Source organism: Vibrio gazogenes (genome assembly GCF_023920225.1).
GTDB lineage: Bacteria > Pseudomonadota > Gammaproteobacteria > Enterobacterales > Vibrionaceae > Vibrio > Vibrio gazogenes.
Window position 1 is genome coordinate 403699 of sequence record NZ_CP092588.1, and the last position, 461373, is coordinate 865071.

Annotated in this window: 412 protein-coding genes, 4 tRNA genes, 1 other RNA gene, 4 pseudogenes and 1 CRISPR repeat array (2 of these 422 cut by a window edge); of the genes and pseudogenes, 249 read left to right on the forward strand and 172 right to left on the reverse strand. The window is 45.0% G+C overall.

What is annotated here, in order from left to right; genetic code table 11:
- Together puuE and MKS89_RS17380 are read right to left on the reverse strand one after the other, a co-directional pair.
- Positions 1-32, reverse strand: the start of a protein-coding gene (puuE, locus tag MKS89_RS17375; RefSeq protein WP_072954849.1) for an allantoinase PuuE. It extends 883 nt beyond the left edge of the window; the window shows 32 of its 915 coding nt (coding positions 1-32); the start codon lies at positions 30-32; the stop codon falls past the left edge of the window.
- Between the two features lie 24 nt (positions 33-56).
- Positions 57-731 (reverse strand): GntR family transcriptional regulator, encoded by a 675-nt coding sequence (locus MKS89_RS17380; protein WP_072954852.1) that lies wholly within the window; start codon positions 729-731, stop codon positions 57-59.
- Positions 732-1096: 365 nt separating this feature from the next.
- On the opposite strand from MKS89_RS17380, the gene MKS89_RS17385 reads away from it, so the two are divergent.
- The 11 genes from MKS89_RS17385 to MKS89_RS17435 all read left to right on the forward strand — a co-directional run bounded on the left by MKS89_RS17385 (position 1097) and on the right by MKS89_RS17435 (position 13398).
- Positions 1097-2545: an NCS1 family nucleobase:cation symporter-1 gene (locus MKS89_RS17385; protein ID WP_235862442.1), complete on the forward strand. Its 1449-nt coding sequence runs from the start codon at positions 1097-1099 to the stop codon at positions 2543-2545.
- Positions 2546-2986: 441 nt separating this feature from the next.
- A complete protein-coding gene (locus MKS89_RS17390) occupies positions 2987-3778 on the forward strand; it encodes a transporter substrate-binding domain-containing protein (RefSeq protein WP_072954855.1) in 792 nt (263 codons plus the stop codon).
- A gap of 16 nt (positions 3779-3794) precedes the next feature.
- On the forward strand, positions 3795-4463 hold the full coding sequence (locus MKS89_RS17395; RefSeq protein WP_072954858.1) for an amino acid ABC transporter permease: 669 nt from the start codon (positions 3795-3797) through the stop codon (positions 4461-4463).
- A gap of 12 nt (positions 4464-4475) precedes the next feature.
- Positions 4476-5117, forward strand: coding sequence for an amino acid ABC transporter permease (locus MKS89_RS17400; RefSeq protein WP_072954861.1), 642 nt, complete (start codon positions 4476-4478; stop codon positions 5115-5117).
- A gap of 102 nt (positions 5118-5219) precedes the next feature.
- Positions 5220-5948 carry an amino acid ABC transporter ATP-binding protein gene (locus MKS89_RS17405; RefSeq protein ID WP_072954863.1) on the forward strand — a complete coding sequence of 243 codons (729 nt, stop codon included), beginning with the start codon at positions 5220-5222 and terminating at the stop codon, positions 5946-5948.
- A gap of 161 nt (positions 5949-6109) precedes the next feature.
- Positions 6110-6967: a MurR/RpiR family transcriptional regulator gene (locus MKS89_RS17410; RefSeq protein ID WP_072954865.1), complete on the forward strand. Its 858-nt coding sequence runs from the start codon at positions 6110-6112 to the stop codon at positions 6965-6967.
- A 70-nt stretch (positions 6968-7037) separates the two neighbouring features.
- The gene (locus tag MKS89_RS17415) at positions 7038-8042 is read left to right on the forward strand and encodes a bile acid:sodium symporter family protein (RefSeq protein ID WP_072954868.1); all 1005 of its coding nucleotides are present in this window, start codon (positions 7038-7040) and stop codon (positions 8040-8042) included.
- 14 nt (positions 8043-8056) lie between these two features.
- Positions 8057-9262 carry an amidase gene (locus MKS89_RS17420; protein ID WP_072954870.1) on the forward strand — a complete coding sequence of 402 codons (1206 nt, stop codon included), beginning with the start codon at positions 8057-8059 and terminating at the stop codon, positions 9260-9262.
- Positions 9259-10827, forward strand: coding sequence for a gamma-glutamyltransferase family protein (locus MKS89_RS17425; protein ID WP_072954872.1), 1569 nt, complete (start codon positions 9259-9261; stop codon positions 10825-10827). Before MKS89_RS17420 ends, MKS89_RS17425 begins: the two co-directional genes overlap by 4 nt.
- Before the next feature lie 35 nt (positions 10828-10862).
- Entirely contained in the window at positions 10863-12095 is a 1233-nt protein-coding gene (locus MKS89_RS17430; protein ID WP_072954874.1) for a pyridoxal-phosphate-dependent aminotransferase family protein, read from the forward strand.
- 37 nt (positions 12096-12132) lie between these two features.
- Positions 12133-13398: an allantoate amidohydrolase gene (locus MKS89_RS17435; RefSeq protein WP_072954876.1), complete on the forward strand. Its 1266-nt coding sequence runs from the start codon at positions 12133-12135 to the stop codon at positions 13396-13398.
- 105 nt (positions 13399-13503) lie between these two features.
- Here the strand turns inward: MKS89_RS17435 and MKS89_RS17440 are convergent, their stop codons facing one another.
- The 3 genes from MKS89_RS17440 to MKS89_RS17450 all read right to left on the reverse strand — a co-directional run bounded on the left by MKS89_RS17440 (position 13504) and on the right by MKS89_RS17450 (position 15791).
- A complete protein-coding gene (locus tag MKS89_RS17440; RefSeq protein WP_072954879.1) occupies positions 13504-14259 on the reverse strand; it encodes a DUF3307 domain-containing protein in 756 nt (251 codons plus the stop codon).
- On the reverse strand, positions 14252-14902 hold the full coding sequence (locus MKS89_RS17445) for a hypothetical protein (RefSeq protein ID WP_072954881.1): 651 nt from the start codon (positions 14900-14902) through the stop codon (positions 14252-14254). The genes MKS89_RS17440 and MKS89_RS17445 overlap by 8 nt, the downstream gene beginning before the upstream one ends.
- A 202-nt stretch (positions 14903-15104) precedes the next feature.
- On the reverse strand, positions 15105-15791 hold the full coding sequence (locus tag MKS89_RS17450; RefSeq protein ID WP_072954883.1) for an NYN domain-containing protein: 687 nt from the start codon (positions 15789-15791) through the stop codon (positions 15105-15107).
- A gap of 402 nt (positions 15792-16193) precedes the next feature.
- Here MKS89_RS17450 and MKS89_RS17455 point away from each other — a divergent pair, with 402 nt between their 5' ends.
- From MKS89_RS17455 to MKS89_RS17465, 3 genes are all read left to right on the forward strand, one after another.
- Positions 16194-17291, forward strand: coding sequence for a protein kinase family protein (locus MKS89_RS17455; RefSeq protein WP_072954886.1), 1098 nt, complete (start codon positions 16194-16196; stop codon positions 17289-17291).
- A gap of 141 nt (positions 17292-17432) precedes the next feature.
- Complete coding sequence (locus MKS89_RS17460; protein WP_072954888.1) at positions 17433-17765, forward strand: type II toxin-antitoxin system RelE/ParE family toxin; 333 nt, start codon at positions 17433-17435, stop codon at positions 17763-17765.
- A complete protein-coding gene (locus MKS89_RS17465) occupies positions 17752-18066 on the forward strand; it encodes a helix-turn-helix domain-containing protein (RefSeq protein WP_072954890.1) in 315 nt (104 codons plus the stop codon). Before MKS89_RS17460 ends, MKS89_RS17465 begins: the two co-directional genes overlap by 14 nt.
- A 91-nt stretch (positions 18067-18157) precedes the next feature.
- Here MKS89_RS17465 and MKS89_RS17470 read toward each other — a convergent pair whose 3' ends face one another.
- Positions 18158-19054, reverse strand: coding sequence for a LysR family transcriptional regulator (locus MKS89_RS17470; protein WP_072954893.1), 897 nt, complete (start codon positions 19052-19054; stop codon positions 18158-18160).
- A 101-nt stretch (positions 19055-19155) separates the two neighbouring features.
- On the opposite strand from MKS89_RS17470, the gene aguB reads away from it, so the two are divergent.
- The 3 genes from aguB to aguA are packed head-to-tail and all read left to right on the forward strand — an operon-like array spanning position 19156 to position 22521.
- Positions 19156-20040 (forward strand): N-carbamoylputrescine amidase, encoded by an 885-nt coding sequence (aguB, locus tag MKS89_RS17475; protein ID WP_205409079.1) that lies wholly within the window; start codon positions 19156-19158, stop codon positions 20038-20040.
- Positions 20036-21436, forward strand: coding sequence for an APC family permease (locus MKS89_RS17480; protein WP_072954898.1), 1401 nt, complete (start codon positions 20036-20038; stop codon positions 21434-21436). Before aguB ends, MKS89_RS17480 begins: the two co-directional genes overlap by 5 nt.
- Entirely contained in the window at positions 21433-22521 is a 1089-nt protein-coding gene (gene aguA / locus MKS89_RS17485) for an agmatine deiminase (RefSeq protein ID WP_072954901.1), read from the forward strand. The genes MKS89_RS17480 and aguA overlap by 4 nt, the downstream gene beginning before the upstream one ends.
- A 132-nt stretch (positions 22522-22653) precedes the next feature.
- On the opposite strand, the gene uidA is transcribed toward aguA, so the two are convergent.
- The 6 genes from uidA to MKS89_RS17515 form a co-directional block, all read right to left on the reverse strand.
- On the reverse strand, positions 22654-24444 hold the full coding sequence (gene uidA / locus MKS89_RS17490; RefSeq protein WP_072954903.1) for a beta-glucuronidase: 1791 nt from the start codon (positions 24442-24444) through the stop codon (positions 22654-22656).
- Positions 24445-24474: 30 nt separating this feature from the next.
- The gene (uidC, locus tag MKS89_RS17495) at positions 24475-25746 is read right to left on the reverse strand and encodes a glucuronide uptake porin UidC (RefSeq protein WP_072954905.1); all 1272 of its coding nucleotides are present in this window, start codon (positions 25744-25746) and stop codon (positions 24475-24477) included.
- A 3-nt stretch (positions 25747-25749) separates the two neighbouring features.
- A complete protein-coding gene (locus MKS89_RS17500; RefSeq protein ID WP_072954907.1) occupies positions 25750-27081 on the reverse strand; it encodes a PTS sugar transporter subunit IIC in 1332 nt (443 codons plus the stop codon).
- A gap of 33 nt (positions 27082-27114) precedes the next feature.
- The gene (locus tag MKS89_RS17505; protein WP_021019082.1) at positions 27115-27420 is read right to left on the reverse strand and encodes a PTS sugar transporter subunit IIB; all 306 of its coding nucleotides are present in this window, start codon (positions 27418-27420) and stop codon (positions 27115-27117) included.
- A gap of 11 nt (positions 27421-27431) precedes the next feature.
- Positions 27432-27752 (reverse strand): PTS lactose/cellobiose transporter subunit IIA, encoded by a 321-nt coding sequence (locus MKS89_RS17510; RefSeq protein WP_072954909.1) that lies wholly within the window; start codon positions 27750-27752, stop codon positions 27432-27434.
- A 95-nt stretch (positions 27753-27847) separates the two neighbouring features.
- Positions 27848-29725 carry a BglG family transcription antiterminator gene (locus tag MKS89_RS17515; protein WP_072954911.1) on the reverse strand — a complete coding sequence of 626 codons (1878 nt, stop codon included), beginning with the start codon at positions 29723-29725 and terminating at the stop codon, positions 27848-27850.
- 234 nt (positions 29726-29959) lie between these two features.
- Between MKS89_RS17515 and MKS89_RS17520 the strand changes: the two genes are divergently transcribed.
- Entirely contained in the window at positions 29960-31117 is a 1158-nt protein-coding gene (locus MKS89_RS17520) for an iron-containing alcohol dehydrogenase (protein WP_072954913.1), read from the forward strand.
- Positions 31118-31414: 297 nt separating this feature from the next.
- On the opposite strand, the gene MKS89_RS17525 is transcribed toward MKS89_RS17520, so the two are convergent.
- Complete coding sequence (locus MKS89_RS17525; protein WP_072955119.1) at positions 31415-31786, reverse strand: glutathione S-transferase N-terminal domain-containing protein; 372 nt, start codon at positions 31784-31786, stop codon at positions 31415-31417.
- Between the two features lie 525 nt (positions 31787-32311).
- Between MKS89_RS17525 and MKS89_RS17530 the strand changes: the two genes are divergently transcribed.
- Complete coding sequence (locus MKS89_RS17530; RefSeq protein ID WP_072954916.1) at positions 32312-33898, forward strand: BCCT family transporter; 1587 nt, start codon at positions 32312-32314, stop codon at positions 33896-33898.
- Positions 33899-34026: 128 nt separating this feature from the next.
- Here MKS89_RS17530 and MKS89_RS17535 read toward each other — a convergent pair whose 3' ends face one another.
- On the reverse strand, positions 34027-34458 hold the full coding sequence (locus MKS89_RS17535; protein WP_072954919.1) for a universal stress protein: 432 nt from the start codon (positions 34456-34458) through the stop codon (positions 34027-34029).
- A gap of 10 nt (positions 34459-34468) precedes the next feature.
- Positions 34469-35479 carry a YeiH family protein gene (locus tag MKS89_RS17540; protein ID WP_072954922.1) on the reverse strand — a complete coding sequence of 337 codons (1011 nt, stop codon included), beginning with the start codon at positions 35477-35479 and terminating at the stop codon, positions 34469-34471.
- 1062 nt (positions 35480-36541) lie between these two features.
- Between MKS89_RS17540 and MKS89_RS17545 the strand changes: the two genes are divergently transcribed.
- Both MKS89_RS17545 and MKS89_RS17550 read left to right on the forward strand, forming a co-directional pair.
- Positions 36542-36778: a hypothetical protein gene (locus MKS89_RS17545; protein WP_131814847.1), complete on the forward strand. Its 237-nt coding sequence runs from the start codon at positions 36542-36544 to the stop codon at positions 36776-36778.
- A 183-nt stretch (positions 36779-36961) separates the two neighbouring features.
- Complete coding sequence (locus MKS89_RS17550) at positions 36962-37597, forward strand: LysE family translocator (protein WP_072954924.1); 636 nt, start codon at positions 36962-36964, stop codon at positions 37595-37597.
- Between the two features lies 1 nt (position 37598).
- Here MKS89_RS17550 and MKS89_RS17555 read toward each other — a convergent pair whose 3' ends face one another.
- Complete coding sequence (locus MKS89_RS17555; protein WP_159439555.1) at positions 37599-37772, reverse strand: hypothetical protein; 174 nt, start codon at positions 37770-37772, stop codon at positions 37599-37601.
- Between the two features lie 426 nt (positions 37773-38198).
- On the opposite strand from MKS89_RS17555, the gene MKS89_RS17560 reads away from it, so the two are divergent.
- From MKS89_RS17560 to zntB, 6 genes are all read left to right on the forward strand, one after another.
- Positions 38199-39470 (forward strand): O-acetylhomoserine aminocarboxypropyltransferase/cysteine synthase family protein, encoded by a 1272-nt coding sequence (locus MKS89_RS17560; protein ID WP_072954926.1) that lies wholly within the window; start codon positions 38199-38201, stop codon positions 39468-39470.
- Positions 39471-39821: 351 nt separating this feature from the next.
- Entirely contained in the window at positions 39822-40478 is a 657-nt protein-coding gene (locus MKS89_RS17565; RefSeq protein ID WP_072954929.1) for a Qnr family pentapeptide repeat protein, read from the forward strand.
- A gap of 751 nt (positions 40479-41229) precedes the next feature.
- Positions 41230-42801, forward strand: a complete 1572-nt coding sequence (locus MKS89_RS17570) for an ABC transporter substrate-binding protein (RefSeq protein WP_072954931.1) — start codon at positions 41230-41232, stop codon at positions 42799-42801.
- Between the two features lie 60 nt (positions 42802-42861).
- Positions 42862-44976 carry a methyl-accepting chemotaxis protein gene (locus MKS89_RS17575; RefSeq protein WP_072954934.1) on the forward strand — a complete coding sequence of 705 codons (2115 nt, stop codon included), beginning with the start codon at positions 42862-42864 and terminating at the stop codon, positions 44974-44976.
- A gap of 338 nt (positions 44977-45314) precedes the next feature.
- Positions 45315-45788, forward strand: coding sequence for a hypothetical protein (locus MKS89_RS17580; RefSeq protein ID WP_131814848.1), 474 nt, complete (start codon positions 45315-45317; stop codon positions 45786-45788).
- Positions 45789-45910: 122 nt separating this feature from the next.
- A complete protein-coding gene (zntB, locus tag MKS89_RS17585; RefSeq protein WP_072954940.1) occupies positions 45911-46885 on the forward strand; it encodes a zinc transporter ZntB in 975 nt (324 codons plus the stop codon).
- Positions 46886-47039: 154 nt separating this feature from the next.
- Here the strand turns inward: zntB and xylA are convergent, their stop codons facing one another.
- On the reverse strand, positions 47040-48359 hold the full coding sequence (gene xylA, locus MKS89_RS17590) for a xylose isomerase (protein WP_072954942.1): 1320 nt from the start codon (positions 48357-48359) through the stop codon (positions 47040-47042).
- Positions 48360-48696: 337 nt separating this feature from the next.
- Here xylA and xylE point away from each other — a divergent pair, with 337 nt between their 5' ends.
- On the forward strand, positions 48697-50100 hold the full coding sequence (xylE, locus tag MKS89_RS17595; protein WP_072954948.1) for a D-xylose transporter XylE: 1404 nt from the start codon (positions 48697-48699) through the stop codon (positions 50098-50100).
- A gap of 161 nt (positions 50101-50261) precedes the next feature.
- On the opposite strand, the gene MKS89_RS17600 is transcribed toward xylE, so the two are convergent.
- Entirely contained in the window at positions 50262-51539 is a 1278-nt protein-coding gene (locus tag MKS89_RS17600; protein ID WP_278247313.1) for a XylR family transcriptional regulator, read from the reverse strand.
- 258 nt (positions 51540-51797) lie between these two features.
- Between MKS89_RS17600 and xylB the strand changes: the two genes are divergently transcribed.
- A complete protein-coding gene (gene xylB / locus MKS89_RS17605; RefSeq protein WP_072954954.1) occupies positions 51798-53252 on the forward strand; it encodes a xylulokinase in 1455 nt (484 codons plus the stop codon).
- A 214-nt stretch (positions 53253-53466) separates the two neighbouring features.
- On the opposite strand, the gene MKS89_RS17610 is transcribed toward xylB, so the two are convergent.
- The 3 genes from MKS89_RS17610 to MKS89_RS17620 form a co-directional block, all read right to left on the reverse strand.
- Complete coding sequence (locus tag MKS89_RS17610; protein ID WP_072954957.1) at positions 53467-54864, reverse strand: peptide MFS transporter; 1398 nt, start codon at positions 54862-54864, stop codon at positions 53467-53469.
- A gap of 325 nt (positions 54865-55189) precedes the next feature.
- Positions 55190-56380, reverse strand: coding sequence for a cellulase family glycosylhydrolase (locus tag MKS89_RS17615; protein WP_072954959.1), 1191 nt, complete (start codon positions 56378-56380; stop codon positions 55190-55192).
- 427 nt (positions 56381-56807) lie between these two features.
- Complete coding sequence (locus tag MKS89_RS17620) at positions 56808-57254, reverse strand: DUF1353 domain-containing protein (RefSeq protein ID WP_072954962.1); 447 nt, start codon at positions 57252-57254, stop codon at positions 56808-56810.
- 397 nt (positions 57255-57651) lie between these two features.
- On the opposite strand from MKS89_RS17620, the gene MKS89_RS17625 reads away from it, so the two are divergent.
- The 4 genes from MKS89_RS17625 (at position 57652) to MKS89_RS17640 (ending at position 62722) form a co-directional block, all read left to right on the forward strand.
- Positions 57652-58338: a DUF4336 domain-containing protein gene (locus MKS89_RS17625; RefSeq protein ID WP_072954964.1), complete on the forward strand. Its 687-nt coding sequence runs from the start codon at positions 57652-57654 to the stop codon at positions 58336-58338.
- 117 nt (positions 58339-58455) lie between these two features.
- Positions 58456-58857 carry a GFA family protein gene (locus tag MKS89_RS17630; RefSeq protein ID WP_072954966.1) on the forward strand — a complete coding sequence of 134 codons (402 nt, stop codon included), beginning with the start codon at positions 58456-58458 and terminating at the stop codon, positions 58855-58857.
- A 233-nt stretch (positions 58858-59090) separates the two neighbouring features.
- Complete coding sequence (locus tag MKS89_RS17635) at positions 59091-60851, forward strand: CHASE domain-containing protein (RefSeq protein WP_242656012.1); 1761 nt, start codon at positions 59091-59093, stop codon at positions 60849-60851.
- A gap of 161 nt (positions 60852-61012) precedes the next feature.
- Positions 61013-62722, forward strand: a complete 1710-nt coding sequence (locus MKS89_RS17640) for a putative bifunctional diguanylate cyclase/phosphodiesterase (protein ID WP_072954975.1) — start codon at positions 61013-61015, stop codon at positions 62720-62722.
- Between the two features lie 46 nt (positions 62723-62768).
- On the opposite strand, the gene MKS89_RS17645 is transcribed toward MKS89_RS17640, so the two are convergent.
- The gene (locus MKS89_RS17645) at positions 62769-64805 is read right to left on the reverse strand and encodes an NADPH-dependent 2,4-dienoyl-CoA reductase (protein ID WP_072954978.1); all 2037 of its coding nucleotides are present in this window, start codon (positions 64803-64805) and stop codon (positions 62769-62771) included.
- An 86-nt stretch (positions 64806-64891) separates the two neighbouring features.
- On the opposite strand from MKS89_RS17645, the gene MKS89_RS17650 reads away from it, so the two are divergent.
- Entirely contained in the window at positions 64892-65515 is a 624-nt protein-coding gene (locus tag MKS89_RS17650; protein WP_072955120.1) for a TetR/AcrR family transcriptional regulator, read from the forward strand.
- A 114-nt stretch (positions 65516-65629) separates the two neighbouring features.
- Here MKS89_RS17650 and MKS89_RS17655 read toward each other — a convergent pair whose 3' ends face one another.
- Positions 65630-65812: a hypothetical protein gene (locus MKS89_RS17655; protein ID WP_072954980.1), complete on the reverse strand. Its 183-nt coding sequence runs from the start codon at positions 65810-65812 to the stop codon at positions 65630-65632.
- Between the two features lie 480 nt (positions 65813-66292).
- Between MKS89_RS17655 and MKS89_RS17660 the strand changes: the two genes are divergently transcribed.
- The 3 genes from MKS89_RS17660 (at position 66293) to MKS89_RS17670 (ending at position 70282) form a co-directional block, all read left to right on the forward strand.
- Positions 66293-67450: a glycerate kinase gene (locus MKS89_RS17660; RefSeq protein ID WP_106406916.1), complete on the forward strand. Its 1158-nt coding sequence runs from the start codon at positions 66293-66295 to the stop codon at positions 67448-67450.
- Between the two features lie 221 nt (positions 67451-67671).
- A complete protein-coding gene (locus tag MKS89_RS17665; RefSeq protein WP_077316170.1) occupies positions 67672-68427 on the forward strand; it encodes a putative ATP-dependent zinc protease in 756 nt (251 codons plus the stop codon).
- A gap of 379 nt (positions 68428-68806) precedes the next feature.
- Complete coding sequence (locus MKS89_RS17670) at positions 68807-70282, forward strand: endo-1,4-beta-xylanase (RefSeq protein WP_072954988.1); 1476 nt, start codon at positions 68807-68809, stop codon at positions 70280-70282.
- Positions 70283-70563: 281 nt separating this feature from the next.
- On the opposite strand, the gene fruA is transcribed toward MKS89_RS17670, so the two are convergent.
- The 3 genes from fruA to fruB are packed head-to-tail and all read right to left on the reverse strand — an operon-like array spanning position 70564 to position 74416.
- Complete coding sequence (gene fruA / locus MKS89_RS17675) at positions 70564-72294, reverse strand: PTS fructose transporter subunit IIBC (RefSeq protein ID WP_072954991.1); 1731 nt, start codon at positions 72292-72294, stop codon at positions 70564-70566.
- A gap of 22 nt (positions 72295-72316) precedes the next feature.
- Complete coding sequence (gene pfkB / locus MKS89_RS17680) at positions 72317-73270, reverse strand: 1-phosphofructokinase (RefSeq protein WP_072954994.1); 954 nt, start codon at positions 73268-73270, stop codon at positions 72317-72319.
- Between the two features lie 9 nt (positions 73271-73279).
- Positions 73280-74416, reverse strand: a complete 1137-nt coding sequence (gene fruB, locus MKS89_RS17685) for a fused PTS fructose transporter subunit IIA/HPr protein (RefSeq protein ID WP_072954997.1) — start codon at positions 74414-74416, stop codon at positions 73280-73282.
- A gap of 357 nt (positions 74417-74773) precedes the next feature.
- On the opposite strand from fruB, the gene cra reads away from it, so the two are divergent.
- The gene (cra, locus tag MKS89_RS17690; RefSeq protein WP_072955000.1) at positions 74774-75769 is read left to right on the forward strand and encodes a catabolite repressor/activator; all 996 of its coding nucleotides are present in this window, start codon (positions 74774-74776) and stop codon (positions 75767-75769) included.
- 35 nt (positions 75770-75804) lie between these two features.
- Here cra and MKS89_RS17695 read toward each other — a convergent pair whose 3' ends face one another.
- Complete coding sequence (locus MKS89_RS17695; protein WP_072955002.1) at positions 75805-76617, reverse strand: class I SAM-dependent methyltransferase; 813 nt, start codon at positions 76615-76617, stop codon at positions 75805-75807.
- 153 nt (positions 76618-76770) lie between these two features.
- Between MKS89_RS17695 and MKS89_RS17700 the strand changes: the two genes are divergently transcribed.
- The 8 genes from MKS89_RS17700 to MKS89_RS17735 all read left to right on the forward strand — a co-directional run bounded on the left by MKS89_RS17700 (position 76771) and on the right by MKS89_RS17735 (position 86998).
- On the forward strand, positions 76771-77727 hold the full coding sequence (locus MKS89_RS17700) for a GHMP family kinase ATP-binding protein (protein ID WP_072955005.1): 957 nt from the start codon (positions 76771-76773) through the stop codon (positions 77725-77727).
- A 486-nt stretch (positions 77728-78213) separates the two neighbouring features.
- Positions 78214-78879 (forward strand): response regulator transcription factor, encoded by a 666-nt coding sequence (locus MKS89_RS17705; protein ID WP_072955007.1) that lies wholly within the window; start codon positions 78214-78216, stop codon positions 78877-78879.
- On the forward strand, positions 78879-80309 hold the full coding sequence (locus tag MKS89_RS17710) for a sensor histidine kinase (protein WP_072955009.1): 1431 nt from the start codon (positions 78879-78881) through the stop codon (positions 80307-80309). Before MKS89_RS17705 ends, MKS89_RS17710 begins: the two co-directional genes overlap by 1 nt.
- On the forward strand, positions 80306-81367 hold the full coding sequence (locus MKS89_RS17715) for an ABC transporter substrate-binding protein (RefSeq protein WP_235862443.1): 1062 nt from the start codon (positions 80306-80308) through the stop codon (positions 81365-81367). The genes MKS89_RS17710 and MKS89_RS17715 overlap by 4 nt, the downstream gene beginning before the upstream one ends.
- Before the next feature lie 184 nt (positions 81368-81551).
- Entirely contained in the window at positions 81552-82619 is a 1068-nt protein-coding gene (locus tag MKS89_RS17720) for a 4-oxalomesaconate tautomerase (protein WP_072955013.1), read from the forward strand.
- A 323-nt stretch (positions 82620-82942) separates the two neighbouring features.
- Positions 82943-84076, forward strand: a complete 1134-nt coding sequence (locus MKS89_RS17725; protein ID WP_072955016.1) for a Bug family tripartite tricarboxylate transporter substrate binding protein — start codon at positions 82943-82945, stop codon at positions 84074-84076.
- Positions 84077-84157: 81 nt separating this feature from the next.
- Entirely contained in the window at positions 84158-86134 is a 1977-nt protein-coding gene (locus MKS89_RS17730; protein ID WP_235862444.1) for a tripartite tricarboxylate transporter permease, read from the forward strand.
- Between the two features lie 12 nt (positions 86135-86146).
- On the forward strand, positions 86147-86998 hold the full coding sequence (locus MKS89_RS17735) for a universal stress protein (RefSeq protein ID WP_072955022.1): 852 nt from the start codon (positions 86147-86149) through the stop codon (positions 86996-86998).
- Positions 86999-87195: 197 nt separating this feature from the next.
- Here the strand turns inward: MKS89_RS17735 and MKS89_RS17740 are convergent, their stop codons facing one another.
- Complete coding sequence (locus MKS89_RS17740) at positions 87196-87441, reverse strand: hypothetical protein (RefSeq protein WP_131814850.1); 246 nt, start codon at positions 87439-87441, stop codon at positions 87196-87198.
- Positions 87442-87548: 107 nt separating this feature from the next.
- Positions 87549-87698 (reverse strand): hypothetical protein, encoded by a 150-nt coding sequence (locus MKS89_RS17745; protein ID WP_159439556.1) that lies wholly within the window; start codon positions 87696-87698, stop codon positions 87549-87551.
- 347 nt (positions 87699-88045) lie between these two features.
- Here MKS89_RS17745 and MKS89_RS17750 point away from each other — a divergent pair, with 347 nt between their 5' ends.
- Positions 88046-88930: a hypothetical protein gene (locus MKS89_RS17750; RefSeq protein ID WP_072955025.1), complete on the forward strand. Its 885-nt coding sequence runs from the start codon at positions 88046-88048 to the stop codon at positions 88928-88930.
- A gap of 100 nt (positions 88931-89030) precedes the next feature.
- On the opposite strand, the gene MKS89_RS17755 is transcribed toward MKS89_RS17750, so the two are convergent.
- Entirely contained in the window at positions 89031-89873 is an 843-nt protein-coding gene (locus MKS89_RS17755; RefSeq protein WP_072955028.1) for an alpha/beta fold hydrolase, read from the reverse strand.
- A 114-nt stretch (positions 89874-89987) separates the two neighbouring features.
- On the opposite strand from MKS89_RS17755, the gene MKS89_RS17760 reads away from it, so the two are divergent.
- The 10 genes from MKS89_RS17760 (at position 89988) to cas2e (ending at position 101316) form a co-directional block, all read left to right on the forward strand.
- On the forward strand, positions 89988-90200 hold the full coding sequence (locus MKS89_RS17760) for a hypothetical protein (protein ID WP_021019906.1): 213 nt from the start codon (positions 89988-89990) through the stop codon (positions 90198-90200).
- A 318-nt stretch (positions 90201-90518) separates the two neighbouring features.
- Positions 90519-90797 (forward strand): hypothetical protein, encoded by a 279-nt coding sequence (locus MKS89_RS17765; protein ID WP_077316172.1) that lies wholly within the window; start codon positions 90519-90521, stop codon positions 90795-90797.
- Positions 90798-91588: 791 nt separating this feature from the next.
- Positions 91589-92349: a CRISPR direct-repeat array (repeat unit 29 nt; unit sequence GTGTTCCCCGTATGCACGGGGATGAACCG).
- A gap of 219 nt (positions 92350-92568) precedes the next feature.
- Positions 92569-95289: a CRISPR-associated helicase/endonuclease Cas3 gene (locus tag MKS89_RS17770; protein ID WP_072959960.1), complete on the forward strand. Its 2721-nt coding sequence runs from the start codon at positions 92569-92571 to the stop codon at positions 95287-95289.
- Positions 95289-96887, forward strand: a complete 1599-nt coding sequence (gene casA / locus MKS89_RS17775; RefSeq protein ID WP_072959957.1) for a type I-E CRISPR-associated protein Cse1/CasA — start codon at positions 95289-95291, stop codon at positions 96885-96887. The genes MKS89_RS17770 and casA overlap by 1 nt, the downstream gene beginning before the upstream one ends.
- Entirely contained in the window at positions 96887-97477 is a 591-nt protein-coding gene (casB, locus tag MKS89_RS17780) for a type I-E CRISPR-associated protein Cse2/CasB (RefSeq protein WP_072959954.1), read from the forward strand. The genes casA and casB overlap by 1 nt, the downstream gene beginning before the upstream one ends.
- A gap of 91 nt (positions 97478-97568) precedes the next feature.
- Positions 97569-98603 (forward strand): type I-E CRISPR-associated protein Cas7/Cse4/CasC, encoded by a 1035-nt coding sequence (gene cas7e, locus MKS89_RS17785; RefSeq protein ID WP_072959951.1) that lies wholly within the window; start codon positions 97569-97571, stop codon positions 98601-98603.
- A 9-nt stretch (positions 98604-98612) separates the two neighbouring features.
- Positions 98613-99401, forward strand: coding sequence for a type I-E CRISPR-associated protein Cas5/CasD (gene cas5e, locus MKS89_RS17790; protein ID WP_072959949.1), 789 nt, complete (start codon positions 98613-98615; stop codon positions 99399-99401).
- Positions 99402-99404: 3 nt separating this feature from the next.
- The gene (gene cas6e, locus MKS89_RS17795) at positions 99405-100097 is read left to right on the forward strand and encodes a type I-E CRISPR-associated protein Cas6/Cse3/CasE (protein WP_235862445.1); all 693 of its coding nucleotides are present in this window, start codon (positions 99405-99407) and stop codon (positions 100095-100097) included.
- A complete protein-coding gene (gene cas1e / locus MKS89_RS17800) occupies positions 100097-101017 on the forward strand; it encodes a type I-E CRISPR-associated endonuclease Cas1e (RefSeq protein ID WP_072959946.1) in 921 nt (306 codons plus the stop codon). The genes cas6e and cas1e overlap by 1 nt, the downstream gene beginning before the upstream one ends.
- 8 nt (positions 101018-101025) lie before the next feature.
- Positions 101026-101316: a type I-E CRISPR-associated endoribonuclease Cas2e gene (gene cas2e, locus MKS89_RS17805; protein ID WP_353844469.1), complete on the forward strand. Its 291-nt coding sequence runs from the start codon at positions 101026-101028 to the stop codon at positions 101314-101316.
- A gap of 302 nt (positions 101317-101618) precedes the next feature.
- Here cas2e and MKS89_RS17810 read toward each other — a convergent pair whose 3' ends face one another.
- Together MKS89_RS17810 and MKS89_RS17815 are read right to left on the reverse strand one after the other, a co-directional pair.
- Positions 101619-101804, reverse strand: coding sequence for a hypothetical protein (locus tag MKS89_RS17810; RefSeq protein WP_072959944.1), 186 nt, complete (start codon positions 101802-101804; stop codon positions 101619-101621).
- A gap of 821 nt (positions 101805-102625) precedes the next feature.
- On the reverse strand, positions 102626-102919 hold the full coding sequence (locus tag MKS89_RS17815; protein WP_131814914.1) for a hypothetical protein: 294 nt from the start codon (positions 102917-102919) through the stop codon (positions 102626-102628).
- 134 nt (positions 102920-103053) lie between these two features.
- Here MKS89_RS17815 and MKS89_RS17820 point away from each other — a divergent pair, with 134 nt between their 5' ends.
- The 9 genes from MKS89_RS17820 (at position 103054) to MKS89_RS17860 (ending at position 113614) form a co-directional block, all read left to right on the forward strand.
- Positions 103054-103950 carry a glycoside hydrolase family 25 protein gene (locus MKS89_RS17820; protein WP_072959943.1) on the forward strand — a complete coding sequence of 299 codons (897 nt, stop codon included), beginning with the start codon at positions 103054-103056 and terminating at the stop codon, positions 103948-103950.
- Positions 103947-105011, forward strand: coding sequence for a hypothetical protein (locus MKS89_RS17825; protein ID WP_072959940.1), 1065 nt, complete (start codon positions 103947-103949; stop codon positions 105009-105011). Before MKS89_RS17820 ends, MKS89_RS17825 begins: the two co-directional genes overlap by 4 nt.
- A gap of 461 nt (positions 105012-105472) precedes the next feature.
- Positions 105473-105892, forward strand: a complete 420-nt coding sequence (gene rbsD, locus MKS89_RS17830; protein WP_072959937.1) for a D-ribose pyranase — start codon at positions 105473-105475, stop codon at positions 105890-105892.
- Between the two features lie 75 nt (positions 105893-105967).
- Entirely contained in the window at positions 105968-107479 is a 1512-nt protein-coding gene (gene rbsA, locus MKS89_RS17835; RefSeq protein WP_072959934.1) for a ribose ABC transporter ATP-binding protein RbsA, read from the forward strand.
- Positions 107476-108456, forward strand: a complete 981-nt coding sequence (rbsC, locus tag MKS89_RS17840; RefSeq protein ID WP_072959932.1) for a ribose ABC transporter permease — start codon at positions 107476-107478, stop codon at positions 108454-108456. Before rbsA ends, rbsC begins: the two co-directional genes overlap by 4 nt.
- Before the next feature lie 156 nt (positions 108457-108612).
- Positions 108613-109491 (forward strand): ribose ABC transporter substrate-binding protein RbsB, encoded by an 879-nt coding sequence (rbsB, locus tag MKS89_RS17845; protein ID WP_072959929.1) that lies wholly within the window; start codon positions 108613-108615, stop codon positions 109489-109491.
- Between the two features lie 180 nt (positions 109492-109671).
- On the forward strand, positions 109672-110592 hold the full coding sequence (rbsK, locus tag MKS89_RS17850) for a ribokinase (RefSeq protein ID WP_072959927.1): 921 nt from the start codon (positions 109672-109674) through the stop codon (positions 110590-110592).
- A 46-nt stretch (positions 110593-110638) separates the two neighbouring features.
- The gene (locus tag MKS89_RS17855; protein ID WP_072959924.1) at positions 110639-111643 is read left to right on the forward strand and encodes a substrate-binding domain-containing protein; all 1005 of its coding nucleotides are present in this window, start codon (positions 110639-110641) and stop codon (positions 111641-111643) included.
- Between the two features lie 306 nt (positions 111644-111949).
- Positions 111950-113614, forward strand: a complete 1665-nt coding sequence (locus MKS89_RS17860; RefSeq protein ID WP_072959921.1) for a putative transporter — start codon at positions 111950-111952, stop codon at positions 113612-113614.
- Between the two features lie 244 nt (positions 113615-113858).
- Here MKS89_RS17860 and MKS89_RS17865 read toward each other — a convergent pair whose 3' ends face one another.
- Genes MKS89_RS17865 through MKS89_RS17880 form a run of 4 tightly spaced genes read right to left on the reverse strand, consistent with a single transcriptional unit; the run spans position 113859 to position 117451 of the window.
- Positions 113859-114731 carry a metal ABC transporter permease gene (locus MKS89_RS17865; protein ID WP_072959919.1) on the reverse strand — a complete coding sequence of 291 codons (873 nt, stop codon included), beginning with the start codon at positions 114729-114731 and terminating at the stop codon, positions 113859-113861.
- A complete protein-coding gene (locus MKS89_RS17870) occupies positions 114724-115668 on the reverse strand; it encodes a metal ABC transporter permease (protein ID WP_077316174.1) in 945 nt (314 codons plus the stop codon). Before MKS89_RS17870 ends, MKS89_RS17865 begins: the two co-directional genes overlap by 8 nt.
- 5 nt (positions 115669-115673) lie before the next feature.
- On the reverse strand, positions 115674-116573 hold the full coding sequence (locus MKS89_RS17875) for a metal ABC transporter ATP-binding protein (protein WP_072959916.1): 900 nt from the start codon (positions 116571-116573) through the stop codon (positions 115674-115676).
- A complete protein-coding gene (locus MKS89_RS17880) occupies positions 116570-117451 on the reverse strand; it encodes a metal ABC transporter substrate-binding protein (RefSeq protein ID WP_072959913.1) in 882 nt (293 codons plus the stop codon). The genes MKS89_RS17875 and MKS89_RS17880 overlap by 4 nt, the downstream gene beginning before the upstream one ends.
- 534 nt (positions 117452-117985) lie before the next feature.
- On the opposite strand from MKS89_RS17880, the gene MKS89_RS17885 reads away from it, so the two are divergent.
- The gene (locus MKS89_RS17885; protein ID WP_072959907.1) at positions 117986-118714 is read left to right on the forward strand and encodes a MaoC family dehydratase; all 729 of its coding nucleotides are present in this window, start codon (positions 117986-117988) and stop codon (positions 118712-118714) included.
- A 109-nt stretch (positions 118715-118823) separates the two neighbouring features.
- Here the strand turns inward: MKS89_RS17885 and MKS89_RS17890 are convergent, their stop codons facing one another.
- On the reverse strand, positions 118824-119288 hold the full coding sequence (locus MKS89_RS17890; protein ID WP_072959905.1) for an Lrp/AsnC family transcriptional regulator: 465 nt from the start codon (positions 119286-119288) through the stop codon (positions 118824-118826).
- Between the two features lie 186 nt (positions 119289-119474).
- On the opposite strand from MKS89_RS17890, the gene MKS89_RS17895 reads away from it, so the two are divergent.
- Together MKS89_RS17895 and MKS89_RS17900 are read left to right on the forward strand one after the other, a co-directional pair.
- Positions 119475-120491 carry a 1-aminocyclopropane-1-carboxylate deaminase gene (locus MKS89_RS17895; RefSeq protein ID WP_072959902.1) on the forward strand — a complete coding sequence of 339 codons (1017 nt, stop codon included), beginning with the start codon at positions 119475-119477 and terminating at the stop codon, positions 120489-120491.
- A gap of 770 nt (positions 120492-121261) precedes the next feature.
- A complete protein-coding gene (locus MKS89_RS17900) occupies positions 121262-122563 on the forward strand; it encodes an anaerobic C4-dicarboxylate transporter (protein WP_072959899.1) in 1302 nt (433 codons plus the stop codon).
- 69 nt (positions 122564-122632) lie between these two features.
- Here the strand turns inward: MKS89_RS17900 and MKS89_RS17905 are convergent, their stop codons facing one another.
- Positions 122633-123322: a LexA family protein gene (locus tag MKS89_RS17905; RefSeq protein ID WP_072959897.1), complete on the reverse strand. Its 690-nt coding sequence runs from the start codon at positions 123320-123322 to the stop codon at positions 122633-122635.
- 529 nt (positions 123323-123851) lie between these two features.
- Between MKS89_RS17905 and MKS89_RS17910 the strand changes: the two genes are divergently transcribed.
- The 5 genes from MKS89_RS17910 to lysC all read left to right on the forward strand — a co-directional run bounded on the left by MKS89_RS17910 (position 123852) and on the right by lysC (position 125684).
- Positions 123852-124229 (forward strand): hypothetical protein, encoded by a 378-nt coding sequence (locus MKS89_RS17910; protein ID WP_072959894.1) that lies wholly within the window; start codon positions 123852-123854, stop codon positions 124227-124229.
- 89 nt (positions 124230-124318) lie between these two features.
- Positions 124319-124597 carry a hypothetical protein gene (locus tag MKS89_RS17915; RefSeq protein WP_072959891.1) on the forward strand — a complete coding sequence of 93 codons (279 nt, stop codon included), beginning with the start codon at positions 124319-124321 and terminating at the stop codon, positions 124595-124597.
- Positions 124598-124623: 26 nt separating this feature from the next.
- The gene (locus tag MKS89_RS17920; protein WP_072959889.1) at positions 124624-125160 is read left to right on the forward strand and encodes a lysozyme; all 537 of its coding nucleotides are present in this window, start codon (positions 124624-124626) and stop codon (positions 125158-125160) included.
- Complete coding sequence (locus MKS89_RS17925; protein WP_077316175.1) at positions 125150-125488, forward strand: hypothetical protein; 339 nt, start codon at positions 125150-125152, stop codon at positions 125486-125488. Before MKS89_RS17920 ends, MKS89_RS17925 begins: the two co-directional genes overlap by 11 nt.
- Positions 125475-125684: an Rz1-like lysis system protein LysC gene (lysC, locus tag MKS89_RS17930; protein ID WP_077316176.1), complete on the forward strand. Its 210-nt coding sequence runs from the start codon at positions 125475-125477 to the stop codon at positions 125682-125684. The genes MKS89_RS17925 and lysC overlap by 14 nt, the downstream gene beginning before the upstream one ends.
- A gap of 334 nt (positions 125685-126018) precedes the next feature.
- On the opposite strand, the gene MKS89_RS17935 is transcribed toward lysC, so the two are convergent.
- Positions 126019-126270 carry an Ogr/Delta-like zinc finger protein gene (locus tag MKS89_RS17935; RefSeq protein WP_021019862.1) on the reverse strand — a complete coding sequence of 84 codons (252 nt, stop codon included), beginning with the start codon at positions 126268-126270 and terminating at the stop codon, positions 126019-126021.
- A 500-nt stretch (positions 126271-126770) separates the two neighbouring features.
- Between MKS89_RS17935 and MKS89_RS17940 the strand changes: the two genes are divergently transcribed.
- The 17 genes from MKS89_RS17940 (at position 126771) to MKS89_RS18020 (ending at position 142210) form a co-directional block, all read left to right on the forward strand.
- Complete coding sequence (locus MKS89_RS17940; RefSeq protein ID WP_072959884.1) at positions 126771-127268, forward strand: phage tail protein; 498 nt, start codon at positions 126771-126773, stop codon at positions 127266-127268.
- 152 nt (positions 127269-127420) lie between these two features.
- Positions 127421-128539, forward strand: a complete 1119-nt coding sequence (locus MKS89_RS17945; RefSeq protein ID WP_072959881.1) for a DUF2586 domain-containing protein — start codon at positions 127421-127423, stop codon at positions 128537-128539.
- A complete protein-coding gene (locus MKS89_RS17950) occupies positions 128536-128991 on the forward strand; it encodes a phage protein (RefSeq protein WP_072959879.1) in 456 nt (151 codons plus the stop codon). The genes MKS89_RS17945 and MKS89_RS17950 overlap by 4 nt, the downstream gene beginning before the upstream one ends.
- Positions 128992-129283: 292 nt before the next feature.
- Positions 129284-129565 (forward strand): putative phage tail assembly chaperone, encoded by a 282-nt coding sequence (locus tag MKS89_RS17955; RefSeq protein WP_021019857.1) that lies wholly within the window; start codon positions 129284-129286, stop codon positions 129563-129565.
- Positions 129566-129573: 8 nt separating this feature from the next.
- On the forward strand, positions 129574-129753 hold the full coding sequence (locus MKS89_RS17960) for a DUF6890 family protein (protein ID WP_021019856.1): 180 nt from the start codon (positions 129574-129576) through the stop codon (positions 129751-129753).
- A 26-nt stretch (positions 129754-129779) separates the two neighbouring features.
- Complete coding sequence (locus MKS89_RS17965) at positions 129780-132191, forward strand: phage tail protein (RefSeq protein WP_252518348.1); 2412 nt, start codon at positions 129780-129782, stop codon at positions 132189-132191.
- Positions 132181-132513: a DUF2590 family protein gene (locus MKS89_RS17970; protein WP_072959876.1), complete on the forward strand. Its 333-nt coding sequence runs from the start codon at positions 132181-132183 to the stop codon at positions 132511-132513. The genes MKS89_RS17965 and MKS89_RS17970 overlap by 11 nt, the downstream gene beginning before the upstream one ends.
- Positions 132510-133715 carry a baseplate J/gp47 family protein gene (locus MKS89_RS17975; RefSeq protein ID WP_072959873.1) on the forward strand — a complete coding sequence of 402 codons (1206 nt, stop codon included), beginning with the start codon at positions 132510-132512 and terminating at the stop codon, positions 133713-133715. The genes MKS89_RS17970 and MKS89_RS17975 overlap by 4 nt, the downstream gene beginning before the upstream one ends.
- Positions 133693-134277 carry a phage tail protein gene (locus tag MKS89_RS17980; protein WP_370737047.1) on the forward strand — a complete coding sequence of 195 codons (585 nt, stop codon included), beginning with the start codon at positions 133693-133695 and terminating at the stop codon, positions 134275-134277. The genes MKS89_RS17975 and MKS89_RS17980 overlap by 23 nt, the downstream gene beginning before the upstream one ends.
- An 8-nt stretch (positions 134278-134285) precedes the next feature.
- Positions 134286-136031, forward strand: coding sequence for a phage tail-collar fiber domain-containing protein (locus MKS89_RS17985; protein WP_077316276.1), 1746 nt, complete (start codon positions 134286-134288; stop codon positions 136029-136031).
- 2 nt (positions 136032-136033) lie between these two features.
- On the forward strand, positions 136034-136387 hold the full coding sequence (locus tag MKS89_RS17990) for a hypothetical protein (protein ID WP_072959866.1): 354 nt from the start codon (positions 136034-136036) through the stop codon (positions 136385-136387).
- Between the two features lie 121 nt (positions 136388-136508).
- Positions 136509-138422, forward strand: coding sequence for a phage tail-collar fiber domain-containing protein (locus MKS89_RS17995; protein WP_072959863.1), 1914 nt, complete (start codon positions 136509-136511; stop codon positions 138420-138422).
- Between the two features lie 10 nt (positions 138423-138432).
- On the forward strand, positions 138433-138999 hold the full coding sequence (locus tag MKS89_RS18000; RefSeq protein ID WP_072959861.1) for a hypothetical protein: 567 nt from the start codon (positions 138433-138435) through the stop codon (positions 138997-138999).
- A gap of 2 nt (positions 139000-139001) precedes the next feature.
- Positions 139002-139889, forward strand: a complete 888-nt coding sequence (locus MKS89_RS18005; protein ID WP_072959859.1) for a hypothetical protein — start codon at positions 139002-139004, stop codon at positions 139887-139889.
- Complete coding sequence (locus MKS89_RS18010; RefSeq protein WP_072959856.1) at positions 139877-140422, forward strand: baseplate complex protein; 546 nt, start codon at positions 139877-139879, stop codon at positions 140420-140422. Before MKS89_RS18005 ends, MKS89_RS18010 begins: the two co-directional genes overlap by 13 nt.
- Positions 140419-142011, forward strand: a complete 1593-nt coding sequence (locus MKS89_RS18015) for a hypothetical protein (RefSeq protein ID WP_072959853.1) — start codon at positions 140419-140421, stop codon at positions 142009-142011. Before MKS89_RS18010 ends, MKS89_RS18015 begins: the two co-directional genes overlap by 4 nt.
- 1 nt (position 142012) lies before the next feature.
- A complete protein-coding gene (locus MKS89_RS18020; RefSeq protein WP_072959850.1) occupies positions 142013-142210 on the forward strand; it encodes a hypothetical protein in 198 nt (65 codons plus the stop codon).
- 31 nt (positions 142211-142241) lie between these two features.
- Here the strand turns inward: MKS89_RS18020 and MKS89_RS18025 are convergent, their stop codons facing one another.
- The gene (locus MKS89_RS18025; RefSeq protein WP_072959847.1) at positions 142242-142544 is read right to left on the reverse strand and encodes a helix-turn-helix domain-containing protein; all 303 of its coding nucleotides are present in this window, start codon (positions 142542-142544) and stop codon (positions 142242-142244) included.
- Between the two features lie 219 nt (positions 142545-142763).
- Here MKS89_RS18025 and MKS89_RS18030 point away from each other — a divergent pair, with 219 nt between their 5' ends.
- The 8 genes from MKS89_RS18030 to MKS89_RS18065 all read left to right on the forward strand — a co-directional run bounded on the left by MKS89_RS18030 (position 142764) and on the right by MKS89_RS18065 (position 149238).
- A complete protein-coding gene (locus tag MKS89_RS18030) occupies positions 142764-142994 on the forward strand; it encodes a hypothetical protein (protein ID WP_072959845.1) in 231 nt (76 codons plus the stop codon).
- A gap of 187 nt (positions 142995-143181) precedes the next feature.
- Positions 143182-145110 (forward strand): threonine--tRNA ligase, encoded by a 1929-nt coding sequence (thrS, locus tag MKS89_RS18035; protein WP_072959842.1) that lies wholly within the window; start codon positions 143182-143184, stop codon positions 145108-145110.
- Positions 145111-145137: 27 nt separating this feature from the next.
- Positions 145138-145665: a translation initiation factor IF-3 gene (gene infC / locus MKS89_RS18040; protein ID WP_252518349.1), complete on the forward strand. Its 528-nt coding sequence runs from the start codon at positions 145138-145140 to the stop codon at positions 145663-145665.
- 103 nt (positions 145666-145768) lie between these two features.
- Entirely contained in the window at positions 145769-145963 is a 195-nt protein-coding gene (gene rpmI, locus MKS89_RS18045) for a 50S ribosomal protein L35 (RefSeq protein ID WP_027694124.1), read from the forward strand.
- Positions 145964-146005: 42 nt separating this feature from the next.
- On the forward strand, positions 146006-146359 hold the full coding sequence (rplT, locus tag MKS89_RS18050) for a 50S ribosomal protein L20 (protein ID WP_021019837.1): 354 nt from the start codon (positions 146006-146008) through the stop codon (positions 146357-146359).
- Positions 146360-146504: 145 nt separating this feature from the next.
- Positions 146505-147707, forward strand: a complete 1203-nt coding sequence (locus MKS89_RS18055; RefSeq protein ID WP_072959836.1) for a sugar efflux transporter — start codon at positions 146505-146507, stop codon at positions 147705-147707.
- Positions 147708-147940: 233 nt separating this feature from the next.
- Positions 147941-148471, forward strand: a complete 531-nt coding sequence (locus tag MKS89_RS18060) for a GNAT family N-acetyltransferase (protein WP_072959833.1) — start codon at positions 147941-147943, stop codon at positions 148469-148471.
- 197 nt (positions 148472-148668) lie between these two features.
- On the forward strand, positions 148669-149238 hold the full coding sequence (locus MKS89_RS18065) for a beta-phosphoglucomutase family hydrolase (protein WP_235862479.1): 570 nt from the start codon (positions 148669-148671) through the stop codon (positions 149236-149238).
- A 75-nt stretch (positions 149239-149313) separates the two neighbouring features.
- Here MKS89_RS18065 and bamJ read toward each other — a convergent pair whose 3' ends face one another.
- Positions 149314-149790, reverse strand: coding sequence for a BamJ family beta-barrel-assembly machinery protein (gene bamJ / locus MKS89_RS18070; RefSeq protein WP_072959830.1), 477 nt, complete (start codon positions 149788-149790; stop codon positions 149314-149316).
- 252 nt (positions 149791-150042) lie between these two features.
- Here bamJ and MKS89_RS18075 point away from each other — a divergent pair, with 252 nt between their 5' ends.
- Entirely contained in the window at positions 150043-150657 is a 615-nt protein-coding gene (locus tag MKS89_RS18075; protein WP_072959827.1) for an OmpA family protein, read from the forward strand.
- A gap of 75 nt (positions 150658-150732) precedes the next feature.
- On the opposite strand, the gene tkt is transcribed toward MKS89_RS18075, so the two are convergent.
- On the reverse strand, positions 150733-152724 hold the full coding sequence (tkt, locus tag MKS89_RS18080; RefSeq protein WP_072959825.1) for a transketolase: 1992 nt from the start codon (positions 152722-152724) through the stop codon (positions 150733-150735).
- An 85-nt stretch (positions 152725-152809) separates the two neighbouring features.
- A complete protein-coding gene (gene tal / locus MKS89_RS18085; RefSeq protein ID WP_072959822.1) occupies positions 152810-153760 on the reverse strand; it encodes a transaldolase in 951 nt (316 codons plus the stop codon).
- 433 nt (positions 153761-154193) lie between these two features.
- On the opposite strand from tal, the gene MKS89_RS18090 reads away from it, so the two are divergent.
- Positions 154194-155183, forward strand: coding sequence for a sugar-binding transcriptional regulator (locus MKS89_RS18090; protein WP_021019323.1), 990 nt, complete (start codon positions 154194-154196; stop codon positions 155181-155183).
- A gap of 163 nt (positions 155184-155346) precedes the next feature.
- On the opposite strand, the gene MKS89_RS18095 is transcribed toward MKS89_RS18090, so the two are convergent.
- The 3 genes from MKS89_RS18095 to moeA all read right to left on the reverse strand — a co-directional run bounded on the left by MKS89_RS18095 (position 155347) and on the right by moeA (position 158276).
- Complete coding sequence (locus MKS89_RS18095) at positions 155347-156180, reverse strand: sulfurtransferase (protein ID WP_205409130.1); 834 nt, start codon at positions 156178-156180, stop codon at positions 155347-155349.
- 78 nt (positions 156181-156258) lie between these two features.
- The gene (moeB, locus tag MKS89_RS18100; protein WP_072959817.1) at positions 156259-157029 is read right to left on the reverse strand and encodes a molybdopterin-synthase adenylyltransferase MoeB; all 771 of its coding nucleotides are present in this window, start codon (positions 157027-157029) and stop codon (positions 156259-156261) included.
- A gap of 11 nt (positions 157030-157040) precedes the next feature.
- On the reverse strand, positions 157041-158276 hold the full coding sequence (moeA, locus tag MKS89_RS18105; protein WP_072959814.1) for a molybdopterin molybdotransferase MoeA: 1236 nt from the start codon (positions 158274-158276) through the stop codon (positions 157041-157043).
- Positions 158277-158532: 256 nt separating this feature from the next.
- On the opposite strand from moeA, the gene folE reads away from it, so the two are divergent.
- Positions 158533-159189, forward strand: coding sequence for a GTP cyclohydrolase I FolE (gene folE, locus MKS89_RS18110; RefSeq protein ID WP_072959811.1), 657 nt, complete (start codon positions 158533-158535; stop codon positions 159187-159189).
- A 151-nt stretch (positions 159190-159340) separates the two neighbouring features.
- Here the strand turns inward: folE and MKS89_RS18115 are convergent, their stop codons facing one another.
- The 3 genes from MKS89_RS18115 to MKS89_RS18125 form a co-directional block, all read right to left on the reverse strand.
- Entirely contained in the window at positions 159341-161959 is a 2619-nt protein-coding gene (locus MKS89_RS18115; RefSeq protein WP_072959809.1) for a pectinesterase family protein, read from the reverse strand.
- Positions 161960-162294: 335 nt separating this feature from the next.
- Positions 162295-162945, reverse strand: coding sequence for an isoprenoid biosynthesis glyoxalase ElbB (elbB, locus tag MKS89_RS18120; RefSeq protein WP_072959806.1), 651 nt, complete (start codon positions 162943-162945; stop codon positions 162295-162297).
- Positions 162946-163005: 60 nt separating this feature from the next.
- Complete coding sequence (locus tag MKS89_RS18125) at positions 163006-163953, reverse strand: LysR family transcriptional regulator (protein WP_072959803.1); 948 nt, start codon at positions 163951-163953, stop codon at positions 163006-163008.
- Positions 163954-164090: 137 nt separating this feature from the next.
- Here MKS89_RS18125 and yjjG point away from each other — a divergent pair, with 137 nt between their 5' ends.
- Together yjjG and MKS89_RS18135 are read left to right on the forward strand one after the other, a co-directional pair.
- Entirely contained in the window at positions 164091-164765 is a 675-nt protein-coding gene (gene yjjG, locus MKS89_RS18130) for a pyrimidine 5'-nucleotidase (protein ID WP_072959800.1), read from the forward strand.
- A gap of 135 nt (positions 164766-164900) precedes the next feature.
- Positions 164901-165602: a GntR family transcriptional regulator gene (locus MKS89_RS18135; RefSeq protein ID WP_072959968.1), complete on the forward strand. Its 702-nt coding sequence runs from the start codon at positions 164901-164903 to the stop codon at positions 165600-165602.
- A gap of 113 nt (positions 165603-165715) precedes the next feature.
- Here the strand turns inward: MKS89_RS18135 and MKS89_RS18140 are convergent, their stop codons facing one another.
- Positions 165716-166423, reverse strand: coding sequence for a hypothetical protein (locus MKS89_RS18140; RefSeq protein ID WP_072959797.1), 708 nt, complete (start codon positions 166421-166423; stop codon positions 165716-165718).
- Positions 166424-166722: 299 nt separating this feature from the next.
- Here MKS89_RS18140 and MKS89_RS18145 point away from each other — a divergent pair, with 299 nt between their 5' ends.
- From MKS89_RS18145 to MKS89_RS18165, 5 genes are read left to right on the forward strand one after another with little or no spacing between them, the layout of a single operon-like run.
- On the forward strand, positions 166723-167247 hold the full coding sequence (locus MKS89_RS18145; protein WP_072959795.1) for an NUDIX hydrolase: 525 nt from the start codon (positions 166723-166725) through the stop codon (positions 167245-167247).
- 13 nt (positions 167248-167260) lie between these two features.
- Positions 167261-169081, forward strand: a complete 1821-nt coding sequence (locus MKS89_RS18150) for an extracellular solute-binding protein (protein WP_072959792.1) — start codon at positions 167261-167263, stop codon at positions 169079-169081.
- Between the two features lie 8 nt (positions 169082-169089).
- A complete protein-coding gene (locus MKS89_RS18155; protein ID WP_072959789.1) occupies positions 169090-170175 on the forward strand; it encodes a microcin C ABC transporter permease YejB in 1086 nt (361 codons plus the stop codon).
- Positions 170176-171219 (forward strand): ABC transporter permease, encoded by a 1044-nt coding sequence (locus MKS89_RS18160; RefSeq protein WP_072959786.1) that lies wholly within the window; start codon positions 170176-170178, stop codon positions 171217-171219.
- A complete protein-coding gene (locus tag MKS89_RS18165) occupies positions 171216-172826 on the forward strand; it encodes an ABC transporter ATP-binding protein (protein WP_072959784.1) in 1611 nt (536 codons plus the stop codon). Before MKS89_RS18160 ends, MKS89_RS18165 begins: the two co-directional genes overlap by 4 nt.
- Before the next feature lie 167 nt (positions 172827-172993).
- Here the strand turns inward: MKS89_RS18165 and MKS89_RS18170 are convergent, their stop codons facing one another.
- Together MKS89_RS18170 and MKS89_RS18175 are read right to left on the reverse strand one after the other, a co-directional pair.
- Positions 172994-174430: a glyceraldehyde-3-phosphate dehydrogenase gene (locus MKS89_RS18170; protein WP_072959781.1), complete on the reverse strand. Its 1437-nt coding sequence runs from the start codon at positions 174428-174430 to the stop codon at positions 172994-172996.
- Positions 174431-174813: 383 nt separating this feature from the next.
- On the reverse strand, positions 174814-175449 hold the full coding sequence (locus MKS89_RS18175) for a hypothetical protein (protein ID WP_072959778.1): 636 nt from the start codon (positions 175447-175449) through the stop codon (positions 174814-174816).
- 394 nt (positions 175450-175843) lie between these two features.
- Between MKS89_RS18175 and MKS89_RS18180 the strand changes: the two genes are divergently transcribed.
- Positions 175844-176386 carry a cytochrome b gene (locus MKS89_RS18180; protein WP_021019305.1) on the forward strand — a complete coding sequence of 181 codons (543 nt, stop codon included), beginning with the start codon at positions 175844-175846 and terminating at the stop codon, positions 176384-176386.
- On the forward strand, positions 176383-176952 hold the full coding sequence (locus MKS89_RS18185; RefSeq protein WP_072959775.1) for a YceI family protein: 570 nt from the start codon (positions 176383-176385) through the stop codon (positions 176950-176952). The genes MKS89_RS18180 and MKS89_RS18185 overlap by 4 nt, the downstream gene beginning before the upstream one ends.
- Positions 176953-177084: 132 nt before the next feature.
- Here MKS89_RS18185 and focA read toward each other — a convergent pair.
- A pseudogene (focA, locus tag MKS89_RS18190) lies at positions 177085-177969 on the reverse strand (formate transporter FocA); the annotation flags it as partial.
- Between the two features lie 189 nt (positions 177970-178158).
- Between focA and MKS89_RS18195 the strand changes: the two are divergent.
- The gene (locus MKS89_RS18195) at positions 178159-179064 is read left to right on the forward strand and encodes a LysR substrate-binding domain-containing protein (RefSeq protein ID WP_072959771.1); all 906 of its coding nucleotides are present in this window, start codon (positions 178159-178161) and stop codon (positions 179062-179064) included.
- Between the two features lie 43 nt (positions 179065-179107).
- On the opposite strand, the gene MKS89_RS18200 is transcribed toward MKS89_RS18195, so the two are convergent.
- Complete coding sequence (locus tag MKS89_RS18200) at positions 179108-180742, reverse strand: ATP-dependent endonuclease (protein ID WP_072959768.1); 1635 nt, start codon at positions 180740-180742, stop codon at positions 179108-179110.
- 197 nt (positions 180743-180939) lie between these two features.
- Here MKS89_RS18200 and MKS89_RS18205 point away from each other — a divergent pair, with 197 nt between their 5' ends.
- Both MKS89_RS18205 and MKS89_RS18210 read left to right on the forward strand, forming a co-directional pair.
- The gene (locus MKS89_RS18205) at positions 180940-182667 is read left to right on the forward strand and encodes a bifunctional metallophosphatase/5'-nucleotidase (protein ID WP_072959765.1); all 1728 of its coding nucleotides are present in this window, start codon (positions 180940-180942) and stop codon (positions 182665-182667) included.
- A gap of 584 nt (positions 182668-183251) precedes the next feature.
- Positions 183252-184514 carry an OmpA family protein gene (locus MKS89_RS18210; RefSeq protein ID WP_072959763.1) on the forward strand — a complete coding sequence of 421 codons (1263 nt, stop codon included), beginning with the start codon at positions 183252-183254 and terminating at the stop codon, positions 184512-184514.
- Positions 184515-184602: 88 nt separating this feature from the next.
- Here MKS89_RS18210 and MKS89_RS18215 read toward each other — a convergent pair whose 3' ends face one another.
- Complete coding sequence (locus MKS89_RS18215; protein WP_072959760.1) at positions 184603-185169, reverse strand: PhnA domain-containing protein; 567 nt, start codon at positions 185167-185169, stop codon at positions 184603-184605.
- Positions 185170-185410: 241 nt separating this feature from the next.
- Here MKS89_RS18215 and MKS89_RS18220 point away from each other — a divergent pair, with 241 nt between their 5' ends.
- The 3 genes from MKS89_RS18220 (at position 185411) to MKS89_RS18230 (ending at position 188776) form a co-directional block, all read left to right on the forward strand.
- Entirely contained in the window at positions 185411-185833 is a 423-nt protein-coding gene (locus tag MKS89_RS18220; protein WP_072959758.1) for a hotdog fold thioesterase, read from the forward strand.
- 89 nt (positions 185834-185922) lie between these two features.
- A complete protein-coding gene (locus MKS89_RS18225; RefSeq protein ID WP_072959755.1) occupies positions 185923-187617 on the forward strand; it encodes an SgrR family transcriptional regulator in 1695 nt (564 codons plus the stop codon).
- Between the two features lie 268 nt (positions 187618-187885).
- Complete coding sequence (locus MKS89_RS18230; RefSeq protein ID WP_072959752.1) at positions 187886-188776, forward strand: LysR substrate-binding domain-containing protein; 891 nt, start codon at positions 187886-187888, stop codon at positions 188774-188776.
- Between the two features lie 74 nt (positions 188777-188850).
- Here MKS89_RS18230 and MKS89_RS18235 read toward each other — a convergent pair whose 3' ends face one another.
- Positions 188851-191547, reverse strand: a complete 2697-nt coding sequence (locus tag MKS89_RS18235; protein ID WP_072959749.1) for a bifunctional acetate--CoA ligase family protein/GNAT family N-acetyltransferase — start codon at positions 191545-191547, stop codon at positions 188851-188853.
- 215 nt (positions 191548-191762) lie between these two features.
- Here MKS89_RS18235 and MKS89_RS18240 point away from each other — a divergent pair, with 215 nt between their 5' ends.
- The gene (locus MKS89_RS18240) at positions 191763-192320 is read left to right on the forward strand and encodes an SPOR domain-containing protein (RefSeq protein ID WP_072959965.1); all 558 of its coding nucleotides are present in this window, start codon (positions 191763-191765) and stop codon (positions 192318-192320) included.
- Positions 192321-192469: 149 nt separating this feature from the next.
- Entirely contained in the window at positions 192470-193486 is a 1017-nt protein-coding gene (locus MKS89_RS18245; RefSeq protein ID WP_072959746.1) for a D-alanine--D-alanine ligase, read from the forward strand.
- Here MKS89_RS18245 and MKS89_RS18250 read toward each other — a convergent pair.
- The gene (locus MKS89_RS18250; RefSeq protein ID WP_072959743.1) at positions 193467-194435 is read right to left on the reverse strand and encodes a tyrosine-type recombinase/integrase; all 969 of its coding nucleotides are present in this window, start codon (positions 194433-194435) and stop codon (positions 193467-193469) included. The genes MKS89_RS18245 and MKS89_RS18250 overlap by 20 nt on opposite strands.
- A 101-nt stretch (positions 194436-194536) precedes the next feature.
- Here MKS89_RS18250 and MKS89_RS18255 point away from each other — a divergent pair, with 101 nt between their 5' ends.
- The 3 genes from MKS89_RS18255 (at position 194537) to MKS89_RS18265 (ending at position 196640) form a co-directional block, all read left to right on the forward strand.
- Positions 194537-194917: a DUF3319 domain-containing protein gene (locus tag MKS89_RS18255; RefSeq protein WP_072959740.1), complete on the forward strand. Its 381-nt coding sequence runs from the start codon at positions 194537-194539 to the stop codon at positions 194915-194917.
- Positions 194918-194923: 6 nt separating this feature from the next.
- Positions 194924-195235: a stress response translation initiation inhibitor YciH gene (gene yciH, locus MKS89_RS18260; RefSeq protein WP_072959737.1), complete on the forward strand. Its 312-nt coding sequence runs from the start codon at positions 194924-194926 to the stop codon at positions 195233-195235.
- 259 nt (positions 195236-195494) lie between these two features.
- Positions 195495-196640, forward strand: coding sequence for an iron-containing alcohol dehydrogenase (locus MKS89_RS18265; RefSeq protein ID WP_072959735.1), 1146 nt, complete (start codon positions 195495-195497; stop codon positions 196638-196640).
- Between the two features lie 1610 nt (positions 196641-198250).
- Here the strand turns inward: MKS89_RS18265 and MKS89_RS18270 are convergent.
- The 8 genes from MKS89_RS18270 to MKS89_RS18305 form a co-directional block, all read right to left on the reverse strand.
- A complete protein-coding gene (locus MKS89_RS18270) occupies positions 198251-199408 on the reverse strand; it encodes a conjugal transfer protein TraF (protein WP_072959730.1) in 1158 nt (385 codons plus the stop codon).
- A 60-nt stretch (positions 199409-199468) separates the two neighbouring features.
- Complete coding sequence (locus MKS89_RS18275; RefSeq protein ID WP_072959726.1) at positions 199469-200350, reverse strand: DUF2861 family protein; 882 nt, start codon at positions 200348-200350, stop codon at positions 199469-199471.
- Positions 200350-201009: a response regulator transcription factor VxrB gene (gene vxrB / locus MKS89_RS18280; RefSeq protein WP_072959723.1), complete on the reverse strand. Its 660-nt coding sequence runs from the start codon at positions 201007-201009 to the stop codon at positions 200350-200352. Before vxrB ends, MKS89_RS18275 begins: the two co-directional genes overlap by 1 nt.
- Positions 200984-202432, reverse strand: a complete 1449-nt coding sequence (gene vxrA, locus MKS89_RS18285) for a sensor histidine kinase VxrA (RefSeq protein WP_072959721.1) — start codon at positions 202430-202432, stop codon at positions 200984-200986. The genes vxrB and vxrA overlap by 26 nt, the downstream gene beginning before the upstream one ends.
- 172 nt (positions 202433-202604) lie before the next feature.
- Positions 202605-203987 (reverse strand): Re/Si-specific NAD(P)(+) transhydrogenase subunit beta, encoded by a 1383-nt coding sequence (pntB, locus tag MKS89_RS18290; protein WP_072959718.1) that lies wholly within the window; start codon positions 203985-203987, stop codon positions 202605-202607.
- Positions 203988-204000: 13 nt separating this feature from the next.
- On the reverse strand, positions 204001-205536 hold the full coding sequence (locus MKS89_RS18295) for a Re/Si-specific NAD(P)(+) transhydrogenase subunit alpha (protein ID WP_072959715.1): 1536 nt from the start codon (positions 205534-205536) through the stop codon (positions 204001-204003).
- Between the two features lie 303 nt (positions 205537-205839).
- Positions 205840-206115, reverse strand: a complete 276-nt coding sequence (locus MKS89_RS18300) for an HlyU family transcriptional regulator (RefSeq protein WP_072959712.1) — start codon at positions 206113-206115, stop codon at positions 205840-205842.
- Positions 206116-206502 carry a late competence development ComFB family protein gene (locus tag MKS89_RS18305; RefSeq protein WP_072959710.1) on the reverse strand — a complete coding sequence of 129 codons (387 nt, stop codon included), beginning with the start codon at positions 206500-206502 and terminating at the stop codon, positions 206116-206118. It abuts the gene before it with no gap.
- A 331-nt stretch (positions 206503-206833) separates the two neighbouring features.
- Here MKS89_RS18305 and MKS89_RS18310 point away from each other — a divergent pair, with 331 nt between their 5' ends.
- Entirely contained in the window at positions 206834-208066 is a 1233-nt protein-coding gene (locus MKS89_RS18310; protein WP_072959708.1) for a GGDEF domain-containing protein, read from the forward strand.
- Between the two features lie 117 nt (positions 208067-208183).
- Here MKS89_RS18310 and MKS89_RS18315 read toward each other — a convergent pair.
- The 13 genes from MKS89_RS18315 to MKS89_RS18375 all read right to left on the reverse strand — a co-directional run bounded on the left by MKS89_RS18315 (position 208184) and on the right by MKS89_RS18375 (position 224331).
- A tRNA-Gly gene (locus MKS89_RS18315) sits at positions 208184-208258 on the reverse strand.
- Positions 208259-208423: 165 nt separating this feature from the next.
- Entirely contained in the window at positions 208424-210067 is a 1644-nt protein-coding gene (locus tag MKS89_RS18320) for an electron transfer flavoprotein-ubiquinone oxidoreductase (protein WP_072959706.1), read from the reverse strand.
- Between the two features lie 56 nt (positions 210068-210123).
- A complete protein-coding gene (locus MKS89_RS18325) occupies positions 210124-211056 on the reverse strand; it encodes an electron transfer flavoprotein subunit alpha/FixB family protein (RefSeq protein WP_072959702.1) in 933 nt (310 codons plus the stop codon).
- The gene (locus MKS89_RS18330) at positions 211056-211805 is read right to left on the reverse strand and encodes an electron transfer flavoprotein subunit beta/FixA family protein (RefSeq protein ID WP_072959699.1); all 750 of its coding nucleotides are present in this window, start codon (positions 211803-211805) and stop codon (positions 211056-211058) included. The genes MKS89_RS18325 and MKS89_RS18330 overlap by 1 nt, the downstream gene beginning before the upstream one ends.
- Before the next feature lie 26 nt (positions 211806-211831).
- A complete protein-coding gene (pigA, locus tag MKS89_RS18335) occupies positions 211832-212977 on the reverse strand; it encodes a prodigiosin MBC biosynthesis dehydrogenase PigA (protein WP_072959698.1) in 1146 nt (381 codons plus the stop codon).
- 621 nt (positions 212978-213598) lie between these two features.
- Positions 213599-215737: an alpha-galactosidase gene (locus tag MKS89_RS18340; RefSeq protein WP_205409135.1), complete on the reverse strand. Its 2139-nt coding sequence runs from the start codon at positions 215735-215737 to the stop codon at positions 213599-213601.
- Positions 215738-215969: 232 nt separating this feature from the next.
- Positions 215970-217799, reverse strand: a complete 1830-nt coding sequence (locus MKS89_RS18345) for a sigma 54-interacting transcriptional regulator (protein ID WP_072959695.1) — start codon at positions 217797-217799, stop codon at positions 215970-215972.
- A 145-nt stretch (positions 217800-217944) separates the two neighbouring features.
- Complete coding sequence (locus MKS89_RS18350) at positions 217945-219102, reverse strand: metallo-dependent hydrolase (protein WP_072959694.1); 1158 nt, start codon at positions 219100-219102, stop codon at positions 217945-217947.
- Between the two features lie 10 nt (positions 219103-219112).
- Entirely contained in the window at positions 219113-220507 is a 1395-nt protein-coding gene (locus MKS89_RS18355; RefSeq protein WP_072959692.1) for a DASS family sodium-coupled anion symporter, read from the reverse strand.
- Positions 220508-220577: 70 nt separating this feature from the next.
- The gene (locus tag MKS89_RS18360; RefSeq protein ID WP_072959691.1) at positions 220578-221276 is read right to left on the reverse strand and encodes an RraA family protein; all 699 of its coding nucleotides are present in this window, start codon (positions 221274-221276) and stop codon (positions 220578-220580) included.
- A gap of 12 nt (positions 221277-221288) precedes the next feature.
- On the reverse strand, positions 221289-222272 hold the full coding sequence (locus tag MKS89_RS18365; protein ID WP_207521970.1) for a hydroxyacid dehydrogenase: 984 nt from the start codon (positions 222270-222272) through the stop codon (positions 221289-221291).
- Positions 222273-223204: 932 nt separating this feature from the next.
- The gene (locus MKS89_RS18370) at positions 223205-223990 is read right to left on the reverse strand and encodes a DUF4198 domain-containing protein (RefSeq protein ID WP_072959688.1); all 786 of its coding nucleotides are present in this window, start codon (positions 223988-223990) and stop codon (positions 223205-223207) included.
- A gap of 29 nt (positions 223991-224019) precedes the next feature.
- The gene (locus tag MKS89_RS18375) at positions 224020-224331 is read right to left on the reverse strand and encodes a hypothetical protein (RefSeq protein ID WP_072959686.1); all 312 of its coding nucleotides are present in this window, start codon (positions 224329-224331) and stop codon (positions 224020-224022) included.
- A gap of 227 nt (positions 224332-224558) precedes the next feature.
- On the opposite strand from MKS89_RS18375, the gene MKS89_RS18380 reads away from it, so the two are divergent.
- From MKS89_RS18380 to MKS89_RS18390, 3 genes are read left to right on the forward strand one after another with little or no spacing between them, the layout of a single operon-like run.
- The gene (locus MKS89_RS18380) at positions 224559-224792 is read left to right on the forward strand and encodes a FeoA family protein (protein WP_072959685.1); all 234 of its coding nucleotides are present in this window, start codon (positions 224559-224561) and stop codon (positions 224790-224792) included.
- Positions 224793-224819: 27 nt separating this feature from the next.
- The gene (gene feoB, locus MKS89_RS18385; RefSeq protein ID WP_072959683.1) at positions 224820-227315 is read left to right on the forward strand and encodes a ferrous iron transport protein B; all 2496 of its coding nucleotides are present in this window, start codon (positions 224820-224822) and stop codon (positions 227313-227315) included.
- Positions 227316-227326: 11 nt separating this feature from the next.
- Entirely contained in the window at positions 227327-227464 is a 138-nt protein-coding gene (locus tag MKS89_RS18390; protein WP_072959681.1) for a FeoB-associated Cys-rich membrane protein, read from the forward strand.
- A gap of 29 nt (positions 227465-227493) precedes the next feature.
- Here MKS89_RS18390 and MKS89_RS18395 read toward each other — a convergent pair.
- A tRNA-Gly gene (locus MKS89_RS18395) sits at positions 227494-227568 on the reverse strand.
- Between the two features lie 246 nt (positions 227569-227814).
- Between MKS89_RS18395 and MKS89_RS18400 the strand changes: the two genes are divergently transcribed.
- On the forward strand, positions 227815-228006 hold the full coding sequence (locus MKS89_RS18400) for a hypothetical protein (protein WP_072959679.1): 192 nt from the start codon (positions 227815-227817) through the stop codon (positions 228004-228006).
- An 81-nt stretch (positions 228007-228087) separates the two neighbouring features.
- On the opposite strand, the gene modC is transcribed toward MKS89_RS18400, so the two are convergent.
- From modC to MKS89_RS18435, 7 genes are all read right to left on the reverse strand, one after another.
- Entirely contained in the window at positions 228088-229167 is a 1080-nt protein-coding gene (gene modC / locus MKS89_RS18405) for a molybdenum ABC transporter ATP-binding protein (RefSeq protein WP_083571267.1), read from the reverse strand.
- Positions 229168-229171: 4 nt separating this feature from the next.
- On the reverse strand, positions 229172-229846 hold the full coding sequence (gene modB / locus MKS89_RS18410) for a molybdate ABC transporter permease subunit (RefSeq protein WP_072959674.1): 675 nt from the start codon (positions 229844-229846) through the stop codon (positions 229172-229174).
- Positions 229847-229866: 20 nt separating this feature from the next.
- Positions 229867-230598, reverse strand: coding sequence for a molybdate ABC transporter substrate-binding protein (modA, locus tag MKS89_RS18415; protein ID WP_072959671.1), 732 nt, complete (start codon positions 230596-230598; stop codon positions 229867-229869).
- A 242-nt stretch (positions 230599-230840) separates the two neighbouring features.
- Complete coding sequence (locus tag MKS89_RS18420) at positions 230841-232142, reverse strand: GGDEF domain-containing protein (RefSeq protein ID WP_072959666.1); 1302 nt, start codon at positions 232140-232142, stop codon at positions 230841-230843.
- Positions 232139-233155 carry an ABC transporter substrate-binding protein gene (locus MKS89_RS18425; RefSeq protein ID WP_072959640.1) on the reverse strand — a complete coding sequence of 339 codons (1017 nt, stop codon included), beginning with the start codon at positions 233153-233155 and terminating at the stop codon, positions 232139-232141. Before MKS89_RS18425 ends, MKS89_RS18420 begins: the two co-directional genes overlap by 4 nt.
- 77 nt (positions 233156-233232) lie before the next feature.
- On the reverse strand, positions 233233-234930 hold the full coding sequence (locus MKS89_RS18430) for a methyl-accepting chemotaxis protein (RefSeq protein ID WP_072959634.1): 1698 nt from the start codon (positions 234928-234930) through the stop codon (positions 233233-233235).
- Between the two features lie 369 nt (positions 234931-235299).
- Positions 235300-235947 carry a TetR/AcrR family transcriptional regulator gene (locus tag MKS89_RS18435; RefSeq protein ID WP_072959631.1) on the reverse strand — a complete coding sequence of 216 codons (648 nt, stop codon included), beginning with the start codon at positions 235945-235947 and terminating at the stop codon, positions 235300-235302.
- Between the two features lie 333 nt (positions 235948-236280).
- Here MKS89_RS18435 and MKS89_RS18440 point away from each other — a divergent pair, with 333 nt between their 5' ends.
- The 10 genes from MKS89_RS18440 (at position 236281) to guaD (ending at position 248765) form a co-directional block, all read left to right on the forward strand.
- Positions 236281-237813, forward strand: a complete 1533-nt coding sequence (locus tag MKS89_RS18440) for an ABC transporter ATP-binding protein (RefSeq protein WP_072959628.1) — start codon at positions 236281-236283, stop codon at positions 237811-237813.
- On the forward strand, positions 237806-238972 hold the full coding sequence (locus tag MKS89_RS18445) for an ABC transporter permease (protein ID WP_083571265.1): 1167 nt from the start codon (positions 237806-237808) through the stop codon (positions 238970-238972). The genes MKS89_RS18440 and MKS89_RS18445 overlap by 8 nt, the downstream gene beginning before the upstream one ends.
- Positions 238972-239904, forward strand: a complete 933-nt coding sequence (locus tag MKS89_RS18450) for an ABC transporter permease (protein WP_072959625.1) — start codon at positions 238972-238974, stop codon at positions 239902-239904. Before MKS89_RS18445 ends, MKS89_RS18450 begins: the two co-directional genes overlap by 1 nt.
- Before the next feature lie 634 nt (positions 239905-240538).
- Positions 240539-241615, forward strand: coding sequence for a BMP family ABC transporter substrate-binding protein (locus MKS89_RS18455; RefSeq protein ID WP_072959620.1), 1077 nt, complete (start codon positions 240539-240541; stop codon positions 241613-241615).
- Positions 241616-241711: 96 nt separating this feature from the next.
- Positions 241712-243166, forward strand: coding sequence for a xanthine dehydrogenase small subunit (xdhA, locus tag MKS89_RS18460; protein WP_072959617.1), 1455 nt, complete (start codon positions 241712-241714; stop codon positions 243164-243166).
- Positions 243159-245669, forward strand: coding sequence for a xanthine dehydrogenase molybdopterin binding subunit (gene xdhB, locus MKS89_RS18465; RefSeq protein WP_072959614.1), 2511 nt, complete (start codon positions 243159-243161; stop codon positions 245667-245669). Before xdhA ends, xdhB begins: the two co-directional genes overlap by 8 nt.
- Positions 245670-245671: 2 nt before the next feature.
- Positions 245672-246640 carry a xanthine dehydrogenase accessory protein XdhC gene (gene xdhC, locus MKS89_RS18470; RefSeq protein WP_235862513.1) on the forward strand — a complete coding sequence of 323 codons (969 nt, stop codon included), beginning with the start codon at positions 245672-245674 and terminating at the stop codon, positions 246638-246640.
- Between the two features lie 8 nt (positions 246641-246648).
- Positions 246649-247140 carry a 2-oxo-4-hydroxy-4-carboxy-5-ureidoimidazoline decarboxylase gene (locus MKS89_RS18475; protein WP_072959612.1) on the forward strand — a complete coding sequence of 164 codons (492 nt, stop codon included), beginning with the start codon at positions 246649-246651 and terminating at the stop codon, positions 247138-247140.
- Positions 247137-247460, forward strand: a complete 324-nt coding sequence (gene uraH / locus MKS89_RS18480; protein WP_021018773.1) for a hydroxyisourate hydrolase — start codon at positions 247137-247139, stop codon at positions 247458-247460. Before MKS89_RS18475 ends, uraH begins: the two co-directional genes overlap by 4 nt.
- Before the next feature lie 9 nt (positions 247461-247469).
- Positions 247470-248765, forward strand: coding sequence for a guanine deaminase (gene guaD / locus MKS89_RS18485; protein ID WP_072959610.1), 1296 nt, complete (start codon positions 247470-247472; stop codon positions 248763-248765).
- Positions 248766-248834: 69 nt separating this feature from the next.
- Here guaD and MKS89_RS18490 read toward each other — a convergent pair whose 3' ends face one another.
- On the reverse strand, positions 248835-249251 hold the full coding sequence (locus tag MKS89_RS18490) for a hypothetical protein (protein ID WP_131814910.1): 417 nt from the start codon (positions 249249-249251) through the stop codon (positions 248835-248837).
- 309 nt (positions 249252-249560) lie between these two features.
- Here MKS89_RS18490 and MKS89_RS18495 point away from each other — a divergent pair, with 309 nt between their 5' ends.
- From MKS89_RS18495 to MKS89_RS18505, 3 genes are all read left to right on the forward strand, one after another.
- The gene (locus MKS89_RS18495) at positions 249561-250226 is read left to right on the forward strand and encodes a DUF2057 family protein (RefSeq protein WP_072959606.1); all 666 of its coding nucleotides are present in this window, start codon (positions 249561-249563) and stop codon (positions 250224-250226) included.
- Positions 250227-250612: 386 nt separating this feature from the next.
- Complete coding sequence (locus MKS89_RS18500) at positions 250613-251893, forward strand: hypothetical protein (RefSeq protein ID WP_072959603.1); 1281 nt, start codon at positions 250613-250615, stop codon at positions 251891-251893.
- 326 nt (positions 251894-252219) lie between these two features.
- Positions 252220-252681, forward strand: a complete 462-nt coding sequence (locus tag MKS89_RS18505; protein ID WP_131814908.1) for a transposase — start codon at positions 252220-252222, stop codon at positions 252679-252681.
- On the opposite strand, the gene MKS89_RS18510 is transcribed toward MKS89_RS18505, so the two are convergent.
- Positions 252678-253704 (reverse strand): IS630 family transposase gene (locus tag MKS89_RS18510; protein ID WP_252518332.1). Its coding sequence is split into 2 segments (ribosomal slippage): positions 252678-253253 and positions 253255-253704, totalling 1026 coding nucleotides; the frame shifts between segments, so codons are not numbered across the junction. The genes MKS89_RS18505 and MKS89_RS18510 overlap by 4 nt on opposite strands.
- A 148-nt stretch (positions 253705-253852) precedes the next feature.
- On the opposite strand from MKS89_RS18510, the gene MKS89_RS18515 reads away from it, so the two are divergent.
- The 4 genes from MKS89_RS18515 (at position 253853) to MKS89_RS18530 (ending at position 259209) form a co-directional block, all read left to right on the forward strand.
- Positions 253853-254272, forward strand: coding sequence for a hypothetical protein (locus MKS89_RS18515; protein ID WP_072963767.1), 420 nt, complete (start codon positions 253853-253855; stop codon positions 254270-254272).
- Between the two features lie 401 nt (positions 254273-254673).
- Positions 254674-255855 (forward strand): efflux RND transporter periplasmic adaptor subunit, encoded by a 1182-nt coding sequence (locus MKS89_RS18520; RefSeq protein ID WP_072963770.1) that lies wholly within the window; start codon positions 254674-254676, stop codon positions 255853-255855.
- Positions 255856-255858: 3 nt separating this feature from the next.
- Positions 255859-257802: a MacB family efflux pump subunit gene (locus MKS89_RS18525; protein ID WP_072963773.1), complete on the forward strand. Its 1944-nt coding sequence runs from the start codon at positions 255859-255861 to the stop codon at positions 257800-257802.
- 6 nt (positions 257803-257808) lie between these two features.
- Positions 257809-259209: an efflux transporter outer membrane subunit gene (locus MKS89_RS18530; RefSeq protein ID WP_072963776.1), complete on the forward strand. Its 1401-nt coding sequence runs from the start codon at positions 257809-257811 to the stop codon at positions 259207-259209.
- Positions 259210-259342: 133 nt separating this feature from the next.
- On the opposite strand, the pseudogene tnpA (MKS89_RS18535) reads toward MKS89_RS18530, so the two are convergent.
- From tnpA (MKS89_RS18535) to MKS89_RS18565, 7 genes and pseudogenes are all read right to left on the reverse strand, one after another.
- A pseudogene (gene tnpA / locus MKS89_RS18535) lies at positions 259343-259804 on the reverse strand (IS200/IS605 family transposase).
- A 194-nt stretch (positions 259805-259998) separates the two neighbouring features.
- Positions 259999-260367 carry an SH3 domain-containing protein gene (locus MKS89_RS18540; protein WP_131814932.1) on the reverse strand — a complete coding sequence of 123 codons (369 nt, stop codon included), beginning with the start codon at positions 260365-260367 and terminating at the stop codon, positions 259999-260001.
- Between the two features lie 271 nt (positions 260368-260638).
- Positions 260639-261106: an anaerobic ribonucleoside-triphosphate reductase-activating protein gene (gene nrdG / locus MKS89_RS18545; protein ID WP_072961836.1), complete on the reverse strand. Its 468-nt coding sequence runs from the start codon at positions 261104-261106 to the stop codon at positions 260639-260641.
- Positions 261107-261111: 5 nt separating this feature from the next.
- A complete protein-coding gene (gene nrdD / locus MKS89_RS18550) occupies positions 261112-263232 on the reverse strand; it encodes an anaerobic ribonucleoside-triphosphate reductase (protein ID WP_072961838.1) in 2121 nt (706 codons plus the stop codon).
- 237 nt (positions 263233-263469) lie between these two features.
- Positions 263470-266625 carry an efflux RND transporter permease subunit gene (locus MKS89_RS18555; protein WP_072961840.1) on the reverse strand — a complete coding sequence of 1052 codons (3156 nt, stop codon included), beginning with the start codon at positions 266623-266625 and terminating at the stop codon, positions 263470-263472.
- A gap of 12 nt (positions 266626-266637) precedes the next feature.
- A complete protein-coding gene (locus tag MKS89_RS18560) occupies positions 266638-267729 on the reverse strand; it encodes an efflux RND transporter periplasmic adaptor subunit (protein ID WP_106406984.1) in 1092 nt (363 codons plus the stop codon).
- A gap of 155 nt (positions 267730-267884) precedes the next feature.
- Positions 267885-268235, reverse strand: coding sequence for an ArsR/SmtB family transcription factor (locus tag MKS89_RS18565; RefSeq protein ID WP_072961843.1), 351 nt, complete (start codon positions 268233-268235; stop codon positions 267885-267887).
- A gap of 140 nt (positions 268236-268375) precedes the next feature.
- Between MKS89_RS18565 and MKS89_RS18570 the strand changes: the two genes are divergently transcribed.
- Both MKS89_RS18570 and MKS89_RS18575 read left to right on the forward strand, forming a co-directional pair.
- Positions 268376-268564 (forward strand): YgaP family membrane protein, encoded by a 189-nt coding sequence (locus MKS89_RS18570; RefSeq protein WP_072961846.1) that lies wholly within the window; start codon positions 268376-268378, stop codon positions 268562-268564.
- 34 nt (positions 268565-268598) lie between these two features.
- Positions 268599-270296, forward strand: coding sequence for an FAD-dependent oxidoreductase (locus tag MKS89_RS18575; protein WP_072961847.1), 1698 nt, complete (start codon positions 268599-268601; stop codon positions 270294-270296).
- 80 nt (positions 270297-270376) lie between these two features.
- Here MKS89_RS18575 and MKS89_RS18580 read toward each other — a convergent pair whose 3' ends face one another.
- From MKS89_RS18580 to fdhA, 5 genes are all read right to left on the reverse strand, one after another.
- Positions 270377-271117 (reverse strand): GntR family transcriptional regulator, encoded by a 741-nt coding sequence (locus MKS89_RS18580; RefSeq protein WP_072961850.1) that lies wholly within the window; start codon positions 271115-271117, stop codon positions 270377-270379.
- Between the two features lie 173 nt (positions 271118-271290).
- Positions 271291-272262 carry a PfkB family carbohydrate kinase gene (locus tag MKS89_RS18585; protein ID WP_235862488.1) on the reverse strand — a complete coding sequence of 324 codons (972 nt, stop codon included), beginning with the start codon at positions 272260-272262 and terminating at the stop codon, positions 271291-271293.
- Entirely contained in the window at positions 272249-273271 is a 1023-nt protein-coding gene (locus MKS89_RS18590; RefSeq protein ID WP_072961854.1) for an ADP-ribosylglycohydrolase family protein, read from the reverse strand. The genes MKS89_RS18585 and MKS89_RS18590 overlap by 14 nt, the downstream gene beginning before the upstream one ends.
- 67 nt (positions 273272-273338) lie before the next feature.
- Positions 273339-274625 carry a nucleoside permease gene (locus tag MKS89_RS18595; protein WP_072961856.1) on the reverse strand — a complete coding sequence of 429 codons (1287 nt, stop codon included), beginning with the start codon at positions 274623-274625 and terminating at the stop codon, positions 273339-273341.
- A gap of 277 nt (positions 274626-274902) precedes the next feature.
- Positions 274903-276102 carry a formaldehyde dehydrogenase, glutathione-independent gene (fdhA, locus tag MKS89_RS18600; RefSeq protein ID WP_072961859.1) on the reverse strand — a complete coding sequence of 400 codons (1200 nt, stop codon included), beginning with the start codon at positions 276100-276102 and terminating at the stop codon, positions 274903-274905.
- Between the two features lie 353 nt (positions 276103-276455).
- On the opposite strand from fdhA, the gene ahpC reads away from it, so the two are divergent.
- The 4 genes from ahpC (at position 276456) to MKS89_RS18620 (ending at position 281917) form a co-directional block, all read left to right on the forward strand.
- The gene (ahpC, locus tag MKS89_RS18605) at positions 276456-277013 is read left to right on the forward strand and encodes an alkyl hydroperoxide reductase subunit C (RefSeq protein ID WP_072961862.1); all 558 of its coding nucleotides are present in this window, start codon (positions 276456-276458) and stop codon (positions 277011-277013) included.
- A 147-nt stretch (positions 277014-277160) separates the two neighbouring features.
- Entirely contained in the window at positions 277161-278729 is a 1569-nt protein-coding gene (gene ahpF, locus MKS89_RS18610; RefSeq protein ID WP_072961865.1) for an alkyl hydroperoxide reductase subunit F, read from the forward strand.
- A gap of 339 nt (positions 278730-279068) precedes the next feature.
- A complete protein-coding gene (locus tag MKS89_RS18615; RefSeq protein ID WP_072961867.1) occupies positions 279069-279599 on the forward strand; it encodes a DUF3750 domain-containing protein in 531 nt (176 codons plus the stop codon).
- 431 nt (positions 279600-280030) lie between these two features.
- Positions 280031-281917 (forward strand): FAD-dependent oxidoreductase, encoded by a 1887-nt coding sequence (locus tag MKS89_RS18620; RefSeq protein WP_072961869.1) that lies wholly within the window; start codon positions 280031-280033, stop codon positions 281915-281917.
- A gap of 126 nt (positions 281918-282043) precedes the next feature.
- Here MKS89_RS18620 and MKS89_RS18625 read toward each other — a convergent pair whose 3' ends face one another.
- A complete protein-coding gene (locus MKS89_RS18625) occupies positions 282044-284347 on the reverse strand; it encodes an FdhF/YdeP family oxidoreductase (protein WP_072961871.1) in 2304 nt (767 codons plus the stop codon).
- A gap of 1079 nt (positions 284348-285426) precedes the next feature.
- Between MKS89_RS18625 and MKS89_RS18630 the strand changes: the two genes are divergently transcribed.
- From MKS89_RS18630 to MKS89_RS18660, 7 genes are all read left to right on the forward strand, one after another.
- Positions 285427-285903, forward strand: a complete 477-nt coding sequence (locus tag MKS89_RS18630) for a P-loop nucleotide/nucleoside kinase family protein (RefSeq protein WP_072961874.1) — start codon at positions 285427-285429, stop codon at positions 285901-285903.
- A gap of 258 nt (positions 285904-286161) precedes the next feature.
- On the forward strand, positions 286162-286833 hold the full coding sequence (locus tag MKS89_RS18635) for a hypothetical protein (RefSeq protein ID WP_072961877.1): 672 nt from the start codon (positions 286162-286164) through the stop codon (positions 286831-286833).
- Positions 286834-286986: 153 nt separating this feature from the next.
- Positions 286987-288177: a DEAD/DEAH box helicase gene (locus MKS89_RS18640; protein WP_072961879.1), complete on the forward strand. Its 1191-nt coding sequence runs from the start codon at positions 286987-286989 to the stop codon at positions 288175-288177.
- 89 nt (positions 288178-288266) lie between these two features.
- Positions 288267-289652 carry an ATP-dependent RNA helicase DbpA gene (gene dbpA, locus MKS89_RS18645; protein ID WP_072961884.1) on the forward strand — a complete coding sequence of 462 codons (1386 nt, stop codon included), beginning with the start codon at positions 288267-288269 and terminating at the stop codon, positions 289650-289652.
- Between the two features lie 511 nt (positions 289653-290163).
- Positions 290164-291702, forward strand: coding sequence for a bifunctional GNAT family N-acetyltransferase/carbon-nitrogen hydrolase family protein (locus MKS89_RS18650; RefSeq protein WP_072961887.1), 1539 nt, complete (start codon positions 290164-290166; stop codon positions 291700-291702).
- Positions 291703-291870: 168 nt separating this feature from the next.
- Positions 291871-292860 (forward strand): arabinan endo-1,5-alpha-L-arabinosidase, encoded by a 990-nt coding sequence (locus tag MKS89_RS18655; RefSeq protein WP_072961890.1) that lies wholly within the window; start codon positions 291871-291873, stop codon positions 292858-292860.
- Positions 292861-293560: 700 nt separating this feature from the next.
- Positions 293561-294001: a DUF3069 domain-containing protein gene (locus MKS89_RS18660; protein WP_072961892.1), complete on the forward strand. Its 441-nt coding sequence runs from the start codon at positions 293561-293563 to the stop codon at positions 293999-294001.
- Between the two features lie 76 nt (positions 294002-294077).
- Here MKS89_RS18660 and MKS89_RS18665 read toward each other — a convergent pair whose 3' ends face one another.
- A complete protein-coding gene (locus MKS89_RS18665) occupies positions 294078-294851 on the reverse strand; it encodes an EAL domain-containing protein (RefSeq protein ID WP_072961895.1) in 774 nt (257 codons plus the stop codon).
- 562 nt (positions 294852-295413) lie between these two features.
- Here MKS89_RS18665 and MKS89_RS20915 point away from each other — a divergent pair.
- Both MKS89_RS20915 and MKS89_RS18680 read left to right on the forward strand, forming a co-directional pair.
- Complete coding sequence (locus MKS89_RS20915) at positions 295414-296712, forward strand: methyl-accepting chemotaxis protein (RefSeq protein WP_278247359.1); 1299 nt, start codon at positions 295414-295416, stop codon at positions 296710-296712.
- Positions 296713-296936: 224 nt separating this feature from the next.
- A complete protein-coding gene (locus tag MKS89_RS18680; protein ID WP_072961901.1) occupies positions 296937-297524 on the forward strand; it encodes an FMN-dependent NADH-azoreductase in 588 nt (195 codons plus the stop codon).
- Between the two features lie 131 nt (positions 297525-297655).
- Here the strand turns inward: MKS89_RS18680 and MKS89_RS18685 are convergent, their stop codons facing one another.
- The 3 genes from MKS89_RS18685 to MKS89_RS18695 form a co-directional block, all read right to left on the reverse strand.
- Complete coding sequence (locus MKS89_RS18685; RefSeq protein ID WP_072961903.1) at positions 297656-299224, reverse strand: ATP-binding cassette domain-containing protein; 1569 nt, start codon at positions 299222-299224, stop codon at positions 297656-297658.
- A 396-nt stretch (positions 299225-299620) separates the two neighbouring features.
- Positions 299621-300043 (reverse strand): NUDIX hydrolase, encoded by a 423-nt coding sequence (locus MKS89_RS18690; protein ID WP_072961905.1) that lies wholly within the window; start codon positions 300041-300043, stop codon positions 299621-299623.
- Positions 300044-300337: 294 nt separating this feature from the next.
- Positions 300338-301063, reverse strand: coding sequence for a LexA family transcriptional regulator (locus MKS89_RS18695; RefSeq protein ID WP_072961907.1), 726 nt, complete (start codon positions 301061-301063; stop codon positions 300338-300340).
- A 189-nt stretch (positions 301064-301252) separates the two neighbouring features.
- On the opposite strand from MKS89_RS18695, the gene MKS89_RS18700 reads away from it, so the two are divergent.
- The 51 genes from MKS89_RS18700 (at position 301253) to MKS89_RS18950 (ending at position 333125) form a co-directional block, all read left to right on the forward strand.
- Entirely contained in the window at positions 301253-301486 is a 234-nt protein-coding gene (locus MKS89_RS18700; RefSeq protein ID WP_072961909.1) for a helix-turn-helix domain-containing protein, read from the forward strand.
- On the forward strand, positions 301483-303492 hold the full coding sequence (locus MKS89_RS18705; RefSeq protein WP_423229174.1) for a transposase domain-containing protein: 2010 nt from the start codon (positions 301483-301485) through the stop codon (positions 303490-303492). The genes MKS89_RS18700 and MKS89_RS18705 overlap by 4 nt, the downstream gene beginning before the upstream one ends.
- A gap of 24 nt (positions 303493-303516) precedes the next feature.
- Positions 303517-304461: an AAA family ATPase gene (locus MKS89_RS18710; protein WP_072961915.1), complete on the forward strand. Its 945-nt coding sequence runs from the start codon at positions 303517-303519 to the stop codon at positions 304459-304461.
- 8 nt (positions 304462-304469) lie between these two features.
- The gene (locus MKS89_RS18715; RefSeq protein WP_131814933.1) at positions 304470-304691 is read left to right on the forward strand and encodes a hypothetical protein; all 222 of its coding nucleotides are present in this window, start codon (positions 304470-304472) and stop codon (positions 304689-304691) included.
- A 2-nt stretch (positions 304692-304693) separates the two neighbouring features.
- Positions 304694-304972, forward strand: coding sequence for a hypothetical protein (locus MKS89_RS18720; RefSeq protein WP_072961920.1), 279 nt, complete (start codon positions 304694-304696; stop codon positions 304970-304972).
- On the forward strand, positions 304969-305289 hold the full coding sequence (locus MKS89_RS18725; protein WP_205409109.1) for a hypothetical protein: 321 nt from the start codon (positions 304969-304971) through the stop codon (positions 305287-305289). The genes MKS89_RS18720 and MKS89_RS18725 overlap by 4 nt, the downstream gene beginning before the upstream one ends.
- Entirely contained in the window at positions 305286-305483 is a 198-nt protein-coding gene (locus MKS89_RS18730; RefSeq protein WP_072961923.1) for a hypothetical protein, read from the forward strand. The genes MKS89_RS18725 and MKS89_RS18730 overlap by 4 nt, the downstream gene beginning before the upstream one ends.
- Complete coding sequence (locus MKS89_RS18735; protein ID WP_072961924.1) at positions 305473-305682, forward strand: hypothetical protein; 210 nt, start codon at positions 305473-305475, stop codon at positions 305680-305682. Before MKS89_RS18730 ends, MKS89_RS18735 begins: the two co-directional genes overlap by 11 nt.
- A 2-nt stretch (positions 305683-305684) precedes the next feature.
- Positions 305685-306299, forward strand: coding sequence for a DUF3164 family protein (locus MKS89_RS18740; protein ID WP_205409110.1), 615 nt, complete (start codon positions 305685-305687; stop codon positions 306297-306299).
- 9 nt (positions 306300-306308) lie between these two features.
- The gene (locus MKS89_RS18745) at positions 306309-306800 is read left to right on the forward strand and encodes a hypothetical protein (protein ID WP_235862463.1); all 492 of its coding nucleotides are present in this window, start codon (positions 306309-306311) and stop codon (positions 306798-306800) included.
- A 170-nt stretch (positions 306801-306970) separates the two neighbouring features.
- Positions 306971-307651, forward strand: a complete 681-nt coding sequence (locus MKS89_RS18750) for a DUF2786 domain-containing protein (RefSeq protein ID WP_077316242.1) — start codon at positions 306971-306973, stop codon at positions 307649-307651.
- 17 nt (positions 307652-307668) lie between these two features.
- Positions 307669-308181, forward strand: a complete 513-nt coding sequence (locus MKS89_RS18755; RefSeq protein ID WP_235862464.1) for an HI_1489 N-terminal domain-containing protein — start codon at positions 307669-307671, stop codon at positions 308179-308181.
- Positions 308180-308250: hammerhead ribozyme type II (locus tag MKS89_RS18760), an RNA gene on the forward strand. Before MKS89_RS18755 ends, MKS89_RS18760 begins: the two co-directional genes overlap by 2 nt.
- Before the next feature lie 10 nt (positions 308251-308260).
- Complete coding sequence (locus tag MKS89_RS18765; RefSeq protein ID WP_072961938.1) at positions 308261-308509, forward strand: hypothetical protein; 249 nt, start codon at positions 308261-308263, stop codon at positions 308507-308509.
- A gap of 8 nt (positions 308510-308517) precedes the next feature.
- Positions 308518-308706, forward strand: coding sequence for a hypothetical protein (locus MKS89_RS18770; RefSeq protein WP_072961941.1), 189 nt, complete (start codon positions 308518-308520; stop codon positions 308704-308706).
- Positions 308703-309230: a gp16 family protein gene (locus MKS89_RS18775; RefSeq protein ID WP_072961944.1), complete on the forward strand. Its 528-nt coding sequence runs from the start codon at positions 308703-308705 to the stop codon at positions 309228-309230. Before MKS89_RS18770 ends, MKS89_RS18775 begins: the two co-directional genes overlap by 4 nt.
- A 2-nt stretch (positions 309231-309232) precedes the next feature.
- Positions 309233-309472: a hypothetical protein gene (locus MKS89_RS18780; protein WP_235862465.1), complete on the forward strand. Its 240-nt coding sequence runs from the start codon at positions 309233-309235 to the stop codon at positions 309470-309472.
- 85 nt (positions 309473-309557) lie between these two features.
- Complete coding sequence (locus tag MKS89_RS18785) at positions 309558-309968, forward strand: Mor transcription activator family protein (protein WP_072961948.1); 411 nt, start codon at positions 309558-309560, stop codon at positions 309966-309968.
- An 8-nt stretch (positions 309969-309976) separates the two neighbouring features.
- Positions 309977-310456 carry a putative phage head morphogenesis protein gene (locus MKS89_RS18790; RefSeq protein ID WP_077316243.1) on the forward strand — a complete coding sequence of 160 codons (480 nt, stop codon included), beginning with the start codon at positions 309977-309979 and terminating at the stop codon, positions 310454-310456.
- A gap of 71 nt (positions 310457-310527) precedes the next feature.
- Positions 310528-310950 carry a DUF5675 family protein gene (locus MKS89_RS18795; RefSeq protein ID WP_072961951.1) on the forward strand — a complete coding sequence of 141 codons (423 nt, stop codon included), beginning with the start codon at positions 310528-310530 and terminating at the stop codon, positions 310948-310950.
- Positions 310951-310952: 2 nt separating this feature from the next.
- Positions 310953-311225 (forward strand): hypothetical protein, encoded by a 273-nt coding sequence (locus tag MKS89_RS18800; protein ID WP_072961952.1) that lies wholly within the window; start codon positions 310953-310955, stop codon positions 311223-311225.
- On the forward strand, positions 311207-311806 hold the full coding sequence (locus MKS89_RS18805; RefSeq protein ID WP_072961954.1) for a hypothetical protein: 600 nt from the start codon (positions 311207-311209) through the stop codon (positions 311804-311806). The genes MKS89_RS18800 and MKS89_RS18805 overlap by 19 nt, the downstream gene beginning before the upstream one ends.
- Entirely contained in the window at positions 311803-312018 is a 216-nt protein-coding gene (locus tag MKS89_RS18810; RefSeq protein ID WP_072961955.1) for a TraR/DksA C4-type zinc finger protein, read from the forward strand. Before MKS89_RS18805 ends, MKS89_RS18810 begins: the two co-directional genes overlap by 4 nt.
- Positions 312018-312323 (forward strand): DUF2730 family protein, encoded by a 306-nt coding sequence (locus MKS89_RS18815; protein ID WP_072961957.1) that lies wholly within the window; start codon positions 312018-312020, stop codon positions 312321-312323. Before MKS89_RS18810 ends, MKS89_RS18815 begins: the two co-directional genes overlap by 1 nt.
- An 8-nt stretch (positions 312324-312331) precedes the next feature.
- The gene (locus MKS89_RS18820; RefSeq protein WP_072961959.1) at positions 312332-312625 is read left to right on the forward strand and encodes a VpaChn25_0724 family phage protein; all 294 of its coding nucleotides are present in this window, start codon (positions 312332-312334) and stop codon (positions 312623-312625) included.
- Positions 312626-312634: 9 nt separating this feature from the next.
- Positions 312635-313216 carry a DUF3486 family protein gene (locus MKS89_RS18825; RefSeq protein ID WP_072961960.1) on the forward strand — a complete coding sequence of 194 codons (582 nt, stop codon included), beginning with the start codon at positions 312635-312637 and terminating at the stop codon, positions 313214-313216.
- Entirely contained in the window at positions 313213-313410 is a 198-nt protein-coding gene (locus MKS89_RS18830; protein ID WP_072961963.1) for a hypothetical protein, read from the forward strand. Before MKS89_RS18825 ends, MKS89_RS18830 begins: the two co-directional genes overlap by 4 nt.
- 114 nt (positions 313411-313524) lie before the next feature.
- On the forward strand, positions 313525-315138 hold the full coding sequence (locus MKS89_RS18835; RefSeq protein ID WP_072961965.1) for a terminase large subunit domain-containing protein: 1614 nt from the start codon (positions 313525-313527) through the stop codon (positions 315136-315138).
- Entirely contained in the window at positions 315135-316709 is a 1575-nt protein-coding gene (locus MKS89_RS18840; RefSeq protein ID WP_072961968.1) for a DUF935 domain-containing protein, read from the forward strand. Before MKS89_RS18835 ends, MKS89_RS18840 begins: the two co-directional genes overlap by 4 nt.
- On the forward strand, positions 316702-317481 hold the full coding sequence (locus MKS89_RS18845) for a phage head morphogenesis protein (RefSeq protein ID WP_072961970.1): 780 nt from the start codon (positions 316702-316704) through the stop codon (positions 317479-317481). Before MKS89_RS18840 ends, MKS89_RS18845 begins: the two co-directional genes overlap by 8 nt.
- Before the next feature lie 304 nt (positions 317482-317785).
- A complete protein-coding gene (locus MKS89_RS18850; protein WP_072961972.1) occupies positions 317786-318754 on the forward strand; it encodes a phage protease in 969 nt (322 codons plus the stop codon).
- Between the two features lie 15 nt (positions 318755-318769).
- Complete coding sequence (locus MKS89_RS18855; RefSeq protein WP_072961975.1) at positions 318770-319666, forward strand: Mu-like prophage major head subunit gpT family protein; 897 nt, start codon at positions 318770-318772, stop codon at positions 319664-319666.
- Positions 319667-319741: 75 nt separating this feature from the next.
- A complete protein-coding gene (locus MKS89_RS18860; protein WP_072961977.1) occupies positions 319742-320002 on the forward strand; it encodes a hypothetical protein in 261 nt (86 codons plus the stop codon).
- Between the two features lie 2 nt (positions 320003-320004).
- Complete coding sequence (locus tag MKS89_RS18865) at positions 320005-320559, forward strand: hypothetical protein (RefSeq protein WP_072961979.1); 555 nt, start codon at positions 320005-320007, stop codon at positions 320557-320559.
- Between the two features lie 16 nt (positions 320560-320575).
- A complete protein-coding gene (locus tag MKS89_RS18870; protein ID WP_072961982.1) occupies positions 320576-321160 on the forward strand; it encodes a hypothetical protein in 585 nt (194 codons plus the stop codon).
- Between the two features lie 17 nt (positions 321161-321177).
- A complete protein-coding gene (locus MKS89_RS18875; RefSeq protein ID WP_072961984.1) occupies positions 321178-321609 on the forward strand; it encodes a gp436 family protein in 432 nt (143 codons plus the stop codon).
- Entirely contained in the window at positions 321609-322151 is a 543-nt protein-coding gene (locus MKS89_RS18880; protein ID WP_072961986.1) for a phage virion morphogenesis protein, read from the forward strand. Before MKS89_RS18875 ends, MKS89_RS18880 begins: the two co-directional genes overlap by 1 nt.
- On the forward strand, positions 322148-322750 hold the full coding sequence (locus tag MKS89_RS18885) for a hypothetical protein (RefSeq protein ID WP_072961988.1): 603 nt from the start codon (positions 322148-322150) through the stop codon (positions 322748-322750). Before MKS89_RS18880 ends, MKS89_RS18885 begins: the two co-directional genes overlap by 4 nt.
- Before the next feature lies 1 nt (position 322751).
- On the forward strand, positions 322752-323054 hold the full coding sequence (locus tag MKS89_RS18890; protein WP_072961991.1) for a DUF2635 domain-containing protein: 303 nt from the start codon (positions 322752-322754) through the stop codon (positions 323052-323054).
- 2 nt (positions 323055-323056) lie between these two features.
- The gene (locus tag MKS89_RS18895) at positions 323057-324538 is read left to right on the forward strand and encodes a phage tail sheath subtilisin-like domain-containing protein (RefSeq protein WP_072961994.1); all 1482 of its coding nucleotides are present in this window, start codon (positions 323057-323059) and stop codon (positions 324536-324538) included.
- A gap of 10 nt (positions 324539-324548) precedes the next feature.
- The gene (locus MKS89_RS18900; protein WP_072961997.1) at positions 324549-324905 is read left to right on the forward strand and encodes a phage tail tube protein; all 357 of its coding nucleotides are present in this window, start codon (positions 324549-324551) and stop codon (positions 324903-324905) included.
- Positions 324905-325252 carry a phage tail assembly protein gene (locus tag MKS89_RS18905; RefSeq protein WP_106406987.1) on the forward strand — a complete coding sequence of 116 codons (348 nt, stop codon included), beginning with the start codon at positions 324905-324907 and terminating at the stop codon, positions 325250-325252. The genes MKS89_RS18900 and MKS89_RS18905 overlap by 1 nt, the downstream gene beginning before the upstream one ends.
- 125 nt (positions 325253-325377) lie before the next feature.
- A complete protein-coding gene (locus MKS89_RS18910; RefSeq protein ID WP_072962000.1) occupies positions 325378-327099 on the forward strand; it encodes a phage tail tape measure protein in 1722 nt (573 codons plus the stop codon).
- An 11-nt stretch (positions 327100-327110) separates the two neighbouring features.
- A complete protein-coding gene (locus MKS89_RS18915) occupies positions 327111-328430 on the forward strand; it encodes a DNA circularization protein (RefSeq protein ID WP_072962002.1) in 1320 nt (439 codons plus the stop codon).
- Positions 328423-329487, forward strand: coding sequence for a phage baseplate assembly protein (locus MKS89_RS18920; protein WP_072962006.1), 1065 nt, complete (start codon positions 328423-328425; stop codon positions 329485-329487). Before MKS89_RS18915 ends, MKS89_RS18920 begins: the two co-directional genes overlap by 8 nt.
- A gap of 13 nt (positions 329488-329500) precedes the next feature.
- Positions 329501-330103 carry a phage baseplate assembly protein V gene (locus tag MKS89_RS18925; protein ID WP_235862466.1) on the forward strand — a complete coding sequence of 201 codons (603 nt, stop codon included), beginning with the start codon at positions 329501-329503 and terminating at the stop codon, positions 330101-330103.
- 2 nt (positions 330104-330105) lie between these two features.
- Complete coding sequence (locus MKS89_RS18930) at positions 330106-330555, forward strand: phage GP46 family protein (RefSeq protein WP_072962012.1); 450 nt, start codon at positions 330106-330108, stop codon at positions 330553-330555.
- Entirely contained in the window at positions 330545-331612 is a 1068-nt protein-coding gene (locus MKS89_RS18935; RefSeq protein ID WP_072962014.1) for a baseplate J/gp47 family protein, read from the forward strand. The genes MKS89_RS18930 and MKS89_RS18935 overlap by 11 nt, the downstream gene beginning before the upstream one ends.
- Positions 331597-332184 (forward strand): YmfQ family protein, encoded by a 588-nt coding sequence (locus MKS89_RS18940; protein ID WP_072962016.1) that lies wholly within the window; start codon positions 331597-331599, stop codon positions 332182-332184. The genes MKS89_RS18935 and MKS89_RS18940 overlap by 16 nt, the downstream gene beginning before the upstream one ends.
- Positions 332184-332732, forward strand: coding sequence for a hypothetical protein (locus tag MKS89_RS18945; protein ID WP_072962018.1), 549 nt, complete (start codon positions 332184-332186; stop codon positions 332730-332732). Before MKS89_RS18940 ends, MKS89_RS18945 begins: the two co-directional genes overlap by 1 nt.
- A gap of 3 nt (positions 332733-332735) precedes the next feature.
- A complete protein-coding gene (locus MKS89_RS18950; protein ID WP_072962020.1) occupies positions 332736-333125 on the forward strand; it encodes a hypothetical protein in 390 nt (129 codons plus the stop codon).
- A gap of 474 nt (positions 333126-333599) precedes the next feature.
- Here the strand turns inward: MKS89_RS18950 and MKS89_RS18955 are convergent, their stop codons facing one another.
- The 3 genes from MKS89_RS18955 to MKS89_RS18965 all read right to left on the reverse strand — a co-directional run bounded on the left by MKS89_RS18955 (position 333600) and on the right by MKS89_RS18965 (position 338231).
- Positions 333600-335492, reverse strand: a complete 1893-nt coding sequence (locus MKS89_RS18955; protein ID WP_072962024.1) for a methyl-accepting chemotaxis protein — start codon at positions 335490-335492, stop codon at positions 333600-333602.
- Between the two features lie 391 nt (positions 335493-335883).
- Entirely contained in the window at positions 335884-336915 is a 1032-nt protein-coding gene (tdh, locus tag MKS89_RS18960; RefSeq protein ID WP_072962027.1) for an L-threonine 3-dehydrogenase, read from the reverse strand.
- Positions 336916-337031: 116 nt separating this feature from the next.
- Positions 337032-338231 (reverse strand): glycine C-acetyltransferase, encoded by a 1200-nt coding sequence (locus MKS89_RS18965; protein WP_072962029.1) that lies wholly within the window; start codon positions 338229-338231, stop codon positions 337032-337034.
- A 340-nt stretch (positions 338232-338571) separates the two neighbouring features.
- Here MKS89_RS18965 and MKS89_RS18970 point away from each other — a divergent pair, with 340 nt between their 5' ends.
- Complete coding sequence (locus MKS89_RS18970; RefSeq protein WP_072962031.1) at positions 338572-340014, forward strand: 6-phospho-beta-glucosidase; 1443 nt, start codon at positions 338572-338574, stop codon at positions 340012-340014.
- Between the two features lie 483 nt (positions 340015-340497).
- Positions 340498-342039 carry a methyl-accepting chemotaxis protein gene (locus MKS89_RS18975; RefSeq protein ID WP_072962033.1) on the forward strand — a complete coding sequence of 514 codons (1542 nt, stop codon included), beginning with the start codon at positions 340498-340500 and terminating at the stop codon, positions 342037-342039.
- 111 nt (positions 342040-342150) lie between these two features.
- On the opposite strand, the gene MKS89_RS18980 is transcribed toward MKS89_RS18975, so the two are convergent.
- Entirely contained in the window at positions 342151-344007 is a 1857-nt protein-coding gene (locus MKS89_RS18980) for a DEAD/DEAH box helicase (protein ID WP_072962036.1), read from the reverse strand.
- A 621-nt stretch (positions 344008-344628) separates the two neighbouring features.
- Here MKS89_RS18980 and rnb point away from each other — a divergent pair.
- Positions 344629-346626: an exoribonuclease II gene (gene rnb, locus MKS89_RS18985; RefSeq protein WP_072962039.1), complete on the forward strand. Its 1998-nt coding sequence runs from the start codon at positions 344629-344631 to the stop codon at positions 346624-346626.
- Between the two features lie 196 nt (positions 346627-346822).
- Here the strand turns inward: rnb and MKS89_RS18990 are convergent, their stop codons facing one another.
- The gene (locus MKS89_RS18990) at positions 346823-347167 is read right to left on the reverse strand and encodes a DUF3024 domain-containing protein (protein WP_072962041.1); all 345 of its coding nucleotides are present in this window, start codon (positions 347165-347167) and stop codon (positions 346823-346825) included.
- 348 nt (positions 347168-347515) lie between these two features.
- Between MKS89_RS18990 and MKS89_RS18995 the strand changes: the two genes are divergently transcribed.
- Positions 347516-348334 (forward strand): phosphate ABC transporter substrate-binding protein, encoded by an 819-nt coding sequence (locus MKS89_RS18995; protein ID WP_072962044.1) that lies wholly within the window; start codon positions 347516-347518, stop codon positions 348332-348334.
- 93 nt (positions 348335-348427) lie between these two features.
- On the opposite strand, the gene clcA is transcribed toward MKS89_RS18995, so the two are convergent.
- Positions 348428-349837, reverse strand: coding sequence for a H(+)/Cl(-) exchange transporter ClcA (gene clcA, locus MKS89_RS19000; RefSeq protein WP_072962046.1), 1410 nt, complete (start codon positions 349835-349837; stop codon positions 348428-348430).
- A gap of 521 nt (positions 349838-350358) precedes the next feature.
- Between clcA and MKS89_RS19005 the strand changes: the two genes are divergently transcribed.
- Entirely contained in the window at positions 350359-351351 is a 993-nt protein-coding gene (locus tag MKS89_RS19005; protein WP_072962049.1) for a CobW family GTP-binding protein, read from the forward strand.
- Between the two features lie 129 nt (positions 351352-351480).
- Here the strand turns inward: MKS89_RS19005 and ylqF are convergent, their stop codons facing one another.
- The 6 genes from ylqF to MKS89_RS19035 form a co-directional block, all read right to left on the reverse strand.
- Positions 351481-352425, reverse strand: a complete 945-nt coding sequence (gene ylqF, locus MKS89_RS19010; protein ID WP_072962052.1) for a ribosome biogenesis GTPase YlqF — start codon at positions 352423-352425, stop codon at positions 351481-351483.
- A gap of 288 nt (positions 352426-352713) precedes the next feature.
- Complete coding sequence (gene phaC, locus MKS89_RS19015; RefSeq protein ID WP_072962055.1) at positions 352714-354540, reverse strand: class I poly(R)-hydroxyalkanoic acid synthase; 1827 nt, start codon at positions 354538-354540, stop codon at positions 352714-352716.
- Between the two features lie 58 nt (positions 354541-354598).
- Complete coding sequence (locus tag MKS89_RS19020) at positions 354599-354946, reverse strand: phasin family protein (protein ID WP_021018717.1); 348 nt, start codon at positions 354944-354946, stop codon at positions 354599-354601.
- Positions 354947-354986: 40 nt separating this feature from the next.
- Positions 354987-356195: an acetyl-CoA C-acetyltransferase gene (locus tag MKS89_RS19025; protein ID WP_072962058.1), complete on the reverse strand. Its 1209-nt coding sequence runs from the start codon at positions 356193-356195 to the stop codon at positions 354987-354989.
- A 14-nt stretch (positions 356196-356209) separates the two neighbouring features.
- Positions 356210-356950, reverse strand: a complete 741-nt coding sequence (locus MKS89_RS19030; protein ID WP_072962061.1) for an SDR family oxidoreductase — start codon at positions 356948-356950, stop codon at positions 356210-356212.
- A 472-nt stretch (positions 356951-357422) separates the two neighbouring features.
- On the reverse strand, positions 357423-358088 hold the full coding sequence (locus MKS89_RS19035) for an SH3 domain-containing protein (protein ID WP_072962063.1): 666 nt from the start codon (positions 358086-358088) through the stop codon (positions 357423-357425).
- 318 nt (positions 358089-358406) lie between these two features.
- On the opposite strand from MKS89_RS19035, the gene glgC reads away from it, so the two are divergent.
- The gene (gene glgC / locus MKS89_RS19040) at positions 358407-359627 is read left to right on the forward strand and encodes a glucose-1-phosphate adenylyltransferase (protein WP_072962066.1); all 1221 of its coding nucleotides are present in this window, start codon (positions 358407-358409) and stop codon (positions 359625-359627) included.
- 127 nt (positions 359628-359754) lie between these two features.
- Here glgC and tnpA (MKS89_RS19045) read toward each other — a convergent pair.
- Positions 359755-360216 (reverse strand): annotated as a pseudogene (tnpA, locus tag MKS89_RS19045) (IS200/IS605 family transposase).
- A gap of 467 nt (positions 360217-360683) precedes the next feature.
- Between tnpA (MKS89_RS19045) and MKS89_RS19050 the strand changes: the two are divergent.
- Positions 360684-361145: a methylglyoxal synthase gene (locus MKS89_RS19050; protein ID WP_072955686.1), complete on the forward strand. Its 462-nt coding sequence runs from the start codon at positions 360684-360686 to the stop codon at positions 361143-361145.
- A 12-nt stretch (positions 361146-361157) separates the two neighbouring features.
- Here MKS89_RS19050 and helD read toward each other — a convergent pair whose 3' ends face one another.
- Positions 361158-363224 (reverse strand): DNA helicase IV, encoded by a 2067-nt coding sequence (gene helD / locus MKS89_RS19055; RefSeq protein WP_072955683.1) that lies wholly within the window; start codon positions 363222-363224, stop codon positions 361158-361160.
- Positions 363225-363596: 372 nt separating this feature from the next.
- Between helD and yccS the strand changes: the two genes are divergently transcribed.
- The 3 genes from yccS (at position 363597) to MKS89_RS19070 (ending at position 366656) form a co-directional block, all read left to right on the forward strand.
- Positions 363597-365759: a YccS family putative transporter gene (gene yccS, locus MKS89_RS19060; RefSeq protein ID WP_072955680.1), complete on the forward strand. Its 2163-nt coding sequence runs from the start codon at positions 363597-363599 to the stop codon at positions 365757-365759.
- A 247-nt stretch (positions 365760-366006) separates the two neighbouring features.
- Positions 366007-366219 carry a hypothetical protein gene (locus MKS89_RS19065; protein ID WP_072955677.1) on the forward strand — a complete coding sequence of 71 codons (213 nt, stop codon included), beginning with the start codon at positions 366007-366009 and terminating at the stop codon, positions 366217-366219.
- Between the two features lie 104 nt (positions 366220-366323).
- On the forward strand, positions 366324-366656 hold the full coding sequence (locus tag MKS89_RS19070; RefSeq protein WP_072955674.1) for a hypothetical protein: 333 nt from the start codon (positions 366324-366326) through the stop codon (positions 366654-366656).
- A 68-nt stretch (positions 366657-366724) separates the two neighbouring features.
- Here the strand turns inward: MKS89_RS19070 and MKS89_RS19075 are convergent, their stop codons facing one another.
- On the reverse strand, positions 366725-368200 hold the full coding sequence (locus MKS89_RS19075; RefSeq protein WP_072955672.1) for a cobyric acid synthase: 1476 nt from the start codon (positions 368198-368200) through the stop codon (positions 366725-366727).
- A gap of 176 nt (positions 368201-368376) precedes the next feature.
- Between MKS89_RS19075 and MKS89_RS19080 the strand changes: the two genes are divergently transcribed.
- The gene (locus MKS89_RS19080) at positions 368377-368904 is read left to right on the forward strand and encodes a hypothetical protein (protein WP_072955670.1); all 528 of its coding nucleotides are present in this window, start codon (positions 368377-368379) and stop codon (positions 368902-368904) included.
- A gap of 91 nt (positions 368905-368995) precedes the next feature.
- Here the strand turns inward: MKS89_RS19080 and MKS89_RS19085 are convergent, their stop codons facing one another.
- The 5 genes and pseudogenes from MKS89_RS19085 to MKS89_RS19105 all read right to left on the reverse strand — a co-directional run bounded on the left by MKS89_RS19085 (position 368996) and on the right by MKS89_RS19105 (position 374948).
- Positions 368996-371578 carry a LuxQ periplasmic sensor domain-containing protein gene (locus MKS89_RS19085; protein WP_072955669.1) on the reverse strand — a complete coding sequence of 861 codons (2583 nt, stop codon included), beginning with the start codon at positions 371576-371578 and terminating at the stop codon, positions 368996-368998.
- A gap of 40 nt (positions 371579-371618) precedes the next feature.
- Positions 371619-372700: pseudogene (locus MKS89_RS19090) on the reverse strand (autoinducer 2-binding periplasmic protein LuxP).
- Between the two features lie 76 nt (positions 372701-372776).
- Complete coding sequence (locus MKS89_RS19095; RefSeq protein WP_072955667.1) at positions 372777-373922, reverse strand: conjugal transfer protein TraF; 1146 nt, start codon at positions 373920-373922, stop codon at positions 372777-372779.
- A gap of 66 nt (positions 373923-373988) precedes the next feature.
- On the reverse strand, positions 373989-374288 hold the full coding sequence (locus MKS89_RS19100) for a GIY-YIG nuclease family protein (protein WP_072955665.1): 300 nt from the start codon (positions 374286-374288) through the stop codon (positions 373989-373991).
- A gap of 6 nt (positions 374289-374294) precedes the next feature.
- A complete protein-coding gene (locus tag MKS89_RS19105) occupies positions 374295-374948 on the reverse strand; it encodes a YceH family protein (protein ID WP_072955664.1) in 654 nt (217 codons plus the stop codon).
- 463 nt (positions 374949-375411) lie between these two features.
- On the opposite strand from MKS89_RS19105, the gene MKS89_RS19110 reads away from it, so the two are divergent.
- Positions 375412-375729 carry a DUF496 family protein gene (locus MKS89_RS19110; protein WP_021018699.1) on the forward strand — a complete coding sequence of 106 codons (318 nt, stop codon included), beginning with the start codon at positions 375412-375414 and terminating at the stop codon, positions 375727-375729.
- Positions 375730-375941: 212 nt separating this feature from the next.
- The gene (locus MKS89_RS19115) at positions 375942-376415 is read left to right on the forward strand and encodes a peroxiredoxin (RefSeq protein ID WP_021018698.1); all 474 of its coding nucleotides are present in this window, start codon (positions 375942-375944) and stop codon (positions 376413-376415) included.
- A gap of 103 nt (positions 376416-376518) precedes the next feature.
- Here the strand turns inward: MKS89_RS19115 and MKS89_RS19120 are convergent, their stop codons facing one another.
- The 3 genes from MKS89_RS19120 to MKS89_RS19130 are packed head-to-tail and all read right to left on the reverse strand — an operon-like array spanning position 376519 to position 379304.
- Positions 376519-376932, reverse strand: a complete 414-nt coding sequence (locus MKS89_RS19120; protein ID WP_072955660.1) for an NUDIX hydrolase — start codon at positions 376930-376932, stop codon at positions 376519-376521.
- A gap of 42 nt (positions 376933-376974) precedes the next feature.
- Positions 376975-377937, reverse strand: coding sequence for an adenosylcobinamide-phosphate synthase CbiB (cbiB, locus tag MKS89_RS19125; RefSeq protein WP_072955658.1), 963 nt, complete (start codon positions 377935-377937; stop codon positions 376975-376977).
- Positions 377934-379304, reverse strand: coding sequence for a cobyrinic acid a,c-diamide synthase CobB (locus tag MKS89_RS19130; protein WP_072955656.1), 1371 nt, complete (start codon positions 379302-379304; stop codon positions 377934-377936). Before MKS89_RS19130 ends, cbiB begins: the two co-directional genes overlap by 4 nt.
- 331 nt (positions 379305-379635) lie before the next feature.
- Here MKS89_RS19130 and MKS89_RS19135 point away from each other — a divergent pair, with 331 nt between their 5' ends.
- A complete protein-coding gene (locus MKS89_RS19135) occupies positions 379636-380424 on the forward strand; it encodes a lipase family protein (RefSeq protein WP_072955772.1) in 789 nt (262 codons plus the stop codon).
- An 80-nt stretch (positions 380425-380504) separates the two neighbouring features.
- Here MKS89_RS19135 and MKS89_RS19140 read toward each other — a convergent pair.
- Both MKS89_RS19140 and MKS89_RS19145 read right to left on the reverse strand, forming a co-directional pair.
- Positions 380505-380578, reverse strand: a tRNA-Cys gene (locus tag MKS89_RS19140).
- A gap of 61 nt (positions 380579-380639) precedes the next feature.
- A tRNA-Leu gene (locus MKS89_RS19145) sits at positions 380640-380726 on the reverse strand.
- 519 nt (positions 380727-381245) lie between these two features.
- On the opposite strand from MKS89_RS19145, the gene yghU reads away from it, so the two are divergent.
- The 3 genes from yghU to MKS89_RS19160 all read left to right on the forward strand — a co-directional run bounded on the left by yghU (position 381246) and on the right by MKS89_RS19160 (position 384118).
- The gene (gene yghU, locus MKS89_RS19150) at positions 381246-382106 is read left to right on the forward strand and encodes a glutathione-dependent disulfide-bond oxidoreductase (protein WP_072955655.1); all 861 of its coding nucleotides are present in this window, start codon (positions 381246-381248) and stop codon (positions 382104-382106) included.
- 249 nt (positions 382107-382355) lie between these two features.
- Complete coding sequence (locus MKS89_RS19155) at positions 382356-382943, forward strand: acetate uptake transporter (protein WP_072955652.1); 588 nt, start codon at positions 382356-382358, stop codon at positions 382941-382943.
- 407 nt (positions 382944-383350) lie between these two features.
- Complete coding sequence (locus MKS89_RS19160) at positions 383351-384118, forward strand: MipA/OmpV family protein (RefSeq protein WP_072955649.1); 768 nt, start codon at positions 383351-383353, stop codon at positions 384116-384118.
- Positions 384119-384188: 70 nt separating this feature from the next.
- Here MKS89_RS19160 and viaA read toward each other — a convergent pair whose 3' ends face one another.
- Positions 384189-385646, reverse strand: a complete 1458-nt coding sequence (gene viaA, locus MKS89_RS19165) for an ATPase RavA stimulator ViaA (RefSeq protein WP_072955648.1) — start codon at positions 385644-385646, stop codon at positions 384189-384191.
- Between the two features lie 9 nt (positions 385647-385655).
- Entirely contained in the window at positions 385656-387323 is a 1668-nt protein-coding gene (locus tag MKS89_RS19170) for an ATPase RavA domain-containing protein (RefSeq protein ID WP_072955645.1), read from the reverse strand.
- A gap of 319 nt (positions 387324-387642) precedes the next feature.
- On the opposite strand from MKS89_RS19170, the gene MKS89_RS19175 reads away from it, so the two are divergent.
- The gene (locus tag MKS89_RS19175; protein ID WP_072955643.1) at positions 387643-388158 is read left to right on the forward strand and encodes an NUDIX hydrolase; all 516 of its coding nucleotides are present in this window, start codon (positions 387643-387645) and stop codon (positions 388156-388158) included.
- A 118-nt stretch (positions 388159-388276) separates the two neighbouring features.
- Positions 388277-389008, forward strand: a complete 732-nt coding sequence (locus MKS89_RS19180) for a TetR/AcrR family transcriptional regulator (protein WP_072955769.1) — start codon at positions 388277-388279, stop codon at positions 389006-389008.
- Positions 389009-389109: 101 nt separating this feature from the next.
- Here the strand turns inward: MKS89_RS19180 and galE are convergent, their stop codons facing one another.
- Both galE and MKS89_RS19190 read right to left on the reverse strand, forming a co-directional pair.
- Entirely contained in the window at positions 389110-390126 is a 1017-nt protein-coding gene (galE, locus tag MKS89_RS19185; RefSeq protein WP_072955640.1) for a UDP-glucose 4-epimerase GalE, read from the reverse strand.
- A gap of 149 nt (positions 390127-390275) precedes the next feature.
- Entirely contained in the window at positions 390276-391718 is a 1443-nt protein-coding gene (locus MKS89_RS19190; protein WP_072955638.1) for an FAD-dependent oxidoreductase, read from the reverse strand.
- A 418-nt stretch (positions 391719-392136) separates the two neighbouring features.
- Here MKS89_RS19190 and MKS89_RS19195 point away from each other — a divergent pair, with 418 nt between their 5' ends.
- A complete protein-coding gene (locus MKS89_RS19195; protein ID WP_072955636.1) occupies positions 392137-392376 on the forward strand; it encodes an RNA recognition motif domain-containing protein in 240 nt (79 codons plus the stop codon).
- 52 nt (positions 392377-392428) lie between these two features.
- Here MKS89_RS19195 and MKS89_RS19200 read toward each other — a convergent pair whose 3' ends face one another.
- The 9 genes from MKS89_RS19200 to MKS89_RS19240 form a co-directional block, all read right to left on the reverse strand.
- Entirely contained in the window at positions 392429-393436 is a 1008-nt protein-coding gene (locus tag MKS89_RS19200; protein ID WP_315972526.1) for a Gfo/Idh/MocA family protein, read from the reverse strand.
- Positions 393437-393468: 32 nt separating this feature from the next.
- Entirely contained in the window at positions 393469-394365 is an 897-nt protein-coding gene (locus MKS89_RS19205; protein WP_072955634.1) for a DMT family transporter, read from the reverse strand.
- Positions 394366-394819: 454 nt separating this feature from the next.
- Positions 394820-397159: a glycoside hydrolase family 9 protein gene (locus tag MKS89_RS19210; protein WP_205409185.1), complete on the reverse strand. Its 2340-nt coding sequence runs from the start codon at positions 397157-397159 to the stop codon at positions 394820-394822.
- A 389-nt stretch (positions 397160-397548) separates the two neighbouring features.
- Positions 397549-397902 (reverse strand): hypothetical protein, encoded by a 354-nt coding sequence (locus MKS89_RS19215; protein WP_235862523.1) that lies wholly within the window; start codon positions 397900-397902, stop codon positions 397549-397551.
- Between the two features lie 86 nt (positions 397903-397988).
- Positions 397989-398330 carry a hypothetical protein gene (locus MKS89_RS19220; RefSeq protein ID WP_072955632.1) on the reverse strand — a complete coding sequence of 114 codons (342 nt, stop codon included), beginning with the start codon at positions 398328-398330 and terminating at the stop codon, positions 397989-397991.
- A 171-nt stretch (positions 398331-398501) separates the two neighbouring features.
- Complete coding sequence (locus tag MKS89_RS19225; RefSeq protein WP_072955630.1) at positions 398502-398996, reverse strand: GNAT family N-acetyltransferase; 495 nt, start codon at positions 398994-398996, stop codon at positions 398502-398504.
- A 47-nt stretch (positions 398997-399043) separates the two neighbouring features.
- Positions 399044-399691 carry a MarC family protein gene (locus MKS89_RS19230; RefSeq protein ID WP_072955760.1) on the reverse strand — a complete coding sequence of 216 codons (648 nt, stop codon included), beginning with the start codon at positions 399689-399691 and terminating at the stop codon, positions 399044-399046.
- A 272-nt stretch (positions 399692-399963) separates the two neighbouring features.
- Complete coding sequence (locus MKS89_RS19235; protein ID WP_072955629.1) at positions 399964-402417, reverse strand: ABC transporter permease; 2454 nt, start codon at positions 402415-402417, stop codon at positions 399964-399966.
- Positions 402414-403097 (reverse strand): ABC transporter ATP-binding protein, encoded by a 684-nt coding sequence (locus MKS89_RS19240; RefSeq protein WP_072955627.1) that lies wholly within the window; start codon positions 403095-403097, stop codon positions 402414-402416. Before MKS89_RS19240 ends, MKS89_RS19235 begins: the two co-directional genes overlap by 4 nt.
- On the opposite strand from MKS89_RS19240, the gene tesA reads away from it, so the two are divergent.
- The 3 genes from tesA to MKS89_RS19255 all read left to right on the forward strand — a co-directional run bounded on the left by tesA (position 403096) and on the right by MKS89_RS19255 (position 407117).
- Positions 403096-403725, forward strand: coding sequence for a multifunctional acyl-CoA thioesterase I/protease I/lysophospholipase L1 (tesA, locus tag MKS89_RS19245; RefSeq protein WP_072955625.1), 630 nt, complete (start codon positions 403096-403098; stop codon positions 403723-403725). The two genes, MKS89_RS19240 and tesA, sit on opposite strands and share 2 nt — an antisense overlap.
- A 139-nt stretch (positions 403726-403864) precedes the next feature.
- Positions 403865-405073 carry an enoyl-ACP reductase FabV gene (fabV, locus tag MKS89_RS19250; RefSeq protein ID WP_072955623.1) on the forward strand — a complete coding sequence of 403 codons (1209 nt, stop codon included), beginning with the start codon at positions 403865-403867 and terminating at the stop codon, positions 405071-405073.
- Positions 405074-405197: 124 nt separating this feature from the next.
- The gene (locus MKS89_RS19255) at positions 405198-407117 is read left to right on the forward strand and encodes a sensor domain-containing phosphodiesterase (RefSeq protein WP_072955621.1); all 1920 of its coding nucleotides are present in this window, start codon (positions 405198-405200) and stop codon (positions 407115-407117) included.
- Between the two features lie 96 nt (positions 407118-407213).
- Here MKS89_RS19255 and MKS89_RS19260 read toward each other — a convergent pair whose 3' ends face one another.
- From MKS89_RS19260 to MKS89_RS19280, 5 genes are all read right to left on the reverse strand, one after another.
- Positions 407214-407855 (reverse strand): DNA-J related domain-containing protein, encoded by a 642-nt coding sequence (locus tag MKS89_RS19260; RefSeq protein WP_072955620.1) that lies wholly within the window; start codon positions 407853-407855, stop codon positions 407214-407216.
- A 270-nt stretch (positions 407856-408125) separates the two neighbouring features.
- Positions 408126-408464, reverse strand: coding sequence for a divalent-cation tolerance protein CutA (gene cutA, locus MKS89_RS19265; protein WP_072955618.1), 339 nt, complete (start codon positions 408462-408464; stop codon positions 408126-408128).
- 315 nt (positions 408465-408779) lie between these two features.
- Positions 408780-409970 (reverse strand): carbohydrate porin, encoded by a 1191-nt coding sequence (locus MKS89_RS19270; protein ID WP_072955615.1) that lies wholly within the window; start codon positions 409968-409970, stop codon positions 408780-408782.
- Positions 409971-410091: 121 nt separating this feature from the next.
- On the reverse strand, positions 410092-411297 hold the full coding sequence (locus MKS89_RS19275) for a putative glycoside hydrolase (RefSeq protein WP_072955613.1): 1206 nt from the start codon (positions 411295-411297) through the stop codon (positions 410092-410094).
- A gap of 318 nt (positions 411298-411615) precedes the next feature.
- A complete protein-coding gene (locus tag MKS89_RS19280; RefSeq protein ID WP_072955611.1) occupies positions 411616-412314 on the reverse strand; it encodes a family 16 glycosylhydrolase in 699 nt (232 codons plus the stop codon).
- 459 nt (positions 412315-412773) lie between these two features.
- On the opposite strand from MKS89_RS19280, the gene MKS89_RS19285 reads away from it, so the two are divergent.
- Entirely contained in the window at positions 412774-415113 is a 2340-nt protein-coding gene (locus tag MKS89_RS19285; protein ID WP_077316531.1) for a glycoside hydrolase family 9 protein, read from the forward strand.
- A 178-nt stretch (positions 415114-415291) separates the two neighbouring features.
- Here the strand turns inward: MKS89_RS19285 and MKS89_RS19290 are convergent, their stop codons facing one another.
- From MKS89_RS19290 to MKS89_RS19345, 12 genes are all read right to left on the reverse strand, one after another.
- Positions 415292-416311 carry a LacI family DNA-binding transcriptional regulator gene (locus MKS89_RS19290; protein ID WP_072955608.1) on the reverse strand — a complete coding sequence of 340 codons (1020 nt, stop codon included), beginning with the start codon at positions 416309-416311 and terminating at the stop codon, positions 415292-415294.
- A gap of 215 nt (positions 416312-416526) precedes the next feature.
- Complete coding sequence (locus tag MKS89_RS19295) at positions 416527-419607, reverse strand: GH116 family glycosyl hydrolase (RefSeq protein WP_072955606.1); 3081 nt, start codon at positions 419605-419607, stop codon at positions 416527-416529.
- Positions 419608-419716: 109 nt separating this feature from the next.
- Positions 419717-422134, reverse strand: coding sequence for a glycoside hydrolase family 94 protein (locus MKS89_RS19300; RefSeq protein WP_072955605.1), 2418 nt, complete (start codon positions 422132-422134; stop codon positions 419717-419719).
- 90 nt (positions 422135-422224) lie between these two features.
- Entirely contained in the window at positions 422225-423316 is a 1092-nt protein-coding gene (locus MKS89_RS19305) for an ABC transporter ATP-binding protein (RefSeq protein WP_072955603.1), read from the reverse strand.
- Positions 423316-424665 (reverse strand): GH1 family beta-glucosidase, encoded by a 1350-nt coding sequence (locus MKS89_RS19310; protein ID WP_072955600.1) that lies wholly within the window; start codon positions 424663-424665, stop codon positions 423316-423318. Before MKS89_RS19310 ends, MKS89_RS19305 begins: the two co-directional genes overlap by 1 nt.
- Before the next feature lie 20 nt (positions 424666-424685).
- Positions 424686-425582, reverse strand: a complete 897-nt coding sequence (locus tag MKS89_RS19315) for a carbohydrate ABC transporter permease (protein ID WP_072955598.1) — start codon at positions 425580-425582, stop codon at positions 424686-424688.
- Between the two features lies 1 nt (position 425583).
- Positions 425584-426570 (reverse strand): carbohydrate ABC transporter permease, encoded by a 987-nt coding sequence (locus tag MKS89_RS19320; protein WP_072955596.1) that lies wholly within the window; start codon positions 426568-426570, stop codon positions 425584-425586.
- 61 nt (positions 426571-426631) lie between these two features.
- Entirely contained in the window at positions 426632-427885 is a 1254-nt protein-coding gene (locus MKS89_RS19325; protein WP_072955594.1) for an ABC transporter substrate-binding protein, read from the reverse strand.
- Positions 427886-427903: 18 nt separating this feature from the next.
- Positions 427904-428911 (reverse strand): LacI family DNA-binding transcriptional regulator, encoded by a 1008-nt coding sequence (locus tag MKS89_RS19330; RefSeq protein WP_072955753.1) that lies wholly within the window; start codon positions 428909-428911, stop codon positions 427904-427906.
- Between the two features lie 246 nt (positions 428912-429157).
- Positions 429158-431029 carry a methyl-accepting chemotaxis protein gene (locus tag MKS89_RS19335; protein WP_252518343.1) on the reverse strand — a complete coding sequence of 624 codons (1872 nt, stop codon included), beginning with the start codon at positions 431027-431029 and terminating at the stop codon, positions 429158-429160.
- 574 nt (positions 431030-431603) lie between these two features.
- The gene (locus tag MKS89_RS19340; protein ID WP_072955590.1) at positions 431604-432800 is read right to left on the reverse strand and encodes an acetate/propionate family kinase; all 1197 of its coding nucleotides are present in this window, start codon (positions 432798-432800) and stop codon (positions 431604-431606) included.
- Between the two features lie 187 nt (positions 432801-432987).
- Positions 432988-433494, reverse strand: a complete 507-nt coding sequence (locus tag MKS89_RS19345) for a hypothetical protein (RefSeq protein ID WP_072955587.1) — start codon at positions 433492-433494, stop codon at positions 432988-432990.
- A gap of 241 nt (positions 433495-433735) precedes the next feature.
- Here MKS89_RS19345 and MKS89_RS19350 point away from each other — a divergent pair, with 241 nt between their 5' ends.
- Entirely contained in the window at positions 433736-434212 is a 477-nt protein-coding gene (locus MKS89_RS19350; RefSeq protein WP_072955584.1) for a CreA family protein, read from the forward strand.
- Positions 434213-434431: 219 nt separating this feature from the next.
- Positions 434432-436174, forward strand: coding sequence for an EAL domain-containing protein (locus tag MKS89_RS19355; protein ID WP_072955581.1), 1743 nt, complete (start codon positions 434432-434434; stop codon positions 436172-436174).
- Here MKS89_RS19355 and MKS89_RS19360 read toward each other — a convergent pair.
- The 3 genes from MKS89_RS19360 to MKS89_RS19370 form a co-directional block, all read right to left on the reverse strand.
- The gene (locus MKS89_RS19360) at positions 436148-437161 is read right to left on the reverse strand and encodes a S1 family peptidase (protein WP_159439590.1); all 1014 of its coding nucleotides are present in this window, start codon (positions 437159-437161) and stop codon (positions 436148-436150) included. The genes MKS89_RS19355 and MKS89_RS19360 overlap by 27 nt on opposite strands.
- A 125-nt stretch (positions 437162-437286) precedes the next feature.
- Positions 437287-438423, reverse strand: coding sequence for a glycine cleavage system aminomethyltransferase GcvT (gcvT, locus tag MKS89_RS19365; RefSeq protein WP_072955576.1), 1137 nt, complete (start codon positions 438421-438423; stop codon positions 437287-437289).
- Positions 438424-438529: 106 nt separating this feature from the next.
- On the reverse strand, positions 438530-439153 hold the full coding sequence (locus MKS89_RS19370; protein WP_072955574.1) for a helix-turn-helix domain-containing protein: 624 nt from the start codon (positions 439151-439153) through the stop codon (positions 438530-438532).
- Positions 439154-439644: 491 nt separating this feature from the next.
- Here MKS89_RS19370 and gcvH point away from each other — a divergent pair, with 491 nt between their 5' ends.
- The 5 genes from gcvH to MKS89_RS19395 all read left to right on the forward strand — a co-directional run bounded on the left by gcvH (position 439645) and on the right by MKS89_RS19395 (position 446182).
- Positions 439645-440022, forward strand: coding sequence for a glycine cleavage system protein GcvH (gene gcvH, locus MKS89_RS19375; RefSeq protein WP_072955572.1), 378 nt, complete (start codon positions 439645-439647; stop codon positions 440020-440022).
- Between the two features lie 98 nt (positions 440023-440120).
- Positions 440121-442985 carry an aminomethyl-transferring glycine dehydrogenase gene (gene gcvP, locus MKS89_RS19380; protein ID WP_072955570.1) on the forward strand — a complete coding sequence of 955 codons (2865 nt, stop codon included), beginning with the start codon at positions 440121-440123 and terminating at the stop codon, positions 442983-442985.
- A 510-nt stretch (positions 442986-443495) separates the two neighbouring features.
- Positions 443496-443978: a hypothetical protein gene (locus tag MKS89_RS19385; RefSeq protein ID WP_072955567.1), complete on the forward strand. Its 483-nt coding sequence runs from the start codon at positions 443496-443498 to the stop codon at positions 443976-443978.
- 115 nt (positions 443979-444093) lie between these two features.
- Positions 444094-444903, forward strand: a complete 810-nt coding sequence (locus tag MKS89_RS19390) for a hypothetical protein (protein WP_072955565.1) — start codon at positions 444094-444096, stop codon at positions 444901-444903.
- Between the two features lie 568 nt (positions 444904-445471).
- On the forward strand, positions 445472-446182 hold the full coding sequence (locus MKS89_RS19395; protein ID WP_072955562.1) for a hypothetical protein: 711 nt from the start codon (positions 445472-445474) through the stop codon (positions 446180-446182).
- Positions 446183-446204: 22 nt separating this feature from the next.
- Here MKS89_RS19395 and MKS89_RS19400 read toward each other — a convergent pair whose 3' ends face one another.
- The gene (locus MKS89_RS19400) at positions 446205-447161 is read right to left on the reverse strand and encodes an IS110 family RNA-guided transposase (RefSeq protein WP_072955559.1); all 957 of its coding nucleotides are present in this window, start codon (positions 447159-447161) and stop codon (positions 446205-446207) included.
- 331 nt (positions 447162-447492) lie between these two features.
- Here MKS89_RS19400 and MKS89_RS19405 point away from each other — a divergent pair, with 331 nt between their 5' ends.
- The 4 genes from MKS89_RS19405 to MKS89_RS19420 all read left to right on the forward strand — a co-directional run bounded on the left by MKS89_RS19405 (position 447493) and on the right by MKS89_RS19420 (position 453222).
- Positions 447493-447945, forward strand: coding sequence for a DUF4231 domain-containing protein (locus MKS89_RS19405; protein ID WP_072955556.1), 453 nt, complete (start codon positions 447493-447495; stop codon positions 447943-447945).
- A gap of 121 nt (positions 447946-448066) precedes the next feature.
- Entirely contained in the window at positions 448067-448603 is a 537-nt protein-coding gene (locus MKS89_RS19410) for a ClbS/DfsB family four-helix bundle protein (protein WP_072955553.1), read from the forward strand.
- Positions 448604-449040: 437 nt separating this feature from the next.
- Positions 449041-450174 (forward strand): exonuclease SbcCD subunit D, encoded by a 1134-nt coding sequence (locus MKS89_RS19415; RefSeq protein ID WP_072955550.1) that lies wholly within the window; start codon positions 449041-449043, stop codon positions 450172-450174.
- A 9-nt stretch (positions 450175-450183) separates the two neighbouring features.
- The gene (locus MKS89_RS19420) at positions 450184-453222 is read left to right on the forward strand and encodes an AAA family ATPase (RefSeq protein ID WP_072955548.1); all 3039 of its coding nucleotides are present in this window, start codon (positions 450184-450186) and stop codon (positions 453220-453222) included.
- Between the two features lie 177 nt (positions 453223-453399).
- Here MKS89_RS19420 and MKS89_RS19425 read toward each other — a convergent pair whose 3' ends face one another.
- From MKS89_RS19425 to MKS89_RS19435, 3 genes are read right to left on the reverse strand one after another with little or no spacing between them, the layout of a single operon-like run.
- Positions 453400-453819, reverse strand: coding sequence for a hypothetical protein (locus MKS89_RS19425; RefSeq protein ID WP_072955545.1), 420 nt, complete (start codon positions 453817-453819; stop codon positions 453400-453402).
- A complete protein-coding gene (locus MKS89_RS19430) occupies positions 453809-454612 on the reverse strand; it encodes a polymorphic toxin type 44 domain-containing protein (protein ID WP_072955542.1) in 804 nt (267 codons plus the stop codon). Before MKS89_RS19430 ends, MKS89_RS19425 begins: the two co-directional genes overlap by 11 nt.
- Complete coding sequence (locus MKS89_RS19435) at positions 454612-455109, reverse strand: type VI secretion system PAAR protein (protein ID WP_072955539.1); 498 nt, start codon at positions 455107-455109, stop codon at positions 454612-454614. The genes MKS89_RS19430 and MKS89_RS19435 overlap by 1 nt, the downstream gene beginning before the upstream one ends.
- Before the next feature lie 200 nt (positions 455110-455309).
- Here MKS89_RS19435 and MKS89_RS19440 point away from each other — a divergent pair, with 200 nt between their 5' ends.
- The 4 genes from MKS89_RS19440 (at position 455310) to MKS89_RS19455 (ending at position 457125) form a co-directional block, all read left to right on the forward strand.
- On the forward strand, positions 455310-455447 hold the full coding sequence (locus MKS89_RS19440) for a hypothetical protein (RefSeq protein ID WP_159439591.1): 138 nt from the start codon (positions 455310-455312) through the stop codon (positions 455445-455447).
- 225 nt (positions 455448-455672) lie between these two features.
- Positions 455673-456101 (forward strand): GNAT family N-acetyltransferase, encoded by a 429-nt coding sequence (locus MKS89_RS19445; protein ID WP_072955537.1) that lies wholly within the window; start codon positions 455673-455675, stop codon positions 456099-456101.
- Positions 456102-456123: 22 nt separating this feature from the next.
- Positions 456124-456477 (forward strand): hypothetical protein, encoded by a 354-nt coding sequence (locus MKS89_RS19450; RefSeq protein WP_072955534.1) that lies wholly within the window; start codon positions 456124-456126, stop codon positions 456475-456477.
- A gap of 177 nt (positions 456478-456654) precedes the next feature.
- Complete coding sequence (locus tag MKS89_RS19455) at positions 456655-457125, forward strand: GNAT family N-acetyltransferase (protein WP_072955532.1); 471 nt, start codon at positions 456655-456657, stop codon at positions 457123-457125.
- 520 nt (positions 457126-457645) lie between these two features.
- On the opposite strand, the gene cmr6 is transcribed toward MKS89_RS19455, so the two are convergent.
- The 5 genes in view from cmr6 to cas10 are tightly spaced (each overlapping or abutting the next) and all read right to left on the reverse strand, a layout consistent with a single transcriptional unit that may run on beyond the window.
- Positions 457646-458620: a type III-B CRISPR module RAMP protein Cmr6 gene (gene cmr6, locus MKS89_RS19460; RefSeq protein WP_072955529.1), complete on the reverse strand. Its 975-nt coding sequence runs from the start codon at positions 458618-458620 to the stop codon at positions 457646-457648.
- Entirely contained in the window at positions 458610-459065 is a 456-nt protein-coding gene (locus MKS89_RS19465) for a type III-B CRISPR module-associated protein Cmr5 (RefSeq protein WP_072955526.1), read from the reverse strand. The genes cmr6 and MKS89_RS19465 overlap by 11 nt, the downstream gene beginning before the upstream one ends.
- Positions 459065-459997 carry a type III-B CRISPR module RAMP protein Cmr4 gene (cmr4, locus tag MKS89_RS19470; protein ID WP_072955524.1) on the reverse strand — a complete coding sequence of 311 codons (933 nt, stop codon included), beginning with the start codon at positions 459995-459997 and terminating at the stop codon, positions 459065-459067. Before cmr4 ends, MKS89_RS19465 begins: the two co-directional genes overlap by 1 nt.
- On the reverse strand, positions 459997-461217 hold the full coding sequence (locus tag MKS89_RS19475) for a type III-B CRISPR module-associated Cmr3 family protein (protein ID WP_159439592.1): 1221 nt from the start codon (positions 461215-461217) through the stop codon (positions 459997-459999). The genes cmr4 and MKS89_RS19475 overlap by 1 nt, the downstream gene beginning before the upstream one ends.
- On the reverse strand, positions 461192-461373 hold the 3' portion of the coding sequence (gene cas10, locus MKS89_RS19480; protein ID WP_072955518.1) for a type III-B CRISPR-associated protein Cas10/Cmr2. 2071 nt of this gene lie beyond the right edge of the window; 182 of the gene's 2253 nt are visible here — the last part of the coding sequence; the start codon falls outside the window, past its right edge; the stop codon is at positions 461192-461194. The genes MKS89_RS19475 and cas10 overlap by 26 nt, the downstream gene beginning before the upstream one ends.

Genomic DNA, 461373 nt, shown 5'->3' on the forward strand with positions numbered 1-461373 from the left:
CCGATATAATCGCGGGGATTGTTCTCTTCCATGTGTTATTCCTTCCTTGATGACAATTATTTTTCTGTTGTGGCAAAAATCTGCTGAAAATCAATCACTGTTTTCTGGTCTTGTTCGAGTCTCAACGAGGCGCGGATATGATGGAGATGGTGAGTCATCCACTGTTGTGCTGCTTGCGTCTCTTGCTGGTTGAGCAGCGTAATCAGTTCGGCATGATCGCCATAGTCACAGCTAACGCTTTGGTGTGAGCCAAATGCGGCGATGACCAGAGAAGAGCGATAGCAGAGTTGTTCGATAAAATCGGCCAGTACGGAATTACCGGCTTGTTTGGCAAGTTCGTAATGGAAGCGGGCAGTGAGCTGAATTGAATCGGAGAGATGCCCATGGCGTTCGGCTTCTTTTTCTTCATAGATCATCTGGGTAAACCGTTCGGACTGTTGTGCGTCCCAATGTTTTTGTAGCTCGGGAATCAACAAGGGTTCGAGCAGAATTCGGCTATTCAGTACTTCTTCCGCTTCCTGCGGTGTCGGGCGATTCACATGCGCGCCTTTATTCGGTTCAATCACTACAAACCGTTCCAGCGCCAAACGTTGCAATACTTTGCGAATCCCGGTTCGGCTGACTCCGAATGCTTCAGAGAGCCGATCCTCCGGCAGGCGCACGCCCGGTGCGAGTTGATGCTCGACAATGGCTTTGAGCATTTTCTGATAAATTTTTTCATCATTCGACATCAGTGTCTTCTCGTTAGGTGTTTTCTCGTTATGTGACAGATTCGTTATGTGATCTGGATTCTTTGAATGACATACTTTGTATACAGTTTATGTCGGCAAGCTGTATACAGGCAATATATATACCATGGAAACAAACAATTGTTCAGGATGTTTTACTTACATGGTGTCTGTCCGTGGCTTGCGCGGTGCTTGTGTCCCGAATGGGATACCGTTGTGCACCATAAGGCTGCAAAATTGCATGAAATCAGTGCAATCCGAACTGGTATTGCGCCATAGAGCGATACACCATACGGCTTTACCATGATATTTCAGGTTGGCACGCAAATTGTATTTATCATTGTATACAATCTTGACATGGAGAGTCGATGATGAAAACAACACAACTACCAATCAGCCCCCGGCTGAGTAATGAAGATTTAGCCCCTGATACGGAACAAAAGTGGGGTTGGTATAGTATTTTTGCGTTCTGGATGTCTGATGTGCACAGCGTCGGTGGCTACGTCTTTGCGGCGAGTCTATTTGCGCTCGGGCTCAATGGCATTCAGGTCTTTATCAGTTTACTGGCCGGTATATCTATCGTGATGGTCTTTGCGAATCTGATGGGTAAACCGGGTCAGCAATCCGGGGCGCCATTTCCGGTGATTGCCCGGATGTCATTCGGTGTCTTCGGGGCAAACATTCCTGCGGTGATCCGCGGGTTGATTGCTGTGGTCTGGTACGGGATTCAAACCTTTTTAGCGTCAAGCTCATTCATTATTTTACTATTGTACTTTTTCCCACAGTTAAGCAGTCTGGCGGACAAAAGCTTTGTCGGACTATCCTATCTCGGCTGGATTGGCTTCAGCGCGATGTGGTTGATGCAAGCGATTGTCTTTATGTTTGGGATGACGATGATCCGCAAAGTGATCGATTGGTCAGGGCCGGCGATTTATATTGCGATGTTTGCACTGTGTCTGTACATGATTGATCGTGCCGGATGGGACAATATCAGCTTTAACCTGAGCAGCCATAATCTCGAAGGATGGGATGCAATCACTCAGATGATCATTGCGATTGCTCTGGTTGCCGGTTATTTCGCAGGGCCGACCCTCAACTTCAGTGACTTTTCGCGTTATTGCGGTAGCTATCAAAAGCTGAAGCTGGGTAACTGGCTGGGTCTGCCTCTGAACTTTGTTTTGTTCTCACTGTTCAGTGTGGTCATTGTGTCTGCATCGATTCCGGTCTTTGGTGAAATGATTACTGATCCGGTTGAAACGGTAAAACGACTCGATTCCGGGCTGATTACTGTGTTGGGTGCTATGACATTCATTTTTGCGACCGTGGGGATCAACATCGTTGCCAACTTCGTTGCACCGGCATTTGACTTCTCGAATGTGTCGCCGCAGAAAATCAGTTTCAAAGTCGGTGGCTTTATCGCTGCATTCGGTTCGGTACTGCTGACACCGTGGAACTTGTTTAACAACCCGGAAGTGATTCACTACACGGTGGATATTCTTGCTGCGATGATTGGCCCGCTGTACGGCATTATTCTGGTCGATTACTTCCTGATTAAGAAAGGTCAGATCGATGTCCCATCGTTATATACCGAATCCCCGCAGGGGCAATACTGGTATGAAAATGGTGTGAACAGAAAAAGTATCTACGCCCTTGCGATGGCGGGTTTCGTGGCTGTCTGTGCTACATTCTGGGTCACCGAACTTGCCAACTATGCGCTATTTATTGGTGGCGGGGTTGCCGCATCGACTTATCGTTTCATGATGGAATCGGAGCGAGTTCGTGTCGGCAGCTTAAAGCTGGCTAAGCAGAAGTCATAACGTGGATTGCCGGTGAGAAGGTAACAAACGGCCCGGTTCGCTTTTGACTGCTCAAAAAGCTGCTCAAAGACGAACCGGGTTTTCTCTGGCGATGCTGGTAGAATCAATTGACCACCCAGCGCGACTGACTCAGTCACCATCCCGTCCTGACGCTTTATGCCACCATCCTAATCCCTTTGTTATCCCGCTCCTCAACCGCTTTATCGCGCTCTTTGCTCCCTGATGGGGAGTGCCGCCCTGACATCATCCCCTTGCACCGTATTGGTTCATCGGTTGCATGAGAATGGGCCAATGGTGAACGGTGCTTGCGCGATATATTGATATTAAATGTTTAATTATCAATAAAATCAACCGGATAAATTGTTAAATTTAACATGGCACAATCGTTGCAGAAATTGATTTGATTGTTTCAATCGTTTCATGACAAGATAAGGGACTCAAATGAAATTACTTCGATTGTTTGCTATAGCAGTGGCTTCGGTCATGTTGATGGGATACACACTGACAGCATCTGCCGATCAGTTGGAAACCATTCAGAAACGTGGGGTATTGAAGGTGGCGGTGCCCCAAGACTTTCCGCCGTTTGGTTCTGTCGGAACAGACATGCAGCCACAGGGATACGATATTGATATGGCGGCCTACATTGCCAAGCAGATGAAGGTCAAATTGCAATTGGTGCCGGTTACCAGTGCCAACCGAATTCCATATTTGCAAACGCAGAAAGTGGATTTGGTGATTTCAAGCATGGGGAAAAATCCACAACGCGAAAAAGCGATCGATTTCAGTGAAGCGTATGCACCGTTTTATCTGGGCGTATTCGGATCCGCAGATGAGCAAGTCAGTTCTGCGGATGATTTGGCGAATAAAACCGTCGGTGTGACTCGTGGCTCAGTTGAAGACCTGGAGTTAAGCAAACTGGTGCCGGCATCGGCAACGATTAAACGGTTTGAAGACAACAATGCCACACTGTCGGCTTTCTTGTCCGGGCAGATCAGTCTGATCGCGACCGGAAATTTGGTGGTCACCGAAATTGCGACCCGTTACCCGAATAAAGCCCCACAGACAAAGTTTTTACTGAAAAATTCACCGTGCTATGTCGGGGTGATGAAAGGTGAGCAATCGTTGGTCAGCGAGGTCAATCGCTTGATCGAACAAGCGAAAGCTGACGGTGTGCTGGAGCAGTTCTCACAGAAATGGCTCAAAGCACCATTTCCGAAAAATTTAGGCGCTTAACCTCTGGGAGAACCGCATGAGTTATCAGCTAGACTATGCCGGATTAGCGCCATACCTGCCACAGTTTGTGGCAGGTGTCTGGACGACGGTGCAACTGACGGTGATTTCAACCGTCGCAGGGTTGGTGGTTGGCACGTTGTGTGCCGCAGGCCGAACCGGACGCCAACCCGGATTGCGCTTGCTGTGTGCCAGCTACATTGAGGTCACTCGCAACACCCCGTTTATTGTGCAGCTCTTTTTCATTTTCTTCGGTTTACCGGCACTCGGGCTCAAGCTCACCGCATGGGAGGCAGGTATGATCGCCATGGTCTTCAATCTGGGCGCATACAGTGCAGAGATTATCCGGGCCGGTATTGATGCTGTGCCGTCAGGGCAATGGGAAGCGGGTAAAACGCTGGGGCTGACCCGACGTCAGATCTTCATCCACATTGTTTTGCCACCGGCATACCAACGGGTTTATCCGGCATTGGTCAGTCAATGCATTATTGTGATGCTCGGTTCGGCGGTGGTGTCGCAGATATCGGTCGAAGACCTGACCTTTGCTGCAAACTTTGTGCAATCCCGTAGTTTTCTGAGTTTTGAATCTTACACATTAACCGCGGTGATTTATCTGGTACTGGCGATTTTGATGCGCCAAGGATTTGCTTATTTTCGCCACCTTGCGTTTAAAAACCCATCGTTATAGGAGACATTCAGGATGATGCAGTTTACCGATTGGGATATCTTCCGTAACCTCCTGCTGGCTGCGCGCTGGACATTATTATTGTCCGTGTACGCCTTTATCGGCGGTGGTCTGGTCGGGCTGGGGCTGACCTTATTACGTAGTACGCGCAATCCGTTGTTTACTCGCTTGATTCAGCTCTATGTTGAACTGTTTCAAGGGACACCGTTATTGATGCAGCTCTTTCTGGCTTTCTTCGGCTTGTCGCTGATCGGTATCGAAGTGAGTGCGTGGTCGGCAGCGATTTTGGCGTTAACGTTGTTTAGCAGTGCGTTTTTCCACGATATCTGGCGGGGATGTATTGAATCCTTACCCAAAGGGCAGTGGGAAGCTTGTCGGACGTTGGGGCTGACTTATCTGCAAACAATGCGGCATGTTATTTTCCCGCAGGCGATGCGGATTGCGATTGCCCCGACGGTCGGTTTTTCGGTGCAAATTGTCAAAGGAACTGCCTTGGCATCGATTATTGGTTTTGTCGAGTTGACCAAAGCCGGCACGATGCTCAACAACGCAACATTTCAGCCGTTTAAAGTGTTTGCCATGGTGGCGTTGCTCTATTTTGCCATCTGTTTCCCTTTATCGATGTTTGCCCGTTATCTCGAATCACGCAAGGTTTGAGGGGGGAGATTTGAATGAAAAGCACACAGTCTTGCCATAAGAACAGGCAACAAGAACAACTGAAATCAGGACGATTTATTCACAGCTCGGAGGCGAAGCATTATGTCACTTATCAGTGTTGATCAGGTTCATAAGTTTTATGGTGAAAACCATGTATTGAAAGGGGTAGACCTGAAGATCCAAGCCGGAGAAGTGATCTCAATTATCGGCCGGAGTGGCTCAGGAAAAAGCACGTTGCTGCGGTGTATGAACGGGCTGGAAACCTATCAGGAAGGCGCGATCGTCGTCGATCAGCAAGCCGTAGAAAATGATGAATATAAATTGCGCTTACTCAGTCAGAGCGTTGGTATGGTCTTTCAGAGCTTCAACCTGTTTCCTCACAAAACCGTCGGTGAAAATGTCATGCTGGCACCGAAGCTGGTACTGAAAAAAACGACCGCAGACTGTCAGCAGATTGCTCGCGAGCTTCTGGATAAAGTCGGATTGGGCGATAAATTCGACGCCTATCCGGGCAATCTTTCCGGAGGGCAGCAGCAGCGAGTGGCGATTGCCCGTTCACTGGCGATGTCTCCGAAAGTTTTGTTATGTGATGAAATTACCTCAGCACTGGATCCCGAACTTGTCGGTGAAGTGCTGAAAGTACTTGAACAACTCAAAGCGGAAGGGATGACCCTGATTCTCGTCACCCACGAAATGAATTTCGCCCGGGATGTCGGTGATCGGGTCGTGTTTATGAATGAAGGCAAAGTGTGGGAAACCGGGCCGAGTGAAACGGTGTTCGCGAATCCGCAAACCGCGGAACTGAGAAGTTTTCTCTCAGCGGTACTTTAATGCTTTTGGGGTTAATTCCAGTCGATTCACACCGGTTGATTCACACATTCGGGGTAACGCATTTGAGTCGACGCATATTGGTTAACCTTTGATAAACCTGACTGCTGTATACAGCGCGGCAGCATCCACCATCAATTGTCCGGCAGGAGAAAAAATCAGTTATGAATGACCGAACCCACGATGTCAGTCAACCCGCTCATCAGTCATCGGCAAACTGTCCGCTCAGTGAACGGATTACCCGGCATTATGCCAGTCTGACGGACAATAACCGGCGTTTGGCGGATTACTTACAATTGAATCCGGAAAAGGTGCTGATGTTATCCACCAGTGAGATTGCCGAAGCGTGTCAGGTCTCGAAAGCCAGTGTCAGCCGTTTTATTCGCAAACTGGGCTATGAAGACCACCTCGCTTTACGTCAGGAACTGATGATTGAGCGGGATAATGGTCAGCCGGTGATGATGACGACACTGGATGACTCTGAATTCAACCATGAGCTGCGGGCACTCGAAAAACTTTGGGAGCAACTGACTCAGCAGGAGCACCACGCATTAATTGAGAAACTGGCGACGGCAAAACGGATCAAAATTATCGGCTACCGCAACAGCTACCCGCTGGCGATGCATTTTCGTCAACAGCTCATGCAGTGTCGGACACGGGTTGAGTTGTTGCCGTTACCCGGCCAGACGATTGGTGAAGATCTGGCATCGATTGAGGACGATGATTTTACGATTGTGATCGGTATCCGTCGGCGGGTGGCAAATTTTGAGAAAATAATGTCTTTTCTGGCATCGCGGGATAGCTTACTGATTACCGATCAGTCCGGACAGAAATACGCGCAGCAAGCCGGGCACTACTTTATTTGTTATATGAATAATGAGCTGCCGTTAGACAGCTATACGGTGCCGATGAGTTTGATTTCGCATCTGGTCAATCAAACGTTTTTACACTTAAAAAGCAAATCGACACAGGTCAGTCGAAAAATCAGTATGAACTATGCTCAGCTCAACGAGTTAGAGTAAGTCAGATTGGCCGTCATGCAAGACGATAAACACAATAGCAGCAACGTAAAAGCAACGGGTATAAACAAGAATGAGTATCATCAGTAAATTAAAAAAAGAGTGGTTTCTGGTTGGCATGGTGGTCGCCATCTTGCTGGCGACTGTTTCTGAACAGGTGGGCCGTTCCGGTGGGTTGATTCATCTCGACAAACTGACTGGGATCGGGGTCGCGATTGTCTTCTTCTTACACGGATTGGGGCTGTCTCCGCAGAAAATTAAGGAAGGCGTGAGTAACTGGAAACTGCATGTCTATATCCAGTTGGCGACGTACCTGTTTTATCCGTTACTGTGGTTGATTTTAGGCAACGGAATGCTGGCGTGGATGCCAACATCGCTTGCCTTTGGTTTCTGCTATCTGTTTGTGTTGCCCAGTACCATTTCTTCCTCGGTTGCGATGACCAGTGTGGGTAAAGGTAATGTGCCGGGGGCGATTTTCAACGCATCCCTTTCCAGTATTCTCGGTGTTTTTCTTACCCCACTGATGATTCAGTTTTTTATGGGTATGAAAGGGGTGCAGTTAGATCTGATGAGCTCGGTGATCTCTATCGCCAAACTGTTGTTAATCCCAATGATTGTCGGACAACTTGCCAGACCGGTATTGTTGAATTTTATTGAACGACATAAGTCTGTGGTCAACAAAGTTGATAAATACGTTATTCTACTGATTGTCTATAATGCGTTTTGTGACTCGGTCGCAAATGGCATCTGGCATAACTTCTCGGTCGGGATGCTCGCTACCGCCATTGGCATCTGTTGTGTGGTGCTGTTGGTGATGGTTCATACGATTCAGTGGGGTGCGCAGCGTTGTCAGTTTTCGCGGGCAGATGAAGTCGCTGCGGTGTTTTGTGGCACCAAGAAAACACTGGCGGCGGGCGTGCCGATGGCAACCGTAATTTTTGGCACCGACCCGAATCTTGGCATGATTTTGCTACCGATAATGCTGTATCACCCGATTCAGATTTTCTACTGTGCAATTCTTGCGAATCGGTATGCCAAACGTTATCAACCAGCCAGTGAGGCTGCTGCTAACTCGTAAGCGGAGAAACAGAGATGGGACAACATCAGGTCAGAGACCAACGAATTTACTGTCAGCAAGGGCCCGATTACCTTGCGGCAACGGATGATGGGGCATTATCCGGTTTGAGCTTTGTGTTTAAAGATTTGTTTGATGTCGCAGGATATAACACCGGGGCCGGGAATCCCGCATGGCTGGAGAGCCATGCCTCGGCCAATGCGACGTCACCGATTATAGAAAATTTACTCAGCGCCGGGGCAACGTGTCGTGGGCGGGTCCAGACCGACGAGTTGGCTTATAGCCTGAACGGACAAAACATCCACTATGGGACACCCGAGAACCCGGCTGCGCCCGACTGTATCCCCGGCGGTTCATCGAGTGGCAGTGCCGTGGCTGTTGCGCAGGGGGATGTGGATTTTTCTATCGGGACAGACACCGGCGGCTCGGTTCGGATTCCCGCCAGCTATTGTGGCTTGTTCGGCTTACGCCCCACGTTGGGCAAATTTGATCTCGCCAACTGCTTCGAACTTGCCAAAAGTTTTGATACCGCAGGCATTTTTGCACGGGATCTGTCGGTTCTGACATCGGTCTATCATGAACTCTCCGCAGAGATCATACCTGATAATGTTGATTCGATTCCGACCCTCTATCTCGACCGTTTTATGGCTCAGCAACTGAGCGAAGATCGCTATCAACGGGTTCATGACCGTTGCCGTTGGGCCGGGATTGCGCTCGAAGAAAAAGATTTTATGACGCAGTCCGAGTGGACGCTGGATGCACTGAGTTTGCTGTTTCGCAGTATTCAGGGCTATGAAATTATCCAAAAACATGGCCGTTGGCTGACGGAGCATGAGCGCTCGCTCGACCCGGCAATTCTGGAGCGGGTTAAATGGGCGAGAACCATCGAGGATACCACCTATGAGCAAGGTAAGCTCCGCCAGAAAGCCTTTCGAATGTGGTTATATGCCCAGTTAGATGAACACGGTGGCGTTTGGCTACTGCCAACGACACCTGCGGGGCCACCGTCACTGGATATTACACCGCAAGCCATGGCGGATTATCGGACTGAGTTAATGGGATTGACCGCCATTGCCGGATTGGCCGGATTTCCCCAGTTACATTTGCCGTTTCAGGGAATGCATGATGGTCCTTGTGGGATGTCGTTGTTGGGGCTACCGAATGAAGAGCCACGGCTATTGGCGATTGCAGCAAGACTGATGGCCGGGGAGAACCGTCAATGAAATATCAAACAGCATTTACCGCGCCACATTATCGGGCGGCACAAGTCGGACAAAAAATTCTCGATGAGGGCGGAACTGCCAGCGAAGCGATGGTTGCTGCGGCTGCGATGGTGACCGTGCAGTATCCACATATGAATAGCATTGGCGGTGACAGCTTTTGGCTCATTTGCCATCCCGATCAACAACCGATTGCCATTGATGCTTGTGGTGCGGCTGCATTGCATCTCGATCCGGCTGAATACCGTGCGCAAGGGGATGAATTACCCGCGAGCGGTGGTGCGGCTGCGATTACCATGGCCGGAGCGCTTTCCGGCTGGCATCAAGCCTTGGCGCTCAATCATCGCCAACATACCTTGCCACAACTGTTGCAACCGGCAATTACCGCTGCACGGGAAGGTATTGAAGTGACACAGAGTCTGGTCAATGCGAGTGAAAAAACGGTCGCGATGCTGGCAGATATACCGTCATTTGCTCAGTACTATTTACCAAGCGGTAAGACGCTTGAGATCGGGCAGATTCTGCGTAATCCGACGCTGGCAACGACGTTTGAGCGGCTTGCAACAGCAGGATTGGACGATTTTTATCGCGGTGAGATTGCCAAGCAGGCCGCGGCGGATCTGGCAGCATTAGGCAGCCCGATCACGCTTGACGACTTCCATCACCATCAGGCACGAGTGATGGCGCCGTTATCGGTACAGACCGGCAAGGGCAGACTGTATAACTTCGGTGCACCGACACAAGGTGTGGCTTCGCTGCTAATTTTAGCGATTTATGATCGCTTGGTGGCACAGGCTGACAGCGAGATCGATCATATTCATCTATTGGTCGAAGCAACCAAACAGGCGTTTATTCTGCGCGATCAATACGTGACCGATGAAGCAGACCTGTCTGTATCGCTTCAGCAATTGTTGACGGAGCAGAGCGTCACTGAGTGCGCGGCTCGTATTACTCTCGAACAGGCACAACCGTGGCCGCATATCGCCAAACCCGGTGATACGGTCTGGATGGGAGCGACCGACCAGTACGGCACGATGGTGAGTTTTATTCAGAGTGTGTACTGGGAGTTCGGCAGCGGTGCGGTATTGCCGAATCTGGGATTTGTCTGGAACAACCGGGCGAAAAGTTTTTCACTTGATGCGACGCATCACAATGTGCTGAAGCCGGGCAAAAAGCCATTTCATACCTTAAACCCGGCGTATGCTGAGCTGAACGATGGTCAGCGGATCGTATACGGAACCATGGGCGGAGAAGGACAGCCACAGACACAGGCTTGTCTGTTCAGTCGCTACGTGTATCAAGGCTATGCACTGGATGAAGCGATTGCTATGCCGCGCTGGTTGCTGGGCCGGACTTGGGGGGATGATACGAATCAGCTGCGGCTTGAGCAGAGCTTATATTTGGCGTATCAGGATACATTACGCGAACGCGGTCATCAGATTACGCAAGTGAAAGATCAAAATGAACTTATGGGCCATGCCGGTGCAATCACGTTAGATGAGGGCGGCCAAGCCACCTCGGCAACGGATCCGCGCAGCGATGGCGATGCTTTGGTCGGTCAGTTTTAAACCGACAATTTGAATCAGATTTTATGGAGAGATGTATGGAAACCAATCCGCTATTTGAAACCCTCAATCCACCACAACGGATGCTGATGGGGCCGGGACCGATTAACGCGTATCCTCGGGTTCATCAGGCGATCTCATCGGCGTTGATCGGGCAATACGATCCGGTCATGACCGGCTATATGAATCAGGTGCAAACCCTTTATCGCAACGTGTTTGAGACCCAAAATCAACAGACATTTCTCGTCGATGGCACTGCCCGTGCCGGCATTGAAGCGGTATTGGTGTCGGTGTTGCAACCGGGGGATAAAGTGCTGATTCCGGTGATTGGACGATTCGGCCATCTGTTGTGTGAAATCGCGCATCGGGTTGGTGCTACGGTGCAGACGATCGATATTGAATGGGGCGAGGTGTGCCCGCCGGAAAAAGTTGAAGCGGCCATCCGTGAATTCCAGCCGAAAATGCTGGCAACCGTACAGGGTGATACATCAACCACCATGAACCAACCGTTAGCTGAGATCGGGGAAATCTGTCAGCGTCACGGGGTGTTATTTTACTGTGATGCGACAGCATCGATTGCCGGGAATGCGCTTAAGGTTGATGAATGGCATCTCGATGCGGTTTCTGCCGGACTGCAAAAATGTTTAGGCGGCCCGTCTGGTAGTGCGCCGGTGACACTGAGTGAACAGTGTGTTGAGGTGATTAACCGACGTAAACGGGTTGAAGCCGGCATTCGTACCGAAGCGCATCAGGATGGTGAAGATACCCCGATTCTGTCGAACTATTTTGATTTAGCGATGGTGATGGACTACTGGGGACCGGAACGACTCAACCATCACACAGAAGCAACCAGTATGTTGTACGCGGCCCGCGAATGTGCCCGGCTCTATCTGGAAGAGGGTGCGACACAAGTGATTGCCCGCCACCAACAAGCCGGACGGGCGATGGCGGTTGGCCTTGAAGCGATGGGCTTAACCCTGTTTGGTAATCAACAATACAAAATGAATAACGTGGTCGGAGTCTATATTCCTGAGCAAGTCAATGGCGAGCTGGTTCGCCAAGAATTGTTGCATCGTTTCGGCATTGAAATCGGCACCTCATTCGGGCCGCTCCACGGTAAAATCTGGCGGATTGGTACCATGGGCTATAACGCTCGTCAAGAATGTGTATTGATGACGCTGGCAGCACTGGAATCTGTGTTATTGAAAGCCAAAGCTCCCGTTGCAGCGGGCCAAGCGGTTGCGGCAGCAATGGATGTCTTCGGTGCCTGATACAGGCCATCGTCAAAGCAAGGAAGAGTCACACAATATGAGTCAATCAGAAGGAGCGCGTATGCAGGCAGCACACCGGGCAACACAGGTGATGGCGAGAATTCAGACATTAGCCTCATTCAGCGCAATGCCAAATGGCATTCTGCGGGCTTATCTGACTGAAGAGCACCGTCAAGCGCATCAACAACTGGCGCAGTGGATGACCCAGACGGGTCTGGAAACGTGGCAGGATGAAGTGGGCAATCAGTGGGGCCGAAAAGTCTCGGCACATCCCAGTATGCCGACGCTGATCATCGGTTCGCACAGTGATACCGTGGCAAATGCCGGTGGTTATGACGGCCCGCTGGGAGTTCTGCTGGCGATTGAAGCGTTAGATGCACTCAAAGACGTTGATTTACCATTTCATGTCGATGTGGTGGCGTTTGCCGATGAAGAAGGGACTCGTTTTCAAACCACACTGCTTGGTTCCAGCCCGGTTGCCGGGATGTGGAATCCGGCATTGTTAGATCGCCAGGATAAAGACGGGATCAGTATTGGCGAGGCGATGAGCCGGTTCGGACTTGATCCTGACAAGGTGGTCAACGCTGCCCGAAAGCCTGAAGAGACGCTTGCTTATCTGGAAGTCCATATCGAACAGGGGCCACTACTGGAAAGTCTTGATTTGCCGGTTGGTGTCGTGACTGCGATTGCCGGGGCGAAACGGTTTCTCATCGATGTGTCTGGTGTTGCCGGTCATGCGGGGACGGTCCCTTTATCGTTACGCCATGATGCGTTATGTGGTACCGCTGAGATGATTGCCTGCATTGAAGCTTTTGCGACCGAGCATGAAATCGTCGCGACGGTGGGCAAGTGTGAGGTGCGCTCTGCTGCCGTCAATGTGATTCCCGGACAGGTGCAATTTTCACTGGATATTCGGAGCCAGTCTCAACAAAAACTGGATCACTGTACGCCACTGCTGATGGCTCAATTGGCCGCCATTGCTGATAAGCGCAGCTTAACGATGACCCAAGAACAGATCTATCAGGCACAGGCTGTTCCATGTAGTGATCGGTTACAACAGGTCTGGGCAGATGTGGTCGAATCAGCAACCGGGAAAGATGTCTGTTATCTTGCCAGTGGTGCCGGTCATGATGCCATGGTGATGGCAAACCTTGCCGAGATGGGGATGTTGTTTGTCCGCTGTGAAAAAGGCATCAGCCATAATCCGCGAGAAAATGTAGAGACTCAGGATGTGGCGGTGGCGCTGGATTGTTTGATCAATATGATCTGCTCTCTTGCACTATCTTGTGCCGGTATTGATTGACCACAAGCCTAAATCCTTCTTCGCCCGGACCATGGAACACCGTCCGGGCATTTTTTTGCGTTGTGTTCGACGGGGTTGCTGTCAGCTTGCGGTCATCGTGAGAGATCACTTCATTTTGATATCAAGACCGAGTGAGACCAAGGTACCGACAAGGGTGGCGATCACCACCGATAATAAAGAACCAATCAAAACATATTCGGTGAGGCTGCGACTGTCTGATTTGTTCAGCTCACCGAACCTGAAAATTGATTTGGCAGTAAAGACAAAGCCGACGGCAGCGTAACTCCCGACCAGCGTAAACGTCAGGATTAATATGCGCTCTAAATAACCGATCAACTCACCACCGGCGACAAGGCCATTCATCTGCGGATGATGGTCTGTCACGGTCATGGAATACTTGTTTAAGATACTGCCAATCACCACCGATGTGGGTTTGAGGATCAGGACATACGCCAAGGCGATCAGCATTCCGTCGGAGAATTTGTCATACCCGAGTATTGCGTCAATCGTGATATCCGTTGTCATATGCAAGGCGATCAGGGCAAACACCAGAACATGAAGGGTTTGCTCCACCATCATGTGAGTCAATCGATGTTGATGTCGCGAGGCTTGCCACAAGTCGATAACCCAGTGACTGAGCACAACGATTGCGATCAGACAAACCGTTGAGGGGCAACCCATCCCGAGCACGAGGGCCGGTACAGATAGTGCAATGCCCTGTAATAACGCATGAATGTACAGCTCAGGGGCGCGATAGGTGGCTTTTTGCTTGGCTGCCCGCCACCGTCCGGGCTGAAGGTAAAAATCACCGATCAGATGAATCAGCAAAAACGCGATGAAAACCGTCAAAAAATCAGACATTTTGAAGCCTTGTCACTTGGTTGATGAATTGTTGATTGAGCGCACTGATGAGCGGCCAGCCCGATGCTTTTAGTGATTTACTGACGGTCGCGGTTGCGACATCGAGTTGTGTCGCCAACTCACTAATCGATAAATCCTGAGTGGTTTTCAGCATCGGTAGCATCACTTCACACTGGCGTGCGGTTAGGTCAGTCAACTGTCGGTCGAGGTATTGAAAGAGTAAGTCAAATTGCGTATTGAGTTCGGCACGGTCAGAACTAAAAACCAGCCGGTGATTTTTTAATGACTTGAGCCCACGTCCGGACAGGACAAATGCTTCTCCCATCGATTCCGAGACGGACTCTCGCAGCTCGGCATGCCTTGCGATGGCAAAGCTGATTCGGCTATCAAAGGCTTTGCCGAGCGCTTTAATTCCAAGCCGGTAAATCAGGGTATAGCGCAGCGTGTTACCAATATCATGCACCACACTCTGAAATTCATCCCCACGAATGATACTGTGTGCATTGGATGGATTCTCGGTACTCATCCATGTCTGAATCTCTTTAATGCGAGCCAGTAGCTGCTCAAACTGTTCTGCACTCAATCCGGTTGAGTTGATAATATCACCACTGATCACTGCAATCGTTCTATCGGTCGCCGCCACAGAAAACTCCTCTTTATTTCTCAGTATTAACTTAGCTCTTTATGGCTAATTATGCAAATTTAGCTTTTTATGGCTAATTTGGGGCGTTAAGCGATTTAAGGCTAAATTGAAGGTTGATATTGTAGTGTTTTGGGGAATGAGTCATTCAAACAGAACCTAGCCGCGCTAGGCAAACCTGTTCGTCAGCGCCAGATACGGGCAGTTACTTTTTCGGGGTCACTTGATATATAAATGTTTTGAGTCCATCTATATGCTCAGCTAAATCACCTTTTACCTTACGCCCCATTGCATCTAAGATGAAATGAGCACCTTCAATTCGGGCTAGCTTAGCTGCGGGGACAAAGTCACTATCGCCTGAAATCAAAATTATTTTGTTCGCTAGTTTCTTTAAAACTACGCTTGTTATATCTATGCCTAATTTCATATCTACCCCTTTTTGTCTCGGGCGTAGCGACACGTTATTTGGATTTATCTTTTGGGGATCAACCTCACCTCGGATAAGTTTATTGAAATTATGAATGCTGTCTTTACGGATGAAGCCCCATTCTTTATCTGATGTGCTTAGGTGGCCCATACGACATGCCACATATGGTTGATGCATCAGAGCTTCATGTAATTCATTTTTATAATGTGTGATGTCACTCTTTGAAAAATCGATTTGCTTATTCGTAATCGGGTGGTGTGCTTTTAAAGTTAGAGGTGGGCAATCGTAGTAATAGATACGATAAAGTTCTTCACCGTTATTACGGTCAACGTGCTTTATCCAGTAATGCCACATTTTCTTTGCCAGTTCTTCAGGCCCCATTTTCATTTCAGGATCAACAGCTGATGTGAAAAGGCGGTTAAAAAAGCCAGCATCAACAAAAATTGCAACAGTACGACGGGACATTTCAGCCTCATAGAATGAAAAAGCCTCTGGGTCGTCACATCCCGTATGTTGGGAGGAGTCGCCAAAGGCTGTATGTTCTTTTCAATAATGCTGCTCTACGATGAATACTAGATTATTTATTACCTAATTTGCAAGGAATGACAAACAATATACAGAACAGCCTAACCAGTGAGTGTCATTTTAGGGGGAAGATAGAATATTTCAACTGTGCAACTGGTGATTCTATACAAATTGCGTTGCGTATCACAGGACTGGGTCACACTGTTTTGCTCCATTGTGAGCCTGAGTGAGATGGTTACTCCCTTCGATCTAAGCCCTAAATGATGGTCATGAGGAGGAGACTGAACTCGCTAGTGTTCTGGTAATGTTGTTATTCCAATAAGTGCAACAGTGGAAAGTAGAATGATTCAACGTCACGAAACACAGCAACAATTTGAAGAAAGTGGTGCCAATTTGTTCGTTGGTAACATTGAGCAGTGCCCAATATCACCGCAACAATTAGCGTTAACCACCCGTGACTCACCCTATGTCGTGCAAACCTTTAACAGTGGTTTGACGGCAGAAGTCTATCGTATCCGTTTTAACGGGAAGGATTACACGTTAAAGAAAAAGCGGTCAGTTGCACGAGTACAGAATCCTGATGGCAGGTTCTCTTTTCTCAATGAGGTGCAACGCCGATCAGATTTTCAAAAGCTTAAAGATGATCCTCAAACATCAGAGGCATTCAGATGCATCGTTGAGACAATTTATGCAGATTATCGCCTTGGTATTATTTTGTCCGACTGGATCGAGGGAGACTCCGTCAAACAGCTTACGCCTTTACTGCTATCACAGCTTTTTTCTACATTAAATGCATGTGAAAAAGTCGGTTTGTTTGAGTGGGATTTATCTTCTGGGAACCTATTAGTCGATCGTCATCAAAAATTATGGCTATTTGATTTTGGCTATATGTATCGATTTGATCCACTGACTGAATTTAACAGTAATGGTATCGATACTCCGCTGTTCCAATTTTGTGAACGCTTTGAAACCCGGTTCTTGTCTGGTTGGCTACTAGAGCAAGATTACTCACACCGCCAGTCCCTCGCATTATTTCGTCACGTCAAACAAGCAGCCGTGGATATTTTAGAAGACAAGATATTATGGCTTCAACGCAACCGTGCCGATCACGCCATCTTGTATTATACCGAGCAATTAAGAGCTCAATATCTAACCGCTCTTGAAAGCGAAGAGGCGCTAGAGGACTTATTTACGTTAGAAATGTTCCGCTCGAATGTTTTGGATATAGAAGATGACCTAGACGGTAAAAGCTGTACACCGACCACGATCAAACGAGTAGATACCGTTCTTGAAATGGTAGAAAAGTTCTATACGCTACTGAAGGAACAAGGTGCGCTGTTTTTCCATAATGAAGGTAAAAGCAAAGCACAACTGATTGAGTCATATCAGAACAAATTGAGCTTAGTAAAACAGTACCAGTTATCACTGAACGGAGCCTAATATAACGTAGGCGTTGAGTTGTTTATCAAGGTTTGTCTAACCTCAACGAGGGAATATCAGAACAAATGCTGTCTAATAACTGTTATAGCTCAGATTACGAACCATCTTGCCTTCTATACGTAAATTGCGTACACTTTGTTTATGAAAAGTGTATTTGTCGAATCAACCATATTTGAAAAGTATCGTGAGGATTATCTAAGTGACGAAGAGTATCGGCTTTTTCAAGTCGAGCTAATGTCTAATCCAAAGTATGGTGATGTAATCCAAGGTACAGGAGGTCTGCGGAAAATACGAGTAGCAAGTAAGGGAAAAGGGAAGCGTGGTGGTTCACGCGTTATCTATTACTATCTCGATGAACATCATCGATTTTACTTGCTGACCATTTATGCGAAGAATGAAATGGCCGATTTAACCGCAGATCAAAAGAAACAGCTAAAAGCTTTTATGGAGGCATGGTGCAATGAGCAATCGTGATTTATTTGGAGAATTAAGTTCAGCACTTGTTGAAGCTAAGGAGCACTCAGAAGGTAAGTTGACGCTGAAAACCCATCGGGTTGGTGATGTGGGTGAACGTCATATTACACCTGATGAAATTGTTCATATTCGAGAGCAGTTCAATATGTCACGGGGTGTTTTTGCTCGTTTACTTCATACCTCATCACGTACACTGGAAAACTGGGAACAAGGGCGTAGTGCACCGAATGGGCAGGCGGTCACGCTTCTAAAATTAGTACAACGTTATCCGGAAACATTGTCACAGATAGCTGAGTTATAACAAACGTTCCAATTGAACTACACGTTAAACGTCGCTTTTTTGCTGAAAACACAGCAAAAACGGGCGCTGTAGTGACTCACAATCTGGTTTCTCAATTTCGGACGCATTGGTGTATCTCCTGAATCAACCACTGAATGCTATCCTGACTGTCGTATAACTGGTGGGTAAACATGCTCAGCGACAGTTCTGGTGTCCCCTCAGGAAGTTCAATGATTCTGACAGGCAGCATCTGCTGCAACTCCAGTGCAATGCGTAACGGAACGCACATCAGGCTGTTGGTTTGCACCGTGACCATGCCGCCGACCGCGAAGCTCTGCACTATCATGGAAATCTGGCGGGCCTGATGCTGCTGGTGCAACCAGCGATCAATGGGATCTCCCCCCGAGTTGATCAGCGGTAAGTGGATCTGAGGCGTTTTCAGGAATTGGTTTAACGTCAGCTTATCGGGTAGCGATGCCTGTGTAGAGACAATACCGACATATGTGTCAGTCAACCAGTGATAACGGTTGTAATATCTTGGCATGATCTGAAGTTCATCCACGCCCAGAATCAGGTCAATATGCCCTTGCTCGACGCGCTCCATTTGCATATTTTCCGAGAGGATATCGATGGCAATTCTGACGTTGGGCGCTGAAGATTCCAGTCTTTTCCCTAATTTTGGCAAAGCGTAAAATTCGAAGTAGTCAATTGCACCGATGTAAAAGGTCTTCGCATCCAAGGCGGGGTTGAATGGCTTCATTTTTTCAAACGCCATATCAATGGCGTTCAGGCCTTTTTGGATATCAGGCAGTAATGTCCGAACCAACGGGGTCGGTTCCATACCGGTTCTGGTTTTAATAAACAACGGGTTATCGAAGCGATTACGCAATTTAGACAAGACATGACTTGCCGCCGACTGACTAATGAACAGCTTTCTGGCTGCATTAGACAGGTTTCTCTCTTTGTCCAACACCACCAGCAGCCGAAGCTGATTGATATCCATATCCATGTGTTATCGAATTCCTTCATATCAAAAACAAAATAAGGCATTTCCATAATAACCCAACTTCCATTAAAAATGACAGGAAGTAACAGATACACATAGGGATTGTGATGAAAAAAGTAACCGTGGCAGCGACACAGATGACGTGTTCGTGGGATGTGAAAAATAATGTAGAGAAAGCGGAACGTCTGGTACGTGAAGCGGCAGGCAAAGGTGCGCAGATTATCTTGCTGCAGGAGCTTTTCGAGACACCGTATTTCTGTATCGAGATAGCAGAGTCATACCACAATCTGGCAACAGTGTTGGATGAAAATGAGGCTTTCCAGCGTCTTTCACGGCTGGCAAAAGAGCTGGAAGTCGTATTGCCGTTCAGCTGGTTTGAAAAAGCAGGTAACGTCAAGTTTAACTCGCTGGCGATGATTGATGCCGATGGTTCACTTCTGGGGGTATACCGCAAAACACATATCCCCGATAGTGATGGATACTTGGAGAAATACTATTTCAGCCCGGGTGATACCGGTTTTAAGGTGTGGGATACCCGTTACGCAAAAATAGGTGTCGGTATTTGCTGGGATCAATGGTTTCCCGAGACAGCGCGCAGCATGGTACTGCAAGGCGCTGAACTTCTATTTTTCCCAACTGCTATCGGCAGCGAACCCAGCCAACCAGAGATGAATTCACAACCTCACTGGCAGTGTGTCATGCAAGGCCATGCAGCCGCGAATCAGGTACCGGTTATTGCGTCTAACCGCATCGGAACAGAGCAAGCGAAATACCGGGATCTGGCGATCACCTTCTTTGGCTCCTCATTTATTGCCGATTATACCGGCGAGATCATCGCCAAGGCGGACAGAACAACTGAGGGAGTGATTATCCACGAGTTTGATCTTGATGAAATCGGATTTCAGCGCAGTGCGTGGGGGTTATTCAGAGACAGAAGACCGCAGCACTATCAACATTTGATGACATTAGACGGGCAATTAAAGGATTAATGCGATGACTGAGAAAAAAATGGGTATTACACCGCTGGCACTGTTCAGTTTGTGTGCGGTTCTGGTCGTGGATACGTTAACCGCTTCGGCTTCCATCGGCGTCAGCTCACTGGGATGGTGGGTGCTGATTCTGGCTATCTTCGTGCTGCCATATGGCCTAATCACTTCTGAACTGAGCTCTGCATATCCGGGCGAAGGTGGGATTTATGACTGGGTAAAACGCGCTTTTGGCGTGAATTGGGCCATCCGTACCACTTGGTTTTACTGGATTAACGTGGGCTTGTGGATGCCCGCAGTCTATATTCTGTTTGCCGGTATGTTCGCGGAGCTGTTCGCACCGGACCTCTCCCTGATGGCGCAGGTTATCATCTGTGTCGTTCTGACCTGGGGAACCGTTTGGATGTGTAATATTTCAACCGATATTGGCGTTCTGATCACCAATTTCTGCGCCGTGCTGAAGGTCGTTATCATCTCAGTACTGGGGATCGGTGGTTTTATCTATGCCGCCAAAAATGGGGTTGCCAATGAGTTTAGCTTGGCTGCAATCATGCCCTCGTTTAACTCGGGTATCGCGTTTTTACCCGCGCTGGTTTTCAACCTGATGGGCTTTGAACTGGTAGCAACCATGACGCGTGAGATGAAAGATGTCAAACAGATGCCTAAGGTCGTCTTTCTGGCTATCGGTATTACTTCGCTGCTCTACATTGTCGGCACACTGGGCATACTCATGGCGCTGCCGGTTAAAGAAGTTGGTTTAGTTGCAGGGATCGTCGATACGCTCAAGGTGCTGTTTGGCGACGGTGAATTGGGACAGTTCATGACTTATGCATTAGGCGTTGTCACCCTGATTACCTTTATTGGCAACATGGTGAGCTGGACGATGGGCTCTAGCCGTGCAGCAGCAGAATCCGCGCGGGAAGGCGAACTCCCCGCTATTGTCGGTAAAACCTCTGCTAAACACGCAACACCAGTCGGTGCCAACACTATCACAGGGCTGGTCTCTACTGCCGTTATCCTGATTTACGCCTTGTTTGCCAATACCAATGATGAACTATTCTGGTCAATGTTTGCGTTTTCCAGTTGTATATTTCTGATGCCTTATCTGCTGATGTTCCCGGCATACCTGAAGCTGAGAATGAGTGATGCATCCGCACCTCGTCCATTTCAGGTGCCGGGAAATATGGGCGTTCAGAAAACCATAACCGTGGTGTGTTTTCTGATTATCTTGCAAGCCGTGGTACTGTTTATCTTTCCTGACATTATCTTTGGCAGTATTGACTGGCAATATACCTTACCCGTACTGCTGGGTGTGCTGGCGACTATCGCTGTCGGTGAGGTGTTATTACAACGGACAAAGCGCCAAGCAAGTCCTCTTACAGGGGAGGAAGTGGTATGAGCAGAACGTTAACTTCTCGTCCTCTGATTGATGGCTATCGTATGCCGGGTGAACATGAAGCGCATCGCGAAGTATGGTTAGCGTGGCCGGCACGAGGGGACAACTGGCGTTACAGCGGAAAGCCTGCGCAGAAAGCTTTTGTCGATGTCGCCGTCGCTATCGCACAGCACACGCCCGTTGTGATGCTGGTTGAGCATTCTCAGTTTGATAACGCCCGGTCACAGTTACCAGCCGATATCAGCGTTGTTGAGATGTCCTATAACGACTGCTGGATGCGAGATATCGGCGCAACTTATGTTGTTGACGCGCAAGGTAAACGCAGAGGGATCAACTGGCAGTTCAATGCCTGGGGAGGATTGGTTGATGGCTTGTATTTCCCGTGGGATCTGGATAATGCTGTTGCCACGAAAATGCTGAACCTTACTCAGGATGATATCTATGATGCGCCGTTTATTCTGGAAGGCGGCTCAATACACACTGACGGTGACGGGACGGTGTACACCACCGAAGAGTGTCTGTTACATCCGAGTCGCAATCCGGACCTATCCAAACAGGATATCGAACAGCAACTCAAATTATTTTTGGGGGCAGAAAAAGTCATCTGGTTACCTCGAGGGCTGTACAACGATGAAACCAATGGTCATGTCGACAATATTCTGCACGTTGTGAAACCTGGTGAAGTCATGCTTACGTGGTGTGAAGACAAAGAGGATCCTCAGTATGCGATTAGTCGGGAAGCGTTAGATGTTTTGTGTACCGAGCGAGACGCGAAGGGTCGCACGATCAAGGTTCATCAGTTGCCTTTACCCGGCCCGTTATACATGACCGAAGAGGAAGCGGCCGGCATCGATCATAGTCAAGGTATGGTACGTCAGTCGGGTGAGCGTCTTGCTGCCTCTTACGCCAACTTCCTGATCAGCAATGGTCAGGTTATCTTCCCGTTACTTGATAAAAGCACGGATGAAATAGCAAGGTCGGTCATCCAAGCCGCATTCCCGGATCATCAGATAACGGGTATTGATGCGCGAGAGATATTGTTAGGTGGGGGAAATATCCATTGCATCACCCAGCAAGTCCCAGCCTAGCTGGAGGTTTTCTTTGCACAAAAAGATCGGGCTGAATCGCTACCGTTTCACTCGTGAAAGCCTTAGAAAGGGAACAACATCACCTTTCTAAGGCAGGAGCATGATTGGTTCAATCAATGACTCGTATTTAACTCACTCGCTTGGTGAAGACGGTTTTTCTCCATATTGCATCTTGGTCCACCGCTGTTTTAAAACGTAAGCCGCAGATTTTGGCCGTCTGTCCCGGGTGAAAATACCTTTCTTGTTTCCGCCGACGCGAACGATACCTTGGGATGTGGCAAAGTCCGCAAAATTCCAGACTTGTTCACCGACAAGGAAGGGAAGGCGATCAAATACCCGATGATACATGTTGAGGAAATCGCACTGATATTCCTCTGACCACATTTCATTGTAAATGGAATGCAGACCAGCCATGGTGTCAGTTCCGTACTCTGTGATGATAATTGGCTTTTGATGCTTCTCATGCCAGGCCATCAACTCTTGCTCCAGAACCGTCTCGGCTTCTGATAAATCGGCCGGGTTTTCGTACCATCCGTAATACCGGTTCAGGCAAAGTACATCGAATAAATCGCTAATCTGATCTTCATGTAATGAAGATTTAGTGATGTTGACACAACAGATTGGTCGCGAAGCATCCAACTTCCGGGTTGCAGAGACTAAAGGCAAAAAGTAGTCCCGGCTGGCTGCTTCACGAGCATCGGGTTCATTTGCAATACACCACATCACAACGGATGGGTGATTTTTATCTCTTGCGATTAACTCTTGAATTGCCGATAGATGAGCCTTTTGCGTGTCACTGTTGATGGCTTCATCACAGAACAGCTTTTCCGGTCGGTTAAAGTTTCTCAACATCGGGAGAGAGACGTTAAAACCGACAGCCGGCGTTTCATTGATCACCACAATTCCATGCTCATCTGCCCAGTCAAGCATTTCCTCTGCATAAGGATAGTGTGATGTCCGGTAAGAGTTCGCCCCAATCCAGTTCAACAAGGCATGGTCGTGAACCAGCATGACATTATCAAAGCCTTTACCGCGAAAATCTGCATCTTCATGACGACCAAAGCCGGTGAAATAAAATGGCTGACCGTTAATCAGGAATTTATCTTTCTCTACGGCAATGGTCCGGATCCCGACTCTCAGATCATACTGGTCATCTTTACATTTGACGACGAGGGTATAGAGATACGCTTTTCCGGGGTGCCATAAAACCGGTGCATCAACGGTTAACGTGCCGTGATTCCCTTCACCTCGGGCGACCTCTTTACCTGTGTGGTCGAATAACTGACATTCACACACATCGTCAGCCAATATGTCGTAGTCGATATAACCTTGGCTGTGATCTTCACAGACGCGGGTGACGACAGAGACATCATCGATGAATTCTTCAGGTGTCGAGTACAACCAAACATGTCGGTGAATCCCTGCGTAGTTGAAGAAATCGTGGAAATAATGTTGCTTCTTACGGCCATTATTTTCAACAACCACACCCGGCGGTATGGTCTGCCACGATAATTCATTGTTGACACAGACGGTAATGCGTACACGTTCTCCGCCATGAACGAGGTCGCTGATATCCGCTTCAAATGGTGTATAGCCACCACGATGTTCAGCGACACAAACGTCATTACACCAGACGGTTCCCTGATGCGTGACTGCATCGAATCTCAAGACAATACGTTGCGCATCCCAACCTTGTGGTATCCGTAATTCTGTTTGATACCAGACATTCCCGACGTGTTTTTTTATCTTCTCGTCAGCAAATTGATCATTAAAGCTTCCCGGGACGGCGATTTTCAATTTATTTTCTAATGGTGCTGAATACCAACGCTCGTTATAACCGATTGTCGAAGGGTCTAATTTAAAGTCCCATAATCCGTCGAGTAACTTCGTTTCTCGTGCTTCATTTTCTATTGGTTTTAACATGATGTGCCTTTGAACTAGATGAATTGATATTTAAAGGTTGAAGTCATACTGAATACCCGCTTTGATATCCCAATAGTCCAGATCATCGCCTAAAGCACTCCCTGAGCGTTTTTCATTGGCCACATCGGATGCAACGAATGCTCTTAATCCCGTAAGCGGACCAGAATTAACTTTGTAGAATACAGCGGCTACCACACCTTTCCCCTTAATAGAAATCGTTCTGCGGGTATCTTCATATCCATCCGTCATTAACGGTGCAACCATGACGGAGAAATTATTATTGATCGTATAATTCACACCGATTTGTAAGGAATACATATCTTCTTTATTTCTATCGATACTCAGAGAGCCGACATAACCAATATCTGTATTCACATTTGTACCGATACCATTTAATACATGGCTGACATAACCCAATCCGCCGAAATAACTTATATCGGCATTGGTATAGGTAATTTTTCCAGAATAGACTTGGGTATCATTGTGATAACTTGCGGCTTTCGATAAACCACTTAATGACGCGTTCAGTGTCAGGAATTCATAGCGAATATTACTTTGGTCATCAAACGAATCTTTTCTTTGTAATTTCAATTCAACCTGAGAAGAAACATCATCCTGCCAAGAATAACCCAGATCAACGCGATTCTGGTCATCGTGCCAACTACCGGCTAAGAATGCCCGAGGTTCCTTCTTGGAATAGGTTCCGGTGCTTGAGTCGAAGACTCCTTCATCCCGGACACCCGTTCCGACGTCTGTCCAGAGAAATACGCGTTGACGCCACATGCCCCACAATTCCACATTCTCGTTGAGATCGTAGTGAACAAGCGCGCCTTCGGATAACGTCGGCATCGTCCGATTCGAGCCACTTGAAATCAACGGGACATCATAAGGCAAGCTGCCATAACCACTATCGGTACCAAAGCGACCAACTTTCAACTTGAGATCATCATTGAGCTTAAATTTCAGTGCCCCTTGGGTCAGTGAAAAGCTGTCGTATCCTCTTAAGTAACCTCTGGTGCTACTTGAGCCATCTGCCCCTAATTTGTAAACATAGTAAGCACTGCCGGTGACACCGACAAAGTCAGAGAAATAGTGAGTGTCTAAATCGACCATCGTGCCTTGGACCCATGCATAAATATCTTGACCGCTTGGCCCGGCACTCGGTCGCTCGGCTTTACGAAAATCATTTTTTAAACGTAATCGTAATGAATCAGCGTTATTGTCGGATTCGCTGGCGAAAACTGAAGTGGATAACATTGCGACGATGACAGCGCTTAAAGTTGGGATGAATAATCTCTTCATGGTTTATGCTCCTTCGTTTACTTTTGTTAAACGAGAAGATTCCGTATCGGAAATATTATCCTCGTCCTTTTTCGCTTCTTCACATTCTTTAAGATAAGATTCGTTATCTGCTTTTCTAAAGAATGGGTACCAACAAACAATCTGTACCAGCACAAGAAATACCTGCACGACTGCAATTTTCCAGCTACCTTCCATAATGCCGTTTAATATAATTGGCATACCTGAAATAGGTGTAATACCTGCAACTCTCGGAACTAAACCAATATATGTGACGAAATAAGCGATGGTTAAACAAATCGCATTTAAAGAAACAAATGGAATAATAAAACGGAAATTGAAGACCAGTGGTGTACCAAATACTAAGGGCTCACTAATACCGAATAACGCTGGAATAGTTGTGAGTTTCCCTAATTTTTTATAGTGCTGACTCTTTGATGCGAACATCATTAAAAGTGTGAAACCAATAGCACTTGCGGACATGGTATAAGTGCTCACAAATGCGCGGCCGGTAATATTGGGAAGTGCTTCTCCTGCGGCATATGCGGCGAGTTGGGTCGCATCCATTGCGGTAAAAATAGGCAAGACCACCGAATAGATAACCAGCGTACCATGGATACCGAGGAACCATAGGAGCTGAGCAAATGTCCACAAGATAAGAATCGATATAATATTGCCACCGACACCTTCCAAAGGCGTTTGAAGGAATGAATAAACAAACTGGTGGACACTGCCAAAAGATGTGGACTGAAAAATAACAGAGATAGCAGTAAAGAAGATAACAGAAGCGAATCCGGGAATTAAACTACTAAAACTATCCGCGACAACCGGTGGGACACTGTTGGGCATTTTTATGGTGAAGCCTTTCGTCCGGAGATAGATATAGAGCCGGGTAGAGACCATACTGACGACAATCCCGGTAAAAATACCAAATCCTCCGAGCCATTTCATACCAATGACCGGCATTCCGCTTGGTGAAATATCCATTGGCGTAACAATGAAAAAGCAGATGAATGCTAATATTGCGCAGAATAATGGATCTTCATCATGTTGTTTGGCATAACTACCCGCAATCGAAACGCAAAAGATAACTGCTAAAAAGTTCGTGGTGAACATTACGATAAGTTTCAGTGCTGTCGCGACGCCAGATGATGCAATAAATTCTTTATATGCATCGATCGGTAGATTCAGGAACAGTGCTGCAAATGCGCCTAATATAGTAATCGGCATGGCGGCCATCATACCGCCTGTAATCCCATTAACAAATTTACTGGTTTGAATTATATTTACATATTTATTTATATTTTTAATTAATGGACTATTATTTTTAATATTCATAAGGGTACCATGCGTAGGAAGAGGTAAATGTAATTAACCTAATAACAAAAGCGCATCATCAAGGACTTTATCCCCATTCATACTTCCGTAATCGACCATATCAATGACAGCGACCTTCACGCCTTTTTCTTCATATATGCCTCGAATTTTATCTTCTAGATACATAATCTGAGGACCAAGAAGTAATATATCTATATTTTCTTTATATGAATCCAGTTTGCCCTCGGGCATTGCCAAAACACTAATATCAAGGTTTCTTTTTTCTGCACTGTCTTTCATTTTTTGCATGAGCATCGATGTAGACATACCGGCAGCACAAATTAAAATTATATTAATCATTTTGTTACCTTTTATTTACTGTGGATTAATTTATACATATCGATCATTTCAATTGCGAGATCACGAGATGTGATTGCGTTCATTAAATGATCCTGACCATGAACAATAACTAAAGAAACATTTGAGAGACGGTTTCCATTTGCTTCTTCGTGAAGTAGGTGAGTTTGAAATTGATGGGCTTTTAATAGCGCTTCATTTGCTTCTTTAATACATGTATCAGCATCCGAGAAGAAGCCCTTCTTTGCACATTGAATTGCCATAATAGATTTGCTTTTCGCAAAGCCACCATTTACAACCAACTCAGTTACAATATCTTCTAGTGAAATATCCATTAATAACTCCTATTAACTAAATTACATAATAAATAGACTATAGAAAAACTCTACTTAGATATTTTCCTTTTCTAATGTGGAAATTTTCGGTGATGTTATAAAAGAGAGATGAAATTATCGAATGACGGTTCAGCAATTAATTTCTTAACAGCATCCTCGTTAAACACAAATCGGCTAGTTCTTGCATAGAATGTTTCTTGGGCCTCATTCTCTTTTGATGAAACCGACGTCAGCAGGACAACCTGAACGTAGTTTTTACCCCACCAAATCGGTTCTTTCAGCACACCGACAATCACAAAATCCTGATCACTGATGATTTTGTAGGGGTGAGGGGTTGCAACCAGATTGCCAAAGTCCGTCTGACCTAATTCTTCCCTTTTATTGACGGAATCAAGAAATGTCTCAGGTATCTGAATAGACGCAGAAGCAAGCTCGCACAATCGTTTGATGACGTCGTCCTTGCTATTTTCATTAATGTGATTAAAAAATAATTCTCGGCGGTAAAATGTCGTGACAATACTGTCTTTTTCAAACATATCCGTATATAAATCAACTTCTTTACTTTCTAAGAAATGACTGACTTCAACGATAGGAACCGGTATATCGATATCAATTTTTACAGTGGAAAAAACATAGTCAATTTGATGCGCTTCAAAGTTAAAATCAGCAAGTTCATATGAGGAACATTCAAATATATTATCGATATAGTCTCCGAATGCATTTCTGTATTTTCTGATAATAAGCTGGCTGGTGCTTTTCCCGGACGAACAGACGATCACAATATTTTTCTTGACCGATCCCTTTCTGTTTTTGTCCAAGGCTAATTCAATCAACATCGCAAAGTAAGTGATTTCATCTTCACTAATTTGAGTGCCATAGTGCATGGATAATGCAAGGCTTGCGGTACTTGCTAAGGTGAAAGCAAAAGGTAATTCTTTAATGATTTCTAATTTCAGTGGGTTGGTTACCGGGATGCCATATTTCATTCTCAGATCAAATGGAACGAGATGCTTACTGATGGATAATCTGAGGTCGAAGTTTTGAAAGAAATTAAGATTGTGAGAGTCAAGAATCTCTTTGAACATTTTGCTGGTTAAATCATCAATATATCTTGATATAACCAGATTGTTGTTTCTTTTGTATGCACTTGACGGCAGTTTTGCTGATAATAGCAGCGACAGATACTGAATTTCTTTCTCTGAAAGATAGGTGTTCAATTCTTTGGCTATACAGTCTGAGATTTCATGAGCTGCTGACAATAAGTCAAGATTTTCTTCATGCTCACGGTTGTCAATGCTCATGATGTAAAACCCATCTTTGAATCTCTCTAAAGAGATGAAGATATGCTTCACTAAATCATCAAGGTAGGAGTCAGACACGGTAATGTTTTTACTCATCAGTGTCGTGACAACAAATGTATTGATGATGTTGATCAAATCATGTGAAATGTTGAATTCTGACACATTGAAGTTACTATCTATGATCTGCTCAGAAATACACATTCTCTTATGTATTTCATCACCTTCAATCAGGATGCCATAATTAGGTCTTCTATTAATTCTCAATTGATAGTGATTTAAAATTGTTTCGACTTTCTTGATGTCAGAACTGAGTGTATTCCTTGATACATAAATATTGTCACAAATATCGTCTATTTTTATATAATTGATTCTGGATATTAAAAAGGAGAGTAAAAAAATAACTCTTTCATCCGGTGTTTTAGGGTGTGTAATATCTGAAAGAAAACTACGTTTGTATTGGGAAAATTCGACCTCATTGTGAACGATGAGAGTATATCCCATGTTTGGTTTTGATAGCACTGCCGCACCGTGCTCATTCAACTCATCATTCAGTAATTTGATTCTGTTTCGAACCGTCTTTTCACTCGTGTTGACCTTGTTTGCAATGTTTCTGGCAGACTGATAACAATCCTCTCTCAATAATGTTAGTATTTCAGACAACTTATGATTCATCTGCTTCACCCCTATTATTTTTCTCTATGATATTCCCGCCTGAGACACTACTCCAGATATTGATAAGGTAGACAGATGTGGAAGAATATTGTGTGAACTTAGATGCCATTTGGCAGCGAATGACATATGCAATTCGTTTTTTTGTATCAAGAAGAATACAATTTGCGGTAGGCATTGAATCCGGTACCAACTAGACTAGTTGGCAACAATATTGAGTTAGCATCAGGAGATCGTATGAATAACTTTACTTACTTTAGTCCAACCAAAATTCATTTTGGTAAAGGTCAGATTGCCGCACTGAAAGAAGAAATTGCGCCCAATAGCCGCGTTTTGCTGACTTACGGTGGCGGGAGCATTAAAGCGAACGGTGTCTATGAGCAAGTGCTCGATGCGCTTCAAGCGTGTTCTGTCGTCGAGTTCGGCGGCATTGAGCCCAATCCGCATTACGAAACCTTGATCAAAGCCGTTGCAGTCGTGAAACAAGAGCAGATCGATGTCATTCTGGCTGTCGGTGGCGGTTCGGTGATTGATGGCAGTAAGTTGATTGCCGCCGCTGCATGTTATGACGGTGATTACTGGGACATCATTACCACCGGTGGTGCTTGTGTGAAGCGTGCTTTGCCTTTGGGTTGTGTACTGACGTTGCCGGCAACCGGCTCTGAGATGAACGGAAACAGTGTGATCACCCGGGCAGAAACACAAGATAAATTAGCCTTTGGCTCTGATTTTGTGCTGCCGTTATTCTCGATACTTGATCCACAAACCACGTATACACTGCCGACCCGACAAATCGCTAATGGTGCCGTTGATAGTTTTGCTCACATTATGGAGCAGTACATGACGTATCCGGTCAATGCGAAAGTCTCTGACCGTTTTGCGGAAAGCCTGTTGACCAATTTGCTGGAAGACGGCCCGGCAGCGCTGGCGACGCCTGAGGATTATGAGGTGCGCGCCAATCTGATGTGGACAGCAACAATGGCGCTCAACGGTACATTGAAAAATGGTGTGCCATCAGACTGGTCAACCCATGCAATTGGTCATGAACTGACCGCGCTGTATGGCCTCGACCACGCTCAGACGCTGGCGATTGTGATGCCTGCATTATGGCGTTACAAAAAAGAGCAGAAAAAAGGCAAACTGTTGCAGTATGCCCACCGCGTACTCAATATTACATCGGGTACAGAAGATGAGCAGATCGAGCTGGCAATTCAGAAAACCGAAGACTTCTTCATCCAGATGGGTAATCCAACCCGACTTTCTGACTACAACCTGAGTGAGAAAGATATTCCGGCAGTGGAAGAAAAACTGACAGCCCACGGCCTGCTTGCGCTCGGAGAGCACCAAGATATTACCCCGCAAGATGCCGCAGAAATATTGAAATTAGCGCTGTAACCGTACAGTGAATCAAAACAGCCCAGTGATGAGAACATGACTGGGCTGTTTTTTTGTCTGTGGGTTGAGTGTCATATTCCGGTGCCACACTGTTGGCTCATAAAAATATCGCTCGGCAGATGAGACAGCATCGTGCTTTACTATACGTTGCTTTGAATAATTAAAATATGATGTGGTGATTTTAGTGGTATGTTGTTCACCATTCGTTTTCGGTTTATACCCAAGTAACCTCAAGATGCAGGATTCAGAGTGTCTTCAATCGGCGCCTTTCTGCGTCAAATGCTATATTCAATATATTTAAGCAAAGCGCTTTTCTAGGTAGTTGATAATATCTGAAGATTCATACATCCATTCAACGTTGCCATCTTGTTCAATCCGTAAGCAAGGCACTCTGACTTTACCACCCCCCTCAAGCAATTCTGTTCGGTATTTTGAGCCTTCTGACACGTCACGCTTTTCAATCGGCAGGTTCAGCTTATACATCGCTCTGCGCGTTTTAGTGCAGAATGGGCAGGCCGAAAACTGGTAAAGGGAGAGGTTGGTTAGCGCTTGGTTAATTTCTTTTTGTTTTTCGGGGTCGCGCTTTTTTTTAGGGCCACGGGTGATGAGATCAACTGCAATAATGATGTAGCCAAGTAGGTTACGGATGACGTTGATAAGTAATTTCATGTGCATGCTCGCTTGTTCTCAAAAAATAAATGAAGATGGGTCATACCCAACTGCCGCCATTCTAACGATAAAATGCTAATAATTTAAGGGCAAGGGAATTGATTCTAAATTGTTGCGCCATATGCGTTCTTATGAATAACGGTGTGCTAGGATCAGATGCGAGTTAAATCAGGGAAAACAACGTATTCAGCAGTATAGAAATGAGTATTTCTAGTATTTAGATGCTGTTTTTTTGTTGAAGTATTAGAAAATCTGCTTTTTATTGCAAGTGTTGGGTGAACTCAATGGATAAAAAGTAACCTTTATTTTATCGCTGCCTTCTGGCAAGTCTGTGCGTTCTGGTGCTCAATCGATCGATTCAACTGGTACATCGCTCGGGACAGATTAATTGCAAAATAGATAGTTATACTGTTAATATCACCTAAAATAAAATTAGAGCACTAAACAATTACAGCTTTTTTTTACTGATTTTTGCTAATTTTTCGCTTTTGAAAGACATAGAGAACTAACGATTAAGGCATTACTATGGATGAAGATGCATTTAAGAAATACAGTATAGATACGACGGATTATCAGGTTGGTCAGGACAATATACAAAAGTGGGGGTTCGATATACACAACCCCGTTTTTGGCATCAGTGCTGCACTCGTTTTATTATTTCTAGGTTCAGTGCTTTTTATTGAACCAAGCGCTGCTAAAGAGGCATTGAACGCTGTAAAAAACGGTATTATTGAAGAGTTCGATACGTTTTTTATGTGGTCGGCAAACTTTTTTGTGGTCTTTACTCTCGTTATTATGTTGTCCCCGCTAGGGAAAATCCGTATCGGGGGTAAGGACGCCGTCGCAGATCACTCCCGTAGTTCTTGGCTTGCGATGCTCTTTGCGGCGGGGATGGGGATTGGCCTCATGTTTTGGGGCGTGGCAGAACCCACCGCCTACTTCACCGATTGGTGGGGAACCCCACTCAATGTCGAACCGATGACACCAGAAGCGAAATCCCTTGCTCTGGGGGCGACGATTTTCCATTGGGGAATCCACGGCTGGGCCATCTATGCGATCGTTGCTCTCGCCTTGTCTTTTTTTGCGTTCAATAAAGGCTTGCCCCTGTCTATACGCTCTGTGTTTTATCCGATTTTTGGGGATAGAGCTTGGGGCTGGCTGGGCCACATTATCGATATTATGGCCGTATTGGCCACGTTATTTGGTCTGGCAACGTCTCTGGGGCTTGGTGCTCAGCAAGCAACTAGCGGTATCAACTACGTCTTTGGTACCGACGGCGGGTTTGGTATGCAATTGACGGTCATTGTTTTTGTTACGCTGATTGCAATCATTTCAGTGATTCGCGGGATTGATGGTGGGGTGAAAGTACTGAGTAATATTAATATGCTATTCGCTTTCATACTCCTCATTTTCATCACGGCGGTTTGCTTTAATATCGCGATCACATCCGTACCCGAGACGTTCATTGCCTATATTAAAAGTATTATCCCACTAAGCAACCCATATGGGCGAGAAGATAAAACATGGATGCACGGCTGGACGGTGTTCTATTGGGCATGGTGGATTTCATGGTCACCATTCGTCGGTATGTTTATCGCGCGCGTGTCTAAAGGCCGTACGGTTCGTGAGTTCTTATTTTCAGTTGTTTTTATTCCGACTTTGATGACCATTGTTTGGATGGGGATTTTTGGCGGTATAGCGCTTAGTCAAGTGATCAATAAAGTGGGTGAATTAGGTACGAATGGATTAACGAATATTTCTCTTACTTTGTTCCAAGTTTACGATCAACTCCCGTTCGGGCACATTATTTCTGTCGTGTCGATTGCTCTCATTTTGATTTTCTTTATCACATCATCAGACTCCGGCTCGTTGGTTATCGATAGCATCACTGCGGGAGGGAAAATCGACGCACCTGTACCGCAGCGTATTTTCTGGGCATCGATTGAAGGAGCGATTGCCGCGATGATGCTATGGGTTGGCGGTACTGACGCCTTGCAAGCATTGCAATCTGGCGTGGTGACAACGGCGCTGCCATTTAACTTCATATTGCTATTGATGTGCGTTAGCTTAGTCAGGGGACTTCGAACCGAACTTCACCTCTATTCTAAGTAGTTTTGGGTCACGTTTATCCGTTCAAAAAGACCAGCCTTAGCTGGTCTTTTTTAATTGTCTAATCACTCTTTAGTCATATTGTCACCGTTTTCGCCAAATTTTAAGTAAACAGCATGACCTTTTTACAGCTACTGTGTAACTTTTATTAGCAGGATATCACAGGGCATTGCTTCAATTAGCGGAGCAGAAACGGACATAAAAAACTGTCCTAATCGACTGTAATGATGGTGGCCCATAATTAATAAATCGATATTATTTTTCTTTATGGTATCTATAATTTCATTGGATAGATCACCCGAACAAATAATTGAATTGGTAATTGGGTAATCAAGATCCCCCAGCTTTGCTAAAATGTCGGATTGAGAGCGATCTCGGGCCATTTCATCATACTTTTCAAAGTCGAAGTCTAATTCGCCAATATAGAAATCCTCAAATTTCATGTCAATATGAATGGTAGATAAAGTCGCGTTATGATTACGAGCTATTTCAATTCCTTTATTGACTATAGTTTTTAAGTTTTCATTAGTATTAATTGCGACCAAAATATTGTGGTAAGACATAAGTGATTCCTTAAAGTAGATGAATACCGGTTGAAACTAGATTGGTAACGAAATAACCACCAACGATCAACCAAATCCATAAAATAGTAGCTAAAATAATCGGTTTAATTCCTACACCACGAATTTTGTTAATATTTGTATCTAGACCCAATGCCCCCATAGCCATGGTTAATAAGAACACAGACGCTTTAGTTAGAATCCCAACAACCGCTACCGGAATAATATGAGTTGAATTAATACCCGCAGCAACAACGAAGAAAATAGCAAACCATGGAATAGTGATTTTTACTTTTTCTCCAGACAAATTGGCACGATTACGGGTAAGGTAATAACTCAAAATCATTAAGAAAGGCGCTAGCATCATCACTCGAGTTAATTTCACAATAACGGCAGTAACCGATATGTCATGACTCATTGCATTAGCCGCTGCCACGACTTGTGCAACTTCATGGATGGTAGCACCGGTATAAATTCCCATGATGGTATCATTCACTGCAAATACATGATAAATCAAAGGATAAACAAACATGCCAAGCGTACCAAAAATCACGACAGTCGCCACCGCAACCGCTGTATGGTGAGGTTTAGGTTTTATGACCGGCTCGGTACCCAAAATGGCTGCGGCACCACAAATTGAAGACCCTACAGCAGTAAGCATAGCGGCTTCTTTTTCCATTTTTAAGAATCTGATACCAATATAAGAACCTCCAACAAATGTCACCGAAATAATAATAAGATCGGTGATAAGACCTACACTGCCTACACTAATAATTTGTTGGAAAGTGATAAAGAAACCGTAGAGAATGATTCCTAACCTAAGCAACTTTTGCTGACTAAATTTTATTCCACTTTCAGCAGACTTTGGTATTCTAGAGCCCGCTATATTACCAATAATCATCCCTAAAATAATGCAAATCACCAACGAGCTAATTTGGTAATGCCTGAAAAAATCCATTGTAGATAAATAATAAGATATCAATGACAATATCAGTGTAAATATAATACCTTTTAGATATTTCATAAGTCCCCCATAAGCGATGATTCTATGTTAACTAATTAGTACTAATACTGATATCTAGATAAAATTTACAAACGTTTAGTTCTATTGAACATCTACGGCAATACATTCATGGTTTCTTTATGGATGGCACAAAGAGGGGACTCATAAATCCTGTATAAAAAGACAGGAAAGAGATTGCGCACCAAACCGCTGCACCTCAATTTTTATATTTCCCCAGCCTCCGGCCCCAAATTTTGACGCACAGTTTAGTTTCTCGATTTCAGAGGCATTGGTGCTCTGTGCGCCAGTTCATCTTTCAGAGATGAAAGACGAACCAGAAAATCTTTTTTTGTTTGACGGCGTCGCACGTTGTCCAGAACCGACTTTTACGGGCGTCCTGCCCGGAAAAGCCTAACCATTCTTCCATGAATGGTTTTCTTTGTTGGGTGGTTGATTTGCGTGCGGTGAAACATGCTTAAAAAGTCAATTTGGTCACAGGACTCAGGGTGAAAAATCAGGACGATTTTTCAGGATTGCTTGAGCAGGAGCGAATCAATCCGACCCTGATTCGGTGCGCTGAACTCAACCCTTAGGCATTTTGGGGTACTTTTTCTGCCGTGAAAAAGTACCTGGGGCGCTTTCGAAGAAGTTAATGAAATCGAGGAAAGAGATTGCGCACCAAACCGCTGCACCTCAATTTTTATATTTCCCCAGCCTCCGGCCCCAAATTTTGACGCACAGTTTAGTTTCTCGATTTCAGAGGCATTGGTGCTCTGTGCGCCAGTTCATCTTTCAGAGATGAAAGACGAACCAGAAAATCTTTTTTATTTGACGGCGTCGCACGTTGTCCAGAACCGCCTTTTACGGGCGTCCTGCCCGGAAAAGCCTAACCATTCTTCCGTGAATGGTTTTCTTTGTTGCGTGGTTGATTTGGATTGGGTAAAACATAGCAAAAAGCCAATTTGGTCACAGGACTCAGGGTGAAAAATCAGGACGATTTTTCAGGATTGCTTGAGCAGGAGCGAATCAATCCGACCCGGCCAGCGTCCACGAACCTAAACCGTTCTTTTGGATACTTTTGGAATGCCAAAAGTATCTGGGGCGCGTGTATCAGATGCCGCAGAAATTAATAAACTCACTGCGCACCAAACAACAGCGCCACAATGTTCATCTCCCCAGCCTTTGGCCCCAAATCTTGATACACAATTAGATTACATTGATTTTCTCTGCCGAGAAAAAGAAGAAAATCTCATCCTGAGCATATCGTTCAAGTTCACTTACAGAAGAACACTCGGTAGATTAAACAGCACTGCGCTGTAATCTATACCACATCTCATTTTTATTTATTATTTCACTTGTATTTTCAGCAAGATAGATAATAATTCTTATGTTCAGAAGTTGTGTTATACAGAGCAATGCTGGGATGTTATACGGCAGGATGCTGTTTAATAACTGTTATGTGCAGTGCTGCTGTCACTGTGGCTGTTTGATTGGGAGCTAGAAATGTTTGACTATACGATCCTACACTGGATGACCTTTTTGTCGGCAGCGGTTCTTTTGAACCTTTCGCCTGGGCCAGATATTGCCTTTATTTTGGGACAGACACTTCGCAATGGAAGGCGCCAAGGTTTTGCTGCTATGTTTGGCGCTTGGACAGGGGCCGGACTGCATGTGGTTATGGCGGCAGTCGGACTTTCGGCAATCCTCGCAGCGTCAGCGCTGGCTTTTTCGATAGTGAAATGGCTGGGCGCTGCTTATTTGATATGGCTTGGAATCAAGATGCTGCTGTCGCGTGGCGACTCATTTGTTACGAGTGAGAGTTTAAACAATCAGAGCCAGCATTCCGTTTATTGGCAAGGCGTGTTGGTTTCAGCGCTTAATCCAAAAGTGGCTATTTTCTTTCTCGCCTTCTTACCACAGTTCGTTGTCGAGGGGGCGGGCTCCAGTGGTGCTCAGCTCTTTCTTCACGGGAGCCTCATAATTGTTGTCGCCGCTTTCATAGAACCGCCCTTGGTTCTGGCAGGGGCTCGGCTGGGTTCACTCCTTAAGAAAAATCGGCAGGTCGGGCTTTGGCTGGATCGAGGCCTTGGAGCTTTATTCGTTACCTTAGGTGTGCGTCTTGCCGCGAGTACTCGATGATCTAGACGTCAGTACCAATCCGCTCAAATGCTTCTCCCGGCATGATTAAATGTGCGCCTGATTTTACATTGCACGGTGTAAATATATTGACAAGTTGATGCAGTGATTCGTCTTTAAGATTACCCCAAGGAGAAAGAGCCGTTTTTAACTGATGAGAGAGTACTATTTGTGACATGTAGATCCTGATTTATGCGTTCTTAAAGGCAAAGTTACATAATGATAGCCTTAGTTTTATGGTCTTGTAGTATATAGTTCTAGATTGAATTTTGTGTTTACAGCGTAGTGGTTAGTCGCATGTTGCCGGAGAATAATGGTTCATATTTACTAATTTCTATAAAATCAAATTATTAATAGATATATTAAGTAAGCTTTTGGCTTAACGTTTTTATGGTCGTTGTGATACGTTTGCAATGGATCCGTTTAATTAATACTCTAGATATGCAGTTGCCTAGAAGGTTTTTATTGTTCTGTGATTAGCACAATGAGGGATCTGAGAACGGCAGTAAACTGAACGGAAATCATAGAATAGTGGCTTTTCTTAACCAAAAAAGAGAGCTGTTATTTAGTAATATAATCACGATAAATTTAAACGAGATATGCTATGAAACTCGAATCTATTGCTCTGCATGAAGGCTATAAGTCTGAAGCGACCACTAAATCCGCAGCTGTACCTATTTATCAAACCACATCGTATACCTTTGATGATACTCAACATGGTGCGGATCTGTTTAACTTAGCCGTGCCGGGTAATATTTATACCCGCATTATGAACCCAACTACCGACGTGTTAGAAAAACGTGTGGCCGCGATGGAAGGTGGTATCGCAGCGCTGGCGGTGTCGTCTGGTATGGCTGCTATAACCTATGCGATTCAGTGTATTACACAGGTGGGGGATAATATTGTCAGTACCAGCCAGTTGTATGGGGGGACGTATAACTTGTTTGCGCACTCGCTGCCGCGCCAAGGTGTGGATGTGCGTATGGTGTCGCACGATGATTTCGCAGGCTTTGAAAACGCGATTGACGAAAATACCAAAGCGGTATTCTGTGAATCGATTGGTAATCCTGCCGGTAATATTGTCGATATTGTGCGTTTAGCCGAAATTGCGCACAAACACGGAGTCCCTTTGATTGTCGATAATACGGTCGCTACGCCTTATTTGTGTCGTCCGTTTGATCTGGGTGCTGACATTGTGGTGCATTCACTCACTAAATATATTGGCGGCCATGGTACATCGATTGGCGGTATTATTGTTGATTCTGGCAAGTTTGATTGGGTTGCCAATAAGAAACGTTTTCCGATTCTTAACGAGCCAGACCCGTCTTATCACGGTGTGGTTTACACCGAAGCATTAGGTGCTGCCGCGTATATAGCGCGTTGTCGAGTGGTGCCGCTGCGTAATACCGGCTCTGCCATTTCGCCGATGAATGCGTTTCAAATTTTACAAGGTTTGGAGACGCTGGGTTTGCGGATGGATCGCCATTGTGAAAACGCCCAGCGCCTTGCGGAATATTTGCAGCAACACCCGAAAGTAGAGTGGGTCAACTACGCTGCTCTACCAGATAGCCCATATTATGAAACCTGCCAAAAAATTACGAAGGGCAAAGCCTCGGGTATTTTGAGTTTTGGTATCTCCGGAGGGATTGATGCCTGTGCCAAGTTTATTGATGCGCTCGATATGATTTTACGCTTGGTCAATATTGGTGATGCGAAATCACTGGCATGTCATCCAGCATCGACTACACACCGTCAGTTGAATGAAGAAGAGCTTAAAAAAGCGGGTGTGAGTGCCGATTTGGTGCGTATCTCAGTGGGTATTGAGCATATTGACGATATTATCGCTGATGTATCTCAGGCGTTAGATAAAGCCTAAAGTGTGACGCGAGGCCCTGAATTGAAGTGTCGGGCCTTTTTTAACAAAGTTATGTTTTACACCAGCGTCGGCGGGCGCTGGTTGGTTTTTACTCACCTTCCCATTGTATTGTGTTGCTCACCACTTTATAGGGGGGATGTATTTTCTCTAAAAGCGATCAGGTGCTCTCAAACTTTTTTCTAGCAGCCCACATGCGGTATTTCAAAATTAGCCCCTTCAAAACGCCCGTTTGATGCCTTATTTTGGTCAATTTGGGGTGTTTTAACTTATTGTTTTTTCGCGATTTGTTTTTGTTGAGAAGTCTCAGGTAAATGGTAACCTGCATATCAAATCATTTTTTGAGGTGAGCACATGGAAAAAACTGAACAGTCATACACCCAAGTAGACTTTTCTCATCAAGACTTGAGTGAACATACCTTTATAAACTGCACGTTTATCCGTTGCTGTTTTAAGCGAGCCAACCTTCGAGATACACAGTTCACTGGCTGTACTTTTATCGAGCAAGGTGAATTAGAAGGGTGTGATTTTTCTTTTTCAGATCTTCGCGATGCTTCGTTTAAAGACTGTCGGCTTACAATGTCATATTTTAATGGTGCTAATTGTTTTGGTATTGAGCTAAGAGATTGTGATCTGAAAGGTGCAAATTTTAGCCAGGCCAACTTCGTGAATCAGGTGTCGAATAAAATGTATTTTTGCTCTGCATACATCACAGGCTGTAATCTGACTTACGCAAATTTTGAGAAGCAAATTATTGAGAAATGTGATTTATTCGAGAATAGATGGATTGGTGCAAACCTCAGAAATGCTTCGTTTAAAGCGTCAGATTTAAGTCGGGGTGCTTTTTCTGCAGACTGTTGGGGTCAATTTAAAATGCAGGGGTGTGATTTAAGTCACTCTGAACTTGACGGTTTAGACCCACGAAAGGTAGACCTGACCGGTGTTAAAATATGCGCTTGGCAGCAAGAGCAACTACTAGAACAACTCGGTCTGATCATTGTTCCGGATTAGCACTTTCTCTCAACCACGCATATAACAAGACGAACCAATTGACCTCGTACTGTCACAAATTTGGGTTCCCCAAATAGCAGGCCCTATGTTCACGCGACAAAGCATAATAAAACGCTTTATATATTAGTGATTACTGCATACGGAATTGATGCACAATCATCGGGTCTAGTGGTACAAAGTACAGCGATTCTCGGTCAAATAGCCGCAACTCTAGAATGCGAGCAACGCTCATATTGATTTGTAACGCGTGGCATCTTTACTCCGCGTTAATTTTAATAAAGCGGTGTGCAACGACTGCAGTATTGCGTCTGCTGACCCTTAGCAGGGGATGTCACATTCCATGCTGTAAGAAATATCAATATGTCGTACGAAGTCGTGACGGAGGTTAGGTTGTGATGCAACTAAGCATAAGTATTTCATCATTATATATGGCAACGCTAGATTATTGAGAAAAGTAATATTTTATTTTTTACACGCTATAAACCAACTGCTATGCTTTTTTTAACGTGAATAAAATAAATAAAAATATGACATGCTTGAAGTATTGTCTTTAGTCATCACCATCATAGGGACTTCACGTTAGAAATATGATGATGCTAGACAGTGAGCAGAACTACGCATCTTCTTAAGCATCATAATAGATTAGCGCAAATCAGATTTTTTAGTTTGGTTCAGTTTTTGTTAATAATACTAGGTGGATGATAAAACCAATTAACCATTCACTCTATGTTGCTGAATTTTGGAGAAATATATGTGTATTTCATTTTTACGCAACACATCTTCATTACTTTTTATATTTTTAATTTTATCTTTTTTACCGACGGCTGGTGCTGCACCAGTGAAAGGTTCACATGTTAAAATATATGTTTCAAGCCTTCCTTATCTTTACACATCTCATGCTGTAAATGGCGCACTTTTAAGACCCGCTAACAACGAACGTGGTTGGGAATACTATATGGCCACATCTCATACACAAATTAGCGATACCGTCTATGAATTTAAGTTACGTCAAGGTGTTCAGTTTCAGGATGGAACGCCATTTAATGCAGATGCAGTGATTGAAAATATGGAGTATTTCAAAAAGGAACCCTTTTTGTTTAGTAAAATCAATACTGTATATGACCATACGGAAAAAGTTGACGATTATACAGTAAGGTTCTATTTAAAAGAAAAGTATGGAACATTCCTCAATGATGTCATCTGGATTCAATTTTATACAACAAAATATCTCAAAAAATTTGGCTGGAATGGTAAAGCAACCTGCCCGAATTTGGCTGAAGCCGGTCCTTATGGATTAGGGCCTTATATCCTTAGTGAAGGTTATATAGAAGGTGATAGAAAGACAGATAAAGCAGTATTAATTGCCAACCCTTATTACTATGACAAAGATTTAGTAAAAGTAGAAAAATTCACTATCTACACAAAGCTAGATCCCAAGGTTGCACTATATGATGTCATGGAATCTGAAGGCCATTTGGATATCATGCCAATCGACTTTTCTGATGTTAAATTAGTCAGCTCTTCTCCTTACGCTAAACTAATTACAGGGCCATCAACCGATAATATTGCCATTCATATCAATATGGTGAATGGTAACGAAAAACTAAAAGATAGAAAAGTTCGTCTTGCTCTGAATAGAGCAATCGATCAGCAAGAGTTATTACATTATGCATTTTCTGATTATGGTCAAATAAAGCCTACGTTAGCTTCACCCAATTTCCCTGGTGTTAAAGATGCTGTAAAAAATCTGAAGGCCTATTCAGAAATTGAGTCACCAAAAAAAATACGGCAGGAACTAAAGAGCATTGTCGGTGGGCTGAAACTTAAAGTGCTAACACAACAGAAGTTCATGTTTCTTTGGCGGTCAATCGATCGAGATTTACGCAAAGTTGGTGTAAAACTTGATTTTGAAATTGTTGATGAAACGACTATTTTTGGACAAGTTCTGTCTACTAATGCGGGTAAGAATACAAAATCGTGGGATTTGATTGTGTGGGGCGATGATGATTGGTACTTCAATCATCCATGGGCTGCCGCCTTTGTTTATCAGCCCAATAGTGTCTGGAGTACGATGCCAGCGGATCCTCTGATGGGTAAGTATATTGATGAAATGTTTAAAGCTGCCGCCAACACGCCGCAATTCAGTGAAGTTATGACAAAAATGGTTAATCATGTCTATAAAAATGCTTATATGCTTGTTGTACCGGCTCCAAACAAGGTTGTTGCAGTCAATAAGAAGGTTTCTTACACCCCATTACCAATGGCTTCTCTTCCACTATGGGAAATTGAGGTGAGTGGTGATCACTGGTCACTAAAACAATAATGAAGATACGTGGCCACTTGCTTCAACATTTGAAAAATTTATTTTTGTCGAGATTTTAATATGAAAATAAAACTAAAACTTAGAAGTCAATTGTTACTTATTTTTTCTTTAATAGGAATATTACCTGTTGCAATTGTTGCGACCATTTCATTAATGAAATCGACTGCAGCACTGGAAAGTAACGCATTGGATCAGCTGATAAGTTCACGAGATGTTAAGGCGGACCAAATAGAAAGCTATCTCAATAGTGCAGAAAAAGATATTTCTATCCTATCAAATAGCAGAGATGTATATGAGTTATTTCGTGCCTTGCAAGTGTATCAAGAGTTAGAAGAAATCGTTTCTGAAAATGATAAGTTTGGCGTTGACAACATAGACTATAAAGCAATTTGGAAAGAAAGAAGTAAAAATCTATTAAAATATGTAGATGTTCTGGGCTATCGTGACCTTTTATTATTATCTGCTGATAAGGGGCATATTATTTATAGTGTGAAAAAAGGTGAGGAACTTGGTTCAAATGTGAAGAAGAACTTCGATGAAAAAAATCCAGTCTCAGTTTTATGGAAAAATGTTTTAGAAACAAAACGTGTTATTTTTCAAGATTTTACACCCTATAGCTATCGGGAGAATAGTCCGAGATTCTTTGTTGGCGCACCTGTGTTTAATTTACGCGGTGATACAATCGCTGTCGTGATTTTAGAGCTTTCCGGAGGCGTCATTAATGACATTATGTCTCAGCGTTCAGGGCTCGGAGAAACAGGTGAAACTTACCTCGTTGGTAAAGACAATTTAATGCGTTCCGACTCTCATTTGGATAGCACACATTATTCTGTTGCGAATGCATTTGCCAATCCAAAAAATAATAAAGCAGAAAGTATCGCAGTTAACGCTGCCCTGTCGGGTGAAACAGGCTCAAAATTAATCGACAGTTATTTAGGGCGTGAAGTGTTGTCTGCCTATGCACCATTAAGATTTGAGGGTGCGACATGGGCGATTGTGGCAGAAAAATCACGTGGGGAAGCTTTCGCATCGGTGAGTGCAATAAAACTGGCAGTCATGTTTTCAATGTTGATTACAGCCGTCATTATCATTGCAATCGGTATTGTATTAAGTCGCTCTATTACCAATCCTATTCTTAAAATGACCGACATTGTTAATCAATTGGCAAGTGGTAATGTTCGTAAGAGAGCAAACATAAAACGCTCAGATGAACTTGGAGACATGGCATCGTCGTTAGATAACTTTGCAGAAAAGCTGGATACGGTTTTTGTGAGTAGTTTGGAGAAAATATCAGAAGGTGATTTGACGAGTAATTTAACGTCTAACGGCCAACAGGATGTCATCACTAATGCACTGATTAAAACGAATGCTGATCTGAAAAGTATTGTTACCGATATTTCAGGTTATACCAATAGCATCGTTGAGCAGAGCAATAAGGTCATGCTTTCCAGCGAAACAATATTGTCGAATACGGCAAGTTCTGAACAATCAATACAGTCGATTTCCGCGGCGATAGTTGAGGTTAACGAGCAGGTCAAGATTACTGCTAACACAGCGAGAGAAGCTGATGAATTGAGTCAGAAAGCGAAGCAGTCGGCTTCACTTGGGAGTGACCTTGTTAGCAAAACCGTGTCAGCTATGAATGATATCAGAGAGGCGAGCAGCAATATTTCTTCTATTCTTTCTGCGATAGAAAACATTGCAAATCAAACGAATTTGTTAGCCTTAAATGCGGCGATTGAGGCCGCCAGAGCCGGTGAAACAGGTAGAGGTTTTGCTGTGGTTGCAGATGAAGTGCGTGCTTTGGCAGCACAAAGTACAAAAGCGGCAAATGAAACAGCTAAGTTAATTGAAATTGTGGTTGAAAAAACGCAAGTCGGTGCAGAAATTTCTGAAAACTCGTCTGAGAGCCTTAAAGAAATCGTTGACTCTATTGAAGTGGTATGTGACTTGATGGGTAATATTGCGGTTGCTTCCGAAGAGCAGGCTCGAACCATTGATGATACGAGTAGCAACTTAAATCGTATCGCTGATAAAAATGTTGAAACAACATCAGAAGCTAAAGAGGGCGCCGGTACTTCTCAGAAACTAACGGAGATGTCGTCTGGACTGAAAGGCATTGTGGAGAAATTCACCCTCAGTTCCGAATCCACTCATTCTGGCCGTCGGTCGTAAGGGGCTTTCCTAAAAATGAGACTGTCACTAATTTGGTGTGCTATTAAAATTGCTGACTAAAATAGCAAGTCAAATGTACTCAGGGTGAAAAATCCATGGACGGATTTTTCAGGATTGCATGAGTGAATCGGACAAATGAAGGATAGTTGCATCGCTCGTTCTTATCAATCCGCCCCTTCTGGGTTTATTTCTGGGTTTATTGCGACCAGAGTACCTCGCTAAACTGAGTTTTTAGTCGAAATCAGCAGACAGATATCAACGCAACGCTATCTATATGCGTTGTACGGTGTATCGGATTATTGATATCTATCTCATTTTCGAACTAACCAGTGCTCTGAATGTCTGTAGAGGGAGATGTAGACCGCGAAAAGAAGCAGGAGCCTGAAAGTATGCGAGGGTTAAGCACGATTATTCTAATTGCTGTTGGGTGTTTGATTGGGCATTTCACACCACAGTCGTTTGGCAAGAAACACCACCGCACCAATATGCAGGTAGTCTCGGAGCAAATTGCACCGGGGGTGGTGCTGACGGGTTACCGGGAGCCCGAAGAAAGCGAAAAAAACGAAAAAAAAGGCCCTCAAGGTTACCATTATCTTTATTATTTTCACGCTCCTGATGAAGCGTTGAGCGATCCCTTCCTGATTACCGATACTCCGGAATTCCACATGCGTCAGTTAAGTCCTCATCATTTGAGTATTCGTTTAACCGGACATGTTTTTCACTATCAAAGTTTGTCACAGGTCGAGTGGCATGAGCATCTGACGACGATTGTGGTTGATCTGACGGCTCACAATCCCGCTGCTTCGTCATAATATTGATGTCGTCAATCCACGAATGATTGGGTCACCGAGGGGATGTGTAACCCATTCTGTTCCTTTATGTTTATCTGTGAAAATCTGCTAATTTAAACAAGGTCAGGATTCTCGGAGGCAGCATGAGTCAAAATGCGTTTATAGCAGCTTTATTATTTGATGGGCAAGGTGGTGCGGTTGAGCTGGATCAGGAACAGGTCAATGCATGGCAACCCGAACAGGGCACATTATGGGTACATATCGATTATGCCAATGAACAGGGTAGTCATTGGCTGTCGCATCAAAGTGGTGTCGGGGAATTGGTCGCGGATGCCTTACTGAGTCATGACACGCGTCCGCGGGTGAGTCACGTTAATGAACAATCATTGATCTTCTTGCGTGGCGTGAATCTGAGTGAGGGCGCGAGCCCTGAAGATATGGTCTCGGTGAGGATAGTGATTGACGCGCAGCGGATTATCTCTACCCGGCGGCGGAAATTATTGTCGGTCAGTGATTTAATTCAATCTCTTCATCGGGGAGAAGGGCCCGTCAACTCTTCTGATTTTTTGGTGAGATTGTGCCATTACCTGACGTTGCGGATTGATGCCGTGGCTGCCACGTTTGAAGACCGGATCGCGCAGATTGAAGAACTCGTGCTTGAAGCGGAAGATCCCGCCGGACAGCGTAAAGCATTGATGGAAATCCGGCGTCAGACGATTCATCTGCGGCGTTATTTGGCCCCTCAGCGTGAGGCGATGTTGAAAATGATGGCTGAGCGTAAAGCATGGTTACTGGCGGATGATCGGCTCTATTTACAAGAGAGCACTGATCGGTTGATTCGTTCCGTCGAAGAACTGGATGCGGTGCGTGAGCGTGCGGTGGTGACTCAGGAAGAGTTGGTCAGTCAGGTCAATGATCAGATGAACCAGCGGATGTATGTCATGTCGCTGATTGCAGCACTGTTTTTGCCGCTTGGATTTTTGACCGGGCTGCTGGGCGTGAATATCGGCGGGATCCCGGGGACGGATAATCCCGGTGCCTTTCTCTGGTTTTCTGCCATGCTGGTTGTGGTGATGTTCATTATTTTAGGGTTCTTCAGGCTCAAACGTTGGTTTTAGTGCTGAACCAATCACATCGTCATCATCATAAAACAGCTCAGCACAATATGCGCTGAGCTGTTTTGATAAGAGAGACGGTTTGATATCGAATACCGTCTGTCAGGGGGCGAGGAGCGTCGGTTAATCCGGTAAGCTCATTCTTTCAATGCGTGTATTACCGATAGATAAACCGATTGACCAGATTTTCCAGATATTCTTGCTGGCCGGATACTTTCTGTGGCGCGATATCATTGTCTACCGCGAACTGTGCCAGTGATGCTAATGAATGTTCACCTGACAGAATTTGACGGCCCAATGATTGACTCCAATCAGCATAACGCTGTGCAATATGTTTGGAGAGCAGATCATTTTCGATCATGTTTGCCGCCCGTTCGAAAGCCAATGCCATGATGTCCATACCACCGATGTGACCGTAGAACATATCTTCTGCATCAATGGATGGACGGCGGAGTTTGGCATCAAAGTTCAGCCCGCCGGTTGTGAAGCCACCTGTTTTGAGAATTTCGTACATGATCAGTGTGTTTTCTTCCACACTGTTCGGGAATTGGTCGGTATCCCAGCCAAGCTGCGCATCGCCGCGGTTGGTATCAATCGAACCAAAAATACCCAGTGCTGTTGCTGTCGCGACTTCATGATGGAAGCTGTGTCCGGCCAGTGTGGCATGGTTCGCTTCAATGTTTACTTTCACTTCATCTTCTAGCCCGAACTGTTTTAAGAAGCCATAAACTGTTGCACAGTCGTAATCGTACTGGTGTTTGGTTGGTTCTTGTGGTTTCGGTTCGATCAGGATGGTGCCTTTAAAGCCGATTTTGTGTTTGTGTTCGACAACCATTTGCATCAAGCGGCCAAGTTGTTTGCGTTCTTGACGCAAATCGGTATTCAGCAAGGTTTCATAGCCTTCGCGACCGCCCCATAACACATAGTTTTCACCACCGAGTTTTTGAGTTGCACTCATGGCATGAAAAATCTGAGTGGCTGCAAAAGCAAATACTTTTGGATCAGGGTTGGTGGCAGCACCTGCCATATAACGTGGATGAGAGAACGCATTGGCGGTACCCCATAACAGTTTGACGCCAGTGTCCTGTTGTTTTTGCCCTAAGACATCAACCATTTCTGCGAAATTATTGATGTATTCTTTGATGGAGTTGCCTTCAGGGGCAACATCGGCATCGTGGAAACAGTAGTAAGGCACACCGAGCTTGGTAAAGAATTCAAATGCAAGATCTGCTTTCAAGCGAGCCAGCTCCATTGCACTACCGCCGTGATGCCATGGTCGGTCAAACGTTGCTGCACCAAATACATCCGCACCCGGCCAGACGAAGTTGTGCCAGTAGCAGGCTGAGAAACGTAAATGGTCTTTCATTGATTTGCCAAGAATCATCCGGTCCGCATCATAATGATGGAATGCTAAGGGATTCGCTGATTCTGTCCCTTCAAATTGAATGGGTTCAATGTGTTTGAAAAATTCAGTCATGATGGTTTTCCTGTATGAGTGGATAAATGCAGAGCGAATAAACTCAATTTCAATTTCTATTCATCATGAAGGGATTGTTGAGTTGACGGCAATTGTGATTTTTCTTATCGCTATTATTCATTTTTTTAAATTTGAACTGTGTTGTTTTTTTAAAATATTGGCTTATCTATATGATCACATAAATAAAAAATCATAACTCCGTTGAATTATTCCATAATATGCAAACCTGAATCGTTTGACTTTATATATAGCCAGACAACGCCAAGATGAGGCGAAATCTGCATCTTGAGATTGTGAGATAGAAAGACTCCCTACAAATATAAAAGAGGTCATTCAGATGAAAACAGGTACAAATGTTATTCACTTAACGCTGGTTGTGGCGTTAGGTGGATTGTTATTTGGTTACGATACCGCGGTTATTTCCGGTGCGGTTGAGGCGCTGCAAAATTATTTTCAACTTACTGCAGCCGAGTTGGGGTTTGCTGCATCCTCTGCTTTAATCGGTTGTGTTCTTGGTGCTGCGTTGGCCGGTTATGTCAGTAACCGTCACGGGCGGCGGGGCGCATTGATTATTGCCGCGTTACTTTTTCTGATTTCAGCGATCGGTTCCGCAGTACCACAGCATTATTGGACCTTTGTGATTTATCGGATTATCGGGGGTGTCGGTGTGGGAATTGCGTCGATGGTTTCTCCGATGTATATCGCAGAAGTAGCGCCACCTGCACGTCGTGGTGGATTGGTTGCATGGAACCAGTTTGCCATTATTTTCGGTATGTTAGTGGTGTACTTCGTCAACTATGGCATTGCACTTCTGGGCAGCGATAACTGGCTCAATGATGTGGGCTGGCGGTATATGTTTGCCTCCGAAGTCATTCCTGCAATCCTATTCTTTGGGCTGTTGTTTACCGTACCTGAAACACCGCGCTGGCTGGCACTGAAAGGGCGTGATAATGAAGCACACAGCCTGCTGAAGGCAATTAATCCACAGCAAGATATCGAGCCGCAATGGAAAGAAATCAAGCAGTCATTGGTTAAGGTTCAGCGGCCGGGGATTATCGCTGCGGGATATCTGAGCGTGTTACTGATCGGTATTATGCTAAGTGTATTACAACAGGTCACGGGGATTAATGTATTTCTCTATTATGCGCCCGCGATTCTGAAAAGTTTCAGTGATTCCACGACGGATATTGCCTTACTGCAAACCATTCTGGTGGGTGCGGTCAATTTAAGTTTTACCGTGTTGGCTATTTTCACCGTGGATAAATTCGGACGTCGTCCGCTGATGATGATTGGTGCCGGTTTGATGGCAGTCAGTATGTTAGCGATTGGCACCGCCGCTTACCTGAATGCAATTGGTAGTTATCTGTTAGTGTTTATGTTGATGTACATTGCTGCGTTTGCATTGTCACTGGGGCCGGTGACTTGGGTTCTGTTGTCTGAAATCTTCCCCAACAGCGTTCGTTCCAGAGCATTATCCATTGCTGTGTTTGCGCAGTGGTTCGCCAACTTTGTCGTGTCTCAGTCCTTCCCGATGATGAATGAAAAAGAGAGTTTTATCTTCCAGCAATTTCATGGCGGTTTTCCGTTCTGGCTGTATGGGATTATGGGGGTATTTACCGTTTACTTTATTTATCGCTGGGTTCCGGAAACCAAAGGCAAGTCGTTGGAACAACTGGAAACTCTTTGGCAGCGTGATTCAGAGCCAACCGGTAATCGCATGAAAACGGCTAAATCATCTTGAGCGGTGAAGATCACTTCATGCCATCCGCTGGGGGTGATGGCTGATCCTCATAAGAGAATGATTAGATGGTGATGACTATCGTTCTGTGCAGTTGCCCACCGAATCTCGGTGGGCCTGCTTATTTAACTACGGAATCGCTTTTAACCACGGAATTGCTTCGGTTATAGCGCATCACGATGACGCCATCTGTCGTGATGCTGTTCGCGAAATTCTTTCGGTGTACATTGCTGATGTTTTTTAAACACGCTGTACATATATTGCAGTGAAGGATAGCCACATAATTCAGCAATTTCGGCGACCGGTAATGACGTGGTTGCCAGTAGATGGCGTGCTTGCCTCAACTTAGAGTTATGGATTTCCTGATGAATGGAATGTCCGCACTCTTCTTTAAAACGAATTTCCATGTTGGAGCGAGAAATACCGACATAGTCGAGAACCTGTTCGACTTTAATACCTTTGCAGGCGTGATGACGGATAAAATGCATCGCCTGAATCACATAGGGATCTTTCAGCGCTTGATAGTCGGTACTCTGTCGTGCGTGGACTTGTGTCGGAGGAACCAGTCGACGCGTTTGCCTGAGCGCCTCTAACTGTTCTGTCTCCTCGGGGGCGGTGGTCAGCAGGCGGTGCAGCAATTTGGCAGCCTGATAGCCCATCTCTTTACATCCTTGTTCGACCGAAGATAACGACACTCGGCTCAGGTAGCGGGTCAGCTCTTCATTATCAATCCCAATGACGGATATTTTGTCCGGCACCATCAACTTCAAATGATCGCAAACCTGAAGCAGGTGGCGAGCTCGGGCATCGGTGACCGCAACAATGCCGACCGGCGTCGGTAGTTGCTGCAACCAGTCTGCGAGACGATTCATATCGTACTGCCATGTTTGCGGGCTTACCTCATTACCCCGGTAAACCGAACCGGAGTATCCCTCTCGTTGTAAGAGTTGAATAAAGGCTTGTTCTCGTTCGTGAGACCAGCGTCGCCATGATTCTTCCGGCATTCCGTAGAACGCAAAATTTTCAATCCCTTTGCTTTTGAGATGCTGAAATGCGAGTTCAATCAATGCTTGGTTATCCGTGGCAACATAAGGGACATCCGGATAATCGGATGGATGTTCATAAGAGCCACCGATTGCAACAACAGGGAGCGTCGTATCTTCGAGCAACTCCCGAATATGGGGGTTGTCGAAATCAGCAATCACTCCGTCGCCTTTCCAAGTATGGAAATTCTCCAGATGCGTGGTGAATTCCTCTTCCAGATAAATATCCCAGTTACATTGCGACGCCTGTAAATATTCGCCGATGCCTTCGATTACCTCTCGGTCGTACACTTTATTGGCATTAAACAACAGTGTAATCCGATAACGGTGGTCGATGAACTGACGATATAAGTTGTGAGGGTAAGGTTTCAGAGCGGTCATGGATGGGTTTTTATTCATAAATAGTATTAATTATATTTTGTCCATAATTTTTAAGTCTAACAGGCAAGTACTGTGTTAAATGTGATCCTTCACTCAGTCGTTAAATCCATGAAGCTATCTATGAAAAATCGTAATTGTGTCGTGAACAGAGCGACTTATGATAATGATTCGATAAATAAAATCATCACGAAGCGTAAATATATCCGGATGGCCCCATTACACTGTGTATTTCCTGAGGTTATCCGAGTCTATTGAGTGAAAATGAAAGGGTAGCTTATGTATGTTGGAATCGATTTAGGGACATCCGGCGTTAAGGTCATTGTTCTTGCGGAAAATGGTGATGTGGTGGCGAGCGAGGTGATACCACTAGAGATATCACGTCCGTTTCCGCTGTGGTCAGAACAAGATCCGCAGCATTGGTGGCAAGCTATGTGTCAAGCCATTCAGGCGCTGGGAAAACAGACGGATCTGAGCGCAGTGAAAGCTATCGGGCTGTCGGGACAGATGCATGGTGCGGTACTGCTCGATCAACAAGGGCAGGTTTTGCGCCCTGCGATTTTGTGGAATGACGGGCGTTGTCAGGCACAATGCGCCGAACTGGAACAGCGCGTCCCTGACAGTCGTCAGATTACAGGGAATATGATGATGCCGGGCTTTACCGCACCGAAACTCCTGTGGGTGGCAGAACATGAACCGGAAATTTTTGCTCAGACAGACAAAGTCCTGCTGCCGAAAGATTACTTGCGTTATCGGATGACGGGTGTGTATGCCTCGGATATGTCCGATGCCGCCGGAACCATGTGGTTAGATGTTGCCCGGCGAGATTGGAGTGATGAACTGCTTGATGCAACCGGGCTGGCGCGACGTCAGATGCCGGACCTGTATGAAGGGAATGCGATCACCGGTACTCTGAATCCTGAACTTGCCAATGCATGGGGTATGCCTGAGGTGCCTGTCATTGCCGGTGGTGGTGATAATGCCGCTGGCGCTGTCGGGGTCGGGATTATCGAACCGGGGCAGGCGATGCTCTCTTTGGGAACTTCCGGAGTGTATTTCGCCGTTAGTGATGGTTTCCTTGCGAACCCCGATTCTGCATTACACAGTTTCTGTCATGCATTACCCGGGACTTGGCATACCATGTCGGTCATTTTGAGTGCGGCATCTTGTTTGTCTTGGGTATGTGAGTTGACCGGATTTACCGATGTCAGCGAGATGTTGAGTGAGACGGAACGTCATGCCAATCCTGATTCTGGGGTGGTGTTCCTACCTTATTTGTCGGGAGAACGGACACCGCATAATGACCCGTATGCAAAAGGCGTGTTCTTCGGTATGACCCATTCGACATCGAAGTTCGAATTGGTTCAGGCGGTATTGGAAGGAGTCGGGTTTGCATTTGCCGATGGATTTGATGCATTACATCAGACGGGGTTACTGCCGGAAGAGGTGGTTTTGATTGGCGGTGGCGCCCGCAGCCAATATTGGCGTCAGATGCTGGCGGATATTGTCCGGTTGCCGCTGGCATATCGTCAGGGCGGTGATGTTGGCCCGGCACTCGGTGCGGCACGACTGGCGATGTTAGCCGTTAGGCCGGAAATGACGGCTCGGGATATCTGCGCATCACCGGTATTGATTGAAAAACATATGCCGGATGAAGGGCAGACAGCACATTACCAACGCAAGAGAGCGGTTTATCAACAGTTATATCGTCAATTGAAACCGCTTTTTGTGTAAGCGGGAGAGATTTTATCTCGGTGGTATCTTCGGTTATTTCCTGATGTTTGAGAAAGTAACCAATCCCAACCGGGTCACATAAAATAAATAAGGAGCCATACCATATGGCTCCTTATTTTGATCTCGCTGAAACGTATGCGGTTTAACTGAGTCTCAGTTCAATTGTATGTACAATACTCATTTGCATCTCAATACTTACTGTATGACCAAGATATTAAGCGGTTTGAGTCACACTGTCGGCTTCTTGAGGCTTTCGGTTCAGGTGAGTGGCTTGTTCTGCACCATGCATCCACATGACCAATTGGTTAGAGAATAGGAGCAGGACGAGGCCGGAGACTATTGCCGTGATGGCAATGCCACCAAAAATCGCTAAGGCGCCGAAATCGCCGACATGGGCACCGATCAGCCCGGCAATGTAGTTGGCAATCGCATTAAATCCGAACCAGACGCCCATCATCAGTGAAGCAAGACGAAGCGGTGCCAGTTTGGTGGTCATCGATAAACCGATTGGTGACAGGCACAATTCCCCGACAGTATGGAAGAAGAACGCACCAACCAGCCAGAACATTGAGGTTTTCACACTCAGATCGCCACCTTGCTCTAAAACGGCACCAATCATGCACAAGAAACCGATCGCCAGAAAGAAAAGCCCAAATGCAAATTTGATCGGTGAATTGGGTTCTCGACGGCCAAGTTTGACCCATAGCGCAGCAATCAGCGGTGCACAGACAATGATGAAAAATGGATTTAGAGACTGGAACCAAGCGGCGGGCACTTCAAAACTGCCGATCATTCGATCGGTATACTGTTGGGTGTAGAGGTTCATCAAGCCACCGGCTTGTTCAAATCCGGCCCAGAAGACAATCACGAATAATCCCATGATGATAATGACCTTCATGCGATCAATTTCTTCTTTGGTTAGCGGTTCTTTCTTCGTTGATTTTTTCTGTTGTAAATCCCGCGCGGCAGCCGGTTTGAGACCAATATCTCCCAGCCAGCGCTGAGCAAACAGGATTTGGATCACGAAGCTGATGAGCATCCCGATACCTGCTGCAACGAAGCCGGCTTTCCAGCCATAGCTGTTGGTTGCAATACCGGAGATAATCCCTGCGAGTAGTGCACCGATATTAATCCCCATATAAAAGATGGTGAATGCACCGTCGCGACGATGGTCACCTTCTGTGTACAGATCGCCAACCATGGTTGAAATATTAGGTTTAAACAGGCCATTCCCGATGATCAGCAGTGCCAAACCAAGATAGAAACTGTGCGCCGCATCAAGGCCGAATAATTGATGCGGTAGTGCCAGCGTAAACTGACCGACTGCCATCAGCGCGCCACCTGCAAGAATTGAGCGACGTTGACCGAAATAGTTATCGGCCAACCAGCCACCGATGAGGGGCGTAATGTAGACAAGCCCGGTATAGATGCCATAGAGATCCAATGCCTCTTTGGCTGACCAGCCCATGCCACCGTTTAGTGTTGTGTCTGTGAGGTATAAAACCAGAATTGCTCGCATTGCATAGTAGGAGAATCGTTCCCACAGTTCAGTGCCAAACAATAGGAACAGGCCACGAGGATGACCTAAGAATTGATGATTGTTGTGATTCATATTTGCTTTGTTTAGATTATTTATTAGTTTTTTATTTTACTTTAATGTTACATATTGGGTAAATGGTTTGATTTTTAACATTTATTCAATACATTATAAAAATGTATTTTTAAGTTTTTGAAATTTAAACATTTTATAAATTCAGCAGTAAAATGAGAAAATCGGGGTGAACTAAGTTTTCATTTATGAAACAATTGTTTGCATGGTTGATAAGGAAAAATCAGCAAATATTAAAAATTTGTGATGGTGATTGATATAAAAATAAAAAAAGCCAGCACGGAATGCTGGCAAGGTCCCACAAAATGAGGATATCAGAGCGTATCGGTTAATCTGTACACAGACCGGTTAAGCGCCAAGAGTCATCACTCCCGGGGGTTGACTTTGTATACCAGTTGGCTTGATAGAGTTTATTCTGGTACACCATGTAGTCACCGCTCTCACTATGGTCGTAACTTCCGCCTTCCCATGATTTACGTGTCCAGTTCGGATAAACATTCACACCTGTACAATTTTGTGGTGTGCTATTGTCGAGTTGATATGGCCAGTTCTCGATGATCGATTTTACTTTCTTACCGGATGGGGTCAGTGTCATGGTATCCGGATAATAGGTGGACGCGCCTTCATCCTTGTCGTTTAACGCCCAGTTCGCATTACTGAGGTCATGCTCTTTCATGAAGTTCACCCAGATGTCAGTTTCTGCTTCATTGACATTGCCATCACCGTCGGCATTGATGGTTCCCCATTCGGTGACGAATAGCGCAATTCCATTGTTCATCGCTGTGAGTGCTTTATCTCTGAGATATTGACCGTGTGTCCCGGCATAAAAGTGCAGCGTATAGGCGATGTTTGTGCCGTTGATTGGGTTCCAGGATGCGGTATCGACGTCTTGTGACCAGCTTGGCGTGCCGACAACGATTAAGTTATCCGGATCAAATTCACGGATTGCAGCAATCACGGTTTCTGCATAGGGTTTGATGACGTTATTCCAAGAGATTTGTAGGGGTTCATTGTAGATCTCATAAATGACATTGGGGCTGTCACCATATTTCTGTGCCATCTCCCGGAAGAAGCTGACTGCTTCGGCAACATTGTCTTCCGCATGATGAGAATGCCAATCGATGATGACATACATATCGTTAGCGATAGCTGCATCTACGACGGTAACTACTTTGGCCTTATTGCCTGCGGGATCATCAAGATAGCCGCCCTCTTCCTGAATACCCATTGAGGCTCTGACGATACTGGCATTCCAGTCTTCTCGGAGCATCTTGACAATATCTGCGCGATAGAATTTTTCACCGCCCCACTCATTATTACTCCAGAACAGACTATTTCCCGAGAAGCTTTTGATGCTATCACCAGCATAGATCTTATTGCCGGAGACGGATAACGGTTCAACCGCATATGCTTGCTGGGTTAATCCAATCAATAAGCATCCCAGACAGGAAAGCAATAATTTTTTGGCTGAGGAACCACTTTTCCTCGTGGATAGGTGTTGTATTGGTAAATATGACATCAGTTCACCTCTAATTAAACATGACGTACCACTCACTATGAGTTGAATGACTCATGATAATTGTATTGTTAGCTGGAATTATGTTTGACAAGTATTGCCGCCTAATAAATTGGCAACTGTTTTAAATATAGGTGGGAATAGCAATCAGGAGAGATAAACTATAATAGTTGTGACAATACACTAGATAGTCGATTTCTATATTTTTATTTATGTCACTAATAAAGTGGTTTTAAATTTATTAAAACTGTATCTGTGATCTGGATTTGAATAATCAGTATAAAAATGTAAGAGAAATTATGAGATAAAATATTTTGTACTGTATGAATAAGACATTCCGTCCTATAAAACAGGACGGAATGATTCAAGCATGCTTTTATTTTATACAGAATGAAAGATAATTATATGCTGGTTTTGTTTTGCCAGTAAATTACAGACCATACTTTGATGGTTGGCGATTATCATTCTGAATCATGGTTTTCAAATCAGATAAATATTGCAAATCATCGTCATTATTTTCCCAGTATAAATGACCGAATGCTTCAACGGCTTCGCGCATTAAAATTGCTTTGACTTTGCTGACATCGGATTCGCGCAGTAGCTCATAGAACAGTTGGTCGGCATCTGAGCGGCTTAACAAATGCGTGTAATAAAGCCAGTCGTGGATAACCGCTGCTTTCATAAAACGCGGGTTAAATGGCGTACCGATAATGCTGTAGGCAGCACTCGGGACACTCGCACCATCATACTGAAAGAACTTCGGTACCCAGATTGCTGTACCTTGATTCACGGTGCCAAAATCTTCAGCGACTTCGTAGGCTTCATCTAGCTTGCTGTTGTGAGGTTCAATCACCGGGAATACATATAAATTGCTCATATTTGAGTCTCCATATTGAAACGTATTACTTGGAACGTATTACTTGAAACGAATTGCTTGAAACGAATTACTGGGTTGTTGTGTTCGTCCGGACGGCTGAGGTACATGAACCGCAGCAGGGATAGACTATGTGCTTCGATGACTATTGAATAGGGGGGGCTGCGAACAGTTTTGCGAACAAATGTAACATTTACAGCGACTTATATGCGGAATTTGAGGCAAACGTCGGAGAAAATGAGGGTAAGTTGCACGGATGAATGCTGTCTGTGCATTTTTATGTTTTTTGTTGCATACTAACCATCGTACGATAACAATTCGTCGTGCAATAATAATCCGTCGTGTAATAACAACCCGTCGTGCAATAACAACCAGATGAAAAACCAGAACGGAGAACATCATGAGAGCGATTGGCGAGAATATTTGGATATTTGATGGTAAAGAGGTCCCGTTTTTGACGTTACCTTACTCGACCCGAATGACGATCGTTCGGCTTGCTGATCAATCGTTATGGGTCCACAGTCCGATTGAATTAGATTCTGATCTGAAAGCTTCCGTTGATGCTTTAGGTGTGGTCAAGTATTTGATTGCCCCCAACCAACTTCATCATCTGTTTATTTCCCAATGGCAAGACGCTTATCCGGAGGCGTTCACCTATGGAACGGAAGGGGTACGTCATAAGCGTCAGGACTTAACCTTTAATACGGTTTTGTCTGCCCAGATGGATTATCCTTGGAGTGATGAACTGGATAATGTGTTATTTACCGGCTCTCGGGTCATGGAGGAATGTGTCTTTTTTCACCGTCCGAGTGAGACTTTAATTGTTACGGATCTGATTGAAAACTTCTCACCGAAGGCTTTCAATGGTTTTCAGCGTTTGCTGGCTAAGCTGACTGGGGTTCTGGCTCCGACAGGAAAAATGCCACTGGATTGGCGGTTAACTTTTATGACCGGAAAGGCGACGGCCCGAGCGCATCTGAAAAAAATCCTGAGTTGGAATCCTAAGACCATTGTTATGGCACACGGTATCATTGTGACTGAAGATGCTGAAAAATTCTTACGCCGCTCGTTTCGTTGGTTGTTGTAAATCATGCAAAATGTTGAAGTACTTTCTACTCCGCGCTGGGTTGGTTGCGGGTCAATACTTCGATGAATCATCGCATTGACCCACCCCGTTAATTTCAGAGAACTGTCAGGAGAAAACATGAATCATTTTCAAGGGTCGTGTCTATGCGACAGTGTCCGGTATGAGCTGACAGGTGAATTACAGAAATTTTTCCTGTGTCATTGTCAACGATGCCGTAAAGATACGGGGTCGGCTCATGCGGCAAATTTGTTTGTAAAACCGGTCTCGTTTCACTGGTTGAGTGGCGCTGATCTGGTGAAAACATATCATCACCCGGATAGTCGTCATGTGAAAAGCTTCTGTCAAAACTGTGGCTCTGCCGTGCCGACGGTGATTGATAATGTGATGGTTCTGCTCCCGGGAGGGAGTCTCGATTCGGATCTCCCACATAAGCCTGATGCGAATATTTTTATCGACAGTCAGGCGAACTGGTCAAAAAATTCAGGCGATCTGCCAAGTTTTGCCCACCTTCCTGAATAAGCCAGTGAGCATGAATGTATGCTCAGGGTTACTCAAATTCCTATTGAATGATCACATCACTCAAATAATCCTCAATCGACGATTGAACGAATATTGAGGTTTCTGACTCCTTCAACTAACTTAAAAAATATCACTTTTATGTTAGGGGTAGGATATTGATACCATCGCAACCAAAAGATATGGAATATCACATTAGCGGCGTCTCCTCTAGATTGCATTGGTATCATTGGCTCGTGATTTTACTGTCTCTGTTATTAACTTTTGGGGCTTATTACATAACCGAACGCCAGACTGATCTTAAAATCGCCAATCAATTTGAGTTTCAGTCACAGCAAATTGTCGAGCTGGTACAAGAGCGAATGATTCGTTACGAAGAAGCATTATGGGCGGGCGTTTCTGCATTGAGAATGTTTCCGCGTGATGCTGCGCGGGCAGATTGGCGAACGTTTTCAACCAGCTTACAGATTGATCAGCGTTTCCCGGGCATTAACGGGATTGGCGTGATTCATTATGTTCCCCCGGAAAAGCTGTCGAACTACCTGTCATGGCAAAGATCATCTCTGGATGGTTACACGATTCACCCTGAGCATGCTGAATCGGAATATTGGCCGATTACCTATATTGAACCGCAAGTGGAAAACCGCAGAGCGGTTGGTTTAGATATGGCACACGAAATCAATCGATATACCGCAGCGAAAAAAGCACGTGATACACATTTGGCGAATATTACCGGGCCGATTACTTTAGTTCAGGATGACCAGAAAACGCCGGGGTTTTTATTTTATGCGCCGTGGTATTCATCGGGTAGGGTTTCTGAGCGGTATGGTGAAACGCATGGTGATTTTAGGGGGTTGGTATATGCGCCTTTCATTATGTTCAAATTGATGGATGGCACGTTAAAAAATACCAACCGCCTCGTTAATTTCAGTATCTATGACGGAGACTCGTTACTGTACACAGAGCTGGATTCAAATTCTGAAAATTTCGATCCTGACCCATTATTCCAACGAGAGATTACACTGGAACTCTACGGGCGCGTATGGCGTTTTAATCTGCAATCGACAGAGCTATTTCGAGCGCAACAAAATCATGCCCAGCCTTTCATCATTTTGTTCGGAGGCTTGACGATTGATGTGCTGCTCTTTGTCATTTTCTTTATTCTCGCCCGATCAAATCGCAATGCAATTGAGTTTGCGCACAAAGTCACCGCCAATTTGAAATCACGAACAGAAGAGCTGGAGCAGACCAGTCAAAGCCTCCAGCAAAAAAATCGAGATCTGGAAGAGGCAAACAGCGAGTTGGATCAGTTCGCCTTTGTTGCATCACATGACTTAAAAGCACCACTCCGAGGGATCAATCAGTTGGCGCAATGGATTGAAGAAGATAGTGAAGGGGCGCTGACCGAAACAACTTATGCGCACCTCGACTTAATGAAAAGCCGGATCTCTCGCCTTGAGCGTTTATTAAATGATTTACTGACCTATTCTCGTGTCGGCAGAAATAAAGAGTTGCCCGGCTCTGTGAATGTCGCGTCTTTGATTGATGATGTCTTTCATTTACTTAACCACGACCGTCGTTTTGCGTTAACGGTTGAAGCACCAGATGAAGATGTGATGACGATGGTCACGCCGTTGGAACAAATTATCAGAAACTTGATCGGCAATGCGATGAAACATCATGACCAGAAGACGGGGAATATCGCCATCACGGTTTCTCAGTCTCCCCAATATCTTCACTTTAAAGTAAGCGATGACGGGCCGGGGATCCCACCTGAACATCAGGAGAAAGTCTTTGAACTGTTCCATACCCTAAGACCGCGGGATCAGGTCGAAGGCAGTGGGTTGGGATTGTCGATCATTAAAAAAATATTAGAACGTTACCACTGCGCATATCAGATTCAGTCAGATGGTCAACGTGGGCTCACTTTTTCATTTTCTTGGCCGATTGGTATGCAACCACAGAATACAGAAGATGAGAAGAGAGACGAAGCATAAACCCGTTTTAAGGTGTGAAAAAGAAATCGCACAGGCTTATCGAACCAATATTGTCGGGTATATTGGCCAGTCGTCGATCAATCAAGATTTCAAACCTGTATCAGAATGTCTTGATCACGACTGGCGATGGGTTGAAATTCCGCATGAAAGGCAGGTGTTCTATGGATATTTTGATTATTGATGATGATGCGGTTGACCGGATGTCAGCCATCAGAACTTTGCATAAGTCAGAACTGGTTTTGAATCGAGTTGATCAGTCTGATACTGCTGCCGAGGGCATTCGTCTGGCTACTGAGCACTGCTATGACGTAATTTTACTCGATTATCAGATTCCGCCTTCAAACGGTATTGAAATATTGCGTGAGATTCGCGGTGGAAATGATTATTCCACCGCGATAGTGATGCTCAGCCATAGTAATGATGAAAGACTGGCGTTAGCGTGTGTCGAAGCGGGTGCGCAAGATTTTATTATGAAAAGTGAAGTGACATCGTCACGTTTAAAACGTGCCATTTTGATTTCACAAGAACGACATGCGCTTGAGCAGGAGATTCGTTCGAGCCATGAGCAACTGCGGTATATTGCGGAGCGTGATAGTTTGACTGGGTTACGCAATCGATACTTTTTTGATGAGACACTTCGTGATGCAGTGACCAGAAACTCACGCAATGGTGAGCAATTAGTTTTATTATTATTAGATTTAGATAACTTCAAAAAAGTCAACGATGTACTGGGGCACCAAGCCGGAGATCGCCTGCTGCAAGAAATTGCCCGGCGCTTGGAGCAACCGATCCGAGAAAGTGACAAGTTGTGCCGTTTAGGTGGTGATGAATTTGCGATTCTTGTTTACGACCTGCCGCAACTTGAGCATGTCCGATTACTGGTTGCTCGTATTTTTGAATCGTTAGGAAAACCGATGACTATTCAGGAACAAACCATAGAAGTCACCGTGAGTATTGGCGTTGCTACTTACCCATTATGTGCGACAGATGCGACAGGGTTAATGAAATGTGCTGATGTCGCGATGTATCGTGCCAAAGCGCTTGGGCGCAATCGCGTTCAATATTATTCCGTTGATTTCCATGAAAAAATGGTATCGCGGATGCAACTGGAGTTTGACTTGAAGCAAGCGATTAAAAGCGATCAATTGACTTTGTTTTTCCAGCCACAAGTAGATACACATTCAGAGCAGTTGGTTGGTGTCGAAGCCCTGATTCGTTGGCGACATCATACACTGGGCATTGTGCCACCTGATGAATTTATTCCGATTGCAGAGGAGTCGGATCTGATTATTGACATTGGTCGCTGGGTGATTGAAGCGGCTTGCCGTCAGTTCAGTCAATGGGTTGGGGCTGTACAGGGACCCCATATCTGTTTTTCCATCGCGGTCAATCTTTCTGCACGCCAATTAAAGGATCATGCGTTGTCGGAATTCCTGCAAAGCTGTCTGACACAATACAATATCCCCGCTGATCTCGTTGAGTTGGAATTAACGGAAAGTCACTTAGAAAATAGCCTCAGTGCGATTGAAATGCTGAATAACTTGTCTGCAACGGGGGTGCGCCTCTCTTTGGACGATTTTGGCACCGGCTATTCATCGTTATCACACTTGAGTCAATTTCCGTTCAGTATCTTGAAAATCGATAAATCCTTTGTGCAAAACGCCGATGATAAGCAGCAACGAACCTTACTCAAAGCTATCTGTGCATTTGCCCATTCACTGGGCTACGAAACGGTGGCTGAAGGGATTGAAACCGAAGAACAAAAACAATTTTGCCAGGCACTGAATGTGAATCGACTCCAAGGTTATTTATTCTCGCAGCCGATCTCTGCCGAGTCGTTTGAAAACAACTGGCTTCAGGGCATGATTTAAACCGCCCCCGAACAAGGGATTGATGTCGGCTATTTTTATCGTTGCACTATATTTGTATAGCCGTAACGGTGCCCTGATGAATGGCCCGTTTGGCATCGAGTTCGGCAGCGATATCGGCTCCACCGATCAAGTGGTAGGGTTTATTCAGCCCCTCGGTCAGGGTTCGCAAAGGTTCTTGCCCGGCACAAATAATCACCTGATCCACCCCGATACATTGCTCTTCGTCGTTGACGCGTAGCCACAGGCCATCATCATCGATCCGCAAATACTCACAGCCTGATATCATTTGCACGCCTCTGTTGTGTAAACTGGTGCGGTGAATCCAGCCGGTTGTTTTGCCTAACTCGGCACCGACTTTGGTTGCTTTTCGTTGGAGAAGATAGATCTGGCGGGGGGATTTGGGGTGGGAGGGCTGAACGTCTTCGATGCCACCGCGAGCCTTGAGCGTCATATCGATTCCCCATTGCTGCATAAATGCCTGAGGTGTGGTCAATGCGGTTTGATCGGCTCCATGAGACAGATATTCCGCCACATCAAACCCAATTCCCCCGGCACCGATAATGGCAACTTTATGACCGACAGGGTGTTGTTCCCGTAAGACATCGAGGTAACTGAGCACTTTCGTGTGATCGATCCCTTCTATCGCGGGCGTGCGGGGAAAGACGCCCGTTGCAATGATGACTTCATCGACATCTGATTGATTAAGTTGCTCAACATCAACGTGTGTGTTGAGCCGAATATCGACCTGCAATAATGCGAGTTGACGAGCAAAATAGCGCAGTGTCTCGTGAAACTCGGATTTACCCGGAATTTGTTTGGCAATATTAAATTGACCGCCAATTTCAGATGCTGCGTCAAACAAGGTGACTTGATGACCGCGCCGGGCTGCTGTGACAGCCGCGGCGAGCCCGGCCGGACCGGCACCAACGACTGCGATTTGCTTCGGCTGAGCCGTAGGGCTGACCAGTAATTCGGTTTCATGACAAGCCAATGGATTGACCAGACAACTGGCGATCTTGCCGACAAAGACATGGTCGAGACACGCCTGATTACAGCCGATACAGGTATTGATTTCATCACTGCGGCCATGCTGGGCTTTGTAGACAAATTCAGGATCGGCCAAGAAGGGGCGGGCCATGGAAACCATATCGGCATCACCACGGGCTAAGACGCTTTCAGCCATTTCCGGCGTGTTAATACGGTTGGTGGTAATCACCGGAATTTTAAAAGCTTGACGAAAATGTTTCGTCACCCACGTAAACGCGCCCCGGGGGACACAGGTTGCAATGGTCGGAATTCTGGCTTCATGCCAGCCAATGCCGGTATTGATTAGCGTTGCTCCGGCAGCTTCAATGGCTTGACCCAGCTCGGTGACTTCTGCGGCACTGGAGCCACTTTCAACCAGATCCAACATCGAAAGACGATAGATGAGAATGAAATGTTGACCGACGGCGGCTCTGACACGCCGCACGACTTCTAACGGAAAGCGAATGCGATGGGGATAGGTGCCCCCCCATTGATCATCACGTTGGTTCGTGCGTGTCGCAATAAACTGATTGAGCAGATAGCCTTCTGAGCCCATGATTTCGACACCATCATAGCCAGCCTGTTGTGCGTTGAGTGCGGTTTGCACAAAGTCATCGAGCTGTTTTTCGATACCGGATTCATCGAGGGCATTGGGCTTGAAACGGTTAATCGGTGCCTGAATTGCCGACGGAGCCACCAGCGCGGGATTATAGGCATATCGCCCGGTATGCAGAATTTGCAGGCATATTTTGCCACCTTCGGCATGAACCGCTTGTGTGACGACTCGATGAGCCTGAATTTGTGCAGCCGTGGTGAGCCCCGGACTATTCGGGTGCGTTGCACCTTCGGGATTCGGGCCGATGCCCCCGGTCACTATCAAACCGACCCCACCTCTGGCGCGTTCAGCATAATAAGCGGCAAGCCGTTTTTCGCCGTGAGGGATGTCTTCCAATCCGGTATGCATCGACCCCATCAACACTCGGTTTTTCAGGGTGGTGAATCCTAAATCCAGAGGTTGGAACAGATGTGGATAGTGTGGATGAGTTGATGCCGTCATAGATCATGTCCTTCGATTGTTATCTTGACAGTGTCAATATTGTCGATGATTTTGACACTGTCAAGATTCATGCTAATTTACAGAGTATGAAATCAAGAAAATTGAACTACCATCATGGTGATCTGCGGCGAAGCCTATTACAGTCAGCGGATCTGATGCTGAAAGAAACTGGGATTGAAGGGCTGTCATTACGTAAACTGGCGGACCACGTCGGTGTGTCACGGACTGCGCTATATCACCATTTTCAAGATAAAAATGAATTGCTCTGCGCGTTGGCTGAGCAGGGGTTTCATCATTGGTATCGGCGCACCCGTCAATTAGTCGAAAGTGCAACGGATGATCATCACGAGACGTTTCGCCAGTTCTTTTATCACTATATTCATGATGCGACCACAACACCGGAAACATATGAGTTGATGTTTGGCCGGGCTATCTGGAAACAAGCACAGGCCACTCCCGCGTTAAAAGAAATTGCCTATCTCTGTTTTCAGTATCAGGTCGATATTACCGCTCGTTGGCAGCAGTTAGGCCTTTTTCCTCGGGAAGAAATAACCGTGCGGCTCGCACAGGTTATTTGGAGCACCATGCATGGTTTGGCACGATTGGTCATCGATGGTGTGTATGCTGATAGTCAGTATATTGATGATATGTGTGATTGTGCGATTCGAATGTTGGTCATACCAAAAGCAGATGCGTGCGAACAGGGATAAAATCTGAGAGAAAAACATGTTGGGTATTGCCTTGGACAGTGGCGCCACCCAAACATGTGGGGGGGGGAATTCTTTAAAGATTGCGGTCGATGACAATCAACAGCATCAAATGCGCTACGAGCTGAATCGAATTTCTCCAGACTCATTGAGACAAAGGTGAGCTTGACGATTTTTGAGTAACTGGACAGCAAGTATTGGACTAACGGCTAACAATTCACCTTTAGCATGGGCAATGGGGGCTTCCCAAGCGTGGTCTTTGTGTTTTCCACTTTGATCAAACTGAACTAAAACTTTCATATGTACTTCTCCTCAACGAAGGTTTTTATTGAATTTTTTTAGTAACCTGTTTGTAAACGTAGCGTAACTGAACTGTTACTTCACTAGTTAAAAATGAAAGATTAATTTGATGAAATGATTATTAATATCATTAGTGAATATAATCTTATTCTCATATCGAAAAATACTACGCCTAATATTGAATATGGTCTGATGCAATATGACGGCTCATCTGATTTTGCCGAGACACTCGCTTGATCTTCTTCAGGTTAAAATATCAGGGTTATTTTTCTTCCTTGACATCAAATTCTGGACATTGCGCCTCAGGCATTATCTTGAATCCGTGATCTCGGTGAGTGGTGCCATTTTTCTATGTAATATACTGATCTATATCACGTACTGATCGACTTTAAATATAAACTGAGTGCGTGTGCGAGTGGTTTTGACAACTAAGAATAATGAAATACTGCGGAATACGACCAAGAATACGGAGAGACATTGATGAGAATTGTGATTGCCCCCGATTCATTTAAAGAGAGTCTCAGTGCCGTTGAGGTTGCTGACATCATTGCACAGGGCTGGCAGCAAGTTTTTCCTGAAGCAGAGTGTATCAAAAAACCGGTCACCGATGGCGGGGATGGGTTTGTCGATGCTTTGGTTATGGCATCTCAAGGGCAAAAAGTGACGGCGCGCGTGAACAACCCGATTGGTGTTGCAATTGATGCTGAATGGGGGATGAGTCATGATCAACAAACTGCGTTTATCGAAATGGCGGCAGCCAGCGGATTGTCGTTACTGACGACTGATGAACGTAATCCGTTACTGACGACGAGTTTTGGGACCGGACAATTGATCCGTGCTGCACTTGATGAGGGGATTCGCCATTTGGTGCTGGGAATCGGCGGGAGTGCCACCAATGACGGTGGTGTCGGGATGATGCAGGCGTTGGGCGCATCTTTTGTCGATGCACAAGGGCATGAATTACCGCCCGGTGGTGCGACGTTATCTCGGCTGGATTCAATCGACCTTTCCGGTTTAGATCCACGTTTGCAATCATGCCGGGTTGAGGTCGCTTGTGATGTGACGAATCCATTAACCGGAGAATCGGGAGCGGCAGCAGTTTATGGGCCACAGAAGGGCGCGACACCAGCGATGGTTCGGGCGCTGGATCGGGGCTTGGTTCATTATGCTGGTGTGATAGAAAGGCAACTCGGTCAAGTCGTTGATACGCGGCCCGGAGCTGGGGCTGCGGGTGGGGTCGGCGCGGCACTGATGGCGTTTCTCGAGGCCCGATTGTCTCCGGGAATTGAACTCGTGATCGAAGCGCTTGATCTGGCACCGGAAATTGCTCGCTGTGATTTGGTCATTACCGGCGAAGGATGTCTTGATGCACAAAGTCTCAATGGTAAAGTACCGGTTGGAATTGCCCGGCTTGCAAAACGTTATGGTAAACCGGTCATCGCGCTTGCCGGCAGCGTAAAAGCGACGGATCAACAACTGCATGAAGTTGGCATTGATACAGCCTTCGGTACGGTACAAGCGGTCATGACACTTGACGTGGCGCTTGCTCAGGCTGCCCATCATCTTGAACAAACCACCGTTCAGGTCGCCCGTCTGGTACACATCAGTGGAAAACAGATCACGGGTGAGCAGGCATAAAGCGTAAAAATTTGTGGTTTTCAGGACAAAAAATCGACTAAAATCTTGAAAGTTAACTACAAACCGCCACACTTGAGTCAATAACAAATAGGTAAGTGACAAATAGAATAAGCAATAAATAGATAAGTCATCAAGAGAACAGTCATCAATCGATATGATTCAGTTGATGAATGTCAGTGGCAGCATAAAATTTGGCGGCACAATAAGCGTGGGGGAACCGGATGAAACGACCATGGAAGTCATGGATGATATTAATGCTGTTTAGCGGGCTGATGGGATGTAGTCATACGGGACCTATTGGTGTGGCGGCATCGACAACACAGCAGGATGCAAGTCATGCGGATCGTGAAAAAGCGCAGCAGCCGATCGATCAAGCCTATGGATATGAATTCGCACCTCAGAGTGATGTCGCAACGCAGGAAACATTGAGTGTGCAAGCGGATGTTGTTGATAAGCCCGAGGAGGTATCTGCGGCGCCTGTGCAGGTGGAACACCTTAATGAACAGGCTGTGACTGATATTCAGACGACCACAGATGTAACAACAGTCTCTTCGGCTCAGCAGTCAGACGTCACTCAGAAAGATTGGGTGTATCTGCCGGGGATTAATGAAAAGTTTCCGGCTCAGCTTGATCGGGATGCCGAGATATCCCAATTATCAACGACGGATGTCAACTATTTTCAGCGCAGTGGTCAGGATTGGGTTCAGTTCAGTATTCAATCGGGTCAGCGTAAAAGTGCTCCCGTCAGTTTACCGGTAATGCGCTGGATGAATGTTGCATCGGCTAAGACTCATTCCGAAGAACGGCATGCCGTGGTGGTGACTTGGATTGAATTTGGCAAAGAGCTCAAAGAGCAGACTGAATTTATGTTGACTGATGCTTCACAGCGGACTCGTTCTCCCGTGCTGTTCGGGCAAAGCTTTTTTCGAGATATGACATCTCATGAAATGAGACGGATTATTGATATTTTTAACTAAACATAATCAATAAAATTAAAATCATGGTTTAATAACAGTTAATTAATATAACATGTTACTTAATGGCCTCAAGGTATTTTATACCCTGAGGCCATTTTTCTATCAATATCATATTTATGACTTGCCAAATACATCCGCCATTGATTGCAAACTTTAATTCGACGATGAGATCACAAATTGATACTTCGTTTTAAAAATATATGGATGCAAATAACAAAAATATGAGGTGGCATCTCTCATCTTTTTGATTTAGTGATATTCTATATGCGACCTGATTTATATTTTTGGTCTATGTTTGAGCTATTTGTCATGGTCTTCTTCGTTACTGAAAAAGTCTCTCGATAAATAGTGATAAGCGTCTTAACGCAAAGGAGAAAACATGAAGAAAATAACACAACGGCAATGGTTAGGTTTCAAAGCAAAACAGTTCCGGACAGGACCGGTTCTGACGGCTTTGGCTGCTTTGATGATGCCATTTATGAGTGCGACTGCTGATACTCAGACAGATGTCAATGCAGCGGCACCATCAGATTTTTCAGCATATTATGCTGCTGAATCATTTGCTGGTTTAGCAAATAATGGTGGTGTGGAAAATGGGTTAACCAACTGGTCATCAGTTGGTGGTTATATCACTCGCACGAATCAAGCAAGTCATAGCGGGGCGGCAAGTGTACAAATTTTAAACCGCAACGCGACTTGGAATGGTATTACGTTTAAGCCGGCACCGTTAATCAATGGTAAAAAATATAATGTATCCGTCTGGGTCCGGTTAGCACCGGGATCTCAAAGCGCGAACATTATTCTGACGGGTAAACGGACAAATAATGAATATACCCGGATTGGAAACGTATGGGCGAACGATTATCAGTGGACTGAGCTGAAAGGGTCATATACCCAGTCAGGCTCACCGTTCCAGCATTTGATTATTGAATCTGATAATAGTCGCGTCAGTTACTATGCAGATGATATGTCGGTTGAAGATGTTGGCGGTGGTGGTTCTGACAACCCCGGAAACGGTAAAAAATTCGTCGGGAATATTACCACTTCTGGTCAGGTTCGCGGAGATTTCACCAGATACTGGGATCAGATTACGCCAGAGAATGAAGGTAAATGGGGTTCTGTCGAAAGAACGCGTGATGTTTATAACTGGAGTGGGGTTGACGCCTCTTATAATTATGCGAAACAACATAACATTCCATTTAAACAGCATACGTTTGTTTGGGGAAATCAGTATCCGTCTTGGATGGATAGATTAAGCCCATCTGAGCAGGCGGGTGAAATCGAAGAATGGATCCGTGATTTCTGTTACCGCTATCCTGATGTTGCGATGATTGATGTCGTTAACGAAGCAACACCGGGCCATGCTCCGGCTAAGTATGCCCAAAGTGCCTTCGGTAATGATTGGATCATCAAGTCATTCCAACTGGCACGTAAATATTGTCCGAATGCAACATTGATTCTTAACGATTACAACGTGTTAAGCTGGAATACTAATGAGTTCATTGCGATGGCAAGACCGGCAGTACAAGCTGGGGTTGTCGATGCAATCGGGTTACAAGCACATGGTTTGGAAAACTTCTCAGTATCTCAATTGCAAGCGAATTTGAATAAGGTCGCGGCGCTAGGGTTACCGATTTATATTTCTGAATATGACGTGGCCAAAGGGAATGATCAGGAACAACTGAATGTCATGAAGCAACAGTTCCCGTTATTCTATAACTCCGATGCGGTGGCAGGGATTACGCTATGGGGATATGTTGTCGGCAGAACATGGGTCGATGGCTCAGGTCTGATTTATGATAACGGCTCACCACGTCCGGCAATGAATTGGCTGATGAACTACTTAGGCCGATAATCAATGTAGTGATACGGATATGTTCTGTTCACCATTTGGAACCGGTGGCTGAGCGAGCGTATTGATCAATTACATTGACGATCCCCTCAGACATATGTCTGAGGGGATTTTTTATATCTGGTCATTTATAAGCGAGCTATCAGGGTAAAGCGCTGCGATGGTGACATGCCTTATCCGTCATTTTCCGTCTTATCGATGAATGTCAAATATAAAAAAGCCAGTGGGGGATTCCCACTGGCAAACCGTTTTCAATGGAGCAAAATAATGTGCTCCAAGAGGGTTTAGGAGACTGCTTTCTCTAATGCTGATTGAGGTTTGATCATCGCATAGCCAATACCGGTGATTGCTGTACCAACAGCAATCGCAACCAGATACATTAGCACTGGTGAAATTGCGTTTGGAATTAACAGCACGAACAGACCACCGTGAGGTGCCATCAGTTTCGCACCAAACAGCATTGACAATGCACCGGTGACTGCACCACCAGCCATACAAGCAGGGATAACGCGCATTGGATCTTTCGCTGCAAATGGAATCGCACCTTCTGAGATGAAGCACAGACCCAGTACGAATGATGCTTTACCTGCTTCTTGCTCACTTTTCTCAAATTTATTTTTGGCGATAAAGGTTGCAACACCCATACCCAATGCCGGCACCATACCGGCAGCCATAATTGCCGCCATTGGCAGATATTGTTGAGAAGCCAACAGACCGACGCCGAAGGTATAGGCTGCTTTATTGACCGGACCACCCAAGTCAAAGCACATCATTGCTCCGAGGATAATACCCAGCAGAATCGCATTGCCTGAGCCCATATTCTCAAGGAATGAAGTCATTGCTGACATGATATTCGCAACGGGCGTTCCCACGATATAAATCATGATCAGACCAGTCACTAGCGTCGCTAAGAATGGGATAATCAGAATCGGTTTCAATGCTTCCATCGACTGAGGCAACTGCACTTTATCTGCAATCAGTTTTGCGGCATAACCGGCGATGAAACCAGCCACGATACCACCAAGGAAACCAGAACCGATAGAGCTGGCTAACATACCACCGACTAAACCAGGAGCAAGTCCGGGACGGTCTGCAATCGAGAAGGCAATGTAACCCGCCAGAACCGGAATCATCAGCGCAAATGCTGAACCACCACCGATTTTCATCAGTGCAGCGGCAAGCGTTCCTTCTTCTTTAAAGGCTTCAATCCCGAAGACGAATGACAAGGCGATGATTAAACCACCGGCAACCACCACGGGCAGCATGTGTGATACACCTGTCATCAAGTGTTTATAAACGCCTTTCTTCTCTTCTGTTGCCGATTCACTGGAACCGGCAGATCCCTGATAAACAGTTGCCTGAACGAATGCTTTTTCGATCTCTTCCTGTGTTTTTTTCAGTGCCGGGCCAGTTTTGGTCCGGTAGAGCTTCTTACCGTTGAAACGATCCAGTGGCACCTCAATATCAGCGGCAATGATAACGAGATCTGCTGCTGCAATATCTTCGGCGGTTAGTTGGTTTTTCGCACCGACAGAACCACGCGTTTCCACCTTAATCTGGTGTCCCATGGTTTGAGCGGTATTTTCCAGCGCTTCAGCCGCCATAAAGGTGTGTGCAACACCCGTCGGGCAGGCAGTAATCGCAACGATTCTCTTCGCGGTTTCTGCTGATGCAGCGGGTACCGCCGCAACAGTGTGCGCTTTATCAAGGACTTGCGCTTGTTCTGCTGCTGTTTTCAGATAGGCTGTTGGATCCGTCGTACATGCGGCAATATCGCTTTGGTAAACTTTTTTGCCAACGAAACGGGTGGTATCAACAGGTGTATTGGCAGCAATGACAACCAGCTCCGCTTCAGCAACATCGGCGTCAGTGAGCGTATAGCCATCGACAACGGAAGAGTGACATTCAACCGTTGCTGACCAATCCAGAGACTTCGCTGCTTGCTCTAACAAACCGGCAGCGAGAATACTATTTGCGACGCCGCTCGGGCACGCGGTAATAATGGCAATTTTCATAGTTACGACCTTATTGTTGTCCTTAATTACTAGCCTCAGGGCTATACGGTTGTAATTGGATCTGCTGTTGTAGGGTGTTTAACTGTTGGATATCGGCCACACCGACACCCACCTGACTCACTGCTAGTGCAGATAGTGCCGTTGCAAAGGTAAGTAGTTCCTCCTTCCTCATGGACTGCATATGTCCCCAGCACAACCCGGCAACCAGCGTATCACCGGCTCCGACGGTACTGACGACATTCATCCGAGGTGGTTTTGCATGTAGCCATTCATTGTTGTTAAGCCACATCACCCCGTTTGCACCCATTGAGACGACGATATTCTCGATCTCTTTTGCGGCGAGTTCTCTCGCTGCTTGCTGACATTCAGCCGCAGACTCAAGCGGTCTGCCGACGAAGTGAGATAATTCCTCATCATTGGGTTTGATTAACCACGGATGAGCGTCCAGACCGGCGGCAAGCGCATCGCGGCTGCTATCGAACAACACTTTCTTACCCCGTTGGTGGAGTTGCTCGATCCAAGATGCACAAAGCTGGGGAGAAACCCCTTTCGGTAAACTGCCCGCCAAGACAAAATATTCATGACTTTCAGCCAGTCGGAACAATGTTTCTTCAAATGCTGCGATGGCCTGTGAGGACACTTCGACACCGGGAAAGTTGATATCGCTGACTTCACCGGAAGATTCAACCAGCTTCACGTTGATTCGGGTTGCGCCATCAACGCGGATAAATTCATCCGTTGCACCCATGGTTTCGAATAACTGACCAAAGATGTCTTGATTCTCTTTACCCAGAAAACCGGTCACGGTGACTTCGGCACCCAGATCACTGAGCACCTGAGCAACGTTAACCCCTTTCCCTGCGGCATGAAGTGAACCTTGATTGACCAGACTGACAGAACCGACTTGTAATGTGTCAAGGCTGCCGGTCAGATCCAGTGCCGGGTTGAGAGTAATGGTGACTACTCGATTCGTCATAATGATCCCTTAATGTTCGCCTAAACCAGCATTAATCGCAGCACCCAGCGCTTCAAGCGCTTGGCTTGCATCAGAACCGTTGGCGGTAAATTCAAGTCTGTGTCCGCATTTCACACCCAGAGCGATGACTTTCATCAGGCTTTTCGCATTGACTGCTTTACCATCGCCATCGAGATTGGAAACTTTGATTTCAGCTTCAAATTTCTTCGCTTCCGCGACGAGCATTGCGCCCGGACGAGCGTGCAGACCATGTGAATTTTTCACTTGGAAAACCGCCGTGTTGGCACTGTTGTCGGCACTTGCCGGTGCTGATTCAGCCATACCGAACGCTGCCAGAACTGCTTGTTTGTCACCGGTGAACAGGGCTTGTTGATTCTTCTGGAAGACAATGTCAGTGATTTTTTGCATCAGCGGCTGATGTGCGCCATTACAAGCAGCAACAACGATGAGGCCTTTGACTGGCTGTCCTTGAACTTCAAAAGCATCATTGGCAGTGATGAATGCCAGACCGGTGCGGGATACACCGCGATTACTACTGGTGAGCCACAAACCACCACCGAGTGGGGTTGCTTCTTTGGCGACCACATCGGCGACAAACTCGCTGTTGACACAGCCTTTGTTTTTCAGCAATCCACTTGCAACTGCTGACAGCGGCGTCATGTCCGTTGCCGGGAATTGCAGTTGAATCAGCGTGTCATCAAAATCAGCTTCGAACTGAACGTCACCATTGAGTAGGGCAATGATTTCTTGCGCTTGGCTGGCCTGTTGCAGTTTTTGCTCAACGCCATCGGCTGACAGTACTTTGGTCAGTTGCTTCAAAATACCGAGATGTTCATCGGATTTGGCAGCGATACCGATCGCGACATAAACCGTATTGCCATCACCCCAGTCAACACCCTGAGGAAAATGGTGCACAGCAACACCGGTTGCTTTGACTAAAGAACGGGTATCGGTTGTACCATGCGGAATTGCAATGCCATTGCCGAGGAATGTTGAATTTTGTGCTTCCCGGTTGAGCATGCCATCGACGTAACCAGCATCAACGAGTCCCTTCTCGCTCAGGTGGCTCGCAATTGCACGAATTGCATCTTGTTTATTCGACTGAGACTGTCCCAGATGGATGTCATGAGGAGTGAGTTGCAGCATGTTTGGCCCCTTTAATTGCCTTATTTGGCGCTTTAGGTGCGGACACATCCGATAACTCTCTAACGGAGTTTCTGGTCGGGAAGATCATCCCTGGGTGTCTGCACCATCGTTTTATTATGAATGATAGCTGAATCGTTTCAGTATCTATTAAAAAAATTCAGCAAAAATCACTTCACATTGCTCATAATATGGAAGTTATCTAACGAATAGTCCAAAAAAGTAGATTTCGCTATCATTTTTGAATTTTGCTGAATCCTTTCAGCTTTTATAGTGAATCGATTCAGCATATAGTTCAATCCTATTGAGGATCTTAATTTTTATTTCTATGATCCGACGCACACTAAAAAGAGTAGCGATATGACACTAGATGAAATTGCCAAATTAGCAGGCGTGTCGAAAACCACTGCAAGTTATGTGATCAATGGAAAAGCACAAAAGTACCGCATCAGTGAAAAGACGCAGCTGAAAGTTATGGATGTGGTGAATGAACATAATTATCGTCCCGATCACACGGCTTCTGCTTTGCGGGCCGGGAACAGTCGGTCATTCGGATTGATTATCCCGGATCTAGAAAACACCAGTTATGCGCGTTTATCTAAATTACTCGAGCAAAATTCCAGACAAGCGGGATACCAAATACTCATCGCTTGCTCGGATGACAATCCCAAAACTGAAATGTCAGTTGCAAACACACTGATTGCTCGCCGGATTGATGCCTTGTTTGTTGCCAGCTCGATTCCGAATGCCAGTGAATTCTATTACGGGCTTCAGCAAGCCGGAACTCCGGTGATTGCGATTGACCGTCCGTTGGATGATGAATTTTTCGCGTGTGTGGTTAGTGAAGATTATAGTGCTGCTTTGGAATTGACCGAATCCGTTTTAGATGATCAGCTTCAGTCGATTGGTCTGATTGGTGCATTACCGGAACTCAGTATTTCGACTGATCGACAGTTGGGATTTGAAGCCGCGGTCAAACCTAGAGGGATTCAGATTTTAGAAGGGTATGGAAATCACTTTAACCGCGAAGAAGGGAAGAAGATTTTTTCTGAGTGGGTGAATAAAGGAACTGTACCGGAAGCGATCGTATCAACCTCATATACCTTGTTAGAAGGGATTCTGGATGTGTTACTGGAACACCCGCAACTGATGGATAACATCCGCTTGGCAACGTTTGGGGATAATCGGCTGCTCGACTTTTTACCGCTGAAAATTAACTCCTTACCGCAGCAGTTTGAACTGATCGCCGACAGCGCACTGGCAGTTGCTTTAAATGCAACCGCGAAACGCCATCAGCCCGGTATTGAACTGGTTCCGCGAAAATTACGGGTGCGTCGCAATCCGAGCCGATCATGATGAGAGAATGAATCATTGCTGATGACATACAGGGATCACTGTGGTGGGGGAGTGCTGCAATTCCCGATAAGATGACCAACAATTGAAAACATCATCGGGATATTCCATGGATGGCGATAAGTGCCTGACCCTTCAGTCACTTCATAGAGGTTCGGAAAGCAGTTGTAATTGCTATATGGATACTCGGCCATTTCGAAGATGATCCCCGCATGGGTAAGTGCGTTACTTACATCAGACAGTGCATGTAAATATTCATAAGTGGTATACAAGCCATGGTCATCCGGGCTGTTCACATATGATTTTTGGTCTTTAAACGCGATAGCACCCCCTTGATGACAGTAATCGTAACCGATACCCGTAAATTCATCGTCGAGGATATTGAGAAACGGATGGAACTCAACCATCACTAAGCGACCATCTTCCTTGAGATGCCGGCGAATCACTTGCGCCCATTGATTCAGATCGGACAACCAATTGATCACCCCGTAAGAGGTGTAAATGATGTCGAACTTCTGATCCAGTTGCAGCGCTAAAACATCTTGGCAGACAAAATTTGCCGGAATGTTGAGTTCAGCAGACAATGCAGTGGCGGTTTTGATCGCCTCCGGTGAATAATCTACCCCGGTTACATGCGCCCCGGCATGTGCTAATGACAGGGTATCTTGGCCAAAATGACATTGCAGATGAAGGACCTCTTTACCTTGCAGATCCCCCAGCAGTTGTTTGTCGAGTGCTTTGAGCGAGTCAGGGTTTTTCTTGAATTCATCCATGGCGTAAAAATCGGAGCGGACATGAATCGGCACCCATGCGTTCCATACGTGAATATTTTTATCATTAACAGTGGTCAATTTTGGTGATCCTCATAGATACGTTTGGGAGAAGTCTATCATACCCATCGACATGAATATCAAAGTATCCTGATGATTGACACCAATCGGTGAACCACGTATCAAGGTTAAATTCAGAAAACGTTACCTGTTTATATGTGACCTCATCAGATTATGTATCTTGCCCAAATACCTCAGGCGATGTGTGAGCCGTTCATTGATACTTTGTCAGAACCACAGGGTTCAGGCGGCCGCTGTCATTTTGGTTCGGGTCAGTCTTGCTGCACATTTGGTGAGTTACTGCAAGGCGTGTTACCCAACGGGAAAGATTTTCTGGTAACGCTTCCGGTTCAGCGCTACGTGAGCGCAAAATTTTATCTCGGAGAAGAAGCGGCGGGCTTGCAGGTTTGTCCTCCCCATAAGACGAAGGCTCTGGCTTTGGCTCACGCACTGTTGAGCCGCTATCAATTGCCATTGCATGGTGTACTTGAGATTGCGTCGGATATTCCTGAGAGTAAAGGTTTAGCCAGCTCGTCAGCAGACCTTGTGGCTGCTGCACGAGCCATTATCGACCATTACCAAATTTGTATCAGCAATGAAGAACTCGCCCGGATGTTGTGCCAAATCGAGCCGACCGATGCAGTGATGTTTTCCCACTGTGTCGCGTTTCATCAAAATATCGGCCAGATTATTGCTGATTTGGGGGCGTTGCCCGAGTTGTTCATTATTGCGCATGATGAGGGCGGCGGCGTTGACACTGTCGCCCATAAAAAAACACGCCCCGAAACCGATCCCGCTGAGCGGCAGCAATACGCACATTTATTGGCGCGTCTTCAACATGCAGTCAAACAGCGTGACTGTCGGGAGATCGGCCATGTCACCACAATGAGCGCAATTTTAAATCAGCGGTTCCGGCCTAATAAACACCTGAGTTTGTTTATTGATCTTTGTGATCAGTATGGCGGTCTTGGTGTTACTGTCGCACACAGTGGCACATATATCGGCATCCTTCTCGATGCCGGTGATATCAAGCTGGCCGAAAAAAGAACAGCAATAGAGAATGCACTGAAGGCCGATGACTTAGCGCCTGAAAGGTTTTCTACCTCTGGTGCAAGCCACAAGTCTGTATAACTCCCCCCAATCTAGGTAACCAGAATCTAGGTAAATTGATTGCACGAATAAGAATTTCCCCGTGTAATCATCATCTTTCCCCTTCAATGACCAGCTTAATTGATCATCTTCCAGATATAAGTCGCGCTGTATTCGGGGGGAGAAGAGGCAATCAAAATGGTATGTAACAAACCTGTCATTTTGCTGACTTGATGAGCATCCTCTTAACAGATTTATCATAATTGTGACCAGTGTTAAAAATAGGTTAACAAGTGTATATGACTTGCTGAAGATTAGTGTAACTTTACCCTGAGAGTGATTGAGTCACCGCTCGTTGAGATGTCAGTATCACAATGAATCAGAAAAAGTTGTCAGATCAACAGGATATTCTGTTTGTGTTCGCTGAATCGAAGCGATTTATAAATATAACTATTTGTTAATTAAATATTTTTTACTGTTAGCATACATGAACGAAGCAGTTTGCTTTTAAAGGAAGTCACAAAGGCAATGCGAATTTTAATTGTAGAGGATGATCAATTAATCAGTGAGTCACTTGAGCAACGGTTTAGCGACCTTGGTCATGGTGTTGACTGTGCTTATGATGGGGAAACTGCCCATTCACTGGTTTCACATACCCAGTATGATTTAGTGATTCTGGACCTTAATCTACCGAAACGATCTGGTGAAGAAATAACCAAGAGAATTCGTCAACGCTCAAACACACCGATTCTGATTTTAACGGCACGTCAAGACGTTTGTGACCGGATCAATTTGCTCGATCTGGGCGCTGATGATTTTTTAAGTAAGCCTTTTGACTTCGGTGAGCTAGAAGCACGCTGCCGCAGTATTGTGCGTCGCAGCCGGGGGAATGACCATAACGTGATAGAACTGGGTAACCTGAGTTTTGATTCCGTCACGGCGACAGTGAAAGTGAACGGTGAAAGTATTCAACTCAAACAGCGTGAATACCGACTCCTCGAAGTTTTTATCAATCATCCGAATCGCGTCCTGAGTAAAGAGGACATCATTGACCATTTATATGGCTATGATAATCCGCCCAATCAAAATGCGATTGAAACCTATGTCGGGCGACTACGCAAAGCACTGGTGACCAGTAACGTTGAGATTAAAACGCTACGCGGTTTGGGTTATGTATTCGCTGTGCAGTCATAATGTTTTCTTTGTCTGCTATTTCAACCCGATCGCTCCGTTTTCAACTTTTTGCCTACTCCGCAAGCGCTTTACTTTTTATCGGCTTGCTCTCGATGTTGGCGGTGAAGCGCTACGCCTATCAAACCGCGCAGTACACCTTTGATCGTCCTCTGGCAAATGCAGCATTGCAAATTTTAGAAGATGTGCTGTTAGATGGCGGTGAACTGAGCGTTGATTTACCGTTCTCGGCATTTAGCGGACTGGCTGACTCGCCACGTGATAAAGTTTTTTATTTAGTGACGACCAAACAAAAGGAATTTGTGACCGGATATCAGGCGCTATTATCTGAAAAAACGGTGATCTCACAAATCGATGCCCATCCGCTGCAACTGGAAGTTGTGCCCCATTTTTTTGATTTAGTGTTTAAACAGCAACATGTGCGTTTTGCGCTGGTTGGCCGGGTGATTAATACCAGAAAAGGGCCGCATCAGGTGTATGTGTTGGTCGGACAAACAACGGAAGCGAGGACGGATTGGGAGCAGCAATTATTGAGTGTGGCGTCCAAGCTCATTTTCGGTGTGGTGTTTTGTACCATTATCGTAATTGTTATCTTAATCGCCCAAGTGATGAAGCCGCTGAAAAGTATTAACAGAAAAATATCGAAACGTTCAAATGTTGACCTGACACCGATAGATGTACAGGGGCCCGAAGAAGTAACGCATCTGGTTAAAACGATTAATAGTTTCATGTTCCAGTTGGATGAAACTTTGGTGAATCTGAAAAACTTTACCAGTGAAGCGGCGCATCAGTTAAAGACGCCCGTCGCAGGGATGCGGTCTCAAATTGAGCTGATGTTGAGTCGGGAAAGTTCGCCCCAGACAGCTCAATGGCTGATGCGTCTCTTAGAAGCTTGCGGCATTCTGGAGCGCACCATTGAACAGCTGTTGAATCATGCCATGATTAAACACCGTTTTCGCAGTGTCGAACCGACCAGTAACAATATCAATCAGCTTGTCCAGTCCATTTGCCGGGGGCTTGCAATTAACGCACTGAAACGAAATATAGAGCTGAGTTATCAGCAAAACGGCCAATACCAAATCGAAGGTGACGAATTTGCGTTAACACAAATGCTATCCAATTTGATTGAGAATGCGATCAAATATTCTCCCGACAATAGTGTTGTCGAAGTGGAAGTGGCTCGGCGTGGCACCAAAGCCATTATTTTGATTCGAGACTTTGGGGTCGGCATTAAAGATGAAGACAAGCCGCATGTCTTTAAAAGATTCTACCGGACCTCAGGCAATAGCCACTCTGGGACTGGATTAGGCATGACCATTGCAGCCGATGTAGCGAGGACGTATCACGCTCGGTTAATTCTACATGATACGGTCCCTCAGGGGTTGACGGTCGAAATACAGTTCCCGTACCGGAAATGGAAGGAGATTCAATGATTATCCGACGATTGTTCTGCCTTGCTGTATTCGTGGGGGTGAGTTTTTCGGGGGCGTTTGCCAGTGAAAATCAACCGCGAGTGATTCGGATTTTTGGTGCGGCTTATCTGTCAGAAATGAAACCCCTGTTGGATGACTTCTCTATGCGTCACCCCGAGATCAAGATTCAGTATCGGTGGATGAGCAGTGACGATCTCGACCGCTATATCCGCGAGCAGAAAGCCCCTCAACCGGATGTAACCATTAGCTCGGTGATGCATTTACAGCTTGGTTTGGTCAATGATGGTTATGCGCTTGAACATCAACGAAAAGCCTTGAGCGGCGGATATAACGACCTGGTTTTGCCAGCTTGGAGTCAGTGGCGGGATGAACTCTTCGGGTTTAGTTTTGAACCGGCTGTGATTGTATTCAACAATGCATTCTTAGCGGGTAAACCCGTTCCTACCAATCGTGTTGAACTCCTGTCTTTTATTCGTCGCTACAGTGATGAGCTGATGGGAAAAATCGGGTTGTACGATATTCGCCATGTGGGGATCGGATATTTATTCTGGTCTTTTGAACGACAACAAGCACGTAATTACGGACAATTTCTGGAATTATTTAATTCTCATAATGCCCGCACATTTAATAGTTCACGAGAAATGCTCGCAGCGCTAAGCAAGGGCGAGATTGCGATGGCGTACAACATATTAGGCTCTTACGCGCGGAGCTGGCAAATGCTGAATAATAACGTGACCATTACAACGATGTCCGATTACACACCCGTGATTATTCGCACTGCGCTCATCAACCGAACCACAAAAAATGCCCACGATGCAAAACTGTTTATCGATTATTTACTGTCATCCTCCGGTCAATGGGTAATGGCCGAGCAAACCAACATGCCCCCCATCCGCTCTGATATTAATACGGTGAATTCTGCTTCCTATATGCGAGCACAATATGCAGAGCAACTGAAACCGTTACCGCTCGATGTCCGTCTCTTGGTGTTTTCTGATAAAAGTAAACGTCAGATTGTGACCACGGAATGGGAAAATGCCCTGAAAAATTATGACTGATATATACCCAAGTAACCTCAAGATGCAGGATTCAGAGTGTCTTCAATCAGCGCCTTTCTGCGTCAAATGCCTAACGTGAACACATTTTACCGAATGACGAGTCAGTGATTTGACAGGTTCATTTTGTAGCTTGATACCACCGCTTTTGGGACTTGAAAGCGAACGTAATGGTAAGGAGCTCAAAATGACACATTCCCGATTTATTCCTTGTATGCTAATTCGTGGTGGTACATCAAAAGGTGCCTATTTTCTGGCAAGTGATCTGCCCCAATCTCCTGAAGAAAGAGATCCGTTACTGATTCAGATTATGGGATCCGGTGACGCCCAGCAAATTAATGGCATCGGCGGCGGAACAACGTTAACGAGCAAAGTCGGTATTATCTCGCTGTCGCAGTCACCGGAGGCTGAGCTGGACTACTTTTTTGTCCAAGTCGGTGTCGAAGAAAAAGTCGTCGATACCAAACCGTCTTGCGGCAATATCTTATCCGGTGTTATCGCATTCGCGGCAGAAAAAGGGTTAATTGAATTAACTGAAGGCTCGACAACCGTTCGTGTTCGAAATGTGAATACCAATACGATTATCGAAGTGACCGCTGAAACGCCTGATAAAGCACTTAAATTTGATGGTGATACCTCAATCGACGGTGTACCCGGGACGGGCTCTCCCGTGTTACTGAACTTTTTAAATGTCGGTGGCGCGAAAACCGGCAAACTGTTCCCCACCGGATCAACCAAAGAAATCATCCATGATATAGAAGTCAGTTGTGTTGATGCCGCCGTCCCGATGGTCCATATCCCTGCTCAAGCACTGGGTTTAGTCGGCAATGAATCCAAAGCGGCCATCGACAGTAACCCTGATTTACTCAGTCAAATTGAATCGATTCGTCTCGTCGCCGGTGAGCGAATGGGGCTAGGGGATGTCCGGGGCAGTGTCATCCCCAAAGTCGCCATTGTTTCTCCGCCTCATGCGGGAGGCGCCATCACTTCTCGTTACCTCGTGCCGCATAATTGCCATGCCAGCCACGCGGTTACCGGGGCAATCTGTGTCGGCGCTGCGAGCTTGATTGAAGGCACGGTGGCCCACCAGCAAGCCCAAATTTCCTCAGAACTCGTCAGCATTGAACATCCCAGCGGAAAAATCGACGTGAAACTTACTTTGCTTGCAGGTGAATCTGAACCTGTGATTGCGCAAGCCGCGTTAGTCAGAACAGCAAGACCACTCTTTAAAGGAGAAGTCTATATAGCCAAGTAACTTCAAGATGCACTCCCGAAGGGCGAGTTCACTGAACTCAGAGACTGCGTTAGAGATTCTCGCCATAGAATGGCTATGACTCAAATCTCTGCCTTGCCTCTGAGCCCAGTGATTCTCGCTGAAACTGCATCTTGAGGTCATTTGGGTATATCGCTTAGCCGATTCCGGCTGTCTCCGGCGATTGGGCTCAATCGCGCGATCTATGTATCAATATTGTTAATAATATGTAGGTATGTCAGTTTGGTGACAGCTTGAATCTTTACGGTGAACCCATCGCTCTGCCGCGATAGAGATTAAATCATACTGTAAAAGAAGGAGGCGCTATGCTGCTTAGCAATCATTTTAATAAAAACGTATTCCGTGTCAGCAGTCAGATAGTATCCACAGTGTTCATGACATTTTGTCTGACATCAGCAGGGAATGCACAAGCGAGCAGTCATGAACAATCGGTCAGTTTTGAAGATGAACGGATTGAAGTGACTGTTCCTTATAAAGAAGGTGGCGGTACAGATACCTGGGCTCGTTTCTTCGGCCCTTACTTTTCACAGTCACTTCCCGGTAATCCCGTGGTCGTGATCAGAAATATTCCCGGTGGGGGTTCCACCAAAGGCGCAAACCAATTTGCCCGACGTGCCAGTGACAATGGTTTGGATGTTCTGGCAAGCTCGGCATCGACGCATTACACATACCTGCTCAATGACCGTCGTGTCAGATACGACTACAACGATTGGACACCGGTTCTCGCCACTCCAACAGGGGGCGTTGTTTATATCTCCGCAGATGAAGGCATCAAGAATGCCGAGCAATTAGTGAATAATCTGGACAAGCTGCAATTCAAATATGCGAGTCAGGGCGCGACAACAATCGATCTGGTCCCGCTACTGGCCTTAGATTTAATCGGTGCCGATGTTCAGGCGGTATTTGGCATGAAAGGACGTGGTGCAGGTCGACTGGCATTTGAAAGAGGCGAAGTCAATATCGATTCACAAACCAGTTCTGCCTATTTGAAAAAAGTCGTGCCGCTGGTTAAAGAAGGGAAAGCAATTCCGCTGTTCAGTTTCGGTGTCGTCGATGATCAAGGTCATCTGCAACGGGATCCCAATTTCCCGGATCTGCCTCACTTTGGTGAAGTGTATCAACTTGCGAAAGGGGATATCGATAGCTCACAAGGTTTTAAAGTCTGGCGTTCATTCTTTATCGCAGGATTTGTTGCTCAGAAAGTTTTCTTTTTACCCAAGTCAACTCCGCAAGAAGTTCAGGATGCATGGCGTGATGCCATGATTAAATTAGTCGCTGAACCCGATTTTCAAAAACGAGCCAAAGAGATTTTGGGTAATTATCAACAGCTGACAGGCACCGAAGTGGATCAAGCGGTCAATGCCATTCTTTCTTTAGATGAAAATAGTAAAAAATGGGTGGCGAAATGGTTGAAGGAAAAATACAACACCAGACTTTAATCCGTCTGACTCATCAATATTAATTATTCGTCGATCGATATTCGACAGAACTTTATTGCAATGTGACATTATAAGGATTCAATGATGTTGAATGAATTGCTGACCGCTTTGCAGACTATTTTAACATTGCACCATCTCATTTATATGCTGAGTGGTGTATTGCTGGGTCTTGCAATTGGAATTTTCCCCGGGCTGGGGGGAATTGCCGGTTTATCTTTATTACTACCATTCTTATATGGTATGGAGCCCGTTTCTGCGCTCGCAATGCTCATCGGTTTGGTTGCAGTCATCCCAACGTCTGACACCTTTACTTCCGTATTGATGGGGATTCCCGGTTCGAGCGGTTCGCAAGCCACCGTGCTGGATGGCTTCCCGATGGCTAAAAACGGACATGCAGCGCGGGCGCTGTCTGCCGCTTTTACGGCTTCTCTATTCGGGGGACTATTCGGTGCTGTGGTTCTGACGGGGTTTGTGCTCATCGCACGCCCTGTGATTCTGGCTTTTGGATCCGGTGAACTCTTTATGCTCACCTTGCTTGGACTGACCATGGTTGGTTCACTGGCAGGGAAGAGCCTTGTCAAAGGGCTGTCAGCCTGTGGTTTGGGGATGCTGTTAGGGAGTGTCGGCAGCGCACCTGCAACGGGTGAATATCGCATGACATTCGATAATTTCTATCTGATGGATGGCATCCCGTTGGTGGTGGTCGGGTTAGGGATTTTCGCTTTGCCGGAGATTATTGACCTCTTACGCCAGAACAAGCCAATCGCCAATGCCAGCAAATTAGGGTCGGGGTGGTTTCAGGGCGTGAAAGACTTCTTCGCCAATAAATGGCTGGCACTGCGGTGCAGTGTGATCGGTTGTATTGTTGGTGCTCTGCCCGGCTTAGGCGGTAGTGTGGTGGATTGGATTGCTTATGGCCACGCGGTGCAAACCACGAAAGATAAGCCTGATTTTGGTCATGGTGATGTCAGAGGTGTGATTGCACCTGAGTCATCTAACAATGCCAAAGAAGGCGGTGGACTGGTTCCGACACTGTTATTTGGCATTCCCGGTTCAGGCAGTATGGCCGTATTCCTCGGCGGCATGGTTTTAGTTGGCTTAGAGCCGGGTCCGGCGATGGTCGGCAAAGATCTCGATATCACATATACCATTGTGTGGTCGCTTGCACTGGCAAATATCTTTGGTGCAGCCGCATGTATGCTTATTTCACCTTGGGTCGCAAAATTAACGACGGTTCGTTACGCACTTTTAGCCCCCTTTATGGTGATGGTGATCTGTTTTGCCGCTTTCCAGGCAACCCGTGATCTGGCTGATTTGGTCACCTTACTCGGTATCGGTGTGCTTGGCGTACTGATGAAACGATTCGACTGGCCAAGACCGGCCTTTCTGATTGGCTTTGTGCTTTCTCCGGGCATGGAAACCTATTTATACCAAGCGATTCAATTTGATGGTATCGAGTTTTTGCTGCGTCCCGGTGTCATGATCATCGGCGCCATCATTCTCTTTTCACTGGTCTTTATGATTCGTCAAAACATGAAAAAGAATCACACCGTTGAAAAGGCAGCAAGAGCACCGACCCGCAAACCGCAAGTGTTATTCGCGATCCTCGTGAATATTGTTTTTGCATATGGCATTTATGACAGCAACCAGCACAGCTTTTTGGGCGGCATCTTTCCGACCGTCGTCGCGAGTGGGATGTGGTTTTTATCCGCCATTGTGATTGTGCAGCTTCTGACTCGTCCGGAAGGATCACCGGTTTGTTATGACCACGAATATGTCCAAGGATACGCTTATGACAGTCATACCGCATCCGTGATGCATTATGTCTACTGGATAGCCGGATTGATCATTGGCAGCTATTTCGTCGGATACGTTATCTCAATTACGTTATTTTTCTGTGCATTTTTAATGAACAAAGCCGGGATGGGATTATGGCGCGCATTCACTGTCACCATCGCAGCCGTCGGTTTCTTGCTCGGTCTGACCCACATCATGATGCTTGATTTGCCAATCGGCTTATTACAAGAAAGCGTTTCACTACCGTGGCCGCTAGGTTAAAAGGAGTACAGCATGCCAATCAAATCTATCATTATGCCGTTCGCTTCTCAGGAACACGGTGAACAACGGTTAGAGGGCGCACTCAATGTTGCCAAATTCTTCAATGCTCATTTAGACGTGTTACATGCACAAGTTGGCGCAGAGAAATTCATGCCTAGCGAGCAGCGTTTAGTTTCAAGGAAATTTTACGATCAGATCGATAAGTTGGTTCGTGATTATGTCCATGATGATATGACACAAGCCAAACAGATCTTTGAACGCTTATGCCAACAACTGGGCATTCAGGACGAAATCATCGATTCGGATCAAGTCAGTGCCAAATGGCATGATATTTTCGGTTATCGGGGTGAAGTCGTTGCCGAGTGGGCGAAAGTCTCCGATGTGATCATTATTCCTCAATCTCTCAACGGACAAACCAGTGTGAGTTTTGAGACGGCAGTCAGTCATGGCGGTAAACCGATTTTAGTGATGCCCCGTGAGCAAACACACTTCGCGCCAGAGACGATCATGATCGCCTGGAACGGTGACAAACCGGGTGCAAACTCGGTCAATAGTGCATTGCATTTACTGCAAAGAGCGAAGCAGGTCGTTGTCGTCACCAGTGAAAAATACCTGTCGAAAAGACCGACTCAAGTTGATTTAGTCCGTTATCTGGCCCGACATAAAATCGAAGTTGAGTGCATTACATTCACTCATAAAAGCAGGAATACGGGGTCGCAACTGTTAGAAGTTGCCGCCGGGATCAGTGCTGATGTGATTGTGTCCGGTGCTTTCGCCCACCAAAAACTGCATCAAAAAGTATTTGGCGGCGTGACTCAGAAGCTATTGATGCGTGCTGATATGCCTTTATGGATGATGAGCTAATTATAATGATGTCAGCTTAACGACAGGTTCATCGATTATCTTAAAATACATGGCTGGTTAGTCATTAATTCGTCCCCCTAAACACAAGGTTATCAATCTCCTGCCTTGCTTAGCTAACCAGCCTTTTCTTTTTTATCCTGATGGTTGAGTGCGGTTAAACCGCGGGATCTTCATTCTCAATTCTTCATGCTTAATTCTTAATTTTCCCAGCCTCCGGCTCTGAAATATGACGCACAATTTAGTTCCTCGATTTCAGAGGCATTGGTGCTCTGTGCGCCAGTTACTCTTGCCAAGATGCAAGAGTAACCAGAAGATCTTTTTTGTTTGGCTGAGGTGATCGCTTTCCAGAACCGCCTTTTACGGGCGTCCTGCCCGGAAAAGCCTAACCATTCTCCCGGAATGGTTTTCTTTGTTGGGTGGTTGATTTGGATTGGGTGAGACATAGCAAAGGCCAAATTGGTCACAGGACTCAGGGTGAAAAATCATGGACGATTTTTCAGGATTGCTTGAGCAGGATGCGAATCAATCCGACCCGGCCAGCGCCCACGAACTAAACCGTTCTTTTGGGTACTTTTGGAACGCCAAAAGTACCTGGGGCGCGTGCATCAGATGCCGCAGAAATTAATAAACTCATTGCGCACCAAACAATAGCGCCACAATGTTCATCTCCCCAGCCTCCGGCACCCAAATTTGACGCCATCAGACCCTTTATTTTTTATCTTTCAAAAATAGATTTAAAATCAGTAAGTTAAAAACAAGCGATTTTAACAAGGTAAAAAAGGGTTTCTGCCGCTAACCGCTTGCTGCCGCTTATTTTTTCATGATATGTTCATTGTTCACTGCCGCATAGGCAGCTTAGTAATCCCAGAATCAATAATCGATACTGAATGAAAACATATATTGAGAATATGAAGGGAATAAACCATCAATATCTGTTTTATTCAAAAATGAGTCACCAACAAGATTGACATATCTGAGAAAATTAATAATCTTTGTGCCTATATAATTAGTGAAATATTAATTTTTTAACAGTTGGATTAAGTATATATGGCTGAATATGGAAATGAGAAGGTTTTAGTCGTATCTGAGCAAGAGATTGCTCATCTAAATGAAGTGATGAAAAGTTTAAATTCTAATGTTTCGGCTGCAATGTCCTATGTAAGACGAGTCCAAAAGTTAACATTCAGTCAACTAGATAAACGGTTTTCTGGTATACAAGGGAGTACTTTAAAACGTTATATGCATCAAAGCTACTCATCGATGCGTCCTATTCATGTTGTTGCTGCATATTCATGGATAACTATGGTTCCTATGACTGCATTTTTTCATGGATTTAAGCAAAATAAACTTTACCGAGGCATGGGAGATAGTGTTGTTGAAGCTCTTGTTCGTGTCGGACGTGTACCAACAGAAGTCATAGAACTTTTTTTATCGATGATTTTCTGTATGCTCAATGAAGAATCAAAACAAAGTTTTCTGACATTCAGACAACAGATAGAAGCAGAGTATGGATGTATGATAGATCATAGTCACTTGTTGCCACCGGATGTACTGGACATTAATGCCTTTGCAATTGACTATTATCATTCAATTGCTCTTACAGTAAAAAAATTCAGACACGAAAATAATCTTTCTATTGACACTATATCGAGAGTGCTTGGTTTATCAGAATATCAGTATAACATTTTGGAAAATCCGAATAGAACAATACACTTTCCTGTATCTATCGGTTTCAGAGTTATGCAGGGTTTTCATCTCGATGCTCATGTTAATTTCATCAGTGAAATGAAGCAGTTCCCCGAGTTTCATAAACTTAGACAGGTTCAACATGTACGAGATTCTTTAATGATAGAGGCACTTAGATTACTTGGAGAAAATGAAAGAAAATCAATGATTAAAGTTCTGATGAGTTTATCAGAACTTTATAGGTAAAACGTGATGCCTATCATGTCATTGTAAAAGGTCAACTTAAAACGGACATAGATTTAAGTTGACCAAGTTGAATATAAATTTAAAAATAAGACTCAATCATTCATACAAATTCTTGTAATTTTTTACTTAAATTCATATAGGTATCAGCCTGTACAATTAAAATATTACATAGTTTATCTGGATGCTCTAAATGAACAAAGTGGTCAGCATTATTAATTATAATAAAGTTACAATTTTTTAGTTGTTGTGAAAAGTTAAATACGCTTTCTTTAGTAATATATGGGTCGTATTCTCCCACACAAATAGTGCAAGGCGTTTTTATTTTTTCTATGTTATCAGGGTGATGTACTAATAGCCTGACTGTATTCTCAAAGAATATATTCATTCGATCCGGTGACATTTTAGATATGTTTCTTTCGACCACTTTTCGGATTGCTTTATTTTGGGGGATATCAGGATTATCGACTGTCATGGTATTAGTAAATAATTTGGCGAATTCTTTGCTGTCGCCCATTGATGCAGCAATCATTTTTTTTGTCGCATATCTGCCTGATTCTGGGATGCTTGGCAGTCCGCCACATATCGATAGACTAAAGATATCGGGGCAGAGATCACAAAGTTCAACCGATATTGCTGTTGCATATGATAAGGCAATTATATGGATTTTTTTCATACCCATATAATGAATAAATTCTAAAAGCATCATGGCCTGCTCTCGAATACTAATGCTGGCGTCAAGCGGTTTAGTACATCCAGTTCCAGGAACTTCTATAGTGAAGCAATCCAGATGCTCAGAAAATTTACGAGAGAATGAATCAACAGATTCGATCTCCTGTAAAGCGCCAAGCAGAAAAATGACCACATGTTCTGATTCAGATTGACGATTCTTATACAAAGAATATCTGAACAAGTTGTTATTAAGAATAATTTGATTGATTTCCATTGTGTTCTCCTTTTAGAAATGGAGAGCAAAATATAAATCATTCATGTAGATAAAAATAAAAGTAAGCGATTACATCATGTTATCACTTACTTTATAAACGGTGTTGGTAGGCATATGAAACAAGACAAATCATCTCACACTCTGGTTGATGCTGATCAATCTGTCAGGGACTTTATTGCATCCCTTTATGAAACTTTCAGCGCTCAGTTGAAACAGCAAGATGACCCACGGGTTAAAATTGAATATTTTGGAGCTGTCATAGAGGTTCGGCTCTTATCTTTTGATGGGGTTTATGAATCCGACGCGAAAGAAGTGGCTTGTCGTTAGCTGGTCGCCTTAATCGATGGTTTTAGTTCCTTTTGAATTGCTCCGGCTCTCTAGATTTGACGCACAATTTAGTTCCTCGATTTCAGGAGGATCAGTGTTCTGTGCGCCAGTTCATCTTTCAGAGATGAAAGACGAACCAGAAAATCTTTTTTTGTTTGGCTGAGTCGCACGTTGTCCAGAACCGCCTTTTACGGGCGTCCTGCCCGGAAAAGCCTAACCATTCTTCCATGAATGGTTTTCTTTGTTGAAGGGTTGATTTGCGTGCGGTGAAACATGCTTAAAAAGTCAATTTGGTCACTGAACTCAGGGTGAAAAATCATGGACGATTTTTCAGGATTGCTTGAGCAGGATGCGAATCAATCCGACCCGGCCAGCACCCACGAACTAAACCGTTCTTTTGGGTACTTTTGGAACGCCAAAAGTATCTGGGGCGCTGTTGGAGATGCTATTGAAATCGGTAAAATTAATCGCGCACCAAACCGCTGCACCTCAATTTTCAATCTTACCAGCCTCCGGCCCCAAATTTTGACGCACAATTATGTTTCTCGATTTCAGAGGCATTGGTGTTCTGTGCGCCAGTTCATCTTTCAGAGATGAAAGACGAACCAGAAAATCTTTTTTGTTTGGCTGAGTTGAGTGTTGTCCAGAACCGCCTTTTACGGGCGTCCTGCCCGGAAAAGCCTAACCATTCTTCCATGAATGGTTTTCTTTGTTGAAGGGTTGATTTGCGTGCGGTGAAACATGCTTAAAAAGTCAATTTGGTCACTGAACTCAGGGTGAAAAATCATGGACGATTTTTCAGGATTGCTTGAGCAGGATGCGAATCAATCCGACCCGGCCAGCACCCACGAACTAAACCGTTCTTTTGGGTACTTTTGGAACGCCAAAAGTATCTGGGGCGCTGTTGGAGATGCTATTGAAATCGGCAAAATTAATCGCGCACCAAACCGCTGCACCTCAATTTTCAATCTTTCCCGCCTCCGGCCCCAAATTTTAACGCACAATTACGTTCGGCGATTTCAGAGACATTGGTGCTCTGTGCGCCAGTTCATCTTTCAGAGATGGAAGACGAACCAGAAAATCTTTTTTTGTTTGACTGAGTCGCACGTTGTCCAGAACCGACTTTTACGGGCGTCCTGCCCGGAAAAGCCTAACCATTCTCCCGGAATAGTTTTCTTTATTGGGTGGTTGATTTGAGTTGAGTGAAACATCAATAAAGTCAATTTGATCGATGGGAATAGCTGATCAGGAAGAGGATGAATCAATTGCACACTAAACCCACAATAGCTTCATAACCTGCCATATTGATGACCTTTAAAACCGCCCCAAATGTTGGTAGATTGTGAATGTCGAAATTTGTATTTATAAATCAAATGACTACAATTAGAGTGTTCCCCGTATGCACGGGGATGAACCGGGTACTCATCGCATTTCTAGCGGGGAGATATAGTGTTCCCCGTATGCACGGGGATGAACCGTATATTGAATCATGAACAGTCCACGACAAATGGTGTTCCCCGTATGCACGGGGATGAACCGCCTTTTGGCTTGTTCGTACGTTGGCTGAAAATGTGTTCCCCGTATGCACGGGGATGAACCGGCGTCAAACTCAGGGCCGTTCGTTAGCCCATGGTGTTCCCCGTATGCACGGGGATGAACCGCTCATCTTCCCCGTCCATTTCGTGAATGATTAGTGTTCCCCGTATGCACGGGGATGAACCGCCGGTGTCAACCCACGCACTACAGCTCGTAATGTGTTCCCCGTATGCACGGGGATGAACCGCGTTCTCTCACCGCCAATAGTCAAGTTTGGGTGTGTTCCCCGTATGCACGGGGATGAACCGGCGTCAAACTCAGGGCCGTTCGTTAGCCCATGGTGTTCCCCGTATGCACGGGGATGAACCGGGCGTTGATTGACGAACTGAGGACCCTGATTAGTGTTCCCCGTATGCACGGGGATGAACCGACAAACAAATCCTATCGAGACCAAACGTCCACGTGTTCCCCGTATGCACGGGGATGAACCGCGTTCATTACCGACCGGGATTCGTGGGAGTACGTGTTCCCCGTATGCACGGGGATGAACCGGCGAGACCTTCGACGCTTTTATAAAGTGCCTCGTGTTCCCCGTATGCACGGGGATGAACCGCGGATAGATAACATTCAATAACATGTAGTTAAGTGTTCCCCGTACATACGGGGATAATTCACTGATGATTGAGTGCTGATAAACATGATTATTGATTGTATTGTTATTAATTGTGTAAATAAGCTTGAACTTCTTCTTGGTCTGTCATTTTTTCCGTATTTAGAACAAGAGGTGTGTTATTTTTGATAACATTCAATTGACTACTGGAATCAACCTCTCATGGAAGAACCTGCCTACTTCTTGTACTGGGGCAAGGCGAGTCAAGCACTGACATCTCATGGGGATGACTACCATCTTTTGCCTTATCATTGTCTTGATGTGGCAGCTGTCGGGCAACAACTATTACATCCTGAAAAACCACTTACCTGTGAGTTGGCTGCATTTCTGGGCATTTCAACAAGTCAGCTCAATCGTTGGTTTACTTTTGTGCTGACGTTACATGATTTAGGCAAGTTTGCCTCCGCTTTTCAGGCGTTACATCGGCTACCTGATAGTTCATGGTTACCACATTGCCGTCGCACATACGATGGCCGCGAATATCGACATGACCGATTAGGGTTATTTTTTTGGGAAGTATTGAAAGATTCTTTCTATGCAGAGCTTCCCACTTTCGCATCATATTCTGAAAACGAACAAGATCGCATCGATCAAACCTTAATGATTATGCTCAACTGTGTCTTCGGTCATCATGGTCAGCCGGTTGAAAATGCCGCGATGGTAACCATGAGAAAGTTCACCGAACCGTATAATCTCGATGCCGCCGGGCAGTTTGTTCATGATGTTTATCATTTAATCCGGCCGGATATACCGTTAGAAAAGCTCACTGACAAAGCATGGACTAGCCGTCTGACACAGGTGAGTTGGCAACTGGCCGGTATTGCTGTGTTGGCTGACTGGGTGGGTTCAAATCAGGCGTTTTTTCACTATCGAAGTCAACCCGAAGCACTTTGCGATTATTGGCATAAGGTGCAAGATGTGGCTGTCAGAGCAATCCAAGCGTTCGGTTTAGCGCAATCGAGTCGTCCGGCACCGTTTCAGTCTGTAGAGGCTCATTTTCATTTTCAACCGACACCATTGCAACGATGGGCCGAAGAGGTTCCGCTCGATGATGCACCGCAGTTATTTGTGTTAGAAGATGTGACCGGTTCGGGGAAAACAGAAGCGGCTTTAACACTGACACACCGCCTGATGGCAGCAAATGTCGCAGACGGTTTTTATTTCGGTCTGCCGACGATGGCTACTTCAAATGCGATGTTTGACCGAGTTGCAGACCACTACCAGCAGATGTTCGTCGCTGAGCAAGACAATATACCCAGTATCGTTCTGGCTCATGCTGCCCGGGAAATGAATGAACGGTTTCAACAAGCGACAATGGAATCCGGGCCGAGGGATATGAATTATGCGCAGACGGATCGCAGTGCAACAGCACAATGTAATCAGTGGTTAGCCGATTCGCGTAAAAAAGCATTATTAGCGCCCGTCGGGGTGGGAACCATCGATCAGGCATTATTAGCGGTGTTACCACGTCGCCACCAGTCGTTACGTTTATTAGGGTTGCATCGAAAGGTACTGATTTTTGATGAAATACATACGGCAGATGACTACATGTTTGAGTTGCTTGAAGCCTTACTCAGACTCCATTTACATCAAGGCGGGTCAGCGATTTTACTCACAGCAACACTCTCGCTGAAACAGCGTCAGCGTTTGGCTGATATTTGGCTAAATACTGAGTCAGAGTCACGTTTACTTCTCACACAAACCCATTTCCCGTTGGCCACCCAACTGAGCTATGGCAGCGTGACACCGATCCGGGAGCAGGCTTTAGCCAGTCGTGCGGATGTCAGCCGAGCGGTTCAGGTTGATTTTATTCATCATGAGCAAGCATGTGTGGACCGCATTGTCGCGGCTGTGGCACAGGGGCAATGTGTCGTCTGGGTGAGAAATTCGGTGGATGACGCATTGGCGGCCTATCGGTTACTCAGTGCTCAACTGGCAAAACCAGAAGACTGTTTGTTATTTCATAGCCGTTTTATTCTCGATGATCGGCGGCGGATAGAGACACAAGTTTTACAGTGGTTTGGTAAGAAAAGCACCGGGTCAGACCGGCAAGGTAAGGTCTTAATTGCGACCCAAGTCTTTCAGGAAAGTTTAGACGCCGATGCCGATGTAATGATTTCTGATTTATGTCCGATTGATGATCTGATTCAACGTGCCGGTCGGTTACACCGCCACACCCGGGATGCAACCGGATGCCATATGCCCAAGGTGAGTGATCTACGTCCGGCACCGGTTTTATATGTTCATGCACCGGTGTGGGAAGAGGAACCGGCTAAGGATTGGTTGAGTCAAAACTTTCGCAATACAGAATTTGTTTACCGTTCACCGGGGCGTTTGTGGCTTGCTCAACGTATTTTACGCCAGCTTGAAGCGATCCGAATGCCGGAACAGGCGCGGCAATTGATTGAAGCGGTTTATGGTGATACCGCAACAGACAGCATTCCCATCAGCTTACAAAGTCAAGAAGAGACTCTGATGGGGGATGAGTGTGCCAAAGCAAATCAAGCTTGGTCTCAGTTGATTGACTTCCGATATGGTTACCATACGAATAGCTCAAAATACTGGACAGAAGATCATCAGGAAATTGGTACCCGTTACAGTGATATTGAAACGGTGAGTGTGCTTTTACTCAAACGAACCGAAAATGATCAGTTGGTTCCTTGGGTTGATGATATGCAATTTGCTGTGGCTTTGAGTACGGTCAAAGTCGGGAAGAAAAAATTTGCTGACCATTTAGCGCTGCTTAGTGAAGAACAGATTCAATCCGTACATCGGGCGTACCCGGCAGCCAAATACTTGCAACTCTGGATGCCTGAGACGGACTCACGATTTGCTTATGATGAAACAGCAGGTTTTTGTATGCAGCAAAAACAGGAGGTGTGATGAACTTGTTACAACAACCTTGGTTGCCATTTCGCATGCGGGATGGCACCGAGAAAGTATTAGCCCTGACCAGTATTGGTGATCCGGACGTTGTGGACTTTGCCCTCCCGCGCGCTGATTTTCAGGGCGCTGCTTACCAATTTACGATTGGTATTCTCCAAACGGCTTTTGCCCCCCAAGATGCGGCCGAGTGGCGTGAGCACTTTCGGCAATCACCGTCCGTTGTTCAGTTACAGGCGGTGTTTGAACCGATGGCTCATGCCTTTGATTTGCTTGGCGATGGGCCGTTATTTATGCAAGACCTTGACCCGTTGGATGACCAGAAGACAACGCCCGTTTCCGCGTTGTTGATTGAAGCGCCGGGGGCGAATGGCATCCGGCATAACACCGACCATTTTATTAAACGTGGAATTGGTGACGTGATGTCGTTGGAAATGGCCGCTCTGGCTCTCTTTACCATGCAGATTAATGCGCCTGCCGGTGGCGTCGGGCATCGTGTCGGTCTTCGTGGTGGTGGGCCGCTGACGACGTTAGTTTTACCCGCAAACAGTGACTATTCGTTATGGCAGAAGTTATGGCTGAATGTGATCAATCGGGAGGCGTGGCACTACGATGATCCTGATTTTCATGATGGTCGTCTTTTCCCTTGGCTTGCTCCCGCACGGGAAAGCCAGAAAAAGAATAGCGAAATCTATCAGAAAGATGTGCATCCCTTGCATATGTTTTGGGCTATGCCGCGTCGCATCCGCTTACAGGTCGATCAGGCGACGAGCCAATGCCAGATTAGTGGCAGGGAAACCACATTCTCAGTCAGCCAGTACCGGACTAAAAATTACGGCGGTAACTACAGCGGCAACTGGGAACATCCGCTCACACCTTATAAATGGGATCCGAAAAAACCGGACGAAGAACACCTGTCTATAAAAGGGCAGCCCGGCGGGATCAACTATAAAATTTGGGATGTGCTGACGTTCGATAGCCCGAATCTGGGCGTCAGATGTGCTTCGGTTGTGAAGCATTATCAGTCCATCGCACGAAAAGCGAAACTGAACGAGCTGCCCCGGTTGTGGGTGTTCGGTTATGACATGGATAACATGAAAGCCCGGGGCTGGTATTCAGTGGCTCTGCCTTTATTCGAGGTGGAACACACCATACAAGACGAGATTGTCAGTGAGGTGCAACGCTTACAAAAGCTTGCCAACGAAGCGTTATGGCATACCCGGACTCAAATCAAACAGGCGTGGTTCGAGCGGCCCGGAGATATCAAAGGGGATACCTCTTTTATTGATCTGGCCTTTTGGCAACGGAGCGAAACGAGCTTTTTCATTGCAGTTGAACAGATGGTTGCTCAGGCTCAACAAGGTGATCAACTTGCCCCCGAGCAAGCACAGCGGTGGCTTGAACAGCTTCGGCGCCTTTGTCTGGTGCTGTTCGATGAATATGCCTTGTCGGCTGAACTTGTCAACCAGCGCGATATGGCAAAACGAATTAAAGCACGCCGGGCATTACAAGGCTGGCTCTATAGCAGCAAAGATAAAAATCCAGTCCGGCAGTTTATCAATGATTATCGAATGACAACAATACAGGATGCGGTGTAATGGAACAGAGTAAGCCTACATCTTTCTCCATTCGTCATCATAGCGTAGTCAGGAATACCTTACTGCGCTGGTGGCAAAGCATGGTTTTATCGAAAGATGAACTGAAAAAAACAGATATTTATCCGGCCCCTAGTGGCGTAAAAGCTCGTTTGAAACGGTGTGATTCGGTTGATAGTGTCATGATGACGGAAGGATTCCGGCTGTTATGGATGGCGCTCCCCGAAGCGTTCACCGGGCAAGCCAAGCCACAAGATATCGAATGCTGGGCAACCATTGCAGCGGCATTAGTTTACATTTCGGCTGAATCTGAAACCTCATTTGCCCGAGCAGCGGGGAAAAAAGGGGACAATGATAAATCAGCGGTCAGTGAAATGCGTTTTGCACAACTGCAAGCGGCCAAAACGCCGGATGAGTTTCTGCGTCGGCTACGTCGCATCCTGCAACAGGTCAAAGGTAAAGTTTCGCCATTAGCGCTGGCTCAAGACATCGAACAATGGTCTCAGGAACATGACAGTATGCGTCTTCACAAAGCGGATAAACGTATTGCTGTGCAATGGGCCATGGACTACTACCGAGCTGCCGGACACTAAAAACACATGTGAACCGACATGCTATATCACTTTTTAATGCTTCGCACGACACCGTACCGCGAACCGATTGATGAATGAAGGATACCTAACAATGAGTCAGTTTATTCAGCTTCACCTACTTACATCTTATGCCCCCTCTAACTTGAACCGTGACGACTTAGGCCGACCTAAAACAGCCGTCATGGGCGGGACTGAGCGTCTTCGGGTGAGTTCTCAAAGTTTAAAACGCCATTGGCGAACCTCTGACCTATTTGAAGCCGCGATGGCCGGACATTTAGGCGTTCGAACCAAACGATTTGGCGTGAGCTTATTTGAGGCACTCACACAAGCAGGCGTCAAAGAAAAATCGGCACAAAAATGGGCGGCAGAAATGGCCGGTCAATATGGCAAATTAAAAAAAGACTCGCTTGAAATTGAACAGTTAGCCCATATCAGCCCGGCAGAACAAGATGCTGCACTTTCGCTGGTTGCGGTACTGGCGGCAGAAGATCGTGGCCCCAGTGCTGAGGAACTTAAGGCGCTCAAGAACAAACAGACGAGCGTGGATATTGCACTATTTGGTCGGATGCTCGCGTCTTCTCCTGAATTCAACGTCGAAGCCGCTTGTCAGGTCGCCCACGCGATTAGTGTCCATTCGGTGACAGTCGAAGATGACTATTTTACAGCGGTTGATGATCTAAACGATGGTAAAACTGATGCCGGTTCAGCACATATCGGCGAGGCCGGTTTTGCTGCTGCGCTGTTCTATAGCTATATCTGCATTAATAAAACACAACTGATCGACAGCTTACAGGGCGATGAGTCGCTGGCGAATCAGGCCATTCAGGCGCTGACGGAAGCAGTTGTCAAGGTATCACCCAGCGGGAAACAGAACAGTTTCGGCTCACGCGCTTATGCGAGTTTTGTATTGGCAGAAAAAGGTACTCAGCAACCGCGTTCGCTTTCTGTTGCTTTCCTGAAGCCGGTTGTGGATATTGATATGGGGGAAGCCGCCGTTAAAGCGCTGGAAAAACAAGCGGAGAATTTCGATGCCATTTACGGTGATTGTGCCGACAGCCGTTATCGGATCAATGCATTTACCGGAGAAGGTTCTCTGACACAATTGCAGCAATTTGTCGCTGAATAAGGAGGGGGAATGAGATCTTATCTCGTATTTCGTCTTTATGGCCCAATGGCGAGCTGGGGGTTACCAGCCGTCGGCGGGGATCGACAAACAGCCGTTGCCCCGTCCCGTTCTGCGATTTTAGGTTTGTTGGGGGCAGCATTAGGAATTCGGCGGGATAATGAAACACAACTACAAGCGTTACAGCAGAGTGTTGAAATTGCCGTGAAGCAACTCGTTCCGGGCACACTGATCCGTGATTACCACACCACCCAAGTGCCGTCGGCGGATCGGAAATTTACGCACCGGACACGCAAGAGCGAACTGTCTGAATCGCACCTCAATACGGTACTTTCCAGCCGGGATTATCGATGTGATGGGATGTGGACGGTTGCGGTGACTCTGACACCTGAGCCGAGTTATACATTAGCTGAGCTTCATTCTGCCCTGAAAACACCGGTGTTTTCGCTCTATTTAGGCCGTAAGTCTTGCCCGCCTGCTGCGCCGTTATCACCACAAATTGTGGCTGACGGCTTCCTTCGTGCTGCTTTAGACACTGAATTTCACATGCTCACTTGGAGTCAAAAGGCTGATGACTTTTTGCTACGCCACAATGGATGGGTGACCTACTTTTGGGAAAAAGATCCTCAAGCGATTGAACCGGAAGATTCAGAGACGGTTGTCACGACTTTCCCTTGGGATGAACCGGAAAATAGGGGCCGTTGGCAGTTTCAGTCACGCACGATGTATCAACTCTCGGTCGCGCAATCTCGTGCGAATAAAGACAGCGGATCATCGGCTCCGGCAAATGAAAGGGTATAAAACATGCAATTGTATTTATCAAAAGTTACGCTAAGCCCCTCTGCTAATTTAGCCAAGGTTCTGCTTGAGCTTGACCAAAATGACGCATACGCCTCTCATCAACTGTTGTGGCGTGAGCTTTTTTATCGGGATGAGAAACGTCAGTTTATTTATCGCCAAGACGTCGATGCGCATCAATTACCGTTCTTTTATACGCTTTCGAAAACCCAGCCAGACCCATATAGCCGCCATTGTCGGGTCGAGAGTAAAGTTTTTGTACCACAGCTGCATGCCGGGCAGAAACTTGCTTATCAATTACGGATCAATCCAACGGTTTGTATCACCAAAGATGGCCGCCAGCAGCGTCATGATGTGGTGATGCATACCAAACACCAGCTTCGGGATGAACAACTACAACCACATGTGTTGCAACAACATATGGATGACGCTGTGCACCAGTGGTTCGGTCATGATGCTCGCTTGAGCCAATGGGGAATCCAACTGGATACCCAGCCTGATATCCAGAGCTATACCCAACACAGTAGTTATAAGAAAAATCGTCGGGAAAAGCATAAACATCATGTTCGGTTTTCGAGTGTTGATGTACAGGGGATTTTGACTGTCACCGATCCTGAACGCTTCTTAAGTCAATATGCTGAGGGTTTTGGCAGAGCCAAAGCGATGGGATGTGGCCTGATGTTGATCAGGAGGATCTAATGTCATTCATTCCCCTAAAACCGATCCCGATGAAAGAACGTAATTCGATGATTTTTGTCGCGATGGGGCGAATCGATGTGCGTGACGGGGCGTTTGTCGTCATTGATGAAGTTAATGGTGAACGGATGCATATTCCGGTCGGGTCATTGGCTTGTATTCTGCTCGAACCCGGTACGCGGATTAGCCATGCTGCGGTGAAACTGGCCTCAACCACGGGCACATTACTGATTTGGGTCGGTGAAGCGGGTGTGCGTCTTTATTCTGTGGGTCAGCCGGGTGGGGCACGATCCGATCGTCTGCTATATCAGGCCAAGTTAGCACTGGATGAAGCGTTACGCTTAAAAGTCGTGCGCAAGATGTTCGAGCTTCGCTTTAAAGAATCTGCGCCAGAGCGCCGGAGTGTCGAGCAGTTGCGGGGGATTGAAGGGGCACGGGTACGTAAAACCTACGAGATACTTGCCAAACAGTACGGGGTTGACTGGCAGGGGCGCCGGTACGACCCCAAAGACTGGCAAAAAGGGGATATCACCAATCAATGTATTAGTGCGGCAACGGCTTGTTTGTATGGGGTGACTGAAGCTGCGATTCTGGCGGCCGGGTATGCTCCGGCGATAGGTTTCTTACATACCGGCAAACCGTTATCGTTTGTGTATGATATCGCTGACATTATCAAATTTGATACTGTGGTTCCTGTTGCGTTCAGGGTTGCATCGTATCGGCCGCTTGAACCCGATAGAAAAGTACGCCAGGAATGTCGGGAAGCCTTTCGAAAAAATCAGACTCTTAAAAAATTGATTCCTCTGATTGAAGAGGTATTAGCTGCCGGAGAAATCGAGCCACCGCTGCCGCCGGAAGATGCACAACCCCCCGCGATTCCTGAACCTGAATCTTACGGTGATGCCGGACACAGGAGTAAATAATTGTGAGTATGTTGGTTGTTGTCACAGAGGCCGTACCACCCCGTTTACGTGGCCGGTTAGCCGTCTGGTTATTAGAAGTGCGTGCTGGGGTGTATGTCGGAGAGGTCTCTAAACGAGTTCGTGAGATGATTTGGGAGCAAGTGATGCAACTGGCGGAAACCGGCAATGTGGTCATGGCGTGGGCCACCAATACTGAATCTGGTTTTGATTTTCAGACATATGGCGAAAACCGCCGGGAGCCGATTGATTTTGAGGGGTTGAGGTTGGTGAAATTTAAGCCAATCGAGAGTGATATGTAAGTTGCTATAAAGACAAGGACAGGCACTCTGGCAGATCACCGGACACCGGATTGTTTGATGATTTTCGGTCAGATCGCTAAGCATAAAAATAGGGAAAAATGTTGGTAGATTGTTAACGTGGGAATTTATTTATATGAATCAAATGTCTACAATTAGAGTGTTCCCCGTATGCACGGGGATGAACCGAATTGTGAAATTATAATTTTGGCGCAATGCATGTGTTCCCCGTATGCACGGGGACATGTGGAGTGGCACGCAGTGCATACCGTTGCCACTCCGCTCGTTTTCAGCCTACTACTGATTTACTCATCGAGCATCATTTCTTCTTTCTTCAGATTAATCTCATCAAAGGTGATCAGATTGTTGAGAAACAGGAGAATTTCCCGCAGTTCATTTTGATCGACGCTGGGGAGCGTATTGGTGATCAGACAATCAATCAGATAGCCGCGGGCGGTCAGATGTAAGTCAGGATTTAGAGATTTAGGCATAATAACCCTCTTGATGTGGAATATTAAAAACTATCACCACTCAGAGGTTCCTAATCAATGGGTGGTGAACTGGACAAGGTTAGGAACTACCGCCACATCAAAAACGGCCAGCATAGCTGCCTGTGCCCAGCTCACCATAATCGGAACGAGTAGGCTACACATAAATATCAATCGTCACAAGACTGATAGATGTGTGTCTGATGTATTGCGGGGTTCCTAATCCCGACACCGTTTTTTTCGGTGCCTGTGCAGAGTAAGCAGCATCGGGTTTGTTGACGAGAGGTCGCAGTGCAAAACGCGTGTGGTATCGTGAAATCCCATACTTTCCTAATACTTGGTTTGTCATTTTTTTGCGAGTGATTTCAAAGTATTGGGAGTATTGACCTACGGTCTTACGATTTGTTTTTCCTAGCCTCCGGCACTGAGTTGTGACGCACATTTTGTTCCTCGATTTCAGAAACATCGGTGCTTTGTGCGCCAGTCACTCTTGCCAAGATGCAAGAGTGACCAGAAGATCTTTTTTGTTTGGCTGAATCGCACGTTGTCCAGAACCAGCTTTTACGGGCGTCCTGCCCGGAAAAGCTTAATCATTCATCCGTGAATGATTTTCTTCGTTGGGTGGTTTGTTTGAGTGAAGTAAAACATGTTTAGAACGAAGCTAAATTGATCGATGCTCTCAGGGTGAAATTCATGGATGAATTTTAAGCTTTTCGTGAGCAGGAGCGAATAAAAGCGTCCCTGATTACGTGCGCTGAACTCAGAAAGATGCTTTTGGTTACTTTTGACATCTATCAAAAGTAACTGGGGCGCGTTCGAGGATGCTAATGAAATCGAGGAAAGTCATTGCGTCCCAAACTCAGCATCATCCTTTTACTTTTCCAGCCATCGGCATTGCAGTTTGACGCACAACTGGTTTCCCCAGTTTCAGAGGCATGGACGCTCTGTGCGCCAGTTACTCTTGCCAAGATGCAGGAGTAACCAGAAGATCTTTTTTGTTTAACAGCGTCGCACGTTGTCCAGAACCGATTTTTACGGGCGTCCTGCCCGGAAAAGCCTAACCATTCTCCCGGAATGGTTTTCTTCGTTGAGGGGTTGATTTGGATTGGATGAAACATAGCGATGGATGCTGTTCATTCCATTGAAACCACCGAGTTTCGTCACAATCGCGTCGGTAACATGACGAAAATAAGCTCAGCATGAGGGTCAGAACCGTCCTTCGCTGAGGTGTATTTTTGTGGCAGGGAACGCGATGACAGAAAAAGTCATAACAGAGAAAAACACAGTGCTAAAGACGGTATTAGGTACTGTAATCGTCGGGATGTTTGTCGGGAGTTATCTTTTGCTCTCACGACCGTTGCTTCATGATTTATCGAGTGCGATGCCATCGACGGCCAGACCGTCCGATACCTTCTCTAAGCCAGTCACTCCGGCTGCGCTTCACTCGTCTCCGGCTGAACAATCAGCACTGCCACCCACAACAGATAAATCTGCGGTTATCACATCATCAGAGGAGAAAAGCGTGCCCAAGCGTCAAAAGGCGCGAGGGATTGATGTTTCTCACGATCAAGGGCGGGTCGTGTGGCGTGATGTGATTGCGTCGGGTATCGATTTTGTTTATTTGAAAGCGTCTGACGGTATGACGTTCCTCGACCCGATGTTTGCGACCAATATACAGGCGCTTATACCGCATCAGATTCTCGTCGGTGCTTATCATTTTTTTGAAGCCGGTGACGACCCGCATCAGCAACTGAATAATTTCTTGCGTGCGACCAAAGGACATCCGCTTACTTTGGCGCCGATGGTGGATGTTGAGGTGTCCAGAGGTGTCAAACCGCAGGTTTTACAAAAGCGGTTGCGGCAATTTTTAAGTGGTGTTGAGCAGGCAACCGGATGTACGCCCGTTATCTATTCCTATGGTGACTTCTGGCAGACTTATATCGGAGACTCATTCAATCATTATCCGTTCTGGCTGGCTGATTATTCACCGGAGATGATTCGACCGGCAGGGTTGCAGCATATTCAGCTCTGGCAGCATTCTGAACAAGGGCGGCTGCCGGGGATTCGAGGCGCAGTGGATCTGGATAAAGCGCTTGAGCAGACCGCCCTTGAAACGATTCGGTGTCGCGTTCGTCAGGAGGCCATATGAGTCCGACCACAGCATCTAAACAGCAAGCTCAGCAAGGAACTTCTCCACAAGGGGCTTCTTCACAAGGAACATTGGCTGAAAAATCAGCGTCATCCGATCCGCAGAAAACGGCTTCATCCGGCCAGACCACACATCCATCATCAGCACCACAAATCAGCCGTTGGTGGTTGCTGTGTGCCATTGTGATGCTCGGGGGAGCGGTATTTCTCTGGTTCCCCAGTCCGTTTTCACCGTCCGGTGATGCATCTCTTAGCGATGCGTCTCACGATCCAGTGTATCGCGCCAACTTATTGTATCTGACCCATACGGAGCAGGAAGTCGGTGCCGAGTTATTGCACTTGCTGGAACTGGATGCGTTGATCAGTGTGGCTGACAGCAGTCAGTTCGGGGTGTCATTTATTATTGATATGAATGTTGAAGTGGGTCGCATTCTGAAACGACTGAATCAGGTTCTTGAACGGGGCACAGAAGCGATTGCGATTTCTTTGGCGGCAATCGCGTTGCTACGGGTGCTGGTGATCTGTGCGGAATTGGCAACGCCTTGGCTGTTTTTGATATTTGTCGGTCTGTCGTTGGGCTGGCTGATATTGGCTCTGTTTCAACGCACTGTTTTGCAATGGTCGGTTGCCCGAAAGCTGTTACGCCTGAGCGCAACGCTGTTTTTGCTTTGCTGGTTGATTATTCCCTACGCACTGCATTTGAGTGTGCTGGGGGCGACTGTGATTGAGCAAAGTTTCACAGAGCCGACTGGCTTTGGGTATTTCTCTGCGGTTGCCGGTGAACTGAAAGGTCATCAGCGACACCATCGCGATCTGAAAGAACACGCTAAAAGCAGCGTGACATTGCTGCATAAGGCAACATCGGCAAAACTTCATCACAAGGTGGAGCATGGTCTCCTGGTGGTGATTCAGTTTGCTATCAAAATGCTGTTGGGGCTGATCCTTGTGCCGCTGGGGCTCTCGGTATTATTACACCATCTGTTATGCCGGGTTTTGCTTCATCATTTCATGGTTGAAAAGGGGATGGTTAAACAAATCATGGCTGAAACCCACCATCACTGAGCAATCATCTCTAAACCGTTATCACCGAACCGTTATCACCGAACAATCATTACTGAATCATGAGCGTGGCGCGGCTCCACAACCTGTGCGCGCCATGACGCTGTTACTTCTTTGTTTACTCGGGATTGTTTGCTAAGGGCTGTTGTCAGGCCAGCTTGCTCAGGGATTGTCGTATCTGGCTGCGTACAATAATTATTTCTTATGCTTTCGATTTTATAATCATCATTCACTCATCAAATCATGTTTATTCAGTGATCTTGTTCAATTTTTTTAGCGAGTCTAAGCCACTTTCATCGATCTGCTTCACAGTCTGCATTTTACTGGGATTCAATCTTTTCAGATTGCGATATGATTTTATCGAAACGTTTCGATGAGTGTTTTTTATACAGCTTGTCGAAATTCAACAGCAAAAGTTGATCACGATGTTGATCAGTGTTTTGCTTGATTGTTGAGGCATTGTGATGAAAAAAAATCAGTTACTGAACTCAGAACTTTCTTATTTGGTTGCGACATTAGGACATACCGATGAAGTGACCGTCTGTGATGCCGGATTACCGATTCCGGAGACAACATCGCGGATTGATCTTGCTTTAACGCATGGTGTGCCGGGATTTATTGAAACAGTACGCACGTTATTGGCCGAGATGCAGATCGAAGGGGTTGTCCTTGCTGCTGAATTTCGTGAAGTCAGCCCGAATTTACATGAAGAATTGCAGCATTTGCTGCAAATTGAAGAACAAAAGACCGGTAAAACCATCCGTCGAACCTATATTAGTCATGAAGCGTTCAAGAGTCGCACCGAAGACAGTCGTGCGGTCGTACGGACAGGTGAATGTACACCGTATGCTAACGTGATTTTTCAGGCGGGTGTCGTTTTTTAGTTCGAGAACAGGTTGCTTTAGTTTGAGAACAAATTGAAGTTCCGGCAGCATTCCAGAGTCAATTGAGGTGAAATCATGATAGAACCCATTTTAGCGCTCAGCCAGATAGACAAAGCATTTCCCGGCGTGAAAGCGCTCGATGGTGCCAGCTTGAATGTCTATCCGGGACGAGTGATGGCGTTGATGGGAGAAAACGGCGCAGGAAAATCGACACTGATGAAAGTGTTGACTGGCATTTATACAAAAGATGCCGGAGACATTTTTTATCAACAAGAACGCGCTGCTTTTGCAGGACCGAGAGATTCTCAGGAAGCCGGAATTTCGATTATTCATCAGGAGTTAAATTTGATTCCTGAGTTGACGATTGCCGAGAATATCTTCTTGGGGCGGGAAAAGACCAATCGTTTCGGTCGGATCTTGTGGCAAGAGATGTATCAGGAGGCCGATCGTTTGTTGAGTCGCCTGAATGTGCGTCGTAGTTCGAAAACACCACTGGGGCAATTGAGTCTCGGCGAACAACAGATGGTTGAAATTGCGAAAGCGCTGTCGTTTGAATCGAAAGTTATCATTATGGATGAGCCGACGGATGCTCTGACCGATACGGAAACGGAATCCCTGTTTAGTGTGATTCGTGAGCTCCGTGAACAAGGTTGCGGCATTGTCTATATCTCTCACCGGCTGAAAGAAATTTTTGAAATTTGTGATGATGTCACGGTGTTACGCGACGGGAAATTTATTGGTCAGCGTTTGGTCGAGGAGATCGACGAAGATACGCTGATTGAGATGATGGTCGGACGTAAACTCGATGAACAGTACCCTCGGGTAGATTCGATGAATGGCGACATCTCGATGGAAGTGAGTGGTCTGACAGGGGCAGGGGTTCACGATGTGAGTTTTGTCCTGAAACGCGGTGAAATTCTTGGCGTATCCGGATTGATGGGCGCAGGGCGTACCGAGTTGATGAAAGTGATTTATGGCGCATTTCCACGGGAGAAAGGGGAAGTGAAGCTCAATGGCGAAGTCATTTCACCCAACACCCCACAAGAAGGTTTGGCAAGCGGGATCGCTTATATCTCGGAAGACCGTAAAGGCGACGGGCTCGTGCTGGGCTTGTCCGTTAAAGATAACATGTCGCTGTGTGCGTTGGATTACCTATCGTATTCGAATGGACTACAAATTAACCATCATGCTGAAAGAGAAGCGGTCAGCGATTTCATTCGCCTGTTTAATATTAAAACACCTTCTCAGGATCAGATTATCGGTAACTTATCCGGCGGGAATCAGCAGAAAGTGGCAATTGCCAAAGGCCTGATGACGCGACCTAAAGTGCTGATTCTCGATGAACCAACGCGTGGTGTGGATGTTGGGGCGAAGAAAGAGATTTACCAATTGATTAACAAATTTAAAGCGGAAGGGATGAGTATCATTCTTGTATCTTCCGAAATGCCGGAAGTCCTCGGAATGAGCGACAGAATTCTTGTCATGCATGAAGGACGCATTAGTGGCGAGTTTGCGGCGCAAGATGCCAATCAAGAAAACCTGCTGGCGTGTGCCGTGGGTAAGCATATTCACGAGGTAGCAGCATGAATACCAATTCTATGAATCAACCGACACCGAACCAACGTAAGTGGTTCAGCAAAGAATGGCTCATTGAGCAAAAATCATTGATAGCACTGCTTTTTTTGATACTTGTTGTGTCGTTTTTGAACCCTCATTTCTTTACTGTTGATAATATACTTAACATTCTGCGTCAGACTTCAGTGAATGCCATCATGGCGGTCGGGATGACATTGGTCATCTTAACCGCAGGGATTGATTTGAGCGTCGGCTCTGTTTTGGCCCTCTGTGGTGCTTTTGCCGCGAGTATGATTGCGCTTGAGTTGCCGGTCTTTGTTGCGGTTCCGGTGTCGTTACTGGCCGGTGCCTGTCTGGGCGGACTGAGTGGTATTATCATCGCTAAAGGTAAAGTTCAGGCGTTTATTGCGACCTTGGTGACGATGACATTATTGCGCGGTGTCACTATGGTTTACACTGAGGGGCGGCCCATCTCAACCGGATTTACTAATGTTGCCGATAGTTTTGCTTGGTTCGGTACGGGTTATATGCTTGGTATTCCTGTACCGGTCTGGATGATGGTTATCGTTTTCGGGCTAGCATGGTATTTGTTGAATCACACCCGATTTGGGCGTTATGTTTACGCATTGGGTGGTAATGAGTCTGCAACCCGATTATCCGGTATCAATGTGGATCGCGTCAAAATTGGTGTCTATGCTATCTGTGGTCTGATGGCGGCTTTGGCGGGGATTATTGTTACCTCACGTCTTTCTTCTGCACAGCCAACTGCTGGTATGGGGTATGAGTTAGACGCGATTGCCGCTGTTGTTTTGGGCGGAACCAGCCTGATGGGTGGTAAAGGCCGAATCATGGGGACATTAGTCGGGGCGTTAATTATCGGATTTTTGAATAATGCGCTCAATTTGTTGGATGTTTCTTCCTATTATCAGATGATTGCCAAAGCGATCGTGATTTTGCTGGCAGTTCTGGTCGATAATAAAAATAAGTAGTCCGTTTTAAACAGTCGTTTCGTTTTTAACAATCGTTTTTTAACAGTCGTTCTTTTTAAACAATCAGTAATTAGCAACACCCGTAGTACCTATACAATCATGGAATCTCGAATCGGGTTGAAGGTCGATTCAGAGCCTGAAAATAAGGAAAACAAGATGAAAAAACTAGTTACGCTAATCTCTACAGCTTTACTTTCGTCTACGATGTCGATTGCAGCGCAGGCGCAGGACACCATTGCGATTGTACTATCGACGTTGAACAATCCATTTTTTGTAAGCATGAAAGATGGTGCCGAAGCGAAAGCCAAAGATTTGGGCTATCAACTCATCGTTCTGGATTCACAAAACGATCCAAGTAAAGAGCTTTCCAACGTGGAAGACTTAACGGTTCGTGGTGTGAAAGCCATTCTGATTAACCCAACAGATTCCGACGCCGTTTCGAATGCTATTCGTCTGGCTAACCGCGCCAAAGTGCCAGTCATCACCCTTGACCGTGGTGCCAACCATGGTGATGTTGTCAGCCATATCGCATCAGATAACGTTGCCGGTGGTGAAATGGCAGGTGATTTCATCGCTGACAAGCTTGGTGACAATGCCAAAGTGATTCAGTTGGAAGGGATTGCTGGTACTTCTGCTGCTCGTGAGCGTGGTGAAGGCTTCATGAACGCTGTGAAAAAACGTCATTTGAATCTTTTAGCTAGCCAACCAGCAGACTTTGACCGGACGAAAGGTTTGAACGTCATGGAAAACCTGTTGGCAGCCAACCCTGATGTACAAGCGGTATTTGCTCAGAATGATGAAATGGCGCTTGGTGCAGTTCGTGCGGTTCAGGCGGCAGGCAAAAAAGTGATGATCGTTGGATTTGATGGCACAGATGACGGTATGAAAGCGGTTCTGCGTGGTCAATTAGCAGCAACAATTGCTCAACAGCCGGATGTTATCGGTGCGTTGGGTGTTGATATCGCTGATCAATTACTCAAAGGCGGCACAGTGAACAAAAACGTTCCTGTACCTTTGAAAATTATTAGTAACTAAGCCAGATAGGTCAGCGGCGACCGTCGCTGACCTGCCTTTTCTCGATGATGTTCGGGAGTGACGCAGCATCCTGAGAAAACCCGTTATTCAAGATAAAAAAATACCGAATATCGGTAAGGTCTGCATTTTTGCGAGAGTTCAGACCTTACATATATTGAGCTGATTTTCGAGGAAATCCTTATGAGTAAATTAGTTGTACTGGGCAGTGTTAACGCTGATCATGTGTTACGAGTTCCGACTTTTCCACGTCCGGGAGAAACGCTTCATGGACATGATTATCAGGTGATTCCTGGTGGAAAAGGGGCCAATCAGGCGGTTGCTGCTGCTCGTTTGGGAGCCGATATCAGTTTTGTTGCCAGCGTCGGTGATGATCCGTTTGGCGTCAACATCCGGGAAAGTTTTAAGCTCGATGGTATGGATATCTCCGGGGTAAAAATTCAACCGGATTGCCCGACTGGGATCGCGATGATTCAGGTCACGGATAGTGGTGAAAATGCGATTTGTATCTCTTCTGAAGCGAATGCTCGCCTCACGGCTGAATCACTGGACAGTGATCTGACTCGCATTCAGCAAGCAGAGTATTTTCTGACTCAGTTGGAAACGCCGCTTGAAGGGGTGATTCGTGGTGCTCAGACTGCAAAAGCTGCGAGTACGCAAGTGATTCTTAATCCTGCACCGGCACGTTCGCTGCCGGATGAACTGCTCAGTTGTGTGGATATGATTACGCCTAATGAAACCGAGGCCGAGGTTCTGACGGGTGTGGCTGTTACGGATGAGTCAAGTGCCGCGCGTGCGGCTGCGGTGCTGCATGAGAAAGGTATCACCACGGTGTTGATAACCTTGGGTGCCAAAGGCGTGTGGCTCAGTGAAAGCGGGCAGGGAACATTGATTCCCGGATTTCGGGTTGATGCCATCGATACCACCGCTGCCGGTGATACATTTAATGGCGCACTGGTGACCGGGCTATTGGAAGGGTTGTCAATGCAGCATGCGATTCGTTTTGCTCATGCATCGGCGGCGATTTCTGTGACTCGCTTTGGCGCACAGACCTCGATTCCGGCGCGACAAGAAGTAGATACTTTTCTTGCACAACAGGCATGACAGATAACTCATGATGTAGACAAACAAACCACAAAGGAGAGATCACATGGCGACGATGAAAGATATTGCCAAACGTGCTGGCGTTTCCACATCAACGGTAAGTCATGTGATCAATAAAACTCGTTATGTGAGTGATGAAATAGCCGTCCGGGTCAATCAGGCGGCGAAAGATCTGAATTATTCACCTTCTGCATTAGCACGTAGTCTTAAAATGAATCGAACCAAAACGCTTGGTATGTTAGTCACAACCTCGACGAATCCGTTCTTCGGTGAAGTGGTGAAGGGTGTTGAGCGGAGTTGCTATCAAAAGGGTTACAATCTCATCTTATGTAATACCGAAGGTGATGATCATCGTATGAAAGAATCGATCAACACTTTGCTTGAAAAGCGGGTAGATGGTCTTATTTTGATGTGTTCATCCCTTGAAGGGGAGCATATTGATGCGTTCGATCGTTTTCCGGAAGTGCCTGTGGTCGTGATGGATCGTGGTCCTGTCCATTTTGCTTGCGATAAAATTCAGGATAATTCGCTGCTCGGCGGGCTGATGGCGACCAATTATCTGATTGAATGTGGCCATCGGGAGATCGGTTGTATCACGGGGCCGTTGCAGTTGCATCAGGCTTATATGCGTTACGAAGGCTTTAAAAAAGCCATGAATGAGGCGAAACTGTCGATTAATCCGGCATGGATCGCTGAAGCCAATTTTGAATGCGACGGTGGCGTCGATGCATTTCAGCGTATCTGTCAGCGTGGTCCGCTACCCAGCGCTATATTTGCCGGTAATGACATGATGGCGATGGGGGTGATCAATGCAGCCCACGCCCGGGGCATCCGGATTCCTGAGGATTTGTCGATTATCGGTTACGATGATATCTACATTGCCAAATATGTTACGCCCTCATTAACAACCATCCACCAGCCAAAGCATCGTTTAGGAACTGCTGCGGTTGAGGCGCTGGTTAATCGTCTTGATAAACGGCAGAGCGAGGCACAAATCGTTCATCTTGAACCGACACTGGTCATTCGCGATAGTGTCCGTAAATATCGATAGTGTCCGTAAATATATTGGTTGATTCCGAATCAAGTCATTCCTCCCCTGCCATGAACTTTCAAAATATATAAGAATCATTAAATCGATTCATTGAACCTATTGTCCTCACAAATTGAACACTTCGCTTTCCAGAACGCTGATTAATGTTGCAATTTTTAACCTTTATCAAAAATAAGACAGATCGAAGGCTATAGACTTATTTTTAGAATATTTATTTTTTGCACACATGCGATTCAAAACTATTTTATTTAGTGCAGATAAATTTAATTTTTTCATTTTTTAAATCTGATAACGGAAGTAATAATTATGGGCGAAGTCGCACTCTCGATACTTGTCCTGTCCTTGGTGGCAGTGATTGGGTTGTGGTTAGGTGGCTTGAAAATCAAAGGTGTCGGGCTCGGTATCGGTGGCGTGCTGTTTGGCGGAATTTTCGTCGGGCATTTCATCAACCAGTTTGGTTGGCATCTTGATAGTCATGCTATGCATTTCATTAAAGAATTCGGGTTGATTCTATTTGTTTATACCATCGGGATTCAGGTCGGGCCGGGGTTCTTTGCATCTCTGAAGAGCAGTGGTCTCAAGCTGAATGGACTGGCGGCAGGGATTGTCGTCGTTGGTGGTTTAACGGCTGTTATCCTTCATTTTATTTTCAATATTCCGCTGCATATTTTCCTCGGAATCTACTCCGGTGCGGTGACCAATACGCCTTCTTTAGCTGCCGGACAACAAATTCTGCATGAGTTGGGAGAAGTGAACAGTCAAGTCGATATGCTGGGGCTCGGTTATGCCATGGCTTATCCCTTTGGGATTATCGGGATTTTGCTGTCAATGTGGATTATCCGGATTGTTTTTGAAATTAATGTGGATAAAGAAGCTGAGTCTTATGACAGCCGCAGTCTGGGGAAAGGCAAAGATCTGTTATCGGTCAATGTGATGATCGACAATCCGAATATGGATCAGATGAAGTTTGCTGAATTGGTCACCTTGATTGGTCAAGGAGTCGTGTGTTCCAGAATGAAGACTCAAGGCAATTTGGTTGTTCCCGGTGATGATACCACGCTCCATATCGGTGATTATCTGCATTTTGTCAGTGACCGTCAGGAACTATTGCATAAAGCGGTTTTGATTGTCGGACGTGAAGTTTCGGAGTCGTTGTCCACCAAAGGGACAGTGCTGAAAAGTGATCGGGTGGTGGTTACCAATGAAAAAGTGCTCGGTAAGCATTTGGGGGAATTGAGCCTCAAATATAAGCATAATGTGGTGATTTCACGGTTGAACCGGTCTGGTGTCGAGCTGGTGGCAAGCCAAGACTCGGTGCTGCAATTCGGGGATATTCTGTATATTGTCGGCCAGAAAGAAGATATTGAATATGTCGGTAAAATGCTCGGAAATACGGCAAGTAAGCTACATCATGTACAGATGTTGCCGATTTTTATCGGTATTGGCTTAGGTGTATTACTTGGATCAATTCCGTTTCAGCTCCCACATTTACCGGCACCGCTGAAGTTGGGGCTGGCCGGAGGGCCGTTAATTGTTGCCATTATTTTGGCAAGAATCGGCAGTATCGGTCGGCTTTACTGGTTTATGCCGCCAAGTGCGAACCTCGCTTTACGGGAAATCGGTATCGTGCTCTTTCTGGCGGTTGTCGGGATCAGTTCCGGTGGTAATTTCTTCACGACCATCATGGATGGTGAAGGGCTGACGTGGATGGGATACGGAATTATCATTACCTTGGTTCCGTTGATCTCCGTCGGTATGTTCGCCCGCTTTTTCGGTAAAGTGAACTATCTGACGATTTGCGGATTAATGGCGGGTTCGATGACCGATCCACCGGCTCTGGCATTTGCCAATGCAATGCATGCAACCAGTGGCGCCTCATCACTGGCTTATGCGACGGTTTATCCGTTAGTGATGTGTTTGAGGATTCTGACACCGCAGGTGATCGCTGTACTGCTATGGGTGACCGGCTAGTTGATTGATTGTTAAAAAATACCGTCAATCGGCGGTATTTTTATGTCTGTCGCTGGCATGCCGCTTAGCTATCCTAAGCAAATGACCCGTAACAAAGAGCAAGACACGTTCAGATGAACCCTCTGGGCAGCATTTGTCGCTCATTTATCCAGCGTTAGGTCATGGTTCATGTAGAGCGCTACACTTCACATGACCTGCCTTGACTAAATGCACGACAAATTGCTGCAAAAACCATCACGAAAGGTCAACAGCCCCTAGTGTTTGTCTCTGATGCCGGTTCGTTGAATGTTGCCACTCGGGTTTTTAGTTTTGTGACAGTGAGTGCCAGAATAAAAAATGCCGCCTGAACGAGGACGATACATGCGCTGGTTGCGCCATCGATGTGAAAACTGATCAAGATTCCGAGAATAATAGCGCTCAGCGAGACCGCCAGTGCAATCCACATCATGTAGGCAAACTGTTTGGTGAGAATAAAAGCGGTCATACCCGGAGCCACTAGCATTGCGACCACCATAATGACACCGACAGCTTGAATGGTTGCGACGATGGTCAGTGATAAGAGCACCAGTAAACCGTAGTGAAGCAGCACCACGGGTAACCCGACAACTCGCGCATGGCTGCGGTCAAAGCAGTAAAGTAAAAAATCTTTCCTGAATATGACGATAATCGCAAATACAATCAGGGATAAGGTCACGGTCTGAGTGAATTCAAAATCCTGAATACCGAGCATATTGCCGAACAGAATATGTAGCAGGTGCTGATCGGTTTCTATTTTGGTGAATAGAATTAGACCCAGTGCAAACATGCCCGAATAAACAATCCCCATCACGGTGTCTTCTTTGACCCGGCAATTCTCCTTGATATAGCCACTCATCAGGGCACAGGTAAGGCCGGAGATGAATGCGCCGATTGGCAGTGCAATACCCAATGCGTAGGCAATCACGATGCCCGGCAATACGGCATGAGAGATCGCATCGCCCATCAGCGACCAGCCTTTCAGGACCAGATAGCACGAGAGTACAGCGCAGACCGCACCGACGGCCAGACCGGCCCACAGCGCACGCTGCATAAATTCAAACTGGAAAGGTTCACTGAACCATTGTATGAGATTATCCATGATAACCACCTGATGTCACGACGTTGTGGGCGTGTGTCTTGTTGACCGTCTGTTTCTCTAAGCTCTTCTCGTCAACGGACTCGCCAACTGAGGCTCGATGTTTGGCGTTTCTCCGGTTCGCGAGCACACCATATTTCGGTGCAAAGACAAAGGCGCAGAGAAAGATCAGGGTTTGAAGCAACACAATCGTGCCGCCCGTTGCGCCATTCAGGTAATAACTGAGATAGGCACCTAAAGCGCTGGTGACAAAACCAAGCGTGATGGCAATGATTAACAGCAGGCCAAATCGGTCGGTCAGTAAGTATGCCGTTGCTCCCGGAGTGATGACCATGGCGATCACCAGAATGGCGCCGACGGTTTGTAGTGAGGCAACCGTACAGGCACTGAGAATGGTAAAGAATATAATTTTCAGAATGGTCGGTGATAAACCAACAGATGAGGCTTGGGTTTCATCGAAGAACACCAGCATGAGATCTTTCCACAGCAATGTCAGGAGTACAAATGACACGCCGGCGATGATCAGCATTTGCATTAAGTCGGACTGACTGACGGTTAAGATACTGCCGAAAATAATCCCTTCAATATTAATTGACGTCGGATTGAGTGAAATCAGCAGGAGGCCAGCGGCAAAAAAAGTGGTGAAAATGAAACCGATAATGGCATCTTCTTTCAAATGGGAGAGTGACCGGAGCAGCGCGATCCCGATGGAAGCCAGAAAGCCGGCGATAAATGCGCCGACTGAGTAAGGCAATCCTAATGCATAAGCACCGGCAACACCGGGAACCACAGAATGAGACAGCGCATCACCAATCAGGGACCAGCCTTTGAGCATCAGAAAAGCGGATAAGAATGCGCATACCGCACCGACGATCGCACTACTTAAAATGGCGTGCTGCATGTATTGATAGTGTAGCGGTTCTAGAAGCAATTCCAACATAGCCGTTACCTCTGGGTCGATTGAGGTTGTTCGGGTGATTTGCCGTCCCGAATCAGTGTTGCGTTGTGTTGATCTTTGCCATAAAAGACCGCAGGTTTCTCATGGTCTGAGAAAATCGTAACGGCGCGTTCATCCTGATCCTGATGCAGTGTTTCACCAAGAATCCCGACGTGTTTCAGTACCCCGCCAAATGTGGCAATCAGATTCTGTTGGGTGAAGGTATCGTGAATATTGCCGGCTGCAACGATGGTTCGGTTGATAAACACTACTTCATTACAGTAATCGGGAATGTTCCCCAGATTGTGTGTCGACACTAGAATCAGATGACCTTCATCTCTGAGTTCACGAAGCAGATTCATAATCGCTTCTTCGGTGGTAAAGTCGACCCCGGTAAACGGTTCATCGAGTAAAATCGTCTTACTTTCCTGAGCGAGAGCCCGAGCGAGAAACACTCGTTTTTTTTGCCCGCCGGAGAGTTCTCCGATTTGACGGCTCGCCAGATTTTCAATGCCCATTCGCTGCATCGCCTGCTGCACTTTGTCTTTATCCGTCAGACTCGGGCGGCGCAGAAAATTCATAAAGCCATAACGTCCTTGCATCACCACATCCCGAACAAGGATCGGAAAGTTCCAGTCGATATCTTCACTTTGTGGCACATAAGCGACTTGATTCTGTTTGAGTGCATGTCGGACCGGGCGCTGGGACAAGAGAATTTCGCCTTGAGAAGTTTTGACCAATCCCATGATGCTTTTGAATAGTGTTGATTTACCGCCGCCATTCACACCCACCAGCGCACAAATGGTGCCGCCCTGCAAACGGAAGCTGACATCGTGAATCGCTTTAAAACCATTATTGTATGTAACACTCACTTGAGTTGCTTCAAGTGTGACGGGTTGCTGGCTCATAATCGTAATCCTCTGACAATGGTATCGGTGGTGACTTTGAGTAGATCCAGATAAGTCGGAACCGGTCCGTTTTGGGTTGAGAGAGAATCCACATAAAGGATACCGCCATAGGTTGCCCCTGTTTCTCTGGCAACCTGTTTGGCGGGGCGGTCAGAGATAGTGCTCTCACTGAACAGCACATGAATATGATGCTGGTAGATGGTATCAATTAAAGCTTTCACTTGATGTGGTGTGCCTTGTTGATCGGCATTAATCGGCCAGAGAAACGCTTCTTTTAAGCCATAGTCTCTCGCCAGATAGCTGAAAGCGCCTTCACTGGTGACCAACCAGCGTTTTTGTTCAGGGATGGCTGCCAGTTGCGTCCGAATATGTTCACTCAGTTGTTGGATCTTTTTCTCATACGCTTGAGCATTGTGATTATATGTTGCTGCATGGGCCGGATCGTATTTCACCAGTGCCTGACGGATGTTTTCTACATAGATTAATGCATTTTTCGGAGACATCCATGCATGAGGATTGGGTTTATTTTTATATGGGCCGGTATAGATCGAGAGTGGCTGAATTCCGTCACTGACGACGACGGAAGGTACGTCTTTTACATTGGAGAAAAAACGTTGGAACCACTGCTCTAGATTGAGGCCATTCCACAACACCAGATCAGCGGACTGCGCTTTGATAATATCTCTCGGTGTCGGTTGATAGTTGTGAATTTCTGCGCCGGGCTTGGTTAAAGAGACAACCTCAGCAGCATCTCCGGCAATATTCTGTGCCATGTCTTGAATAATGGTGAATGTTGTTACGACTTTAAACTTCGCCCAAGCCATGTCGGGTAAGAGCATCAAAGCACAGTAAAATGAGGTCATTAAATATTTTTTCATACAATCGCCACCTTCAGGTCTGATTGAAACTTCTATATGATAATAATTATCATTTATATTTGGTTGATTGTCTACTGAGCATAGCAAAGTATTCCATCTGTCGGACCGATATCTGTGATAGGCATAGATAATGGGGAGAAATTGCAACGACGAGAGAGTGAATGGATCAAATGATTGGAATTTTGTGCATGATGGCACTGTTTTTGTATGTGATACAGAGTCTGGTTGTTTTTTAATCGTTTATGATACATCAGATCAAGTCGGGGAATATGAATTTTCTATGATATTGATTTATAAACTAAAAAAAGGAACGGTATTCTTTTTAAGACCTGTAGACATGATAGATGCAAAGAAAGCGTACCAGTTGTGCTCTATTGTTCTAATAAAATGGCGTTTTATTTATAAGTTAATGAAATATATGTAAAAAACAGTGTTCAGTTAACGCATGTACGCCCGAAAGTATTTGCACCTTTCTGTGAAGTAGTTCAAAATCAAACTGTTATAGACTTCATAATAATGAAGCAAGGAGTTGAGATGAAAGTCGTCGAACTGTTCAAACAACGTGGTGAAATATTAAGCAAGCAGCATGCAGAACTGATGCAGAAGATGCCGCCAGCGATGCGCGAGTATTGGGAAGAGTTGCTGACAAAAACGAATAACTTTCACCTGTTTTCGTGGATCAGAGATTTTCATCAACCCGCGGTGAATGAAGAAGTTAGTCTGCCGAACGATGCAGATAATGTTGCATTAAAGCGTGAATCTGCAACCTTCACTCAAGAATCGCTGAAATTAACCCCGGAAGCTCAGGCTTTGTATGAAGAGCTACGGGAGAAAATTGGTGAAGTGATCCATGTCGGGGACTGGCTGAATATCGATCAATCCCGGATTGATCAATTTGGTTCTGTGACTGAAGATACACAGTGGATTCATACGGATCCTGAACGGGCATCTGTTGAGTCTCCGTTTAAGACAACCATTGCACATGGTTTTCTGACGTTAGCATTGTTACCGAAACTGACTGATAGCGTGAATCCTGAAGTACCGTTATTTCCGACCGCAAAAATGGTTGTGAATGTCGGTTTGAATCAGGTGCGCTTTCCGTATCCGGTCAAGTCAGGTGATCGTGTCCGGGCAAAAAGTATTTTGACCAAAGTGACACCCGTACGTAAAGGACTGGAAATCGAGCGTGAAATCCGCGTTGAGATTGACGGTATCAGACGTCCGGGCTGTATTGTCGTGTCAGTGATTCAACTGCACTTCTAAGATGACCATATTGTTTTTTGCAGATATATAAAGAGAAACGGGGCTTTGATGCCCCGTTTTTTTATGCTTCGATCTAATATTCCTCAATCATGACTGTATATCGTGTGAGCTAGAACCGTAACGGCGCATGGTGAATGACTTCTTTCATGACAAAGAAGGTGCGGATCTGTCGGACACCGGGCAGGGCGATCAACTGATTGGCATGTAGTTGATTGAAATCCGCCATATCTTGTACCCGGACTCGGAGAAAATAATCAAATTCCCCCGCAACTAACTGGCAATCAATAATGACAGGTAGGCGAACAATTGCCGCTTCAAATTCGGCAAAGCTTTCCGGTGTTGAGCGATCCAGTACTACACCGACAGTGACCAAGGTGCCCAAATCAATGTCCTGTGGATTAATTTCTGCCCTAACGGATTGAATTGTCCCTTGTTTGAACAGGCGATCAACGCGGCGGTGACATGTCGCTGGACTAATATTGGTTTTTTCTGCCAGTACGGCATTACTCGTTCTGCCGTCTTGTTGTAACAGGCGCAGCAGTTTCAGATCGACACGATCAAGTGATTGATCCATGAAATTATCTTTCGTTTTAATGGTAATGTATTCATTAAAGTATCTATTTATGATTTATATGTAAAATTTTTATTAAAAAAATGGAAATAAATTGGAAGCACATTTCATTTCAGATTGAGTAATCTAAATGCATATCCTTTCAAACAAGATTGATTGGTTTGGTCATCGCATATAAGGAAATTTGTCATGAAATTGGAGAAGTTTGAACGTTACCCGCTTAATTTTGGTCCGACCCCGATTGAAAAACTCAGTCGCCTGAGTGAATTTCTCGGAGGAGAAATTGAAATTTATGCCAAGCGAGAAGATTGCAACTGTGGGCTGGCTTTTGGCGGCAACAAAATTCGGAAGCTGGAGTACATTGTCCCTGAGGCGATTGCCAGTGGCGCCGATACGTTAGTGACTATCGGTGGTGTGCAATCGAACCATACTCGTCTGGTGGCGGCAACCGCTGCGAAAATCGGCATGAAATGTCGGCTGGTTCAGGAGAGTTGGGTACCATTCCAGGATGCGGTCTATGATCGTGTCGGCAATATTCTGATGAGCCGAGTGATGGGAGCTGAGATTGAACTTGTTGATGAAGGGTTTGATATCGGTATTCGCGAAAGTTGGGAAAATGCAATCGAAGATGTGAAAGCAAAAGGGGGTGTTCCTTATCCGATTCCTGCCGGTGCATCAGAGCATCCATATGGCGGGTTAGGGTATGTCCGGTTTGCTGAAGAAGTTCGCGAACAAGAAGCCGAAATGGGAATCAAATTCGATTATATCGTGGTGTGTACGGTGACAGGGTCAACAATGGCCGGGATGGTTGTCGGTTTTGCGGCAGATGGCAGAGCACAAAATGTGATTGGTATTGATGCTTCTGGTACGCCGGAGAAAAACCATGAGCAGGTTTTACGTATCGCACAACATACGGCTGATTTGGTCGAATTAGGTCAGGAAATCACCGCAGAAGATATCGTTATTATGGATGATTATGCTTATCCAGCTTATGGCGTACCTTCTGATGGGACCAATGATGCGATTCGAATTGCAGCACGTACGGAAGGTATGATGACCGATCCGGTTTACGAAGGAAAATCGATGCAAGGTTTGATTGATCTGACACGTCAGGGATTCTTCCCTAAAGGTTCCAAAGTATTATATGCACACTTGGGTGGCGTCCCGGCAATTAATGCCTATAGTTATATTTATCGTAATGGTTGATTGATTAACATTAACGTATTCATATATATCTGACACAACATCTGTTGTGTCAGATCTCCTCAAGATGTTCATTATTTTATTTAGATCAATTTTTATTTATTTATTTTTCGGTCAATAACCGGATGCACCAAAAAGGTGATCTAAGTACTGTTATTTTTGCATTTGTACGGTATGATGAAAACCAAAATCAGGATGGATTTTTAAACTAATCTTTGCTCAGAAAGGATTCTTATATTTTAGTAATAGGTAATCATTACATGATTTCCGACATAATAAACTAAGGATCCTTGATGGCTAATATGAGAGATGTTTCTATTCTTATCTATCCGTCTCCTTCGATCAGGTTAACCTATCAAGATTTCCTCCGTTTTTTCTATTATTGTCACTGGATATGAAACATAGCAAGAGTTATCAATTTGAGTCATTTATTGTACCTATAGGAAATAATAAAGTTTCAATTGATTTATTTAAATAATCAATTGTTTCAAATGTAAATATAGTGTGTTTTTTAATTTGTGAATTGAGGAGTAATATTAATTTCATAAATATATTTTTGTGTTAAGGAAGTTATTTATCGTTTGATTTCCTGTAACAAAAAGCAAGACAGAATTCGTAAATTAAAGCCGTTATTGAGTGGTTAAGACGTAAGGGATTTTAGTTTGTGAGAGGGTGCTTGCAATGGATCTGCTATCAATTGCCCCACTAAGTCATTATTCAATATTGAAATAAAAATTATTAATTAAAATACAATAACTTAACGAGGTATCATCATGGTAGCAGTAGAGCTGTTTATTGTCCTGCTCTTCATTTTTCTCGGCGCCAGAATTGGCGGTATCGGCATTGGATTTGCCGGCGGGGCAGGTGTCATCATTTTGACAATGGGATTGGGTATGCACGCTGGTACCATCCCGGTCGATGTTATTCTAATCATTATGTCCGTGATTACTGCAATTGCAGCGATGCAAGTTGCCGGTGGTATGGACTGGCTGGTTGACTTGGCAGAAAAGTTTTTAAGAAAAAATCCGAAACATATTACTTTTTATGCGCCTATCGTAACTTTTGTGATGACACTTTTGGCGGGTACCGGTCATACGGCATTTTCAACCTTGCCAGTTATTGCTGAAGTGGCGAAAGAGCAAAAAGTCAGACCGTCACGTCCATTATCGATTGCGGTGGTTGCATCTCAAATTGCGATTACAGCATCACCGATTTCCGCAGCTGTGGTCTTTTTCTCCGGTATTCTTGAGCCATTAGGCGTCGGTTATCTCATGTTGTTGGCTGTGTGTATTCCAACCACGTTTGCTGCATGTATGGTTGGTGCTTTTGTGGCTAATTTCTTAGGTAAAGATTTGGAAGATGACCCGATTTATCAAGAACGTCTGGAAAAAGGTCTGATAAAAGTTCGGGGTGTAACCAAGCGTGAAATTTTACCATCCGCGAAAACGTCAGTTTATATCTTCGTCATTGCGATCATCGCTGTGGTTGCTTATGCCACAATGATTAGTAAGGCAGTCGGATTGATTACCGACCCTGCAATCGGTCGTAACCAAGCTATTATGGCGATTATGCTGATGGCTGCGACGGCAATTATCCTGTTTACTAAGATCGATGCTTCAAAAATCAGCTCAGTTTCAACGTTTAAATCTGGGATGAGTGCTTGTGTCTGCGTACTTGGAGTTGCATGGTTAGGTGATACCTTTGTTTCCGGCCATATCAACGAGATTAAAGCATTGTCTGCGCATATTCTTGAGCAATATCCGTGGATGCTGGCGATTACATTGTTCTTTGCATCAATGCTTCTTTATTCACAAGGTGCGACAACCACTGCGTTGATGCCCGCTGCGTTGGCCATCGGAGTTGCACCGTTGACAGCTGTTGCTTCTTTTGCTGCTGTGAGCGCGCTCTTTGTTCTGCCAACTTATCCAACATTATTGGCGGCAGTGGAGATGGATGATACGGGTTCGACCCGAATCGGTAGCTATGTCTTCAACCATCCGTTCTTTATCCCGGGTGTGGTGACCATCACTTCAGCAGTGACGTTCGGATTTATCTTTGGTGGTATGATTCTGTAATAGTGTGGTTGGTTGTATCTGAAGGGGGGGGAAGCTTATGCCGCTTCCCCTTTTTTAATGGGTTTAATATTAAATAGGCTTCATGTGGGCAATGACTGTCCCGATGATCTGACAGTTGCCATTGATGGATAAAAACCGCAGCTCTGGCGGATAAGAAGGATTGAGTGCCTTCAGATATTTTTTATTATCAATGACTTGTATCTGCTTGAATGTTGCTTCTGCTGAATCGGTCAGCATCGCAATGACGAACTTGTTGTGTTCTGGCTCGACGAGATTCGGATCAATAAAGATCAGATCGTTTTCTTCAAATCTTGGCTCCATCGAGTCTCCCCGAACCCGAAGAATATAAGTGCCGGGGCCACTGTGTACCGGGCAAGGATAATATTCATATTCGTCTGGTGCATACGGAGTGACGGCTTCAGAAAAATCACCGGCTTTGACCCAAGAAATCACCGGACACATGGTTGAAACGGCAGGGCCATGACTGACGTTTGCCTGCGATGCTGTCTCAGCGTACTCGGCATTGGCAGAATTGGTTCCGTATACGATCCATTCCGGTGAACATTCTAATGCTTTAGACATCGCCAGTAATAAGCGGTCTTTCATACTTGACTGGATGCCGTTTTCGATCTGGCTGATCGTAATTCGGTTCAGACTCAGTGATGAATCAATTTCTTTTACTCGGGCTGTCAGCATGTCTTGGGTGAGCCCTAAACTTTCTCGTCTGGCTTTGAGACGTTCGCCTAATTCAACAATCATAAATCACAATGCCCGTAATGACGGGGTATCCTCAATTGGTTGTTTCCTTTCAGAACCCTGACAGGTGTTCGCATTCAAAGTGCTCATCATAGCCCTTTTCAGTCCAAGTATACAGCACTTTTGTAATGATTTTTACACTAGGAAAGAAAGTTTAATTACGTCGTTATATTTACATTGATTGAAAGTTTTCTTACTATTACTGTCAGAATAGTGGTGAAGCGCTGGATCCTGACCCGTTTTCCAGTCTGGCAAAGTCGTGATATTTCGGCGGTTAAAAAGGTGTATGGATGAGTATTAAACGGGCCAAGCGGGAGCAGGGCGTGAATACCATGGTGCAGGTGCAGCGTGGTCTGCGGATGGCACGTTACCGCCGCAGGTTGTCCGATTGTCACCATGAGCCGTGACAACTGAGTTTGACCGACTGTGTTGTGAACGAGGGGTACCGGATCCGAGTGCGTTAACCGGCATTTTCAAACGTGTCGCTGAGCTAGGGCAGAGACATCAGAGCAATAAAATGGGGAAATAAATCATGGAATTTACCACAGTAGAAATGAACGCCATGCGTAAAGAGCTCATGAATCATGCGTTCTCAGCCTTGGTCCGGCGGATGCCGATGAATAAGTGTAAAGCTTATGAATATATTGCCAACTACCTCGGTGTGAAATATAGCACTGTGACCAATATGGTTCAGAAGGGGATTTCCGCAAAACACGCTGCCGGGTTATCGGCTATCGCGGCTCGGTTTAAAACCCGAATGTATCATTATCAATTTGCTCCGACCGATACCATTTGTCAGGCATGGCTGGAACATGATTATCGTTGTGATAAAGGGAAGCATCCCAGCAAACATCTGTTCAAGCATTGGGAGCGGGATATGAACAAGCTACATATTTATGAGGATGCATGAATGTTTCAAGACAAATCTGACGGGGTTCGTTTTCGTGTATTCAATATGAATACAAATCGTCCTTTCTACTTGACTGGAGAACCGTAACGATGAGTCTTTTTTCTTTTAAAACCGGACAGGGGGGAGCTGTTATTTCTGAAAAAGCAACGATGTCAATTGCTGTTGGAAGTGGTACGGGAGTTGGGGTCAGTGTCGCTCAGGGGGCGGAGAATTATCAGTCGATGATGAATTCAAGTTTACATGACATTCTGGCGGGAAACTTTGTTTGGTATGGTTCAGATATCGCTTTCCTCATTGGCACAACCTTATCCGTGATCGGCATTGGTATTACATTGGTGCGTTTGTTTCTGTTTCAGTCACAAAGGTAAAGATCAAAATAAAGATAGAGGTCAGCATGAAATATAACCGATTGATTGGTACGGTGCTTTTTGGTGCTGTGGCTGTCACCGGCACATTTGAAGGTCAGCGAAATGAGGCTTACCAAGATCCGGGAGGGGTATGGACGGTCTGTTTCGGAGAAACGGCAGGAGTTCGTCAGGATATGTCTTACAGTGATGAACAGTGTGCCATGATGCTCGCCAGTTCCCTGAATTATCATAATCAGCCACTCGAGAACCTGCATTATCAATTGCCGGCCAATGTACACATTGCCGCCCTCGATTTCAGCTATAACCTAGGGACGAATGCGCTGCGCCGCTCAACACTCTATCGCAAACTCAAGCAACAGGATATTGAAGGGGCGTGTCAGGAGTTTAATCGCTGGGTATATATGAATGGCAAAGACTGCCGTGTAGCACAGAATCGTTGCCGGGGTATCGTCACGCGCAGAGAGATTGAAACTCAGCTTTGCCTGGGACAGATTTCAGTCAGGGATGCATTGCTGCAATTGGGACATACGCCCTCGGATTCTGAGGTGATGTATGATCTTTAAAGGATATGTAAGACTTGGCATTTTAGTACTGCTTGGGTGTGGGGTTGGCAGTGTGATGCTCAGAATCAAAGGGTTGGTTGCTGAGAATGAAAAACTGACAGCGCAAGTCGCTCAATCCAGTGTACAGATTATGATGCAGAAAAATGTACTGGATCAGGTTGCTCAGGAGCGGGAACAGATGAATCAACTCCTGATCAAACGAGCCCGAAACAGTGCCGATAACGAGGAAAAACTACGCCATGAGATTCAAACACTGCAACAGGAAATATCGGGTCATTCTTGCGTTGTTCCTATTACCGTTACTGAACGGTTGCGTGAGTCATACTGAACCACAGCCGGTGATTCAGACGCAGTATATTTTGCCACCGGAAGGCATGATTGTTCCCTGTTATAAACCCAGTATCAGCGGCACTTGGCCGGAGATTGTCACGGAAGATATTCCCCGTCTGAAATCAGCGTTGAGTCAGTGTGCCGGCCGGGCGGATGACTATCTGCAATGGCGAGCATCCAAAGTCACACCTTGAAATCTTTTCCCGCTCGTCTTGAGTCATATGGTTGAGATGAGTCACGTCAATCCGATATTCACGCTAAAATCTTTCTGTTGATTCCTAAGGCCGAACGGTTTGAGGATGATGCAGGAAGATTTTTGATATCCGCGATTGTTGAATCGGATCGTGTCGCGGTCATGCCAACAGTCTTATCTTATCTAGCCTGCGTGCCAGACTTTATGAAAGATAACTTACATTTATCCTGAACAGGTCTGGAAGACAATGAGGAAGAAGAAAGGAAGGAGAAAAAACGCAGTCAGCCGATAGAGAAAAATACGAACAGCGGCTGACTGACAGGGAGAGAAACCGGTTAAATTAAGGACAATTCTTGTTGCAGACTGGCTCTGCTTTCGGGCGGCAGGGACTTGATTAGATTGCAGACTAATTGGTTGGCGGCTTTGGCCGAAGGGCTTAGAGTATGGCTGTAAGATAGATTCATGACGAATGTGTGACCACACTCAGGATCACTACAACTACAGTACAAATCAGCATGACTGTTCGTTATCCGGTTCGATTTTTGGATCCGGCTTTTCTGACCACACTCAGGGCATAACACTCTCATATTTATACCTTTCCCTCTGATGAATAATTGACACAATTATAACAAGACCCATCGTATACACCTAGCGAAATGTAAAAAAACTTACTATTAAATGCGAACAAACTCAGTGCAACACTGATGCTATCTGACGTGAGCGGGTTTTGCTGTGATGGCTCGTAGGAATTAGACCGCAGTGGTCGCCAACTTATCCCTGAGGTATTGCCTGAAAAGTTTTACGCTTTCACACCATGATGTTGGGCAAAATATCGGCGAAACCGCACTGTTCATCACTCATTTTCTCCTGATTTATTCCAGTCTGTTCCGTTTTATGCCATATCCGAATCAGGCCGAATTCAACGTGATGCATCTTTTTTTCAGACCGAGTATTCTTCTCTCAACCCAGCAAAACGGGGAAATAAAACGAAGTTGTTTCTATGTAATAAATTGATATTTATGAATTATTTATCAAATTAATAAAATTCAACTTCGGGAAAGCTAACCCACACTAAGGTGACAGTTTCATGGCTCAGTATGAAGCGGGCGACAAGCTCAGAGAACTTAAAACATTCATTGCGACGTGTGTCGGAGATGAGATTGTACAAAACCTGACAACCCAAATGAAGAATACCTCCCTGAGTCTGGACAGTCAGTTTCTGGGCAATGGTTGCCAGTTACTGAGCATGCGATATCACGCTCGTCTGGTGTTCAATAACTTTCCCCATCTCACCTATAGCCCTGCGGTACTGTTTGCCAATGTGGGGGCCTGGTTGATGGATCATGATTCTGATCGGGAGAGCGGCGCGAAACTGGCAAGTCCAATGATTGAGATGACAACCGTGGATGACACGCATTCGACGATCATTATCGACATTGAGTTTGAAGAACCAATCAGTGTGACCGAAGATGCTGCGGGGCCAATTTACTGGCGTGGTAAGCAGTGGCGCATTGATGCATATGAAATCTGGGTGGCAGAAACATTGGGTCATTTCACTACCGGCTTGCGTGAGACAGGGCGGTGATAACAGCGCATTATTTCTGATTCACCCACACCAAAGGCGATTGAATCCCGGTCGGGGTTTGATCACACCAAGCGGTTGTTTGGCATTGTAAGTGAGCGATATGACACACAAGCAGAACAATCGGATGATCACTATAAATAGGAGCGGATAACATGGCGTGGCCCAGCGTTATTATCAATATTAAAAACATGATGAAAGGCCCCATTGCCGGGGTGGAGTATCATTTTCTGTTTGTCGGATACGGAACCGTTTCCGGTGCGGAGCGTGAGTTAACGGTTGTTGATGCTTCAACCGATCTGGAAACGGCATTATCTTCAGCCGGTGAGTCTCTGCAAGCGACGGTGATGGCTGCGCAGTTGAATGGTGGCAGCGAATGGACTGCCGGCGTGATGGTGCTTGATCAAGCCGATGACTGGAAAGATGCAGTCCGTAAAGCCAATGAAACCGCCAGTTTCGAAGCATTCGTATTGGATTTCCCTGCAACGGATAAAACCTTGCTTGAAGATGCGATTGCCATGCGTACTGAGCTGAAAAATGCACTTGGCCGTGAAACCTTCGCCATTTGCTGTTTGCCGGAAATCGATAATACCGATGCAACCAACGGCGAAACTTGGGAAGCTTGGTTAGCGAAGTCGGTTGCAATTGTTGACGGTGTTGCCAGCCAATATATTACGGTTGTGCCATCGGTGCATGCAGATGGATCGACATTGGGTAAATACTGTGGTCGTCTGGCGAATCAGGTGAATGCGTCGATTGCGGATTCTCCGGCACGGATTAAAACCGGTAGTGTTGTCGGTTCAACGGATTTTCTGACAGACAAAGATGGCAAAGCGCTAGCACTGTCGGTCTTGAAAACTCTTGAGTCTAATCGCATTGCTTGCCCGATGTGGTATCCGGACTACGATGGTCAATACTGGACAACGGGTCGCACACTCGATGTTGAAGGTGGTGATTTCCAGGATATCCGTCATATCCGTGTGGCAATGAAAGCGGCCCGTAAAGTTCGCATTCGTGCTATTGCCCGTATCGCGGATCGGACATTCAACTCAACGCCACAGAGTGAAGCGCAGGCAAAACTCTTTATGACGCAGGATCTGCGTGAAATGGCACTGATCGGTAATCCGGGTGAGATTTATCCACCGGAAGATGACGACATTCAAATCAAATGGGTCAACAGCACTGAAGTTGAAATTTATATGGCTGTTCAGCCGTATGAATGCCCGGTCAAAATTACTGTTGCAATCTATATCAGCCAAGGAGATGAAGCATGAGTGCCCGTTTTTCCGGTCGTAGCTTTGATACGACACTATTTGGAGTGTATGTCCATGTTAAAAGTGCGACAGCGACGATCAATGATGAGTCAGCCGTTGCCTTTACCCGCGGTGTCACCGATGGCTATACCGACGGTAAAGTCAGCTGTGATGTTGAGCTCGAAATGGATCTGAAACAGTTCCAGAAGGTACATGCAGCCGCCAAAGAAGCTGGCAGTTATCGTGATATCAAACTTCAGGATATTCAGTTCTATGCCCATAACGGTGAAGATGAAGACAAAATCGAGTTGTATGGGGTGAAATTCCTGGTGTCAGATCTACTCAATATCGATTCAGAAAGTGCAGATAAATCGACTCGCAAACTGAAAGGTTTTGTCACCAGTCCGAACTTTGTCAAGATCAATGGTGTGCCTTACCTGTCTAAAGCGGATACCCGTAACCTGGTCAGTTAATTGATACGGGTTCAGATTGAATTAAATGGTTGAATGAAAACCTATGGCATTTTTGCCAACATGAAAATTACCATCGAACCTGTTTTTAATCCGGCGGACTAGACCGCGATTCCGACTCAGGGGGCAGCCTTAACAGTCAGGCTTGCAATTACCGAGGCTGAGAAAATCATCGAGAAACCACTGAATCAGGGTCAGCCCTGAGGGATTTCTGCGGCCTGAATGATGGGCTGGCCCCAACTTAACAGTAATTTTTATCGGTGCCTTGTGGCACATAATGAAGAGGGAAAAAGACATGGCTAAAGCAGCTTTTACAATTCAACCGGTTGTCGTCACGATTGGTGAGACTGATTTTACGTTCAGACCAACAGTGAATGATGCCAACAACTATACCAACCATGTATCGATGGACAGTAAAGTTGAACCGGCACGAACTTATCTTGAGCGCACGGTTGATGCCGAGCAGAAGAGTGAATTAGTTGAACTGATGAATACGGTTCCCGGTCTGGTGATGGAAGTCTTCGGTCTGGTTCATGAATCTTCCAAAGGCGGGATTTCAATTACCCTAAAAAACTAACAGAGCGGGTGAAGCGCATTGAAACCAACGGGTTGGAACAGGCGCTCACCCTGCGGCGGCATTACTTTCCTGACGGAGAGGATGAGCCGCAAGAGTTAGCTAGGGCGCTCTGGCTCGATCAACATGAGAAAGAGCGTATGGAAGTCGCGGTTATGAGTGCAGTTGCGAGGTTATTTAATCACCGATGAACGATTCAGTCTTAATAGAAATCAATATGATTGATAAGGTGACTCAGCCTTTGACCGGCGTCATTGACCAGATCAATCAGATTGTCCAAACCGCCAGTAGCGATTTTGACAAGGTAAAATCCAGTGCCTCAGATGTCGTACAGACGTTCACTGAAATGGGAACGTCACTTGAACCGATATTGACGATGGATTGGGAGGTCGGAGGTGCCGACTCTCTGGAAAACGTCGGTCGCATTCTTGAGCATGTTTCTACAGCATCGAGCGAGATCCTCTCGCTCGGGCTTGGGAGTCAACTGGTCCAAGTATTTAAAGATGCAGAAGGAGGCATTAACAAGTTTGCTAACAGTCTCGATCAGGGGATCGACAATGTCGTCGAAACGTTTGATCTGGCTAAAACGAAAGCCAAAGATTTTTCCAATACTGCCAAGGCGCAATTTGCAGCTTTGTCACAACGAACCCAGAATTATATTCAAATTGGTAAGCGCCTGACCACGTCGTTTTCGGCGAATGGTGTCAAGGGGTTTGCCAGTGCGGTAAAACAACAATTTGCAGGTATTTCACAACAAACCCAAAGTCTGATCGGTCGGATCAAAAACGTCGGAGCGGTTTTTTCTACCGGCGGATTTAAAAATGGTGCCAAGAACTTTGCGAAATCGGTCAATCAGCAATTAACGAGTATTTCGCAAAAAGCAGCAGGACTGTCTGGTATGGGCGGGCGAGCACAACAGTTTTTAGGTCCGATCTCTTCTTCGCTCGACAATGTTAAAAATAGCCTGTCTCAAGGGATGGGGGAAGGGATAGCCAAAGTCACCGCATTAGGTGAAAAGTTTCCCTTCCTTTCTGGCGGTACGGAATTGGTTGCTGCTGGCATGACATCCCTTGATGGGGTCATGAAGTCGGCTTCCGGGACTATCAGTGGGGTGCAAAGTGCGATCACATTAGTCTCCGATTCTGCCGGTATTTTCCAAAGTGTGATGGGATCGGCTTCAACTGTGATTACCACGTTTCAAGGGGTAATGGGCGCGATGTCAAACGTGATGGCTGTTTTTGGCCGTTTGATTCCGAGTGTCTCAACCGCGATGATGGTGATGACAAGCCCTGTCACTTGGATTGTATTGGGAATCGTTGCGTTGATTGCAGCTGTTTATCTGATCATCAAATATTGGGATGACTTGGTTGCTGCTTTTTCAAATGTTTGGATTTTCCAGCAAATTGGAGACTTATTTGGCTGGCTCGGAAAGCAATGGGGTAAGTTTACATCTTATCTTTCTGGGAGTGGTGTTACTAGTATATTAATGAATATATACAGTGGGTTTGCCACCGTCTTTAATGGTATTGGTTCCGTTGTTAGTGGTATTGCTGGTGTCATTGGTAGTACGTTCAGCCTGATATTTGCACCAATTCGGGTTGTATTTAAGTTGCTTCAGGCGTTCTGGACCTTACTGATTGATGGTCCCGCTGCGGCAATGGATGTGTTGATGGGGATTCCGAAAATCTTTACTGGGATTGCAGATTCTTTTTCGGCTGCATTTAGTTCAATTACCCAAGGTATTAAAACTTATATCGATGGTATGTTGGGCATTGTTAAAACAATTGGCTCGGGTATCTCTTGGATAGCGGGCAAGCTTGGTCTTTCATTCGGAAGCGATGATGCGAAGAAACCTGAACAAGGGGGAGCAACGGAGACCCGTGCGGCGGAGAAGCTTCAGAAACAAGTTCAGCCAGTGGCTCAGGTATCTAAATCAGAAAAGCACGTATTAACAGAAGCCCGTACGACAGAAAATATTCGGAAACAAGTCCAGCCGGTGACTCGGGCATCTAAATCAGAAAAGCGCGTCTTAACGGAAGCCCGTACGACAGAAAATATTCGGAAACAAGTCCAGCCGGTGACTCGGGTATCTAAATCAGAAAAGCGCGTCTTAACGGAAGCCCGTACGACAGAAAATATTCGGAAACAAGTCCAGCCGGCGACCCAAGCATCTAAATCAGAGAAGCGCACATTAACGGAAGCCCGTACGACAGAAAATATTCGGAAACAAGTCCAGCCGATGACTCGGGCATCTAAATCAGAAAAGCGCGTCTTAACGGAAGCCCGTACGACAGAAAATATTCAGAAACAAGTCCAACCGGTGACTCGGGCATCTAAATCAGAAAAGCGCGTCTTAACGGAAGCCCGTACGACAGAAAATATTCGAAAACAAGTCCAGCCGGTCACTCGAACATCTGAGTCAGCAACTGCACACTCGTCTGAGAATAATGTAGTCATCGCCTATAAACAGAAACAGAACACTTTGCCTGCCGGTATGGTGCAGAACATGACTACGACGCAAAGCCAACAGGTGAGTGAGGTGAAACGCTTTGGTGACGTTTATATCACCGCACCGAATGGTTTGACGCCGGATCAACTAGCAGAATGGGACGAACTCAATGTCGGATAAACAGTATATCGATATCAAAGTGGTCGATGGCGGCTGGGATATTGATGCCGGCCAACAGCCAACTATCTGTAGCGATACCTACAGTATCGCCCAGGATGTCAAGCACGCCATCATGGAGTCTGGCTTAGCCAGAGAACTTCAGGCTGAGAGAAATCCAGTGCTGCGGGCCAATGTGCTGCTGCAAATTGAACAAATTGCGGAACAAGATCCCCGGATTATTCCGGGCACAGTCACCGTGACCGGAGATGTATCCGGCACCATCGGGCTCTCTGCTCAGGCATATGACAGTGAGGGCGTTATCAATACAGAGGTGAACACATGAGTAACAGACCCCAAGCCGATTTTTTAACCATCCTAGAGGAATCCGGCGTTCCGCTGAGTGAGCAGGCATTAGAAGACCAATTGAAAACCGAAGTGTCTGCGGCAGGCAGCTTGCTGGCGAATGACTCTGAAATGTCACCGTTCTGGCGCTGGGTTCGGGCTGCGGTTATCAAACCGGCATTATGGATGACCAGAACACTTTTAGTGACGCATGTCATGCCGAATATGTTCGTGGCAACCGCAGAACGCTGGGCACTGGAACTGAAAGCGTGGGAACTGAACGTTGAACCGAAGCAAGCCGTAAAAACGCAGGGTTATCTAACGATGACCAAAGAAAATGCCAATGACGAAGTGCTTGTCGAGCGGGGTGTATTTATACAGACACTTGCAATTGAAGGCGTGGTGTATCGGGTTAAGGTCACTGAAGATACGGTGATTCCTACCGGACAGGCCAGCGGACAGGTTCCCGTTGAAGCTGAACAAGCCGGTGTTGCTTATAACCTGCCTGCCGGTTATCTCAATATTTTACCGACGGAAGTCCCGGGCATTGTTGCTGTGGTGAATGACGCAGGATGGATTACCCGGTTGGGTGCGAATGAAGAGACGGATGAAGAGCTCGCATTACGGCTTCAAAATGCCTTTACCGGCTCTGGTGAGTGGCACATTAATGATGTTTACCGGTCGATTATTGCCAGTGTTGCGGGCATTCGCAGTGACAATATTTTCTTCCGCAATACTGGCGATATCTCGCCGGGGACGGCCGAAGCGCTGATCTTGGTTGAAGTGGGTGAAACACCACAGTCGATCATTGATACACTCAATGATTACATCATGAATCAGGGCCATCACGGTCACGGGGATGTACTGACCTGTAAACCGATTCCTGAAACGCGTCACGAGGTGATTGCGGATGTGGTGTTGGCAAAGAACCTGACCGTCGCACAGATGGCAGAAATACTTCAGGAAGTGAAGGATCGGATTCGGGCCGCATTTCGTGAAACTGAAGCATATGACGAAATGACCCGTGCAGCGCCACAGAGCCGGTTTAGTATCTCCCGCATGGCGACAGAGATTCACAATAACATGGTAAATGTGAAGTCAGTCCGGATCACGCTTGATGGTGAGATCCAGGAAGATATTGTCAGTGGTTACACACAACCGCGTTTGAAATCTTTAACGGTTGGGGAGTTGGCAGATGAATGATAGCAATGCACCTCAAATGGAAGAGATCGTAATTCCGTGGTGGGAAGATGGTGAAACGACCTCGGAAGTGCTGAAAGAACCTTATTTTCTGACCCGGGGGGTGAAAGCCTTCCTGAACAAAATTCGCTCGGGCTTGCTGTTTCCGTTGCAACAGATCGATGCATTGACCTGCCATGAGTCTTTGTTGAACTTACTGGCTTGGGATCGCGATATTCAGCGTTTTGCCGGAGAGCCGTTGAGTTTGTTCCGGTCACGGGTGAAATATGCCGCGATTAATGCCAAAGATGCCGGCAGTGTTGCTGGGTTTAAACGCATTTTTGCCCGGTTAGGCGTCGGGATTGTCGATTTCAAGGAGCGTCAGGACCCGACCGAGTGGGATGTCTGCCTGATTCAGTTGAGTGACAGTGATATTTCGATGAATACCCGTTTGGTCCAGACATTGATTCGCCAGTACGGCCGTACATGTCGCCGTTACCGTTTTCAAATTGTCTATCCGTCCACGGTAACACTGGCCGGCAATGGGTTTCATCAAACATTTGCACTCTATAGTGCATCACTGTAACGGGGGAAATGATGAGTCAAGTAGCAATTCCTTTGGCATTTGAAGGTTATCTGCAAGAGCGACTGTTGAACGGTTTGGCCCCGGATATGAATGAGATGATCTTTGCTTATCTGCCGGATTTAGACCCGGAACAGGTGATTGATCGTCATTTGGGACTTCCGGCTCCGAGTTATTGGGTGTATCGCCAGGATATAACGCAGAAGGCGAAACTGAACGACGTTGCTGTGGCGTATTCGGTGGTGATTCCCAGTGAGGTTGAAGCGTTTACTTTTAATGCGATCTACCTGCATGACAAACAGACTGCGAATTCTTGTGGCTTGGTGGTGCATAAAATTGCGGAAACCAAAGAGCCGGGGATGTCGAGTGTCCGGACTTGCGTGCAGCAATATACCGGTGCTGCAAGAGCTGCGAAGATTACCGTGACACCGGAAAGCTGGCAGATCGATTATCACGCCCGTTTATATGGTATGGATGACGACTTACGCTTGGCATGTTTTGACCTGTTTGGAAACGCGTCATTCTTTGCCGACGGTTTTCTGGTTCAGTCGGTTGATGGTCAGTATGTCTGTCAAGCCGGGACGGGGTATGTGGCCGGGTTACGCTGTGTCAATCAGGGTCAGACAGAAATCACAGATGTACTGCCAGCATCGGGTATCTACCTCGATGTGAGCTGGCAGGGGGGCGTCGTGAGCCGTTGGACCAGTAACTGGAAACTTACAGCCAGTACAACATCGTTGACCGACTATGTTGCTGATGGTGTTCAGCACTATGTGACGCAAATTGCGTGGATTGAATCAGACGGACGTGTGACCGATCGCCGCCATCTGGGGCTCGATGAGCACCATCTTCCCGATGCGACGACCCAAGCAAAAGGGGCGGTCGTGCTAGCGAGTGATGCACAAGTCAATGCCGGGCAAGGCTCGGGTATGGTGTCTCCGCAGCAGTTGAAGCAGGCATTCGACCAGTTTGGTACATTTGGTTCAGCGATGGATTTAGGCGTTGTTACGGAAGATGCACAATTAGATGCGGCTCCGACCGGTTTGCTCCATTTTTCAGCGGGCTCGCAACAAGAGCATCAGGGGATCAAAATCCAACACCCGGATGGTTATTACTCAGTCATTGCGGGAGCAGACAATCACAATAACCCCAGTGTATTTCTATATCATTCGGTATCAGGCTCATGGCGGAGAATGACAACAGACAATGATATCCAGCGTAGTTTTGTCGGCATGGTTGCTGATTTTCAAATCGCAGCACCTCGCCCCGGTTGGTTGAATGCCAACGGAGGCGAAGTCTCACGGACCACAGATGCAATTTTGTGGCAATACGCCCAGGATGCCGAGTTGATCATTGATCAGACGAACAAAGATGCTGACCCGATGAAGTATGCCGCCTATTTTGGTGATGGTGATGGTTCAACTACGTTTACCTTGCCGAACTTCCATCTGGGACATTTCCGGCGTGGTGCGAAATCGGGAGTGGCACATGGTGCAACACAAGGTGATGCAATTCGGAATATTTATGGAGAAACACAAGCACAACACGCTCAATTTCTAGGAAATCTCGCTAGTTATGATGGTGGTGCATTTGTTTCTTTGTCGAACCAATATGAGAAAGCTAGTGCTGTAAGTGGTGGCAATTCTCTGAGTTTGAGCCATTTTCGATTTGATGCCTCTCGAGTTGTACCGACTGCGAATGAAAACCGCCCGTATACGGTAAATATTTCGGTGAAAATTTTCAGAGGATGGATATAAGCATGAACCAAAAAATAACCGCTTATCATTATTCATATGAGACCGGCTTGTTTGTCGGCACCAGTTTGGCTTTCATTGAATATGGCTATGATCACTATATCAAGCCGCAATGTGCCACATTTACACCGCTGCCGGAATTCGATAATGCGACGCAGCAGTGCCGTTATCTGTCAGAGTATGATCGCTGGGCCGTTGAGGCGATTCCTGAAGTGCCAGATGACGATGCTGAAGCGACGCCAACAATGCTGTCGGAGCTATCTGAAGTGTCATCATCTGCCATCGATGAACAGGCACACTCTGCGCAAGCGAAGCCCGGAGCGATGCGACGGCTGTTGAATCGACTCTCTTCCCGCTGAGCGGAAAGCACACAATACGGTTAACCATGCTGAGCGGTGCAAATTCAACTTTATAAACAGAGCGTTATAAATATAGCTTGATGCTTTCATCGTTCAGCCCATCAAAAAAAGGTTTTTTATCATGAGTCAAGTTGTGATTCCTTTGGAATTTGAGCGTTACCTGCAAGATCGGATTATCAACGGGCAAGCCCCGGATATGAATGAAATGATCTTTGCTTATCTACCCGATTTGGACTCGGAGCAGCCAATTGATCGTCATTTAGGACTGCCGAATCCGTCGTACTGGGTCTATCAACAAGATGTTATGCAGCAGGCGAAACTGAATGACGATGCAATCATTTATTCAGTCGTCATTCCTGGTACAGTCAAAGCATTTACGTTTAATGCGATTTATTTGCATGACAAGCAGACCGCCAATTCATGCGGTTTGGTCGTGCACAAAATGACAGAAACCAAAGAGCCGGAGATGTCGAGTGTTCGCTCTTGTGTTCAGCAATATTCAGGGGCGGCTGCGATTGCGCAGATTCATGTGACGCCGGAAAGCTGGCAGATCGACTATCAGTCCCGCTTGTATGGTATGGATGACGACTTACGTTTGGCATGTTTGGATCTGTTTGGCGATGCATCATTTTTTGGCAATGGATTTCAGATCAAAGTCTCGGGCAGTGACTATTTGTGCTCTCCCGGTGTCGGTTATGTGGGCGGATTACGTTGTGTCAATCATGGTCAGACAGAAATCACAGATGTACTGCCAGCATCGGGCATCTACCTCGATGTGAGCTGGCAGGGGGGAGTCGTGAGCCGTTGGACCAGTAACTGGAAACTTACAGCCAGTACAACGTCGTTGACCGATTATGTTGCTGATGGTGTTCAGCACTATGTGACGCAAATTGCCCGAGTTGAAACGGATGGTCGTGTAACGGATTTACGGCATTTAGGACTGGATGAAAACAAGCTTCCGGATGCGACGACGACAACCAAAGGGGTTGTCATTCGGGCAACTGATAATGAAGTTTTGAACGGCCAAGGAACGGGCACTTTTTCAACTGAACAATTTAGAAAAGTAATGTCTCGGTATGGATTTTTTGGTTCAACCTATGGATTAGGGTACATTGCTGATAACTCTGCTTTTGACTCAGCACCGCATGGACTGATTTCATTTTCATCAAAACTACCACTGAACAGTCAAATTGGTGTTGCATGGCAAGGCATTAAATTACTCGACGGCTCAACCTATACAATTATTGCTGCTTCAAATAATGCGGGCGATCCGAAATTGGCCTTCTATCATTCGACGCAGAATAAATGGACGTCTGTCCTGACAAATCTCAACGCTCAATTCGCCCCATATCAATCAGATCGAGTCTATCGAACTGGTGATGTATGCACGACTTATGATTCTGGTATCGGTGAGCGAAAATTCTGGCAAATGTACGCAGGCCCGAATATGACTTGTGTCGGGAAAGACCCGGAAGATCCATTAAATCGACATGATGGGTGGTCAGATCCGTCAGCGCCATTTTGGTGGATCCCATATGGCGGAAAAGTAGGGCAACCCTTTTTCTGGCTTGATACGACCCCTCCAGAAGAAGCGGTTATGGAAATTAATGCTGACTTACCTATTTCAGTTTACTGGCGCTTAGCCAAAGCATATCCACATCTGGTGACCGGAGATACGATCAACACAGGTGAGATCCGCGGTGAGTTTTTGCGTGTGCTTGATCAAGGGAGGGGCGTTGATTCTGGGCGCAGTATTAACTCATGGCAGAATTCATCAGCATTTGTGGGAGATGGTGATGGCTATAATATTCTGATCCCTAATTTGGGGTCGGCAAAACACAAAGAAGTTTTAGGTTTTGAATTTGATAATGCGACGGATCCTATCTCGGCAAATTATGCAGCCCTTAATAATAACGATCAAAATGCAAAGGTGATCACTTCTGGGGCAAAAAGTCTTGAGACAGCGAATACAGCATCAGATTTTGCTCGGTTGAGGGTTCGTAATATCGCTCGTCCAATGGCCATTTATATATAGAGGATTCACGATGAAATACTGGCAATTTGACACAGTAACAAGAGAAGTTTCTACCATTGCAACAGAGGCTTTAAAGCGTGGGGGTATATATCATATTCCAACCAATGCAATTACGGTTTGTCCTCGAAAACCTAAATCTGGATTTGCCGTTGTTGCTTTCAAAAATAAGAATGGCACAAAATATATTGAGGATTATCGCGGATCATTAATTACTCATACAACCAACCATTCGACGAAAGTTCACAATACTCTTGGACCTATTCCAGAAGACTGGACACTTAAGCCTCGGCCTTTGCATGGTTATTGGGATAGCGAGATTGGCGATTGGGTGATTGATATCATCTCTCAGAAAAAGGAGATTGCTAAATCCGAATATCAATGGGTGCAATCCGAACTGGCTGATGTCGATATCCAGCTCAAATATCACACGACCGGCGATAGCAAAAGGCGGCAACTGACCGAGAAAGACTGGAAGACCTACGCGATTGCGCTACGTGATTACACCACTACTGACGACGCGGGCAATCCGGTGCTGGTGGGTGATGTACGGCCGCATCGGCCAACGGAAGAGCGCTGATTATGTGGACAGAATCATCACTCTCATGGCCCGGTTCAGCCAACGATATTCAAGCCCGGGCGGCATCGGTGATCGACCAGGTCGGGGCCGATCATGGCGAAGCGCGTTTGTCTGCGCTGGAAGGTGATGCCGCTTTCGGACGTCTGCCACTGAGTCACAATGCGCAAGCGTTGTTGAACCTGCGTTCGGAACTGGATCATTTACTCAGTCAGGGGCAAGTGCTGACAGTGACGCCGTATCAGTTTCAGGTTGGGGAGGATAGCGACTCCGGTGATGTTCTCGATGCAGACGCTGCGACTCAGCGTTTGGCTGAGAAGCTCACTGACTATGCGGATTTACACCGGCCCGCAGGGCGGCTCCACGCGATTGTTGTGATGCTGACCGGGCCGACCAGAAAGCAGTTTGCCGAGCAACTCCAACGTGTGACGAGTGTGATACCGCTGCCTGAATGGTGTCAGGCCCAGCGCCAGACCGAGTCGTTACTGGCCGCAGAACATGAGAAATTACGCAAACCGGCTGCGATTGTTCAGCCTCGGTTTAAACCGGTAGCGCCTTTGTCGACCAAGCCGTTTGTCGATATGAATGCTGCGCTTGGAACGCACATTGCGACGTTGGAGTCGCTGGCCAGTGATCGGGTCAATATCATTGGCAAGCTCCGTCAGTTGGCAGAAAAGCGTCAAGCCACACTACAAACGGTTAGTGACACGCTTCAGACAATACAAACCATGGATGCTCAAGTCTGGTCGGTCGCTTTAACGGGTGAGCTGGCAAGCTTAAGTCATCAGTTAGCGGAGATGTCACCGCCCAACTACCATCGGTACGCAGTTGCCAGCCTGATACTCAGTGTATCTCCGATGCCATTTTTCGAGGAGTTACTATGTTCGCCTTAAATGGTCATACATTTGGATTAAAGAATCTTACCGTCAGTTTTGAGCGGGAAATGAAGAGTAAAGATATGAGTGCTCAATCGTCTGGCACGCAAGAAGCGGAACAGGGCGATAAAGCTGCAACACTCAATGTCTCCGGGATGATTGCTTTTCACGACATTCACAAGCTGGGAATCTTGCAAACGATGAGCTCAGCCAAAGATAGCAAAGGCAATCGCATGGTTTATACCATTATCGAAGAAATGGCGAATGCATTTAAAATCAAGAATGTCAGATTTTCCGGGCGCTTTTCTGCAACCCAACAGGAAAATATGATGGCCTGGAAGGTCTCTTTTCAGCTCAAAGAATCGAACAGTGTTGCAGAGCAGAAAGAGGCTCGGCAAAAAGAACAGACTAAAGCAGAACCGGCTGAGAACCCGCGTCTGCAGCAGTCATTGCAAAAAAATAAGCGACAAACAGGACAGACTAAAGCCAAACCAGTTCAGGATTCTCGTTTTCAACAGTCATTGAAACAAAATAAGGAGGCGACCCGATGAATTTGGAAAAACGGCTCTATATTTCCGGGGAAGAGGTGCCTCTCGCCCGACAGATGATCAGTCTGAAATTGTCGCTGGGTAGCAAGGCCATTTTCACCATTCAGGCTGAACATGCCCCGGAACGTTACGAACTGGTACGGCTGGATATCGGCTATGAGCATGACCTATTTATCTTTTTTGAAGGTTATATTGATAAAATCCAGTCGGCAGAAAATGGCTTCTTCAAGATTACGGTCAAAGAAAATGCCGGTATTCTCAGCCAGCGGTGGCCGATCAGTCTTGAGCATCCGACAGCGATTGATGTGCTTGATCAACTGGCTTTACTGACCGGTTTGGATTTTAAATATCCGGATACCGACTATATGCGGCAAGTCATTCCTAACTTCGTGCATCAGGGAAATGGCTATCAATGTTTGGATGAGCTGGCCAAAGCATTTGCAATCGAAGATTGTATCTGGTGTCAGGATACCGATCAGAACATTTATGTGGGTAGTTATGCTGATAGTCGCTTTGCCGGAAAACCGATGTCGATTCCGGCTGAGTTCACTTCGCGTCAGACGAGTAATAGTGTCACGTTTGTGCCGTATCCGATGCTGCGACCCGGCCGAGTGATGAATGGTCACCGGATCACGCGGGTGGATCTGATCGAAGATGAGATGACGGCTTACTGGCAACCTGCCAGTAGTGAAGCCACAGCACAGAAACAGCAGATTTATAATGACTTTCCTGAACTCTCGGCAGGATATCATTTACCGTTGTTCGGCCGAGTTGAAGCGGTTCGTGATGCGGTACCACAAGGGAAGATCGCTGATTCATTTCGACCGCGTTATGCGGTTGATGTGCAGATGTTAGACGCGGATCTTCAGCCCGATTCTTCTGTACCGGTTTATCGTTCAATTCCGTTGCCGATCGCGATGGGTGGTGTCGAATCGGGGTTACTGGCGTACCCGCTTGAAGGTATGTTGGTAGAAATTGCGTTTGCTTATGGGCGCAGTGATCGGCCGATCATTCGGGGAATTTATGGTCTCAATCATATGCTGCCATCGATTGAGCCCGGTGAGCAGTTGCAACAACAGCGCGATGAAGTCAGCCGACGCATTGACGCTGCCGGAAATATCACCGATAAAACCGATCAACAGATGATACGAGCAGCGGATCAGATGCAGGATCAGGCACAACATTATCAGGGCGGATTCGGTCAGCATCAGTTGGATATCCGGGAACATAGTCAGGAAAATATCGCGGGTAAGAAACAGATTGAGGCTTTGGGCGCGGTTGAATTGCTGGCCGGCGATAATCTGGAGCTTGGCAGTCTGGGCAATCTGCATGTTGCTACCGCAGGGGATTGGATCACAACCGTCGGTCAACTACGCAATACCGTGATTCAATTGAATGATCAGCTCAAAATTATGGGTAACCGATTGGAAGTGATCGAAAAAGACTGGGAAGCTTCGGCGGCCAATATGCGTTTTACCGCAGATTTGATCACGATGAATGGCGGGAAAGGCGTCGTACAAGGTGACTGTATTTGTGCCTTTACCGGCAAGAAACATTCGGATCTTTCTTCAACCGTTAAAGCAGGAAAATAAAATGGCATTAAGTAAACCATCACTGAAAAAACGAATTATAACGGAACTGAAAGGGCAAGGATTTGTGACGGAAGGTGAACATGCCCGTTCTGAGGAACTGGCTACAGCACTGGCAAACGCGATTGTCGATGAAATCACCCAAAACGCCGAGGCGATCGTTTCCGGCGGAAGCTCTGCGGGGCAGTGGCCAGTGAATTAGTCCGCTTGGCATCGGATTCTTCGGTAGCATGTTATGAACGCTGTGTTTCAAACTTGATCGTAGTCATCAGTGACAGAACCACTTGTTTGAGATTGGGCGGCATTTGATGCCAGAGTGTCAGGTATTCAGCGTTGTTGAGATGATCAGCCTGCGCCATCTCAGCAACGCCGAGTACCACCATAATTTGATCTCTCATTTCCAGCGTCATGGATTGGCGTCCGGATAAGACACGTTTAATTTTGGACTCGTCGATTCCGGAAAGGGTTGCCAACTGTGCATAAGAGAGTCCTTTATTTTTTAATATTTTCCGAATGAAGATAACAGTGGGATGCAAAATCAATCCTTAAAACAACGCATATGATAGTTAACAATATTATCATTAAAGGTATTGATTCTATTGCTGATTTCATGACGGGAAGATAGTTCGCCTATTGAACTTTTTTTTCTGCTCAGTTTGTTTTTCGGACTAATTGAAAGTTGTTGGTAGCAGATCTCATAAAATTTATTGCACTATAGCAAAATATACAAATTCAACGCGAGGCATAGGGTTATTATGAATAATAAAATCAAAGAGTTAGAATATATTGCTGATGAGGCGGAACTAGCGATGCTGGCACTATCTTCTATGTTATTAATGGATTATAAAGGCGTGGCGGTATTACAAAGAAAGATGCATGAAATTAGTCAGAAAGCCCATCAGTTGATCGCACAAGAAACGCGTCAGCGCAAAGAGGTTGTTTACAAGGTTGAACTTGAGACAAAAGAATATCATCCATCGGTTTGATAAATGGGTTGTGATTTCATCTCGTTGATTTAGAATAGTCGATAAGGTACTCAGGATGGTGCATCCGTATTTGCATCAAAATGGGTACTATTTTTATGTCGCGTGTTTTGCTCTGAAAAAACACAAAATGTACGAATCAATAAAGCAAGTGTTGCTTGGTGCGCAACACCACTGTAAAGGATAAATCATGCCTAATATTACTCTTCCTGACGGTAGTCAACGTCAATTCGATCACCCTGTTTCAGTTTCAGACGTTGCTTTATCTATCGGTGCTGGTCTTGCGAAAGCGACCATTGCCGGACGTGTTAACGGCGTTCGTGTTGACGCCTGTGATCTCATTGAAAACGATGCCAGCTTAGAAATCATCACGGCAAAAGATGAAGTTGATGGTTTGGAAATCGTGCGTCACTCATGTGCCCACTTATTGGGACATGCGCTGAAGCAACTGTATCCTGATGCCAAGATGGCGATTGGTCCAACAATCGACAATGGTTTTTATTACGATATCGATTTAGAACAGTCATTGTCGCAAGAGGATTTGGAAAAAATTGAAGCGCGGATGAAAGCGCTGGCTAAAACCAAATATCAAGTGGTCAAAAAGAATGTCAGTTGGCAGGAAGCACGTGATACGTTTGAATCTCGTGGAGAACCATACAAGATAGAAATTCTGGATGAAAACGTGGCGCGTGACGATCATCCCGGCCTATATCATCATGAAGAATATACTGATATGTGTCGCGGCCCCCATGTTCCTCATATGGGATTTTGTCAGCATTTTAAATTATTGAATGTGGCTGGCGCTTACTGGCGTGGTAACAGCGATAATAAAATGTTGCAGCGTATTTATGGTACGGCTTTTCACGATAAGAAAGCCCTGAGTGCGCATTTGACTCGTCTGGAAGAAGCAGCCAAACGCGATCACCGCAAAATCGGTAAACAACTCGATTTATTCCATATGCAGCAAGAAGCGCCGGGAATGGTATTTTGGCATCATAACGGCTGGTCTGTCTTCCGCGATTTAGAAGTTTTTGTCCGTGAAAAGCTGACGGAATATGATTATCAGGAAGTGAAAGGTCCACTTATGATGGATCGCGTCCTGTGGGAACGTTCTGGGCACTGGGATAAATATGCCGAAGCGATGTTCACAACAAATTCTGAAAATCGTGAGTATGCGATTAAGCCAATGAATTGTCCCGGTCATGTTCAGATTTTTAATCAAGGTCTGAAATCCTACCGTGATTTACCATTGCGAATGGCGGAGTTTGGTTCATGCCATCGAAACGAGCCGTCAGGGTCTCTGCATGGCATCATGCGGGTACGTGGCTTTACTCAAGATGATGCTCATATTTTCTGTACTGAAGAACAGATTCAGCAAGAAGTCACTTCTTGTATTAAAATGGTCTATGATGTTTACCGGACGTTTGGTTTCGAGAATATTGCAGTGAAGCTTTCGACTCGCCCTGAACAGCGGGTTGGTAGTGATGAAATTTGGGATCGTTCTGAAGAAGCACTAATGCTCTCGCTGAAATCAATGAATATCGATTATGATATTCAGGAAGGCGAAGGGGCATTCTATGGACCGAAAATTGAGTTTACATTGCATGATTGCCTTGACCGGGCATGGCAGTGTGGTACAGTGCAGCTCGATTTTAATCTGCCGAGCCGTTTAGGCGCGACTTATGTCGGTGAAAACAATGAGCGTCTGGTGCCTGTGATGATTCACCGGGCAATTTTAGGCTCACTGGAGCGGTTCATCGGTATTTTGATTGAAGAATATGCAGGATTTTTCCCGACTTGGCTTGCACCAGAGCAGGCAGTCGTATTAAATATTACTGATAAACAATCGGATTATGTTCAGAATGTGGTACGAAAACTACAAAAATGTGGGATTCGAGCAAAAGCAGACTTGAGAAATGAAAAGATAGGCTTTAAAATCCGCGAACATACTTTGAAACGTGTACCGTATATGCTGGTTTGTGGCGATCAGGAAGTAGAAGCTGGCGAAATCGCAGTACGGACACGAAGAGGCAAAGACTTAGGTAAATTTAAGCTGGATGATTTCATTGAGTTGGTCCGGACCGAAGTCTTAAGCCGTAAGCTCAATCTGGAGGAATAAACTATTAAAGGTGGAAGACGTGGCCAAGTGCCGGCCAAACAGAACCAACATCGTATCAACGGAGAAATTCGTGGTGTACGTGAAGTCCGTTTATCGGGAGCAGAAGGTGAAGAATCTCGGATTATTCCAATTCAAGAAGCGCTTGATACGGCTGTAGAAGCCGGTATGGATCTTGTTGAAATTAGTCCCAATGCGGAGCCGCCTGTCTGTCGTGTGATGGATTATGGTAAATTCCTCTTCGAGAAGAGCAAAGCTGCAAAAGAGCAGAAGAAAAAGCAAAAGCAGATCCAGATTAAAGAAGTAAAATTCCGTCCTGGAACTGATATTGGAGACTATCAGGTAAAACTACGCAACCTGTTACGTTTCCTTGAAGAAGGCAACAAAGTGAAGGTAACAATTCGCTTCCGTGGCCGAGAAATGGCACACCAAGATATCGGTGTCGATGTTTTGAATCGTCTGAAAGAAGATACAGTAGATATTGCTGTTGTAGAATCTTTCCCTAGTCGGATCGAAGCCCGTCAAATGATTATGGTGCTAGCCCCTAAGAAGAAGTAATGACCGGCTTGCAAGTAATAGACCCCGTCGTCTAAGTACGGCGGGGTTTTATTCGCCCTCATTACATGGTTATTAAAATCGAAACAATGCGGAGTTATTCATCATGCCTAAGATGAAAAACAATAAAGGTGCTGCTAAGCGTTTTAAGAAAACTGCTGGTGGTGTTAAGTACAAGCACGCGACTAAACGTCACATCCTGACTAAGCGTACGACTAAGAACAAGCGTCATCTACGTCCAAACTCTGTCCTTCCTAAATGTGAAGTGGCTGCTGTTGCACGTATGTTGCCATACGCTTAATTCTTTTTTGGTTTTTAATTCGTTTAGTTTAGGAGAAGCAGAATGCCTCGCGTAAAACGTGGTGTACAAGCTCGTGCACGTCATAAGAAAGTTCTAAAGCAAGCTAAAGGTTACTACGGCGCTCGTTCTCGAGTTTATCGTGTTGCCTTCCAAGCAGTGACCAAAGCTGGTCAATATGCATATCGCGACCGTCGCAACAAGAAACGTCAATTCCGTCAACTGTGGATTGCACGTATTAATGCGGCATCTCGCCAAAATGGTTTGTCTTACAGCCGTTTCATCAACGGTCTGAAGAAAGCATCTATCGAGATTGATCGTAAGATCTTAGCTGATATTGCTGTATTTGATAAATCAGCATTCGCTGTGCTTGTTGAGAAAGCAAAAGCTGCACTTTAATTCAAAGTTGTAGCCCAGTTTTCGGAAAGGAGAGCTTTTAGCTCTCCTTTTTTGTCTGTATAGAAAATGAATCACCCAGTTTTCCAACTGAATTGAGTTGATTCAGGTTTTGTCGATGTTTTTTTAAGCATAAAGGTATGATTGGATGAAGTTTGAACTTTTTAGAGGGAATTCAGGGGTATATTTCTGGTTGAATGGGCTGGCAGCAATGGCTTTCTCATTTATTTTACCAGTGATGAGCTTGTTTCTTATCGAAGGTTTAGGCATTGAACCCATGTATATCGGGCTTTATACAGTTGGTACTGCGATTTCTACCATTCTGATTAGCCAGACATTAGGGCGTTTGGCAGATAAAGGCATCAATAGCAAAACATTGTTGTTGATAGCGATTGGTTTTCTGTGTCTGGCGGCATTATGTTTCTCTCTGCTGACGCAATTCTGGCAGGCGATTATTGTCGGCTGGTGCTTTATGGCATTCGGAGCGTCATCGATTCCTCTACTATTGGCAATGATTCGGCGTTTTGCAGAGCAGTCTGGTAAGGATAGTACCAAGCTCAATTCTCAGATGCGTTCTTCGGTTTCACTGGTCTGGATTGTAGGTCCGGCACTGGCTTTTGCATCGGTTGGTACTTTTGGTTTTCGGGCAAACTTCACGCTGGCTGCGGGGATTGCGCTGCTGGTTTTTGTGATGGTGTGGCGATTATTACCGTCTGTATCAAAGCCTACGAATTCCCAAACTGCTCATGAAGTTGTGCCACCTTTTCCTTATAAAGTTTGGTTTCTTGGGATTGGTATTTTATTCGCGAATATGGCCAACAGCACTTACATCAATGCGATGCCACTCTTTATCACCAAAGAACTCGATTTACCCGTGTCATACCCAGGAATTTTTATGGGATTGACGGCTGCATTAGAAATACCAGTGATGCTTCTGTCCGCGTCTTGGTCACATCGCTTCGGCAAAATGCAGATGATGATGGTGGGTTTTGTCATTGCCATGTTTTTTTATACCGGTATTCAATATGCTTCGACCATCGAATGGTTATTGGCTTTACAAGTGTTAAATGGCCTTTTTTACGGAATTTTCGTCGGTTTGGGTATTACGCTGTTACAAGACTCAGCACCGAAGCGAGTCGGACAGGTTTCTGCTTTCTATACGAACGCGATGTCAGTCGGCACGATGTGTGGTACTTCATTAATGGGCTTTGTTGCACAACAATATGGATTCCGCAACGCTATCTATATTTCATTAGTGGCCATTGTGATTTCATTTGCTATCTTCTTGGTGACTCATTTATATGAAAGTAAGCGGGACAGGCTTGCCGAACAACAATCATCGCTGTTGTAAGCCGTCGGTTTATTTGTTGCGTGTAACCCGAGTAATTGTATGTGATTGAGTTATATTACGGTAGAAAAAACTGAATGTACTGCGGCTGGATGCTGATTGCTTGCAAAAATAGTGATGCCGTCGTACGGTAATTGCCCTGCCAAATATTTTACCGGAATGTTATGCTTTTGGGTAAAATGATGTCAGTATAAATGAAGAGAACAGAGCTAACAGGAAGTTAGAAGGGCTATTAAATGGATATTCGAGTAGCTGAATATAGCGATTTTGAAAAGATTGCCGAACTACATGCCCAGAGTTGGCAACAGAATTATCAGGGAATGATGGAAACGCATTACCTTCAGGATGAAGTTGAAGAAGATCGGCGTTTGATCTGGCAAACTAGATTAATTAATCCGCCCATTAACCAGCATGTGGTTGTGGCAGAAGAAAATGGTAAGCTTTGCGGTTTTATTTGTGCGTTTGGTAATCACGATTTTGAAAAAGGCACTGTGATTGAATCCCTGCATGTTGCTTCTGAATTTCAGGGAAAAGGGATTGCGAAGTTATTGCTGAAAGATGTCACTAAATGGATTCAGCACTATTTTCCTGATGGCGGTGTGTATATTGAAGTCATGGAACAGAATATTCGGGCCATTGAGTTTTATGACCACCTCGGGGGCCTACATACACTGGATAGAATCTGGCATTCTCCATGTGGTAGTGATGTTCCGGAATGGATCTACACTTGGGAAACTCCTCAGGCAATTCTGTCTGCTATCGGATAAAATCAAGTGGGCCTGCGGGCCCATTTTTAGTCTGTTTTCTCGTAAGAAAAGCTGCTGCCAGCACGCAAGAAGTAGGAAAGAAGTCTATGAATCAGCCAGAATCCGCAGCTCACGCCTCCCGGCCATGTCACATTGGGAATGTTTCTCAACCAGAGTTATTGGATCACCTTTCCCAATATAAAGGACTGATTTTTGATATGGATGGGACGTTGCTTGATACCATGCCAGCTCATGTTGAGTCTTGGAAAAAAGCAGCGGAACATTTTGGTTTTCCTTTCACGGCACAATGGTTGCAAAGTATGGGTGGCATGCCGAGCATCAAAGTTGTTGGTGAGATTAACCGACGCTTTGGTTTATGTTTGAACCCGCACGATGTTTCACAGTTTAAACAGGATATGTTTCGCTTGCTTGATTATCAATATCCGCGAATCGCACTGACCTGTGACATTCTTGAACAAGCATACGGAGAAAGGAAGCTTGCGGTCGGTACCGGAAGTCACCGAGATAATGCACTGTTGCTATTAAAGAATGCCGGATTGTTGGATAAACTGGATACGGTCATCACCGCAAGTGATGTGGAAAATCATAAACCTCACCCGGATACGTTTCTTAAAGCCTGCCACCAAATTCAGCTGGAACCGTCAGAATGTGTTGTGTTTGAAGATACCGCGCTTGGGAAACAAGCTGCGCATGCTGCAGGGATGGATTGTTTTTTGGTTACGGAGCAGGGGTTAGTGTTCTATCCGCAGATGGATAAGGCGTCATAACCTGAGTCGCTAACGATGCAAACTGATGATGAGAGCTGCGTGAGCAGCTCTCTTGGTTTATATGACGGATAGATATTACTGAATATCGATTAATTCAACGTCAAAAATGAGCGTCGAACCGGCAGGAATTGTCGCAATGCCGCGATTGCCGTAGGCTAGCTTTGCCGGAATAAATAAGCGCACTTTCTGGCCGACAACCATCAATTGTAACCCTTCCTGCCAACCTTTAATGACTTGTTTCACGCCAAAGGTAATCGGTTTCTTGCGTTCAACAGAACTATCGAACACCTTGCCGCTTAATAATGTTCCATGATAATGCACGGTCACTTTATTGGTCGGTGTTGGGTGTTGTGTGCCGGTTCCTTCCTCCAGAATCTGATATTGCAAACCACTTTCTGTCGTCACAACGCCTTCCTGTTGTGCATTTTGTTCCAGAAATGCTTTTCCTTCACTGACGTTCTTTGCAACTGTCTGACTCCGTTTCCAGTTCCGGTAAAGAAAAATACCAGCGATGGCAAACATAAAGAGCGAGAAAATATAATTTTTATCCATGATGAATCTGTTCCTTGGGTTGAATCGATGCTCCCATACACAATCAATCACTCGAAGACGCTGCCGATGAGAGAAAGTATTGTTGAATGAGTTTTTCGTCTGGGAGCTTGCAGATAGATATATTTCATCGAAAAGAGCGGGCAAAGGCAATCTTTGTTGTCTCACAATCAGGCAAATGTCGAAAAATCAGCTATAAAGTTTTTATGATTTAGCCGATAAAGTGAATATGTCGGAAATAAGGATCGTGAATCAATGAAGTTTATCGTTTATCTATTAAGCTTCTGTCTTTTCGGGTGTGGTTCACTTGTCACTGAGCGTTTGTTTGATGACAATATGTTGGATAGAGCGCCAAAGAATAGCTCAGATGTGATTTATCCTGAGTGGGGACAGGATCCTGAGGCAACGCGCTCTGGTGTGCAAGGACCGCAAGGGCAGAAGAGAGCCGATAGCACTTATCTATCACTACAAAGGTTTTTGCTTAAGAACCGTATTGATTACGAAGTTTTACCGGGCCAGTTTATGATTGTTCGGGTTAAGCGGACCATTCAATTTGCCGTTGGTTCTGCGACTGTGGCACCGGAATCGCGGCTCTGGTTAGAAAAAGTTAACAACTATCTGGCAACTGCATACGGTCTTGAATTGGTGATTGACGGGCATACGGATGATCTTGGCAACGCCCATTACAATGATCAATTATCGAAAAAACGGGCTGAAGCCGTCAAACGGATCATTGCGAACAATCGTGTTTCTCTCGACTCTATTTATACCCGTGGGTATGGTGACGTTGTTCCTGCATGTACTAACCAGACGCAGAAAGGGAAAGCATGTAATCGACGTGTCGAGCTGTTCTTTATTCTTCCAAGTTAGTTGATTTGTCGTATCGATATTCAAAAAAACGCCAGCAATTGCTGGCGTTTTTGTCATGATGTTTGATTCACTGTTTTACCCTAAAGACAGTGCCACTTCCACGACATTATCCACGGTAAAGCCGAACAGTTTGAACAGTTCGCCAGCCGGTGCTGACTCACCAAAGCTGTTCATACCGACAATGCGACCATTGAGGCCGACATACTTGTACCAGTAATCTGCAATACCCGCTTCAATCGCAACGCGAGCAGTCACTGAAGCTGGTAGTACCGCTTCACGGTAAGTGGCATTCTGACGGTCAAATGCATCGGTTGAAGGCATAGAAACTACACGAACCTGCTTGCCTTTCGCAGTCAGTTCCGCTGCCGCTTGAACGGCTAAATCAACTTCAGAGCCGGTCGCAATCAGAATTAAATCCGGTGTGCCCTGACAATCTTTCAGGATGTAGCCACCTTTGGCGATGTTTGCTACCTGTTCTGCATCACGCGCTTGTTGCGCCAGATTCTGACGAGAGAAAATCAGGGCAGTCGGGGCATCTTTACGTTCAATCGCCAGCTTCCAAGCCATCGCGGATTCAACCTGGTCACAAGGACGCCACGTACTCATGTTCGGCGTCAGACGCAGTGAAGCAATTTGTTCAACCGGCTGGTGGGTCGGCCCGTCTTCACCCAAACCAATTGAATCATGGGTGTAAACCTGAATGTTCTGCACTTTCATCAGCGCAGCCATCCGCATTGCATTGCGCGCGTATTCCATAAACATCAGGAAGGTGGCGCCGTAAGGAATGAAACCGCCATGCAACGCAATCCCGTTGATGATAGCCGTCATCCCAAACTCACGGACACCGTAATGAATATAGTTGCCGGACGCATCATCTGGCGTCAGTGACTTCGAGCCAGACCACATGGTCAAGTTCGAAGGCGCGAGGTCAGCCGAGCCGCCCATGAATTCAGGCAGTAACTTGCCGAAGGCTTCCAAAGCATTTTGAGAAGCTTTACGGGAAGCGATTGTGGCCGGATTGGCTTGCAATTGTGCAATGATCTGGTTGGCTTGTGTTTCCCAGTTCGCAGGCAGTTCACCATTGACCCGACGCTTGAATTCAGCCGCCAACTCAGGGTAAGCAGCCTGATACGCTGCGAACGTCTCATCCCATGCAGCTTCTTTTGCTGCGCCGGATTCTTTCGCATCCCACTGCGCATAAATGTCAGCCGGAATCTCAAACGGGCCATATTCCCAACCCAGTTGCTCACGTGTTGCTTTGATTTCATCCGCACCCAGTGGCGCGCCGTGACAATCATGAGAGCCGGATTTGTTGGGTGAGCCAAAACCAATCACAGTTTTGGTACAAATCAATGTCGGACGTGACGTTTCCGCTTTGGCTGCGGTAATCGCCGCTTCAATCGCCGCAGCATCATGTCCGTCTACCGTCGGAATGACATGCCAGCCGTACGCTTCAAAGCGTTTCGCCGTGTCATCTGTGAACCAACCGTCCACATCTCCGTCAATCGAAATGCCGTTGTTATCCCAAAACGCAATCAGCTTGCCCAGACCCAAAGTACCGGCCAAAGAGCACGCTTCATGAGAAATCCCTTCCATTAAACAGCCATCACCGAGGAAAGCATAAGTGTGATGGTCAACGATATTATGCTGGTCACGGTTAAACTGCGCGGCGAGTGCTTTCTCCGCAATTGCCATACCAACCGCGTTAGTGATGCCTTGTCCGAGTGGCCCGGTTGTGGTTTCAATGCCCGGTGTATAACCGTACTCCGGGTGGCCCGGTGTTTTCGAATGCAACTGACGGAAGTTCTTCAGGTCGTCAATCGACAGGTCATACCCCGTCAAATGCAACAGTGAATAAATCAGCATCGAACCGTGGCCGTTAGAGAGCACGAAACGGTCGCGGTCAGCCCAATTCGGGTTTTGTGGATTGTGGTTCAGGTGAGAGCGCCACAGCACTTCAGCGATATCCGCCATCCCCATCGGGGCGCCGGGGTGACCTGAGTTGGCTTGTTGAACACCATCCATACTTAAAGCGCGGATTGCATTCGCGAGATCTTTACGGTTCATAATTTTTTTCCAACAAGATTATATGAAGATTAAAAGCGGTATAAATAGAAAGAGGACTGTTGGTACAGTCCTCTCAAATATCGTCTTAAAGCTGTTTGCTGATCATCGCTTCCAGCTTACCTTGGTCAATCGCGAAATTGCGAATCCCTTCAGCCAGTTTCTCAACTGCCATCGCATCTTGGTTATGCTCCCACAGGAATTCCGCATGAGTCATTGGTTGTGGGCGTTCTTGAACGCGAGTTGTCGGTGTGAGTTTCACATCGATTTGGCTTTCGGTTTCTTCCAGCGTCTGGAGTAACTGAGGGCTGATCGTCAGGCGATCACAACCCGCGAGTTCAAGGATTTCGCCGGTATTACGGAAGCTGGCACCCATCACGACAGTGTCATAACCATGCTCTTTATAGTAGTTGTAGATTTTCGTGACAGACAGAACACCCGGATCTTCATTTGCTGCGAAGTCGCGGCCTTCTTTCGCTTTGTACCAGTCCATGATGCGGCCGACAAATGGTGAAATCAGGTAAGCACCGGCTTCTGCACAAGCACGGGCTTGCGCAAAAGAGAACAACAGGGTCAGGTTACAGTTGATCCCATCTTTTTCGAGTACCTCAGCGGCACGAATCCCTTCCCATGTGGAAGCGACTTTAATCAAGATACGATCATTGCTGATCCCAGCATCGTTATACAGGCTGATGAGCTTGCGGGCTTTTTCAATGGTTTTTTCGGTATCGTAAGATAGGCGGGCATCAACTTCAGTCGATATACGGCCGGGAATACTTTTCAGGATTTCTTTACCAATGGTTACTGCCAGCATATCACTGGTATCTTCAAGCTGTTGTGCTTTGTCATCACTTTTAGACTTGGCATAAGCGATGGCCTGATCGATAAATGCTGCATACTCAGGAATCTGAGCGGCTTTTAGAATCAACGATGGGTTCGTTGTTGCATCTTGGGGCTGATATTTTTTGATGGCATCAATCTCGCCGGTATCAGCAACGACAGTGGTATATTTGCGGAGTTGTTCTAGTTGATTGCTCATATTCCGATCATCCTCTTTTAGGGCAAAAGCACAGCTGAGAGATAAACATGACATCATGAGGATGTCTGTTTCAAGAGCTGGCTTGATAAATCTTCAACATTTGTACCATTGCTCTGAACATATGATCAAATGTTGAGTAAATGATGAGTCCATATTTATCTGAACGATTGAGAAAGTCAACGGCTATCATGAATTTCTTCCGGGTGGTACTGATATTCAGAAAATGTAGTGCATTTTTTCTGTTTTTTTATCGCTATTTTCTAAAATAAGTACCATTCCTCAGTTAAAAACATAGTTGTTTTGTGTGAACATTTGTCTTGTCATTGAACATTTGATATATAGAGAAGCATTGATTGTGATGATATCACTCGCGCTTAAGTTGTTCTGAGTGAGTCAATCATCACTGTGGTGGCCAGATGTATTGGAGGTGTATATGACGGGGTTGCAAGAGATATCCGTTGAGGATTCGGATCTACTGACAGAAATTTCGGTTGCCTATTATCAGGATGGTGCCACACAAGAAGAAATATCTAAGAAATATGCGATCTCCAGAGCCAAAGTCGGGCGGATGCTGAAGCAAGCCCGGGATGAAGGCATTGTCGAAATTACGGTGAAATATCATCCGGTATTCAGTGCGAAAGTCGAGCAGCGACTGATTGAGCGGTTTGGTATTAAACGTGCCCTGATTGCCTTGGATCAACCGAAAGAGGCGCAACAGCGCCAGCAAATTGCCGGGTTGGTTTCGAATTATTTATCCAGCTCACTCAAAAGTGGTCAGGTGATCGCTGTCGGTCAGGGGAGAAATGTCTCTGCTGTTGCCCACCATGTCGGCGTGATTTCACCGAAGGATGTCAAATTTGTTTGCAGTATTGGTGGGATTCACCCAAGGGGCGGCATGTTTAACGCGGACCATATTTGTCGCCAGTTGGCAAAAAAATATGGGGGAACATCAGAAACACTCTATGCACCGGCGTATGCCGTGAATCGAGAGCAGAAACTGGCATTTATGGAAAATGACACCATTAAGCAGACACTGGACTTGGCCAGAAAAGCGGATGTTGCGCTGGTCGGTATTGGCGATATGAGTGAAAACAGTTATATGGTCGATTTAGGATGGTTTACCCCACAGGAAGTGGTTCAGTCTCGTCTTGAGCAGGGGGTTGTCGGTGATTTTGCCGGATATGATTTTTTTGATATTTACGGGCAGATTGCCAAAACAGTCATGAGTGATCGTATTATCGGATTAAGCATTGAAGAATTCAGACCGATTGCTGAAGTCATTGCCATCGCAGCAGAAAATAGTAAGCCATTGGCGCTATTAGGGGCTTTGCGCACCGGTGCCATTGATGTGATTGCGACCAGTGTGTCTAACGCGCTGACGATTCTCAACCTTGATGAGCAAATGCGCTTTAAATCAGTGTAACCGTGGTTACACTGAGATGCGTTAAGCGCCATACTTGAAGTTTAGATATCCATTATGACGATCAAAACTTTGGGTACCCAAGTAGCTCGGACTCAGACACTGTAAGTGAAGCTGTGTTGTGTCCGTTCACAATGCCAGTTATCCGATATGCTGGTTTGACTGATTAATCTGTTGCAATGGGGTGCCGGGATGAACCCCATTCTGTCCATGAACCATCATAGACTTTTAGATTTTGATATCCGCAAATATATGCTGCCAGCAGAACAATGCAGGCTGTTACGCCAGAGCCACAACTGAAAATATATTCTTCGGTATCATGAGGCAGTGTTTCTTGCAGTATCGTGCGTAGTGCTTCCGGTGGTTTCAGCGTGTGTCCATCAATGAGACATGTAAACGGCACACAGATTGAGTGAGGAATATGACCGCTCCGAATCCCGGCTCTGGGTTCGGCAACGGCACCCGTAAAACGCGCCTGTGAACGGGCATCGATTGTCAGACTGTTTTGTTGCGCCATTTGCTCAAGGACATGCGCTGCATCGACAAAAAAATCTGGGCTGAGCGTGCCAGAAAAATTACCGGGAGCTATCGGTTTTTGGAAGCTCGTTGCAAGCGGATGACCCTGACGTTTCCATTCAGCCAACCCCCCGTTAAGAATATAAACCTCTTCATGTCCCATCGCCTTGAGCATCCACCATGTCCGGGGAGATGCCAGTGTGCCGCTGTTATCGTAGACGACGATCAGCGAGTCTTGATTGAGTCCGATTTGGCGGGCACATTGATTGAAACGACTCTCGCTCGGCATCATATGTGGCAGGTGACTATCCGGATCGCAAAATACCTTATCGTAATCAAAGCGCCGTGCACCGGGAATGTTATGTACGGTATCTTTTTCAGTTTCTGCAGGGATTTGAAAAGCAATACTGCTATCTAAGATGACCAGTTTCGGGTCAGACAGATGTTCTGACAGCCATTGCGGTGAGACAAGTGGTGACATAATTTATATTCCTTCTATTGTTCAGTGGCGCTCATCCGGGAGCATTTGCAGATGAATTGGTGACATTGTCACTGAATTGTATTAATCCACGGTGCTGCAACAGACCGGGCAGTGCTCTCGCTGGGGGAGTTTCATCGCTTGCCATGACAACGTCATCGCATCGAATAACAGCACTTTCCCGCGCAACGGTTGGCCATAATTCGCCAAGACTTTGAGCGTTTCCAGTGCTTGCATCGCCCCAATCACCCCGACGACTGGCGCGAGTACACCATTTTCGACACAAGTCGGAGCGTGATTACCAAATAATGTGCTGAAGCATTGATAACAAGGTTCACCGGCTTGATAGGTGAAAACACTTAAGAAACCTTCCATACGGATTGCAGCACCAGAAATGAGCGGGGTCTTACTTTGAAAGCAGAGTTGGTTAAGCTGGTTACGGGTTGCAATATTGTCACTGGCGTCCAGAACGGCATCGTGATGTGCCATCAGTGCCAGTAGTGCTGACTCGTCAAGCCGTTGCGCAATGGTTTTAACCCGGAGGTAAGGATTCAATTGACGCAGCGAGTCTGCCGCAGAATCGACTTTCAGCCGTCCGATATCCTGATCGGTATGTAAAATTTGTCGTTGAAGATTGGATAATTCCACCACATCATCATCGACCAGTGTGATGTTGCCAACCCCCGCACTGGCAAGGTATTGACTGGCTGCGCACCCCAGACCTCCGGCACCAATGATGAGCACCCGACCTTCTTTCAGCGCTTCTTGTCCCTCAAAATCAAACTGTTTCAAGATAATCTGGCGATTGTAGCGCAAGTGCTCTTCATCACTGAGCAGCTCGTCATGCGTCGTCATGCTGTTTCTCTCTAATATAACGCTGGATTAAATGGTTCGATAGTGACGATCTCACCGGCTTCAACGGATCCGCGTTGCTGTTCGAGAACAATGAAGCAGTTGGCGGTACTCATTGCGCGGAATGCGCCGGAACTTTGATTGCCCGCATTATCGACAACGATCTGTCCATTATCCACGCTAAAAACCCCGCGTTGATAATCGGTTCGGCCGGGGGACTTTTTAAACGCAACCTGACTGACAGCTTGCATTTGTGCTGGTGCTTGCCATTGAGTATGGCCTGCAAGTTTGGCGAGCATCGGCTGAACTAAAACATATAAAGTCACCGCCGCAGAGACCGGATTACCCGGCAACCCGCAAAACAGCGAATGATTCAGTTTGCCGAAGGCAAAAGGTTTGCCCGGTTTAATGGCGATTTTCCAGAAATTAATTTTGCCGAGAGATTCGAGAATTGTTCTGGTGTAATCGGCTTCTCCGACACTCACACCGCCCGACGTGATGACAACATCTGCAAGCGATTGTGCTTTTTGGAATGTTTCAGTGAGCCGGGCCTGATCATCGGGAATAATCCCTAAATCGAGTACATCACAACCGAATTTTTCAAGCATAGGCCGGATGGCATAACGATTACTGTCGTAGATTTGTCCTGCATTGAGTGTTTCACCGACAGGTTTGAGTTCATCCCCGGTTGAGAAAATGGCAACTTTGGGCTTGCGTAGCACCAGTACCTGACCAATCCCCAGTGATGCCAACAGTGGTAAATCTCTGACGGTCAGACGACTGCCGGCAGGGAGGACAACCTCATTCTGCTTGAGATCATCACCTTGAGGACGAATATTGGCCTGTGCTTTCACGTGAGAGGTAAGGAAGCGAATCCCCTCAGGCGTTGATTCGGTTTTTTCCTGCATAATCACGGCATCACAACCCTGTGGTACGGGAGCGCCTGTCATGATTCGAATACAGGTATTTGCCGGCCAATCTCCGCTAAAAGGTTGTCCGGCAAAGGCTTTTCCCGCAAGAGGGAGTGTATCTGTTGTGGTGAGGTCTTGCGTACGGACGGCATAGCCATCCATTGCTGAATTATCAAAAGGGGGCACATCAATTGGAGAGCGGACATCTTCGGCGAGAACATGGCCTAATGCCGTTTCGATGGAAAGTTTTTGACTGATTTTTATCGGAGAAACATCAGCCAGCATGGTTTGAATCGCATCTTCAATCGGGAGAAGTTTTTGGGTATCACAGCATCCCATATCTGTTTATCCTAATTCGCGTTGTATGATGTTGAGGGGTTACTTTAGCATGAATCGTTTCATACCGGATGTGCTTTCATAAAATTTTTAATGCAATGTATTGCATTTGTTAATGAGACAGGTATACGGATTCATTTACAAATTACAATGCACTGAGTGCGTTCTGATTTCCTGCCTTAAATTGTGGATGTAATTATGGCAAATTCCGAGTATCCTTGTCAGCCATCCGGAAGGGTTGAATCAGAGAGGTTATGTCATGTCAGGTCTGAGCGAGTCTGCTTTGCTGGTCAAAAATGCACTCGAAAATCGTGGTTTAGAAACGCCGATGCGTCCGAATCCTATAGGACGAGAAGAGAAGAAAGAAAAAATAGAATATCATATGCGTGAAATTCTCAATCTGCTCGGACTGGATTTAACTGACGATAGCCTTGAAGAAACTCCTCATCGTATTGCTAAAATGTATGTAGATGAAGTGTTTTCCGGCCTTGATTATCACAATTTTCCGAAGATCACTTTGATTGAAAATAAAATGAAAGTCAGTGAGATGGTTCGGGTCAAAGACATTACCGTAACGAGTACCTGTGAACACCACTTGGTCACCATTGACGGAAAAGCGGCAGTTGCCTACATTCCTCGAGGCAAAATTATCGGTTTATCAAAAATAAACCGGATTGTGCGTTTCTTTTCCCAGCGTCCGCAGGTGCAGGAAAGAATGACCCAGCAGATTCTGGTGGCGTTACAAGCATTGTTAGAAACAGATGATGTCGCGGTGACGATTGATGCGACCCATTATTGTGTTAAAGCCCGTGGCGTGATGGATGCAACCAGTGAAACGACGACGACCGCATTGGGTGGGTTGTTCAAATCTAACCCTTCGACGCGCTCCGAATTTTTACATGGACTCTTAGGTTAATAGCCTCTTCGGTTAACATAGAGAACCAATTCAAAGAGAAAACCGAGTGGATCACCACTCGGTTTTTTTATGGATGTTGTAGACTCTTTAGTCAGTGGACTCTTTCTGTAAAACTTTAGCCAGTAAAACCTTCACCAGTAAAAAATTTGAGTCAGAACCGGTCATGTGCTGGGCGAGGCAGTTGTCTCGCAAGGTGATGGAGTGACGGGTTTTGGTGAATAGCCTCAATCACGAGTTGGGCAATCAGTTGTGCGCCTTGCTGTTGAAAGTGAGTTGTATCGGGTTTCGTGAGTGAACCGGTCCGGTTGGCATAATAAGGATATTGTGCCGGATCAACAGCCAGCCAGATCGATTTCCACGCATCACCGGTTGTCTGGTTTGCCATATCAATGACCAAAGACTGTAGATTGATCAACGGTACATGATTAAGCTGTGCAGTCTCTTCAATCGTTTGGGTATAGTTTCCGACATACTGATAGCCATTCTCTGCATTTTGAGTCGTGACATGCTGGTTTGACTTAATTGGCGTGCCATTGCCACCATAGATACTTTTCGCACGAGGGACCGGGGTGAGCAGCACTGGGTGCATGTGATGACGACGGGCAAAATTCAGATATCTTTCCAGTGAGTGTTGGAAGGAATTGTTCCATGCAAAAAATGGGTACTGAGGATTGCCCCAAGCATCATTCGGATAGGTACATAAGTTCGCAACATCAACCGATCCTCGCCCTGCTTTTGCACCGTTGCATTTTTCATCATTGTGTCCAAACTGAATGAGTAGGAAATCATGAGGCCGGACAAGCGACTCAATTTGACTGAGCCAGCGGGCATTGATGAAATCTTTTGAACTGCGTCCTGAGCGAGCGGCATTGACCACCTGTAACTGACGACCATTGGATACCATCTCAGCAAATGCTTGTCCCCATCCCATGCGTGGAAAAACCTCAGCGTCATAGTTTGAAACGGTTGAATCGCCGACAAGAAAGATCCGACGTTTGGCCGATTGGATCTGTTGTTGAGCGTCGTCAAGCTGTTCCCCGGTAACTTGGTATCCTGCAACCGTCTTTGCGGCAAGGATCGAATGAAATGACAAGTCGGTCAGAGCGGTTTTTGCCGTTAATCCTGTGCTGGTGTCATAGCCGCGATTATGGATGACCTGACTGGCAAGTTTACGAATGACTGGCTCGTAGATATCAGCATAACTGACAGGATCCCACGCTTGTTGCGCATCAATACCGTATGCGTCGGCTACAGACCGGAAGGCTGCTCTGAAATTTTGCTGTGCTTGCTGGAGTACCGCTGCTGAAAAGGCCGGTAATTTATCCATGTCATTCAACAAGGCCGGACCGTTAATCCCTTCATGCGCAGCAAGCTCGGAAACGATCAAATCACTAAACGGATTCACGTTGCCGATCGTCGTGCCGTTATTGGTGATGTCACTGACCAGAGCGCTGGCACAGACCGATTGGTAGGTCTCTCGGTGAAGACAGGAAGAGCCACTTTGATCGTCAGCCGCAACCAGAATCGGTGGCGTCATGCCTGCAATTGAGGCTTGATAATATCCGGCAGAATCAGTCAATGTCGTCACGGTCTGGCCGCTACTGCCTTTTAGACGGACATTGGCAGGGAAACTCATCCGTGCATGAATGACCTGGCCTTTGAGTATACTCTGTGGACCGAGAGAAACATCGGGTTGCCAGCCGGACAAAATATGACTGCGGGTATACTGTGCTGCATCGGTGTCACTCAGTTGACGTCTCGTTGTATCGGAAGCGTCGGCAGTGCCGGCGCCGGTATTCTGATATTCCCAGAAACGACTGTCCTCAGGATAGAACCAGATTACATTGCCGTTGATGTCTTTACCGCTCATTTTATCCCAGCCGAAAATATGATCGTCTACATCACAATTGATGAAAGCGGTGTGGCCGATTGCATTGGGATCGGCATAACGGCCATCCTTGAACGTTCGGGTCGGATGCCAAGGGCGTCCCAGGCCATAACTGGCAGCCGGAACCGCTTCTTCTTTTGACAACTGACAATCTTTAAATACGAGGCCGAAAGGAGAGTTGATATTTGTGCTGGGGGCGGTCAGATAACCTTGGGTATTGCCCGGCGCCACATCATCACGATATCGAGCGATCAATTGACTGTTTTCGAAAAGAGCCGTGCCTTCACCGAAGATAAAATCGACGGTTCCGGTGATCACGGCGTTATCAACATAGGTGTGTGGCGCGCGCAGATAGACCGTATCCTGATAGCTCACCAGTCGGACATCTTTAAACTGCGAGCGATCCGCTTTGGTGGAAACCAGTAGCGCAACGGCTTGTGTCCCACGGAGCTTGGTTGGGTCATCATCACTTTTAGCCTGATTGGCCGGAAAATCAAATCCGTTTTCGATGGTCAGAGAACGAGCCGTGAAATTGGCGGCGTTGATATACACGGTACGACTGCCGGATGTGCCGTATTTCTTGCCATTTTCATCCAATGTGCCATTGGCGGTTGTTGCGGTAATGATCGTTTGATCGCGATTCTCACCGATGAGCATCACATTGGGACGAGTGACATTGAGTTTTTCGTGATAAATGCCATTGGTGACATAGATGACATACGGTCTTCCATCATCCGGCGCACTGTTAATGGCCTCCTGAATGGAAGTAAAGTCCGCAGAACCATCTAATGCAACCTTACTGTCATAGAGTGGGGCTGCGATGGCAGAGGAAAGACAAAGTAGGGAAGTGAGTCCCAAACCTGTCGTTGTCAGGTGATTCATACAGAGGTTCCTTCTGTTATTGGTAAAATTAAAATAGAGTTATTTTTATTTTGAAATGATGTTTTATTTTATAATTTTCAGAGCAGATTAACTGTGATCAAATGAATAAGCAAGCCACGAATGAGTGATAGAATGGTCAGTATGTAATCAGGCATTCATTGATAAGTGAAATGTCCGGGTCAATAAACGACGTCTCTTTTTGAATAAGACAAGAGCGATGTATACCGAGAGGTTAGAGGCTGGATGGTTTGGTTGTGAGGATGAAAAAACGATCGGAGATACCGATCGTTTTTCAGTCACTTGATTCGCTGAGAATCGATATGATCTTAAAAAGCTTAAGCCAGCTCGACGAGTTTCTTGACCAGTTTATCGATACCTGAGGCTGCTTCTGAAATACTGCCAGCCAGCATATAGGCTGGTGTCGATAATACGTTGTAGCGTTCGTCATAAACAATATCGTCCACCGGACAATCGATGTGTTCGCCACCGAGTGCCTGAAACGCCGCAGCCGTATCGGGATCATCACCGATTGTGCCACGAACGCCTGCTTCGTAAATCATTGGGATAATCGCTGGGGCAATGCACAGATAACCGGCAGGTTTTCCTGACTGGGCGAACGCACGACATGCAGAAGCAACGTGAGTGTTGATACTGCATTCTGCGCCATTGATAGCAAAGTCTGTCAGATTTTTCGCAGCACCGAATCCACCCGGTAACAGCAGTGCATCATAGTCGTTGGGATTGATGGTCGACAGGTCGGTAATCTGGCCACGAGCGATGCGGGCAGACTCTGTCAGCACATTTCTTTTCTCTTCGGTAACATCACCGGTTTTGTGGTTGATGACGTGGTGTTGTTCAATATCGGGAGCAAAACAATGCCAGCTTGCACCTTGACGTTCGATAGCAAGCAGTGCCAGAACACTCTCGTGGATCTCCGCTCCATCGAAGACGCCGCAACCACTTAAAATGACAGCTATCTTTTTCATGTTGTAATCCTTTCTATTATTCAGTTGTGTCGTGATTTGTGTATAAGCCTAGCATGATTTTTACCGTGCTGAGGCTGTTGGTTTAATCTGTGTCAATGCTTGATCCCAATATGGTGTATCGATCCCGAATCGTGATTGAATGAAGTCAATAAAAAGGCGCACTTTATGTGGCAGATATTGTCTGTCTGGATAGACCGCATAAACGGCGTGATTCGGGAGGTGATAGTGAGACATGACGGGAACTAAAAGCCCTGCGGTTAAATCTTTACCGATCATAAATGTCGGGAGTTGGGCAATACCCAAACCGTCCAAAGCTGCCCGGCGAATGCCTTCACTGTTATTCATAACCAGATTCCCTTTAGGGACGACTTTATATTCTTTGTCCCGCTGGTGGAATGTCCAGGCTTGTCCGCCACGAAAGTATGAATAGATCAGGCAGTTATGATGACGCAGATCAGCAGGGTGTTCCGGAAATCCGAACTGATCAACATACTCAGGAGATGCACACAGCACGGATTGACAGTCGGTAAGGCGTTTGGCAATCATATTCGACATGGGTAAACGACCGATTCTGATCGCGAGGTCGAATCCGCCCTGTAGCAGATCAACCATTTGATCTTCAAGCTCGACCTCGATCTCGAGTTTCGGATACTGCTTCATAAATTCACTGACATAAGGGGCAATATGCCGGACGCCAAACGACATCGGGGTCGCAATCTTTAGTTTCCCTTGAGGCTCTCCCTGAAGTTCTAACACCGAATCCAACCCTTGTTTTGCATAAGACAGAGACTGAGATGCATAAAAATAAAGTCTTTCTCCCGCCTCGGTCAGATGAATTTTTCGTGTGGTACGATGAAATAACCGCACACCAAGTATCTCTTCGAGCTGGGTCAAACGCTTACTGACTGCTGATTTCGTAATGTTGAGCTGACCCGCCGCTGCGGAAAAGCTGCCCAATTCGACCACGGCAACGAAAATCGGTAATGAAGAAAATTTAGGGCTGATCATGAATGTTAACCTATAGGAAACAGTTAGTTTCTTTAGCGAGGGATTATAGCAAATTCAAAAACAGTATAAACTGATTGTACACAAATGATCGACAGATGCATTGTGAGGGTGAGCAGTATGATACAGAAGGATAGTTTATGAAATTTGATTGGATCTTATTCGACGCAGATGAAACCTTATTTCATTTTGATGCGTTTACCGGGCTGAAGACAATGTTTTCCGCTTTTGATGTGGACTTCACCGCTGAAGATTTCAACCAATATCAAGCACAAAATCAGCAGTTATGGCGCGATTATCAAGACGGAAAAATTGATGCGGCAACACTGAAACATCAGCGTTTTACCACGTGGGCGACACGGCTTGGTCAGACGACCGAAGCATTGAATCTCCATTTTTTTCAGGCAATGGCTGAGATCTCGACATTACTGCCCGGAGCCAGAGCTTTATTGGAACAGTTACGCGGGCAGGCTCAGCTCGGGATTATCACTAATGGCTTTATCGATTTACAATCCCACCGTTTGGAAAAGCACGGTCTGACCGATTATTTTGCTCAGGTGACAGTTTCTGAACAGGTCGGTGTTGCCAAGCCGGATCCGGCTATTTTTGCCTATACACATCAACAGATCGGTTATCCTGACAAAAGTCGAGTGCTCATGGTCGGTGACAATCCGGTGGCAGATATACAGGGTGGCCACCAATATGGGTTTACTACTTGCTGGTTGAATAGCGATCAACAATCGATTCCCGACCATGTTGTTTGTCACTATGAAATCCAATCTTTAACCGAATTATCAGCGGTGATTTTTGCCTGAATATCATCTGAGTACCCCCGGACACGGTTTGATCGATACGACGAAAAAATATCTCATTGTATCCGCAGAGAAAGCCCGTTAAATTGAGTGTATTCGTTTGGTTTTCGTGACAATGTCACTTTGAGTTGGTTATTCGTGCAATACATTAAAATTAAAGAAACTATTGCTGAGCAGATAGAGCAGGGCATGTTGGCTGCCGGGCAGAAATTGCCTTCAGAACGACAACTGGCTGAAACATTTTCCACAACCCGGGTGACGTTGCGTGAAGCTTTGTCGTTGCTGGAAACCGAAGGATTGATTTACCGGGAAGATCGCCGGGGCTGGTTTATTGCACCACCGCGGATTGACTTCCCTCTATCAATGGCTGAAGATTTTCTGGTTTTGGTAGAAGAGCAGGGGCGTCAGGCGAGTCTGTCGGTCATTCGTGCAAAAAATACACTGGCGAATAAACAGGTGAGTGGCTGGCTTCAATTAGGGCCTTTTGCTGAAGTGTATGCCGTCGAAATGTTGCGTTACCTGGAGAAGCGCCCGGTTTGTCTGGTTCGCTACTGGGTTCATGCTGAGAAACATGCAGCCCAAGATTGCGATGTCGCACAAGAGTTATTTGCATGGCTTCGGCAACGAGAATCACTGCATAATCTTCATGTGAATGACAGTGTTACTGTTGGTTGTTTGAGCGGCGAAACAGCGGTGATGCTTCATGCCGCCCCGGGGACTCCGGCGATTGTGATTGAAAGGAAGGTGTATCGTGGCGAGCATCCTGTCGCAGCAGAGATCACCATATGGCGGCATGATACTTTAACCGTGACTTCAAATGCTGCGCATTTGTCCCAATGAATAGGTTTGTCTGCCAATTGATTGATATGAATCGAATGGGGTGGGGCTGTTGATAAAAATTTTCGGGATGTTCCATTTTTGACATGAAACATCCCCTAAATAAACCTGTTTATTTAATGATAAATACTTTTATTCACATTGATTTGATTGTGCTGTTGCGCGGCATAACGGACTTTTACATAGAGTTGTGTTGAGACTGCCGAATAACTGATGAGCGCATAACATAGCAACTCAGTCCCTTCTTCAACAATGTTTTTCACATTGCGAATATAGTCTTCCTGCATGACCATATGCCAGAAACTTCCCATCCCAAATAATCGCGAAAACGAAATTAAGATGATGACACTACAGACCAACAAACGCATATTGGGGACGCTGAGAATTTCAGCCATTTCATGGAATACCTGATCTTTCCCTTGCCATGCATAAGCCAAAGCGCCGAGGGTGACGAGCACTGCCGGGTAAACCCAGAAACCATGCCATATATAATCAAACAGAAAATCGAGTTCTCGGATGAATAAGACCATAAAAAAGCCGCTAATCAGGATCGCTGCATGACGCAAGGCCTCATGACAAGCCTTGATCCGGTAGAATGCGATAACCGCGATACCCAAGAGAATCTGTTGAACATATTCGGTGACAGAGGTCTCACCAATATAGTGGTCTCCGTATAGGTAGTCGAGCCAAAGACAAGCAATTGCCAGTACACTTGATCCGAGGACAGCCAGTATCAATATACTGGTATCAATCCATATTTGCTTCGTTTTCTCGTGTTGTTCATGTTGAGCATGAATTGATGACGACGAGTGTTGATTTTTCATAGTAGTCACCTATTATTGATAATAGTTATATATTTATTTTATTTATCAAAGACATATTATATAAATTGTTTCATTGCTGATGTGTTGCGGTGCAAATTGAGAAAATATGTCAGATCAAACAGTAATCATCCTTGGTTCATGGTACTTTGTTCCGGCTTGCTTCGAGATATGGCACTCGAAGTACTGAAAATGTTGCATTTTATTTTTTGCTAACTTATTGTTTTTTATGACCGATTCTTATGACGACTGGTTATCAGCATTTGCAATTGATTAGCAAGGACAGACAAGGAGAAGCCTTTATGAAACATCTGGCCACATCAGTCGATCCTGAGGTACAAGCCCAGAAGGATTTTCAGACACAAATTCGTTTGGCTAGTCGAGCGATTGTGCTGAACAAGCAGAACGAAATCTTAGCACTGTATACCGACCGTTTTGATGATTACAGTCTACCGGGAGGCGGGTTAAGAGATGGTGAAGATCCGATTGTCGGCATGGTTCGAGAGCTGCAAGAAGAGACCGGCGCCTACAATGTGCGCAATATACAGCCTTTAGGTATTTATGAAGAGTTTCGGCCGAAAGGCACAGAGTCCGGGCAGGTTGAGCATGTCGTCTCTTATTGTTATGCCTGTAAAGTTGCTGACCAACTCAAAGAACCAACACCGGAAAATTATGAAATCCAGAACGGGAGTCATCCTGTTTGGCTCGATATTCATCAGGCAATTGCTCATAATGAGCGGGCGTTGATGGATCCATCCCATCATGGGGAGAATCTGGAGCGGGAAACATTTCTACTCCGGTTGGCTGCAAAAGAATTATTGATTTAGGAAAAGTAATCGTATGGGTAAAGTAGGACTGGCTTTATTGAGTTGTGGCTTGATGTTATTCAGTATGGCCAGTTTTGGCAAAGTTATTGAAACGACCCGTTTGGTTGGATATGGTCAGGCGAAATATCCCGAGAATTTCAAGCACTTCGATTATGTCAATCCGAACGCCCCGAAATATGGCAAAGTCACTTATGGTCAAATCGGGACGTTCGATAATTTTAATCGTTATGCTTCGCGGGGTGTTCCGGCGGTTGCCAGTGGAGAGCTATACGATAGCTTAATGTTTTCTCCCAGTGATGAAATCGACACCTATTACCCGTTAATTGCGACCAAAATTCGTTATTCGGATGATTACCTTTGGCTTGAAGCCGACTTGAATCCGAAGGCCCGTTTTCATGATGGGCAGCCGATTACAGCCCATGATGTTGCATTTAGTTTTAACAAGATGAGCACCGAAGGTGTGCCTCAATTCCGCGTTTATTATAAAGATGTCAAAGCGGTAATAGCCCTCAATGATCGGACCGTTCGGTTTGAAATGTCACAACCGAATCGGGAGAAATTGTTCAGCATTGTTGAAACGCTTCCGGTTTTACCCGCACATTTCTGGAAAGATAAGAACTTTGCCGAGCCGTTGGCGACGCCACCGGTCGGTAGTGGGGCGTACAAAATCATCGATTATAAAATGGGACAGAGTATTACTTACGGTTTGGTTGATGACTATTGGGCGCGTGACTTACCGGTGAATGTCGGACGGAACAACTTTAAGGTGGTTCAGTACGATTACTACCGGGATGATACGGTCATGTTGGAGGCGTTCAAATCAGGTGAATTTGACTTTCGCCAGGAAACCAGTGCCAAACAGTGGGTAACCGCATATAAAGGCGTGAATTTCGACAATGGTCATATTATCAAAGAAGAAATTCCGCATCAGAAACCGGCACCGGCAAAAGGGTTTGTCTTCAATACCTCGCGACCTGTGTTTCAAGACCGACGCGTCAGAGAAGCGTTGACATATGCACTGGATTTTCAGTGGATGAATCAACATATGTTCTATAACCAATATACGCGGACGAGAAGTTATTTTCAGAATACTGAATTTGAAGCGAAAGGACTGCCGTCTGAAGCCGAGTTGGCAATTCTGAATCCATTGAAAGATCAGATCCCGCCACGGGTCTTTACCCAAACATATCAGCCGCCGATAACGGATGGTTCCGGACAGATTCGGGCTCAGATGCGTCAAGCTTTCAGGTTGCTTAAAGCGGCCGGGTGGCAGATCCAAGACGGCATCATGACCAATATGAAAAGTGGTCAGCCATTCACATTTGAATTGCTAATTTATAATCCAACCGATGAACGTATTGCGATTCCTTTGCAGAAGAATTTAAAGCGGATGGGAATTACCATGAACATCCGTACCGTGGATACGACCCAGTACACCAAACGTCTCCGTGACAGAGACTTTGATATGATTTCAAGAGGGTATAGTGCGAACGCTTATCCGTCGCCGGATTTGATGATCGTTTGGAATTCCGGTTTTATCAACTCAACGTACAATCAGGCGGGTGTCTCCGATCCGGCAGTGGATAAACTCACGGAAGCAATTGCAGCGAATCAGCATGATGCACAAAAGCTGGTCGCATTAGGGCGTGCATTTGATCGGGTATTGCAGTGGAATTTTTACATGATTCCTCAATGGTATATCAGCACCTACCATGTCGCGATGTGGGATAAGTTCGAACGCCCGAAAGTGATACCCAAATACTCGCTCGGTGTAGATAGCTGGTGGATTTCAGCAGCGAAAGAACAGGCGTTGGCAAGCGGTAAAAGCCATTAGAGGGAATTATGGCTGCATATATATTCCGTCGGTTGTTGTTAGTGATCCCGACGTTGTGGGCAATTATTACGATTAATTTTTTTATTATCCAAATTGCACCCGGTGGGCCTGTGGAGCAGGCGATTGCGCAAATGCAGGGACTCGGTTCAGGGGTGATGGATCGGCTCACAGGTGGTCATCATGATGCCTCTCTTTCAGACGAAAAAGCAGAGCACTCAGGATATAAAGGCTCAAGAGGGCTCGATCCCGAAGTGGTTGCCGAGATTCGACGGCAGTTCGGCTTTGATAAGCCGCTGTTGGAGCGGTATGTCGAGATGCTAAAAAACTATGCCACGTTCAACTTTGGCCAAAGCCTGTTCAAAGGTGGAGATGTCATCACACTGATCAAGGAGCGGTTGCCGGTTTCTATCTCGTTGGGCTTGTGGAGTACCTTAATTATCTACCTCATTTCGATCCCGCTTGGGATTATGAAAGCGATCCGCCATGGTTCCCGCTTTGATCTTTGGTCCAGTGCCATGATTATTATCGGTTATGCGATCCCCGGTTTTCTGTTTGCGATTCTGTTGATCATTGTCTTTGCCAGTGGCAACTATTTCGACTGGTTTCCACTGCGCGGGCTGGTCTCGGACAATTTTGAACAACTGACATGGTATCAGCAAATTGGTGATTACTTTTGGCATTTGACTTTGCCGATTCTGGCGATGGTGATCGGTGGATTTGCGACATTGACCATGCTGACGAAGAACTCATTTCTCGATGAGATTAATAAACAGTATGTGGTCACGGCTCGGGCAAAAGGGTTGGATGAGCGCAGTATTCTGTATCAGCATGTGTTTCGGAATGCGATGTTGATTATTATTGCCGGTTTTCCCAGTGCGTTTATCAGTATTTTCTTTACCGGTTCTATGTTGATTGAAGTCATGTTCTCACTCAACGGCATTGGCTTACTGGGGTTTGAATCGACAATCCAGCGGGATTATCCGGTGGTATTCAGTTCTCTTTATATTATGACTTTGTTGGGGTTAGTGTTGGGCATTATTTCAGACTTGACGTATACCTGGGTTGACCCGCGTATTGATTTTGAGGCCCGTTGAATGGCGTTGATTAAGATGAACCCAATGAATGCCGAGCGCTGGCAACGCTTCAAAAAAAGCAAACGGGGTTACTGGTCACTTTGGGCTTTCAGTCTCCTGTTTCTGATCAGTTTGTTTGCTGAATTCATTGCTAATGATAAGCCACTTTTCATCTCCTATGACCATCATTGGTATTTCCCGATCATGTATGTGTACCCTGAAACTCAGTTTGGTGGCGAGTTTCCGACGGAAGCCGATTATACCGATCCGTATGTTGATGGATTGATTCGCGAAAAAGGCATGATTGTCTGGCCATTGATTCGATTTAGCTACGATACCATCAATTTTAATATTGACAGTGGCAGCGTTCCGTCGTCGCCGGATGCGGTTAACTGGCTCGGAACAGACGATAAGGGACGGGATGTTTTAGCCCGGATTATCTATGGGTTCCGTATTTCGGTCTTATTTGGGTTTGTACTCACGCTGGTTTCTTCTGTGATTGGTGTTGGGGTTGGCGCGATTCAGGGTTATTACGGCGGATGGATTGATCTATTCGGCCAGCGTTTTATTGAAGTTTGGTCAGGCATGCCAACGTTGTTCTTGCTCATTATTCTGTCTAGTTTTGTTGAACCGAATTTCTGGTGGTTACTGGGGATTATGGTGTTGTTCAGTTGGATGAGTCTGGTTGGTGTTGTACGGGCTGAATTTTTGCGGTGTCGTAATTTTGATTATGTCAGAGCAGCACAGGCGATGGGGGTCTCCGATCATCAAATTATGCGACGCCATATGTTGCCGAATGCGATGGTGGCATCATTGACCATGATGCCATTTATCCTTTCCGGTTCGGTGACGACATTAACGTCACTGGATTTTCTGGGGTTCGGTCTGCCGGTCGGGTCACCGTCACTCGGAGAACTGCTGGCACAAGGAAAAGCGAATCTTCAAGCGCCTTGGTTAGGGATATCCGCTTTTGTGGTTTTATCGTTGATGCTGACTTTGCTGGTGTTTATCGGTGAAGCTGTGCGAGATGCATTCGATCCACATCAATACGGGAAACGCACATGAGTCAGGATGTATTGAGTTTAAAGAACCTGTCGATTGGCTTTCGTCGTCAAGATCATGCCGAACAAGAGCGTATTGAACAAGTGACGCATCAGGTCAGTTTCTCTATCCGTAAGGGGGAAACGCTTGCACTGGTCGGCGAAAGTGGCTCCGGAAAGTCGGTGACAGCCAATGCGATTCTGAAGTTGCTGCCACTTCATGTGGCACACTACTGCGAAGGTGAAATCCTTTTTGACGGCGTCAATACGTTAACCTGTTCTGCCCGTCAATTACGCGGGATCCGCGGCGGACGGATCGGCATGATTTTTCAAGAACCGATGGTGTCACTGAACCCGCTCCATAAAGTTGGCAGACAGTTGGTAGAAACACTGACGATTCATCGGGGAACCCGAACTCGTCAAGCTGAAGCGATAGCATTGAACTGGTTAGAAAAGGTTGGCATTCGTGAACCGGCAACGAAAATTAATGCTTATCCGCATGAACTTTCAGGTGGTGAGCGCCAGCGGGTGATGATTGCGATGGCATTGATCAATGAGCCGGAACTGTTGATTGCCGATGAGCCGACCACCGCATTGGATGTATCGGTGCAAGCCCAGATCCTTGACCTATTGAAAGCGCTCCAACAAGAGCTGGGAATGGCCATGCTGTTCATTACGCATGATCTGAGTATTGTCCGGCGGATCGCTGATCGGGTTGCCGTGATGCAACAGGGACGTCTGGTTGAAACCAGTGAAGCACAACAGTTGTTTACCGCGCCGCAACACCCTTATACCCATCAGTTAATTCATGCCGAGCCCAGAGGAAAACCGGTTGCCGTTTCCGAGCACGCGCCAACATTGCTTCAGGTTCAAGATTTGAAAGTTTGGTTTGCGCTGAAAGGCGGCTTACTGAAGCGCACGATCAGTCATGTGAAAGCGGTCACGGATATGCAGTTCAATCTGCGTGAAGGTCACTCAATTGGCTTAGTCGGAGAGAGTGGCTCCGGCAAGTCAACGACCGGACTAGCCATTCTCAAATTACTTCATTCCGAGGGTTCGATTCGCTTTCGGGAGACTGAATTACAGTCACTGGATCGTCAGGGAATGTTGCCTTTCCGTCACCAGATGCAAGTGGTATTTCAAGACCCATTCTCGGCACTCAACCCAAGAATGTCCGTCGCTCAGGTGATTGGTGAAGGGTTGCGAGTCCATCAGCGCTTGAGTGATGCAGAGATCGATCAGCAAATTTGCGACGTGATGCGCGAAGTCGGACTTGAACCACACAGTCGTTACCGTTATCCCAATGAGTTTTCCGGTGGTCAACGGCAGCGGATTGCGATCGCTCGGGCATTGATCTTACAACCTCGGTTTATTCTACTGGATGAACCGACATCCTCGCTTGACCGAACCGTTCAGGCGCAGGTGTTGGATTTGCTAAAAATGTTGCAGGAAAAGCACGGTTTAACTTACTTATTTATCAGTCATGATCTGAATGTAGTGAAGTCCTTGTGTCATTACACCATTGTGATGCGTCAGGGGAAAATAATTGAACAGGGAGAAACAGAAACACTCTTTACCGACCCGCAACATGAATACACCCAAGAGCTGGTCGCTTTATCCTCATTCTCATGAGATGTGAACATCGCTGTGTTGAATAGCGGGCAAAAAAAAGCCGCTTTGATTGAGAAAACGGCAAGCACTCAGGTGCATGATCAATGTCGTCGGGATACGCAGAAGAGATATCGATAAACTGACGGCATCGATTGGTTATTATTGTTATGTTGTGGAGACGAAACTGGTTATTGAGCCGGATACGTTTTGTAACGAACGCCCATCATCTGTTCCATACAGTGAATCACCTGACCACTGTAGCCAAATTCATTGTCATACCAGATATACAAGACACAGCGAGAATCCTGAGCAATTGTTGCTGCACCATCGATGACTCCGGCATAGCGCGAACCGACTAAATCCGTTGAAACAATTTCAGTGGATTCGGTGTAATCAATTTGTGGTGCCAGCGGTGAATTCAGCGCGATATCTCGCAAGTAGTGATTCAGTGTTTCTTTGTCAGTCTCAACTGCCAGATTCAGATTGGCAACGGCCATCGATACGTTCGGGGTTGGCACTCGGATCGCATTACCCGTGAGTTTCCCGGCAAGTTCCGGTAGTGCTTTTGCAACCGCTTTAGCCGCACCGGTTGAAGTCAGAACCATATTGAGTGAAGCACTTCTTCCACGACGTTCACCAGGGTGAAAGTTATCAATCAAGTTTTGATCGTTGGTAAATGAATGAACGGTTTCAATGTGACCCGATAAAATCCCATACTGTTCATGAACGGCTTTTAATACCGGCGTAATGGCATTGGTTGTACAGCTTGCAGCAGAAATGATGATGTCATCAGGCTGAATCGTCGATTCGTTGACCCCGAAAACAATATTCTTCATCTCACCTTTGCCCGGCGCTGTCAGAAGTACTTTGGCTGTGCCTTGACATTGCAAATGCTGACTTAAACCTTCTTGATCACGCCAGACCCCCGTATTATCGACAATGAGTGCATCATGAATCCCATAATCGGTATAGTCGATGTCTTGAGGCTGGTTGGCATAAATCACCTGAATATAGTTGCCATTGGCAATGATCGCTTTACGCTCATGATCAACGGTAATACTGCCGTTGAACAGGCCATGAACCGAGTCACGACGTAATAAGCTGGCTCGTTTCTCCAAATCTCCGTCTTTTCCACCGCGCACCACAATCGCCCGTAAACGTAACGGATAACCGGGGCCACTTTTTTCGATCAGCAGGCGTGCCAGTAAACGACCAATTCGCCCGAATCCATAAAGCACGACATCTTTTTGGGCGGCTTTAGGTGTGCTATTCAAAGCATCGTGCAGTGATGTTTGTAAATAGTCCTTCAGACCCGATTCATCATTGTGGGTTTGCCAGTATCGATGAGCGAGTTGGCCGATATCGATACGGCTCGGACTGAGTTCGAGCGCTGCAAGTTGTTGTAAAATAGGGAGTGTTTGTTGTAAATCGAGGGGAGAACCAATATAGCGACGGGCGATTCGATGTGTTTTAATAATTTCAATCGTTGCTGCGTTGATCAGCGTTTTACCGAATAAAATGATTTCAACCCCGCGGCTCCGGTATAGCTGCCCGATAAGGGGAGACATGGATTCCGCGATCGTTTGGCCAGCGTGCCAGTCGAGTTGATGTTTCTCTGGGCTCATGATTCAGGGACCTTTTATTTTGTTTACGTTGAGCTTAAGTTCATACCTGAGGTATGAATTCAGTCATCACCTGTGACCAGAGATTGTCTATTCCCAACAATTGTCTGTTGCAAGGGATGGCTGTTGTTATGGATTTTTATGGGGGGCGATTTTAATCTGAGTTGTTTTATTTTCCTAGTAAAAATAAAACGACATATTTTACTGCAAATAGAGAATAAATTAGTTTTTTGAATGGCAAAAAATTGATGCATATCGGATGGGAAAGTGAGTTGCAATGCTGTGTGGATTCAAAACGATGCATCGGCAAAATTCATTTGATGAGTTGCTTGTGTGCTTTTTGGGGGAGGAAAGAGAGGATTAGCAGCGTCGGATGAGTATCGACGTCAGGCCCATTGCAACACAGCGTACAGCTGAATGTATTTACGCACCAATTGCTGATCTTTGGAGCGTCTGAGCGGGTGACCATACTTAATATAACAAGGTGAAACCGCATGACAGGTTTCTAAATGTTGGCTTAATCGTGAGTCACTTTCATGCAGAGTGATGCCTTGGGCATTGTACTCGGCGAGCTCGTCCGGTAACTGCCCCATCCACCAATAGAGTAATTCCCGGCTGGTGGCTCGACGCGAAATCCAGTGATCTGCCAGCAGCAGTAGCAGATCTGAGGGTTGAATTGCATAAGCATATTCTTCTTTCCAAAGGGTAATATCTTGAACAAGTTTTTCCCGGCATGTCTTTCCGGCACTGACAAGATGATGCGTTAAAATCCACACGGTGCCTATTTCTGAGGTCACACGAAAATGATGGGGAAGTTCATGGTGAACATGCAGATCGATCGGCATATATTCACAAGAATGGCCGAATTCAATGAGTGTGCGGGCGAGTCGTCTGGAAAATGCTTTGGCAAGGTGATGTTCAGTCATTCCCTGATTATGAATTGTCGGATAATGTTTTTCACATAACTTTAGACAGTCAGATTGAAACTCATTGACACTTTGAATCAGGATATCCAATAACAAGATTAACACTCCTTGTAAGCACAAAACTCAGCGTAGCATATTTTATACCGAACTCGACTTTTTTTATGCTTTCCGGGGCGCTATTCGACTAAAAATATTAAGTTTTTGTGATGTTTTCGGCGCATTTCAATTGACTAATTTGGGCGAGGGAGCACCGAATAAAATAGGGTTAATCGACAATACTCATTGAAATGTATTGCATTGAAATGCGTATGGTTCAATAAATTAGAATGAGTTCATCAATTTATTGAGGTGTTCGATGAAATATTTATAAGAAATACTTATTAAAGAAAGTGAGGATATACCAATTTCTACTATAAATACTATTGGAGCAACAATGGTTTTCTATTTGGAAAGCATTGTTATGGGCAAATAGACCGTCAGGAAGGGCAATATGAGCACTGATGTTAAAAACTATAATCTTGTCGCTAGGTGCATACACTGGCTATCGGCAATTGTGATTGTGGGTATGTTTGCTGTTGGTATTTGGATGGTTGATCTGTCTTACTACAGCACTTGGTATCACGAGGCACCTTTTTTACATAAATCTGTCGGGATACTTTTGGCACTTTTGACTATTTTCCGAGTGATTTGGAAGGCCTCAACCGTCTCACCAAAAGTGACAGGGTCTCGTTTTGAGAAAATTGCATCGAAAGCTGTTCATCATACGATGTATCTTGATTTATTTATCATTTTTATCTCCGGTTATCTGATTTCTACAGAAGATGGCCGAGGCATTGATGTATTTAATTGGTTTACCATTCCCGGCGCTGGCGCACTGTTTGAAGGGCAGGCGGATCTGGCTGGGGTTGTTCACGAAATCGCAGCTTGGACATTGATCATTATGGTTGTACTGCATGTCTTGGCAGCCCTACAACATCACTTTATTTCCAAAGATGATACGTTACGAAAAATGATAGGAGCATCTAAATCATGAGAAAGACATTACTAGCAACAGGGTTGGCACTAACGACAACTTTATCTTTTGGTGCAACTGCTGCCGATTATGTTATCGACACAGAAGGCGGTCACGCGTCGATTAACTTTACCGTGAGCCATCTGGGGTACAGCTATATTCAGGGACGCTTCAATCGTTTTGACGGCACATTCTCTTATGATCCGCAGGATATCAAGGCATCAAAGGTTGAGGTTAAGGTTGATACAACGTCTCTGGATTCAAACCACGCAGAGCGAGATAAGCACCTTCGTGGCGGGGAATTTATTGACGCAGGTAAATATTCAACAGCAACGTTCAAAAGCACCAGTATTGATGATCAGGGCGATGGTGAATTTACGATCAATGGTAATTTGACGCTGCATGGACAAACGAAGCCAATCAGTATCGATGCAGAACTCATCGGCGCAGGCCCTGATCCATGGGGAGGCGAGCGTGCTGGTTTTGAAGGGACGACGACACTACAGTTATCTGACTTTGGTATCAAAGCAATGGATATGGTTGAAACCGTCGATATGCAGCTTTATGTTGAAGGGATTAAAAAGTAAGTCATTTTCGTTATGACAGATAACGTTACGATAGATAAACAAAAGCCTCTCATCCGAGAGGCTTTTTTGATCAAGTGTTCAATTATCGATGATTCAATCATCGATTCGCACGTTCATAAACGACTAGGCATCACTTTTAAGTGCGTCAACTTGCGGCATGGTGTCTGTTTTTGGTTGATTCGGACGGCTGAAGACAAACCAGTTACCTAAACCGACAAGGAAAGCGCCACCGACAATATTGCCCAGAGTCACTGGGATCAGGTTGGCAAACACAAAATGAGAAATCGTCAGATCAGCATATTGACTGGCATCGATACCGATAGCGTGCCAGAACGTATCCGGAGCGAATGTCTGAATCGCAATGCCTAATGGCACCATAAACATGTTGGCAACACAGTGTTCAAAACCTGAAGAAACGAACAGGGCGACAGGTAAAATAGTCATCATGGCTTTGGTTGCTGCATTTTTTGAACTGAATGTTAACCAAACGGCAAGACAGACTAACAGGTTACACAAAATGCCGAGGGTAAAAGCTTGAATAAAAGTGTGGTGGAGTTTGTGTTGGGCAACATTCAGAACATTGAGGCCCCATTGTCCGTGAGCGCTACCGTATAAACCCGCAGCCATCACTAATACCACCAGTAACATCGCACCTAAAAAGTTACCCAGATAAACTTTACCCCAGATCGTTAGCATCTGTGTGGTATTCACTTGTCGATTTGCCCGGGCAAGAATCGTGAGTACAGAACTGGTAAAAAGTTCTCCGCCACATATGACAACCAGAATCAGTCCCAGACTGAAAGCGATACCACCGGCCAGTTTCGCCAACCCCCAAGGGATATCAGCAGAGCCTGTTGTGACTGTGATATAAAATACAAATGCAAGCCCGATAAACAGGCCAGCCATCATCCCGAGTCCTAAAATCGTCCCTGTTGATTTCTTGGTTTTACTCTGCGCGTAATGTTCTGCTTCAACCATCATTTCAGCAGGCGTTAAGTAATCGGTGTTGTTCGCCATATGGGCTCTCCAGATATAACTCAAAGCGTTTAAATTGTGTGCTACAGCACATTCCTGTGCGTAGAGTACCTAATTTTACACCATACGGTAAATCGGTAATTCTGAATATAACTATCAATTTGATTGATAGTTGCCGGAAGCACCGTAAAATGAAGTTGTAGTGGAGACTCAATAACGATAGGTAAATCGGTGAGATATACATTAAAACAGATCGCTGTCTTTGACGCGATTGCTGAATACGGCAGTGTCAGTCAGGCTGCGGATTACTTGTCTCTGACACAGTCTGCAACCAGTATGTCTTTGTCACAACTGGAAAAAATCCTGGGGCGCTCATTATTCGAGCGACAGGGTAAACAGATGCGACTGACTCACTGGGGAGAATGGCTGCGTCCACGTGCAAGGCGTTTGCTGCAAGATGCCCGACAAATTGAGACCGGTTTTTTTGATTTACAGCGGATCAGTGGTGATCTGACGCTGTGTGCCAGTCAGACACCAGCCGAACATTTACTTCCGGAACTGATCAGTCTGTTGGATCATCGTTACCCCGATGTGCGGATCAAAGTCAGTGTCAAAAGTTCACATAATGTCATTGAAGATGTTCTGAATTACCGCAGTGATTTAGGTATTATCGAAGGGCGTTGTGATGATCACCGACTCTGTCAGGAGATTTGGTGTAGTGATCAACTGATGATTGTTGCCGCTCCCGATCATCCGTATGCGAGCCTACCTTCGGTCAGTTTCGAGTTACTTGCGCAAGCACGCTGGGTGTTAAGAGAACCCGGATCGGGGACCCGGATGGTGTTTGAAAGTGCTATCCATCCTTATGTTGCTCAGTTGGACGTCTGGCGTGAGTACGATTTTGTACCGCTCCTGTGCAGCCTGACAGCACATTCAGATTATTTGACCTGCTTGCCGTATCTCGAAGTCAAACCGTTAATTGAAGCAAACCAGTTAGTTGCCTTGAATGTACCTGAATTAAAGATGGATCGGAGTTTGTCTTTTATCTGGCGAGCCAATGTAGGTGAACATCCATTAATCGACTGTATCAGAGCAACCGGCCTGAACATGGTCGAAGGCCGGTCTCTTCTGCGATAAACAGACGCTTTGCTGCCCGGCGCGGCAGCCGCGTTTGTTGACGTTAGGTATTGCCATTTGCCATTGTGACAATCCGTTTCAGCGTTTGTCTGAGGAGCTTCGGAATACAGGCGACACCGCGTTGCTCACAATAAGAAACAATTGCGAGGGCTAAATCAGGTTTTGCATATTTCTTGAGTACCCGAACGACCACTTTCTTTGCGGGAATTGGGTGGTCGTGTGGAATTCTAAGCATATCTTTAAAGAAAAACTCGAAGCCGTGGTTATATAAGAAGTGTTCGATATCGCGGTCGGGGAGTTCGGTCAGCCGGTGTAAGATCTGATCATGTCCCAGTTGTGCGTGGACGGTGGCTGCATATTTCTTACCGGCTGAATCTCCGTCAGTGACCACATGCCAGTCGATACCGAATGCTTTGGCGACTTTAATCAATGATTTGAGACCGGATTGAGCAAATTCGATGATTTGTATCCCTTCAGCCATCAAATCATAACCACATTGGCGAGCCAGTTCACTGAACAGCCAGACCTCGGTTTCCCCCTCGACCAATAGCCAGCAGCGGGCGAATAATGCGCTGGAACGATGGAAGCGTATATGAAAACCGATACGACGCAGATCGTCCTGAGACAACATTTTTTCCGGGACAGACATTGCTTTGGTCCGGTCTGTCATTCTGACCAATCGCCTGATTGAATAGAGTGGCACCGCCGCGAGCAGCTCCCCACTGTTCGTTGTGAGAATTTTTTGCATTGGTAACAATTGTAAAATCGTCCAGGCCCGTGCTAAATGTGTCGGGTGTAAGCGGCCTTCCGGATCTTCAATAATGAGAATTGGCCGGGCACATCGGCGGAGATCGGTCGGGCCTTTGGCTTGTAGATAAGTGTTCAGCAAGCGCATTAATAACAAACGACTCTGACGATTTTTAGTTTCTTCAATATATTGAATGAACGTTTTTTCTGATGTCGGTGAGGCATACACCAGACTGGTTCTCTCAAACATCGGTTTCTTTTTACTCCGACTTTTGAATGAGAAATAGTGTTCAACCAATGAATTCATTGAATTGAGGCTGCTTTTTATCTCCCCTTTATTCACGAGTCCGGGGGTTGCCAGCAAACGGCGACAGGTGTTGTCGATTCTTTTCTCTATTCTGGCGTTCTTACTGTGATTGTTGCCATTGGTAGCGTCTTCGAAATGTCGTGAGTCCCTGAGACGCAGGACGGGATGAAGGCTGCTTAACTCTTGGGCGAGTTTTTCTGAATGGTGCAATCTGAGCGGTTCGCCATCCTGATCAAGAAAGTGGTGGACGGTTGTGATGCGATCGTGTTCTCTGGTACCACTGATTCGATAAATAATCCGACTGAATCCCCGGGGCGCGGGTTGCCAGATTGGCTTCAGTCTACGATATCGTCCGGATTTCGGCTCATTTTTTTCAGTTGTGATAAAACAGAGCACAATTTGTAGATGTTGGGTCTGTGGTTGAGACACCGCGTAATTGACATGAAAGTCCTGAAGTGAAAAATGATACAGACTACCGTCAGGTGGAAGGGCAATACTGAGTGCGTCCAGCAGGGAAGACTTTCCCCAAGTATTTTCTCCGATTAAAGTGGTGAGCGCTTCTAAACTCAGCGATAAACGACGGATTCCTCGGAAACCGGATACTTCGACTCGCTCTAAATGCATAGGCATCTTCCCAGAGAGATGGCTCTTAGGGTAAGAATAATATAAAAAGCCAGAAATACGAGTTACTTACATCACAGATGATGAATATCGGTGATGTGACCGCTTGAAAGATGAAAAAAGTTTGAACTCTATTTCACAAACGGAGATGAATCTGTCATGCTTTTCTATCCATGATACAAAGGGAAATGCTTGAGTCTATGCATCACCATCACCAGCCACTGTCCATCACAATCGCGCACTTAAACGACACTCATTCATACTTTGAGCCTTCATCATTGCAGCTTGAAATGACCGTGCATCAGGATGAGATTTCACCGTATGTCAGTGCGGGGGGATTCGCCCGAATCGCAACGCGCGTCAGTCAACTGAAGGATGAGGCCCAAAATCGTGATCGTCCTTTTTTATTACTGCATGGCGGAGACTGTTTTCAGGGCACCCTCTATTTCTCCCTGTTTAAAGGAGAAGCGAATGCCACTTTGTTGAATGCATTGGGGGTAGACGCGATGGTGTTGGGTAATCATGAGCTGGATCTGGGCAATGAACCGGTCGCTCGGTTTGTGCGAAATATTAATTTTCCGCTTTTAGCGGGCAACTGGGATCTGAGTCAGGAGCGGCCGGATAAACCATATCGATTGTCTGATCAAACTAATGTGTACCGATATGATGTTCAGCAGCAAACTGCCCAATGGTTGGTGCGGGAATATGAGCAAGATGCTGTGGCGATCTTTGGGCTTTCGCTGGATCGGATGAATGATATCTCAAATCCGGATGCGGATACGCCGTTTGTCGCCGCATTGGCGGTTGCCCGTCGGACAGTAAATGCAATTCAACATAGTGGCATCAATAAGATTATTTTACTGAGTCACCTTGGGTATGAAATAGACAAACAACTTGCCGAAGCGGTCAGCGGCATCAGTTTGATTATTGGCGGGCATAGCCATGTTTTACAAGGTGACTTCTCGGATATTGGGCTGGAGACGGCCGACCCGTACGGGATCAAAGTCGGAGAAACTCATATTGTGCAGGCCGGATGCCATGCCTTGGCGCTGGGGCACTGTCATATAGATTTTGATGCCGCAGGCAACGTGGTGCGTTTTCAGGGCAAAAATGAATTGTTAATTGGTCGGCGTCTGTTTGTCGATGCGGCCAGACAGTCTCCTGGCAGTGACTGGCGGCATCAACATGCCTGTGATTATCTGGAACAACACCCGATGGTGTATGTTTGCCGCAAAGATCCGCAAATTCAGGATATATTGAACCGGAATTACCTGCCGATAGTACGTCAACAGCAAACCAAAGCAGTGATTCATTTGGCACAACCCTTATTTCACACCCGGATCCCCGGGAAAAATGGCGGAAGTGAAATCGCACCGTTAGTCGCCCGGTCATTTCATTATGCGATGGGTAAACGAGGGTATCCGGTTCAGTTTGCGGTGCATAATGCCGGAGGCGTGCGTTGCTCTTTATCGAGTGGTGTCCTGACGGTTGCCGATATTGCCGGTCAATTATTGCCATTTGCCATTCCTATCGGCGTGTATTACGTCACCGGTGCGACTCTCAGGGGTCTATTGGCCGGTGCGATTGACAATGCGTTGGGTTATCGGGCAGACAGTACCGGTACGGGAAGTTATCCTTATTGTTATGGTCTTGATTTTCACTATCAGGCTGACATGCCGCCGGGAGATCGGATTCAGGCCTTGAAGATTTATCAAAATGGTCACTGGACATCTGTTGATGATTCAACGGTTTATTGTGGAACATCATCGGCTTATACGATGAAAGGAAAAGAAGGATATGAAGCCATCCTTGGTATGGTTCAGCCCGGTATTGTTTCGAATATCTCAATGGCCGATGCTCTGATTGAGATGTTTGAAGATAAACCTGAATGGCTTGAAGCCACTGTCGAAGCACAATTTATCAGCTAGTTTCATCCGTTTCATGTGCTGAACATCATTCTGGCATTGTCTTTGCTTGTTTGATGGTGTTGAAATAACCTCATCGGTGAGGAGGAAATATGCGGCATAAAGATTGGTTTGATGCGCTGGTGGTTGCCAGTTGGATAAGTATCTGGTCCTTACTGGTTTATTTTCTACCCTATTCGGTTGTTTAAATCAGTTGCTCATTCACATGAATAAATGCTATTAAGCAGCTATTGAAATTGAAGAATAGCTGCTTTTAATATGGTGCTTCCCGTTTTGAGCAATGACGCTTGATTATTTTCCTGTCAGACCATCGCGTATGATTAAAATAACCGCCTACAAGTTTGGAATCGATATCTCATTTTGATTAGTATTCTGCAAAATCTCCGAAAAAAACATCCAGAAATAGTCAATATCTTATTAATTCTGCTTGCCTAAATAAGTGAGCGCTTTAAGATCAGTTGGTTGTTTTTCATATCTTTGCTAGGTATATAATCATAATGACTACACAAAAAATAAGTGAATCTATCTCGGTTATTTCTAAGGTCGGTTTTTTCCTTGGTACCGTAATAATACTGATATATTGCTCAATGATTGGGTTCTATCCTCAAGGTCTCACGTTAGGTGACGGGGTATTCATTGGCTTCGTCTTTCTCTCGTTCGGATTCTTAGCCACATTATTCATCTTTTTATTTTCGATCTCGTCTTTATCATTGATCAATGCACTGATTTTTCTGTTTCGGCTGCCATCGTTTGTCTTTAAAACGTTGTCGATGACCAAGAAAGAGAAACATCTGCGTGGCATGGTATTTGGCGGGATGCTCAAAAACTTCATCAAAGACCATCATATCGGTTCGATCTCTTTCTTGGGATTGGTTTGGTTGATTCCACTGATTTATATTCTTTGTCAGTATGCGACGGTCAGAGATTCAGACTGGTTTGCAACCCTCTTGATGTTTACACCGCTGTTGTATTGTGGCATCGCCTGTAAGATGTATCTCAATCATAAAGAGAAAAATATTTTTAATAGTCTGGTGACGCTATTTATTTTATTAACACCTTTTATGGTAATACCCGGATTATTTAAATATACCTTGTATACCGCGATGGAAAATATTGGTGTCAGGGACAACCATGTCTCTCTTTATATCAATAATCAGTATGTTCCGGTTGTGAATAACATTATCAGTAAAAATGATCTGAGTGACTATCAAGTGACGAATATTGATGGCAACTTCAGTAAAATTGATAATGTTGATGTTATTTTTACAGGGGCAGGGAACCGAAGCCTTCTGAGACTGGCGGATAAACGTGTGTCGGTCGACTTTGTGTTACCGTCGGATGCTTTTTATACCGAAAAATCTCATTTGAATCATGACTTGAATCGTCTTATTGCAGCGATTCAAGCGAATAGTTCGGATGCGTTTAAACAGAATAAGGCTTCATTTGATTATCACCACATGGTGTTGAACTTTGGCTCGTATGGTTATTTTAAAGTCGGAGAGTACACCGTCTCACCTCGGTTTGAAACCGCGATTACGTCCATACTGAATCCATTATTTGATGTCCTTTCACAGTATCCGGAACAGATTCAATCTCTGGAAGTGATCGGATTATCCAGTCAGGAATGGAAAGGTTCAAGAGATGATCTGGATGCTTACAAGTATAACTATGATCTGTCTGTGAAAAGAGCGTTAGCGGTGTCTAATGTCTTGTTTGAAAGTGAGATGTTACAGCCATACGGACAGTGGTTGAGTGATAAATTGGTCATTCGCGGTGAGTTATCCCGACAAGATGGGCGGGATAAGAAATCAGACCGGAGAGTGATTATCAAATTGAACTTGAAGCAGTAATTCTTCTGTCCTGAGTCAAGAGAAAAGGTAAAGAAAAACCCCGGTGTCAGAGAATGGCGCCGGGGTTTTTTATTGTATCGGATTCGCTTTATTTTTTACGGGTATACTCGGCGATAATATACATCGACTGACCGTTTGCTTTTCCTGAAACCAGCTTCGGATCATCGCTCAGGCTGATGCCACGAACGACCGTCCCTTGCTTAATGACTTGAGAAGAGCCTTTGATCGGTAAGTCTTTAATAATAGTGACGTCGTCACCTTTTTTAAGTTCGACACCATTGACGTCGCGCGGTTTCTCCGCATCATCATCCATGCCGATCAGTGCCCAGTTAGCAACATCTTCTTCCAGATACATCATATCCAGCAGATCATGAGCCCAAGCTTCAGATTCTGATAAACGCTTTAGTTGACGCCATGCCACGACTTGCACGGCTGGTGTTTGATTCCACATACTGTCGTTCAGACAACGCCAGTGGTTCGAATCAGCCGTTTCCGGGTTCTCAATTTGGCTCTTACAGGTGTCACAGAGCATCACTGCATGATCGACTGTAATTTGTGTATGAGGTGCAACAACAAATGGTTGAAGCTGAGCGGTAGAGGAACAAAGTTCACATTTTGATTCACAACGTTCAAGCAGCGCTGATTCTGTTGCCATATGATTGGACTCCTGTAAAAAGAATAAGGGCGTATTATCCACTTCGTGGCAACAATTTAAAGTTTTTTATCCATCAAGATGATGTTTCAGCAACAATGGCGGAGGAAAATAACTGTATCAATGAGATACCCAAATTCATACATATGAATATCGTTTGCTGGCGTCGGCTATGCTTATCATGATACTTTTTGAGCGAAAACTTCGGTTCACTCACCTCTGTTTGATTTGTGAAAGGTAGATTATGCGTATCTGGAAAAGACCGATTGATATTGATTTATTGAATCAAACTTCAGTCAACACCATGATGGAACATTTGAATATTGTTTATACGGAAGTTACCGATTCAACGATATCGGCAACGATGCCGGTTTGTCATTTTACCCATCAGCCATTGGGAATGCTGCACGGCGGTGCTTCCGTGGTACTTGCTGAAACATTAGGCTCGGTTGCGGCGAATTGTTGTGTTGATGAAGGTGCTTATTGCGTCGGGTTGGATATTAATGCCAATCACATCCGGGCAGTCAGAAGCGGGACGGTTACGGGGGTCGCTCAACCCATGCATATCGGTGTATCGACGCAAGTATGGCAGATCAATATTCATGATGAGCGGGATCGGCTAGTGTGTACCAGCCGTCTGACCATTGCCGTTAAACATAAAAAATAACAATAATATGCGGACGAAGTTTGCAGAATCGGGGAAAATAGGAAATTATAGAACTATGGATAGCATCATCAATTTCCCCCTTTATTTTTATGAGTAGTCCGAGATTACGTGTCCAGTTTGAAACCTTATTCGAACACTTTGAAGGTCAAAATACGGAAGTCCATTTAGAAGATGTGACGGATATACTGTTTTGTACGCGCCGTAATGCCCGTATTGTTTTGAATAAGATGGAAGAAGAAGGTTGGATCGAGTGGCATCCGGCGGCTGGCCGGGGCAAATTATCGCATCTGATTTTTAAACGCAGTCGGAATGATGTCAGTGAGAATCTGGCCAGACGATATCTTGAAGAAGGAAAATTTGGTCAGGCGTTCTCCGTACTGGATCAGAATGCTGATAAACTGACTCAAGTCATTCAAAATTATCTTGGCGTCCAGCATCAGCAGGGGCGGCAAGTTGTTCGTCTGCCTTACTATCGTCCGTTATCGATGCTCAATCCTCGTAAACCGATGCGGCGTTCTGAACAGCATATTGCCCGGCAAGTTTTTAGCGGTCTCACAACCTTCGATGAGAATGAAGTTCTTCAGCCCGATCTGGCACATAGCTGGCAGAGTTTGTCTGCATATCATTGGCGGTTTTATTTACGTCCCGGTGTCCGGTTTCATAATGGTCAATTGCTGACATCAGAATTGGTGGTTGACAGCCTTTGTGAATTGCAGCATTTCAGATTGTTCCATCATATTGAAGAAGTATCATCGCCCGGAGATTGGGTGATTGATATTCATCTGAATAAACCTGATTTGCGTCTACCGGTTTTATTGGCTGAAACGTGTGCAAGAATTGTGACTCCTAATGTTCAGCAAGACAACGAGTTTGACATCATGCCAATTGGTACCGGACCATTTAAAGTGGTGATTAATGATGACAAGCGATTGATTCTGGAAGCATTTGATAGTTATTTTGGTTATCGTCCGTTGCTCGATCAGATTGAAGTCTGTGTCATTGATGAAGCAGACTCTTCTTTGGTTTTTCCAACCTTGAATACCCCCCTCAGGTTGAGACGTGGCGCGTCTCGTGAAGATGTCGATTTGGATCCGGGATGTATTTACCTACAATTGAACCGTAGAGATGGGATTGCCTGTGATCGTGTGTGGGCTGAATATCTGAGTAGTAAACTGAGCGGACTCAACTTGTTTGGTCTTTTACCGGAAGAAACGGTTGTAACCTGGGGAATGTTGCCGGCTCACGGGTTGAAACCAGGGTGGTATCACCATCGTCCCTGTCGCCAAATCATTCTCCCAGAGATAACGCGTCCGGTTCGGATCGCTTATCATGCCAAGCATCCGATGTATCCCCATTTGGTTGATGTGATTCAGACTTTGTTGACGCAAGATGGTATTCAGGTTGAACTGAGTACGTATGAACATGGCGTCGTCGATGTAACCCAAAAGATTGATATCTGGATAAAAGCCATGGGTATATCAAACCATCGCGATGATGCACTGGCGGGGTGGCTTTTGGATTATTCCGATGTCAGTCAAACCAGTCAGCCTGAGGATTTCGCCGGTTGGCAGCAGTTGATTGATTGCTGGCGGAGCGAGCCTGAACAGCCATTTCCGGCAAGAGAAATCGGTAAGTCTGTGATTGAAAAATATCAAATTGTTCCCCTGTTTCACAGTTGGTTCGGTATTAGTCATGACCAGTGTGGCGCATTGCAAAATGCCAAATGTAATGCGCTGGGATGGTTTGATTTTGGTCGGGTATGGGTCAAACCGAAGCTGGATTGAGCATCATCCATCATGTTTCGGATGTGTTTTTTACTGCGGTTTGGCAAAGCGGCGCAAAATGATATGCCATCAGTCAACATGTGCCCGTTATCAACATGCGGTCTTTTTGTATAATGCTTGAATAACGACGTATTTAATGGTGGCAATTTATCGATATTGAGCCTGAGTAGAAGTTCATGAGTTTCATCAACGAGCTTGAACAAATATGCATTTTAAATGTATATGGTTTTTAACCTGCGTTTAAGAAAATAGCTTAAGGATACTGATTTTGCATAGTCCTATTACATTAGAAGCGCTTTATATTCTCGATGCGATCGAACGACGTGGCAGTTTTGCTGCGGCGGCACATGAGATGAATCGCGCACCAAGTTCCCTGAGTTATCAGATTCAAAAATTGGAGCAGGATCTCGATATCATCATTTTTGACCGCTCCGGTCATAAGGCCAGTTTTACTGATGCCGGACGATTACTACTGGATCACGGGCGACAAATTCTCTCTGAAACCGACAAGCTGGTAAATGATGCAACGGTGCTGGCAAATGGCTGGGAGCTGGATTTGACGCTCGCTTATGATGGCATTATTCCCGTGGATAATTTTTTTCCGCTAGTGGAAGCTCTCGGCAATGTGAGTAAAACCAGAGTTCGGCTTCAAGAGGAAATTCTAGCGGGATGTTGGGAGTCGCTGGCATCGGATCGTGCCGATCTTTTGATCTGTCCTCGTCTTGAAACCATGCCTCATGATGTCAAAGTTGAATCATTGGGATCAATGTCAATGGTCTGGGTGGCCGCAACCGGACACTACGTTCATAAACGGAGTGGTGTGTTTGATGAAAGTGCTCGCCAGAAGTATCGGATTGTTGCGATTGCAGATACTGCCAGAGAGCAACCACCACTGAGTGTGAATATACTGCAAAAACAACCGCGGCTGACTGTGACAAATTTTGCGGCTAAGTGTCAGGCGATTACATCCGGGCTTGGGATTGGGACACTACCACAACAGGTAGCACAGCCCCTGATTGATGCGGGTAAACTACAAATCATTCACGGTACGGAAAAGAAAGATGCAGATTTAGTGCTGGCTTGGCGTCGGAATAAAATGGGTGAGGCCAAATCTTGGTGTATTCAGTATCTGAAAAAACATTGGGACTTACTCAATTGAAGAGTTATATGACATAGCAAAAGCGAAAAAGAATAGAGTCGCAGACAAGCGACTCTGTTTTCGTTTGACTGTCATCATTCACTCGCTTGCGATAACAACAGTTGCATTTCTGCTGTCCCATCTTCGAAATGAACTTCCACATGAAATCCGAGTTTCTGAGCCAGTGATAACATCCCTTGGTTACTTGGCATGGTGATGCCTGATATTTGTTGCGTTCCTTTATTTGTACAATAGTCGATAATTTTTCTCATCAGAATGCGTCCCAATCCCAGACCTTTCAAGTCGGAGCGAATTAGAATTGCAAATTCTGCATCACTGTTGTCCGGTGCGATTAATGCGCGCGAGACACCGATAATCTCGTGTTCAGGAGATGAGCGAACCGCAACAAAAGCCATTTCCCGGTCATAATCAATCTGAGTCATATTCGCTAAAGCTTCATGGTTGAATTCACCCACTTCCGTAAAAAAGCGTTTATACAGATCCTCTTTGGAGACCTTACTGATGAAGTCCGCATGATCGGGTTCGTCTTCCGGCAAAATCGGGCGAATCAAAATGGATTCTTGGTTTTTCATAACCACCTGTTCTTCCATCTCCGACGGATAGGGACGGATAGCTAACCGCTGTTGCGCGTCACCGTGGTAAGGTTTGAGATGCAAATCGGCATCCAGAATCGTAAATTGATGGCCATTGACCAGCAGGGGATGAATATCTAATTCATGAACTTCAGGACACGTTTCGATGAATTGTGAGAGTCTCACTAAAAACTGAGACAACCCGTCAATATCAATCGGTTCCGGAAGTTTTTGCAGGCGGATTTTATTGTTCTTGATCGCTTGGACGATTAAATATCTTGCCAACGTCATATTCAACGGAGGCAGGGCCGCTTCGGCATCTGTTGCTTCTTGCCATTCTGAGCCTCCTTGTCCTAGAAGAATTACCGGGCCGAAGGTATCATCATGTTTGACTTTGATCCGCAGTTCCTCGCCGCCAGCGAGTTTTGCCATGCCTTGCACAACTAAGCCATGAATCAGTGCTGCCGGATAAGACAGACTCACCCGATCGAGGATTGCCTGTGAGGCGCTTTCAACTTCGTGACGATTCCTGAGGTTGAGCATGACACCTTGTACATCGGATTTATGTGCGATATCCGGTGAGCGTAATTTGACCGCAACCGGATAACCGATGGTTTCGGCAATATGGACGGCTTCGCTACTATCTTGTGCCATCCAAGTGGGGAGTACATTAAACTCAAAACAGGTCAGTAAATCACCGATTTGGTGAGTATCGAGTAATGTCGCTTGCTGATTCGCAAGATGGAGATGTTCTTGAATCCACTTTTGAGCCTTGTGAATTTTTTCTGGTGGAAGAAAATCAGCAGTCGTTGGTGTTTCCATCAATTGCTTTTGATTTCGCTTGTATTCAACCATGTGCATAAATGCGGTCACTGAACTTTCCGGGGTTCGGTAAGTCGGAATCCCGGCTTGATAGAATCGTTGCCGAGCCGCTTTAGCGGTGAGTTCACCCGACCAGTTGGTCAAAATGTTAAACTGGCGGCTGCGTGGATGTTGATTTAAGGCATCAATCACGGCTTGAGCCGTCTGTTCTGACTCTGCAACGGCTGAAGGACAATGCATAATTAAAATCGCATCGGCAATGTCTGAATCTAATACGGCATTCAGTGCTGACACATAGCGTTGATGCCCGGCATCCCCCACAAGATCAATGGGGTTAGCGTGTGACCAACTTGGCGGTAGACACTGATCGAGTTTGTGCATGATGTCATCATCCAGCCGTGCTAACTTGCCACCACATTCGAGTAAGGTATCAATGGCCATAATGGCTGGCCCGCCACCGTTGGTGATAATTGCCAAGCGCTCACCGCGGAGTGGGAGAGGGTGAGTTAAGGTTTCCACTGCGGCAAACAGTTCATGCGTGTTATGAACACGCAACATACCGCTACGCCGAATGGCAGAGTCATAAATAATATCGAGGGTATCGATACCTCCGGTATGTGCTTTGGCCGCTTTTCTACCTTCCAGCGTTCTTCCGCCTTTCAATACCAGAATTCTCCGGTTCCGCGAAGCTGCCCGAGCCGCAGAGATAAATCGTCTGGCATTCCGAATCGTGTCGATATAGAGCAAAATCGCATCGGTGTGACGATCTGTACTGAGATGATCGAGCAGATCATTGAAATCAATATCTGACGCATTGCCCAGAGAAATAAAGGCAGAAAAGCCAATCTGTTTTTCATTGGCCCAGTCCAGAATGGTTGTACACACTGCCGCTGACTGAGAAATAAAAGCAATATTACCTTTCAAAGCAGGGATCGGAGAAAAAGAGGCATTAAATGAGATCCAAGGGAGGATGATCCCCAGACTATTTGGGCCAACAATCCGCATATTGGCTGCTTTTGCGATAGCAAGACACTGTTGTTGAATCTGATGATCTTCTGGATCATTGCTGTACATATCTGAAGATAAAACCACTACATAAGCGACTTTTTTCTCGGCAAGCTGGTGGAAAAGCGAAATATTTCTTGAGGCGTGCGTACATAAAACTGCGATATCCGGTATGATAGGCAGTGAGTCGATTGTTTTATAAGCCAGTACACCACAAACAGAAGTATAACGGGGGGTGACCGGCATGACCGTACCATCAAAGTTACCGCTGAGCAGGTTTTTCATTACCACATGACCAGCTCGTAGTGGACGATTAGAGGCTCCAATGACGGCAACGGATCTGGGTTTTAAAAAATGAGACAGGTTGTTCATTTTTATTTCTCACATCAGCAAGGATATCCGTCTGATTATACAATTGGATTGATGAAAGCAGGGATATGAAAAGCAAAACTTGGATATTCGCTTAATATTGTTTAATACTTTGTGTTTTATATCACATGTTATTCATTTGAATTTATTACCTAAACTTGATTCTAGACTCGGCTATGGGCATGATTGATACACTCTTTATGAAAGGCACGAAAACTATGGAAAAAAAAGTCATTCTCGGTTTGTCTACGTTACTGCTGGCGGCATGCTCTTCTGGTACTTATGTAACGGATGTGACAACTGAAAGCTACCAGGAAGAATATCCCACGGCCAAAATACAGCAACCGGTGGTTTCTCAGCAGGGAAAAACCGCTGAAGGTGTGACAGAGATGAATGTGGTTCGGACGATAGAACCATCTAAAAAAATGTCTCAACCGAGTCAGACCGCTGTGACGATTACTCCGCCAACAGCAAAACAGGTGGCAATGAATCCACGTTTTGGTTACACCATTCAGGTGGTTGCCGTTGGTACTCAAAGTAAAGTGGATAAATTTTCTAGCAAGCTTCCCAAAGATGGTCAGCCTGTTTGGGAAAACTACAAAGTCGTGAATGGGACGAAGTGGTATACGGTCTTATACGGTGATTTTGCAACGCGTGCTAAAGCGCATCAGGCTATTCAAATGCTGCCGGCTGAATTCCGTCAACTCAAACCTTTTGTGAAAAGTATTGACGCCATTAAAAATTCAGAATATCCGACTTTAAATAAGCTTAATTAAATAGAAAAAGGGCCCTAGGCCCTTTTTTTGTGTAACTTTTTTGTATAAATAAAGAACGGTTAGTATCTTAAAGAAAGATAAGACTACAACTTTATCTGGAATTATCTATGATAGGGGCGGTTTAAACTGAAAGGAACTGTGGAAGAATAATGGACCGTATCAATATATTATTGCTTTGTGGTGGTGGTTCATCAGAACATGAGGTGTCATTGGTTTCTGCGGATTATGTTCAGGAACAGCTCCAAACTAATCCTCGCTTTGACGTCGAACGTATTGAAATGAAACGTGACGGATGGTTCACCGAAGACGGCCATTTGGCATATTTGGATACCAATACTGCAACACTGAATACTGATGCCAGTCGTCAGAAAATTGATTTCGTGGTGCCATGCATCCATGGTTATCCCGGAGAGACTGGCGATATTCAGTCGATGCTTGAACTGGCTGCCATTCCATATCTGGGATGTGGTCCCGAGGCCAGTTCAAATAGCTTTAATAAGATCACCTCGAAGCTTTGGTATGATGCGCTAGGCGTACCCAATACGCCTTATTTATTCTTGTCTGAATTCATGGACCAGACGATCGCACAATGTGAAGAAGCATTGCATCGTTGGGGAGCTTTATTTGTCAAAGCTGCTCGACAAGGTTCTTCCGTTGGGTGTTACAAGGTCACTGATTTAGCGCAATTGCGTCAGTCTATCACCTCGGCATTTCAGTTTTCGGATCAGGTTCTCGTTGAAAAAGCAGTAAAACCGCGAGAGCTAGAAGTTGCTGCTTATGAAATTGGCGGAGAACTTCATATTTCGGCACCGGGAGAGGTCATTGCCCCGGCTGACGCTTTTTACACCTATGAAGAGAAATATAGTCAAACCAGCCACTCTTATACCAAAGTTGAGGCTGAAGGTCTTACTACTGAACAACTTGCCTCCATTCGTGAATACAGCGAGAAAGTATTTCGCCACATGAAACTTCGACATCTTGCCCGAGTTGACTTTTTCTTGACCTCGGATGGAGAAGTTTATTTGAACGAAGTGAATACATTCCCAGGAATGACACCAATCTCAATGTTCCCGAAAATGTTAGAAAACAATGGCCATCATATGGCAGATTTTTTAACAGATTGTATTGAGCGCTCATTGGAACAAGTCACGACTTCCAAGGCTTAAACGATTTAAATTGTTGCATTCCAATTTCAGCCTGGCGATGCTTTCCAACGTACTGAGAAGGCATCACTGGGCTTTGCCAGCGACCAAAAGACTGAATTTCTTTGATTTTCATCCCTTGTTGATAGAGTTCTTGTGTTGCCCCGATGCGGGTCGATTGACCTGAAAATTTAAGATGGGCAATCCCAAGTCGCTCTCCGGCACCTCTTAAAATTCGATAGATCGATGAGTCATTCAGTTTTTCAATCCCGATGTTTTGATGACGATCGATCGAACGAAAAACATAAGGTGAAGCGTGGATATCAATCAGCTGATACCAGCGGTGAACGGCTTCTGAAGCCTGTGGAGAAAGTTGATAACTATTACCTCTGAGTTCAACCTGTACTTCAGTGGCTGAGTGAAAGGTGAGCTGTTCAACGCGGAACTTTCTGAGTTCGACTCGTTTCAGTATGCACTCAAACATCAGATGATAGATGGCAAGATCTCGAATATCTTTGGCCGCTTTCGATGTAGCAAGCTTTGTATCGAGTTGCTCAAGATGTTCTCGACCTAACGCATCTGCTTGACTATTATCGCCTTTTTTCTCTGTTCTTAAAGACATTAGGAGTAAACGGATTTGATGATTTGTGATTGGATCCGGATACCCAAGCAATTTATGTAGTACAGTTATAGTGACGCTGTAACGACGTAAGGTTGAAAACTTCCTCTCTCGGGACTCCTTTTCAAGAAAAAGACGAATCATATCCGGAGATGCCGGATAAGGAACAGCATGCTTATGCTGACAAAATTCGACAAATAAATTCCAGTCTTTAGCCATCGCAAGTAAAGAACTGTTTGAATACTGATGTTGTGTCAATTCATCGAGTTGTTCTTTACCGATAAAAGTACAAAGCCGTTTGGTATAATCTTCAATTATTGTCTTTTTTGTGATTAGTATTGGTTTTTTTAACATTTTAATGCACTATAACTAGGTTATTAGCCCTAAATATACTTGATCATGTGTCGATTACAATTAATATTAAATGGAAATACATAAAAGGGCTGAGTAGACATATGGCTGTTGCAACATACCGAGGATTTACCCTCAAATCTGCCGGTCAATCCAGTAATGTCTGGCGAGTAAAAATCAAGAATCACATTCTTTCCGGTAATAAAACAGCGGTGCAGAAGAGTATTGATTGGTGGTGTGATACTGCTTCGATTATTGATCCCAAAGAATTTTCCAACATCGAAGTAAAGAGAGAGCAACAGACAGCGAAACAAGTGCAGTTTGCTGGCTTTACTCTGAAAAATGATACTGGTGAGCCGAATGATTGGTACTGTATATTCAATGGTCGGCTACTTAAGGGCTCCAAACTCGCAATTGAAAAGCACATTGAAAAAACAATTATAGAACTCCGTCAGGCGAAAGCAGCGGCAGCAGCAAAGAAGTAATCAAATATGACATTAGTATATTCCACCGAAGTTGGACGCATTAAACCTGAAGATTCACAACCTCAGCGGCCGAAAGGCGATGGTATTGTGAGAATACAAAGACAAACTAAGGGAAGAAAAGGGAAAGGTGTTTGTGTTATCACCGGTCTTGATCTTGACGATGCTGCATTGAAACTCTTGGCAGCTGAATTAAAAAAACATTGTGGTTGTGGTGGTGCAGTAAAAGACGGGCATATTGAAATCCAAGGCGATGACCGAGAAAAAATCAAAATGCTTCTGGAAAAGAAAGGCCATACCGTTAAACTCGCCGGTGGTTAATTTGTTTCCGATGAAATCAGTCAAAAGGCTCCTGAGTGACAACGTCACAATGGGGCTTTTTTATTCTTTCACACATAATATTTATGTTCCCTTGGCTGAGTTAAGTCATCCTTATTTTTCCTGTTGTACAAAAAATATCTAGCGATTTCATATCTATAGAATTTATCCGTGATTAATGATTCAAATCAGTGTTTCAGTGCGCTTGTGAGCATATTGTATGCCTAATCACATTTTCATATGCAAACTATAGGGGATAAATATGAACGTCATGAGATTTTCTGTACCCAGGGATATTATTTATGGAGAGGGGGCACTGGCTGAACTGGCAACGTTAAAAGGCCAGAAGGCTGTGATTGTGACCGGTGGAAGCTCAATGAAAAAATTTGGGTTTTTGGAACAATGCCAAGATTATCTATCACAAGCCGGTATTCGTAGCATCATTATTGATGGTGTTGAACCGAATCCATCCGTTAAAACCGTATGGCGCGGTGCTGAAGCCATGATGAGTTTTGAACCTGACTGGATTGTAGCGATAGGGGGCGGATCGGCTCTTGATGCAGCCAAAGTCATGTGGTGCTTTTATGAACATCCTCACTTAAAATTTGAAGATATCATTGAAGTTGGCTCCATGCCGGCACTACGTCAAAAAGCAAAGTTTATTGCCATTCCATCAACCAGTGGCACCGCATCTGAAATTACAGCATTTTCTGTAATCACTGATACCGAGAACCATATCAAGTATCCCATTGTCGCTGCTGACATGGTGCCGGATATTGCGATTCTTGATCCCAAACTACCAGAAACAATGCCAGCACATATTACTGCCAATACCGGCATGGATGTTTTGACACATGCTGCAGAGGCACTGGTTTCCATTGCCGCAACATCATTTACAGATCCGTATTCGATTGAAGCCATCAAGCTGGTTATCGATAACATTGAAACAGCATATAAAGAACCAGACAATAAAGAAGCACGTTATAATATGCACAATGCATCTGCGCTTGCAGGGATGGCGTTTACCAATGCCTCGTTAGGATTGGTCCATTCACTCGCTCACAAAATCGGTGGTGAGTTTGGAGTGACTCATGGTCTGTCAAATGCGATTCTGTTGCCATATATTATTGATTTCAACAGACAATACACCACCAAATATCAGTTGGCTGAAAGCATTCTCGGCATTGATAATTTGGCACAAACCGTCAGAGAACTAAACAAAGCGTTGGATATTCCATCCTGCTTTAAAGATTGTGATGAGGTTGATTTCAGCGAAGAGAAATTTATCCGAGTATTGGAAAGAATGAGTGAGCGAGCCTATGGTGATCCGTGCACATTGACCAATCCAGGAAAACCAACCGTTGAAGATGTGAAGAGTTTATACCGTAAGAGCTATTACGGAGAGTGATCTTCCATCGTTCAAGTATTAAACGAGAGCGGCCGGCCAATTGCCGCGCTCGTTGTTACTATCCAGAAACCTTCTGTGAAGAGAATAACAGTATCAAACCCCGTGGGAACATGACTTATAGGGGGAATGGTTGAATCAATTGAATCGCCCCAATTATGTTATTTAACATAACGTACATAATGCGCACTTTGGAAGATTTAAAAAAAAGACTGAATCAGTCCTAATATTGTGAAAATGACCAACTAATACATCTATCTCAGAAACCATAAGCCGCTATTAAAGCTAGCGGCTTTTTAACATCAGCGCTTATTAACATCACTTCTAGCTAAGACTAATAAATCAGAACTTATTAACACCACTTCTAGTTAAGACTAAAAAAAAGTCTAGCTACAACTTATCCACCGATTCCCCATACTCCAAACCAGAGAATTAAGTTACTTTATACGATAAGTACCAACCAATAGCCCTCGTTAAAGCAAAATAATTCAGTATCCTTTCTGCCGTGTCAAATATTAACTATCTATTTTTATTGGATTTCTTCTGATAAATTGAAATCAACAAACAATGAAGGAGGTGAATTCAGGAAAATTGAGAGATATGTATATCATGCGTAATCAAAAAAGAGGAAGCTCCAATACCCGCCAGTATTAGAGCTTATAGATAAACAAACCTGAAAGGAGGTTTTATGATTCAGTTGTTAACTGAACTCATCAGGTTGCTAATAGCAATAATAAACGCATTTTTTATGTAATGCGCTAAAGCCCTGTGGTTGCACACTGGGCTTTTCATTCATTAAATCACTCAAAAGAGTAATACATGATATATGCTATACAAGGATAATATACCACCCCTAACATGTTTGTGCGACTCACTATTTTTTCAGAGAGAATCATAGCTTCGCTCAAGTCTGGCAGGACGGGGGGTATTACCTTTCTTGAAGTTCGGGGAACTACTGACCGCGCCCATTGGAATCTTTCACTTCCCCCGAACTTCATCACGGGGCTTGTCTCCTCATTTTCCCAACTATAAGCCCACATGCTTATAACAAAAAAACGAGACTGAGGATTCCGGTTCATTCCAGATAATCCCAGTCCGGATACTGTACCCAAATCTGCAATGTGTTACCTGACTCGGCTACGCTCAATTCATATCAACCCTCTTCTATTAAAGATAAATGGTTTCGTCTACTGCTATGTTTTGGCGCTGCGGTGATGCTGTTTGTTTATTTTTACCTCAAATATTAGTTATAGTGCATTAGTTTATATATCTAGAGTGATACTGTCACACAGCAGAAGTATTCACTAACATGAGATCTGAAAAGATCATCTCTCTTTAGGAAGCGTTATGTACGGTTAATTATCACTCTATGAGAGTTGAATATTCTGTTATAAACCAATGAAAAATATAAGTTTTAATTACAATATCGGCAAATAATGAAGGTGCGCATTAAAACGATCAACTTATTTCTCATAGAGAATTAACTAAGCAGTGTAAGTAATCACTACGCGCAGTGATGTTGGTATACAAGATTTATATTTCAGAAAATAAAAAGCCCCCTCTTTTCAGAGAGAGCTTAGATAGGTATGTACTTAAGAGAAAAAATAAACGCGTTAGTATGTGGACAGGAAATTCACATAGGCGCCTTTGGCATGTGCATTGGTATAGCTAACCGCAGCATCAAGTTCAAATAATCCGAGTAGAGAAAGCCCTATCCCCGCAGTGTATACCCCATCAGAATTACTATAAGCCAGATTCTTTTTATAACCGGCTCGCAATTTTAGCTGACGCAGAATATCGATTTCACCGCCGACACGCAGCATCTGGGTATTATCATTGAAATTGGTATAGCGCTCTTCTTCATTCAGATCATAATCAACACTAATCGAGGCATAATCACCAATCAGCCCAACACCAACAGTATATAGTGGTCTGAGTTGATAACTATATTGCAGATCGGCCTTGCCAGATATACTGGAAGCAACTCGCCGGGTAGTGATATCACGAGAAACCAAATTGGTTGCTGCGAATCCAACTCTTACTGGCCCATAAAACCACAGCAGACCTGCATCTAAGTTAAATACCGTTTCTCCGGTACTATTTGCATCGATATCACTGAGATCATAGTTCTTCAAACTGGCTTCGTATACATAGGTATACACTCGTTGCAGTTTTGGAGATACACCAACTGAGATATGTTGCCCTAGAAATGTTTGATACTTTGCCAGAGAAAGACCTACTTCAGTGACCGCAACAGAAACAGCATCGATCGTACTATTCTGCGCATTATCAAGCGTTGAGGAACCGGTTGTCGCGATTGATGGTGTTACATAAGTCTCTGCATAGGCTTTACCAAACAAATTCATCGAAATATATTGATTGGGAATCCCTATTGCGATCGCACCACCAATATCAGCTTTGAGTTCTCCACCATTGAGCGCATCGAGCTGACTCTGAAGTTTAGCTTCTTGTGATGAATCCCCGCCTTCCATATTTTTGATTGAATCGCCTACATCATCGATTGTATTGGAAATATCATCAGGATCGTTATAAGTCAGTCCAAAACTGGGAAGTAGCATTCCCGCATCATCGTTTCTACGATAAATGGCAACAATGGCAGGATTATAGAAAGGAGCAGTGAGATAATTGGCTGAAACAACCCCGGTCCCTCCCATTGCATCCCCTCGGGCCTCAACAGCGTAGGAAGCTGCCATACTCCCGGATGAAACAACGAGAAGTGAAGGAATTAAATATTTTAGTTGTATATCCATATGCGCTATAAACCGAATAAAATTTAATATTTATAACGACAGATTGTTATATATCTTTAGCTATTCCTCTAGTGAAACATCATATGTTTTACTAATAACTTGAGATTGCTCAATGGTTATAGGCCCTTGCCACCGCTGATGATTCATCGATACTGCCAGAACATATCGTCCCGGTTCTAATGTATTCGGTGGTAACTCGCCTGGATAATTAGACTCATAGGTCTGTTTCCAAACTTCTGAGTATTTGCCACTATGATAGCTATATGCTGAAACTTTCATTTTGGGTAATGGGCAGTAGCGATTCGGAATCGCTGTTTTTTCGACACGCCATTGTTCTTTTGAACGCCAATGAATCGTGTGGTAGGTCTTCGGATTATCAAGAATGACCCAAGAGCTCCACGACTCACCATTTTTCCGAGAAACAATCAATCGATAAAGCCCCATAGGTAAGCGATTATTCAGATTATAACGCTTCACGTAAGTGAGCTCATTTGTGACGTCGTCACTTCCTGTTTGGGAAAAAGAACTATCGAGGGAAATTGAATGATCAACCCAACGAGTGAACGAAATCTCTCCTATTTGTGACGTTGTCACCATATCAATCAATAATTGAAATGCATCTCGGCCCGGACTCTGGATCTCAACTCTGCGTACTGCGAGAGACTTAATCCAATCAGGAAAAGGTCCACGCTCTAAACTCTTTCCACAATCTGCGCTTAAAGATTGGAGTAGTAAATCATTCAGGTGACTGCTGAGATGATTACTTTTAGCGTTCTGCCATACTTCAACTAAAGAGCTAAACATTTTAGGCAGGTCATTTTCCAGCAGATGTTCATGGGCTTGAGTTAATGGCGTGTTACGTTCAAACCAGTTCGCGTAAACAGAATAGTTGGGAGCACATATGAGTACTCCCAGTAAGAAAAAATTCTTTTTTCTCATCATCAGGCTTTCATTTTATAGCCGACACCCCGTAACGTTTCAATTTCTAATCCGGGAAGTTTTTGCCTTAATTGCAGCACATGTGTATCAACCGTTCTTGTTGTTGGGAAGTGGTTGTAGCCCCACACATGATCCAATAATTCATCTCTGGTAAATACTCTGCCTAAGTTACTAGCCAGAAATAACAGTAAATCAAACTCTGTACGGGTCAGCGTAATCAAGTCACCTTTGTAATGCACTTCTCGCGTGGCTTTATCAATGGACAATTCTGCAGTGACTACCTTTGTGTCATCTTGCGACTCCCCATCAGGCGCTCGAAGTTGTGCTCTCACCCTGGCGAATAACTCGGCTTCAGCAAATGGTTTGGTTAGATAATCATTCGCACCAGAATCAAGTCCTGCAACTTTATCTTTCACCGTGACCAGTGCCGTCAATAAAATAACCGGAACATCTTTCAAGTTTTTCCAATCAACGAGATGTTCAACTGAATCACCATCAGGAAGCTGTCGGTCCAAAATCACTAAATCAGCCTGCTCCCAATACTGTCTTACTTCTGAAATCTTCTCCGCATGTAAACAGTTATATCCGGCTTGTTCTAGACTAACTAACAATCCATCAGCCAAGTTTTTATCATCTTCAACAAGAAGCAACGTCTGTTTCACAAGGTATCTCCAAAATAAATGTTGTTGGTGGCCCGACTAGAGACATTTTGCCTCCCATTCTTCCAACCATTGATTCTACTATTGTTAAACCTAGGCCTAAACCACTTTTACTGACAAAGGGCTTACGTAGCTGACGCCAGTCTTTCTGTGTCAGCACACCCTGATCGATGACCTTGAACGTAACCATATGACTTGACGTCGTTACATCCAACTGCACGGGGGCAATACCATATTTAATGGCATTTCTTAACAAATTATCAATACAAGTTCCCAACCAATAGACATTTAATTTCGCTGCAATATCCTGATTGATTGAGAAATGAATAGATGCTTCAAATTCTTCCTCTAATTTATACTCTAACCACTCCGCAACTGACGGTACCCAAGCCACGGACAAAGGTTTAGTATCGGACTGTAAATAATCCTTACTGGCCTCCGCCAACTGCCTCAGACGGCGGGAATCTTCACATAATCGCCGAAATTCATCATAAACACTTTCGGGAAGCCGCTCAAACTCTCGTCTGAATCCTTCAACAGTCAGTGACAGGCTGGCAATTGGTGTCCGCAATTCATGAGTCAATATCTGTAAAATAAGCATACGGCTTCTCAGTTCAAGCCGCTTTGTATTCCAACGATAGACAAACCAACTAATCACTAATAATACGTTGAAAGCAACAAGGCCAACGAGGATATAACGCAAAATATCCGATTGGTCTTCTTCCTCCCAACACAAGTTACCGCGTCGAACAAAACAAGTTGAATCTTCGCCATTGACATAACTGAAGACTAACCCCGCCTGTTCGGCATTATTTTTCCAAACATGATCAGCAAAAACGTAATACCGATCACCTTTTCTCAACCAAAGCTCATCTTGCTCACTGAACATTGAGTCACCAGAAATTAATGAGGTGACCGACTCACTGTCCATCCGCTGTAAACGCCCTAGTAAAGTATCTTCAGGTGCTTTAGGACGCTCCTGAATATGCATATAAACTTTAAGCTCATCATAAAGCTCTGGGTGTTTTTTCACATATCGTGCAGCATATGTTCCCCCACCCGGATGAATCAAAGCACTTCTGGCAAACCAACGCAACGGGAGCTTCGTCCCTTTGCACATCGCCCGGGTAAAAACCAACGGCTCTGTCGTTAAAGGGCTCAAAGGTAAACTTCCGGTACAATGTTGCGCTAAAGCGTAAAGCTGCTGAATATCTTTCAAAGGATATTGGAATGTCTGAGGCAGCATGGATTCGGGTGTAATAAGTCTTGTCGCATACTCAGCTTCTATTTTTCTCAAATCATATGAGACAAGTGCCTCATTATATCTAAACAAGGATATAAAATTATCGATTCTTGCTGGCAAAGAGTCCGCATATGCATATGGAATAACAGACATAAACAACAGCACGAATCGTTTTAATATCATTTTCTTATGTGACTCTATATTCTCAGGCAAGTTTCATGATCCGGTTAGCATTATGACAAAAATAGTTATCTACGTGTTATGCTGGTGTCAATAATGTGCCCCCTAAATAAATTAAGCCAGCATTATTGCTGGCTTAATATTACAAAGTTTTCTATTGTTTTTTAAGTAGTGACTAATCCAGATGTTCCAGAATCTGCAAACATGATGCTTTTGCATCCCCAAATAACATCTGAGTATTCTCTTTAAAGAAGAGTGGATTCTGAACACCTGCGTATCCGGTATTCATTGAACGCTTAAATACAATGACATCTTTGGCATTCCAAACTTCCAAAACTGGCATGCCAGCAATTGGACTATTCGGATCCTCTAACGCCGCAGGGTTGACCGTATCATTCGCACCAATAACCAGCACGGTATCGGTTTCACTTAAATCATCATTGATTTCATCCATTTCCAATACGATTTCATATGGAACCTTGGCTTCAGCCAACAGCACATTCATATGGCCGGGCAAACGACCTGCGACTGGGTGGATACCAAAACGAACTTTGATACCTTTGGCTCTCAGTTTCTCGGTAATTTCAGAAACTGGGTACTGAGCTTGCGCCACAGCCATACCATACCCCGGAGTAATCACCACAGACGTTGAGTTTTTAAGCATATCCGCAACATCTTCAGCCATGATCTCGCGATGTTCACCTTGCTCTTCTCCATCATCACTGATTACGACTTCTTGACCGAATCCACCCGCAATTACGCTGATAAAAGAACGGTTCATCGCTTTACACATGATATAGGACAGTATCGCCCCCGAAGAACCGACAAGTGCGCCAGTCACAATCAATAGATCATTCGCCAGCATGAACCCCGCAGCAGCGGCTGCCCATCCTGAGTATGAGTTCAGCATTGAAACGACAACGGGCATATCTGCACCACCGATCGATGCAACCAAATGATAGCCAAAAACAAAAGCGATCAGAGTCATGACCATCAGTGCAAAATAGCTTCCGTCAACATTGACAAAGTAGATCAACAATAGTGCGGAAACGATCACTGCCGCAAGATTCCACTTATGTTTATGAGGAATATTCAACGGTGAAGATTTAAACACACCATGTAGTTTACCAAACGCAACGATCGAACCGGTAAATGTAACCGCCCCAATAAACACGCCAACAAAAACTTCAACCAAATGGATAACATGTTCAGCATGTGTCGCGGTTTCCGGAGCTTCAATAAAGCTATTATATCCAACCAACACAGCAGCCATACCAACAAAGCTATGAAGGATCGCGACCAACTGGGGCATCTGTGTCATTTCGACTTTCTTCGCAAAATAGATACCGATTGTCCCACCAATCGCCATTGCAATGATAATCCAGACGATCCCCGACGTATCGGGAGCAAAAATAGTCGCCAGTAAGGCTATCGCCATCCCGGTGATACCGTAATAGTTACCAACCCTCGCCGATTCCTGTTTCGACAAGCCAGCCAGGCTCATCACAAAAAATAAAGCAGCAACGATGTACGCCGCTTGTACTAATCCTGCAGACATTCGCTACTCCTTGTTATTTTTTACGGAACATTTCAAGCATACGCTTGGTGACGGTAAAACCACCGAAGATATTGATACTTGCGATCAACACAGCAATAAACGATAAAAACGTAACAAAGCCATTTCCCTGACCAATTTGCAATAAACAGCCGATAACAATAATCCCTGAAATTGCATTAGTCACAGACATTAAAGGCGTATGGAGTGCATGAGTTACGTTCCAAACAACGTAATAACCAACCACACAGGCAAGGACAAACACCGTAAAGTGACTGAGAAAAGCAGCAGGCGCAACAGAAGCAACCCAAGCGAATGCACCAACACCAACAACGAGGCCTAACGCCTTCTTCATCGGGGACGCCGCTTTTTCTTCTGTTTTCTGGGGCGCTTTTACCGGCTCAGGTTTAGCCTGTGGTTGTGCTGAGACTTGAATCGGCGGTGCCGGCCAGGTCACTTCACCTTCTTTAACGACGGTCACACCACGTTGAACTACATCCTCAAAATCGATAAAAACTTCACCATCTTTTTCTTTGCACAGTAATTTCAACAAGTTAACCAAATTGGTAGCATACAGTTGAGAAGACTGTGTCGGTAGACGCCCAACCATATCGGTATATCCGATGATTTTTACGCCATTCTCAGTCGTCACCACCTGGTCAGCCACTGTGTATTCACAGTTCCCGCCATTTGCAGCCGCAAGATCGACAATAACACTGCCCGCTTTCATACTGTCAACCATTGCTTTGGTTATCAGCTTGGGCGCTGGCTTTCCGGGAATCAATGCAGTGGTAATAATGATGTCGACATCTTTTGCCTGCTCTGCGTAAAGTTCAGCCGCTTTGCGATTAAAATCATCAGACATCTCTTTGGCATAACCGTCTCCGGCACCGGAATTCTCCTGAAAATCAACAGAAAGGAACTCCGCCCCCATCGACTGAACCTGCTCTTTTACTTCAGGACGGACATCAAACGCCCGGACAATCGCCCCCAAACTACCAGCAGCACCAATCGCAGCTAATCCAGCCACACCGGCACCAGCGACAAAAACTTTTGCAGGCGGTACCTTACCGGCAGCCGTAATTTGTCCAGTAAAAAATCGGCCAAATTCATGTGCCGCTTCAACGACTGCGCGGTATCCAGCAATATTCGCCATCGATGACAAAGCATCAAGTGCCTGCGCCCGAGAAATACGTGGCACGGAATCCATGGCAAGCACATTGATTTTTTTACCGGATAAGGTTTCAAGTAACTCTGGATTTTGTGCTGGCCAAATGAAGCTGATCAACGTCGCCCCTTCTTTGATCAGCTCGATTTCTTCAGTTGTCGGCGCATTAACTTTTAAAATAACATCTGCACGCCATACGTCTTCATGAGATACAACCTGAGCACCAGCAGCTTCGAAACTCTGGTTGTCAAAACTCGCTTTTTCTCCGGCATCGGTTTCAATAAGAATATCAAAACCTAACTTTAGCAGCTGCCCTACCGAAGTCGGTGAAGCTGCAACTCGCGTTTCACCCGCAAGTCGTTCTTTAGGCACACCAATTTTCATAGTTATTTCCTTATAATTGGCACAGTAATATGTTTAATCTAACGGCTTACTTACTCATTCAAGCAGCAGACAATCAAGTACAACCACTTGCACTTCTTTGTAACATATTATTTATCACATGTTACTTATCACGTCTTGTTTCTACAGCATCGGTCCAACATCTGCCATGAGCCATCACCATACTAACGAGAATGTCTAGTGAATTGAATATCATGGTAAAAATTAATCACCACAAAAAAAGAAACCATAAGCTTATCGGCTTATGGTTTCTTTCATCATGATTTTAATCAATTTGAGCAACACTCAACTGAAGATCTTTTCTCCCATCTGATCAATAAACATTTTCGCCTTATTGACCATAAGCTCATCAGCACTACCGCGATTGGACAAAACATCCGACCGAATGAAACGATGTTCTTTCATTTCACCATTGATTTCCCGGGTAATCCGCCCGGCAACCCGATACTGACCATTTTCGGCAATCGCTTCAGGAAAAATAGCAAAATCTTTGTAATAAACCGGCTCAACAGGTGTTGACTCTTGCTGACGTTGACCAAACAACCGAGATAAAAATCCCACTTACTTCTCCTTTTGATATTCTGTTTGATGACTAATGATCGGGCTTTCGTACCATTCCAATTCAAGGTCATCATCATAACGAGCCGTTGCAACAACAACGGGAACCTCCCGATACTCAGGGTTCTGACGACGGTCATTTTTGATCATCGACTCTCCGGCTTCAACGGCATCTTGGGCAAATTGCTTTAACTTTACTAAACGAGTTTCCGGGAGCGTGGATAAAAAATCAATATCATGACGAATGTATACAGGTCGCAGTTGACTTAACGCTAAACAAGCCAGATCAGCCAATTGCTCATGATTATAGCGAGCTTTAAAATCATCTGAACTCAATATTTGACCGACTAAAGTTTCCATATAATTATGAACATCAACACTGATATGCATATATTTATTCTCCAGTAACTGTCAGCATCCAAATAGATATAATCTCACGACATCAGGATTCAGGTATATCATAAACATAGTATCAGATAACCAATCTGACATAATTTTATACATATTAGTAACAACTAATAATAACCTCTTCAGTCAAACGGTGTAAATATTCTATATTCTTTCAGTTTATTGGCATATTCATCTTCATCGCTCATTCATGCATTTAGTCACGCATACCTCACCCAAGATTCAAGGAAAGAGTATAAAAAACGACAAAATAGTGTATTTTTTGCTAAAAATCACGTAAAGTTCAGTCAATTATTTGACGAATCAACCATCTATGTTTTCAATGTCGGTCAGTTCTTCCTGGTTCCGCTGTCTACTTCCTATTTTGTTCATTGTGGCTATCCATATCGGGATGGGCCACGAGATATTTACGCAACTGTCAAATTCCAATGTACTGCTTAACTTGCCTTATGTTTTACTTTTCACGGCATTAGCGGTTGCGCAAATATTCAAACAAAGTCGTATGGGAATGTTGGCTGTGGCTCAAATACTGGCCTATGGTGTCATTCAGCTTTGCTTGCAAACACCATTAATCAGTGGTTCAACTCTTTTAGAGTTATCTTTACTTGCTTTACTCTTTCCAATTAGTTGCGTCATCTGTTATGCGTTCCGTGACTCAGATCTTTTCACTAAAGAGTTTCTGTACTATTTGCTTATACAAGGTTTGTTCTTCGCTTGGTCACTGTTAATTTTGGATTATTTTAACCAAGGTAACTTTCCGGAGCTTTTTACGCAATTATTGTTATCGGTGCCTCAAGTATCACGATTACCATTTATTCTATTTCTTTACCTGATGGTTTTAGGTGGCCTCACCATGCTGCTGCTACTGAGGAAGAATCGTAAACTTGACGCGATTGTTTACACATCTGTTCTACTTATTTCAGATGTCTTTGTTTCTTTTCATCTCCCGCACATTTCTAGCATACTATTCTCTATCTCTGGTATTTTTCTGGTGTTATATGTTATTGCTGCCGGACATGAGTTGGCGTTTAATGATCGACTCACCCACCTTCCCGGCCGCGCAGCGCTCGACCATACGATGAAGTCTCTGGGACGACATTTCACCATTGCTATGATTGATGTTGATCATTTCAAACAATTCAACGATAACTACGGCCATGACACGGGAGATGAGGTTTTAAAACTGGTGGCAAGCAAATTACGCCAAGTCAAAGGTAAAGCGAAGGCTTATCGCTATGGCGGTGAGGAATTTACCATTATCTTTAAAGGAAAAAGTTCAGAAGAGGCATTTGATTATCTTGAATCTTTACGCCAAGACATCCAAAACTACGACATGTATCTGCGAAATACGGATAAGCGCCCTAAAAATGATAAAGTAGGACGCCAGAAACGCCAAAAAGATCAATCCAACGGTGTCGTGAATATTACGGTCAGCATTGGAGTCAGCGACAGTCGATCAAGCCGAAACCCTCAAGACGTCATCAAAGCCGCGGATCAGGCTCTTTATAAAGCGAAAAAGTCTGGTCGGAATCGGGTGACGGTGTAAATGAGCTGAAGTTAACTATAGATAGTGAATTATAAAGATAGACAGTGAATTATAAATTGCGTCGGCTAACTAAGCGAAAATAATCTTGGTCACAAGAGATGATACTTGAATAATAATTGGAGCGGGCAGCGGGAATCGAACCCGCATCATCAGCTTGGAAGGCTGAGGTAATAGCCATTATACGATGCCCGCGCATCGAGATGACGGTGTTAATATGCCACAATCGGCGAAAAAGAAAAGTGCTATTTACCAAAAAACGGTTTGATTGCACACTTCATAATCAAATTAATTTCAATTGGTTACCATACAACCAGCAATTCGTCATCCGACTTATATCCTACGTCAATGATCAATACATTACATATTCGTATACAGTGGACCGCCCCCACCTTCCGGAGGTGTCCAAGTGATATTCTGGGCCGGGTCTTTGATGTCACATGCCTTACAATGGAGGCAATTCTGCGCATCAATGGCAAAGCGTTTCTCACCATTTTCTTCCACGACGTTGTAAACACCGGCAGGACAATACCTTTGTGCAGGCTCGCCATAAACAGCCAAATTGTCTGCTAACGGAATGTGAGGATCTCGTAGTCGAAGGTGACATGGCTGGTTATGCTCATGAGAGACTTTGGCAATATAAACTGAAGAAGCACGATCAAAACTCAGCTGTTGATCAGGTTTGGTATAGTCAATCGGCTGACATTGATTCATTGGTAGCAATTGAGCGTGGTCCGCTTGATTATCCCGAATATGCCATGGCAGGCGCCCACGGAATATATTCTGATCGATAAAATTAAATAACCCGCCTCCCAAAGGGCCAAACTGATGCATTGCTGCGGTACTATTTCTTGCCATATACAGCTCTTCATGTAGCCAGGAATCTTGCAGGCTCTCGGCAAACGACGTTAAATCGGCACCTTTCATCTCCTGCAAAAGTGCGGGATAGACCGTTTCCGCAGCCAGCATCCCAGATTTCATGGCAGTATGAATGCCTTTCAGTTTCGCACCGTTCAGCACACCCGCTTCACAACCAATTAACAGACCGCCGGGAAATGTCATCTTCGGCTGTGCATTGAATCCCCCTTTGGTTAAAGTCCTGGCCCCATAAGACAATCGCTGCCCGCCACTGAGATACCGAGCAATTTCAGGATGATGCTTCATCCGCTGAAATTCATCGAACGGACTCAAATAAGCGTTTTTATAATTCAGATCAACCACCAAACCGATAGCAACCTGACAATCATCAATAAAATAGAGGAAGCCCCCACCATTCGCATGACGCTCCAAAGGCCAGCCAAAGTGATGAATGACCTGCCCTAATTGATGATGTTCAGGCCTAATCTGCCAAACTTCCTTTAATCCTAAGCTGAAATGCTGTGTATCAGCATTTCGATCCAATGCATAATGCTCAAGCAGTTGTTTACCAAGATGCCCCCGACTGCCTTCAGCAAATAACGTGTATTGACCCCGTAACTCGATCCCCGGCATATGGTCGGATTTTGGCTCTCCCTGAGCATCTAAACCCATATCACCAGTGATAACGCCACAAACTTCATTCTGTTCATTGATCAGTAATTCTGATGCGGTGAACCCAGTAAAAATTTCCACACCCAGATGTTCCGCTTGTCTGGCTAACCACTGGCAGAATTTCCCTTGTCGAATCAGATAGCTCCCCTGATGATGCATACTCTGGGGGACAAAAAGGCTGGGAATTCGCCAAGCCTTATTTTCATCCCGAAGATAGAAAAGCGCTTCCTGCTCAACTTGGGTAATGACCGGCACATTTTGTTGTTGCCAATCGGGGAAAAGCTCATCCAAGGCACGGCTTTCCATAATCGCTCCCGATAACGCATGAGCCCCAATTTCTGCGCCTTTTTCAATCAGACAAACGTTCAGTTCCCGATTCTCCACTTGTGCCAGTTGCATCAGGCGGCAGGCAGCTGATAAACCAGCGGGCCCGCCACCAACAATCACAACATCAAATTCCAGGACTTCTCTCATGGATTTCCCTTACTTCTTTCTCACAGGATGAATGATTACGGCTGGCTTGAGTGATCTCATACCATTTTTTCCATCAGTTCAGGCAACACGTCCATGCAATCCGCAACAAGCACATAATCCGAAGACTGAAACATCGGTGCATCAGCGTCATTGTTGATTGCCACAATCGTTTTGGCATCTTTGACACCGGAGATATGTTGAATCGCCCCGGAGATACCGACGGCAATATACAAATCCGGTGCGATCACTTTCCCCGTCTGCCCAATCTGAAGATCATTGGCTGTAAATCCGGCATCAACTGCCGCACGGGTTCCCCCGATTGCGGCTCCAAGCTTGTCGCCCAACGTCTCTAACAAAGCGAAGTTGTGCTCATTTCCCAATCCGCGGCCACCACCAATCACAATACGTGCCGATGACAATTCCGGACGAGAGGATTCAACCTTCTGATGACTGATCACCTGTGAAAGCTTGAGGTCTTCACTGCCCGGCACTTGAACCACAGTCGCTGCACCGCCCATATCTGCGCTTGCAGGGAAAGCGGTTGTTCTGATGGTGAGCATCTTAATCGGATCAATCGACTGGATCGTGGCGATGGCACTCCCCGAATAAACCGGTTTGCGAAAGGTATCGTCATTCTCAATATCAATGACTTCCGAAATGAAGGAAACATCCAATAATGCCGCCGCTCTGGGTAAAAAGTTTTTCGAAAACGACGTCGCAGCAGCGACGATATGGGTATAATCTCTTCCGACACCAGCAATGAGATTGGCAATATTTTCAGCTAGCGCCCCCGTATAGATATCAGAGTCAGCAACGAGAACCGTCGACACATCTCCCAACTGGGTCGCATGTTCAACGACTGGATCACAATGATGACCAACAACGAGTAAATGAATATCATCACCGATCTGTTTGCCGGCCCCAATCGCATGAAATGTCGCCTCGCTTAATTTGAGATGGTCATGCTCCGCAATAATCAAAATAGTCATCAGATTACCCTCGCTTCATGCTTTAATTTACTCACCAACTCATCCACACTTTCGACTCGAATACCCGCCCGACGGCCATTTAACGATTCAACTTGGAGAAGACGCGTTCGCCGATGCATCGCAACATTGAAGCGCTCCGCTGCAATCGATTCGATGGGTTTTCTGCGGGCTTTCATCACATTAGGAAGAGAAGCATGGCGAGGTTTATTTAAGGGTAAATCAGCCGTAAGAACAGCTGGAAGCGTGATCCGAACAACCTGTTGACCATGATCGACTTCTCGCGTGACAAGAGCCGCGTCGGATTCAAACTCAATCTTTGACGCAAATGTTCCCTGAGCAATGCCGAGTAACCCCGCCAACATTTGACCGGTTTGATTATTGTCACTGTCCACCGACTGTTTACCGGTAAATATGACTTGTGGTTGTTCTTTCTCGACCACTTTGACTAATAATTTCGCAATAACCAGCGGATCCAAATGATCTTCTGACTCAACATGGATCGCACGATCAGCGCCCAGAGCGAGTGCTGTTCTCAGTTGTTCCTGACATGACAGCGTGCCGACAGAAACGGCAACAATTTCAGATATTCTTCCTGCTTCTTTATGCTGAATTGCTTCTTCTAACGCAATTTCACAATAGGGATTCAACACCATTTTGGCATCTGATAAATCAACGTCACGTTGATCACTCTGAACACGAACCGCCAATGACGGATCCGCGACTCGTTTGATTGCTACTAATGCTTTCATATACCTAGCCTTATTCGTGAACTGACTCAGAGTCCTAATTTTCTTGCAATGATGCCTCTCTGAATATCATTCGATCCGGAGAAAATTCTTGAGGGAACCGCATCCAGTAATAACTGCATGATTCCCATTTCTTTTTCGATTGCGGATCCCCCGAACGTCTGAATGGCATCCAAACCACACTGCACAGCCGATTCAGAGATAACCAACTTACTCATCGCAATTTCTAACTCACTATCTTTCCCTTGGTCGTAAAGCCAACCCGCGCGGTACAAAAGCAAACGCGATGTATCCAGATTAATTTTCATATCAACGATCCGATTGGATACTGATTGATTCTGAGCGATCGCCCGACCAAATTGTTTCCGTTCCTGCGCATGAAGAATGACTTTTTCAAGCATTCGTGCCATCGCTCCGACGTAATACGCGAACAGGCACCCTTTTTCCCAAATCATCGAATCATAAAACATCGCCCCACCGGCACCTTCCGCACCAACACGATGAGATTCAGGAACAAAGACATTCTGCAAGTAAACTTCTGACCATAGACAAGTCCCTAAGCCATCTTTGGCATGGTGACTCCCGACAGTCAGTCCTTCAGCCTCTTTCGGTACCAAAAAGGCACTCACACCTAAGAATCCCATTCCCGGATTTGTTTTTGCGTATACGAGGAAGTAATCAGCGACAGGGGCATTAGAGATAAAACATTTCTTGCCATTTAAGCAATAACCGTCCGAAACACGTTCTGCGGTAGATTTCATCCCGTAAATATCAGAACCGGCCTCTGGTTCGGTCGCTGCATTTGCCATAATACAGGAGCCATCAATCAGTCTCGGCAAATAGGTTTGTTTGAGGGTTTCACTGGCAAAACCACTGAAAGGAACAACACAGGCGAATAAGTGAGCAGAAAGCGAAAACGCCAGCCCCAAATCACTACAACCTTTGCCCAAAGCTTCGACCATCAACATGGTTTCCAGTGTGGATAAACCACTACCGCCATCCGCTTCAGAGATCGGAAGACTGGCATAACCGAACTGGGCGGCTTCCTCCCATACCTGACGATCAAAAGTGTGTGTAGCCATCCGCTCAGCCGCACCCGGTTCTAAGACATCCGATGCAAAACGGAGTGCAGTATCATAAAGCTCTGTTTGTTGTGGTGTTAACTCAAAGTTCATGCTTACATCCTTATTAGGAATGAATTATCAAAATAGTGGAGACAACACATCCATTAAAATAAGTGCAGCACGATAAAATTACATTTATACTGTCTAAATGTAATTTTAGCTGATGAGATTATTTCTTATTTTTATCAGAGATTAATAATAATATTTATCAATCATTAAATTATAAAAACCTAACCTAGCCTGTGCGTCGATATGTCGATTTAGAACCTGCACTTTATTATTAAATATCAGGAAGCGTCTGAATTTAAATTATTAATATGGTAATCATCATAAACACACATTTTTCGACATGGCTAGTCATACCTGTCATATATTTAATATAGTCCACAGATTTAATTATATTTTTAATATATAAATATCAATAAAAACACTTCAGTTTATAAACCTTAGTTTTTAAATTAGTGTATTTATTCTACATTTACATCAGATGACAATTAGTGAACAATTTTATTTCAAATAATTTAATCTTTACAGATTATGTGAATTTTTCATGAAGAAACAATGACACTTACCGTAAAATGTATTGGGATTAGAAATAAGAACCGCCCTTGAAAACACATCGGCGGCTCATTCTTTAGAATGGTGTAATTCATACACTTATGAGGAGACAACTCACTGCCCTGTGAGTCGTTCCAACCTGACTAATATCGCGGTTTCAGGATCCAGAACCGGCAATGCAATCCCCACCTCGCGACACCAAGCACCAGAGACCTCGCCCCCCGAGAATGTCCATTGCGGCTGCGTATGAACAATATTTTCGTAAAATGATGGTTTATCCAAAACAGAGATTCGATAGATCGCCTGATCATCCAAACCGGGAATTCTTAAATACCCACTCAAGGCATGCGTCGGCATGGCCAACTGTGCAATCAGCACGACTGCCTCTGACTGATCGGCAGCAACGACCGCTTGAGCCTGATGCGCTTCATCATCCGTCGGAATTCGCCAGTTGGTTCCGGAGTGAAGTAAAGGCCGTAAAGATTGATGGAGTGCGACATAACGTGCAAAGTTTTCTTTCTCCGTCGCCTCTTCTTTCACCGGGTCAAGCTCGATCCCCATATGACCGAACAGCGCGGTCAGGCCACGAAACTCAATACTGTGACGGCGGCGCGTACTGTGACAATGCCCGGCACCGATATGGCTACCCATGACTTCAGGCGGGAAAAAGTAACTCATCCCACGCTGAATCCGCTGCCGCTCCAAAGCATCATTATTATCCGATGGCCAGAAACGGTCAGTGCGTTTGAGAACTTCATAATCAATTCGCCCGCCACCGGAAGCACAAGATTCAATACTCACATGAGGGAATTGCGATCGTAACTGATCAACTAACGCATAAAATCGCTCTGTCTGCCGCACCCCAGATGCTCTTCCTTGATGCCCGGGTTGAACAATTTCACGATTCATATCCCATTTAATATAAGCAATATGATATCGACTCAAAAAATAAGACAGCCTTTCATATAAATAGTCAAATGCATCGTCATTCTGTAGATCAATCGCATACTGATTTCTTCCCGTTGGTTGCTCGTACCCGTCTACCGCTAATAACCAATCAGGATGAGTTCGGTAAAGCTCAGAATTTTTATTGATCATTTCCGGTTCAAACCAAAGACCGAATTCCATTCCTAACTGATTGACATGTTCAATGATCGGTTCAAGACCATCAGGATATTTACTTTCATCTAAAAACCAGTCTCCCAATGCAGCCGTATCATCATTTCGTGCGTTGAACCAACCATCATCAATAATAAACCGCTCAGCACCTAATTTTGCAGCCTGAGTCGCCATCGACATAATATATTCAGGCTCATGATTGAAATAGATCCCTTCCCATGTATTGAGATGGACAGGCCGCGGTTTGGCAACAAAATCAGGTGAACATATTGAATGACGAACATGCGCATGGAACTGTTGACTCATCCCATTCAACCCTCGCCCACTGTAGCTCGCGTAGAGCCATGGCGTCGTCAGACTTTCGCCTTTCTCAAGCGTCACTTCACCGGGTAAATAGATCACTTCAGCCTGCATATAACGTCGGCCATCTGCTTTGACATCAACCCGGAGCCGATGATTGCCGCTCCATGCAAAGTGAAATCCCCAGACATCGCCATGCAGTTCATCAAAATGCGGTGAACCGGCAATCAATGCCGGATAATGTTCATGAGAAGTTCGCCCGCGCCGATTTTCTTGCTGATAACCACCCTGAAGCAATGGCTGACGCTCAGTCTGAAACTCTTTCACCCAGCGTCCGTAAAATGTCATCAGTTCTTTCGCTTTCGCCGGTAACGGCAACGTATTGGCAAAACGGTTGACCTGATAGGCACCAGACTTGATGTTGGTTAACTGATGGCGAGTTTTTACCACATCATATTCGTCCAGATGAATTTCTGTGCTCAGGCGAAGGCCGGCCAACGGGTCCTCACTCTCAAGATGTAGTGTCTGTCCTTTCAACGCACATCCTGTTTGCACAACATTTTTCAGTATGAAAACCGGTGCCCAGTCTTGACCATTCCTGTGCCCTTCGAGACCTGGGCTGCTAAATACGCCGCGCCCCAATTCAGGTGACAACGTCACTGATACATCTGTATCCAAACGACCATAAGGGATAGGACGATGTAAAGTCGAGCGATAACGCTCTATCTCACCACCAACATGATTTCCCCAATGCAGTATTTCTGCAAATTCTCCCAACTCAATCATGAGCTGAGTTTGCTTGCCGGTTAATTCAATCAGTTCTCGCTCTTTCATCACAAGTCACTTTTTCGTTCAGTTCGCTTCATTCAGTTAGCACAGTGTGTTGTCACATCAATTATACCGATTATAAAATGCTCAGTTCATACTTGACTAGATTACCAACAACCACAATAGGGATATTAAGATTGAAGATATTGCATCTCATGTAAAACGCCACCTAAATATGCCAATACATCGGTATAAATCAAAAAGAGAGCGAGTAAAACGGTCTTCGATGTAAAATATTTTATGTATGAATCTTAAACTTCTTCATTCTTCGCCATAAGGTTGTCACACTGATCCCTAACTTTTTAGCTGCTTGAACTTTATCACCGTGAGTTTCTGAAAGAACTTTCTTGATAATCTCCAATTCATTGGACTCTAATAGACCATGATTAAAACTACCGTGATCTAGATACTCACCACATTCGATTAAATCATTAAGGTTCACATCATCTGATTCACACAAAACAATCAAACGATAGACCAGAGACTGTAATTCACGAATATTACCTGGCCATTCATAATTTAACATAAATTGAGCAGCTTCATCGGAGAACTTGAGTTCTCTACCATTTAATGTAACAAATTGATTAGCAAGCAGAATTACATCATTTTCACGAGCATGAAGATTGGGGACGGGAAGCTTTAATATATTCAGTCTATAAAAAAAATCTCTTCTAAATTTGTCATTTATAACCATTTCTTTCAACGGTTTATTACTAGCCGTAATCAGCCTGAAATCAGTAGAAATAAGAGCATTACCACCGACTCTGGAAAAAGCTCTTTCCTGGAGGACTCGGAGCAATTTCAATTGGACAAGAGAAGAAATTTCACTCACTTCATCTAAGAAAATAGTACCACCATCAACTAATTCAAAAATCCCGACTTTTCCACCTTTCTTAGCACCTGTAAAGACACCTTCCTCATATCCAAAAAGTTCACTTTCTAATAAAGTTTCTGGAATTGCGGAACAATTTAATGCGATAAAAGGTTTATTACTTCTTAAACTATCTTTATGTATACTTTGAGCAAATAATTCCTTACCCGTCCCTGTTTCACCTTCTATGTATACAGGAAAATCGGTCTTAGCAAATTTTTTTGCATTAAAAATACATTCTTTAATTTTTTCTGATGAACCTAAAATATCGACAAAGGAATAACGAGTGGGGAAATGACTATTTTGACGAGTCATAGAAATAGAATTTTTTACGACACCAATTCTCAAAATAGAAAAAAAGTTCTCTTTAGAATGGATATGACTTAATGAAAGATCAAAATTTTTATTATTATATTCAACAATGTGAGATTTAACATTATTTTCACTAATAATATACTCATGCAATGTTTTAAATACCTTAAAGCGAAATATATTATCGCCTACATCACAGTCAAAATTCTTCCTAGCCTGATAGTTAACATTTATGATGATTCCACTACCATCAAAACTTATGATAGAATCAGATGACAAATTAATAGAGTTATCTAAAATATTATATTTTAATTTTTCTTGATTAATATATTTAATAAGATTAACAGCTTGATTCAATGCGACTTCAATGGATAAATTATCCGTGTCTCCCATGACAACATTTATATCATATTTTTCAGCAAATTGATTAACAGTTAATCCGCCGATGACAACATGACATCCATCATTTTTAATTGTTGCCATAATGTCTTCAATCTCTTTATGATTATAGACTTGGCATATTTTAAAAGATTCATGGGTGATGGACTGATAATGTTTAAGCATATTGCAATATTGAGGAAACCCAATTGCAACAATTTTATCACCGAAACGTTTAGCTTCTTCTATTGTTTTATATATGCCATAGAAATCATGTGGAATCTCTACAATTGGGATATTAACACATCGACGTAATACAGCTGCAGTACCACCTCTGCTAATAATTACCTTTGTTCCAGAATTAACTAATTCCTGTGCTTTATCAATGACATCATAATGCTCGAGCTCGTAAATTTGGATGTCAATATCTTTTTCAACCAGTAATGTTGATATCCGTTCAGAAATTATCCTTGATACTGAAAATATTGCAATATCATTGAATTTCATATTACGACCTCGCATATATCAATAATGAAAGCAACCGCTATTATATCAGAATTGACTTCACATTATACAAAAAAATCCATCACTTAAAAGTAAAATACTTTCAAGTGATGGACTATTCAACATTATTAACTAGATTTGGTGATATCTAAAAATGAATTTTACGATATACAATATTACCATTACAGATTGTTGCTAAATTATCTAAATAGCAATCCCCTTGTAATTCATTGCCACCCGTATCTGAAAAAGTAACTTTCTTCTTTTTCATTTTTACAATGGCCACATCAGCAAATGCTCCAGGAGAAAGAACACCAATTTGCCCATCCATTCCCATTAAATTCGCTGGTGTCGTGGTAACAGCTTTTATTATATCAAATAAAGGCATTCCCATATTGATATATTTAGACATCACAAACAATAAGCTGAATACTTTATCTGTCCTTAACGAATTTTTTAATGTTAAGTCGGTGCTAATAATGTCTGGATAAAACCCATCATCCAGTGCCGCCTGTGCAACTTTGAAATCAAAATGTGCGACACCATTTGAACAGTCAAAAACAACGCCCCGCTCTTGAGCTGCTTTTATTTGTGGATAGACCTTATTGTCTTCATCAAGAATCGTATGACCAACGCCATGAAAACAATGCGCAAGCACATCGCCTTTATCAAAACTAGACACTAACTCATAGAGTGGCTTCGTCGAATCAGTCACATGAACACAGAAATTAGTATTCAGTTCTCGAGCTAATTTTACCGTCTCGTCAAATGGGTCCGTTGAGAATCCTTTGTCTTTACATAGGTCTTTGCTATAACGCAACTTCAAACCAAGAATATTATCATCGCCCTGTACAGTTGCTTTTATCTTATCAAGATTAAAATTAGCAGGGTTGATATTTTCCAAATATCCGGTAGGTCCACCACCTAATGTCGATAATCCTACGTTGACCATATTTAGGTAGCTTTTTATCTTAACCAAAGACTGAGTGATGACATGCTTTTTAAATGCAGGGAAATTCACCCAACCACTACTACCGGCATCGACAACACTAGTGACACCATTCGGTAGACAAATCACATCAGCATTGACACTAATAGCCGTGCCATCATGAAAAGCATGTAGATGATAGTCAATCAATCCCGGTAATACGAAGCAATTTTCTGCATCAATTACCGTTTCAGCGTCTACTGCTTCCCCTTCGATATCGACAATCCGATCACCAATAATGCCTATATCATTTTTTACAAAATCCTGGTTAGCAAGATCAACCGTTGTACCATTTTTAATCAGAATATCTACTTTCATGATTCTATCCTTACATACCGATTAGGTTCCAATATGGAATACCAATAAACACGTAAGCGACTAAATTGATGAATACAAATATAGTGCCCAGTTTCCAGAAAGTTTTCTGCGGAACATAACCACTTGAGAAAGTGATAACACCAGCACCGTTTCCATAGTGAGTAAGCAGTGCGCCATAGCCGGCGGAGAATGCTAATGATAATGCTATGTACAGTGGTTCTGCATTTGTGGACATGCCTAATGTAAATAGAACCGGATAAAAGGACACAACAAATGCACTATTCGACACGAAGAAATAACGTACAGACAAACTGAACAAAACAAGAACAAGCAATGAAGTAAACTGACTATACCCTGACAAATCAATATATCCTTGGATAACACCAACCAAGTACATATAGAATCCACCTTTTGATAGTGCTGTCGCTACGCCATAAAAAGCACCGTACCAAACAAAAGTTTGCCAAGCGGACTTTTCACTGATCACGTCATTCCAAGTCAATACTTTAGACACTAACAAACATGCAAGAAAAGCAAGTCCGACTGAAACATACTTGATGCCTGTAATCGAACCTGTCATCCAACCAAGTACGCCGATCAAAAAGAAAATAATCAGAAGTTTTTCTTCACGTTTTACAGCACCAAGTTCTTTTAGACCATCGAGTGCAACTTCTCTGACATTGGCGATATGCTTAAGCTCTGGCGCGTAAATTTTATATAGAATATATGGCGCACCTAATAGAACGAGTCCAGCCGGGACAATCGAAGCTTTTAGCCACTGTAACCATTCTAACTGAATACCTAGGATTTCATTAGCCAGCGAGACAATAATAGAGTTGGTTGCCATACCAGTCATGAATAACGAAGAAGTTCCCATGGAAACGATGTACATTAACATGGTTAAGTAAGCACCGATCTTACGTGGATGGCTGTGAGGATGTGAGTCTAAGCTTTCGGCAATATTACGGAAAATAGGGTACGTGATCCCACCAGAACGTGACATATTCGAACCAGTCGCAGGCGCAAGTAAAGCATCTGTAAACATCATCAGATACCCAAGTGTCAGCGTATTATTACCATATCTGCTTAGCAATATATAAGCAATCCGCTTCCCTAATCCAGTGATCACGAAAGCGCGACAGATAATAAATGCACTGATAATAAACCATACCAGTGGATGGCCAAAACCAGCAAATAGGACTTTAGAGTCAACAAATAAAGATGCAAATCCAGCAATAATTAGCATCATTACCGAATCTGTATAAGGCCTAAATACGAGGCCATATAGCATGGATAAATAGATACCAACCATGTGCCAGGTATCAACGTTAAGATTACTTGGGCTAGGTATCACCCAAAAAGCAGCAGCAATTAGTACCACTGGTAATAAGTTCATAACTTTCATGTTTCACCTAATTTCACTTCTCACATAGGGCAAAATTTATGCCCTATGTAATTAATTATTGGTTATTAAATTATTTATATGGATGATCAAAAAATTCAGTTCCCTTGGCTTCAAGGGATTTCATTACCCAACTTTTATTTGCCTTACCATTTTTTGCGGCTTCAACTTTACTTGCATCAAATTTAGAATATTCTTTTGCTTTATCTAACAGTGATTCGGCATCTTGATTTGGAATGACAATGACGCCATCAGCATCACCAACAATGAGATCGCCAGGGCATATAGCAACGCCACCAACAGCAATCGGCGTATTTACTTCACCAGGGCCTTCTTTAAATGGACCTGCAGGGTTCGCTCCTGTAGCAAATAATGGAAAATCCATTTGCGACAATGCATCGATATCTCGAATTGGGCCATCCAGTACGATGCCTCCAATTTTTCGATCATATTTCGCATAAGTAACCATAATCTCACCCATAATTGCTCGAGTACGATCACCTTCATTCGATACGACAATGACATCATTTGGACCGGCCAACTCTAATGCAGCATGTAGCATTAAATTATCGCCAGCTCTTACTTTTACTGTAATGGCATAACCAGCCATAATTGGTTTCTCTGGCGACGAAATCCGCTTGATTCCATTCCCTAATACAGCAATTCGGTTCATTTGATCCGCAATATTTGCTGTAGGCAATTGTTCATATTCAGCCAATAAGCTTAAGTTGAATGCTGGACGCCCTTTATAAACTCGATTACCAATAGACATAATATTTACTCCTTAAAAACCTGGGACTGGCCAACTTGGCTTGTTACCGGATAAAACTTCATCAATCCCGATAGCGGAATGTAACGATGCACGGTCAGTGGCTTCTTTTGTCGCAGCACCGATATGTGGCGCAACAACAATATTTTCCAAAGTAAATACTGGGTGGTTAGGATCAAATGGCTCTTCTTTAAGCACATCAACACCAGCGCCTGCGATAGAATGGCTAACAAGTGCGTCGTATAAAGCAGCTTCATCAACAATTTTTCCACGTGCGGTATTGATGAAATATGCGGTTTTCTTCATCAAATCAAATTGTCTTTGTCCAACGAAATCAATCGTTTCTTTTGTTGCAGGGCAATGCATTGAAACAAAGTCACTTTCTTTGAAAATAGTGTCAAAATCATTAACCAGCTCAACACCTTCAGGGATTTGTTCTTGAGTTTTATAAGGGTCGTAAGCAATAACTTTCATGTTAAAACCATGAAGCGCTTTCTTAGCAACTCGAGAGCCGATGTTACCGATGCCGACAATACCGAGTGTTTTGCCATCTAACTCAACTTTACTAGTTTTCAATTTGGCAAAGTAGTAGTCGTCAAGCATGTGGTTTTCAACCATCTTGAAATTACGAGAACAGTACAGCATGTAAAAGATGGCCAACTCAGCGACCGACATACTGTTCGCAATGGGCGCATTCAGAACCATCACACCGTGTTTTTTAGCGGATTCTAAATCGACTGTGTCATATCCGGCACCATGACGTGCAACGACTTTTAATTTCGGTGCTGCCGCAAAAACTGCGTCTGTCATTTTTGACAAACGAACAATAATGCCATCACAATCGGGAATATCTCGGATGATATCTTCTTCTTCCATTCCTGAGCCATCAATTAATTCGTAACCACGGCTTTCAAGATATTCACGTCCTTCCTTCATTATTTCTTGAGGAAGTAAAATTTTGTAACCCATTTTTATTTTTCTCCAATATTTAATGTTCATTTATATATTTGCAGTTCCCATGCCATAAATAAAATCCCGTCAATAAAATTATAACCATATGATTTGTAATGATAAAAATAAATGCGCTCACGATTAAAATCACACTTTTTCTGCTGAACCAATCAATTATAATTCATCATGAAATAGGTGAATTTCATAATGAATTGATAAAACAACATTGCTCACATTTATTTTTAGACAGAAATTCATTTTTAAAAGACACTACACTGCAAGTGTTTTTATTTATTGTTTAAATAATTTAATAATTCAAATTTATTTTAAAAATTAAACTATAACAATAATAACTATAGGACGAAAAATACACTGAATATATACATATTGTTTCACTTGTAAGTATTTAATTTAAGATATTCATATGATAGGTGGAAAAATATTGCTTTAGGAGAGTGATTTAGAATCGATTACAAGATGGGTATTTGCAGGGTATAGTGTCTGTCCTTTCAATGGAATATATACATGCAGTTTCACTTGAGCGTGTTTAATTTAAGACATTCATATGATAGGTGGGAGAATATTGCTTTAGGAGAAGTGATTTAGAATCGATTACAAGATGGGTATTTGCAGGATATAGTGTCTGTCCTTTCAACGGAATATATACATGCAGTTTCACTTGAGCGTGTTTAATTTAAGACATTCATATGATAGGTGGGAAAATATTGCTTTAGGTGAAGTGATTTAGAATCGATTACAAGATGGGTATTGGAGGATATAGTGTCTGTCCTTTCAACGCTTTCAACGTACGTAAACTGGCAAATCAATACAGGACAAGTTTACGTCGTTACTAAACCGTCCGTGAAAACGGGTAGAACCCATTCATTGAGTTGTGCCCTCTTTGAAAACTCTAAAAACAAAAACGCTCCACCCATAAAAAATTTATAAGCAGAGCGAAGTTAAATTACAGTAAAAGTTGATTATAAGTCTTTAGCTTCGATCCAAATAACTGCATCTTGCGAAAGCTCTTTACCTTTAAACTCTGTATCTGGACCAGAACCTAAGCACGCAAAACCCCATTTGCCTGCCGCTGGAATACCAAATGTAAACATGCCGTTGTCATCCGTGATTGCGACCATTGCTGAAGCCGGCACATCACGGAACGTGCCTTTACCAAAACCATTTGCTTTAGTATCAACTTCTGTGTTTACGAACTCAATCTCACATTCAACACCAGCCGCTGGTTTACCAGATGAAAGAAGTTGACCGGTAAAAGTGCTACCGGTGAAAATTTGGTAAGGTTTATTTTTTGGAACGATCTCTGTTTTAAGACCTAACGGCTCTTCCCAGCCAGTCGGCATCGCCCCCTTATTAATATAGCGCTTAGTAATTTGCTGAATGTAAATATCTTCGCCTGCTTCATAGTATGGTGCAGGTACTAGAGTGAATATGTAATCACCATTACGACGAACTTTATATTCAACTTGGAACGCATCCGCTTTATTATCGTGACCACTCCAGGTAATTTTTTTGAGTTTATCTTTAAGATCGGTTTTATCACCTTTAAACGTCACGAAAAACTCTTCTGGTTGATCCATGTTCATCACATGGCCATTTTCCATTGGGTGGCCAAACACAAGTTTCATATCTAATGTTGTTGGCGCTTCAAGCTGCGATTCTGGGGTATATAAAAGTTGAAAGTGAGCTTGACTCGCTGCTGATAAACCTAAAGCTGCTAGACCTAAAGCCAGAGTTGTTTTTTTCATTGAAAAGTCCTTACTTATAGATTAATTAACTATTCGACAATATCTTTGCTATCAACTTCAATCTTGTGGCCGGGGCCAGCATCAAATAGCACCGAGTACTGACCAGATGGTTTTTTAAATTCAAATTCGCCATCTTCACTCATTTTACTGCTGATAAGTTCAGCGCCATTGGCGTCCAATACTGACATCTTCACACCCGCGGCCGATGAACCATCAGAGAAACCACCTTCACATAGTACCGTTCCATCTCCCATGTCATAGCACGAGCAAAGTGGGGTGTGCGCAAATGAGAGTGCTGGAATAAAAGCGGCTAGAAAAACCGTTAGTTTTACTTTGTTCATTGAGCCTCCAAGTCATGAGCATTTAAACAACAACATGCGGTTACGTTGCGTACAATAGCCATTAAGTTACTTCAGAAAATTCTAAAATACTAGTGCGAATCATTCTTATTTGTATTACTATTGATCCAGATCAACACTCGCTTAAACTTATGACTAAGCTTATTTTCAATGCGAGTTATGCCTCTTAAACTGTTGTTAACTGTTTCTCATTTTAGGTTTTACCATTTATGCGTACCTTACTTTCACAAGTCCCCGTAGGAAACAAAGCGACCATCGTCTCCCATCAGTCAAAAGGTGCGACTCGTCAACGCTTGTTAGACCTAGGGCTACTACCTCATATGGAGATAGTGTTCATTCGTAAAGCACCTTTGGGGGATCCAATAGAAATACGAGTAGGGATTACCAGCGTAGTCGTGAGAAAAAGTGAAGCGGATTTAATTACGGTTGAAACACACTCGTAAGCACGGAAGCGAAGTAGGGAAAAAGATATGGCTAATAAAAGAGTTCTTCTGGCTGGGCAACAAAATGCGGGTAAATCGACAATATTTAACATGCTTACCGGCGCAAAGCAGCACGTTGCCAATTACCCCGGTGTTACTGTAGATAAAAAAGCGGGCTATTTTTCTCATGAGAATGAAAAATATCAACTTATAGATTTACCAGGGACGTATAGCTTAACGAGTTTCTCTCTTGAGGAGCGTGTAGCAAGAAAAGCTCTGTTAGAAGAGAAAGCAGACGTTGTATTGAATGTAATGGACGCTTCAAACATTCAGCGATCCTTGCATTTAACCCTGCAATTAATCGAGCTAGAACAGCCATTAGTGCTAGTACTCAATATGATGGATGTCGCTGCGGCAGAGAAAGTAAAAATCGACCAAGATGCACTATCTAACGCGCTGAATATTCCCGTGATTTCTTGTGTGGGCCGTGTAAACCAGGGAACTAAGTCAATAAAATCGGTGCTGGGACAAGCGAAGAAAACAAATTATTCCGTCTCATATCCTAAAATCGAATCGACGCTAGATTCCATCTGCCAATTTATAGAACAACTGTCGCTATCGGAATTACCATCTTTACGTTGGGCGGCTCTAAAGTTGTTGGAAAAAGATAGTGAAGTCCTGAAGCTTTTGGCAAACAACACCGATAGCACTTCATTTGAGATCTTTAAAAACGACCTTGACGCTAAACTGGTTGATTTATCAGAAGAACTTGCAATGACCGTTAGTGATTATATCGTTGCTCAAAGACAAAAAGCGGTAAAACAGCTCATTGATGCATCAGTAATATTTGAGAGCCATTCTGACAAGCCATCGATGAGCCAAAGAATTGATCGAGTCGTTCTGAACAAGATTGGGGCTCCGTTATTCTTAGTTGCAACCGTTTTTATCATTTATCAATGTTCCATTGTCTACGGCTATGAACTGACTAACTACTGGTGGCCCTACCTGGCTTCACTGCGAGAAATTATAGCGGGTATTCTGCCAGATGCAGGCTTCCTTTATGACCCTTATGTTCGCTCTTTAGGTTTATGGATGGTGGACTCAGCCAATACGCTTTTAAACTATATCCCTATCTTTATCATTCTGTTTGCGTTAATCGCCATCCTTGAAGACTCTGGATACATGGCACGTATCGCCTTCATTTCTGACCGGGTTCTGCATAAGTTTGGCCTTCATGGGCAAAGTACCTTACCGATGATTTTGGCGGGTGTATTCGCTGGAGGCTGTGCGGTTCCCGGTGTTATGGCGACTAAGGGGATTCCGGATAACAGAGCAAGGTTAGCAACCATCCTGACTGTGCCATACATGAACTGTTTAGCGAAAATTCCGCTCTATACTTTGTTACTGGGTATCTTTTTTGTAGAAGACAAAGCGCTCATGATGTTTTATATCTCGACCATCAGTATTATTAGTGCGTTATTGGTTGCGAAATTGCTAACCAAAACTGTTCTACGAAAAACAGAAACCGCACCTTTTGTCATGGAACTACCACGCTATAATTTACCCACCGCACGTAGTGTGGTGACTCGTTCCATAGAAAGAACTTGGATTTACATAAAAAAGGTGGGAACTATCGTTCTGGCCGTTTCAACCATTATTTTCGTATTACTTCAGTTCCCTGGGGTACCAGAAGGTGAAAAACAAGCTTTTCATGATGCCGCTAATAAAGCGATACAAAAATTTGAGCGTAGCATCGCTAAAACCGATTACGCAGAATCTATAAATGAAGAAAACTTACCCTCTCTCGTTAATTACTACACTGACTTCAAACGCGCAAAACTTAACGCTTCTGGGGCGGAAGAGTCTAAACGTGTCAATGTGGACTTTGAAAAACGTAACCCCGATTTTTACGTGCTAATCGTACCACCAAAAGGTGATAAAGGCGCAAAAGTTGTATCACGTGCATTACGAAAACTGACATCCGAACGCAAAAAAATACGCCGAGAGATGAAAGAGAGACGCCTTGAAGCATCACTTTTAGGTAGTTTTGGGCGGTCAATTGAACCAGTCACCCAATTTGCAGGTTTTGATTGGAAAATTAACGTTGCGCTATTTTCTTCTTTCGCAGCTCGCGAAAGCAGTGTAGCAACACTTGGTGTGCTTTTTCAGCAAGATGAGGATAGCAACGAAAAATTAGAGCAGAGGATGGAAAGTGCCGATGGCTTAAGTCAGCATGGTGAAATCACAGCAGTTGCACTTATCCTTTTCTTTATACTTTACCCACCATGCCTTGCGACAGTTATGATGATTAAAGTACAAACCGGTGAATATAAATGGATGTTGTTATCCATCGTATTGCCAACAACTCTCGGTTTTGCCGTCGCTAGTACAGTCTTTACGATAGGTACGGTGTTTAATCTATCAGGTATTCAAGCGATGACTACTGCATACTTTACTGGATTATTCTTATTGCTATTACTCGGCTTTAAAGACCATTTAATACGCAAACGCTTACCTGATGAAATAGAAATTAAGAATATTTAGGAGCACATTTCATGGTTGAACAGTCATATAGTTTTTGGGATATTGCAATATTGGGCCTATGTATTGCAGGTGCTGCGTATTATCTCTACGTAAAAATTTTTAAGAAAAAAGGCAAATGTGGCGGTGGATGTGATGGTTCATGCAAATGAGGTGTTGTAACAAGGGAGGAAGAAAAGCTTGGAGCGGGCAGCGGGAATCGAACCCGCATCATCAGCTTGGAAGGCTGAGGTAATAGCCATTATACGATGCCCGCATATCGGCTTGAGGTCGATAAGATGCCACAACTAAAAAAAAAGAAAAGCGCTTTTTGCCTAAAAACCGTTTGTTTGCACACTTCATCAGCAAATCGATATCAATCGGTTAGCAAATAACCACAAAAATAGTGGTATTCATCCCTATTTCTAGTCGGACTGAAAACATTTTCGCTCCGCGATCTTTTGACTACACTAACACTGAGTACCACGGTGATAGACACCATCATCAATAGAGGAGGTGCAATATGAACATTCGCGATCGTATTGAATCACTTGAGCAGCAGATCTATGTTGCTTGCTCCGAGGGTGATTACCAAACCATCAATCATCTGGAACGGCAATTAGAACATTTACAGGATATCGTGGATCATTCATTGAATGACGAAGGTCCATATGCGCCGGAAGGCAAAGACTTCCTAGATGAGGACTGGCGTTAATCATCGAGGGACCGACTTTGGTAAGAATATGCCCAGATAGCCCAATGCTGTTTGGGCATATTAATATGCGTTCAGCTCGGCTCAGGACAATGCCACGGACTTGATCTGCGCCCACACGGACATGCCGGCCGATAACCCCAATTCAGATGCTGATCTCAGCGTAATTTGTGCCAGCAGCCGATGGTGACTGGACAATGCCAGTACCACAACCACTTGCCCTTGCTGCTCTTTACGATGGTCAATATCGACAATCACAGCCGGCAGGCGATTGAGCATTGTGGTTTGTTCCGGCTCACACAGCGCAATACTGACATCAGAAGCCAACACTCGGCAGCGGTACGACTGACCTTTCTCCCCAATGTGCCCGGGCGCCCAAATCATGACACCGTCACTATTGAGCTGTGTGATCCGATCTGAATGATGGTCAACCACTCGTGTATCAAAAATACTCCCCAACTCATCACCAAATATATCCTGATGACGGGGATCGGACATCACAACCTCTGCCTGATCACTGACAACGACCTGTCCGTTTTGAAACAACACAACATGATCGGCTAAACGAGCCAGCTCCCGAACCGAATGTGTCACATAAATCACCGGAATGGACAGCTCCTGATGAATTTTTTCCAAATACGGTAGGATCTCGGATTTCAATTTGACATCCAGTGCCGATAACGGCTCATCCATCAATAACAATTTGGGACAAGTCAGCAATGCGCGTGCAATCGCAATTCGCTGTTTCTCTCCCCCGGAGAGCTGATGAACCGAACGATCCAACAGATGGCTCACACCGATAAAACGACAAATACTGTCCACAGAGATCCGCCGTTTACTGGCTGGGATCCGTCGATAACCATATTCCAGATTCTGCTGAACGGATAAATGCGGAAATAATCCGGCTTCCTGAAAAACATAGCCAATATCACGCCGATGTGTCGGGAGAAAGATCCCTTGCTCAGAACACTGCCAAACCTCATCACCGACCTGTAGTCTCCCCTGCGCTGGATTCACTAACCCAGCGATCGCTCGCAGACACGTCGTTTTTCCAGAACCGGAAGGGCCGAATAGCACCGTGATACCAGAAGCGGGTAATGTTAAATCAACCGCTAAAGAGAAATCAGGATAAGTAATGGCGAATGCCGCATGAATAGAACTCAAAAACTCACCTCTCCGAATAACGATAGCGATGATTCAACCAATACATCACTAACAAAGCGATAAAAGAGAAGCCAACCAAACTGCCGGCAAGTAAATGCGCTTTACCGAATTCAAGCGCTTCAACGTAGTTGTAAATCTCAACCGACATCACCCGAGTTTTGCCCGGAATATTACCACCAATCATCAAGACAACCCCGAACTCGCCCAGTGAATGGCAAAACCCCATAATGGCCGCCGAAAAAATCCCCGGCCAGGCCAATGGTAAAATCACAGAACGGAAACGATCCCACGGAGAGGCTCTGAGCGTTGCCGCAACTTCAATCGGTAATTGCCCAATCGCAAGAAATGCATTTTTCAAAGGTTGTAAGACAAATGGAAAAGAATGGATGGTACAAGCAATCGCAATCCCAGTAAAAGAAAAAGGTAATTGTCCAAGATGGAGTTGTTGCAATAGCTGACCAATCATGCTTTGAGGCGAAAAAAGAAGTAATAGATAAAAACCCAGTACCGTCGGCGGTAACACCATCGGCAGGGAACAAATCGCTTCAACGACCCCTTTATAGCGACATTTAGAAACGCATAGCCACCACGCAACCGGAATCCCAAGCACCAACAAACTGAAAGTGACGACCCCGGCTAGTTTTAAGGTTGTCAGCACCACAACGCTGTCAATTTCCATCCATTTACCTTTAAATTCACTTACCGATATCCATAACTCTGGATGATACGCTGTGCCCTATCCGTCTGCAGATAATGCAGAAATGCCTGCGCGGCCTTATTGGTCTGTCCGGCTGGTAATACCACCGCATCTTGCCGGATTTGAGCATAATCTTCACGTGGGACTTCCCAGTAAGAACCGGATTGATAATGATTATTCTGATAAACCTGAGATTTCGCCACAAATCCCAGCGCGGCATTGCCGGTGACAACAAACTGGAATGTGGGATTCAGTCCCTTACCTTGGACGATTTTATCCTGAATTTTCGTATATAGTCCCATTTTTTCAAGAACCTGCTGCGCAGCAAGACCATACGGTGCCAATTGGGGGTTTGCCATCGCGAGATGTGTATAATTCCCGCTCAGTAAGAGATCTTTCACTGCAATCTTTGGTTGTGCAGACCATAAAACGAGCGTGCCTCGCGCATACGTAAATTGATCGCTCGCCTGCTGAGCCTGAACCAATTTGGTCGGGCGGGCAGTATCCGCTGCAAAAAATAAATCAAACGGTGCACCCTGCGTAATCTGAACATATAACTGCCCAGTCGCCCCGGTTGAAATTTCGATATGATGTGGAAACTGTGATTCAAAATCCTGACTCAGCGCTTTCATTGGCCGATAAAAATTATTCGCAACCGCAAATAAAGCGTCTGCAGACCAACAAGACACACTCAATAACAACCCACTCATCAATACGATGAAACGAACTTTCATACTTATATCCTTAGTCGACAGGTGACGATAACTCAATCTATTGAATATTCATCAATCGCATCAGAATATACCCAAGTCGCCCTAAGATGAAGTTTTAACAGCAATAATTCAAACGACTATTCCTCAGGCAAAACCAATCATGAACCGAAATCTCTGGTATGAACCTAAAGGATGGATTGAAAAATTTGAGGAATATGGAGGAAAGATAAGATGGAGAGAAAATAAGAAAAGAACACTCGGGCTCATACCGCATCTGATATATCTAGACTTTCGATACGTTTGCCATATTTGACCTCATACATTGATTTGTCAGCATGAGAAAGTAGCCCTTGTTTATTTAATGCATCATCCGGAAAGCAACTCATCCCGATACTGACACCAACAGAAATTTGTACGTCGTTCACCGCAACCGGTTGAGTGATCTCTTCTGACAAGCGTTTGATCCGGGTCTCGATATAATCGACATTTTCCAGTAAATCCAAACAAATCACAAATTCATCGCCACCAATGCGTCCGGCAAAATCAGAGGCTCGGATATGATGATGAATCCGTTCACCAATGCTGCGGATTAGTTCATCACCGATTTCATGACCATAATTATCATTTATCTGTTTAAATTTATCTAAGTCTAAAAACAAGACCGCCACTTTCGCACCAGAGTGACTTGCTTTGATTAAAACGCGTTCCAAATGCTCCTCAAAAGCGCGCCGATTCAGCAATCCAGTCAGATAATCATGTTCAGACAGAAAGAGCAAACGCTCTTTTTGCGCTTTTAGCTCCTCAGTTTGTCGATGAACTTCCGTTTGTAAATCATCCCTGGACACCATTGTCTTTCTCAGTGCACTTTTCATCTGGTGAAATAACCCCGCCAGTGAAACAAATTCTGAGTCTAAATGGCTTGTCTCGATCTGACTGCTCAATTTACCTTGCGCTAACTCATGAAAACCATGTTTCAGGGCTTTAAAGCCATGCTGGAAATGTCGATAAATTTGCAAAGCGAACACCCAGACAAACGCAGAAAAAATCAATAAATTCGTGGCCGTCAGTAACAGTGTGATCTGTTGATTTTCACGACTTTGATTCAATGTCTTCCTTTGCAAGTCGAGCAGGTTTTCTGTCATATTCTGCACCAACATGTTATATCGGGCATGCAGTAAATCCCGGCCAGACATTCTCCCTTCCCTTGTCATGGCAGACTCACCAAATGTTATCTCCTGAGCAACCAAAACCGACAAATTTTCATTCATCCGGATCATATTTTTCGTATAGCGGTCTGAATGGGTAAATTGTTCTAATTTTTCCGATAGCTTTTTCTGTGCTGCAGCAACCTGTTTCAACATATCGGTGTCTTCATACTGCAAGAATCCCCACAACTGACTACGCAATGAATCAATACTCAACTGAATCTGCATAATGGATTCTAAATTATTCCGGGTCTGAGCTTGCTCTTGGGCTAAACTCCAGAGCGAAAAAATAATCAACCCAAACAACAGTAAGGTCGTGATTAATAGCAACAGTAGTTTTCGAGAAATTGAACGGATCATGGTAAAACGTCCTGTTGATCCTGTAACCGTTCTAACGTATCTGAGGCAAGCATCTTGCGGTAATCCGGCAACGGACCTTTGACGATACCGCTATCAATGGCCCAACGCGCCTGCAACTGCAAATTAGACAACAATGCATTCCCTAACGAAAGCCGGAAAACATAGTCTTTCCAAGTACTTTCCAGCTGAATTTTCTTGACAGAAAGTACCCTGCCTACAATGCTCCGGGACGATTCAGGATGTTGATGAATCCAATCAATAGTATCTGCCAGTGCTTGCAATAAACGTTGATGGGTCTCTTGTTTTTGAATATAAGACGTGCGCATCATCAACAGATTGAATGAGAGTTGATATACACCGCTTAAACTTAAATTAACCAGAGGCGCGGCTGATTGTGACGCCGCCTGATAACCATATGGCTCCCACACAGATATCGCGTCAACCCGTCCCTCAAACAACGCAGTGGTAAGTGCCTGTGGTTTTAAATAAACCTTGTTAACTTGATTGTTGGTGAGGTTATTGACCAATAACAATGCATCCAGATAAAACTCTGAAGAACTTGCTTTAACCATCCCCACCGTTTTACCAATCAAATCACTCACTTGACGAACACCGGTACGTTGTAATGACAACAGTTTCACGTCATGGTCCGATTCAACAAAACTACTCAGAACCATAAAATCGTTGCGTTTAAAACTTTCAAACATCACCACCGATTCAGAAGATGTAGCGTAGTCCACCGTACCGGAAAAGAGTTCATTAATGCAGGCTACACCGCCATAACAAGGAACCAACGTTACATCTAATCCATATTTGGCGAATATGCCTAATTGCTTTGCAACCAAAAATGGCGAAGACAATGGTGTCTGAGAAACAGCAATACGAACATGCTCTTTAGACTTTGGTATCATCATTGATTGCTCTTTATGCACCAAAAATAGAAATATAGAAAAGCCGACTGCCAGTATGATCAGCAATCCAATCCATCTAAGAAAAGTAAAACGAGTGATCATCTATCCATTGTCCATATTGCTCCACACCTGTATGAAGATTCAGGAGTGACTCATCATGTCATCAACAACCTATCCAGTTATCCTGACTTAACCCGAAACTGAGACATTAAATGGCGTAAATCAGAAGCCTGTACCGATAAGTCTTCACTGGCTTGTTTAGTTTCATTCGTGCTCATCAGCACGGATTGCCCAGAGTCTCTGATATGAACCATACTACGGCTAATCTGTTCTGCCGCAACCGACTGTTGTTCACTGGCCGTCGCAATCTGAACATTCGCCTCGTTCAATTCGATAAGTGCCTGATCAATAAGATTCATTTGTTGCCTGATATCCTGAATCAATACTGAAGACTGACCAATTTGCTCACTACTGACCTGAATCGCACCGACTGCCGAGTCAGTGTTGCTCACCAATGATTCAATTAATGAATCAATTTCTTGAGTCGCTTCCTGACTACGTGCTGCCAACACTCGAACTTCATCGGCAACCACAGCAAAGCCCCGCCCCTGTTCACCTGCTCTTGCAGCCTCAATCGACGCATTCAAAGCCAATAAATTAGTCTGTTCTGCAATGGCATTCACGACAGACACAAAATCCTGAATCTTCGTTGTGCCTGATTGTAAATTGGTGATCAGAGCCTGTGAGTTTTCAGCACTTTCCACCAAATTTTCCGCAAGATGGTTGGTTTCTTCAATTATCCGGCACCCATCTTTCACATAGGCTTCCGCTCGCCGACTGGATGAGGAAGCCCCTTCGGCATTGGCTGCAACTTGCGTAATTGTCGCGGCCATTTCAGTCATGGCACTCGCAACCTGCTCGGTATTCTGCTGCTGCTCATCAACCGCTTGTCGGTTACTACTGGCAACAGTCGCCAACTCAACCACTGAAGTCGCAATCGAATCGCTACTATTCATCACTGACGACACAATATTGCCCAATGAATTCGACATCATCTGCATCGCGCCTAATAGGCGCCCGACTTCATCATGACGATCCACCTGAACATCAAGATCAAAGTTGCCTTGAGACATCTGCTCAGCAACCGTACAGGCATAAGACAAGGAATGAACTAATTGACGACTGATAAACAAACCAATCAGTAAACCAACGGATAACGAGACAGCCACCAATAAAACCATCCCCCATATGGCCTGTTGCTCTTCGAGCTCCGTTTGCATAAGCGATGATTCAGTGAGTTTTTCAACTTCGGCTAAAAGTGCACTAAGTTCATGGTTCTGAACGGTCTGCTGCGCTTCCAGTTGCCGAGCTTGTTCAGATAATGTTTGACTGGTTTTATGCTCCGCAACGGCTTGAAGGATCTCAGTAGCAGAGTCCTCATAGCGCTGGTGATGGGTAATCACAGCATTTAAATGCTGCAATAGTCGTTGCTCTTTCTCAAGCACACCATCTTGATGCTCTTGCAACATCTCTTTTAGGTTAGACTGTGCTTGCTGAATTTCCTGATCAAACGTCTGCGAAACGAGGCCAAAGTTCTGTTGTAGACGTAGTAATTCTTCCGCATCAACATCTACCGTGAACTTCGCTGCTCGCAGTGCTTTCTCAACAATTAATGCACTTTGTAACTGTTTTACAGTGGCGTCGCTGACGAGTTGAATCAAAGGTATGTGTTCGTGGGCAATTCCTTTCACCTCTTCAGCCACTCGGTTCATCTTAAATAGGCTGAAAGAAGAAAGAATAATGGTCAGTATGAGCATCGTCCCAACAAGGAAGACCATCTTGACAATAATAGACTGATTCTTTATCCATTGCATCATAAAATCCGGCCAACTGTAGTTTGTATATTTATGAGTTATGACATATTCATACATATGCTATACAACCACATCAAAACTCACATATTTAACTTAAGTGTATAGGGCTATTGCGTAATTGCTCAGATTTTTTTGGTCATAGACCATAAAACAGGCTTGCATCTCCACTTAAAGCCTGAAAAAACAATCGGTAATGTCACTCAAAAATATAAAAATGGTCTTATAAGAACGATTTTGCCTCAACGCGCTTTACCAGAGAAAAATTCAATCATGGCAGTCAAGTCACACCACACATAAAATATGATAAAAATCAAATGGATATTATTTTATCAATCTAATAAGCCGAGTCTGAGGTCATGGTTGGTATATCATTCACTCAAATGATTCAGCCCGAAGCCCCAGCCCCCGTAAAACCATATCGACAACAAATTGCGTGGCATCGTCAAACTCTTGATCATTGAGCGGACGCTTTTTAATCAGAACTATTTCTGTATCACAATCGGCATAAAATTGTGTCGCGCCCCAAATCATGAATAACAGATACAGCGGTTCAATTGGGCGAATTAAACCACGTTCAACCCAAATTTGGATAATGGTGGCAGTTTTTTCTGTCCACTTCACCATCGGTAACTGCATAGCGTTCTGGATATGTTGTGCACCATTGATCAACTCCAACGCAAAAATCTTTGACTCTTTCGGATGAGTGCGGCTATAACGCATTTTCCCTTGAATATAACGTTCAATCACTTCATCTGGCGGTTGCTCTAAAGCGGCTTCGGAGAACCCTTGGTTCCATAGATTGAGAATGTCTTCCAGCACGGCCAAATACAGACCTTTTTTGGAACGAAAGTAATAAAGAATATTCGCCTTCGGCAAATGAACCCGATCAGCAATAGCCTGAACTGATGTGCCTTTATAACCATGTTTGACAAATTCATCCGCAGCAGCCTGAAGAATCAGCGCTTCATTGCGCTGACGAATCGCGCCGGTCTGAGCTTTACGCGATGATATTTGTTTCATATGAAGAAGCGTCCCTTATTGAGGTATTGATTGAGTTGGTCCGTTATTCCTGATTTACTTCATTGCTGTCAAGTCTTTCTCTTAGTTGCGTCGTTACGAAGTTACGAAGTTACGAGGACAGACACTTTTAACACATGAACCAACAAGGACAAACAAGGACAAACAAGGACAAACACAGTTACCAAGACAGGAATCATTACAGGGACAGGCACTCCTACCCAAAACGCTATCTACATATTATTCACTATATTGATAATAAAGTCATTAATAACTGAGCAGTTGGTCAGCTTTTTGCATCACACCTGCTGATATGTTGAAGGGAATACATTGAATATGACAAAAATACCACTCTTGGAACTCTGGAATGTCAGCAAGTTTTTTCCGGGGGTTGTGGCTAATGATCAGATAAATCTGAAGCTTCATACAGGCGAAATCCTAGCTTTATTAGGTGAAAATGGTGCAGGTAAATCAACCCTAGTCAAAATGATATATGGTGTCACACGTCCCAGTCAGGGATCGATCTTATGGGATAATCATGAAGTTGAAATCCATTCTCCCAATCAAGCCAGAACGATGGGAATTGGCATGGTTTTCCAACACTTCTCAGTATTCGAAACACTGACAGTATTGGAAAATATCGAGTTGGGTCTGGATCGAGAATTTCTCCTTAAAATTAATAATCTGAAACAGAAAGTGCTGGAAATTAGCCAACGTTACGATTTGCAAGTTGATCCGGATCGCTATGTCCATCACCTCAGTATCGGCGAACGTCAACGATTGGAGATATTACGCTGCCTCATTCAGGATATTCGCTTACTCATTCTTGACGAACCCACATCTGTGCTGACTCCTCAGGAAGTTGCCGGATTATTCCGTGTACTACGCAAGTTAGCCAGTGAGGGTTGTAGTATTTTATTTATCAGCCACAAACTCAAAGAAGTCACGGCCCTATGTGATCGAGCGGTGATCCTTCGTGGTGGCAAAGTCACCGGGGCGTGTATTCCGGCACAAGAAACCCCAAATTCAATTGCCCGAATGATGGTCGGTAGCGATACCGAACTCTCAGAAAGCTATCCAAAATCGTTGGGGGGACAGACACTTTTACAGACGAATAAACTGACGTTATCGCCAACCCACCCGTTTGGCTGTGGCCTGACCGATGTCAACCTGTCGATGCACAGTGGTGAGATTCTTGGCATTGCCGGTGTGGCCGGAAATGGTCAAGAAGATCTGTTGGAAGCATTAAGCGGAGAGGATCACCGCACACCGAAAGAAAGCATTTTTTTTCATGGTCAACCTGTCGGGCATTTAGATGCAGGCGCCAGACGTGCCCTCGGCATGGCGTATGTGCCGACCAACCGTTTAGGCCAAGGTGCCGTACCGGATATGACGCTGGAAGAAAATACGCTACTGACACATACCGCTGAACTGACCCGTTTTGGCTTTATTCAGCAAAAAATGAGGCAAACCCTCGCCCGCAAATTGATCCGAGACAATCAGGTGAAATGCCGTAATGAACAAGCTCAGACCAAGAGCCTCTCCGGAGGGAATCTACAAAAATTCATTATTGGTCGTGAAGTCAATCAACAACCCAGCATTTTGATTTGTGCCCACCCGACATGGGGCGTTGATATCGGTGCAGCCAGTGCTATTCATCGTCAATTGATCGCCTTAAGAGATGCCGGTGCGGCCATCATTGTCATTTCAGAAGATATCGATGAACTATTCGTCATTAGCGATCGTCTTGCCGCCATTTATGAAGGGCAAGTGTCTCCGATCGTCAAAACCAGTGAGACCAATATCGAGCAAATCGGACAATGGATTGCCGGTGGTTTTTTAAAGGATGAGGAGCTCATCAATGCTTAAAGTTCAACCACGCATCGAAAGTTCACGTATGATGGCCTGGTTTTCGCCACTCATCGCGATTTCACTGACATTACTGATTTCCAGCCTGACGTTATTCTGGCTGCATGTCAGCCCGGTCAAAGCTTTCAACGTCTTTTTACTCCAACCTTTCAGTGACAATTACAATCTTGGCGAGTTGATGGTGAAAGCCACGCCTTTACTGCTCTGTGCCGTTGGTCTGGCTATCTGCTATCGGGCAAATATCTGGAATATTGGTGCAGAAGGGCAACTGTTGATCGGCGCCGTTGCCAGCAGTGCTGTAGCGGTTCATGCCAGTGAAGATGCTGGCATGGCCATGTTAGGGCTCGTCTTATTGGCTGGAATAATTGCGGGCATGTGTTGGTCTGCAATTCCCACATTACTCAACCGTCTGTTTCATACCAATATTATTCTGACCACGATTATGCTCAACTATATTGGTCTGTATGTTCTGCTCTGGGCCGTTCATGGACCACTGAGCGACCCTGATGGTTTTGGTTTCCCTGAATCGATCATCTTCCCAGACGGTGTCATGCTACCACTCTTGTTTGACAGCGGACGCGCATCGGTCAGTATTATTGCTGCCATTGTGATTGCCATCATCACCGCAATTCTTCTGTTCAAAACATTACCGGGATTTAAGATCCGTGTCTTCGGTGAGGATGCCTCCGCTGCGCAATATGCCGGATTTAACCGGAATAAAATTGTCTGGGGCGTCATGCTGTTTGCCGGTGCATTAGCCGGATTCGCCGGTGCTGCTGAAGTAACCGGTCCGATTGGGCAGTTGATCCCTTCCGTCTCTCCCGGATACGGCTATGCTGCGATTATTGTCGCCTATCTGGGCAGACTCAATCCGGTCGGAATTATTGTGTCATCTTTCTTCATGGGCGCTTTATACATGGGGAGCGATCTCGCCCAGATCGAGTTAGGTCTGCCGACCGCAGTTACCGGTCTCTTTCAGGGTATCCTGCTGTTTTCGCTGCTCGCATGTGATTTCCTGATTCATTACCAAATCAAAGTCCGCAGAAAAAGGCCTGTCGCCATAACGACTACTTCTGCTATCACACCGGCTTTTGCGCTCTCGAATGAGACGGCATCCCCTCAATCCAGCCACCAGAAAAATGACAACGGAGCGGCTTAATGGACATACTTTTCATCCAACAAATATTGATTGCTGCTTTAAAAACAGGCACTCCATTACTGCTCATTGCGCTGGGGGAGTTGGTCTGTGAGAAATCAGGTGTACTGAATCTCGGTCAGGAAGGCATGATGCTCATGGGAGCAATGGCTGGATTTGCCGGTGCCTATTTCACTGGTAGTCTCGGCTTGGGATTACTCATTGCAATGTTTGCCGGCACCATGATGGCCCTGTTATTTGCCATACTGACTCAGACCCTGAACACCAATCAAGTCGCCACCGGCTTAGCCCTGACGATTTTCGGGACCGGTCTGAGCGCATTTCTCGGCAGCCAATTGGTGGGGAATACGATTGAAGGATTTCAGGAGATAACCATTCCCGGGCTCAGCCAGATCCCCTTTATCGGCCCGATCCTATTTCAGCACGATTTATTGATCTACCTTAGCTTTATGATTGTCGGTCTGACTTGGTGGGTCATGCATAGAACGCGCTTAGGTCTGACCATCCGTGCCGTGGGGGAGAATCCACATGCAGCGAATGCTCTGGGGATCAATGTCATTCGGCTTCGCTATGGCGTCATTGCATTTGGCGGGGCAATGGCCGGACTTGCCGGCGCTTATATGTCATTAGCTTACACCCCGATGTGGATGGAAAATATGACCGCCGGCCGAGGATGGATCGCGCTTGCGCTGGTCGTCTTTGCATCTTGGCGAATTGGTTATCTGATGCTCGGCGCCTACTTATTTGGATGCAGCTCAATCATGCATTTAGTGATGCAGGGATTAGGCATTGATATTTCCCCAAATTTATTAGCGATGATTCCCTACCTAGCAACAGTGATTGTCATGGTTTTGATCAGCTCTGATGCATTGCGTCAAAAATTGGCAACTCCGATGAGTCTGGGAAAACCATTTGATCCCAAATTACATTCATAGCTAAGTTTATCCGTAGTTGAATTCGTCCATAAGTCAGTTCATCACGATGTGGGATCTGTTATCTAACTACCCATTATGGTGCAATCATTGCCCCATAATGGGTAGCCCCGGCTCGGATTTTCCATGATTCGTTCGGCTGTAAATACACCGCTAACCAATTTGAAGCGGTTCAATCGATAATCAAACGAAGTAACACCATGCTGAGATTTGATTTTGTCAAAATACAACCATGTGGTCAGCTTTTTGCAAGTCAGTCTTTTATCAACGGTTTGGCAAAATCGTGTTTGATAAAAACAGAGCCTCACCGTGAATGTCTATGCCTAGGGGCTGTTGACCTTTCGTGGTTGAATTTTGTTCAATCTGAACGGGTATTGATCGCGGCGCGGGGCATGCCGCTTAGCTATCCTAAGCAAATGACCCGTAACAAAGAGCAAGACACGTTCAGATGAACCCTCTGGGCAGCATTTGTCGCTCATTTATCCAGCGTTAGGTCATGGTTCATGTAGAGCGCTACACTTCACATGACCTGCCTTGACTAAATGCACGACAAATTGCTGCAAAAACCATCACGAAAGGTCAACAGACCCTAATTAATAATCACAATAATCAATAAAATGATGAAATGGAGTTTTTCATGAAAATGAATCAGTGGTTGTCCGTCGCAGCCTTGTCGCTGTCAGCGTTGTTTTCCACTTCTACACTTGCCAAAGACCCCCTTAAAGTCGGATTCGTTTATGTCGGTCCGGTTGGTGATCATGGTTGGAGTTATGAACACGATCAGGCTCGCCAAGAAATGGAGGCTCACTTCAATGGTCAGGTCAAAACAACATTCGTTGAGAATGTTTCCGAAGGCGCTGACGCTGAACGCGTGATTACTCAATTGGCAAAAGCAGGCAATGACATTATCTTCACCACCTCTTTTGGATTTATGAATCCGACGCTCAAAGTTGCCAAACGTTTTCCCAAAGTTGTGTTTGAACATGCCACTGGCTATAAGCGTAGCAAGAATGTCGGCACTTATGCCCTACGCACTTATGAAAGCCGTTATGTCTCTGGCGTCGCTGCAGGAATGACGACTAAATCGAATGTCATTGGCTATATTGCCACCTTCCCGATCCCAGAAGTGATTCGAGATATCAATGCTGTTTATCTCGGAGCAAAAAGTGTCAATCCGAACGTGAAAATTAAAATTGTCTGGGTCAATACTTGGTACGATCCCGGCAAAGAATCTGATGCAGCAAATGCATTGATCGATCAAGGTGTTGATGTTCTGTTGCAACATACGGATAGCCCTGCACCACTGATTGCCGCAGAAAAACGTGGTGTGATGGGGATAGGACAATCATCAGACATGCAACACTTCGCACCCAAATCACATATGTTCTCAGTGAGAGATTACTGGGCACCTTATTACATTAAAACCGTTCAGGAAGTCATGGATGGCACTTGGAAGTCTACCGACTACTGGGGAGGGCTCAAAGATGATGTCATTCATATCACCTCTATCAATCCTGCTTTACCGGCCGATGTCAAGACAACCATTCAAGACACTCAGGACAAAATCAAATCCGGTGCGATTGTTCCGTTTGCTGGTCCGTTAAAAGACAATCAGGGCCATCTGAAAGTTGCAGCCGGTAGCACAGCATCAGACAAAGAATTGGTCGGTATGCATTGGTACGTCGAGGGAATTGACGCCAGCATTCCCAAATAATCGCTGAACTCACTTCGTTCTATACACACCACGAAGTGAGTTTTTTTTTTCGACATAACTTGACCAAATGGACAGCTTTTTCAGGGAAGAAAAATCATGCTCGAAGTGATGATTAACAATCAAATCGTCAGTATTCCTACAATATCTGCCGATATGATGCTACTGACTTATCTCAGAGAACACCGTGCATTAAAAGGCACCAAAGAAGGCTGTGCCAGTGGCGATTGTGGCGCATGTACCGTGGTCATGGTTGACCAAGATGAACACCAAGCTCTGCGTTATCGTCAGATCAATGCATGTATTACCCCGTTACATGCGGTACACGGAAAACAGATCATTACCGTAGAATATCTGAAACAAGGGGAACAGCTTCACCCGGTACAGCAAGCCGTCATTAATCGGCATGGTAGTCAATGCGGGTTCTGCACCCCCGGTTTTGTGATGTCGCTCTATGCGCTCTCAAAACAAAACAACCGACCAGAGAATCCCGCTGATTTTCTGGCCGGCAACCTCTGTCGCTGTACCGGATACGGGCCGCTTATTCAAGCCGCCCATGATATCGTTCAGACTAACGCACCCGATCCCCTTGATGCTGAACAACATTCGGTCCAACAATGGATAGCACAAGTCTCACCCCTTCAATCTGAACACTATTTCATGCCGGAGACTCGTCAGGCGTTGGCTCAGTTACGTCAAACGCATCCCACGGCAAAATTAATTGCCGGAGGGACCGACCTCTCTTTAGAAGTAACACAGCGGTATCAGTCTCTTCCTCTGTTGATCGATGTTTCCAAAGTCGATGATATGTGCACCATCACTGAAACCAGTGATGGCTGGCGATTGGGCGCTGCGATCCCAATGTATCGTGTTCATCAGTTTATGCAGCAGCATTTCCCGTCAACCGATGAGGTGATTGAACGCTTAGGAAGCATAACCATCCGTCATCGCGCCACTTTGGGCGGCAGCCTCGGCCATGCTTCACCTATCGGTGATATTGCGCCTTTACTAATCAGCTTAAATGGTCAGATTGAAGTTGATAACGGCACAGAACGCATTCGATATGCGCCCGAAGACTATATAACCGGTTATCGCCAGACTCGGTTACAAAAGGATCAATGGATCAGTGCCATCTATCTGCCCAAAATAGCGCAACAGCAACGTCATGCGATCTATAAAGTCAGCAAACGTTATGAGGATGATATTGCCACCGTTGTGCTCGCTTTAAATTTCACGTTTGATGCTCATCAACATATCAGTCACTGCATTATTGCAGCCGGTGGCGTTGCGGAGAAATCGGTGCGCCTGACGGCATTAGAAACCCCATTCATCGGCCAACCCTTGACTCAGTCGCTGATCCGTGACGCTCAGGCTCGGGTTCCTCAAGTTATCCATCCACTGAGTGATATTCGCGGTTCAGCGCAATACCGAATTCATCTGGTGCAAAACCTGCTTCAACGCTATTTTCTTGAAAATCAAAACATTGTAGTGCGACAGGAACAGCCCGAGCATCGATATCCCCCAATTAAGACGAGGTTGACTTATCATGCGTAAACTTATCAGTCAGCCTTATACAACACAGCAGCCCCACTCTTCCCAACATCGATCAGACGTCGTCGGTCTGTCCCTACGGCATGAAAGTGCTGAGAAGCAGGTTTCCGGAGAGGCACTATTTGTGGATGATTATCCGGAACCACAAGGATGCTTACATGGTGCATTGATCACCAGTACCATCGCCAAAGGCACCATCAAGCATCTCGATCTGTCTGAAGTACAACAGTCTCCGGGAGTCATTCGCGTTATAACCCATCACGATATTCCGGGTCATAATGAAATTGGCACGATCCATAAAGGCGATCCGCTGCTATGCCAACATGACATCCGCTATTTTTGTCAACCCATTGCCTTTGTCATTGCAGAAAGCCACCAACTCGCTTGTCAGGCTGCACAAAAAGCATTGATTGAATATGAAGAAACCAGCGAACCAGTGATCTCGTATCAACAAGCGTCGCAACAGACTCATTTACTCCCATCTCATCAGATGGGTGCCTACCAAGGACAGACGTTTTTAGCGAATCCCATTACCCCGGTAAACGTTGGTGCAGCTTACCAAGGACAGACACTTTTAAAACCCGCAACAAACACCGTAAATATCAGCGGTACGCTGGCGATAGGCGGACAAGAGCATTTTTATCTGGAGGGACAAATCAGTCTTGCCGAGTTGACCGAAGACGGGGGTATTTTTATCCGGTCATCAACCCAGCACCCAACCGAAGTGCAAAATTTGATTGCTGAAGTGCTGAACATTCCTTTCAATCATGTCACGGTTGATATGCGCCGCATGGGGGGTGGATTCGGCGGCAAAGAGACTCAAGCCGCAGCATGGGCTTGTCTTGCCAGTCTGGGCGCAAAGCTCACCCACAAAGCAGTTAAATTCAGACTCCCGCGCGCAATTGACATGTCAACAACCGGTAAACGCCATCCCTTTTTTAATCGTTATGAACTAACGACAACTGACGATGGGGAAATTCTGGCAGCGAATATCGAAGTCAATGGATTATGCGGTCATTCAGCCGACTTGTCTGATGCCATTGTTGATCGCGCGATGTTCCATGCCGACAACGCTTATTTTCTCGGTCAGGCCTGCATTCTTGGCAATCGCCTCAAAACAGATACCGTTTCACATACGGCATTTAGAGGATTTGGCGGACCACAAGGGATGCTGGTGATTGAAAAAGCGATGCAAGACTTAGCAATGACATTGCAGCAAGATCCGTTCGATCTTCGCCTCAAGAATTTGTACCGCCCGGGGAAATCCGTCACACCTTATGGGATGGAAGTCGAACAAACCGCTGAACTTTATGATGTATTGACCCGATTAGAAACATCTTGTGATTACCGTCAGCGACGTCAGGAAATCCACACATGGAATCGACATCATCCGGTGCTCAAAAAAGGCTTAGCGCTGACGCCAGTCAAATTTGGTATATCTTTTACAGCAACGCACCTCAATCAAGCAGGTGCGCTCATCCATATTTATACCGATGGAACGGTTCAGGTTTCGCATGGGGGGACCGAAATGGGCCAAGGACTCCATACAAAAATCCAACAGATTGTCGCTCAGACATTCGGTATTCCCACCGACTGGATCTTAGTAACATCGACGAGAACCGATAAAGTACCGAATACATCACCAACAGCGGCTTCTTCTGGGGCCGACCTCAACGGCATGGCTGCACATAACGCGGCTATGACCCTCAAGGAGCGACTGCTCGACTTTGCGGTAAACCACAACGAGTGTCTGTCCTCACAGCACTCCTCACAACACTCCCACGGGTGTCTGTCCTCGCAATCTCACACACCTGAGATTAAAGATGGCATACTCTATCTCGATACCGCAAAAATTGAATGGGCCACCTTAATTCAGCAGGCTTATTTAAATCGTGTGTCCCTGTCTGCAACAGGTTATTACAGCACCCCTAAAATTGGTTATGACCGATCACAGGCTTGTGGGCGTCCCTTTTTCTATTTTGCCATCGGCGCTTCCTGCTCGGAGGTGATGATTGATACTCTCACCGGAGAAATGACCGTCGAGCGAGTGGATATATTGCATGATGTCGGCAGTAGCTTGAATCCAGCCATTGATATTGGACAGATTGAAGGGGGATATATTCAGGGATTAGGCTGGCTGACGACAGAAGAACTCGTCTGGAATGATCGAGGACATCTGGTTAGTCATAGTCCGATGAATTATAAAATTCCAAGTATCTGTGACTATCCGAAGCAGATGAATATTGAACTCTACGACGTTCCCAATCCAGAACATAGTATTTACCGTTCCAAAGCGGTCGGTGAACCGCCTTTTATGCATGCAATCAGCACTTGGTGTGCGATTTATGATGCTGTTGCCGCAGTTTCTGAACATCAGTTCATTCCTGATTTGGACACCCCAGCCACAGGTGAAAGAATACTCATGGCTTGCCAACAACAGTATCAATGGCTGACACACCAAGCACAGCCAACCATGGTTGACCATGAAACAGACAGCGAGGGATAAAGATGACTGTCCATACACCTCAATCACCTCAATCATCCGTTTATACATCTCTTTGTACTTCAATGCACTGGTTGGACGCTTGTCATATGTTGCAACAACAAGGCGGCGATTACTGTCTGGCGACCATTGTTGCAACAGTCGGGTCAGTGCCACGCGGTTGTGGAACCAAAATGGTCATCACGACACAAGGACAGTATGACTCTCTCGGGGGCGGAAATTTAGAGCAACAAGTCATCGAAACAGCCAGAACTGAGCTACAACGTCGCTGTCAGCAACCCAATCAAGATCCGACAGTGTCGATCGAGCGATATAGCTTGACCGCTGATCTGCAACAGTGTTGTGGTGGTGCGGTTCAGGTCTTGTTTGAATATTTCAATACGCAACAACCTCACGTGGCTATTTTTGGTGCGGGTCATATTGGGCAAGCTCTGGCTCCTATTATTAACAAGTTACAATGTCACGAAACTATTTTTGATTCTCGCCCAAACTGGCTGGCACCGCTGAGTGAACAAGGGATTTCAACGCAATGCTTTGACTCCGCTGAAACCGTGATCGCATCGTTACTCCCCCACACGCATCTAGTGATCATGACACACGACCATCGTTTAGACTATGACTTAACCCGGCTGGCTTTGGAAAGACAGTGCTTTCCATATATTGGTCTCATTGGCTCAGAAGGTAAAAAACAGCGTTTCACCTACCGGCTCACAGAGCAGCTAAGTCAGCCCGAACTTATTTCTCAGTTAACTTGCCCAATCGGACATCCCGATATCAAAGGCAAACGACCAATGCAAGTGGCACTTTCCATTGCCGCGCAGTTGAGTATGCTTTTTGAACAATATGAGGCACCAGTTCAGAACCAAGCCGATATGAACGCGGCTTCAACCGATTCCGCTCAAGACAAGCAACAACAACTCTGGCAACAAGCCAATGTATTGCTTAAAAAAATGTCCAAATCTCCCTATCAATAAGGAAAGAGATGAACGCTACAACGCAAACGATTCATTTAAGTCAGCCTCAATTGGCTCAAATCTGTACCAGTACATCATGGCAGCAGCTTATGCTGGCTGATATGCCGAGCCTCAATTATGCGGCATTGTGCCGAAGTGCTGATGTCGCATTTGCACAACTTTCAGAGTCTGACTGGCTGGAGGCGTTTGCTGGTCATCCGATGATTGGTGATCTCGGCACGTTACAAAAAAAATATAATCAAGGAGAACATCTCAGTGAACAAGAACAAGGAAAAATCAAACAGGCATCAAAAGCTGTGCTGCACGATCTTTTGTATTACAATCAGGCCTATCTGAAAAAATTCGGTTTCATATTTATTATTTGTGCGAGCCAACACTCGGCAGAACAGGTTTTGGAACAGATAAAGGCAAGAATCAAAAATAATCGCAGCGATGAATTAATGAATGCGGCCAGAGAGCAACAGAAAATCAGTCGTCTGCGTATGGAGTCTTATCAATGAGTACATTAAGTTGTCATATTCTCGATACCGGCTCCGGTATGCCTGCTGCCCATGTACCGGTAACACTGTATCGTTACCGCACCGAAAAACCACTTGCATCAGCAACAACCGATGCCGATGGTCGTATCCGTTTTGAAGATATCACTTTATCATCCAACAACTATACACTTTCATTTGATGTGGCATCTTACTGTGAAAACGCCTTTGGTCAGGCATTTTTTCCCCAAATAGATGTGCATTTTCATGTGACGGAACAAAAGCATTACCACATTCCATTACTACTCTCGCCCTACGCCTATTCAACCTATCGTGGAAGTTAAGAGTAACGTATGCAGAAAACATTTCACCGGGGCGAGATTTTGCACTTCCCCAAGAGGACACACAGTCCTGAACAAAATTGCCAACATCTGAGTGACGGCATTCTCGTTATCGAACAAGGAAAAATTGTTGACCTACTCGATGCTGATGTTTTTTTCCAGCATCACCAGATTACCCCTGAACAGATAGAAAACCATTCAGGGCTATTGATTCCGGGAATGATTGATAGCCATGTTCACTATCCTCAAATGGAGATGATCGCCAGCTATGGTCGCCAACTCCTAGAATGGCTCAATGACTATACATTCCCTGTCGAAACAAAGTATGCCGACGCATCCTATGCGGCACGGCAAGCTGACGCTTTTCTTCAACAACTTTTTGCTCATGGCACAACCACTGCCAGTGTCTTCGCCACCGTCCACCCCCAATCCGTCGATGCTTTCTTTACTGCTGCGGCAACTTATCAGGCCCGAATGATTTGCGGTAAAGTGTTGATGGATCGCCATAGCCCTGAGAACCTACGTGATACTGCTGATTCAGGCTACCGCGAGAGTAAAAATTTACTGGAAAAATGGCATCATCAAGAGCGTGCTTTGTACGCAATTACGCCTCGATTTGCACCGACAAGCACACCGGAACAACTGGCGTTAGCAGGACAGTTGGCACAAGAGCACCCAGATGCTTTCATTCAGACACACTTAAGTGAGAACACCGATGAAATTCACTGGGTCAAAACCCTATTCCCGGATGCCCAAGATTACTTGGATGTTTATGAACGTTATGGATTAGTGCGTGACAAAGCATTATTCGGCCACGGAATTCACCTTGAACCCAGGGAATATCAATCACTGGCTCGCAACCATAGTAGTGTAATCTTCTGCCCGACCTCCAACCTCTTTATCGGCAGTGGTTTATTCCCCTATTTTACCGTAAAAGAGCATGGAATACCAGTTGCCATTGCCAGTGATGTCGGGGGCGGTACCAGCCTCAATCTACTGGTGAATCAGGCTGAGGCTTACAAAATCCTGCAATTACAGCATCAAAACCTCAACCCTTTTGAATCATTATATTTATGTACTCAAGGGGCTGCTGTCGCAATGCAGTTGGATCACCAGATTGGTAATTTAAATCCCGGAACAGAAGCTGACTTTATTGAACTCGATGTCAATGGCACACCAATGCTAAAACAACGTATGGCACAGGCAAAAACATTAGAAGAGAAGCTGTTTGCTTTAATTATGCTGGCCGATGAACGCGTCATCCGGCAGACCTACGTAAATGGCCAACGGGTTTATTGTCGCCCATAGACTGCGGAAAATTTCGGGACGTCAGTATGAGTCCCGAAATCTCTCAAAGATAGCTGATAAGCCTATCGGTTATCTTCGATGACATTGAATATTATCTGGTAAGTTTTTGGCTTTTAACGATAAGCGTTGTTGATCCAATCGAACAATATCCAGCGTTCCCCCTGCATGTTTAGGAATATATTGTTTAAGATTCAGCATCGCTTCCCATTCAGGATGCGTCAGGTTCTCAACCTTCAACTCATTCGCCTCAAGGATCAACTTATCTCCTCCCACTTTCCAACTGCCATTCCCAGCAACAGAATATGACACTTCGATAGGCTGCCCCGGTAAACGAGCAATCAGTGTTCCTTTGGTTACATACTTATGAGATGCAAGATAATGTTCCTGAGTGGTTAAATTTAACTGATACAAAGGCTGGCGAAGAGATGCAGAGCAATCCCATGTCCCCTGCAATAAAGACTCATTGTCAGCAGCTTGCGTTGCCACCGAGAATCCGATGAATAAACAGCAATATAGCAAATAAAAATAACGCATCACAATCTTCACTTCATTTGAACAAGTTTTCGAATCATAACTAATTTTAAGCGAAAAGTGTCAGCATCAGGTCGAAACTGTTCCAAGGACAGACGCTTTTAGCTCTTTCAGTTTCATGACAAGAGTCGTGATTGAGGGGGATACGTTATAAGGACAGGCACTTTAAACAAAGCCAAGTTATTCAATTTGTCACTTGTAATTCAGGCAAGAACCATGCATCTTTAGGCAAATTAAATATTTGATAAAAAAAGGATAATTTAAGTGAATATATCCAAGACCATATCATTCACCAGCATGATTTTATTAAGTAGTTCTGCAATGGCATCGGTCACGATTGACCTCCCGGAAGCCGTTGATGTTCTGGTAGCCAATGGTGGTAAAGCAAACATATCAAGTGATGGTTTTTTTAGCTCACAAAGAAAACTACAACTGGAAGATGGATTACAACAGATTGTCTTTCGTTATGAGCCTTTCTTTCAAGAAGGCAAAGACAATATCGGCGTCGAAAGTGATGTGACGATTGCAGTATTTAATGCATCTGATGCAAAACTGACGCTTCAAGTCCCTCAATACAGAAGTTCGCGCGAAGCTCGTGAACATATCAGCCAGATGCAATGGTCATTCACCAATCAAGACGGGCAAAAAGTCCCTGTCACGCAGGACAAACTGCTCAAAGACGGTATCCAATTCGGACGTAATTACTATACCGAAATGTCTGTTTACAATCAGTCTGGGAAAGTGGCATCCGTTCCTGAATACGCGCCTCAGTCAGGACTATCGGGCAAGACGGTTCCGGCTCGCTCGCTTAAAGCTTCTTCTCAAACCAAGGCTTCAGCGTCCACGGCGGAAACAATGTTGCATTACTGGTATGAACAAGCAGATGCGAAGACTCGATCTCGTTTTAAACAATTTATCAACCAGCAATGATTTTCTTACAATTCACTGCTGACTCTTCGGTTTTATAGAGAACACATTTGGCCTACCAGTAAAATGCCATCGTCCCTGAATCAAGACGGTGGCATTTGTTGCATTGAGCAACCTAATTTTTTAGACAAGCCATAGTTCATTCGTCATTATTTGATATCATGCGATTAGCAGACAATTGTGTTTGCTATGCTACACGTCGTTTTCGCGACTCAACCACTCAAATGTGAAGTCACTTCAAACCTCATGATTGCTATTCTCCGATGATGATCTCTAAACTGGTATAAAAAATCACATGATGGCAAGATACTGATTATAAAAACAGGCCATGCTATAAAAAACATAAGAAACACATATTGCTAAGTAGATATATTATAAGGATAAGCAACATGAAACCGATAACATCCGCAGTCGCTTTATGCCTACTGATTGGCATAGCGGGTTGTCAGAGTACAGCCCATCAAACATCATCAGACAGTCCAACCAACCAACAATCCCAGTCTTATGCACTGTTTATTCATATTCAAACTACTTATCAGCAATGGGATAAAACGCTCACGGATGTTGAATCGTTCAAGATCTACTCCGAATCTCATTACAGCAAGCTACAAGATGCGTGGAAAGATGCTCAATCGCTATATCAAGAGATTCAGTCCGATCCATCAAGCACCACCAAAAGTGTGTCAATTTTCTCCAGTCAAACTTATGCAGATAAATTCAATCAGTATATTGACACTATCGAGCAGCAGTTAAACCAACTTCGAACCTTCAAAGAAAAAGCGGACCATTTCCTTGCCGATGTGATTGCTGAGATGGATTACTTAACGAAGATCGATGCACAGCACTATGATGGCAGCGCATATAAACGAGTGAATCAGCTGTACCATGACCTATTTGAATATGTTGCTGAAGATAAGCTAGAAAAGGCACAGACCAAACAAGTGGCGTTTCTGAACATATCTCGGAGCCTTGAAGTGAAGGTGATGCGCTTCAAATATGTCCAACCACTACAGAAAAAACTCACATTATTAAAGCAAGAAGACTTTAACGAGGTAGCCCCTATCACGTTTGCGAAAGCCAACCACCAGATCCAATTGGTTGAGGCTACGGTTCAGTCCAATCCTCGGGATATTACAGCGATAGAAAAAGCAGCACAGTCCGGTGAATTTGAAATCGCTCACCTAGAACAAGTCACACACATGGTGAAACAATTACGCAGTATTGAAGACGGTCAATTCGAACCGATCGTTCTTGAGATCGAAAACAAACTCTTGGCTATTTCACAGGCTCTCAACCATTCAGACTACCGGGATCAAGTACTAAGAGAACAGACGAATCGCATTCTGGAGAGTGTCGCTACCCTTCAACAACTCGCACAAACACAACAAGAAGACTGGCAGGCAAAAAACACTGTACAACAACAAAACAATCAGAAGCTACAAACAGCACTGACAGAAGCCTATCAGCAACAACAAACACTGCAAAAGCAATTGCTTCAAGAGCAAGCGCATGTGAAAAATTTAGAAACGTTGGTGACACAATTAAAATTACAGCCATCATCATCAAAAACCGCTCCCCCTCCCCAACCAGAGCAAAACAAATTAGGGGAAGAAGCAAACAAAACCCAAGCTACCCAGCAGACGGAGCCGGAAAACATACAAACACAGTAAAATCACTGTCCACGCTCTCCATTGGTTTTAAATAATGTCGATTACAGGGATGACAAGTTGGTCATCCCTGGTAGTTAATGGTTGTCAGGAAGTGTCGCTGGCTGAGTTTTTTCTTCTAGGGACAGACGTTTTAAGGGAGCGTATTCTCTTTTCATGAGGACATCTCATGAGGACAGACATTCAAATCAATAAGTATGTCATTCTTTATTAACATCAAAATTACACCGAAAAAAACGACATGACTCGTATCATGAAAATCATGACCTTCCCTACGATTCGTTCATTCGACATACTTTCAGCTCAATTCGTCAACGCGGTTTCTTCTTATGACTATCCCCAGAACACAGTTGGTTTCTCCTGATATCACAGCCTACTATCATTGCGTGTCACGTTGTGTCCGACGAGCCTTCTTGTGCGGAGAAGACCAACTGACTGGAAAGTCATACGAACATCGACGTGACTGGGTTGAACAACGTATTTTGGCTTTAGCCCAAGTATTCTGTATTGACATCTGTGCCTATGCGGTGATGAGCAACCATTATCACATCGTCGTTCATATTAACCGAAAAAAAGCAGAACTATTATCGAACAGGGAAGTCATCATACGCTGGGGAAAAGAGCATCAGTTGCCATCATTGATTCTAAAATATCTAAAAAATCAGACTACCAATTCTGAAACTCAGACCTGTCGAAAAATCATCCATACTTGGCGAGAACGACTCTATTCTCTAAGCTGGTTGATGAAAGAACTCAACTTTAGTATTGCTAATACCAATCGCACTAATTAATTGGTCAACATGGTCCAATCTCTAAAGCAGAGTGAAATGACCCTGCTTTTGTCTGCACAAAAACGATTCCAAGCACTACACAGCTTGTCGACAATATCGTCATAACATTCAAAACATCTATTGGCTATTTCGTTCTGACGTAACCAACTCCATACCTGCTCTATTGGATTCAGTTCCGGTGAATAGGACGGTATATGAATGATAGTCACGTTCTTGAATGAATCGGCAAGATAACTTTGATGCCAACTGGCTTGATCCATGATGACGACAGCATGTTTGTCCGTGGGTGTTGATTGAGAAATGAGCCTGAGTTGCTCTTTCATTGCTTCCATGTTGCTCATCGGCACAACAATAGCTTCAGTTTCTCCGGTATTAACGCACACCGCTCCAAAGAGGTACGCATACTCAAATTGCTGTTGTTGTACCGCTCTGGGGCGAGTCCCTTTTTCTGCCCATATTCGGGTGGTTGTGTTGCGCTGGCCAAATCTGGCTTCATCTTGAAACCAGATTTGAACATCTTTTAAAGCCACATGTCCTGGGATCTTAAGGATCGTTTCGATTTGGAATTTTTTTAAAAGCTTCTTGCGCTTCTACAGATTGCTTTGGGTGCTTTGAACGCGTTGTTATCCAAACTAAATCAAGCTTTCTCAATATTTTATAGATACCTGATAAGCTGTACGATAGGCCAAATTCCTCATGTATGAATTCAATAATATCTGTTCCCTGTAGTCTTCCACCTTCAGGCTTAATCGCATTGGAAGTTATGTACAGCTTTAACTGAGATAGCTGGTCTTCAGTCAGTCGTGGAGGACGGCCTGTATGCTGCTTTTCTACTAAGCCTTCAACACCGTTCTTCAAATAAGTCACCACCCAGTTATTGACACTGGTACGACTGACTTTTAAATATTTGGCGATCTGAGTGCGGCTTTTTCCATCCACGAAATGAGATATAGCAAGAAGTCTCGTACGCATCCTAGCATCAGATGTTTCACGAATAAGTTTTGGGAAGTCAGAGGTCATCATATCAGCTCCTATTGAAGTTGACATTAGATCATAAAATTAGTGCGATTGGTATAAACAAGCAAATCAGGAAGATCAGTGTCGCGGACATTTTTGGGAAGGTCGATTTAAATCTCAGGCTTTACTGGATGAGAAAGCGCTGCTGGCAGCAATGGCCTACACTGATCTCAATCCGGTTCGGGCCGGCATCGCTAAAACACCAGAAACTTCAGAATATACATCGTTCAAGAGACGGCTTGCGTTACTGAATGCTGGTCAAGTCACACGCTCAAAGCTCTTTCCATTCGTTGGTGAATCCTCTGAGAAAAAATCTGATGGTGTTCCATTCCGACTGATTGATTATATTGAATGGGTTGATTGGATTGGGCGCCAAGTTCGAGAAGGAAAGCCGGGCCATATTGACAACAAACAACCAAACATTCTCATTCGATTATCTGCCAGTCATCCCGACAGCTTCGACTTATGTACCCGACTAGAACGCAAACGATATTTATGGGTTGGTTCATCGAAGCGACTTCAAATCGTAAAACATCGATTAAATAGGCAGCGTCTACATGGATTATCCATCTAAATAGCGAGCCAAATATCTGTTCAACTTTTATCTGACAACTGCACTAAACCAGTCGCCGCGATGCTTTTATACTCTTTAAAACTCATTCTATAATCCAGCGCCCTTATTCCATCTCAGAACATCGTCCAACAGCTCCCTATCCCTATTCGGACTTCGATTTGAAATGTCTGTCCTCCTACCCCAGACAGGCGTGACACAGGCGTGTGTCCTCATAATTATTAGAGTTGAAATGAAATGTCTGTCCTTCCCTCTCCTCCTTACCCCGCCTAGGGTTGAAACGTGTGTCCTCATTAATTCATTCACCACTTGTGACTTACCAACGCTTGTGGCAGATTAACCACTCAAACATGTCTGAGATACACGTTGTTTATTCACTTTACTTACCAGGTCTCCCGTCCTTTATGAAAAAGCTTTCAAAACAATGGTTGTTATTCGGTATCATTTTACTCTTGGTTCTCTCAGCGGGTATTACTTACTGGTGGTTACAGCCGGAACCCCAACCGGTTTACGCAACACAAACCGTGAAAAGAGGCCACATTGAAAATAATGTTCTTGCGAATGGGATGTTACAAGCATCCAAACTAGTCAGTGTCGGTGCCCAAGTCTCCGGACAAATTGTGACTTTACCAGTCAAGCTCGGTGAGCAAGTTAAGAAAGGACAACTCATCGCACAAATCGATAGCCTGACACAACAAAATAGTCTCAAAGAATCCCTCGCCTCTCTTGCGAGTTTGAAAGCACAATATCGCGCTAAACAAGCACAAATCCGCCAAGCACGGCTGGCCTATAACCGTCAAAAAGCGATGCTGGTAGACAATGCCAGTTCTAAAGCCGATTATGAGTTAGCTGAATCGAACCTTGCAGTCTATCAAGCAGAGCTGGATCAACTGAGCGCCGGTATTGAGCAGGCTGAAATCAATGTTGATTCAGCCAAAGTTGATCTGAGTTATACAACCATTTCAGCACCGATGGACGGCACCGTTGTTTATACTGCAGTAGAAGTAGGCCAAACGGTGAATGCCAATCAGACAACCCCCACCATTGTTGAATTGGCGAACCTAAACCAGATGACGGTGAAAGCTGAAATATCCGAAGCAGACGTCATCCATGTTCATGCAGGGCAACCGGTTTACTTTACTATTCTGGGTCAGCCAAACCACCGTTATCACGCGACTTTACGTGACATTGAACCCGGCCCGACTGTGATGGACGGTGATGATAGTGATATGGCATCGAGTGATTCAGAAGCGATTTATTATAATGGTTTGTTCGATATTGATAATCCAGATGGCGTGCTACGTATCGGTATGACTGCACAAGTGACGATTGTCCTCAATCAATCTGACGATGCATTGATTATTCCTTCTCAGATTCTACGCCCCAATGACCATGATCCAAACAGTCATCAAGTCCCGGTATTGGTGAAAGGCCAAGTCGAGTTTCGGGATGTCACGATCGGCATTAACAATAAAGTTCGAGCGGAAGTTCTCAGTGGTCTGAACGAAGGCGATGAAGTGATTCTCAGTTTACCAAGTGGTGATACATATACCCCCCGCCGTTTCCGTCGATCAATGGGGATGTAATACATGAAAGATGCATTACTCCATTTGTCTGGTGTATCACGTAGTTTTCCTGCCGGAGAACAGACGCTGACTGTTTTGAAAGACATCGAGCTCACGATTGAGCGCGGGGAAATGGTCGCAATTGTCGGTGCCTCCGGTTCGGGAAAATCGACATTGATGAATATTCTTGGTTGTCTCGATAAACCCTCACAAGGTCATTATCTTATCAATGGGCAAGACACCTCAATAATGCGGGGAGATGAACTGGCCCAACTCCGTCGGGAATATTTTGGGTTTATCTTCCAACGCTATCACTTGTTGGGCGATTTAACTGCGGTCGATAACGTTGAAGTACCCTCCGTTTACGCAGGAAAAGCACGTAAAAGTCGTCGAGAGCAAGCCAGTCAACTGTTAACACGTCTTGGATTGAGCGATCGTTTAGATCACAAACCCAGTCAGCTCAGTGGTGGACAGCAACAACGGGTTAGTGTCGCCCGAGCACTGATAAACGGTGGCGATGTCATCTTAGCGGACGAACCCACTGGGGCTTTGGATAGCCACAGCGGTGAAGAGATGCTCAAGCTATTGCAAGAGCTGCATCAAGATGGACACACGATTATCATCGTTACTCATGATATGCACGTTGCACAATTCGCCGACCGCATCATTGAAATTAAAGATGGTGAAATTATCCGTGATCAACAGCATCACGAACAACGACATCATACACTGCGGCAACCCTCATCTCCGCAGGTTCAACGTTGGTTCAACTGGGATCGTTACATCGAAGCATTCAAAATGGCCCTGCTTGCTATGTCGAGCCATCGACTCCGAACCTTTTTGACCATGCTGGGAATTATTATCGGTATTGCATCTGTCGTATCCGTTGTTGCCTTAGGTACCGGCTCACGACAAGCGATTCTGAAAAACATCAGTTCCATGGGTACCAATACCATTGATATTCGGCCGGGAAGCGGATTTGGTGACCGGCGAGCCAACCGAATCAGAACACTCAGTGCCAGTGATGGTGATGCACTGAAAACGCTGCCTTTTGTCGATAGTGTGACCCCGTCGATCAATAGTAGTGTCACAATTCGCTATACCAATCAGGCCGTGACAGCCAGTGTTGAAGGGGTTGGTCCTGAATATTTCCGTGTCAGAGGTTACGAAATTGCAACCGGGCAATACTGGGATAGCAACAGTGTTCAGTCATTAGCACAAGAAGCTGTGATTGATCACAATACGAAACAGTCGCTATTCCCACGGAGCAACCCAATCGGTCAAATCATTTTTCTCAACACATTACCCGTGCGAATCATCGGTGTAACCCAACCGAGAGAAAGTGCATTCGGCAATAATGATTCCCTGAGAGTCTGGGTTCCCTATACCACCGTATCGGGTCGGATGCTGGGTCGCCCTCATTTGGATCGACTCACAGTGAGAATCAATGATAGCGCGCCTAGTCAAGCTGCCGAACAAGCGATCATTTCGCTTCTGAAAATGCGTCACGGCACACAGGACTTTTTTACGATTAACACGGATACCATCCGCCAGAATATAGAAAGAACAACCGCAACGATGACCCTGCTCATTTCAGCTATTGCTGTCATCTCGCTCATTGTCGGTGGTATCGGTGTCATGAATATTATGCTGGTTTCCGTCACAGAAAGAACCCGAGAAATCGGTGTACGCATGGCGGTCGGAGCGAGACAGAGTGACATCTTACGCCAGTTTCTGATTGAAGCAGTGCTGGTGTGCCTCTGTGGTGGTGTATTAGGCATTTCACTCGCCTTCCTGATTGGCGTGATCTTTTCGTATAGTGGTGGTGGCAACTTCCAGATGATCTATTCCTCAACATCTATTATCACCGCATTTCTCTGCTCGACACTCATCGGGGTACTGTTCGGATTTTTACCTGCACGCAATGCAGCACGTCTGGATCCAATCGAAGCGCTGGCAAGGGATTAATGACCAATGAATTCAACCATGATCAAACCATTGTTTCACCTTGCGATATCAACCCTGCTGCTATCGGGTTGTACCTCGCTAACTCACACCAAGTTCACACCGCCACAAGTAGACGTTCCAGCGGCATGGCAAACACAGCAAGTCACTGATCAGGTCAGTATCAACCCATGGTGGGAACGATTTAACGATCCGGCGCTCAATCGACTCATTCAACAGATGTTACGCATCAACAATGATCTGGCGCTGGCAACACTGACACTGCAAAAAGCGCGTCTGGAAGCCGGCCTGAGTGAAACGGATCAATATCCTGAATTATCATCCACGCTTGCCGCTTCACACTCGAAACGGTTGGATTCTGGTAGTCATAGTAAAAATTACTCGGCCAACCTTTCTGTTCGCTATGAATTGGATCTATGGGGACGGGTCGCTTCATCCGTCAATGCAGCCCAATGGACCGCAATTGCCAGTGCCGCAGACAGAGAAAGTACCGCACAAAGCCTCGCCTCAACGACGGCCTCACTCTATTGGCAAATTGGTTACCTAAAAGAGCGGGTTGCACTCAGTGACAAGAGTATCGCTTATGCCAAACAAATTCTGGCGCTGGCGCAACGCCAATATCACAGTGGTGCCGTTTCTGAGCTGGATGTTCTGGAAGCCAAACGTAGCTTAGCCGGGCAACAAGCCGCCCATAGTGACTTACTGCAATCATTGACCGAAGCAGAAAATGCGCTGGCAATTCTCTTCAATCAACCACCGAAACAGGGTGAATTACAGATTCAGTCGCTCCCCAAAGGGCCTATTCCTGACGTGGCTGCGGGCGTTCCGGCGGATCTGTTAATCAGACGACCCGATGTCAAAGCCGCACTCTATGAACTGAAATCAGCACTGGCGACCAGCGATACAACTGTTGCCGGATACTTACCGACGCTGACGCTGACCAGTTCTGTCGGAGACGCTTCTTCACAATTGCGTCATCTTTTGACCGATCCACTCGGTACGCTGGGGGCAGAAATCATCCTGCCATTTTTACAATGGAATAAAATGTCCCTGAACCGAAAGATCGCACAAACCAATTATCAAACGGCACTTGTGAACTATCGCCAGACTTTGTATAGCGCAATGAAGGATGTTGATAATGCACTCTCAGCAAAACAGCACTATCAATATCAAGGGCTCAGATTCAAAGAGCAGTATAATGCAGCCACAGCGGCAGAACAGATTTATGCCAGTCAGTATCATCATGGTGCCGTGAGTATCCGAGACTGGTTAGATGCACAAGAAAACCAACGCAGTGCGCAAGAGTCGTTACTGGAGAACCGTTATAACCAGTATCACATTCAAGCCACGTTATATCAGGCGTTGGGAGGAAGTGACATCGCACCACCATTAGCAGCATCTAATCCTTAACTCATCGGTATGACGAGAATCAGCACGCAAAAAGTATCCACCGGCATAGCCGGTGGTTTTTCATATGCGCCTATAAGGCTCTCCTACTGGCTGCGCCCTAGCAGGCGCGTAGTGATCTGACATTTGCATATGACTAATTCCTGCGGCCCGTAAACGGGCTACCTGAATACGGGATCGACAATTGCTCTCCCATTTTATCCTGCTCTAGTTAGTGCTTGATGTAATTTTGTATCTTGCTCGTATTCTTACCTACCGTATCTACATAATAACCTCGGCACCAAAATTCTCGATTTCTATATTTAAACTTCAAATCCCCGAATCGTTCATAAAGCATTAAGCTACTTTTACCTTTCAAATACCCCATAAACCCTGAAACACTCATTTTGGGCGGTATTTCTAAAAGCATGTGGATATGATCCGCGCAACATTCCGCTTCAAGAATGTTCACATTTTTCCATTCACATAGTTTCCTCAATATTTCACCTATTGCTCTACGTTTTTCTCCGTAGAACACTTGCCTTCTATATTTCGGTGCAAAGACTATGTGGTATTTACAGTTCCAGCGCGTGTGCGCTAAGCTCTTTTCGTCCCCCATTGGGACCCCCTTTCAATTCTTAATTAACTCTTGTAGTTGCCAGACCACAAGACGTTTTTATCAAATTGAAAGGGGTTATATAACTGACTTATAGCTGTAAGCTTTACGGAACCCCCAGCCTAGCTGGGGGTTTTCTCTATACAACAAAACAGCCGGTGAGATCCGGCTGCAGTGTTGAACTCAAAGTTCAGTATTCAAAGCTCAGACGGTTGGTATCTCAGATATCGCCCACTCACCCAAGCCACTTCATTTCTGAACTGAATCATCGCCCAGCCACGAGAAAAACGATAAACATAAATGTTCTCACCGTATTCCAACTGACCAACCGGCCGACCATCCAGTAAATTATCACCACGTACATTTAACCGTTTTGCCGTCACCACATAGTTACCGGCACCCCGGTAAAGTTTTTCTCGATTCGCTTTGTGAACGGATAGCTTCGGCTGAAGCTGGTGATGACCGCTATTCTGAACATGATGACATGTCTGTCCTTTCAAGCAGCTATTGGCTTGAGCGGTGAGTGTGAAAGACAATCCCATACAGCACAGCATTATTATTTTCATACTTTTTTTCATCATTTTTTCATACTTTCTTTCATACTTTTCATATACGACCTTGCAGCATGACCCAACTGAAAATGACCGCATTGACATATATTCTATACACAACTGATTTCAATATACAGTTGTCGCATAACAATGATGGTATCCTAATTCAGGATATGAATGATTTGATTGACAATCACCCACAACTCTTGCCCGGATAACAAAGAACCAGAAAATAGAAATGGGGGTCAGGAACGATGAAAATCGATATGATGTCGCATGTCAAAGACTACACTTTAAAACGATGAATGATCTGGTTGGCACTCCCCCGCCATAACAACTCCGGATCGTACTGTTCTTGCTCAAATTTCCCGTCGATCAGCACATCAACCATATCGACAATCACACGCTGCGCCTCTGACAGTTCATTGAGCGTGTAACCCGTCCACATCCAGATATCTTTACCGGGACACTCATCTTTTACTCTCTTCACGAGTTGCTCAATAGCTTTTAAATTAGCAGGGTGAAGCGGATCACCGCCAGATAACGACAGCCCGCGCCGACAAATCCGAGTATCTTGTAAATCTGCAATAATCTGATCTTCCAATTCTTGTGTAAATGGATGACCAGAACTAGGGGACCATGTACACTGATTATAACAGCCCCGACATTGATGTTCACAGCCTGAAACGAATAGGGTACAGCGCGTACCCTCTCCGTTCACAACATCAACCTGATGATATTGATGATAATTCATAGTATTTACAGATGTTTAACTCGTCGTTTGACTTCTTCTTGCTTACCGAAATTGAACGGACGAGCATCAGGACTGCCTAAATAGCCGCATACCCGGCGAATGACGGATACTTTGGCTGGGTCATGGTTACCACATTTCGGACAAACAAACCCTTTACTGGTACAGGAAAATTCTCCGGTATAACCACACTCATAACATTCATCGATCGGGGTATTGGTGCCGTAGTAAGGTATGCGACTATAGCTGTAATCCCAAACATTCTCCAACGCTTCAACATTACGCTGCATATTCGGGAACTCGCCGTAACAGATAAAACCACCACTCGAAATTGCCGGGTACGGCATCTCAAAGTCAATCTTGTCGTATGGATTGACATTTTTTTCAACATCCAGATGGAAACTATTGGTGTAGTAACCTTTATCCGTCACACCGTCGAACACTCCAAACTCTTTGGCATCGATACGACAGAAACGGTTACACAAGTTTTCACTCGGTGTACCGTACAAGCTGAACCCATACCCCGTCTCTTCCGCCCAGCGGTTGGTGGCCGCTTTGAGATAACCAATAATTTTTACCGCTTCATCCCGGAGTTTGTGATGATCATAAACATGCTGTTGATCACCAAACAGCGCATTGATCGTTTCATGCACCCCAATATAACCCAGTGAGATCGATGCCCGACCGTTTTTAAAGATATGTGCAATCGGCTCATCCGCTTCTAGTCTGACACCACAAGCACCTTCCATATACAGAATCGGAGCAACCCGCGCGCGAACTTTTTCTAAACGGCTAATTCGGGTTTCCAGCGCCCGACGTGCCAGTAACAAGCGTTCATCAAGAATTTGGTAGAAACGAGTTAAATCCCCTTTAGCCTGCAACGCAATCCGCGGCAGATTCAGACTCACGACCCCGAGGTTATTTCGACCGTCATGTATGAGTTCGCCATGCTCTTCATAGGCATTCAGGAAACTCCGGCAACCCATCGGCGTTTTAAAGGAGCCGGTGACGTCAACTACACGATCATAGTTGAGAATATCCGGATACATCCGTTTGGTCGCGCAATCGAGCGCCAATTGCTTAATATCATAATTCGGATCACCCGCTTGATGGTTTAAGCCATCTTTAATCGCAAAAACAAGTTTTGGAAACACAGCGGTTTTATGATTTTTGCCTAAACCGGCAATCCGGTTTTTCAAAATGGAAATTTGAATCAGCCGCGAAGCCCAACTGGTACCCAGACCAAAACCGAATGTCACAAAAGGTGTCTGTCCATTGGCTGTGTGCAGCGTGTTCACCTCATATTCCAGCGATTGAAATGCGTCATAACACTCTTTTTCAGTTCGCGTGGCCGCAAATGCTTCGGGATCGTGAATATCCCATTCGCGGGCAATATCAAGATGCTTGTGATAGCTTGCCACAACATAAGGTTCCAAAATTTCATCAATGCGATTGATGGTCGTCCCGCCATAAATATGGCTGGCAACTTGAGCAATAATCTGGGCCGTCACAGCTGTTGCTGTCGAGATCGATTTTGGTGTATCGATCTCTGCATTACCCATTTTGAAGCCGTGCGTCAACATGCCTTTCAAATCAATCAACATACAGTTGAACATCGGAAAGAAAGGTGCGTAGTCCAGATCATGGTAGTGGATATCGCCAGCTTCATGAGCTTGGACGATATCACGGGGAAGAATACGAGTCTTGGCATAGTGTTTCGCGACAATCCCGGCCAACAGGTCACGTTGCGTCGGAATCACTTTGCCATCTTTATTGGCATTTTCATTCAGCAAATCAGCATTGCTTTCATTGATCAAGCCTTCGATTTCTCGTGTCAGCGCACTCTGTTTCTCTCGGGCAATATCACGATCATGACGATATTCGATGTAAGAACGAGCCAACGATTTGTAGGGCCCCTGCATCAATTCGTTCTCGACCAGCATTTGAATTTCTGCAATATGAACTTCTTTGTAATCCTTGAGCTTCAATTCTACGGCCAGCGCAACATTTAAGGCATAGATGGCCAGTTCTTGATCAGCATGTTCGGCTGCGGCTTCAACCGCAGCCTGAATTCTGTCTCGATGAAACGCCGCTCTTGAGCCATCGCGTTTGATCACAATCGGTTTCACTTTATCTCCTTACCCATCATCGTTCACTTTGGGTGAAACACATGATATAGGGTTTCATATCGGTACATCAACACTACATATTGTAGTGCATTAAACGAAAAGCCCCATATACATGTATTGATCAAGATCAATAAAGCTCAGCGAATGGATAAGATAAACACGATTATTATCAGCAGATCTCATTTATGAAAGAACATCCCTGAAAACAAAAATTTTCTCGCCACCAAGGTAGATTTTTTACTCAAAACGATGTTTCATCACCGCAAAATACAGCACTGGAATCACGATTAATGTCAGTAACGTGGACACAAACACCCCGAAAATCAAACTAATCGCCAGCCCATTAAAGATTGGATCATCCAGAATAAATAGTGAGCCAATCATTGCTGCCAACGCAGTCAACATAATTGGTTTTGCCCGCACTCTAACAGAGTCGATCACGGCTTCAGAGAAAGCCATCCCCTGTTCATACTCCTGACGAATGAAATCCACCAGCAAGATAGAGTTACGTACAATGATCCCGGCTAACGCAATCATACCGATCATGGAGGTCGCCGTGAATTGTGCATGTAAGAGCGCATGTCCCGGCATCACACCAATCATCGTCAGCGGAATTGGCGACATAATAATCAGCGGTGTCAGATAAGATTTAAAATGAGCCACAACCAATAGATAGATCAAGATCATACCGACAGCATAGGCAATTCCCATATCCCGAAACGTTTCGTAGGTAATTTTCCATTCACCATCCCACAAAACCGAAACCTGACTGAGACCTGATGGTTGATGGATATAATTCTGCTCAACCGGAAACGGCAACGTTTTCATCCTGCTGGCTATCTCAAACATCCCATAGAGCGGGCTGTCCGTGCTGCCGGACATATCGCCGACCACCATCACCATCGGAACCAGATTCTTATGCATAATATAATCTTTTGACGCTACCTGACGCACCCGAACCAAATCAGACAACGGATACGAAATCCCATTTTGACTGGTGATTCGCATCTCAAGCAGTTGGGACAGATTCGCCTTATCGCCTTCAGTTGCCTGAAGCTCAATCGGAACCGGATATTTACTATAATCGGTATGCAAATAACTGACAGGCTGCCCCCCAATGGCGGTCGTCAACGCTTGCACAATCGATGCGTAAGGAACCTGAACAAGCGCAGCTTTATGACGATCAATCTTCACCTGCCACTGTTGATGCGGTTCCGGCAGATAAATATCTACATCAACGATATCGTCGCTGGTTTGGAACAAATGACGGATCTGTCTCGCAGCTTGCGAACGTACCGCAGCCGTTGGCCCATAAACTTCAGCTAAAATCGGAGACCAGACCGGCGGACCAGGCGGCACTTCGACCACTTTCACTTTTCCGCCAAATGCGCTGGCAACCGCCACTAATTTTGGCCGGATTTCGCCGGCAATCTGATGGCTGTCTTTATCCCGGTCACTCTTCGGCAGCAAATTCACCTGTATATCCCCCTGATAAGGGCTAGAACGGGTAAAATAATGTCGAACCAAACCATTAAAATTCATTGGCGCGGCCGTACCGGCATAAATTTGATAATCATGCACTTCGGGTGACTGATCAAGTACGGCCGCCATATCGAACAACACCCGCTGCGTGCGTTCCAATGACGTATCATCCGGCATATCCAGTATCACCTGAAATTCAGATTTATTATCAAACGGCAACATTTTCAGGACGACAGCTTGAAAAACAGGTAGCAATAGAGACCCGATAATCAACACCACAATACCGCAACCGAGCAACCAACGATTACGCCGCTGATGAGTCGATAAGACAAATGGTGCCATGATTCGCTGTACAATCGCCTGATTCGGTTCTTTTGAATCGTGTGACTGATGAGTCCGATCACGCAATAATTTCACCGCTAACCAAGGTGTTAAAACAAAAGCGACGGCCAGCGAAATAAACATCCCCATCGATGCATTGATCGGAATCGGGCTCATGTACGGCCCCATTAATCCGGTAACAAATGCCATCGGTAATAGCGCAGCGATCACTGTAAAGGTCGCTAAAATTGTCGGCCCTCCGACCTCATCGACGGCATGGGGCAGCGAAAATTGCCGACCTTTTAGTGACATATGCCGATGAATATTTTCCACAACCACAATGGCATCATCCACCAAAATGCCGATGGAAAAGATCAACGCAAACAAAGAGACGCGGTTGATGGTAAAACCCCAAGCCCATGAGGCAAACAGCGTCATCATTAAGGTAATCATCACCGCGATACCAACCACGATGGCTTCTCGCCACCCCATCGTAATCAGTACAAGAATAACCACCGCACCGGTCGCAAACATCAGTTTACCGATCAAAGTATGGCTCTTCTCGGCTGCCGTATTGCCATAGTTGCGCGTCACATCAACTTTCACATTCGCGGGGATCAGCTGGTTCTCAAGCTTCTGTAATCGCGCTTCAACATCTTGGGCAACCGTTACCGCATTTTCTCCGGCCTTTTTAGCAATCGCGATAGTGACCGCGGGAACTAAATTGGATTTATCACTGGTCCAAACATGCTGAGTCGGCGTATTGGCACCTAAGGTCACAGTTGCAATATCACTGAGGTAGACCGGCGCCTGATTATGCATACCAACCAAGAGTTGCCTGACATCTGACACGCGATGGAGAAACTGCCCGATCCGGATCGGAATGGCTTGATTGTGATCCGTGACGATCAACTGCGGCGAATGGACGTTTGCAGACTGAAATACCTGATTCAGTTGATCAATGGTGATACCAAAACTATTCATTCGTACCGGATCGAGCCGGACATCAACAATCATGTCATGTCCCCCGACGGTATAAATATCCCGTGTTCCGTTAATGGTCTTCAGCGTTGTTTCGAGGCCATGTGCCACTTCTGTCAATTGTTGCTGCGTCATCTGACCGTCAGGATTACTCAGAGTGAGGCTAACGATCGGCACATCTTCAATACCGCGCGGTTTGATCACCGGCTCTCCGACACCAACACCGCTCGGCATCCAATCTTTATTCGAATATAGTTTATTATAGGTTCTCACAACTGCATCATTACGCGAGACACCCACTTTGAAAATCGCAACAATCAGCGCCCCGTCCGGCTGTGAAAAAGAATAGATATTATCGATTCCCTGAATCTCCGAGACAATTTGCTCTGCCGGATTGGTGACCAAATGTTCCACTTCGGCCGGAGAAGCTCCGGGAAAAGGGATATAAATGTCGGCAAAAGTGACATCAATTTGTGGCTCTTCCTCTTTCGGCGTCACCAGCACGGCAAACACGCCCATGAGTAAACCAACCAATGCTAACAGCGGGGTAATTGCCGAGTGTTGAAACAAGGCAGCAATACGCCCGGAGATGCCCAGTTTTTTTTCCATTATGCGCCCCTCCTACTGTGCATCGATTGGAAAAACATGGGTCACAATCTGATCCCCGATTTCCAGTCCGGATAAAATTTCAACCGAGTCACCATAATCCTGCCCGAGCCGGACCGGATTCAGTCGCTGTGTTTTTCCTTCGTCCTGCACGCGAAACACCGCACTGAGCTCTCCTCGTCTGATCACCGCACTTTTCGGCACCAGCACAACTTGTCTGTCCCCAGTATGGAATGAGGCTTTCACCCACATTCCCGGAGCAAGTTCAGCGTCACTTGTCTCCGGTAATCTCAAGCGCATCGTGAACGTATGAGAGTTCGGATCTGCATAACGGAATAGCGTATATTGGCTCGGTTGTAGAACGTCTCCATTCGGTAATTCAATCGAAAATTGTTGCGCCTGTGTCACCAAAGCGCGATACCGTTGTGGCATTTGAAACTCGACCCGCAGCGGGGACATCCCATAGCCGCTCAACAACGGCATACCGGGCGAAACGGTTTCTCCCAACTCAACATGACGTTGGGTCACAATGCCTGAATAAGGTGCTTTGATACTGGTATAGCCTAACGCATCTTTCGCTTTCACCGTCGCAGCCTTGGCCGCTTGAACTGCCGCAGCCGTAGTTCGGGCACGCGCTTCGGCACTATCCAGTTGCCCTTGAGAAACCGCACCTCGTGAGATCAATTGTCGAAAGCGTTTCACCTGTGTCTGTGCTTCTTTATTCTGAGCAATCGCCTGATTCAATTGTGCCACTGCAGAATCGTAAGAAGCTGTCTGTTGTGTTGCACTGATTTCAAGTAACACATCGCCTTGCTGTACGACATCATTCACATCCACGTACATGCCGACGACTCGCCCGGAAGTTTGAGCCGCGACCGTTCCTTGATTGACCGGCTGAACAATCCCATCGAATGTGATTTGCTCCGGTATCGTTTCACGCTTGATGATAAGCGTCTGTCCCTCTTGGTGTTCCTTTGTCTGTCCCGCTAACGATTCTCCTGCCTGCGCCGCTAAAACCGTCTGTCCAGCGAATGCTGGTCCTGCTAAAAACGTCTGTCCTGCTAAGACTACCAGCCCCAAGGCCAATTGCCGTATATGCTGTTTCATCAGATTCCCCTCCTTTGGCGAACCTATTGTTGTTTTCATTTTCATTGATGATATGCCTGATCGAAGTCCACTGTATCAATCACCCATTGCATAAATACAAAACCGTTTGTTTTCACCAAGCGGAAGATTCACAAAATGGCGTGCCACCAACACGCTCATGACTTCTCACTCAGCGATCTTGGTTCTTCACAAAACAGCATCTGCAAATTGACAATGATTTGTGCAGCTCGACTATCGGCCAGTGAATAAAACACCTGTTGTGAGGACTTGCGGCACTCAACCAAATGATGTTTACGCAACACCGTCAGATGCTGAGAAAGTGCCGACTGACTCAAAGTCGAGTTCTGTTGAAGTTGTCCGACACCGACCTCTCCCTGTATCAATTGACACAACACCATCAATCGCTCAGGGTGTGCCATCATTTTCAAAAAATCAGCCGCACTCTGGGCATGAACTTTGATTAGTTCAACCTCAGTGGCTTGGTTTGGTTCATGGTTGACTTGCATGAGCACTCCACGGGAAAAGATCTCAATGCTTTTATATTAGACAAAACTTATTTAGAAAAGCAAATATTAGTTAATAATAAATTAGACTTTTCTAATTATTAGATCTATAGTCACAGAGAATTCATCAAAAGGAGTATGTCATGACCATTGAAAATGGCGTTCGAGTCATCGCTGGCAGCATGGTACTGCTTTCCGTTATTTTGACTTATTTCGTCCACCCCTACTTTGTCTGGTTGACCGTCTTTGTCGGGTTCAACCTTATTCAAAGTGCATTGACTGGTATCTGTCCGGCAGTATTTATTCTCAAAAAGCTCGGATTGAAAGCGTAACATCAGTCTCAAACGTAAAAAGGCTTATTACTTTATGACAAAAATCGTAATTATTGGTGGTGTTGCGGGCGGTGCATCAGCAGCAGCTCGCGCACGCCGTCTTAGTGAAGATGCTGAAATTATAATGCTTGAACGCGGTCCCTTCGTTTCGTTTGCTAATTGCGGGTTACCCTACCACATCGGTGGAGACATCAAAGAGCGCGGTCATCTTCTACTGCAAACCCCGGAAAGTTTTCTGGCGCGTTTTAACGTAGATGTTCGCGTCATGAATGAAGTACTCCGTATCAACCGCGCAGAGAAAACGATCACGGTTCGTAACCTTTTAGACCAAAGCGAGTACATCGAAAGTTACGATTGTCTGCTTTTAAGTCCGGGTGCAGGGCCAGTTGTACCGCCTATTCCGGGCCTAGACAATCCATTAACGCACTCGCTACGTAACATTCCGGATATGGATAAAATTATCCAAACCATCAATACCAACCATGTTGACCATGCAACGGTTGTGGGTGGCGGTTTTATCGGTTTGGAAATGATGGAAGCCTTCCACCAGCTAGGTATTCAAACCACATTGCTGGAAATGGCTGATCAAGTGATGACGCCAGTTGATCGAGAAATGGCAGGTTTTGTACACGCAGAGATCAAAGCAAAAGGCATTGATTTACGCCTGTCCACAGCGTTGCAATCAGTCGAATTCAAACCAACCACCTCACTGGCAAGCATGGACTCAGGTCAAATAGAACACCAGCACGTGAATGGTGAACTCGATCTGACACTCAGCAATGGCGATACACTGACCACCGATATTCTGATCATGGCCATTGGTGTTCGCCCTGAAACCAAACTGGCTTCAGAGGCAGGTCTGCAAATTGGTGAGCTTGGCGGCATTTACACCAATGAATACATGCAAACAAGTGATCCATCGATTTACGCAGTTGGTGATGCTATCGAAGAGAAAGACTTCGTCACGGGCAAACCAACACTGGTTCCTTTAGCAGGTCCTGCAAACCGTCAAGGCCGGATGGCGGCAGACAATATGCTTGGTCGTAGCGAAACTTATCAAGGCACTCAAGGTACTGCGATTTGTAAGATCTTCGATTTAGCGGTGGCATCAACGGGTAAGAATGAGAAACAGCTCAAACGTGATGGTACCGAGTACGAAAAAGTATATGTCCACACAGCGAGCCACGCGAGTTACTATCCCGGTGCTGAAGTGGTATCGTTCAAAATGTTGTTCGATCCAAAATCAGGCAAGATTTTCGGTGCACAAGCGGTAGGTAAAGATGGTATCGATAAACGTATCGACGTCATGGCTGTGGCGCAGCGTGCAGGAATGACCGTCGATCAGCTACAACACCTTGAACTGACTTACGCGCCACCTTACGGTAGTGCAAAAGATGTGATTAACCAAGCTGCATTTGTCGCAAGTAACTTGATGAAAGGCGATGCTGTAGCGATTCACTTTGACGAAATTGATCACCTGACTGACGACCAGTTGTTACTCGATATCCGTAATCCCAGCGAGTTACAATGCGGTTCTCTGCCAGGGGGTATCAATATTCCGGTCGATCAACTCCGTCAGCGTATGCATGAGTTACCGAAAGACAAAGAGATCATTATTTACTGTCAAGTCGGGTTACGCGGTAACGTCGCTTATCGTCAGCTCGTGAATAATGGCTTCAAAGCACGTAACTTGATCGGTGGGTATCGTACTTATCAGTTCGCCACAGCTTAGTGGATACACCATCATTTAACGTCAATAGCCAGCAATACATTGCTGGCTATTGACTATCAGAATGAAGCAACGAACAACCACTATTCGCTGACAAACACATACAAATCGCCACGACAATGGTTAATACTGTACTCAATGGGTCGGCCAGTATTATCGAATGCCGTTTGCTCAATCAAAAGAACAGGAGTCTGTTCATCGATGTTGAGCTTCTCAAGTGATTCTTCGGTCGGCATTTTAGCTGACACCCGGCTTTGAGTGCGGGAAGGTGTAATATTCTGACTTTGAAAATAGTCGTAGAGCGACAACTGAATCTCGTCGGGGTCATGGATCAACGCTGATGGAACATAAGACTCTTCGATAGAGACAGCTTGTTCATCAATATAACGCACTCGCTTTAGCAGAAACACTTGCTCACCTTGCTTGATATCCAGTGTTTTCGCAATCTCGGCGGAGCAAGAAACGGTATCTTTTTTAATCCACAAGGTGTCAGGTTTTTTTCCGGTCAACACGACTTGCTGCGAAAAACTGGTTGCCGTCTTCCCTGAGTATTCAACCGTTTCACTGATCATGGTTCCCAAACCACGAGAACGTACAATCACCCCGTCCTTATCCAGTAAATCGAATGCTTTTCTTACCGTAATTCTTGAGACCCCAAGTAATTCACCAAACTCTCGCTCAGTTGGGATAAAATCACCACCTTTCAGGATATGCTGTTGCATCGCATGTTTAACAGACTCAGCAATCTTGAGATAGAGCGGCGATTTATCCTGCTGCTCAATACGTGCATGGATAAGGTCGATAAGAGACTGGTATGTTGTCATAAGGCTCTAATTTCTATCAGTAATGCAGCCAGTATAACTGATATTATCAATGGGTACATGAAGAGTAAGATGAAGCGCTTAATTTGAGGTGATCTGGCTCTCAGTTTTGGTTTCATTAATTCCGTTTTGAAGTTTTCAGTTTGCACTTCACCTCTCGAACCAAACACGACCAATCAGGTACCATCAATGAATGACGCACGCAAATAATTTGCAATTTGCTCGACACTTGGAGCGCAATCTCCCCCTTCATGACTGACCACATAAGATGCTACGGCATTTCCCAACAAAACAGCATCTGCAAGATCCCAGCCTGAACTTAATCCAGCCAAAACACCACCAGCATGAGAGTCACCGGCACCAATGGTATCAACAACTTTGGCCGGAAATGGTTCAACAGTGCCGCACGATTCACCGTTATTGAAGAATGCACCATCACTGTCAATACGCAAGATCAGCGGACAACCGTAGCGCGAAAACCATTGTTCAACAAACTGCCGACTATCTTGCATTCCCAGTTGTTGTGCTTCTTGTCGGTTTAATGAAATGATCGGTTTGAGTGCCAACAGACGCTCCAGAAGTATCGCATGAATGTCCGCGATTCTTGGCCCGAAGTCGATAAACAGCAGATGGGTATCCGGTAAAGTTTCCAACCAAGTAATAATTTTTTCACCCGATGCAGACGCCAGTTGATAACCAGATAAATAAATGATCGCATCTTTATCGAGTGCCAGTTGATTCAGATTGTCGCGATGCCAGTTGTTCTCGACACCACTGACAGAAAGAAAAGTCCGTTCCCCATCCGGCTCAACAAGGGCAAGGCACCATCCATTATCGCCACTATGATCTTCAAAGCAGCTGCTCAACCCTTTGTCTGCCATCGCGTGACGAATCAGATCCGCCCACTGACCATGACCGATAGGCAAAGCATTCACCGATTGGAGTCCGAGCCTTTGGATCGCAATCGCGATATTGAGCGCACATCCACCGACATGAATCCCTTTTTCCTGAATTTCAATGTCTTCACCACGCTTCGGTAAGCTTGGTGTTTCGGTCACAATGTCGATCACCGCAGCCCCCAGCAGACATAGCTGACGTTGGTTGCTAAGGGTCGGAACCAATTGTATTAATGCGTTATGAGGCATCATCCTGCTCCTTTATTGCTCTCAGAGAAAGGAATTGACGTGCGTATTGATCAAAATCGAGTTGGTTTTTCTGATCCAGTTGCTGCTTTAAAGAGGCATCGATGCCTTGCACACCGTTCAGAGCACCACAAATTGCAGTTGCCATGGCACCAATCGTATCGGTATCACCTCCAAGGTTGGCACATAAAATCGCACAACGGTTCGGGTCGGTTTCAGCTATTTCAACCATGGCAACCGCTGCGGGGACAGACTCAATTGTACTGACACCGGCACCGATTAAGTTGTAGATTTTGTCCATGCGCGTTTCAATACCACCACATTCACCCGCTACACTCAATGCCAGTTCGACACGAGATGCCACCGATGCACTGAACGTTGTGATATGTTTTGTTTGCGCAGCCAGTGCAATGGCTGGAAGTTGATCTTTGATTGCAGACCAGCAGTGACCATCAATCGCTTTTGAAACCGCCCATGCAACCACGACAGCCCCTGCAATAGCGACATCAGATTTGTGGGTCGGACTAGAAGCAAGCGCGACTTGCTCGATAAAGCGATCCAGGTTTGTCGCAGGTAACAGGCATCCCATCGGGGACACACGCATAGCCGCACCATTGGTCACGCCATTATTTTCAAGCGCGTCGATTGGTGTTCCGTCTTTAATGGCACGCATCGCAGCTTTAGAGCTTGGACCGAATATGTTCTTGTTAAATGCATCAAATCCCTCAGCCCAGGTTAAAACATTGCGGGCAATCACTTCAGGAACGATGTTGCCATCACACGCGATAATAGCATCGGCTAGTGCCAAAGCCATTGATGTATCATCCGTAAACTGGCAGGCAGTAAAGTAGCACGCTGCATTATTTTCTTGTGGACCATCCAAAAAGCGGTCGATCCAACCAAAATGCGCTTTCACTCGATGACGGGGCCATAACTCTGAAGGCATCCCCATTGAGTCACCAAGTGCTTGACCATAAAAAGTGCCGAGGATTCTGTCTTGTTTTGTGATTGTCATTTTACTTACCAAAAATTAGATTAAATTGCCTGCTCAGTAAGGTTTACCATACTGAGCAGGGTTGGAATTAAGCTTGTGCTTTTTTCTGTTCGTCCACGTTTTCTTGCTGAGATGCAAGAGGAATCGGTTTGATCTTTCCGTCCGGTTCACGGAAGAAGAATATAAAGAGCGCGAGGATGACGGCGATCATGATCCCACCAAAACTCCACATCCCTGCCCAGTCAAATGTCAAACCTTGCTGTGGCGTGTCATAAGCAAACATTTTCTCCATGAGGACACCGCCAAGCCGATAGCCCAACAAGCTACCAATCCCCTGACATCCGAGGGTTATCAGCCCTTGAGCGGCGGTTCTCATATGTGCCGGTGCTTTTTGGTCCACATAGATGTAAGCCGTAACGAAGTAGAAATCGTAACTGACGCCATGCAATAGAATGCCTAAGAACAACAGCGAGTACAGGTACCAAGACTCCGCACTTCCATAAGCGAAGAATCCATAACGGATCGCCGCAGTGAACAGACCAAGTAATAATACCTTTTTAATACCAAAACGTTTAATAAAGAAAGGGAGTGCCAGCATGAAGAAAATTTCGGAAAACTGGCCAAGCGTCATCCAACCGGTTGCATGACTCATCCCCACTTCTGTCAGGAAACCATTCGCAAAGATGTAATAGAAAGCAAGCGGCATACTGAACATGAATGAGCAGATAAAGAATGCTAAGAAGTTTTTGTCTTTCAGTAACACCATTGCATCTAAACCGAGCATCACTTTCAAGTCTAACTTGCCTGTACTCTTTGGCGGCGTGTTTGGCAACATTAGAGCAAATACCCCCAAAGCAGCAGAGCTCAATGCCGTAATAATGAGCGGGATATTACTGGAAGAAATATCACCATAACCTAACCAACCCGGCAGGAAACCAATTGCGATCCCGGAAGCGATCCAACCAATTGTTCCCATGACCCGAATCCGCGGGAAATCACGCTCAACATCAGCAACGTTGGAAAACGCAATACTATTCGTCAGCGCAATTGTCGGCATGTAGGTGAGCGAGTAACCAAGTAAAAGCGGGAAGAAAGTGGCGAACTCGGTTTGTTGTGCCGCAAGATACATTAATACTGCCCCGGCAAGCAGCATCACCGACAGAACCTTTTGGGCCGGAAAGAAACGGTCGGTAATCGAGCCGACCAGAATCGGTGACAAGATCGCGGCAATTGCAGTACAAGCATATGACCAAGCAATCTCCGTTGGTGAAAAACCATGTGTGTTTAAGATTTGCCATAACGGAACGAACCAAGCGCCCCATATAAACCATTCAATGAACATCATGAATGAGAGTTTGATATTCGTCGTTTTCATTTTTTATCCTTAGTACTGTAGGGTACACAAAGATGGTATGACATATAATAATACCAATACAATACCATTGTGTTCATTTTGTGATCGTAAATAACATTTCCATCAATTAAATTTATCCCCTAAAAAATGGGGGATTTAATAATGAAGTAACAATACAAAGACACACACTTCACACCCTCACCGTTTCAAGTACCACTATAAAAAGCGCACAAAAAAACGCGCCGGGTATTTGTACCCGGCGCGTTTCTTATCAATACAAAATATTTAAACGATGAACCTATGCGGCAACGCTACCGTGTGGATCGATAACGAATTTTTTCGCGGCGCCACCATCAAAATCAGCATAACCTTGCGGTGCTTGATCCAATGTAATCAGTTGAACGTTCACCGCTTTCGCAATGTTGACTTTATCAAACAAAATCGCCTGCATCAGAGAACGATGATATTTCATCACAGGGCACTGACCGGTATGGAATGAATGGGACTTCGCCCAACCGAGGCCAAAACGCATACTCAACGCACCGACTCTTGCCGCTTCATCATGTGCGCCCGGATCATCCGTCACATAGAGTCCCGGAATACCAATTTGACCACCGGCTCGGGTGATTTGCATCGCTGAGTTTAACACTGCCGCAGGCGCTTCTTTATGGTGTCCGCCACAACCACAGCCATGCGCTTCAAAACCGACACAGTCAACGAAGCAGTCAACTTCCCGTTCACCGAGAATCACTTCCAGTTTGTCTTCCATATCGCCGTCTTCACGCAAGTCGATCGTTTCACAACCAAAGCTCCGCGCCTGTTCAAGACGTTCTTCGATCATATCACCCACGATCACACACGCAGCACCCAGCAATTGGGCCGATACAGCAGCAGCGAGACCAACCGGACCCGCCCCGGCGACATACACCGTTGAACCGGGACCGACACCAGCAGTCACACAGCCGTGGAAACCAGTCGGGAAGATATCAGAGAGCAATGTCAGATCACGGATTTTCTCCATTGCCTGATCTGAATCAGGGAACTTCAGCAGGTTGAAGTCGGCATACGGCACCATCACATACTCTGACTGACCACCGACCCAGCCTCCCATATCGACATAACCATAAGCTGCGCCGGGACGTGCCGGGTTAACATTCAGACAGATGCCGGTCATGCCGGATTTACAGTTGCGACAGCGTCCACAAGCAATGTTGAAAGGAACGGAAACGATATCACCCACATTGAGGAATTCAACGTCGTCTCCTTTTTCAAGGATCACACCGGTGATTTCATGACCCAAAACAAGCCCTGCCGGTGCGGTTGTCCGTCCACGGACCATGTGCTGGTCACTCCCACAAATATTGGTGGTCAGAACCTTCAGGATAACGCCGTGATTACACTTCCTTTTCCCCAGAGCCAACTCCGGAAAAGCGATCGATTCAACTGCGACTTGTCCCGGTCCTTTATATACAACACCGTGATTACTGGAATTGCACATTCTGTTCTCCTTAAGCGAATTATTATTGTACTGCGCCTGCCACGTTAACGAGCGTGAATTCACAATAGATGTTTGTATACGACACCATTCAGTCAGGTCACGACTGATCACTGTCAAGAAAGTATTTTCTGTGGTGTGGATTAGACTTTTATCGCCACATAAAAGGCTCCCCGTCTACCATAGCGCTCAATCACGCATGTGATAGCCGGCAATTATCTCGGTTTCGATAAAATAGATTTTTCCTATCAAATGAATAGCTACAAGTGATTTTATTTTGTGGCGCGGCAGTGCGAATATACATCTCGAAGGCAAGATATTGCAAAGATAACCAACTGAAAGGAAAGTAAAAAATCATGATCAATACAAAAATCAAACCATTTAGTGCAACCGCTTATAAAAACGGTGAATTTGTTGAAGTCACAGAAAAAAGCGTCGAAGGCAAATGGGCAGTATTTTTCTTCTATCCTGCTGATTTCACATTCGTTTGCCCAACAGAATTAGGTGATCTTGCCGATCATTATGCTGAGCTTCAAGAGCGTGGCGTTGAAGTATTCTCCGTTTCAACTGACACACACTTCACACACAAAGCATGGCATGACAGCTCTGACACGATTGGCAAAATTCAGTATTACATGCTTGGCGACCAAACCGGTAACATCACTAACAACTTCGGTGTCATGCGTGAAGGTCAAGGCCTTGCAGACCGTGCAACATTCCTCATCGATCCTGAAGGTGTCATTCAGGCCATGGAAATTACTGCTGAAGGGATTGGTCGTGACGCTGAAGACCTGCTGAGAAAAGTCAAAGCAGCACAATATGTTGCAGCACACCCAGGCGAAGTTTGCCCGGCAAAATGGAAAGAAGGTGAAGAAACACTAGCTCCTTCACTGGATCTTGTCGGCAAAATCTAACGATTTTCTGATTCGGATTTTTTAATTTGAGAGTGAGTCGGATGTACCATACGACCAACGCACCCGGCTTGCTCTCCCCTTATATCTTATTATCTAGAGTGGTCACTCTCTTTATTTATCCATCTAAAGACAAGGTGTAATCGAAACATGCTAGACCAAGCGATCAAACAACAATTAAAACAATATCTCACAAACTTAAAAGAAGATGTCCGCTTAGTGGTCAGTCTAGATGAAAGTAAAGCATCCCAAGAAATTCTTTCATTGGCTGAAGAGATCGAAACATTAAGCGATCATGTCTCGATAGTGCATGATAATGCGGCCAGTGCACGTAAACCTGTCATGGCGGTCACTAATCCGGAAAAAGGTACACAATTGCGTTTTGCCGGTGTGCCGATGGGACACGAGTTTACCTCATTGGTTTTAGCACTGCTCCACTCGGGCGGTCATCCGATAAAACTTGAAGATGAAACCATCACACAAATTGCCAGCCTGCATAAAAAACTGGATGTGGAGATCTTTATTTCGCTCTCATGCCAGAACTGTCCCGATGTAGTTCAGGCTTTCAACATGATGGCAGCAATCAACCCAGACATTCGTGTCACCATGATTGATGGCGCCCTATTCCAAGATGAAGTCAAACAACGTGATATTCTGGCAGTGCCAAGCGTGTTTGTGAATGGTGAGTTATTCGGCCAAGGCCGGATGTCACTGGCAGAGATCTTAACCAAAATTGATGATGGTGCAGCGGAAAGAGCAGCAGCCAATATTAATGAGAAAGACCCATACGATGTATTGGTCGTCGGTGGTGGACCAGCCGGTGGCGCTGCGGCTGTTTATGCCGCTCGTAAAGGCATCCGAACCGGTATCGTTGCAAAACGTCTCGGTGGTCAAGTGATGGACACGATGGCGATTGAAAACTTTATCTCCGTCAAAAGAACTGAAGGACCGAAACTGGCAGCCGATTTGGGTGAGCATCTCAAAGAATATGATGTAGATATCATCACAGATCAGCAAGCCGACCGGCTGATGGGTGCTGCCTATACCGAAGATGGATACATTCACGTCAATCTTGAAAGCGGTGCGACACTCAAGAGTAAAAGTATCATCCTCAGTCCGGGCGCACGCTGGAGAGAGATGAATGTTCCCGGTGAACATGAATACCGCAATAAAGGGGTGGCTTACTGTCCTCACTGTGACGGCCCGCTGTTTAAAGGCAAGAAAACAGCCGTTATCGGTGGCGGCAACTCCGGGATTGAAGCTGCGATTGATTTAGCCGGGATTGTCGAACACGTTACGGTCCTTGAATTTGCCGATGTACTTCGTGCAGACCAAGTGCTGATTGATAAAGCAAACTCTCTGCCGAATATTGATATCATCACCATGGCACAGACGATCGAAGTGATCGGCGATGGGAAACGGGTGACCGGTCTTAAATATAAAGATCGTCATACTGATGAAATCCATACTCTGCTGTTGTCCGGTATTTTTGTGCAGATTGGTTTGGTTCCCAATACCGAATGGCTGAAAGATTCAGATGTGACACTCTCACCAAGAGGCGAAATCGAAGTCGGTAGCCGGGGTGACACCAGCATGTCGGGGGTATTTGCTGCCGGAGATGCGACGACTGTCCCTTATAAACAGATCATTATCGCCATGGGCGAAGGGGCGAAAGCCAGTCTGGGGGCATTTGATTACCTGATTCGTCATCAGGGATAACCTGCCAAGCGGGCGCTAAAAGCGTCCGCTTCTATTGTTCCATTTCCTCTCTCCTCCATTGTCTGTCCCTTTAATACTTCTCTTCAAGTGCCTGTCCTTTCAATTTGCCATCTCTAACCTTCTTGGTCAGAACTTTCTTTGCCTGTCCCTTACACCCTGAGTCGTCTGTCCCTTTAGTGCTTCTTTCCAAGTGTCTGTCCTTTCAAGCTTTTCGAGCGAGTCAACATCCTTTTAATCCATATCATTTTGCCCGCAAGACAGACTAGGTATGTCTTTTGCTTCTGAATTGTCTATAGTAGCGTATGAATCAATCATATACAGCATAAGGAAAGTTCTGCCATGTTTAGGTCTCTTTTAATTGTGTTTGTGATGATCGGAATGATGAGTTGCAGTGGTGGGGACTGGCGTACCGCAAGTCGTGAACCCGCAGGCATAGCCCCAGAGCCGGAGCAAGAGAAAGGTGCCGTGATTGAAGTGTATGCCGCCGATGCGTTCGGCTGGCGCGGTTGGTTTGCCGTACACACTTGGATTGCACTGAAACCGGAAAATGCGCCTGTATATACGGTTTACGAAGTGATCGGTTGGCGACTCAAACAAGGGCGTTCGGTTCTGACCGAATATCAAACCAAACATCCGGATCGCTACTGGTATGGAGCCAAACCAGAAAAAGTGTTGTCTATCCAAGGTAAAAAAGCGAGCCAGTTGATCCCTGAAATTGCGGCTGCCATTGAATTTTACCCGTGGGCAGATGAATACACGCTCTTCCCCGGACCGAACAGTAATACATTTCCGGCATGGGTTGGCTTACAGGTACCCGCTCTGGGATTGAAAATGCCTTTCCGAGCCATCGGGAGCGGCTACGCAAATTAACTGAACGATAAGTTTGTTTATCCGCAGATGCAGCCCTGTTTTCGTTTAGCTGTGATCGATGTCCAATGATCACGGCTGACAGTCCATCCATATTCACACTTGTGCGTATCCCTGAAATGAAATAGCATACGTAAAAACAGACTAACTGTGTGGTCATTGTATATTTCATGAATAATTTCATATAGATATTATCATGCTGATGAATTATCCAGTGAAGCGATAGATTTGATTTCGTTCATTTCAATTAAAAATTATCACCGATACTCATCTCAAAAATACACCAAAATGCGAGCATACTTTCAATGATTCAGTCATACTGAGTCATTGAAAGTATGGGGAGTGCATCAGGACGATCACACTGTTTACGAGCTGGATATCAGAAGCTCTGATAAATCAGGAATACTGGTTATCAGAAACAATGGAGAATCATCATGGTGAATATTATGATCGATGGATCAACGTATACAGTCGATCCGAATCAAACACTACTCAATGCAACAAGAACCTGTGGTGTTCCTCTGCCTTCACTCTGTGATACCGATGCTGCTGACAGTATTCATCAACACTGTAAACTCTGCGAAGTTGACATTCTCGGTACAGGTATCGTCCCTGCCTGTCAGCAAATGCCAGTAGAAGGCATGGTGGTAACCACGACGTCCAATCACCTTTCAGAACGCAGAAAAAAACACCTTCAGGACATTCTTTCTCAACCGAATATCATCTGTAGTGAACCGCCTTGTCAAACCGCCTGCCCCGCCCATGTCGATATTCAGCAATATCTGGCATTCATCGCACAGGGTAACTATCAGCAAGCGATTGCCGTCATCAAAAAAACACTACCCATGCCACTGTCAATTGGCCGGGTCTGTCCGGCTTTCTGTGAATCCGGATGTCAGCGTCAACAATTAGATGAGCCACTGGCAATCCGTCAGTTAAAACGCCACGCAGCCGATCATGATCTGGCCGCGTTTCAGTCTTATCTGCCAGAAAGAAAAGCGGAAAAACATAAAAAAGTAGTGATTGTCGGTGCCGGACCGGGAGGGCTCAGTTGCGGTTATTTCCTCACGAACGAAGGTTATGATGTCACAATCTTGGAAGCGATGCCCCAAGCTGGTGGATGGCTTCGCTATGGTATTCCCGAATACCGGCTGCCGAAAGCAATTCTTGACCAAGAAATTGAATTGATGTGTCGTCATGGCATGACAATCAAAACCAATCAGCGACTCGGTAAAGACTTCTTACTCTCGTCACTGAGCGATGACTATGATGCAGTTTGTCTGGCCATCGGCGCATCGCAAGCCAGCGGTATGGCTTACCCCGGCAGTGACCTCGATGGCTGTTATCTCGGTGTGGATTTCCTGAAAGATCACATGCTCGATCAACGGTGTACCGTCGGTCAGAACGTTGCTGTCATTGGTGGCGGCAATACGGCTATTGACTGCGCCCGGACCGCTTTGCGCCTCGGGGCACAGGCAACGATTATTTACCGTCGCTCCCGAGAAGAAATGCCGGCCGAAGATTATGAAATTGAAGAAGCAGAACATGAAGGTGTTCAATTTTATTTCCTGACCAATCCTGCCGAGAATATCGCAGATCAACATGGCCGGGTTTGTCAGGTCAAACTGGAAAAAATGGCCTTAGGCGAACCTGATGCCTCCGGACGCAGACGCCCTCAACCGACCGGTGAGTACATCACGGAATCCTTCGACACCGTTATTTCAGCAATTTCACAGCAAACGGATGTCAGTTTTCTCGATGATGACGACATCACACTGCCACTCAGCCGATATCAGACCATTGATGTGAATGAAGACAATATGTTCTCTGGTTCACGCAATATTTTTGCAATCGGTGATTTTCGCCGAGGCCCGGCGACCGCTGTCGAAGCCGTCGCAGATGGTCGCAAAGCGGCATACGGTATTGACTGCTTTCTCGGCGGTGATATGGAAAAGCTATACACCGAGTCCTTCCGGGAAAGAAACATCACCAGAAGTCACCTGATTCGGCCTGAACATATTAAGAAACTCAAAAACGAACTCCGTTCAATCGTGCAGGGTGATACTCAGGAACAACGGGATCAGGCGCTGGCACAGGCAATGCAACACATTCTGAGAGCCAAAATGCCGGAACTGACATTAGCAGAGCGTCAGCATAACTTTAAAGAAGTCGAAACAGGCTTCACGGATCAGGTCGCCATGAACGAAGCCCGGCGCTGTTTAAGTTGTGGCTGTCCGGATGGGAATGATTGTAAACTCCGCCACTATGCGACCGAGTATCATGTCGATAAGTCTTTATTGCCGCATTCGGATTGTGCTTAAAGTAACTAGGGTACTTAAAGTAACGGTGCTGAAATACACGACCAAAATACAACAGGGGCAGATATCATCTGCCCCTGTTCAGTTTCAAGCAATCAACATCACCACACTTGGATCATAGAATGACGATTATTGGATCAATAAGGGTTGATTCTGCGTCGGAACCAGCACCACCGCCACCATTTTCGATGTGGGTGTATCACTCCAGTCCCCTTTACTGTCAAGTGGAATCAATGCATTCGCTTCCGGAAAATATGCAGCCACATTTCCCTGCGGGATTTGATACGGGACAACTTTAAAGTTATAGATCTTCCGTTGAACATCATCTGTCCAAATCGTCTCAATATCGACCCGCTCTTCCGGTTTTAATCCCAGTAATTCTATATCTTTCGGATTCAGGAAAATCACCTGCCGCTCTCCCCGAACTCCTCGATAACGATCATCATACCCATACACTGTCGTATTGTACTGATCGTGTGAGCGCATCGTCTGAAGAATAAAGACGGGTTTATCCGTCATACTTTGCGGGTCAAACGACAATATATGCTGCGGTAGTCGATTGGCAGTAATCTCCGCTTTTCCCGAAACGGTTTTCCAGTTCAGCTCTCTGGCACTATTTCCCAAGTAAAACCCGCCCGGTATATCGAGGCGCTGATTGAAATTGTCAAAGCCGGGAATTGTTTGCTCAATCAAATCACGGATACGATCATAGTTATCCGCCAGAGATTGCCAGTCGACGGGGTTATATGCCCCCAGCGTTGCTTTGGCGATACCAACGATAATGGCGACTTCGGAACGAATCGACTCCTCACTCATGTCCACACGCCCCGATGAAGCATGAACCATGGAGAACGAATCCTCGACCGTCACCCGCTGTTCACCACTGGCCTGCATATCAATATCGGTTCGACCTAGGCACGGTAAAATCAGCGACGCTTTACCGGGATTCACATGACTTCGGTTTAGCTTCGTCGCAATGTGGACAGTCAATTCACATTGACCCATCGCCTGTGCAACCCGGGCTGTATCCGGTGCAGCCGCAACCAAATTGCCTCCCAAACCGATAAACACTTTACTGTCACCACGCGCCATCGCTTGTAATGCATGATGAACATTATGTCCATGCGCTTGTGGCGGGTGAAACCCGAATACTTTCTCGATATTATTTAACAACGCTTGCGGCGGATGGTCATTGATACCAACGGTCCGATCCCCCTGCACATTCGAATGTCCACGAACCGGACACAATCCCGCGCCCGGCTTGCCTATTTGACCGAACAGCAACTGCAAATTGACAAGCTCTTCGATAATTGCAACCGAATGTTTATGCTGAGTAATTCCCATCGCCCAGGTCACAATCCGTCGTTCCGCATGAAGATAAATATCGGCAACTTGAATGATTTCATCCTGAGTCAGACCCGATTGCTGAATAATCGCCGCCCAAGGCGTGGCTTCAACCTGTTCAAGGTATGCAGATAACCCTTGCGTATGCTGCTCTATAAACGCTAAATCAAAAACCGACTCACCACGTTGTACGGCTGCCTGATGATACCCCAGCAGCACCTTGACGATGCCGCGGACGACAGCCATATCGCCCCCCAATTTCGGCATGAAATAGTGGCTGGTTGTCGGTGTCGAACTATTACTGATCATTTCGAGCGAGTGTTGCGGATTGGTAAAACGCTCTAACCCTCGCTCTTTCAGATTGTTGAAAGCAACGACTTTGGCGCCGCGTCGGTAGGCATCACTCAATGTTTCAAGCATCCGGGGATGGTTTGTTCCCGGGTTTTGTCCGAATAAGAAAATTGCATCCGCTTTTCCAAAATCATCGATGGTCACCGTACCTTTACCAATACCAATACTTTTCCCCAGCGCATAACTGGTTGCTTCATGACACATATTGGAACAATCAGGAAAGTTATTGGTGCCAAAGCGGCGAACCAATAGTTGATAAACAAAAGCGGCCTCATTACTGGTTCGTCCTGATGTATAAAATTCAGCCTGATTGGGGTCATTAAGCAAATTTAGATAACTGGCGATCATCTCGTAGGCATCGTCCCAACAGATCGGCTCGTAGTGATCCGTTTCTGGGTTATAACTCATCGGCTCGCTAAGACGCCCCTGATATTCGAGAAAATAGTCCGTCTGTTTGTTCAACCATTCTACAGAATATTGTGCAAAAAACTCCCGGCCGACTCGGCGAGATGTCGCTTCCCAGTTGACGGCTTTTGCGCCGTTTTCACAAAAACGAAAACGTCCCGGTACACCTTTCTCTCCCCAGGCACATCCCGGACAGTCAAACCCGTGATCTTGGTTGGTACTCAGTAAATTGGATATATTCTTTGCTACATTCTCACTTTTGAACAAATGCTGAGTCGTCGCTTTTAAAGCACCCCACCCACCGGCAGAACCTGAATATTTTTTATAACTCATTTGCTTCTCTTCTTATTCTTGATGTTCAGAAAACATCCGCCAATGCAATGCCATCATACGAATCATCCATCCGTATCCGGTCAGTCAATCAGGCATCTATCCCATCACACAAGTCATCAATAAAGACGAGATAGATAAAAATATCGATTCTCTTATTAACAAACCAACGAACACGCACCGAGAATATCTAAATGATAACAGTCTCAAAAACCGCCAAATGACTAAAAACGACAAATGTCAGCTTAGTTTCACCGGAAGCGATGCAGATATTTTTAGGGAGTCAGATTCATGTTGATAAGAAAAGCCTGATTTGAATACATCAAAAATACTCCTTAGCAATGACCAGGGTCAATAAACAGCAGTTCATCGCCATTTTTTATCAAATACTCATTTTGCTACATTTCATGCTAGTTGTTGAATATTGATTGACGTTTTATGCGATTTCACGACAAGCTCGCCAATAAAGCCAAAAATAGAATCATATTTTCCATAAATGGTATATGAGTAAGCATAAATCACTGGGTGTTGTTTTCAATGCCAAAATAAATAAGCACTTATGCGCATATCAATATTTCTATTTACGAACAGAAAATTCGGATGACCAATCCGGATGATCATGTCATTTATTTATATCTGTGACGTGAACATTGCCGATACTCTCTGTAGAATAATGCGATTATCCATAGGAAAATCATGAATCACCCAATCATTGAACAAATTAAACAAGCCGATCAGGCCATTGTTACTAGGGGCTGTTGACCTTTCGTGGTTGAATTTTGTTCAATCTGAACGGGTATTGATCGCGGCGCGGGGCATGCCGCTTAGCTATCCTAAGCAAATGACCCGTAACAAAGAGCAAGACTCGTTCAGATGAACCCTCTGGGCAGCATTTGTCGCTCATTTATCCAGCGTTAGGTCATGGTTCATGTAGAGCGCTACACTTCACATGACCTGCCTTGACTCAATGCACGACAAATTGCTGCAAAAAACATCACGAAAGGTCAACAGCCCCTAAGGATTTTAATACCTTACTTGATATCTATACTGATGATGAACTTAAATGATGGAACGATAATTTTATGACTAAGATTTATGCCATATGTGGCTTTATTGGCTCAGGAAAGACAACATATGCGAAAACACTGGCGGAAAAGTGTGGTGCGTTTCGCTTTTCTATCGATGAATGGATGCTCCCGCTATATGGCGAGCACATGGAACGGGATGTGTTTGACCATCGTCTGTCAACGCTAAAAGGGCTATTCGAAGACGCAGCATTACAGCTTTTCTCCTTGGGTACGCCAGTCATTTTCGACTTTGGACTTTGGACCAGTTCTGAACGCCAAGCTTTTAGAAACTGGGCATCCAGTATCGGAGTGGATCATGAAATTCACTACTTGGATGTCAGCTTTGATATCTGCAAACAGCGGGCACTTGCTCGTAATTCGGAACGAGAAGGAAAATCTTACGAAATGACCCCGGAAATGTTGGATTTATTCTGGTCTAAATTTGAAGTGCCAAATCCAGATGAAAATGTGGTTTGGGTGCAGACAACCTAACCAATCTCTCTGACTTATTACTCCCTCCCGATCAATCGACAGTCACCAACCGATGCGCATGTCAAACTCATTGATTATATCCGTCCATCACCAGTACATTTGCTTATTCGAGGACACGTCCAATAACTAGCAGCAAGTACATGACATGCTGCGCATTTTCATCGGCTACTTATAACATTTGGTTGATAAACCAGACAACTATCGTCATTTTGTACTCAGTGTCAGTACCTTTAACACGTTCAGGCTGTAAGGGAAGTTATGTCTCAAAAATTAAGTATTATTCTATTGTCGACACTGATCACTGCATGTTCCAGTGGAACAGTTGGTGGATTGTTACCAGCACCCAAAATATTGCATGGGAAATTAGAAGGCTTAACGTATACCTCACCACAAGGTGACTTAACAATCACAGCACCCGCTACAGAAGATCATGGGGAGTGGACCTACACGCAAGTGAAAGAGCATACTGAAAATACACCAGACCAAATGGATACTTATGTCGGATTTAAAACGCCTTATGACAGTCACCTTTATTCTGCTGAAGTGGTGAACTATAAGCACCTTCCTCCTCTCACTGACAAACAATTTTTACGATTTAAAAATGACAACTTAAAGCGAGTAATAAATGCCACAGAAGAGCGTTGGGGCAGCAAAGTTGAGCGACTCAATGAAACCAGCATTCATTGCGCCAACAATCAATCTTTCGCCTATACGATATTGAAACAAAAAATCACATCTTACGAACTCAATTTCGTAAAATACTATTTGATTTCTCTATCTTATCAAGGGAGTAGCGTGGCCATTGTTACGAGTGAACTGAATTTTGATTTAAGAAATGAACGTCCGCCTGAAGCCGATATAAAGAATGCAAAGTATACCAAGCATCGTGCATTTACCTGTTCTTTAAAATACGGTGCTGCTACCCACTAAAAAGCCACCAAGAAAATGCCGCTGATACTGATGTATAAAGCGGCAACTTTCTTTCTCACCTCACCGAATAGATAAAGCTCTCATCAAGACCGAGTTCGTGCTAGAATCGCGCGTTTTGTTCATTCAGCCGCGCCAAAATCACCAGAGGTCACTATGTCATTCGCGAAACTCGGACTCAGCACGCCCCTACTTCAAGCGATTAGTGAGCTTGGGTATCATCAGCCAACGACGATTCAGAGTCAGGCTATTCCTGTGATCCTACAGGAAAATGACCTCATTGCTGCGGCCCAAACCGGCACCGGTAAAACAGCAGGTTTTGTTCTCCCAATATTAAACAAACTCGCCCAAGGACAAACTCAGCGAAAAAAACGCATTCGGGCTTTGGTCTTGGTCCCTACTCGTGAGCTGGCAATACAGGTCGCGGAGAAAATTACCCAATATGGCAAATATCTCCCCCTGACATCACTTGCAGTTTATGGCGGTGTTGATGACAAACCACAGAAACAACGCCTCATTGAAGGTGTTGATATACTGGTGGCGACACCAGGACGACTCCTCGATCTGTATCACCAACGGGCAGTGTACTTCGAAGAAGTCGAAGTGTTAGTCCTTGATGAAGCAGACCGAATGCTGGATATGGGATTTATCGACGATCTCAATAAAATTCTTGATCGGCTGCCAGAAAATATTCAACACTTATTATTCTCTGCGACGTTATCCCACAAAGTCCGCGATCTCGCCAAGACCGCCGTCCATCATCCGCACGAAATTAGCATCGCAGCAAATCAGGCTTCCAAGCCCAATATCGAACAGTGGCTAATCACTGTTGATAAAGACAAAAAATCAGCGCTGCTGGCCCATCTGATTCAAGAAAACCAATGGGATCAAGCACTGATCTTTATTGAAACCAAACATGGTGCCGCCAAACTGGTGGCTCAGTTGGAAAAACGAGGCATTCAAGCCGAAGCTTTTCATAGCGGTCGTAGTCAGGCCATCCGAGCCAAACTGCTGGAAAACTTTAAAAACGGCCAAATCAAATATATGGTAGCAACCGGTGTGGCAGCACGAGGCATCGATATTGATTCACTGCAACGAGTCATCAACTACGATCTACCTTTCCCTGCGGATGAATACGTTCACCGCATCGGCCGGACCGGAAGAGCCAATGCATCCGGTGAGGCTATTTCTTTTGTGTCTAAAGACAATTTTAAAAATTTGTGCATGATTGAAAGCCGTCTCGGTCACTTAATCGAGCGCAGAGACGTTGCCGGGTTCGAACCAAAAAAACCGGTCCCTATCTCTATTCTAAACTATGTGCCTAAACATAAACGGACGGATGCTTAAACAGTGCAACTGATATTCAATCCAACGTTTCAACCGATCGTGCCATTAACCATCAGCGACCCAGTTTCAACTTATATGAGGAATGCCCTGTGAGCCAGTTACCTTTTTCTTCTCTGCCTTTATCTCCGGAACTGTTGCAGAGCCTTGACACCCTTGGCTATACCCATATGACGCCGATTCAAGCGCAAAGTCTGCCTTTTCTGCTTCAGGGAAAAGATATTATCGGACAAGGAAAAACCGGATCGGGCAAAACCGCAGCATTTGGCCTCAGCTTATTACATAATCTGAATGTGAAACGCTTTCGCGTACAGTCACTGGTTCTGTGTCCTACTCGCGAATTGGCGGATCAAGTTGCCAATGAAATCCGTTCACTGGCAAAAACCGTACACAATATTAAAGTGCTGACGCTCTGCGGTGGCATGCCGATGGGACCACAAATCGGCTCTCTCGCTCACGGCGCGCATATTTTGGTTGGCACTCCGGGACGCATGCTCGACCATTTACAAAAGGGGCGCATCGACTTATCAGAATTAAATACCTTGGTCTTGGATGAAGCAGATCGGATGCTGGAAATGGGCTTTCAAGACGCGCTGGATGCGATTATTGACCACGTGCCGTCTCAACGACAAACATTGCTGTTCAGTGCCACATTTCCGACGCAGATTCAGTCAATTGCGCAGCGGATCATGCACGCACCAGAGTGGATCAAAGTCGAATCGACCCATGATAATACCTCCATTCATCAGGCATTCTATCAAGTCGGTGGGGATGAAGATCGCTTACAGGCTCTAAAAAAGCTGCTACTTGCTCATCAACCGGAATCGACGGTTATTTTCTGCAATACCAAACGTGAGGTTCAAGAGATTGCGGATACTCTCGACCACGACGGTTTCAGTGTCATCGACTTACATGGCGATCTGGAACAGCGGGAGCGAAATCAATCGTTAGTTCAGTTTGCCAATAAAAGTGTGTCGATTCTCATTGCAACCGACGTCGCGGCGCGTGGTCTGGATGTTGACCAACTCGACATGGTCATTAACTACCGCCTGTCACGTGACCCTGAAGTCCATGTTCACCGAATCGGGCGGACAGGCAGAGCAGGCAGCAAAGGCATGGCATGTAGTTTATTCAGCGCCAACGAAGGCATTCGGGTTGCTCAGATCGACGAATACATGAATACACCGATTGATCCGGTTGCACTACCGACTGACGAGGTACTCAACCGCTCACCATTTCAACCCCAGATGGTTACCATTGAGATTTCCGGTGGTAAGAAACAAAAAGTCCGTGCCGGCGATATTCTCGGCGCCCTCACCGGTCAGCAAGGCATTGAAGGGAAACAAGTTGGAAAAATTAATCTCTTCGATATGCGGGCTTATGTAGCTGTACACAAAAGTGTCGGCAAGAAAGCAGTGAAAAAGTTAGAAAATGGCAAAATCAAAGGGCGTTCTTTCAGAGCACGAATCATCAAGTAAGAAAATATCACCATAAAATTGAGATAATATTTACCTGATAGATTCATCCCGATGAGTTTATTATTCTCTGCCATGATTCGAATATCCCGGTATTGGATTTATACCGGGATATTGAGATGCTGATGATCCAATGGATATGAGTACAAAAAACTCGCAATTCAGATCATGCAGAAATAAAAAGCACTGCCCCTCTATTCCGATAACTTTCCATAGCTGTTATGAATTCCCGAAGAACCCACTAAAGTGTCTGTCCTTATAACGTCTTGAACTCCCGAAGAGTCCGCTAAAGTGTCTGTCCTCATAATTTAAAGTGTCTGTTCTCATAATTTGTCTTCATAACTTCGTTGGACACAACAGGCGCTTTATGAGTAAAGTAATTGATCACAAACGCCTAACCAATACCCGACTCTTTTACTAGGTTAAGTATGGTACACTAATGCAAACTTCCCACCGTAACATTACGTTAGGCAAACCCAATTTATAATCAAATAGAAAAAATCCAGAGGTACTTATGAAAAAGTCCAACCCACGACTGACGTTACGTGTGATTGAAAAGAGTGATTACGATGGGCTCGCCGAGCTCATGGATCTCGTCTTTCCTGATGTAGGTGGGGCATGGCCAAAAATGACTATTATGGATCTGATTCACCAATTTCCAGATGGACAGATCTGTATTGAAGACAACGGAAAAATTGTTGCCGCAGCACTGACGATCAAAGTTGATTACAACCGTTACTCACTGCCCCATGTTTACACCGACATTGTTGACGAAAAAAATGTCATTCAGCATAACCCGCATGGTGATGCAATGTATGGGCTCGATGTCTTCGTTCATCCTGACTATCGCGGCATGCGTTTAGGTCGCCGTTTATATCATGCCCGCAAAGAACTGTGTCAAAGTGAAAATCTGAAAGCCATTCTGACCGGAGGCCGGATCACGGGCTATCACAAACTGTCTGATGAACTGAAAGTCACTGAATACATTGAGCAGGTTAAACGTAAGAAAATTCATGACCCAATCCTCTCTTTCCAGCTTGCCAATGACTTTGATGTCAAACGGATTATGCGTCACTATCTACCGGAAGATGATAAGTCTCAGGGCTACGCAACACTCCTTGAGTGGGATAACTTCTTTTATGAAGAAGACCAATCATCCATCCATGAACTTGATAAAACGCTGGTTCGTATTGGCATCGTTCAATGGCAAATGCGTCAAGTTACAAGTCTGGAAGATTTACTTGAGCAATCCGAGTTCTTTATTAGCTCATTATCGAACTACAAAGCCGACTTTGCGCTCTTCCCTGAGTTTTTCAATGCACCACTCATGGGTCTTCAGCACGATCAAACCTCCGTCGAAGCGATTCGCTATCTTGCATCTTTTAGTCACGCGATTAAACAGCGCTTTTCCGAGCTTGCCATCACATATAACATCAATATTATCGCCGGGAGCATGCCTGAGGAACGAGATGGCAAGTTGTACAATGTTTCTTATCTGCTTCATCGTGATGGCATGATTGATGAACAGTTGAAGATCCATATCACCCCACACGAACAACGCGACTGGGTCATCGACGGTGGGAATGAAATTGGCGTATTCGAAACCGATGCGGGACGCGTTGGCATCCTTATCTGTTACGATAGTGAGTTCCCTGAGCTTGGACGAATGATGGCAGAAAAAGATGTACAAATCATGTTTGTACCGTTTTGGACCGACACCAAAAATGGCTATCAACGCGTCCGTCTCTGTTCGCAGTCAAGAGCTATTGAAAATGAGTGTTATGTCGCAATTGGTGGCAGTGTTGGTAACTTACCACGTGTGGACAATGTCGATATTCAATATGCACAATCTGCGGTATTCTCACCATCCGATATCTTCTTCCCACACGATGCAACCATCGCCGAAGCAAGTCCGAACACCGAGATGATCATCTTTGCCGATGTTGATCTCGATAAATTAAAACAGCTGAATACCGAAGGATCCGTGACGAACTTACGTCATCGCCGTCTCGATGTTTATGGTGGTTTTACCCAACCGAAATTAAGCAGATAATCAGAGAAAGGAGGGGCAACCCTCCTTTCTCTTATCCGTTGAAAAACGCTTAAAGTGCCCGCTTAAAGTGCCTGTCCTTATAAATCCTATAACTAGATGAGTCTCAATAAATATAAAATCAAATTCATATAGAATTGATATTTCAATGACTGACTTAAAAGGACCACCATGAGAAAAATCATACAGGTTGCCATATTACTACTTGGCTTAGGCATACTGTCGAATACATACGCTGCACAAGTCGAAGTACATGACCCAGTAATGGCACGCGAAAACGGTATCTACTATGTATTCAGTACCGGCCCGGGTATCACCATGTACTCATCTACAGACAAAATTCACTGGCAGTATGCTGATCGCGTATTCAGCAGCGAGCCCACGTGGGCAAAATCAGTCGCCCCGGGATTTAATGGTCATCTCTGGGCACCCGAGATCTACAAGAAAAATAGTAAATTCTATCTGTATTATTCGGTTTCAGCATTCGGTAAAAATACCTCCGCTATCGGTGTCACTGTCAACACCACACTCAATCCGGATTCACCAGATTATCACTGGCAAGATCAGGGTATCGTGATCCAATCGGTTCCGGAACGCGATAACTGGAATGCTATCGACCCGGCCATCGTCGAAGATGACAATGGCAATCCTTGGATGAGTTTCGGATCATTCTGGAGTGGCCTGAAACTGGTCAAACTGAATTCAGATATGAAAACTCTCGCGCAGCCGCAAGAATGGTTTGATATCGCTGCCCGTCCGGAAGTCACCGATAACCCGGTTGAAGCGCCCTTTATCTTTAAAAAGGATGGTTACTACTATTTATTCGTTTCATTTGATTTTTGTTGTCGCGGTGTGAACAGTACCTACAAGGTGATGGTCGGACGAAGCCAGAATGTCCAAGGCCCCTATTACGATAAGCATGGTGTCTCAATGCTAAATGGTGGCGGCTCTTTGGTCATTGAAGGCAATCAGGACTGGGCCGCACTTGGCCATAACTCTGTTTATACATTCGATCATCAAGATTACATGGTTCTTCATGCTTATGAGACCGCAGATGACGGTGTACAAAAGTTGCGTATTCTGAAAGTTAACTGGGAGAACGGCTGGCCAGTCGTCAATCCTGACGAGCTCAATACCAATACAACGAAACTGATCGAATAATACAACGCTGGCAAAGCAAGATGGGGACAGACATTTTCGCCTGTCCCCATTTTATTGGTGTCTCTAGGGGCTGTTGACCTTTCATGGTTGAATTTTGTTCAATCTGAACGGGTATTGATCGCGGCGCGGGGCATGCCGCTTAGCGATCCTAAGCAAATGACCCGTAACAAAGAGCAAGACTCGTTCAGATGAACCCTCTGGGCAGCATTTGTCGCTCATTTATCCAGCGTTAGGTCATGGTTCATGTAGAGCGCTACACTTCACATGACCTGCCTTGACTCAATGCACGACAAATTGCTGCAAAAAACATCACGAAAGGTCAACAGCCCCTAAGAACTTCTGTAATCTTTAATGATTATTGCACATGTACAATAAACTGATTGAGGGATTCGTCATTCGGCGTGCCATGATAAATCGCAACAGAAACTACAAGAACAGCTTTGAGTGACTGTGTTGTCGGGTGTTGTAACCATTGGCGGATCAGAAAATCTAAAAGATCAGTGCAACCCACCTTATCCATCTCACCCGATAAAATAGCGATATTGAAGTGTCTGTCCTCGTAAGTATTTGCCTAAAAATAAGGCGATAATCTTTTCAATTTACTCAGAATACTGACAACTGTCTCATTCTGCATACAGAATGAATTGACAAGAAAAAACTTCCTTTTAGCATGGGTGTTTTAACCCGATGAGTGCCTTTTATGTCTGATACGACACAATCCCAAGAACCGCAGGTTCAGCTTGACGAACTCTCTCCTGAACTGCGTCAGGTCATTTTATTTGATGATGTTCCTCAAGAAATGTTTACCATGATTGCTTCGATCCATGAAGTCTCGGAAGAAACCGTCAGAGAGGCATGGAATAGTCTGCCAGCGAGTGCGCAAAATATTTTAGACAATTTTGAACAATTTCACGCGCTGATATCGGTCAGTCAGGCTTTTGCCGGTATTGAAACGATGGAAGGAATTGCAGGGATGGACTTACCAGCTTCGATGGACGATCAAGCCAAAGAAGATTATCGGGCACAAATGCTGGATCAAGTGTTATTCAATTGTGTGAAAGATATGGTGAAACAACTGAAAAAAGCGCGACGGGATCCGATTCTGAAGCGTGAATTTATCGAAGTATTTCTAGCGAATTAAACCATCGATATAACCGACTTCGATCAAACGGCAGGTCATTGCACAAGATTGTCCTGCCGTTATCTCGGGTAAACTTCTATTCACATACAAAAACCTGAGAGTCGACTAATGGTAGCCGATTGATTTCGGGCTCTGCAAAATAAAAGCCTTGCATAAATCGGATGCCTGCATGCTTCAGCCAAAGCATTTCTTCTTTCGATTCAATCCCTTCCGCGATGACATCAATACTCAGCTCATTCATCATATTCAACGAATGCTTCAAAATACACTGACGAACCGGATCTTGATGGATGTGACGAATCAGAGACATATCTAACTTGACGATGTCAGTTTGCAAATCAGCAAGTAATCCGAGTCCCGAATATCCGGAACCAAAATCATCAATTGCCGTTTTAAAACCCAAGTTCTGGTATGTTCGGATAATTTCAAGCATCCCGGTAATATCCTCAATCGCCTCAACTTCGGTAAATTCAAAAATGATATTCTCGGTCGGAAATTTAAAGCGTTCTGCAACTTCCAGTGTTGCTTGTAGACATTGCTCAGGATGCAAGATTGCATTCGGTAGAAAATTAATACTCAGGAGCAGATCCAAGCCAAGACGCGACGCATTTTCGATCGCCCTAGCCCGGCACATCTGATCAAATGCGTAACGACTGTCTTTTTTTACCGAAGCAATGATTGTATCGGCATCTTCATCATTCTGACCCCGCACCAGTGCTTCATAGCCAACTATTACATTTTCCTGACAATCCACAATCGGTTGAAATGCTGTTAAAAAGTGTCCCATACGTTGTTCTTCATGATGAGATGAACAGCTGTGCCGCAGATGTTCTAAGGGCTTTGTTTTCATCAATTATCGCCTGCGTCAAAAAATATCCTCATTCTAACCCTAACCTGCTCTTATCGCTGATACAAGTCCCTTTGCTCATACAAACTCATTAACTATCTGATAAACAGACATATACATATATTTTATGATCAATCAGTTTAGCTGTTTCATGGGAATGTGATTTGAATGTTGCCTAATCGTCAGCATATTGACGAAGTAGCATATCATTAGTGATAGAATTAATAACTAATCCCTAATGCTCAAATATAAAGGATGATTAAATCGGATGCGAACAACGAATCTACATTTTTGATATTATTCAAAAAAAATAGCAATTCCAAGCCTTTTCTATGCCGTTATCCTGTCATCTATGTCATACTTTTCAAAAGCTTGTGCTTGGATGACATATGATTTCTAAAATACAATGAAATGATATTTACTCCACATTGAATACATAATTTTTTATTTAATAAGCAGACTTCCACCCATAACCTTCTATAATTATTCGTATCAGTAACCATATTGAGTACTGAATTCTTTGCTAATTTTTAGCCCATGATTATTAAGGATTTTTTTCATGTTTATGAGCCGACAACTAAAATCTGAATTACAAAAAACACAACAACAATTAAATACGTTACAAGGCACGACAGCATCGATTGAAAAACATGTTGCCGTAGTTGAATTTGATATTGATGGCAAGCTGATAAATATCAATGACATTTTTCTGAATACGTTAGGCTACAAACGAGAAGAAGTCCTTGGCAAACATCATTCTATGCTCTGTTTCGATGACTATCGTCACAGCCAAGAATATACTCAATTCTGGAAAAATCTGGCAGCCGGTCAGTCACAACAAGGGACATTCAAACGAAAGAGTAAAAGTGGGCAAAATATCTGGCTAGAAGCGACCTACTTTCCGATCTCCATTGACAATAAAGTGGTGCGGATTATGAAAATTGCCAACGATATCACGGATAAATATGAGGAAAATCAGTCCAGAGAAAGTATCCTCGATGCTTTGAACCGTTCACTGGCAATTATTGAGTTTGAGCCTGACGGACAAATTATTCGTGCGAATAAAAATTTCATGCAGACGATGGGCTATACCCAAGAGCAGCTGAAAGGCAAACATCACCGGATATTCTGTGATGAGACTTTTACCCGCAATAATCCGCACTTCTGGCAAGAACTGGGGCAAGGCCATTTTAAATCCGGTAAGTTTCTCCGGATTTCGAATCATGGCGACCATGTCTGGTTAGAAGCAACATACAATCCGATTATTGATGCGAATGGTAAAGTGACCAAAGTCATTAAGTTTGCATCTGATATTACCCAGCAAGAAAAACGTAATATCGCGATTGCCGAGTCTACCGAGTTAGCTTTCAGTACAGCCGTGGAAACATCCCAAATCGCAAAACAAGGCGCGGATCAACTTGATGAAGCTGTCGAAGTCTCTAAAAAAATCACCAGTCAGGTTCAGGAGACTTCAGAAAAAATTCAATCACTGAATGATAAATCCAAAAGTATCGAGGAAATTGTCGATACGATCCGGGGCATTGCAGAACAAACCAACCTTCTCGCATTAAATGCTGCGATAGAGGCGGCTCGTGCCGGTGAACAGGGACGAGGATTTGCAGTGGTTGCTGATGAAGTGCGCAAGCTTGCGTCTCGGACAGCTCAATCCACGGAAGAAATCGCCAAAGTCGTCAGTGAGACCCATCAACTGATGCTTTCGGCAACTTCGGCGATGTCTGAAGTTAATCAGATTGCCGATGAAGGTATGGATAAAATATCTCAGGTCGCAACCGTGATTGATGAAATTTATCTGGGTGCGGAGAATATTTCCCGCTCGGTCAGTGAGTTAAACGAAAACCTTTAAACCAGCAGCATATCCGAACATCCTGACTATCGTGTCACAGTCACCTCATTCAATGAGGTGACTCTCTTCTGAGCAACATTCCATTTCTCCGGCATGTACCGCACATTAATTCAATATTTTCGAATAGGTTAAGCGAATATTCCTACTTCTTTATTCTTGTTTGCGTCACTAAAATATTTTCCTGTTTACAGTTCACATATTTCCAACTAAACAAGGAATTTATTATGTCTCATGTTCTTGCTCTGAAATCTAGTATTCTTGGTGAATATTCTCAATCCAGTAAACTGCTTGATGCATATCTGGAAAAATTCAACGATGCACAAGTAACGCTCCGTGATCTAGCGGCTAATCCGCTGCCTGTACTCGATTTCTCAGTTGCCACAGCATTGCGTGCCACTGAAGACCTGAGTGATGAACAACAAGCCGTTGTCAATCTTTCGGATCAACTGATTGCTGAAATTAAAGCGGCAGATAAGATTGTGATTGCAGCACCAATGTATAACTTCACCGTCCCGACTCAGTTGAAAAATTGGTTCGATCTGATTGCTCGTGCTGGTGTGACGTTCCAATATACAGAAACCGGTGTGCAAGGTTTGCTTGAGAACAAAAAAGTTGTAGTGATCACCACACGTGGTGGGATTCATCAGGGCAGTTCGACTGATAACGTCACTCCATACCTCAAAACAATTCTGGGTTTCCTTGGTCTGACTGATGTTGAGTTTGCATATGCTGAAGCACTGAACATGGGTGAAGAGTCCGCAGAGCAAGGGCTTGCTGCCGCAAAAGACCAATTGAAAGCAATCGCGGTTTAATTTTCCAAGCCGTCATTTTTTCAGCGAAAAACAGCGCGAATCGAATCGCGCTGTTTTTTTATTCATATCTGAGAAAAGACAAAACTCCCCATAAATACACGAACATATAGAACAATCATCATACCGACGCATTACAAAGTAACTTGTCTTTGAATTCCTGATTCACTGGCAAAATCATCATCATGACTAACCAGAATGAAACCACCACGGTAATCTCGGAGCGCCTGTGCCAGCATAATTTTAGAGTCGAGATCAAGGTGGTTGTCCGGCTCATCAAGAAGTAACATCGGTTGTTCAGGTTGATGGCTGACGATAAGCATCGCTAATTTCATTTTTTCTCCACCGCTAAGCATGGAGCCAAGACGAAATACACTATCACGACGAAAACCAATCCCGGCTAGCAATGTTCTGGCATCGCTCTCTTTTATCCCTTCACACTGTTGTATCAAATTATTCAGCATCGACAACTCAGGCTGAACTGCACCAAAATGCTGGTCAAGATAATACAATGACGTATTCAAGTGCAGCTTCCCTTGCTGGAGCGTGAACTTTCCTAATAAGGTTTTCAACAAGGTTGATTTACCGCACCCGTTTTTGCCCGTCAGATGAATCTTGTCATTAGCATATATTTGAAGCGTGATCGGTTGACGACACCCAAAAGACAATACCCCTTCCAGGAGCGAAACCACTTGATGCAATCGGCTTGTGTTGTCAGACAGATAGAGTTTTTGGCGTTTCACTTGTTCTTTCCTCGCTCTCAACGCCTGTTCTTTCTCATTTAAATGTGCTTGGCGAAGTTGCTCATTTTTATGGAGATTTGATGTACGCGCTGTCGCGCTATCTTTCTTGTAATCAAGTAAGATTTTGGGCTGGCCACCGGCTTTACGCAACTTGTCTCCCTTCGCTGCTCTTTGAGCCGCCTTTTCTCGATTACGCTGAGCTTGTGCTGCCAACTTTTTCTTCTGCTTATCCACACTCACGAGTTGTCGCTCGACGGCTTGTTGCTCGGTACGCATATGTTCAACGTAAACATCGTAGTTCCCACCAAACACGTGTAACCCCTGTCCTGAAAGCTGCCAAATTTCGTCCATTTCACGCAGTAACAATCGCTCATGGCTGATAAGTAAAATCGCACCTTCGAAAACACGTATCGATTCGATTAACCACTGCTTTGCATGAGCGTCAAGATGGTTGGAAGGCTCATCGAGAATCAATAATTCAACGTCACTTGCAAACAACTGCCAAAGCTGCAACCGAGCCAATTGTCCACCGCTCAGTTGAGCACAGGGGAAATCGGGGTCTGCGGGTAATCCCATCTCTCTGAGTTGCCGAGTGAGTCGCATGGATAAATCCCATTGTTCCCCAATCACGTCTAACCAATGTGCTGAACAATCCCCGGATTCAATTTGCTTCAACGCTTTCAGTACATCGTTTTTACCCAAAAACTGTGCGATGGAAAGCCCACCAGATAACAAGTGCGCTGGTTGCTGTCGATATACCGCACATGACAGAGGATACGTGACCGTTCCACTCGACGGTTGTTGCTCACCACTTAAAATCGCAGCGAATATCGATTTGCCGATACCATTACGACCAACCAACCCAACTCGATTTCTACTCATTGAGCATGATAATTGTTGAAACAGCACTTCGCCGTTATCAAAGACTTGGCTAATATTGTGAGCCTGTAATACTGGCATAATTTGCCTCCTGTGTGACAGGGACAACAGCCGTAGCTAGTCAGTATGAGAGATGAAATCCATGCAAAAACACGCTCTGATTCAAGTGTTCAAGTACCAAAATATAATTGCACAGAAATATCGGAAAGTGAGCTACGCCTACTAACCCTGTAAATCCAAAAAAATAAAATAAGAAATGGATGACAGGTTTAGTGATTCATATTGGCGTAATCTCCTCAAGAAGTGATGGGCAAAGACTACTGTATTTTCACTCACCCAGTCAAGACTCACCAATTTGACAAAGCAAGTCTTCAAATAACTTGGGGTGAAGAATGCCCTTCGTTTTCGTTTGGCTCAGTCGCGGGTTTGAGCAGGTATCAGTCCCCTTGAATCAATATTTTGCTAGAAATACCGCAGCTATAGCATGTTAATGATGCCATCAGGATAAAACGGCAGGCTGCCGTTCAAAATATCATCCTCATCAAACCAGCGGACAATAAACCGCGCGCCGTTCGATTCAATCCCGGGAATTTGTTCCCGTTGATAAAACGATCTATCTTTGAATTCTGCCTCGTAGACAAACACGATTTCATGTCCTGCAGTACTATTGGATGTAAAAATATTCTCACTGATCCCCAGCAGTTTCAGATTATCGATTTCCGCCCCGATCTCCTCGAAAGTCTCTCTGCGAGCTGCATCTGTAGACTTCTCGCCAAATTCAATCCCACCCCCGACCGGAATGACATATTTTTCATCCTTCATCGGGTCATACCCTTCGGCGAGTAGAATTCGATGTTTATGTCGGAACAGGCAAACGGCTTTAGCTCGGATATGTCGCATAAGAGACTCTCACTTCAAATCACGGGTGTATAGAGACTTGAAGAATGAGCAATTTAAAGAAAGATAGGGATTTGGCGGGAAATTTTGGGATCTAATGGGATCAAATGATTGGGAAAGCTAGGAATGATAAGGGGTTTGGGCTGAAATAGCTTGAACCCCTTTTTTGTTATTTGGTCTTTCGACAGGTCTTTTATGGTTTGAGCATTCCTATTTAAATCTTGAAAATACGTCTAGCAAAATGAGCACAGAGACTGTTTGTGCAAACGGCGTTTAAACCGCGTTTAAACGTTTAAATTAATCGCCTATGTCTTTGGCTATGTGAACCACTTGGCCTACTACTTCAAACTGGTGCTGCTCGTGTTTCGGAATATCCAGCTTATCGTAGATCGGGTTATCGCTAATCAGTCGCCAGGTGCCTAGGGCACTTTGGTACCTCTTAACGAAAAGCTCATCACCATTTCTGAAAATGTATATGTGCCCGTCTGCGGGTACGTTCCTGCCAGTATGCACAACAAGTGTATCGTTGTTGTGTATGGTTGGCTCCATGCTGTCACCCTTAGCCCATACTATAGCAAGTTCTTTCTCACTGAATCCGCGCCACTTCAACCACTTTCGCCTAAATGCTAAGTACCTGGTCGGTTCTAACTGGTCAGGGTTTAACGCGCCTTGTCCTGCCGAGACTTGTATTCGATATCCTGGTATCAAAACGAAATCTGCAAACGCATCAGGGGCCGTATAGGCACTACGTGGTTCCTGAATTATATCGCCTTGTATTTTCTCACCAGTTGCTAACCATTGGAGCGTGACATCTTCTTTGAGCGAAATTTGGTGCGCTATATTTAGATTTGGAACAGAGCCATTCTTAATATATGCGTTAAGTGTAGATGCACCTATGCCCCAATCTTCTGCTGCTTGCCTAACGCTTCTTCCTCTCATTAGCTTGCTTAATCGTTCTGCTAAAGATCCGTTTATCTCCATAACTATTGGATCTATAGAAGAATTTGAATTGTCTTTAGTCATATTCCATCGAATCCATTGCTGTATCTACGTTTAGTCATCATCCATATGTCCTGAACTAAATTTAGGAAAAAGATCCAAATTTAGTTGTTAACAAGAACTAAGTTTAGATCAAAACTTAAACACATGAACTAAGTGCAGTTATTTAGTGCATGTAATAACCGCAGCATAGTACCAAATTAAGGACAGAAGATGAAAATTAAATCAGATATGCCTTCAGCACTGATTGTTGCGCACCTAAAGATGAAAGGTTTAAGCATTGCAGAATTGTCGCGAATGCATGGCTATCACAGAGGTACGTTAAACAATGCTCTTCGCGCCCCTTGGCCTAAAGGCGAACGCATCATTGCTGATGCGCTAGATATGGAGCCAGAGAATATTTGGCCTACTCGTTATCCAGAGGCGAATAGCAGAGGAGCTGCATGATGTACTTCACTGCAAAAGAGCTTGCAGGGGTGGCAGGTATGCCAAACCTAGAACGAAATTGCTTAACAAAACTGAATAAGTTTATGGAGCAAGAAGGCATTGAACCATCTTTAAAACGCCGAAGAGAAGGTTCTAAAGCTAGTGAGTACCACATCAGCATTTTACCTGTGGTAACACAAACAGCCCTCTATAAAAAAGAAGGCAAAGTCAAAGTCGGTGACTTAGTTCTTGAGTTACCAAAAAAGAAAAGCCAGCAAAGTTACTGTCGTGAGGCGCTTTGGAACCGTTGGAATAAAACCAACAACAAAGCGAAAGATAAGGCTCAGCAATCCCTCAAAGCTGTTCAAGCCGTCTTCGCGTTAAAAAGTAATGGCATCAGTTTGATGGACGCATACCACTCAGTTTCAAAAGAGTATGACGTTCCTTTCTCTACCCTTCGTCGTCACTGTGCGGCTGTGAAAGGTATTGATGAATGCGATTGGGCACCCGCTCTGCTTCCTAAGCAGTTCGAAGCAGCACAAGCACAAACCAAAAAGGCTAAACAATTTGCGTATATCACGCCTGACGCTTGGGAGTTCTTCAAGTCGGACTACCTACGGTCTGAACAACCAGCAATGTCAGCTTGTTACGAACGCCTTAAAGATGCTGCCGATCAGAATGGATGGGAGTACCCAAGCCTTAAAAGCTTGGAGCGTCGTCTGAAACATGAAGTGCCTAAACCACAAATCGTGATGTTGCGACAAGGCGAACACGCATTGCATCAGTTGTATCCACCGCAAGAGCGTACTGTGGAAAGTCTCCACGCGCTGCAATGGATAAACGGCGATGGCTACCAACACAACGTGTTTGTTAAGTGGTTCAACGGTGAAACTCTTCGCCCTAAAACATGGTTCTGGCAAGACGTATACAGCCGCAAGATCGTGGGTTGGCGTTGTGATGTCAGCGAAAACACAGACAGCATTCGCCTTTCATTGATGGACGTTTGCGAGAAGTTCGGTGTGCCAAAAGAAATCACATTGGATAACACACGTGCAGCCGCGAACAAGTGGATGACGGGTGGCGTTCCTAACCGTTACCGCTTCAAAGTTAAAGAAGATGAACCACTCGGCATCATCCCAATGATGAATATCAAGCTGCACTGGTCAAGCGTGATTCTTGGTAAAGGCCATGGTCAGGCAAAACCGATTGAACGTGCGTTTGGTGTGGGCGGTTTAGAAGAGTACATCGACAAACATCCAGCATGTCATGGGGCTTACACGGGTTCAAACCCGATGGCGAAACCAGACAACTACGGCAGCAAAGCAATTGATGCAGAAGTGTTCCTTGAAGCAATAGCCAAAGGCGTCGAAATGTTCAACGCCAAAGCAAACCGCAACACGGAAATTTGCCAAGGCTTTATGAGCTTCAACCAAGCATTCAATGCCAGTTATGAATCTGCGCCTATCCGCAAAGCAACACCTGAGCAATTGCAAATGATGATGCTGCAAGCAGAAGCGGTTCGCGTTTCTAAACACGGCACCATTGTTCTTGATGCTGGCGGAACATTGAAAGGTCGTAAGAACCGTTACCACAACCAAGTGATGATGGACTACGTAGGTCAAAAACTCGTGGCACGTTTCGACCCTTTGAAGCTGCATGAGTCGGTAGAGATTTACACCCTAAACGGTGTGCATATTTGCTCTGCGGAATGTTTAGAAAAAGTAGGCTTTGGCGATACGCAAGCGGCTCGCGAGCACAAGCGTCACCGCACTCAAGCAACCAAAGCACACAAGATTGCTGCGAAAGCACAAACCACCATGGATGCCATCGAACTGGCTGCTTTGATGAAGCCGCTTGAAGAAGAAGTTATTCCTGAAACTAAAGTGGTTGAACCGTTCAGACCTGTGGCGATTGGTAATACAGCCGTTGCCGTTCGTCATGAAGAAGACAGCGAAGAAGACTATGAAGCCGCCTTTGCAAAGAGCGTTGCATCAATGATGGAACAACGCACTAAAAACCGCCTTTAAACCTGATTTAAACGAGGACTAAATATGGACAACGTTGTGGCCTTATCGAAGGCAGAAGTAAAAGAAACCGACATTCTGATGCGCATCAAAAGTGTGTTGGACTCAAAGGTAATTACATCATCACAAATGGCAAAAGAGATCAGCGTTTCTCCTGCTGCTTTGAGTCAGGTTCTTAAAGGCAAATACGCCGCAGACCCAAGCACCATCATTGAAAAGCTTGATAAGTGGTTACGCCTTAGTGACGAAAAGAAAGCAATGCCGAACGTTAACCCTGGCTTTGTAATGACGGAAACCGCAAAGCTCATCACCACCGACCTTACCTATTCGCACGGTGCTGGCGAAATAGTGGCAATTTTTGGTGCTTCTGGTGTGGGTAAATCAGCCACGTTGCGTGAGTACAAGCGCAACAATAACAACGTGTGGATGGTTACAGCCAGCCCAAGCCGTTCAAGCCTTACCGAATGCTTGTATGAAATCGCTATGGAGCTAGGTCTTGATGATGCACCTCGCCGCAAAGGGCCTCTTTCTCGCGTCGTTCGTAACCGCCTTAGAAACAGCGAAGGCTTATTGATTATCGACGAAGCCGATCACCTTGATTACCCAACGCTGGAAGAGCTTCGCATTCTTCAGGAAGAAACAGAAATTGGCATGGTGCTAGTGGGTAACAACAAGGTTTACACCCAGCTTACTGGTGGTCGTCGCAATGAAGACTTTGCTCGTCTGTTCTCTCGTATCGCTAAGAAACGCGGCCTAAATAAAACCCGTATTGCTGATGTTCGAGCCATTGCTCAAGCGTGGGAAATCAAAAGCGAAAAAGAAATGAATCTGATGGTGCAAATCAGTGAGCGCCCAGGTGGTCTGCGTCTGCTTACCAAAACTCTGAAATTGGCGGCGATGTTTGCCAACAACAACCCGATTACAGAGAAGGTACTGCGCCAAGCGTTTAACGAACTAGAAACCAATGAGTGAGGTGTGTGGTGTCTTTTAAATCAAATGTTACATGTGATGGAAACCGTTGTTATTCAACATGCGAGTTAGATACCAACGACCCAGCACAAGCAGAAATTGAGTATTACGCGCTTCAGGATAGAGGTTGGCTGATCGCATTCAATGATGACTACGACTATTGCCCGAAATGCAAGCCTATCGTTTTGGCTGAAATGGAAGATGAGGCTAACAACGTCGAGTCAGGAGAATGAGCATGGCTAGAACTAAATACAGCTACAGGGGCATTGATGGTTTAAAGGCTATTGCAGCGAAGTACGGCATTAACCCAGAAACGCTTAGGCAGCGAATCGTAAACCAAGGCATGAGTATCACTGCTGCCATCAATGCTGGCGATGGTCGTTTCTCCCAAAAAGAAGCGCGTGAGAAACGCAAAGTTAACTATCACTTACCACGTCAACAAGTAGGCATTAAGCACCCTGATTTATTAAGCCAAACATGGAAATTGGCACTCGGTATAGGAGCACCGCAATGATGAATCCACACGAAAAACAAATGGCACTTATCACCGCACGAGGCCGACTTGTTTTAGCTAATTGTTTTATTTTGCGCGTGAACTATGCACCTGCAATCCCTGTTATTGAGATTACCAACCCTTCAGAGAAGCTGAAAAAGAAAGCTGTCGCTGTGATGGAAATGCGCCACGGAACGTTGAACAAAATGTATGTGGCTCGTTTCTCTAAGTGTCTGGTTCGTTGGTGGTCTGGCGAATGCCAGCAATACGTTGGAAACACGGTGATCAACTCTGAAGAGGATGAGCACGAACTAAGAACTATGAGGAAATTAGCATGAAAAAAGCAAAAGTAATCATCACGATTCTTGAGAATCAAGATCAGAAAATCGAAATCCGCTGCCAATGCCAAGATGGCTCATCAAAAGCTCTCAATTCAATGGCTCTGGATATCGCAAAAGATTTAGCTCCAGTAGTTCAAAACACTATCCAAAACATGAATTTTAAGAAGAAGGGTTTAATCAATGTCCACTAACGAAACCATCAGCAAAGAAACATACATCGAAGTTTTGGAATCTCAACACGAGCACCTAGAAAAGAGTGTTGCTGCTGCAAAAGAAGACTTATTCGCTATTGAGTGTGCGATTGAAGATCTTGATGCGAAAGACTTTGACGAAGTTGAGGTTACAGGAACAGACGGTGTTTATAAATTCCAAATCGTGGAGAAGAAGTAATGATTACCACAACCCAACCACAAGAAGGCTTTCGTTTTAACTCACTTGGTCACCAAGTGCCAGAAAGCCAAATCAAAGACATCGACAAACTGCGTGATGAAGTTGTCATGGGCATTGTAGCGAAAGCGAAAGAAGCACAAACCATGATGGCGCAATTCAAAGGCGAAGCCATGGCAGAAGTGGCTGACTTCGTAGACCTAAGCTCAGCCGAGTTTGATGTGAAGTATGGCGGCACCAAAGGCAACGTTACGCTTTTGTCGTTCGATGGCAAATACAAAGTCCAACGTTCTATTGGCGAGCACCGTGTGTTTGATGAGCGCATTCAGGCCGCAAAGGCAAAGATTGATGAGTGCATTACCCGTTGGTCAGAAGGTTCTAATGACCACATCAAAGCACTGGTTGAGCTTTCCTTCCGCGTCAACAAACAAGGTCACATTGATGTGAACCAAGTGCTCTCACTGCGTCAGTTAAACATTGATGACCCTGACTGGTTAGAAGCGATGGATGCCATTGCAGACTCAATGCGCGTAGTGGGTAAAACACCATACCTGCGTATTTACGAACGCCAAGGCGACGGGCAATACAAACAAATCGCTCTCGATATCGCCAAGCTCTAAGGAGCATTTATGCAAATCGAGACTCGTTATGGAAAGGTCTACTTAACCCACCATGCATCAGATAGATGGGTTGAGAGAACGGGACGAAGTCTTGAGGAATTGGTTGCTGCTATTCGCTGTTCAGTCAGACCAACGAAGCAGCAACTCAACAGGATAAATAAGCGCACCAGAGGGAAAGAACTCAAGCGCGTTCTGGAATGCGATGTCGCTTATTTCATCCTTTGCAAACAAGTCATCGTCACTGTTTACCAAAAGGGAAAGCATATGCAAAACGAACTGCAACGATCATTCACCACACCACACACCTACAACGCACTTGAGCGCGAAATTGAAATGGCTGAAGCGTTGGTGGAAACCCAAGGAACCGCGTTTCCAGATGGCACATTGGAAGAAGGTTTTATTGCTGGAATCAAGTTTGTGCTGTGCCGTGAAGGTTCCTGTATCCGTGATGCCTACGAGGAAATGATGGATGGCAAAGACACCGAAGGTGAAGCCGCCTAGCAACAAGTTGATTGCCCACATCATGCATCACAAGCGATGCACTCAAGAGGATGCACTCAAGAGGATGCAGAAACCTGGGCAGATAGATACTGCGGGGATTGGCGGAATACGCCTATCCCCAAAGCCAAACGAATTTATTCAATTTCAAGTGATGAGAAGGAATGGGACGAATGAAAGAGAAGATTTTAGACAAAATCAAAAAGCTATTAAGGCTAGCTGCATCAAGCAATCCAAACGAAGCAGCATTGGCGTTGTCTCGCGCTCAAAAGTTAATGCAAGAGCATGGCATTCAAAGTGACACACCAGAGCTTGCGGGTGTTAATGAGCAAGTTATAGATGCCATGTCGAAAGCCAAAACTCCAACTAAATATTTTGGAATGTTAGCGCACTCAATAGCCAAAGCTTTTGGTTGTGAATATTACCTACAGCCCACCTTCACAAATATGGGCGTTGTTTTTATTGGTCATGATGAACGACCAAAAATCGCTGGGTATGTTTTCGCTGTTCTAGAACGACAACTGATGAAAGCGCGAAAGGAGTTTATTGAAAGCCTTAGCTCACGAATGAAAAAGCAAAACAAAACCAAGCGTGCTGACCAGTTTTGTGAAGGTTGGTGTATTGGGGTTTACAGAAAGATTGAGCAATTTGCTCTATCAGACAAAGAGCAACAAGAGATCCAAACGTTCAAGCAAAGCATTGATGACCTTTCATCATGCAATGCCCGTGAAGCAAAAGGTTCTGGCGTAGCGGCGGATGAATCCAAAAGGAAAGGTTATGCAGCAGCTAGAGATGTGACGCTCAACCACGGCGTTAGCGGCAATGAAACCATGAAGCTTGGAGCAGCACTATGAAACTCACCCGTTGCCCTGTGTGCCATAGCCAAATCAGTCTTGATGCTTTAGTAGCTGATGATTCAGGTCGTGAGCTGCTGGCTAAAGTTGCAAGCCTGCCTGATTTCGTTGCGCGTCCAATGCTGGAGTATTTGGGTTTGTTCCGTCCTGCGAAGTCTGACCTATCGCTAAGCAGAACATTGCGCTTGCTAACTGAAGTCACAGATGAGTTCCGCGCCGATCATATACTGGCTTCCGCTTTGGTTGAGTGCGTGAACAAGCTGCGTGAGAAACGTATCCAGTACAGCGACACCAAACCACTGGCTAACCACAACTACCTGAAACAGGTTTACCAGACTACGGCTGTGCGTAACAACGTCGCAGTTAAAGCCACCTCCGTTTCGGGAGAAAAACAGGAAACGACCAAACCGGATGATAGCGATTGGTACATCCAACAAGCTAAGCGAATGCAAGCAGCAGGACAAGATCCACTTGGCGAGCAAAGCGCTATTGCTGCCAAGCTGCGTGAATTGGGATGGAAACCAGAGTAAGCGAAACAAGCAAGGTTCGCCTTGCTTGTCTGCCTAGCGTGGTTGCTAGGTACTGATGAGCAGCCAAGGGAGAAAGACTATGTTCTTCGGTGAATATACTCCATTGCTAAGCCAACAGTTGTTACAACGCCGCTTGGCGAATGGTAAAGCACGGATTGATCCAGAAGTCGGTTTAGAAAAGTATTGCACCCACTGTGGCGAATACTGGCCTCAAGACACTTTGTTTTGGACACCTCTCGCCAGTAGGCCAGATGGTTTGCAAGACTGGTGTAAAGCCTGCCGTTCTGAAGAAGCGAGTGCTGCTCACAGAGCAAAGAAAGCGGCATAGGAGGATTTATGTTAATAGACGTCGATAACTACCAGGAAATAGAAACGGTTGGGCAATTAATTGAAGTGCTATCTGGTTTTAATCCAGAGTTGCCACTTTCATGTGAGCTTGAGTCGTCGGTTTCAGTGTCATTAATGGCAGACTATGAAACCAAAGAAGTTGAACACGTAGAAATTTCTGGCGGGATAACTTTATGAGTAACCTACTCAAACTCGTTCAAATCGGTAAGCGTGAACTGGCTTTGGATGATGACATGTATCGAGACATGCTTCAGCAAACAGTTGGTCAACGCAGCTCAAAGAACCTTAGCCAATGGCAGCTTTCTAAAGTTCTCGATCACATGAAAGCGTTGGGCTTTAAACCAAAACCTAAACCAGCAGCAAAAACACAAGTAAGATTACCAGAATGTAAAAAGATTCTGGCTATTTGGATCACTATGCGCAAGCAAGGTTTTATCAAGAACGCCAGTGATGCTGCTCTCGACGCTTTCGTCAAACGTATGACTAGCCAAATCAACGGAGGTCAGGGTATTGAAAAACTTAACTGGTTGAAATCTGAGGACGCTTACCATGTTCTCGAAGCATTAAAACGCTGGCATTATCGTGTGATGAAAGAAGCAATTCTTGCTGCTGGCGGACGCATACCGTCAAATGATGACTGCACGGGTCCTGCTGGATATGGTAAGTTGGCGGAATATTATCAAGATTTTATAAGGAAATGATTATGGGTATTTTAATAGGTCTTCTTATTGCGATTATCGGCGCGATTCCACTATACAAACTCGCTCAAAAAGTGGGTGTGAAGATTGGCGGTTTTGGCGTTGCTATGATGATTCTGTTTCCATTTATTCAGATATTCGTTTTGTATTACTTGGCTTTCAAAGAACGCGGTGAAGAAGTTAACCCTGCTTTCGTAACCACGGCAGAAGAGAAAGCGAGAAACGCTCAAGACTGGAACAAATAACAAACACCACCTAATCACCATAGCTGCTGTTGTATAGTACGAACACCTCCCACGCGGAGGTGTTTTTGTATCTGTGGGAGGGGAAATGAGCACACGAACTGACAAAGAAGACAACCTTGAGCTGTTTGGTTATGGTGAAGTGAATCTTGATGAAGTGGCAAAGATTGTTGATGATGAAGAATCACGTTGGCCTGAAGCTATGCGTCAGCTCTATTCAATGTTCCGTGATGAACTGGAAAAGGCTGGAGCAGACCAACGCCTATCTATAAGCCTGTTGAACCGTATTTGCCGTGAGTTTGGTGGCGTTCAACTCTACTTGCCTCGTGGTCGCCAACTTGAATCTGAGATTCAAAACTTACTGATTTGGCATGAATTCACAGGCAACAATGTTGAGCAGTTATCAAGAAAATACGACAAGAGTATGCAACACATTTACCGTGTTATTGCTAAGATGCGCCATAGAGAAGTTAAGAAGAGACAGCCTGATTTATTCTAGGAGCGTGTATGAGCATGACCAATAAAGATGATTTTAACCAAGCCTTTGAGCACTTTGCCGATATGTTTGAAATTCCAAAGGGTGAACGCTCTAAGATGAAGAAGATCCTTTTTACCCACATTAACGAGAAGAGAACGGCAATCAAATCGCTGCTTGATGAACTAGGTAATCAGTGGAACAACGCGAAGCTACAAGAGATTCTCATCAAGCGTGGTGAGCGTTCTCCTTACGCAAAAGAACAGCTAGGTTTATTTTCGTCTAAAGTAATCAGTCTTTCTTATACAAATAGAATGTTTAGAGATGCGCACTTGATGCCATATCAGAAAATAGAACGAGGCTCATCAAACATAGAGTGCCCAATACACACTCAATATCATGGTGATGTTTTTGAAGTTGACAGCGACTTTTGGCGAGTTCATCCTGTTGGCCAACATGTCGATTGTTACTGTTCAGTTCGCACTATCAGCAAGTCAGAATACAACAATTAGGGTTAATTAACCTAACTTCCACACCAGAAGCACAATCAGTTCAATATCAATGATTAAGAATTGGTTGTGCTATGAAAACTCTCACTCTCCATCGTAACTATTTCCCTCATGGGGTTTTTTCTTATCTGTGTGATGAGAATGGAAACGCCATGCTCAAAGCTATTGAGCGCCCTTGGAAAAACAATGCACCTGGTATTTCCTGCATTCCTGAAGGCACCTACGATCTCATTCCTCATAACAGCCCTAAGTTTGGTTCTTGCTACGCATTGGAAGCGCCTGAACTTGGCGTGACGATTTTCGGTCCATCCCTTCGCACTCACATTCTTATCCATCCTGCAAACCGAGTTTCTGAACTGGAAGGCTGTATCGCGCTAGGCTCTGACTTTGGTGTGGTCAGTAATGAATGGGCGGTGGTGAGTTCTCGTAATGCTATCGACTACTTCATGGCTCACCTAGCTGGCGAACGAGCCAAGCTGGTTATCAAACGAGCTTAACCATGGGCAGACTCTACAACTGGCAATTCGCCAAACAACAAGGCAAAGCCAAACGCCTTGAAGCAGAAATGAACGCCTTAACCAAAGGCGTTCCGGTGCCAGCTAAACCACCTCTATTCAGTCACGATGCCACGCTGCAAAGTCATTTCAATATCGCTTGGCAGCGTGTTTCTCAATGCGAAATCAATATGCATGTAGGCAAAGCACGAACGCCGCAAGCTTCAGACCTAATCGAAAACATAAAGGAATTTAGAGAATGTCACTTTCCGTCATAGCTGGCGTTGCTTCGCTGGCACTTGAATATGGCCCTGCTGCCATCCGTGGGATCTCTTCTTTGTTTGGTGGCAGCGAAACTGCCGACAAAGTGGCAGACGCCGTTGAAAAAGCGGATGCCATGTTCGGTGCGACCAAAGAGCAGAAAGAGCTCGCTGTTACCCGTGAACTCCAGAACCTGCCGCCTGAAGCGTTGATTGAGCTTGAGAAAATTAAGGTCGAACTGGAAAAGCAAAAGACCCGCCGCCAAGAGCTGGAGCTTAACGACAAGCAAGCTGAGCACAGCGAAACGCAAACCACCATCCGCAATGGTGATAACGCGCAAGATGAGTACGTTCGTCAGACTCGCCCAAAAATGGCGCGTCAGTCGTTTGCTCTGATGGTGCTTTACATCGTCGGCATGGAAGTTCTCAAAGCAATGAACTTCGGCACAGGTGCTGATACCTATCTCGCACTCACTATTGCTACTCCTGCTTTTGCTTATCTTGGCTTACGTACCGTTGATGGTTTCGCGCCTTATTCAAAGTCCAGCGGTGACAAAGTTGCTGGCGTAATCGGAAGCGTGATCAAGGGGCGTAAATGACCGACCTATTCGATAAAGCCCAAGAGCTAGAGCAACGTCAACGTGACCAGGCATTAGCTAACCAATTGCACCGCACGGTAGAAAAGCCAGATGAAGATAAAGAAGGAATTCGATACTGCCTAGATTGTGGCATCGACATACCTCAACAGCGATTAGAAGCAGAACCGAACGCAGTGCGCTGCGTGCCTTGTCAGTCTAGGAAGGAACATTGATGGAATTGGATTGGGTAAAAGCATGGTGGCCTATTGTTTGGGCTGGCGTTTTGACTGTCGTTCAAGTGATTCAGATCTTGCTGTCCAAAACCTACGCCCGTCGTGAGGAAGTGGAAAAAGTGAGACGAGATATGGATGAACTCAAAGCTCAGGTTGATGCAATGCCAACCCGTGAAGAAATGACCAAGCTGACGCTTGAGCTTTCTGAAGCTCGTGGAGATATGAAAGAACTACGAGCGCATATTCAACCCGTGGAGCACTTAGCTCAACTGCTGCTAGAGCAGCGTTTAAATGAAAATAAATAGAGGTTCAAATGTCATTTAAAGACCTTTTAAAAGAAGACCAGCGCCTAGTTATCCTGCGTTCTCTTCATGAAATGGATGGCATGTCAGCGAATGAATCCATCTTAGATTCATGCCTTGATGCCTATGGTCACAGAGTAAGCCGTGACGTGGTTCGTACTCATATGGCTTGGTTAGCTGAACAAGACTTGATCTCCATCCGTGAATTGGATGATTTCAAAATCGCCACGCTTACTGGTCGCGGTGAAGATGTTGCGACAGGCCAAGCCGTTGTTCCTGGTGTGAAACGCCCACGAGCTAAATAAGGTTTACTCATGAAGCAAACAGCTAACCGAAAATCAAAAGTAAACCTGCTACCTGAAGAGATTCGCCAAACGCTCAACGCCTTCATTCGAAATGGCAGCATGACGCAGAAAGACATCCTTGCAGAAATCAATCAGATGATTGATGAAGCGGGTCTTCCTGAAGATGTGAAACTCAGCCGAACTGGGTTCAATCGCTACGCCAAGAAAATGGAAGAGATGGGTATGCGAATGCGGCAAGCTCGCGAGGTAGCCGAAGTGTGGACAGCCAAGCTTGGTGATGCGCCCGTTTCTGATGTCGGTAAGTTGCTGCAAGAGTTCGTGAGAACCATGGCGTTTGAAACCTCTATGCGAATGATGGAAGAAGCGGAAGAAAACCAAGAAGTCATTCCACCAAAAGCCCTCAACCAGTTGGCTCTTGTCTCGCAGCGTATTGAGCAGGCAGCGATGACAAGCCAGAAAGTAGAGCGAGAAATTCGCGCTGCGTTTGCTGCTGAAGCCGCAGATAAAGCAGAGAAGATTGTTAAGCAAGCAGGTCTTACTGCTGCTACAGCGGAAGAAATAAAAAGACAAATCTTAGGGATCGCATCATGAAGAAGCCAAACATACTCCAGTATTTTGCCTACCAACAGTTACCACCACAACTTCAGGTTGTTTCTAAACCGTTTGGTGAGTTGGCTAACAAGATGGTTGAAGAGCTACCAGAGAACGAAGAAAGCCATATGGCTTTGCGTAAGCTGCTTGAATCAAAAGACTGTGCCGTTCGGGCGATGGCTTACAAGTCATGAGCATTTTATCTCTTGCTGTGTATGCACTTCTTATTGGCCTTGCTGTTGTAGCAGGGCTGTTTGTTTGGTCGGTTTGGTTCATCTACCAACTGAGCCTTGAGTCCGAGGAATGGGATGATGACTGCTGAAGTAACTGCGAAGAAAAAGCTACAACGTCAAAGTGAAAAAGCCATTCTCTCTGGTGAATTCAGAGAAGAGGATGTTCTGCTCGCATATCAAAAACGTTGGATAGCTGATGACTCAGATCTAAAGATTGCGGAGAAAAGCCGACGAACGGGTTTGACTTGGGGTGAAGCTGCTCTCTCAGCTTTGGAGGCTGCAAAGTCGGTAGAAGCTGGCGGTGATGATACTTTCTATGTTGGCTCCACTAAAGATATGGCTCGCGAGTTTATTGATGCTGTAGCTATGTGGGCGAAGGCTTATAGCTGTGCGGCAGAAGATGTTCAGGAAGAAGTTTTAAAAGATGATGACAAAGACATCCTTACTTATGTCATTAACTTTGCATCCGGGCATAAAGTAAAAGCCCTATCAAGTAATCCTTCTAACCTACGTGGTATGCAGGGTCGAGTTGTTATTGACGAAGCAGCTTTCCATGAGCGCTTAGCCGAGGTGTTAAAAGCAGCGTTGGCTCTTACCATGTGGGGGTCAAAGGTTTGTTTGATCTCTACTCACAATGGTATTGAAAACTTATTTAATACCCTGATTCAAGATAGTCGTGCAGGTAAAAAGCGTTACTCGATCCATACCGTTGATATCGATACAGCATGTGAAGAAGGTCTCTACAAACGTATCTGCCAAGTTAAGAAAAAGGAATGGACGCAGGAAGCGGAAGACGAGTGGAAAGCTAATCTTCTCAAAGACACGGCAACCGAAGAAGACGCACTGGAAGAATATTACTGTGTGCCTAAGAACGGTGGCGGTGCTTACATTAGCCGAAGCCTACGTGAACGCGCTGCGTGTTTGGATGTGCCTGTTATTCGCTTCAAAGGAACTCAAGCATTCAATGATGCTGGCGAAGGTGAGCGGATGCGCGAGATGCAGGAGTGGCTGGTTGAAAACGTGGGTCCATTATTGCAAGCACTGCCACAAGAACTGCGTCATTCACTCGGTGAAGACTTTGCGCGTAATGGTGACTTAACGGTCTTCGCACCCTTTACCGTTCAGGACAGCACCAAGCGCACCGTTCCGTTCCTGGTCGAACTGTCTAAGGTTCCGTTCAAGCAGCAAGAGCAAGCGCTTTTTTATATCTGTGATCGCCTACCTCGTCGTGATGGTATCAAGCTGGATGCGCGTGGTAATGGTCAGTACTTAGCCGAGCAAGCTAAGTACCGCTATGGCGAAGAGGTAGAAGAAGTGATGCTGTCTGTCGCTTACTACCGCGAGAACATGCCGCGCTTTAAAGCGGCCTTTGAAGATGACGAAATCAAACTGCCTAAGCATGAGGATGTGATCACCGACTTAGGCCAGATACAAATCTATCGCGGTGTTCCTGGTATCGATGACAGCCGAACCAAAGGCAGTGATGGTAACAAGCGCCACGGTGATAGCGCGGTGGCAATCTTCCTAGGTTACTTGGCATCAAAAGAAGATATCACCCGTTACGAACTGCACACCATACGCCCAAGCACCGACGATAATCAGCGCCGCTTCTTCGGCACTGCAAAAGAAAACAACCGATTTGACGATATGCCGCGCACCGATATTCGCGGCAAAGGGATTCGACTATGAGTATTCAACTTCTCGATCAATACGGCAAACCAATCCAAGCCGACAAGAAAAAGCTGACTGAAGATATTGCCCGTGCCTATACCACTGGCGTTCGTAATCCACGACCACCGAGTGTGGCCTCCACGCTCACGCCTGCGCGTCTGGCTGGCATTCTTCGCAGTGTGATTGATGGCAACGACCCTGAAGCGTACATGACGCTGGCTGAAGAAATGGAAGAGCGAGACTTGCACTACGCGGCGCAGCTCCGCACACGTAAGCTTGCGGTTGCCGCGATTGAGCCAAGTGTTGAAGCGTACAGCGATGAGAAAGCCGATGTTGAAATGGCAGAGCGCGTTCGCGACCTAATGAGTGACGATGCCATCCCTGAATTGTTCTTTGATTTGCTGGACGGTTTAGGCAAAGGGATCGCGGTAGTTCAAATACTATGGCAAACCAAAAGCTCACCGTGGAAACCCTTCGACTACAAATGGGTAGACCCTCGTTACCTGCGCCAAAACCAAGAGACACTGGAAGACATTCTGCTGATTAGTGAAGAGGCTCCCAACGGTGCTCCGCTAGTGCCATACAAGTTTATGATCCATACGCCTCGTTCTAAATCTGGCAGCGTATGGCGCAATGGCTTGGCGCGTTTGGTGGCGGTGATGTACATGCTGAAATCATTCACGGTGCGTGATTGGTGGGCATTTGCTGAAGTGTTTGGTATTCCCGTTCGTGTTGGTAAGTATGGCGCGAACGCCACGGTAGATGATATTCAAACCTTAGTGAATGCCATTGGCTCTATCGCCAGTGATGCAGGTGCGGTTATCCCTGAATCCATGAAGATTGAGATGATTGAAACCGCCAAAGGTAACGGCGGTAACACCCTGTTCGAAAACATGGTTCGCTGGTGTGATGAACAAATCTCCAAAGCTGTGCTTGGGCAAACCATGACGGCAGACAATGGCAGCTCACAAGCGCAAGCGAACGTGCACAACGAAGTGCGTTTAGATATTGCGGCTTGGGATGCGCGTCAGCTTGAATCTTGTATCAATGAATACTTAGTTAAGCCGTTCATCATTTTAAACTGGGGTATGCAAGAGCATTACCCGAAAGTGAAAGTCAAAGTCTCTAACCCTGAAGACTTGAAAGCATTTGCAGACAGCATTACGCCATTCATTGATCGCGGCATGAAAGTCTCTGCTTCAGAGGTTCGCGACAAGTTCGGTGTTGAAGACCCAGCAAAGAACGACGAGCTGCTTCTTCCGATTAACCAAGTCGCCATGCAGAACGTTCAAACTGAGGTTGGATTGAACCGTCGTGTCGATAACCAAGCCATTGCGTTCAACCGCATTGCAACGACGAACGAAAGCGAAATGGATGCAATGACCAACCAAGCAATGAGCGAATGGGAACAAGTTGCGGAAGACTTCATGAACCCTGTTCAGAAACTGGCGCAAGAGTCTGATAGTTACGAGACGTTTCTGGCTGGTCTTCCAGCCCTGCAAGAAGAGCTTGGTGCAGAGCAGTTCGTGGAGCAGATGGCAACGTACATGTTTCAGGCTCGTGGGTTAGGAGATGCTCGCGATGCCTGAGAACATCGTCCCTAAAGAGGCGCTGAACTGGTTCAAGCGAAAAGGCATTAAGCCGGGCTTTGACTATCGCGATGTGTGGAAGGAAGAACACAACAACGCGTTCTCCGTTGCCAAGATGCTCAATGCCGATTTGCTGGTTGATGTAAAAGCCATGGTTGAACAGGCCATTGAAGAAGGTCAAACCTTCCAACAGTTTCGTGAAATACTCAAACCGCTGCTGGTGAAGTCTGGTTGGTGGGGAGTTCAGGAGATGGTTGACCCAACAACGGGCGATTCAAAGCCTGTTCAACTGGGCAGTGAAGGACGTTTAAAGACCATTTACAAAACCAATATGCGTACCGCTCGCGCTGCTGGTCAGTGGGAACGAATAGAACGTACCAAGCGCGTGATGCCTTATTTGCTTTATCAGCTTGGACCATCAATGGAGCACAGGCTCGACCATGTAAAATGGAAAGACTTGCTGCTGTCAGTAGACGATTCTTGGTGGGCTTCTCACATGCCGCCAAATGGTTGGGGTTGTAAGTGCTGGATTCGTCAGGTGTCGAAAGTGGAAGCAGACAAACTGATTGCTGAAGGCAAGGTTTCAACCTCTGCACCAAATGGCGGGACTAAGCAGTGGGTAAACAAGCGCACGGGTGAAGTTGAAGTGTTACCAGAAGGTATTGAACCAGGTTGGAATTACAACCCAGGGAAATCTCGCCAAACAGCCTTAGCGGATGACCTAGCTAAAAAAGAACAGCGAATGCGTGAAACGCTCTCTAATGGCTCTTAAGTATCTCACGGCTATAAAGTTACTCTGAAAAAAGTTTAAATCAATCTGACGCGATTTAAACGGGTTTTAAAAATGGTTTGACTCACTATTTCAGGTTGGTGTTAGCGTTTTGCTTGCCAACCTCGTTTTTTCTCGTCATCCTGATCGCGCATTTCCCTCTCCAAATTATCTCCCTGTTTTGAGCAATCCGCGTTATTTCGGCTGATTAAAGCCAATCGATCATTCTTAACTCCGCAATATCAATTTTCCATACCAACCAACGAAACGGAGGTTGCTATGTAACGTTTAACTCGCGGAGTGATACATGACAAAAGCAGCAATGACAGCACTGTGTTTTAGCATGGACAAAGCTGTGCAAGTGGAATCAGAGACTGGCATTTGGTTGCCATTGGTTCCTGCTGGTCTGTTTCAAGGCGTCGATGGTCGCATGTGGAATAACAGCAACCCTGATGCAGTTGTTTCAAGCTTTACCAAAAAGCGTCCCTTCGATGTAGAACACTCTACCCATATCAAAGCACCACAAGGCGACCCTGCACCTGCGGCTGGTTGGATTACTAAAGTTGAAAACCGAGATGGTGAAATCTGGGGTTACACCGAATGGAACAGCAAAGGCCAAGCTTATATTGATGGTCAAGAGTATGCGTTCTATTCCCCTGCATTTAGTTATTTGAAAGACGGCACTGTCATTGCTCTGCAAAGTGTCGGCTTAACTAACGATCCAAATCTGGATGTTCCAGCTCTTAATCATAAAGAGGAAACAGCAATGCCACTTGCATTAGTGATTCGTCAAGCACTTGGTCTGGGCGAGAACGCCACAGAACAAGATGCCGTCACCGCGATCAACTCTCTCAATCAAGAGAAAACTGTCGCACTTAACCGAGCCAATACGATTGACCTTGAAAAGGCTGTGCCGAAAGAGACACACCAGCTCGCGCTTAATCGTGCTGAAACTGCGGAAGCAGCACTCAAAGCAATTCAAGACAAAGAGATTGAAGCTCTGGTTCAGTCTGGTGTTGATGCTGGAAAGGTTTCACCAGCGAACAAAGAAATGTTCATTGGCATGTGTCGTCAAGAAGGTGGCATTGAGCAGTTCAACAAGTTCATCGAAAGCGCTCCTCAGATTGCGACGAACTCGCAAACTAAGCCGCCAAAGCAACCTTCAAAACCTACTGAAGGTGGTGAGTTGACGGCTGACGAACTCGCGCTGTGTCAACGTATGAATGTGTCACCGGAAAGCTGGAAAGCTAACCGTCACCACAAAATCACCTATTAATTGGAGTAAACGAAAATGCCATTAACTGAAGCTCAAGTTATTGAAGCTCTGACGGTTGGCAGTAATGCTGCCTTTACTGAAGGCTTAGGTACTGTCGAACCACAGTGGAACAAGATTGCTTCCAAAGTTCCTAGCTCTGGCAGCGGTGAAAACTACGGTTGGTTAAAAGACTTACCTGGTATTAAAGAATGGGTCGGTGATCGCCAGTTGGTTGAGCTTGGCTCTCATGGCTATGCAATCCCTAACGTGACTTACGAAGCATCTATCAAAATCAAACGTGAAGATATTGAAGATGACAAGATTGGTAAGTATGCGGTCTTGGCTAAAGGCTGGGGTCGTGAGTCTGCCATCTTCCCTGATGAAAACTGCTTTGGTTTGCTCGCGCTTGGTTTTGAAACGCTCTGTTATGACGGTCAGAACTACTTTGATACAGATCACCCAGTTGGCAATGAAGCTGCGGACGTGTTCTCAAATATCATCGGTGATCCACTGGACGACCTACCGCCTTGGTTCTTGATTGATGATTCTCAAATCTTGCTGCCGATTCTTTTCCAAGACCGTAAGCCTCTGAAACTAGAGTTCGTAGGTGCAGCGTCTGAGTATGCGTGGTTCAACAACATGGTTGCTCAAGGCGTGGATGGTCGTGCTGGTTTTGGCTTCTCGTTCCCTCACATTGCGGTTGGTTCAAAGTCAGTTCTTGATGAAGCAAACTTCGAAGCTGGCACTTTGGCGCTAGCAAGCATGAAGAAATCGAACGATAAGCCAGCCGGAACTATGGCAAAAGTATTGGTTGTTGGTCCTAAAAACGCCTCTGCTGCTCGCAAGATTATTGCTCGTGAGTACTTAGCAAATGGCGAAACCAATATCTACTACAACAACGTCAAGCTGGTTGTTTCACCGTTCTTGAAATAAAGCGTAAAGGCTCATCAGCTTAACTGCGATGACGGGCTGGCGGTGTTCATTCACCGCCACGTTAAGGAGTAATAAATGACCAAGCAAGTGGACGTTGATGCTACTGGGTGGGTACTGATTTCTTCAGGCAAAACGCGCGGTGTGTTGGAGAACAACACGGGTTCAGCAATGAAAGTTCGCGTTGAAGATGTGGGAGTTGTCCCTCCTGACTCTGAAAAGTGGGGGCATAACCTACCACTTGGGAAAGTGTTTATTTGGGAAAAGCAATCGTCAGCGGTTGACGTGTATGCGCGACTTGTCAATGGCGATGGTGTTGCCATCGTGACCGAGGGCTAATCATGGGACCAGGTGCTGTTCACATAACGTTTCCCGGTGACAGAACTTACGCATTGCTTTCTCGCGTCAGTTACGTCACGCCAAGTGCGACCACGATTAAACAAACGCTACAGGCTAGCAACGTTCCTGAAGTGATTGTTTACAACAAAGCCGCCATCAGTGATGACGACATCAGCATTGATTTAAACACAGGTGAAATTGAGTTTAATCAGGATTTCAACGGTGTGGCTAGCTTGAGCGTGGGCATGTTGCGAGAGCTAACAGGTAGTGAAGTTGAATGGGGTGTGTTTGTTCAAGCCTATGATGCTGTGAATGAGCAGTGGATTAACTACGAAGGTTCCCTTCGCCCTATCACCATCAGCACTCAAACCGCCAACGAGAAGCGCATCATGGACTACAGCATATCCGTAGCCCTACTCAAAGGTCAGAAGTTCCGGTTTATGCATTACACCACTGATGCATCCAAAGCAGTATCAATCGTTTCGTTCGCAGCCAGTGGCGTGTTGCCATCATCTGCGGGAGTTATTCTCAGCTTGTTTGGGATTATCCCAACCTAATTGAAAGGAGTTCACCGTGAGTGGAACTGCATCAAAAAAAGCGCCAACTAAAGGCGGCACTTCAAAGTCTACCGATGGAACTGATAAACAAACAGTGGCAGCAACTGGCTCCAGCGATCAAGCGAAAGCCGAACAGAAAGCGAAGCTAAAAGCGGAAGCTGAAGCACAAGCGAAAGCCAAAGCAGAAGCTGAAGAAAAAGCCAAAGAAGAAGCGGAAGCCAAAGCAAAGGCAGATGCTGAAGCTAAATCCAAACAAGGAAATGATGACAATGACAAATTGGATTCAACGAAAACTACTGGTGATATGGATGGGACTGCTGGTGCTGTTCTCGGTATTACTGGTGCCCTTAAAGTACGCGCTAAATCAGCTCAAGGTTTTTGGCGCAGTGGTGTTAAGTTCCTTCGAACGAAAGATACGTACCTGCTTGTGGTTGACGAAATGCCGGAAAATCAGCCTGCGACAGTGGCACAGGGTGGTATCGAACCTGAGCTTGTTCTGTTCATGTCTAAAGAAAAAGCTCAGCGCGTCCACAACGAACCGAACTTGGTGGTTGAAGTGGTTGAACTTTCCGAAGTTATCGACATAGAAGACATGGCATAAGCATAAGGCAATAAGTGATGGCAGTTTACGCAACCAAACAAGACTTGATTGATCGTGATGAAGGGATGCTTTGGAACTTCGCGACTGACCGCGATACCAATACGCTGAACGACACATGGATTAATCAAGCGCTAGAACAGGCAGACGATGAGATTAACTCGTTACTAACGAAGTTTGCTCTACCTCTTCCAACGGTTCCTAGCTTGTTGAATAAGCAAGCCATCATTATTGCCTTTTATTGGTTGGCAGACCGAGACAACCAAGCCACTGACCTTTTAGAGAAACGCTATGAAAAAGCCATAGCGACCTTGAAAGAAATCGCCAGTGGTAAACGTGACTTAGGTTTGCCAGCCGCAGATAAGCCAGAAGAAACCAGTATTGGCAAAGTGGAAATCGTCCAGGACAACACACGAATGTTCACCCGTGATTCACTCAAAGGTGTTCTGTAATGAGCATCAGTGTTGAGGTTCGCGGAGATACCAACTTTGAGCAGTACCAACGCTTAATTCAAAACCTTAGCGACCCAAAACACAAAGAGCTGCTGCTTGACGGTTTAGGCGCAGTGGTTGAAAGCCAAACTCGGAGACGTATTGCTGATGAGAAAACTGCACCGGATGGCAGTGCTTGGCCTGAGTGGAGCGCTAGCTATGCAAAGACTCGGCACAGTAACCAGTCAAAGTTGCAAGGAAATGGAGACTTGCTTGATTCGATTCAGTACATCGTGGAGCGAAATCAAGTTCGAATTGGATCGCCATTGGTCTATGCACGAGTGCTTAACGATGGCTTTGAAGGTGCGGTTCAAGTGTCTCCGCATACGCGCCTTATTACGCAAGCCTTTGGTAAGGCGTTACGGTATCCGGTTTATCAGAGCGTAGGCTCGTTTACCCGAATGATGAACATGCCACAGTACCAGTTCCTTGGTCTGAGTGCTGAAAACCAAACCGAGGTTTACGCAGTGATTGGTGACTTCTGGCAAGGACTAATGCAATGAGTACCAGACCAAGTTTTGAAACAGCAGGTTCAACCGTCTATGCCTGCCAGCAAGTGGTTGAGTACCTGAAGCCGCTGCTTGAAGGCGGCGAGCGCGATATTGATAAGGTCGAAGTTGTTGAGCGCCACATAGGGCGATTGAACACGCAAGACGAATTGAAGCGTTGGATGGGTTCGCGTGATGGCGGTATTCGCATTGCAGCGTTGAACTCAAGTGACTACGAGCGAATCGGCGGTGCAATTATTGGCACTGTCACTATGGCTGCTTACATCTTTGCGGCTGACAAATACGGCTACCAACGTGATGAACGTGCTGAAGTGATTGCTGGTCAGTTGGTTATTGCCATGATGGCAAGCTCTATGCCACCAAACGCTTACGGCAAGGCGACGAATTTACGTTGCGACAACTTGTATTCAGACAGCATCGACAGCAAAGGCGTGGCGATGTGGTCAGTAACCTGGTCGCAGAAATGGCAACTCAATGTGCCTATCGATCTTGCGACACTGGATGATTTCATCACGTTCGATTTCAAAGGTGAAATCGCCGAAGGCGCACCGCTAATCGAAGGTGAACAAACGTTACCTCAAGAGGAAGAGTGACATGTTAATTATCGTTAAACCTGCCAAAGAAAATGTGAAGGTGCGTAAAGAAAACGGCGCTCACCTTTCTGTTGATGGTGAACAAGTAGAAAGCTCATCGTTCTGGAAGCGCCAAGCGAAAGCTGGCGACGTGGTTATCCTAAACGATGACGAATCCAAAGCATGGCGTGATGCTATCGAAGCTGAGAAGGCTAAACGCCGTGAAGAGGCGGCAAAAGTCAAAGCTGATCTGAAAAAAGAAGCCGATGCCAAAGCGAAAGCTGAAAAGGCAGCAGCCAAAAAAACTGAGACTCAAGGAGAATAACCATGGCGTTGGGTAATATTCCTAATGATGTAAGAACACCGCTGTTCTTTATGGACTTTGACAACAGCAAAGCGCTAAGTGGAACACCAGCACAGGTTCACCGCGTTCTTGTCATTGGTCAGCAGTTGGCAACGGGTACCGCGCAGCCTTTAGAACTGACTCGCATTGGCACATCCGAAAGCCAAATGGATGAACAGTTTGGTAAAGGCTCAATGATGTCTCGCATGTTGAAAGCCTTCCGCAAAGCTAACTTCTATCAAGATGTGTACGCACTGGGTGTGACTATTGATGGCGGTGCGGCGGCTGTAGGTGAAATTCAAGTGGCAGTGACTACCGCAAAAGCGGGTGTTATCTACTTGCTCATCGATGGCGATTCCGTTCAAGTGACCGTGAATGCAGACGACACTGACGAAGATATCGCAGCAGCGATCATTGCGAAGGTGAACGAAGATACCAACCTACCAGTGACAGCGGCACTCAAAGCGGGTGAAACCACCATCGTCGCATTGACTTGTAAATGGACAGGTCAAACGGGTAACGATCTAGATATCCGCTACAACTACTACGACGGTGAAGTACTACCTGCTGGTGTGACATTAACCATCGTCGATATGGCAGGTGGCGCAGGAACGCCAGACATGGCAGAAGCGGCGAACGCGATTCCTGACGAATGGTACAACCATATTTCAATGCCGTTTAATGATACCCAAAGCATGAACGCTCTGCGTGATGAGTTAATCAAGCGCTGGGGTCCGTTAGTCATGATGGAAGGTATTGGTTATTCAGCATACCGTGGTACCTATGCAGAAACAGGCACGTTTGGTGAGTCTCGCAATGACTTCTTGTTTACCTGTATGGGTACGAATAAAGCACCGCAAGCTCCTTACCTATGGTCGGCTGTTTACAGTGCGATTGCTTCTTACAACTTGGCAATCGATCCAGCGCGTCCACTGCAAACTTTGGTGATGACAGATATCTTGCCGCCAGCTAAGGAAGACCGTTGGCCTCAGTTCCCTGAGCGCAACAACCTGCTTGCTGATGGTATTGCTACTTACACCGTGACGGCAGGTGGTGAAGTTGCCATTGAGCGTGAAGTATCTATGTATCGCGTGAATAGCTTTGGCGACCCTGACCCTAGCTACATGGACATTACCACGCCAGCAACCTTGGGTTACTTGCGTTACTCCATGCGCAATATGGTGACGAACCGTTTTCCTCGCCACAAGTTAGCCGGTGATGACGTACTCGATACGCTCGACCCAGCTCAACCAGTGGTGACCCCTAAGATCATGCGTCAAGCGATTATCGAACTGGCGACAATTGACTGGGTACCAAAAGGTTTGATGGAAGATTTAGAAGGCTTCAAAGAAACCTTGGAAGTGTATCGAGACAGCAGCGACAACAACCGCTTGAACGTTCTGTTTAACCCTGACTTGGTTAACCAGCTTCGTGTAGTTGCATCTCTTAACCAATTCATTCTTTAAGGAGTAAGTCATGGGTCGAATTCTTGGTGAAGTGACCATCCGCATGAACAGCAAGCGGATTAAGGCAAAGAAAGGAACCACGCTTAACCCAGGTGGTGTTCGTCGAACCAAACACCCTAAACCAGGTGGTGGTATTTGGGGCACATCGAGAGAGTCTATTGGTGGTTCCATCAGTGTGATCATCGCAGCCGATGAAGATGTCGATGTCATCGAAATCAACAAGGTTGAAGATGCAACGCTGACATGGGAAGGCGACAACGGTCTCGAGTACATGATGACAAGCGCCTCAGCAATGGAACCTTTTACCGTCAGTGACTCTGGTGAAATTGTCGGTACCTTCGAAGGTGATGCAGCGGAGAAAATCTAATGGCAGCACTCATGACGTTTGAATTAACGCATGGCTACAAGGTGGGTGAAGTCACCCATCTTGAAGTTGGCCTGCGTGAATTGAATTCTGGCGACTACATAGATGCACAGATGGCTTCTGAAAAAGTTGTAGTCGTCAATGGTGAGGCGGTTGCTTATACATCAAATGTCCTTTATGGGTTAGAGCTGCTTTGCAGGCAGGTTGAATTCATAGGTAAAGTTAATGGTCCGCTTGAAGAAAAAGACCTCAGAAAGCTCCATCAGGATGACTTTGCATTGCTCCAGGAAAAAGCAAAAGAGCTGGATGAAATGATTGTGAAGGAGCTTGAGCAACGGGGGCGATCTTAAGCTGTTTGCGGAAATGGCTGAGAGCTTGCAGCTTGCTCTCAGTTCCCGTTACCCAATCAGCGAAACCCGTCACTTCTCTCTCCGTCGATTGCTGCGTATCTACCATAAACTAAGAGATATGAATAATGGCCCAGCGTCTTGAAACCGACATCGTTCTAAACCTCGCGGGAAACCTAGCGGCTAAAGCTCGTCAGTATGGCGCGTCCATGAGTGAGTTCGCGAACAAAAACCAGAAAGCAATGATGCTGGTTCAGACCACTGCAAGAGCGGCTGGTCGTGGTATCGATGCGCTAGGTAATCGTTATGTAGGCTTAGCCACTACTGTCGCGACTGGTGCCACGGTTCGTAATATTGGTAACTTCGAAGAGCAAATGACTCGCTTGGGTACCAATGCTAAGTTAACCAGTGATCAAGTTGATGCACTGTCAAAATCCATTCTTGATGTTGCTAACCAAAAAGACGTGCGTGTTAATTTCTCTGAGCTTGCCGCTGGCGTTGATGAGCTGCTTGGTAAGACGGGTGACTTTGAATTCGTGCAAGAGAACTTGCAGAACATGGGCTTGTTTATGCAAGCCTTTGGCGTTGATGCAAAAACCACAGGCGGTATTTTCAGCCAGTTCCGCGAGAAAGGTATCCGTGATTCTCAAGCCGTGATGGATACCATCGATCAGCTTTATGGTCAGTTTGCGATCGGTAGTGTCAACGTGAAGGACTTGGCCTCTATTTCAGAGCAGCTCTTCTCTACTTACCAAGGGCAAGGGCCAGAAGCGATTGCTCAAATGTCTGCATTGGTTCAGTTGTTTGCTAAGGCTAAAGGCAACGCGAACGAATCACTGACCTCTATCCAAGCTGTGTTCGCCACGTTCTCAGACAAGAAGAAAGTCGAGTTCTTAGATAAGCAAGGCATCAAAGTATTCAAGGAAGGCACCAAAGAGATTCGAGAGCCAGTTGAGTTGCTGCTAGAGATTCTTGATAAGGCGAAGAACGACCCACTGAAACTGGGTGATGTATTTGATCAGACGTCGCTGCAAGGTCTTGCTTCTCTCTATTCTGAAGACCGCAAAAAGCTGTTGCTAGAAATGGTGTCTGGTACCGCTGAACTTGGAGCTACCCAAAAGGCTTCAGCAGACAATGCTGCCACTCTTAATTCAGCCATGCGTTCCCTTAATAACTCATTCTTCAAGTTAGCCAATGACCGTTTAGCAGACCCGATTATGGACATCGCTGACGCTATCAATAGCGTTGACGATGAAGCGATTGAACGATGGGCTGAATGGGGAGAAACCGCGCTGTATGTAGTTGGCGGTTTAGTGGCTGCCAAGAAAGGTTTGGACATTGCTGCTTCTATTAAAACCGTGTTTGGCAAATCTGGCCCAATGCCAGGTGGTAAAGGTGGCTTCCAAGACCTAGGCGCAATGCCCGTGTATGTGGTCAATATGCCTGCTGGCGGTTTGGGTGGTGGCATTGATGGCCCAACGGCTGGAAACAATGGCAAATCAAATAAAGGTTTTAACCTGAAGAACATTGGTGAAATGGCAACGATTGGTTATGGCATTTCGATGATTCCTGATTTCTCGCCTATCAATATTCGCCGTAAATCTGAAGTTGATACCACTGGGCTGCCAGCGAACTTTCCTGTTGCACCAGGTGTGCTTGATGTATTCGATGAAATCAAAGCTTGGATGTTCGGCAATGGCGGCAACGAATCAGCAGTTGGTAACTCATACCTTCGATCTCAATCAGGCGAAATGAAGCTGAAGGTCGAAGTGTCTGATGACCGAGTAAAAGTCACACCGACTTACTTACCATCTGGTTTCACCATCGACCCTGATATGGGTACCAATTAAGGAGGCTTTAAATGTCGTTTGAAGAGCGTTTAAACGCCTCAATTCGTGGGGTGGAATTTATTCTTGATGACATCGACGGCGACATGGGCCGTCGTGCTATTGCTCATCAATACCCAAAACGAAATAAAGGTTACACCGAAGATAACGGTCAGGTTCTCAACGCTGAACGAATTAATGGCAAGGTCGTTGGTGATGACTACCTTGATCACTTTTACAATATTCTTGAAGCGATCAACAAAGAAGGGCCATGCGAACTTATTCACCCTTGGTTTGGCGTTCGTAAGGTTCAGGTTGGGCGTGGCAGCTACAAGCTGGTGAATCGAATTGAAGGCGTGATCACCTTCAGCTTTGAAGTGTTCGATGTTGGCGAGAACGTATTCCCAACAGCGAAAAGCGACACGGTGAAAGTGCTTGATGACCAAGCATCTGCTACCCAAGAAGCCGCCAACACCACCTTTGAAAATGAATACGATGAAACTGCAACAACGGGCATTGGTGACATGGTTGACCAATACCTAGATGATTTGGATGAGTTTACTCGTGGCTTGCCTTCTCTTCCTGATGAGCTGCGTGAATGGACAGATCGCCTAATGAGAGCCAAAGATTCGATTGGAAAGCTGCTTGCTTATCCGGGTGATTTGGCGCGTGAAATGATGGGCATTCTAGAAGATGTGAAAGGTGTGGTGACAGACCCGATTCGTGCGCTTGAAGTCTATGACAATGTTCAGAACCGTTGGGATGGTATGCGTGCTGAGTTGGCGGTGACTGGCGGTTTGAATCGCAACGTAGCCAGTGAGAACGGTGTGGCGAGTTCAGTGCCAACCGTGACCAATCAGGCAGAGAAAGATGCCATTCTAGCCAACGCTGCGGCTTATCAAAAACTCATTATTAACTCTGCTGCAATTTCGAAAGCGTCAGCCATTAGTAGCACAGAGACAGCTTATAGCCTATCCGATGAAGCAGAAGTTGTTGCCAGCCTTTCAGGTGCTGAGCGCAATGTGATCATGACAGGCCAACAACTCAAAGCTATTGGTTACAAGCTGGCGGCTGAGTTGGCAGAGCTGGCTGAAATCGAAGTGGAAAATGGAAACTCAGCATTGTGGAGACAGATGCGGTCACTGCGTCAGGCTGTGCTTGCTGATACCAAAGAACGTGCTGAGCTGCTGCCACAATTAACGGTGTTTACTCCTAACGTGACGGTTCCTGTTGCGTTAATAGCATGGCAACAAACGGGCGACACGGAACGCAGAAACAGCATCGTGCGCCGCAATGGCATTCGCAACCCTGCCTTTGTCACTCCTAACGATACGATTGAGGTGATCAATGGCTGATAAAATTGTGCTCAGTGCAGGCGGCAATGTCTATGAAGGTTGGACGAAGATTCGCATCACACGCTCACTGGAAGCGATGGCAGGCTCGTTTGATTTAGAGCTGACCCATAAATGGGACGGTTCCGACAGCAAATACAAAGCATTCATGAAGCCTATTCAGCAAGGTGCGCCATGCGTGGTGAAGATTGGTAATGACAAAGTGATCACTGGCTACGTGGATGACTGGGTGCCCAGTTACGACGATAGCAAAGTGATGATTTCTGTCAGTGGACGTGACAAAACTTCAGACCTGATTGACTGCTCGATCATCTATCCATCCGGTCAGTTCATGAACCAAACATTCACACAGATTGCTAAAACTGTATGCCAGCCATTTAGTATCAACGTGGTGGTTGAAACTGACGCAGGTGCAGCTTTTACAAAGGTGCAGATTGAGCAAGGAGAAACGCCACATGAACTGCTCACGCGGCTGGCTCGCCAACGTGGTCTTTTGCTGACCACCAACGGTGAAGGCGATTTGGTGATAACCCGTGCAAGCACAAAACGTGCGGGTGTTTCTCTTATCCTGGGAGAAAACATCAAAGCCGCTCGTGGTCGTTTTAGTTGGCGTGAGCGTTATAGTCAGTTCAAAGTGAAAGGTTCGGGTATTGATTGGAATGACGCAGGGCCAGAAGTTGCAGGTGGTATTGAAGCCATCGTTCGTGATTCAGAGATTGGGCGTTATCGCCCACTGATTATTGTGAACGATGAAATTACCACCGCTGATGGTGCATCAAAGCGTGGTCAGTGGGAACGCCAGCGCAGCATTGGGCGTTCTAATACTGCGGAATATACGGTAGCTGGTTGGCGCATTCCTCAAACGGGTAAGGTTTGGAATGTGAACCAAATTGTTCCTGTGCAAGATGACATTGTTGGCCTGAACGAAGATATGCTCATCAATACCATTATGTTTAGCGAGGAAGAAGACTCAGGACGCATAGCGGTCATTGGTGTGGTTCGTCCTGATGCACTAAAAATGCCGGCACAAGAAAAAATCGAAGTAGTTAAAGGTTGGTGATATGGATTTGGTAATGAAACGTTATATTGACCGAGAGCTGAAGCGCATCGAACGCCGCCTTTATTCTTTGGCTAGCCGTAGCATTATTACTGGAGCCAGTGAGGAATCACAACGCCAGAAGCTACAGCTAGTCGTTGATAGTGATGACTCTGGTGATGGAATCGAACACTTTCAGCATTATGGCTTTAGTTCGGTACCACCAAAAGGCTCTGAAGCGCTCGTTCTTGCGCTCAATGGTAATAACGCAAAGCGTGTGGCTATCAATGCTGAGAAAAAAGATTTGCGCCCAAAAGGTGAAGCTTCGGACGTTTTTCTCTATCATGAGGAAGGTCACCAGATTGGCTTCCTTCGAAACGGGAAAGTTCACCTCACAGCAATTGACGTTATTTTAGAGGCGTCAAACTCCCTCACTATTATTTCTCCAGAAAACATTATTCAAGGCCCTTTGCACGTCACTGGTGGTATTTCCACTGACCTTGGTATTTATGCGACTGGCGGCATTACTTCAGCCAGTGTGATCAGCGGATTGGATTTGATGGCTGGCAGCATTAGTTACCTAGGGCACAAACACAGAGATGCAGAGAACAGGCTAACAGACATACCAACAGCGAGTTAGTTATGAGCAGCATCTTGTTAGAGATGGCACAAAATGCGGGTGTGATTATCGAGGGCAATGTTACTGATGAATCAGTTGCTGCCCTCGTTTTGATCTCCTATTTCACTGATGCTCGCGCTGATTCTTCAGATGAATTGCCTGATGGTTCGAGTGACTTGCGTGGTTGGCCTGGTGATACTTTTTCAGACCAACCTTGGGGTTCTAAATTGTGGCTGTTGTTTCGCGAGAAGCTGACCACAGATGTTCGCAACCGAGCTGTGAAATATTGCGAAGACGCACTGGCTTGGATGTTGGTCGATTCAGGCCAAGGCCGTATGGCAAAGAATGTGAAAGTGACTGGTTCTATTCCTGCTTTTCAAACGTTGGCATTGAACACGGTCATAACCAAACCGGATGGCACAGAGATGTCATTCACTGTATCTAAACGATGGGAGGCGCAACGTGCCGTTTAACGTTCCTACGCTAAGACAACTGAACGCTGATGGATGGGCAGACGTTGAAGCTTCTCTCGATGAAGTGCTTCCAAAATTTGGTGTTGAAAAGGCGCTTAACTCGTCTGTCAGTTCGGCAATACGCGACCTTTACGACTACCAGACGCTTATCGTTCGACAAATCATTCCCACCACTGAATCAGAAGACCAAACCATTGTTGATATAGCGCGAACCGAAGGCGTCATTCGTAAGCTTGCGAGTGGCGCTGTTGGTCCTGTGTCATTTACTGGTACGAGTCCTATTCCAGTTGATACGGTGATGACTTACCAAGACGGACGTTCATACAGAGTGACATCATCCGCTTCACCTGATGGCGGAACCGTCATCGTTCAGGTTCAAGCTGAAGATGTGGGCAGTGAAACAAACCTCGATGCGGGGGAAGAACTGACACTTTCAAGCACTGTTCCAGGTGTATCTCCTATTGGGTTGTCGGGTGGGCTTTCTGGTGGTGCGGCTATTGAGCCAATCTCTCAATTATTAGAGCGGTTGTTATTCCGCAAGCGCAATCCGCCTATGGGGGGCGCAGAGCATGATTATGTGGCTTGGTGCCGTGAAGTGGATGGAGTAAGCCGTGCTTGGGCGATTGGTGCTTATCAAGGTGGTTCGACGATGGGTTATGCGTTCGTGTTTGATGAGCGCGAAGACATTTTTCCAACGGTAACCGACAAACAAGCAATGACGGATTACATCTACAGACACCAAGACCCTGCAACAGGTGTATTTGTTGGTCGCCCTGCGGGTATAGAAGCCATCAATATAGATTTGACCGCCAAGACCACTGACTTAGCGATTCATCTAACGCCAGACACAGACGATAACCGCATGGCAGTATTAACGAATTTGCAAAGCTACTGGGCGACATTGTCACCTGGTTCAACATTGGTTTTGGCTAAGGTGCGCACCGCTATCGGTGAGATTGATGGTGTTGATAATTACGCTCTCGATCTCAATGCGGATGTCACATCAGCAACTGAAGAGCTGCACGTTCTTGGAGAGGTAGTATGGGCCATTCCGTAGAACAATGGACCAACGTCATTATGGCGAATATGCCACGGGGTATCATTTGGTCCCGTGAGCATACGCTCAAGCTTTATCAATATGCGGCTGGTTATGCACCACGCCTTAAGGCAGCAGAAGAAAGCGCAGATAATATTCTTTTGGAAATGCGCCCAGAAACAACGGTGCAAATGCTTCCTGAATGGGAGTGGTACTTAGGGCTTCCTGAATGCAATGTCGAAAAGCAAACACTAGAAACCCGACGAGACGCTGTAGTAGAAAAATTTCATCGCAAAGGTGGCCTACAAGCTTGGAATATTGAAAAACTCGCGGCTGACCTTGGCTTTGATATCGAGGTGCAGGAAATATTCCCTCACCACTGCCTGCGTGGTTGTACCTATCCGCTCTATGAAGAGAAGTACCGCCACTTATTAACTATTAACGTCAAAGGCATCACGCAATCCTATGCAACATGTCTTGATGACTGTTTAACCCCACTCGTATCACAAACCGCAGCAGCGCTTGAATGCACCCTGAACAAAATCAAGATGGGCGGTAAGTATTACGACTTTATCTACGAGGAGAGCGTGTAATGCACCCACTCAATAATGGCTCTCAGGTTGAGAACCCACCCGCACTCAAACCAAGAGTCGGTTCACCTGGTTACTTCAGTGAATTCAACAATAGCGGCTCACCAAGCTATCCTGGTCAAGATTGGTTTAATGCGGTGATTCGTGAGTTTCAGACGGCACTTTCTGATAATGGAATTACGTTTGATCCTAACAAATATGATCACTTATCAAAAATGACTATTAAATCAGGTGTCAGCATTCAAACAGTTCCCGCATTGATTGCTAATGCAGGTAACGTAACTTTTATCAAGAGGGGCTTTGTTGTTACTGCATATCTTTTTACAAACACAGTACAGACTCAAACTAATGGTACTCCTTTATGTACCATCCCCTCTGGTTTTATCCCCTCTCCGAAATACCAAAGCGGTCTTGGCGTCTTCGAGTTTGCTGTTCCGAGTAGTGCTTCTAGTGCTTCACGCTGTCAGCTTCAATCTTCTCAAATTTTAGTTTTTGATTGGGCAGAAACAGCCATTTACCGTGGCTCTTGTTCATACATTACGGAAGAATAGTTTATGAAATTATATTATCTGCCAATAACGCACGAATGCGTTACATCAGCTCAATCAAACTCCATTGAGCTAACCAAAGATGATATAGCTCTTTGGATTGGTGAAACACTCCCTAAAGGCAAAGTCCTGAAACCAGGAGTATACCCCTTTGTTTTAGTTGACGATCCATCCATCAATATTCAAGAGCACCTATGGGTTGTTGAAGAGCTTAAATACGCAAACATTCAAATTACATATCATGAAGATAATAGTACTCGTCCTGATGGGTCTTCCCGCGCTACCTCCTCAGAAGCTGAATGGAGAGGATACCGCGTACTATTGCAAAATTATACATCACAAACCGACGATGGTTTGATTATAGTCAATGGTGAACGCCCCGCTAGACCAGCATAGGTTGATTACGCCCGAAGCACTCTCGGTCTGTCATTTTGAGCATAATTTTCTTTGCTCAAAGTTGCAGACTCTCCTGCTCATTCGACGCGGCGCGCTACAACGGGGAAATGTCTATAAAACTCTATTCAATTCATCATGCAATGAAAGCTCATGAACACGCAAATAGTTATTAATCAAAAACAATATCAGAAAATAGCCGACAGCAAATGTCATGCCCCCCAGCGTATAGAAAAGATTTTCAAACGTACTCACGCTTTCAATTTCATGAAAATTTTTATATTTAGCAAACAAAGTCCAATTCACATTAGGCAGATATATTGGATAGTTAATATCAAAATCTTTGAGAACGGCGTCATCACCTTCAATGAGATAACCACCGACTGAAGTCGGTGACTTAGGGCCGAAATCATGAAAAAGGCACCGAAAGGTGCCTTAATAAGGTTTGCGGCTGGCTGTTAAGTCAGCAAATATAAACTATGTCCTAATCTTAAATTTCCCGACTTGAGCAATCAGTTTCTCTGACATCTCATTTAAGTGCTGCGCTTGTATCGCATCTTCCTCGGAGTCTTCACTTAGACGATCAGAAATCACCTTGATGGACTCAGTGTTGACGTTGATCTCTTTACTAACGACCGCTTGTTCTTCTGCGGCAGTGGCAATCTGCGCCGCCATGCTATTGATAGCCTCTGTAGATTCTTTGATTTCTTTGAAGCTCTCGGCGGCATTACTGGTATCATCAACGCTTTGGATAGCCAAATTGTGGCACTGATTCATCACCTCAACAGCCTCCGAGGTCGTCCCTTGAAGCTTACCGATCATTTGGCTTATTTCTTCTGTTGATTTTCGAGTTCTTTCTGAGAGTGAACGCACTTCATCAGCAACGACGGCAAAACCACGCCCCTGCTCCCCGGCACGAGCAGCTTCTATGGCTGCATTAAGCGCCAGCAGGTTAGTCTGTTCAGCAATATCGTTAATTGACAAAACTATCGTCGTGATCTGTTCCCCTTGCTGGCTCAGATCTTCGATGACCTCACTTGCACTTTTAACCTCTTCAGAAAGCTTATGAATGGATTCCTCACTCTTTTGTGAAAGCTGGTTGCCTCGGTTGCTGACTTCAACCGTATTTGTAGCGCTTTGAGCGGTCTCTTCAGCGATGTTGGCAATCTCACCTGTCGTGGTCGCCATTTCCGTCATAGCGGTTGCAACCATAGTGATTTCATTCTGTTGGTTAGCGATGCTCGACTGTCTTTCATGTGAAGATTGAGCACTGATCTCTGACTGATGGAGTACTTCGTGTGATATCTGCTTCACTGTTGAGATAATATCGTGCAACTTTTCAACAAACTGATTAAAGCTTCTTGCCAGATCGCCGACTTCGTCGTCGCTCCTGGCATCAATATTTACCGTTAGGTCACCTTCACCCTTAGCAATATCGTTTAGTGCTACAGAGACAGAAAACAGGTTTGAAAGCATATAACGAAGAGCGCTTCCCAAGATGACGATTGACAGGACAAACATAATGACAGCGGTTATAATTTGGTATGTCAATTGCTTCTTCATCGGCTCAAGTAGCACTCCCTTTTGACTCATGAGCACCAGATACCAGTTAGTCCCCTTCACACTAGATACGGTCAATAGGTTCTGAACGCCGTTGACTTTAATATCGAGCAAGCTAACTTTGTCGGCATGACGAATCAACTCATTCGCCGTGATATCGCGTGTCAGATCAGTCAAGGGCTTATTCCCCAGCTCTGGGTTTGGATGCGCGATGATGGTTCCGGTTGAGGAAAGCAAGAAGGCTTTGCCGTCACCCGGAACCTTAATTGAAAGGATGTCATCTTTGATCTTATCAAGGGGCAGAGTCGCCATCACGACACCAGTAGTTTTACCATCAATAACAACGTGCTTTGAAACCGTTGTGATAAGCTCACCGCTTGATGCACCAACGTAAGGCTCACTGAGGTACACTTCTGAGTTATTAATAGCATTTTTATACCAAGGCCGAACTTTCGGGTCGTAACCGGCTTTGGTGTTTAACCCCTTCGCCCGGTAGGTATCACCCGCAACGGTACCATACAGAACCGAGCCGAAACCTCCGGCCATATCGATTGTCTTAATTTCACTGGTAATTTTCTCTGTGGTATTCGCTCGGTTTAAAGCATCTGCAAATGCAGAGACCATACTCTTCTTTTCATTAATCCATCCACTTATCGTTCGAGAACTACTTTCGCTATAAAGTGTATTCGAAGACGTGATGCTATTGAGTATTTGCGTCTGAATCGAATAAGCAGAGATACTCGCCTGGACAAACGCAAGAACAGCAACGATTAAGCCACTGATAATAAGTAGTTTTTTGGTAAGAGTCATGAGGGTTAACTCCTTACTAACCGATTTGACACCTAAGTAAGTTTATACCACAACTGAATATCCTGTATTTGCGACATTGCAGTTTAATGATCCCGATCCAATTAAGGTGGTCATTCTTCAAGCCTGAACGAGTTTTTTTCCCAATCAGCCAAGCTCTTACCATCAAAGTCCAGTAACGTCATATAAACTTAAATACATCCCTTGAGAGTCAAAACTATGAATGAGGAAGATATGCAAATCCCTTAGGGTATTGTTTTAAATGGCTTTGGGGCAAAATTGGGGCAAATTGAATGCCCCAATATACTAAAATTTACCGCTTGACTGTTTTTATTTACAATCGTAGCACAAACAAAAAGCGCTCCAACCGGAGCGCTTCAGATTCACAATTTAATTATTCCCAATCAAGAATAACTTTTCCGGAAGCCCCGCTACGCATGGTGTCAAAACCTTGCTGGAAATCATCAATTTTGTAATGATGAGTGATAATTGGCGTCAGATCGAGACCGGACTGAATCAGGCTTGCCATCTTGTACCAAGTTTCGAACATTTCCCGGCCGTAAATCCCTTTGATCACCAAACCTTTAAAAATGACCTGATTCCAGTCAATTGCCATATCCGATGGTGGAATGCCCAACAGTGCAATTCGTCCACCATGATTCATGGCTTCTAACATGGTACGAAATGCCACCGGAACGCCGGACATTTCTAAACCGACATCAAATCCTTCAGTCATTCCCAGCGTTGCCATGACATCATTGAGCCGTTCTTCTGCAACATTGACAGCACGTGTGACGCCTATCTTCTCGGCCAATTGCAGACGATATGGATTAACATCCGTAATTACCACATGGCGCGCACCAACATGTTTCGCAACTGCGGCAGCCATAATACCAATCGGTCCGGCGCCGGTGATGAGTACATCTTCTCCGACCATATCGAACGATAACGCGGTATGAACAGCATTGCCGAATGGATCAAAAATCGCTGCCAGATCATCGGAGATGCCATCGGGTATTTTAAACGCATTGTAAGCCGGAATGACCAGATACTCGGCAAATGCACCTGTCCGGTTCACACCGACACCAATGGTATTGCGACATAAATGTGTTCTGCCGCCACGACAATTACGGCAGTGACCACAGGTAATGTGCCCTTCTCCGGAAACCCGATCTCCGATAGAGAAACCACGGACTTCCTGACCAACGCCTACCACTTCACCCACATATTCATGACCGACCACCATCGGCACCGGGATCGTTTTTTGCGACCATTCATCCCAGTTATAAATGTGGACATCAGTACCACAAATCGCGGTTTTCTTAATTTTGATCAGCAGATCATTATGTCCCATAACTGGCATATCGACCGAGGTCATCCAAATGCCCTGTTCAGGTTTTAGCTTTGATAATGCTTTAATTTTCATATGACTATCTCTGTCACAATTCTCGACTGTCATTCATGCCTCTACGGCCATGATTCCGTTGATGTAAACAGAACAACATCACAGCGTATCGTTCATATTCCATACTCATCGCATAATTAACCGGCGATGATGCCCATCTCACGACCAACCTGAATGAATACATCAATTGCCCTGTCCAGCTGTGCTGTTGAATGCGCCGCTGACATCTGAGTACGGATCCGCGCTTGCCCCTTCGGTACGACAGGATAAGAGAATCCGACCACATAAATACCTTGTGCTAAAGCCCGCTCAGCAAACTCAGCAGCCACTTTAGCGTCCCCCAACATAATCGGGATAATCGCATGGTCGGCACCCGCTAGCGTAAAACCGGCATCACTCATGCGCTGACGGAAATGCGCGGCGTTCTCCCACAGGTGCGTTCTCAATTCGCTGCTTTCTGCCAGTAAATCTAGTACCCGAATCGATGCAGCAACAATGGCAGGAGCAACGGAGTTAGAAAACAGGTAAGGCCGGGAACGCTGACGTAACCAATCAATAACTTCCTTTTTACCGGCCGTGTAACCACCGGAAGCCCCACCCATCGCTTTACCTAATGTGCCGGTAATCAGATCCACCCGATCAATCACCTGATGATATTCATGAGTCCCACGTCCATTTTCACCCATGAAACCAACTGCATGAGAGTCATCGACCATTACCAAAGCATCATACTGGTCTGCCAAATCACAGATAGCGGGGAGATTAGCCACCACACCATCCATAGAAAAAACGCCATCCGTAACAATCATTTTATGCCGTGCACCCGCTTGATCAGCCGCAATCAACTGCTGCTCCAGCTCCGCCATATTATTATTGCTATAACGAAAACGCATGGCTTTACACAACCGGACACCATCAATAATCGATGCATGATTGAGCGCATCGGAAATAATGGCATCTTCTTTGTCTAATAATGTTTCAAACAGCCCGGCATTGGCATCAAAACATGAGGTATACAAAATGGTATCTTCCTTTCCAAGAAAGGCCGAGAGCTTCTGCTCTAGAGTTTTATGGATATCTTGTGTGCCGCAAATAAACCGAACCGAAGCCATTCCGAATCCATGGCTATCCATCCCCTCTTTTGCGGCTTGAATCAGTTCCGGGTGGTCAGCCAAACCCAAATAGTTATTGGCGCAAAAATTCAGCACTTTATCACCGGTATTGATATGAACAGCCGCTTGCTGTGCAGAAGTGATAATGCGCTCCGACTTATACAGGCCTTCTTCTTTGGTTGATTCGATCTGATGTTGAATATGTTCGTAGAATGCAGAAGACATAATGATTCCCTTGCTATTTTTAGTTCACTGTCGTTGATGGTGCTGTCATATTTACAGTGTAAAGAGACGTTATTAATCAGTGTAATCGATGTCGTGAAAAGCGATTATCCCTTATGAGGGAAAATCATTGTTGAATTTAATTCACAAATAGAACGTATTCCTATTTGTTTGGCTCATCCAAGTTTTTATGCCATTCGACAACGCCATTTTTGTAATCGATATCACATAATGCGATGAATGACACAGTTTCACTGTAATCCCATTGATCTTGATTTCATTAAGAATCTATCATTGGAACCGGTTTCAAAATTACAATTTTATCAAATTACGGAGGAGTTAGATGAACCCGAAATTTCCGGAGAATTTCCTATGGGGAGGTGCTGTCGCCGCCCACCAACTTGAAGGTGGCTGGGACAAAGATGGCAAAGGGATGAGTATCATCGATGTTGTGACGGCTGGTGCTTATGGCAAACAACGCAAGATTACCGACGGCATCCAACCTGATGAATTTTACCCAAACCATGAAGCAGTCGATTTTCACGGGCGTTACAAAGAAGATATTAAACTCTTTGCCGAAATGGGGTTCAAATGCTTCAGAACCAGTATTGCTTGGACGCGTATTTTCCCGACCGGAGAAGAAACCACGCCATGTGAAGCGGGATTGCAATTCTACGATGATATGTTCGATGAACTATTGAAATATAATATTGAGCCAGTCATTACCCTCAGCCATTTCGAAATGCCCTACCATCTTACCCAAAAGTATGATGGCTGGATGAGTCGGGAAGTCGTTGATCTATTTGTAAAATATGCAATGACAGTTATTGAACGTTATCAGCACAAAGTGAAATACTGGATGACATTCAATGAAATCAATAATCAAAAGAATGTAGCCCTTGATATCTTTGGCTGGACGTGTTCAGGCGTCAAATTCACACAGAAAGAAAAGCCTGAAGAAGCCATGTACCAGGCAGCTCACCACCAATTTGTTGCCAGTGCCAAAGTGGTTGCGCAAGCCCATGCCCTGAATCCGGCACTAAAAATCGGTTGTATGGTGGCGATGGTGCCATTTTATCCATATTCATCTCATCCTGATGATGTGATGCTGGCACAAGTCGCCATGCGGGATCGTTTTATTTTCGCGGATGTGATGGCCAAAGGTCACTATCCGACTTACGCCCGAAAAGAGTGGGAAGATAAAGGCTATTCCATTGAAATTGCTGAAGGCGATGAAGCAATTCTAAAAGCTGGGGCAGTCGACTATATTGGTTTTAGCTACTACATGTCCAATACAGTCAATTCCCAAGCGACAGAAAGTAATCAGGAAGAGCTGGTTGACGGGAGTCGTAAACATTCGGTCCGAAACCCGTTCCTGAAAGCCAGTGACTGGGGATGGCAAATTGATCCTGTCGGTCTGCGCTATAGTCTGACAGCCCTCTATGAACGTTACGAGAAACCGCTGTTCATTGTTGAGAATGGTCTGGGGGCCGTCGATAAAGTCGAAGCAAACGGTGAGATTCACGATGATTACCGGATCGACTATCTACGTGCCCATATTCAGGAAATGGCGAAAGCCATTCATATTGATGGTGTCGAACTAATGGGTTATACCCCTTGGGGATGTATCGACTTGGTTTCCTTCACCACCGGAGAAATGAAAAAACGCTATGGCTTTATCTATGTTGATAAGCATGACGACAATACCGGTACGCTGCAACGTTCACGGAAGAAGTCATTTTATTGGTATAAGAATGTGATTGCGTCTAACGGTTCAGAACTCTAATCGGACTGTTCATGTTCTGTTCAACGTTCATCGCGTCTTTGGAATTCAAAGACGCGATACATCTTCAATCCGGTATGCTTCTCACCATCATCGATACCCACCACCCGTCGCTACAAATAGCATAACTATCATTGTAACAATTGAAATCATCACAATATTTTCCCGATATGTTCATTTCTTCATCACTTGACGATATTTGTTAAGCGTCACTTTTCTTTCAGCAAAGATAAAGTGGATACAACAAATGTATGAAGTTCATTCAATAAAATATAATTTCATTGAATCATTAGATCTCACACCCGAACGTTAGTTATTATCATGTGCAAGCATATCAATTCAGTATCTCGTCAGAATATAACAAGTATAAAACGAGCCTTTCCTGAGATATGTGGGTTGTTGTATTGCTCTTTGGTTCCCAATTAAAGTTCAATACCGACATTTCCTAAATGATAAAAATAAGTCGCCCCCAAAAGGAATATTATAATGAATCAGTCTAAACATCACGAAAGTGAGGTTACTTTCAGACCTGACGAATTCTTAGTTTCAGCAACCGGTTTGGATAGTTACATTACTTATGTCAACGATGAATTTTGTAAAATCTCAGGCTTTAGTGCAGCAGAATTGATTGGTAAACCCCATAATATGGTGCGTCACCCCGATATGCCTAAAGCCGCATTTAAAGATATGTGGACCCAACTGCAACAAGGGCGAAGCTGGCACGGTATGGTGAAAAATCGTTGCAAAGACGGCCGCTTTTATTGGGTAGATGCATTTATAACACCCCTATATGAAGGCGATAATATGATCGGGTATCAGTCCGTCAGACGCTGCCCCAAACGTGAACATATTCAAGCGGCTGAAACGCTCTATGCCCAGATCAACCAAGGAAAAAGGTCAATATCCCTCCGAGAGAGCTACGGCATTAAGCTGTCGTTCTCCGTGATATTCGCTTTAGGGCTGATGATTGGTGCACTGACTTTTTCAGGCATATTTGCCGCAATGATATTATCGCTTTTCATTTTGACATTTACCTATCTGTATTATGATGAATTGGTCAGACTTCCCAAATATATCAAACAGCGGCAATCGGTGATGGATAGTCCGTCACGTCTGATTTTCGGTGGCTCGGGACTTATCGGTAAGCTCAGTTATGATATCCAATTTCAAAATGCCAAAATAAAAACGATCCTCGGCAGAAGTGCTGACAATGGTGCTGATTTGCTCGCCTTATCTCAGAAAATGAAAGATATCAGCCAGCACTCTCTCAATAGTATTGAAGCCGAAACCAATGAACTAACCCATCTGGCAAGTGCAGCCACTCAAATCACCGACACCATTCATGATGTAAACACGAATCTCAGTTCGACCCATGATTATGTTCAGCATGTGAAAAACGAATGTAACCAAGCGGTGCAAACTCTTCACGCCAACGGTCTTTCTTTGGACAGTCTGCATCAAGGCATCGGAGAAGCCGCAGAAACGCTACGTAGGCTCACCAAAGATGCCGACAATATCTCACAAGTAATGGAAGAAATTCAGGGGGTTGCCGATCAAACAAACTTACTGGCACTTAACGCTGCGATTGAAGCAGCAAGAGCCGGTGAACAAGGCCGGGGATTTGCCGTCGTCGCTGATGAAGTTCGTAAACTTGCCGGCAGAACGCAAAATGCGACGCTAAGTATTCAACAATCGGTCACGGATTTACAAACGTCAATGCGTAACTGGCAGAAAACAATGTTAAGAAATCAGGAAACGGCGGATGATTGCAATCAAGAATCACAAACCGTGCGGCAAATGATGAATACCGTACAAGAACAGATTTCGATACTCGAAGAGAAATCGGCTCAAATTGCGGTTGCGATGGAAGAGCAAGGAAGCGTCATTGCCGATATGACACAGAATATGAATGATGCGCAGCAGCACGCTATCGAGAACTATAAACTGGTCACGCAAGTGAGTGAGTATGCAACACAAACCGATGAGCAAGCGATTTCAATTGCCCAGTTAAGCAGTACCTTTCGCTGAATCTCAAAGTGACCTTGCGTACTTGAGCGGTCAACATGCAACTGAACAGAGTACGTCTCAAAAAAAGAGGGAAGCGCAAGCGCTTCCCTCTTCTCATTCGATCTGACTGATTTATGCTTCAGTACTACGTCGAGTGTGACCGCGTTCACCACGATGAGCACCGCGATGATCCCCACCACGATTACGATCAAAACGGCGTTCGCCTTCACGACGACCTTCGCCACGGAAACCACGACCTTCGCCACGGCTGTCACGGTTTGGACGAGCACCTTCACGACGACCGCGAGATTCACGGAAGTCATCAAAGTCGCATACAACCGCACCGACATCTTTCTGACGAATCCGAAGTTTACGCAATTTACGAGTCACATCAGAAGACATGCTTTTCGGTAATTGAACGAATGTATGTCCTTGTGCCAGTTTAATTGCACCAATTGAGTTTTTACCAAGACCCAGTTCGTTTGCCAGTGCACCGACGATATCTTTAACCTGTACACCTTGTTCACGACCGACTTGTAATTGGTAAGTATCCCAATCCTGATTGCCCTGACCATAACTCCGACGACTATCATTACGACCATCATTGCCACCGTCACGACGCTCACGACGACGTGATTTCTCACGCTCGATTTCAGCAATCATCGGGTCTTCACCGACGTAGAATAATGGCCGTTTGCCTTGTTGACGCTTCAGTAACATCGCCGCCAGTGTGGTGGTATCGATGTCTAAAGAATCTCTGAGGCTTTCAATCAGCTCGGAAAATTTTTCCAATGCTTTATGTTCTTTTTCAGTTTCAAGTTCTTGGCTCAGTTGAACCAAACGTGCCTGAGCAACTTTGTCACGATGCGGTAACTGAATTTCTTCCATAGAAGAACGCGTCACTCGTTCAATCGTACGCAACATGCGGATTTGGTTGGTACGAACCAACAGGATCGCTTTTCCTTTCCGTCCGGCACGGCCAGTACGACCAATACGGTGAATATAAGATTCTACGTCAAATGGAATGTCGTAGTTGAATACATGCGTAATTCGAGGCACATCCAGTCCACGAGCAACAACATCCGTTGCAACCAGAATGTCAGTGACACCTTTTTTGATGTGCTCAACCGTTCTTTCACGTAAAGACTGAGGAATATCACCATGCAGCGCTGTCGCTTTAAATCCGCGAGAAGAAAGCCAGTCAGCCAGACGCTCGGTGTCTTGACGGGTACGCACGAAAACAATGGATGCATCCGTTTCTTCCGTCTCAAGTATACGAACCATGGCTTCATCTTTTTCAACGCCTTTCACAACCCAGTATTGCTGTTCTACTTTAGCAACGGTCTGGTTTGAACCTGCCACATCAACGCGGGCCGGATTACGCAGGTAACGGTCCACAATGTTTTTGACCATTGGCGGCATTGTCGCTGAGAACAAAACACGCTGAGCACTTTCAGGAGATTGTTCCATAATCCAGGTCACATCATCGACAAAACCCATTTTCAGCATTTCATCAGCTTCATCGAGAATAAAGGTGTGACACTCATCCAAATGGAGACGATCACGAGTGATTAAATCTTTAACTCGTCCCGGTGTACCCACAACAATGTGAGCACCCGATTTCAGTGCGCGCATCTGATCGACGATCGATGCACCACCATAAATTTCTAATACTTTCAGGCCTACAATTTGTTGACCTAAAGTTTTGATTTCTGCAGCAACCTGAATTGCCAGCTCACGCGTCGGTGCCATAACAATGGCCTGAGGCTTACGCTGATCCATAATCAGTTTATTGAGCAGAGGTAGAGAGAATGCTGCGGTTTTGCCGGTACCGGTTTGTGCTTTACCTAAAGCATCACGACCTTCCAACAAAAATGGAATGGCAGCAGCCTGAATGGGTGTAGGAGAAACGAAGCCCATATTGTCCAGAGCGGTGAGGATTTCGTTTTTGAGCGCTAATTCTTTGAATTGAATCACATTTTCTTGCATGGGGTTCCCACTAATTTAGATGAATAACAAGGCCCCATGCGCTTTACCATTTCTAATCCAGTCAAGGATAGATTCCTTTCCGTACGGTATTAACTAAAGACCGCTTTAAAGCGACGAGGGACATAACAAAGGAGGCGGATTATTCCTTAAATGCATAAAAAAATCTAGAAAAAATTGAAATTCATCACATATTTTTCTCAATGCGAACAAAAACTTCCTTTTAATTCCGTCACATAACATATTGTCATGATTTTTTAAACCCCACCGCTACAGATTCGATGTTGCACAATAACAGTGAAAATATGGTCGCAATGAAAATCGAGCATAGCGACATCACATCACTGCTGTATCACATTGCCAAATGATGGCTGAATCCCTGCAAGATACAAGAATGTCGACTGATACGCATTCTATCCAAAACCGCTACCAGCGCACGACATCTGTAGGTATGCTCATGAGGGAGTCATATACTTTCCCCCAATTACCGAGTACCATGTGGGGGTATTATAATATTTACGGATATTTCGCAGATGTTCGATGCCATGTACTGGAGAACACTTCGCGAAATTGAGGAGAGCGACCTCTCCTGAGCCAAAAGATGAAAGGTTAAAATAATATCTGATGTTTCAAGACAATCCATTACTTGCCCAGTTAAAACAACAGATTCAGGAGAATCTGCCGAAAAAAGAAGGGACCATTAAAGCAACTGATAAAGGTTTCGGCTTTTTGGAAATCGACAGTAAGAACAGTATCTTTATCCCACCTCCCTATATGAAAAAATCAATGCATGGCGATAAAGTCATTGCAATCATCCGCACCGAAAACGAACGTGACGTTGCCGAACCACAAGAGTTACTCGAACCTGCCCTCTCTCGCTTTATTGGTCGTGTCAAACTGCACAAAGGCAAACTCAATGTTGCACCGGATCACCCACAACTGAAGAAACAACCGCTGAAAGCGAAAGTCAGAAAAGGGTTGGATCCAAACACGATTGCAGAAAACGACTGGGTCGTCGCACAGCTCACGCGTCATCCACTCAAAGGCGACAATGGTTTTTTCGTTGAAATTACCCATAAAATTACCGATGCCGACGACAAAATCGCCCCTTGGTGGGTCACGTTGGCAGCAAACGATTTACCGAATCAAGAGCCGGAAGGGATCGAGAACTGGGAACTGAAAGATGACCCGGCACTTGCTCGGGTTGATTTAACCGATATTCCATTTGTGACGATTGATGGTGCATCAACTCAAGATATGGACGATGCGTTGTACGCCAAGCGCACTGAGTCCGGTGATTTTGAGTTAACCATCGCCATTGCGGATCCAACCGCTTACATCACGCCTGATGATCAGATGGATAAAGTTGCCCGTGAACGTGGTTTTACAATTTACCTGCCGGGACGCAATATTCCGATGCTCCCGAGAGAGCTCGCTGACAACTTATGTTCACTGCGGGAAGGTGAGATCCGCCCAGCCCTGTGCTGTACAGTCACTGTCGCTCAGGATGGCACCCTGCAAGATGATATCCGCTTTTTCTCAGCACACATTCAATCTCATGCTCGTTTGGTTTACGATCATGTTTCAGACTGGCTGGAACTCGGTAAGTCGAGTGATTGGACACCTTCCGATGACATTGCTCAGGTCGTCCGAGATCTATATGCCTTTTCTCAGGCGCGTAGCTCATGGCGAGAAACGCACGCAGTGGTCTTCCCCGACAGACCGGATTATCGTTTTGAACTCAGTGAAGATAACGATGTGATTGCCATTCATGCCGATATGCGCCGCAGTGCCAACCGTCTGGTTGAGGAAGCAATGGTGACGGCGAACGTCTGTGCCGGTAAAGTGCTTCAGCAACAATTCGGGACGGGTGTATTTAACGTCCACGACGGGTTTAAAACTGAACGGATTGCGGATGTGATTACGCTGATTACCGAACACGGCATGAGTGAGCACACCGATGAAACGGTCAAAACACTCACAGGGTTTTCCTCACTACGTCGTTGGCTTGCTACCCAAGACACCAGCTATTTGGATAACCGTATTCGGAAATTCCAAAGCTATAGTGAAATCAGTAATCAACCGGCACCACATTTTGCCATGGGGCTGGACGTCTATGCGACATGGACATCCCCGATTCGTAAATATGGCGATATGATCAATCACCGCTTACTGAAGTCTTATATTATGGGTAAACCACCAGTGCAATTACCGGATGAACTGGTTGGTGAAGAGCTGGCGATTCATCGGAAGCATCATAAGATTGCAGAAAGAAGTGTCAGTGACTGGCTTTATGCCCGGACCTTAGCTGAAGAGCCGCAGAAGCAAACACGCTACCATGCGGAAATCTTTGATATCAACCGTGCCGGCATGCGGATCAGATTACTCGAAAATGGAGCCACCGCATTTGTTCCTGCCCCACTGATCATGGCTAACAAAGAACGTATCGAGTGCCATGCAGATCAAGGTTATATCTACATTGATAAAGCATTGGTGTATAAACTGGGCGATACACTTGAAGTCACACTCAATGAAGTGAATCAAGAAAACCGGAACATCATTGCCAAACCAACTGCCGTTTTTGCTGAGCCGCCTCAAAGCGACGTATCAGAAACAGCTTGATGCTATATTCAAGCTTACGGCTACGATTGAAGTAGCCGTGAGTGGCGTCTAATCGCCGACATGATTTAACATCTATTTTGCATAAAAAAGGTATTCATATGAATACCTTTTTTTCATCAATCCGAAATATAGTGATGCTTTATCTTAATAACCAATCATCTGAATCAGCCTCAATAAACCACTGATATACAAACAATCAAGACCAGAACAAGGATTTCGGGTCTTTTTCAACTTCACGAATTAATGCGGTTAAATCTTCACTCCGCCCCAAGAAAGGGTATGGCAACCAAGTGTTTCTATCATCCGGCACATAGAGTGCCCACACTCGCGCTTGCTGATCCCACTGAATCTTTGCCACTGGCGTAGAATAATCGCAATGACTGGAATCAAGCTTATAATGGTGTTTGAGAAATTTGACACCATCCACAATCGGCTCAAAGCATGATTTACCAATGCCAACCGGCAATCCCTGATTGCGATTTTGGCATAATAGCTCAGCTCGGTGTTCGATCTGACGTTGTAATAGGTTAACGACCGTCATCTATATCTCAATAAACCTCTGAATCAACTAAGATAAGCAACCATGACACATTTCCGGTTCTGACTGCATTGATCTCACGATGTACCGAGTATAAACCATTCCCCTCTTCAGGACGATACACAAAGCTGAATTCTGCCCCGTCACCTCAAGGAAAAGCTCATCAAGCATGACTTGCCCAAATACCTGACCAATATTTTCACCGCCACGGCTTTCAGGTGACTGTCTATACCCAAGTTGGAGCAATGTGTCGAAATGTCATATTCTCTTCCGACTCACTGACCATCAGTCACAAAAATGTCATCAAAATCTCATAATATCGAGGCTTTATTAGATAACGTGGAGTGGATTATGTTGCGGGTTGTTATCGGCCTATTTCTCAGTGTATGGGTCATGTCATCGCAGGTTGTTGCCAAAGAAATCAATGTATCTGGGTCAACCTCAGTCACGCGAATTATGGATGTTCTTGCTGAAGACTATAATAAATCGCATCCAGAAAGCTTTGTTGCTGTTCAAGGCGTGGGCTCAACTGCGGGAATTACTCTGTTGAAAAAAGGTGTTGCCGATATAGCAATGAGTTCCCGCTATCTGACTGAAGGTGAGCTGGAAGAAAATTTAGAAATACGACTCATCGCATATGACGGTTTAGCAATTGTCGTGAATCTCGCCAATCCGATCAAGAATCTGACCCGAGACCAGCTCTACAAAATTTATAAAGGTCAGATTACCAACTGGAAGACGTTGGGAGGAAATGATCAAAGAATTGCGGTCGTAACACGGGAAGCGTCATCCGGCTCCAGATTTAGTTTTGAAAGTCTGTTGGGATTAACCCGGGTCGTCAACAATCGTTTGGTCTCAGATATCAACCCAAGTAACCTTGTCGTCAACAGTAACAGCATGGTCAAAACATTAGTCAGTCATAATCCACGAGCCATTGGCTTCATTTCGACCGGCTCTGTTGATCAGTCAATTAAGGCCGTTCCATTTGAAGGCGTAGTGGCTTCGACGAAAACCATTTCTGATGGGTCGTATCAGCTTTCGAGACCATTTCTAGTCGTTGATTATTCTGATAAAGCCAATCAAGAAACCCAAGATTTTATCAAATACCTTCAATCGGATCGGGCACGGGAACTAATTCACAGCTATGGATATATTCCATCCATTCAATAAGCGATTGATGATTAGCATTAAATCTACATATTAATGATGTAAAAAGGACTGGCTGAGCCAGTCCTTTTCTTATGCTCGAGCACCACGCCATGATTAAGCGATAGGAGTCTCCTGCGGTGGTAAATCCTGCTGACGCAGTTTCTCGTTTTTCAGAGTCCGATGGAGTAGTTGACTGTATAGTGGCTCGCCACCGAGTAACTGAGCAAAAACAACCGCGCCCAATACAGTAATGATAAGCGGTAAAATCAAATAATAGTTATTGGTCATCTCAATCACCAATAAAATACCGGTAATCGGGGCTCGAACCGTTGCAGCAAATAATGCCCCCATCCCCGCAATTGCAAACATTCCCGGATCAAATGCCAGCTCAGGCAGAAAGTTATGGGAAATCAGCCCAAATGCATAGCCAAACAATGTCCCTAAAGCCAACATCGGGGCAAAAATACCACCGGGTGCACCAGAGCCAAAACAGAGCATCGTGGTTAAGATACGTCCCAAAAATAGCAGCATTAACAGACTCGCCGTGTAACCGCCATTGGTAATCACAGGAATAAGCGAGATGCCGCCACCGGTAAGATCAGGCAAATATAGCAACAAGATGCCGAAACACCCACCGAGAAAAGAACCGATCAGTAAATAACGCTTGCGATCATTACGGTGGATCTTGACAAAAACATCCTGAAAAAATGTCACCAGACGGTTGAAGAATACCCCGAAAATCCCAAATAGAATGCCCAGCAATAAAAAGAGCCACAATGCTTCGATTTCTGGTGCCTGATACTGAGGCATGGCAATCACGGCCGCCTGACCATTAATCATCCGAAATACAATATTGGCAAAAACAGAAGAGATGATCACCGCTTTAATCGAAATCAGCGTGTAACGAAACTGGGGACGCATCTCTTCAACCACAAACATGATCCCAGCCAGTGGTGCGTTAAATGCCGCAGATAACCCACCGGCAGCGCCTGCGGCCAATAACGAATGTCGGGCATCATCATTTTTAACCCGGAACAGACCCGAGATCATCCGTCCGATTGCACCACCCATCTGAACCGTCGGGCCTTCACGACCTAACACCATGCCGGAACCCAGCGCACCGAGCCCACCAAAGAATTTCACCGGCAGCACCCGCCACCAACGAACTTGCCGCATTCCGTCCATCGCCCCTTCAATTTCAGGAATCCCGGAACCTGCAGCTTCCGGTGCAAAACGGTGAACCAGAAAGTAACCGATAAAAGCTAAACTCGCACTAATTAAAAATGCCGCCAGCCAAAGTGGCAATAGATTACCAATTTCACTGATGAGCCAGCTCGTCCGTGTTTCTGAAACAAAATGAATGCCTAACTCAAAATAGGTTCCGGCCAAGCCAGATAAAATCCCGACAAGAATAGAAAGCAGCAAAACAGAGACCGGTGTCTTATCTTTTGAGAGAAACTGATTAATGGCGTCTTTAGGGACTTTGGCTAACAGGGAAGGTTTGAATCTCTCTTTAGATCTCATTGAGTTAAGGCCTCACAAATGAAAGTATCAGTATCAACGAGCGTGAATTATACGCATCCTTATCATCTTCTATAGTTGCAATAATGCAATGTTGTATTTCATATTTATACTCAAGTCACTTTCCAAATCCTACTTCATAAGCAAATTGAAAAAATGCCAGACCCTGATGATAACCACAGTTGCAGGTGAAAAACAAATTTGTGAACCACATAAAAAAACGGTACAACAAATGATCATCATACTTGAAATACCAGTATATCGGGCCATAATCAAAGTGTAAGGCAATTGAAATAATCTTAACCGGAGGAACAATTCAGTCTTACATACAATTTGGATCAAGGAATAGAACTCCTAAGACCATTCCCGCCATTAGCTGGTTCATACACAACCAGATCGCAAGCTCACGATATGAGTCGCGGGAAATAAGGCGCGCTTTTATAAGTGCGCCTTTTACATTTTATCCCCTCGTAGAATCTTTGTATACTGGCCTCCCGAACGTTCTTCAATTTGGAGTTGAAGTCATGACTCAACGAATTCCTGCCAATGTCATCACCGGATTTCTGGGAACAGGCAAAACCACGGCAATTCTGAATCTACTTAAAAATAAGCCGGCCGATCAAAATTGGGCTGTTTTAGTCAATGAATTTGGTGAAATCGGCATCGATGGTACCCTCTTGTCTCAACAAAACGCTTTGGTGAAAGAAGTTCCCGGTGGCTGTATGTGTTGTACTGCCGGTGTGCCGATGTCTGTTGGAATTACGGCATTGCTGCGACAAAAACCAGATCGGCTGCTGATTGAACCCACAGGACTGGGACACCCCCGGGAAATCGTATCAACACTGACCTCAGCACAATATCAACCCTACTTGGATATAAAAGCAACCATTGCGCTGGTCGACCCGCGAAATCTCAGCAATCGTAAATATACAACTCACCAAAACTTCAACGACCAATTGGCCTGTGCAGATGTCATCATCGGGAATAAAGTCGATCAATGTCATGCCAGTGATATCGACACATTCAACAACTGGCTCACCAACCAACAACCCGCCAAAATTTTTCATAAATTGACCCGGTTCGGTGATATTCCATTGGAAGTGTTAGATCTCCCGCGACGGGAAGATCCACAACCGGTATCCCCCCAATCCCATCATGAGCATCAGCATGGGCACGCTGAGCCGATCTTTCAGTTAGCCCCTGGTGAATCGTACCTGAGAAAAGAAAATCAGGGTGATGGCTACTACAGCTGTGGCTGGGTGTTCGGGGCCGAAATCCATTTCCCTTTTGATGCGCTGTTTTCATTATTCAGTGAGCTGACAGCAGAGCGGATCAAAGCGGTGATCAATACAGACCGTGGCTGCTATGCATTCAATGTCAATCATCACGTTGTTTCCGTACATGAGATATCACTGGATGGATTCGAGTCAAAAATAGAAGTGATTGATTCCCAATTAATGCCTTGGGATGAACTGGAGCAGATTCTGCTTGAACTCGGGTATCTGACTAAAAAATAACCAAACGCATGGTGTATCAACCTCCGTTTGTCGTCCATTAACTCGGATAACAATGTGGACGAAACAATAATGACAGCGTGATGCTGTCATTATGTTGAATGAATTGATGATGGATAAATCGCAGATGGATTAACGTTTGTTCCGTAAATAACGTTTACGCCGTTCCTCTTTATGCTTTGCTTTCTCCGCGGCTTTTCGGGTCGCTTCCAGTTCAGCATCAATCAGTTCCTGATGGATCATTTCCGGCCGTTCCAGCGTGATTGCCCCGATTGTGCCAGCTCGTAGTTCATGCAACAGAATCTCTGACGCTTTGTGCAAATCAATCCGGCCACCAGCCCGTAAAGCACCGCGTTTACGACCAATGGCTTCCATCCATTCGATATCCGATTGGGGATCGTCATCAATCTGATAACGCGCTTTCAATAAATCCGGATAAGCCTGAGCCAGATATTCAACGGTGTAAAACGCCACTTCATCATATTCCATCGCGGTATCTTTCACCGCGCCGGTTGCAGCAAGGCGGAAACCGGAATGGGGGTTTTCAACCTTGGGCCAGAGAATTCCCGGTGTATCGGATAAAACAATCCCATTTTGCAGATTGATCCGTTGCTGACGGCGTGTAACGGCTGGCTGATTGCCGGTCTGCGCAATCGTCCGGCCGGCCAAAGCATTAATAATCGTTGATTTACCAACATTGGGGATACCCATAATCATCGTACGAATATTCTTGCCGATTTCTTCCCGATGAGGTGCCAGTTTACGACACAGTTCCATGATCTGATTGACCTCCTGAGCATTCTGGGTCGTAATCGCCAACGCTTTTACGCCTTGCTCTTGCTCAAGATGCTCAATCCAGCTTGCCGTTGTGACGGGATCGGCCAAATCGCGTTTATTCAACACTTTCACACAAGGCTTGTCACCACGCAGTTCGGTAATCATGGGATTTTCGCTACTAAATGGAATACGGGCATCCAGCACTTCAATAATGACATCAATCTGGGGAATGACTTCTTCGATTTCCTTACGTGCTTTATGCATGTGTCCCGGAAACCATTGGATTGTATTATTAACCATTTGAAACGAACCTTTTCACCGATATCCGTTTGTTCTGTTTTCCCTGAATCAATGCACTTTTATGGCTTTCAGAGCATGGCAAACGGATGGGTTTGATAAAATGATGGCATTCTAACATGCTCTGTGTGAAATGGGAGATTGTTCTTTGATCATGCCACAATGGACGACTATCAGACAGGAAATTGCAGCCAACAGTTCTCAAGTTACCGTAATTGAGTATAACGCAGATAAAAAAGTGCCGCCTAAAGGTAGGGACGGCACAAGAGGTATAGCTATCGTTGAGATAGACTATTTTTTTGCAGATTGGAGATTTTCTGCCACATTTACAGACGAATCATGCGCTGCCGGAGAAACAGGCAAAACCTGACGAACATACTCTCCCGGAGCATCATCGAGGACCGGATAGTTATCACTGCCGATAGCAAATGGTTCAATTTTTTCCTTCGCACAGAAACCACACAGCCATTCATTCCAATGAGTCCACCATGAGCCTGCTTGACGTTGCGCATTTGCCAACCATTCATCGGCATTTTCTTCCTGCGCATCATTCAACCAGAAACCATATTTCTTTTTATCAGGATGATTGATAATACCGGCAATGTGACCCGATTCACCCAACACAAACGTTTTATTACCACCGGTTCTCATCGCACCGTCATAGGTTCCTTGCCATAACGCAATATGATCCTCTTTGGTTGAGATGAAATAGCTCGGAATCTTAATTTTATCCAGATCAATCCAAACACCACCGACTTTCACGCCTTTATTCTGAATCAGTTTGTTCTCCAGATAGAGTTCTCTGAGCAAGAAATTATGGCTCGCCGCTGTCACGTTAGTGCTGTCACTATTCCAGTACAACAGGTCAAAATCGACCGGATTAGACCCTTTCAGATAGTTATCGACATAGTAGTTCCAATAAAGATTATTCTCCCGCAGTAAGCTGAATGTCACACTGAGTGAACGACCATCCATATAACCACGAGATAAGTTTTGCATCTCAATCGCACTAATCACCGGATCATTGATATAAGCGCCAACTTCACCCGGCTGTGAGAAATCCAGCAAGGTCGTAAAGAAAGACGCAGATTTAATCCGTTTTTTCATCCGTTTCGCAGCATAATAAGCAATTGTAGTTGCCAGTAAAGTACCGCCAATACAATAACCGGCTGCATTAATCTGCTCCTGCCCGGTAATATCTTCCACGACAGAAACGGCTTTCACAACCCCATCAATAACATAATTTTCATACCCCAACTCGGCTTGTTCTTTGCCCGGATTTCGCCAAGACATCATAAAGACACTATGGCCTTGTTCCAGCAGCCAACGCACCATTGAGTTCTTTTCACGGAGGTCGAGAATGTAGTATTTGTTAATAAATGGCGGCACAATCAGCAACGGTGTGCTGTAAACTTGTTCAGTCAGCGGTGTGTACTGAATCAGCTCAAACAACTCGTTTCTGAAGACAATTTTGCCCGGTGTTGTTGCAACATTCTGACCGACTCGGAAGGCATTGTTATTGGTCATTCGAATTTTCAAAATATCGGCACTGGAGGCAACATCCTCTTTCAGTGCCTCCATACCATCAACCAAATTCTTTCCGTTAGATTCCAGTGTCAACTTCAGTAATTCCGGGTTTGTCGCGATAAAGTTGCTAGGCGACATTGCATTAATCGTCTGGCGTGAGAAGAAACGTAAACGCTCTTTCACTTTGTCATCCAAACCCTCAATGGCATCAATGGTGTCAAGATATGTTTTGCCAAATAATAAATAGGATTGCATGATAAAGTTAGACATGGCGTCATCTTTCCATGACTCATCCGCAAAGCGCTTATCACCATGCTCAGCTTCAATCAGCAAATCTTTATTGCCGGCAAGGGCTACATTTTGCCAAATTTCTAACTGTTTTTGCCACCACGCCATCTGAAGATCGAGCAAAGCCGCTGGTTGGTGGGCAGCCCTTTCAAAAAGTTTTGCAGTATCCTCAAAATTCACTTCCTGCATCGCTTTATTCAAGGGCGAACGAAAGACTTCCTGTTGCGTTTCAAAATCAGTCCACCATTTATGATTGGTTTCCTGAATTTTCATCAGGTAGTCCGAGAAGAAGTGTTGAATCATAACCTACTCCCTAGTTCAGAAAAAAGGCCGCCCGCAAAGGCGGCCAAAAGACACGGAGTTACGCAGGAGTGACTGTTGAAATGTTTTCTGAAGTTAATTTCTCAACATCATCTTTAAACTCTTTGGCAATCGCCTGAAGTTTATTACTGTCATCAACCATTTGTTGCGACAGTTTAGAAAGCGCACCCATTTGCTGAGTGTTAAAAGCAGTTAAAGAAGCAACATCTTTCACATCACTCGCAGCTTTCATCTGAGCAAGACCAATATCACTGTAAGTTTTCATTGAATTCAACTGAAGCTGAGTCAATACCTCAACGTTTTTAGTCAGTAATTTGTTGAATTTAAAATAAGGTTCTAATGTTTTTTCTGTTTGATCAGTAAATGACTTAAAGAAATCCGTATACATATGTTTTATCTCCAATTGTGGGTCAAATCTTCATTTTTATTTAGCCAACGGCTTTCACTATGACAGCAGTTCCCATTCCTCCGCCAATACATAATGATGCCACCCCATACTGGTCACCTCTCCGCTTCAATTCGTGGATAAGCGTCACCAATATACGGTTTCCAGATGCACCAAGTGGATGACCAAGTGCGATCGCTCCACCGTTTACATTCGCTTTTTGAAGAATTACTTCTTCAGAAACTGCATGTTCTTTTGATAAACCTTTGACAACGCCCAATGCCTGAGCCGCAAATGCTTCATTCAATTCCAGCAGATCCATTTCATCTAATGTTTTTCCTGCCCGTTTCAGTGCTTTCGCAACCGCAGGGACCGGACCGAGTCCCATCACTTTCGGGTCAACACCCGCTTGTGCATAGCTGACGACCTCAACCAGCGGTGTTAAGCCAAATTTCTTGACAGCGCTTTCAGAAGCAACGATCACGGCACTGGCACCATCATTTAAACCGGATGCATTCCCGGCGGTCACCGTACCTTCTTTCATAAAAGCGGGCCGTAGACGCGCTAAAAGTTCGATTGATGAGTCTGCTTTAGGATGCTCATCGGTATCGAACATGACGCTATCCCGCTTAATTTTCACTTCAATAGGTACGATCTCATCAACAAACTTTCCAGCTTTAATGGCGGCAACGGCTTTTTGTTGACTACTCAGTGCAAACTGGTCTTGTACTTCCCGGGAAATATCATATTCTTCGGCAATATTTTCTGCGGTACACCCCATATGATATTGATTGAATATATCAGTCAATCCATCACGAATTAATAAATCAACCAGGGTCATATCACCCATTTTATGACCGTCACGGATACTGCCCGATAAGGCATAAGGAATTTGAGACATCACCTCAACACCTGCGGCAACCACGACTTGAGCATCACCACTACGAATGTGGCTGACACCGTCCATCACCGATTTCATCCCACTCCCACAAACCATATTGATGTTATAAGCGGGAGTGGTTTCAGGAATACCGGCGAACAATGATGCCTGACGACCAATGCTCATGCCCTGCCCGGCACCAATGACATTCCCGACAATCACTTCATCAACAGCTTCGGGCGCGAGTGATGCGGCACTGAGTGCACCTTGAATGACCGCAGCGCCCAGATGTCCGGCATCCACATTTTTCAGGCTGCCACCAAACGAGCCGACAGGCGTGCGCTTTGCCGCAACAATAAATACTTTTTCCATGATTTTGCTCCCGATTAGCTCATGTATAATCCGCCGTTGACAGACAATGTGGCACCTGTGATATAGGCAGCACCATCACTCAATAAGAAGCTGACTGTCTGGGCGATTTCTTCGGGTTTGGCAAGACGTTTCATCGGTACTTGTCCGACGATAGATTCGAGGACTTCTGGCTTCATTTCTGCCACCATCGGCGTAGCTGTATATCCGGGGGCGATGACATTGACTGTCACACCAGAACGAGCGCCTTCGGCGGCTAAAGCTTTGCTAAAACCAATCATGCCGGCTTTTGCGGCAGAATAGTTTGTTTGACCAAATTGGCCTTTCAGACCATTGACTGACGAAATATTAATCACGCGACCATAGCCTTTATCGCACATCGCACCAAATAGAGGTTGAGTCACATTAAACACACTATTTAAATTTGTATCGATGACATCCTTCCAATGTTGCTCGGTCATTTTTTTAAATACGCCGTCTCGTGTAATACCAGCATTGTTAATGACGACATCGACACTTCCTTCCTCCTTAAGGAGCAATGCTAAACGTTCTGCACACTGCGCAGTATCGGTTACATCTAACTCAAGCAGACGAACCTGATCTTCAGTAAATCCTTTTTCATTAAACCAATCGATAGCACATTGATATGCCCCAGTATAATATGTTGCAACAACACGGAACCCTTCCGCGACGAGCTGACTAGAAATAGCAGAACCAATACCGCCCTTTGAGCCGGTAATCAAAGCGATTCTTTTCATTCAAGACTCCATCCTAAAATAATCAATTCAATATTTTTTCTAATGAAAGGTGTCAATGAGGAATGGACACCAACCGACGAATGTTAAAATAATGTAAAAACTTCAAAGCCTTTGAAATCAAATAAAATTATTTCCTTCACTATTTAAATTAATATAAGGATTCGACTTTTCAAATAAATGTAAGAATAAATTTTCCAACAATGATGAATGTCACAAAAAACTTAAATTTTATTGTATTAATTTAACAATAAAGTATAAGTCATTGTTTTTTATAAATATTAAATGAAGTTATTTTTAGGGGATTTACGAGGATGTACAGCACAATCAATGGGTTAAGCATGGAATAAAATAAATAACCAATGAAATAAAATCATCACAAATAGAAATTAATTTGTGATTTTTTATTCTGTATGGAATTATTCATATCGATATAAATAAAATATAACTCAATATTTATTTAATATTTCATTTACTAATAAAATATTTCCCCACTATCTGCGTCGAAATAAATTTTATCGATTGATTTCAAACCACCACAATAAATAAAATAGACATGTCGTTCTTGGTAACGAACAGAACGAACCCAACCTTTTAATTCGTCAAAATCCTCCGGTGAACACATTTTTTCATGAATTAACTGCTCGGTGATCTGTATAAATTTTTCTTTATAAATCGATAAATCGTCTGATTTGTTAATATAACTCATCAGAATTTCTTCTTTTTCTTCCTTAGAAATGACAGGAGCCTGCTCACTTAACTGATCCATCGCCACCCATTCTGCGATTTCCGGACCGCCTTGCTGATAGACAAAATATCTGGAAATCCGTCCCCAACCTTGCTTTTGCTCCAACACAGTGATCGGATCCCCTTTGTACAGATATCGTACAGGGAATGATTCTGGATCGGGGGCATTTCTGATCGCCAATTTATGCTCATTCACGTAAAAATGCGTATTGACTTTTACTTCAGCCATTTCATTAGGTTGCTCTGTCGAAGCGTTCGCCAATACTGGTTTTTTCTTCTTTGCCGGGCTTTGCGCGGCTACATCTTGTTCCGGCTTCATATAAAACAGATAGTACCCAGCACCAGCACCACCGATGCCCAGCAATAAGATCAAAATCATCAATACTTTTTTCATATAATCAGAGCCTCTTTGTATCTACATTGTTATCGGCAACGGCATGATTCACTTAACACTAACCTGCATCAAATCATCCGCATCGATTGTAGCGTATAAAAACGGGGGTAAAAACTACATGCCTTTATGTTGTGAGTTGCACCAAAACGAGTCGCACCAAAATCGCCCATTCAGGATAGTTCTATGCACCAATATATATCATCAGTAAGCAGCAATGCCTCTGAATCACTGCGCATAGAAGCACTTACTTGTTGGCTTGAAACTTGTACTGCTCACTACATTTGAAGTGAATTGCACATATATAGGGAGATAATAAAGATGCAAGAAACACTTACAGTTGTGCTTGCTGGTGGAATCGGCTCACGTCTTTCTCCATTAACGGATCACCGGGCAAAACCGGCTGTTCCTTTTGGGGGGAAATACCGCATCATTGATTTTACCCTGACCAACTGCCTGCATTCCGGCTTGAGGCGAATTTTAGTATTAACCCAGTATAAATCTCACTCTCTGCAGAAACATCTCCGGGATGGATGGTCTGTCTTTAACCCAGAACTGGGGGAGTATATAACCGCCGTCCCACCTCAGATGAGAAAAGGCGGCAAGTGGTATGAAGGGACTGCCGACGCTATTTTTCATAACCTGTGGCTGCTTTCGAGAAGCGACGCGAAATATGTCATTGTTCTATCCGGAGACCATATTTACAAGATGGACTATGCTGCAATGTTAGAAGAGCATATTGCCAATCAGGCAAAACTCACGATTGCTTGTATGGATGTTCCGCGGAACGAGGCAAGTGGATTCGGGGTTGTCTGTACCGATGACTGCGCAAGAATTACAGGGTTCATTGAAAAACCACTCGACCCACCGGCAATGATCACGCAACCAGAACGTAGTCTCGTGTCGATGGGCGTCTATATTTTCAATATGGATGTCCTGCAGGAAGCACTGGTTGATGATTCTGAACGAGAGCATTCGAGTCATGATTTTGGGAAAGATGTCATTCCCGAGCTAATTAAAACCAACGCAGTATTCGCTTATAACTTCTATGGTGACAAAGGGCGAGTCGCCAAAGATTGCTACTGGCGAGATGTCGGTACGCTCGACTCCTATTACGAAGCCAACATGGATTTGCTGGAGCCGCTCCCACCGATGAACATTTACCAGAAAGATTGGTCCATCCGCACCTATGAACCTCAGTTGCCACCGGCTCGAACCGTTTCATCAGCAACCGGAAATGAAGGTATCTTTATTAATTCCATGATCGCGAACGGGGTTGTCAATTCAGGTGGGTCAGTCCAGCATTCGATTATTTCTTCCAATGTACGGATTGATGACAGTGCCACCATTGTCGATAGCATTCTTTTCGATGATGTCGAAGTCGGAGAAGGATGCCAGTTGGTCAATTGCATCATTGATAAGCATGTTCGTATTCCCCCTTACACGCAAATCGGGGTTGATTCCGTTCAGGACAAAAAACGCTTCCATATATCAGAAAAGGGCATCGTTGTCGTGCCGGAAAGCTATCACTTCACCAATTAACCCCGCCTCCTTCCCAAGCATAAAAAAGTATCCACCGGCATAGCCGGTGGTTTTTCATATGCGCCTATAAGGCTCTCCTACTGGCTGCGCCCTAGCAGGCGCGTAGTGATCTGACATTTGCATATGACTAATTCCTGCGGCCCGTAAACGGGCTACCTGAATACGGGATCGACAATTGCTCTCCCATTTTATCCTGCTCTAGTTAGTGCTTGATGTAATTTTGTATCTTGCTCGTATTCTTACCTACCGTATCTACATAATAACCTCGGCACCAAAATTCTCGATTTCTATATTTAAACTTCAAATCCCCGAATCGTTCATAAAGCATTAAGCTACTTTTACCTTTCAAATACCCCATAAACCCTGAAACACTCATTTTGGGCGGTATTTCTAAAAGCATGTGGATATGATCCGCGCAACATTCCGCTTCAAGAATGTTCACATTTTTCCATTCACATAGTTTCCTCAATATTTCACCTATTGCTCTACGTTTTTCTCCGTAGAACACTTGCCTTCTATATTTCGGTGCAAAGACTATGTGGTATTTACAGTTCCAGCGCGTGTGCGCTAAGCTCTTTTCGTCCCCCATTGGGACCCCCTTTCAATTCTTAATTAACTCTTGTAGTTGCCAGACCACAAGACGTTTTTATCAAATTGAAAGGGGTTATATAACTGACTTATAGCTGTAAGCTTTACGGAACCCCCAGCCTAGCTGGGGGTTTTCTCTATACAAAAAACCGTATTTCTTATTGAAATACGGTTAAATGTACGCTCTTAAAGGGAATATTATCAGGGGTGACCTTAAAGAGAGTACGGAGCAATGTGTATGAGTATGAGACACCTTTGCTCAGGGAAAAACAGTAAAAACCCTACGTATTCTATTCCCCTTTTACAATGTACTGGTTTCATTCAGTTTTCTTAAAAGAGATAAATCGAACCTCAATTATCAATAAAAATAATTGATTTATATAGAATATTTCGTATATAAATGATCTAACTTGATGACTTCAAGACAGACCTTCGACGAGAGTCATCCATGATCATGGAGCAAAATTAATGCAAACGATTCAACGCAGATTATCGGAAAAGAAACATATTGCCCTTGTAGCGCACGATCACCGCAAGGCTGACCTACTCGCATGGACCAAACAAAACCAAGCGCAACTCGCCAATCATACGCTTTACGCGACGGGAACAACCGGTCACCTTTTGCATCAAGAGACAGGCCTCGACATTATTCAAATGATTAGTGGTCCAATGGGTGGAGATCAGCAGATTGGTGCTTTAATTTCTGAATGTAAGATCGATGTTTTAATATTTTTCTGGGATCCGCTCAACGCGGTACCGCATGATCCAGACGTAAAAGCACTCCTGCGAATTGCCAGTGTCTGGAATATTCCGATGGCACTCAATCGCGCCACGGCCAATTTCATTTTTTCATCCGCGTTGATAGCACAGAGTACCGATATCGAGATCCCTGACTATCAGTCCTATATCGAGGCCCGAAAAATAATATAAACGGCTGAATAATCATTTAGAAACCGCGTATGGCCCCTCAAGAAGCTCTTTGACGAAGGTGGAACCGACTGCATTGTAGGCAACCCAGACTTTTTCTCTTGCTCGGGTCATCGCAACATAAAATAACCGACGTTCTTCTGCATTCGGGAAAGTTTCATTTGATAACGTTAATACATCATCTAAATGCAAAGTTTTCGTTTTAGTCGGAAACTGCCCTTCATCCACATTCACAATGATCACAAAATCGGCTTCTTTGCCCTTACTGGCATGACAGGTCATGAACTGAATATCAAGCTGATGGTATTGCTTCTGCCACGCGGCCAATAATTCCGGTTTGTGATAGTGATTTCGGCCAAGAATTAATAGTGATTTGACTTCATTTTTGGCTGAATTCTTGCGATTCAGTTGCTCAATCACCTTTTCAATTCGTGATTGGGGCAATAATGCCACCGCATTGCTCTTCTGTATTTTCAGACTATTGAGTGATTTCGGTATCTGCTGTGGATTAGCCTGTACAAAAGCATTTGCCACCTCAGCCAGTCGGTTATTAAACCGATAAGTAGTATCGAGATGTGTCACTGTCGATGCAGGAAAGCGCTGCTTGAAGCCCGTCGTTAAATCAACATCGGAACCGGCAAACTGGTAAATTGATTGCCAGTCATCGCCGACGGCAAAGAGATTCCCGCTTGATTGATGTTGTTTGCAGAGCGCCTCCAATAACGCAAGACGCGGCGGCGAAATATCCTGATATTCATCAACCATGATGAACGACCAACGGGATTGATACTTTTTCTTTCTGACATAGGTGGTCGCTCGACTGATCATCAAATTGAAATCCAGTTGTCCCTGGGTCTTAAGCATCTCATTCCATGCCTGATAACATGGCCAGCATAATGCCAGTTCACTGTTCAGACGTGGATAATCTTCTCGCTCGACGATTTTTTGCTGAATCTCTTTTTTACTGGATCCCAACAGCGACAGTTGTTCGACTTGCTGAGTCAACCAAGAAATCAATTTGGGGTTCTCGACATGACTCCCCAGCTCTTCATCCCCTTTGATATAAGCAATCGGCCATTGATTTAGGTGTTTTTGCCACCGTTTAAAGTTTGTCGGTGTCATCCAGTGTTTTTTGAGCCAATCGGTCATCCAGGCTTCTTTGAGCTTCGCTTCGCCGACGATCGGGGATAGCTGCACGTTTTGCCCTTCCACCTCATGAATAATCCGTAATCCAAGCTGATGAAATGTATTCACTGTAACATGCTGCGCTGCCGGCCCCACCCGATCTTTCAATCGTTGTTCCATCTCCAATGCAGCATCTTTACCGAATGAAAGCAGTAGGATTTGATCGGCCTTTGCCAACCCACTTTCAATCAAATAAGCAACCCGGGCAGAAAGCACGCTGGTTTTTCCCGAACCGGCACCAGCGAGCACCAGATTGTAATCATCATTCAAAAGCACGGCGGACTGCTGCGATGGATTTAAAGGTGAGGATTCCAGTGTGTTAAATAACGTATCCCAGCGCTCACGCTCTGCCTCAATCCATGTTTCGTTACGCTGTGACAACATCACGGAAGGTTGATGGTACCAGGCCGCAATCTCTGAAATCAGCCCGGGGACCCGCTGCTCAATCTCATCGAGAGACATCCCCAATGTTGTCAAATCACGACTCACCTGACGGTGCCATTCTCTGATCTTGGAATGAGCAAGAAAAGCAGGTTCATTCTGATGTTGACTCAACGCCTGCTGCCAAGCCGGTAAGTAAGTAGCCAACTGAGCACACTGCGATTGGTGCCATTGACGATAGGCAGTAACAGCTTGGTTAGCAAACTTTCGGCTCTGGGGCCAAGGTAATCCACGAATGAGCCAACTGTAACGTTGGCCATCATGTACATGGGCAAAAAACTCAAGTTCACCCCACACAATTCCGCGCCGGACACGGACTGAACCATCCCAGACTGCAAATGGAATTCTTTCTTCTGCAACACGAGAACGGACGATGAGTTTATCGCCATCAATTGCGACGGCGTAAAACTCATCATTCATAAAATATTTCGCAGTATTACTGGCTTTCAGCTGCATCAGTTATGCTCATTGACTTAAATTTCAACGTATAAATCGGGTTACACGCGTAAGAATATCTGAAGTATGCCCTCAGTGCAGTCTAAATCCTGCCCATAGGTCACGAGGGTCTATTTATATATAAAATAGTCAATTATCTCAACGATTCTGAGGCATCATATCAACATCATGGTTTGACTGACATTCACAGACGCAACAAATATCACAACCACACAGTTTGATACGTCAGCGTTTTGTCATTTCCCGATTGAGAATTACGCCATATTTTTCATATTTCTTACTGAAAAGACGGACAAAAGTTCAATACGTTACAATGCAGTTCTGATACAATCCACAGTAGTGGTACAACATGAATGAAATGGTTGAAATCCTGTGAAATTCCTCAGTCGGGTTCGTGGTTATTGGGCGAATAAAACGTTCCATTATTCTGTCTTAATTTTAATTGCACTATTAGGCGTGGTGGGGCCAACTTGGCATTATCAACTGTCTACTTGGATCACACCGCTGATTCTGGGGATTATTGCCGCAGCGCTGACAGAACAAGATGACAGCATTATTGGTAGACTCAAAACCATCGGTCTGGCACTCATCTGTTTTGCAATTGCGACATTTTCGATTGAGATTCTATTTTATCACCCCATTTTATTCGCGATCGGCTTATCTATTTCCACATTTGGTTTCATCATGCTCGGCGCGATCAGCTCTCGTTATGCCAGTATTGCATTCGGCTCATTGCTGATAGCCGTATATACCATGATTGGTGAACACCAAAATCCCGGATTCTGGTTTCAACCGACGTTACTGCTTGCTGGCGCGCTGTGGTATTTCCTGCTCTCAATCGTATGGCTACTCCTGTTCCCTAACCGTCCGGTACAACAGAATCTCTCCGCCGTCTTTTTCAATCTGGCTGATTACTTTGCGCTGAAAAGCGAACGATTCCATCCTGTCTCACAGATGCAGATTCAACCCTATCGGATCCGTGAAGCCAATTTCAACGCACTGATTGTGACAGCATTGAATCAATGTAAGGCGACGTTACTTTCCTATAGCAAGAAAGGTCAGATTCATACCACCAGTCATCATTTCTTGAACACTTATTTTCTTGCGCAGGATATTCATGAGCGTATCAGTTCAACCCACTATCGATATCAAGAACTCGCGGAACATTTCGGGCGCAGTGATATTCTTTTCCGTTTCCAACATCTGTTAGAAACGCAAGCCCAGGCATGTCGGGAAGTCGCAACAAGCATCAAAGAAAACCGAGAATATCAACACCCGAACGCATCCACGATGGCTCTGGATGAACTGCATCTCTCAATGCAGTACTTACACACGCATTCCCATCCTGAGTGGAAATCATTATTTGCCCAACTCAATTATCTTTTTAACAACTTGTCAACCATCGAAAAGCTGCTCTGTAATATTAGTCATCCCGAAAGTCACCAGTTTGATGAAAGCCAACTTTCCGATACCAATCCTTATGGTTTGAGAAGTATGTGGCAGCGTGTCTGGAATAACATGAACCGCGATTCACTGTTGTTTCGTCATGCCATTCGCATGTCTGTGACATTCACAATCGGATATGCCATTTTGCAAACGCTCGATCTGGAACTGGGATACTGGATACTCCTCACGACACTGTTTGTCTGTCAGCCCAATTTTTCTTCGACCCGACAAAGAATTACGCTCCGCGTTATCGGCACCATTTCCGGGCTATTTATCGGTGTATTACTGCTCTCTTTGTTTCCCTCACAGGCAAGCCAAGTCACCATGATTGTTATTTCCGGCGTGATGTTTTTTGCATTCCGCAACAATAATTACGGCTACGCCACCGGATTTATCACTGTCTTGGTACTGTTTTGTTTCAATCAGATGGGCGCGGGATATGCAGTCGTACTGCCGCGTTTACTCGATACCCTCATTGGATGTGGCCTTGCCGTGCTTGCGGTCTCTTTTATTCTGCCGGATTGGCACGCGAAAAGGCTTCACCGAGTCATGGCCGAAGCTATTCGAAGTAATAAAAATTATCTCGATCAGATGATGGTTCAATACCGTATCGGCAAAAAAGATAGCCTGAGTTACCGTATCGCGAGAAGAGCAGCGCATGATCAGGATGCCGCGCTCACCACGGCAATCAATAATATGCTGTCTGAACCAGGTAAATACAGAAAAGCCGAAGAAGACAGTTTCCGCTTTTTGACCTTAAATCACGCATTGCTCAGTTATATTTCAACCATCGGTGCACACCGAACACAATTGGGAGACGAATCGTTTCTCCATTTGGTTCTTAACGGGCACCGTGTCATCCACCAACATCTGCAACAACTCCACGAGCAGTTGGAAAATCACCAAAACAACACTGATATCAGTCAGAAGATAGAAGACACGGGATTAGAAAAGCAACTGGCAGAATGGCGTGAGGAAGATAAAGGCTCGGTCCGTTTGGTGTTACAACAACTGCATTTGATTCACCGGATTCTTCCTGAATTACACTCATTGACCAATAAACTGGCTGGCAACGTCGAGCAGGAATAATACTGAGGCAAGACCGAAACACCATTAATTGATAAAATATATATGAATGGATATAAAATAAACAAAACTGATATTTTATTGCAAAAACAGACGACGCCACGCTACATTCTTGCTTTTATCTGACATTACACGGACAAAAAATCCATCGAAATACTTAGACTCTAAAACTGGGCCGTACAGAAAACATACAAAATCACAACATCGTGGCCTGACTTAATCATCAGTGATGGAGAAATGGAGTATAACGATGCGGACACAACTCAGTCATAGTCACCATAATTTCCCAGTATTCGAACCCAGCCTGTCAGACTGCCAGTTTGAATCATTAAAATCGCAGCTCAAACAGTTGACGCCAGCACAATTACGCAGCCTTCAGAACGAAATCGATGCAAACTTATCTCCGGAAAGTTCGCCGCTGCTGACTCACGAAGAGTTGGATGTGCTCTCCAGCCTGTTTTAGGGCTATCCGTTATGCATCAATTTACGTGCACTTATAGCGATCAAGAAAAAAATGTACCTGAGTCATATTTTGGCTATAATATGAACACGACCAAGGGAGTTTTTATGTCTATATCTGCACTTCAGTCCGGTTATCAAATGATCGATCATGCGACTCAAATGACCAATGAGGCAAGTCGTGATCTGAACCGTGCGGCGCATCATCGCTCCGATGAACAAATGCAGCAAGAACCCCGTGCAGTCGACCCGTCACTCGCAGCAGCTCCCCAGCAAAATACGATTCGCCAACAAAAAGAAACTGCCGACAAAGACCCGGATCAAACTCAGGTTGACGCCTTAATAAAACTCAATCAGGCAACACAATATAACCGAGCGGGTGCAAATGTGATTCAGCGTGAACAGGATATGATCGGTTCTTTACTCGATATTCAAGTCTGATTACGACGCTGAATCGTCATACATATAGCATTCATATCCATCAAATAGTGGCCGAACGAAATAGTCACTTATTCCGCTAATTCCGGCCATAGCAATGCCAGATCAAGATGCGCTTCAATTGCATCAGCAACCCGGTTGAGGGCATCTTCTTTCCGTTGTTCGTGATCAAGTGTTTGGAGCTCTCCGCTACCGGCCCATTGACATAAACATTGCATCACTTCCGTCTGATCAAAAATACCATGTAGATAAGTCCCAAGCACCTGATTCGCATCATCCACCAAACCATCTTCCCGACCGTCCTGTAGCTGAATCACGGGCCGATCACAATTGCCATTCCGCCGCTGTGAATGTCCGGCGTGAATTTCATATCCTCGTACCCGGACATGATTCCCCGCAAGATTGAGTGAGCCTTGCACGTTCGTCAGGTGTTTTTGCGCCACCAATTCAGTATCGATATCCAGTAACCCAAGCCCCTGACTCACACCCGGTTCCCCTTCAATTCCCAATGGATCACTCACCGTCCGACCAAGCATTTGGTATCCACCACAAATTCCGATGACTTTACCGCCATAGCGCAGATGCTGCATGATATCTTTATTCCACCCTTGTGCTCTCAAAAATGCAAGATCAGCACGGGTTGATTTACTGCCGGGAAGGATGATCAGATCCGCATGACGGAGTCTTTCTCCTTTCCTGACATAACGAAACGAAATTTCCGGGTGATGGCGCAAAGTATCAAAATCAGTATGGTTACTGATACGAGAGAATACCGGCACCACCACTTTCAGCTTCTCATCGCCTTCACGGACTTCGGTGGCAACAATCGCATCTTCAGCCTCAATATCCAATCCATGTAAATAAGGCAGTACGCCAATCACTGGTTTCTGGGTTTTCTGCTCCAACCAGTCAAGTCCTGACTGAAGTAAACCAATATCGCCGCGAAACCGGTTGATGACAAAACCAACGACTCGCGCTCGCTCAGACTCAGAAAGCAATGCCAGTGTGCCATACAAATGCGCAAAAACACCGCCACGATCAATGTCTGCGACAATAATTACCGGTACGTCAGCCGCCTCAGCAAACCCCATATTGGCGATATCATTTTCTCGCAAATTAATTTCGGCAGGACTACCAGCCCCTTCAATCATGATACTGTCGTATCTTTCACTCAGGTGTTGAAACGAATCCATCACCACATGCAGTGCGGTCTTCTTATAATCATGGTAACAATCCGCTGCCATATTGGTGACGGCTTTGCCTTGCAGAATAATCTGTGCTCCCGTATCGGAATTCGGTTTGAGCAATACCGGATTCATATGCACCGAAGGTTCAATCCCTGCCGCGAAAGCCTGAACCGCCTGAGCACGACCGATTTCTCCCCCATCAGATGTCACAGCACTATTCAATGCCATATTCTGGGGTTTAAAAGGTGAGACCCGAATCCCCCGACGATAAAGCACCCGACACAGCCCGGCAACGAGGACACTTTTCCCTGCATCAGAGGTGGTCCCCTGAACCATCAGGGCATTTAAGGAAGATTTCATAATCGAGTCACTCCACCAGAAATAAGCAACTGCCACTATCAGAATTTTGGAATTTACTCAAAGAATCATAACCAGTTGATAGGTAACACTTGAATATCTGTCTTAATCGTTTAAATTAAAAATCAATATATTATACTTCTCTATATACAAAGGGAATGAAACCAATAGGACATTTTATGCTAAGACAGGCTTTCAATCTAACCATTACAGGCCTTGCTTTTATCCTTGCGCCGCTGGCAGCCCATGCTGCAAATTTCAATTACAACTATCTTGAAGTCCGAGTCGGTGGCGGGCCTGAATCTATTGGTTCTGAATTCAGCATGAGTGTTGTGGACAACTTTCATGTGCTCGCTCATGCCGACACCCAAATGGATAACGATTGGGATCTTGCGGGAGGGATTGGCTTTAACGGGCCACTGACGCAGTTTGCTGATGCGTTCGGTGCCATCCTGTTACATCAAATCAAATACCCGGAAGATGAAGGTGGTAAGTCCGATACTCTGGGAGAAATTAATATCGGTGCTCGGTTATGGCTCGGTGATAAACTTGAAGTTTATGGCAAACTGGGTAAGCTTGATGAACATTCTGTCGTCAGCTTCGGTGCGCGTTTCCACTCAACTGATCAACTCTCGCTCAATATGGGGTTTGACAACAATGGACTTTGGGGGCCGAGAACTGTCCTTGGGGTTCGCTACGAATATTAATTTAATCACCGTTGACCGGTTTCTTACTCTGGAAACCGGTTAAGGAATCTCATCAACGATAACGATACATAAACCACAAATAACCCCGTAATTAATGTGATTGAAGCACGCTCGACGTCAGTGGTACCCAGTGGCTATCTCTGAAATGAACCAGCGCTTTATATAAGTTCTCTTCCCGAATGGGTTTAACCAGAATGTACTCGGCTCCTGCATGTAAGAAATCATTTTTCGTTTTTTCAGTATCATCCGCAGTACACGCATAAATGGGTGTATCGAGCTTGAGTTGATGTTTCACAAAATCGGTGACTTCAACCCCATCCATCCCCGGCAACTGGTTATCCATCAAAATTAGATCAAAGCCCATTTTTTTAACTGTTTCAACGGCAGTCGTTCCATCTTCAACCCATGTCACCCGCAGACCAAAACGATCACAGAATGCCTTCGCGATATAGGCATTGGTCTTATTATCTTCGACTAATAGTACATGAGGAGATTGCTCGAATAACTGGCCGGACGGATCCAGCTCAATCGCTTCTTTCTCTTTCTTAGCATGGTATAGCTCAACTTCAATCGGGATCGTGAACTCGAAGCAGCTTCCTTTACCGACCTGTGATGAAACCGATACGTCTCCCCCCATGAGTTCCACTAAATTTTTCACAATCGATAGCCCTAAACCACTCCCACCAAATTCGCGATTCGATGTCGTACCACCTTGAATAAAGGGTTCAAAAATCAACGAAAGGTCATCATGTCCAATGCCAATACCGGTATCAGAGATGGAGACGTGAAACATTGCCCCGCCTTCTGAATGGTTTAAATTGAGCAGGACACAGATCTCACCTTCACGGGTAAATTTAATCGCGTTATTCAATAGATTAAAGATGATTTGATTCAAGCGGATTTGATCAACTACTACGACGGTATCTTCCTGAATATTGGTCATAACGTCGAGTTCAAGTTCCTTTTCCTGACATAACGGCTGATAGATCCGCTCGATGACTCGAACCGTCTCGATCAAGTGGAAATGAACCGGATTCAGTTTGAACTTATTTTGCTCAATTTTGGAGAAATCAAGAATATCATTCAAAACCGCAAGCAGATGTTCGCTACACAAACAGAGTACGCCAACCTGTTCACGCTGCTTATCATCCGTCACACTTTCTTTCAATAGTTGTGACACGCCCAAAATCCCATTTAAGGGTGTTCTGACCTCATGACTCATCCGAGCCAGAAAATCGGCTCTGGCACCAGCAGCTCTCTCTGCTTCACTGCGCGCCAAATGGCTTTGCTTTTCAGCTTCAGCGATAGTCGTAACATCTTGCCCTTGAGTCAGAACCGACTCAACCCGGCCTTCGGTGACTATCGGCGAAATCGTCCAGCGGAATGTTTGATCTTCAAACTCAGTCGCGACTTCGTTCAGCGTCTCACCACTGGACGCCTTCTTGATGCTCGGGATTAATCGTTCTTTCAGTTCATAGAACGTCGCAACCTGATTCTCTTTTGAAAACTGTTTCACCGCGGCTGGATTCATCCGGAGTAAACGGCCATCCGCGCCCCATAAAATGGTTGGTGCAATAGAGAAATTGAACAAATTCTCAAATTGCTTTTCTTGTTCAGATAAACGCTTAAAGGTATGTTCAAGTGCTCGCCCGAATAGGTCAAATTCCTCAATCTTTGAGCCATGAAAAACATGCTCGGTCCCACGATCCACAATTGAGCGACTAAACTGCACCAATTTTTCAATCTCAGCACGAATGCGCTTATGTAACCATCGCCACAAGATGAAAGAGAACAATGCTGTCGCCACGAGAATAAACACGACACCATAATAAAAGTTGCGCTTCAGTTTAACCACGTTCTGATTATCCTGAACTGCATACATTATCAGTTGTGTCGGATTACCATCGACATTGAGCTCGGTCGTGTTGACCGTATAAGACTCAAGTCGATCAGAATGTTGGGGATGAGTAAGCACATCCTGCTCTGAGTATGACTCTTCTCCGTTGAGAGTCGTCGAAAGCACATTGGACCCGATCGCCAAAATCAAGTTCTGCGAATTGCTGCGGGAGCGAATTTGTTCGATAAGATTGTAATTATTATTAATCACAAACATGACGTATAAGTAACCGTTCAGTTCACCAGAATTACTTACCAGCGGCGTTCTTCTTGCCAAAGCATAAACGGTTTCCAGCAAAGACGGTATTTTCACCAACATCCATTCACTGTTCACTGCAATCCGGTGTGAAACAGATTCCAATTCATTCGACACTATGCCATAGAACTGGGCATTCCCATCATCCCACAGCATATCATTCAACCCGGCAATAAAACGAACGTCCGGGGTATTATCCGGGTCAAGCTGGTCAACGGAACGAAAATATTGATCAATATATTGCGATTTCCCAGAACTTACCGCATGTAATAAATCAGCATTTTTCGCACTACCATCTTGATGGATTTTGAGTAAAGAAAGACGGAAGTTAACCATACCCTGCACTAATCCCGAGGTCTGATTTGCCGTTCGCTGCACTTCCTGAGCGATCAACTGACTACTGATCTGATAGTTCTGAAACAGGACACTAAAGGTCAGAATGACAATAATAATTGTAATCGCCCGAGTAAAATAGGTCGCTATCTTTTGTTTCTGCTGAATAGGGCTCGGCCTGACATTCATAAAGCATGATCTCTTTCTTTATCTATCATTTCCGATCAGATCAGTGTCGATCAGAATACCGGAATGCACGTTGTTTCAACGCTTCAACTCGCTCGGGTGTATCCGCACTGGAAACGACCTCAAAGTCCCCGGAATAAACCGTTGGTACTTTTTTCCCTTCAAGATCCCACTTAATGGCTTCGCCATGGCAACACCAGTATCATCGTTCATTCGCATCACCGTGACATCCAAATCATGATGCTGTATAGCCTCCAACTCAGCAGAACCGCCACCCCAACCATTGATGAGCACATCTTCTCTGCCGAGTTCTTTCAAGGCTTTAACTGCACCGAGGGCGACATCGGTTGAACAGGCATACAACAATTTAATCTCCGGGTGCTCTTTCAGATTCTCAAGTGTAATTTTATAAGCACTTTCCTGATTGGCCTGAGTATAAAACGATGATACGAGCGGGTATTCAGTCATCGCTTGAATAAAGGTATCCCCTCGGGCTTCACTCACATAACCTTGTGAAAAATACAGCACGGAATAAGGTGAATGGGAGGGCAATGTTTTCTTAAAATAATCCACCAACATACCGGTTCCAATTTCATGGTCAAAGCCGATATACATCCAAGGTTGTTGATGGGCCCAGTTTTTCACCGGTGTCGTTATATTCTGTAAGATCAGTTTGGTTTCTCGGCCTCTTAACACATGTTCAATAAATTTTCTGTGTCTGGTGGTATCGAGCGTAAAAATCAAATAGTCGGATTTATTCTTTAATGCCTCCATCAAAGACAGACTTTGTTGACGAACATCCATATTCGGCCGCGTAAACACTTGATGTATTTCATACTTGATATCCAGCTCATTCAAGCGTAATTCAAAGGCCCGAATGTTACGGCTCCAATAATCTGATACCTGTTGGCCGGGATAGATCACGGATATTTTTACTGGGCGTGTCTGAGTCGCCTGTAATGGCTGTGGCTCAAGCCGGACCGAATTTGCCAAAGAGATCGTCAGTTGCTTTTGTTCAGGATTTAAATCAAGAAATTCGTTGTAATGCCAATAGCCACTTAACGCATACGCTGCTGAATGATAAACAAGAAAGCAGGTGGTTAAAATAACGCCAAAAAGTCTCATTATCGTCTTCTCATTAATTGAATATGTTCAATAGAAACAAAAGAAAGAGCGCTCGTATGACGCGCTCTGTGATGAATCAAAAAGTAAAGGCGAGATTTGCCGAGCCACCCAACTGATGTTCTCCGGCATAACTGCCGGCAATATCAAGGCTCACCGCATCTCCGGGGCTGATTCCCAAACCGAAGGTAATGGCATCATCCACTGTATTCTCTGTGTCAATTTCATATCCGGCCCTTAGCTGCCCCCAACCCCAGGCATTCCCTTCAATACCAAACCGGACAAACTGAGTGTCATCATTTTTACCGGTGAATCGTTCTTGCTTGGTCATATCAACATCAACGGCTACACTCAAGAACTCTCCGACATAGCCAGCCGACACCGTCACTTGCGTGTCCAATTGATAATGATTCTGACCATCAAAGGTCTCAATTGAATGATTGAACAAGTCTTTTACACTGATACCAACCCGGTAGACATCTTTGAGCCAAACTGCACCGATATCCAAGTTCAATGCATTTTTGTTGACTTCACTTTTATCGTAATCATCCCAATCAAAATCTTTCACTGATGCGATCTGTCTATATGTTCTCATCCACTGATATTTAGGTGTAATGCCGAAAGAAAATTGCTGCTGTAAAAATTCATACTTCTTTGCAAAAGCCACACCGAGTTCGGTATATCCAAAAGCCAATAAATCAACACTGGATGCTTCATAACGACTCTGGACAGCCGCGGCAGAGTTACCCGTATTTGCCGCAATCTTCGGCTCGGCAAACAATTCAACATACCCTCGGGCATAAACATTCATAGCAAGCGTTTGATGAGGAATAGCCATGGCAACACCGATACCACCTGATACACTTAATGGGGCATTATCAGAAAGCTCATCCAAATAACGATTCATTTGGGCAATAGTTGCAGAATCAACACTACCACCGCTAGCTTCATACCGATCGATTTCATCTTGCAAATCATCGACAATTGAGATGGTATCATCTTCGTCTCGGACATTCAGGTTTACGGAAGGGAGCAATAATCCGAAATCATCATGATCACGGTACACTGCAGTTAACGCAGGGTTATAAAAAGGTGCTAACAGAAAATCCGCGGTCGTCACACCGGTATTCCCCATACCATTACCTCTCGCATCTGCAACCCATGATGCAGCTTCAACCGGAGCCACAAAAGAGCATACCACTACCATCAATCGATAATGCTTCATGAATACCCACCTTATCTCATAAGTGATCGATCTAAGATTAGTACAAAATGAACGCTCTACAGATAGTTATGCATCTTTATGATCAAAAATTTGCGACGGTAATAAATTTTTGAGCACTATTTTTTCTTTGTGGGTTTTGGAAAAACGTTTGACCTTCGCTTCCATGCGCAACGCGTCACGATGTGTGCCGACCGGATGGCTCCAGACCAGCGTCAGAGGAGATTTGCCCCGTAATGCCTTTGCTCCCCGACCACACTGGTGCTGCTGAAAGCGTCGTGTAATATCGGTTGTTATACCGCAGTAAAGCGCATTTTGGGGCGTTCTAATCAAATAGATCCACCACTCAGAGGTCTGTTCGTCAGTCATCAAATCTTATTCATGAGAAGAAAGGAGCTCATCGACTTGTGCGCGTAACCACTGAACTTCCTGCTTTAATGTCTCAACTTCTTGTTCGAGGGCATCAAATCGTTCTGATTGTCCCGAAGCTTCCACTGCCGATTCTGCTGCAATATCTTCACTGGCATCATAAGGTGTAAATGTCTGACGATAGCGAATTTCTCTTTTGCCCGGCTCCCGCGCTAACCGAGCCACTAATTCTCTTTCAATCAGCGTTTCCAGAACCTGTTCCGTTATCTTCATGTCCGGCAAAACACAGAGACGATTGGTTCGGGTTCGTAATTCTCCCGGGGTTTGCGGGCCACGTAGCAACAAGCAGCAAATGATTCCCAGCTCTTGCTCTGTCAGTTGCAAATCTCCGAACTCCGTATTGCAAAAGCGATGTTGGTATTTGCTGGTCCGGCTGTTAAAGCCGCTTTCATCACTGACCAACCGACGAGAGATTAAACCTTCTACGGTTTCAAGCACTTGAGATTCAGATAAATTCATCACCGGCTCTCGGTTGCTCTTCTGATTGCAGGCGGTAACCAAACTATTGAGGCTCAGTGGATAGTAATCCGGTGTGGTAATCGATTTTTCAATTAAACTGCCGATAATTCGTGCTTCATGCGTACTAAGTTCATACTTCATCATGATTTCCTTCATGCTCTATAACACAATATTTAACATCATTTAATGTTCGACAACAAAACTACATTTAACAATACGACCATGCTCATCCAGCATGAAAATGTGCGAACGATGTAATTCGATGTCCGTGAAACTACACGATTTTCTTGCTGTGATATAGCCAGTTCTGAGTTTATCCTGACATGGGTTTTCGAACGGTTCCTCAAAAATAGGAACAATAATCTCTGATGATAATGACATGACTTCTGATGAGTGATAATAGGAGTGTCATTATCATATAGTGACTGACTCAGAAAATAAATCATGTTCAAACGAGGAATCACATTTCCAGCCGACTCACATGCTAATCGCTAGAAAATTCAGCAGACAAAGCTGCTTTTGATTGATCTCAGGGCTGTTCCCAAGGCGATGGATATGATTTAATTCTGATAGACCATTTAATAAGACAATAGGAAAGGAACCGATGAGCAGCGTATTTGAAATTGTCTCGCTAGCACGCCGTAAAAACAAACTAAAACGGGAGTTGATCGATAACGAGAAAAAAGTTCGGGATAACCGTAAACGTGTTGACCTGCTTGAGAACCTGCTAGATTACATCAAACCTGAAATGACACACGATGAGTTTATTGCCATCGTGAAAAACATGAAAGCAGACTATGAAGATCGGGTTGATGATCACATCATCAAGAGTGCGGAAATCTCCAAAGAGCGCCGAGAAATGAGTCGTCGCATTAAAGAGTTAACCGAACAAGATAAACTCCAGACGCAGGGTAAAAAGTAATCCCCGCAGTATTGTCATGGATTCAGATAAAACCCACAGCCATGTGGGTTTTTTTACGCAGCCATATTGTTCTTTGCAACATAGCAACACTCGCCGGTCATCTTGGAAAACACCGTCCTTTCGTCATAATCCCCTAATATTTTTATGTTTTTATTGATCTGATTTCAGGCTAGACTCAACAGAAGCCCTCATACCAATAAAAGGAAAACATCATGATCGAACAAGGTCAGAAGCTCCCTGAAGCAACGTTAAGTCAACTGACAGCAGATGGCATGGTCAATCATCAGGTCCAAGAACTGTTTGCCGGTAAGAAAGCGGTTTTATTTGCCGTTCCCGGTGCATTCACACCGACCTGCTCAGAAGCCCATTTGCCCGGCTATGTTGTGCTGGCCGACCAATTAAAAGCGAAAGGCATTGATATTATCGCGTGTGTTTCCGTCAATGATGCATTTGTGATGAAAGCATGGGGTGAAGCGCAGAATGCTTCAGAAATTATGATGCTGGCTGACGGCGATGCCAGTTTCACCAAAGCGCTCGGTCTGGAAATGGATACCGAGCAATTCGGTGGCGTTCGCTCGCAACGTTATGCCATGATCATTGAAGATGGTGTGGTCAAGCAGCTCAACGTTGAGCCCCCGAAATCATTTGAAGTCAGCAACGCTGAAACGATCCTTGCCAGTCTATAAATCGCATTAGCAACGATCAAAAAAACGGAAACCGAGGTTTCCGTTTTTTAATGCTTTGTTTTTGATGCACTAAGAGCAACTGTCACTCTGTAAACCACGCCATTCACGCCGTTAAATTCGGTAATATCGGGCTGCCTTTTAAACGATGGTATTCGGATAAGGCCACCTTGTCTGCCAACGTGTCAACATGCGCTTCAGACAAATCACACCAAAAGACTTCCTCGGCTTCGAAAGACGAGATGCCGCCATCCCAAAAACTAACGACATAATAGTGCAACAGTTGTATCTCTGTTGTCGGATGATAGAGCGAACAGAGATAATGATAGTTTTTCGGGATGACACCGAGTTCTTCCTGAATTTCACGCAGCAGCGCTTCTTTTTGCGACTCACCCGATTCAATATGACCACCGGGAATCGCGACAATATCAGGATCACACGTTTTATCTTTCGAACGCTTTTCCAGCAGGACTTGAGTATCATCAACCAATAAAAAAGACACACATTCATGTACTTTCATCATCTTATCCTTCCTCCGGGCCATACTCACACCGGCATTACATTATGATAAGCCGATTCCTATCATCCAGCATACACTGATGTCAACCAACAGTGCTAATACCGATACCAGATACATCAGTCGAATCGTGCGCTGGATATCATCTCGCTCAATCAAACGGTGATGATCACCAATCCAAGGCTTTTCTACCCGCTGACCGAAATAATCATTGGCACCGCCAAGCTGTATTCCCAAAGCCCCGGCAACAGCCGCTTCCGACCATGCACAATTCGGGCTTTTATGTTGATAGCGATCCCGCCAGCCAATGGTCAATGCACCTCGCGCATCGTAGCGCAATAACAAAGCAGCCACAGAAAAGAGTAACCAGCTCAAACGTGCAGGTAACCAGTTCGCCAGATCGTCCATTTTGGCAGAAACATAACCCAACGCCCGGTATTTTTCATGCTGGTAACCCACCATTGAATCCAACGTATTGATCGCTTTATACGCCATTGCCAACGGCACACCACCGAGAAACAGATAGAACATCGGTGCAATGACACCATCCACGGTATTTTCTGCAACCGTTTCGACCACAGCACGAGAAATCTGAGCATTGTCGAGGCGACGGGTATCGCGCCCCACAATGTAAGACAATTGCCGACGACTCTCTTCAATATCACCTTGCCCCTGCGCCCGATAAACCAGATTGGCACAATCAGCCAAACACCGACCAGCCAATGTGGTGTAAGCCAACCACACGCACGCCGCCACACCGACCCAGGGATGAATCGCTGCGGCAGCTTGCAATACCAGCCAAGTCAGCCCCCAGCTCAGCGACACAATCACAACCCATAATACGGCGCCTCCCACATACAGCACACGCTCATGCCGGCTCAAACGACGAATCATCTGTTCTGTGCGGGCAATCGCAGTCCCGATCAACCGAATCGGATGTGGCCAGTGAGGCGGATCACCGAGAATTAAGTCAAGGATAAAGGCACTGCAATAAATCAACAGACTCATTGGCGAACGCTTCCCCGCTGGAACCAATGCAACAATAAATCAGGATTCTGACCAAAATGAACATGGAGATAACTCGCAAGCGTATTCTTGACTTGATACCCACCTTGCCAACGCTGCAAAACCTGACCATCTCGTTCCTTGGTACAAGTGAACACTGGGACAAGATCTGTCGTAAATTCGGAGTAATGAAACTCATGTCCCCGAATCACCTCATCTTGTGAGGCAATCAGCACATCTTGGTTCGCAGTAACCTGACAATAACCGAATCGCTTCAGCGAAGTTGTCATCGTGCTATACCCCTGAAAAATACCACTCATGGGATACTGCTGCCCGGCTTGATCGATTAAACTTTCCCCCAAATACATCAGTCCGCCACACTCGGCATAGATCGCCACGCCTTGCTCATGAGCACGCTTTAATGCTGCCAGCATGGGCTGGTTGGCTGACAATTGTTCGGCATACAATTCAGGAAACCCCCCGCCGATATAAATCAGATCGGCATCAGGCAAAATCTCATCCTGCAAAGGGCTAAATCGAACAACCCGAACCCCGCTTGCAGCCAAGAGATCAAGATTATCCTGATAATAGAAATTAAAGGCGTCATCATAAGCCATTGCTAACGTCAGCCCGTTGCCTTGTCCTTTAAGGGCTTGCGCCAACGTGTCATCGGGTACGGGTACCGGTGGCAACGCCGAGAGTTGAAGCAGTAGATCCAGATCGAGGTGCTGCTCAATCTGATCAGCCAGTTGATCCCAAGCGTCATCATAATTCGCTTGTTCATGCGCTGTTATCAATCCGAGATGACGAGAAGGTAACTCAATCGCTTTGAGATGCGGTAAACGCCCGATCACCGGAATGTCGGTATAACGTTCAATAGCGGTTTTCAATAAATCGAAGTGACCGTCTGAATTGACTTGATTGAGAATAACACCAGCGATATTTAAGCTCGGGTCAAACTGCTGAAATCCCAGTACCGTTGCAGCGGCCGACGTTGATACCGCTTTTCCGTCAATCACCAGAATAACCGGACAAGCCAGTTTTTTTGCCATCCCGGCACTGCTGCAATAGTGAGGGTCAATACCGTAACCATCGTATAACCCCATCACCCCTTCGATGATGGCAACATCAACCTGAGCCACCCGTTGGTAAAACGTATTCAATAACATTGCCTGCGGTAACATAAATTCGTCCAGATTTCTGGATGAGGTACCAGCAACCCGCGAATGCCATGCAGTATCAATATAGTCGGGACCGACTTTGAATGGCTGAACCGACAAACCTTTGCGTCGAAATGCGTGCAGTAACCCTAAGGTGAGGGTCGTTTTACCACTGCCACTGCTTGTGCCACCAATTAAGAATGCATTCATGTCGGTTTAACTCTCATGTCAGTCTAAATCTCATGTCGGTTTAAATCTGATTTTTAATCAAAGACAGCACCATAGCAGAAGTAACCAAACCTGATCACCACAAAGTTATTGTTCTGCTCCACTTTATCTACAAAAAAGCGTTTATAAAGAAGTGCCGACAAAAAGCGCCATCTCCAATGAAGCCGAGAAATCACCGAATTCTCATCGGGATAAAACGATGAACTGAATCGAACATCAGAAACGTTGTCAGGATAATATCAAACGCTTCATCAAATTTTCATATTGATGAGCGATAATGCAAAGATCAGACGACAGGACATCCGCCACCGGCTTGAAACCACTCAAACGATATCAGTACGAACATTATGCCGTACTCTGTAAACTCGCCTACCCTCGAATATTCAGGCATACCCGGTATGGTTTTGATCCCAACGGGCAACGTATCATTCGTGATCGATACGGAAAAACCATGATCCGAGTGCTATGGAGCCGCAAAAAAGACGAAGTCGTGGTCGTGTTTAAAGGCTCTCATTCCGTGAGTGACTGGGTGCTGAATCTCGCATTATGGATGAAAGACTGTCGGCCACTCGGGCTGCCCTATCATATTCATGCCGGTTTGTACTATCTGTTACAACAGGAAAGCCAGCCGGCTCGCAATGAAGACAAACTCGGCATGAGTGTGCTGGAAAGGCTGGAAACGATTTTATTACCGTTGATTGGACAAGGGAAACGCATCGTACTGACCGGACATTCATCCGGTGGGGCAATGGCATGTGTTGTCGCGGACTATCTGGAACGCAGAGTACCGAAAAGTATCAAGCGGGTGGTCACCTTTGGTCAACCCGCTGTCGGCAACTGGCGCTTCTACAGGCAGTATACGTTGAAACATAAAACCTATCGTATCTGTTGCGACATCGATATTGTGACCTTTTTACCACCACTGCCGTTTGTCTATTGGCACGTCGGTAAACTGCTCTGGCTTTATAACGGGCGTATTTATGAAAATACCCCGACTTTGATCCGACTTGGTCGTTCGCTGTTCAGTTGGGTGATTCGTCCGTTTTCTTATCATTTGATGAGTAAGTACATCCGCAATAAGGATTTCTTTGACGAACGCTAGGGACAGGATGAGATGACAGGTCGATACGTCCGTACCGGAGACATAAAAAAAGACGCTTCGCGTCTTTTTTTATCACAATATGGAGGCGCGTCCCGGAGTCGAACCGAGGTCCACGGATTTGCAATCCGCTGCATAGCCACTCTGCCAACGCGCCAAATTATTTTGTTCTCAAATATTTTGTTCTCAAAAACACATAGTTTTCAAAAAATTGAAGATGGTGCCCCGGGCCGGACTTGAACCGGCACAGCGCGAACGCCGAGGGATTTTAAATCCCTTGTGTCTACCAATTCCACCACCAGGGCAACGCTAAAAAGCGATGGTAACACCACCTCTCATCGGTATGAACCGTGAGAACGAGGCATACTTTAACGGATTGATTGTCAAGGTCAACAAAAATTTCTCTATTATCAATCGAATGGCTAATAAACATGCGGCTCGGTATAGACAGCATACAATCCGGATAAAAACCAGCCATGCTCCTGTCCCTATATTTACGGTCTTTTCATACCTTCAGTTCCACGCTGGTGATAGTATTATTCCATTTTCAAGTGTTCAGGCACTTGCTCTTCATATTTTTATGTCATGTCACATGATTTTTGAATCTATTGGATTCTTCACAAACGGATTATCATGACCAATATCCGTATTACCACAGATGAACCAAACATGTTTAAAATAATAAGACTTTGAATGTGATATGTTTTAATCCCACCGCTTATACAATCTAAAGCACGATACCAAATACGCGAGTGATATTTTGTATCGTAAATGTTCAGCCACTCGGCTTGCCAACAAAAGCTAAAAGAAAAGGGGAAATTCAGATGAGTGAAAACCAATACGTACCACCTAAAGTCTGGAAAAATGAACCAAGCTCGGGGAATCAATGGGCGAATATTAACCGCCCGGAAGCCGGGGCCAGATTTGAGCAAGATCTGCCTGTTGGTGAGCACCCATTCCAACTTTATTCATTAGGCACACCGAACGGCCAAAAAGTCACAATCCTGTTTGAAGAACTCTTAGCATTGGGCATTAAAGAAGCTGAATATGACGCTCACCTCATTAATATCGGGGATTCTGAGCAGTTTTCATCGGGATTCGTTGCTATCAATCCAAATTCAAAAATTCCGGCTCTGGTTGATAACTCAGGGGATGAAGCGGTCAACGTGTTTGAATCAGCGTCTATATTGGTCCACCTTGCTGAAAAATTTGGCCAGTTTTTACCGGCAAGTGGTGCAGCAAGAATTCAAACATTGAACTGGTTGTTTTGGGTGCAAGGCTCTGCACCATTTTTAGGCGGTGGTTTTGGTCATTTCTATGCGTATGCAGATGAAAAACAAGAGTACCCGATTAACCGTTTCGCAATGGAAGTGAAACGTCAGCTCGATGTGTTAGATAAGCAACTGGCAAAAAATACTTATGTATCTGGTGAGGAATATACCATTGCGGATATGGCGATTTGGCCTTGGTATGGCAATCTGGTGTTGGGTCAGGCATACAACGCTGGTGAGTTTTTACAAGTTCATACATACGAAAATGTTGTCCGTTGGGCAAAACAGATCGAAACGCGTGAAGCCGTCCAGCGTGGCCGTATTGTAAACCGTACGATGGGTGAAGCATGGGAACAATTGGCTGAAAGACATAGCGCAGCAGATATCGATAACGCTTTAAAATTAAAGCCATAGAACAATTCCATCAAGCGCACTGGTGACGGTGTGCTTTTATTCCTGATAAATTTATTTGCTCATTTGTTTGCTCATCTGAATGAGTTAGGGCTCGGACATCTTTCATTTCAATCATTCTCCCCCGCTATCAATGACTCGATAAATATATTGCTTTTCTCTAATGAGGTATTAGAATCCGCGTCGTTTTGATGCTGTCATATAACTAACCCCGACAGTTAATTCCTCATCTATTGGTAAAGGTAAGTATTCATGTCAATGAAATTAGCCAACCCAGCCCCTCTTGGCTTAATGGGTTTTGGTATGACCACCGTATTGCTCAATATTCACAATGCAGGGTTCTTCCCTCTCGATTCAATGATTCTGGCCATGGGAATATTTTATGGCGGACTCAGTCAAGTCATTGTGGGCATGATGTGTTTTAAACGTGGTGATACATTCGGTACCACAGCGTTCACCTCTTACGGTTTATTTTGGCTCACCTTAGTCGGCCTGATTGTGCTGCCCAAAATGGGGCTGCCTGCCAGCCCGGCTCACTTTATGGGTTGCTACCTCGCATTGTGGGGAATCTTCACCGGATTTATGTTTATTGGCTCTTTGTGTTATCCAATAGCCAAACAAGTGGTGTTCGGCTCTCTGACCGTTTTGTTTGCATTATTGGCAATCCGTGATTTCACCGGTAATGAAACCATTGGCGTGATTGCCGGTTTTGAAGGTATTTTCTGTGGCGCAAGTGCGATCTACTTCGCGATGGCGCAAGTGCTCAACCATGAATATGGTCGCGTAATTCTACCCGTGGGCGATAAACGTAAGCTCAAGGTTCAACCCATCGTTGCTTAATATCATGTCACCCGCACAGAACAACCTCCCATAGAACAACGGTGAGAAACATCATCACAATCAGCCTGTTTCAACAGGCTGATTTGATTTATGCAACTCAGTCATATCTATCACTCGGTAAATCTGACCAGAATAAGTTCCAAAACATTCCTCATCAGGTTAACAAATAATTCAATGCATGATGAATAAACCATGATGCAACTGAAAATTGAACATCACAAATATCTGACTATTAATTTCTGTCAAACTCATCCTTTTGAACCATCATACAGACTGTGATATTCTCGGTAAGCATGCTTTTATTTATGTAGATTTCTTTACTCGACTTGTCTGTAAAGCAAAAATTTATACTTTATATACATAGGGTAAATAATAAAAACAACTTTGTTAGGTGATCAGGAGCTTTAATGTCAAATTCATATTTAAAACGGGTTTTATGCCTTATTCCGGCATCATGCTTAATCGCATTTCCGGGATATGCTGCAGAAAGTAGCGGCTTCTCACTCGGTCTCGGTGCTGCATATTCAACGTCAACTTATAAAGATTATGATGAAAATGTCTTTCCGCTACCGATAGTCAATTACGATAATAATGTTTTCTTTGTTCATGGACTCTCAGCAGGGGCTTACTTGTATCAAGACGAATACAATGTGTTACAAGCGTCTGTGTCTTACTATGCTCAGGAGTTCGATCCGAGTGATGCCAACAACAGCCAAATGAAATTGTTGGACAAAAGAGACAGCACGGCAATGGGTGCCATTTCTTATACATATCGCTCCCCGCTTGGTAATATCACATCCTCTCTTGCTATCGACGTGCTCGATGAAACCGATGGCGGCATGATTGCTTCGGCACAATATAACTATCCAATCCCTTTTACTCAGCAATTAACCATTATTCCTGAAGCTGGTATCAAATATACCAATAGTGATTTGAATCAGCATTATTATGGTGTCAGTTCAAGCGAATCTGTACGCAGTGGATTAACAACTTATGATCCCGGCAGTGCGACCACACCGTATTTCGGCGTCACACTTAGATATAATGTTTCTGATACCTTAGGTGCATTTATCGCCAGCCGTTATCAAGTATTACCCGACGAAATTAAAGATAGTCCAATGGTTGATTCTAGTCACACCATTCAAACAACTGCCGGCATTTCTTATCGTTTTTAATCGGATAGAAACAAAAACAGAGAGTCAATCGACTCTCTGCTTTTTAATCACTCGCTATTTTAAAATAAAGTTATCTGACGGATGAACGACTTTTTATCAAACGACCGATAATACCGGGGTAATAACGCCAGTTGTAATCAAATATTTCCATTAATTGTGGGTTCCCATAGCGAGAAAGGCTAATGGCGTGAAAACGGTTATGCCTTGCCTTTAATGTGTTGATCGCATCATTCAATTCCTGAGAAGGTTTTGGTGCCATAAAATCAGAAATCACCACCAAATCAGCATTCTTATATCGATCACTGTGCATGGTCTTAATCGCATCCGATAATGCCAGCTCCAGATCAGTACCGCCTTTAAAGGTATAACTCAAAAAGTCACACACTTCTCTCAGTCCATCTTGCTTGGTCAATTGATAGGTGATGATTTGTGTTGAGAAAATGACAACATAGCAATCCCGGTTATCCGCCAAAGCAATTTGCATCAAAGCATAGGCAACCGCTTTAGCACACTGCTCCGGAAATCCGTTCATCGAACCAGACGCATCGATACAAACCACAAACGGCCCTTTTTCAATATCGACTTGAGCATTGGCCGGTTTTGTCGTTGTCACTTTCGATAATGTTCGTGACTTCCCCTGCATACGATAGTTCAATAACCGTTTATCAATCAAATGCTTATAAAAAATAACTTCCAGCTCAGGATGAGCTAAAAACAGCATCTCATTGGGGAGAATTTTATTCAGATCATCACTTTGATGGACACCCACAATATCGTCGGTGGCCTGATCAGATTGTTCTTCAACCAACTGTAGTGTTTCGACGCTTGCCTGCTGCAGATCAGGATCATCCACCTCACTGGCCATACGACCAAGATTTTCAGCAATTTGTTGAATTTCTTTATGTTTTTTAAGAAATTCAGCATGCTTTTTCATCACGGTTAAATCAACTTTGCCTAATTTGGCACCGGCCATATTCCACAGACGGCGGATACTTTTTATATCGTCGGTATCCGTCACTTGATCCATGGAACGCAGTGTTTCAATCCGCTTATATAAGTCGTCCAATACCTTATCTTTATTCGCTTCCAGCTCCATCACCTGCGCCTGTTTAAGCGCATTGGATAAACTGTTATACCATTGATCACAAAAGTAACGGGGGAACATCGGATTACTAAAGTTTTTCTTTTGCTCACATAACTGACGGGCAGTGGTATAAAATGCAGAATGCCATTCGAGTTGTTGTAACACCTCAGGGATTTTCTGAAAAAACGTCTTTTCATCCCAATGAATCACTTCCTGATATAACGCTAATTCCTGTTGAAATCGCTCCGTTTCACAAACATTGGTCATTCTTTTCTTGACCTGACCACGCCACTTGAGCAAATGATTTTGTACCGACGTATTCACACCTCGGTTTTCAACCGCGATCAACAGTTGAACGTTGTCCATCAGTTCATTCACCGCAGTATCAATTAACCCCGAATCGGCGATCATCATTGCGAGATTTAGTCCGTCAACACCTAACATCACAATCTCCTAAGTGAAATACTGACCGAAATGATTCATCTGCTGTGCGGCTTCTTCGCACGCAGTGATTGATTGCTCCAACTGTTGTTGTAATTGCTGTAATGAACTTTCCATCGCGACAGGCAGCTCAGGGTCGATAAAATGATGTGGCAACGCATCATGAAACAACCGGGACGCCTGAAGTAACTGAGAAGCGGCTTGCGCCAATTGCTGATGAACCTGTTCAATCCGTGTTTGCCATGCCTGAAATAGTTGATGTTGATTTTGATGTTGTGTCGTCACGACAGAAACCAGTACCGAACGATTGGCAATATCTTTGATAATCAACAAGTCTTCTGAGTCAACGCCAAACTGAAAAGAACAAAGGGTGGTATTTTGGTTCACATAGCCGAATAGCTCACCTCCCCCTTCACGGATAACCTTGTCAAACTCAGTTTTAGGCACATAGACCCAATGACAATATTTATCAGTATTCTCTGCATCGGTGACAGTCATATGACTTTGGAGCAATACGATTTTAAGGAGGTCTTTGCGGTTGCCGGATTGATAGGTCTTCGCATGTGTCAGATCATAGCTATAGACCTGTTTTTTAATCAGCCCTGCGGTTTTTTCAACCACCAACGGCATTGTATATTTTTCTTCTAGCTCTCGTTGAATATCGGTCAGCGTTTCCTGACCTATCTCAATTTGGTGCTCAACATCCTGCTGATCAAACGCATATCTCAGCGCAAACTCACGAATCACGTCCTTCACAATGGCAAGAGAATCAGGACTATTCCACAAACAATCCTGTAGCAGAAACAGATCCAGTGGATTAATGCTGTCACGGCCGTTAAAGAAAGCACTGGCTTTGAGCAGTTTAACGGCTTTTTTCCAACGTCGGTCAGACACATACATCTCATCGGATGTCGTCAATGTACTATTTTCCGCTGCTGTATCAAGCATTGACTTGAGCTGGTAGAGTTTCTCAAAAACATCGTTACTCAGCGTCAATTGATCTAATGCCTGCTGCCACTCGTGATACTCCTGATCGGTAATCGCCAACCCTTCCGGAATATGGGCTTCTTGCGGAGTACCCACCGTCAGCATCGACTTAAAGTTTTGTTTATTCTGGATACGGTTGACAAAGATCCGCACCAGAATTCTGTCAAATAACGCTTCCAGACCACTGTCTTTATCCGGTAACTCATTCGATGCAGAGACCAACAGACGCATGGGTACACGCTCAACTTCACTACCATTGTTGAACGTTTTTTCATTCACGACCGTTAACAATGTATTCAAGATAGCAGGGCCGGCTTTCCAGATCTCATCTAAGAAAACGACTTGAGCCGTGGGTAGATAGCCTTTAGTTAACCGAAGATAACGTCCATTATCCTTTAACTCTTGAATACTCAAGGGGCCGAATACTTCTTCAGGCGTTGAAAAACGTGTCATGAGGTATTCAAAATAGGAACTATTCTCGAAGGCTTGAATCAGACGTTTCGCAATCAAACTTTTTGCAATACCGGGGGGGCCTAATAGAAACACGCTTTCACCAGCAAGGGCAGAAAGCAGACAAATTTTAATCGCGTGTTCCCGTTCATAAACACCATCAGCCAGTGCACCGGCTAATTTGTTAATTCTTTCTGACAGCAACGCCTTCTGCGAATGGCTTGCAGGAATTGAACTTACCATGAAAATAACTCACTAGATTCACAAGATACTGAACTCTTGTTGTAATATTTTTACACAACTTCAGTTTATTATAAGTTTATCGTTTTGTTAATTGAATGTTGCACAAAATTTAATTTGTGCTCTTGTTTTTATATCAGATCCGTAATTCGTGCGATTGGTTGAAACCTATGTTTCCAAATATGAGTTTTATATCATTATCAATGCTGAGATTTATTCAATCTAAAAACCTTTATTTTTGAGTGTCATAGCGGTATCGTTTCTCCAAGAACACCCTATCACAATTCCGAGCGATAACAGGCCGGATAAGTTAAAGGACTGTATGCGTAAAACGATACATCAGTGGAAACAGATTTCTTTGGTTGAAGAAGAAGTCATGCTACCAACCCACCGTCCGACCCTTCATACGACAATCATTCATCCGGGAGCAGCAGTGATCCTGCCTGTCAATCAACAGGGAGAGATTGTTATGTTACGACAATTTCGCCCATCAATTCGAAAATGGCTCCTCGAGTTACCCGCTGGTACCCGCGAGGTGCCAGAGACACCACTGGCATGCGCACAACGAGAGCTCGCGGAAGAAACTGGCTATCTTGCTAACGAATGGGTCGCTTTAGGACAGTTAACCCCACTTGCCGGCTTCTGTGATGAGATTCAGCATCTGTTTGTGGCCAAAGATCTCTCTGTGACACAAGATTACCAACGCGACGATGATGAAGTTATTGAAATCTTCTGCCTGTCCGTTCAAGCACTGGAAAAAAAGATTATCGACGGTGAAATTACGGATACCAAAACCATCGCGTGTCTGAGTAAAGCCAAGCTTTGTGGCTATATATGATAGCAACTTATCAGTTGTCCCGTTGATAAATCGGGATACCATCAAAACAGCGCGCTCAAAAGTTGGATACAATTGGGAAACGCTCAAGACTAGAATCTCTCAACGCCAAAACATCGAAATGACCATAAAAAGACAAGGGCGTCGAAGCGCTCACGATGCCGAACTGACGCGTCAGCAAATTTTACGAACTGCAACTGAACTGTTTTGTGAGTTTGGCTATGCGCAAGTTTCACTACGTACCATCAGCGAAAGAGTCGGCATTTCACACAGCCTGATTCGCCACCATTTTGGCAGTAAAGAACAAATCTGGTATTGCATTAACGACAACATGCATCAATTTATTACCCATTATTGTCAAACCATACTAATGCATTTATCCAAAGACATGCCAGTCAACGAACTCCTTTATCAGTTTATTGTTCGGATGCTGGCTTTCACATTGATTAACAAACAACCGATCCAGTTGATGGCAGATGTGGTTCGCCAGAAAGGCAGCAGATTTGATTATTTCGTTGATCAATCAGGTGAAGTGGAGAAACTGATTTCCCATCTGGCTGGAGACTACAACCAACGTTTTCCGGAACGCGCGATTAAAATTTGGGAAATCAAATGGCACATGATTATGTTTGCTCACGGTGCTGCTTCTTTAGGCCCCTTCCTCAATGAAACTTGGTCACAGGAATGTGAGACCGAAAACGAATGTCTGTTGAAACATTGGCAGATGTGCGATGAAATCATGGCGAGAAAATTAATGATCCCCGCATCATCCCGTTTAGAACCGCAACAACTTGACGAGCTGGTGATTCAAATGGATGAGCCATTTTCTACAGCGCAAGTCAGGTCGATTTAAAACCGTCAGTCACCCATTCGATGCCATGGTTTGCAAACAAAACACGTTTGCAAACATAAGGTCATTTTCAATATGAGTGACCGACGTTCCAATCCATCATCCTACAGTTCCGGATAACCGTCCGGATTGTTTGACTGCCACCGCCAGCTATCCTGAACCATATCATCTAATGAACGGGTCGCACACCATCCTAATTCTTGCGTTGCTTTGGCCGGATCAGCCCAACACTCGGCAATATCTCCCGGACGACGTTCAACCAATTGATACGGAATGGTTTGACCACACGCTTTTTCAAATGCATGAACCATATCCAACACACTGTAGCCAATCCCGGTTCCGAGGTTGTACACGTGCAATCCGCCTTTAGTACCTACTTTTTGCAAAGCTGCGATATGTCCATCGGCGAGATCCATAACATGAATATAGTCCCGAACCCCGGTGCCGTCTTTGGTCGGATAATCATCACCAAAAATAGAGAGGTTCTCACGACGTCCGACGGCAACTTGTGCCACAAACGGCATCAGGTTGTTTGGGATCCCTTGCGGATCTTCACCAATCTCACCCGACGGATGCGACCCTACCGGATTAAAATAGCGAAGTAATGTGATACTCCAGTCCGGATTCGCGTGTTGGAAATCAGTGAGACATTCTTCAACGATCAGTTTACTTCTGCCGTACGGGTTTGTTGCCTGAGTCGGAAAATCTTCGAGGATAGGCACTGAAGCCGGATCACCGTAAACCGTTGCGGATGAACTGAAAATCAATGTCTTAACATTCGCAATTCGCATCGCATCGACCAACACCAAAGTGCCACTCACATTATTTTCATAATATTCCAGTGGTTTTTGAACCGATTCGCCAACCGCTTTCAAACCCGCAAAATGAATCACAGCATCAATCTGATACTCATTCAGCACTTCAATCAATAGACTACGGTCACGAACGTCACCTCGGATAAATACAGGTCGGTGACCAGAAATCTTTTCGATACGTTCCAACACGGCTGATTTGCTATTGTAAAGATTGTCTAAAATCACAGGCTTCATGCCTGCTTCAATCATCTGAATACAAGTATGGCTGCCAATATAGCCCATACCGCCGGTAATCAATACATTCATTGCCTAGCCTCCCCCATGTAAAACTTACATTGGTAATGTTACCACACCAATGTAATCGTAAAGTCATTCTAGCTTGAAATACCTGCGACATCTGTCCGGATTATAAGAATCATTTTACAAATTCAGACAAATATAACGACAGGATGGCATTAACAACCAATAATTTTCGCCAGTTCAATGGGATAACCTCGAGTCTGAGCCAAATCAATCGCAAATTGTTCAATTCTATCGGCGTCGAACGACAGGCTAATGGGGTGCTGCTGCTCAATCGAAGCCGATGTTGAGTCATGACCTAATTGCCAGTGCGACATCAGCTTCCTTGCCGCTTCTAATGCCGATGAACCTTTGACAATTTCGATCCGGGCATAATTGTGACCACTGAACGACACATCAGCGGCACGCAGCGTCTCATCTTCACCCGGGATCTGTTGAGCACCAAACAGTGGTTTGCCATCCGGATAAGCGCGACAATAGTCAGGTATGAACTTGCCGATATGCGCAATTGCGTGACGCGTTCTGGCTTCAACCACGGCATCCGGCCAACCATCGGTTAGTTTCATCTGCAACACATCGGGCAGAACTGGTTGTGATGAATGGGTCGAACTTCGTGTTAACCCATCATCAAACAAGGTGATAGCTTTGGTCATACCATGCAACTGAAACACACCGTCCGCATATGGTGTCAACTGAGCCATGCCTTGTGGTGTGCCTCGCTGCCCATGAAATATTACTTCGGGCCAGAGACTATGCTCATCCGGCCATTTGGCAATATATGCAGCTTTAAATTCAGCCATCCGGTACTGAGGATTCTTGGTCAGATCATCCAGCTTGCCTGTCTCATATCCACAGGCATTCACCAAATAATCCACAACCAGCGTATGGGATTGTGAATCTTTATCATGATAGGTCAAATGCCACTGCCCATCATGCATTTGTGCATCGACCAACGTACTGTTGGTTAGCAGCTGACAATGCGGCAGTTGTTGGAGGGTCAACATCGCGGTTGCAGCAAGGCGGAAAACACTCCACCCATATTCTTGAACCACAATAACGGGATACTGAATCAGCGCCAAATCCACATGCTTTGCAAAAGGAATCAACCAGTCATCCATGCTGACAGGCTCATTTGGCTGGGTACACAACTTGAGTCGTTCTAAATCAGCTCGATCATAGAGTCGATAGTATTCGTCCGGGTCCCCCAGAACTTCATTGCGGGCATCCTGTTGAACCATTGCTTGATAAGCCTGTTTTACCGCTTCTAGCCGAGGTAATAATGCTTGTGGATGTTCGGGATCAGTGGTTGGGGTCGCGATCACTGTCGGACGCTTGTTGACAGTATGTCGATATAGCCGAATCGTCTCAACGGACTGTCGTAATAATTCCAGACATTGTTGTTGAGAGATTTCCCGATATAGGTTTCCCCCGGCATGAAGATGGCAGATTGGCGGACCATTAACCAAACTCGGGCCTCGTTCCATTAGAACGACGTCTAAGCCCTGTTCACCTAAATGAACCGCAGCCGTCGCTCCCGCAACGCCACCACCAATAATCGCAATCCGAGGTTTTTGGCGATTCGATGAATTATTCTGCATCGTTACTCTATCTTGTCTGACGTGTCCATATTGTATATGTACAAAAACTTAATTTAAATCACATTTTTGCTAGGGTTTTCCTTGAATCACCAATTCATCTGCAAGAATAATTTTTTCAAAAAAAGTACTTGACGAGGACTCTATCCATCTCGAATTTAAGGTTCTCAACACTTCAAAACCGATGGTAACATATTGAATGTACACATGTGATATCTCAAACCATTAGTCATGCTTGTCCACTTATCCCAAACTTTATCCACTGTTTTTGTGGATAACTGCTCGGACAACTGCATATTCACCCCCTCAAGTCAGGGAAGCACGGGAATGAGTCTCGATTCCAACTCATCACCAATTTTACCTTGGCTTACTTCGCCATAACTGAGACACTTGTGTCGTAACTTACATTAGGCAAAACAATATGAAACTTTTAGTTCGCAATTTAGCGCGTACAATGACTGAGCACGATATTCGTGTTCTTTTTTCTGCTCATGGCACTGTCACTGAGTGCAATTTGGTTTTAGACCAAGAAACGGGATTATCCAAAGGCTTCGCGTTTGTCGAAATGCCCGACGACAATGAAGCAAAAGCGGCTCTCAAAACCCTCAACCTTTCAAGCGTCGCGAAAAGTACTATCCGAGTAAAACTCGCGCAAAACTAACATCCTTCAGAGCCAGTCATGTAATACGACTGGCTCTTGTGTGACCTCTGCCCTACCTGATTGAATGGACCAGATACTCAAAGCCGTTTTCAACTAAACTCGTTTCCATGATTGCAATCACCTTTCGACTCGTCTCAGCCGATATCAGGTCGGACTGATACTGCTGCTGAAGAATCAGCGAAGCGATGTGTTCAATCTCGTATTCAAACCCGCCACCTCTCGCAGGGGACATAATCTTATGATTGTTGCCTTGATAGAACAGATCAATATGTTGCGGGTTCCACCATTTGTCATGGATGATGATTCTGACATCCGGCCCTTGAATGATCGCTTCACGTTTTAGATCTCGTGTAATAGAGGCGCCAACACGACCATTGATGTCACCATCAAAAATGAATTCAACATATTCGTCTACTTCCGATTGAGTATTATCTTGACGATATTGCACCGTTGGTTTGGATACCGTGCTGTTCGTGAGTTGGCATAAATCAACATAGAGCCATAGCGCATATACACCAACATCTAACGTTGCTCCGCCACATAAATCAGGATTGAATAGTTGCGACTGGCTGTCGAACTCATGCCAATTGCCAAAGGCCGCCTCCACCGTGTCGATTTTTATGCTGTGTTCCCGGATAAACTGCCGCAATGATTGATAAGCGGGGAAAACGACTGACTTCATGGCTTCAACTAACAGTAAGCCTTGTTCTTGTGCAAGTGAGGCCATTTCATCCCAGTCATTGACATTGGTAAATGCTGGTTTTTCAACCAAGACATGTTTCCCGTGTTTTAGAAACAGCTCAACCACACTTTTGTGAAGAGGATGAATGGTCGCAACATAGACCACATCAACGTTTGGGTCTTGTGCGAGCGCCTGATATGAACCATAACTTCTGTGACACTGATATTCATCAGCAAACGTCGCTGCTCGCTGCTGGTCTTTTGCTGCGACGGCATATAACTCACTATTTGGAACATGCTGTGTCAGGTCTTTGACAAAACGATGGGCGATTCGGCCTAGCCCAGCAACTCCCCAACGAACCTTCTTCTTAATCATCATATATTCTCAACCATCATATACTTTCGATTCACTTAGCCGGCATCGAGTTGAGACCGAACCACAGACAAACGCTCTTCAGCTTTGCGCTTGCGCCGATCCTGATGACTCAAATATGCCAACGGTAAAATAATAAACAAAGCCCCGAACACGAGGAACATATCGACCGGCTCGTTAAAGATAATCCAACCCAATATCGCTGCAAATAACAACCCAGAATACTCCGCACTGCTCACTTGGCTGGATGCCACATAACGATAACCTTGTAAGCACGCCAAACTATAAAAAATAGAGCACACGGCAGAGCCGCCAGCGTACAGTAAACCATCAAAATTCCAAGATTCACCTTCCCAAAGCGCCAAACAAGCCGTTAGTGGTAAAGCAGACACATGGGTAATCAACAGCCCGAAGAATAGATTCTGATTTTTCGGCAACTTACGGATCAACAAACTGTTGGTCGCCAACACCACAGAAAATGATATCGCACTGATCATGCCCCAACTGACTTCTGAAGGACGCAAAATGATCAGCACCCCGGCAAAGCCAGACACCGCAGCAATCACAATACCGGCGGTAATTTTCTCTTTATAGAAAATCCCCGCAAACAACACGATCAGAATTGGAGCGATATAAAACACTGCATTCGCCGTAGCCAGAGGGAGCTGCGTCAAAGAAAAGACCAATAAGATACTCGCCAATACCCAAAGATTACCTCTTAATACATGCAGTTTAAGGCCAATATCCCCTTTAAAGTGAATATGCTTATAGGCCAGTGGCAGTACAACAATACAACTCATCAGCAGCCGCATGAAAGTAAACTGATACACAGATACACTACTGCCTGCCATCTTAATAAACACATCACAAAAAATGGCGAAGAAGTTACCGATCACGAGGATCAAAATCGCACTACCAACCGTTTTTCCAGACACTGTTCCTCCTCGCACTGATCAGATCAATCAAAAATGGCAGTCTAGCCTAAGCATAAAATGATATATCCGACTATACCTGACTATAAAGGTCAACTGAAAATGTATATAAAAATGTTAGAAAAATCGGTGAAATCGCCAGTGAATTAAAATAAGAAACTAATATGAGTCTATCTTACTGATATTAAAAATATTATCTATGAAGTATATCATCATATTAAAGTATCGATTCTGGAAGCATTGGTACTTTAAAACCGACAAAAATAAATTGTATCTATGCTAAATAAATCATAGATGTTCAAAAACAATCAAAAATGGCTTTCCGTGATGAAGCGGTGTCTGTGTCAGATACCATCATCATCTGACATAACGTAAAATGCCCCCGCATATGCGGAGGCATTGGTATCAAAAGCGAGATGTGTACTCTGAAAAGAAACTTATCTAAGAAACGGCTCCTTTACCAAGATGCATGTTCATCCAAGAAACTAACCACCCAGAAGAAAGGCGCGTTCCAGTTCACCGTCACTTCATTCATTGTCCAGGCGCCAATATCATCAATCCAGCAGGTTTGCCCGGTACAATTTCCCTTCAGCGTGGCAGCAACCGGATCACTGAAGTCAATAGAGTTCGGTCCGCCAGAGATAACACCCGGTGGGACGATAGGCAGATCCGGATTTTCAGAATGTGCCCAGAACCGATGGTGAGGATTCAGTAGCGGATAAGTGCCATACCCTGAAACATAAGAATGATCCATCGGGTTACGTCCTAAAATATAATCCATTGAATCAGACATGGCCTGTAAATACTTTTGTGTTTTCGTCCAATCAAAAGCAAGCCCGAGGAAAATACTGCGATTCATGAGATTAGAGTTTGAACCCCATGGATATTGATCGCTCTGATAAGGAATCAGATACCCTTGTGTCTTGACACTGGCCTCATAGATGTCCGCTGTTTTGAGAAGATTTGCACGAGCCTTCTCAATCGTGCTTTTATCGAGGTTATTCGGTAAGAGTGCTAACGAAACCGTACCGGCACTGCCCATATTAGACCATGTTAGATCATCGCTTGTCGTCGGTGTGGTTAAATAATAAGGGGATTGTTCAAGCGCGGTTTTGTATTCATCTTTACCCGTCGTAACAAACAATTCTGCAGCAGCCCAGTAGAATTCATCCGCCACATTGGTATCGCCATAAGGACCGGAACCGTTAAAGTTATCATAGGCATATACATTTTTGTGCGCATTAGCCGCCTGCCATGCTTTTTCAGCCGCCGATAGACATTTGTCTGCATAAGTCGCGTTCAGAGGACGCCAAATACGGGCACATTGTGCCGCCGTCGCTGCCAAGTTTAATGTCGCGGCTGTACTTGGATAGCTCAGGAAACGTGGTTGGGTATCGTCATGAGGCGGAAGCGGTACGCCAGTCCATTCTGCATCGGCAATTTTATGGAAAACCATGCCACCGGCATCGATTTCTGTCAGTTTTAACTCAGACAGATCACCGGATTGATCGCCAACAGGCACCGAGACTTTTTTATGTGCCGGTACTTGCATTGCCAGCATAAAGTCCATCATCCATTTGGCTTCATCAAGTAAATCATTGTACTGGTTAGACTGCTCTGGGATCTGAACCATGCCATCAGCAAATGCACTGATCGGATTGGTTTTATGAAGGTTCTCACGTTCGTAATAATTCATCAGGGTCCAGACCGAAATCCCGCCATTCACCACATATTTCCCGTGGTCGCCGGCATCGTACCATCCTCCTGTGACATCCAGAGAAAAATCACATCCCGGCCAATCATTCCCTTTCGCGTCGGTTTGATTAAAGCAAGTCACGATTTCTTGTGGATGACCTGCCGGGCGGGCTAAATCAGCGCGCTGAACGTAAGCATTTTCAATCGCAGTGCCACTACGTTGTTGGTAAAAGAAAGACAGAGCATCATATTTCATTGTCTTGTAAATATCATGACTGATATCAAACGGATGACTTTTCTGGCCGTCTACCTCAAGGATGATATCTTCTTGTGGTGTTTGTACCTGACTGAAGTCAGCAATCTGAACCTGTTCTCCTGAGCCACTGTTAAAACCAAAGGGAATGGTTTGACCTTCTGCAATCGTGGTTCCCTGAGCGTCTAACAATTGCCACGGTAATGGTGTCTGAGTATCGGTCTGAATAGTAGCCCGTTTTTTGGCATTTAACAGATAACCCACCTGATTGACACGCACTGCTGAACGCATATCTTCTTCTTCGTATTGCGGACCATACAAGGAGATATCACTCAGGCACACGGTATTCGCCGGTTGTGCCCCAACCTGAAAAGCCAACTGTGCTTTTTTATCTCTGGCAGACGGTTTCACCTGAAATTCAAATGACTGAACTGTGTTAGTTAAAGGCAGCGTCTGATTGAGATAGTTGGTGTAAGGTTCACCATCGTGCTGAATGACCGCTTTTAAATCAGCTGCATTCTTGGCCATTGCACTAAATCGGAGGGTATAAATTTGATCTTTTAGTAATTTTAGATTCGACTGACCTAAAACCACATCCCACGGATTCTCTCCGCCATTGGTGAATGTAATACATCCCATTTGATCCTGAGTATTGAAGGTACCGCCAGACGCCCACCAGCCGGTATCTCCTTGAAAGTTACCATTGATCAGAATATCTATATCGACTTCTGAATCTTGTTGATTTTGTATATTCTTCAGATGTTGTGAACTTTGCGCTGCATAGCTGCCATTCACACCAATCAGGCTGCAAACAATCGCAGCGAATACTGTTGATTGAATCTTTTTCATCTAAGCCTCTTATTTATGTATCAATGTCACTGTACAAATAAATTTGTCAGCTCGTTGACTGTCGTTAATATTTGGAACAATGTTAAATCATAGACAATGAATATGTTTTGCTCAGTCCATTTAAGAGGCAAATTTAATGTTTATGAACAAGGTTCAATATATTCATGTATTAGTTATCTCTAATAACAATAAGAGTCCAGTGCTGGGATTGAGAATTCTATGCGGTAATTTTTACCCATGGTTCAGTGACCAGATATATTGCGAAGTACATTACAAAAAATATCGACGGTAAAAATCTGAGGGTGATATATAAGGAAGGAAAAACCTAAGGCAAGATGGTGAATGTTTATTGATCACCACAGCCGATAGGTTAGAACGAGAAGAGCAGGCTAATGGTGATGTGTACTGGTCTGCGTCTGATTAATCTTCAACCAAAAATTTTCCTGGCACTGATTTGTAAAACTTTTTCGATTCGGTGTAATTGTCACATGTTCAGGCTGTGAGAGCACCTCATAGGTAATCCAACATTCAGCACAGATTTCATCATTCACTGGTTCAGTCTGATCGACCTCTGTTTGCTTTCTCAGTATTACACCATTCTCAAACCTTACCACTAATTCACTGTTTTCGATGATATGACCATCATCTTCAACACGGTTATCATGTCGTGTTTCTTCCAGTACGGATAAACCCGCGATATTCTCTTTCATCGCTAAAACATAAGTAAACAGATTATTCATCATATGAGCTTACTTCCTCTACTTTATATGACACTGGATAATGCTGCCGCGAATTTTAAGCCTCCAAATTCGCGGCAGGATGAAGTCGACTACTTCATATTATTAGGTAAACTTTCTTTTTCAGACACAAGATACTGACTAATCAAGTTAACACCGATAGCTGCGATAGATGCAGGAACAATATAAAGCCATAGTTCCACAGTGAAAGTGGCTTGCTCCACACCTTGCAATTCATCTGCATAAGATTTAATCAAACCGCCTAATAAAGTTAACGTTCCCGCAAGTAGACCTGAAATCATGATACATATAATACCAAAAACCCAATAACCATGGTATTTCGGCTGCTTTATTTTTAAAACGGAAATCAAGATGAAAAGTGGGAACAAGCCTGATGCGAAAACAGCCAGATTAATATAATTGAATGTACTCATTGTATTGTTGAATCGTCCTTTGCTCTCAAAACGTCTTTTAACCAAACATTATCTGCACCATTCAGGCAGAAAACAGAAAGTTTATATGCATATAATCAGGAAATCATCCGGTAAAATACGCTATTCACGCTGATTGAGTGCTCTTTCATTGACAAAATCCAAGTCGTCCGGCTAATCAATGGTCTCGAAGTGGATAAAGAACATGACAAGATCAACGTCATTGGCTTTGGACACACGGTAATCTTCCCCAACAATGTTCGAAACCGCAGACTTCCAGAAACATAGTGCCCCGGAATTTTCCAGAAGAATACGAATCTGCCACTTCCCCGGAAAAGCATTCACGACTTGCGCTAAAGCTTCTTTACCAACACCTTGACCTTTAAACTTACGCAGTACAAAAAATTGAGCCACATCATACGTCGATAAATCACTCGGGTAACGACGAACCAACACAAAACCGGCTAGTTCGGTGTCTACATAAATGAAGTAAGGTATATGATCCTTTTGCTGCCAATACAGATCGAAACTTGACGGATCATAACTAAACTTCCCCTCATGATCAGGATTCCATTTCATATACTCTGACATATCGTATATGTAATAGAAAAACAGATTCTCAAGGATTTTCCGTTCTTCCCTTTTTATTTGAATCAGTCGAACTACCATTTTTCTCCCGTCGGTTAACACTGAACACAAATGAATAAACGACCGTATTAGCTGCCTATATTCGAACTCTGGAAGAGTATATATGCATCGTGAACGCCTTGTATGAACATTTGAGCGCCGATGATGGTGAGAATAAGGCCCATTAATCTTGTTGTAATACTAACTCCCGCCTCGCCTATTCTCTCAATCAATTTGGCGCCATACAAAAAGCACACGAAAGTAATAAGGCACAGGGAAGCAAATGAAATAATCGTGATCACAATATGCAGCATTTCTCCGGATGCGGAGTAGTTCATGGCCGTCGCGATGGTGCCGGGGCCAGCCAGAATTGGCAACGCCAACGGTGAAATGGCAATATCTCTATCGTCGTCATCTGGCGTGGTCGTTGAATGAGAGTGAAGCTTGGAAGCGCTACCATGTAACATATTATAACCGACGATAAAGACTAAAATACCACCAGAAAGCCGTAATGCCGGCAAGGTAATACCAAAAACTTCGAAGATACCTTTTCCCAGCAGACAGAAAGCGGTGATGATAAAAAAAGCAGTGAGTAGTGCTTTAATGGTGGTATTTTTTCGCTGTTGCTGATTTTGGTTCGCGGTCATTCCGATGAATACGGCGGTATTAGCAATAGGATTCATCATGGCAAAAAAACCCATAAAGACCGTAATCGCCATAGTTGTTATATCATGCATCATGAGGGGAGCTAACTTTATCTGATTGATAAGAACTAGTTAGTTATCATGTTTCATGGTGACTTGTCTATAGATGAGTTTGCATTTGTGTATGGGGGAAATATCGGTAACACCCCCTCAAATTTGAGCATCTGGCAACCCCAAAACATCGGTTTGAGATCTTATGGTCGTTATCAAGGACGCGGTTATTCATTCCTGTCCTGCCCCCTGAAATGCAATCCGGAATCACGCAGGTTCCCCGCCCAGTACCGGGGAACCTGAGAAACGCCAAGTTACTGAACATTCAACCCACTCATCAGGGAATGCCGCGAATGGGTCAGTTGATGAATCAAACGCCCGACCACAACCATCACCATCAACAAAGCGAATATGGGCTGAATTGCCCATAACAGCAGATGAACGCGTGGCGTGAGTTCAAAAGCATAATGGATGATTGCTGCCACCATGGCATCAGCCCCCAAACCTGACACGCAACCCGCCACAATCGCAATCAAACCAAACTCGGCCAACACGGTCCACCTCAATCGCCGCCGACTCATCCCTAAGGTACGGTAGAGTTTCATTTCTTCCTGTCGCTGCATAAGACTCAATCGAAGTAACGTATAAATCAGCAGTAAACCGGCAATCACTCCAACCACAGCCAGAATTGAAATGGCATTGATAATTTGCGAGAGCAACCCTTGAATTTTTTGGGTCATTTCACGTAAGTCAAGCAGGCTCACCGTTGGGTAAGCATGGGCCAACTGTGAGAGTTGACGAGAGTCGTCGGCGCCGAGGCGAAAACTCACCATCCAAGTTGCCGACAGTGGAGCCAGACGATCCGGTGTGAATATGAAGTAAAAATTAGGCTTCATTTCCCGCCATTCCACTTGCCGAATCGAATTGACTTGAGCGGTGACGGATTGACTGTTGATCATGAAGGTTAATTGATCACCGACTTTCACCCCCAGCTCACGCGCGACACTTTCTTCCACCGAGACGCCATTGTTTGGCTGCCAGCGCCCCGCAACGACTTGATTATAAGCCGGTAACTGTTCGGCCCACGTGAAGTTCACTTCCCGACGCAGCACATTACTGGCCTCCCGGCCCCCCGCGTACTGAATCGCATCGGTGCCATTAATCAACGCCAGACGGCCGCGAATGATCGGGAAAATAGGCGAATGAACAATATCGAGTTGCTGTAACTGATGCAGATAATCATCTTTTTCGTGTGTCGCAATATTCAGCGCAAACACATCGGGGGCATTTTCAGGAAATACACTTGACCAGTCCGAGAGTAAATCCGTTCTGACTAACCATAAAGCAGCAAACAGCATCAGCGACAAAGACAATGCCCCCAACTGAACTCCCGAAGCCAATGGCGTGCGATTGACCCGTTTCAGTGCCAGTTTAAATGCCGCGTTTAACGGTAATGCCTGAACCACCCGAAACAGCAGCAAGCCAATCCCGGCGAGAAGCGCAGAAGATAGCACGATCCCCCCAAAAATCAGCCAGACCATAAACTGGTTGCCCCAGTACCACGCGGCACCGGCACAGGGAAAAATCCATAAGCCCCACAAGTAAACAGATTTGTGCTTCCCTTGTACATGACTTTGCAGGCTGGCAAGCGCATCAGTATCAATCAACCGATAAAGAGGAATCCCTAGCCCCGGAATCGCAACCAGCAAACTACTGAGCAGTGCCATCACAAATGGCGTCATGCCCAGTTCTGGCAATGGTGATGGCAGTAACCCAACTAACGGTAACCTTAATAATCGTTCCAAGCCGTATCCCAGCGGTAATCCCAACAACAGAGCGATACTCATAAGCATCAACACTTGAACAATCAACCAACGCCACACCCAGCGTTTCGATGCACCGAGACTTTTCAGCATCGCCACAGTCTGGCGACGAGAAGCCACATAATGCTGGCATGTCAGCAACAACGTCATCGTTGCCATCAACACCACGATAATCACAACCAATGATAAATATTGCTCGGATTTGTTGAAAATATCCTGCGTTCTGGAACGTTCGCCGACATCGCGCCATTCATCACTGGGCGTCAAGGTCACGTATTGCTTTAACTGTTGGATGATGTCATCCCGGGCGTTGAGGAACAGTTGGTATTCAACGCGACTCCCGACTTGTAGTGCACCCGTCTCCGGAATCTGAGACTGATGGATAAAGACGGTCGGCATCTGACGGAATGGATTAAAACTAAATCCCGGCTCTGCGATAATGGTGCCGGAAACCACATGTTCCATATCACCGAGACTGATCCGGTCTCCGATGTTGATCCCGAGATCGGACAACAACTGCGGGTCCAGCCAAACTTCGTCTGACGCAACATGAGATCGAACGGCGTGACCGTCAGATAATTGCAGTGTCCCTCGCAGCGGGAACGCATCGTCCACCGCTTTGACAAAGACCAGCTTCATCCCCTCTCCGCTAAAAAGCATGGTAGAAAACTGGGTCATCTGCGAGGTTGTCCCTCCCAATGCCCGAGCTTTGGTTATCAATGCGTCAGGAATCGGATTGGCACTGACAAAAACCGTATCCGCCATTAAGGCATCTTTGCCTTGTTTGACAATCACTTGATCCATACGCTGAGCAATTGCAGATAACGCAAACACACTGGCAATAATCAACACAAACGCCATCACCACCAGCCACAACTGTCCCTGTCGAAGCTCCTGCCAGCACCATCGCACCAGTGAGCGATTGACCAGATACGATGAATTCATGATTCAATCTCCTCGATCCGTCCTTCACTCATTTGCAACCGTCGCTGGCACCGTTGTGCCAGATGGTGATCATGGGTGACCAATACCAGTGTGGTCCCGAACTCTTCATTGAGCTGAAACAAAAGTTCAATCACTACGGCTGCCGTCTTTTGATCGAGGTTTCCGGTCGGTTCATCAGCGAACAGAATTTGAGGCTGGATCATAAACGCCCGCGCAATTGCGACCCGCTGCTGTTCCCCGCCGGAAAGTTGAGCCGGTGTATGATGAAGCCGCTCCCCCAGCCCGACAGCGTTTAACAGCGATATTGCCCGCTCCCGATCTTCAGGCTCTCCCCGAAGCAGACAGGGCAATGTGACATTATCTAATGCAGACAAACTGGGAATCAGTAAAAAGTTCTGAAAAATAAAGCCGACGGATTCACTGCGTATCGCCGCCCGTTGCTCATCATCAAGCGTGCTCAACGGCTGTCCAAACAACACGACGTCACCTGAAGACGCAATGTCCAATCCGGATAACAGTGCCATCAATGTTGATTTCCCCGCCCCGGAAGTGCCGACAATCGCCACACTTTCTGTTGGATAAATATCAAAATGAGCCTCTTTAACAATTGTCAAATTCTGCTGATTCGTAGACACTGTTTTACTCAGACATTTTGCAGAAATCACAGGTGTGTTCGTCATGCGATGGTTATCCTTTCTTCTGGTTTTGACTTGTTCATTACAGGCCCATAGTGCCACCCGATTACTGATTGTCGGTGATAGTTTGAGTGCCGGTTATCAAATGTCAGCCGATCAAGCATGGCCGAGTTTGCTTCCTCAAGCCTTACAAAAGTACAATCGCTCGGTCACCGTCGTCAATGCCAGTGTCTCTGGTGATACAACTGGTAACAGTTTGGTGCGTTTACCGCAGTTGTTACAGCAACATACCCCAGATTATGTGCTGCTCGAGCTGGGAGCCAACGACGGGCTCCGTGGTTTCTCACCACAAATTCCTCAGCAAAATTTAGCCCAAATGATTGACCTCATCACGCAATCCGGCGCACAGGCCATTCTGATGCAGATTCGAATCCCACCGAACTATGGGCAGCGCTATAGCAAAGCTTTCGCTGCTATATATCCCACGCTGGCGACGGAAAAAAAGGTTTCGTTACTGCCGTTTTTTCTGGAACAGGTCATTGTTCGCCCGGAATGGATAAAATCTGATGGACTCCATCCCAATGAACAAGCACAACCTTGGATTGCCGAGTGGATGGCGCAACATCTGCACCCCTTACTTGAACAACCCGCAGCCCCAGAGATGCAATCATGATTCATAGTTCAGCTTTTACTGCCCTAGCTCAATAAACATCGGGCTATTTTGCGTTAATGTCGCTGATGTGTTCACTGAAAAAAGTCAACACGTTTAACTCGTTCATCATGATATTTACCACCATCATAGGGTAACCGACATGCACATAACCCCAAAGATCAATGGTGTTGTTGCACATAGCGCACATCCTTACGGTTGCGAGCAATCGATTATACAACAAATTCAGTATGCGAAGACCGCAACACCGATTCAACATGGCCCAAAACGCGTCCTCATCTTAGGTGCATCTTCCGGACTTGGGCTTGCTGCTCGGATCGCACTGACGTTTGGCGGTGCTGAAGCTGACACAATCGGTGTATCTCTTGATAAGCCACCACAAACAAATCAGTCCGGTAATGCCGGTTTTTATAACAACTACTACTTCAAACAGTATGCGCAACGTGAAGGGCGAACCGCGATTAATATTCAGGGAGATGTATTTTCCCGCCACACCAAAGAAGCAGTCATCGAAGCAATTGAAACTTACTTCGAAGGCGAAGTGGATCTCATTATCTATAGTGTTGCCTCCGGTAAACGCAGAAAAGCAGAAGGCAGTGACCGCTTCTGGCACTCCGCTATTAAACCGATTGGTCAGTCAATAGAAAGTGTCTTGCTCGATTTAGGCCAAGACCAATGGCAAGATGTCATGCTTGAACCCGCTTTAGAAGAAGAGATCGATGCAACACTCAAAGTCATGGGCGGAGAAGACTGGGAAGCCTGGATCGATACATTGATTAATGCGGAATCAATTGCTGATGGTTGTCAGTCCGTAGCATTTTCTTATATTGGCTCAGCATTAACCCATCCCATCTATCTGGACGGCACACTGGGACGGGCGAAAGTCGATTTACATCAAACCAGTCATTCTCTCAATCTGAAGCTCGCCAACTATGGTGGTCATGCCTATGCGGTAGTCTGTCAGGCGTTACTGACTCGGGCCAGTGTTTTTATTCCCGGACTGAGCCCTTATTTAATTGCTTTGAATCAGGTCATGCACACTTTAGGCGTGAATGAAAACTGCAACAGTCAGATGCAACGCCTGTTCACCACAAAGCTGTATGGCCCTGAGACCGTACCCGTTGATGGCGAACGGCTGATTCGCTTAGATGAGCACGAACTTTCTCCGGAAGTGCAAACTAAAACACAGCAGTTATTGGCCGAAATTAATGCCGATAATTTTTCTCAGCTTGATGCTTATCAGACATTCAAAGAAGCTTTTATGCAGTTGAACGGTTTTCACTGGCCAGCCGTGGATGATCACGCACCGATTGACCTCCAACCTTTTATCCGATTCGCAACAAAACAATAACAATGATATCGTGCTCATCATTGATATTTTTATAGCTTCGAGTATGTGCTCGAAGCTTTTTTTTGCTAGATTATAGGGAGAGTGCTGACTTTCATGAAACAGCTGAACTCAGGAAAATCACAACATGCCAAATAATCACCCGAACCATCTGATCATCCCAGAGCACATTCTGGATAACTGGCAAAATATTGTGAATCTCGCTGCTGGGATTCTCTCTTCTCCGACGGTGATGCTGCTGCGTTGTCGTGAAAGTATGAACGAGCGAATATGCCATAATCATCACTCACAGAGCGAGCTCAATCTTGATGAGCTCAGTGCTTGTCAACTCCATCAGATTGTTCTCGAATCAGGTCAGCCGCTATGGGTCTCCGATATAGAAGAAGAGCCGACGCTCTCGACGTATTTACCGGATGCGGTTATGTCCTATGCTGGGTTACCACTCTATTTTCCCAATCAAATACCATTTGGAATGTTGGTGGTTGTCGATAACCAGATACATCATTTTTATGAGCTTGAATTTCAGTTATTGGAAAGCCTTCAGTCCGCGATCGAATCCCATTTGAACATCTTGACGCAACAATCTGAGATCAACCGACTCAATCACTACATTGAAAACACGCTTTCTCATGATACGGTCGATTACGTTAATCTGACGCAGACGCTACACCAAGAAATTGATCGTCGCAAAGTCGTCGAACGCCAATTGCAATATAATCAGCGCCATGACCCCAGTACTGGTTTTCTCAACCGTTTTGCACTTGAAGACGAACTGAAGAATCGTTTGGTAAGCTGTACCGCTCACGGGAAAAGATTTGCCGTGATCCATATCGGTTTCAGTAATGCCCGTCATTTGCAAACCCGCTTTGGTTATCAAGAGTGGGAAGGCGTTTTGAAACACTATCATACACAACTCGAAGCGCTGGAACTTAAAGAGATTGAATGGTTAACAGCTCGCCCTAATTCCACCGATCTAGTACTGATAGTACAATCCTGTGATCTGAAACGAGACGTGGATATGCTATGCGAGAAATTGGTATTGATAAGCAAAACTGTCTTTAACATTCATCATCAGTCGATTCACTTACATACTTATATCGGCATTGCTATTTCCGGAGAAGACAGCACGGTCACCGAGCTGCTCGGACAAGCTTCCGCAGCTATGATTTCGTGCAAAGACTCCGGCCATTTATATTACTACCACTCAGAAGCACTCGCCCAATCTCAACTCCGACTCCATCAATTGGAAAACTACTTGCTTCATGCAGTGAGAAATGGCGATCTGATGCTTTATTTTCAGCCGAAAGTCTGTCCGACAACACGGCTTTGGATGGGTGCGGAAGCGTTACTGCGCTGGCGTCACCCTGTTCTGGGGGAGATCTCCAGTGAAACGTTGATTCACTTGGCAGAAAAAAATGGCCTGATCTTTGAAGTGGGTAACTTTGTGCTAAAAACGGCAATCGAAAAAGCCAGCCAGTGGACGCGCTATATGACCGATTTTAAAATTGCGGTCAATGTTTCAGCCAAACAGCTACGGGATATCCGCTTTGTTGATCAAGTCAAACAGTTTTTGCAAGCCTATCAACTGCCGGCTCATCATCTGGAAATCGAAGTGACCGAAAGCGGTTTGATCACCGATGAAAAAGTGGCCAGTGATATTCTTCAAATTCTTCATCAACTCGGCGTGACACTATCGCTTGATGACTTCGGTACCGGATATGCATCATTCAGTTATCTGAAAAAGTTTCCGTTCGATTGTATTAAGATTGATAAAAGCTTTGTGCATTCACTGGCAGAAAGTGAAGAGGACAAAGAAATTGTGCGCTCTATCATCCAAGTCGCCAAAAAACTCAAATTACAAATCATCATTGAAGGGGTTGAGACGGAAGCACAGGAGCAGTTTATCATCGCGGAAGGTTGTCACTATGGACAAGGCTTTTTATATGGACGGCCAGTCCCTGCTGATGTGTTTGAAAACAGTCTGAACCAACAAATGCAATCGCAATTACAACAGAGCACGAAACGCAGTCAGATCAAAGACCATTAAACACAAGTGACGCCAAATATCCTTGTCTGTTTTGGCTGATGATTGATTCATACTCGGTTTATTTGTATGTTGGAAATAAAGGTGACAGCGTCACCTTTATATCATCTTATCCACAGCCGTCTGACGCAGGATATTCCATGCTTCACACAAAATGCGGAATCTTTCGGTATCCCCATTATCTCGATCCGGATGCCAACGTAGCGCCAGCTTGCGCCATGTTTTACGGATTTCCATATCACTAGCATCAACGGGTAATTCAAATAACCGCAACGCTCTGGCTCGATCCATATCGGTCACATTGTCATCCTGACCAATATATTGCCGATAACGAGTCCAAAATTCATTCAGCAGCCGTTTGACTTCACCTTCACTCGCTTCATAATTACTCCAGTCGGTATAGTACATGCGTAGCGGGTCAGATTGATCAATGAAATACGCGACATGACTGCTCACCAATCGTAACTCAATATCCATCGCCTCAACTTGAAGCCAACGTTCGGGATACAGTATCTCTTGTAGTTGATAGAGTGCATTCATGATCAAAAAGTTGCGTTTAAAAATATCCTTTCCCGGTGACGCGTCTAACTCAGGAACATAACCCAGCTCACTCAACCGGGCTGAAAGCGTATGGACTTTCCAGCCCGAACATTCCCGCTTCAGCACTTCCAAAATAGGCCAAATCAGTGGATTTTCCATCTGCGTGTGGAACACCGTTTGTAGATTCTGATTTCCTGACATTACTGCACTCCTTGAGAGCATTCTCACTGCCGTCTATCGATTAAAGGATATTCAATACAGATTATCCTGTTCTTCCCTATTTTCCTATACTCACATCAGCATCCGGTCTTCTTTCTGTGACATCATAGCCAGCGTCACGCAAAAACCCATTGTCTTGATAAAACCATTGTCTTGGCAAAACCACGATCTTTACAAAACTAGGCCTTTACAGTGAATCCGCTTGTCGGTACTTCAACGACACAGTTCCACCACAGGTAGGGAGCCGTTGATTTATCCCCGCTCTTCCGGATGCTGTGTCACTGTTTCGACCCAATGAAGATAAGCCTGAAATCCATCCATTACTGGGATTTGAATAATTTGTGGGACCTCGTAAGAATGAACTTCCCGAATGGCCGACTCAACCGCCTGATAATGACGACTCTGCGTTTTCATCAACAGCAATATCTCTTGGTCGGTACAAATTTCTCCCTCCCAGCGATAATGGCTATTGATCGGTAATGTTTGAATACAAGCAACCAGTTGTGCAGACAGCAAACGTGAGACGATCATCTGACAACCTTCCTGGCTATTGATCGTGGTCAGCACCATGCAAAACGGCGTTTCCCCCATCTGACTTATCCTTTGTCCTCTTACCATTTTCTGATTATAGCGCAGTAGCGGTAAACATGACCAAACATCAAACACGATGAGATATCGACCCCATAAAATCATAGTGTCTATGAGGAAAACCATCATTATGGTGCAGCAGATGGCTGACGGAAGCCATGGATAGCGATGATCAGAGGAGACGAGAAACGAGCAGTAATGCAGTAACGAAATAGCGAAATAGCGAAATAGAACAATGTGAGACCGCAGAAACAAAATATCAACCTTACTGAACCATCAATAAGGTTGATATAAATTACTGGTCAGAATGCTGATGGCTTACCACCAAGCTTCAAACATCGCACCGACTGTCAGTGTGTCTAACTGAGTCGATTGCATATTACCTGTCTTAGTATCGAAGCCAACATATTCATTGTCTGCTTTACCGACCGTGGTATAAAAACGCAACATTGGACGAGCGGCCATTGGAGAACCAATCACAATATTTTGAGAGAGTGTAAGTTTCCATGAACTGTTTTTGGCATTAATATCTTTATAATCAACAACGCTATAGCCCGCTTCTAACCAAGTAGAATTAATACTATCCCAATTATAGGTAGGTCGCACAATCACATTATAGTTTGCCCGGTCTTCAATACCTGCCACATCTAAAAACTGGTATGCGGCAAGGTACTCGACAGCAGCTTGCTCAGAAATATTGGTCGCACCGTCAAAACTGGCTAACCAAGCGCGCTGATCTTTAGTCAACTCAAATACACTATCTTTCGCATTATCAGCATAACGGAAAAGGAGGTGATGACCCGACATCGAGATATCAGCCGCTAACTGATACGCCCTGGTACCATAATAAGACTTTCCTTGTGCTTTCTTCGATGTAAAACCGTAGTTAGCATAAAACGCCAGCGACGCATCATCAAACAAGTTGATACCGTGTACTTTTGACGTCACTGCATATTTGCCGTTATCACCGACCAGATCGCTATCAACTTGACTGACAGCACCGAAGTCGAGTTTTACGCCACCCAGATTCAGATTATAAAATCCGGCACCTTGTCCATCATGCGTCATCCAGAAATAGTCATTCAGACCCGTCTGTGGGCGCTGATGGAAATCTCGCCCGGCCCATACCTTTAATTCAGGTTGCGCATCAATAAAGTTGGTGACACTCGCATACGCTTTTTTGACTTTGAGACCACCGGTTCCAGGTGTCGCCCAAGGTTCATCAGAATAGTGGTCAAACATCACCACAATATCCCATTGATCGCCAAGATCACTGGTGAACCCTTTTGATAAACCAAACTCCCCACCATTACTCTCGTTCCCCAGCCGCCCGGTTGCGTTACCATTCAACGCACCCGCTGTTGAGACTTTCTTTTCATCCTTATCCTGAAAAGCTGCACCATAACGCGCATATCCAGAAAATCTGAATCCGTCATCAGCAAAAGCTGAATGAGATATAATTGGTAAACCCACTGCAATACATGCAGAAATTAATTTCAATGCTCTCATGTTTATGTCCCTATTATTGGAATTTAAAACAACATAAATTATTTTTTATATATGTTTTTAATATCACCACTGAATAACAATACGAATGAAGTAATTTAAAAAACCTCCTTAATAAAAATATCTACAAGGCAATACACGGTTTACTCGCGTTATAATCTTTTCTCGGTTTTATCACTGCCACATTGGCGAATGAAAATTCAAGATCCTTCATTTGATCCCATACCCCAGAAAGATAAAGTGCTTTTTTCACTGAGGTCAGATTGGAGGTTGGGATCATTGAAGAAACAAGCATCTGGCACCGATACCATTTATCGTCTGCCGGTAACACACTACTATCCAACGAGAAGAATGTACCCGTATCAGCCGTCTGACCATCCATTCGGGCTTGAATACTGCCTGATTCCCCATAACTCTTGACTTTCATATCAACGGTCACGACATCCGTTGCATGGGAAGAAAAATCACTTTTAGAATCATCAGCGCCTAAGAACATCCCATTATTCTTACTGAACGATACAGCAATGACATTATTGACACTCTCAACATTACCGCTGAAATCATTAGGTGGATAAGCACTACTCAAATCTTGTGCTTTGGTTATATCCCCTGAATAAAATAATGCAGTATCCCCTGCAACCAAATCCGGGGCTTGGTTGACACTATTTTTTGCCGCAGCATCAGCACAGGTAACGGAATCGACAACCGGTGTTTGATCGGTAGTTAGCCGATAGGAAATATCGGTAATCTCGTAATTAAAGGCTTCTTTCACATCAAGATGGAAGGGATTCTTGACCTGACTCAAATCAACCGCCTTCGCCCCATCAAAAGGTTTCATACATGCAACCGGCACCGCGAGCGTTTGCCAGTTACGGTCATCCGCCAACTTACCGGATAAAACCAGACTGCTTCTGACCGGCCACTCATTATCAATCGAGACGGTTATCGCAGATGGGGGGGTACTCTTCGGCCGAATCTTAAATTGGATATAACCCGACTTATATTGACTCACGTCTATTCCAGATGCCGATTGCATCATCAATATATTGCTACCTGATCCGGAAACCTGAACATCAACGATACCATTGCTTAATGCGGCACTCATCGTTGAGGTGCTGGTTTGACTTTCAGTCACCGCCATAAGGTTCCAAGCATCTTTTTCAGATTGAATCCAAGGTGATATATCACTACTTGAACCCGTACCTAATAGGACTAAATCATTACTTTTTTTACTGACATCGATATGGTCAATATTCTTTTCAAAGTTACACCCGGCAAGAATCATCGGTGTAAGTGATAAAATTAGGGATTTCGCTGTTATTTGTTTCATAATATTCAAACGCTCTAAATTAAATATAAAAACAATTATATTTGTATTGAATTAATCTCTTACTAACGTTGCTCTATATAAAATTAATTTCTTATTATTTCTGTTTCTTATTATTTTTGTATATTTTTTGTTCCACTTATTATTTCGGCTTTTATTTAAGCAATTACTTCAACATGGTTCAGATATAAATAAGGTGCCAACAAAGGTCCGCTGCGCGGGGGATGCGCGGCGGAAACCTGATAATAAATTAATATATGTTAATATTTGAACGATTCTTCAATGACTAGTCACGAGGACTACTATTGAAATACAACAGGATCAATCATAACGATTTACTCTTACATATCTATATTTCGCATAGGCTGGACGGCCATTATAACGGCTAGGTGGAAAATTAGGGTTGGCACTAATCCAGTCATTCATAAATAATTGCATATAACTTGTCACACGTTGATTAACACGTCTGACCGTTACCCAAGAATTGTTATAGCGACTAAATACTTCCCATGTTACGCCATTCGCATCAATGGTAAATGCATATTTTTCCATACTCCAAATAGACATACCATACTGACCTAAATCAATATCTAATGGAAACTGTCGGCCACCGATCCATACATTGGTATGCAATAAGTTAGTGCCACCCATTAACTCAATATCAACTTCATAATGACTGGATGTTCCTGCTTGACCAGTGTAGGTAAAAAATGAACTGATAGTGCCGGGGACAGCAGCGGCTTGCATTTCAACTTCATAGCGACCACGCCGATAATACTGTGTTGTTCTCACTTCTGAACAACTCTTATAACTTCCTTCATTCTTCGCATGCAATATCAAAACACCGGATTCTTGCCATACGTTTTTGGCTTGCCATGTACAGTCAAACTCACTGCCGCCATTTCTCCAGCCGTCTGATACAGACCAATTCAAACCACTCCAACCGAGAGCGAAACTGGAAGATACAAATAAAATATTTAATAAAATTACCTGAAAAACTAATCGGAATGTTGTCATCATGTTCAACCTCATATCCTTGTTGTGGCAGATGTATTTTGATGCTTACACATAAAAATGCATAGACACCAAACCTTTTTGCTTCTCGGAACCGTGAAATGACTCTAATGATATTTATAAAAATTTGTCTATAACTAGATTTGAAAACAAGATTTCAAATAACCACAAAAAATAAAAATGAAGGCTTTAGTCACAATTTATTCATCATCCATGAAATGTTTCTTTTCATTAATTCTGATGAATTGAGTCATATGGAAAAACAAAAAAACAATAAGCTTCACAATTTAAAAACTAACACTTGCATTATTATTTTAACTGTCGTTTTATCAATAATATCGAATATCTCGATTCTAAATACTATCTAACCCAATTTACCAAGGGAAGGCAACCATACAGATATAATTCTTATTTATTTCATAATGAATATCTATCTGTATTCTTTAAAAAAATAAAGAGGTTAAAATGAATCAAAAGCGGTTAACTATCGCAGCTATTATTAGTTGCGGTGTTATAGGATTGAGTGGTTGTTCGGTGAAGCCCGCTTCATCTAACAATCATGACAATGTTCATTCAGAAAACTTACTCACCAATGGTCATTTTTCTCAAGGAACCGATGGATGGTGGGCCGCTGGTGCAACACTGAAATCAAGCGACCAAATGGGGTGTATTACCTTTGATAAAAAAGGTGCCAACCCTTGGGATGTCATTTTAGGCCAATCCGGACTGGCCCTGAAAAAGGGAGAAGTTTACCAAATTCAATTTCAGGCAAAGGCATACCAACCGATCCGAGTGAAAACTTTGGTTCAACATGATGGCGCCCCCTATACCAGCTACTTTCTCAAAGATACAGCCTTGAGTCCGGAACTGAAGTCATTCCACTATTCATTCAAACCTTCAGCCAACGATGATAAGGTGCAGCTTCAATTCCAAATGGGAAAGGCAGATCCGACGACTGTTTGTGTCAAAGATATCTCACTCTCCGGCCCTAAATACACCAAAAAAGCCAACCTCTCGAAGGTTCAGGTCAATCAAGTCGGTTACTTCGTTGATGGCCCTAAGCGTGCTGTGATTGCCACACAAAAGACATCACCGCTAACATGGAAACTGTTAGATGCCAACAACCATGAAATTGCTCAAGGAAAAACTACACCATTTGGCCTGAATAAAGCCTCCGGTGAGCCGGTGCAAATTATCGATTTCAGCAATGTTCACAAACCTGTCAGCAACGCAGTGCTAGAAGTTGATGGTCAACGTAGCCATCCCTTTGCGATTGATAACTCGATTTACCGAAAAATGAAATACGATGCGCTTTCTTTCTTCTATCAACAGCGGAGCGGCATTGATATTTTGCCCGAATATGTACAGCGCAAAAATCTGGCTCGTCCGGCCGGACATCTTCCCGAGGTTGTCACTTGTTTTAATAAAACCGATGCTAAAGGGAATGATTGGCCGGGATGTGATTTCTCTTTAGATGTGACCGGTGGATGGTATGACGCAGGGGATCAAGGGAAGTATGTTGTCAACGGTGGCATCTCCGTCTGGACCCTGATGAACTACTACGAACGAGAAAAACTGGCCCATCCTAAACAAGCCAGTGCGTTTGCTGACGGTAAGGTAAAAATCCCAGAAAATCACAATAAATACAACGACCTGTTAGATGAATCCAGATGGATGATGAGTTTCATGATGGCGATGCAAGCCCCTGAACATGCGAAAGTCTGGGTACCGGTTGGTGACCAATCGAAACAATTGAATCATCTGAAACTGACACAGATTGACGCCGGTGGGATGGTTTTCCACAAGGTTGCTGATGATGCATGGACAGGCATGCCACTGCCGCCTCACAAAGATCCCAAAAAACGTTTCTTAAGCTACCCAACCACCGCTGCAACACTCAATCTGGCGGCGACTGCCGCACAATGCGCACGGGTCTGGAAAGACACTGACCCAGCCTTTGCCAAACGGTGCCTTGTTGCAGCCGAAAAAGCATGGAAAGCCGCGAACTTACACAAAAATGTGTATGCTTACGACAACTTTGTTGGTTCTGGTCCATACGATGACACCCAATTAGGTGATGAATTCTACTGGGCTGCTGCTGAATTATTTACCACCACAGGTAAAAAAGAGTATCGGGATGCCATTCAGTCTTCACCCTATTACCTGACCACCCCTAAAGGGGATGCGAATGCAACCGGAGATCTCTACTGGCAAGGCGTCAGCACTGCGGGAACAATCACACTGGCACTGGTACCGAATCAGTTACCGAAGGCAGACAAGGCAAAAGCACGGGCGAATATTATTCATACTGCCGATATGTATCTGCGCGCAATTGCCAAAGAAGGTTACCACATTCCTTACAGTGCAACAGAGTATACATGGGGGTCGAACTCGAATTTCATGAACCGGAGTATCTTCTTAGGTATTGCTTATGACTTTACTCATGATCCGAAATACGCTGACGCAGTCATTGATGCCATGGACTACATTCTCGGACGCAATCCGCTTGATCAGTCTTATGTATCCGGTTATGGCAGTCGCCCGTTGATGAATCCGCACCATCGTTTCTGGGCGCACTCAATCGATCAGAATTCACCACGGGTACCACCCGGTGTGCTGTCTGGTGGCCCAAACTCGATCAGCTTCAGTGACCCTGTTGCATCATCGATGAAGGGGAAATGTATCGGACAGACGTGTTGGAAAGATGACATTGGTGCATGGACACTGAACGAAGTGACCGTCAACTGGAATGCGCCATTTTTCTGGACAGCGAGTTTCCTCGATGATTTCAGAGCACACCAATGATCGGGGCTAACTAGCATAGAAACTTGTTTGTAAGGCCGGAAATGATTATATTTCCGGCCTTTTTATTGATAAAAATTATATATCAACCATAAACAACTATTGATATATATTATTAATGACAAATTGTAATAACTGAGTGTTTATCACTGGTTGTTAATAACAAACTGCGAATAACAAACTATTGATAACGAGATTTCGTGGAGTCCCGGGTAATTAAACTAATTGGTGGCAGTCTGACAACTTCGGTTTCACCACTTAACAGCTTTAAAATGCATCGCGCACTAATCGCACCCAATTCATCTAAGGGCTGTCGTAAGGTCGTCAACGACGGCGTAAAATAAGGTGAAATGGGGAGATCATCAAAACCGATGACAGAAACATCATCCGGTACTTTAAATCCATACTCGTTGAGCGCCCGAATGACACCATAGGCAGTTAAGTCATTCGCGGCAAAAACGGCTGAAAAATAGACTTTAGATTCAATCAGCTCGACCATCTTCTCATATCCGGTTTTGATACTAAAATCACCCTCGACAACGAGTTTATCTTTGAATCCGATACCGGCTTCATCGAGTGCTTTTTTATACCCTTCAAACCGTGAGATCGCATCATCATGATCTGCTAACCCTTTGATATGAGCAATATTTACATGGCCTAACTGGATTAAATGCAGTGTTGCTAAATATCCTCCCATCGTATTATCCAAAGAGATAGATTTAATTCTTTCCCCTTCAATATTGTATCCGACCGCAACGACCGGAATTTTCTCCGAGCACTTCTGGATCAGCTTTTTATCAACATTGCCGGAAATAATGATAACCGCATCGACATTGCTTTTAAGCAGATAATCTAAAGAGTATGAAATTAACGTCGCCTGCCAGCTATTGACGGAAATCAGGAGTGAATACCCATGTTCGGCCAGTACCTTTTCCATATCTATCAGCAGACTACTGGTATATGGACTATCGGGGTTTTGTACCAGCACACCAATTGTCATCGAACGTGTTTTTTCGAAGCGACCAACATGAATATGAGGTTTATACCCTAACGCCCGAATCGCTTCTTCTATTTTGGCGGTCTTGTCATTGGACACATAAGACGTTCGGTTAAAGTACCGGGAAACGGTACTGGGGGATACATTCGCAAGCTTCGCTACTTCGTAAGCGGTAGGCGCCATGTTCTTATTAGTCTTATCCATAATCAACCTATTTAATAATATTAATCTACTCACACTAAACACTTTTAGCATAAGTCATACACCCAAGTCACCTTTAGGCGTGTAGGATTCAGCGTATAGTGAGTTTGCTTCATTCAGAGGCGATTCTGATCGGAATCACCGCTGGAGTTACTTGGGGATGTAAATAAGTGAAGAATAAGGGCTAAATTTCATCAGCCCTTATGATAACGACAGGATTAACGATAAATATAAGAAAAAATCATCCCCGGTCTAAAATAACGACCTGCGGTATATTTCATACTTTGTCTGATGAGCCACGCATAAAGTGCTTCAACCTGTGTCTCATCTAGCCCCTTATCGACAAATCCACGCATGAATTCCGCTTTCTCAGCACGAAGCGTCGGACTAACACGCCCGTCTTCAAGCATCGCATGAACCGATTTTAAACACTGTAGGCACTGGTTTGCCTCTGCCTCATTCAGCGGAAGTAACATCTGTAAATCACTGGCGGTCACGCGGGCAGATCCATTGAATCCTTCCGGTGCTGCAAACGGAATTTTGGCGGAGTGATACAACGTATCATAAACAGTCTTCAATAACGTTTCGGCCTGATCATATTTTCCGGCTAATTTAAGCGCACTCGCGACACTAAACTGGACACCCCCCCAGACATCCTGAGCCTGGAAAGCATCATGCGGTGCGCCGTCAGCCAGGGTCATATTTGCAACCCCCAAATGGGGACTGTTTTCTAGGTAATTGGTTTGGTAGATAAAATCGAGTGTCCGATTGACCCGATCCGGACGAAATAGCCCATCCATCCCCATCAGTTTCAAATACGTATCTGCGACTAACGCATCACCGAAACTATTATCAGAATCCATCGCCATGGCGTGATATTCCTGGCTGAATGCCAGCGGAGCAATCGTTAAAAGCTGCTGTTTCTTATCCAATCGCTGTTCAAACCGAGACGGTTCACTGTGTTGATCGACACGATTGAGATAGTCATTCAAGAGCCGGGCATCGGCCACACGATCACCCGATAACGTCAGACCTAACTGTTGGAGAGGCTGATAATCTTGCCCTGTCAGGTGTTTCACTTGAATCGGGGTTGCAGAGAAATGGTAATAACCTTTTTGCTCATCCCACAAACTCTGTTCTAAGGTTTCAAGAGCGGCATCCGCACGTTGTTGATATTCGCTTGAGAGTTGTTGCTCTCCCATCATTTGGGCTAATTGACTCGCCACCTGAAGCCCTGCAACCCACAAACTCGCACAGTAAATGGCAACACCATGTGAAGAGAGATTATCAAAGGTATCATCGGTTCCATGCACTAATGGCAATGTGTCACCGGGTTCAATCAAAGAAGACAAATAATTGATACTTTCTTGCACCGCAGGCCAGCAAGCCTCAATGATCGCGTGATTGCCGGTCTCCTGATAATGACGATAAACCATTAAAATAAATTTAGGTGCGAGGTCTTTCCATTCTTTAACGTTATGCCAGCTATAAGCATCCGGCTGGATATCAAACGGGCTCCCTAAATCATGAATAACGGCACCGTAAACAGCACGAACCCCTAGATACTTATCATCACTCACATCAGCAAAAGGCCGTTCGGCATACTCCCAATAACGTCGAGGTGTCTCATCCTCAGACAAAATGGCCTGCGCAAATGCTTCCATGACTTTGCCATCTAAACGTGGCAACAGATAAAGAATCGCAAAAGAACCATAGAAATAGACATCCAGCGAATTGAAAAATGGGTAATCCACACATTCTTTGACTAAAAACCGATCATGACAGTCCCAAACCGTTGACTCCGCAAGAAACGATAAGGTATTCATCGCCATGGTGGAAAAGCTGACCGCGCTCTCGCGTGCTTTCATCTGTTGGGCAACCGAGTCATAGAGCGCGATTTGTTGCCGGATGATGCGTTCTTCAATCGACTCCAGTTGCGACAGCATTTCGGTCGCCATCAGTGTCGCTCTGTCACGTGCCGGGAAAAAGCGGCTATAGGCCTTTTCGGAATGCCAGTTGTCCAACCAAATTTTACTGTGATCCATCACTTGTAAAAATCTTAAATCCAGCGACTCTCCGGGCTGTAATTCGACTTGAACAACCACTAAGGCTGACAGGGGTTCGCGCCCGGTGTAAGTCCCACTGTCAAAATAGCGATTGGTGCGCCCGATATTTAATGCCGCAACTAACACATCATCCAACTGCGAGCCATACAGGGTCGGCTTCACGGTAATCGTGACTTTACCCGAATTCAGATCGGCGTGATTTGCCACAACCCCATATAAAACTTCCCCTTCAATATCTGATTGATATGGAGAATCACTGGTTAAACTCACGCCAATAAACTGTTGCTGTTCATCACTTATTTTTGCGGCGTGATGCTGCTGCTGAATCGCGTTGCGAACCAGTGAACATGATGAATCCTGAACACCTTGACGGCTTTTCTGATAGGTGGAACCAATCAGGTTATCAAAAGGCTGCGCTAACGTGACTAACTTGGTGACCCCGGAACGGTTTTCTAAATGGAAGTGATTCCAGTGCAGCGGCAGAGAACACAGTTTTTCATCCCCTTTCATGATCGGTGACACCACTTTACGGCGTACTTTCACCTCATCAAAGTGGGTGTACTCATACTGTGCAATCGGGTATAAGGCTTGATAGTGAATATCTTCTGATTTTACGACATCAATATCAGCGATGCGACGAGACGCCAGAGAGGATACTTCGGCTGACTCGTTGACCAATAACCCATTAAAAAACTCCATCGCGACCCAGAGCTGAGTTTCCAGTGCCTGAGGTGCTTGGTGAATTAAACGCTGAGTTTTCTCGGTAAATTCAATCTGCCAACGTGCAAATCGTTCCTGATTCTCAAGATAGAAATTTAACCCACGCAGACCCTGTTTAATTCTTGATAACGTATTAGATTCATTATCGATTTCGAGCTCAACACCAGCAACAGTGACGGGATAAAATGTCAGGAACCGCTCTAAATCCTCAAGATGATGGATGCGGAGATTATCAACATCAAGATCATCCATGACGGATATATAAAAATCATTAAAATTAATTTGTTCTTGGGAACAGTCAATATAGATACCGGGAATAAAACTGAAATTCGGGGTCTCACCTTTTGGGGTCAGTGTAAATGTCGAGCCAATGCCACCGACAGCCATTCCCGTATTTTCTGGCGTGGTCGAAACGGGCTTATACCACGGTTGAAGAAACTCAACGGCTTCGCCCTGACTACAGAGTTCACTCGCAAGCCCATAATAACTTGTATAGGGTATTTTGTTATTCATCATTCATATCCATCGTAATTAAATATGTCACACGCTTGAAAAATATTAATTATGTGTTTTGAGATGGAAGGGCACACCGAGGTGCCCTTTATTTATCATTCGTCTAATATCATTGACCTAACGTAATCTCGATGTGATGCACACCATCGGTAAATACCGGTGCTTTGTTACCTTGAATCACAACACCATCGACGCGCATCTCCGTTACGCCCTGATTGACTTGATGCGGATTGACGACATGAATTTGATAAATTGCGCCCCGGAATTTTCGTTGCACGGAAAATTCAGGCCAATCACGGGGGATACAAGGATCAACGCGTAAACCATCAATTTCAGGGCGAACCCCCAAAATCCACTGCGTACCGGCAACGTAGGTCCATGATGAAGTCCCGGACAGCCATGCATTACGGCCTAAACCAAATTGCGGGTGCTCATCTCCCAATATATTTTGCGGGTAACAGTAAGGCTCGGACTCAAAAACCTCGACTTGATCATTCTTAGAAGCCGGATTAATTTGTCGGTAATACTGGTAAGCGCGATCACCATTGCCGACCTTGGTTTCAGCAATCATCATCCATGGGTTCGCATGCAAGAAGATCCCGCCATTCTCTTTCGCTCCGGGCGGATACGTAGACACCCCACCCAATTCGGGCGAGAATCCGTTATATCCGGGCGTCGAAAGTTTAATCCCATTGGCAGTATTTAATTTTGTATAGACGGCATCGAGCGCTTGCGAGGCACGCTCAGGCGTTGCAAACCCAGAAATCACCGGCCAGCTTTGTCCATTGGTATAGATCTGTCCTTGAGCATTGGTATGCGATCCGATCGGCGCCCCTTTCTCATCAAAGTAACGGACAAACCACGCCCCGTCCCAGCCATGCTGATTGACGATATGTTGCATCTGTTCATATTGATCTTGATAACGCTGTGCGAGCGACGTTTCACCGCGTAGTTGACACAGATCGAGCATATCCAATAACGCTTTACCGTACATATTGGCGACCATCAGTGACTCAGCCCCCGTCGGTAGATTCACCGTGTCGTTCCAGTCCGCAAAGCCCAGAAGTGGCAAACCATGTTGACCGGTATGCGTTTGTGTAAACGCAATCGCGCGGCAGAGGTGATCCCAAACGGTTCCCGTTTCAAGCGGCTTGCCCTGCTTATCTTTTTGATAGTAAGGAATGGTTTGATTGAGAAAATCCGCATTGCCGGTTTCTTTAACATATTGAGTGACGGCAAAGACGATCCACAGGTGGTCATCCCCATAATAATCCGGGCGGTCTTCCTCTTCACGCGAGTCACCGGCATTGGCTTCCATCGTTGAAGGGAAAAATTGATGCATGGCAGAGCCATCGGTATTTTGCACCGAGAGTAAACGTTCGATAAATTCCCGGGCTTCTTCAGGCATGTGGGTCATCACACCCAGAATATCCTGTGATGAATCGCGGAATCCGATCCCACGCGCCCCATAGCCAAGCTGATACAGCGATAAATAGCGAGACCAGTTTTTAGTGGTATGACACTGGCGAGGGTTATGTACATTGAGCATCGAGTTCATCGCCGGATCAGGTGTGGTGACTTGAATGGCCGACAAATAGTCATCCCAGAATTCACTCAACTCAGCAAAAGCCTGATCGACGACGTGATGATCACGATATTTCTCTAACATCGGCTGCGCGATATCGAGACTCTCCATTTGGGTCAACTGAACAACGGTACGCTCGGTTTGCTGTGGCTTCAGCCAGCCTAAACGTAAGTTCAAAGCCCCGATATTATCCCCGCGTAAGCACTCGCTGTTGGTCAGTTCAGCACCATTTAATGCTTCAGGTGCCGCCCAGCTCCCATAACCGCGATTCCCGAGGAATTGCTGGCGATCACCGTCAAATGACGTCGCTGGCCGGTCCGCGGTCAATAAATTCACCGCATAGTCTCGCTTCATGAACGCATACTGTTCCAAAACGGTATGTCCCTGCGCTTGTTGATGCGCTTTCAAGATCATCGTCTGAGGGACCCAGTCAGCATTGACCAGTTGCTTTAATGCATCAAAGTGGGTGAATTCAACCACCGGAATGACATCGACATGCAAATCATCACCGGAAATATTGGTGATCTTAATATCTTGCAGTAACACCGGATCTTGTTTCGGAACAAAGAAGGTGCTCTCACATCGCACACCATACGCTTCGGCAATAATGGTGGTGTAAGACAGTCCGGTATGATTTTCAAATTTATCCAACGGCTTCAGGGTCGGTGTATAAAAGGGCGAAAAAATCGTAACGTCCCCATTTTGATGACGAACTTTTAAATATAACGTCGAGCCTTTAAAATCGGCATTTGGCATCTGGGTAATATATTTGGTGATACGATTCAGAGCAGGATCGCCCTTACAGAGTAAAATACCGCCGTTACTATCGACTAAACCACCAAAATTTAAGGTTCCTACATAATTACACCATTTGATTGGTGTACAGGGTGTAGTGGCAACATATTCTTTATGTTTATCGTCAAAATATCCGAATTTCATCATGACTATCCCTAGCCCCCTTTATTAGTAAAGGGAGCAATTGATTTCAATATATTGTGATTTAAACGCTACTTTATATTTAAAATAGCGACACTAACTGGCTAAAGAATTTTCACTTAATGCATCAAATAAATGAATTGAATCCAAATCCAAATAAAGTTCTAATTCATCCGTATTCACTTCAGCCGCTTGTGTTTCCACTGTGAGTGGTTGGCCCGCAATTTCAGTTTTCAACAAAATACTGGCACCGAGTAATTCTTTGTCTTTAATTTTCACGGAGAATGGAAATACACGACCATGGTCAATATGTTGCGCACGTAAATGAATGTCCGTCGGACGAACGCCCAAATGTAATGCTAAGTTTTTCGAAGCGAGTGCTTTAAATCGTTCAGGCAGTGGAATCAGATTGTCGCCCAATTGAATATAAAATGCTTCCTCTTGGTTGATGAGCTTCGCATCCAACATGTTCATCGATGGGCTACCGATAAACTGGGCAACGAATTTATTGGCAGGTCGTTGGAAGACATCGGTTGGTGTCCCCACTTGCGCAACATACCCATCTTTCAAAATCACAATCCGATCCGCGAGTGTCATGGCTTCAATCTGGTCATGGGTGACATAAATTGTCGTTGTTTTCAGCTCACGGTGAAGTTGTTTAATCTCTTCACGCATCACACCCCGTAATTTCGCATCAAGGTTAGAGAGCGGTTCATCAAATAAGAAGACTTTCGGTGTACGAACCATCGCGCGTCCCATCGCGACCCGCTGACGCTGGCCTCCCGATAACTCTTTCGGTTTACGATCCAGTAATGGTTCCAGCTCCAGCATTTTTGCGGATTTGCGGACTTCTGTATCGATGTCCTTTTTAGCCATTCCTTTGAGTTTCAACGCGAATGCAATATTTTCGTAAACCGTCATGTGGGGATAGAGCGCATAACTTTGGAAAACCATGGCTAGATCACGGTCTTTCGCATCTACTTTATTGATCAGTTTATCTCCGACATAAATATCACCGGAGGTAATACTTTCAAGCCCGGCCAACATCCGCAATGTCGTTGATTTACCGCAACCTGACGGGCCAAGGAATACAACGAACTCACCATCATTCACTGTGAAGTCAAAATGCTTCACGACATCAACATCACCGAAAGATTTCTTGATGTTTCTGAATTCAACTTTAGCCATTACTTGTTCTCCTCGGCTCGCTCTAACAACATATTTTTATAAGCAATAGCGCTTTGTTTCAGGGTTCTCTCTTGGGTCTGATAATCAACATAAACCAATCCGAATCGTTGACGATAACCAAATGCCCATTCAAAATTATCCATTAAACTCCAGGCAAAATAGCCGTCGATTCGCACACCGGATTTGATGGCCTGATCGATGGCTTCAAGATGCGTTTGAAAATAACGAACACGTTGTTCATCGTTAACTTGACCGTCCACACAAGTGTCATTGGTGGCCGCACCATTCTCAGTCACATAAATGGGTGGAATATTGTCATAACGCTCATTCAAACGGACGAGTAAATCCGTCAAGCCTTGAGGATACATTTCCCAACCGATATAGGTATGCTCATTCTCAGGCTGAGGGACGGTTTTGATCTCACCATTCTCATCATAACGAACCACATTCCGGGTATAGTAATTGATACCAATGTAATCGACGGGTGCAGAAATAATCTCAAGATCCCCTTCCAGAATCATCGGCATATGCATGGCCTGATGTTCCGTGATTAAAGCCGGATATTCGCCTTTCAGCACCGGATCAATAAACCATTGATAATTTTCAGCATCTGAATAATTCGCGGCACCGATATCTTTATCGTCCAAGGGGTAAGCCGGTGATGCACTGAATACCACCCCATGTTTCGCATTTGGGGCATTTCTACGCAATACCGGCATGGCTAAACCATGTCCTAACATCAGGTGATGAGAGGCCAAGAAACCTTCACGTTCACCGACAACGCCCGGCGCATGAATCCCCCAGCGGTAGCCTAAGAAAGCAGCCACAAACGGTTCATTGAGTGTGGTATAAACTTCGATTTTATCGCCGAAATGACGGCTGACGACATCCGCATACTCAGCAAACTTATACGCCGTTTCACGGTTGAGCCAGCCCCCTTTATCTTCGAGATATTGTGGCAGATCCCAGTGATACAGCGTGACGTATACCGTCATCCCCCGGGCATGGCATGCGTCGATAATTTGTTCATAAAACGCTAAACCTTGCGGATTGACGACACCGTCTTCCGGAAGAATTCGTGGCCAGGCAATCGATAAACGATAAGCATCGACGCCTAAATCACTGATCATTTCAATATCTTGTTGCCAAAGATGGTAATGGTCACAGGCTTGATCACCGTTGTCACCGTTATCCACTTTGCCGGGTTTGTTACAGAATGTATCCCATATCGACGGCGTCCGTCCGCCTTCTGCAGCTCCCCCTTCAATCTGATAGGACGACGTTGCCACACCAAAAACAAAATCTTTATGACGTAATTGAGAGTCTTGAGGAAGTTCGTATTTATTCATGCTCATAACCTTTAAAAATCTTAACCTTTCACTGCACCGGACGTGAGCCCGCTAATCATCTGTTTAGACGCAAACAAGTAAGTCACGACGAGAGGCAGAATCGAAATTGTTGTCCCCAACATCACCGCGCCCCAAGGGGTATTCGGGATCCCCTGCACACTACGGAGCGCCTGGGTGATGACGTAATTCTCAGGTGTTGTCAGCACCACTAAAGGCTGCATAAACATGTTCCAGAAGAAGACAAACTGAACGATTGCTAATGTTGCCAAAGCCGGTTTCATCAACGGCAAGACCACACTCCAGTAAGTTCGCAGTTGACCGGCACCATCAAGTTTTGCCGCTTCTAACAACTCTTTCGGCACCGACGCCACAATATGTTGACGCATCAGAAAAATCCCGAAGGGGGTGGTCGTAAACGGTAGCCATACCGCAATGTGGTTATCTAACAAACCAAGAAACTTAATAATCATGAAATAAGGAATCAGGCTCAGCACCGGCGGAATCATCATTGAGCCGACGAGCATGCCGAACATGAGTTTCTTCCCTTTAAACTGAAACACACCAAACGCATAACCGCCCATGCTACAAAAGAGCAGCGATATCGCAGTGCCGAGGAAGGCAACATAGATCGAATTAAACATCGCCTGCCAAAATGGCATGATTTCTTGTAGCTTGGCATAGTTGATCGCCAAACTATCTCCAATCGCAAAACTAATCCCCGAGCCAAAAATTTCAGTCCGATCACGGGTGGATAACAGCGCTGACCAAACAAACGGAAAAACCGTCACAATTGCCGAAATAATTAAAATAAACGCTAAGACAATCATGAATAGTTTGGTCATCACCGCGATGGTTGTATCACTCGGTTTTAAAGCATTCAGGCCCGAAGGTTTTGCCTCTAATGAGTTCGTCAACATTTTATTGTTCCCCCAGTCCTTTCTTGCCGAAGAAGAAAAATTGAATCAAAGTACATGTCGCAATCAGCGCAAACAGCAGCCATGAAATTGCAGACGCGGTGCCCATTTCTAACCATTCCCAACCCACTTTGTAGAGATACATTGAAATCGTTAAACCTGACTGTCCGGTACCACCCGTACCACGGGTCAGAACAAATGGTTCTTCAAACAGTTGTAAGTTGCCGATAATCGTCATGGTGACGGCAAAGAAGATAAAAGGACGAATCATCGGCAGTGAAATACTCCAGAAACGACGGAGAGCATTGGCACCATCCATTCGGGCTGCTTCTAAAATATCTTTCGGGATCGTCATCAGGCCGGTGGTATATAAAACGATATTGAAACCGGTGTATTTCCAGAACACCATAATCGCGATGGATGGTTTCACCATGGTTGCATCATCAAGCCAACGGATCGGCTGGAATTGATTAACCCACGCAAAAGCCCAGCCGAATAAAGAGCTATCAGCCAGTGAAGTCAGCGTCTGATTAATAATGCCTGAATGGGGCGAATACATATTAAAAAAGATCAGTGACGCTGCAACGGTGGAAGTAATGTAAGGTAGAAAATAAGCAGACGTTAACCAATGGCGGAGTCGATCTGCCATTGAGACCAAAATATAAGCAACCGGAATCGCAATCAGGTGTTGTGCGACACCGGAAGTAATCGCGAGCCAAAATGTGTTTTCGAGTGAACGCCAAAGCCACGGGTCGGTTAAAGCGATTGAATAATTTTCAAACCCGACAAATTTCATCGCCTCTAAACCTTCAACAGGGTTCCATGCGTGAAATGAAAGATAAACTGAAAAAACTAACGGAAAGACGCCAAACACCGAAAAAATACATAAGAACGGGAATAAAAAACCATAGGGTGTAAGCGCTTTCAAATATCGATTTAAAAAACGCTCATCCGATGGGCTTCTATTTTCATCTCTTGACGAATGCTTCATAATTACAACCTCTTTACAAGGAAGTCATAATGACTTCCTTGTATACATACAAATACATGAATTAAAGATTACGAGTACGACGTTTAATTAAACGCTCAGCTTCTTTTAAAGCAGTTTTGATGTCTTTATTTTCATCAAGCACTTCCATCAGTGCATTTTCGAAAATAATTGAACGAGCAATATGATCGCCTTTTGACGGTTGAACCGGTTTGATATGTCGTGCGACATCAGCAAATAACAACCGAGCCTGTTGACCCCCCAGAAAATCAATTTTCTCTTTAAACATGTCATCATCGTATGTGGTGACGTTGGCAGGGAATGCTGCAATCGTTGCAAAGTGCTTCAGTTGGATGGCACGATTGGTCGTCATGTATTTAATCAGCTCCCACGCTTCATCCTGATGTTTAGATTGCTTAGGAATGGACAAGAACGAGCCGCCCCAACTACCGTAAATTCCATCCGGTAAATGCGACACAGCCCATTTGCCTGATGTTTCCGGTGCGATCCAGTTCTGTAAATGGCCGAGCAACCAAGCCCCTGACAATTGGGTTGCAAAAGTCCCTTTACGGAAGCCTTCATACCATTCATTTGACCAAGCCAAAATTCGACCATCTAAGCCTTTGTCACGAATTTCTTTGGCTACTTGAAACGCATGCACAAAACGCTCAGAGGTGACGAGCGAATGGCCATCTTTATCAAAATAAATCCCGTCCCCTTCGGGAACCGTGGTAAAAATAATAGTTTGGGCAACATCAGCAGCGGAAGGAATTAACTGAACACCCATTTTTTTGAGTTTTTCACCCGCAGCAATGTACGAGTCCCAACTTTTGATCACATCATCAACTTTGAGCCCGGCTTTTTTAAAAATATCGGTGCGGTAATACATTACACCCGGACCTAAATCCATCGGCATACCATAGATATCACCATCGCCGCCTTTTCCTTGAGACCAGGCATAAGGCGCAAAACGGTCTTGGTACTGATCGGCACCATATTTTTTAGACAGATCAACCAAACCACCGGAAGCGACGAATGGACCGATTTTCTCGACATCAACAACAATCACATCACCGGCACCCGATCCTGTCGCTAGGTTGGTGGTGAGCTTGGTGTGATGGTCACCGTGGTTATTCATGAGGGTATCAACATGAATCCCTGTCTTTTTCTCGAAATCAGGCAATATCACTTTCAGGCTGCTATCAAAATCCGGAAATCCATCAAAGCGAATACGCTTATCCGCATCCGCAGAAAAAGAAGGCGCAGACACGATTCCCATCAGAACAACCGAGGTGAGTGTTAAGGCTTTTATTTTCATCATTTATCCTTAAATAACTTATAGGGTATTTATTACGTTCTTGACTGAATCTCTAATGACTAGAGAAGGTACAAGTTTAAGATTCACATCAGATTTATTTTTATTAAGTTTATGAATCGCGAGTTTTACTGCTTCTTTGCTCATTTGCTCAATCGGAAAATCAATAGTTGTTAATCCCGGTGTGAGATAACGAGCAAAAAGAATATTGTCAAAGCCAACTAACGAAATATCATCCGGAACCGAAAGTCCGACCGATTTCAGCACTTCACGTGCACCGAATGCCATATGATCATTTGCGGCAAACACAGCAGAAAACGGACATCCGCGATTGAGCAGTTTTTTCATGGCACTCATCCCTGTTTCTTCGGTAAATCCAGCCTCAGATACCAACATTTCGTTATATTCCAACCCAGCATTTTCCAACGCCTTTCTATAACCTTGCAAGCGTCCTCTCGCATCCGATTTATTCAATGGTCCTGTAATACAAGCAATATGTCTGTGCCCCATTTTGATTAAATATTGTGTTGCGAGTAAACCACCGGCTTCATTATCAATATCGATGCAACTGGTCACCATTTCAGGGACGACCCGGTTAATTAAAATAATCGGTAACCCGCGTTCTTCTAACATGATTAAATAATCATCATCGAGTTGTTGAGTATGAAGAATAAGCGCATCAACCCGGCGGCCTAAAAGAAATTCAACGGCTTCTTTTTGACTTTGCTCGGTATTTGCCCCCGCAGTAATAACCGCATGATAACCGAGTTGACGTAGTTGTCCTTCAATACTTTGTAATATCCCAGAATAAAACGGGCCACCTAATTCGGGAACAACAATACCAACACTTTCTGTACGGCTAGAAGCCAATGCCTGAGCAATAGAGTTGGGGCGATAACCTAATTCTTTAATGGCTCTTTCAACTTTTAACTGTTTTTCCCGACTGACTCGGGTTGACCCATTGATGACTCTGGAAACGGTTGCTTGTGATACACCTGCACGTTCTGATACATGTTTAATCGTGACCAAATAAACCTCTGCTTGAAATCGCTTACAACTTGAGTATTCAAGATTATTGGTCACTTAAGCGTGATGTTAATCACGGTAAACCTGAAATTTATTTAGCGATTAAGAAAAAATTGAAAAGCTTTGCAGTTTTCTAATAAGTCATGAAATCATTTCACATCGGTATGATTATTATCATTCATGGCATAAAAAACCCTACATATTCAGTGCGTTTATTTTATTCACACTGAATACTAATTGAATTGCTTATCATAATTTAAACGAGGATGTGAGTTTAGATTGATATTCCGCCATTTGTTCTAATGCTTTACTTTGTTCTGCTAAATTTTCAGATCGAATCATATTTTGATGAGACAACGCCTGAATCTTATTAATATTTTCCTTGACTTGAATTGCAGCAAACTGATGCTGCTCCGTCGATGCTGATATTTTATGACTACGCTCTTCAATTTTATTCAGATTAATATGCACCTCATTTAAAGATGCATCGACATCCTGAGTTTGAATGATACAATTTTCCATATCATCCACACATTCCGATATCTGTTTCACCGCTAAAACAGAACTTTGTTGTAGCTGTTCAATTTTTGACTGTATTTCTTGGGTACTTGCTGTGGTTTTTTCAGCTAACCCTCTCACTTCATCTGCAACCACAGAAAAACCACGGCCTTGTTCTCCGGCTCTTGCCGCCTCAATCGCTGCATTTAGAGCGAGCAAATTCGTTTGTGAAGAAATATTAGAAATAATATCCAGAATTGACTCGATACCGGCACAATAGCCTTCTAGCTGATATATCGTTTGGGTCGAATCTCTCAAGCGCTGAGATAAGTGATTCAATAGCTCAACATTTTTCTGCATCAATACCTGCCCTGAATTCGAACCGTTCACAGCAATGGTTGCGATAGATAACGTCTCACTGACCGACTCTGAAATATCTTTCACTGTGTACTCAATTTCTTCCATTGCTGTAGCCGTCAATGCGGTTTGTGAGGTTTGTTCTGCAATAGCCAGACTGAGTTCTTCACTGGTCTGTTGATTATCGAGAGAAGCATGGTTAAGTTGCTTCGCGGTTGAGCGCATTTGATGAATGATATGGGATAAATCATCGATGACCAGATTCACCGCCTTAGATAACATGCCAAATTCATTATTGGTTTGATAATTGACACGTGAACTGAGATCTTTTTCTGCAACCTGACCAAGTACGCGTTGCAGGCGTCTGCTTGGTCTGCGAATCATGGTCGCGATCACAATGCCGATCAAGAGTGCAATTACGACTGACGCAATCGACAATATCACCAGTGTAATCACGGATTCCTTCGCCTGATCTGTTGATTCAACATAGCGTTGCTCTGCGATTTGAGTTGCATAAGTTGAAAAATCATCAATATTTTTCAATTGTGCATCAATATCTAATTTGACGTCACTTTGCTGTTCGGTCAGTTGGTCATAGAGTTCAACCGTCGCAATATGCCTTGAGACAGCCCCATCAGCGGAGAAGGCTTGCTGCCCCAGTAGCTTCAGTGGTGTTTCACTTTGACGAAAAAATGAGGGAGAGGCCGACTGGAACGTTGCAATCGCTTTATCTAGGCGCGTTTTCCGTATTTTAAAGCGCCGCTCTAATGCGCGCGTCTCAATCACATCTTGTAAAGAAAACGCTTCATTCACTTCACCAACCAGCAAGCCAATCTGGGTGAGCAGCGCTTCAATCGACTGACGTGCATCAGGCTGATTTTCTGCGGCAAGATTTTCTAACAAATTATTGTTAATTTGCATAATGAGCGATTGAAGTAGTGCCCGTTGCTTTACATTTTTATCTTTCGTCTCCAGATATGCCTTATAATCATTCAGTATCATATTGATATCTTGAAATGTCTTCTCCGCTGTCGATTCTATTTTCTCGATAAATACACCAATGCGATGATCGGGGTCAGGAAGCTCCTTGAACCATGCAAGCTTGGTCTGAAAATCTTGCATTGATTGATGAATGGACTGGCTTAAAGGCTCTAAATCCTCTGGGTATAGCGTTGATAAATATGACATCATACTACGATCAATATTCAAATAGTTAATCGTCAATTCACCCGAACGTAATATGAATGGTGCTGATTGTTTCAACATAAATTCCATATTGGCAGAAACTTTATGATTACTATTTAATAATGCACCCGCTGAAATTAACATGGTTAGAATAATAGTAAAAAACCCCAGATAGACTCTAGATACAATTAAATTAAGGTTCATATTACAGCTCTTCAATATCACATGAGTAAAAAAAAGGCACTCGCGTGCCTTAAATTCATTAGAATAAAACAGTCTTGAAAAAAACTCGCCGAGTAGATTTATTTTAAATCACTTGACTATTAAAAATATTAAACAATGAAACAGCTGAAAACATCGCTAGAATTCACATTAACCTATAAAATTCAACACAACTCAGATAAGTTATTGCAATTCATCTAGTTATAAAGACTTGTTTGATGATATTGCACAAAGAAATTTGATAATAATCACAAAATATTACGCTATTTTGGAGATTCATTTGCTAATATTTGAAAATATTTTCATGTTTTTGAAAATCTTTCATAAAAATACGTCAGTGTCTTTCGCCCTGCTTCGGAACACAGGTATAAAAAAGGCCAACCTCATCAAAGGTTGGCCTGCAATACTTGAGTATCAATGATATCTAGTAATATTAACCTAGTAATGCAATGGATTGCTGTACAATAACCAATTCTTCATTGGTTGGAATCACCATCGCAACTGTATTGAACATTTCAGAGTGAGCAATCACACCAGACTGACCAAATCGAGCTGCTTCATTACCGGCTTCATCTTCCACGAATCCGAACACCCGCAAAGCATGCAAAATTTCGCGCCGAATCGGCAGTGCGTTTTCACCAATTCCGCCAGTAAATATAATCGCATCAACGCGCTGAAGCGGAATCATATACGAAGCAATATATTTTGCGACTCGATAGGTAAACACGTCAAAAGCAAGTTTGGCATCTTCATTGCCCTGTTCCATCGCTTCTAACACACCACGAACATCGGAAGTAAAGCCGGATACACCCAAAAAGCCTGACTTTTTATACAAGGTGTCGAACACTTGGTCTTGTGACCAGCCTTTCTTTAATAAAAACTCAATCACAGCCGGGTCAATGTCACCGCAGCGCGTCCCCATCATCAATCCAGCCTGCGGAGTGAATCCCATCGACGTATCGACACACTTCCCATCCTGAATCGCACAGACCGATGCACCATTACCCAAATGAACAGAAATGACATTGGTGGCATTGACATCTTTACCCAGCATTTTTGCTGCTTCACGGCTGACATAATAATGGCTGGTGCCATGAAAACCATAACGGCGAATTGCATATTTGTCGTATAGTTCAGTCGGAATTGCATATCTGTAGGCTTTTGGCGGCATGGTTTGGTGAAACGCAGTATCGAACACGGCAAACTGAGGGAGCGAAGGGAATGCTTTCATCGCAGCACGAATGCCTTTGCCATGGGCGAGATTGTGTAAAGGTGCCAGCTCCGCCAATTGCTCAATTTCGTCAACGACCTGTTCATTGATTCGAACCGTCGAAGTGAATTTTTCACCTCCATGAACAATCCGGTGTCCGGCGGCAATGATTTGGTCACTCAATCCAAGTGAATCTATCAGTTTGACAATCCGATCAACCGCATGTTGGTGATGATTATCAGGATAATCGATCATCTCCTCAGTTTTTTCACCCTGATATTTCCAGCTGATAACCGCCTCGGGCAACCCGAAACACTCACCTAATCCACTCACAATGGCTTCACCGCTTTGAGCATCAATCACTGCAAATTTAAGGGATGAACTACCTGAATTAACGACCAACACATACGAGTTCGACATAAGGTTTTATCCTGTATTCAAATGAATATTGAAGCAAATGCTTCGCCTAACAATCAACCGTTCCATTATTCAACATTTTTTGAATGTTTCAACTTTATTTTATTTTTTAATCAATCTTAAGCCATTCTTTTATGATCAAGGACAAGAAATAATTTATTTTCGAACTCAAAATATATGAGTTACTCCGTCAGCACGTCGATGCCTTTAACTCGACGCGGCAAGCTCGGGCGGCCTCATTCACTCGACTATGCTGTAAAATCTGATATGCAAAATCAAGCGGAACGTCGTAAGCGGAACAAGTCTCCACAATGACTAAATCCGACACCAGCACATCAGTTTCTGTCTGGGTTAAAATCCCGGCTGCAACGGGTTGGCCCTGTTCAAAACCAAGATACAATTCACAAGGCGGTGAATAGATAATTTGTGTAAAAAACTCGATAATGGCTTCTTTTTCTGTTGAAGTGTGGTATTGCTCGGCTTGGAGTTGAGCAAACATGACCGTTAAACGATGAAAATCAACGCGATAAACATCCTGAGGCATCAACTCAGTCATCGTCTTTAAATCAATATCTTGATATGCGCATTGCTGAACTGATGCCAGATAAAGATCACGCCCCGCTAAACTTTGGGGCGTTGGATATGCAACATCCACTTGAGCCGATAACCACTGGTTTTTTATTTGTGCGATATTCATAAAACCCTATCATTTCAATATCAGGGAGATGCACCATCTTACTCGAATCTGTGCCGAAAAGGGGATAAAAGTGGCACTTGAGTTGATCACGTCGCGAAGTCCTCAACAATGAACATCATCATTTCACCGTGATATTCAGATGCCATACGACGGTAATCCCTTTACCCGACTCACTTTATTTGGGAATCACCGAATATCTTGATATGATGAACGTTACTCATTTGACGGCTGGAAACCAAACATGAGATTCAAGAATATATTCATCGCGTCATTACTTTCTCTGGGGCTTACCGCCTGTGACAACAGCGAAGTGGGCGATGTCAGTTTAGGTCTATTTACAACCCAAGATATCAAAATCAATCAGCTCATTGATCCTATCGTGACTGGTGTGACTTGTCATATTGCCAGCATTGAAGCTGATCTCAGTTTATCAGACCCATCAGATTCATCGATTGCCTGCCGACAAACAGGAGAAATCACCCCAGCAATGATCGCAAAAATTGACAAGTCCGATTCAGGGGAAGTGATTTTCAAAAAATCTAAAAGTATTTTCTTTAAATCAATGAAAATGCGAAGAATATATGATCCAAAAACGCAAACGCTGATCTATGTTTCTTACTCAACCAAAGAAACTTCCGGCAGCTTCAAACATAGTATCTCAACGGTCCCACTGTGGGGTACAAAAGCCTATCAAATATCACCGGAAGCGAATCATTAAGGCAAGCAGAAATGTAAGGCATATATTACTGTACAAATGGCTAGTAAATGGCGAAATTTGGAATGAATATCACATTTCACCCTCATCCTGACAAAGTAGCTCAATCATTTATTTTTATTTATATCAATTACACTGATACTAATAACTTGGGCAAATAATATTGATGAGAATAATAATATTGGCGAACATATAGGCTGGCGTCAAGGAGCCTTCAATTTCATGCAAAAAGACTTGGGGGAAGCGGTACACGTTCAGCCGCCCAACAACGAATATAAAACACGCCTCATTCATATTTTTGATGTGTTCAATGAGGGGATATTCCATATGGATGCAGAAGGCCTTCTGACATTCTACAATCCTGATTTTTATGTCCAGTTTGGTATTCAGTCACCCACTATTCATGCCTCCGCATGGTATGCGCTTGTTCATCCTGACGATCAGGAATTACTGGTCAACCAAGTCAACGACCATATCGATACTTTTGAACAACGGATGCTCACACAATATCGGGTAAAAAAAACTGACGGTGATTACTTATGGATCGAAAGGAGTGCGGTCTGTTTGATTGAGAAGGGTGAAACTTACATTGTCGGGAGTCACCGGGATATCTCTGATAAAAAAGTGATGGAAACGTATCTCAAGGAAGCCGCTTTCTATGATAATAGCTCTGCCCTGTTCAATCTGAGAAAACTACTGTTAGATCTGAATTTACTCGTTCAATCACCAGATAACGACTTTTCAGTCATTTATATCCAAATTCACGAGTTGCAATCCTACATGGTCGAATACGGTTCCGCTCTCCTCAAAAATGTCATCAAGAATATCAAATCCGCGGCCAAAGTCTTTCCTCACGAATACGCAACGCTTTATCGGGTGAGTCTGGATACCTACGCAATACTGTTCAGAGGTTCGGTATCACATACTTCTCTCAGAATGATGTGTGCTCAATTCGTGCTTCGTTATCAGACCTGCATGGCACAACAAAATACCCTCTTTGCCAACGGCATGAGTCTCGGGATTTATCCTAATTGTGACCACCAACTTGAAAGTGAAGAAATCCTGAGTATTGTCTTTAGAACATGTGCATTCGCCAGTGAACAAAGTCAGTCTCAGATCGAAGTATATGAAGGTCATACGCAACAGAAAGTCGATCGCTATTTTTATATCGAAAGCGGTTTAAAATGTGTGCTAAAAAACAAAAGTCTGTCAGTCAAATATCAACCCATTATTGATACTACGACCGGAAAAGTCTCCAGTTTTGAAGCACTCGTCAGATGGCACTCCAAAGATTACGGTAATATTTATCCCGATGAATTCATCCCCGTGGCTGAGAATAAAGGTCTCATCGTTGAGCTGGGTTATCAAGTGTTTGAAAAAGCATGCCAGTTCATCAATTACTATAACATCACGAACCGGGCTTCCGCCCGAGTCAACGTCAATGTCTCGGTATTACAGTTATTGAACAGTAATTTTCCCGATGAAATGTTACGCATCACATCAGAGTCCGGGCTGAATCCTGCTTCAATTATTCTTGAATTAACGGAAACTGTGATTCTCGATGAACATAAATATGCGCTTCAACAAATCAATCGACTGAATGATCTTGGCTTTTTACTGTCTCTGGATGACTTTGGGGCAGGTTTTAGCTCTATCCACAGTTTTTTTGACCTGCCATTTGCTCAAATCAAGATAGACCGATACTTCTCGATGAAGACGATGGAAAATGATAACTCTTGCCAGTTTCTGGAGTTTTTAATCAAGTTATGTCGGAAAGAGCAGATTAGTGTGGTCATCGAAGGCATTGAAAACAGTAAAATGTTACGCCAATTCCACTCGCTGGGGGCTTCTCACCTGCAAGGTTACTGGTTTGCAAAACCTTTATCGATTGCAGCAGCCATGAACTATAACCCATCAGACGTGATGGAGATGCCAGTCTTAACGCAGGACGACCAACAATTTTGATCTCTGTCGATATCCCAATACACCTGATAACAATAACAACAAGAACCATCCCATCGAACCGCCCGAGCTACCGCCTGAACTAGCATCACTACTGGTTGCGGTACTCAAATCTACTTGAGATAAAATCTGTGTCTGATAATACGCCAGACGTTTTGCATCCGTTGCAATATAGTTTGGCGTAATCGTGCCATTCAATACATTGGTTATCCAAGCGTCATAATCAGCCACTTCGGTAAAAACGCCAGTAATCGAACCGGAACCACAAATCGTCGGCCCAAAGCTGGTTATACCAACTTGACGCAGCGTACCGCTGTCATTCCAATAAATCGGTCCACCGGAATCCCCGGAACAAACACCATTATTCATCGTGGGTGAATCTCCCCCGGAAAAACAGATCTGAGTATTATGCAACCCACTATATTCTGAAGCACAGGTTGAATTATCAACATAACTCATTGATGTTTTCAATAGCTGATAAGTTGTTGTATTAGTTGTGGTATTACCATGACCGATGACAGTGAAATTCTGAGTATTACTCCGATAAGACTCATCAGTTGGGCGATTGACAGTTCCGCCAGTATTCAACGGTGATGTCAGTTTAATGATCGCAATGTCGTCTTTCCATAAATCACTCTTCGAATCACTAAATGAACTGAAGTAATAAAATTCAGAAGGTCTGACCGGAGTAATCTTATAGATCCAATCCGTTTCATCATCAATCTGACCTACGGTCATAAACAACATGTACTCTTCATCAATACTGCCGCCGCTGAAAATACAGTGTGCAGCCGTCAGCACATACTGGCTATTCAGCATGGTTCCGCCACAGAAACTATGTCCGCCATATATCCGATCATACTCTGTCCGATCATAGAACAAACTGACAAAGTCAGGATAAGTGACCACAGATGTTGAAGTCCCATTGACAATATAGGGAGAAACATCACTTGAAAATGCAGGTGAAGAGAGTAAACAACAGCCTAGCATTATACGAATCAGCTTTAAAAACATTAAAATATTTCAGCATTAATGAAAGTATGATTTATCATAATCGCCCGAAAAAAAAAGGAAAATACTTTCTGTATTTTCCTTTTCTATTTTGTGCAATAAAATCACTTGCCCCGATAATAGCGCTGGGGCACAAACGGCATTTTGGTCACCGTCATCGGCAACATCTTACCACGCACCTCAGCGTAAATTTCGGCTTCAAGGGTGGCACACTCACGGGCAATGTATCCCATCGAAACGGGCTGTCCAGCCGTTGGCCCCGATGTACCGCTGGTCACAATGCCTATTTCCTGCCCTTGCTGATTAAATAATACCGTCCCTTCCCGAACCGGTGCTTTGGTCTGTCCGACCAGCCCGACACGCTTACGTTTTGCTGATTGCTGGTCAATCTGTTCCAGAATCACTGCTGCCCCGGGAAATCCACCGGCTCTGGCACCACCACTTCGTCGAACCGGACTGATTGCCCAGACTAAACTGGCTTCCACAGGCGTCGTCGTCTCATCCAAATCATGACCATAAAGACACAAACCGCATTCCAACCGCAGCGAATCACGAGCACCAAGACCAATCAGAGCAACTTCATCGAATGTCAGAAGATGATGAGCCAATCGCTCCGCCTGATCGGCCGGGACAGAAATTTCATAACCATCTTCACCGGTATAGCCACTGCGACTCACAATACATTCGATATCCAACAGCGACACACGACGAACATCCATAAAATGCATGTCTGCCACTGCCGGTGCCAGTTGTGATAATACGCTGACAGCCAGAGGCCCTTGCAACGCCAGTAGTGCCTGATCATTCATCTCTTCCAAAATCAGATCCGCAGGCAAATGCTGTTTTAGATGCGCAATATCCTGCTGTTTACAGGCAGCATTGATGACCACAAACAGACAATCACCTAAATTGGCGATCATTAAATCATCAAGGATCCCACCATTTTCGTTGGTTAAAAAACCATAACGCTGTTTACCGACCGGCAGATCAATAATATCGACAGGAACCAATGACTCCAGCGCCAATGCAGCCCCGTCTCCCTTTAAGCAAATCTGTCCCATGTGGGAAACATCAAACAGACCGGCAGCATCACGAGTGTGTAAATGCTCTTTCTTCACCCCTAAAGGATACTGAACCGGCATTTCATAACCGGCAAATGGTACCATCTTTGCGCCAAATTCTTGATGTAAAGCATACAACGGTGTTCTTAACAGCGACTGATTCTCTTGTTCAGATGACATGTGGCTCTCCCTTTTCATACATCTGGTTTGCCCGATAAAGCAGACTTCCATTTGATATTTTACGCATGTTTCCTATAAGAAACTTATTGAAACACGCTCAGATTGATCATTTCGCAGTGACCCATAAAATCAGCGCATCAAAATCGCTGACAGACGTTAATACATGCCCCATGTTGGCATCATAGTAGACACTATCACCCACATTCAGGGTTATCGGTTCATAAAATTCGGTATACAACATCACCGAGCCTTCAAGCACCAGCAGAAACTCTTCACCATCATGCCGGACCCAATCCCCATATTCCTCAAACACTCTTGCCCGAACCCGAGTCTTAAATGGGGTCATTTTCTTTCCCGATAACTGAGTCGCCAGCAATTCATGCTCATACGTGGATGTCGGATGCGGCTTCCCCTGCTCCGCCAGAGTGATATCTCTGCGACCTGTAGCGACAACTTTCTTCGGTGGCTCAAATAGTTGTGGCATCCCGATGTCCAAGCCATGCGCTAATTTTTGCATCGCCTGAAACGTCGGTGAAATTTGCTCATTCTCAATTTTACTCAGAGTCGACCTCGCCAATCCGGTCTTCTGACTTGCTTCTTCCAACGTCAGGCCGAGTTCAAGACGAATATCTTTAATACGCTGCCCCAATCGAAGCGGGTCGATATTATTTTCCTGAGATTCCTGCGTTAAAATTAAGGCAGGATTATCATCCAGCGTACTTTTTCCCATGGTGTCTCCTCGAGTAAACATGAATGACCGTTCCCACAGGAATCCGGTCATCTTAATCAATATCGTTGCCTTCAGGTGCAATGGTTTCCCATTCACACGATGGTCTCGGTTTCCGGTGAATATCACCGAGACGGCATCTTATGATGACTTTTTTACATACTAGCAAGAAAATTAGTTTCCTATAAGAAATTTTTATTGCTTACCATTCTCTCAACAGGTAATGTTAACCACATATGATCCGGATTTTTACAGAGATGACTTATTTTTGCAGAGATGACTTAGTAACATCATCCAAATTGGCTACGCTATGGGAAGAGTCGGACATCCGATGATTCTGGATGAGTGACAACTGATGAATGACAACTCAAATGGATTTTGTTTTTCATAATGTTTTGTCGTCATGCTCTGATTTTTTATAGATTCTCAGGCATACAATCTGAATCCGGTGACCCTCTGATCACTAGTTATAATCGATTTTTGGAGATAAATGCATGGATAACACGCTGAAGTTTACCGACAGTCACGAATGGGTTCTCAATCACGGTGACGGGACTGTTACCGTCGGCATTTCAGAACACGCACAAGAAATGTTAGGTGATGTCGTATATGTTGAACTCCCTGATGTTGATAGTGACGTGGATGCTGGCGACAACTTTTCATTGGTCGAATCCGTTAAAGCGGCATCTGACATCTATTCCCCGGTTAGCGGCATCATCATTGAAGTAAATGAAGATCTCGGAGATAACCCTGAACTGATTAACGAAGAACCGTATGAAGGGGGATGGATTGCCAAAATCCGCATGACGGATCCAACGGAATTGGATGATCTAAAAGACGAAGAAGAATATCTCAATACACTGGAAGACTGATCAACAAAAGCTGCCTACATCCCTTGTGTGCAGCTTTTTTTATGTCCTGAGTTCAGCTTGTATCAACTGATACCCTTTTGTGGTCACGGTAAGGAATTATGACTCAACTACTGCGCAACCTTTCTTCTCAAACAGAATTCGCAACACGTCACAACGGCCCGCGCCAGCGGGAACAAGCAATGATGCTAAAGACCATTGGCGCTGAAAGCCTCGCAACACTCATCAGCGAAACGGTTCCGGCCGACATCCGTCTGAAACAATCACTCTCGTTGCCTGAACCGCAGAGCGAAGCAGACATGCTCGCTGCGTTAAGACGCATCGCCGGCAAAAACCAAATTGCCCGCAGTTTTATCGGCCAAGGCTACTATGACACGCTGACACCCAGTGTCATTCAACGCAATGTTTTGGAAAATCCCGGCTGGTATACGGCATATACCCCTTATCAACCCGAGATTTCGCAAGGCCGTCTCGAGTCACTGCTTAACTTCCAGCAGATGATCATCGACTTAACCGGCATGGATATCGCTAATGCATCACTATTAGATGAAGCAACCGCTGCGGCTGAAGCAATGGCATTATGTAAAAGAGCCGGAAAAAGCAAAAGCCAGCATTTCTTTATCGCGGATCATGTTCACCCACAGACCATTGAAGTCGTCAAAAACCGCGCTGAATTCATGAATTTTGAAGTCGTCGTACTGCCGGTGAGCGAACTCCCCCAGCAAGACGTATTCGGTGCTTTATTACAATACCCGACGACAACCGGTGAAATCGATGATTTAACGCCAATAATCGAGGCAGCTCATCACAATAAAACCTTAGTCGCAGTAGCGACCGATCTGCTGGCCAGCACCTTACTCAAACCCGCTGGTGAAATGGGTGCCGATATCGTTATCGGCTCTTCCCAACGGTTTGGTGTACCCATGGGATACGGTGGTCCCCATGCTGCATTTATGGCAACCCGCGATCAATACAAACGCACCATGCCCGGCAGAATCATCGGTGTCTCTGTAGATGCCAAAGAACAACCGGCATTACGCATGGCGATGCAAACACGGGAACAACATATTCGCCGGGAAAAAGCGACGTCGAATATTTGTACAGCACAAGCATTACTCGCCAACATGGCGGTGTTTTATGCGATATACCATGGTCCGGAAGGCCTGAAAACCATTGCCCGCAGAACCCATCATCTGACAGCCATCATGGCGGCCGGACTGACATTACAAGGTTACAAACTGCGCCACCAGACATTTTTTGACACCCTGACCATTGATACCGACAGTCAAACCGAAGCGCTGTATCAGAACGCACAGCAAGCCGGACTCAACCTGCGTCGCTACGAGCAAGCACTCGGCATCAGCTTTGATGAAACCACGACGCTGGATGATATCCAAAAACTGTTTACCGTATTCAACATTCAGGCAAACCCTGAAACAATTTCCACTGATATTGCATCTGACGAATATGCAGCGATTCCCCTATCCTGTCGCAGAGAATCCGCGTATTTAACACATCCGGTTTTCCATCGTTATCACAGTGAAACGCTGATGATGCGTTATCTGAAAACATTAGAAAATAAGGATTTCTCACTCACCCACGGCATGATTCCACTGGGTAGCTGCACCATGAAACTGAACGCTTCATCCGAGATGATTCCCATCACTTGGCCTGAATTCAGTCAAATCCACCCTTTTGCGCCGAAAGATCAGGCCGCAGGATATACTGAGCTAGCTGAAGACCTGAAAGCCAAGCTATGTACCATTACCGGCTATGACGCGTTCTCGCTGCAACCCAACTCCGGTGCATCCGGTGAATATACCGGGCTGCTTGCGATTCAGCGTTATCATCAGAGCCGTGGTGAAAATAACCGCCATATTTGTTTGATTCCCAGCTCCGCCCACGGGACCAATCCGGCATCAGCCGCGATGGTGTCACTGGATGTCGTCGTCGTCGCCTGTGACCAAGACGGAAATATTGATCTGTCCGACCTCAAAGCCAAAATCGACCGATACCAACAAGAAATCTCCTGCATCATGATTACTTACCCTTCGACGCATGGTGTTTATGAAAACCATGTCCGGGAGGTGTGTGACATGATTCATGCTATCGGCGGTCAAGTTTACCTCGACGGTGCCAACATGAATGCACAGGTCGGACTCACCAGCCCCGGATTTATCGGCTCGGATGTCTCCCACCTGAACCTCCATAAAACCTTCTGTATTCCGCACGGTGGCGGTGGCCCGGGCGTCGGCCCGATTGGTGTGAAATCCCATCTGGCACCCTTTTTACCCGGCCATATCGAGTCCGGCATTGAAGGCCAGCAACATGCCGTTGCAGCGGCCGATTTAGGCAGTGCATCCATTCTGCCAATCTCTTGGGCGTATATTACGATGATGGGTGCGCAAGGATTAACCGAAGCTACCCAGCTCGCGATTCTGAATGCCAACTACGTCATGGAAAGACTCAGTGCCCACTACCCGATTTTGTACCGGGGAGATAACGGCCGCGTCGCCCATGAATGTATTATCGACATTCGTCCGATCAAAGAAGCATCTGGTATTTCAGAAGAAGATATTGCCAAGCGGTTGATGGACTATGGTTTCCATGCGCCGACGATGTCATTCCCGGTCGCCGGTACATTAATGATTGAACCGACAGAATCAGAAGACCTGACTGAGTTGGACCGATTCTGTGACGCGATGATCGCGATCCGCGGTGAAATCGACCAAGTTGTTTCCGGTGTGTGGCCACTTGAGGATAATCCTCTGGTCAACGCTCCTCATACACAGGCAGACTTGGCAGCAGCAGAGTGGCAACATCCATACAGTAGAACGCTCGCTTGCTTCCCGACCCCACACACTCAAGCGGCAAAATACTGGCCGACAGTGAATCGGGTCAATAATGTCTATGGTGACCGCAACCTAATCTGTAGCTGCCCACCCGTCAGTGATTATGAGGGATAGGGTTGGTAGATGATCACAGATAACCAAGTTGGGAACTGACTTGAATCGTAAGAATTCACCTGCATAGCAGGTGGTTTAGGGTTAGAAAAGAAAAAGGGATAAGCATTGAATGCTTATCCCTTTTAATTATGTGACTCAGATGGTTTGTTGCACTGAATTGCCCAGATATCACTCAAGGTTGTACGCTTACCTGAATTAGTCCGAATGCAATCTGTCAGTTTCGTTACCTCGATGTGACTAGATCTGACAGGTTGCCCTAAATCGGTTCTGTTCCAAAATCATTTAGCTTAAGTTCCTGACCACTGTCTTATGTTAGTCCTTGACCTACTTTTCCGAATAGCAGAGTATGCATCTAGTAGAAAAAACTTATACAGACATCTTCTGTAATTTGTGAGTGAAGGGAAGTTTAAGACTTATAAAACAGTATGTTACTTAAACGGTTTCTGTAATTTCTCACAATTTTATATAGACCATATCTGTATAATAACTGTTATGTTCTGGAGGTAACAATTGAAGTATGTAATATTAATTGGAACTAGGCATAGTACTCAACGAAATCTTGAACGAACCGAATTTTCTGATTACGTTGAGAGTATAGCTAAACAATATGGCGTGAAAGCTATAGCCGAAGAGATAGATGAAAGTCCTTCCGTTGTACAACGATTATCAAAGTATTTAAATGTAAAATACATAAACATTGAACCATCTATGAATGAGCGAGAAGAATTAGGCATTTATAGGTTTCCTAGTTTAATTGACTTAGCCGTTTATCAAGAGTTTGGAAATGTCGAGTCAAAAGGAGCTCACAATGAAATAGAACGTAGAATGCAATCTGATTGTCGTAAGCGTGAGAATGAGTGGCTAAGACGTATAGATAATTTGGGCGTTTTCCCTATCTTGGTCGTGTGTGGAGCAAATCATGTGGAACCATTCTCGTTACTGCTAAGAAATAATGATTACTCAGTGGATATAGCATGTACGTTGAAAGAATGAACATAACAACACGTTGCAATTGACTTCGTACTGTCACGAATTTTGGTTCCCAAAATATCTCGCCAGCACTCAGCAATTGAACTACACGTTAGCTATCTAGAGTTACGAGGAAAAAATGATAGAACCAACATCAAAAATATACTTTTATGAGTTGGATACAAGAGAAAGTATTTTTACGAGACTGCAGCTCAATATAGCATTTTATGCTAGTTTTCTAACTGTAATTTCATATATGGTTAGAATGATTGATTATAATTCTAATTTCATAGAGTTGGTTGTTTTTTATGTATTTATCTTTTTATCTTTTTGTCTTCTAATTAAGTCAGCATATCTAACATATAAATCGCTCACTGGGATAAGTTATAGAGTTCTTTCTGATGCAAACGATATTTATCAATATAAAAAGGATGTAGATAAATATGTGAAGGAAATGGAATTATATAATAATACATATGGAACTAATCTGAAGGTTCCTAGTGCTGAAAAAATGGTTGAAGACTTTTTAATTGAATTAATGACAAAATGTTCTTCTTTTAATTATAAAGTTAATGAAAATCGCAGGCTTGGAATTAGAAGATCCTTAATATTTTTAGTTCTTGCATCGTTACCTTTGATTGTTTCCTCATCAATATTTATTGGGTTTGATTTAGATGCATCCTCACCAAGAAAAGAATTACTTATTTATAATAAAGAACTATCTTCACAAGTGGAAAAATTAGATGGAAAATTATCATTTTATAATGATAGTAAAATACATGATCTTATTAAAAAAGAGGTGATTAATATGTGTAAAGATGATAAAGAAAACAAAACGCCACCACCACCACCACCACCACCGGAACCAATTAAACCAACATGGCAAGTAGCAAATGAGAGCTATACATCACCAAAACCAAGAACATCTAAACCTGATACAAAAGAATAATAGCTAACAAGACGAATCAATTGACAAAATACATGTCACGAATTTTGCTTCGCAAAATGTAGTGCCATGTATTTTGCAACTGTTCTAAGCGTTATAACTCAAGGAGAGTCTTTTACTCTTGTTCCCACGGTCCTCCGTGGGAATACATACCGAGCCAAAAATTACCATGATTGGCAGATATCAATTCGTCCTGTTTCGTTTTCATAATGACGAGTACTGAAATAACGCCAGTGAGTCACTTTATCGACCTAGCCTATTTTAGCCGGGTGTTGGTGAATCGATTCAACCTTCTGATGCATCATTTCATCACTTTGTATTCATTCAGGGTGTACACCTTCCTGCCAAAACTGATCGCTTATTGCGGATGATGCACTGGATGATAACCGGGGGTGGTACAAGCGCTGAACTTTGCGTGCCACTTCTAAGTCAGGCATGCATTCCCACGCGGAGCGTGGGAACGAGGTGCTATAAAACAGCATGTTAATTAAACGGTTTCTGTAATTTCTCACAATTTTATATAGACCATATCTGTATAATAACTGTTATATTTCTTTTTGAGGTTCGGTCAATGCGACAAAATAGAGAAGAAAACCTTATTGCAGGGTTATTCTTAGGGCAGGGATACTCCCTAAAAATAGAGCCTGACGGTAACGTACCTCCGGATCTAGTCTTGGACGATAAAATTGCAGTAGAAGTGACGAGATTGAGCAAGATAATTAATGTTCATAGCTCTCCTAAATCTATCGATAACGATTCTTCATCGGTAATTGCTAAGTTAAAGAAAGCGATTAACACCCCTAAAAATAATGAGACTCAGCCTCATAGATACTCGGTTAAAGCAATAATAAAACGCCCTTTTGGTAATCTAAAGAAAGTCACCTCGGATCTCAAAGTAAAACTTAAAGAAATTGACAATTCGGCGTTTACAGAAAATGAAGTCAGAATAGAAATATCTAAATCTATTTCAATCACTATCTCAAAACGTAATATTGATAGCGGCAATGGTTTCTTGCTGACGGGTATCATTGATTTAGATGCTGCTCACCATGATAAGGAGATAATGTTAGCAAGCATAAACTTTTGCCATACTTCGAAAGCAAAGAAAGTAGAGCCGTATTTTGAGCGCTATAAGGAATGGTGGTTGGTTCTATCGGATACAATTACGTACAACGGCAGTGATAAGTACATAGAGTATATCGCTAAAAATATTTGTAAATCACCGTTTAGCCGGATAATTATAGTAAACAGTCTCGATGGCAAGGTGGTATCAGAAATATAACAAGAGACTATGCCGTCAATAATTAATTTTCACCCATATTAGCGTCCCATTTGCTTCCGTCTCTGAGCATCGAATTTAGGATGACAACCATCTTTCTGATGCAGGCAATAATGGCTACTTTTTTGGGTTTTCCGGCAGCTAAAAGGCGTTGATAAGTTGTCTTAATGACTGGGTTAGATTGCAGAGCTGACATCATTGCCATATACAGAACAGTGCGTACTTGTGCTCGCCCTCCTTGGATGACTCGCTTACCTTTGTAGCGACCGCTTTCACGGCTCATGGGGGCAACACCGATGAGTGAAGCCGCTTGTTTATTGCTGATATAACCCAGTTCAGGAACGTTACTAATAATCGAGGCCGCACAGATTTTTCCAATGCCGGGGACGCTCTGTAAAATCTCATTTTTGGCTTGGTACTCTGGGATGATTCGAATCAGAGCGACGATGAGTTTTTCGAGTTTCTCAATCTGTGCTTCAAACACTTTCAGCACGGGATTGATGGTTGAAGCTAATGATTTCGGCATCGACTGCAGTCGGTTTTTCTCCATCGTCTGCATGGTCATTATTTGGTGACGCCGGGCCACTAACTCACTCATTAGACGCATAATTTCTGGTTTTAGCTGCGTGAGTTTCGGTTGGATAGCTTCGCTATAATGAGCGATAAGATTGGCGTCAAGCTTGTCAGTTTTGGCCCGACGGCCAATGGCTCCGGCAAAGCGTTTAATGTGGATTGGATTGGCAATGACAAAGGGCAATTGAGCTTGAGAGCAGGCGAGAATGAATGGCATTTCTAATCGCCCGGTTGCTTCGACAACGACCCGTTGAGGATGGTATTTTTTGATGGTTTGTACGGCTTCCTTGATGCCGTTTTCATCGTTAGAAACGGTGAAAAAAATATCAAGTGGACGGATGTAGATATCGAGTTTTGATTTGCCGGTATCAACACCGACATGAATGTTTTGAAGTGTGTTGGTATTCATAATAAGCTAACTCTTGCTTGCATAATGCGGGTTCGAGACCCAGAAGACTATTCGAGTGTGGTGCTTGGAGTCTATGCAGCGTTCGTTCTTGTTACCGGTCTCTCAATCGAGGATCCAACGCTGCATCGAACTGCTGCATAAAAAGCTTTAGTTGCTGCTAAAGCCTGGGTCTCACTTTACCCGAATTTAGATATTTATTATCCATACAAGCCAGTACAATTGACGCATTTAAGCGCAGCCGTTGTTGTTTGAAAATTTTTATACGTTTTAGTTTAGGTGTTCTGCGCAATTGACTGGAGCGTTAGTTTTCAATACGCATGGAGGATAATTAATGAGTACAGGAAATCAAATTGTAGAAAAGCGTTATAATGATCTACTTTCTTGGTATGAAGAGCATAAGAAACTCAGCCGTTGTTGTTATTACTTACTGCAAGTGACCGTGATTTTATTTAGTGTACTTACTCCTGTAGTAATGTTGGTTGATGAACTAAGCTCCATCTCTTGGCTTGCAGGCTTACTTCCTGCTATCGCCGCAATAGCTGCATCGATCCAAACTTTATTCAAATTTAACGAAACATGGATTTCTAGAGCAGAAGCCAGTGAGCGGTTAAAGTCTGAGTTTGTTTACTATCAGTCTCGTATTGGTCCTCTTTACTCATCTGATTTAGCTGAAGAGAAAGTAACAGCAAACTTTCTTGATCGAATTGAACAAATCAATAGATATGAACGAACTCTTTGGGTGTCGATTCAAGAAAAAGATCAAGCAAGTGAACTTAAAAACTAACAAGTTAATAAACAAGGACAAAATACGGCTGGCTATCTCGCTGCGCTCGTATTTTAGCCAACCAAATTTTGCCTGTTATTAAGGCGTTATGCTTATCTGTAGACGATGAACGGAGTTTGTTATGGCAAGACCGAAGACTAAAGAAGAGTTAATTCATCAAGCTGATGAGAGTTTTACAAAGCTATTTCGGTATATCGATTCAATGCCTGAAAGTGTGTTAAATACTGAATTTGATTTTTCCAGTGACAAGGGCAAAAAGGAATTACATTGGGCTCGCGACCGAAACCTGCGAGATGTATTGATACATCTGTACGAATGGCATCAGTTGTTACTGAAGTGGGTTAATTCAAACATGGCGGGACAGAAGGTAAGTTTTCTACCTGAACCATACAATTGGAAAACATACGGCCAAATGAACATTGAATTTTGGCAAAAGCACCAAGAAACAGAGTTATCGGCAGCAAAGCAATTGGTTCAGGAAAGTCATAAAGCGTCACTCGAGTTAGCTAAAAGTTTTACTAATGAGGCACTTTTCACTAAACAGTATTTCGATTGGACGGGCACAACAACGCTAGGAAGTTACTGTGTATCTGCGATGCCAAGCCACTATGATTGGGCGTTAAAAAAGCTCCGGGCTCACGCAAAAATGCATTCGTAAAAAGTACGCACTAACAAGCGATCAAGGTATCAACATACTTTTACTAATCCTTAGGGAAGAGTTCTAGAGTAGAAGAGCTATCACGGTCATGCCCAATTGTGAGTTACGATACCAGCCGGCCGATTGTATGATCTAGTCAGGGCGCGAGCATACTTCGTTCAATTCTTGTTCAAATGGTGAACGAGCTTAAGATGAAAATTTTTCAGTTCAACAAATATACGACGTGTTCATTATCCGATCGAATAAGTTAGTATGCTCTCACCCTGATGATCTCGTGGTGACTAACCAGCGGATATGTAAGATCGAGCATGAGTTACTACCACTTACCATGATAAACCGACACCATTCCCTTTGCAGCCAAGCTCGGATAAGCTAGTCTTTGATCTTCCGGACTTTATCAATGCCGCTCTGGCCCACGAATCAAGAAATCAACACCCATGAAATTTATCCATACTTCAGACTGGCACCTCGGCCGCCAGTTTCACAGCGTTTCACTGATTGCCGATCAAAAAGCCGTGTTGGCGCAATTGGTTGCTTTTATTGAGGAAAACCCGGTCGATGCGGTGATTGTTGCCGGTGATATCTATGATCGTTCCGTACCGCCAACGGTTGCCATCGAACTGTTGAATCAAGTCATCCATCAGATTTGCGGCACGCTGAATACACCCATGATTCTCATCCCGGGGAATCATGACGGTGCGGAGCGGCTCGGCTTCGGGGCTGAGCAGATGAAAAATGCCGGATTACACATTATCAGTGACTTTAAACAGATGCTGGAACCGGTCATCCTGCGGAGTCAATCTGCCGGTGAAGTCGCCTTCTATGGCATTCCTTACAGTGATCCTGAGACGGTTCGTGCAGCCTTTCAAACCTCAGTTACGACGCACGATGACGCCCATCAATTGCTGACCCGCAAAGTGCACGAGCACACCTCCCCCACCCAGAAACAGGTGCTCATCAGTCACTGTTTTGTCGATGGGGCGATTGAATCCGAGTCAGAAAGGCCGCTCTCTATCGGGGGCTCAGATCGGGTCAGTCATGAACACTTTATCGATTTCGATTATGTCGCCCTCGGCCATCTGCATCAGCCCCAGCAAAAAGGTGCGCCGTACATTCGCTACTCCGGCTCTTTAATGAAGTACAGCTTCAGTGAGCAGCATCAAAAGAAAGGATTCACACGGGTTGAATTCAATCAGGACGGTTTTGTGTCTGCCGAACATATCGAACTGACCGCGCCGCATGAAATGCGCATCCTCGAAGGTGAACTGAACACCATCCTCGAACAGGGCAAGACCGATCCGAAACATCTTGATTATCTGCTGGTCCGGTTGATGGATAAACACGCCATCCTCAATCCGATGGAAAAACTCCGCGCCGTCTATCCCAATGTGCTGCATTTAGAAAAACCGGGCATGTTAATTGGCGTGGAACAGGAGATGGCATCAGCCAGACTGTCACGCAGCGAGATTGACATGTTCCGTGATTTCTTTGTTGAAGTGCAAGACTGCAACTTATCGGCAGAACAAGATCGTGCTATCAGCGACATTATCAACCAACTCACCCGGCAGTAAGAGACTCGCATGACACCATTAAAACTGACAATGCAGGCCTTTGGCCCTTTTGCGCATACAGAACAGATTGATTTTACGCGGCTGGGGCGTCATCCGCTGTTTCTGATTAATGGCCCGACCGGTTCAGGAAAGACTTCGATTCTGGATGCGATCTGCTTTGCGCTGTATGGCGAAACCACCGGCAATGAACGTCAGGGCAACCAAATGCGCAGTGATCTCGCGAGTATAGACACCCCGACTGAAATCACCCTGACTTTTGCCCTGCATGATAAAGTCTATCGGGTCACCCGCAGCCCGGAACAACAAGTGCCCAAAAGCCGTGGTGAAGGAACCACCGTTCGCAAACACAGCGCAGCGCTGTACGACATCACGAACGAAGAAAAACTCATCACTGCCAAAACCGCACAGGTCAAAACCGATGTGACGGCTTTGATCGGCCTCAACGACACCCAGTTTCGTCAGGTCATGGTGCTGCCACAAGGTCAGTTCCGCGAGCTATTACTGGCCAGCTCTAAAGATCGGGAAGCCATTTTCGGCCAACTGTTTCAAACCGATATCTACAAAAAAATCGAGTTTGCACTCAAAGATAAGGCCAGCGATATCACTCAAGCTAAAAACGAATTCGATAACCAGATTCGCGGCGCATTACAAGTTGCAGGCGTCACCTCAGAGCAGGCACTGGACGAACAACAGGCTGAGCTTGCCCGACAACTCGAAGCGGCGCGTCATCAAGAGCAGAACACCCTATCGGCACTCAATCAGGCTAAATCCGAGATTCACAAGGCCCAAACGCTCAATCAGGATTTTGACCGATTCAGTCAGGCGCAATCCGCCCTGAACACGCATCTTGAACAAAGTGCGCACATGGCAGCCAAGCAACAACAACTTGATACCGCGCGCAATGCAGCCAAAATCCAGCTACCTTATGTCAATCGAATCAATGCAGCCAAGCAGACTGACGAGTTTCAGCAGAAAATCATCACTCAGGAGAAGGCTCGCACCACCGCGCAGACGGAACAACAGAATAAACAGGCCGCACTCGATGTCGCGACGGAACAAGCCAAGCAGATCCCTGAACTGAGCAAGGCGGTCTATCAGTTAGAAAGCCTCAAAACCAAATTGACTGAAAAGCAGGCGCTCGAAGCAAAAATCGCGGAACATATCAACCAAAAACAAAAGCTTGAGACCACTCAGACCCAATATCTTGCCCATAAAGAAAAATTGGTTCGCGAAGCCGAGCAAGCCCGCCAAGCATTGGAGAAAGCGCAAACTGAAGTGGCTGAAAAACCAGTGATTGAAGCTGATATTGCCCGAATGCAGCGTTTAGCCACGGATCTCAATCAACTGGAAACCCTCAGAAAACAGCATCAGCAAGCACTCGAACAGACACCGCAAAAGGCGGCAGCGGTCGAACAAGCACAGCAAGATTTTACTGCGGCGCAGCAACAAGCCGATCGGCTAGAAATGCAATGGCACAGTGCGCAAGCAGCCATTCTTGCTCAGAAACTTCAGCCCGGAGAAGCGTGTCCGGTCTGCGGCAGTTGTGATCACCCGTCCCCCGCACTGTTGACCGAGACTGAAGTGACCAAAGCGCACATCCAGCAAGCCCGCGCAGAACAGCAACAGGCATGGCAACACTATCATCAACGCTCAGCACAGCTTGACCAACACCAGACACTCATTAGCCAAACCGAGCAACGCCTGAATGAGTTCACCACACAACTCGGTGAACAAGCCTCGATTCAACCGGCACAGCTCCAGCAAGATTTACAGGCCAAACATGACCGTCTGCAATATCTATCCACCCTCAATCTAGAACAAATGGCGCAAGCCGTCACAACGCTCAACCAACGCTGCGAAGCCGGAGAACACAAACTGACCGAACTCCAGCAACAAATGGTTGTCAACGATTCACGGTTGAGTACCAGTCAGGAGCAATTGCGTCAGCTCAGTGAATCAATTGACCCTAAACATGACAGCGTCACTAAGGTCAATCAGGAAATTGCGGCAACCCAGCAGCAAATCGACACGCTCAATCAAACATTCACGACCGCACAGACTGAACTGCAACAAGCAACACTGACCTATGCGAACCTTAACAGCCAGATCACAACCAATCAGGAGTTACTGCAACAGGCCAAAACACGCCTGACCACAGCAGAAGCTGAATGGCACCAAGCGTTGGCTGCAAGTCATTTTAACGATGAGCAACACTACCTCGACAGTCAACGCACCGAGCAGGAGATTCAGCGCTGGCAACAAGAGCTGGATGAATTCAAACAGACACAAACCCGCTTGGAACAGACGCTGGCTGACTTAACGACAACTTTAAAAGATGCCCAAAGACCGGACTTAACAGCACTGGACGCAGCCCTGACGCAGACCCAACAAACCTATGCCGACGCTCGCCAACAGCTTGACGCCATCTATTCAACCTTCGAACGGTTGGAGAAAGTGCGTCAGGATATTACTCAGTTACATGCGAAAAATGCCAAACTGGAACAAGAATATCAGGTCTACGGCACCCTCTATGATGTTGCCAGCGGCAGAACGGGGAGCCGGGTCAGTCTGCACCGCTTTGTGCTGGGGGTATTACTCGATGACGTCCTGATCCAAGCCTCTCAGCGGTTGAGTTTAATGAGCAAAGGTCGCTATACGCTGGTGCGGAAAACGGAAGGGTTCAAAGGCATTGCCGGCCGGGGGCTAGATTTAGTGGTGGAAGATGGTTACACCGGTAAAAACCGCGATGTGGCGACACTGTCCGGCGGGGAGTCGTTTATGGCTGCGCTGGCGCTCGCTTTGGGCTTGTCTGATGTCGTGCAATCCTACAGTGGCGGTATCCGACTGGAAACACTATTCATTGATGAGGGTTTCGGTAGCTTAGATCCGGAGTCGCTCGATCTGGCGATCCAGACATTGGTAGACCTCCAACAAACCGGGCGAATGATCGGCATCATCTCCCATGTCGCGGATCTGAAAGAGCAAATGGCGCTACGGATTGACGTCGAACCTTCACTGACCGGATCAACCGTCAAAGTGCATCATTAAGCGCTGAGGTGAAAACCAGCCGAGTCATGATTGCATATTGCCCTAATGGTACATTTGAGTGTCATTAGGGCTCACTGATACACCTTCATGCTTGCATACGCAGGTAAATACACGCCCTAACGGTTCTTTATTTTTCGGTCGGAAGAAAACAATTCGTCCCGTTTTACCGCCAAAAAATCACCAACAGAAATTCAAAAACAGAAAGTCGGTCTCTTTATAGCGAAGCAGTTTTGCATGATCGTCAAGATAGATATCCAATCGACACACATTGTGTAAATCAGGTTGCCCTTGTTCGGCGATCATATCCAGCGCATCAATCACTGAACGCTGATTTTTGTAAGACCAACTGACTGAGGCCAAAATATCCGGTGAGAAAAAAGTCGCTAGCCATGGCCGTTTAATAACAAACATCACCGACCCTTGTGAAACCTCTTTTATTTCTGATGTATCGTCATACTGATATAACCAAACCTGTATCGGCTTGTCTGGGTTGTTGTAATGAATGTACATCCGTTTTGGGAAGAAAAAAGCAACGATAAAACCGATGCATATCAATAAAAGAATCATTCGAATTATTTTGACTGGACTAGCTTTCATTTTCTAATTCTTTTCTGTGGGGGTGAAAACATAAATGAATGTCACGAGCTGCGTCAGAAAAACTCGCTTGCTCCAACCGTTTCATTAATTCCGATGAGGTCAATGTTGCTAACGAATCGCCGTAATCCTGATATAGTTTGAAGCCGACCTTCACAGCAATCACATCATCCGGGGCATCGCCCGAGGTGGTCATATTATCGAGAAACTGTGCTCCGCCTGCACCTCGTAACAAAAGCTCTTGGCTAAAACCGCAAGCCAAACCAACATAGCCATAATGCACATTGGACCAAATATCATAAAAATAATCATGTTTTTTATATTTATGCCAATAACTTTTAGAATCAGTCGGTGGTTTATCATTAGGTTTTTTATTTTGCCGATATGCTCGTACTTTCGCTAATGTCCATAATTTACGATGTACCGCAACAGCTTTTAAACTTGGGTTATCACGAATTAATGGCTTATGATCCCACGAATGCCCTTTATATACTTTTTCAAGCCACAATGCGCTTGCCGTAATCAAGTCAGGCCGCGGCATAGATGCAAACAGTTGTTTATACCACGGTAATTGCTGCCATTCCTTCAGCCGCTCATACTTATAATCCAACAAATATCGAATCGTTTCACAAGTCTGACTCTGAATATTTGTTTTCATTTCACCAATAATATATTCAGCGACCAGTAAGGCACCATCTGAATGTTGACACGATAACGAAATAGACACTGGATCAAGCGTAGAGGCGGGGGTCGAGACAACCTCTTTTTTCAGTACCCAGCCCGATGTATCTGACATTATATTTCCTTAATAAATATTTGGACTTTTTTCGGCTGAGTACCTGTATCTGTGACGGGTAACTGTCCACTGTGATCGGTTTTTCCCTGAGCAATTATTTCTCCATCAACAACAATACGATATTCCACATCCCGAAGCGGTTGCCCTGTTTCATCTTTAATAATAAAGGCACGATCATGCAGTTTTTTCATCAGTTGTGGTTGTGGGACCTCATCACCAATATTAACCGTACCCCCTCCCATTGTTACCCCACCACAATTCACCGAACCGCCTGTGATCGCTGCCGGTTTGTTGTTAATCATCACAGTAGAAGAACCCGATGATATTTTTCGTGCATGTGGTGGATGCTTTGGTTTGGAATGAGGTACGAGTGGGTCCCCGACCCGAGCAGCGGGAATACCATCAATGAAAACGTCGGGAGAGCCGGAAGTGACAGGTGTTGGTGGAAATCCATCATGAGCAGTTCCGGTGTCTCCGACACGAACAGCTTTAGCCATAACTTTTATTGGATCCAATAACGATGAATGATATTTTCAAATATCACATTGAACACAACTCAACAACTTAAGTATGCAACTAGTTTATTTTTTGAGAGATGGTGTCAGAAACTTTTATCACTTCTTCATTCACTTAATGATTAAGCCACTATCCGATTCAATCTGAACAGATCAAAGCCAAGACTGATCGTGTCGTATCATTGCTACTGGTAGACCTCCAACAAACCGGGCGGATGATCGGCATCATCTCCCACGTCGCGGATCTGAAAGAGCAAATGGCGCTACGGATTGACGTCGAACCTTCACTGACCGGATCAACCGTCAAAGTGCGTCGTTAAGCGCGGAGGTGAACACCAGCCGAGTCATCATTACAAATCAGTACAATCGACGTATCATCATGATTTGTACTCAATTGCATCACAATTAATAAACTGGTTAAAAGGAACATAGATAAAGGTTCCAATATCTAACCGTTTCAAATAAGCTTTCAAACAGTAGTTACGATATATTCATTCCTGTTTTCAGAGATTGAAAACAGTCCGATTTAAGCAAGGAGGCGATTGATGCTCGATATCAAAAAACCGACACTATCTGATGCACCAGCCATTGTTGCACTGCTGGCGTCTCTTGGTTATCCGGAAACCGAGACATTCATTGAAAAGCGGATGACTCAACTCCTCTCTCATGACAACGACGTGCTGCTGATTGCTGTCAAAGAGTATGAAATTATTGGGGTGATTGCTTTACATTTCATGCCTCAGCTTGCTTTACCCGGGGATTTTTGCCGCATCAGCTATTTCTGTATCTCTGAGGCGTCTCGTGGCGAGGGTGTGGGTACCATGCTTGAGTCTCATGCCGTTGATATCGCAAAAGCGCGCGGCTGTGATCGCATCGAAGTCCATTGCCATGCCAGACGTGTTGATGCTCACCGCTTTTATGATCAAAACGGATATGTAGAATCACCAAAATATTTAGTGAAATTGCTCAATTAAATCAGTTATACGGAGAAACGATATGTCGATTACCAGTAAAACGGACGAAGAAATTATAGCCATCGCCCAGCCGATGATTGATGCCGTTGTCAACGCTTCAAACCGGCAAGACTGGGCTGCTTTTTGTGCTTATCAAACAGACGAAGAAGCGCAGGATCTCAATAATAAAGAACATGTTCTCAAGTTATGGCAAGAAAATGAATTTTTCACATCGTTAAGTCTTGACCGAGAAATACTGGCTGTATTGCGTAACAATGAAGTGGCTCAGATCGTGTGGAAGCAGACCAGCAACGTGGTTCCGGGAGAACGTTTAGCGCGTTACTTCATTAAAGAGATTGACCGGCAAATCAAAGAAATCGGTTTCTTGATCAATTGACAAGGCTGTCGTTAGCAATACACCAAAACGATTCATCAGAAATTTGTGCTGTGTGACATTTTGATATATAACGATTTTTGTGGTGAACGATAAATTTTGGCACGGTATTCAGGAGCCCTTCCCCTCATTTAACGTTATATAAGTAAATGTTATATAAATAAAAGGACAATCCAACATATGGAAATCAAAATTGATGATTTATCGGGTGGCGAGGTGATCAGACTGCTCGAAGAGCATCTGGCAGATATGTATGATACCTCACCTGCGGAAAGCGTGCATGCCTTAGATGTTGATGCACTCAAATCCCCGGAGATAACCTTCTTCAGCGCTTGGCTCGGTAATGAACTGCAAGGTTGTCTCGCCATCAAACAACTGACCCCCGAGCATATTGAGTTGAAATCGATGCGAACCTCACGCGCTGCCCGTCAATCCGGTGTCGCGACGCAACTGCTTATGCATGCACTCGATATTGCCACTGAGCGCGGCTATCAGACAGTTAGCCTTGAAACGGGATCTCATGATTTCTTCCGCCCGGCCAGAAACTTATACGAAAAATTTGGTTTCCGTTATTGCGGGCCATTTGCTCACTATCAAGACGATCCGCATAGTCGCTTTATGACACGAGATCTAATCAATACATTCAAATAACAAGCAACAGCATTAAGCACTTCAATATGAACAAAATAGGTTCATTAACAACGTCAGTTGGCTATGTGACCCTCGGCTTAAAAGGATCAGTTGTACTACAGCACTATACGTGCCAATCACACCACCAATTACCGGAGCAGCCATAAAAGAGATGCTATCATCGCAGCACCAACCGTATAAGCCGTAGTTGTACCAATTTTAAGATAGTTCCTTTCTTCCCTCTGAACGATATCGCGGTATTCAGTTTCCAGTTCAATCTTAAGCCTATTTCATCGCCGTGAACCGCACAATAATTACTAGACCACAGACCGGTATCTACTTCGGCTTGCTCATCTGTAGCTTGCTGCGAATGTCCACTTCCCCTTTAATGAGACACTTCCGGCACTTGTCTGCACTTTGTTCGTTAACACATCTGGGTGTTTTGCTATTTCATTGAACACTTATAGTCCCTTAATATAAAAAATGTCTTGGTTAGATGATTTGATTCGTAGTAATCCCCAACAGTCAACCATAATCAACGCTAATTTTTATCGGTTCGAGACTGAAAATAACCATATCCTAGCGCTGTCTTTGCACCGGCTCCCTGATGTGAAAGAGCATGACACAGCATATCCATAATAAATTTCAGCTCATCACTATCAACTATCTGTGCACCAGGCCGTGGTACAACTGTTAATTGCAGATCAAAATCTTCCAACGCTAAAAAACTGATTGGGACAGGATCATGCCAATCATTGGGCGTATTATTGAGCTGCCCCGGGGATTGATTCCCTTGTGTGTACCAGTCTCTAAAATGTGGGGTCATGATATCAACCACGAATTTCATTTTCTTCGTTGGCAACGCATCAAAAAAGATATAGTCACCCGCCTGCTGCTCCTGGACTGCTTCAGCGACCTCACGATCAGAGACAACCTCGCGACCAAAAACACGCTGCATCATCTCTGTAAAAGCAGGATCATTCGCGGATGCGGTATCTTCATCTGCATAAATATCTGTCAGAAATGACTTCAGAATCCCTTTCAGTGCAGACCCCGGTAAATAAGGAATGCCCAGCGTCGGGTGCCAAAGCAAGTTCACGCCGAGCAAGTGAGGGATCGATAATCCATTGACGAAACGCCAGCTACAAGTCATCGTTCTGATGACATCCTTCATCTCGATATGCTGTAAACCAGTTTGTTTCAATAACGACGTCACGAGCGATTTTTGCCTTGCCTGATATCGTTGACAGACGATGTTTAATCCATCGTCTTGATTACTATTAACCGCATTTTGTACTGCATTGAATAACTCTTTTGGTGGCCCGACCGTTAAAACTCTCGGTTGTTTGACATGTTTATGGTTCGGCATTTTCCCTTGTAACATCAGGTTAAAGAAATACGCTTTATCCTTATCCTTCCCATTTTCTTTACCAGCTTTATAGGGATTAAAAGTCATAAAGAATTTGTTATAAAGCAGCCCCCAGTTCAATGTTGGCACGATATCGTCATTGGCCATGCTTACCTCCTGATTGCTGCGTGTCTGACGAAGGCGACTCACCGGACTCCTTCAATTTGAGTACCGCGACCTTTGCTCTTAGTAATGCTTTCAGCCATACCAATAATTCAGTGATTTCAGCTTCAATCGCCATTCGTGTCGTGATTGAAATATCACCCTCTAAAAGATACTTCAGTAATTTGTCATTACCTTCCGATTCTTGTAACGGGCACAAGCCTCGCTGTACGAGTTGTTCTTTCATCACCATCAGACAGATTTCATAGGCGGGGTTTTCTTGATTTTGGATCAGATAAATCACAAAGTGTAATAAGCCGTTATTGCGTAAAAAAGCCGGCATCGCTGCAACAGTTGATTCACAACTTTTGACATCTATCTTTTCGCGATTGTCCTCAATATATTGATAACAACTATTGGCACGTTGCGTGGAAAGTAAAAATTCATTCATTATTTCTTCTCTCCATTGAGCTGCTCCGATGACAATAAACAGGTATTCATCCACCCCATCCCTGTCGTCTCATGGCCCCCCACCTGAACATAGTTTTCACATAGTCTTTTTAATTGCTCGTTTGTGTCCGACGAACGACAAATCACCGTACTATAAAACATGGTCTCAGGAGGTAATGTCTCAACATACCAGAGACTATCGTTAGCCTTCGTCTTGGGCACTAACTTCACATGAGGCGTTACCGGTGTGGCTGTGGTACATAGATGGCGGAACAGATTATCATCAACCAGAATCAACTTTTGTTTGATTTCACGTTGAAATAACTTGCCCGCGTGCTCATCGCCATAACCAGAAAAAGAAACACCTGTCGTTTCCAACCATTTCAAGAATGTATCGAACCAGTCCTGAACTTCATTCTTCTCATCCGTTTTGCGAGTCTCAACTGACAAACAGAAGTCTTCAATCAATAAGTCTTCTTGCTGGGAGGGTGTTTGGGAAGAGCAGCGATAAGCCTTATTCCTGGGGTTAGCAAAATCCTCACTGTGACCAAAATTATTAATTTTACCGCCTATCCGGAGAACATCCCGGACATAACGCTGTAAAACCGCAGGACAAGTCACCCAAAGCGTATGGCTATTGAGGCTACGTACCGGTAGCCACAATAAACGGGCATCGCCAAACAGCAAGTCACCAACGCCACCTTCGGCATCCTCACTGCTTTGACCAAACCAACCCTTCGCATGCTTGTTCAACTCGTTGTCATTTGTTGCTTTCACACGATATGCGCCCTTCACGGCAGAACCAAAAATAACCGGCCAGTTGTTGTGTGCTTCGCGCATAATCGGCAAGTCAATTAAGCCATTGCCATTACCCGCACCTGCGTGAATCTGTGTTTCAGCCTGCATAAATAGCAGATTAGACGTTGTTTTCATTATTTTTTATCCTCTAGTGGAAGCAGCATATAGTGACCATATCCATAATGTTGCTGGTTGGCATGCGCACCGAGAAAATAGTGCCCGGGAATCGAGCCGTAGTTCAATTGGGTATTGCTGCAGCGTGCTTGCTGCTTGTTCTGGCACAATTCTAGCTGTTCCGTCACATCATCAAATTGTTGTGGTTGAGCAAAACGAATCAGTGCACAACTGCCCGCATCGAAGTAATGGAGAGAATCAACGGCACCTGCCGTATCCCGATAATTCTGCCAACCCCCAATCGGTCGTGGCTTATCCGCCAGTAAATTGAGTAACTCGCCATCAGGAAAGCACGCTTTGACCTGTTCCGCTAGCCATTGGTGTGGTCCTGAAGCTGATTCAGATGTGACAACATTTGTCGATAATGGGCTTAAGAGACTGGCAACAAACAATCGGGAAGGCGGTACAGAAAAAGAAGGCGGACAATAAGACTTGTCCTGCGTGATATAAGCAAGACGACCTTCAGCCCCAAAACGAACCCATGCACCTGAATTCAAACGTTGACACAGTTTTTCCTTACATTCCTGAAGTTCCGGTGCAAAAAACAGAGAGACCGAAAAAGCGAATTCGTCTTCCTGGGGTCGTATATGCTCTGTGAGATAAAGCTGACCTGTTTCAGCCTGCTTGTTTTTGGCGTTCAAAGCAATCCCCAGCCGGGTTTCATGTGTCAGAAGATTCGTCAAATCCAGAATAGAATTTTCAGGCATTTCATTGGATAAAATCACCGAATCTTTCATCCACAGAGGGCGATGCACATACTCATCGTTCGACGACAGCTTGAGCTCATGCAACCGACCAAAGTCCGCCGTATAAGATGTTCCCGTAGGTTGGAGGCATTCATAGTGTTTTTGTCGTGCTTGTTCAGATAAACACTCAACGATCAAACGGGGCGCAGGGACATAAGTGTCTTTCTTATATTGGAGCCGCAGCGGGGAAATCCGGAGCGGCGCTGCATTACCCCACGGTGCTTTAAATAATCGATGATAGTGAGGATCATCGGTCTTTATTTCTTCTTTGAGCAATGCCATCAACGCCCCAAGTATTGTTCGCTGCGATGGAAACAATTGACTCGACGCCGCAACCTGTGTACTGCCATTATGATTTCGACCATCACGAAAATACCATGAGTCATGCATGTGGATAGATAGGCTGATGTCATTCATGTCCTTCATGTCCTTCATCCCCATTCTCCCGTGTTTGTTCATGCGTGCCATGATCGATCCGGCAATTCACCTTGTCAGAGAGAAACTTGGCAATAAACGCAATATCAGGATTGAAATACTTGGTCGCGAAATGAGCACCGTCGATTTTCGTTTGTTCTTCGCAGAGCCGATATA

Excerpts from the sequence above, each read along its gene's own strand:
- MKS89_RS18430 (WP_072959634.1), bottom strand. The coding sequence starts at position 234,930 with ATGATGCAATGGATAAAGAATCAGTCTATTATTGTCAAGATGGTCTTC.
- MKS89_RS19455 (WP_072955532.1), top strand. The coding sequence starts at position 456,655 with ATGGAAATCAAAATTGATGATTTATCGGGTGGCGAGGTGATCAGACTG.
- MKS89_RS19260 (WP_072955620.1), bottom strand. The coding sequence starts at position 407,855 with ATGTCAGGAAATCAGAATCTACAAACGGTGTTCCACACGCAGATGGAA.
- clcA (WP_072962046.1), bottom strand. The coding sequence starts at position 349,837 with ATGAGATCTAAAGAGAGATTCAAACCTTCCCTGTTAGCCAAAGTCCCT.
- MKS89_RS19415 (WP_072955550.1), top strand. The coding sequence starts at position 449,041 with ATGAAATTTATCCATACTTCAGACTGGCACCTCGGCCGCCAGTTTCAC.
- MKS89_RS18695 (WP_072961907.1), bottom strand. The coding sequence starts at position 301,063 with ATGACTAAAGACAATTCAAATTCTTCTATAGATCCAATAGTTATGGAG.
- MKS89_RS19030 (WP_072962061.1), bottom strand. The coding sequence starts at position 356,950 with ATGAAAAGAATCGCTTTGATTACCGGCTCAAAGGGCGGTATTGGTTCT.
- MKS89_RS17470 (WP_072954893.1), bottom strand. The coding sequence starts at position 19,054 with ATGGATATGGATATCAATCAGCTTCGGCTGCTGGTGGTGTTGGACAAA.
- fabV (WP_072955623.1), top strand. The coding sequence starts at position 403,865 with ATGCACATAACCCCAAAGATCAATGGTGTTGTTGCACATAGCGCACAT.
- yghU (WP_072955655.1), top strand. The coding sequence starts at position 381,246 with ATGAGTGAAAACCAATACGTACCACCTAAAGTCTGGAAAAATGAACCA.
- MKS89_RS17915 (WP_072959891.1), top strand. The coding sequence starts at position 124,319 with ATGAGTCTTTTTTCTTTTAAAACCGGACAGGGGGGAGCTGTTATTTCT.
- cmr4 (WP_072955524.1), bottom strand. The coding sequence starts at position 459,997 with ATGAAAACAACGTCTAATCTGCTATTTATGCAGGCTGAAACACAGATT.
- MKS89_RS19025 (WP_072962058.1), bottom strand. The coding sequence starts at position 356,195 with ATGGAAAAAGTATTTATTGTTGCGGCAAAGCGCACGCCTGTCGGCTCG.
- MKS89_RS19100 (WP_072955665.1), bottom strand. The coding sequence starts at position 374,288 with ATGACTGACGAACAGACCTCTGAGTGGTGGATCTATTTGATTAGAACG.
- MKS89_RS18295 (WP_072959715.1), bottom strand. The coding sequence starts at position 205,536 with ATGAAAATTGGTGTGCCTAAAGAACGACTTGCGGGTGAAACGCGAGTT.
- MKS89_RS18810 (WP_072961955.1), top strand. The coding sequence starts at position 311,803 with ATGACCGACCTATTCGATAAAGCCCAAGAGCTAGAGCAACGTCAACGT.
- MKS89_RS17550 (WP_072954924.1), top strand. The coding sequence starts at position 36,962 with ATGTTTGACTATACGATCCTACACTGGATGACCTTTTTGTCGGCAGCG.
- MKS89_RS19080 (WP_072955670.1), top strand. The coding sequence starts at position 368,377 with ATGCTAAGACAGGCTTTCAATCTAACCATTACAGGCCTTGCTTTTATC.
- MKS89_RS18655 (WP_072961890.1), top strand. The coding sequence starts at position 291,871 with ATGAGAAAAATCATACAGGTTGCCATATTACTACTTGGCTTAGGCATA.
- MKS89_RS18990 (WP_072962041.1), bottom strand. The coding sequence starts at position 347,167 with ATGACGGTCGTTAACCTATTACAACGTCAGATCGAACACCGAGCTGAG.
- MKS89_RS18775 (WP_072961944.1), top strand. The coding sequence starts at position 308,703 with ATGAGTAACCTACTCAAACTCGTTCAAATCGGTAAGCGTGAACTGGCT.
- MKS89_RS17880 (WP_072959913.1), bottom strand. The coding sequence starts at position 117,451 with ATGAAAAAATATTTAATGACCTCATTTTACTGTGCTTTGATGCTCTTA.
- MKS89_RS17400 (WP_072954861.1), top strand. The coding sequence starts at position 4,476 with ATGATGCAGTTTACCGATTGGGATATCTTCCGTAACCTCCTGCTGGCT.
- MKS89_RS18220 (WP_072959758.1), top strand. The coding sequence starts at position 185,411 with ATGCGTATCTGGAAAAGACCGATTGATATTGATTTATTGAATCAAACT.
- MKS89_RS18720 (WP_072961920.1), top strand. The coding sequence starts at position 304,694 with ATGGCTAGAACTAAATACAGCTACAGGGGCATTGATGGTTTAAAGGCT.
- MKS89_RS18705 (WP_423229174.1), top strand. The coding sequence starts at position 301,483 with ATGATGTACTTCACTGCAAAAGAGCTTGCAGGGGTGGCAGGTATGCCA.
- MKS89_RS18930 (WP_072962012.1), top strand. The coding sequence starts at position 330,106 with ATGAGCAGCATCTTGTTAGAGATGGCACAAAATGCGGGTGTGATTATC.
- glgC (WP_072962066.1), top strand. The coding sequence starts at position 358,407 with ATGCAAGAAACACTTACAGTTGTGCTTGCTGGTGGAATCGGCTCACGT.
- MKS89_RS17855 (WP_072959924.1), top strand. The coding sequence starts at position 110,639 with ATGGCGACGATGAAAGATATTGCCAAACGTGCTGGCGTTTCCACATCA.
- MKS89_RS17710 (WP_072955009.1), top strand. The coding sequence starts at position 78,879 with ATGTTTTCTTTGTCTGCTATTTCAACCCGATCGCTCCGTTTTCAACTT.
- xylB (WP_072954954.1), top strand. The coding sequence starts at position 51,798 with ATGTATGTTGGAATCGATTTAGGGACATCCGGCGTTAAGGTCATTGTT.
- MKS89_RS18625 (WP_072961871.1), bottom strand. The coding sequence starts at position 284,347 with ATGAGTTATAAAAAATATTCAGGTTCTGCCGGTGGGTGGGGTGCTTTA.
- MKS89_RS18915 (WP_072962002.1), top strand. The coding sequence starts at position 327,111 with ATGTCGTTTGAAGAGCGTTTAAACGCCTCAATTCGTGGGGTGGAATTT.
- MKS89_RS19340 (WP_072955590.1), bottom strand. The coding sequence starts at position 432,800 with ATGTCGAACTCGTATGTGTTGGTCGTTAATTCAGGTAGTTCATCCCTT.
- MKS89_RS17665 (WP_077316170.1), top strand. The coding sequence starts at position 67,672 with ATGAAACGACCATGGAAGTCATGGATGATATTAATGCTGTTTAGCGGG.
- MKS89_RS17955 (WP_021019857.1), top strand. The coding sequence starts at position 129,284 with ATGGCTAAAGCAGCTTTTACAATTCAACCGGTTGTCGTCACGATTGGT.
- MKS89_RS19425 (WP_072955545.1), bottom strand. The coding sequence starts at position 453,819 with ATGAAAGCTAGTCCAGTCAAAATAATTCGAATGATTCTTTTATTGATA.
- MKS89_RS19450 (WP_072955534.1), top strand. The coding sequence starts at position 456,124 with ATGTCGATTACCAGTAAAACGGACGAAGAAATTATAGCCATCGCCCAG.
- MKS89_RS18620 (WP_072961869.1), top strand. The coding sequence starts at position 280,031 with ATGGTGAATATTATGATCGATGGATCAACGTATACAGTCGATCCGAAT.
- MKS89_RS17760 (WP_021019906.1), top strand. The coding sequence starts at position 89,988 with ATGAAACAAGACAAATCATCTCACACTCTGGTTGATGCTGATCAATCT.
- MKS89_RS17715 (WP_235862443.1), top strand. The coding sequence starts at position 80,306 with ATGATTATCCGACGATTGTTCTGCCTTGCTGTATTCGTGGGGGTGAGT.
- MKS89_RS18225 (WP_072959755.1), top strand. The coding sequence starts at position 185,923 with ATGAGTAGTCCGAGATTACGTGTCCAGTTTGAAACCTTATTCGAACAC.
- MKS89_RS18200 (WP_072959768.1), bottom strand. The coding sequence starts at position 180,742 with ATGCATTTAGAGCGAGTCGAAGTATCCGGTTTCCGAGGAATCCGTCGT.
- MKS89_RS17515 (WP_072954911.1), bottom strand. The coding sequence starts at position 29,725 with ATGAATCATAAGTTGTCTGAAATACTAACATTATTGAGAGAGGATTGT.
- gcvP (WP_072955570.1), top strand. The coding sequence starts at position 440,121 with ATGACTCAACTACTGCGCAACCTTTCTTCTCAAACAGAATTCGCAACA.
- MKS89_RS18270 (WP_072959730.1), bottom strand. The coding sequence starts at position 199,408 with ATGGATATACAACTAAAATATTTAATTCCTTCACTTCTCGTTGTTTCA.
- MKS89_RS18370 (WP_072959688.1), bottom strand. The coding sequence starts at position 223,990 with ATGAAAAAAACAACTCTGGCTTTAGGTCTAGCAGCTTTAGGTTTATCA.
- MKS89_RS18455 (WP_072959620.1), top strand. The coding sequence starts at position 240,539 with ATGAAAATGAATCAGTGGTTGTCCGTCGCAGCCTTGTCGCTGTCAGCG.
- MKS89_RS17705 (WP_072955007.1), top strand. The coding sequence starts at position 78,214 with ATGCGAATTTTAATTGTAGAGGATGATCAATTAATCAGTGAGTCACTT.
- feoB (WP_072959683.1), top strand. The coding sequence starts at position 224,820 with ATGGCTAATAAAAGAGTTCTTCTGGCTGGGCAACAAAATGCGGGTAAA.
- MKS89_RS17505 (WP_021019082.1), bottom strand. The coding sequence starts at position 27,420 with ATGATTAATATAATTTTAATTTGTGCTGCCGGTATGTCTACATCGATG.
- MKS89_RS18375 (WP_072959686.1), bottom strand. The coding sequence starts at position 224,331 with ATGAACAAAGTAAAACTAACGGTTTTTCTAGCCGCTTTTATTCCAGCA.
- rbsB (WP_072959929.1), top strand. The coding sequence starts at position 108,613 with ATGAAAAAACTAGTTACGCTAATCTCTACAGCTTTACTTTCGTCTACG.
- casA (WP_072959957.1), top strand. The coding sequence starts at position 95,289 with ATGAACTTGTTACAACAACCTTGGTTGCCATTTCGCATGCGGGATGGC.
- MKS89_RS18525 (WP_072963773.1), top strand. The coding sequence starts at position 255,859 with ATGAAAGATGCATTACTCCATTTGTCTGGTGTATCACGTAGTTTTCCT.
- MKS89_RS19360 (WP_159439590.1), bottom strand. The coding sequence starts at position 437,161 with ATGCTAGGCTGTTGTTTACTCTCTTCACCTGCATTTTCAAGTGATGTT.
- cas1e (WP_072959946.1), top strand. The coding sequence starts at position 100,097 with ATGTCATTCATTCCCCTAAAACCGATCCCGATGAAAGAACGTAATTCG.
- MKS89_RS18940 (WP_072962016.1), top strand. The coding sequence starts at position 331,597 with ATGGGCCATTCCGTAGAACAATGGACCAACGTCATTATGGCGAATATG.
- rbsC (WP_072959932.1), top strand. The coding sequence starts at position 107,476 with ATGAATACCAATTCTATGAATCAACCGACACCGAACCAACGTAAGTGG.
- cas7e (WP_072959951.1), top strand. The coding sequence starts at position 97,569 with ATGAGTCAGTTTATTCAGCTTCACCTACTTACATCTTATGCCCCCTCT.
- MKS89_RS18650 (WP_072961887.1), top strand. The coding sequence starts at position 290,164 with ATGAAAAAGTCCAACCCACGACTGACGTTACGTGTGATTGAAAAGAGT.
- MKS89_RS19280 (WP_072955611.1), bottom strand. The coding sequence starts at position 412,314 with ATGATGACAACATTCCGATTAGTTTTTCAGGTAATTTTATTAAATATT.
- MKS89_RS17655 (WP_072954980.1), bottom strand. The coding sequence starts at position 65,812 with ATGAAAGTTTTAGTTCAGTTTGATCAAAGTGGAAAACACAAAGACCAC.
- MKS89_RS18615 (WP_072961867.1), top strand. The coding sequence starts at position 279,069 with ATGTTTAGGTCTCTTTTAATTGTGTTTGTGATGATCGGAATGATGAGT.
- MKS89_RS18310 (WP_072959708.1), top strand. The coding sequence starts at position 206,834 with ATGTTTTCAATGTCGGTCAGTTCTTCCTGGTTCCGCTGTCTACTTCCT.
- MKS89_RS18245 (WP_072959746.1), top strand. The coding sequence starts at position 192,470 with ATGGACCGTATCAATATATTATTGCTTTGTGGTGGTGGTTCATCAGAA.
- MKS89_RS17860 (WP_072959921.1), top strand. The coding sequence starts at position 111,950 with ATGGGCGAAGTCGCACTCTCGATACTTGTCCTGTCCTTGGTGGCAGTG.
- MKS89_RS18365 (WP_207521970.1), bottom strand. The coding sequence starts at position 222,272 with ATGAACATTAAATATTGGAGAAAAATAAAAATGGGTTACAAAATTTTA.
- MKS89_RS19420 (WP_072955548.1), top strand. The coding sequence starts at position 450,184 with ATGACACCATTAAAACTGACAATGCAGGCCTTTGGCCCTTTTGCGCAT.
- MKS89_RS18215 (WP_072959760.1), bottom strand. The coding sequence starts at position 185,169 with ATGGCAACAGAATCAGCGCTGCTTGAACGTTGTGAATCAAAATGTGAA.
- MKS89_RS18565 (WP_072961843.1), bottom strand. The coding sequence starts at position 268,235 with ATGCAAGTCAACCATGAACCAAACCAAGCCACTGAGGTTGAACTAATC.
- MKS89_RS19395 (WP_072955562.1), top strand. The coding sequence starts at position 445,472 with ATGCGACAAAATAGAGAAGAAAACCTTATTGCAGGGTTATTCTTAGGG.
- fruB (WP_072954997.1), bottom strand. The coding sequence starts at position 74,416 with ATGCTGCAACTCACTCCTCATGACATCCATCTGGGACAGTCTCAGTCG.
- pigA (WP_072959698.1), bottom strand. The coding sequence starts at position 212,977 with ATGAACTTTGAGTTAACACCACAACAAACAGAGCTTTATGATACTGCA.
- gcvT (WP_072955576.1), bottom strand. The coding sequence starts at position 438,423 with ATGTCATCTGAACAAGAGAATCAGTCGCTGTTAAGAACACCGTTGTAT.
- MKS89_RS17405 (WP_072954863.1), top strand. The coding sequence starts at position 5,220 with ATGTCACTTATCAGTGTTGATCAGGTTCATAAGTTTTATGGTGAAAAC.
- MKS89_RS17575 (WP_072954934.1), top strand. The coding sequence starts at position 42,862 with ATGAAAATAAAACTAAAACTTAGAAGTCAATTGTTACTTATTTTTTCT.
- bamJ (WP_072959830.1), bottom strand. The coding sequence starts at position 149,790 with ATGGATAAAAATTATATTTTCTCGCTCTTTATGTTTGCCATCGCTGGT.
- MKS89_RS18400 (WP_072959679.1), top strand. The coding sequence starts at position 227,815 with ATGAACATTCGCGATCGTATTGAATCACTTGAGCAGCAGATCTATGTT.
- viaA (WP_072955648.1), bottom strand. The coding sequence starts at position 385,646 with ATGTTAGGTGTTGACGGACTAAATCTCGCAATGATGATCGCCGATTCG.
- MKS89_RS19230 (WP_072955760.1), bottom strand. The coding sequence starts at position 399,691 with ATGCATGATATAACAACTATGGCGATTACGGTCTTTATGGGTTTTTTT.
- MKS89_RS19350 (WP_072955584.1), top strand. The coding sequence starts at position 433,736 with ATGAGATTCAAGAATATATTCATCGCGTCATTACTTTCTCTGGGGCTT.
- MKS89_RS19120 (WP_072955660.1), bottom strand. The coding sequence starts at position 376,932 with ATGAAAGTACATGAATGTGTGTCTTTTTTATTGGTTGATGATACTCAA.
- rnb (WP_072962039.1), top strand. The coding sequence starts at position 344,629 with ATGTTTCAAGACAATCCATTACTTGCCCAGTTAAAACAACAGATTCAG.
- MKS89_RS18890 (WP_072961991.1), top strand. The coding sequence starts at position 322,752 with ATGTTAATTATCGTTAAACCTGCCAAAGAAAATGTGAAGGTGCGTAAA.
- cbiB (WP_072955658.1), bottom strand. The coding sequence starts at position 377,937 with ATGAGTCTGTTGATTTATTGCAGTGCCTTTATCCTTGACTTAATTCTC.
- MKS89_RS17765 (WP_077316172.1), top strand. The coding sequence starts at position 90,519 with ATGGACGATTTTTCAGGATTGCTTGAGCAGGATGCGAATCAATCCGAC.
- MKS89_RS18835 (WP_072961965.1), top strand. The coding sequence starts at position 313,525 with ATGATGACTGCTGAAGTAACTGCGAAGAAAAAGCTACAACGTCAAAGT.
- xylA (WP_072954942.1), bottom strand. The coding sequence starts at position 48,359 with ATGACTGAATTTTTCAAACACATTGAACCCATTCAATTTGAAGGGACA.
- MKS89_RS18970 (WP_072962031.1), top strand. The coding sequence starts at position 338,572 with ATGAACCCGAAATTTCCGGAGAATTTCCTATGGGGAGGTGCTGTCGCC.
- moeB (WP_072959817.1), bottom strand. The coding sequence starts at position 157,029 with ATGACGACGCATGACGAGCTGCTCAGTGATGAAGAGCACTTGCGCTAC.
- MKS89_RS18950 (WP_072962020.1), top strand. The coding sequence starts at position 332,736 with ATGAAATTATATTATCTGCCAATAACGCACGAATGCGTTACATCAGCT.
- MKS89_RS18735 (WP_072961924.1), top strand. The coding sequence starts at position 305,473 with ATGTCCACTAACGAAACCATCAGCAAAGAAACATACATCGAAGTTTTG.
- MKS89_RS18500 (WP_072959603.1), top strand. The coding sequence starts at position 250,613 with ATGAAACCGATAACATCCGCAGTCGCTTTATGCCTACTGATTGGCATA.
- phaC (WP_072962055.1), bottom strand. The coding sequence starts at position 354,540 with ATGATTCAACACTTCTTCTCGGACTACCTGATGAAAATTCAGGAAACC.
- ylqF (WP_072962052.1), bottom strand. The coding sequence starts at position 352,425 with ATGGTTAATAATACAATCCAATGGTTTCCGGGACACATGCATAAAGCA.
- modA (WP_072959671.1), bottom strand. The coding sequence starts at position 230,598 with ATGAAAGTTCGTTTCATCGTATTGATGAGTGGGTTGTTATTGAGTGTG.
- MKS89_RS19175 (WP_072955643.1), top strand. The coding sequence starts at position 387,643 with ATGCGTAAAACGATACATCAGTGGAAACAGATTTCTTTGGTTGAAGAA.
- MKS89_RS18955 (WP_072962024.1), bottom strand. The coding sequence starts at position 335,492 with ATGACTCTTACCAAAAAACTACTTATTATCAGTGGCTTAATCGTTGCT.
- tdh (WP_072962027.1), bottom strand. The coding sequence starts at position 336,915 with ATGAAAATTAAAGCATTATCAAAGCTAAAACCTGAACAGGGCATTTGG.
- MKS89_RS17730 (WP_235862444.1), top strand. The coding sequence starts at position 84,158 with ATGATGTTGAATGAATTGCTGACCGCTTTGCAGACTATTTTAACATTG.
- MKS89_RS18730 (WP_072961923.1), top strand. The coding sequence starts at position 305,286 with ATGAAAAAAGCAAAAGTAATCATCACGATTCTTGAGAATCAAGATCAG.
- MKS89_RS18580 (WP_072961850.1), bottom strand. The coding sequence starts at position 271,117 with ATGACAACATACCAGTCTCTTATCGACCTTATCCATGCACGTATTGAG.
- MKS89_RS18530 (WP_072963776.1), top strand. The coding sequence starts at position 257,809 with ATGAATTCAACCATGATCAAACCATTGTTTCACCTTGCGATATCAACC.
- tkt (WP_072959825.1), bottom strand. The coding sequence starts at position 152,724 with ATGAACCGTAAAGATCTCGCGAATGCAATCCGCGCTTTAAGTATGGAT.
- MKS89_RS18590 (WP_072961854.1), bottom strand. The coding sequence starts at position 273,271 with ATGACAATCACAAAACAAGACAGAATCCTCGGCACTTTTTATGGTCAA.
- nrdG (WP_072961836.1), bottom strand. The coding sequence starts at position 261,106 with ATGAATTATCATCAATATCATCAGGTTGATGTTGTGAACGGAGAGGGT.
- MKS89_RS18815 (WP_072961957.1), top strand. The coding sequence starts at position 312,018 with ATGGAATTGGATTGGGTAAAAGCATGGTGGCCTATTGTTTGGGCTGGC.
- MKS89_RS17865 (WP_072959919.1), bottom strand. The coding sequence starts at position 114,731 with ATGGATAATCTCATACAATGGTTCAGTGAACCTTTCCAGTTTGAATTT.
- MKS89_RS18350 (WP_072959694.1), bottom strand. The coding sequence starts at position 219,102 with ATGAAAGTAGATATTCTGATTAAAAATGGTACAACGGTTGATCTTGCT.
- MKS89_RS17910 (WP_072959894.1), top strand. The coding sequence starts at position 123,852 with ATGGAATTTACCACAGTAGAAATGAACGCCATGCGTAAAGAGCTCATG.
- MKS89_RS17935 (WP_021019862.1), bottom strand. The coding sequence starts at position 126,270 with ATGAGAGTGTTATGCCCTGAGTGTGGTCAGAAAAGCCGGATCCAAAAA.
- MKS89_RS19085 (WP_072955669.1), bottom strand. The coding sequence starts at position 371,578 with ATGAATGTCAGGCCGAGCCCTATTCAGCAGAAACAAAAGATAGCGACC.
- MKS89_RS17975 (WP_072959873.1), top strand. The coding sequence starts at position 132,510 with ATGAGTAACAGACCCCAAGCCGATTTTTTAACCATCCTAGAGGAATCC.
- MKS89_RS18795 (WP_072961951.1), top strand. The coding sequence starts at position 310,528 with ATGAAAACTCTCACTCTCCATCGTAACTATTTCCCTCATGGGGTTTTT.
- MKS89_RS18945 (WP_072962018.1), top strand. The coding sequence starts at position 332,184 with ATGCACCCACTCAATAATGGCTCTCAGGTTGAGAACCCACCCGCACTC.
- MKS89_RS18065 (WP_235862479.1), top strand. The coding sequence starts at position 148,669 with ATGGATGGGACGTTGCTTGATACCATGCCAGCTCATGTTGAGTCTTGG.
- MKS89_RS17425 (WP_072954872.1), top strand. The coding sequence starts at position 9,259 with ATGAAATATCAAACAGCATTTACCGCGCCACATTATCGGGCGGCACAA.
- MKS89_RS19210 (WP_205409185.1), bottom strand. The coding sequence starts at position 397,159 with ATGAAAAAGATTCAATCAACAGTATTCGCTGCGATTGTTTGCAGCCTG.
- MKS89_RS18005 (WP_072959859.1), top strand. The coding sequence starts at position 139,002 with ATGTGGACAGAATCATCACTCTCATGGCCCGGTTCAGCCAACGATATT.
- MKS89_RS17530 (WP_072954916.1), top strand. The coding sequence starts at position 32,312 with ATGGATGAAGATGCATTTAAGAAATACAGTATAGATACGACGGATTAT.
- MKS89_RS17900 (WP_072959899.1), top strand. The coding sequence starts at position 121,262 with ATGGTAGCAGTAGAGCTGTTTATTGTCCTGCTCTTCATTTTTCTCGGC.
- MKS89_RS19305 (WP_072955603.1), bottom strand. The coding sequence starts at position 423,316 with ATGGCTAAAGTTGAATTCAGAAACATCAAGAAATCTTTCGGTGATGTT.
- MKS89_RS19065 (WP_072955677.1), top strand. The coding sequence starts at position 366,007 with ATGCGGACACAACTCAGTCATAGTCACCATAATTTCCCAGTATTCGAA.
- MKS89_RS18710 (WP_072961915.1), top strand. The coding sequence starts at position 303,517 with ATGGACAACGTTGTGGCCTTATCGAAGGCAGAAGTAAAAGAAACCGAC.
- MKS89_RS18440 (WP_072959628.1), top strand. The coding sequence starts at position 236,281 with ATGACAAAAATACCACTCTTGGAACTCTGGAATGTCAGCAAGTTTTTT.
- MKS89_RS17750 (WP_072955025.1), top strand. The coding sequence starts at position 88,046 with ATGGCTGAATATGGAAATGAGAAGGTTTTAGTCGTATCTGAGCAAGAG.
- MKS89_RS18845 (WP_072961970.1), top strand. The coding sequence starts at position 316,702 with ATGCCTGAGAACATCGTCCCTAAAGAGGCGCTGAACTGGTTCAAGCGA.
- MKS89_RS18180 (WP_021019305.1), top strand. The coding sequence starts at position 175,844 with ATGAGCACTGATGTTAAAAACTATAATCTTGTCGCTAGGTGCATACAC.
- MKS89_RS18090 (WP_021019323.1), top strand. The coding sequence starts at position 154,194 with ATGACGGGGTTGCAAGAGATATCCGTTGAGGATTCGGATCTACTGACA.
- uidA (WP_072954903.1), bottom strand. The coding sequence starts at position 24,444 with ATGTTAAAACCAATAGAAAATGAAGCACGAGAAACGAAGTTACTCGAC.
- MKS89_RS18690 (WP_072961905.1), bottom strand. The coding sequence starts at position 300,043 with ATGCGACATATCCGAGCTAAAGCCGTTTGCCTGTTCCGACATAAACAT.
- MKS89_RS17415 (WP_072954868.1), top strand. The coding sequence starts at position 7,038 with ATGAGTATCATCAGTAAATTAAAAAAAGAGTGGTTTCTGGTTGGCATG.
- MKS89_RS17615 (WP_072954959.1), bottom strand. The coding sequence starts at position 56,380 with ATGTCATATTTACCAATACAACACCTATCCACGAGGAAAAGTGGTTCC.
- MKS89_RS17555 (WP_159439555.1), bottom strand. The coding sequence starts at position 37,772 with ATGTCACAAATAGTACTCTCTCATCAGTTAAAAACGGCTCTTTCTCCT.
- MKS89_RS18015 (WP_072959853.1), top strand. The coding sequence starts at position 140,419 with ATGAATTTGGAAAAACGGCTCTATATTTCCGGGGAAGAGGTGCCTCTC.
- MKS89_RS17410 (WP_072954865.1), top strand. The coding sequence starts at position 6,110 with ATGAATGACCGAACCCACGATGTCAGTCAACCCGCTCATCAGTCATCG.
- MKS89_RS18060 (WP_072959833.1), top strand. The coding sequence starts at position 147,941 with ATGGATATTCGAGTAGCTGAATATAGCGATTTTGAAAAGATTGCCGAA.
- MKS89_RS19320 (WP_072955596.1), bottom strand. The coding sequence starts at position 426,570 with ATGAAGCATTCGTCAAGAGATGAAAATAGAAGCCCATCGGATGAGCGT.
- MKS89_RS18840 (WP_072961968.1), top strand. The coding sequence starts at position 315,135 with ATGAGTATTCAACTTCTCGATCAATACGGCAAACCAATCCAAGCCGAC.
- casB (WP_072959954.1), top strand. The coding sequence starts at position 96,887 with ATGGAACAGAGTAAGCCTACATCTTTCTCCATTCGTCATCATAGCGTA.
- MKS89_RS17465 (WP_072954890.1), top strand. The coding sequence starts at position 17,752 with ATGAGCAATCGTGATTTATTTGGAGAATTAAGTTCAGCACTTGTTGAA.
- MKS89_RS19020 (WP_021018717.1), bottom strand. The coding sequence starts at position 354,946 with ATGTATACGGATTTCTTTAAGTCATTTACTGATCAAACAGAAAAAACA.
- MKS89_RS20915 (WP_278247359.1), top strand. The coding sequence starts at position 295,414 with ATGAGCCGACAACTAAAATCTGAATTACAAAAAACACAACAACAATTA.
- MKS89_RS19170 (WP_072955645.1), bottom strand. The coding sequence starts at position 387,323 with ATGGTAAGTTCAATTCCTGCAAGCCATTCGCAGAAGGCGTTGCTGTCA.
- MKS89_RS17520 (WP_072954913.1), top strand. The coding sequence starts at position 29,960 with ATGAATAACTTTACTTACTTTAGTCCAACCAAAATTCATTTTGGTAAA.
- MKS89_RS18910 (WP_072962000.1), top strand. The coding sequence starts at position 325,378 with ATGGCCCAGCGTCTTGAAACCGACATCGTTCTAAACCTCGCGGGAAAC.
- fdhA (WP_072961859.1), bottom strand. The coding sequence starts at position 276,102 with ATGTGCAATTCCAGTAATCACGGTGTTGTATATAAAGGACCGGGACAA.
- MKS89_RS17700 (WP_072955005.1), top strand. The coding sequence starts at position 76,771 with ATGTATCTTGCCCAAATACCTCAGGCGATGTGTGAGCCGTTCATTGAT.
- MKS89_RS18660 (WP_072961892.1), top strand. The coding sequence starts at position 293,561 with ATGTCTGATACGACACAATCCCAAGAACCGCAGGTTCAGCTTGACGAA.
- MKS89_RS18330 (WP_072959699.1), bottom strand. The coding sequence starts at position 211,805 with ATGAAAGCATTAGTAGCAATCAAACGAGTCGCGGATCCGTCATTGGCG.
- MKS89_RS19475 (WP_159439592.1), bottom strand. The coding sequence starts at position 461,217 with ATGAAGGACATGAAGGACATGAATGACATCAGCCTATCTATCCACATG.
- MKS89_RS18875 (WP_072961984.1), top strand. The coding sequence starts at position 321,178 with ATGGCAGTTTACGCAACCAAACAAGACTTGATTGATCGTGATGAAGGG.
- MKS89_RS17870 (WP_077316174.1), bottom strand. The coding sequence starts at position 115,668 with ATGTTGGAATTGCTTCTAGAACCGCTACACTATCAATACATGCAGCAC.
- MKS89_RS19130 (WP_072955656.1), bottom strand. The coding sequence starts at position 379,304 with ATGAATGCATTCTTAATTGGTGGCACAAGCAGTGGCAGTGGTAAAACG.
- MKS89_RS17570 (WP_072954931.1), top strand. The coding sequence starts at position 41,230 with ATGTGTATTTCATTTTTACGCAACACATCTTCATTACTTTTTATATTT.
- MKS89_RS18115 (WP_072959809.1), bottom strand. The coding sequence starts at position 161,959 with ATGAATCACCTGACAACGACAGGTTTGGGACTCACTTCCCTACTTTGT.
- MKS89_RS17640 (WP_072954975.1), top strand. The coding sequence starts at position 61,013 with ATGGATATTTTGATTATTGATGATGATGCGGTTGACCGGATGTCAGCC.
- MKS89_RS17920 (WP_072959889.1), top strand. The coding sequence starts at position 124,624 with ATGAAATATAACCGATTGATTGGTACGGTGCTTTTTGGTGCTGTGGCT.
- MKS89_RS19410 (WP_072955553.1), top strand. The coding sequence starts at position 448,067 with ATGGCAAGACCGAAGACTAAAGAAGAGTTAATTCATCAAGCTGATGAG.
- folE (WP_072959811.1), top strand. The coding sequence starts at position 158,533 with ATGTCAGGTCTGAGCGAGTCTGCTTTGCTGGTCAAAAATGCACTCGAA.
- cas2e (WP_353844469.1), top strand. The coding sequence starts at position 101,026 with ATGTTGGTTGTTGTCACAGAGGCCGTACCACCCCGTTTACGTGGCCGG.
- MKS89_RS18765 (WP_072961938.1), top strand. The coding sequence starts at position 308,261 with ATGTTCTTCGGTGAATATACTCCATTGCTAAGCCAACAGTTGTTACAA.
- MKS89_RS17820 (WP_072959943.1), top strand. The coding sequence starts at position 103,054 with ATGACAGAAAAAGTCATAACAGAGAAAAACACAGTGCTAAAGACGGTA.
- ahpC (WP_072961862.1), top strand. The coding sequence starts at position 276,456 with ATGATCAATACAAAAATCAAACCATTTAGTGCAACCGCTTATAAAAAC.
- MKS89_RS17990 (WP_072959866.1), top strand. The coding sequence starts at position 136,034 with ATGAACCAAAAAATAACCGCTTATCATTATTCATATGAGACCGGCTTG.
- MKS89_RS18905 (WP_106406987.1), top strand. The coding sequence starts at position 324,905 with ATGGCAGCACTCATGACGTTTGAATTAACGCATGGCTACAAGGTGGGT.
- MKS89_RS18210 (WP_072959763.1), top strand. The coding sequence starts at position 183,252 with ATGATTGGGTTCTATCCTCAAGGTCTCACGTTAGGTGACGGGGTATTC.
- cra (WP_072955000.1), top strand. The coding sequence starts at position 74,774 with ATGACACTAGATGAAATTGCCAAATTAGCAGGCGTGTCGAAAACCACT.
- MKS89_RS18585 (WP_235862488.1), bottom strand. The coding sequence starts at position 272,262 with ATGATGCCTCATAACGCATTAATACAATTGGTTCCGACCCTTAGCAAC.
- MKS89_RS17565 (WP_072954929.1), top strand. The coding sequence starts at position 39,822 with ATGGAAAAAACTGAACAGTCATACACCCAAGTAGACTTTTCTCATCAA.
- MKS89_RS19300 (WP_072955605.1), bottom strand. The coding sequence starts at position 422,134 with ATGATGAAATTCGGATATTTTGACGATAAACATAAAGAATATGTTGCC.
- MKS89_RS17600 (WP_278247313.1), bottom strand. The coding sequence starts at position 51,539 with ATGAATAAAAACCCATCCATGACCGCTCTGAAACCTTACCCTCACAAC.
- MKS89_RS17385 (WP_235862442.1), top strand. The coding sequence starts at position 1,097 with ATGATGAAAACAACACAACTACCAATCAGCCCCCGGCTGAGTAATGAA.
- xylE (WP_072954948.1), top strand. The coding sequence starts at position 48,697 with ATGAAAACAGGTACAAATGTTATTCACTTAACGCTGGTTGTGGCGTTA.
- xdhB (WP_072959614.1), top strand. The coding sequence starts at position 243,159 with ATGCGTAAACTTATCAGTCAGCCTTATACAACACAGCAGCCCCACTCT.
- MKS89_RS18125 (WP_072959803.1), bottom strand. The coding sequence starts at position 163,953 with ATGATCAGCCCTAAATTTTCTTCATTACCGATTTTCGTTGCCGTGGTC.
- MKS89_RS19035 (WP_072962063.1), bottom strand. The coding sequence starts at position 358,088 with ATGAAAAAAGTATTGATGATTTTGATCTTATTGCTGGGCATCGGTGGT.
- MKS89_RS19445 (WP_072955537.1), top strand. The coding sequence starts at position 455,673 with ATGCTCGATATCAAAAAACCGACACTATCTGATGCACCAGCCATTGTT.
- rbsK (WP_072959927.1), top strand. The coding sequence starts at position 109,672 with ATGAGTAAATTAGTTGTACTGGGCAGTGTTAACGCTGATCATGTGTTA.
- uidC (WP_072954905.1), bottom strand. The coding sequence starts at position 25,746 with ATGAAGAGATTATTCATCCCAACTTTAAGCGCTGTCATCGTCGCAATG.
- cmr6 (WP_072955529.1), bottom strand. The coding sequence starts at position 458,620 with ATGGCCAATGACGATATCGTGCCAACATTGAACTGGGGGCTGCTTTAT.
- MKS89_RS17810 (WP_072959944.1), bottom strand. The coding sequence starts at position 101,804 with ATGCCTAAATCTCTAAATCCTGACTTACATCTGACCGCCCGCGGCTAT.
- MKS89_RS17995 (WP_072959863.1), top strand. The coding sequence starts at position 136,509 with ATGAGTCAAGTTGTGATTCCTTTGGAATTTGAGCGTTACCTGCAAGAT.
- MKS89_RS18800 (WP_072961952.1), top strand. The coding sequence starts at position 310,953 with ATGGGCAGACTCTACAACTGGCAATTCGCCAAACAACAAGGCAAAGCC.
- cas6e (WP_235862445.1), top strand. The coding sequence starts at position 99,405 with ATGCAATTGTATTTATCAAAAGTTACGCTAAGCCCCTCTGCTAATTTA.
- MKS89_RS19050 (WP_072955686.1), top strand. The coding sequence starts at position 360,684 with ATGCAAACGATTCAACGCAGATTATCGGAAAAGAAACATATTGCCCTT.
- MKS89_RS18145 (WP_072959795.1), top strand. The coding sequence starts at position 166,723 with ATGAAACATCTGGCCACATCAGTCGATCCTGAGGTACAAGCCCAGAAG.
- MKS89_RS18750 (WP_077316242.1), top strand. The coding sequence starts at position 306,971 with ATGAAAGAGAAGATTTTAGACAAAATCAAAAAGCTATTAAGGCTAGCT.
- MKS89_RS18020 (WP_072959850.1), top strand. The coding sequence starts at position 142,013 with ATGGCATTAAGTAAACCATCACTGAAAAAACGAATTATAACGGAACTG.
- MKS89_RS17985 (WP_077316276.1), top strand. The coding sequence starts at position 134,286 with ATGATGAGTCAAGTAGCAATTCCTTTGGCATTTGAAGGTTATCTGCAA.
- MKS89_RS18965 (WP_072962029.1), bottom strand. The coding sequence starts at position 338,231 with ATGTCTTCTGCATTCTACGAACATATTCAACATCAGATCGAATCAACC.
- MKS89_RS18160 (WP_072959786.1), top strand. The coding sequence starts at position 170,176 with ATGGCGTTGATTAAGATGAACCCAATGAATGCCGAGCGCTGGCAACGC.
- MKS89_RS19105 (WP_072955664.1), bottom strand. The coding sequence starts at position 374,948 with ATGAAGTATGAACTTAGTACGCATGAAGCACGAATTATCGGCAGTTTA.
- rpmI (WP_027694124.1), top strand. The coding sequence starts at position 145,769 with ATGCCTAAGATGAAAAACAATAAAGGTGCTGCTAAGCGTTTTAAGAAA.
- MKS89_RS18785 (WP_072961948.1), top strand. The coding sequence starts at position 309,558 with ATGAGCACACGAACTGACAAAGAAGACAACCTTGAGCTGTTTGGTTAT.
- guaD (WP_072959610.1), top strand. The coding sequence starts at position 247,470 with ATGCAGAAAACATTTCACCGGGGCGAGATTTTGCACTTCCCCAAGAGG.
- MKS89_RS19095 (WP_072955667.1), bottom strand. The coding sequence starts at position 373,922 with ATGAAGCATTATCGATTGATGGTAGTGGTATGCTCTTTTGTGGCTCCG.
- MKS89_RS17815 (WP_131814914.1), bottom strand. The coding sequence starts at position 102,919 with ATGTTTCATCCAATCCAAATCAACCCCTCAACGAAGAAAACCATTCCG.
- MKS89_RS19115 (WP_021018698.1), top strand. The coding sequence starts at position 375,942 with ATGATCGAACAAGGTCAGAAGCTCCCTGAAGCAACGTTAAGTCAACTG.
- MKS89_RS17940 (WP_072959884.1), top strand. The coding sequence starts at position 126,771 with ATGGCTCAGTATGAAGCGGGCGACAAGCTCAGAGAACTTAAAACATTC.
- MKS89_RS17660 (WP_106406916.1), top strand. The coding sequence starts at position 66,293 with ATGAGAATTGTGATTGCCCCCGATTCATTTAAAGAGAGTCTCAGTGCC.
- MKS89_RS17825 (WP_072959940.1), top strand. The coding sequence starts at position 103,947 with ATGAGTCCGACCACAGCATCTAAACAGCAAGCTCAGCAAGGAACTTCT.
- MKS89_RS19180 (WP_072955769.1), top strand. The coding sequence starts at position 388,277 with ATGACCATAAAAAGACAAGGGCGTCGAAGCGCTCACGATGCCGAACTG.
- MKS89_RS18515 (WP_072963767.1), top strand. The coding sequence starts at position 253,853 with ATGGCCTACACTGATCTCAATCCGGTTCGGGCCGGCATCGCTAAAACA.
- MKS89_RS18995 (WP_072962044.1), top strand. The coding sequence starts at position 347,516 with ATGTTGCGGGTTGTTATCGGCCTATTTCTCAGTGTATGGGTCATGTCA.
- pntB (WP_072959718.1), bottom strand. The coding sequence starts at position 203,987 with ATGTCTGCAGGATTAGTACAAGCGGCGTACATCGTTGCTGCTTTATTT.
- MKS89_RS18155 (WP_072959789.1), top strand. The coding sequence starts at position 169,090 with ATGGCTGCATATATATTCCGTCGGTTGTTGTTAGTGATCCCGACGTTG.
- cas5e (WP_072959949.1), top strand. The coding sequence starts at position 98,613 with ATGAGATCTTATCTCGTATTTCGTCTTTATGGCCCAATGGCGAGCTGG.
- aguA (WP_072954901.1), top strand. The coding sequence starts at position 21,433 with ATGAGCAGAACGTTAACTTCTCGTCCTCTGATTGATGGCTATCGTATG.
- MKS89_RS17580 (WP_131814848.1), top strand. The coding sequence starts at position 45,315 with ATGTCTGTAGAGGGAGATGTAGACCGCGAAAAGAAGCAGGAGCCTGAA.
- rplT (WP_021019837.1), top strand. The coding sequence starts at position 146,006 with ATGCCTCGCGTAAAACGTGGTGTACAAGCTCGTGCACGTCATAAGAAA.
- MKS89_RS18275 (WP_072959726.1), bottom strand. The coding sequence starts at position 200,350 with ATGATGAGAAAAAAGAATTTTTTCTTACTGGGAGTACTCATATGTGCT.
- MKS89_RS18920 (WP_072962006.1), top strand. The coding sequence starts at position 328,423 with ATGGCTGATAAAATTGTGCTCAGTGCAGGCGGCAATGTCTATGAAGGT.
- MKS89_RS17970 (WP_072959876.1), top strand. The coding sequence starts at position 132,181 with ATGTCGGATAAACAGTATATCGATATCAAAGTGGTCGATGGCGGCTGG.
- cutA (WP_072955618.1), bottom strand. The coding sequence starts at position 408,464 with ATGGGGGAAACGCCGTTTTGCATGGTGCTGACCACGATCAATAGCCAG.
- MKS89_RS19255 (WP_072955621.1), top strand. The coding sequence starts at position 405,198 with ATGCCAAATAATCACCCGAACCATCTGATCATCCCAGAGCACATTCTG.
- xdhC (WP_235862513.1), top strand. The coding sequence starts at position 245,672 with ATGACTGTCCATACACCTCAATCACCTCAATCATCCGTTTATACATCT.
- MKS89_RS17735 (WP_072955022.1), top strand. The coding sequence starts at position 86,147 with ATGCCAATCAAATCTATCATTATGCCGTTCGCTTCTCAGGAACACGGT.
- MKS89_RS17610 (WP_072954957.1), bottom strand. The coding sequence starts at position 54,864 with ATGAATCACAACAATCATCAATTCTTAGGTCATCCTCGTGGCCTGTTC.
- MKS89_RS18555 (WP_072961840.1), bottom strand. The coding sequence starts at position 266,625 with ATGGAAAAAAAACTGGGCATCTCCGGGCGTATTGCTGCCTTGTTTCAA.
- MKS89_RS17950 (WP_072959879.1), top strand. The coding sequence starts at position 128,536 with ATGAGTGCCCGTTTTTCCGGTCGTAGCTTTGATACGACACTATTTGGA.
- MKS89_RS18170 (WP_072959781.1), bottom strand. The coding sequence starts at position 174,430 with ATGAGCCCAGAGAAACATCAACTCGACTGGCACGCTGGCCAAACGATC.
- rbsA (WP_072959934.1), top strand. The coding sequence starts at position 105,968 with ATGATAGAACCCATTTTAGCGCTCAGCCAGATAGACAAAGCATTTCCC.
- MKS89_RS18860 (WP_072961977.1), top strand. The coding sequence starts at position 319,742 with ATGACCAAGCAAGTGGACGTTGATGCTACTGGGTGGGTACTGATTTCT.
- MKS89_RS19275 (WP_072955613.1), bottom strand. The coding sequence starts at position 411,297 with ATGAAACAAATAACAGCGAAATCCCTAATTTTATCACTTACACCGATG.
- MKS89_RS17625 (WP_072954964.1), top strand. The coding sequence starts at position 57,652 with ATGAGAGCGATTGGCGAGAATATTTGGATATTTGATGGTAAAGAGGTC.
- MKS89_RS18185 (WP_072959775.1), top strand. The coding sequence starts at position 176,383 with ATGAGAAAGACATTACTAGCAACAGGGTTGGCACTAACGACAACTTTA.
- tal (WP_072959822.1), bottom strand. The coding sequence starts at position 153,760 with ATGAGCAATCAACTAGAACAACTCCGCAAATATACCACTGTCGTTGCT.
- MKS89_RS19200 (WP_315972526.1), bottom strand. The coding sequence starts at position 393,436 with ATGATGATTAAGAAGAAGGTTCGTTGGGGAGTTGCTGGGCTAGGCCGA.
- MKS89_RS18255 (WP_072959740.1), top strand. The coding sequence starts at position 194,537 with ATGGCTGTTGCAACATACCGAGGATTTACCCTCAAATCTGCCGGTCAA.
- yciH (WP_072959737.1), top strand. The coding sequence starts at position 194,924 with ATGACATTAGTATATTCCACCGAAGTTGGACGCATTAAACCTGAAGAT.
- rbsD (WP_072959937.1), top strand. The coding sequence starts at position 105,473 with ATGAAAAAAAATCAGTTACTGAACTCAGAACTTTCTTATTTGGTTGCG.
- MKS89_RS19355 (WP_072955581.1), top strand. The coding sequence starts at position 434,432 with ATGCAAAAAGACTTGGGGGAAGCGGTACACGTTCAGCCGCCCAACAAC.
- MKS89_RS18000 (WP_072959861.1), top strand. The coding sequence starts at position 138,433 with ATGAAATACTGGCAATTTGACACAGTAACAAGAGAAGTTTCTACCATT.
- MKS89_RS17545 (WP_131814847.1), top strand. The coding sequence starts at position 36,542 with ATGCCAAAAGTATCTGGGGCGCGTGTATCAGATGCCGCAGAAATTAAT.
- MKS89_RS17890 (WP_072959905.1), bottom strand. The coding sequence starts at position 119,288 with ATGGATCAATCACTTGATCGTGTCGATCTGAAACTGCTGCGCCTGTTA.
- MKS89_RS18425 (WP_072959640.1), bottom strand. The coding sequence starts at position 233,155 with ATGATCACTCGTTTTACTTTTCTTAGATGGATTGGATTGCTGATCATA.
- xdhA (WP_072959617.1), top strand. The coding sequence starts at position 241,712 with ATGCTCGAAGTGATGATTAACAATCAAATCGTCAGTATTCCTACAATA.
- MKS89_RS17620 (WP_072954962.1), bottom strand. The coding sequence starts at position 57,254 with ATGAGCAATTTATATGTATTCCCGGTGATTGAACCTCACAACAGCAAG.
- MKS89_RS17965 (WP_252518348.1), top strand. The coding sequence starts at position 129,780 with ATGATTGATAAGGTGACTCAGCCTTTGACCGGCGTCATTGACCAGATC.
- MKS89_RS19290 (WP_072955608.1), bottom strand. The coding sequence starts at position 416,311 with ATGGATAAGACTAATAAGAACATGGCGCCTACCGCTTACGAAGTAGCG.
- MKS89_RS19110 (WP_021018699.1), top strand. The coding sequence starts at position 375,412 with ATGAGCAGCGTATTTGAAATTGTCTCGCTAGCACGCCGTAAAAACAAA.
- MKS89_RS18680 (WP_072961901.1), top strand. The coding sequence starts at position 296,937 with ATGTCTCATGTTCTTGCTCTGAAATCTAGTATTCTTGGTGAATATTCT.
- MKS89_RS18640 (WP_072961879.1), top strand. The coding sequence starts at position 286,987 with ATGTCATTCGCGAAACTCGGACTCAGCACGCCCCTACTTCAAGCGATT.
- MKS89_RS19310 (WP_072955600.1), bottom strand. The coding sequence starts at position 424,665 with ATGAATAAATACGAACTTCCTCAAGACTCTCAATTACGTCATAAAGAT.
- tesA (WP_072955625.1), top strand. The coding sequence starts at position 403,096 with ATGCGATGGTTATCCTTTCTTCTGGTTTTGACTTGTTCATTACAGGCC.
- MKS89_RS18380 (WP_072959685.1), top strand. The coding sequence starts at position 224,559 with ATGCGTACCTTACTTTCACAAGTCCCCGTAGGAAACAAAGCGACCATC.
- MKS89_RS19005 (WP_072962049.1), top strand. The coding sequence starts at position 350,359 with ATGACTCAACGAATTCCTGCCAATGTCATCACCGGATTTCTGGGAACA.
- MKS89_RS19435 (WP_072955539.1), bottom strand. The coding sequence starts at position 455,109 with ATGGCTAAAGCTGTTCGTGTCGGAGACACCGGAACTGCTCATGATGGA.
- MKS89_RS18700 (WP_072961909.1), top strand. The coding sequence starts at position 301,253 with ATGAAAATTAAATCAGATATGCCTTCAGCACTGATTGTTGCGCACCTA.
- MKS89_RS17875 (WP_072959916.1), bottom strand. The coding sequence starts at position 116,573 with ATGAGCCAGCAACCCGTCACACTTGAAGCAACTCAAGTGAGTGTTACA.
- MKS89_RS19215 (WP_235862523.1), bottom strand. The coding sequence starts at position 397,902 with ATGATGAATAATCTGTTTACTTATGTTTTAGCGATGAAAGAGAATATC.
- pfkB (WP_072954994.1), bottom strand. The coding sequence starts at position 73,270 with ATGACGAATCGAGTAGTCACCATTACTCTCAACCCGGCACTGGATCTG.
- MKS89_RS18665 (WP_072961895.1), bottom strand. The coding sequence starts at position 294,851 with ATGAAAACAAAGCCCTTAGAACATCTGCGGCACAGCTGTTCATCTCAT.
- MKS89_RS17500 (WP_072954907.1), bottom strand. The coding sequence starts at position 27,081 with ATGAATATTAAAAATAATAGTCCATTAATTAAAAATATAAATAAATAT.
- MKS89_RS18900 (WP_072961997.1), top strand. The coding sequence starts at position 324,549 with ATGGGTCGAATTCTTGGTGAAGTGACCATCCGCATGAACAGCAAGCGG.
- MKS89_RS17650 (WP_072955120.1), top strand. The coding sequence starts at position 64,892 with ATGAAATCAAGAAAATTGAACTACCATCATGGTGATCTGCGGCGAAGC.
- MKS89_RS18895 (WP_072961994.1), top strand. The coding sequence starts at position 323,057 with ATGGCGTTGGGTAATATTCCTAATGATGTAAGAACACCGCTGTTCTTT.
- MKS89_RS18570 (WP_072961846.1), top strand. The coding sequence starts at position 268,376 with ATGACCATTGAAAATGGCGTTCGAGTCATCGCTGGCAGCATGGTACTG.
- MKS89_RS19370 (WP_072955574.1), bottom strand. The coding sequence starts at position 439,153 with ATGGGAAAAAGTACGCTGGATGATAATCCTGCCTTAATTTTAACGCAG.
- MKS89_RS17455 (WP_072954886.1), top strand. The coding sequence starts at position 16,194 with ATGATTCAACGTCACGAAACACAGCAACAATTTGAAGAAAGTGGTGCC.
- MKS89_RS17770 (WP_072959960.1), top strand. The coding sequence starts at position 92,569 with ATGGAAGAACCTGCCTACTTCTTGTACTGGGGCAAGGCGAGTCAAGCA.
- MKS89_RS18855 (WP_072961975.1), top strand. The coding sequence starts at position 318,770 with ATGCCATTAACTGAAGCTCAAGTTATTGAAGCTCTGACGGTTGGCAGT.
- MKS89_RS18240 (WP_072959965.1), top strand. The coding sequence starts at position 191,763 with ATGGAAAAAAAAGTCATTCTCGGTTTGTCTACGTTACTGCTGGCGGCA.
- MKS89_RS17755 (WP_072955028.1), bottom strand. The coding sequence starts at position 89,873 with ATGGAAATCAATCAAATTATTCTTAATAACAACTTGTTCAGATATTCT.
- vxrA (WP_072959721.1), bottom strand. The coding sequence starts at position 202,432 with ATGATATTAAAACGATTCGTGCTGTTGTTTATGTCTGTTATTCCATAT.
- MKS89_RS18150 (WP_072959792.1), top strand. The coding sequence starts at position 167,261 with ATGGGTAAAGTAGGACTGGCTTTATTGAGTTGTGGCTTGATGTTATTC.
- MKS89_RS18825 (WP_072961960.1), top strand. The coding sequence starts at position 312,635 with ATGAAGCAAACAGCTAACCGAAAATCAAAAGTAAACCTGCTACCTGAA.
- MKS89_RS19235 (WP_072955629.1), bottom strand. The coding sequence starts at position 402,417 with ATGAATTCATCGTATCTGGTCAATCGCTCACTGGTGCGATGGTGCTGG.
- MKS89_RS18355 (WP_072959692.1), bottom strand. The coding sequence starts at position 220,507 with ATGAAAGTTATGAACTTATTACCAGTGGTACTAATTGCTGCTGCTTTT.
- MKS89_RS18325 (WP_072959702.1), bottom strand. The coding sequence starts at position 211,056 with ATGACTATTTTGATTATTGCGGAGCATGACCATCTCAAATTAAGCGAG.
- MKS89_RS19195 (WP_072955636.1), top strand. The coding sequence starts at position 392,137 with ATGAAACTTTTAGTTCGCAATTTAGCGCGTACAATGACTGAGCACGAT.
- MKS89_RS18520 (WP_072963770.1), top strand. The coding sequence starts at position 254,674 with ATGAAAAAGCTTTCAAAACAATGGTTGTTATTCGGTATCATTTTACTC.
- ahpF (WP_072961865.1), top strand. The coding sequence starts at position 277,161 with ATGCTAGACCAAGCGATCAAACAACAATTAAAACAATATCTCACAAAC.
- MKS89_RS18450 (WP_072959625.1), top strand. The coding sequence starts at position 238,972 with ATGGACATACTTTTCATCCAACAAATATTGATTGCTGCTTTAAAAACA.
- MKS89_RS17460 (WP_072954888.1), top strand. The coding sequence starts at position 17,433 with ATGAAAAGTGTATTTGTCGAATCAACCATATTTGAAAAGTATCGTGAG.
- MKS89_RS18780 (WP_235862465.1), top strand. The coding sequence starts at position 309,233 with ATGGGTATTTTAATAGGTCTTCTTATTGCGATTATCGGCGCGATTCCA.
- MKS89_RS18745 (WP_235862463.1), top strand. The coding sequence starts at position 306,309 with ATGCAAATCGAGACTCGTTATGGAAAGGTCTACTTAACCCACCATGCA.
- MKS89_RS17380 (WP_072954852.1), bottom strand. The coding sequence starts at position 731 with ATGTCGAATGATGAAAAAATTTATCAGAAAATGCTCAAAGCCATTGTC.
- MKS89_RS18420 (WP_072959666.1), bottom strand. The coding sequence starts at position 232,142 with ATGATCCGTTCAATTTCTCGAAAACTACTGTTGCTATTAATCACGACC.
- MKS89_RS18340 (WP_205409135.1), bottom strand. The coding sequence starts at position 215,737 with ATGAAAGAGCGAGAACTGATTGAATTAACCGGCAAGCAAACTCAGCTC.
- MKS89_RS19400 (WP_072955559.1), bottom strand. The coding sequence starts at position 447,161 with ATGAATACCAACACACTTCAAAACATTCATGTCGGTGTTGATACCGGC.
- MKS89_RS17895 (WP_072959902.1), top strand. The coding sequence starts at position 119,475 with ATGAAATTGGAGAAGTTTGAACGTTACCCGCTTAATTTTGGTCCGACC.
- gcvH (WP_072955572.1), top strand. The coding sequence starts at position 439,645 with ATGGATAACACGCTGAAGTTTACCGACAGTCACGAATGGGTTCTCAAT.
- MKS89_RS17740 (WP_131814850.1), bottom strand. The coding sequence starts at position 87,441 with ATGTCTCACCCAATCCAAATCAACCACCCAACAAAGAAAACCATTCCG.
- MKS89_RS17430 (WP_072954874.1), top strand. The coding sequence starts at position 10,863 with ATGGAAACCAATCCGCTATTTGAAACCCTCAATCCACCACAACGGATG.
- MKS89_RS17645 (WP_072954978.1), bottom strand. The coding sequence starts at position 64,805 with ATGACGGCATCAACTCATCCACACTATCCACATCTGTTCCAACCTCTG.
- MKS89_RS18140 (WP_072959797.1), bottom strand. The coding sequence starts at position 166,423 with ATGAAAAATCAACACTCGTCGTCATCAATTCATGCTCAACATGAACAA.
- MKS89_RS18305 (WP_072959710.1), bottom strand. The coding sequence starts at position 206,502 with ATGCATATCAGTGTTGATGTTCATAATTATATGGAAACTTTAGTCGGT.
- MKS89_RS19295 (WP_072955606.1), bottom strand. The coding sequence starts at position 419,607 with ATGAATAACAAAATACCCTATACAAGTTATTATGGGCTTGCGAGTGAA.
- MKS89_RS17945 (WP_072959881.1), top strand. The coding sequence starts at position 127,421 with ATGGCGTGGCCCAGCGTTATTATCAATATTAAAAACATGATGAAAGGC.
- MKS89_RS17725 (WP_072955016.1), top strand. The coding sequence starts at position 82,943 with ATGCTGCTTAGCAATCATTTTAATAAAAACGTATTCCGTGTCAGCAGT.
- MKS89_RS17885 (WP_072959907.1), top strand. The coding sequence starts at position 117,986 with ATGAAAGTCGTCGAACTGTTCAAACAACGTGGTGAAATATTAAGCAAG.
- MKS89_RS17670 (WP_072954988.1), top strand. The coding sequence starts at position 68,807 with ATGAAGAAAATAACACAACGGCAATGGTTAGGTTTCAAAGCAAAACAG.
- MKS89_RS18345 (WP_072959695.1), bottom strand. The coding sequence starts at position 217,799 with ATGAAATTCAATGATATTGCAATATTTTCAGTATCAAGGATAATTTCT.
- MKS89_RS19325 (WP_072955594.1), bottom strand. The coding sequence starts at position 427,885 with ATGAAAATAAAAGCCTTAACACTCACCTCGGTTGTTCTGATGGGAATC.
- MKS89_RS19315 (WP_072955598.1), bottom strand. The coding sequence starts at position 425,582 with ATGTTGACGAACTCATTAGAGGCAAAACCTTCGGGCCTGAATGCTTTA.
- MKS89_RS19155 (WP_072955652.1), top strand. The coding sequence starts at position 382,356 with ATGTCAATGAAATTAGCCAACCCAGCCCCTCTTGGCTTAATGGGTTTT.
- MKS89_RS18030 (WP_072959845.1), top strand. The coding sequence starts at position 142,764 with ATGAATAATAAAATCAAAGAGTTAGAATATATTGCTGATGAGGCGGAA.
- MKS89_RS19430 (WP_072955542.1), bottom strand. The coding sequence starts at position 454,612 with ATGTCAGATACATCGGGCTGGGTACTGAAAAAAGAGGTTGTCTCGACC.
- MKS89_RS17925 (WP_077316175.1), top strand. The coding sequence starts at position 125,150 with ATGATCTTTAAAGGATATGTAAGACTTGGCATTTTAGTACTGCTTGGG.
- galE (WP_072955640.1), bottom strand. The coding sequence starts at position 390,126 with ATGAATGTATTGATTACCGGCGGTATGGGCTATATTGGCAGCCATACT.
- MKS89_RS18475 (WP_072959612.1), top strand. The coding sequence starts at position 246,649 with ATGAACGCTACAACGCAAACGATTCATTTAAGTCAGCCTCAATTGGCT.
- fruA (WP_072954991.1), bottom strand. The coding sequence starts at position 72,294 with ATGAAAATTGCCATTATTACCGCGTGCCCGAGCGGCGTCGCAAATAGT.
- MKS89_RS19220 (WP_072955632.1), bottom strand. The coding sequence starts at position 398,330 with ATGAGTACATTCAATTATATTAATCTGGCTGTTTTCGCATCAGGCTTG.
- MKS89_RS18925 (WP_235862466.1), top strand. The coding sequence starts at position 329,501 with ATGAAACGTTATATTGACCGAGAGCTGAAGCGCATCGAACGCCGCCTT.
- MKS89_RS17745 (WP_159439556.1), bottom strand. The coding sequence starts at position 87,698 with ATGGCGTCAAATTTGGGTGCCGGAGGCTGGGGAGATGAACATTGTGGC.
- MKS89_RS18445 (WP_083571265.1), top strand. The coding sequence starts at position 237,806 with ATGCTTAAAGTTCAACCACGCATCGAAAGTTCACGTATGATGGCCTGG.
- MKS89_RS17630 (WP_072954966.1), top strand. The coding sequence starts at position 58,456 with ATGAATCATTTTCAAGGGTCGTGTCTATGCGACAGTGTCCGGTATGAG.
- MKS89_RS18885 (WP_072961988.1), top strand. The coding sequence starts at position 322,148 with ATGAGTACCAGACCAAGTTTTGAAACAGCAGGTTCAACCGTCTATGCC.
- MKS89_RS17440 (WP_072954879.1), bottom strand. The coding sequence starts at position 14,259 with ATGTCTGATTTTTTGACGGTTTTCATCGCGTTTTTGCTGATTCATCTG.
- MKS89_RS17420 (WP_072954870.1), top strand. The coding sequence starts at position 8,057 with ATGGGACAACATCAGGTCAGAGACCAACGAATTTACTGTCAGCAAGGG.
- MKS89_RS18635 (WP_072961877.1), top strand. The coding sequence starts at position 286,162 with ATGTCTCAAAAATTAAGTATTATTCTATTGTCGACACTGATCACTGCA.
- MKS89_RS17390 (WP_072954855.1), top strand. The coding sequence starts at position 2,987 with ATGAAATTACTTCGATTGTTTGCTATAGCAGTGGCTTCGGTCATGTTG.
- MKS89_RS18865 (WP_072961979.1), top strand. The coding sequence starts at position 320,005 with ATGGGACCAGGTGCTGTTCACATAACGTTTCCCGGTGACAGAACTTAC.
- MKS89_RS18685 (WP_072961903.1), bottom strand. The coding sequence starts at position 299,224 with ATGCCAGTATTACAGGCTCACAATATTAGCCAAGTCTTTGATAACGGC.
- MKS89_RS18820 (WP_072961959.1), top strand. The coding sequence starts at position 312,332 with ATGTCATTTAAAGACCTTTTAAAAGAAGACCAGCGCCTAGTTATCCTG.
- MKS89_RS17435 (WP_072954876.1), top strand. The coding sequence starts at position 12,133 with ATGAGTCAATCAGAAGGAGCGCGTATGCAGGCAGCACACCGGGCAACA.
- MKS89_RS19190 (WP_072955638.1), bottom strand. The coding sequence starts at position 391,718 with ATGCAGAATAATTCATCGAATCGCCAAAAACCTCGGATTGCGATTATT.
- MKS89_RS19285 (WP_077316531.1), top strand. The coding sequence starts at position 412,774 with ATGAATCAAAAGCGGTTAACTATCGCAGCTATTATTAGTTGCGGTGTT.
- MKS89_RS17540 (WP_072954922.1), bottom strand. The coding sequence starts at position 35,479 with ATGAAATATCTAAAAGGTATTATATTTACACTGATATTGTCATTGATA.
- MKS89_RS17720 (WP_072955013.1), top strand. The coding sequence starts at position 81,552 with ATGACACATTCCCGATTTATTCCTTGTATGCTAATTCGTGGTGGTACA.
- MKS89_RS18975 (WP_072962033.1), top strand. The coding sequence starts at position 340,498 with ATGAATCAGTCTAAACATCACGAAAGTGAGGTTACTTTCAGACCTGAC.
- MKS89_RS17560 (WP_072954926.1), top strand. The coding sequence starts at position 38,199 with ATGAAACTCGAATCTATTGCTCTGCATGAAGGCTATAAGTCTGAAGCG.
- modB (WP_072959674.1), bottom strand. The coding sequence starts at position 229,846 with ATGGAAATTGACAGCGTTGTGGTGCTGACAACCTTAAAACTAGCCGGG.
- MKS89_RS17525 (WP_072955119.1), bottom strand. The coding sequence starts at position 31,786 with ATGAAATTACTTATCAACGTCATCCGTAACCTACTTGGCTACATCATT.
- MKS89_RS18320 (WP_072959706.1), bottom strand. The coding sequence starts at position 210,067 with ATGAGAGAAGTCCTGGAATTTGATGTTGTGATTGTTGGTGGCGGGCCC.
- MKS89_RS18010 (WP_072959856.1), top strand. The coding sequence starts at position 139,877 with ATGTTCGCCTTAAATGGTCATACATTTGGATTAAAGAATCTTACCGTC.
- MKS89_RS19270 (WP_072955615.1), bottom strand. The coding sequence starts at position 409,970 with ATGAGAGCATTGAAATTAATTTCTGCATGTATTGCAGTGGGTTTACCA.
- MKS89_RS18980 (WP_072962036.1), bottom strand. The coding sequence starts at position 344,007 with ATGCAAGAAAATGTGATTCAATTCAAAGAATTAGCGCTCAAAAACGAA.
- MKS89_RS17905 (WP_072959897.1), bottom strand. The coding sequence starts at position 123,322 with ATGATTGTTGAATTAGGCGAACGTCTCAAAGCCAGACGAGAAAGTTTA.
- MKS89_RS18165 (WP_072959784.1), top strand. The coding sequence starts at position 171,216 with ATGAGTCAGGATGTATTGAGTTTAAAGAACCTGTCGATTGGCTTTCGT.
- MKS89_RS18790 (WP_077316243.1), top strand. The coding sequence starts at position 309,977 with ATGAGCATGACCAATAAAGATGATTTTAACCAAGCCTTTGAGCACTTT.
- MKS89_RS18205 (WP_072959765.1), top strand. The coding sequence starts at position 180,940 with ATGCATCACCATCACCAGCCACTGTCCATCACAATCGCGCACTTAAAC.
- MKS89_RS18435 (WP_072959631.1), bottom strand. The coding sequence starts at position 235,947 with ATGAAACAAATATCATCGCGTAAAGCTCAGACCGGCGCGATTCGTCAG.
- MKS89_RS18575 (WP_072961847.1), top strand. The coding sequence starts at position 268,599 with ATGACAAAAATCGTAATTATTGGTGGTGTTGCGGGCGGTGCATCAGCA.
- MKS89_RS19405 (WP_072955556.1), top strand. The coding sequence starts at position 447,493 with ATGAGTACAGGAAATCAAATTGTAGAAAAGCGTTATAATGATCTACTT.
- MKS89_RS18830 (WP_072961963.1), top strand. The coding sequence starts at position 313,213 with ATGAAGAAGCCAAACATACTCCAGTATTTTGCCTACCAACAGTTACCA.
- MKS89_RS19070 (WP_072955674.1), top strand. The coding sequence starts at position 366,324 with ATGTCTATATCTGCACTTCAGTCCGGTTATCAAATGATCGATCATGCG.
- uraH (WP_021018773.1), top strand. The coding sequence starts at position 247,137 with ATGAGTACATTAAGTTGTCATATTCTCGATACCGGCTCCGGTATGCCT.
- moeA (WP_072959814.1), bottom strand. The coding sequence starts at position 158,276 with ATGGGATGCTGTGATACCCAAAAACTTCTCCCGATTGAAGATGCGATT.
- MKS89_RS17450 (WP_072954883.1), bottom strand. The coding sequence starts at position 15,791 with ATGTCCCGTCGTACTGTTGCAATTTTTGTTGATGCTGGCTTTTTTAAC.
- MKS89_RS19390 (WP_072955565.1), top strand. The coding sequence starts at position 444,094 with ATGATAGAACCAACATCAAAAATATACTTTTATGAGTTGGATACAAGA.
- MKS89_RS19160 (WP_072955649.1), top strand. The coding sequence starts at position 383,351 with ATGTCAAATTCATATTTAAAACGGGTTTTATGCCTTATTCCGGCATCA.
- MKS89_RS19335 (WP_252518343.1), bottom strand. The coding sequence starts at position 431,029 with ATGTTGAAACAATCAGCACCATTCATATTACGTTCGGGTGAATTGACG.
- MKS89_RS18075 (WP_072959827.1), top strand. The coding sequence starts at position 150,043 with ATGAAGTTTATCGTTTATCTATTAAGCTTCTGTCTTTTCGGGTGTGGT.
- MKS89_RS18505 (WP_131814908.1), top strand. The coding sequence starts at position 252,220 with ATGACTATCCCCAGAACACAGTTGGTTTCTCCTGATATCACAGCCTAC.
- MKS89_RS18055 (WP_072959836.1), top strand. The coding sequence starts at position 146,505 with ATGAAGTTTGAACTTTTTAGAGGGAATTCAGGGGTATATTTCTGGTTG.
- MKS89_RS19240 (WP_072955627.1), bottom strand. The coding sequence starts at position 403,097 with ATGACGAACACACCTGTGATTTCTGCAAAATGTCTGAGTAAAACAGTG.
- MKS89_RS18265 (WP_072959735.1), top strand. The coding sequence starts at position 195,495 with ATGAACGTCATGAGATTTTCTGTACCCAGGGATATTATTTATGGAGAG.
- MKS89_RS18360 (WP_072959691.1), bottom strand. The coding sequence starts at position 221,276 with ATGTCTATTGGTAATCGAGTTTATAAAGGGCGTCCAGCATTCAACTTA.
- MKS89_RS17395 (WP_072954858.1), top strand. The coding sequence starts at position 3,795 with ATGAGTTATCAGCTAGACTATGCCGGATTAGCGCCATACCTGCCACAG.
- MKS89_RS18850 (WP_072961972.1), top strand. The coding sequence starts at position 317,786 with ATGACAAAAGCAGCAATGACAGCACTGTGTTTTAGCATGGACAAAGCT.
- MKS89_RS18630 (WP_072961874.1), top strand. The coding sequence starts at position 285,427 with ATGACTAAGATTTATGCCATATGTGGCTTTATTGGCTCAGGAAAGACA.
- MKS89_RS19465 (WP_072955526.1), bottom strand. The coding sequence starts at position 459,065 with ATGAATGAATTTTTACTTTCCACGCAACGTGCCAATAGTTGTTATCAA.
- MKS89_RS17510 (WP_072954909.1), bottom strand. The coding sequence starts at position 27,752 with ATGGATATTTCACTAGAAGATATTGTAACTGAGTTGGTTGTAAATGGT.
- MKS89_RS18560 (WP_106406984.1), bottom strand. The coding sequence starts at position 267,729 with ATGAAACAGCATATACGGCAATTGGCCTTGGGGCTGGTAGTCTTAGCA.
- MKS89_RS19225 (WP_072955630.1), bottom strand. The coding sequence starts at position 398,996 with ATGGTAGTTCGACTGATTCAAATAAAAAGGGAAGAACGGAAAATCCTT.
- MKS89_RS18770 (WP_072961941.1), top strand. The coding sequence starts at position 308,518 with ATGTTAATAGACGTCGATAACTACCAGGAAATAGAAACGGTTGGGCAA.
- thrS (WP_072959842.1), top strand. The coding sequence starts at position 143,182 with ATGCCTAATATTACTCTTCCTGACGGTAGTCAACGTCAATTCGATCAC.
- MKS89_RS18540 (WP_131814932.1), bottom strand. The coding sequence starts at position 260,367 with ATGAAAATAATAATGCTGTGCTGTATGGGATTGTCTTTCACACTCACC.
- MKS89_RS18595 (WP_072961856.1), bottom strand. The coding sequence starts at position 274,625 with ATGAAAACGACGAATATCAAACTCTCATTCATGATGTTCATTGAATGG.
- elbB (WP_072959806.1), bottom strand. The coding sequence starts at position 162,945 with ATGAAAAAGATAGCTGTCATTTTAAGTGGTTGCGGCGTCTTCGATGGA.
- MKS89_RS19345 (WP_072955587.1), bottom strand. The coding sequence starts at position 433,494 with ATGAATATCGCACAAATAAAAAACCAGTGGTTATCGGCTCAAGTGGAT.
- MKS89_RS18725 (WP_205409109.1), top strand. The coding sequence starts at position 304,969 with ATGATGAATCCACACGAAAAACAAATGGCACTTATCACCGCACGAGGC.
- yjjG (WP_072959800.1), top strand. The coding sequence starts at position 164,091 with ATGAAATTTGATTGGATCTTATTCGACGCAGATGAAACCTTATTTCAT.
- zntB (WP_072954940.1), top strand. The coding sequence starts at position 45,911 with ATGAGTCAAAATGCGTTTATAGCAGCTTTATTATTTGATGGGCAAGGT.
- helD (WP_072955683.1), bottom strand. The coding sequence starts at position 363,224 with ATGCAGCTGAAAGCCAGTAATACTGCGAAATATTTTATGAATGATGAG.
- MKS89_RS17535 (WP_072954919.1), bottom strand. The coding sequence starts at position 34,458 with ATGTCTTACCACAATATTTTGGTCGCAATTAATACTAATGAAAACTTA.
- MKS89_RS19075 (WP_072955672.1), bottom strand. The coding sequence starts at position 368,200 with ATGAAATCTTCCTTAAATGCCCTGATGGTTCAGGGGACCACCTCTGAT.
- MKS89_RS18880 (WP_072961986.1), top strand. The coding sequence starts at position 321,609 with ATGAGCATCAGTGTTGAGGTTCGCGGAGATACCAACTTTGAGCAGTAC.
- MKS89_RS18250 (WP_072959743.1), bottom strand. The coding sequence starts at position 194,435 with ATGTTAAAAAAACCAATACTAATCACAAAAAAGACAATAATTGAAGAT.
- MKS89_RS18235 (WP_072959749.1), bottom strand. The coding sequence starts at position 191,547 with ATGAACAACCTGTCTCATTTTTTAAAACCCAGATCCGTTGCCGTCATT.
- MKS89_RS18805 (WP_072961954.1), top strand. The coding sequence starts at position 311,207 with ATGTCACTTTCCGTCATAGCTGGCGTTGCTTCGCTGGCACTTGAATAT.
- MKS89_RS18390 (WP_072959681.1), top strand. The coding sequence starts at position 227,327 with ATGGTTGAACAGTCATATAGTTTTTGGGATATTGCAATATTGGGCCTA.